This is a genomic window from Tepiditoga spiralis (assembly GCF_014701195.1).
Taxonomy (GTDB): domain Bacteria; phylum Thermotogota; class Thermotogae; order Petrotogales; family Petrotogaceae; genus Tepiditoga; species Tepiditoga spiralis.
This window is the reverse complement of the sequence record NZ_AP018712.1, coordinates 1490585-1951957: the sequence shown is the minus strand read 5'-3', so window position 1 is coordinate 1951957 and position 461373 is coordinate 1490585. Positions and strand designations below refer to the sequence as shown.

446 protein-coding genes, 2 tRNA genes, 3 rRNA genes, 4 pseudogenes and 5 riboswitches (2 of these 460 only partly in view) are annotated in these 461373 nt (G+C 25.4%); of the genes and pseudogenes, 198 read left to right on the top strand and 257 right to left on the bottom strand.

Features of this window, described 5'->3' with window-relative positions; translation table 11 throughout:
* Window positions 1–1181 carry the 3' portion of a GGDEF domain-containing protein gene (locus tag IGS63_RS09145; protein WP_190614344.1) on the top strand. 451 nt of this gene lie to the left of the window's left edge, so only the last 1181 of its 1632 coding nucleotides appear in the window; its start codon lies beyond the left edge, outside the window; it ends in the stop codon at window positions 1179–1181.
* Between the two features lie 28 nt (window positions 1182–1209).
* On the opposite strand, the gene IGS63_RS09140 is transcribed toward IGS63_RS09145, so the two are convergent.
* The 19 genes from IGS63_RS09140 to IGS63_RS09050 are packed head-to-tail and all read right to left on the bottom strand — an operon-like array spanning window position 1210 to window position 16569.
* Window positions 1210–1557 carry a (Fe-S)-binding protein gene (locus tag IGS63_RS09140; protein ID WP_190614342.1) on the bottom strand — a complete coding sequence of 116 codons (348 nt, stop codon included), beginning with the start codon at window positions 1555–1557 and terminating at the stop codon, window positions 1210–1212.
* Window positions 1558–1575: 18 nt separating this feature from the next.
* On the bottom strand, window positions 1576–2154 hold the full coding sequence (gene rsxA, locus IGS63_RS09135; protein ID WP_190614340.1) for an electron transport complex subunit RsxA: 579 nt from the start codon (window positions 2152–2154) through the stop codon (window positions 1576–1578).
* Complete coding sequence (gene rsxE / locus IGS63_RS09130) at window positions 2151–2762, bottom strand: electron transport complex subunit RsxE (RefSeq protein ID WP_190614338.1); 612 nt, start codon at window positions 2760–2762, stop codon at window positions 2151–2153. The genes rsxA and rsxE overlap by 4 nt, the downstream gene beginning before the upstream one ends.
* A gap of 1 nt (window position 2763) precedes the next feature.
* Complete coding sequence (locus IGS63_RS09125) at window positions 2764–3456, bottom strand: RnfABCDGE type electron transport complex subunit G (protein ID WP_190614336.1); 693 nt, start codon at window positions 3454–3456, stop codon at window positions 2764–2766.
* Between the two features lies 1 nt (window position 3457).
* Window positions 3458–4438: an RnfABCDGE type electron transport complex subunit D gene (locus tag IGS63_RS09120; protein ID WP_190614335.1), complete on the bottom strand. Its 981-nt coding sequence runs from the start codon at window positions 4436–4438 to the stop codon at window positions 3458–3460.
* A 1-nt stretch (window position 4439) separates the two neighbouring features.
* Window positions 4440–5765 carry an electron transport complex subunit RsxC gene (gene rsxC, locus IGS63_RS09115; RefSeq protein ID WP_190614333.1) on the bottom strand — a complete coding sequence of 442 codons (1326 nt, stop codon included), beginning with the start codon at window positions 5763–5765 and terminating at the stop codon, window positions 4440–4442.
* A 13-nt stretch (window positions 5766–5778) separates the two neighbouring features.
* On the bottom strand, window positions 5779–6657 hold the full coding sequence (locus IGS63_RS09110; protein WP_190614331.1) for a LipS2 family lipoyl synthase: 879 nt from the start codon (window positions 6655–6657) through the stop codon (window positions 5779–5781).
* 6 nt (window positions 6658–6663) lie between these two features.
* Window positions 6664–6942, bottom strand: coding sequence for a hypothetical protein (locus IGS63_RS09105; protein WP_190614329.1), 279 nt, complete (start codon window positions 6940–6942; stop codon window positions 6664–6666).
* Window positions 6942–7907: a DUF4899 domain-containing protein gene (locus IGS63_RS09100; RefSeq protein WP_190614327.1), complete on the bottom strand. Its 966-nt coding sequence runs from the start codon at window positions 7905–7907 to the stop codon at window positions 6942–6944. Before IGS63_RS09100 ends, IGS63_RS09105 begins: the two co-directional genes overlap by 1 nt.
* Window positions 7908–7920: 13 nt before the next feature.
* Window positions 7921–9183, bottom strand: coding sequence for a glucose-1-phosphate adenylyltransferase (locus tag IGS63_RS09095; protein ID WP_190614325.1), 1263 nt, complete (start codon window positions 9181–9183; stop codon window positions 7921–7923).
* A 15-nt stretch (window positions 9184–9198) separates the two neighbouring features.
* On the bottom strand, window positions 9199–10311 hold the full coding sequence (glgD, locus tag IGS63_RS09090; protein WP_190614323.1) for a glucose-1-phosphate adenylyltransferase subunit GlgD: 1113 nt from the start codon (window positions 10309–10311) through the stop codon (window positions 9199–9201).
* Window positions 10312–10323: 12 nt separating this feature from the next.
* Window positions 10324–11481: a class I SAM-dependent rRNA methyltransferase gene (locus IGS63_RS09085; protein ID WP_190614321.1), complete on the bottom strand. Its 1158-nt coding sequence runs from the start codon at window positions 11479–11481 to the stop codon at window positions 10324–10326.
* A 12-nt stretch (window positions 11482–11493) separates the two neighbouring features.
* Window positions 11494–11934, bottom strand: a complete 441-nt coding sequence (gene ndk, locus IGS63_RS09080; protein WP_190614319.1) for a nucleoside-diphosphate kinase — start codon at window positions 11932–11934, stop codon at window positions 11494–11496.
* A gap of 1 nt (window position 11935) precedes the next feature.
* Entirely contained in the window at window positions 11936–12556 is a 621-nt protein-coding gene (locus IGS63_RS09075; RefSeq protein WP_190614317.1) for an ABC transporter ATP-binding protein, read from the bottom strand.
* On the bottom strand, window positions 12546–13634 hold the full coding sequence (locus IGS63_RS09070) for an ABC transporter permease (protein ID WP_190614315.1): 1089 nt from the start codon (window positions 13632–13634) through the stop codon (window positions 12546–12548). Before IGS63_RS09070 ends, IGS63_RS09075 begins: the two co-directional genes overlap by 11 nt.
* Window positions 13627–14778 (bottom strand): LCP family protein, encoded by a 1152-nt coding sequence (locus IGS63_RS09065; RefSeq protein WP_190614313.1) that lies wholly within the window; start codon window positions 14776–14778, stop codon window positions 13627–13629. The genes IGS63_RS09070 and IGS63_RS09065 overlap by 8 nt, the downstream gene beginning before the upstream one ends.
* Before the next feature lie 5 nt (window positions 14779–14783).
* A complete protein-coding gene (locus IGS63_RS09060; RefSeq protein WP_190614311.1) occupies window positions 14784–15482 on the bottom strand; it encodes a hypothetical protein in 699 nt (232 codons plus the stop codon).
* 3 nt (window positions 15483–15485) lie between these two features.
* Window positions 15486–16061, bottom strand: coding sequence for a bis(5'-nucleosyl)-tetraphosphatase (symmetrical) YqeK (gene yqeK / locus IGS63_RS09055; RefSeq protein ID WP_190614309.1), 576 nt, complete (start codon window positions 16059–16061; stop codon window positions 15486–15488).
* Window positions 16048–16569, bottom strand: a complete 522-nt coding sequence (locus IGS63_RS09050) for a cob(I)yrinic acid a,c-diamide adenosyltransferase (RefSeq protein ID WP_190614307.1) — start codon at window positions 16567–16569, stop codon at window positions 16048–16050. The genes yqeK and IGS63_RS09050 overlap by 14 nt, the downstream gene beginning before the upstream one ends.
* 111 nt (window positions 16570–16680) lie before the next feature.
* Between IGS63_RS09050 and IGS63_RS09045 the strand changes: the two genes are divergently transcribed.
* Both IGS63_RS09045 and IGS63_RS09040 read left to right on the top strand, forming a co-directional pair.
* A complete protein-coding gene (locus tag IGS63_RS09045) occupies window positions 16681–17304 on the top strand; it encodes a hypothetical protein (protein ID WP_190614306.1) in 624 nt (207 codons plus the stop codon).
* A 24-nt stretch (window positions 17305–17328) separates the two neighbouring features.
* On the top strand, window positions 17329–17676 hold the full coding sequence (locus IGS63_RS09040; protein ID WP_190614304.1) for a hypothetical protein: 348 nt from the start codon (window positions 17329–17331) through the stop codon (window positions 17674–17676).
* Between the two features lie 155 nt (window positions 17677–17831).
* Here the strand turns inward: IGS63_RS09040 and IGS63_RS09035 are convergent, their stop codons facing one another.
* The 7 genes from IGS63_RS09035 to IGS63_RS09005 are packed head-to-tail and all read right to left on the bottom strand — an operon-like array spanning window position 17832 to window position 25710.
* A complete protein-coding gene (locus IGS63_RS09035) occupies window positions 17832–19028 on the bottom strand; it encodes a BaiN/RdsA family NAD(P)/FAD-dependent oxidoreductase (protein WP_232521368.1) in 1197 nt (398 codons plus the stop codon).
* A 37-nt stretch (window positions 19029–19065) separates the two neighbouring features.
* Window positions 19066–19650 (bottom strand): ribosome biogenesis GTP-binding protein YihA/YsxC, encoded by a 585-nt coding sequence (yihA, locus tag IGS63_RS09030; protein ID WP_190614300.1) that lies wholly within the window; start codon window positions 19648–19650, stop codon window positions 19066–19068.
* Complete coding sequence (lon, locus tag IGS63_RS09025) at window positions 19631–22015, bottom strand: endopeptidase La (protein WP_190614298.1); 2385 nt, start codon at window positions 22013–22015, stop codon at window positions 19631–19633. The genes yihA and lon overlap by 20 nt, the downstream gene beginning before the upstream one ends.
* Before the next feature lie 11 nt (window positions 22016–22026).
* Window positions 22027–22503, bottom strand: coding sequence for a metallophosphoesterase (locus tag IGS63_RS09020; RefSeq protein ID WP_190614296.1), 477 nt, complete (start codon window positions 22501–22503; stop codon window positions 22027–22029).
* Between the two features lie 18 nt (window positions 22504–22521).
* Entirely contained in the window at window positions 22522–23166 is a 645-nt protein-coding gene (locus IGS63_RS09015; protein ID WP_190614294.1) for a thiamine diphosphokinase, read from the bottom strand.
* Entirely contained in the window at window positions 23163–24251 is a 1089-nt protein-coding gene (locus IGS63_RS09010; protein ID WP_190614292.1) for an RNA polymerase factor sigma-54, read from the bottom strand. The genes IGS63_RS09015 and IGS63_RS09010 overlap by 4 nt, the downstream gene beginning before the upstream one ends.
* A gap of 10 nt (window positions 24252–24261) precedes the next feature.
* Complete coding sequence (locus IGS63_RS09005) at window positions 24262–25710, bottom strand: NAD(P)H-hydrate dehydratase (protein WP_190614291.1); 1449 nt, start codon at window positions 25708–25710, stop codon at window positions 24262–24264.
* Window positions 25711–25910: 200 nt separating this feature from the next.
* Here IGS63_RS09005 and IGS63_RS09000 point away from each other — a divergent pair, with 200 nt between their 5' ends.
* From IGS63_RS09000 to IGS63_RS08980, 5 genes are all read left to right on the top strand, one after another.
* A complete protein-coding gene (locus IGS63_RS09000; RefSeq protein WP_190614289.1) occupies window positions 25911–26348 on the top strand; it encodes a flavodoxin family protein in 438 nt (145 codons plus the stop codon).
* A 146-nt stretch (window positions 26349–26494) separates the two neighbouring features.
* Window positions 26495–27280 (top strand): hypothetical protein, encoded by a 786-nt coding sequence (locus tag IGS63_RS08995; protein ID WP_190614287.1) that lies wholly within the window; start codon window positions 26495–26497, stop codon window positions 27278–27280.
* Between the two features lie 88 nt (window positions 27281–27368).
* Window positions 27369–27806 carry a hypothetical protein gene (locus IGS63_RS08990; RefSeq protein ID WP_190614285.1) on the top strand — a complete coding sequence of 146 codons (438 nt, stop codon included), beginning with the start codon at window positions 27369–27371 and terminating at the stop codon, window positions 27804–27806.
* 17 nt (window positions 27807–27823) lie between these two features.
* Window positions 27824–29116 (top strand): adenylosuccinate lyase, encoded by a 1293-nt coding sequence (gene purB, locus IGS63_RS08985; protein ID WP_190614283.1) that lies wholly within the window; start codon window positions 27824–27826, stop codon window positions 29114–29116.
* A 15-nt stretch (window positions 29117–29131) separates the two neighbouring features.
* Entirely contained in the window at window positions 29132–30385 is a 1254-nt protein-coding gene (locus IGS63_RS08980; RefSeq protein ID WP_190614282.1) for an adenylosuccinate synthase, read from the top strand.
* Between the two features lie 375 nt (window positions 30386–30760).
* Here IGS63_RS08980 and IGS63_RS08975 read toward each other — a convergent pair whose 3' ends face one another.
* A complete protein-coding gene (locus tag IGS63_RS08975; protein WP_190614281.1) occupies window positions 30761–31519 on the bottom strand; it encodes a ZIP family metal transporter in 759 nt (252 codons plus the stop codon).
* Window positions 31520–31650: 131 nt separating this feature from the next.
* Between IGS63_RS08975 and IGS63_RS08970 the strand changes: the two genes are divergently transcribed.
* From IGS63_RS08970 to IGS63_RS11855, 19 genes and pseudogenes are all read left to right on the top strand, one after another.
* The gene (locus tag IGS63_RS08970) at window positions 31651–32358 is read left to right on the top strand and encodes a hypothetical protein (protein ID WP_190614280.1); all 708 of its coding nucleotides are present in this window, start codon (window positions 31651–31653) and stop codon (window positions 32356–32358) included.
* 62 nt (window positions 32359–32420) lie between these two features.
* On the top strand, window positions 32421–33536 hold the full coding sequence (locus IGS63_RS08965; protein WP_190614278.1) for a GTP pyrophosphokinase: 1116 nt from the start codon (window positions 32421–32423) through the stop codon (window positions 33534–33536).
* A gap of 262 nt (window positions 33537–33798) precedes the next feature.
* A 16S ribosomal RNA gene (locus IGS63_RS08960) occupies window positions 33799–35324 on the top strand.
* Window positions 35325–35371: 47 nt separating this feature from the next.
* A tRNA-Ala gene (locus tag IGS63_RS08955) sits at window positions 35372–35447 on the top strand.
* A gap of 46 nt (window positions 35448–35493) precedes the next feature.
* Window positions 35494–38411 (top strand): 23S ribosomal RNA (locus tag IGS63_RS08950).
* 30 nt (window positions 38412–38441) lie between these two features.
* Window positions 38442–38556, top strand: a 5S ribosomal RNA gene (gene rrf, locus IGS63_RS08945).
* Together the 16S, 23S and 5S rRNA genes with 1 tRNA gene alongside form the textbook arrangement of a ribosomal RNA operon.
* Window positions 38557–38833: 277 nt before the next feature.
* A riboswitch (cobalamin riboswitch) is annotated at window positions 38834–39019 on the top strand.
* A 93-nt stretch (window positions 39020–39112) separates the two neighbouring features.
* Window positions 39113–39724 carry a precorrin-8X methylmutase gene (locus IGS63_RS08940; protein WP_190614277.1) on the top strand — a complete coding sequence of 204 codons (612 nt, stop codon included), beginning with the start codon at window positions 39113–39115 and terminating at the stop codon, window positions 39722–39724.
* A complete protein-coding gene (cbiD, locus tag IGS63_RS08935; protein WP_190614275.1) occupies window positions 39708–40784 on the top strand; it encodes a cobalt-precorrin-5B (C(1))-methyltransferase CbiD in 1077 nt (358 codons plus the stop codon). Before IGS63_RS08940 ends, cbiD begins: the two co-directional genes overlap by 17 nt.
* Window positions 40781–41980 (top strand): SAM-dependent methyltransferase, encoded by a 1200-nt coding sequence (locus tag IGS63_RS08930; RefSeq protein ID WP_190614273.1) that lies wholly within the window; start codon window positions 40781–40783, stop codon window positions 41978–41980. Before cbiD ends, IGS63_RS08930 begins: the two co-directional genes overlap by 4 nt.
* A complete protein-coding gene (locus IGS63_RS08925; protein ID WP_190614271.1) occupies window positions 41977–42696 on the top strand; it encodes a cobalt-precorrin-4/precorrin-4 C(11)-methyltransferase in 720 nt (239 codons plus the stop codon). The genes IGS63_RS08930 and IGS63_RS08925 overlap by 4 nt, the downstream gene beginning before the upstream one ends.
* Window positions 42693–43670, top strand: coding sequence for a cobalamin biosynthesis protein (locus tag IGS63_RS08920; protein WP_190614270.1), 978 nt, complete (start codon window positions 42693–42695; stop codon window positions 43668–43670). The genes IGS63_RS08925 and IGS63_RS08920 overlap by 4 nt, the downstream gene beginning before the upstream one ends.
* A complete protein-coding gene (locus IGS63_RS08915) occupies window positions 43667–44380 on the top strand; it encodes a precorrin-3B C(17)-methyltransferase (protein WP_190614268.1) in 714 nt (237 codons plus the stop codon). The genes IGS63_RS08920 and IGS63_RS08915 overlap by 4 nt, the downstream gene beginning before the upstream one ends.
* On the top strand, window positions 44377–45087 hold the full coding sequence (locus IGS63_RS08910) for a precorrin-6A/cobalt-precorrin-6A reductase (protein ID WP_190614266.1): 711 nt from the start codon (window positions 44377–44379) through the stop codon (window positions 45085–45087). Before IGS63_RS08915 ends, IGS63_RS08910 begins: the two co-directional genes overlap by 4 nt.
* The gene (locus IGS63_RS08905; RefSeq protein WP_190614264.1) at window positions 45084–46097 is read left to right on the top strand and encodes a FecCD family ABC transporter permease; all 1014 of its coding nucleotides are present in this window, start codon (window positions 45084–45086) and stop codon (window positions 46095–46097) included. The genes IGS63_RS08910 and IGS63_RS08905 overlap by 4 nt, the downstream gene beginning before the upstream one ends.
* Window positions 46094–46855 carry an ABC transporter ATP-binding protein gene (locus IGS63_RS08900; RefSeq protein WP_190614262.1) on the top strand — a complete coding sequence of 254 codons (762 nt, stop codon included), beginning with the start codon at window positions 46094–46096 and terminating at the stop codon, window positions 46853–46855. The genes IGS63_RS08905 and IGS63_RS08900 overlap by 4 nt, the downstream gene beginning before the upstream one ends.
* A 12-nt stretch (window positions 46856–46867) precedes the next feature.
* Window positions 46868–47785: an ABC transporter substrate-binding protein gene (locus IGS63_RS08895; protein ID WP_190614260.1), complete on the top strand. Its 918-nt coding sequence runs from the start codon at window positions 46868–46870 to the stop codon at window positions 47783–47785.
* Window positions 47778–49061, top strand: a complete 1284-nt coding sequence (locus tag IGS63_RS08890; RefSeq protein WP_338056670.1) for a cobyrinic acid a,c-diamide synthase CobB — start codon at window positions 47778–47780, stop codon at window positions 49059–49061. Before IGS63_RS08895 ends, IGS63_RS08890 begins: the two co-directional genes overlap by 8 nt.
* Window positions 49058–49885, top strand: a complete 828-nt coding sequence (locus tag IGS63_RS08885; protein ID WP_190614256.1) for a sirohydrochlorin cobaltochelatase — start codon at window positions 49058–49060, stop codon at window positions 49883–49885. The genes IGS63_RS08890 and IGS63_RS08885 overlap by 4 nt, the downstream gene beginning before the upstream one ends.
* Window positions 49886–50023: 138 nt before the next feature.
* A pseudogene (locus IGS63_RS11855) lies at window positions 50024–50158 on the top strand (IS256 family transposase); the annotation flags it as partial.
* A gap of 134 nt (window positions 50159–50292) precedes the next feature.
* On the opposite strand, the gene IGS63_RS08880 reads toward IGS63_RS11855, so the two are convergent.
* Both IGS63_RS08880 and IGS63_RS08875 read right to left on the bottom strand, forming a co-directional pair.
* The gene (locus IGS63_RS08880) at window positions 50293–52002 is read right to left on the bottom strand and encodes an AAA family ATPase (RefSeq protein WP_190614254.1); all 1710 of its coding nucleotides are present in this window, start codon (window positions 52000–52002) and stop codon (window positions 50293–50295) included.
* Between the two features lie 126 nt (window positions 52003–52128).
* Entirely contained in the window at window positions 52129–53376 is a 1248-nt protein-coding gene (locus IGS63_RS08875; RefSeq protein WP_190614252.1) for an MFS transporter, read from the bottom strand.
* Window positions 53377–53555: 179 nt separating this feature from the next.
* On the opposite strand from IGS63_RS08875, the gene tsaE reads away from it, so the two are divergent.
* From tsaE to IGS63_RS08835, 8 genes are all read left to right on the top strand, one after another.
* Window positions 53556–54098: a tRNA (adenosine(37)-N6)-threonylcarbamoyltransferase complex ATPase subunit type 1 TsaE gene (gene tsaE / locus IGS63_RS08870; protein ID WP_190614250.1), complete on the top strand. Its 543-nt coding sequence runs from the start codon at window positions 53556–53558 to the stop codon at window positions 54096–54098.
* 12 nt (window positions 54099–54110) lie between these two features.
* Window positions 54111–55187 (top strand): DUF933 domain-containing protein, encoded by a 1077-nt coding sequence (locus IGS63_RS08865; RefSeq protein WP_190614248.1) that lies wholly within the window; start codon window positions 54111–54113, stop codon window positions 55185–55187.
* Between the two features lie 2 nt (window positions 55188–55189).
* Window positions 55190–56191, top strand: a complete 1002-nt coding sequence (locus IGS63_RS08860) for a PIN domain-containing protein (RefSeq protein ID WP_190614246.1) — start codon at window positions 55190–55192, stop codon at window positions 56189–56191.
* Entirely contained in the window at window positions 56184–57203 is a 1020-nt protein-coding gene (gene queA, locus IGS63_RS08855; RefSeq protein WP_190614244.1) for a tRNA preQ1(34) S-adenosylmethionine ribosyltransferase-isomerase QueA, read from the top strand. The genes IGS63_RS08860 and queA overlap by 8 nt, the downstream gene beginning before the upstream one ends.
* A gap of 28 nt (window positions 57204–57231) precedes the next feature.
* Window positions 57232–57900: a TIGR00153 family protein gene (locus IGS63_RS08850; protein ID WP_190614243.1), complete on the top strand. Its 669-nt coding sequence runs from the start codon at window positions 57232–57234 to the stop codon at window positions 57898–57900.
* 11 nt (window positions 57901–57911) lie between these two features.
* Entirely contained in the window at window positions 57912–59126 is a 1215-nt protein-coding gene (locus IGS63_RS08845) for an inorganic phosphate transporter (RefSeq protein ID WP_190614240.1), read from the top strand.
* 41 nt (window positions 59127–59167) lie between these two features.
* Window positions 59168–63142 carry a diguanylate cyclase gene (locus IGS63_RS08840; RefSeq protein ID WP_190614238.1) on the top strand — a complete coding sequence of 1325 codons (3975 nt, stop codon included), beginning with the start codon at window positions 59168–59170 and terminating at the stop codon, window positions 63140–63142.
* 74 nt (window positions 63143–63216) lie between these two features.
* On the top strand, window positions 63217–63567 hold the full coding sequence (locus IGS63_RS08835) for a flagellar protein FlaG (RefSeq protein ID WP_190614236.1): 351 nt from the start codon (window positions 63217–63219) through the stop codon (window positions 63565–63567).
* A 9-nt stretch (window positions 63568–63576) separates the two neighbouring features.
* On the opposite strand, the gene IGS63_RS08830 is transcribed toward IGS63_RS08835, so the two are convergent.
* The 3 genes from IGS63_RS08830 to clpX are packed head-to-tail and all read right to left on the bottom strand — an operon-like array spanning window position 63577 to window position 66714.
* Window positions 63577–64479 (bottom strand): tRNA dihydrouridine synthase, encoded by a 903-nt coding sequence (locus IGS63_RS08830; RefSeq protein ID WP_190614234.1) that lies wholly within the window; start codon window positions 64477–64479, stop codon window positions 63577–63579.
* Window positions 64480–65472: a tRNA (adenosine(37)-N6)-threonylcarbamoyltransferase complex transferase subunit TsaD gene (gene tsaD, locus IGS63_RS08825; RefSeq protein ID WP_190614232.1), complete on the bottom strand. Its 993-nt coding sequence runs from the start codon at window positions 65470–65472 to the stop codon at window positions 64480–64482. It lies immediately after the preceding gene.
* Window positions 65473–65481: 9 nt separating this feature from the next.
* The gene (gene clpX, locus IGS63_RS08820) at window positions 65482–66714 is read right to left on the bottom strand and encodes an ATP-dependent Clp protease ATP-binding subunit ClpX (protein WP_190614230.1); all 1233 of its coding nucleotides are present in this window, start codon (window positions 66712–66714) and stop codon (window positions 65482–65484) included.
* Window positions 66715–66881: 167 nt separating this feature from the next.
* Here clpX and IGS63_RS08815 point away from each other — a divergent pair, with 167 nt between their 5' ends.
* The 4 genes from IGS63_RS08815 to IGS63_RS08800 all read left to right on the top strand — a co-directional run bounded on the left by IGS63_RS08815 (window position 66882) and on the right by IGS63_RS08800 (window position 71535).
* Window positions 66882–68039: an ion channel gene (locus tag IGS63_RS08815; protein ID WP_190614228.1), complete on the top strand. Its 1158-nt coding sequence runs from the start codon at window positions 66882–66884 to the stop codon at window positions 68037–68039.
* A 10-nt stretch (window positions 68040–68049) separates the two neighbouring features.
* Window positions 68050–68565 (top strand): cyclic nucleotide-binding domain-containing protein, encoded by a 516-nt coding sequence (locus IGS63_RS08810; RefSeq protein ID WP_190614226.1) that lies wholly within the window; start codon window positions 68050–68052, stop codon window positions 68563–68565.
* Between the two features lie 87 nt (window positions 68566–68652).
* The gene (locus IGS63_RS08805) at window positions 68653–69714 is read left to right on the top strand and encodes an NAD(P)H-dependent flavin oxidoreductase (RefSeq protein ID WP_420856924.1); all 1062 of its coding nucleotides are present in this window, start codon (window positions 68653–68655) and stop codon (window positions 69712–69714) included.
* Window positions 69715–69798: 84 nt separating this feature from the next.
* Window positions 69799–71535 carry a serine hydrolase domain-containing protein gene (locus IGS63_RS08800; protein ID WP_190614223.1) on the top strand — a complete coding sequence of 579 codons (1737 nt, stop codon included), beginning with the start codon at window positions 69799–69801 and terminating at the stop codon, window positions 71533–71535.
* 29 nt (window positions 71536–71564) lie between these two features.
* Here IGS63_RS08800 and IGS63_RS08795 read toward each other — a convergent pair whose 3' ends face one another.
* Genes IGS63_RS08795 through IGS63_RS08765 form a run of 7 tightly spaced genes read right to left on the bottom strand, consistent with a single transcriptional unit; the run spans window position 71565 to window position 77141 of the window.
* Complete coding sequence (locus IGS63_RS08795; RefSeq protein ID WP_232521194.1) at window positions 71565–72518, bottom strand: sensor histidine kinase; 954 nt, start codon at window positions 72516–72518, stop codon at window positions 71565–71567.
* Between the two features lies 1 nt (window position 72519).
* The gene (locus IGS63_RS08790; protein WP_190614219.1) at window positions 72520–73185 is read right to left on the bottom strand and encodes a response regulator transcription factor; all 666 of its coding nucleotides are present in this window, start codon (window positions 73183–73185) and stop codon (window positions 72520–72522) included.
* Between the two features lie 12 nt (window positions 73186–73197).
* Complete coding sequence (gene phoU, locus IGS63_RS08785) at window positions 73198–73860, bottom strand: phosphate signaling complex protein PhoU (RefSeq protein WP_190614217.1); 663 nt, start codon at window positions 73858–73860, stop codon at window positions 73198–73200.
* A gap of 10 nt (window positions 73861–73870) precedes the next feature.
* The gene (gene pstB, locus IGS63_RS08780) at window positions 73871–74626 is read right to left on the bottom strand and encodes a phosphate ABC transporter ATP-binding protein PstB (RefSeq protein WP_190614215.1); all 756 of its coding nucleotides are present in this window, start codon (window positions 74624–74626) and stop codon (window positions 73871–73873) included.
* Window positions 74604–75440, bottom strand: a complete 837-nt coding sequence (pstA, locus tag IGS63_RS08775; RefSeq protein ID WP_190614214.1) for a phosphate ABC transporter permease PstA — start codon at window positions 75438–75440, stop codon at window positions 74604–74606. The genes pstB and pstA overlap by 23 nt, the downstream gene beginning before the upstream one ends.
* Window positions 75437–76300: a phosphate ABC transporter permease subunit PstC gene (pstC, locus tag IGS63_RS08770; RefSeq protein ID WP_190614212.1), complete on the bottom strand. Its 864-nt coding sequence runs from the start codon at window positions 76298–76300 to the stop codon at window positions 75437–75439. Before pstC ends, pstA begins: the two co-directional genes overlap by 4 nt.
* A gap of 16 nt (window positions 76301–76316) precedes the next feature.
* On the bottom strand, window positions 76317–77141 hold the full coding sequence (locus IGS63_RS08765; protein WP_190614210.1) for a phosphate ABC transporter substrate-binding protein PstS family protein: 825 nt from the start codon (window positions 77139–77141) through the stop codon (window positions 76317–76319).
* 264 nt (window positions 77142–77405) lie between these two features.
* Between IGS63_RS08765 and IGS63_RS08760 the strand changes: the two genes are divergently transcribed.
* Both IGS63_RS08760 and IGS63_RS08755 read left to right on the top strand, forming a co-directional pair.
* Window positions 77406–77768, top strand: a complete 363-nt coding sequence (locus IGS63_RS08760) for a hypothetical protein (RefSeq protein WP_190614208.1) — start codon at window positions 77406–77408, stop codon at window positions 77766–77768.
* Window positions 77765–78037: an acylphosphatase gene (locus IGS63_RS08755; protein WP_190614207.1), complete on the top strand. Its 273-nt coding sequence runs from the start codon at window positions 77765–77767 to the stop codon at window positions 78035–78037. Before IGS63_RS08760 ends, IGS63_RS08755 begins: the two co-directional genes overlap by 4 nt.
* 25 nt (window positions 78038–78062) lie before the next feature.
* On the opposite strand, the gene IGS63_RS08750 is transcribed toward IGS63_RS08755, so the two are convergent.
* A complete protein-coding gene (locus IGS63_RS08750; protein WP_190614205.1) occupies window positions 78063–78743 on the bottom strand; it encodes a hypothetical protein in 681 nt (226 codons plus the stop codon).
* A gap of 154 nt (window positions 78744–78897) precedes the next feature.
* Between IGS63_RS08750 and IGS63_RS08745 the strand changes: the two genes are divergently transcribed.
* Genes IGS63_RS08745 through IGS63_RS08735 form a run of 3 tightly spaced genes read left to right on the top strand, consistent with a single transcriptional unit; the run spans window position 78898 to window position 82331 of the window.
* Entirely contained in the window at window positions 78898–81051 is a 2154-nt protein-coding gene (locus IGS63_RS08745; RefSeq protein ID WP_190614204.1) for an HD domain-containing phosphohydrolase, read from the top strand.
* An 11-nt stretch (window positions 81052–81062) separates the two neighbouring features.
* Window positions 81063–81482: a type II 3-dehydroquinate dehydratase gene (gene aroQ / locus IGS63_RS08740; RefSeq protein WP_190614202.1), complete on the top strand. Its 420-nt coding sequence runs from the start codon at window positions 81063–81065 to the stop codon at window positions 81480–81482.
* Window positions 81483–81494: 12 nt separating this feature from the next.
* On the top strand, window positions 81495–82331 hold the full coding sequence (locus tag IGS63_RS08735; RefSeq protein WP_232521193.1) for a DMT family transporter: 837 nt from the start codon (window positions 81495–81497) through the stop codon (window positions 82329–82331).
* Between the two features lie 22 nt (window positions 82332–82353).
* Here the strand turns inward: IGS63_RS08735 and IGS63_RS08730 are convergent, their stop codons facing one another.
* The 8 genes from IGS63_RS08730 to IGS63_RS08695 all read right to left on the bottom strand — a co-directional run bounded on the left by IGS63_RS08730 (window position 82354) and on the right by IGS63_RS08695 (window position 88006).
* Window positions 82354–82728, bottom strand: coding sequence for a Rid family detoxifying hydrolase (locus IGS63_RS08730; RefSeq protein ID WP_190614200.1), 375 nt, complete (start codon window positions 82726–82728; stop codon window positions 82354–82356).
* A 78-nt stretch (window positions 82729–82806) separates the two neighbouring features.
* Window positions 82807–83301: a shikimate kinase gene (locus tag IGS63_RS08725; RefSeq protein ID WP_190614198.1), complete on the bottom strand. Its 495-nt coding sequence runs from the start codon at window positions 83299–83301 to the stop codon at window positions 82807–82809.
* A 21-nt stretch (window positions 83302–83322) separates the two neighbouring features.
* The gene (locus IGS63_RS08720) at window positions 83323–84660 is read right to left on the bottom strand and encodes an HD-GYP domain-containing protein (RefSeq protein ID WP_190614197.1); all 1338 of its coding nucleotides are present in this window, start codon (window positions 84658–84660) and stop codon (window positions 83323–83325) included.
* A gap of 99 nt (window positions 84661–84759) precedes the next feature.
* On the bottom strand, window positions 84760–85518 hold the full coding sequence (locus tag IGS63_RS08715) for a shikimate dehydrogenase family protein (RefSeq protein ID WP_190614195.1): 759 nt from the start codon (window positions 85516–85518) through the stop codon (window positions 84760–84762).
* Window positions 85519–85566: 48 nt separating this feature from the next.
* Window positions 85567–85643 (bottom strand) — tRNA-Pro (locus IGS63_RS08710).
* Window positions 85644–85698: 55 nt separating this feature from the next.
* Complete coding sequence (locus tag IGS63_RS08705; protein ID WP_190614193.1) at window positions 85699–86472, bottom strand: YdcF family protein; 774 nt, start codon at window positions 86470–86472, stop codon at window positions 85699–85701.
* Complete coding sequence (locus tag IGS63_RS08700) at window positions 86454–86933, bottom strand: prepilin peptidase (protein ID WP_190614192.1); 480 nt, start codon at window positions 86931–86933, stop codon at window positions 86454–86456. The genes IGS63_RS08705 and IGS63_RS08700 overlap by 19 nt, the downstream gene beginning before the upstream one ends.
* Entirely contained in the window at window positions 86930–88006 is a 1077-nt protein-coding gene (locus IGS63_RS08695; protein WP_190614190.1) for a tetratricopeptide repeat protein, read from the bottom strand. The genes IGS63_RS08700 and IGS63_RS08695 overlap by 4 nt, the downstream gene beginning before the upstream one ends.
* 161 nt (window positions 88007–88167) lie before the next feature.
* Between IGS63_RS08695 and IGS63_RS08690 the strand changes: the two genes are divergently transcribed.
* Both IGS63_RS08690 and IGS63_RS08685 read left to right on the top strand, forming a co-directional pair.
* A complete protein-coding gene (locus IGS63_RS08690) occupies window positions 88168–88935 on the top strand; it encodes a metallophosphoesterase (protein ID WP_190614188.1) in 768 nt (255 codons plus the stop codon).
* Entirely contained in the window at window positions 88935–89198 is a 264-nt protein-coding gene (locus tag IGS63_RS08685; RefSeq protein ID WP_190614186.1) for an EscU/YscU/HrcU family type III secretion system export apparatus switch protein, read from the top strand. Before IGS63_RS08690 ends, IGS63_RS08685 begins: the two co-directional genes overlap by 1 nt.
* Before the next feature lie 21 nt (window positions 89199–89219).
* On the opposite strand, the gene panD is transcribed toward IGS63_RS08685, so the two are convergent.
* The 3 genes from panD to htpG all read right to left on the bottom strand — a co-directional run bounded on the left by panD (window position 89220) and on the right by htpG (window position 92261).
* Window positions 89220–89597, bottom strand: coding sequence for an aspartate 1-decarboxylase (gene panD / locus IGS63_RS08680; protein WP_190614184.1), 378 nt, complete (start codon window positions 89595–89597; stop codon window positions 89220–89222).
* A 14-nt stretch (window positions 89598–89611) separates the two neighbouring features.
* Window positions 89612–90247 (bottom strand): lactate utilization protein, encoded by a 636-nt coding sequence (locus IGS63_RS08675; protein ID WP_190614183.1) that lies wholly within the window; start codon window positions 90245–90247, stop codon window positions 89612–89614.
* 178 nt (window positions 90248–90425) lie between these two features.
* Window positions 90426–92261, bottom strand: coding sequence for a molecular chaperone HtpG (htpG, locus tag IGS63_RS08670; RefSeq protein ID WP_190614181.1), 1836 nt, complete (start codon window positions 92259–92261; stop codon window positions 90426–90428).
* Window positions 92262–92529: 268 nt separating this feature from the next.
* Here htpG and IGS63_RS08665 point away from each other — a divergent pair, with 268 nt between their 5' ends.
* From IGS63_RS08665 to IGS63_RS08635, 7 genes are all read left to right on the top strand, one after another.
* Entirely contained in the window at window positions 92530–93678 is a 1149-nt protein-coding gene (locus tag IGS63_RS08665; protein ID WP_190614180.1) for a sensor histidine kinase, read from the top strand.
* Window positions 93675–94331 (top strand): response regulator transcription factor, encoded by a 657-nt coding sequence (locus tag IGS63_RS08660; RefSeq protein WP_190614178.1) that lies wholly within the window; start codon window positions 93675–93677, stop codon window positions 94329–94331. The genes IGS63_RS08665 and IGS63_RS08660 overlap by 4 nt, the downstream gene beginning before the upstream one ends.
* A 5-nt stretch (window positions 94332–94336) precedes the next feature.
* The gene (locus IGS63_RS08655; RefSeq protein WP_190614176.1) at window positions 94337–95266 is read left to right on the top strand and encodes a DUF4097 family beta strand repeat-containing protein; all 930 of its coding nucleotides are present in this window, start codon (window positions 94337–94339) and stop codon (window positions 95264–95266) included.
* Window positions 95267–95385: 119 nt separating this feature from the next.
* Complete coding sequence (locus tag IGS63_RS08650; RefSeq protein WP_190614174.1) at window positions 95386–97125, top strand: ABC transporter substrate-binding protein; 1740 nt, start codon at window positions 95386–95388, stop codon at window positions 97123–97125.
* A gap of 269 nt (window positions 97126–97394) precedes the next feature.
* Entirely contained in the window at window positions 97395–97814 is a 420-nt protein-coding gene (locus IGS63_RS08645) for an NADH-quinone oxidoreductase subunit NuoE family protein (RefSeq protein WP_190614172.1), read from the top strand.
* Window positions 97815–97824: 10 nt separating this feature from the next.
* Window positions 97825–99039: a complex I 51 kDa subunit family protein gene (locus tag IGS63_RS08640; protein WP_190614170.1), complete on the top strand. Its 1215-nt coding sequence runs from the start codon at window positions 97825–97827 to the stop codon at window positions 99037–99039.
* Window positions 99036–100745 carry an NADH-dependent [FeFe] hydrogenase, group A6 gene (locus IGS63_RS08635; protein WP_190614169.1) on the top strand — a complete coding sequence of 570 codons (1710 nt, stop codon included), beginning with the start codon at window positions 99036–99038 and terminating at the stop codon, window positions 100743–100745. The genes IGS63_RS08640 and IGS63_RS08635 overlap by 4 nt, the downstream gene beginning before the upstream one ends.
* 180 nt (window positions 100746–100925) lie before the next feature.
* Here IGS63_RS08635 and IGS63_RS08630 read toward each other — a convergent pair whose 3' ends face one another.
* Window positions 100926–102716 (bottom strand): AAA family ATPase, encoded by a 1791-nt coding sequence (locus tag IGS63_RS08630; protein WP_232521190.1) that lies wholly within the window; start codon window positions 102714–102716, stop codon window positions 100926–100928.
* Between the two features lie 525 nt (window positions 102717–103241).
* Between IGS63_RS08630 and IGS63_RS11790 the strand changes: the two genes are divergently transcribed.
* Window positions 103242–103367, top strand: coding sequence for a hypothetical protein (locus IGS63_RS11790; RefSeq protein WP_269777924.1), 126 nt, complete (start codon window positions 103242–103244; stop codon window positions 103365–103367).
* Window positions 103368–103617: 250 nt separating this feature from the next.
* Window positions 103618–104529: a right-handed parallel beta-helix repeat-containing protein gene (locus tag IGS63_RS08625; protein WP_190614167.1), complete on the top strand. Its 912-nt coding sequence runs from the start codon at window positions 103618–103620 to the stop codon at window positions 104527–104529.
* 137 nt (window positions 104530–104666) lie between these two features.
* Here the strand turns inward: IGS63_RS08625 and IGS63_RS08620 are convergent, their stop codons facing one another.
* Entirely contained in the window at window positions 104667–105887 is a 1221-nt protein-coding gene (locus tag IGS63_RS08620; RefSeq protein WP_190614166.1) for an adenosylhomocysteinase, read from the bottom strand.
* Window positions 105888–106014: 127 nt separating this feature from the next.
* Here IGS63_RS08620 and IGS63_RS08615 point away from each other — a divergent pair, with 127 nt between their 5' ends.
* Both IGS63_RS08615 and IGS63_RS08610 read left to right on the top strand, forming a co-directional pair.
* Complete coding sequence (locus IGS63_RS08615; RefSeq protein ID WP_190614164.1) at window positions 106015–107253, top strand: putative DNA modification/repair radical SAM protein; 1239 nt, start codon at window positions 106015–106017, stop codon at window positions 107251–107253.
* A complete protein-coding gene (locus IGS63_RS08610; RefSeq protein WP_190614162.1) occupies window positions 107254–107976 on the top strand; it encodes a TIGR03915 family putative DNA repair protein in 723 nt (240 codons plus the stop codon).
* A gap of 6 nt (window positions 107977–107982) precedes the next feature.
* Here the strand turns inward: IGS63_RS08610 and IGS63_RS08605 are convergent, their stop codons facing one another.
* From IGS63_RS08605 to glmS, 5 genes are all read right to left on the bottom strand, one after another.
* On the bottom strand, window positions 107983–109572 hold the full coding sequence (locus IGS63_RS08605; RefSeq protein ID WP_190614160.1) for a hypothetical protein: 1590 nt from the start codon (window positions 109570–109572) through the stop codon (window positions 107983–107985).
* 14 nt (window positions 109573–109586) lie between these two features.
* On the bottom strand, window positions 109587–110333 hold the full coding sequence (locus tag IGS63_RS08600) for an ABC transporter ATP-binding protein (RefSeq protein ID WP_190614159.1): 747 nt from the start codon (window positions 110331–110333) through the stop codon (window positions 109587–109589).
* A gap of 249 nt (window positions 110334–110582) precedes the next feature.
* Window positions 110583–111950, bottom strand: a complete 1368-nt coding sequence (locus tag IGS63_RS08595; protein ID WP_190614157.1) for a peptidase associated/transthyretin-like domain-containing protein — start codon at window positions 111948–111950, stop codon at window positions 110583–110585.
* 16 nt (window positions 111951–111966) lie between these two features.
* Complete coding sequence (locus IGS63_RS08590) at window positions 111967–112437, bottom strand: hypothetical protein (RefSeq protein WP_190614155.1); 471 nt, start codon at window positions 112435–112437, stop codon at window positions 111967–111969.
* A gap of 913 nt (window positions 112438–113350) precedes the next feature.
* Window positions 113351–115177: a glutamine--fructose-6-phosphate transaminase (isomerizing) gene (gene glmS, locus IGS63_RS08585; protein WP_190614153.1), complete on the bottom strand. Its 1827-nt coding sequence runs from the start codon at window positions 115175–115177 to the stop codon at window positions 113351–113353.
* A gap of 419 nt (window positions 115178–115596) precedes the next feature.
* Between glmS and IGS63_RS08580 the strand changes: the two genes are divergently transcribed.
* The 8 genes from IGS63_RS08580 to IGS63_RS08545 all read left to right on the top strand — a co-directional run bounded on the left by IGS63_RS08580 (window position 115597) and on the right by IGS63_RS08545 (window position 126248).
* Entirely contained in the window at window positions 115597–116034 is a 438-nt protein-coding gene (locus IGS63_RS08580; RefSeq protein ID WP_190614151.1) for a MarR family winged helix-turn-helix transcriptional regulator, read from the top strand.
* 15 nt (window positions 116035–116049) lie between these two features.
* Window positions 116050–116457, top strand: a complete 408-nt coding sequence (locus IGS63_RS08575) for a 4Fe-4S dicluster domain-containing protein (protein ID WP_190614150.1) — start codon at window positions 116050–116052, stop codon at window positions 116455–116457.
* 5 nt (window positions 116458–116462) lie between these two features.
* Window positions 116463–118685, top strand: coding sequence for an ABC transporter ATP-binding protein (locus tag IGS63_RS08570; RefSeq protein WP_190614149.1), 2223 nt, complete (start codon window positions 116463–116465; stop codon window positions 118683–118685).
* The gene (locus IGS63_RS08565; RefSeq protein ID WP_190614147.1) at window positions 118682–120532 is read left to right on the top strand and encodes an ABC transporter ATP-binding protein; all 1851 of its coding nucleotides are present in this window, start codon (window positions 118682–118684) and stop codon (window positions 120530–120532) included. Before IGS63_RS08570 ends, IGS63_RS08565 begins: the two co-directional genes overlap by 4 nt.
* A 115-nt stretch (window positions 120533–120647) precedes the next feature.
* Entirely contained in the window at window positions 120648–121424 is a 777-nt protein-coding gene (locus tag IGS63_RS11645; RefSeq protein ID WP_194687797.1) for an EFR1 family ferrodoxin, read from the top strand.
* Complete coding sequence (locus IGS63_RS08555) at window positions 121421–123946, top strand: efflux RND transporter permease subunit (RefSeq protein ID WP_190614143.1); 2526 nt, start codon at window positions 121421–121423, stop codon at window positions 123944–123946. Before IGS63_RS11645 ends, IGS63_RS08555 begins: the two co-directional genes overlap by 4 nt.
* Window position 123947: 1 nt before the next feature.
* Window positions 123948–124523 (top strand): TetR/AcrR family transcriptional regulator, encoded by a 576-nt coding sequence (locus IGS63_RS08550; protein ID WP_190614141.1) that lies wholly within the window; start codon window positions 123948–123950, stop codon window positions 124521–124523.
* A 117-nt stretch (window positions 124524–124640) separates the two neighbouring features.
* Window positions 124641–126248: a C45 family autoproteolytic acyltransferase/hydrolase gene (locus IGS63_RS08545; RefSeq protein ID WP_190614139.1), complete on the top strand. Its 1608-nt coding sequence runs from the start codon at window positions 124641–124643 to the stop codon at window positions 126246–126248.
* A gap of 40 nt (window positions 126249–126288) precedes the next feature.
* Here IGS63_RS08545 and IGS63_RS08540 read toward each other — a convergent pair whose 3' ends face one another.
* Window positions 126289–127071 (bottom strand): mechanosensitive ion channel family protein, encoded by a 783-nt coding sequence (locus IGS63_RS08540; protein WP_190614138.1) that lies wholly within the window; start codon window positions 127069–127071, stop codon window positions 126289–126291.
* A 167-nt stretch (window positions 127072–127238) separates the two neighbouring features.
* Between IGS63_RS08540 and IGS63_RS08535 the strand changes: the two genes are divergently transcribed.
* Complete coding sequence (locus IGS63_RS08535) at window positions 127239–128561, top strand: alpha-amylase family glycosyl hydrolase (RefSeq protein ID WP_190614136.1); 1323 nt, start codon at window positions 127239–127241, stop codon at window positions 128559–128561.
* A gap of 192 nt (window positions 128562–128753) precedes the next feature.
* On the opposite strand, the gene IGS63_RS08530 is transcribed toward IGS63_RS08535, so the two are convergent.
* Window positions 128754–129068, bottom strand: a complete 315-nt coding sequence (locus IGS63_RS08530) for a hypothetical protein (protein WP_190614134.1) — start codon at window positions 129066–129068, stop codon at window positions 128754–128756.
* Window positions 129069–129664: 596 nt separating this feature from the next.
* Here IGS63_RS08530 and IGS63_RS08525 point away from each other — a divergent pair.
* On the top strand, window positions 129665–130447 hold the full coding sequence (locus IGS63_RS08525; RefSeq protein ID WP_190614133.1) for an alpha/beta fold hydrolase: 783 nt from the start codon (window positions 129665–129667) through the stop codon (window positions 130445–130447).
* A 94-nt stretch (window positions 130448–130541) separates the two neighbouring features.
* Here the strand turns inward: IGS63_RS08525 and IGS63_RS08520 are convergent, their stop codons facing one another.
* The 10 genes from IGS63_RS08520 to IGS63_RS08475 are packed head-to-tail and all read right to left on the bottom strand — an operon-like array spanning window position 130542 to window position 141219.
* The gene (locus tag IGS63_RS08520; RefSeq protein ID WP_190614131.1) at window positions 130542–131660 is read right to left on the bottom strand and encodes a TetR/AcrR family transcriptional regulator; all 1119 of its coding nucleotides are present in this window, start codon (window positions 131658–131660) and stop codon (window positions 130542–130544) included.
* Window positions 131661–131663: 3 nt separating this feature from the next.
* Complete coding sequence (locus IGS63_RS08515; protein WP_190614130.1) at window positions 131664–133373, bottom strand: alpha/beta fold hydrolase; 1710 nt, start codon at window positions 133371–133373, stop codon at window positions 131664–131666.
* Between the two features lies 1 nt (window position 133374).
* Window positions 133375–134256 carry a branched-chain amino acid ABC transporter permease gene (locus IGS63_RS08510; protein ID WP_190614128.1) on the bottom strand — a complete coding sequence of 294 codons (882 nt, stop codon included), beginning with the start codon at window positions 134254–134256 and terminating at the stop codon, window positions 133375–133377.
* Between the two features lie 9 nt (window positions 134257–134265).
* Window positions 134266–134970, bottom strand: coding sequence for an ABC transporter ATP-binding protein (locus IGS63_RS08505; RefSeq protein ID WP_190614126.1), 705 nt, complete (start codon window positions 134968–134970; stop codon window positions 134266–134268).
* Window positions 134942–135703, bottom strand: coding sequence for an ABC transporter ATP-binding protein (locus IGS63_RS08500; protein ID WP_190614124.1), 762 nt, complete (start codon window positions 135701–135703; stop codon window positions 134942–134944). The genes IGS63_RS08505 and IGS63_RS08500 overlap by 29 nt, the downstream gene beginning before the upstream one ends.
* A 50-nt stretch (window positions 135704–135753) precedes the next feature.
* Window positions 135754–136908 (bottom strand): ABC transporter substrate-binding protein, encoded by a 1155-nt coding sequence (locus tag IGS63_RS08495; protein WP_190614122.1) that lies wholly within the window; start codon window positions 136906–136908, stop codon window positions 135754–135756.
* A gap of 12 nt (window positions 136909–136920) precedes the next feature.
* On the bottom strand, window positions 136921–138123 hold the full coding sequence (locus IGS63_RS08490; RefSeq protein ID WP_190614120.1) for an acetyl-CoA C-acetyltransferase: 1203 nt from the start codon (window positions 138121–138123) through the stop codon (window positions 136921–136923).
* A 12-nt stretch (window positions 138124–138135) separates the two neighbouring features.
* Window positions 138136–139449, bottom strand: a complete 1314-nt coding sequence (locus tag IGS63_RS08485) for an acetyl-CoA hydrolase/transferase family protein (protein ID WP_190614119.1) — start codon at window positions 139447–139449, stop codon at window positions 138136–138138.
* A 19-nt stretch (window positions 139450–139468) separates the two neighbouring features.
* Window positions 139469–140200 carry a beta-ketoacyl-ACP reductase gene (locus IGS63_RS08480; protein ID WP_198423044.1) on the bottom strand — a complete coding sequence of 244 codons (732 nt, stop codon included), beginning with the start codon at window positions 140198–140200 and terminating at the stop codon, window positions 139469–139471.
* Complete coding sequence (locus IGS63_RS08475) at window positions 140200–141219, bottom strand: 3-oxoacyl-ACP synthase (protein ID WP_190614115.1); 1020 nt, start codon at window positions 141217–141219, stop codon at window positions 140200–140202. Before IGS63_RS08475 ends, IGS63_RS08480 begins: the two co-directional genes overlap by 1 nt.
* A gap of 239 nt (window positions 141220–141458) precedes the next feature.
* On the opposite strand from IGS63_RS08475, the gene IGS63_RS08470 reads away from it, so the two are divergent.
* From IGS63_RS08470 to IGS63_RS08460, 3 genes are read left to right on the top strand one after another with little or no spacing between them, the layout of a single operon-like run.
* On the top strand, window positions 141459–142418 hold the full coding sequence (locus IGS63_RS08470; RefSeq protein ID WP_190614113.1) for a 2-hydroxyacid dehydrogenase: 960 nt from the start codon (window positions 141459–141461) through the stop codon (window positions 142416–142418).
* A gap of 23 nt (window positions 142419–142441) precedes the next feature.
* On the top strand, window positions 142442–143869 hold the full coding sequence (locus IGS63_RS08465) for a TldD/PmbA family protein (protein WP_190614111.1): 1428 nt from the start codon (window positions 142442–142444) through the stop codon (window positions 143867–143869).
* Window positions 143869–145161 carry a metallopeptidase TldD-related protein gene (locus IGS63_RS08460; RefSeq protein WP_190614109.1) on the top strand — a complete coding sequence of 431 codons (1293 nt, stop codon included), beginning with the start codon at window positions 143869–143871 and terminating at the stop codon, window positions 145159–145161. The genes IGS63_RS08465 and IGS63_RS08460 overlap by 1 nt, the downstream gene beginning before the upstream one ends.
* Before the next feature lie 33 nt (window positions 145162–145194).
* On the opposite strand, the gene IGS63_RS11785 is transcribed toward IGS63_RS08460, so the two are convergent.
* Window positions 145195–145320 carry a hypothetical protein gene (locus IGS63_RS11785; RefSeq protein ID WP_269777923.1) on the bottom strand — a complete coding sequence of 42 codons (126 nt, stop codon included), beginning with the start codon at window positions 145318–145320 and terminating at the stop codon, window positions 145195–145197.
* Between the two features lie 237 nt (window positions 145321–145557).
* On the opposite strand from IGS63_RS11785, the pseudogene IGS63_RS08455 reads away from it, so the two are divergent.
* A pseudogene (locus tag IGS63_RS08455) lies at window positions 145558–146807 on the top strand (IS256 family transposase).
* A gap of 253 nt (window positions 146808–147060) precedes the next feature.
* Here IGS63_RS08455 and IGS63_RS08450 read toward each other — a convergent pair.
* Window positions 147061–147333: a hypothetical protein gene (locus tag IGS63_RS08450; protein WP_190614108.1), complete on the bottom strand. Its 273-nt coding sequence runs from the start codon at window positions 147331–147333 to the stop codon at window positions 147061–147063.
* 200 nt (window positions 147334–147533) lie between these two features.
* On the opposite strand from IGS63_RS08450, the gene IGS63_RS08445 reads away from it, so the two are divergent.
* Window positions 147534–148355, top strand: a complete 822-nt coding sequence (locus IGS63_RS08445) for a diguanylate cyclase domain-containing protein (RefSeq protein ID WP_190614106.1) — start codon at window positions 147534–147536, stop codon at window positions 148353–148355.
* Between the two features lie 125 nt (window positions 148356–148480).
* On the opposite strand, the gene IGS63_RS08440 is transcribed toward IGS63_RS08445, so the two are convergent.
* The 3 genes from IGS63_RS08440 to crcB are packed head-to-tail and all read right to left on the bottom strand — an operon-like array spanning window position 148481 to window position 149507.
* Entirely contained in the window at window positions 148481–148792 is a 312-nt protein-coding gene (locus IGS63_RS08440) for a hypothetical protein (RefSeq protein ID WP_190614104.1), read from the bottom strand.
* A 26-nt stretch (window positions 148793–148818) separates the two neighbouring features.
* Window positions 148819–149133: a DUF190 domain-containing protein gene (locus tag IGS63_RS08435; RefSeq protein WP_190614102.1), complete on the bottom strand. Its 315-nt coding sequence runs from the start codon at window positions 149131–149133 to the stop codon at window positions 148819–148821.
* 2 nt (window positions 149134–149135) lie between these two features.
* On the bottom strand, window positions 149136–149507 hold the full coding sequence (gene crcB / locus IGS63_RS08430; RefSeq protein WP_190614101.1) for a fluoride efflux transporter CrcB: 372 nt from the start codon (window positions 149505–149507) through the stop codon (window positions 149136–149138).
* A 49-nt stretch (window positions 149508–149556) separates the two neighbouring features.
* Window positions 149557–149673, top strand: a riboswitch (FMN riboswitch).
* Between the two features lie 86 nt (window positions 149674–149759).
* Between crcB and ribD the strand changes: the two genes are divergently transcribed.
* Genes ribD through ribH form a run of 4 tightly spaced genes read left to right on the top strand, consistent with a single transcriptional unit; the run spans window position 149760 to window position 152989 of the window.
* Window positions 149760–150800 carry a bifunctional diaminohydroxyphosphoribosylaminopyrimidine deaminase/5-amino-6-(5-phosphoribosylamino)uracil reductase RibD gene (gene ribD / locus IGS63_RS08425; protein ID WP_190614099.1) on the top strand — a complete coding sequence of 347 codons (1041 nt, stop codon included), beginning with the start codon at window positions 149760–149762 and terminating at the stop codon, window positions 150798–150800.
* The gene (locus tag IGS63_RS08420; protein ID WP_190614097.1) at window positions 150781–151344 is read left to right on the top strand and encodes a riboflavin synthase; all 564 of its coding nucleotides are present in this window, start codon (window positions 150781–150783) and stop codon (window positions 151342–151344) included. The genes ribD and IGS63_RS08420 overlap by 20 nt, the downstream gene beginning before the upstream one ends.
* Entirely contained in the window at window positions 151328–152512 is a 1185-nt protein-coding gene (locus tag IGS63_RS08415; protein ID WP_232521188.1) for a bifunctional 3,4-dihydroxy-2-butanone-4-phosphate synthase/GTP cyclohydrolase II, read from the top strand. Before IGS63_RS08420 ends, IGS63_RS08415 begins: the two co-directional genes overlap by 17 nt.
* 3 nt (window positions 152513–152515) lie before the next feature.
* Window positions 152516–152989: a 6,7-dimethyl-8-ribityllumazine synthase gene (ribH, locus tag IGS63_RS08410; RefSeq protein ID WP_420856913.1), complete on the top strand. Its 474-nt coding sequence runs from the start codon at window positions 152516–152518 to the stop codon at window positions 152987–152989.
* On the opposite strand, the gene IGS63_RS08405 is transcribed toward ribH, so the two are convergent.
* The gene (locus tag IGS63_RS08405) at window positions 152976–153668 is read right to left on the bottom strand and encodes a YjjG family noncanonical pyrimidine nucleotidase (RefSeq protein ID WP_190614094.1); all 693 of its coding nucleotides are present in this window, start codon (window positions 153666–153668) and stop codon (window positions 152976–152978) included. The two genes, ribH and IGS63_RS08405, sit on opposite strands and share 14 nt — an antisense overlap.
* Before the next feature lie 93 nt (window positions 153669–153761).
* Between IGS63_RS08405 and IGS63_RS08400 the strand changes: the two genes are divergently transcribed.
* The 8 genes from IGS63_RS08400 (at window position 153762) to IGS63_RS08365 (ending at window position 164022) form a co-directional block, all read left to right on the top strand.
* Entirely contained in the window at window positions 153762–156119 is a 2358-nt protein-coding gene (locus IGS63_RS08400; RefSeq protein ID WP_190614092.1) for an ATP-binding protein, read from the top strand.
* A 275-nt stretch (window positions 156120–156394) separates the two neighbouring features.
* Complete coding sequence (locus IGS63_RS08395; protein WP_190614090.1) at window positions 156395–158356, top strand: proton-conducting transporter transmembrane domain-containing protein; 1962 nt, start codon at window positions 156395–156397, stop codon at window positions 158354–158356.
* Window positions 158353–159267: a respiratory chain complex I subunit 1 family protein gene (locus tag IGS63_RS08390; protein ID WP_190614089.1), complete on the top strand. Its 915-nt coding sequence runs from the start codon at window positions 158353–158355 to the stop codon at window positions 159265–159267. The genes IGS63_RS08395 and IGS63_RS08390 overlap by 4 nt, the downstream gene beginning before the upstream one ends.
* On the top strand, window positions 159264–159896 hold the full coding sequence (locus IGS63_RS08385) for a hydrogenase (protein ID WP_190614087.1): 633 nt from the start codon (window positions 159264–159266) through the stop codon (window positions 159894–159896). Before IGS63_RS08390 ends, IGS63_RS08385 begins: the two co-directional genes overlap by 4 nt.
* A 3-nt stretch (window positions 159897–159899) precedes the next feature.
* A complete protein-coding gene (locus tag IGS63_RS08380) occupies window positions 159900–161315 on the top strand; it encodes a proton-conducting transporter transmembrane domain-containing protein (RefSeq protein WP_190614085.1) in 1416 nt (471 codons plus the stop codon).
* Complete coding sequence (locus IGS63_RS08375) at window positions 161312–162820, top strand: hydrogenase large subunit (RefSeq protein ID WP_190614083.1); 1509 nt, start codon at window positions 161312–161314, stop codon at window positions 162818–162820. The genes IGS63_RS08380 and IGS63_RS08375 overlap by 4 nt, the downstream gene beginning before the upstream one ends.
* A gap of 16 nt (window positions 162821–162836) precedes the next feature.
* On the top strand, window positions 162837–163589 hold the full coding sequence (locus IGS63_RS08370; protein WP_198423043.1) for an NADH-quinone oxidoreductase subunit B family protein: 753 nt from the start codon (window positions 162837–162839) through the stop codon (window positions 163587–163589).
* Window positions 163590–163608: 19 nt separating this feature from the next.
* On the top strand, window positions 163609–164022 hold the full coding sequence (locus IGS63_RS08365; protein ID WP_190614079.1) for a hypothetical protein: 414 nt from the start codon (window positions 163609–163611) through the stop codon (window positions 164020–164022).
* A 70-nt stretch (window positions 164023–164092) separates the two neighbouring features.
* Here the strand turns inward: IGS63_RS08365 and IGS63_RS08360 are convergent, their stop codons facing one another.
* The 7 genes from IGS63_RS08360 to IGS63_RS08330 all read right to left on the bottom strand — a co-directional run bounded on the left by IGS63_RS08360 (window position 164093) and on the right by IGS63_RS08330 (window position 174411).
* The gene (locus IGS63_RS08360) at window positions 164093–167962 is read right to left on the bottom strand and encodes an endo-beta-N-acetylglucosaminidase (RefSeq protein WP_190614077.1); all 3870 of its coding nucleotides are present in this window, start codon (window positions 167960–167962) and stop codon (window positions 164093–164095) included.
* Between the two features lie 18 nt (window positions 167963–167980).
* Window positions 167981–168979, bottom strand: a complete 999-nt coding sequence (locus tag IGS63_RS08355) for an ABC transporter ATP-binding protein (RefSeq protein ID WP_190614076.1) — start codon at window positions 168977–168979, stop codon at window positions 167981–167983.
* A complete protein-coding gene (locus IGS63_RS08350; RefSeq protein WP_232521186.1) occupies window positions 168972–169982 on the bottom strand; it encodes an ABC transporter ATP-binding protein in 1011 nt (336 codons plus the stop codon). Before IGS63_RS08350 ends, IGS63_RS08355 begins: the two co-directional genes overlap by 8 nt.
* Before the next feature lies 1 nt (window position 169983).
* Window positions 169984–170325 (bottom strand): hypothetical protein, encoded by a 342-nt coding sequence (locus IGS63_RS08345; RefSeq protein ID WP_190614073.1) that lies wholly within the window; start codon window positions 170323–170325, stop codon window positions 169984–169986.
* Window positions 170326–170342: 17 nt separating this feature from the next.
* Window positions 170343–171455 (bottom strand): ABC transporter permease, encoded by a 1113-nt coding sequence (locus IGS63_RS08340; RefSeq protein ID WP_420856912.1) that lies wholly within the window; start codon window positions 171453–171455, stop codon window positions 170343–170345.
* Window positions 171439–172443, bottom strand: a complete 1005-nt coding sequence (locus IGS63_RS08335) for an ABC transporter permease (RefSeq protein ID WP_190614069.1) — start codon at window positions 172441–172443, stop codon at window positions 171439–171441. Before IGS63_RS08335 ends, IGS63_RS08340 begins: the two co-directional genes overlap by 17 nt.
* Before the next feature lie 72 nt (window positions 172444–172515).
* A complete protein-coding gene (locus IGS63_RS08330; protein ID WP_190614067.1) occupies window positions 172516–174411 on the bottom strand; it encodes an ABC transporter substrate-binding protein in 1896 nt (631 codons plus the stop codon).
* A 269-nt stretch (window positions 174412–174680) separates the two neighbouring features.
* Between IGS63_RS08330 and IGS63_RS08325 the strand changes: the two genes are divergently transcribed.
* From IGS63_RS08325 to IGS63_RS08290, 8 genes are all read left to right on the top strand, one after another.
* Window positions 174681–175781: a GntR family transcriptional regulator gene (locus IGS63_RS08325; protein ID WP_190614065.1), complete on the top strand. Its 1101-nt coding sequence runs from the start codon at window positions 174681–174683 to the stop codon at window positions 175779–175781.
* A 24-nt stretch (window positions 175782–175805) separates the two neighbouring features.
* Window positions 175806–178934: an alpha-mannosidase gene (locus IGS63_RS08320; protein WP_190614063.1), complete on the top strand. Its 3129-nt coding sequence runs from the start codon at window positions 175806–175808 to the stop codon at window positions 178932–178934.
* Window positions 178934–179914 carry a glycoside hydrolase family 130 protein gene (locus tag IGS63_RS08315; protein WP_190614061.1) on the top strand — a complete coding sequence of 327 codons (981 nt, stop codon included), beginning with the start codon at window positions 178934–178936 and terminating at the stop codon, window positions 179912–179914. Before IGS63_RS08320 ends, IGS63_RS08315 begins: the two co-directional genes overlap by 1 nt.
* Window positions 179915–180030: 116 nt before the next feature.
* Window positions 180031–180372, top strand: coding sequence for a chorismate mutase (gene aroH, locus IGS63_RS08310; RefSeq protein ID WP_190614059.1), 342 nt, complete (start codon window positions 180031–180033; stop codon window positions 180370–180372).
* A gap of 1 nt (window position 180373) precedes the next feature.
* Window positions 180374–181387, top strand: coding sequence for a 3-deoxy-7-phosphoheptulonate synthase (gene aroF, locus IGS63_RS08305; RefSeq protein WP_190614058.1), 1014 nt, complete (start codon window positions 180374–180376; stop codon window positions 181385–181387).
* Window positions 181388–181409: 22 nt separating this feature from the next.
* On the top strand, window positions 181410–182117 hold the full coding sequence (locus IGS63_RS08300; RefSeq protein WP_190614056.1) for an aminoglycoside phosphotransferase family protein: 708 nt from the start codon (window positions 181410–181412) through the stop codon (window positions 182115–182117).
* Between the two features lie 69 nt (window positions 182118–182186).
* Window positions 182187–182792, top strand: coding sequence for a histidine phosphatase family protein (locus tag IGS63_RS08295; RefSeq protein WP_190614054.1), 606 nt, complete (start codon window positions 182187–182189; stop codon window positions 182790–182792).
* A 14-nt stretch (window positions 182793–182806) separates the two neighbouring features.
* Window positions 182807–184336, top strand: coding sequence for an AAA family ATPase (locus IGS63_RS08290; RefSeq protein ID WP_190614052.1), 1530 nt, complete (start codon window positions 182807–182809; stop codon window positions 184334–184336).
* Between the two features lie 121 nt (window positions 184337–184457).
* Here the strand turns inward: IGS63_RS08290 and IGS63_RS11850 are convergent, their stop codons facing one another.
* Genes IGS63_RS11850 through IGS63_RS08270 form a run of 4 tightly spaced genes read right to left on the bottom strand, consistent with a single transcriptional unit; the run spans window position 184458 to window position 186363 of the window.
* The gene (locus IGS63_RS11850; protein WP_420856923.1) at window positions 184458–184658 is read right to left on the bottom strand and encodes a hypothetical protein; all 201 of its coding nucleotides are present in this window, start codon (window positions 184656–184658) and stop codon (window positions 184458–184460) included.
* Window positions 184659–184690: 32 nt separating this feature from the next.
* Complete coding sequence (locus IGS63_RS08280) at window positions 184691–185551, bottom strand: CPBP family intramembrane glutamic endopeptidase (protein ID WP_190614050.1); 861 nt, start codon at window positions 185549–185551, stop codon at window positions 184691–184693.
* Between the two features lie 43 nt (window positions 185552–185594).
* Window positions 185595–186089 carry a hypothetical protein gene (locus tag IGS63_RS08275; protein WP_190614048.1) on the bottom strand — a complete coding sequence of 165 codons (495 nt, stop codon included), beginning with the start codon at window positions 186087–186089 and terminating at the stop codon, window positions 185595–185597.
* Window positions 186079–186363 (bottom strand): hypothetical protein, encoded by a 285-nt coding sequence (locus IGS63_RS08270; protein ID WP_190614046.1) that lies wholly within the window; start codon window positions 186361–186363, stop codon window positions 186079–186081. The genes IGS63_RS08275 and IGS63_RS08270 overlap by 11 nt, the downstream gene beginning before the upstream one ends.
* A gap of 172 nt (window positions 186364–186535) precedes the next feature.
* Here IGS63_RS08270 and glgX point away from each other — a divergent pair, with 172 nt between their 5' ends.
* The 6 genes from glgX (at window position 186536) to IGS63_RS08240 (ending at window position 194481) form a co-directional block, all read left to right on the top strand.
* Window positions 186536–188659 carry a glycogen debranching protein GlgX gene (glgX, locus tag IGS63_RS08265; protein WP_190614044.1) on the top strand — a complete coding sequence of 708 codons (2124 nt, stop codon included), beginning with the start codon at window positions 186536–186538 and terminating at the stop codon, window positions 188657–188659.
* Window positions 188660–188676: 17 nt separating this feature from the next.
* A complete protein-coding gene (locus IGS63_RS08260; RefSeq protein WP_190614042.1) occupies window positions 188677–189462 on the top strand; it encodes a substrate-binding periplasmic protein in 786 nt (261 codons plus the stop codon).
* Between the two features lie 157 nt (window positions 189463–189619).
* Complete coding sequence (locus IGS63_RS08255) at window positions 189620–191287, top strand: formate--tetrahydrofolate ligase (protein WP_190614041.1); 1668 nt, start codon at window positions 189620–189622, stop codon at window positions 191285–191287.
* Window positions 191288–191297: 10 nt separating this feature from the next.
* A complete protein-coding gene (locus IGS63_RS08250; protein WP_190614039.1) occupies window positions 191298–192107 on the top strand; it encodes a bifunctional 5,10-methylenetetrahydrofolate dehydrogenase/5,10-methenyltetrahydrofolate cyclohydrolase in 810 nt (269 codons plus the stop codon).
* Window positions 192104–193132, top strand: a complete 1029-nt coding sequence (locus IGS63_RS08245; protein WP_190614038.1) for a M42 family metallopeptidase — start codon at window positions 192104–192106, stop codon at window positions 193130–193132. The genes IGS63_RS08250 and IGS63_RS08245 overlap by 4 nt, the downstream gene beginning before the upstream one ends.
* A gap of 47 nt (window positions 193133–193179) precedes the next feature.
* Window positions 193180–194481, top strand: a complete 1302-nt coding sequence (locus IGS63_RS08240) for a M18 family aminopeptidase (protein ID WP_190614036.1) — start codon at window positions 193180–193182, stop codon at window positions 194479–194481.
* A gap of 51 nt (window positions 194482–194532) precedes the next feature.
* Here the strand turns inward: IGS63_RS08240 and gltA are convergent, their stop codons facing one another.
* The 3 genes from gltA to IGS63_RS08225 form a co-directional block, all read right to left on the bottom strand.
* Window positions 194533–195915, bottom strand: coding sequence for an NADPH-dependent glutamate synthase (gene gltA, locus IGS63_RS08235; RefSeq protein ID WP_190614034.1), 1383 nt, complete (start codon window positions 195913–195915; stop codon window positions 194533–194535).
* Entirely contained in the window at window positions 195908–196759 is an 852-nt protein-coding gene (locus tag IGS63_RS08230) for a sulfide/dihydroorotate dehydrogenase-like FAD/NAD-binding protein (RefSeq protein ID WP_190614032.1), read from the bottom strand. The genes gltA and IGS63_RS08230 overlap by 8 nt, the downstream gene beginning before the upstream one ends.
* 466 nt (window positions 196760–197225) lie before the next feature.
* Window positions 197226–199025: an AAA family ATPase gene (locus tag IGS63_RS08225; RefSeq protein WP_232521184.1), complete on the bottom strand. Its 1800-nt coding sequence runs from the start codon at window positions 199023–199025 to the stop codon at window positions 197226–197228.
* A 457-nt stretch (window positions 199026–199482) separates the two neighbouring features.
* Here IGS63_RS08225 and IGS63_RS08220 point away from each other — a divergent pair, with 457 nt between their 5' ends.
* Both IGS63_RS08220 and IGS63_RS08215 read left to right on the top strand, forming a co-directional pair.
* Window positions 199483–199770: an IS110 family transposase gene (locus IGS63_RS08220; RefSeq protein ID WP_190614028.1), complete on the top strand. Its 288-nt coding sequence runs from the start codon at window positions 199483–199485 to the stop codon at window positions 199768–199770.
* Window positions 199771–199925: 155 nt separating this feature from the next.
* A pseudogene (locus tag IGS63_RS08215) lies at window positions 199926–201069 on the top strand (IS256 family transposase).
* 227 nt (window positions 201070–201296) lie between these two features.
* Here the strand turns inward: IGS63_RS08215 and IGS63_RS08210 are convergent.
* From IGS63_RS08210 to IGS63_RS08200, 3 genes are read right to left on the bottom strand one after another with little or no spacing between them, the layout of a single operon-like run.
* Complete coding sequence (locus tag IGS63_RS08210; protein ID WP_232521180.1) at window positions 201297–203102, bottom strand: AAA family ATPase; 1806 nt, start codon at window positions 203100–203102, stop codon at window positions 201297–201299.
* A gap of 38 nt (window positions 203103–203140) precedes the next feature.
* The gene (nadE, locus tag IGS63_RS08205) at window positions 203141–203974 is read right to left on the bottom strand and encodes an NAD(+) synthase (RefSeq protein WP_190614027.1); all 834 of its coding nucleotides are present in this window, start codon (window positions 203972–203974) and stop codon (window positions 203141–203143) included.
* Window positions 203958–204524: a hypothetical protein gene (locus IGS63_RS08200; RefSeq protein ID WP_190614025.1), complete on the bottom strand. Its 567-nt coding sequence runs from the start codon at window positions 204522–204524 to the stop codon at window positions 203958–203960. The genes nadE and IGS63_RS08200 overlap by 17 nt, the downstream gene beginning before the upstream one ends.
* Before the next feature lie 108 nt (window positions 204525–204632).
* Here IGS63_RS08200 and IGS63_RS08195 point away from each other — a divergent pair, with 108 nt between their 5' ends.
* The 4 genes from IGS63_RS08195 to IGS63_RS08185 are packed head-to-tail and all read left to right on the top strand — an operon-like array spanning window position 204633 to window position 206674.
* Window positions 204633–205001 carry a GntR family transcriptional regulator gene (locus tag IGS63_RS08195; protein ID WP_190614024.1) on the top strand — a complete coding sequence of 123 codons (369 nt, stop codon included), beginning with the start codon at window positions 204633–204635 and terminating at the stop codon, window positions 204999–205001.
* Entirely contained in the window at window positions 204998–205120 is a 123-nt protein-coding gene (locus IGS63_RS11780; protein WP_269777920.1) for a hypothetical protein, read from the top strand. Before IGS63_RS08195 ends, IGS63_RS11780 begins: the two co-directional genes overlap by 4 nt.
* Window positions 205117–205947, top strand: a complete 831-nt coding sequence (locus tag IGS63_RS08190) for an ATP-binding cassette domain-containing protein (RefSeq protein WP_190614023.1) — start codon at window positions 205117–205119, stop codon at window positions 205945–205947. The genes IGS63_RS11780 and IGS63_RS08190 overlap by 4 nt, the downstream gene beginning before the upstream one ends.
* On the top strand, window positions 205940–206674 hold the full coding sequence (locus IGS63_RS08185; RefSeq protein ID WP_190614021.1) for an ABC transporter permease subunit: 735 nt from the start codon (window positions 205940–205942) through the stop codon (window positions 206672–206674). The genes IGS63_RS08190 and IGS63_RS08185 overlap by 8 nt, the downstream gene beginning before the upstream one ends.
* A 24-nt stretch (window positions 206675–206698) precedes the next feature.
* On the opposite strand, the gene IGS63_RS08180 is transcribed toward IGS63_RS08185, so the two are convergent.
* The gene (locus tag IGS63_RS08180; RefSeq protein WP_190614020.1) at window positions 206699–207466 is read right to left on the bottom strand and encodes a metallophosphoesterase family protein; all 768 of its coding nucleotides are present in this window, start codon (window positions 207464–207466) and stop codon (window positions 206699–206701) included.
* Between the two features lie 192 nt (window positions 207467–207658).
* Here IGS63_RS08180 and IGS63_RS08175 point away from each other — a divergent pair, with 192 nt between their 5' ends.
* The 4 genes from IGS63_RS08175 to IGS63_RS08160 are packed head-to-tail and all read left to right on the top strand — an operon-like array spanning window position 207659 to window position 210209.
* Entirely contained in the window at window positions 207659–208201 is a 543-nt protein-coding gene (locus IGS63_RS08175) for a hypothetical protein (RefSeq protein WP_190614018.1), read from the top strand.
* Window positions 208198–208989, top strand: coding sequence for a sulfite exporter TauE/SafE family protein (locus IGS63_RS08170; protein WP_190614017.1), 792 nt, complete (start codon window positions 208198–208200; stop codon window positions 208987–208989). The genes IGS63_RS08175 and IGS63_RS08170 overlap by 4 nt, the downstream gene beginning before the upstream one ends.
* A gap of 4 nt (window positions 208990–208993) precedes the next feature.
* Window positions 208994–209305, top strand: coding sequence for an ArsR/SmtB family transcription factor (locus tag IGS63_RS08165; RefSeq protein ID WP_190614016.1), 312 nt, complete (start codon window positions 208994–208996; stop codon window positions 209303–209305).
* A gap of 1 nt (window position 209306) precedes the next feature.
* Entirely contained in the window at window positions 209307–210209 is a 903-nt protein-coding gene (locus IGS63_RS08160; protein WP_190614014.1) for a cation diffusion facilitator family transporter, read from the top strand.
* 22 nt (window positions 210210–210231) lie between these two features.
* Here IGS63_RS08160 and IGS63_RS08155 read toward each other — a convergent pair whose 3' ends face one another.
* From IGS63_RS08155 to IGS63_RS08090, 14 genes are all read right to left on the bottom strand, one after another.
* Window positions 210232–210651: a 4Fe-4S dicluster domain-containing protein gene (locus tag IGS63_RS08155; protein WP_190614011.1), complete on the bottom strand. Its 420-nt coding sequence runs from the start codon at window positions 210649–210651 to the stop codon at window positions 210232–210234.
* A gap of 111 nt (window positions 210652–210762) precedes the next feature.
* Complete coding sequence (gcvH, locus tag IGS63_RS08150) at window positions 210763–211104, bottom strand: glycine cleavage system protein GcvH (protein WP_190614009.1); 342 nt, start codon at window positions 211102–211104, stop codon at window positions 210763–210765.
* A gap of 18 nt (window positions 211105–211122) precedes the next feature.
* Window positions 211123–212490, bottom strand: coding sequence for a dihydrolipoyl dehydrogenase (gene lpdA / locus IGS63_RS08145; RefSeq protein WP_190614008.1), 1368 nt, complete (start codon window positions 212488–212490; stop codon window positions 211123–211125).
* A gap of 4 nt (window positions 212491–212494) precedes the next feature.
* On the bottom strand, window positions 212495–213085 hold the full coding sequence (locus tag IGS63_RS08140; RefSeq protein WP_190614006.1) for a sulfurtransferase TusA family protein: 591 nt from the start codon (window positions 213083–213085) through the stop codon (window positions 212495–212497).
* A gap of 51 nt (window positions 213086–213136) precedes the next feature.
* A complete protein-coding gene (locus IGS63_RS08135) occupies window positions 213137–213406 on the bottom strand; it encodes a DsrH/TusB family sulfur metabolism protein (protein WP_190614004.1) in 270 nt (89 codons plus the stop codon).
* Between the two features lie 9 nt (window positions 213407–213415).
* The gene (locus IGS63_RS08130) at window positions 213416–213778 is read right to left on the bottom strand and encodes an intracellular sulfur oxidation protein (RefSeq protein ID WP_190614002.1); all 363 of its coding nucleotides are present in this window, start codon (window positions 213776–213778) and stop codon (window positions 213416–213418) included.
* Window positions 213779–213786: 8 nt separating this feature from the next.
* Window positions 213787–214143: a DsrE/DsrF/TusD sulfur relay family protein gene (locus IGS63_RS08125; RefSeq protein WP_190614000.1), complete on the bottom strand. Its 357-nt coding sequence runs from the start codon at window positions 214141–214143 to the stop codon at window positions 213787–213789.
* A 16-nt stretch (window positions 214144–214159) separates the two neighbouring features.
* Window positions 214160–215152 carry a thiosulfate transporter TsuA gene (gene tsuA / locus IGS63_RS08120; RefSeq protein WP_190613999.1) on the bottom strand — a complete coding sequence of 331 codons (993 nt, stop codon included), beginning with the start codon at window positions 215150–215152 and terminating at the stop codon, window positions 214160–214162.
* A 20-nt stretch (window positions 215153–215172) separates the two neighbouring features.
* Complete coding sequence (locus IGS63_RS08115; protein WP_190613997.1) at window positions 215173–215412, bottom strand: sulfurtransferase TusA family protein; 240 nt, start codon at window positions 215410–215412, stop codon at window positions 215173–215175.
* Window positions 215413–215667: 255 nt separating this feature from the next.
* On the bottom strand, window positions 215668–216075 hold the full coding sequence (locus IGS63_RS08110) for an OsmC family protein (protein WP_190613995.1): 408 nt from the start codon (window positions 216073–216075) through the stop codon (window positions 215668–215670).
* 1 nt (window position 216076) lies between these two features.
* Entirely contained in the window at window positions 216077–217105 is a 1029-nt protein-coding gene (locus IGS63_RS08105) for an arsenic resistance protein (protein WP_190613994.1), read from the bottom strand.
* Between the two features lie 194 nt (window positions 217106–217299).
* Window positions 217300–218085 carry a hypothetical protein gene (locus tag IGS63_RS08100; RefSeq protein WP_190613992.1) on the bottom strand — a complete coding sequence of 262 codons (786 nt, stop codon included), beginning with the start codon at window positions 218083–218085 and terminating at the stop codon, window positions 217300–217302.
* Window positions 218086–218087: 2 nt separating this feature from the next.
* Window positions 218088–218348 carry an ArsR/SmtB family transcription factor gene (locus tag IGS63_RS08095; RefSeq protein ID WP_190613991.1) on the bottom strand — a complete coding sequence of 87 codons (261 nt, stop codon included), beginning with the start codon at window positions 218346–218348 and terminating at the stop codon, window positions 218088–218090.
* 12 nt (window positions 218349–218360) lie between these two features.
* Window positions 218361–219641, bottom strand: a complete 1281-nt coding sequence (locus IGS63_RS08090; protein WP_190613989.1) for an ArsB/NhaD family transporter — start codon at window positions 219639–219641, stop codon at window positions 218361–218363.
* Window positions 219642–219867: 226 nt separating this feature from the next.
* Between IGS63_RS08090 and IGS63_RS08085 the strand changes: the two genes are divergently transcribed.
* On the top strand, window positions 219868–221586 hold the full coding sequence (locus IGS63_RS08085) for a phospho-sugar mutase (RefSeq protein WP_190613987.1): 1719 nt from the start codon (window positions 219868–219870) through the stop codon (window positions 221584–221586).
* Between the two features lie 28 nt (window positions 221587–221614).
* Here IGS63_RS08085 and IGS63_RS08080 read toward each other — a convergent pair whose 3' ends face one another.
* Window positions 221615–222484, bottom strand: coding sequence for a TIGR02285 family protein (locus IGS63_RS08080; RefSeq protein ID WP_190613986.1), 870 nt, complete (start codon window positions 222482–222484; stop codon window positions 221615–221617).
* A gap of 66 nt (window positions 222485–222550) precedes the next feature.
* Window positions 222551–223294, bottom strand: a complete 744-nt coding sequence (locus IGS63_RS08075) for a metallophosphoesterase family protein (protein WP_190613984.1) — start codon at window positions 223292–223294, stop codon at window positions 222551–222553.
* Window positions 223295–223418: 124 nt separating this feature from the next.
* On the opposite strand from IGS63_RS08075, the gene aar reads away from it, so the two are divergent.
* The 6 genes from aar to IGS63_RS08045 all read left to right on the top strand — a co-directional run bounded on the left by aar (window position 223419) and on the right by IGS63_RS08045 (window position 231031).
* Window positions 223419–224579: a bifunctional L-alanine/L-glutamate racemase gene (aar, locus tag IGS63_RS08070; RefSeq protein ID WP_190616149.1), complete on the top strand. Its 1161-nt coding sequence runs from the start codon at window positions 223419–223421 to the stop codon at window positions 224577–224579.
* A gap of 101 nt (window positions 224580–224680) precedes the next feature.
* On the top strand, window positions 224681–226399 hold the full coding sequence (locus tag IGS63_RS08065) for a M3 family oligoendopeptidase (protein ID WP_190613983.1): 1719 nt from the start codon (window positions 224681–224683) through the stop codon (window positions 226397–226399).
* A gap of 132 nt (window positions 226400–226531) precedes the next feature.
* A complete protein-coding gene (locus IGS63_RS08060) occupies window positions 226532–226894 on the top strand; it encodes a PadR family transcriptional regulator (RefSeq protein ID WP_190613981.1) in 363 nt (120 codons plus the stop codon).
* Between the two features lie 83 nt (window positions 226895–226977).
* Window positions 226978–228177: a cyclic nucleotide-binding domain-containing protein gene (locus IGS63_RS08055; protein WP_190613979.1), complete on the top strand. Its 1200-nt coding sequence runs from the start codon at window positions 226978–226980 to the stop codon at window positions 228175–228177.
* Between the two features lie 9 nt (window positions 228178–228186).
* Window positions 228187–229083: an alpha/beta hydrolase gene (locus tag IGS63_RS08050; protein WP_190613978.1), complete on the top strand. Its 897-nt coding sequence runs from the start codon at window positions 228187–228189 to the stop codon at window positions 229081–229083.
* 247 nt (window positions 229084–229330) lie between these two features.
* Window positions 229331–231031 (top strand): oleate hydratase, encoded by a 1701-nt coding sequence (locus tag IGS63_RS08045; RefSeq protein WP_190613976.1) that lies wholly within the window; start codon window positions 229331–229333, stop codon window positions 231029–231031.
* Window positions 231032–231062: 31 nt separating this feature from the next.
* On the opposite strand, the gene IGS63_RS08040 is transcribed toward IGS63_RS08045, so the two are convergent.
* A complete protein-coding gene (locus IGS63_RS08040; protein WP_190613974.1) occupies window positions 231063–231932 on the bottom strand; it encodes a LysR family transcriptional regulator in 870 nt (289 codons plus the stop codon).
* Between the two features lie 75 nt (window positions 231933–232007).
* On the opposite strand from IGS63_RS08040, the gene IGS63_RS08035 reads away from it, so the two are divergent.
* From IGS63_RS08035 to IGS63_RS08020, 4 genes are all read left to right on the top strand, one after another.
* Window positions 232008–232922, top strand: coding sequence for a carbohydrate kinase family protein (locus IGS63_RS08035; RefSeq protein ID WP_190613972.1), 915 nt, complete (start codon window positions 232008–232010; stop codon window positions 232920–232922).
* A complete protein-coding gene (locus tag IGS63_RS08030) occupies window positions 232919–233842 on the top strand; it encodes a pseudouridine-5'-phosphate glycosidase (RefSeq protein ID WP_190613971.1) in 924 nt (307 codons plus the stop codon). Before IGS63_RS08035 ends, IGS63_RS08030 begins: the two co-directional genes overlap by 4 nt.
* 97 nt (window positions 233843–233939) lie before the next feature.
* Window positions 233940–235106, top strand: coding sequence for a P-loop NTPase fold protein (locus tag IGS63_RS08025; protein WP_190613969.1), 1167 nt, complete (start codon window positions 233940–233942; stop codon window positions 235104–235106).
* A 494-nt stretch (window positions 235107–235600) separates the two neighbouring features.
* Window positions 235601–236191, top strand: coding sequence for a tyrosine-type recombinase/integrase (locus IGS63_RS08020; protein WP_190613967.1), 591 nt, complete (start codon window positions 235601–235603; stop codon window positions 236189–236191).
* A 19-nt stretch (window positions 236192–236210) separates the two neighbouring features.
* On the opposite strand, the gene IGS63_RS08015 is transcribed toward IGS63_RS08020, so the two are convergent.
* Window positions 236211–236435, bottom strand: coding sequence for a helix-turn-helix domain-containing protein (locus tag IGS63_RS08015; protein WP_190613966.1), 225 nt, complete (start codon window positions 236433–236435; stop codon window positions 236211–236213).
* A gap of 89 nt (window positions 236436–236524) precedes the next feature.
* Here IGS63_RS08015 and IGS63_RS08010 point away from each other — a divergent pair, with 89 nt between their 5' ends.
* Window positions 236525–237238 (top strand): DNA alkylation repair protein, encoded by a 714-nt coding sequence (locus IGS63_RS08010; protein ID WP_190613964.1) that lies wholly within the window; start codon window positions 236525–236527, stop codon window positions 237236–237238.
* A gap of 69 nt (window positions 237239–237307) precedes the next feature.
* Here the strand turns inward: IGS63_RS08010 and IGS63_RS08005 are convergent, their stop codons facing one another.
* Window positions 237308–240082 carry a hypothetical protein gene (locus IGS63_RS08005; protein ID WP_190613963.1) on the bottom strand — a complete coding sequence of 925 codons (2775 nt, stop codon included), beginning with the start codon at window positions 240080–240082 and terminating at the stop codon, window positions 237308–237310.
* 166 nt (window positions 240083–240248) lie between these two features.
* Between IGS63_RS08005 and IGS63_RS08000 the strand changes: the two genes are divergently transcribed.
* Genes IGS63_RS08000 through IGS63_RS07990 form a run of 3 tightly spaced genes read left to right on the top strand, consistent with a single transcriptional unit; the run spans window position 240249 to window position 242480 of the window.
* Window positions 240249–240941, top strand: coding sequence for a M48 family metallopeptidase (locus tag IGS63_RS08000; protein ID WP_190613962.1), 693 nt, complete (start codon window positions 240249–240251; stop codon window positions 240939–240941).
* A gap of 12 nt (window positions 240942–240953) precedes the next feature.
* Window positions 240954–241664: a metallophosphoesterase family protein gene (locus IGS63_RS07995; RefSeq protein ID WP_190613960.1), complete on the top strand. Its 711-nt coding sequence runs from the start codon at window positions 240954–240956 to the stop codon at window positions 241662–241664.
* A gap of 48 nt (window positions 241665–241712) precedes the next feature.
* Window positions 241713–242480: a DUF2238 domain-containing protein gene (locus tag IGS63_RS07990; protein WP_190613958.1), complete on the top strand. Its 768-nt coding sequence runs from the start codon at window positions 241713–241715 to the stop codon at window positions 242478–242480.
* Window positions 242481–242492: 12 nt separating this feature from the next.
* Here the strand turns inward: IGS63_RS07990 and IGS63_RS07985 are convergent, their stop codons facing one another.
* The 5 genes from IGS63_RS07985 to IGS63_RS07965 form a co-directional block, all read right to left on the bottom strand.
* Complete coding sequence (locus tag IGS63_RS07985; RefSeq protein ID WP_190613956.1) at window positions 242493–242798, bottom strand: DUF2325 domain-containing protein; 306 nt, start codon at window positions 242796–242798, stop codon at window positions 242493–242495.
* Between the two features lie 22 nt (window positions 242799–242820).
* Window positions 242821–244797, bottom strand: a complete 1977-nt coding sequence (feoB, locus tag IGS63_RS07980) for a ferrous iron transport protein B (protein WP_190616148.1) — start codon at window positions 244795–244797, stop codon at window positions 242821–242823.
* Window positions 244797–245030, bottom strand: a complete 234-nt coding sequence (locus IGS63_RS07975) for a FeoA family protein (RefSeq protein WP_190613954.1) — start codon at window positions 245028–245030, stop codon at window positions 244797–244799. Before IGS63_RS07975 ends, feoB begins: the two co-directional genes overlap by 1 nt.
* A gap of 53 nt (window positions 245031–245083) precedes the next feature.
* Window positions 245084–245302, bottom strand: coding sequence for a FeoA family protein (locus IGS63_RS07970; protein WP_190613952.1), 219 nt, complete (start codon window positions 245300–245302; stop codon window positions 245084–245086).
* An 82-nt stretch (window positions 245303–245384) separates the two neighbouring features.
* Window positions 245385–246047 carry a metal-dependent transcriptional regulator gene (locus IGS63_RS07965; protein ID WP_190613950.1) on the bottom strand — a complete coding sequence of 221 codons (663 nt, stop codon included), beginning with the start codon at window positions 246045–246047 and terminating at the stop codon, window positions 245385–245387.
* Between the two features lie 165 nt (window positions 246048–246212).
* Here IGS63_RS07965 and IGS63_RS07960 point away from each other — a divergent pair, with 165 nt between their 5' ends.
* A complete protein-coding gene (locus IGS63_RS07960; RefSeq protein ID WP_190613949.1) occupies window positions 246213–247166 on the top strand; it encodes an alpha/beta fold hydrolase in 954 nt (317 codons plus the stop codon).
* A gap of 18 nt (window positions 247167–247184) precedes the next feature.
* On the opposite strand, the gene IGS63_RS07955 is transcribed toward IGS63_RS07960, so the two are convergent.
* Window positions 247185–247946, bottom strand: coding sequence for a flavodoxin family protein (locus IGS63_RS07955; protein ID WP_190613947.1), 762 nt, complete (start codon window positions 247944–247946; stop codon window positions 247185–247187).
* Between the two features lie 138 nt (window positions 247947–248084).
* On the opposite strand from IGS63_RS07955, the gene IGS63_RS07950 reads away from it, so the two are divergent.
* The gene (locus tag IGS63_RS07950) at window positions 248085–249041 is read left to right on the top strand and encodes an Rpn family recombination-promoting nuclease/putative transposase (RefSeq protein WP_190613945.1); all 957 of its coding nucleotides are present in this window, start codon (window positions 248085–248087) and stop codon (window positions 249039–249041) included.
* Window positions 249042–249083: 42 nt separating this feature from the next.
* On the opposite strand, the gene IGS63_RS07945 is transcribed toward IGS63_RS07950, so the two are convergent.
* The 7 genes from IGS63_RS07945 to IGS63_RS07915 all read right to left on the bottom strand — a co-directional run bounded on the left by IGS63_RS07945 (window position 249084) and on the right by IGS63_RS07915 (window position 256804).
* Window positions 249084–249992, bottom strand: a complete 909-nt coding sequence (locus IGS63_RS07945; RefSeq protein WP_190613943.1) for a ThiF family adenylyltransferase — start codon at window positions 249990–249992, stop codon at window positions 249084–249086.
* The gene (locus tag IGS63_RS07940; RefSeq protein ID WP_190613941.1) at window positions 249985–251172 is read right to left on the bottom strand and encodes a thiamine-phosphate synthase family protein; all 1188 of its coding nucleotides are present in this window, start codon (window positions 251170–251172) and stop codon (window positions 249985–249987) included. Before IGS63_RS07940 ends, IGS63_RS07945 begins: the two co-directional genes overlap by 8 nt.
* Window positions 251173–251181: 9 nt before the next feature.
* Window positions 251182–252489 carry a phosphomethylpyrimidine synthase ThiC gene (gene thiC, locus IGS63_RS07935; RefSeq protein ID WP_190613939.1) on the bottom strand — a complete coding sequence of 436 codons (1308 nt, stop codon included), beginning with the start codon at window positions 252487–252489 and terminating at the stop codon, window positions 251182–251184.
* A 15-nt stretch (window positions 252490–252504) separates the two neighbouring features.
* Window positions 252505–253572, bottom strand: coding sequence for a radical SAM protein (locus IGS63_RS07930; protein ID WP_190613937.1), 1068 nt, complete (start codon window positions 253570–253572; stop codon window positions 252505–252507).
* Between the two features lies 1 nt (window position 253573).
* Window positions 253574–254341: a thiazole synthase gene (locus IGS63_RS07925; protein ID WP_190613936.1), complete on the bottom strand. Its 768-nt coding sequence runs from the start codon at window positions 254339–254341 to the stop codon at window positions 253574–253576.
* Entirely contained in the window at window positions 254341–254535 is a 195-nt protein-coding gene (gene thiS, locus IGS63_RS07920) for a sulfur carrier protein ThiS (protein WP_190613934.1), read from the bottom strand. Before thiS ends, IGS63_RS07925 begins: the two co-directional genes overlap by 1 nt.
* A gap of 66 nt (window positions 254536–254601) precedes the next feature.
* Window positions 254602–254712, bottom strand: a riboswitch (TPP riboswitch).
* 49 nt (window positions 254713–254761) lie between these two features.
* The gene (locus tag IGS63_RS07915) at window positions 254762–256804 is read right to left on the bottom strand and encodes an HD domain-containing phosphohydrolase (RefSeq protein ID WP_190613933.1); all 2043 of its coding nucleotides are present in this window, start codon (window positions 256802–256804) and stop codon (window positions 254762–254764) included.
* Between the two features lie 92 nt (window positions 256805–256896).
* On the opposite strand from IGS63_RS07915, the gene IGS63_RS07910 reads away from it, so the two are divergent.
* From IGS63_RS07910 to IGS63_RS07900, 3 genes are read left to right on the top strand one after another with little or no spacing between them, the layout of a single operon-like run.
* Window positions 256897–257490, top strand: a complete 594-nt coding sequence (locus tag IGS63_RS07910) for a TetR/AcrR family transcriptional regulator (RefSeq protein WP_190613931.1) — start codon at window positions 256897–256899, stop codon at window positions 257488–257490.
* Window positions 257487–258596 (top strand): THUMP domain-containing class I SAM-dependent RNA methyltransferase, encoded by a 1110-nt coding sequence (locus IGS63_RS07905; protein WP_190613930.1) that lies wholly within the window; start codon window positions 257487–257489, stop codon window positions 258594–258596. The genes IGS63_RS07910 and IGS63_RS07905 overlap by 4 nt, the downstream gene beginning before the upstream one ends.
* Before the next feature lie 5 nt (window positions 258597–258601).
* Complete coding sequence (locus IGS63_RS07900) at window positions 258602–259792, top strand: D-alanyl-D-alanine carboxypeptidase/D-alanyl-D-alanine-endopeptidase (RefSeq protein ID WP_190613928.1); 1191 nt, start codon at window positions 258602–258604, stop codon at window positions 259790–259792.
* Window positions 259793–259811: 19 nt separating this feature from the next.
* Here IGS63_RS07900 and IGS63_RS07895 read toward each other — a convergent pair whose 3' ends face one another.
* The 9 genes from IGS63_RS07895 to IGS63_RS07855 form a co-directional block, all read right to left on the bottom strand.
* Window positions 259812–261011, bottom strand: a complete 1200-nt coding sequence (locus IGS63_RS07895) for a 6-phosphofructokinase (RefSeq protein WP_190613926.1) — start codon at window positions 261009–261011, stop codon at window positions 259812–259814.
* A 172-nt stretch (window positions 261012–261183) separates the two neighbouring features.
* A complete protein-coding gene (gene cas6 / locus IGS63_RS07890; RefSeq protein WP_190613925.1) occupies window positions 261184–261939 on the bottom strand; it encodes a CRISPR-associated endoribonuclease Cas6 in 756 nt (251 codons plus the stop codon).
* A 200-nt stretch (window positions 261940–262139) separates the two neighbouring features.
* Window positions 262140–263240, bottom strand: coding sequence for an ABC transporter ATP-binding protein (locus IGS63_RS07885; protein WP_190613923.1), 1101 nt, complete (start codon window positions 263238–263240; stop codon window positions 262140–262142).
* Window positions 263241–263253: 13 nt separating this feature from the next.
* Window positions 263254–263511 carry a type II toxin-antitoxin system Phd/YefM family antitoxin gene (locus tag IGS63_RS07880; protein ID WP_190613922.1) on the bottom strand — a complete coding sequence of 86 codons (258 nt, stop codon included), beginning with the start codon at window positions 263509–263511 and terminating at the stop codon, window positions 263254–263256.
* 60 nt (window positions 263512–263571) lie between these two features.
* On the bottom strand, window positions 263572–265491 hold the full coding sequence (locus tag IGS63_RS07875) for an amylo-alpha-1,6-glucosidase (protein WP_190613921.1): 1920 nt from the start codon (window positions 265489–265491) through the stop codon (window positions 263572–263574).
* 4 nt (window positions 265492–265495) lie between these two features.
* The gene (locus IGS63_RS07870; RefSeq protein ID WP_190613919.1) at window positions 265496–265837 is read right to left on the bottom strand and encodes a hypothetical protein; all 342 of its coding nucleotides are present in this window, start codon (window positions 265835–265837) and stop codon (window positions 265496–265498) included.
* Window positions 265821–267173, bottom strand: a complete 1353-nt coding sequence (locus IGS63_RS07865; RefSeq protein ID WP_190613917.1) for a B12-binding domain-containing radical SAM protein — start codon at window positions 267171–267173, stop codon at window positions 265821–265823. Before IGS63_RS07865 ends, IGS63_RS07870 begins: the two co-directional genes overlap by 17 nt.
* Entirely contained in the window at window positions 267170–267943 is a 774-nt protein-coding gene (locus IGS63_RS07860) for a type III pantothenate kinase (RefSeq protein WP_190613915.1), read from the bottom strand. Before IGS63_RS07860 ends, IGS63_RS07865 begins: the two co-directional genes overlap by 4 nt.
* A gap of 11 nt (window positions 267944–267954) precedes the next feature.
* Window positions 267955–268962, bottom strand: a complete 1008-nt coding sequence (locus IGS63_RS07855; protein WP_232521178.1) for an L-threonylcarbamoyladenylate synthase — start codon at window positions 268960–268962, stop codon at window positions 267955–267957.
* Between the two features lie 140 nt (window positions 268963–269102).
* On the opposite strand from IGS63_RS07855, the gene IGS63_RS07850 reads away from it, so the two are divergent.
* The 3 genes from IGS63_RS07850 to IGS63_RS07840 all read left to right on the top strand — a co-directional run bounded on the left by IGS63_RS07850 (window position 269103) and on the right by IGS63_RS07840 (window position 272372).
* Window positions 269103–270014, top strand: a complete 912-nt coding sequence (locus tag IGS63_RS07850; RefSeq protein WP_198423041.1) for an MJ1477/TM1410 family putative glycoside hydrolase — start codon at window positions 269103–269105, stop codon at window positions 270012–270014.
* A gap of 17 nt (window positions 270015–270031) precedes the next feature.
* Window positions 270032–270880: a pantoate--beta-alanine ligase gene (panC, locus tag IGS63_RS07845; protein ID WP_190613913.1), complete on the top strand. Its 849-nt coding sequence runs from the start codon at window positions 270032–270034 to the stop codon at window positions 270878–270880.
* 136 nt (window positions 270881–271016) lie between these two features.
* Entirely contained in the window at window positions 271017–272372 is a 1356-nt protein-coding gene (locus IGS63_RS07840; RefSeq protein ID WP_190613912.1) for a glutamine synthetase family protein, read from the top strand.
* An 18-nt stretch (window positions 272373–272390) separates the two neighbouring features.
* Here IGS63_RS07840 and IGS63_RS07835 read toward each other — a convergent pair whose 3' ends face one another.
* The 14 genes from IGS63_RS07835 to dxr are packed head-to-tail and all read right to left on the bottom strand — an operon-like array spanning window position 272391 to window position 286564.
* Window positions 272391–273593: an MFS transporter gene (locus IGS63_RS07835; RefSeq protein WP_190613910.1), complete on the bottom strand. Its 1203-nt coding sequence runs from the start codon at window positions 273591–273593 to the stop codon at window positions 272391–272393.
* Between the two features lie 9 nt (window positions 273594–273602).
* Window positions 273603–274040, bottom strand: coding sequence for a chromate resistance protein ChrB domain-containing protein (locus tag IGS63_RS07830; protein ID WP_190613909.1), 438 nt, complete (start codon window positions 274038–274040; stop codon window positions 273603–273605).
* A 40-nt stretch (window positions 274041–274080) separates the two neighbouring features.
* Window positions 274081–274530, bottom strand: coding sequence for a flagellar export protein FliJ (gene fliJ, locus IGS63_RS07825; protein ID WP_190613908.1), 450 nt, complete (start codon window positions 274528–274530; stop codon window positions 274081–274083).
* 13 nt (window positions 274531–274543) lie between these two features.
* Window positions 274544–276184, bottom strand: coding sequence for a sigma 54-interacting transcriptional regulator (locus IGS63_RS07820; RefSeq protein ID WP_190613906.1), 1641 nt, complete (start codon window positions 276182–276184; stop codon window positions 274544–274546).
* 8 nt (window positions 276185–276192) lie between these two features.
* The gene (locus tag IGS63_RS07815) at window positions 276193–277125 is read right to left on the bottom strand and encodes a radical SAM protein (RefSeq protein WP_190613904.1); all 933 of its coding nucleotides are present in this window, start codon (window positions 277123–277125) and stop codon (window positions 276193–276195) included.
* Complete coding sequence (locus tag IGS63_RS07810; RefSeq protein WP_190613902.1) at window positions 277115–277930, bottom strand: LipS1 family lipoyl synthase; 816 nt, start codon at window positions 277928–277930, stop codon at window positions 277115–277117. The genes IGS63_RS07815 and IGS63_RS07810 overlap by 11 nt, the downstream gene beginning before the upstream one ends.
* On the bottom strand, window positions 277917–278660 hold the full coding sequence (rnc, locus tag IGS63_RS07805) for a ribonuclease III (protein ID WP_232521175.1): 744 nt from the start codon (window positions 278658–278660) through the stop codon (window positions 277917–277919). Before rnc ends, IGS63_RS07810 begins: the two co-directional genes overlap by 14 nt.
* A complete protein-coding gene (locus tag IGS63_RS07800) occupies window positions 278657–280546 on the bottom strand; it encodes a transketolase (RefSeq protein ID WP_190613901.1) in 1890 nt (629 codons plus the stop codon). Before IGS63_RS07800 ends, rnc begins: the two co-directional genes overlap by 4 nt.
* Before the next feature lie 12 nt (window positions 280547–280558).
* Entirely contained in the window at window positions 280559–281398 is an 840-nt protein-coding gene (locus IGS63_RS07795; RefSeq protein WP_190613899.1) for a PSP1 domain-containing protein, read from the bottom strand.
* A gap of 9 nt (window positions 281399–281407) precedes the next feature.
* Window positions 281408–282394, bottom strand: a complete 987-nt coding sequence (locus IGS63_RS07790) for a hypothetical protein (RefSeq protein ID WP_190613898.1) — start codon at window positions 282392–282394, stop codon at window positions 281408–281410.
* A gap of 8 nt (window positions 282395–282402) precedes the next feature.
* The gene (locus tag IGS63_RS07785) at window positions 282403–282879 is read right to left on the bottom strand and encodes a YaaR family protein (RefSeq protein ID WP_190613896.1); all 477 of its coding nucleotides are present in this window, start codon (window positions 282877–282879) and stop codon (window positions 282403–282405) included.
* Window positions 282872–283918: a flavodoxin-dependent (E)-4-hydroxy-3-methylbut-2-enyl-diphosphate synthase gene (gene ispG / locus IGS63_RS07780; RefSeq protein WP_190613894.1), complete on the bottom strand. Its 1047-nt coding sequence runs from the start codon at window positions 283916–283918 to the stop codon at window positions 282872–282874. Before ispG ends, IGS63_RS07785 begins: the two co-directional genes overlap by 8 nt.
* Window positions 283919–283931: 13 nt before the next feature.
* Window positions 283932–285443 carry a site-2 protease family protein gene (locus IGS63_RS07775; RefSeq protein WP_190613892.1) on the bottom strand — a complete coding sequence of 504 codons (1512 nt, stop codon included), beginning with the start codon at window positions 285441–285443 and terminating at the stop codon, window positions 283932–283934.
* Window positions 285443–286564, bottom strand: a complete 1122-nt coding sequence (gene dxr, locus IGS63_RS07770) for a 1-deoxy-D-xylulose-5-phosphate reductoisomerase (RefSeq protein WP_190613890.1) — start codon at window positions 286562–286564, stop codon at window positions 285443–285445. The genes IGS63_RS07775 and dxr overlap by 1 nt, the downstream gene beginning before the upstream one ends.
* Window positions 286565–286708: 144 nt before the next feature.
* Between dxr and IGS63_RS07765 the strand changes: the two genes are divergently transcribed.
* The 5 genes from IGS63_RS07765 to IGS63_RS07745 are packed head-to-tail and all read left to right on the top strand — an operon-like array spanning window position 286709 to window position 293909.
* Window positions 286709–288637, top strand: coding sequence for a CHASE2 domain-containing protein (locus IGS63_RS07765; RefSeq protein WP_190613888.1), 1929 nt, complete (start codon window positions 286709–286711; stop codon window positions 288635–288637).
* The gene (locus tag IGS63_RS07760; protein ID WP_190613887.1) at window positions 288638–289924 is read left to right on the top strand and encodes an HD domain-containing phosphohydrolase; all 1287 of its coding nucleotides are present in this window, start codon (window positions 288638–288640) and stop codon (window positions 289922–289924) included. It begins immediately after the preceding gene.
* The gene (locus tag IGS63_RS07755) at window positions 289921–290571 is read left to right on the top strand and encodes a DUF3307 domain-containing protein (RefSeq protein WP_190613885.1); all 651 of its coding nucleotides are present in this window, start codon (window positions 289921–289923) and stop codon (window positions 290569–290571) included. The genes IGS63_RS07760 and IGS63_RS07755 overlap by 4 nt, the downstream gene beginning before the upstream one ends.
* Window positions 290568–292610 (top strand): FecR domain-containing protein, encoded by a 2043-nt coding sequence (locus tag IGS63_RS07750; protein WP_190613883.1) that lies wholly within the window; start codon window positions 290568–290570, stop codon window positions 292608–292610. Before IGS63_RS07755 ends, IGS63_RS07750 begins: the two co-directional genes overlap by 4 nt.
* A gap of 12 nt (window positions 292611–292622) precedes the next feature.
* Window positions 292623–293909 carry a GAF and HD-GYP domain-containing protein gene (locus IGS63_RS07745; RefSeq protein WP_190613882.1) on the top strand — a complete coding sequence of 429 codons (1287 nt, stop codon included), beginning with the start codon at window positions 292623–292625 and terminating at the stop codon, window positions 293907–293909.
* Window positions 293910–293920: 11 nt separating this feature from the next.
* Here IGS63_RS07745 and glpK read toward each other — a convergent pair whose 3' ends face one another.
* Entirely contained in the window at window positions 293921–295408 is a 1488-nt protein-coding gene (gene glpK / locus IGS63_RS07740; RefSeq protein ID WP_190613879.1) for a glycerol kinase GlpK, read from the bottom strand.
* A gap of 222 nt (window positions 295409–295630) precedes the next feature.
* On the opposite strand from glpK, the gene IGS63_RS07735 reads away from it, so the two are divergent.
* Window positions 295631–296716, top strand: coding sequence for an HD domain-containing protein (locus IGS63_RS07735; protein WP_190613878.1), 1086 nt, complete (start codon window positions 295631–295633; stop codon window positions 296714–296716).
* 43 nt (window positions 296717–296759) lie between these two features.
* Here IGS63_RS07735 and IGS63_RS07730 read toward each other — a convergent pair whose 3' ends face one another.
* The 11 genes from IGS63_RS07730 to pfkA all read right to left on the bottom strand — a co-directional run bounded on the left by IGS63_RS07730 (window position 296760) and on the right by pfkA (window position 308320).
* Entirely contained in the window at window positions 296760–296954 is a 195-nt protein-coding gene (locus tag IGS63_RS07730) for a hypothetical protein (protein ID WP_190613876.1), read from the bottom strand.
* 14 nt (window positions 296955–296968) lie between these two features.
* The gene (gene dtd, locus IGS63_RS07725; RefSeq protein ID WP_190613874.1) at window positions 296969–297421 is read right to left on the bottom strand and encodes a D-aminoacyl-tRNA deacylase; all 453 of its coding nucleotides are present in this window, start codon (window positions 297419–297421) and stop codon (window positions 296969–296971) included.
* Between the two features lies 1 nt (window position 297422).
* Window positions 297423–299558 (bottom strand): RelA/SpoT family protein, encoded by a 2136-nt coding sequence (locus tag IGS63_RS07720; protein WP_476756225.1) that lies wholly within the window; start codon window positions 299556–299558, stop codon window positions 297423–297425.
* Between the two features lie 182 nt (window positions 299559–299740).
* On the bottom strand, window positions 299741–300997 hold the full coding sequence (locus IGS63_RS07715; RefSeq protein ID WP_190613872.1) for an alkaline phosphatase family protein: 1257 nt from the start codon (window positions 300995–300997) through the stop codon (window positions 299741–299743).
* Window positions 300998–301071: 74 nt separating this feature from the next.
* Window positions 301072–302616, bottom strand: coding sequence for a TrkH family potassium uptake protein (locus IGS63_RS07710; protein WP_232521170.1), 1545 nt, complete (start codon window positions 302614–302616; stop codon window positions 301072–301074).
* A gap of 11 nt (window positions 302617–302627) precedes the next feature.
* Window positions 302628–303305, bottom strand: a complete 678-nt coding sequence (locus IGS63_RS07705; RefSeq protein WP_190613870.1) for a TrkA C-terminal domain-containing protein — start codon at window positions 303303–303305, stop codon at window positions 302628–302630.
* Window positions 303302–303736, bottom strand: coding sequence for an NAD(P)-binding protein (locus IGS63_RS07700; RefSeq protein ID WP_190613868.1), 435 nt, complete (start codon window positions 303734–303736; stop codon window positions 303302–303304). The genes IGS63_RS07705 and IGS63_RS07700 overlap by 4 nt, the downstream gene beginning before the upstream one ends.
* 8 nt (window positions 303737–303744) lie before the next feature.
* Window positions 303745–304365 (bottom strand): response regulator, encoded by a 621-nt coding sequence (locus IGS63_RS07695; RefSeq protein WP_190613867.1) that lies wholly within the window; start codon window positions 304363–304365, stop codon window positions 303745–303747.
* Between the two features lie 8 nt (window positions 304366–304373).
* Window positions 304374–305777 (bottom strand): ATP-dependent protease ATPase subunit HslU, encoded by a 1404-nt coding sequence (gene hslU / locus IGS63_RS07690; RefSeq protein WP_190613863.1) that lies wholly within the window; start codon window positions 305775–305777, stop codon window positions 304374–304376.
* An 87-nt stretch (window positions 305778–305864) separates the two neighbouring features.
* Window positions 305865–307292 carry a pyruvate kinase gene (pyk, locus tag IGS63_RS07685; RefSeq protein WP_232521169.1) on the bottom strand — a complete coding sequence of 476 codons (1428 nt, stop codon included), beginning with the start codon at window positions 307290–307292 and terminating at the stop codon, window positions 305865–305867.
* A gap of 68 nt (window positions 307293–307360) precedes the next feature.
* On the bottom strand, window positions 307361–308320 hold the full coding sequence (gene pfkA / locus IGS63_RS07680) for a 6-phosphofructokinase (RefSeq protein WP_190616142.1): 960 nt from the start codon (window positions 308318–308320) through the stop codon (window positions 307361–307363).
* A gap of 336 nt (window positions 308321–308656) precedes the next feature.
* Here pfkA and IGS63_RS07675 point away from each other — a divergent pair, with 336 nt between their 5' ends.
* Entirely contained in the window at window positions 308657–309070 is a 414-nt protein-coding gene (locus IGS63_RS07675) for a Fur family transcriptional regulator (RefSeq protein WP_190613860.1), read from the top strand.
* A gap of 35 nt (window positions 309071–309105) precedes the next feature.
* Here IGS63_RS07675 and gcvPB read toward each other — a convergent pair whose 3' ends face one another.
* The 5 genes from gcvPB to IGS63_RS07650 form a co-directional block, all read right to left on the bottom strand.
* Complete coding sequence (gene gcvPB, locus IGS63_RS07670; RefSeq protein ID WP_190613858.1) at window positions 309106–310533, bottom strand: aminomethyl-transferring glycine dehydrogenase subunit GcvPB; 1428 nt, start codon at window positions 310531–310533, stop codon at window positions 309106–309108.
* Entirely contained in the window at window positions 310530–311873 is a 1344-nt protein-coding gene (gcvPA, locus tag IGS63_RS07665; RefSeq protein WP_190613856.1) for an aminomethyl-transferring glycine dehydrogenase subunit GcvPA, read from the bottom strand. The genes gcvPB and gcvPA overlap by 4 nt, the downstream gene beginning before the upstream one ends.
* 16 nt (window positions 311874–311889) lie before the next feature.
* Complete coding sequence (gene gcvT, locus IGS63_RS07660) at window positions 311890–312999, bottom strand: glycine cleavage system aminomethyltransferase GcvT (RefSeq protein ID WP_190613854.1); 1110 nt, start codon at window positions 312997–312999, stop codon at window positions 311890–311892.
* Entirely contained in the window at window positions 312992–313222 is a 231-nt protein-coding gene (locus IGS63_RS07655; protein ID WP_190613853.1) for a putative signal transducing protein, read from the bottom strand. Before IGS63_RS07655 ends, gcvT begins: the two co-directional genes overlap by 8 nt.
* A 131-nt stretch (window positions 313223–313353) precedes the next feature.
* A complete protein-coding gene (locus IGS63_RS07650; RefSeq protein WP_190613851.1) occupies window positions 313354–314010 on the bottom strand; it encodes a PilZ domain-containing protein in 657 nt (218 codons plus the stop codon).
* 146 nt (window positions 314011–314156) lie between these two features.
* Here IGS63_RS07650 and ychF point away from each other — a divergent pair, with 146 nt between their 5' ends.
* Entirely contained in the window at window positions 314157–315254 is a 1098-nt protein-coding gene (gene ychF / locus IGS63_RS07645) for a redox-regulated ATPase YchF (protein ID WP_190613849.1), read from the top strand.
* An 11-nt stretch (window positions 315255–315265) separates the two neighbouring features.
* A complete protein-coding gene (locus IGS63_RS07640) occupies window positions 315266–316549 on the top strand; it encodes a nucleotidyltransferase (protein ID WP_190613847.1) in 1284 nt (427 codons plus the stop codon).
* A 58-nt stretch (window positions 316550–316607) separates the two neighbouring features.
* On the opposite strand, the gene guaB is transcribed toward IGS63_RS07640, so the two are convergent.
* The 14 genes from guaB to IGS63_RS07570 form a co-directional block, all read right to left on the bottom strand.
* Window positions 316608–318065 carry an IMP dehydrogenase gene (gene guaB / locus IGS63_RS07635; RefSeq protein ID WP_190613845.1) on the bottom strand — a complete coding sequence of 486 codons (1458 nt, stop codon included), beginning with the start codon at window positions 318063–318065 and terminating at the stop codon, window positions 316608–316610.
* Window positions 318066–318185: 120 nt separating this feature from the next.
* Entirely contained in the window at window positions 318186–319142 is a 957-nt protein-coding gene (gene trxB, locus IGS63_RS07630) for a thioredoxin-disulfide reductase (protein ID WP_190613843.1), read from the bottom strand.
* A 54-nt stretch (window positions 319143–319196) separates the two neighbouring features.
* Window positions 319197–319868: a protein disulfide oxidoreductase gene (pdo, locus tag IGS63_RS07625; protein ID WP_190613841.1), complete on the bottom strand. Its 672-nt coding sequence runs from the start codon at window positions 319866–319868 to the stop codon at window positions 319197–319199.
* A 77-nt stretch (window positions 319869–319945) separates the two neighbouring features.
* Complete coding sequence (locus tag IGS63_RS07620) at window positions 319946–320494, bottom strand: hypothetical protein (RefSeq protein ID WP_190613839.1); 549 nt, start codon at window positions 320492–320494, stop codon at window positions 319946–319948.
* Window positions 320463–321383, bottom strand: a complete 921-nt coding sequence (locus tag IGS63_RS07615; RefSeq protein WP_190613837.1) for an SPFH domain-containing protein — start codon at window positions 321381–321383, stop codon at window positions 320463–320465. The genes IGS63_RS07620 and IGS63_RS07615 overlap by 32 nt, the downstream gene beginning before the upstream one ends.
* Window positions 321384–321818, bottom strand: a complete 435-nt coding sequence (locus IGS63_RS07610) for an NfeD family protein (RefSeq protein ID WP_190613835.1) — start codon at window positions 321816–321818, stop codon at window positions 321384–321386. It abuts the gene before it with no gap.
* Between the two features lie 12 nt (window positions 321819–321830).
* Window positions 321831–322652 (bottom strand): MBL fold metallo-hydrolase, encoded by an 822-nt coding sequence (locus IGS63_RS07605; protein ID WP_190613833.1) that lies wholly within the window; start codon window positions 322650–322652, stop codon window positions 321831–321833.
* 11 nt (window positions 322653–322663) lie between these two features.
* Window positions 322664–323119: a 50S ribosomal protein L9 gene (gene rplI / locus IGS63_RS07600; protein ID WP_190613831.1), complete on the bottom strand. Its 456-nt coding sequence runs from the start codon at window positions 323117–323119 to the stop codon at window positions 322664–322666.
* A 21-nt stretch (window positions 323120–323140) separates the two neighbouring features.
* The gene (gene rnr / locus IGS63_RS07595) at window positions 323141–325333 is read right to left on the bottom strand and encodes a ribonuclease R (protein ID WP_198423039.1); all 2193 of its coding nucleotides are present in this window, start codon (window positions 325331–325333) and stop codon (window positions 323141–323143) included.
* On the bottom strand, window positions 325323–326699 hold the full coding sequence (gene dnaB, locus IGS63_RS07590) for a replicative DNA helicase (RefSeq protein ID WP_190613829.1): 1377 nt from the start codon (window positions 326697–326699) through the stop codon (window positions 325323–325325). Before dnaB ends, rnr begins: the two co-directional genes overlap by 11 nt.
* 253 nt (window positions 326700–326952) lie before the next feature.
* Window positions 326953–328020, bottom strand: a complete 1068-nt coding sequence (locus IGS63_RS07585; protein ID WP_190613828.1) for an alanine/ornithine racemase family PLP-dependent enzyme — start codon at window positions 328018–328020, stop codon at window positions 326953–326955.
* An 11-nt stretch (window positions 328021–328031) separates the two neighbouring features.
* Window positions 328032–328760: a glycerophosphodiester phosphodiesterase family protein gene (locus tag IGS63_RS07580; RefSeq protein WP_190613827.1), complete on the bottom strand. Its 729-nt coding sequence runs from the start codon at window positions 328758–328760 to the stop codon at window positions 328032–328034.
* Between the two features lie 2 nt (window positions 328761–328762).
* A complete protein-coding gene (locus tag IGS63_RS07575; RefSeq protein WP_190613825.1) occupies window positions 328763–329590 on the bottom strand; it encodes a PHP domain-containing protein in 828 nt (275 codons plus the stop codon).
* A gap of 12 nt (window positions 329591–329602) precedes the next feature.
* Window positions 329603–329803, bottom strand: a complete 201-nt coding sequence (locus IGS63_RS07570) for a hypothetical protein (RefSeq protein WP_190613824.1) — start codon at window positions 329801–329803, stop codon at window positions 329603–329605.
* A 117-nt stretch (window positions 329804–329920) separates the two neighbouring features.
* Here IGS63_RS07570 and IGS63_RS07565 point away from each other — a divergent pair, with 117 nt between their 5' ends.
* Together IGS63_RS07565 and IGS63_RS07560 are read left to right on the top strand one after the other, a co-directional pair.
* Window positions 329921–330484, top strand: a complete 564-nt coding sequence (locus IGS63_RS07565; protein ID WP_190613822.1) for a 5-formyltetrahydrofolate cyclo-ligase — start codon at window positions 329921–329923, stop codon at window positions 330482–330484.
* A complete protein-coding gene (locus tag IGS63_RS07560; protein ID WP_190613820.1) occupies window positions 330481–331275 on the top strand; it encodes a nitrilase-related carbon-nitrogen hydrolase in 795 nt (264 codons plus the stop codon). The genes IGS63_RS07565 and IGS63_RS07560 overlap by 4 nt, the downstream gene beginning before the upstream one ends.
* A 24-nt stretch (window positions 331276–331299) precedes the next feature.
* Here IGS63_RS07560 and IGS63_RS07555 read toward each other — a convergent pair whose 3' ends face one another.
* Window positions 331300–331806: a biotin transporter BioY gene (locus IGS63_RS07555; protein ID WP_190613818.1), complete on the bottom strand. Its 507-nt coding sequence runs from the start codon at window positions 331804–331806 to the stop codon at window positions 331300–331302.
* 104 nt (window positions 331807–331910) lie between these two features.
* Here IGS63_RS07555 and IGS63_RS07550 point away from each other — a divergent pair, with 104 nt between their 5' ends.
* Window positions 331911–332615 carry an AbiJ-NTD4 domain-containing protein gene (locus tag IGS63_RS07550; protein WP_190613817.1) on the top strand — a complete coding sequence of 235 codons (705 nt, stop codon included), beginning with the start codon at window positions 331911–331913 and terminating at the stop codon, window positions 332613–332615.
* A gap of 28 nt (window positions 332616–332643) precedes the next feature.
* On the opposite strand, the gene IGS63_RS07545 is transcribed toward IGS63_RS07550, so the two are convergent.
* From IGS63_RS07545 to IGS63_RS07535, 3 genes are read right to left on the bottom strand one after another with little or no spacing between them, the layout of a single operon-like run.
* Window positions 332644–333165 (bottom strand): chromate transporter, encoded by a 522-nt coding sequence (locus IGS63_RS07545; RefSeq protein WP_190613815.1) that lies wholly within the window; start codon window positions 333163–333165, stop codon window positions 332644–332646.
* Window positions 333158–333688, bottom strand: coding sequence for a chromate transporter (locus IGS63_RS07540; RefSeq protein ID WP_190613813.1), 531 nt, complete (start codon window positions 333686–333688; stop codon window positions 333158–333160). The genes IGS63_RS07545 and IGS63_RS07540 overlap by 8 nt, the downstream gene beginning before the upstream one ends.
* A gap of 2 nt (window positions 333689–333690) precedes the next feature.
* Entirely contained in the window at window positions 333691–334545 is an 855-nt protein-coding gene (locus tag IGS63_RS07535) for a YitT family protein (RefSeq protein WP_190613811.1), read from the bottom strand.
* Window positions 334546–334641: 96 nt separating this feature from the next.
* On the opposite strand from IGS63_RS07535, the gene IGS63_RS07530 reads away from it, so the two are divergent.
* From IGS63_RS07530 to IGS63_RS07520, 3 genes are all read left to right on the top strand, one after another.
* Window positions 334642–335973 (top strand): MATE family efflux transporter, encoded by a 1332-nt coding sequence (locus IGS63_RS07530; RefSeq protein ID WP_190613809.1) that lies wholly within the window; start codon window positions 334642–334644, stop codon window positions 335971–335973.
* Window positions 335970–336380, top strand: a complete 411-nt coding sequence (locus tag IGS63_RS07525) for a C-GCAxxG-C-C family protein (protein WP_190613808.1) — start codon at window positions 335970–335972, stop codon at window positions 336378–336380. The genes IGS63_RS07530 and IGS63_RS07525 overlap by 4 nt, the downstream gene beginning before the upstream one ends.
* Window positions 336381–336513: 133 nt before the next feature.
* Window positions 336514–337764: an amidohydrolase family protein gene (locus IGS63_RS07520; RefSeq protein ID WP_190613806.1), complete on the top strand. Its 1251-nt coding sequence runs from the start codon at window positions 336514–336516 to the stop codon at window positions 337762–337764.
* Between the two features lie 721 nt (window positions 337765–338485).
* Here IGS63_RS07520 and hcp read toward each other — a convergent pair.
* Together hcp and IGS63_RS07510 are read right to left on the bottom strand one after the other, a co-directional pair.
* Window positions 338486–340138, bottom strand: coding sequence for a hydroxylamine reductase (gene hcp / locus IGS63_RS07515; protein WP_190616140.1), 1653 nt, complete (start codon window positions 340136–340138; stop codon window positions 338486–338488).
* 78 nt (window positions 340139–340216) lie between these two features.
* Entirely contained in the window at window positions 340217–341407 is a 1191-nt protein-coding gene (locus IGS63_RS07510) for a DUF438 domain-containing protein (protein ID WP_190613804.1), read from the bottom strand.
* Window positions 341408–341498: 91 nt separating this feature from the next.
* Here IGS63_RS07510 and IGS63_RS07505 point away from each other — a divergent pair, with 91 nt between their 5' ends.
* A complete protein-coding gene (locus tag IGS63_RS07505; RefSeq protein ID WP_190613802.1) occupies window positions 341499–342179 on the top strand; it encodes a Crp/Fnr family transcriptional regulator in 681 nt (226 codons plus the stop codon).
* A gap of 140 nt (window positions 342180–342319) precedes the next feature.
* Here the strand turns inward: IGS63_RS07505 and IGS63_RS07500 are convergent, their stop codons facing one another.
* Both IGS63_RS07500 and guaA read right to left on the bottom strand, forming a co-directional pair.
* On the bottom strand, window positions 342320–342871 hold the full coding sequence (locus IGS63_RS07500) for a hypothetical protein (RefSeq protein ID WP_190613800.1): 552 nt from the start codon (window positions 342869–342871) through the stop codon (window positions 342320–342322).
* 101 nt (window positions 342872–342972) lie between these two features.
* Complete coding sequence (guaA, locus tag IGS63_RS07495) at window positions 342973–344490, bottom strand: glutamine-hydrolyzing GMP synthase (RefSeq protein WP_190613798.1); 1518 nt, start codon at window positions 344488–344490, stop codon at window positions 342973–342975.
* A gap of 233 nt (window positions 344491–344723) precedes the next feature.
* On the opposite strand from guaA, the gene IGS63_RS07490 reads away from it, so the two are divergent.
* The gene (locus IGS63_RS07490; RefSeq protein ID WP_190613797.1) at window positions 344724–346862 is read left to right on the top strand and encodes a Tex family protein; all 2139 of its coding nucleotides are present in this window, start codon (window positions 344724–344726) and stop codon (window positions 346860–346862) included.
* 24 nt (window positions 346863–346886) lie between these two features.
* On the opposite strand, the gene IGS63_RS07485 is transcribed toward IGS63_RS07490, so the two are convergent.
* A complete protein-coding gene (locus IGS63_RS07485; protein WP_190613795.1) occupies window positions 346887–347867 on the bottom strand; it encodes an NAD-dependent epimerase/dehydratase family protein in 981 nt (326 codons plus the stop codon).
* A 73-nt stretch (window positions 347868–347940) separates the two neighbouring features.
* Here IGS63_RS07485 and pgeF point away from each other — a divergent pair, with 73 nt between their 5' ends.
* A complete protein-coding gene (gene pgeF / locus IGS63_RS07480) occupies window positions 347941–348729 on the top strand; it encodes a peptidoglycan editing factor PgeF (protein WP_190613793.1) in 789 nt (262 codons plus the stop codon).
* Window positions 348730–348755: 26 nt separating this feature from the next.
* On the opposite strand, the gene IGS63_RS07475 is transcribed toward pgeF, so the two are convergent.
* From IGS63_RS07475 to IGS63_RS07320, 32 genes are all read right to left on the bottom strand, one after another.
* The gene (locus IGS63_RS07475) at window positions 348756–349559 is read right to left on the bottom strand and encodes an MBL fold metallo-hydrolase (RefSeq protein WP_190613791.1); all 804 of its coding nucleotides are present in this window, start codon (window positions 349557–349559) and stop codon (window positions 348756–348758) included.
* A 14-nt stretch (window positions 349560–349573) separates the two neighbouring features.
* Window positions 349574–350440, bottom strand: a complete 867-nt coding sequence (locus IGS63_RS07470) for a pyridoxamine kinase (RefSeq protein WP_190613789.1) — start codon at window positions 350438–350440, stop codon at window positions 349574–349576.
* 10 nt (window positions 350441–350450) lie between these two features.
* Window positions 350451–351140, bottom strand: coding sequence for an SDR family oxidoreductase (locus tag IGS63_RS07465; protein ID WP_190613788.1), 690 nt, complete (start codon window positions 351138–351140; stop codon window positions 350451–350453).
* Window positions 351137–352138, bottom strand: coding sequence for an SPL family radical SAM protein (locus IGS63_RS07460; RefSeq protein ID WP_190613786.1), 1002 nt, complete (start codon window positions 352136–352138; stop codon window positions 351137–351139). The genes IGS63_RS07465 and IGS63_RS07460 overlap by 4 nt, the downstream gene beginning before the upstream one ends.
* Window positions 352107–352901, bottom strand: a complete 795-nt coding sequence (locus tag IGS63_RS07455; RefSeq protein ID WP_190613784.1) for a 5'-methylthioadenosine/S-adenosylhomocysteine nucleosidase family protein — start codon at window positions 352899–352901, stop codon at window positions 352107–352109. Before IGS63_RS07455 ends, IGS63_RS07460 begins: the two co-directional genes overlap by 32 nt.
* 10 nt (window positions 352902–352911) lie before the next feature.
* Window positions 352912–354252 (bottom strand): DNA polymerase III subunit gamma/tau, encoded by a 1341-nt coding sequence (gene dnaX, locus IGS63_RS07450; RefSeq protein WP_190613782.1) that lies wholly within the window; start codon window positions 354250–354252, stop codon window positions 352912–352914.
* Window positions 354249–354875, bottom strand: a complete 627-nt coding sequence (locus IGS63_RS07445; protein ID WP_190613781.1) for an IMPACT family protein — start codon at window positions 354873–354875, stop codon at window positions 354249–354251. The genes dnaX and IGS63_RS07445 overlap by 4 nt, the downstream gene beginning before the upstream one ends.
* A gap of 3 nt (window positions 354876–354878) precedes the next feature.
* The gene (locus tag IGS63_RS07440) at window positions 354879–356195 is read right to left on the bottom strand and encodes a sigma-54-dependent transcriptional regulator (RefSeq protein WP_190613779.1); all 1317 of its coding nucleotides are present in this window, start codon (window positions 356193–356195) and stop codon (window positions 354879–354881) included.
* 5 nt (window positions 356196–356200) lie between these two features.
* A complete protein-coding gene (locus tag IGS63_RS07435; RefSeq protein ID WP_190613777.1) occupies window positions 356201–357475 on the bottom strand; it encodes a PAS domain-containing sensor histidine kinase in 1275 nt (424 codons plus the stop codon).
* Window positions 357472–358650, bottom strand: coding sequence for an ABC transporter permease (locus IGS63_RS07430; protein ID WP_190613775.1), 1179 nt, complete (start codon window positions 358648–358650; stop codon window positions 357472–357474). Before IGS63_RS07430 ends, IGS63_RS07435 begins: the two co-directional genes overlap by 4 nt.
* Complete coding sequence (locus IGS63_RS07425; protein ID WP_190613774.1) at window positions 358647–359372, bottom strand: hypothetical protein; 726 nt, start codon at window positions 359370–359372, stop codon at window positions 358647–358649. Before IGS63_RS07425 ends, IGS63_RS07430 begins: the two co-directional genes overlap by 4 nt.
* Before the next feature lie 17 nt (window positions 359373–359389).
* A complete protein-coding gene (gene mnmE, locus IGS63_RS07420) occupies window positions 359390–360733 on the bottom strand; it encodes a tRNA uridine-5-carboxymethylaminomethyl(34) synthesis GTPase MnmE (RefSeq protein ID WP_190613772.1) in 1344 nt (447 codons plus the stop codon).
* Window positions 360734–360736: 3 nt separating this feature from the next.
* Window positions 360737–363625 carry a DEAD/DEAH box helicase gene (locus IGS63_RS07415; protein WP_190613770.1) on the bottom strand — a complete coding sequence of 963 codons (2889 nt, stop codon included), beginning with the start codon at window positions 363623–363625 and terminating at the stop codon, window positions 360737–360739.
* Between the two features lie 2 nt (window positions 363626–363627).
* Entirely contained in the window at window positions 363628–364311 is a 684-nt protein-coding gene (locus IGS63_RS07410; RefSeq protein ID WP_190613767.1) for a hypothetical protein, read from the bottom strand.
* A complete protein-coding gene (locus tag IGS63_RS07405) occupies window positions 364290–364787 on the bottom strand; it encodes a hypothetical protein (protein WP_190613765.1) in 498 nt (165 codons plus the stop codon). The genes IGS63_RS07410 and IGS63_RS07405 overlap by 22 nt, the downstream gene beginning before the upstream one ends.
* 20 nt (window positions 364788–364807) lie before the next feature.
* Window positions 364808–365116, bottom strand: coding sequence for a hypothetical protein (locus IGS63_RS07400; protein ID WP_190613763.1), 309 nt, complete (start codon window positions 365114–365116; stop codon window positions 364808–364810).
* A gap of 1 nt (window position 365117) precedes the next feature.
* Window positions 365118–365813 carry a FliA/WhiG family RNA polymerase sigma factor gene (locus IGS63_RS07395; RefSeq protein WP_190613761.1) on the bottom strand — a complete coding sequence of 232 codons (696 nt, stop codon included), beginning with the start codon at window positions 365811–365813 and terminating at the stop codon, window positions 365118–365120.
* A gap of 13 nt (window positions 365814–365826) precedes the next feature.
* Window positions 365827–366312, bottom strand: a complete 486-nt coding sequence (gene cheD / locus IGS63_RS07390) for a chemoreceptor glutamine deamidase/glutamate methylesterase CheD (protein WP_198423037.1) — start codon at window positions 366310–366312, stop codon at window positions 365827–365829.
* A complete protein-coding gene (gene cheC / locus IGS63_RS07385; protein ID WP_190613758.1) occupies window positions 366305–366937 on the bottom strand; it encodes a CheY-P phosphatase CheC in 633 nt (210 codons plus the stop codon). The genes cheD and cheC overlap by 8 nt, the downstream gene beginning before the upstream one ends.
* Window positions 366938–366951: 14 nt before the next feature.
* Entirely contained in the window at window positions 366952–367644 is a 693-nt protein-coding gene (locus IGS63_RS07380) for a flagellar brake protein (protein WP_190613756.1), read from the bottom strand.
* A 14-nt stretch (window positions 367645–367658) separates the two neighbouring features.
* Window positions 367659–368237, bottom strand: coding sequence for a hypothetical protein (locus IGS63_RS07375; RefSeq protein WP_190613754.1), 579 nt, complete (start codon window positions 368235–368237; stop codon window positions 367659–367661).
* Window position 368238: 1 nt separating this feature from the next.
* Window positions 368239–369102, bottom strand: coding sequence for an AAA family ATPase (locus IGS63_RS07370; protein ID WP_190613753.1), 864 nt, complete (start codon window positions 369100–369102; stop codon window positions 368239–368241).
* Window positions 369099–370439, bottom strand: a complete 1341-nt coding sequence (gene flhF, locus IGS63_RS07365) for a flagellar biosynthesis GTPase FlhF (protein WP_190613751.1) — start codon at window positions 370437–370439, stop codon at window positions 369099–369101. Before flhF ends, IGS63_RS07370 begins: the two co-directional genes overlap by 4 nt.
* Before the next feature lie 15 nt (window positions 370440–370454).
* Entirely contained in the window at window positions 370455–372548 is a 2094-nt protein-coding gene (flhA, locus tag IGS63_RS07360) for a flagellar biosynthesis protein FlhA (RefSeq protein WP_190613750.1), read from the bottom strand.
* An 8-nt stretch (window positions 372549–372556) separates the two neighbouring features.
* Window positions 372557–373696, bottom strand: coding sequence for a flagellar biosynthesis protein FlhB (gene flhB, locus IGS63_RS07355; RefSeq protein WP_190613748.1), 1140 nt, complete (start codon window positions 373694–373696; stop codon window positions 372557–372559).
* Window positions 373618–374385, bottom strand: a complete 768-nt coding sequence (fliR, locus tag IGS63_RS07350) for a flagellar biosynthetic protein FliR (protein WP_190613746.1) — start codon at window positions 374383–374385, stop codon at window positions 373618–373620. The genes flhB and fliR overlap by 79 nt, the downstream gene beginning before the upstream one ends.
* Window positions 374386–374652, bottom strand: a complete 267-nt coding sequence (gene fliQ / locus IGS63_RS07345; protein WP_190613745.1) for a flagellar biosynthesis protein FliQ — start codon at window positions 374650–374652, stop codon at window positions 374386–374388. It abuts the gene before it with no gap.
* Window positions 374653–374655: 3 nt separating this feature from the next.
* On the bottom strand, window positions 374656–375411 hold the full coding sequence (gene fliP / locus IGS63_RS07340) for a flagellar type III secretion system pore protein FliP (RefSeq protein ID WP_232521167.1): 756 nt from the start codon (window positions 375409–375411) through the stop codon (window positions 374656–374658).
* Window positions 375404–375790, bottom strand: coding sequence for a hypothetical protein (locus tag IGS63_RS07335; protein WP_190613744.1), 387 nt, complete (start codon window positions 375788–375790; stop codon window positions 375404–375406). Before IGS63_RS07335 ends, fliP begins: the two co-directional genes overlap by 8 nt.
* 3 nt (window positions 375791–375793) lie before the next feature.
* A complete protein-coding gene (locus IGS63_RS07330; protein WP_190613743.1) occupies window positions 375794–376159 on the bottom strand; it encodes a response regulator in 366 nt (121 codons plus the stop codon).
* 31 nt (window positions 376160–376190) lie between these two features.
* Window positions 376191–378242 (bottom strand): chemotaxis protein CheA, encoded by a 2052-nt coding sequence (locus IGS63_RS07325; protein ID WP_190613741.1) that lies wholly within the window; start codon window positions 378240–378242, stop codon window positions 376191–376193.
* Between the two features lie 63 nt (window positions 378243–378305).
* Entirely contained in the window at window positions 378306–378917 is a 612-nt protein-coding gene (locus IGS63_RS07320; protein WP_190613739.1) for an endonuclease III domain-containing protein, read from the bottom strand.
* Between the two features lie 147 nt (window positions 378918–379064).
* On the opposite strand from IGS63_RS07320, the gene IGS63_RS07315 reads away from it, so the two are divergent.
* Both IGS63_RS07315 and IGS63_RS07310 read left to right on the top strand, forming a co-directional pair.
* Window positions 379065–380336, top strand: coding sequence for an MFS transporter (locus IGS63_RS07315; RefSeq protein ID WP_190613738.1), 1272 nt, complete (start codon window positions 379065–379067; stop codon window positions 380334–380336).
* Window positions 380337–380837, top strand: a complete 501-nt coding sequence (locus IGS63_RS07310) for a transcription repressor NadR (RefSeq protein WP_190613736.1) — start codon at window positions 380337–380339, stop codon at window positions 380835–380837.
* A gap of 21 nt (window positions 380838–380858) precedes the next feature.
* Here the strand turns inward: IGS63_RS07310 and IGS63_RS07305 are convergent, their stop codons facing one another.
* The 22 genes from IGS63_RS07305 to IGS63_RS07200 all read right to left on the bottom strand — a co-directional run bounded on the left by IGS63_RS07305 (window position 380859) and on the right by IGS63_RS07200 (window position 401059).
* The gene (locus IGS63_RS07305) at window positions 380859–381284 is read right to left on the bottom strand and encodes a hypothetical protein (protein WP_190613734.1); all 426 of its coding nucleotides are present in this window, start codon (window positions 381282–381284) and stop codon (window positions 380859–380861) included.
* Between the two features lie 11 nt (window positions 381285–381295).
* The gene (locus tag IGS63_RS07300) at window positions 381296–382270 is read right to left on the bottom strand and encodes an NAD(P)H-dependent glycerol-3-phosphate dehydrogenase (RefSeq protein ID WP_190613732.1); all 975 of its coding nucleotides are present in this window, start codon (window positions 382268–382270) and stop codon (window positions 381296–381298) included.
* A 1-nt stretch (window position 382271) separates the two neighbouring features.
* Window positions 382272–383207 carry a tRNA (guanosine(46)-N7)-methyltransferase TrmB gene (gene trmB / locus IGS63_RS07295; protein ID WP_190613730.1) on the bottom strand — a complete coding sequence of 312 codons (936 nt, stop codon included), beginning with the start codon at window positions 383205–383207 and terminating at the stop codon, window positions 382272–382274.
* Window positions 383208–383267: 60 nt separating this feature from the next.
* Complete coding sequence (gene rpsT, locus IGS63_RS07290; RefSeq protein WP_190613729.1) at window positions 383268–383555, bottom strand: 30S ribosomal protein S20; 288 nt, start codon at window positions 383553–383555, stop codon at window positions 383268–383270.
* Between the two features lie 20 nt (window positions 383556–383575).
* Window positions 383576–384784: a methionine adenosyltransferase gene (metK, locus tag IGS63_RS07285; protein ID WP_190613728.1), complete on the bottom strand. Its 1209-nt coding sequence runs from the start codon at window positions 384782–384784 to the stop codon at window positions 383576–383578.
* A gap of 121 nt (window positions 384785–384905) precedes the next feature.
* A complete protein-coding gene (locus IGS63_RS07280) occupies window positions 384906–385889 on the bottom strand; it encodes a M23 family metallopeptidase (protein ID WP_190613726.1) in 984 nt (327 codons plus the stop codon).
* Window positions 385890–385942: 53 nt separating this feature from the next.
* Entirely contained in the window at window positions 385943–386176 is a 234-nt protein-coding gene (hfq, locus tag IGS63_RS07275) for an RNA chaperone Hfq (RefSeq protein ID WP_190613724.1), read from the bottom strand.
* Window positions 386160–387089 carry a tRNA (adenosine(37)-N6)-dimethylallyltransferase MiaA gene (gene miaA, locus IGS63_RS07270; RefSeq protein WP_190613721.1) on the bottom strand — a complete coding sequence of 310 codons (930 nt, stop codon included), beginning with the start codon at window positions 387087–387089 and terminating at the stop codon, window positions 386160–386162. The genes hfq and miaA overlap by 17 nt, the downstream gene beginning before the upstream one ends.
* The gene (locus IGS63_RS07265; RefSeq protein WP_198423036.1) at window positions 387086–387865 is read right to left on the bottom strand and encodes a class I SAM-dependent methyltransferase; all 780 of its coding nucleotides are present in this window, start codon (window positions 387863–387865) and stop codon (window positions 387086–387088) included. Before IGS63_RS07265 ends, miaA begins: the two co-directional genes overlap by 4 nt.
* Window positions 387777–388007, bottom strand: coding sequence for a hypothetical protein (locus tag IGS63_RS07260; RefSeq protein ID WP_190613719.1), 231 nt, complete (start codon window positions 388005–388007; stop codon window positions 387777–387779). The genes IGS63_RS07265 and IGS63_RS07260 overlap by 89 nt, the downstream gene beginning before the upstream one ends.
* 141 nt (window positions 388008–388148) lie before the next feature.
* On the bottom strand, window positions 388149–390380 hold the full coding sequence (locus tag IGS63_RS07255; protein WP_198423035.1) for a carbohydrate ABC transporter permease: 2232 nt from the start codon (window positions 390378–390380) through the stop codon (window positions 388149–388151).
* 14 nt (window positions 390381–390394) lie between these two features.
* On the bottom strand, window positions 390395–391759 hold the full coding sequence (locus IGS63_RS07250; protein ID WP_190613718.1) for a carbohydrate ABC transporter permease: 1365 nt from the start codon (window positions 391757–391759) through the stop codon (window positions 390395–390397).
* Between the two features lie 28 nt (window positions 391760–391787).
* Complete coding sequence (locus IGS63_RS07245) at window positions 391788–393119, bottom strand: FliI/YscN family ATPase (RefSeq protein ID WP_190613717.1); 1332 nt, start codon at window positions 393117–393119, stop codon at window positions 391788–391790.
* Complete coding sequence (locus IGS63_RS07240) at window positions 393106–393801, bottom strand: hypothetical protein (RefSeq protein ID WP_190613715.1); 696 nt, start codon at window positions 393799–393801, stop codon at window positions 393106–393108. The genes IGS63_RS07245 and IGS63_RS07240 overlap by 14 nt, the downstream gene beginning before the upstream one ends.
* Complete coding sequence (gene fliG, locus IGS63_RS07235; protein WP_190613713.1) at window positions 393794–394804, bottom strand: flagellar motor switch protein FliG; 1011 nt, start codon at window positions 394802–394804, stop codon at window positions 393794–393796. The genes IGS63_RS07240 and fliG overlap by 8 nt, the downstream gene beginning before the upstream one ends.
* A gap of 26 nt (window positions 394805–394830) precedes the next feature.
* Entirely contained in the window at window positions 394831–396387 is a 1557-nt protein-coding gene (gene fliF / locus IGS63_RS07230; RefSeq protein ID WP_190613711.1) for a flagellar basal-body MS-ring/collar protein FliF, read from the bottom strand.
* Window positions 396387–397370, bottom strand: coding sequence for a lytic transglycosylase domain-containing protein (locus IGS63_RS07225; RefSeq protein WP_190613709.1), 984 nt, complete (start codon window positions 397368–397370; stop codon window positions 396387–396389). The genes fliF and IGS63_RS07225 overlap by 1 nt, the downstream gene beginning before the upstream one ends.
* A gap of 12 nt (window positions 397371–397382) precedes the next feature.
* Window positions 397383–398210: a purine-nucleoside phosphorylase gene (locus tag IGS63_RS07220; protein ID WP_190616136.1), complete on the bottom strand. Its 828-nt coding sequence runs from the start codon at window positions 398208–398210 to the stop codon at window positions 397383–397385.
* Between the two features lie 22 nt (window positions 398211–398232).
* Entirely contained in the window at window positions 398233–398754 is a 522-nt protein-coding gene (hpt, locus tag IGS63_RS07215) for a hypoxanthine phosphoribosyltransferase (RefSeq protein WP_190613708.1), read from the bottom strand.
* A gap of 21 nt (window positions 398755–398775) precedes the next feature.
* A complete protein-coding gene (locus IGS63_RS07210) occupies window positions 398776–399507 on the bottom strand; it encodes a biotin--[acetyl-CoA-carboxylase] ligase (protein WP_190613707.1) in 732 nt (243 codons plus the stop codon).
* The gene (panB, locus tag IGS63_RS07205; RefSeq protein WP_190616135.1) at window positions 399504–400301 is read right to left on the bottom strand and encodes a 3-methyl-2-oxobutanoate hydroxymethyltransferase; all 798 of its coding nucleotides are present in this window, start codon (window positions 400299–400301) and stop codon (window positions 399504–399506) included. The genes IGS63_RS07210 and panB overlap by 4 nt, the downstream gene beginning before the upstream one ends.
* Before the next feature lie 23 nt (window positions 400302–400324).
* Window positions 400325–401059: a Rossmann-like and DUF2520 domain-containing protein gene (locus tag IGS63_RS07200; protein ID WP_190613705.1), complete on the bottom strand. Its 735-nt coding sequence runs from the start codon at window positions 401057–401059 to the stop codon at window positions 400325–400327.
* Between the two features lie 58 nt (window positions 401060–401117).
* On the opposite strand from IGS63_RS07200, the gene IGS63_RS07195 reads away from it, so the two are divergent.
* The 12 genes from IGS63_RS07195 to pcp all read left to right on the top strand — a co-directional run bounded on the left by IGS63_RS07195 (window position 401118) and on the right by pcp (window position 409547).
* Window positions 401118–402209, top strand: coding sequence for an FtsW/RodA/SpoVE family cell cycle protein (locus tag IGS63_RS07195; protein ID WP_190613703.1), 1092 nt, complete (start codon window positions 401118–401120; stop codon window positions 402207–402209).
* Between the two features lie 12 nt (window positions 402210–402221).
* Window positions 402222–402689 carry a 23S rRNA (pseudouridine(1915)-N(3))-methyltransferase RlmH gene (locus IGS63_RS07190; protein WP_190613702.1) on the top strand — a complete coding sequence of 156 codons (468 nt, stop codon included), beginning with the start codon at window positions 402222–402224 and terminating at the stop codon, window positions 402687–402689.
* Window positions 402690–402702: 13 nt separating this feature from the next.
* Window positions 402703–403443, top strand: a complete 741-nt coding sequence (locus tag IGS63_RS07185; RefSeq protein WP_190613700.1) for an ATP-binding cassette domain-containing protein — start codon at window positions 402703–402705, stop codon at window positions 403441–403443.
* Window positions 403440–404396: a SufB/SufD family protein gene (locus IGS63_RS07180; protein ID WP_190613698.1), complete on the top strand. Its 957-nt coding sequence runs from the start codon at window positions 403440–403442 to the stop codon at window positions 404394–404396. Before IGS63_RS07185 ends, IGS63_RS07180 begins: the two co-directional genes overlap by 4 nt.
* A gap of 72 nt (window positions 404397–404468) precedes the next feature.
* Window positions 404469–404954, top strand: coding sequence for an adenosine-specific kinase (locus IGS63_RS07175; protein ID WP_190613696.1), 486 nt, complete (start codon window positions 404469–404471; stop codon window positions 404952–404954).
* A gap of 4 nt (window positions 404955–404958) precedes the next feature.
* Window positions 404959–405690, top strand: a complete 732-nt coding sequence (locus IGS63_RS07170; protein ID WP_190613694.1) for a Nif3-like dinuclear metal center hexameric protein — start codon at window positions 404959–404961, stop codon at window positions 405688–405690.
* A 12-nt stretch (window positions 405691–405702) separates the two neighbouring features.
* Window positions 405703–406137 carry a DnaJ domain-containing protein gene (locus tag IGS63_RS11695; RefSeq protein ID WP_198423033.1) on the top strand — a complete coding sequence of 145 codons (435 nt, stop codon included), beginning with the start codon at window positions 405703–405705 and terminating at the stop codon, window positions 406135–406137.
* 188 nt (window positions 406138–406325) lie between these two features.
* Window positions 406326–407534, top strand: coding sequence for a peptidase U32 family protein (locus IGS63_RS07160; RefSeq protein WP_190613693.1), 1209 nt, complete (start codon window positions 406326–406328; stop codon window positions 407532–407534).
* 20 nt (window positions 407535–407554) lie between these two features.
* Window positions 407555–408313, top strand: a complete 759-nt coding sequence (locus IGS63_RS07155) for an ECF transporter S component (RefSeq protein ID WP_190613691.1) — start codon at window positions 407555–407557, stop codon at window positions 408311–408313.
* 66 nt (window positions 408314–408379) lie between these two features.
* On the top strand, window positions 408380–408709 hold the full coding sequence (locus IGS63_RS07150) for a DUF1622 domain-containing protein (RefSeq protein WP_190613689.1): 330 nt from the start codon (window positions 408380–408382) through the stop codon (window positions 408707–408709).
* Window positions 408710–408724: 15 nt separating this feature from the next.
* Entirely contained in the window at window positions 408725–408901 is a 177-nt protein-coding gene (locus tag IGS63_RS07145) for a hypothetical protein (protein ID WP_190613688.1), read from the top strand.
* Window positions 408902–408905: 4 nt separating this feature from the next.
* On the top strand, window positions 408906–409547 hold the full coding sequence (pcp, locus tag IGS63_RS07140; RefSeq protein WP_190613686.1) for a pyroglutamyl-peptidase I: 642 nt from the start codon (window positions 408906–408908) through the stop codon (window positions 409545–409547).
* Between the two features lie 25 nt (window positions 409548–409572).
* Here the strand turns inward: pcp and IGS63_RS07135 are convergent, their stop codons facing one another.
* Both IGS63_RS07135 and IGS63_RS07130 read right to left on the bottom strand, forming a co-directional pair.
* A complete protein-coding gene (locus IGS63_RS07135; RefSeq protein WP_190613685.1) occupies window positions 409573–410724 on the bottom strand; it encodes an amidohydrolase in 1152 nt (383 codons plus the stop codon).
* 80 nt (window positions 410725–410804) lie between these two features.
* On the bottom strand, window positions 410805–411431 hold the full coding sequence (locus tag IGS63_RS07130; RefSeq protein WP_190613683.1) for a deoxynucleoside kinase: 627 nt from the start codon (window positions 411429–411431) through the stop codon (window positions 410805–410807).
* Window positions 411432–411500: 69 nt separating this feature from the next.
* On the opposite strand from IGS63_RS07130, the gene IGS63_RS07125 reads away from it, so the two are divergent.
* Together IGS63_RS07125 and IGS63_RS07120 are read left to right on the top strand one after the other, a co-directional pair.
* A complete protein-coding gene (locus tag IGS63_RS07125) occupies window positions 411501–412706 on the top strand; it encodes a metallophosphoesterase family protein (protein ID WP_190613681.1) in 1206 nt (401 codons plus the stop codon).
* Window position 412707: 1 nt separating this feature from the next.
* Window positions 412708–416196, top strand: a complete 3489-nt coding sequence (locus IGS63_RS07120; RefSeq protein ID WP_190613679.1) for an SbcC/MukB-like Walker B domain-containing protein — start codon at window positions 412708–412710, stop codon at window positions 416194–416196.
* 87 nt (window positions 416197–416283) lie between these two features.
* On the opposite strand, the gene IGS63_RS07115 is transcribed toward IGS63_RS07120, so the two are convergent.
* From IGS63_RS07115 to IGS63_RS07105, 3 genes are read right to left on the bottom strand one after another with little or no spacing between them, the layout of a single operon-like run.
* On the bottom strand, window positions 416284–417123 hold the full coding sequence (locus tag IGS63_RS07115; protein ID WP_190613678.1) for a carbohydrate ABC transporter permease: 840 nt from the start codon (window positions 417121–417123) through the stop codon (window positions 416284–416286).
* Window positions 417124–417132: 9 nt separating this feature from the next.
* The gene (locus tag IGS63_RS07110) at window positions 417133–417999 is read right to left on the bottom strand and encodes a carbohydrate ABC transporter permease (RefSeq protein WP_190616133.1); all 867 of its coding nucleotides are present in this window, start codon (window positions 417997–417999) and stop codon (window positions 417133–417135) included.
* Between the two features lie 59 nt (window positions 418000–418058).
* A complete protein-coding gene (locus IGS63_RS07105; RefSeq protein ID WP_190613676.1) occupies window positions 418059–419351 on the bottom strand; it encodes an ABC transporter substrate-binding protein in 1293 nt (430 codons plus the stop codon).
* 183 nt (window positions 419352–419534) lie between these two features.
* On the opposite strand from IGS63_RS07105, the gene IGS63_RS07100 reads away from it, so the two are divergent.
* From IGS63_RS07100 to IGS63_RS07075, 6 genes are all read left to right on the top strand, one after another.
* Window positions 419535–420380 carry an oxidoreductase gene (locus IGS63_RS07100; RefSeq protein ID WP_420856911.1) on the top strand — a complete coding sequence of 282 codons (846 nt, stop codon included), beginning with the start codon at window positions 419535–419537 and terminating at the stop codon, window positions 420378–420380.
* Between the two features lie 133 nt (window positions 420381–420513).
* A complete protein-coding gene (locus tag IGS63_RS11775) occupies window positions 420514–421023 on the top strand; it encodes a rubrerythrin family protein (protein WP_190613673.1) in 510 nt (169 codons plus the stop codon).
* A 13-nt stretch (window positions 421024–421036) separates the two neighbouring features.
* Window positions 421037–421396, top strand: coding sequence for a class II SORL domain-containing protein (locus IGS63_RS07090; protein ID WP_190613671.1), 360 nt, complete (start codon window positions 421037–421039; stop codon window positions 421394–421396).
* Between the two features lie 3 nt (window positions 421397–421399).
* A complete protein-coding gene (gene rd / locus IGS63_RS07085) occupies window positions 421400–421561 on the top strand; it encodes a rubredoxin (protein WP_190613669.1) in 162 nt (53 codons plus the stop codon).
* Window positions 421562–421661: 100 nt separating this feature from the next.
* Window positions 421662–422909 carry an FprA family A-type flavoprotein gene (locus IGS63_RS07080; RefSeq protein ID WP_190613667.1) on the top strand — a complete coding sequence of 416 codons (1248 nt, stop codon included), beginning with the start codon at window positions 421662–421664 and terminating at the stop codon, window positions 422907–422909.
* Between the two features lie 70 nt (window positions 422910–422979).
* Complete coding sequence (locus tag IGS63_RS07075) at window positions 422980–425427, top strand: TolB family protein (RefSeq protein WP_190613665.1); 2448 nt, start codon at window positions 422980–422982, stop codon at window positions 425425–425427.
* A gap of 591 nt (window positions 425428–426018) precedes the next feature.
* Here IGS63_RS07075 and IGS63_RS07070 read toward each other — a convergent pair.
* Entirely contained in the window at window positions 426019–427728 is a 1710-nt protein-coding gene (locus tag IGS63_RS07070) for an AAA family ATPase (RefSeq protein ID WP_190613664.1), read from the bottom strand.
* Window positions 427729–428221: 493 nt separating this feature from the next.
* Complete coding sequence (locus IGS63_RS07065; protein ID WP_190613662.1) at window positions 428222–429931, bottom strand: AAA family ATPase; 1710 nt, start codon at window positions 429929–429931, stop codon at window positions 428222–428224.
* 231 nt (window positions 429932–430162) lie between these two features.
* Here IGS63_RS07065 and purH point away from each other — a divergent pair, with 231 nt between their 5' ends.
* The 6 genes from purH (at window position 430163) to IGS63_RS07035 (ending at window position 435787) form a co-directional block, all read left to right on the top strand.
* The gene (gene purH, locus IGS63_RS07060) at window positions 430163–431659 is read left to right on the top strand and encodes a bifunctional phosphoribosylaminoimidazolecarboxamide formyltransferase/IMP cyclohydrolase (RefSeq protein ID WP_190613660.1); all 1497 of its coding nucleotides are present in this window, start codon (window positions 430163–430165) and stop codon (window positions 431657–431659) included.
* Between the two features lie 10 nt (window positions 431660–431669).
* Window positions 431670–432914 carry a phosphoribosylamine--glycine ligase gene (gene purD / locus IGS63_RS07055; RefSeq protein WP_190613658.1) on the top strand — a complete coding sequence of 415 codons (1245 nt, stop codon included), beginning with the start codon at window positions 431670–431672 and terminating at the stop codon, window positions 432912–432914.
* Window positions 432911–433327 carry a secondary thiamine-phosphate synthase enzyme YjbQ gene (locus tag IGS63_RS07050; RefSeq protein WP_190613656.1) on the top strand — a complete coding sequence of 139 codons (417 nt, stop codon included), beginning with the start codon at window positions 432911–432913 and terminating at the stop codon, window positions 433325–433327. Before purD ends, IGS63_RS07050 begins: the two co-directional genes overlap by 4 nt.
* A gap of 1 nt (window position 433328) precedes the next feature.
* Complete coding sequence (locus IGS63_RS07045; RefSeq protein WP_190613655.1) at window positions 433329–433529, top strand: uracil-DNA glycosylase; 201 nt, start codon at window positions 433329–433331, stop codon at window positions 433527–433529.
* 591 nt (window positions 433530–434120) lie between these two features.
* Window positions 434121–434807 carry a hypothetical protein gene (locus IGS63_RS07040; RefSeq protein WP_190613653.1) on the top strand — a complete coding sequence of 229 codons (687 nt, stop codon included), beginning with the start codon at window positions 434121–434123 and terminating at the stop codon, window positions 434805–434807.
* A 362-nt stretch (window positions 434808–435169) separates the two neighbouring features.
* On the top strand, window positions 435170–435787 hold the full coding sequence (locus IGS63_RS07035) for a hypothetical protein (RefSeq protein WP_190613652.1): 618 nt from the start codon (window positions 435170–435172) through the stop codon (window positions 435785–435787).
* 234 nt (window positions 435788–436021) lie between these two features.
* On the opposite strand, the gene IGS63_RS07030 is transcribed toward IGS63_RS07035, so the two are convergent.
* From IGS63_RS07030 to IGS63_RS07015, 4 genes and pseudogenes are all read right to left on the bottom strand, one after another.
* Window positions 436022–437239 (bottom strand): IS256 family transposase, encoded by a 1218-nt coding sequence (locus tag IGS63_RS07030; protein WP_190613650.1) that lies wholly within the window; start codon window positions 437237–437239, stop codon window positions 436022–436024.
* A 648-nt stretch (window positions 437240–437887) separates the two neighbouring features.
* Window positions 437888–439137: pseudogene (locus IGS63_RS07025) on the bottom strand (IS256 family transposase).
* Between the two features lie 130 nt (window positions 439138–439267).
* Window positions 439268–439654, bottom strand: a complete 387-nt coding sequence (locus tag IGS63_RS07020; RefSeq protein WP_190613648.1) for a methylglyoxal synthase — start codon at window positions 439652–439654, stop codon at window positions 439268–439270.
* A gap of 3 nt (window positions 439655–439657) precedes the next feature.
* A complete protein-coding gene (locus IGS63_RS07015; RefSeq protein ID WP_190613646.1) occupies window positions 439658–440011 on the bottom strand; it encodes a response regulator in 354 nt (117 codons plus the stop codon).
* A gap of 143 nt (window positions 440012–440154) precedes the next feature.
* Between IGS63_RS07015 and IGS63_RS07010 the strand changes: the two genes are divergently transcribed.
* From IGS63_RS07010 to IGS63_RS07000, 3 genes are read left to right on the top strand one after another with little or no spacing between them, the layout of a single operon-like run.
* Entirely contained in the window at window positions 440155–440466 is a 312-nt protein-coding gene (locus tag IGS63_RS07010; protein WP_190613644.1) for a hypothetical protein, read from the top strand.
* A gap of 3 nt (window positions 440467–440469) precedes the next feature.
* Window positions 440470–441738, top strand: coding sequence for a sensor histidine kinase (locus IGS63_RS07005; protein WP_190613643.1), 1269 nt, complete (start codon window positions 440470–440472; stop codon window positions 441736–441738).
* Between the two features lie 4 nt (window positions 441739–441742).
* Window positions 441743–442147: a response regulator gene (locus IGS63_RS07000; RefSeq protein WP_190613641.1), complete on the top strand. Its 405-nt coding sequence runs from the start codon at window positions 441743–441745 to the stop codon at window positions 442145–442147.
* Window position 442148: 1 nt separating this feature from the next.
* On the opposite strand, the gene IGS63_RS06995 is transcribed toward IGS63_RS07000, so the two are convergent.
* The 3 genes from IGS63_RS06995 to IGS63_RS06985 are packed head-to-tail and all read right to left on the bottom strand — an operon-like array spanning window position 442149 to window position 443609.
* Window positions 442149–442544 carry a DUF123 domain-containing protein gene (locus IGS63_RS06995; protein ID WP_190613639.1) on the bottom strand — a complete coding sequence of 132 codons (396 nt, stop codon included), beginning with the start codon at window positions 442542–442544 and terminating at the stop codon, window positions 442149–442151.
* Window positions 442541–442885, bottom strand: coding sequence for a DUF3147 family protein (locus tag IGS63_RS06990; protein WP_190613637.1), 345 nt, complete (start codon window positions 442883–442885; stop codon window positions 442541–442543). Before IGS63_RS06990 ends, IGS63_RS06995 begins: the two co-directional genes overlap by 4 nt.
* A gap of 16 nt (window positions 442886–442901) precedes the next feature.
* Window positions 442902–443609, bottom strand: a complete 708-nt coding sequence (locus IGS63_RS06985) for a GntR family transcriptional regulator (protein ID WP_190613635.1) — start codon at window positions 443607–443609, stop codon at window positions 442902–442904.
* Window positions 443610–443837: 228 nt separating this feature from the next.
* On the opposite strand from IGS63_RS06985, the gene IGS63_RS06980 reads away from it, so the two are divergent.
* From IGS63_RS06980 to IGS63_RS06895, 18 genes are all read left to right on the top strand, one after another.
* Window positions 443838–445544: an NAD(P)/FAD-dependent oxidoreductase gene (locus tag IGS63_RS06980; RefSeq protein ID WP_190613634.1), complete on the top strand. Its 1707-nt coding sequence runs from the start codon at window positions 443838–443840 to the stop codon at window positions 445542–445544.
* Window positions 445528–446766 carry an NAD(P)/FAD-dependent oxidoreductase gene (locus IGS63_RS06975; RefSeq protein ID WP_198423031.1) on the top strand — a complete coding sequence of 413 codons (1239 nt, stop codon included), beginning with the start codon at window positions 445528–445530 and terminating at the stop codon, window positions 446764–446766. Before IGS63_RS06980 ends, IGS63_RS06975 begins: the two co-directional genes overlap by 17 nt.
* Window positions 446766–447116 carry a DUF1667 domain-containing protein gene (locus tag IGS63_RS06970; protein ID WP_198423030.1) on the top strand — a complete coding sequence of 117 codons (351 nt, stop codon included), beginning with the start codon at window positions 446766–446768 and terminating at the stop codon, window positions 447114–447116. The genes IGS63_RS06975 and IGS63_RS06970 overlap by 1 nt, the downstream gene beginning before the upstream one ends.
* 2 nt (window positions 447117–447118) lie before the next feature.
* Entirely contained in the window at window positions 447119–448663 is a 1545-nt protein-coding gene (locus tag IGS63_RS06965; protein WP_190613630.1) for an FGGY-family carbohydrate kinase, read from the top strand.
* A 10-nt stretch (window positions 448664–448673) separates the two neighbouring features.
* The gene (locus IGS63_RS06960) at window positions 448674–450395 is read left to right on the top strand and encodes an FAD-binding oxidoreductase (RefSeq protein WP_190613628.1); all 1722 of its coding nucleotides are present in this window, start codon (window positions 448674–448676) and stop codon (window positions 450393–450395) included.
* 157 nt (window positions 450396–450552) lie between these two features.
* Window positions 450553–451746: a hypothetical protein gene (locus tag IGS63_RS06955; RefSeq protein ID WP_190613627.1), complete on the top strand. Its 1194-nt coding sequence runs from the start codon at window positions 450553–450555 to the stop codon at window positions 451744–451746.
* 74 nt (window positions 451747–451820) lie between these two features.
* A riboswitch (purine riboswitch) is annotated at window positions 451821–451922 on the top strand.
* 58 nt (window positions 451923–451980) lie between these two features.
* Window positions 451981–452388 carry an AIR carboxylase family protein gene (locus IGS63_RS06950; RefSeq protein WP_190613625.1) on the top strand — a complete coding sequence of 136 codons (408 nt, stop codon included), beginning with the start codon at window positions 451981–451983 and terminating at the stop codon, window positions 452386–452388.
* Window position 452389: 1 nt separating this feature from the next.
* Window positions 452390–453094: a phosphoribosylaminoimidazolesuccinocarboxamide synthase gene (gene purC / locus IGS63_RS06945; RefSeq protein ID WP_190613624.1), complete on the top strand. Its 705-nt coding sequence runs from the start codon at window positions 452390–452392 to the stop codon at window positions 453092–453094.
* Window positions 453091–453354, top strand: a complete 264-nt coding sequence (gene purS, locus IGS63_RS06940; protein WP_190613622.1) for a phosphoribosylformylglycinamidine synthase subunit PurS — start codon at window positions 453091–453093, stop codon at window positions 453352–453354. The genes purC and purS overlap by 4 nt, the downstream gene beginning before the upstream one ends.
* Window positions 453354–454022, top strand: coding sequence for a phosphoribosylformylglycinamidine synthase subunit PurQ (purQ, locus tag IGS63_RS06935; protein ID WP_190616131.1), 669 nt, complete (start codon window positions 453354–453356; stop codon window positions 454020–454022). Before purS ends, purQ begins: the two co-directional genes overlap by 1 nt.
* Window positions 454006–456177: a phosphoribosylformylglycinamidine synthase subunit PurL gene (gene purL, locus IGS63_RS06930; protein WP_190613620.1), complete on the top strand. Its 2172-nt coding sequence runs from the start codon at window positions 454006–454008 to the stop codon at window positions 456175–456177. The genes purQ and purL overlap by 17 nt, the downstream gene beginning before the upstream one ends.
* A 3-nt stretch (window positions 456178–456180) precedes the next feature.
* The gene (gene purF / locus IGS63_RS06925) at window positions 456181–457536 is read left to right on the top strand and encodes an amidophosphoribosyltransferase (protein ID WP_190613618.1); all 1356 of its coding nucleotides are present in this window, start codon (window positions 456181–456183) and stop codon (window positions 457534–457536) included.
* Complete coding sequence (gene purM, locus IGS63_RS06920) at window positions 457536–458495, top strand: phosphoribosylformylglycinamidine cyclo-ligase (RefSeq protein WP_190613617.1); 960 nt, start codon at window positions 457536–457538, stop codon at window positions 458493–458495. The genes purF and purM overlap by 1 nt, the downstream gene beginning before the upstream one ends.
* Window positions 458492–459031 (top strand): phosphoribosylglycinamide formyltransferase, encoded by a 540-nt coding sequence (gene purN, locus IGS63_RS06915; protein WP_190613616.1) that lies wholly within the window; start codon window positions 458492–458494, stop codon window positions 459029–459031. Before purM ends, purN begins: the two co-directional genes overlap by 4 nt.
* A 40-nt stretch (window positions 459032–459071) precedes the next feature.
* A riboswitch (cobalamin riboswitch) is annotated at window positions 459072–459250 on the top strand.
* Between the two features lie 193 nt (window positions 459251–459443).
* On the top strand, window positions 459444–460016 hold the full coding sequence (locus IGS63_RS06910; RefSeq protein WP_190613615.1) for a HutD family protein: 573 nt from the start codon (window positions 459444–459446) through the stop codon (window positions 460014–460016).
* Window positions 460013–460465 (top strand): YaiI/YqxD family protein, encoded by a 453-nt coding sequence (locus IGS63_RS06905; protein ID WP_190613614.1) that lies wholly within the window; start codon window positions 460013–460015, stop codon window positions 460463–460465. The genes IGS63_RS06910 and IGS63_RS06905 overlap by 4 nt, the downstream gene beginning before the upstream one ends.
* A complete protein-coding gene (locus IGS63_RS06900) occupies window positions 460452–461351 on the top strand; it encodes an aldo/keto reductase (protein ID WP_190613613.1) in 900 nt (299 codons plus the stop codon). Before IGS63_RS06905 ends, IGS63_RS06900 begins: the two co-directional genes overlap by 14 nt.
* Window positions 461352–461371: 20 nt before the next feature.
* A protein-coding gene (locus tag IGS63_RS06895; RefSeq protein ID WP_190613612.1) for a metallophosphoesterase family protein crosses the window boundary here: on the top strand, window positions 461372–461373 show a 2-nt sliver of it. It continues 1003 nt past the right edge of the window; only 2 of the gene's 1005 nt are visible here; only part of the start codon is in view: it crosses the right edge, with 2 bases visible at window positions 461372–461373; its stop codon lies off the right edge, out of view.

Here is a 461373-nt window from a genome sequence, read left to right as displayed (position 1 = left end):
TTTATTTTTTAAGTTTATTACCTGCAATGTATATTCAGATTTCAAATAATGATTTAATTTTAAAATCTTTTATAATATTTCAAAATATAATTTATTTATCCTTTTATTACTTTATAATAAGATTGAAAAATAAAAAAATAATTGAAAATTATAGAAATAAAAAAATAAAAAAGTTTAATAAAGTTTTGCTAGAATACTCTAAACTTTTAAATACATCTACAAAAAGTATTGAGCATATTATTTGTGAAACATTAAAAATAGTAAATGATGTTTTTGGTTATAAATATATTTTATTTTCTAAATTAAATTATGAAACGGGTTTAATTGAAAGAATTTCAAATTATGGAATTTCTAATGAAATGTATGAAAATATAAAAAATAAAGAAGTTACTTTGCAAGAATTAAAAAAAATTTTAAAAAAAGAGAATAAATATGAAAATTCATATTTTATTCCAAAATTAAATAATGATTCAGAGTTTAAAGGATTTGATCTTGAAAAAGAATCAATTGAAGATATAGATAGTGAATTAGAAATAAAATGGAATAATAAAGATTTATTATTAATTACAGTAAATGATGATATTGGAAGATTGTGGGGATATATGTCTTGTGATGCTCCAATAGATGGTATGAGACCAACTAAAGAAGACTTAGAAATGTTATCGGTTTTAGGAGGTATTCTATCTATAATAATATCTAATAGAAAAAAATATAATTATGTTAAAAAATTGAGTGAAAGAGATGCTCTAACAGGAGCATATAACTTTTTAAAGATAGTTGATGATATGAATAAAAGTAATAAAAAAGACATTTTTTCTATTGCTTTTTTTGATATGGATAATTTTAAAAAAATAAATGATAGTTATGGACATTTGTATGGAGATCAAATTTTAAAAAGTATAGTAAAAATCATAAAAAATCATATTAGAAGTACGGATAGTGTATACAGATATGGTGGTGATGAATTTGTTGTTATATTTAATAATTTAACAAAGTATAAAGCAACAAATATAGTCAAAAGAATACAAGAAAATTTGTCAAAATTGCACGAAGGAGCAACATTTAGTGTTGGAATAGCAGATTCATCCGAAGCAAAAATGAAAGATCTAATAGAATTAGCAGATAAAAGAGCATATTTTGCAAAGAAAAAAGGAAAAAATAGAATAATTTATAAAAGATAAGCTGCCATTGAGACAGCTTATCTTTTATTTATAATGCCTTTTTTATTGCATCAATATCATTATTATTTTCTTCAAATAATTTTTCTAACTCTTCATCAGACATAGCATTTATTTTTTTTAGTTTTTCTGGAACACCAGTTCTTTTTCCAGGCAAACATCCATCAGCTGTTGCTGTTCCTTTTACAAAACCGCTTGCAAATCCAGAACATCCAGGAAATCCACATGCTCCACAGTTTGCACCAGGTAAAACAGCTTCTGCCAATATCTTTCTAACATCTTCTTTAACTTCAAACTTTTTAGCAGCAAATGCTAAAAATGCTCCTGAAGCAAATCCAAGTATTCCCAATAGTAATACTGCATTTATTATTGTTGACATTATTAATAGACCTCCTTATTAGAGTCTTACTAATCCAGAAAATCCCATAAATGATAATGAGAGTAATCCGGCAGTAATTAATGCAATTGCAGTTCCTTGAAATGGTTTTGGAATACTGCTTAAATCAAGTCTTTCACGTATAGCAGCAAAAATCATTAATGCCATACCAAATCCAAGTGCAGATGCAAATGAATTGACTGTAGTTTCAATTATATTGTAATTTGTTTGAATGTTTATTAGAGCAACACCCAAAACAGCACAGTTTGTTGTTATCAATGGAAGGTATATTCCAAGTGCTTCGTATAAAGAAGGACTTGTTTTTTTAATAAAGAATTCAACAAACTGAACGAGTACAGCAATAACAAGTATAAATACGATAACTCTTAAAAATTCTAATCCAGTGGCTACGAGCAATAAGTTTAAAATCCAGCTTATTATTCCAGCCATAGTCATAACGAATACAACAGCCATAGACATTCCAGCAGCTGAATCTAATTTTTTAGATACACCAATGAAAGGACATATTCCTAAAAATCTTGATAAAACAAAGTTATTAACGAGTGTAGCAGATAAGAATATTAAAAATAATTTTGTCATTTCTTAGCACCCGCCTTTTTGCTTTTTTTAATTCCTATATAGTTAAAGGTTGCAAGTATTAATCCAAGTGCAATAAATGCTCCAGGTGGAAGAATGAAAACATACATTTTCAAACCGCTTCCCCAAATATTGATATTGAAAATAGTACCATTACCTAAAAGTTCTCTAACAGATCCAAGTATAACTAAGGCTGCGGTAAATCCAAGTCCCATTCCTATTGCATCGTAGATAGAATCAAGAACACCATTTTTAGAAGCAAAAGCTTCGGCTCTTCCAAGAATTATACAGTTAACAACAATTAAAGGTATAAATAATCCCAATGTTTTCCACAAATCATATGTATAACCATGCATTAATAAGTCTATCATTGAAACAAAAGAAGCAATTACAACTATATATACAGGTATTCTAATCTTATCCGGAACTAATTTTTTTATTAAAGATATTACAATATTAGACATAACAAGAACAGCAGCTGCAGCCAATCCCATTCCAAGTCCATTTTTTGCATTTGTTGTTGTTGCAAGAGTTGGACACATTCCTAAAACTTGTACGAAGATAGGATTATTTTTTGCAAGCCCACTGGTTAAGTTTTTTATGTCTGCCATTTTACATCACCCCTTTTTCTGTAAGGTATTTTACGGCAGCGTTTATAGAACTAACAACTCCTCTTGGAGTTATTGTTGCACCAGTCATTATATCACTTGTTATTACAATACCTTGAGCTGAAAATTTTTCTTTTTCGTTTGCATTTATTTTTACTCCAGAATCTTTATCAACTTTTAAACCAGATTTTAAACCAGAATAAGGTATTGAATAAAATCTTTCTTTAACAGAGTCTTCAGCAATATTTGCACCAAGTCCAGGTGTTTCTTGAGAGTAATTTATAACTTCAATTTTATTTAAAGATGTTTTTCCATTTTCTTTTACAAAAGAAACAACAGAAGTTACATCTCCGCCAAATCCTACACCTGATATAGTTAATACATAGATTTCTTTATTTCCTGATATGAATTTAAATGCAGGTGAATATATTTTATTGCTTTTTTCATCTTTGTACAATAAATCTGAATTTTTTTGCCAAATAAATTTATTTAATTCTTCTTCATTTTGTGGTATTTTTTCTACTAATAATTTTTGTGTATTAGCATCAGTAAGTACTGTTTTTATAGCTTTTAATTTTGCATTGAATTCTGCATTATTTATTGCAGGTGTTACTGCATTATAGACAAAAGCAACTAAAAATCCTGCTATTACCATATATATCATTAAAACAAGTCCTGTTTTTATATAATCTTTCATATTACTTAGCCCCCTTTTTAGAGGTTCCAAAAACTCTTGGTTTCATCCATAAATCAATTAAAGGTACTAGTGCATTCATTATTACAATTGAAAAAGATACACCTTCAGGATAAGCTCCAAAGTATCTTATTGTTAATGCTATAACTCCAATTCCTATACCAAAAACTATTTGTCCTTTTATAGTCATTGGTGAAGTTACCATATCAGTAGCCATGAATAAAGCACCAATTATCATTCCACCAGCTAGTAAATGAAATAAAGGAGTTCCAAATCTTGTTGGGTTTACAAAATAAAAAATGCTACTTATTATTAAAACTGTTGAAAAAATTGAAATAGGTATCATTAATTTAATTCTTTTTTTGTAAACTAAATAAGCAAATCCTATTAATAATGCAAGTGCACTAACTTCACCTATTGAACCTGGTATCTTACCTAAAAACATGTCCATATAAGAAAAATTTGAAAGTGATTTATTTGCACCATATTCTTTTAACAATGCAAGTGGAGTTGCCGTTGTTATTGTATCAACAGAAGCACTCATATTTGCAAAAGGTTTATACCATGTAGTCATTACAGTTGGAAAAGATATTAACATAAAAACTCTTCCTATTTCAGCTGGATTGAAAATATTTTGTCCCAATCCACCAAAAGCGTGTTTTGCAACAATTATTGCAAAAGCAATACCAATTAACATATGCCACCAATGAACAGCCATTGACATATTCATCCCAAATAATAATCCAGTTACAGAAGCAGAAAAATCTGGTTTATAATTTTTTTGTTTTTTAAGTACTCTTACTATAAAAAAATCTAAAACTTCTGCAGAAATCATAGAAAACATCATTATATACAATGCTCTTAATCCAAAAACCCAAGTAGACACTGCAATAGCTGGAGTTAATGATATTAAAACATCAATCATAACTTGTCTTGTAGTGTCTTTTGTTCTTAAATGTGGAGCAGAAAGATTTTTAAATTTCATCTCAACCCCTCCTCTGTTTCATAGCTCTTACAACTTTTTTAGCTGTTTTAAAAGATTTAGTTAAGTCAATACCTGATGGACAAGTATATGAACAAGCTCCACATTCTATACAATCCATTAAATTATTATTTGTTAAATCATCATATTTTCTTGTATCGGCAAGTTTCTTCATTAGATAAGGTTGTAATCCAATTGGACAAACGCTAACACAAGAAGAACATCTTATACAAGGCATTGTTTCCTTATTTGGTGCAACATCTTTTGTCATAACAGTTATAGCATTATTACCTTTAAATGTAGGTAATTCTGTATCTGGAAGTGAAATTCCCATCATTGGTCCACCATAAAGAACTCTATCTATTTTATCTTCTTCAATTATTCCAACATAATCTAAAAGTTCAGAAACCTTAGTTCCTACTCTAAACCAAAAATTACCTGGTTTTTTAACTCCTTCACCAGTTAATGAAATTCCACTTTCTACTAAAGCTTTTCCATTGTAAATGGCATCGTATATTGCATATGCTGTTGAAACATTAAATACTACAGCACCAATATCTATAGGAAGACCACCTGAAGGAACTTCTTTACCAGTAACAGCATTTATTAATTGTTTTTCAGCACCTTGAGGATATTTTGTTTTTAAAGGAACAATTTCAATAGATGAATTTTTAACAGCTTCTTTCATATGAGAAATAGCCTTTGATTTATTATCCTCAATTCCTACATAAGCTTTTTCAACGCCTATAGTATGCATTATAATTTCAATACCCTTTAATACTTCTGATGTTTTTTCTAACATCATTCTATAATCTATGGTTATGTATGGTTCGCATTCAGCAGCATTAATAATAAGACTTTCTGCTTTTTTACCCTTTGGTATTGAAAGTTTAACATGTGAAGGAAACATTGCTCCACCAAGACCAACTATACCTGCTTCTTTAACTCTTGCTACAATTTCTTCAGGTTTTAGTTTTGTATGATCATCAGTTTTTTCAAGAAGTTCCCATTGATCTTCTCCTTCTCTTTCAATAACAATAACATCACTTTTTAAACCAGATGCAGCATTTACAAGTTTTGTAAATTCAACAACTGTACCAGTTACAGGAGAATGTAAATTTGCTGAAATAAAACCTCCAGCTTCAGCAATTTTTTGCCCTGTTTTAACCTTATCTCCAACTTCAACGATAGGTTTAGCTGGTGCGCCTATACTATGAGCAGTATAAACATATACTTTTTCTGGAAGCGGTAAAATTTTTATTGCTTCATTTTCAGAAAATTTCTTTTTGTGAGGAGGATGAACCCCACCTTTGAATGTAAGCAGTCCCATTTTTTAGACCTCCTTAAATTTTTCTAACTTCTGGAATATTATAAACTTTTTTTGGGGTGTCATTGTAGTATGGCCTTGTACACCAAGGACAACCAGATGTTTTTTTAGCTTCTTCTTTATCAATATATAAGTTTGGCATTGATTTTAAAGAATCATCTGGATTAAAATCGAATTTTGTAATATCAACTTCATAATTGTTAATGATTTCTCTAACATACTGTATAGACCTATATCTTTCTAAAGAAGGTCTAGAAAGATTTTCTAAAGGGGTACCTTGTATAGGTGTAAATGCAAATAAACTTGTAGTAACATTTAGTCTTTTCATTTCCAGCATAAATTTTACTATATCTTTGTCTGTTTCTCCTAACCCTACTATTACATGTGTGGTAATTTTATGTAAAAAAATGTTAGCACAATCTCGCAAAATACTCATTTGCCTTTGATAGTTTCCATTACGTATCTTATTGAATAAATTTTCGTTAACTGCATCTATAGAAATTCCAACTTTATCTACATTATATTTATTGAAAAGCTCCTTTACTTCTTCAATGTTTTTAGGCCTTATTGAAATTGAAATTGGAATTTTTATATCTTTAAAAAATTCAAGTGCTTCTTTTAGCTCAATTTCATAACCTTTTGAAGAAACAACTTGTAAACATATTCTTTTAAAGGAATTATTTTTTAATTTTTCTTTTATTTGAGATAATTCAAATGTAGGCCAAGTAACTCTTGACAAATGATCTTTTGGAGTAGTAGCTTCACGAGCTTGAGAACAAAATGCGCAATTATAAATACATTTTTCACCAATCATTATATAAGCAGTAGGCATTTCAAAGTTTATTTTCCCATTTTTTAATCCTAATTTTACGGCTGTTGCATAAGATAATTTCATACTTTTTTAATCCTCCTTAACATACAATAATTCATAGCCATATTTTTCAAATATATACAGTGTAGCAGATTTTGTCGTTATAGTTCTTTTTATTTTTTCTTGCTTTAAAAAAGAATCCAAAGATAAACCTTGGATTCTTTCTAATTCATTTATATGATTGAGTGATTTTTGATATATAGATTTTTTATATGATAAAAACTTTAAAATTTCATTTGTAAAAAATAAACTTGATAATGAAAGAATAAAAATTATGATTGCAACTATTGAATTAAAAATTACTTTCATTAAAAAGCTCCTAACCATAAGCCTAGAAGAATTATAAAAAGTATACCTATTATTGAAAAACTAAAAATTAAAATTATATCAGCAGAAGACATTTTTGTATTATTAAAAGGTTTTCTTCCAAGTATTTCTTCAGCTATATCACCAATTATTTTTTCATGATCTTCTTCGAGCATTTCTTCTCTTTTTTTACGTGAATATTCTAATTTATAATTATCTATAGATACTTTTAAATTTTTTTGTATTACAGTTTTACCGATTAATCCATCACCTAAATCAACCTTTAAAAACATATAGTCGCTTCCTGGAATTAATTCTTTTGATATTAAAGAACCTTCAATGGAAGTTTTGACTTTTTTAGTATCTTTATTTGAAATTTCTAAAACATAAATTGGATCTCCTACATCTAATTTTATAATGGGATATCCATCAAGAGGATCTATTACTGGAAACACTTCAACAGCATCAACAACATCAGCTCTTTTTAAGTATTCATAAGAACCTTCATCACCATTTCTTATTGCAGAAGATATCCAAGTTAAATCTTCATAATTAAATTTTTCTGCAATTAATTTGATATTTGTATCAGAACCCCAATCTTGTAAAATATCAGAAATTATTGCTTTTAAAACAAATGGATCTCCATCTTGAGTTGCAAGAAAGAGTTTTGTACTTATTATATCTAACCCATATTTTTTTAATGTGGTAAAAAAATATGCTTTAAACTGCCTGTTTAAGGTAGCAGCCTTTTTATCTTTTGATAAGTTGTATGATAATAAATCAATATCAGATTTAAAATTTATATATTCTTTTTTTATATCTGGTAATTTATATTGCGAAAGTTTATTTTTTGTTAATACAGCTACATTAAAAGTAGGTTCTTGCTTTTTCTTTCCAAACAAATAACCTACAAAAGTTTCTGAAGTTAATGTTGATGTAGCCATAAATTTTATAGCATAAAAATCCATTTGTTTTTTCCTCCTAAACTTCTTTCAAAAGACCTTCACCTGAATCTAAAGTAAGTGTCTTAAATTCATCTTTTTTGAAGAAATTATCAATTACACAGTTTTTTCCAATTACAAAGTTATTTGGTATTTCAGTTTCAAATCCAATAACAGAAATATTTGAATTATAGACTTTTGGATTTATCTTAGATTCTTTATATTCTCCAATTCCAATTTTAACATTTTCTCCTATAATACTTTTTTCTCCTATTATAACATTTTCTAATGTTGAATTTTTACAAATTTTAACATTATTCATAATAACTGAATTTTTTATTTTAACATTTTCTTCTATTAAAACTCCTTGAAAGATAACTGAATTTTCAACTTCTCCATATACTTCAGAACCTTCGCAAACTATAGATTTGTTTATTTTAGCTTTATTAGAAATATATGCTGGAGGTAATTCTAAAGATTGAGTGTATATTTTCCAATATTTATCATGTAAATCTAATGCTGGAAGTGGACCAAGTATTTCTTGATTACATTCTAAATAAGAAGTTAAAGTTCCAACATCTCTCCAATATCCTTCATAATTGTAAGCATACATATTTTTGTTTTCATTTAATATTTTAGGTATTATATTCTTTCCAAAATCATTTTCAGAGTTAGGATCTTGAGCATCTTCAATTAATTTTTCTCTTAAAAAATTCCAATTAAAAACATATATACCGAGAGAAGCTAATGTTCCTTTAGGATTTTTTGGTTTTTCTTGAAATTCTGTTATTTTATAAAATGGATCAGTTACCATTATACCAAATCTACTAGCTTCACTTTTTGGCACTTCCATACAAGCAATTGTACAATCTGATGCTCTTTCTATATGATAATCTATTATATCATTATAATCCATTTTATATACGTGATCTCCAGAAAGAATTAAAATAAAATCTGGATTGTATTTATCAATAAATTCAATGTTTTGATAAACAGCATCGGCAGTACCTTTAAACCATGATTTATCACTCCTGCTTAAAAATGGAGAAAGTATGTAAAGACCACCATCCTTTATATCTAAATCCCAAGGCTTACCAATTCCTAAATGTTCAACAAGTTGATGAGGCATGTATTGAGTTACCACTCCTACCATATTTATATTTGAATTTACACAATTACTTAGAGCAAAATCTATTATTCTATATTTTCCTCCAAAAGGTACAGCAGGCTTTGCGAGATTATTTGTTATTACTCCTAAACGAGTCCCTTGTCCACCAGCAAGAATTAAGGCAAGTACTTTCATAAGTCATCCCCCTTTCTATAATACAGAACCTTTTTCAACTACAATTATTTCATTATTATGGGATTCTAACACTCTTCCTTCCCTTATAGTTGTGTTTTTATCCATTATTACTTTTTTTATTATACAACCTTCCTCAATTATACTATCTTGTAAGATAATTGAATTTTCAATAATAGTACCAGCTTTAATTGTAACTCCTCTTGAAATTATTGAATTTTTTATTATACCATTTATTATGCTACCATCAGCAATAAACGAATTAGAAACATTTGCATTTATATTTATTTTTGGAGGAGCATAATCTTTTATTTTAGTATAAATTTTTCTTTGATTAAAAAATAATTCTTTTTTTATTTTAGGATTTAATATATCCATATTTATATTATAATACTCTGTCAAAGATTTTTTTATATTTTTCCAATATCCTTGAAAATCGTATGATAATACTCTAAGTTTTTTTAAATTTTGTAATATTATGGATAATAAATCATATTCTCCATTAGGGACAGAAGAATATAAAAGATCCATAAGAAGTGCTTTATTCATGAAATAAACTCCAAGAAAAATCTTATCAGAAACTTTATTTTCTGATTTTTCTTTAAAATCTATAACTTTATTATCTTTAATTATTGGTTGACCATAATCTTTAAAATCATATTCTCCATCGTTATTTTTAGTCAATAGAGTTATATCGGCACCATTTCTTATATGATGCTTATAGAGTTTTCTATAATCAATATTGTATATGTGATCTCCTGAACCAATTAAAACAAAGTCTTCATCAGCTCTTCTTAATAACGTCATATTTTGATGAATTGCATCAGCAGTACCTCTATAATGCATTATATGTTCTTCTACACTTAAAAAAGGTTGTAGTATAAATAATCCGCCTCTTTTTTTATCTAAATTCCATTCTTTTCCACTTCCAAGATGATCCATTAAACTTCTTGGATTGTATTGAGTTAATACTCCAACTTTATTTATTCCAGAATTTACCATATTACTTAAAGTAAAATCAATTGCTCTATACTTACCAAAGATAGGAACAGCAGCACTAGTTCTTTTTTTTGTTAATTTTTCGAGATTATTATGTTTTGAACCACTCAATATTAAACCGAGTACTTTCATAAATATTCCCCCTTAATATATTTTAAACCATAAACATTTTAGATAATTACTTTCAGGTATCTGTATTATCCAAGGATGATCAAGAGATTGAAAGGTTAAACCTACAACCTGTATATCTTTTCCAAGAGCAAAATAAGCTCTTCTTGTTGATTCAATTAATAAACTTATATCAGCTTGAAATGCACAACTACAAATTCCCAATATTCCCCCAGTTTTTAAATGGTCAATAGATAGTTCTGTTATACTTTTGAATATTTCAACACCTTTTCTTCTTTCTTGTTTTTTCTTAATTAATGAAGGAGGATCTAAAACAATTACATCAAACTTTTCACCAGTATAATTTTTTATATAATTTTCATATCTTGTTTCAATAAAATCTATATTTTTTATGTTATTTAATTCAGCATTTTTTCTTGCCATTTCAATTGATTCTTTATCTTTATCTAAAGCTATTACTTTTTTTGCTCCAGTTAATGCTGCATTAAAAGCAAAACCACCTGTAAATGTATAACCGTCTAAAACTAAACTATCTTTTTTTATTAAAGAACGGAAAAATAGCCTTGAATCTCTTTGATCAAAGAAAAAACCAGTTTTTTGGCCCTTTTTTATATCAACATAATACTTTATTTCGTGTTCTTTTATTATTAATTTTTCTGGAGGTTCTATACCATATAAAACTCCAATATTTCTTTTAATAGGTTCTTTAGTAGAAGTTTCAAAATCACTTCTTTCATATATTCCAGATGGTTTTAAAAGTTCAATAATAGACTCTAATATTTCTTTTTTATAATTTTCCATTCCAACATTTCTAAATTGTATTACGATGAAGTCATTATATTTATCTGCAATTAAACCAGGAAGCCCATCAGCTTCACCATGTATTAATCTATAAGAGTCATTAAAGTCAACTCTCTTTTTAATAGCTTTTTCTATTTTCTTTTTAAATAATTCATAATTTATTTCTTCATCTTTTAATGTAATAACTCTAACGGCAATATTTGTATTTGAATAAAAACCTTTACCAATAAATTCATAATCATTTGAAAATATATTGCAAATTTCTCCTACTTTTTTTTCTCCATCAATAGATTTTATTTCATCTGAAAATATCCATGGATATCCATTTTTTATTTTTTTTTCTTTCCCTGGATTAAGTTTTATTATAAGCATATTTCCTCCAATTTAAAGATCATTTTCATAATCTAATTCATAGTTTAGCAATTCATTTTCATCAAAAAATATTTTTAACTCTCGTTCAGCATTTTTTTCAGAATCGGATGCATGAATAACATTTTTTCTTACAGAAAGTCCATAAGTTCCTCTAATACTTCCAGGCATAGCCTTTAAGGGGTCAGTTTTTCCAACTATATGTCTTGTTATTTCAATAGCTCTTGGACCTTCTATTACTAAAGCAACAACAGGTCCAGAAAGGGAAAACTCTATTAATTTTTCATAAAAATCTTTTCCAACATGTTCTTTATAAAGTTCTTTTGATTGAGATGAAGTCATTTTTAATAATTTCATTCCTATTATTTTTAAACCTTTTTTTTCTAATTTTGAAATTACTTCTCCAACAATACCTCTTCTAACAGCATTAGGTTTAATCATAGCAAATTCTCTCATATTAAGCCTCCTTTATTGACCCATCAAAGATATAGTATATTTTATCAGAATAAGATTTTACTATATCATCATGAGATACTATAAAAATAGTTTTTTTGCCCTTTAACGAAGAAAATATATTCATTATATTTTCTTTATTTTTAGAATCTAAAGCTCCTGTTGGTTCATCACAAAGAATTAATTTTGTATTTCCAACAATGCTCCTTAAAATAGAAGCTCTTTGTAATTGACCAGTCGAAAGTTCATTTGGATATTTATTTAAAAGTTCAGAAATTTGTACATTTTTTGAAAGTTCTAAAATTTCATTTATGTCTTCATAACCACGTATATTCTGAGCTATTTTGCAATTTTCAAATATAGTTAATTCATTTATTAAATTAAAATTTTGAAAAACAAAACCCATATTTTTTTGAATGTTTTCAAAGTTATATATAACTTTACCAGAACTTTGAGTTAATAAATTGCCAATTATATAGAGTAATGTGGATTTTCCGCTTCCAGAAGGACCAAAAAGACTTATTATTTTATTTTTTTCAATTTTTAAATTTATATTATTTAAAACATTATTTTTCCCATCATAAGAATGATATAGATTTTTAATTTCAAAAAGATTATTCTCCATTTTTTAAAGCCTCCAAAGTATCAAATTTTAGTATTTTTCTTGTTGTGAAAAAACTAAAAATATATACAGTAATGAAGGTAACTAAAAGTGAAATAAAGACAATATTTATATTTATGCTAATGGGAAGATAATCAACATAAAAAATTCCTTTTGGTAGAGGTATTTTTAAAAAGCTTATTATTAGTGAAGTTATTAAACCTAAAAATAAACCTGATAAGTATCCATAAGTAGAAATAATTAGTCCCTCTCTAATAAAAATTTTGGAAATTTGATTAGATGTCATTCCAAGTGACTTAAAAATACCAATTTCTCTTTTCCTTGTTATTATTGAAAAAGTTATTGAATTAGATATACTAAACCCAGACATTAAAAAAACAAATAAAGTAATTAAAAAAGCAAATAAACTATCAACTTCAACAGTTTTAGTTAAGGATGAATTTGACTCTTTCCAAGTTAATGAAGAATAATTTTTTAAATATTTTTCTTTTAAATTAAATGCTTTTTTTGGATCTTTTAAAATTATACCTGTAAATTTTTTTTTAGAAGTATCTTTTAAAAAAGCAATTTTAGAATCAAATTGATAAACACCAGATTTAAAAATACCAGAAACTGTATAATTTTTTGAAATTGGTAAAAAACCATGTAATTCAAATAAATTTAAGGTATTTCCAACTTTTAAATATAATTTTTTTGCAAGTTCATTACCAATAACTACACCATTTTTAGAATTTCCAGATATTATAAGTGAATCATAAAATTCTGTATTGTCTAATTCTAATAATTGTATAAAATCATACTTGCCATTTTTAGAAATCATAGAATTATTCAAATTAAATTCAAAATGGTACAATTCATTTGGTAATTTTTCTTTATACTTTCCATTAATAGTTAAATGAGGATAAAAATTTGTAATAGATTTTATTAAAACTGTATCAAATCCATTTATAACAGAAGTTATTACAATTAATCCCCAAACTCCAATTAAAATTGAAAAGAAAGAAAAATTAAAATTCTTTTTTGCTTTTTTTAAAAAACCTTTAACTACAGTATTAATTGCTTTGTTAATATAATTATTCACCCAATATCACCACTGCATCGTAATTTATTGTATCAATATGATTTTTTACTAAAAAATTTATAGTTTCAAAGTACTTTTTTTTATCATTTAATATAATAAAATCCTTATTAAAAGAATTTTTTAGATCATTTAATATTTCATCTTTTACTTTGATATTTTTTATAAAAACATAATTTTTTGTATTATTAAAAAAATCAACTTTATTATCAATTGTTTTTATTTTATAACCAGATTTATTGAATTTTGAAAAAACAAATGAATAAAAACTATAATTATAATTTGTATAGCTTTTAGTAAATATAATCCATTTTTGTAGTTTGTTTTCTTGTTTTTTAAAGTTTTTTAAGTAGTATTGAGTTTTTAACAATTGAGAATTATCTACTACAGCATAGTTATCTTTTAATTTATAAGGAAATTCGATAAATTCAATATTGGCTGATTTTGATGAAGAATAAAGTTTTAAAATATCAGGAAAAGAAAAAGTATTTATTGTATTTTTTAATACAGTATTTAAAGTTTTTAATAAGGTTTGGAAACCTTGTTTTTTAATAGAATTCATCAATGCATATAAAGCTTTTTTTTGTCTTTGAATTCTTCCAATATCTCCAAAATCATCATGTCTAAATCTTACATAATATAATAATTTTGTTCCATCTAAATCATTTTTCCCTTTTTTTAATTCAATATGTAAGTTTTGATGGAAATCATCATAAATCATATCTTTTTCAACATAAATTGAAACTGGAGATAAAATATCTCCAATATCCTTAAATATAGAATAATTAAAAATTATATAATTATCTATTTTTAAATTTGTTAAATTTGATACAGTTTTTAACAGTTCTTCTTTCCCATATAACTCATAAATAGAGTTTATTCTTCTATCTTTTCCTTTTATGTTTAATAATAAATCTCTTGGAATAGGCATTAACAAAATTTTATCTTTTTTTACTGAAGCTAATATAATAGTATCTGTTCTTGAGATATTTTCTGTATTATTAGAATCCATTCCCATTATTAAAAAATAGAATGGGAATGATAATTTAGACTTTATATTTATTACGTTAATTAAAGAAAAGAATATAGAAAATAAAAGAAAAAATAATAAAATACATATCAAAATAGGTCTTATTTTTTTCTGCAAATATATCACTCCAAAATTTCTTTTAATCTTTTAAAGTTTTCTTCATTTAAATAATTTCTATAATAAATTTTATCATCTATAGTAATCTTTATTGGTTTGTCAAATAGTGGTTTTAAAGTTAATTTATCAAAATTATTTATAGAATACTTTGAAAAAGACTTTAGTAAAACATATACTGCAGGAGAAGTTAAGTTAGTTGATCTATCATATTTTTTTATTAAATTATAATAAGAATCAACAGTTAAAAAATCAAAAATACTTGAATTTCTATACATTAATCCTTCAAAAAAACCATTTATTCCAGATTTATTTGATCCAATCTTATTAATAAAAGATTTTATTAAATCATCATTTAAGTTAATATAATAATTTAAATCAGATTGAAGATTAAAACCTCTTAAAAAATTGTTAGTAGTATCTTGAAGGTTATTCTTACTTAAAGTTAAAAATGAGTCAGGGAATGTTATATTATCAATTGTTTTTACCATAAAAATTTTTTTAGAATCATTCAAAACTCTAATGAAATATAAGTTATCTTTGTATGAAAAAGTATAAGTTAATTTAGAATATTTTGTTTCTGAAGCATTTTCAGCCATATAATACTTTACTCCAAAAAAGCCTATTACTAAAATGAGTATAATGATTAAAAACAAAGGCCATTTTTTAGAAGATTTCCTTCTATTTGATAAATATATTTTTGACATTAGTTACACCTCCATAATGTATTTATTCCATGTATTAACAGTTTCTTCTAAAATAATTAATCTTTTTGAAATAGCATAAGTTATTTTGTTTTTTATTACAAACTTATAAGCTTCTTCAATAGAATTCAAAGATAAATTTCTTAATTTATTTACTTCTGGATAGCTTCTTGTTTCTTCTGCAGAATCAGAAATAACTAAAACCTTACCCAAATCGTTTAATTGAGGACTTCCAGAAGTATGATAATATATAGCATTAAAAATATCATTTGAAATATTATATCTTTTTTTCATATATAAAGCAGAATTTTTTCCATGTAAAAGTATAGGATGTTTTTTTTCTTCATTAGAAATTTTTATATTATATTTTTTTGCAATTTTCAACTGTAAATCAAAAGAAAAATCTCTAAAAAGATCATGTGCAAGTGATGCAATTGAAATTTTTAAAGGATTTAAATTAAATATCTTTGCTAATTTAAGTGCATATGAATTAACTGCATAAATATGATTTAATCTTTGTTCTTTTACTAATAAAGGCAAAATTTTATTTAAATTTTCTATTATATTTTCATAAGTATTCAATTTTATCCTCTAAATATTCTTCAAATCTTGCCATCATAAATAATAAATCAGATAATCTATTAATATATTTTTGTAAGTTATTATTTATTTTTTCAACATTTGATAATTTAATAATTAATCTTTCAGATCTTCGAGCTATTGTACGGCAAACATCTAATTTTGATGAAGATAGTGTTTTACCAGGAATTATAAATCCTTTTAAACTGATTGTATCTTCAAATTTTTTTACTAAACTAGTCAAATATTCAACATCATTTTCTTCAATAGGTTTAGTGAAAATTTTACTCTTTGATGCGATTTCGCCACCTACTCTAAATAATGTTTTTTGTATATTTGATAAGATTCTTTTATTTTCAAATGATTTTAAATAATGAAATGCTTCTCCTAAAAAAGAATTTAATTCATCAATTGTTCCATAAGTATCGACTCTTAAATCATCTTTTGAAATTCTTTCTCCACTCCATAAATTTGTATAGCCATTATCACCAGTTTTAGTAGATATAGACAACTTGTTTCACCTCCAAGAATATTATACCATAAATTTGATATGGAATTAGAAATAATATTTATTTTTATTTAAAAGTATGATAAAATAATATTATGAAAAGGAGTGATAAAAATGAAAAAAATATTAATTTTCTTTTTGTTTATTTTAATTATAGGAGTGAACTTTTCTTCTGATGGTGGAGAAGTAAAAAAAGAAAATGGGGTTTGGAATTTTGTAACTGTAGATAAAAAATCTAAAAATTTATATAGAGAAATTCCTTTTGGTTCAAACAAAGAATATGTAAAAAAACATTTAAACGAAGACTTTAATTATGAAGATGAATCAACATTAGGGTATGAAAGTAAAATTTTAAATATTCCATCTGAAGCTTATTTTAAATTTAATAAAGATAAATTTTGGAGAGTTGAATTTAATAGTAAAGCAATTCATTATACTGCAAAGTATTGGTTTAAAGATTATAAAACAGTAAAAAATGTTATTACTCAAAAATATGGTGCTCCTTCAAAAGATATGGAAATGTATGAAAATGTTTTTTATAGAAATAATCCTGATTATTCATTAGAAAATGGTTTTTTAACTCTTTATACAATTTGGAACTTAGAAAATATAAGAATAGTTATTACTATGGGAACATATAATGAAAAAATACATATGAATATATATTATGATTCAAAAGAGTTTTTAGATAAAAATTTGAAAAATATGTATGTATATGATTTTATAGACATTAATTAATTTTTATAAATCTGAGGTGATTTTATGAAAAAAACTATTATTTTAACTACTATTATTTTAATATCATTTTTATTATTTTTAGATTTTTATACAAAATTAATAGAACAAAAATATGAATCTAAAGAAATAGCTTTACAAATGTCTAAAGATTATCTTGAAAATAATATAAATTCTTTAATAACAAAGTTAGAGTTGTATAAATTTTATAAAAATAAAGATGCAAATAAAGTAGCCATTATGAATGGAATAAATAAAAAAAATATAAAATACACTATTATATTTAAAGTTAATCTTTTTGATAAAAATGATAAAACTGAGAAAATATATATTTTTTTAGATAAATATTATAATCTTTTAAAGATAAAATATTAAATCATTAAGTATTTATATGGCTATTATATTTTAACCTTTACATAAAAAAATAAAAGTATATTTTTTGAGAATATACTTTTATTTTTTTATTATAATAAATATTTTACTATAACATGCTTAAACTTTTTCGTAATAGATATAACTGTTGCATAAAACTATTTTCTGCTAAAATTTTCAGATATTATTTTCCCACAACTCATTGCAAATTGTATGTTGTATCCACCGGTATCTCCGTCTATATCTAAAACTTCTCCTGCAAAGAAGAGACCTTTTACAAGTTTTGATTCTAAAGTTTTATGATTTACTTCTTTTGTACAAATTCCACCTGAAGTTACCATTGCTTGGTTGAAGTCAAACAATTTTTCCACAATCATTTCATTATTCATCAAAAAATTAGATATTTTATTTTTTGAATCTTTACTGATATTTTGAGCTAAGGAATTTTTTATTTTTAAAAGTTCAAACATTTTTTTTATGAATCTTTCAGGTAAATTAAACTCTTTTAAAATAGAAAAAATCTTTTTAGAAGAATTTTGTATAATTTTTTTATTTAATTCTTCTAAAAATTCTTCAGAGTTTTTAAAGTTTAAAAAAGATATTGTTATAGTATCACCGTCATTTACATATCTTGAGAAATCTAAAATCAAAGGTCCAGATATTCCAACATGAGTTAAAAGTAAATCTCCATATTTTTTTATTTTCTTTTTATTTTTTTTAATACTTATAGCTCCATTGAAAGAAAGTCCAGGTAAGTCTGAAAAATAATAATCTTTAATTTTAAATGGAGCTAAAGCTGGTTTTGGGGTTATTATTTTATGTCCAAAAGAAGCAGCTATCTTATAACCATCACCAGTAGTTCCTAACATGGGATAAGATTTTCCACCAGTTGCTATTATGATGTTTTTAGCTTTATATGTTTTGTTTTTTGATTTTAAAATGAAAGTATCTTCTTTTTTTGTTATTTTTTCTATAAATTCATTATATTTAATTTTAATGTTGTTACCAAGTTCATTTAATAAAATATTTAATATATCTTGTGACTTTAAAGATTTTGGAAAGTATTTTCCATTTTTATTTAAAATAAATTTTAAACCTTTATTATTAAAATAAGATATTAGTTCTTCATTTGTAAATCTATAAAGTACCTTTTTTGCATAATTTTTATTATTATAGTGCGTTATAAAGTCTTCCATACTTCCATCATGAGTAATATTACATTGCCCAGATCCAGAAATTAATAGTTTTTTTGCTGGAGTTGAATTTTTTTCTAAGATTAAAATTTTTTTATTTTTTATATTAGCAGCAGTAAAAAGTCCAGCTGGTCCTGTACCTAAAATTATAATATCATACATTTTATTCACCTTTATAAAACTCCGGCAAAAGCCGGAGTTAATTTCCAATTATCATAGATATGTATTTATTTAATTCATTTATACCTTCACCTTTTTCAGATGAAGTTTGAAAGTATGTATAGTTTCCATAATAAGATAACTCTGATTTTATTGTATTAAACATTTTCATTCTTTCATTTTTCTTTAATTTATCCATTTTTGTCAATACTATAGTAAAAGGAACTCTCAAATCTTTTAACCATGATACCATCATATGATCCATTTTTTGAGGTGGATGTCTATGGTCAATTAAAACAAATACCATTTGTAATTCTTCACGACCAGTAAAGTATCCTTCCATCAAATTTTCCCATTTTTCTTTTTCTGTTTTTGAAACAGAAGCAAAACCATAACCTGGTAAATCAACGTAATAATACTTTTTATTTATTAAATAATAATTTATTGATCTTGTTTTTCCTGGTTTTGAACTAACTCTTGCTTCTTTTTTAGTCATTAATCTATTTAAAAGACTTGATTTTCCAACATTAGATCTTCCAGCAAATGCAATTTCACCATTCATGGGTTCTGGTAAATGATCTATATTATGAACCATTTTTACTAGTTCAGCACTCTTTACTAACACATTCTAAACCTCCAATTAAAGCTATATTAAGCACATCATCTATTGTTTTTGCAAAATTAATTTTCATTTTTTTCATAACTTCTTCTGGGATTTTTTCTACATCTTTTTTATTTGCCTCAGGTAAAATTACTTCATATATTCCAGCTCTATAAGCAGATATTACTTTTTCTTTTACTCCTCCAATAGGTAAAACTTTTCCTCTTAGAGTTATTTCACCAGTCATTGCAATATCATTTCTAACCTTTTTTTTAGATATTGATGAAATTAAGGCTGTTGTTATAGTTACACCAGCAGAAGGTCCATCTTTTGGGACAGCTCCTTCTGGAAAATGAATGTGAAAATCTTTTTTATCAAATTTTTCTAATAATTTTTCATCTATTTCTTCTATTATTTTTCTTGAAAGATTCAAAGCAATTTGAGTTGATTCTTTCATAACATCTCCAAGTTGTCCAGTTGAAATTAATTTTCCTTTTCCAGGTATAGTTATAACTTCAACTTCAAGTGTTGTTCCACCATAAGCAGTCCATGCAAGACCTGTAACAACTCCTACTTCTGGTTTTTCATTTTTTTCAGAACTAAAGAATGGTTTTGGACCTAAAAATTCTGAAAGGTTTTTATTAGTTATTTTAACTTTTTCATTTGTAGAAGTATATTTTAAAGCTGATTTTCTCAAAAGTTTTGAAATTTGTTGTTTTAATATTCTTACTCCAGCTTCACGAGTATAATCGGATATTATGTTTTTTAAAGCATTTGAAGTAATAGAAATTTTTTCATCATCTAAACCATGTTCTTTCAATAACTGAGGAAGAATATGTTTTTTTGCAATTTTTAATTTTTCAATATTAGTATATCCAGAAATATATATGATTTCCATTCTATCTCTTAAAGCTGGTGGAACTGTGTGAATTACATTTGCTGTTGTTACAAATATTGTATCAGATAAATCAATAGGTAATTCAAAGTAATGATCTACAAATGCTGTGTTTTGTTCTGGATCTAAAACTTCTAACAATGCTGCTGCTGGATCACCTTGAAATGAAGTATTCATTTTATCTATTTCATCTAATACGATTACAGGATTTATAACTTTAACTTTTCTCAATGTTTGTACTATTCTACCAGGCATTGCTCCAACATATGTTCTTCTGTGTCCTCTTATTTCTGATTCATCACGAATACCACCTAAAGAAATTCTTCCAAACTTTCGTCCAAGAGCTTGAGCAATAGATTTACCAAGAGTTGTTTTACCAACACCAGGTGCACCAACAAAACACAAGATTGGTGTTTTAGTATTTTTTGATAACTTTCTTACGGCTAAATATTCAAGTATTCTTTCTTTTGGTTCTTCTAAACCTGAATGATTTGATTCTAATACTTTTTTTGCTTGATTTATTTTTAATGTATCTTCTGTTTTTTCATACCAAGGAAATTCAAGAATCCAATCTAAGTATGTTCTTATGACATTAGCTTCAGGCGAATATGTAGACATCTTACTTAGTCTTTCTAATTCTTTTAAAGCTTTTTCTTTGGCTTCATCTGGTAATTTTTTTTCATTTATTTTATTTTTTAATTCAACTATTTCTTCATCTGCTTCTCCATTTAATTGCTTTTGTATAACGCTTAACTTTTCTTTTAAATAATATTCTTTTTGAGTTTTTTCAATATTTTCTCTAACTTCTTTTTCGAGTTTTTCTTCTATTTCTAAAAGCTCGATTTCTCTTGTTAAAATTTCAAGTTCTTGTTCAAGTCTTTTTTTTGTATTTAATGTTTCCAATATTTCTTGTTTTTCATTTAATTCTATTGGCAAAACGGATGCTACGAGATCACTTAAAATTTCAGGATCATTTGTTTCTTCTATTGTAAATAATGCTTCTTGCGGAAACTTTTTAGTCAATTCAAGATATTTTTGAAATAAATGTTTAACTTTTCTTGCTAAAGCAGTAACTAATTTATTTTCTTTTATTTTTGAATCCATGAGTTCAAGATCAAACATAAAGTATTTTTCTTTTGAAATGGTCTTTTTTATCTTTGCCCTTTTTATACCCTCTACAATTATTTTATAATCTCCACTTGGAGTTTTTGAAAGTTGAACAATTCTTGCAACAACACCAACTCTAAAAAGATCTTTTACATTTGGTTCTTCAACTTCAATATCTTTTTGAGAGATTAAAAATATATAATTATTGTGTTTTGAAAGTGCTAATTCCAAAGCTTTTAAAGATTTTTCTCTTCCAATATACATTGGAGATACAGAGTTTGGATATGTTATCATTCTTGTTCTCGTTGCAATTGCAGGTAATTTATTTGGTATAGTATCTTTATTAACTTTTTCTATAAAATCTTCAATTGTTTTTTTTTCTGACATATTTACCTCCACTATAAAACTTTAAATTCTATTTTATTATTTTCAGGGTTTATTATAACGTAAGTTGCTTGATTAGTCAACCATCCGCTTCCTTCACCCGGATTTATTATTTGAGTATTGTTCATTTGTTCATGGAATTTTTCATGAGTGTGACCAAAAAATATATAATCATATAACTTTGAATTTTTTGCAGCTTTCAATGAGTAAGGCTCATGCATCATATATATTTTTTTATTATTAATTTCTAAAAAACGAGGTCCAGGTACAATACTAACATTTGATTTTTGCGATAATATTACTCTTTCACCATCATTGTTACCAAAAACACCATAGAAATCAACATTTTCATACATAAAAAATTTTAAAGTAAAAGGAGATATAAAATCACCGCAATGAAATATTGTTTTTATTGAATTTTTTTTAATTATATTTGGTAATTTTTTTAATTTATCTAAATTATCATGAGTATCAGAAATTAAAAGCCACATAATTTTAATGCCTCCTAATTATACTTTACGTCCAATCCAACGAATATAAGCAACTATACCACTTTTTAATGAAATACTAACCTTATCTTTTATTGCTTCATTGCTCACTCCAAGCGGTTTTAAAGTATTTAAATCATAGTTTTCTAAATTGTATTTGAAACCTTTTAAAGTGAGTCCAAGTACATTGCCAAGTTGAAGAATAGACCAACTTTCTCCAGAAATAGAAGGTAATTCTGTTTTACTACTAACTGTACCAACTATTAAATCTTCTTCTTCTATTATTGCATTTAATACATGATACTCTCCTAAAAGATATATACTTCCAATTACTTGATCTATTCTTGAACCTGTTGCACATGAAATAACTACTTTTTTTGCATTTAATTTTTTTGCAAGTATTAATCCAAGTTCCGTATCAAGTTCATCTTTTTCAGAAGGGAAGCTTAATACTTCAACGTTATTATTTTTTGCCCATTTTATATCTTCAGAACTGGAAGAATCCATATCACCAATTAAATAATCAGGAGGAATATTTAACTTTTTAAAAACTTTTATTCCCGAATCACAAGCAATAGTCTTTTTTGATTTTAATATCATAGACTTATAAAACTCTAAACTACTTCTATTTTCACCACCTGATATTATATATACTATTTTAGTCACTTCTCCTTTTTTATTTCATTTTTATATTTATTTACAGTTCTTCTTGAAATTTTTATATTTAATTCTTTTTTTATCATTTCAGAAAGTTTTTGATCTGAAGTTTTCATATGTTCTTTTATAAAATTAACTACTTTTTCTTTTTCATTTTTTTGTGTATCTTTGGTATTAAAAAAAATATTTAAAGGTACATTTAATCCATCTGGAAGTTGAACCCCTTTGGTATTTACAAATCTACTTATTGTAGAAGCACTCATTTCAAACTTTTTTGCTGTGTCGCGTATACCTAATGGAATAATTTTTTCTTTCTTTTTAATAAAATTATAATTAGTTTTTATTAAAAGATTGGCAATAGAATTACATAACTCTCTTCTTTTTTTTAATAAAGAATTTAATTCATTATATCTTTCTATTTCATTGTTTATATACTTAATAACCTTAGAATCATTAGTTTTCTTCAATGATTCTAAGTAATCCTTATTTAAACTGGGAAGATTAGGTTCTTCTATTTCATATTTAAGTTCATTATTTACAATAAAAAAATAAATATCTACCTTTTTAGTCAAATACCTTGCAGAAGAAGAATAACTTCCAAGTGGAGTTCCATTTTCATTATTTTTTTCTCTTAAAATCAAAGCTTTTTCAAGTGTTTCTTCACAGAAACCAGTTGGTCCCAATCTTTTTAATGTATTTAAAAGGTTTTCGTATTCTTTTTTAGATAAGTTAAACTCTTTTATAAAATCATTTTTATCAACTTTTAAAACACCATTAGAATCTATATAAGAAGTTAAAGCTTCTGCCGAATCTTCATATTTTTTTTCAACTATAGATAAAAATATTAACTTTATTTCTGAAAGAACATCTTCAGGTTCTTTAATATTTTCATATATATATTCGATTTTTGATTGAGGTATGTAAACTTCATCATAACTTTTAAAGTTTATAAAAGCATTTTCATTTATAAAGTCATCTACAGTTTTTTCAAGTTCCATAAAGTCTTTTTGAAGTAAATTTATGAGTCTAATCTGTTTTTGAGTTAAATTTAATTTTTGTTTTATTTTTTGAGTTGTTAAAAATCTCAATTTCATATAAAAAACCTCACAGTTTAAATCCAATATATAAATTTTCTGAAATTAATTTTGGAGTAATGAAATACTCTGTATACTCATTACTCAATTCTTTTGCTGTTTTATACATTATGTAAGAACCAGTAATGCAAGCATTTATTGTATCAAGTCCTTGTGCTATTAAACCGCCAACAATACCAGATAATAAATCTCCACTTCCGCCTTTTGATAATGATGAACTTCCTAAAAGGTTAAAAAATGTCTTTTCACCATCAGTTATTGTAGTAATTGATGACTTTAACATTATTATACATTTTTTTTGTTTTGAAAATCTTTCAAGTTCGAAAATATTGTTTTTAAGATTTTTAAATATTTTTTTCATTTCCCCAACATGCGGTGTTATTAATATATTTTCTGAAAGACTTTCAAATTCTTTGATTGCTTGAATACTTTCAGCATCTAATACTATATTTTTTGTTCTTCCTTGTTTTTTTATTAGTTCTACAACAAACTCAATTGAATCCTCTGTCATACCAGGGCCTAAAATTATTACATTTGCTCTTTCAATTTCATCATTTAACTTTTTTAAATCATTTTTTTCAAAATTATTTTTATTTAAACTACTATAGATTATAGAAGGTTCAAAAGATAAAATTTTTGAAGAATCACCAGGCGTTATTAGCGTGACTAAACCGGCGCCTATTCTTTGAGCTCCAAGAGCAGTTAAAATAGGTGCTCCAGGATACTTTGAACTCCCTGCTAATATGAGAACATTTCCATAATCATACTTATGTGAATCTTTTTTTCTATTAGGTACTTTTATAATGTCTGGAGTTATTATCTTTCTATTTGAAATAAACTTTTTAAAAGATAATTCGGCTATTTTTAACTTTCCAGAAAATTCTCTTCCAGGATAAAGAATTTGCCCTATTTTTAAATTTCCAAAAGTAATTGTTATATCGGCATGAACAGCGTCTCCCATAACTTCTCCTGTATCAGAAGATATTCCAGATGGAATATCTTCTGATATAACTTTTGCATTACTTGAATTAATTTTTTCAATTACAGTTTTTATTGAACTTCTAACCTCACCATTTAATCCTATACCAATAAGACCGTCAATAATCAAATCATATTCATCAGAAAAATCTTTATTATATTTTATTTTTAAACCATAATTTTCAGCAATTAAAAGTTGTTTTTTAAAACCATTTGATTGATTTTTTCCATAAATATAAATTTCTACATTATAACCCTTGTTATGTAAAATACGTCCAGCAGCAATACAATCCCCACCATTATTACCCGTTCCTGCAACACAAAGTATTTTTTTTGGTGAAAAACTTGAAGCAACATCCGCAATAGCAAAAGCAGCTTGTTCCATTAAAGTTTCTTCCATTATACCTGATTCTATAGTTAATTTATCCATTACTTTTGCTTCATTTGAATCTAAAACATTAGTTTCAAAAATATTTTCCATTTTTATCACCTCAAATTTTTAACTTTTCTAATATTAATTATAACACCAAAGATAATCAAAATTTTTAATATTTTGTATTTAATAATTTGATTTAGTTTTGTATGGTATAATTTAATGGTGAAATTTTCAATAATAATCAAACTACTCTTAATTTGAAGTTTTTTATTGTTTTAATAAGCTTTATAAAACGGGGTGATAATATGAACATTGGTATTGTATTTTATTCTAAAACTGGAAACACTCGTTCAATTATTGAAAGATTGGAAAAAGAACTTAAAAAAAATGATCATATGGTAAAAGTATTTTCAATAAAAGAGGATCAAAGTTTTGAAAAAATAGATATTGAAAAATATGATGCATTTATTTTTGGAACACCAGTACATGCTTTTTCTGTATCTGAACCAATGAAAAATTATTTAAATCAAATTTCAACTTTAAAGGATAAAAAGATTTTTTTCATAGCAACTCAAGCTTTACCATACGAATGGATGGGTGGAAAAAGAACAATAAAGCAAATGAAAAAAATATGCGAATCAAAAGATGGAATTATCTGTGAGAGTGGTATTATAAATTGGCCTAATTCAAATAGAGATAAAAAAATTATTAAAGTGATAAATAAATTAAATAAATCACTTTAATTGAAAACTATTGTATGAAAGCTTTGATTTAAAATTAATAAACAAAACAAAAAAATTCACAAAAAACTATTGAAAAAATAAAAAAAAGAATATGGAGTAAAACATAAATTAAATGATAAACCATATAAATGAAGAGGAGGCCTTTTATGACAAATAATAAAAAAATAATGGATAAATTTTTTAGTTATTTAATATTAATTATGATTGTTTTATCATTTCAAAGAAAGTTTTATTATTTTGAGGATCTATTTTATATTAATGGAATAAATCTTTTTTTTCTTGCTTTTATAGTTTTTATTTATTCGAGCACTATTATTTCTATGATAAAAGAGTATAAAAATAAAAATTTTATAAGAAGTATATTGTTAGTACCTTTTGAAAAGTTTACTTCTTTATATTTTTCAATAATTATAACGGATATCTTTTTTGGAAAAATGTTTGTAATTCGAAATTTAAGATGGGCTTTTGAAGCATCTATTGAGTTTTTTACATTTAAAAATATTTCAATACCCTTTTTTTATACACAAATTTTTCAATTAACAGTTACAGCAATAATTTTTGATATACTCTATAAAATAATACACAAATTACTTTTAAATTTATTTATTCAAGAAAAAGTTGATAATTATTCAATACAAAATGAAAAAGAAACTCTTTTAAAAGATGTTACTAAAGAAGTTTACGATGAAAAATTATATAAAATAAATTTATTAAAAGAAAAAGTAGTTTTTGGAGAACTTTATAAAAAAATAAATAATTCTGTTAATGAAATAATTAATAATAATGATATGACCTTAACTCAAAAATTCAATAAATTAGATTACATCGAAAACTTTATTAAAGATTATTTGAAAGATGTAAATAAATATGAGTTTAATATAAGCAAAAAAGAACAGATAAGAAAAAAATTTCTTAAAAAGTATAAATTTTAAGTATTTTAAAAGAGATAAAAAATCTTAACAGAATATAAATATATAAATTTTAAATTATATTATAATATCTATGTTGGAGGTGAATAATATGATGTATCAAATCGTTTTTTTAATTATAAATAGTATTGGTGGTTTTTTTGTTGTAAATAAATTATTTTGGATAATAGGAATTGGAGTTAACATATTAACTGGTCTTTTAGTATATAAAAATAAAATAGAAGAAAAAACAATAGGAATGTTTTTGTTTACTTCTATATTAATTTCTTTCTTTGGATTTTTTAGAGGATTTGATATGAATTATTTTTATGCTTTAATGAATGTATCTTCATTGCTCATAACATTTTTTAAATTATTAAATAAAAAAGTATTTTCTTTACTCTCATGGACTTTAAACGGTATAGCTTTAGGATATTTTCTTGCACAAGCAAGAGATCAAAAAACAGGTATAATAATTGGTTTAATAATAATAGCATTAGGTGTAAAAGATACATATTCAAAGAAAGCAAAAGATATTCTTAATCCATAAAGTGGAGGTGTTTTTTTGTGATTGAAAGGTATTCGTTATCTCCAATAAAAGATATTTGGGGATTGAAAGAACAGTATCAAAGATGGCTTGAAGTTGAAGTTGCAGTTGTAAGAGCCTTTGAAGAAAAAAATGAAGCTCCAAAAGGTACAGTAGACAAAATATTAGAAAAAGCTAATATAAATGTTGAAAAAATCCTTGATATTGAAAAAGTAGTAGATCATGATGTAATAGCATTTATAAAGGGAGTAACTGAAAATATGGGTGATGAAGCTCGATATTTTCATAAAGGTTTGACTTCGTCGGATGTTGTAGATACTGCATGGGCTCTTGCTATGAAAAGAGCAGGGGAACTCATCTTAGAAAAACTTGAAAAATATGCAGACTCTTTAAAAAAACTTGCTATAAAACATAAGTACACCGTTACAGTTGGAAGATCACATGGAATACACGCAGAACCTACATCTTTTGGATTAAAGATTCTTTCCTTTCTTGCAGAAACAGAAAGAAATATAGAAAGATTAAAAACTTCAATAAAATCTATCTCTACTGGTAAAATAAGTGGTGCGGTTGGAAACTATGCCAACATATCTCCTGAAATTGAAACACTTGCCTTAAGTTACCTTGGATTAACTCCAGCTAAAGTCTCTACTCAAGTTGTACCTCGTGATTTACACTCTGAATTTTTTAATACACTTGCTTTAATGGGTGCAGGAATAGAAAGAATGGCAACAGAAATTAGACATTTACAAAAAACTGAAGTTTTAGAAGCTCAAGAACCTTTTAAAAAAGGTCAAAGAGGTTCTTCTGCAATGCCACATAAGAAAAACCCTATTATTTGTGAAAGGTTGACTGGAATGGCAAGAATGTTGCGTAGTTATACTGTTTCTGGATTTGAAAATATTACTCTTTGGCATGAAAGAGATATTTCTCATTCATCTGTTGAAAGAGTCTTCGTTCCAGATGCTTGTATGACAGCTTATTATATGCTTGAAAAATCTATTTATTTAATAGATAACTTAATAGTTTACGAGAATAGAATGAAAGAAACCTTTGAAAAATCTTATAATTTAGTTTATTCTCAAAGAGTTATGCTTGGTTTGGTAGAAAAAGGAGTTAGTAGAGAAGTAGCTTATAAAACAGTTCAAGAAAATGCATTAAAGGCATGGGATGAAAGACGTGATTTTAAAACTTATATTATGAATGATGATAGAATAACAGATAAGATAAATAAAGAAGAAATAGAAAAGTTTTTTTCAAATGATTATTATTTAAAAAATATAGATAAAATATACGAAAGATTTGGACTTTAAATTTGGAGGTGACCCATGAAAAGATTAGCAATAGTAGGTTCACAATGGGGAGACGAAGGAAAAGGAAAGGTAGTAAACTATTTTTCAGAAAAGTTTGAATGGGTAGTTAGATTTTCAGGAGGAGCAAATGCAGGACACACGATTTATTATAAGGGGAAAAAATATGTAAATCATCTTTTACCTTCAATAAATCCCGGAAACTATTCAAAAGGATTTTTAGGTGCTGGAATGGTAATAGATTTAGAACAATTAATAAAAGAATTAAAAGTTATGGAAGAAGATTTTCCTGGAATTTCAAATAGATTTTATATAGACTTAGAAGCATTTATTGTTTTACCTTGGCATAAAGAAGAAGATGAGTTATTAGAGTCAATGAGAAGAGAACCAATAGGTACAACAAAAAGAGGAATAGGTCCAGCTTATACAGATAAAGTATCAAGAGAAGGAATAAAATTATACCATATATTTGATGATAAACTTTTAAAACAAAGATTAGAAGATATATTTTATTTAAAAAATAATATTTATTCAGGTAGATTAAAGAGCAATGCAAAAGATGTATATAATTATCTTTTAAAACAAAGAGAAGAATTAAAAAATTTAAAAGTGAACTATGAAAGTGCAATCGATATGAGTAAAGTTTTTAGAAATTCTACAGTTTTATTTGAAGGAGCTCAAGGTGTTTTACTTGATCTTGATTTTGGAACATATCCATTTGTTACTTCAGCAGCATGTATGGCTCATGGCGTTTCTTCAGTTGGGTTTTCAACCTTTGAATTGGATGAAGTTTACGGAGTATTGAAAGCATATACTACAAGAGTTGGATCTGGACCATTTCCAACAGAAATAAAAGGTGAGCTTGGAGAAAAAATAGCAAAACTTGGAAATGAATTTGGAGCAACAACAGGAAGAGCAAGGAGTGTTGGATGGTTAGACTTGCCTGCATTGAGATATGCTAAGATTAGATCAGGATTAACTGGATTTGTAATTACTAAAGCAGATATTTTAAATGGATTTGATGAAATAAAAGTTTGTACTGGATATGAAATAAATGGTGAAATAAAAGAAATTCCATCATCTTCATATGACTTTTCAAAAGCAAAACCAGTTTATGAAACTTTGCCAGGTTGGAAAGACACAAATGATGTTAATTTCTTAAAATACATGGCATTTATAGAAGAAAAAACAGGCGTGAAAATCCATTATATATCTTATGGTCCAAAAACTGAAGAAATGTGCTCAAAAAATGATTTAATAATGAATATGTAAACTAATAATATATTAATAAAAAACTCAAAGTATATTTTTAAAATATGCTTTGAGTTTTTTTATAATGTAATAAATAGTATTTTCTAATTTTGTTTAGTGATAAAAGATTTAAAATTATCAAAAGTCAGAGATTCAAAAGGATCAATAACCCCCCCCCGAAAAGACCTCGTCCCTTCAAAGGGACATTTGAAAACAAAAAAAGTTCTCGTCCTATCCTGCAAACCAACTAACCAACAAACCAAAAATTAATTTCCGCGTAAAAAAACACCTCCAAAGTAGACAGTATAATTAATAAAACACTGAACTACAAGGAGATGTTTTATTACTAATGAAAATGGAGATAATTAAATTTTTAATTTGTATTTTAATTATTTTTTATCCTAATGCATTATCTAAAACCATCATTAATAAAAATCCAAAAATCAATGAAAAGGTTGCAATTCTTTCATATCCATGAGAATGTGTTTCAGGAATTATTTCATCACTTATAACATAAAGCATTGCACCTGCAGCAAATGATAAGAAAAGTGGTAATGCTGGAGCCATGATTACAACGAGAGCTGCGCCAAGAATACCACCAATAGGTTCAACAACTCCAGTTAAAAAAGACCACCAAAATGCTTGCTTTTTGGAGTAACCAGCCTTTAAAAAAGAAACAGCAGTAGCAGTACCTTCAGGTATGTTTTGAATACCAATAGCTAAAGCAACGACTATACCATTTTTTATCATTCCACCACCAAAACTAACTCCAACAGCCATTCCTTCAGGAAAATTATGAAGGGTAATGGCAATTACAAAGAGCCATACTTTTTTTACAACATCAATATTTGGTCCTTCATGACCTTTTAAAAAATGTTCATGAGGAGAGAAAGTATCAAATAGCTCTAATACTACTGCACCTGCAATTATTCCAATAACTGTAATAGTTATTCCACCAGTATTTATTGATGGAACTATTAGTGAAAACATTGTAGCAGCAAGCATTATTCCAGCAGCAAATCCTAAAAAAGCATCTAAGGATTTTTCGGAAAGTTGTTTTTTAAAAAAGAAAACAGGTATAGCGCCAATTGAAGTTGCAAGTCCTGCTATTAAACTTGCTATACTTCCATACCAAAATATTTGACTTCCTGTCATAAAATCACCTCTTTTTTTGTTTTAATTTATATTAATTATAAACTTCATTTTTAAAATTGAAGTTACAAAAATAATTTTTTAATATTTGTAGTATAATGATATTAGTATAAATAAAAAAGGAGTATTAAGACATGGAAGAAAAAATTTTGGATAAAGTATATAAAATAATGAATGAAGTGTATCCAGAACATTATAATGATAACTTTATTTCAAATAAACAAATTTACATAGAAAAATTTGATAAAGTTTTTGAAGAAATAGAAATTATTTATAATGAAAAAGATAAATATAATCTTCATTGGGCATATAAAAATGCACAAGAAAAATTTAATGAAGCTTTTTTTGACATTATGGATGAACATATAAAACCTGAAATTTCAAAATATAAAGATAAAATTCAAGATGAACAAATTTTGCGTATAAAAAAGATAAGCCTTAAAATGAAGAAAAAATTAAAAAGAAGGTTTGAAATATTTTCAATAGCTTCTTCTTTTGTTTTTTTTATAGATGTTTTATTTTCTATTATTTTAATATTAATTATATCCAAACTCACTAATCAAGGAAAAAGTATAATAAATTCTGCTACATTGAGTTCGTTATTTATTGCCTTTATGGCTTTTTCAAAGATTACAATAAATAAATTTTTAATATCACCAAAAGTTAAAAAATTTGGTTGGAATATGTATAAAAAAAGCATTAATAAATATAAAAAAATTTTAGCAGTTCTTATTTCTATTTTAATTAGTATAGAAGATTCTATTTCAAAAGATATGGGTAAAGATGAAATAAAGTTAATATTAAAAAAAGTAATTTCTTTAAAAAATAAAAAATTAAAATAATTTTAAGAAATTTATATTATAATAAACTTAGTATTATAATAATTTGAGGTGATCTAAATATAATGGAAGAGAAAACAATTGAACTTTTATTAAATAAGTATGATGAAATGAAACCTATTTATGAAGCTTTTACTAAACACATGGATTCTCTTATAAGAAGTATATTAAAACAAAATGGATTTACAGATGAACCTGGTGGAGGAATAAATTTTATAAAGAGTAGAGTAAAAAGTAAAAAGAGTTTTGAAAAAAAACTTAGAAAAAAATCTTATAAGTATAATTTGTTGGAAGATGTAACAGATATGACTGGAATAAGAATAGTTGCTTATCTTGAAAGTGATGTAAATAAAATATCTAAGGTTTTACATGAAGAATTTAATATAGACGAAGAAAACTCAGTAGATAAAAGAAAAATTTTAGAAGCGGATAAATTTGGTTATAAGTCAGTTCATTATGTTGTGAGTTTGGACGAAAAAAGATTAAGCCTTCCTGAAAATAGTTTATATAGAAATTTAAAAGCAGAAATTCAAATTAGGTCTACACTGCAACATGCATGGGCAGAAATAGAACATGATATTTCATATAAATCGAGAAGATATGTTCCATATGAAATAAAAAGAGAGTTTGCAAGACTTGCGGGCCTTTTGGAGATAGCGGATAGAGAATTTGAAAATATAAAAGTAAACTTTGATAAGTATATAGAAAATTTACCAAATAGACTTAAAAATGATCCTGAAAATGTTATGATTGATGAACTATCATTAGAAACATATATAAAAACAGATAAAGATTTTAATGATTTTGAAACAAAGTTGCTGGATAAAATAGGAAGTGCTTCTACGGGATTTATAAATTTACCATTATTAAGAGATATTTTAAAAAATATAGATATAAGAACTATAAAAGATTTAAAAGATGAATTTGAAAAAATAAAAGATGAAATACTAAACTTCATTTATGTTTGGAAGAATCAAATTACAACTGATATGAGTAATCCTTATTTATCACAATTTTTGAATCAAAATACTTTTTATAAAGGAGAATCATTATATTATATGGTTATAGTTTATGCATTTAAATATAAAAAATTTAATTTAAAAAATTTTTTAAATCCTCAAAGTATAATGGGATATTTTGAAGATGAACTTGAAAAAAATAATTTACCAAATAAAATATAAATTGACTTATAAAATATCATTATTTAAAAAGAAAAAACAAAAACACACGAACAAGTGGAAAAGGGTAAGATAAAAAAAACAAAAAAGTAAAAGAAAAGCAATTGACAAAAGAAGGAGAAAGTGATAAAATGATTGAGTCGCTGAGGGAAAAGCAAGCGAAGGAGAAAGAAGCTCATTGAAAAATGGATAGAGGTAGTAAAATAAAACTTTTCGAAAGAAAAGGACGCTAGTAAGAAAGAACTAGAGTGAGAATCAAACCATTCGAATGGAGGGTTTGATCCTGGCTCAGGGTGAACGCTGGCGGCACGCCTAACACATGCAAGTCGAACGAAGAAATCCACTTCGGTGGAGAGTATTAGTGGCGAACGGGTGAGTAACGCGTAGGAATCAACCCTTTGGACTGGGATAGCTATGGGAAACTGTAGGTAAAACCGGATAAGCTCGAGAGAGGAAAGGAAGAGAAGCGCCAAAGGACGAGCCTGCGTCCCATCAGGTAGTTGGTGAAGTAAAAGATCACCAAGCCGACGACGGGTAGCCGGTGTGAGAGCACGAACGGCCACAAGGGAACTGAGAGACGGACCCTACTCCTACGGGAGGCAGCAGTGGGGAATTTTGGACAATGGACGGAAGTCTGATCCAGCGATGCCGCGTGAAGGAAGAAGTCCTTCGGGATGTAAACTTCTGAATTTACAGAATATAAAGTACTGGAGACAGTACAAGGAAGGTATGTAAAGAAAAGCCCCGGCTAACTACGTGCCAGCAGCCGCGGTAAGACGTAGGGGGCGAGCGTTGCCCGGAATCACTGGGCGTAAAGGGAACGTAGGCGGTTATGTAAGTCAGGTGTGAAATGTCACTGCTCAACGGTGGAACAGCGCTTGAAACTGTATAACTTGAGGATACTAGAGGAAGACGGAATTACCAGAGTAGGGGTGAAATCCGTAGATATTGGTAAGAAGGCCAGTGGAGAAGTCGGTTTTCTGGAGTAATCCTGACGCTGAGGTTCGAAAGCTAGGGGAGCGAACCGGATTAGATACCCGGGTAGTCCTAGCCGTAAACGATGTTCACTAGGTGTGGGATGTCAAAGTTCCGTGCTGAAGCAAACGCGATAAGTGAACCGCCTGGGGAGTACGTCCGCAAGGATGAAACTCAAAGGAATTGACGGGGACCCGCACAAGCGGTGGAGCATGTGGTTTAATTCGAAGCTAACCGAAGAACCTTACCAGGAATTGACATGGAGATAAGGTAGTAGAGATACTACTAACTTTCGCAAGAAAGGAGTCTCACACAGGTGGTGCACGGCCGTCGTCAGCTCGTGCCGTGAGGTGTTGGGTTAAGTCCCGCAACGAGCGCAACCCCTGCCATTAGTTGCCAGCATGTGAAGATGGGCTACTCTAATGGGACAGCCGTCGACGAGACGGAGGAAGGAGGGGATGACGTCAGGTAAGCGTGCCCCTTATGTTCTGGGCGACACACGTGCTACAATGGTACGGACAGAGGGAAGCGAAGCTGAGAAGTGGAGCAAATCTCACAAACTGTACCTCAATTCGGATTGCAGGCTGAAACCCGCCTGCATGAAACCGGAATCGCTAGTAATCGCAGGTCAGCCAAACTGCGGTGAATACGTTCTCGGGTCTTGTACACACCGCCCGTCACGCCACCCGAGTTGGAAACGCCCGAAGATGGATGCTGTAACCGCAAGGAACGGATGCATCGAGGGTGGAGCTAGTGAGGGGGGCGAAGTCGTAACAAGGTAGGTGTACCGGAAGGTGCGCCTGGATCACCTCCTTTCTAAGGAGAACAACTACCTCTATCCATTATTGAGTGAGCAAAAGAACGGGGTGGTAGCTCAGTTGGGAGAGCATCTGCTTTGCAAGCAGAAGGCCAGGGGTTCGAGCCCCCTTCACTCCACCAAAGAAATCATTCAGAAAAGTTCATTGACAAGTGCATAAGAAAGAAAGTCCAAAGTAAAAAGGGCATACAGGGGATGCCTAGGCGACCAGAGGCGAAGAAGGACGTGGCAAGCTGCGAAAAGCTACGGGGAGAAGCAAGCAATCGAAGAACCGTAGATATCCGAATGGGGAAACCCGGAAGAGCCCGAAAGGGAGGCGAACCCAGCGAAGTGAAACATCATAGTAGCTGGAGGAAAAGAAATCAAAGAGATTCCCTGAGTAGTGGCGAGCGAAAAGGGAAGAGCCCAAACCAAATTGATGTAAAAGGGTACAGCCGTTGTCAATTTGGGGTAGAGGGACAGCTTAACTCGAACTGTAAATAGAGGGAATAGGTAAAGAGGAAGTCGAAGTATATGGGAAGATAAACCAAAGAAGGTGAAAGTCCTGTAGACGAAAACTCGTAAACTAATCGAAGCTGATCCCAAGTAGCGTGGGACACGAGGAATCCTGCGTGAATCAGGGGAGACCACTCTCCAAGGCTAAATACTCCTGGTCGACCGATAGCGAATAGTACCGTGAGGGAAAGGTGAAAAGGACCCCGTGAGGGGAGTGAAAGAGAACCTGAAACTGTATGCCTACAGGAAACGGGAGCGGAAGTGACCGTGTGCCTTTTGATTAATGTGCCCGCGAGTTATCGTATATGGCGAGGTTAAGTCGAAAGAGACGAAGCCGAAGGGAAACCGAGTTTTAAAAGAGCGAAAGTCAAATGCGATAGACCCGAAGCCCAGTGATCTATCCATGTGCAGGTTGAAAGTTAGGTAAAACTAAGTGGAGGACCGAACCGGTAGGTAGTGAAAAATCTTCGGATGACATGTGGATAGCAGTGAAAAGCTAATCGAACTGGGTGATAGCTGGTTCTCTCCGAAACGTGTGTAGGCACGGCCTCGACAAAGAAAGTATTGGGGGTAGAGCACTGATTGACGTATGGGGGCGACCTCAGAAATCAGTCAAACTCCGAATACCAATACTGAATAGTCGGGAGACAGACTACGGGGGATAAGCTCCGTGGTCGAAAGGGAAACAGCCCAGACCGCCAGCTAAGGTTCCGAAGAAATGGCTAAGTGTGAAAGGTAGTGAAGTTCTGAAGACAGCCAGGAGGTTGGCTTAGAAGCAGCCACCCTTTAAAGAGTGCGTAACAGCTCACTGGTTGAAGAACAATGCGCCGAAAATGTAACGGAGCTAAAGCCATACACCGAAGCTGCGGAATTGGAGTAATCCAATTGGTAGGAGAGCATTGTGTAGTAGGGAGAAGGTAAACTGGAAGGTTTGCTGGACGAGACACAAGAGCGGATGCGGGCATGAGTAGCGAAATGAATGTGAGAATCATTCACCCCGAAAGTCTAAGGGTACCTGGGGAAGGGTCGTCCACCCAGGGTAAGTCGGAGCCTAAGGTGAACCCGAAAGGGGTAATCGATGGGAAACAGGTAAAGAGTCCTGTACCAGTATGAACGAGATATAAGGGGGGACGCAGGAGGTGAATCGCCGAGACCAAGTTGCAAGGTCTTCTAAGCAGTAAAGCCGAAGAAACGAGTAGGGAAAACCGCTTGTGGAGGAAAAGCTGTGAAGGGAAGGACGTAAGTCTAACGGGGAGGAGTCACACTGCCAAGAAAAGCCTCGTATATCGCTTGAGAGAAATACTGACCGTTCCGTAAACCGACACAGGTAGACGGGTTGAGAAAACTAAGGGGAGCGGAATAACCTCTGTTAAGGAACTAGGCAAAATAGCCCCGTAACTTCGGGAGAAGGGGTGCTCTTGATGGTGTTGCAAAATGCGATTGAGAGTCGAAGTGGAAAGTCCCAGGCGACTGTTTACCAAAAACACAGGTCTATGCGAACACAAAAAGTGGAAGTATATGGACTGACGCCTGCCCAGTGCCGGAAGGTTAAGTGGAGTGGTGAGAGCTACGAAACGAAGCCCCGGTAAACGGCGGCCGTAACTATAACGGTCCTAAGGTAGCGAAATTCCTTGTCGGGTAAGTTCCGACCTGCATGAATGGCGTAACGATCTGGGAGCTGTCTCAACAGAGGATCCGGCGAAATTACAGAGTGGGTGAAGATGCCCACAACCCGCAGTTAGACGGAAAGACCCCATGGAGTTTTACTGTAGCCTGACGTTGTAAATGGTTATAATGTGTACAGGATAGGTGGGAGGCGAAGAAGGGAGATCGCAAGGTTTTCTAGAGCCGACGTTGGGATACCACCCTCATTATAATGATTTACTAACGGTGGAATGTGAAGAGCATGAGCCGGACAGCGTTAGGTGGGCAGTTTGACTGGGGCGGTTGCCTCCTAAAGAGTAACGGAGGCGTACGAAGGTCGGCTCAGGTGGGTTGGAAATCCACCGGTGAGTGCAAGGGCAAAAGCCGGCTTGACTGCGAGACTGACAGGTCGAGCAGAATGGAAACATGGTCCTAGTGACCCGGCCGAGGCGAGTGGAAGCGCGGTCGATCAACGGATAAAAGTTACCCTGGGGATAACAGGCTAATGACGCTCGAGAGTTCATATCGACGGCGTTGTTTGGCACCTCGATGTCGGCTCATCGCATCCTGGGGCTGAAGTCGGTCCCAAGGGTTGGGCTGTTCGCCCATTAAAGCGGTACGTGAGCTGGGTTCAGAACGTCGTAAGACAGTTCGGTCCCTATCTGCTGCGGGCGTAGGAAGCTTGAGGAGGGTTGCTCTTAGTACGAGAGGACCGGAGTGAGTGTACCGCTGGTGAATCAGCTGTCAGGCAAATGGCAGGAGCTGAGTAGCTAAGTACATGACCGATAACCGCTGAAAGCATCTAAGCGGGAAACGGGCTCCAAGATAAGGCTTCCCGCTCATTTATGAGGTAAGGGTAGTTCGAGACTAGAACATAGATAGGCCACAGATGTAAGTGCAGTGATGTATTGAGTCGAGTGGTACTAATAACCCGAGGCTTTGGACAAACTTTCTTATGCACTAGTGAGTGAATAATTTGGGACGAGGATAAGGTAAGGGGAACCACCCAGAACCATTCCGAACCTGGCCGTTAAGCCTTTATCTGCCGATGGTAGTACACTTCGTGTGTGCAAGAGTAGGTTTTTGTCCCGCCACTTTTCTTTGAGTCAACCTTTTCGGTTGACTCTTTTCTTTTTTTTAAATTATAAAGTAATCATTATTTTAATTTCATATTCTATTATATATATAATATGATATTTTATTAATTTTTGATAAATTTATTAAAAATAATTAAAACTTTATTATTAAATAATTTGTTTGATTTTTAGTAAGCTCAAACAAATTCAAGAAATATAGCTTTTATTGTTTTTAATTATTATTAATTAGAATTGACAGCTAATCTTTTTTTTGTTAGAATGAATTAGAAAATTTAATATCGAACTTTTTAGGTGTCTAAATAAAATTAGACTTAAAAGAGAATTTGGTGAAAATCCAAAACGGTCCGGCCACTGTAAGCAGGGACGAAAATCATAAAATGCCACTGGTTTTATCTGGGAAGGTATGATGAGTAGGAAGATCTGTAAGTCAGGAGAACTGCCTAAATAGTAGTTGTTTTTACTTTCTCCGGGAATAGAAAGTAGGAGTTTTTTATATAAAAAATAAAAAGCATCGTTTTCTGGAGAAGACGATGCTTTTTTTTGGAGGTAATATGTTAAATCCAAAGGAAATTGAAAACAAAAGTTTTAAAATAATTGAAAATTTAATGAGGGAAAGAGGAAGTTTAAAGAATTTTTCTGGACCTAAATTGTCTGTTGTAAAACGTGTTATTCATACAACTGGTGATCCTAAAATAGGAGAAAGTTTATATTTTTCTAATAATTTTTATGAAGGTTTTAAAAAAGCTTTTAAAAAAAGAGTGATTGTTACTGATGTTAAGATGGTTGCTGCGGGAATTTCAAAAAGAATTTTTAAAGATTTAAAGGTAGAAACTTATATATCAGATAAAGATGTTTCTGAAAAGGCAAAGAGTATGAAAGTTTCAAGGTCTTATATTTCAATGGAGAAGGCTTTAAATAATAATTATAAATTATTTGCAATTGGGAATGCTCCTACTGCTTTAAGAAAATTAATTGAATACAAGGATATTGATTTTATAGTAGGAGTTCCTGTTGGATTTGTTGGAGCTGCTGAATGGAAAAATGAGTTAATAAAATCTAAAATTCCCTGTATAACTTTACCTGGAAGACAAGGTGGAAGTAATATAGCTGCAGCAATTATAAATGCATTAATGAAGGAGTTAAAGAGTGAATTGGTATATTAATGTAAATGGAAAAAAGCTAAGAAGAGGTTTTACTACTGGTACTGCAGCGACTGCTGCTTTAAAGGCTTCTGTTTTATGGCAAATAACTGGAAATATACCAAAATTTGTGGATTTACTTTTACCCAATGGTTTTAATATTAAAATAAGAATAGAAAATGGAAAAATAATTAATAATAAATACTTTTGTATGGTAAAAAAAGATTCTGGTGATGATATTGATATTACAAATAATTCAATTATATTTTCTGCATCAGTATTCAAAAAAAAAGGATATAAATTTTTTTCTGCAGGAGGAGTTGGAATAATTACAAAAGATGGTTTGAAAATAAAAAAAGGAGAACCTGCAATAAATCCCGTTCCAAGAAAAATGATGATAGATGTTTTAAAAAGTTTCAATATAAATGGTTCAGACATATATGTTGGAGTAGAAAATGGAAAAGAATTAGCAAAGCAGACTTTTAATAAAAGATTGGGAATAGTGAATGGAATTTCAATAATTGGTACTAGTGGAATGATAGAACCAATGAGTGAAGAAGCTTGGAAAAATTCTTTATTACCTCAAATGGATGTTATAAGAAAAGAATATGAAGAAATAGTATTTGTTTTAGGTGGAAGAGGAGAAAGTAATTATAAAAAAAACTTTGGTGATAAGAAAAATATAGTATTATGTGGCAATTATTTTGGTTTTTCAATAAAAGAAGCAAAAAAAAGAAAGTTCAATAAAATACATATTTCTGGAAGTTTTCAAAAAATAATAAAGTTAGCTGCTGGAAATTTTAACACAGATAGTAGAGTTAGTGGGAGTATGAATGAAATTCTTGCTTTATATACAATTATTTATATGAAAAAATATGATGAAAATATTATAAGTTCAATATTAAAGTTAAACCCTGTTTCTCAAATAATAGATTTTTATGAAAAAAATAAAATTGATTATAATGGTATATTCAAGTTAATAGTTAATGCAATAATAAAAAAGTTAAAAGAATTTCAAGATGCAGAGTATAGAGTAACTCTTTTTTATAAAACAAATGTACTACAAGATGGAGGTTATAAATGATTTATATAATAGGAACTCAAATTAATGAATATGAAAAAATGAGTGTAGAAGCTATAAATATAATAAAAAATTCTGATTTTTTTGTTGGTTTTAAACATTCTTTATCTACTGCAAGAAAAATTAATGAATTTGCAAAGTATAGAGAATTAGAAATAAGAGATTCTTTACTAAATGAAAGAATTACTGAAATGATTGAAGAGTTAAGAAAATATAAAAATTCAGTTTTATGTGTTGCAGGTAATCCTTTAATATTTAGTTATGCAAAAAAAATAATGGAAAAATTAAATAAAGATGAATATGTTATACTTCCAACTCCTTCATCAGTTATATATTTATGTGCAAAACATAAGATATGGGTAAATGATATGGTTTTGGTTAGTGGACATAATGCTGAAGATATTTTGACGCCGCAAACAGAAACAATAAAGTATTTAAATGCTGGAAAGCCTGTTGGATACTTTGTAAAAAATCTCGATGATTATTATAATTTAATGAAAAGATTAAAAAACATTAATTGTAGAGTATATGGTGGATATGAACTTGGAACTAAAAAAGAGTATTTATTTTCTTTTATTCCAAATGAATTTATTCAATTAAAAAAGGGAAGATTAATTTTATTTATAAAACCTTTAGAAAAAAATTTTTTTAATATGTTTCCAAAAAATGAGGAATTGAATGTAAAAAATATTCCAGTTTCAAGAGATTGGTCAAGGGCTTTAATAATAAATAGTATGAATTTAAAGTATGATCAAATAGTTTGGGATTTAGGAAGTGGAAGTGGTGCAACTTCAATTTGGATTTCAAGTTTGTTGGGAAATAAAGGAAGGGTTTATTCAATAGAAAAAAATATTGAAAGGTATGAAAAATTAAATGAAAATGTAAGTATTTATCCAAATATAATTACAATTAACAATTCTTATGAAAATGTTGTTGATAAAATACCAAGTCCTGATTTAATTCATTTTGGTGGTGGAATAAATTTTGAAAGCATAAAAAAAGTTATTAATTCAATAAAAAGAGGAACAAATTTTGTTGGCGCAATAACTACAATTGAAAGTTTGAATGTTTTTTCAAAAATAGATAATATAGAATACGAAATAGAAATGTATACTAAATCAAAATCTAAAAAAATTGGAGAAAAAACAACATTTATAGGAGAGCATGTATTGTATATTATAAAAGGAGTAAAAGTATGATTTATATAGTTGGAAGTGGTCCTGGTGATCCAGAATTAATAACTGTAAAAGGGATGAATTTATTAAAAAAAGCAGATGTAGTTTTGTACACAGGATCAACTGTCAGTAAAGAAGTTTTAATTTGGTGTAAAAACAATTCTTTAAAAGTAGATAGTGCATCATTAACTTTAGAAGAAATTATTGATATTTTAGTAAATAATCATAATAAAAATAAAATTATTGTTAGGTTACATTCTGGTGATCCAACAGTTTATGGAGCAATAGAAGAAGAAATAAAACTTTTATTAGAAAGAGATATAAAAGTTAAAGTTATACCAGGTGTAGGTGCTCATGTTGCTTTTGCTGCTGAACTTGGAATTGAAATGACTTTACCAGAAGTAGTACAATCAATTTTAATTACAAGACTTTCAGGAAGAACAAAAGTTCCAGAGGATTTAGATGTTTTATTGTCTCAACAACCAACTACTGCAATTTATCTCTCAAGTACAATGCAAGAAGAAGTTTTAAAATTATTAAAAAAGTATTATCCTAAAGATTCAATTTTATATGTTGGTCATAAAATAACAAGAAAAGAACAAAAAATAGAGTTTAAAAAATTATCAGAATGGGAAAAAATAGATTTTCCAAATTCATTATCTTTATTTTTAATAAGAAAAAATGGGGAAAAAAGATCTAAACTTTATGATCCAAATTTCACACATAGGGATAGAAGATGAAATATGCATTAATAACTGTTAGAAAAATTAAGAATATAAAAAATTTTTTTCCATATGCGGTATTGATTGAAGGTGAAAATTTAAAAGAAAAAATTTTAAAAGGTTTTAAATATTACAATGCAATTATTTTTATTGGAAGTATAGGGATAATTACGAGGTATTTAAAACTTATGTCAAAATCAAAACTTTTTGATCCAGCTATTGTTGTATTAGATGAAAAATTAAGGTATTGTATTCCTTTATTATCTTCACATTTTGGTGGTGCTTTAGATTTAAGTTTAAGAATAGAAAAAGAAATAAAAAGTATTTCAGTAATAACAACTGCAACAGATACACAAAATTTAATTGGAATAGATTTATTTGCAAGAAGAAATAATTTAATAGTTGATAAAAAAGAAAATATAAAGCTAATTAATTCAAAGTTATTAAATGAAAAAAAAATAAGTGTTAATCTTCCAAATTATTTTGAATTACCAAAGTATTATATAACTTCAGAAAAAGCTGATGTTTGTTATGAAAGTGGAGGTAAAATTTTAAATTTAATACCAAAAGATTTAGTTCTTGGTATTGGATTTCATAAAAATGAAAATGCAGATTATATCTATAAAAAATATTTAGAATTAATAGATGTAAAATTTAGAAATAGAATTCAAATTCTTGTTAGTCATGAAAAAAAATGGAATACTAAAGTGTTTCATGAATTTTCAAGGAAAATAAATGTAACGCATACTAAAGGATATAATAATTTTGAACTTCAGAAAGCAATAGATAAATTAAATATTGATAAGGAAAATATTGTTAAAAAGCACATGGGAATATCTGAAATATGCAGACCTGCTTGTTTTTTAGCTTCAAATAATATGGAAGAATTAATAACTATTAAAGATAAAAATATAAAATTTTCAATTTTTAGAATACAAAAATATTGGAAAAATCCTTATCTCGAAGAAGATATACCGGAGGTAATTAAATGAAGCTTTTTGTTGTTGGTATAGGGCCAGGAAAAATAGAATATATGAGTAATTATGCTATAGATGTTTTAAAAAAAGTTGATTATATTGTTGGATATACAAAATATATTGATAGAATAAAAAAATATTTTAATGAAAAAAATTTTATTCATACTGGTATGAGAAAAGAAGTAGAGAGAGTAAAGCATGCTGTTGGAAAAGTAAATGAAGGTTATAATGTAGCTATTGTTTCGAGTGGGGACTCGGGTGTTTATGGGATGGCTTCTTTGGCAATTAGTTTATGTGAGAATGTTGAAATTGTTCCAGGAATTACTGCTGCAAATTCTGCAGCAGCACTTCTTGGAGCCCCTTTAACTTTAGATTTTGCAGTGATTAGTATGAGTGATATTTTAGTTGAATGGGAAAAAATAGTAATGAGAGCAACATATTTTGCTAAAAGTGGAGTTACTACAGTTATTTATAATCCAATTAGTAAGATAAGAAAGCATCAATTAAAAAAAGTTTTTGAAATATTTAAAAAAGAAAGAAATGAGTTTTATATTGGTATTGTAAAAAATGCTTTTTTACCAAATCAACGATCATATTATATAAAATCAACTTCAAATATAGATTGGATAAATGATATAGATATGATGAGTATAGTATTTTTTTGTGATGAAAATACAATTGAAAAAAACAATAAAATATATGTTCCAAGAGGTTATAAACAGTGAGTTTTTTAGTTTTAGGTGGAACATCAACTTCAAGAGAGTTTTGTTTAAAGACAACTTTAAAAAATTATACTTTAACTTTAACTTCAAACCCTATTGTTAAGTATCCTTGTGAATTTAAAGTTTCTAAAATAAAAAACATGTTTTTTGATAAAAAAATAATTGTTGAATTTAAAAATAATGAAAAAATAAATGATATAGATATGATAATAGATTTTACACATCCACACGCTATGAATATTTCTAATCTTTTAAAAAATATACCTGAAAATTTGTTAATTAGATATCAAAGGAAGCCGATTACAAATGGAATGACATATTTTGATATGGTACATAAAATAAAAGAAAATAAGTTTAAAAAAATTTTGAGTTTATTGGGAGCAAATGGAAGTTTAAAAGTAATTGATGAATTAAATAAGATAAAGTATTTTCCTGAAATCATTATAAGATCTATAAAAAAGGTTGAAGGTTTTGAACATATTAAATTTGATCCAAACAAAATAGATAATGAATTAAATGAAATAATTAAATTTTATAAACCAGATTTAATAATATTTAAAGATTCTGGAAAAGAAGGAAAAACAGATAAGAAAATAAAATTTTGTTTAAAAAATAAAATACCATTTTTTGTTATAAAAATGCCTTTAAAAGAATATGGAAGAATTTATTATTCGTTAGAGAATATTTTAAAAGTAGTTGATAATTTATGAAAAATAAAAAATATTATTATTTCTTAAGTATTGGAATAATAATTCTAATATTAACTGTTATTTTTTATACAGGTATGGGATATATAAAAATATCCTTTTCAAAAGTTTTAAAGATAATATTAGAAACTTTATTAAGAACTTCAAAAAAAGATATGTTTTGGTACGTAATAATTCAAGTAAGGTTACCAAGAATTTTATCTTCAATAATTGCAGGTACTGCTTTAAGTTTATCTGGTGTTATTTTTCAAAGTTCATTATTAAATCCATTGGCTGATCCATATACTTTAGGAATATCTTCTGGTGCATCTTTTGGAGCTGCAATTTCTATACTTTGTGGATTTAATTTTTTTGGAATAGCAACAATACCATTTTTTGCATTTATATTTTCATTAATGACTTTATTTTTAGTAATAAGATTAGGTACATATCAAAGAAGATTGAGTTCAGTTTCATTAATTTTAAGTGGTATTATAGTTTCTGCATTTTTTTCAGCGGGGTTAAGTCTTATTAAATATTTATCAAATGAAGAAGTATCTTCAATAATATTTTGGTTAATGGGAAGTTTTTCATCAAGAACATGGGCAGAAGTATTAATATTATTTTTATTTACTTTCATTGGATTTATAATAACAATTTTATATTCAAATGAATTAAATATAATTTCTTTAGGAGAAAAAAATGCCAATTCCCTTGGAGTAAACACAAATAAAATTAGAATTTTATTATTAATTAATGCTTCTTTAATGTCATCAATAGTTGTTTCGATAAATGGAATTATAGGATTTGTAGGCTTAATTGTTCCTCATTTAATAAGAATTATAATTGGTACAGATAATAGAAAATTAATAGTTTTATCTTCAATTTGGGGAGCAATAATACTTTCAACAGCTGATAATATAACAAGAGCAATACTTCCAATTGAATTACCAATAGGTGTACTTACTTCATTAATAGGTGCTCCATTTTTTCTAATAATTTTTAGAAAAAAAATGAGGAGGAATGTTTTTTGATAAATGTAAAAAATTTAAATCTAAAAATAGAAAATAAAAAAATATTAAAAAATATAAATTTAAACATTAATAAAAAAGGATTTTATGGAATTTTAGGTCCAAATGGAAGTGGAAAGACAACTCTTTTAGATGTTTTAACAGGAATAAGAAATGATTTTAATGGAACAGTGAAGTTATTTAATAAAAGTATTTCTAATTTAACTAAAAAAGAAATTGCAAAAAAGGTATCTCTGGTTCCTCAGAGTTTTGAAATATTGTTTCCATTTTCAATTTTTGAAATAATTGAGATGGGGAGATACCCTCACAAAAATAGATTTGAAGGTTTAAAAAAGTATGATTTAAAAGTAATAGAAAAGGTTCTAAAAGATATGGATTTATTTGAAATAAAAGAACAAAATGTTATGACATTGAGTGGTGGTGAAAAGCAAAGAATTATTTTTGCAAGAGCTTTAGTTCAAGAAACAGAGTTATTATTTTTAGATGAATCAACATCAAACTTAGATCTTTACTATACACACACATTATTAAAATTAGTAAAGGAAAAAGTGAACAATAATAATTTAACAGTAATATCCGTTTTCCATGATTTTAATTTAGCAAGTATGTATTGTGATGAAATATTTTTAATGAAAGATGGTGAAATAAAGAAACATGGAATTACAAAAGATGTATTAACACCAGAAAATATCTTTGATATTTTTAAAATAAAAACTTCTATTTTAAATCATAAAAATAAAAAAATTTTAATACCAATTTAAGGAGGAATTCAAGTGAAAAAAGTATTAACATTATTTATGAGTATTTTGGTTATTAGTGTTTTTGGTTTAGAGATAATTGATGATGCCGGGTATAAAATAGTTTTTGATAAACCATTTAAAAGAATAATATCTTTATATGGTGCTCATACAGAAGTATTGTATGGTTTAGGATTAGATAAAGAAATTATAGGTGTTTCTAAACATGAATCATATCCACCAGAAGCATTAAAAAAACCTACTTTTAGTTATAGAGATGATGCTGAAAAATTTATTTCTGCAAATCCAGATTTGGTAATTTTAAGACCAGCATTTTATAAGAGATATGGAAGTTTAATAAAGAAACTAAAGGATTATGGAATTACAGTTGTTGCACTTCAACCACTTCAATATAAGGATTTATTTAATTATTGGAAAAAAATTGGAGTTTTAACTGGTAAAGAAAAAAATTCAAAAAGAATGATAGACAATTTTAAAATTGAATTAAAAAAAATACAGGATATAGTTAAAAATATTCCTAAGGCAGAAAGAAAAAATATATTTTTTGAATCTGGACATAAAAAATTTTTAACTTGTGCACCAAATTCTATGGCTGATACAGTTTTAAAAACAATAGGTGTAGGAAACATAGCAAAAGATGCTATTTTAACGGGTTCTACTGTTGCACAATATAAAAAAGAAATGATTTTAGATAAAGCGAAAAAAATAGATTTTTATATAGCTCAAAAAGGTGCTATGAATAAAATAACTCTTGATAAAATTTATAAAGAAAGTGGATTTGAAGCAATTAAAGCAATTAAAGAAAAACATGTTTATATAATAGATGAAAAGATAGTATCAAGGCCAACACCAAGATTAATATTGGGTATGAAGAAGTTAGGTGAAATTATTTATCCTAAATATTTTAAAAACTTAGAGGTGAAAAATTATTAAAGGATTAATAATTGCAGGAATGCTTACCAATTCAGGAAAAACAACCTTTACTTTAGGACTTCTTCAATATTTAAAAAGTGAAAATAAAAAGGTTTGTAGTTTTAAGATTGGTCCAGACTTTATTGATCCAATATATCATGAAAAAATTTTAGATAAAAAAAGCAAATCTTTAGATAGTTATTTTTTAAATTCAAAAAAATTAAAAGAACATTTTTATAAAGAATCAAAAAACTCTGATTATATTGTTATTGAAGGAGTTATGGGATTATTAGATGGATTGAATGATGGAAGAGGTTCAACTGATAGTATAGGAAGTATTTTGGATATTCCTATTTTATTATTAGTTGAAAGTATGCCATCTATTAAGACTATGGCTGCTATGATAGACGGTGTAATAAAACATTCAAAATCAAAAATAGTTGGAATAATAATAACTAAAAGTAAATCTGAAATTGTTTTTAATATGCAGAAAGAAGAAATTGAAAAGATAACAAATATTAAATATATTAAAAGATTTGAATATGATAATAGTTTAAAAATTCCTTCAAAACATCTTGGTTTGGATACTGATTTTTTTAATATAAAAGAAATTGCATTAAAATCGTATGAAAAAATAAAAAGTATTAATATAGAAAGTATTTTTAAAGAACTTAATCAAGTATATGATTCAGTAAATGTGATTAAAGGCAATAAAAGTATAGCAATTTCAAGAGATGAAGCATTTTTATTTTACTATCCAGAAAATATAGAATGGTTAAAAAATAATGGATTTAAAATAAAATATTTTTCTCCATTGAATGATAAAAAGCTTCCAGAAGCAGATGTTTATTATTTTACAGGAGGTTATCCAGAAGTATATGCAAAAAAACTTGAAAAAAATAAAAGTATGTTGATTGATGTTTATGAAAAATGTGCTTCTGGGAAAAAAATAATTGCCGAATGTGGTGGATTTATGTATCTTTCAAAAGAAATAGAAGGTCATAAAATGGTAGGATTTATAAATGGAAAAACTTTTATGAGCAATAAAATACAGGGAAGATTTGGTTATGAAAAGATAAAAATATTAAATGAATGTTTTTTTAAAAAAAATACAGTTATAAAAGGGCATGAATTTCATTATAGTTATATGGAATTAAATGAAAATGAAAATGCATTAGAAGTAATAAAAAAATCAAATAATAAAATATATAAAGTTGGAATAATAAAAGAAAATGTTTTAGCTTCATATACTCATTTTTATTTTTCATCAATATTAGAAGGAGGTATTAACATATGAAAAAAAAGTTTTTAATATTATTGATTGTGGGTGTATTTATTTTGGGAATAGCTAAAAAAGGTATTTTAGTAGTTAGTTTTGGTACTTCAAATAAAGATACAAGAAAGGTTACTATCGAAGCTATTGAAAGTAGAATTCAAAAAGAATTTCCAGAATATGAAGTTAGACAAGCTTTTACTTCAAAAATGATTATTAGAATAATAAAAAAACGTGAAGGAAAAGTAATTGATACAACTGAAGAAGCGTTAGCAAAAATGCAAAAAGAAGGATTTAATGAAGTTTTAGTTCAACCACTACATTTTTTAAATGGGCTTGAATACAATGAAATGTTAGATATGGTGAATGAATATAAAGATAAATTCAAAAAAATAGAAGTTGGAACACCATTACTTACGAGTACAGATGATTATTTTAAAGTAGCTGAAGCATTAAAGTCTCAATTGCCTATTTTAACAAGAAATGATGCAGTTGTTTTAATGGGACATGGTACAAGTCATTATACTAATGCTACATATCCAGCATTTGAAAGAACCTTGGAAGATACAGATGTAAGAGGTGTTTATGTTGGAACTGTAGAAGGATATCCAACATTAAAAGATGTAATAAAAAAATTAAAAAGAGATAGAATAAAAAAAGTCATTTTAATGCCATTTATGGTTGTAGCAGGAGTTCATGCACATGATGATATGGCTGGAGAAACAAAAGATTCTTGGAAAAATATTTTAGAAAAAGAGGGATTCAAAGTTGAAATATATATGCATGGACTTGGAGAAAATAAAGGAATACAAGATATATACATTCAACATTTAAAAAATATAATGTAATAATAGAAAGTATAAAAAACTTGATTCCTATATTTAAAGGAATCAAGTTTTTAATGGTAGCCTGTAAAATTTGAGAAGAAACGAGAACATAAAAATTATATATAAAAATATAATACCATAAAAATTTTTATGGTCTCATTGAAAATTCTTTATTTAGCAACAATAAATGCAACAAAAAGATGGACAGCTCGTTATAGAAATTGGAGCAATGTCCTAAACGAATTATCCATCTTTTTTAATGAAAGAATTACAAAATATATCTATAATTCCTAACATAAATATACCTTGTAACATAACAAAAAATACCTATAACACACAAAAATGAATATTAAATTTTATAATGCTATACTTTGTAATAAAAAGTTGCAAAAGGCTATTTATTACAAAAAATTACATGCTACCTACCTTTAATCAACTTCATCAAGATACTTTAACTCTCTGCCAACAAAAACCATCACTACTTTTTTTAATGGTCCATTGAACTCTTTGTTTATAGTTTTTTCATATCTCTTTATTTGATTTACTGCTTCTTTTATCTTTTCTTGATATACTTTTTCTGTATAGTCTTTCTTTTTTATGTATTTTAATTCTATTATTGCATTGTAGGGTACTTCTTCATATCTTTTAAACATTGCTAAGTCTATGTATCCACCTTCTACTGGATACTCGCTTTTAACGTATGCCCATGGTGTTAAGATTAAATAACTAAACAGTAGCATCTTTATGTGCTTTTCACTAAAGCTTTGAAAGTCTCTGTCTGATAGTTTTTTCAATACATTTTCTATTTCATTTGCAAATGGGTTTATGTTTCCATCTATTACTATCCTTTTTACTGCAAGTTCTAACTTTTCAGTATTTATATAGCTCTTTGCTCTATCTTCTATTGATTCTACAAAGTACTCTGAATATAACTTTTTCATTGAATAGTTTGGTATTTTTAAGTATGTATAGAAGTTTTCTTTTTCAAAGGTTAAAAATCCTAAATAAAAGAGTAAGGTTTTTATATCTTTTATATCGAGTTTTCTTTCCATGTTAAAAGCTTGAGTTAATACTTCAATTTCTGTTTTTGAGTTTAATAGTATTTCATTCAAAAGTTCATTTACAACTTCATGACTATCTTTTTCTGTATTTATTCCAACAATTTCACCAAGTTTAAATAAATTTTGAATCTTTTTATAGTCACTTGCTATGTTCATATCTATTACATCTTTTGGTTTTCTTTTTTCTCTGTTGTATTCAGAGATGAAGTATAAGACCATATCGCTGTTGTAAACCTTTTCACTTGCACGTTCATTGAACATGTATCCATTGTAGCTGAACTTCATGTCTTGTAAAATATCATCATTTATTTGATACTCTTTTAGAATATCTTTGACTTCACTTTCAGTGAATCCCATCATTTCATTTAATTCTAAGGTTGTTGACATGTTTTTTGAGATGTTGAATCCACTCGTTAAACTATCTAAGGTTATTGGCGCTACTCCTGTTATGAATAGTCTGTCTATAACAGATCGTGTTCCTTCTTTTATTACTTCATAAAACTTTCTAACAAAACCTGTTTTACTGACGATATTTTTGAATTCATCGAGTTTAAAACTTAAAAGTTCATTTGCAAAGTGGTCGTATTCGTCTATTAATAAGTAGATTTTTGTTTTTAAGTTTAATTCTTTGTACTGATTTATAAAATTATTTAATAAATCAGCAGGTTCTTTTAAATCTATATTTAATTTTATTTTTAAATTATAATGTTTAATAAAAAAATTCAAACTATTAAAAACCTTATTTTTAAATCCATACTTCAATTCTTCTTTACTATCTGTATTTAAACCAGAAAAATTAAACTCTAAAATATGATAACTACTCTTTTTAGGTGTTGGATGTTTTTGAATATACAGGTCTTTAAAGATAGTATCAAACTTATCTGAATACTTAATATCGTAGTAGTTACTCATAGTGTCAAGCCACAAACTCTTACCAAACTTTCTTGGTCTTAAAAATGATATATATTTTTCCGGCATATTTTCAAGTACTTCTATATACTTAGTTTTATCTACATAATAATAATTTTCTAATATTAAATCTTCAAAATTTTGAAGACCGTATGGAACCTTTTTCATTTTGATCACCTCGATTAATATTATAGCATACATTATATAAGGTATAAATTTTATTAATTATTTAAAAATTAAGTTTTTTAATTATAAGTTATAATGTATATTTTTTGTTAACATAAAAATTTTAGATTATTCAAAGTTCATTGTACTTAATTTTTTTAAAAATAAAATTGAAATTAATAATATTATAAAACTAATGGATATAAAAATCCAATGAACTGGTACACCATCAACTAAGTATCCAATAATAATCATTCCAAAAGGTGTAGCTATTTGAAATAAAACACCGATTACAGAAAATATTTTTGATCTTTGTTCATTTGGAATTATTTTTTGAAAATAAACTCCAATTGGAGTATTAACAAAAGCATTTGAAATTCCCATTAAACAAAGTATGCTTCCTGAAATGAAAAACATTTGCCATATTGAGAATGTGTTTATAGATTTTGGTATTAAGAAAAATGAAAAAATTAAATTAAAGGATACCATTCCTAAAAAACCATATTTTAATAAATTATTACTTGATTTAGAATTTTTTGAAAAGAAAATTCCCAAAATTAAATTTCCTAAAAGTATACCAATAGTCCATGTCGTTTCAAGTAATCCATATTGTTGAGCAGAAAATCCAACTACTTTTCTAAAAGTATATGGAATTAATACAACGAATAGTGGATTAAGTAAAAAATTTAAGATGATTGCAAAAAACATTAAATTTTTTAAAGAATTATTTTTAAATATATAAATTACTGATGCTTTTAAATCCTTAAAAATAACATTAAAATTGATCTTAGAACTTAAATTAGTTGTTTTTTTATAAGTTATAAACATTTCACTAAAAGCTGAAAAAATAAAGGATAAACCATTTATTATAAATATCCATTTCATTCCAAATAATCCATAAATAACTCCACCAAGTACAGGACCTAAAATTTTTGAAGTACTTATAAAACTTTGAGATAATGAACTTGCTCGCATTAAATCTTCTTTACCTACTAAATCTGGTATCATTGCTACTGTAGAAGACTCAAATAAACTATCAAAAATAGAAATAAAAACTTGAGAAATAAACAAAATAGAAATACTCATCTTTCCATAAAAGGTTAATATAGCAAGAAATAAAATTATAAATCCTCTAACATAATCCATTAAAATCATTATATACTTTCTATTTAGTCTATCTCCTAAAACTCCAGCAAATGGAGAAGTAATTAATGCTGGAACCATACTTATAGTAGCAAATAATCCCATTTTTGCTCCAGAGCCAGTTAAGTCAAGAATAAAAAGAGGTAAGGCAATCATTTGAATTCCACTTCCCAAAACAGAAACTAATTGACCTAAAATAAATAAAGAAAAATTTTTCTTTTGTAATTTATTCATATTATTCCCCCAATATGTGTTTTTTTAAGGTTATTATACAATATTTTTCAAAAAAAGTCAAATTTATTTAAAAAAATAAATAATTCAATAAAAATATCAAAAATAATAATTAATTATTTTTATTTATATGAAAATGATTTTTTGGATAACCTTTAATTTATAAGAATGTGACTTTAGTATTGTTATATAAAGTTAAAAAAACTTGTACAAAGTTTCAAATTTTTAATGATACAATAAAATTGTTTATAGTAATGAATTTTGTAATGGAGGCGTTAAAAATTTTTATAAGAAAAATTGATGAAAAAAAAATGAATAATATAGCTTATAATATAGCAAAAAATTTATTTGAAGGAGCAAAAGTATTATTATATGGGGATTTGGGGTCTGGTAAAACTACCTTTGTTAAATCTATGACAAAATTTTTTTCTAAAGATATAAGAGTAACAAGTCCAACTTTTGCTGTTGTAAAAGTGTATGATACTATACCTAAAATTCATCATGCAGATTTATATAGAATAGCTGATCCATATGAAATAGAATATATTGATCTTTTTCATGATGAAAATGCAATTTATTTTATAGAATGGGCAGAGTATCTTGAATATTTAACTCCCAAAGAAAGATTAGAAATAAGAATTAAGTATAATAAAGATATTCGTTATAGAGATGTAGAGATAAATGGTTTTGGACAAAAATATGAAAATATATTAAATAAAATTTAATGGAGGTAAAATATGAAAATAGGAATTTTTGGTTTGCCAATGACTGGAAAAACGACAATTTTTTCATTATTAACTAATACACCTTATGATGGATCTTTTAAAATGGAAGCAGAAGAAAAAAATGCTTTAATAAAAGATCCAAGAATAACAAAGTTATCTAAAATGTTTAATCCAAAAAAAACAACTTATACGACTTTAAATTTTGTTGATATTCCTAGTTTTGATGCAAGTGCAGATAAAAAAGAAAAAATTAAAATTTTACAAATGATACAAGGAGTTGATGCTCTTTTATTTATAATAAGATCTTTTAAAAATGAAAATGTACCATTTCCAGATAAATCCGAAACTGTTCAACAACAACTTGAAACACTACGTTCAGAACTTTTATTGAGAGATTTAGAAGTTGTAGAAAACAAACTCGAAAGAATTGAATTACAAAAAAAGAAGAAAAAGCCAACAGCAGATGATATAAAAGAGGAAAAAATATTAAATATAGTAAAAGAAGAATTAGAAAATGAAAATTTTTCTTCTAAAATAGATCTTTCAGATGATGATAAAAAAATAATAAGCTCATTATCTCTTTTTACTTTAAAACCAATTATAGTAGTTGCAAATGTAGATGAAGAACAGTTTTCTAGAGGGTATGAAGGAAAAAATGATATAGTTAATGAATGTAAAAATCAAGACTTTGCATATATTGAAATAAGTGGAAAGATAGAATCTGATTTAATAGAATTGGATGAAGATGAAAAAGAAATTTTTATGGAAGAAATTGGAATAGATAGTCCTGGTATAGATAGACTTTCAAAGATAGTTTATGATCATATAGGATTAATAAGCTTTTTTACAGTTGGAACTGATGAAGTTAGAGCTTGGACTATAAATAAAGGATATACAATGAAAAAAGCTGCTGGTAGAATTCATTCGGCACTTGAAAAAAATTTTATTAAAGCGGAATGTATGAAATACGAGGATTTAATCAGATTAGGTACTGAAGAAGAAGTAAAAAAAGCTGGTCTTTGGAAACTTGCAGGAAAAGATGAAATTGTAGAAGATGGTGATATATTAGCTATAAGGGCAAATGCATAACAATGTCTATACAAACAATATTAAATATTTTAAATTCTTCTGATTTTAAAAATCATAGTATAAATTCAAATAAAAGAATTAATATTGCTAGTCATTATTTAAGGAATCCAAAAGATTTAACAGAGAGAAAGATGTTTTATATATATAGAATTTTAGGAAAAAATGCTGAAAGAAAAATTTCAAGACATCTTTTACACGATTTTCAATTTTTAATAATGCATGTTTTAAAAAAAACGTCTGAAGGAAGATTTAATGATATTCAAAAATTTTTCAAATTAAATGATGAAGATATTCAAATGATAAAATTCTTGATGTTTCCAGATAAGTTTCCTCCTGGTGGATATATAGAAGGATTAAAAAAGTATGGAGTTGAATTTTATAATTCAAAAATAATTTTAAAAAAATTAAAAATAAAAAATTTTAAAGAAATTTATTCATTGATGACATATGTGCCACTCGATGAAACTAGTCCATTAATACAAAAAATTTTAGATGAAATTCTTTCAATAAATGTTTTGAAAACAAAAAAATCATATTTTTTAAAAGTTAAGGATATGTTTGAATCATTAGATGAATATTCAAAAAAATTGATTGAAATACAACTTTTAAATATTTCTTATTATCATTATAGATTAATTACTTCAAAAAAAGTAAATGGAGTTTTAATAGATGGAAGTAATGTTGTTAGATATAAAAATAAAAATTCAATTGATATGATAACAGAATTATTAGATAGTTTATATATGCAAGATACTGTTTTTTTCCCCGCGATTATAGTTTTTGATAAAAATATTGAGTATATATTAAATCAAGAAGGAAAAGATATTTTAAAATCTTTATCTGATAGTAAAAGAATACTTTATGAATCACCTGCAGATAATTTAATTTTATATCTTGCTAGTAAGTCAAATTATTTTATTATTTCTAATGATAAATTTAGGGATAATAAAATGAAAGTTAATAAAGAAAAACTTATAGAAATACGGAGGTTTTTTAATGAATAATCTTTATGATTTGGAAAGCTATAATTATGAATTACCAGAAGAATTAATTGCTCAAACTCCAGTTGAACCAAGAGATTCTTCAAGATTGATGGTTATAAATAAAGAAAATAAAACTATTAAGCATGAAGTGTTTAAAAATATTGTTGAATATTTGAATGAAGGAGATTTAATTGTAGTAAATAATACAAAAGTGATTCCTGCCAGACTCTATGGATACAAAGAAACAGGAGCTAAAATAGAAATTCTTTTACTTGAAAAATTAAGTAATGAAAATAATTGGAAAGCACTTGTTAGACCTGGTAATAAAATAAAAAAAGGTAATGTATTGATTTTTTCAGATAAATTAAAAGCTAAAGTAATAGAACATTTAAAAGATGGTTCACGAATTTTAGAATTTATTGGTGAAGATATTTGGCGTGAAATAAATAATATTGGAGAAATGCCACTCCCACCATATATTCATAAGAAACTAGAAAATAAAAATAGATATCAAACTAAATATGCAAAAATAGAAGGTGCTGTTGCTGCACCAACAGCAGGACTTCATTTCACACCAAATCTTTTGAATAACTTAAAAGAAAAAGGAATAGATATAGAAGAAGTGACTCTTCATGTAGGACTTGGAACTTTTAGACCAGTAAATACAAAAGATATAAGAGATCATGATATTCATGAAGAGTATTATAGTATTTCAAAAGAATTGATATCTAAAATTGAAGAAACTAAAAAAAATGGTAAAAGAGTTATAGCTGTTGGAACAACAGTTGTTAGAACACTTGAAAGTTATGCAAAAACTAATAAATTATCAGGTAATACAAATATATATATATATCCACCTTATGACTTTAAAATTGTAGATGCTTTAATAACTAATTTTCACTTACCTAAATCATCACTTTTAATGCTTGTAAGTGCTTTTGCAGAATATAATTTTACTTTAAAATTTTATAATGAAGCAGTAAAAGAGAAGTACAGATTTTTTTCATTTGGAGATTCAATGTTTATCTATTAATTTATATAATATATAGTGAGGTGAAAGTATGGATATTTGGAGAAAGATGTTTCAAAAGTTCAATCCAATTAATGAATTGATTGAACATGCAAAATTAGTTGAAAAAGCATCAGATTATCTTCCTGAACTCTTTAAAAAATATTTTAATAATGAAGATATTTCAAGTTTAGTAAAGATAATAGATAATTTAGAAGATGATGCTGATGATATTAAAAAAAATATTAGACAAAATTTAAAAAAAGGTTATATGTATAGATTTGAAAGAGTTGAAATTTTAGAATTTGTGAGTTTGCAAGATAAAATAATAGATGATATTGAAGATATAGCCAAAATGATGGAATTAAATTATGTAGAAATTGATGATAAAATAAAAAAAGATATATTTGAAATAGTGGATGAAGTAGAAAATATGCTTGATTTGTTTAAAAGATCAGTAAAGTATTTACTGAATATTTTAGAATCAGATTTTTCAAAACGAACAGTATCAGTTGAAAAAACAGATATTCAAGAATTAAAATGGTATGAAAAAGATATTGATAATAAAATATATCCATTTGGAAAATGGCTTTATGCACAAAAAAATACTATGAATGCTGTTGATATCTTTTTCTTAAGAAATTTAATTTTAAAACTTTCTCAAATTGCAGATGTTTCACAAAATGTAAGTGATAGAATACAAATTCTTATAAATGAATAAAGGGGTGAAGTATGACTATAGTACTTATAATTGGTTTGGGTATAGGTTTTCTAATGTCAATGGCTATTGGAGCAAATGATGTTGCAAATTCTATGGCTACAGCTGTTGGGGCAAAAGCGATTACTCCAAAGCAAGCGGTTATTATTGCTGGAGTTTTAGAATTTGTTGGAGCTACATTTTTTGGAAGACAAGTTACTGAAACGATACGTAAAGGTATAGTTAATTTAGAAATGTTATCGGACCCAAAAACGGTTATAATTGGTTCTATGGCGGCATTAATTGGAGCTACTTTGTGGTTAATTATTGCTACATATTTTTCTTGGCCAGTATCCACAACACATTCTATTGTTGGTGGAATGGTTGGATACGGAATAGCTGCTGGTGGCTTTGCAGTTGTTAATTGGAATCGTGTTTTAATGATATCTTTAAGTTGGGTAATTTCACCTTTAATTGGTTTGTTAATTGCTTTCATAATGTTTAAATTGATATCAGCGACAACTCTTCATGGAGAAAATTTAGATAAAAAAGTAAGGATTTGGATACCAATTTATTTAGGTCTTGCTTTCTTTACTATTGGGCTTTCTTTTATTGTCAAAGCATTGCATGCTAGTATTACGTTGAAGGCAATTTTATATGCAATAATTATTGGAATTGTTTTTGCTCTTTTATCATTTATTTATGTTGTTGTTTCATCAAAAAAGAAGTATAAAGATTCTAATCAATATGTTGAATCTATATTTAGAAAAGCACAAGTAGTTACTTCATGTTATGTTGCTCTTGCTCATGGAGCAAATGATGTTGCAAATGCAATAGGTCCAGTTGCAGCAATTTATGCTGCTGTTGTTACTGGTACTGTTGGAGCAAAAGCAGAAATACCAAGATATATTCTTGCTATGGGTGGACTTGGAATTGCAATAGGGGTCGCAATTTGGGGTTCAAGAGTTATGAAAACAGTTGGTAAGGATATAACAGAATTAAATAATTCAAGAGGTTTTGCAATTGATTTTGCAACAGCAACAACAGTTCTTGGAGCATCGAATTTAGGTATGCCTATATCAAGTACTCATACAGTTGTTGGGTCTGTTATGGGTGTTGGATTTGCAAGAGGTATAGGTTCAGTTAATTTAGGAATAATAAAAGAAATTATTTTATCATGGTTTTTAACAGTTCCTGCTGCTGCGGGAGTAGGATATTTAATGTTTAAAGTTTTACAATTTTTCTTTTAAATGATATAATTGATTATAAATAAAATTTCTGGGGGGATTTTATGAAATATAAAATAATAAGGGTTTTAAATGAATTTGAGTATGCGACTGATTATTTAGTTACTTATAATGAAAAATTATATAGATTGAGAAAGTTAATGTCAATATCAAATATTGATCTTGGCATTCTTTCTCGTTATGAAAATGATTTAAAAAGATTTTCATCAAATGGATTATTAATTCCAGAATATATAAATTTAAATTCAAAAAATCCAGAACTTTTTTATTCTTATCATTATGAAAAACCAGTAAAATGGAATATTTCAAAAAAAGAAATGATAATGATAACTTCTTATTTTCTTGGTATGATGGATGCTTTAGTTCATAACCTTAATTTTATTCCTGTATATATAGATCTTAGAAATATAATGATAGATGAAAAAGGAAATGGATATTTTATTGCACCAATTTTTAAGAACATGGATAGTGTCAATGTTTTTTATAACGAAAAGAGAACAGAAGAAGGTTTAATAAGAGTAATAAATGAATTATTAAAAAAAATAAAATTAAGTTATATAAATTCATCAAATAGATTAGCTGAATTTTATAGAGAAATAGAGTTTAAAGATATAAAATGTGTATCTGAATATTATACAATTTTTTTAAAATATTTTTCTAATGTTAATTCAGTAAAACCACGTGAACCACAATTCATAAATAGAAAAAAAGAATTAGATTTTTTTAGAAAGATTGCTATAGAAAATAATTATAAAGAAATATTATTGTATGGTGAGCAAAGAATTGGAAAAACAAGTTTTATAAAAACACTCTTTAATCAATTGGAATATACTGAAAATTTTTTTACTTCTTTTGTAAGAACTAAAGAAGAACTAATAGAGTTTTTAAAAATTTTTTTAAGAAAAAACAATGTAAAATTTAAAAAAAGTAGAACAAATAGATATAATTATTTGAATATAGTTGATATAATAGAATTGATGAATAATTTGAAAGATATAAAAATAGCCATTGCAGTTGATGAATTTCAAGATATAGATGATGAATTTTTAGAAGTGTTGAAAATAATAAAAAAATTGGATATTAATTTTAATTTATTTTTTGTGTATATTACGCATGATGAATTAAAAATTAATGATTTTAACATTGAAAATAAAGTGAAATTACCTACGCTTAAATTAAATGAAGCTAGTGAAATGATAATTTCTATGCTATCTAAAGATATTTATGATAAAAATAAGGATTTTATAAACTTTATTTTTAATATTTCTGGAGGATTACCTGGTAATATTGAAGAAATAATTTATGAATTAAATAGAAAAGAAGTTGTTTATTTTAGACACGCTAATTGGAATATAGATATGTCTAAGATAAATGTAAATAATTATTATTCTTTTATAGAAGAAAAATTATATAATATAGAAGATAAATTAAAAGAAATAATTTCATATTTATCTATTTTAGGAAATAACTTTAAAAAAAGTGATATAGAAATACTTGAAAGATATTTAAATATTAAAGTTGATATAGAAAGTATATTAGAAAGTGGAATAATATTATTTGAAAATGATTACTATAGATTTTTTAATATTATATATAGAAATAAGTTCTATGACATGATTGATGAAGAATTAAAATCAAAAATTCATATATATATATCTGAAAAAACAAAAAATTTTGAAACTAAAATTTTCCATTTGAAAGAATCAAAAAATACAAAAAAAATAACTTATGAATATATTAAACAAATGAGAAAAAATTTTAGAGAATGGAAGAATATAAAGATTATAAATAAACTTTATAAAGATCTTGAAAGTTTAAATATAAAAAATTATACAGCATTAACAATTTATACACAGTTTTTAATAATTTCTGAAAATTTAAAAGAATTAGAAAAATATTTGGATTTATTAAAAGAAAAAAGATGGATGAGAATATATTATTATATGGCTTTAATGCAGTACAATCCTAAAAAAGTATTTAAAGAAGTTAATTATATAATAAAAAATGAAAAATTAACAGAATATGAAGAAATGAATTTTTATTATATACTTTTAAATTATGTTTTAGAGTATGGCGAAAATAATGAAGAAATGGATGAAATATTCAAAAGTATAGAAAAAAAATACATAAAACATAAAAATAATATAAATTTTGTTAAATTATATTTAAAGTCTTTAATTGAATATTCTTTTAAATATAGAAATAAACAAGAAAAAATGGAAAAAATAACTGAAAAAGGTTTAATAATAGCAAAAGAACATAAATTAAATAGATTTATAATAACCTTTTATATGAACTTATCTACTATCGAAGTGGATAATGTAGCTTTATCCGAAATGTATTTAAAAGAAGCATTAAAGGTAATAAATGAAAGTAATGATTTTTCTAGATTAGCAGCACCTTATTTTAATATTGCTTACAATAATCTTTATAAAGCAAATATAGATGAATTTTTTGAAAATATAAATGAAGCAATTAAATATGCAAAGATTTCTAATAACATAAGATACGAAATACTTGGAGATTTTTTTAAAAGCTTGTATTATTTTTATATAGAAGATTATGATAATGTTACTTTTGATAAATTAAAAAAAGATGAAGAAAATATGTCTGAAAGAGAAAAAAGAATATATATAATTTATTATTTAAGTTATAAAGCATACTTAGCAGTTGTAAAAAAAGACTTAAAAACAGCAAAGCAACTTTTAGAAAAGAGTAAAGAATATAATGAATTAATAAATACGACTTATTTATTAATACTATTTATTGAAAGAAGTCCTAAAAAAATTGAAAATATTTTTAATAAATTATTTGTAAGCAACATAAATTTAGAAGAAAGTTTATACTTATTATATTATAAGTTTACTAAAAACAAAAAACTTTCTACATTATTTGAAGAAAAAGCCTTTAGATTAATGAAAAAATATAAAGAACAGGGTTTAAATTTATCTTTGGGAATGGTATATGAAGGACTTTTTAAATTTTATATAGAAAAAAATGAATTAATGAAAGCTTTTAAGTATTATAGGTTAGCTGTTCAGTTGTATAAAAATGCTGGAATAAAAAGTAAAATACATAAATTAGAAAAATATTTTTATTCTAAAACAAAATTATATAAATTAAGAAATACTAAGGAAGAAAGAATAAATGAAAAATCAAGATTTTATGGAGAATTATTTGGGATTTCTACTAAGATAATTTCTTTAGATAATATTCAAGAAATATTGGATAGTATAAAAAATTTTTTTAAAAAAAAGTTTCCAATATCAGATGTTTTTGTTGGTGTAAAATCTGAAATATTTGAAGTAGAAAGTAATTATGGAAAAATTGATATAAAAGAACAAGATTTTTTCCGTTTGGAACCATTCGAAATGAATTATTTTTCTAAATTTAAAGATTTTACTATAATTTATTATTTGAAAAATGAAAATTTATCTGTTGATATGAATTTTTTAGAAGAAATATTTGATAGTTTATTAATATTAGATAATTTTTTATCTGGTGCTTTATATAGAATAATACATCTTGAAAATAGTATACAAGATTATTTAACGGGATCTTATACAAGACGATATTTATACTTAAGACTCGAAGAAGAATTTGAGAAGTTACAAAGAGAAGAATCAATGAACTTGAGTATATCATTGTATGATATTGATAATTTTAAAAATATAAATGATAAATATGGTCATAAAATGGGAGATAGTGTTTTAAAATTCATTGTTAAAACAGTTAAGGAAAATATGAGAAACTTTGATATTCTTGGAAGATATGGAGGAGAAGAATTTGTAATAATTTTTCCTAATACAAATGTTGAATATGCATATGAAATAATTGAAAGAATAAAAAATAAGATAGAAGAAGAAACGGAAAAAGAATTAGGAATTAAAGTAACAGCATCATTTGGAATAACTTCGTACAATAAAGATATTAAAAATTATAAAGAATTAATTGAAATAGCTGATAAAGCTTCATATGAATCAAAAAGAAAAGGTAAAAACACTATTACTATATTATAAAACTTAAAATAAAATAAAGAATTAGTTAATTTTAGACGATAATTTATTGATTAAAAATCCAAGGAGGGATAATTATGGAAATCAGGGATGTTGGAAAAATAAATAATAATATTAATAGCCTTAATAACAGTGCTAATGAAACAAAAATTAATAATCCAAAAAAAGAAAATTCTAACAATACTAAAAACATTAACATTTCTCAAGATAATGTTGTGGATATTTTAAAAAATAAGTTAGAAAAGGTAAAAAAAATATTCAATAGTGATGCAAAGTTTGAAATAAATAAAGATGCAGATATGATAGTAGTTAAAATAGTTGATAAAGATTCAAAAGAAGTTATAAGACAAATTCCACCAGAAGTTTCTGTAAAATTAGCGAAGGCTTTAAATGATGTAGAAGGAATATTATTTGACGAAAAGGCTTAAAAAGGCAAACTAAAAGTTTGCCTTTAATAGTATTTCTTTAATTTTATTAAAATCATTTATTAGGACAATTTTTTCTTTTAATTGGCGAGAATTTGGGAGACCCTTTAAGTATGCAATTAAAATTTTTTTAAATTTTTTAATTGCAAAAATTTCATTTTTATAATATTTTATAGACAATTCTAAATGCTTTATGATAGTTTCTATTCTCTCTTCAATAGAAGGAATTTTGTTTTCAAAAAACCAAGGATTGCCTATAGTTCCTCTTGCAGCTAATACAAAATCTGCATTATATACTTTCATATAGTTTGTTACATCTTCAAATGAAAAAACATCGCCACTTGCACCTACTGGAATATTTACTCTTTCTTTTACTTCACGAATTAATTCTCTATTTGAAGTTCCAGAATATAATTGAGACTGTAATCTTCCATGAATTATTAAGTAATCTGCTCCAGCATCTTCAATAATTTTTGCTGTTTCAAATACATTTATTTTATCGTATCCTATTCTTATTTTTACACCAACGGGTTTTTTTACTACTTTTTTTAGTCCATAAACTATTTCAAATAAATTTTTATGATTAGTTAAAAGTGCAGATCCAGCTCCTTTTTTTACTACTTTTTTTACAGGACATCCAGCATTTATATCAATCCAATCTCCTCTATCTTCAATTATTTTTGCAGCTTCTGTTATAGATATTACAGAACTTCCAAAAAGTTGTATACCAATATTTTTTTCTTTTTTCATAGGTAAATATTCAAATGATTTTTTTATATTTTTATAAATAGCATCTGCTGAAATCATTTCAGTATAAGTAAAATTAGCTCCATGTTTTCTACAAATTTCTCTAAATGGAAAATCACTGTAATCAGCCATAGGAGCTAATATAATTTTTTTATCTAAAAACAACATTTATAACTCCTTTAAAGATAAATTTGGTGCAGCATCAACATTTAAATCAGAAAAAATATTTCTGATATATTTCTCATATCCAGCTCTTGCTATCATTGCAGCATTATCTGTACAAATTTCAATTGATGGATAATAAATATTTAATTTACTAGAAAATTCCGATAATTTTTTTCTTAATGAAGAATTTGCAGCAACACCTCCTGCAATTACAATATCATTAATTTTATTTTTTATAGCATATTTTGTAACTTTATGTACTAAAGTATCAACTAATGCATTTTGAAATGAAGCTGCTATATCTTCTTTTTTTGCATTTGGATTATCTTTCATAAAATAAAGAACTGATGTTTTTAACCCTGAAAAAGAAAAGTCATAGCCATTATTGTATAATGGTTTTGGAAATTTATAAATATCTTTTCCTTTTTTTGCATATGAATCAATTATAGGTCCACCAGGATATCCAAAGTCAAGCATTCTTGAAACTTTATCAAAAGCTTCACCAGCTGCATCGTCGCGTGTTTGTCCAATTATTTCAAAGTCCATATAGTCATTTGCTTTTAATATCATTGTATGACCACCAGATACAAGCAATACAATAAAAGGTGGCTTTAAATTTGGATATTCAATAAAATTTGCATATATATGTCCCATTAAATGATTAACTTTTATAAGTGGCTTATTTAATGAAATAGATAAAGCTTTTGCAAAGTTTAAACCTATTAATAAAGCTCCAACTAGTCCAGGCCCATAAGTTACAGCAATTGCATTTATGTCTTCAGTAGTTATTTCTGCTTCTTTAAAAGCTTGTTTTGTAATTTTATACATAAAATCTATATGTTTTCTTGCGGCAACTTCGGGAACAACACCACCAAAAACTTTATGGATATCTATTTGAGATACAACTATATTTGATAATATTTTATCTTTTCCTTTTAGTAAACAAACAGATGTTTCATCACAAGAAGTTTCTATTCCTAATATTATAGGTTCCATATCATTCACCTACGCTGACTTTATTTCAATATATTTTGCTGGTTCATTTTTTAAAATTACATTCTCGTCTATTATAATTTCAGAAATTTTTCCTGTTAAATCAGGAGCTTCAAACATTATATCTAACATTGCAGTTTCAAAAATACTTTTTAAAGCTCTTGCACCAGTTCCTTCTTTTAAGGCTTTTTTTGCAATTTCTAATTTAGCTTTTTCAGTAATTTTTAATTTTATTTCATCTAATTCTAAAATTTTTTCATATTGTTTAAGTATTGCATTTTTTGGTTTAGTCATTATTTTAACTAAATCTTCTTCATTCAAATCATATAATGTTGTTATTACAGGTAGCCTTCCTATAAATTCTGGAATTAATCCATAATGAACTAAATCATCAGAAGAAATGTGTTTTAAAACTTCTCCAGGTCTTTCTTTAGATTTTTCTTTTATTTGAGCTTCAAATCCCATAGAAGATTTTTGAGTCCTTTGTTTTATTATATCTACAAGTCCATCAAATGCTCCTCCTGCAATAAATAGTATATTAGAGGTATCAATTTTTAAAAATTGTTGATTTGGATGTTTTCTTCCACCTTGTGGTGGAACATTAGCAAGAGTACCTTCTATTATTTTTAGCAATGCCTGTTGTACTCCTTCACCAGAAACATCTCTTGTTATAGAAACATTTTGAGATTTTTTTGCAATTTTATCAATTTCATCGATGTATATAATTCCTTTTTCAGCTTTTGATACATCGTAATTGCATTCTTGTAATAATCTTACTAAAACATTTTCAACATCTTCTCCAACGTATCCAGCTTCTGTTAGTGAAGTAGCATCTGCAATAGCAAATGGAACATCTAAAATTCTTGCTAAAGTTTTTGCAATTAATGTTTTTCCTGTTCCAGTAGGACCAATCATTAATACATTAGATTTTTCTAATTCAATATCTTCTATTTTTTTACTTGAAAAAATTCTTTTATAATGATTATATACTGCAACAGAAATTATTTTTTTGACACTTTCTTGACCCATTACATATTTATCTAATTCACTTTTTATTTCACTAGGTTTTGGTAATTTTTTTGTAGTATTACCTTTTTCAAACATTTTTTTAGTTTTTGATTCTTCAATTAAATCATCAAATAATGTAACACATTCATCACATATATATATACCATTTGGACCAGCTATTAATGCTTCTGTTTCGGTTGATGGTTTTCCACAAAAAGAACAAAATTTTTCTTTCATAATGTAATCCTCCTATTTTTTAAATCTAGACTATTTTAACATTTTATCTAAAAGCCTATATTTCAATAAATTTACAATTGAAAATAATAAAAGTATTTAATATGTATATAAATAATATGTTATAATAGTATTATATAATAAGAACAAAAATTTTTGAAGGTGATTTTATGAAAAAAATTAAAGAATATTATAGAAAAATTAAATTTTATTTAAAAACATTTTTAAGTGAACCAGTAAATAAAATTCTTTTAATTATTTTTGGTGGATTAGCATTAACTGTTTATATAATTTATTTAATAGAAGTAAATAAAAATCCAGAAATAAAAAGTTTTTTTGATTCTATATGGTGGTTTTTTATAACAGTTACTACCGTTGGGTATGGAGATATTGTTCCAAAAACAGTAATGGGAAAAGTAATAAGCATAATAATTATTTTAATAGGTGTTGTATTAGTATCAATATTGAGTGGTACAGTTGCTTCAATATTGGTTGAATTAAGACTTAAAGAAAGAAAGGGGTTAGGAAAGGTGAATTTTAGTGGACACGTAACAATATTAGGGTGGAATCAACATTTAGAAAGAGTTATTAAATCTTTAGGAGAATTTGCAGGGAAAAACTTTAATATTGTTATAGTAAATGATATGACTGAAACAGAATTTGAAGAATTAAAATATAAATTTATAGATATTAAATTAAAGTTTATAAAAGGAGATTTTACTAAAGAAAATGTTTTAAAAAGGGCAAATATTAAAAATTGCAAATATGTAATACTTTTAGCAGATACATACAATGATAAATCTATGGATAAATGTGATGAAAAAACTTTACTATCTATTATAAATATAAGAGCATTAAATAGAAATACTAAAATATATGCAGAAGTAGTTAAAGAAAAAAAAGCAAAAGTTGTTTTAAATGCTGGAGCTGATGATGTAGTAATAAATGGAGAATTAAATCATGTATTTTTAGGAAGTTTAATTTATTCTCCATCATATCCTAAGTTATTTAAAGAATTATTAAACTCAAAAATTAAACTTGAAAGTATTCCTAAAAATTTTATTGGAGAAAATTTTAATTCTTTATTTCAATTTTATAAGGAAAAACAAGGGAAATTAATTATAGGAATATTGAGAATAAAAAAAGGTTTAACAATAGATGATTTATTATCAAATGATAGTGCAATAGATAAATTTATAAAAAATAAATTTGAAGAAGCAGATGAAAATTTTTTTGAAGATACTAAAGAAGAATATGAAGTTATAATAAATTTAAAAGATGATTATGTAATTACTAAAAAGGATACCTCATGTTTTGTAATAGATTAGAGGTGAAAATATGAAGGATAAAGATATTGATTTTTTAAAAAACATTTCTATATTTAATGATTTAAGAGAAGATGAAATAAAAAAAATAATTTCTATTTTAAAAATTATAAAATATAAAACTGGAGAAATAATAATTAATGAAGGAGAAATAGGAGATACAATGTTTGTTTTTAAAGAAGGAAAAGTACAAATAAGTCATCAAATAACTTTAAAGTTAGGAAGTTCTTGGGGAGAAGCTGAAAAATCTATGGCAATATTGGATGGAAGTACAATAGGATTTTTTGGTGAAATGTCATTATTAACAGGTGCTCCAAGATCGGCAACAATAAAAGCAATAACTGATTGTACCTTATACAAAATAGAAAAGAATGATTTTGAAAGATTTGCAAAAAGGAATCCTATAATAGCATATTCAATTATGGAAAAAATTGCAAAGGTCCTTTCAAATAGAATTGTTGGAATGAATGATAATATATTGAAGCTTACAACAGCATTGAGTATTGCACTATCAAAAAGAAAAAAATAATGTTTTGAAATAATTAAATATTTTGATATAATAAGATTGGAGAGAGTAGGGAATTCCTTTATTTGGCTTAAAAATAAAAGGAGTGTGATTGTTATAAAGCTAAATATAGGAGGTCTTGTACCAAAAATACCGTTAATACAAGGTGGAATGGCAGTAGGTGTTTCTTTAGATAATTTAGCTGCAGCAGTAGCAAATGAAGGCGGTATTGGAATTATTGGTACTGCAGGTATTGGTATGCTTATTGATGGATACCAAAAAAAATTTAAAGAAGCAAATATTGAAAGTTTAAAAAAAGTAATAAGAAGTGCTAAAGAAAAAACTAATGGAATTATTGGTGTTAATATAATGGTAGCGCTAACTGATTATGCTGATATGGTTAAAACTGCAATAAAAGAAAAAGTAGATGTTATAATTTCGGGTGCAGGATTACCATTACAATTACCCTCTTTTTTAGAAGAAGGAACAAAGACAAAGTTAATTCCAGTAGTTTCATCAGTAAAAGCAGCCCGGGTAATTTTTAAAAGATGGCTAAAAAAGTATAATTATATACCAGATGCTTTTATAGTAGAAGGTCCAAAAGCTGGTGGGCATTTGGGATATAATAAAGAAGACTTAGAAAATCCAGAATATGCACTTGAAAAAAGCATAGAAGATGTTGTGTTATTTTCAAAAGAAATAGAAGAGAAATATGGAAAAATAGTTCCAGTTATTGCGGCAGGTGGAATTGATACTTCTGATCAAGTAAAAAAATTTTTTAAATTAGGTGCAAGTGGAATTCAAGTGGGAACACCATTTATTACGACTAAAGAATGTGATGCAGATATAAAATTTAAAGAAACAATTATTAATTCAAAAAAGGAAGATATTACAATAATAAAAAGTCCTGTTGGACTTCCTGGAAGGGCAGTAAAAAATAAGTTTTTAGAAGATGTGGAAAATGGAATGAAAAAACCATTTAAATGCGCATATCATTGTATAAAGACATGTAATTTTAAGGAAGCGCCTTATTGTATAGCAGAAGCATTGATGAATGCTGCAAGAGGTGATTTAGAAAATGGATTTGCGTTTTCTGGTGCAAATGGTTATAAGATAAATAAAATAACTACTGTAAAAGAAGTAATCAATAATTTATTTAAAGAAGGAATTTAATTCCTTCTTTTTTATTTTTTAAAATTATGTTATAATTAAGCATGATTAAAATTAAATATTATTCTTTTGTTAATGGAGGACATTATGAAAAAAATATTGCTCTTATTCTTAATAATACTCGTGTTTCCTGTTTTAATTTTTTCTTTTAAAGATTCATTTGAATATAGATTGGGTGCTTTTTTGAAAAATAAAATTAATGAATATAATGTTCCTGGTTTAGTTTGTTCTTATGTGAGAAATGGAAAAGTAAAAGATACATATAGTTATGGCTTTTCAAATTTAGAAAGTAATATAAAAATAAATTCAGAAGAAACATTATTTAAATTAAATGATTTAACAGAAATTTTTAATAGTTATTTATTTCTTAAATTAAAAGAAGATGGAAAAGTTGATTTAAATATTCCTATAAAAGATTATTCTGATATTAATAATGAAGTAAGTTTATTTAATCTTTTAACTCATACAACTGGATATGATTTTTCTAAAATTGGAATAGATAAAAAAATAAATTTAAAAAATTTTTTAATTGAATATAAACCTAAAAAATTATATTCTTCTAGCAAATTTGTATTGCCTACTTTTTATGATAAGGCACTTAGTGAATATTTAATAAGTTATTTGATGAAAGAAAATTATATTCAAATTTTAAATAAAGAAATATTTAGTAAGTTGAATATGGAAAATACTTTTTATGATTATCCACTTCCTTTATATGTAAGAGCAAATAAAGCTATTGGATATGATAGAAATAATAAAAGTTTAATCAACGAAAAAAATTCATTTATGTATTTTAATAAAGGTTATACAACTATTAATGATTTTAATAAGTTTCTAATTGAGATATTGAATCCTAAAAAGTTAAAGTTTGATATTATTAAAAATTTTTTTAGTGAAAAAATAAATGAATATTCTTTTGTTAGAACGTTTGCATTAAATGAAAGAAAGATAAATGAGATAAAATTTTATTATTTAAATAGTAGTTCAAAAGGCTTTTCATCATCGTTAATTGTTATTCCTTCAAAAAATATTGGATTTAGTCTTTTTTATAATAAAAATATGCCTGAACTATATGATGATTTTTTAGATTTTATAGTAGAAAATTTTGTTTATTTAAAACCAGTTGAAATAAAGAAAATGCCTTTTGAAAATGATATAATTGGAACATATTTAAATTTAAATATTCCAAATAAAACTTCAGAAAAATTTTATTATTTGAATAATGGTAACAACAAAGTAGTTTTAAAAAAATTAAGAGATAACAAGTTACGTATTTTAAATCAAAATAAAGTATATGATTATTTAAGCTTAGATAATAATAATACTTTTTTTAATTTAGATAAAAAAAGTATTATAAAAATATCAAACGAAAAAAATAGTAAGATATTATATTTAAAAGATAAAATATATAAAAAATTAAAATGGTATGAAAATCCAGATTATTATAATTTTGGAACATTAATAGGTGAAATAATATTAATATTAATATTAATATTTTTAATATTTAAATATATTAAAAATTTAAAGCATATAAATGAATTAAATTTTGAAATTATATTTGATAGTATTATTTTTATTGAATGTATATTTATACTATTTTTTACCGTAGAATTTTTTAAGACTAATTATTTTGTAAGTGGATTAAATGGATTTGCATCTCTTATACCATTTTTAGTTTTAATTATATCTTTTTTTCAATTTGTATTTACTATTATATCTTTGAAAAAAAATTATTTAACTTTTATGGGTATTATATTGTATATTTTATCGACAGTTGATTCATTGATTTTTATATCTTTTTTTAAATACTATAATTTTTTATAAAATAAAACAGGATAAAATATAATAAAATATTAGATTTTATCCTGTTTTTTTAGATAAATTTCAAAAATACTTCCAACATTCCATTTTGAATCAAATTTTATTTTGTAATTAGAAAGTTCACATAAATATTTTACTATAGATAAACCTAAACCTGATCCTTTGGCAATTTTTGAAGCTTCACTTCCTCTATAAAATCTTTCAAAAATTCTATTTTTTTCATTGTCTTTAATTCCAATTCCTGTGTCAGAGACTATTATTTTATTTGATTTAATTTCTACTTTTATGCTAGAGTTTTTAAAAGAATATTTTATTGCATTTGAAACTAAGTTTCTTATTAATGTATAGATTATAAATTTATCTCCATTTAAAATTTCTGTATTACATACATAAATTAATTTTATATTTTTTTCTTTTATTTTTTTCTCTAAATCATTTATAACATCTTCATATACTTCATTAGGTGAAAATATTTGTGTTTTTAAAGTATAATTACCAAATTCAGCCATAGATAATAATGTCAATTGTTCAATGATTCTTTCTATTTTTGATAAAGCTTTATTAATTGTTTTTATATTGCTTTCGAATTTTTTATTATCTAAAAAATCAAGTAATATTTGAGTGTTTCCCTTAGCAACTGTTAAAGGTGTTCTTATTTCATGAGATATTGAAGAAATAAAATCAGCTTTTACTTTTTTTATAATTTCAGACTCAGTCTTATCTTTTATTATAATAGTATCATTTGGAATATAAAATATTTTACAAAATTTATTTTTTCCATTAAAAAAGTGAATAGTTGTTTCACATTCAAATTTTTGATTATTTAATATACTTTTCATAAGTTCATCAATAGAATTAAAAGTAAAAATGCTCAATAAATTTTTATTTTTATAGAATCCTAAATCTTGTGCATTTTTATTTGCAAATAGTACTTTTATATTTTTTATTTTTATAAATCCTTCTGATATATAGTTTAAATATTCCATTTTATTCTCCATTTTTATTGAATTTATATCCAATATTTCGCACTGTTTTTATCCAAGATTTTCCTATTTTTGATCTTATCATACTTATATGAACGTCGATAACTCTATCCGTTATATATTCATCACCATACCATACTTTTTCTATTATATTATTTCTTGAGAAAATTTTTTCTGGATTACTAGATAAAAGATATAGAATTTCAAATTCTTTTGAAGTCAGTTCTATTAATAAATTATTTTTTTTTACTGAAAAACTGTCTGGTAAGAGTTCTAAATTTTTATATTTTAATATTACATCATGTTTTTTCAATCTTTTTAAAAGAGATCTTGTTCTAGCAATTACTTCACGAGGATTAAATGGCTTTGTTATATAATCATCAGCTCCTAATTCAATTCCAAAAATTTTATCTCTATCAGTATTTTTAGCAGATATAATAATGATTCCAGTATCTGGATTTTTAGATCTAATATTTGGAAGATCATCAATTGATTCTCCGTCTGGAAGCATTATATCTAATAGAATAATATCTATATTATTTTTATTTATAATGTTTTTTGCATCTAATATAGTTTCAGACTCATATATATCATAATTTTCAATTTTTAAATATGTTTTTAAAATATCTCTTATATCCTTATCATCTTCTACTATTAAAATTGATGCCATTAAATTCCTCCTTTATAGAAATGTTGTAAGTTCTTTACTTGTTTCTATATAAACAATTTCTTCACACAAATTTGTGCAATGATCAGCGATTCTTTCAATATCTCTAGTTATTAATATAAATGGAACAATTAATTCTTCATTTAATTCTTTTGACTTTATTTTTTTAAAAACATCATTATAAATTAGTTTTTCCAAATCATCTATTTTATTATCTGTTTTCCATGTTTTTATTGCAAGTTCAATATTTTTTTCTCCAAAAGCTTTAAATGTATCTTTTATCATTTGTAAAGAAATTCCTATTATTTTTCTAATTTCTTCAGTTAGTTCACATTTTATGTTTTCATTTGAAAATTTTATAGTTTTTTGAGCAATATTACAGGATAAATCACCTATTCTTTCTAAATTACTTGAAAATTTTGCCATAGTCATTGCGTATCTTAAATTTTTTGCAAGAGGATTGTATCTTGCAATTATTTGATATACTGATTCTTCAATATTTCTGTTTAAATCATCTATGTTATCATCTAATAAAAGTACTCTTTTAGCTAATTTTATATTATAAGTTTCTAAGGATTCAATAGACATTTCATATGATTCAAGTACTAAAGATAACATTTTTGATATATCTGCTTTTAGCATTAATAATTCATTTTCAAAATGATGTAACTCTGTCATTTTATCACCTCTATCCTATTCTACCGTTTAAATAATCTTCTGTCAATTTTATTTTAGGAGCTTTTATTATATTTGAAGTTAAACCAGATTCAATTAACTCTCCTTGATACATAAAATACATATAATTAGAAATTCTTATTGCTTGAGCTAAATTATGAGTTACTATTATTATAGTATATCTTTCGGAAAGCTCTTCTATTAATCTTTCTATTTTTTGAGTGGCAATTGGATCTAAAGCCGAAGTAGGTTCATCTAAGAGTATTACTTCTGGATCAATGGCAATTGCTCTTGCTATACAAAGCCTTTGTTGTTGTCCACCAGATAAAGAATAAGCAGATTTATTCAATTCATCTTTAACTTCATTCCAAAGTGCAGCTCCTTTTAAAGATTTTTCAACAATTTTATCAATTTTTCTTTTATCTTTTATTCCATGAATTTTTAATCCAAAAGAAACATTTTCATATATTGACATTGGAAAAGGAACTGGTTTTTGAAAGACCATTCCAACTTTTTTTCTAAATATCGTTAAATCTAAATTTTTATCATATATGCTTTTATTTTCATAAATTAATTCTCCGGTTGTTTTATAAGAAGAAACTTCATCATTCATTCTATTAATGCTTCTTAAAAGAGTAGATTTTCCACATCCAGATGGACCAATTATTGCACTTATTTTATTTCTTTTAAAGTTTATATTTATATCTTTTAAAACTTGTTTATTTCCATAAAAACTATTAAAATTTTTAAAAGTTATTATGTTTTCCATTCATTTTCCTCCTTAAGTTAAATGCAATTCCATATATTAAAAGAATAAAAAGCATTAAAAATGAAGCAGTTGATTTTGCCATCCATTGAGCATTTTCACCATATGCCATTGAAATATTATATATATGAGTTGTTAAAGTCATTACTGGTTCTTTTAAAGAATGAGGTAATCGAGTTGAATAAAACACAGCTCCTGTTAATAAAATTGGTGCTGTTTCACCTATTATTTTTCCAGAACCAATTAATACAGAAGTTGTTATTCTTGTTTTAGCAGCAGGAACAATTACCTTAAAAATAGTTTCTGTTTTCTTTGCGCCAAGCGCCATTGAAGACTCTCTTAAAAAATTAGGAACGGAAGATATAGCTTCCTTTACTGTTGAAGCTATTATAGGAAGTGTCATAACGGCAAGTGTTAAACTTCCTGAAATTATAGAAGTTTTTAAATTCAATCCAATTGAAAAAAATGATAATCCAAAAAGTCCAAAGACAATAGATGGAACACCAGATAATGAAGTAATTGAAATATCTAAAAAACTTCCGAGTATATTGTTTCCGTATTCAGATAAAAAAATCCCTGTTAATATACCTATTGGAATGGATATTATCAAAGTTAGTATTAAAAGCAAAAAACTTCCTAAAATAGCAGGGAAAATTCCTCCAGCTGTCATCATATCTTTTGGAAATTGAAAGAAAAAATCGAGTGAAAAATTTTTAATTCCACTGAAAATAATTACTGTAAATAAAGAGAGTATTACAGAAAACACAAAGTAACTTATTACTCTAAATATTATTGAAATTATAAGGTCTTTTTTCATACTTTAAAACTCCTTGATATTTTCTTTGAAATAGTTGTCAAAATAATAGAAATTATTAGTAAAATTAATCCAGCAACAAATAAGGAAGAATAATGAATGCTTCCAAGTTCAACTTCTCCCATTTCACTTGCAATTGCTGCAGTTAAAGTTCTGACTGGATCTAAAATATTAGTTGGAATCATATTAGCTCCACCAGCAGCCATTAAAACTATCATTGTTTCTCCAATTATTCTATTTATAGTTAATATAGAGGAATTTAATATTCCACTCATTGAAGCTCTTGAAATGATTTTAAATCCAGTTGTAAATTTTGTTGCTCCTAATGCCAATGAACTTTCTTTTAAGGATTTATCAACAGAATCCATGGCTTCTTCCATTAAAGAAGATGTATATGGAAGTGAAATAATTACAAGACCAACACTACCAAGCAATAAATTTTCTTGAGACCATGCACCTATATTTAGCATCCATGGAGAAATATAAATCAACAAAAACATACCTATTATTACTGATGGAACTCCTGATAATAGTTCAACAGAGTATTTTAATATTTTCTTTTCATTATTTTTGGAATAATTGTTCATAAAAAAAGCTATAATGTATCCCAAAGGTAGAACTATTACAGAAGATAAAAATGTTATAATTAAAGAATCAAACAACATAGTTAAGAGTCCATAAGATGCTGGATCGCTTGTTGGATACCAGTCAAAGTTTAGGAAAAGGTCCGCTCCAAAATTTTTCAGAGCGGGTAAAGATTCTTTAACTATGAAAATAAATATTGAAATTAACATTATAATACCAGTGAGTGCAAAAGTATATATAAAAAACGTATTTATTCTATGCTTTAATTCTCTATACAATAGTTACAACCCCTTTTTAAAAACCGTATGCAGCTACATAACCAGCTTTTTCAACTAATTCTTGACCTTTTTTTGAAAGTCCAAAGGTTATATATTCTTTTATAATACCTGTTTCTGGATAACCTTTTGATGCATCTATGAATACATATAATGGTCTTGAAATTGGATATTTTGAAGTTAATATATTTATCTTTGAAGGAATTATATTTTCTACAGTTACAACTTTTACTTTATCTGTTACGTATCCTACTCCAACATAAGCAATTGCATAAGGGTTAGTTGCAACAGAATCAATTTCAAATTGAGTTGATTCAACCATTTTGACCCAAGGTGCAAGTCTTTCGCTATCTAAAACTTTTTTTTCAAAAGTTTCATAAGTTCCTGAAGCTGTATTTCTTGAATAAATTACTATTCTTTTTTTAGGTAAGTTTGGATTAACTTGATTCCACATGATTATTTTTCCTGTATAAATTTTTTTTAAGGTGCCCTTACTTAAATTATTTATATTTAATTTAGGATTTGTAATGATAGCTATACCATCATAACCAACTACTATTGGAATAAAATATTTATCTTCATCTTGCATTTTCTTTATTTCTTTATTTTTTAACCATCTAGAAGAATCGGCAATATCTGTTGTTCCATTAAAAAGAGCTGCAATTCCTGTTGATGATCCTGCACCTTCGAGAGTTGCTGTGAAATTTGAGTTTTCTTTTTTTAATTCTTCAATCCAAAGTTGAGCAATTGGAAAAACTGTGTTAGAACCTTTAATAATTAATGTTTTTGAAAAAAGGGTAGAAATAGTTAATGCTAATAAAATGATTAAAAAAGTTTTTTTCATTTTTTTCCCTCCATTTTTTGATTGTATTTCAAATACACTTATAGTATAATTTTAATTTTTTATTTATTTCTTAATATTTTTTAAGAAATATTAAGAAATTTAATTTTATATTATTTTTTTACAAATTAGTAATTTTTTATTATTTTATATCGGTAAATTTTGTTTTTGTGTGAATGAATATGTATTTTTATATTCAAATATTAAAATTAAGTTGATTTTTTTTAATAAATCATGTATAATAAAAAATAAGGAGGTGAAAAAAGTATGGATAACTTTACAAAAGAATTACAAGAAATAATAGAATTAAAACAAATAGTGGATGCTTATAAAAGTTATATAAGTGGAAAAGGTAAAGTTCCCATACAAGAATTGTATTTAGATGAAAAATTAAAAAAGACTTTAATGAGTGTATTAGAAGAAGAAAAAGGATTTTTAATAAAAAATAATGATATATCTTTGGATGAAAAAAATTTTGATATAGATGCTGGAGATCTGTTTCAAATAATTGAAAAATTTAAAGAAATGGGATTTGAAACAGAATATATATTTTCAAAAAATTTAAATGAAATGTTTATAAAAGTAAAGAAAGTAAAAGAACCTGGTTCTTCATTAGGAGGATTTGAATGATTTTAAAATTAAAAGTTTATGGTAGAGTTCAAGGGGTGGGGTACAGATATTTTATAAAAAATATAGCTTTAAAATTAAATATAAGTGGATATGTAAAAAATCTTCCGGATGGAAGTGTTGAAATTTTAGCTAAATCAGATGAAAAAAATTTAAGTTCATTTAAAGCTTTTGTTATTAAAGGAAACGGATTTAGCAGAGTTGAAGATATAGAAGAAAAAATTTTGGATAAATTAGAAAATAATATTAATGAATTTGTTGTGAAATATTAAAAAATACGGATAACATCCGTATTTTTTAATATTTTTTTGTATTTATTATAATTTTATTTTTAGTAATTTTAAGAAGATTATTAGAATTCTTGGGAATAAAAATATTTAAATATCCTTTTGAAGAAATTTTTAATTGACTATTAGTATTTATTTTAGAATATTTAATGGTACCAGAAAAGTCAAATGAATTAATGTTTATAGATTTAATATTTAAAGACACATTACTTTTTATTGATGTAGCATTTATTTGAAGTTCATTACAAAAGTAATTTCCTAAAATTTTAACGTCAGCACCATTAATATACAACGATTTTCCATAAAATTTTGTATTTAATTCTATTCCAGATCCAATTAACTTAAAACTATTTGATTTTAAGGTCCCATTTATATTTATTTTGCCAGAATTTATTTGTATTTTTTTAAAAGATCTTTTGCTTCCTATAATTATTTTATAGGTTTGCTTTGTATTAAGTGGAGTACTTATACTTAATGTGTTATTTATTTTTTTTATAATTAAATTTTTGGGTAAATAAAGTTTATCCGTACTACTATCAAATGATATTTCTACATTATTTGAAAAGATTTGTAAATTTTCATGATAATTGTATAAAGTTGTTGGATAAGTAGTTTTCCCAGTTATATCAGGAAAAAACAAAAAAGAAGTCATTAAACCCACTATTAAAAACATCCACCATTTTAATTCCAAGTTAAACACCTCGTATTTTTTTAATTATATTATATTATATCAAACTTTAATTAAATTTTGAAGTGAAAAAAAGATTAAATTTTTAATATTTTTTTGATATAATATAATAAAAGTTATATTATATAATTATATAAATTAAAAGTTGGTGAAAATAATGAAGAAAATTTCTATTGGAATATTTATTTTATTTATTTTTATAAGGGTTTTTTCTTATAATTTAAATGTAGGGACATATGAAAATTATCCAATTTCATTTACTAAAGATAATAATGTAAAAGGAATTTTTTCAGATATATTGAATTTTATATCAGAAAAAGAACATTGGAATATAAATTATACAATTAAACCTCAAAAAAATATTATGAAAGAATTAGAAGATGGAAATTTAGATATAGCTTTTGCATTTGGTTATTCTTTAGAAAGAAGCAAAATTTTTAATTATAATACTATTCCAATAATATCTGATTGGGGGGAAGTTTATACTAATTATAAAGAAGATATAACTTCATTTAAAGAGTTTTCAAATAAAAGTGTTGGTGTAATGAAGAGTGATATATTTTATGAAGGAAAAAATGGAATAAAAAATTTATTAAATGGTTTTGGAATTAAATGTAATTATATTGAGTATGATACTTATGATGAAATAATGATAGCTTTATCTAAAAATATAATTGATATAGGAATAGTTCCAAGGATTTATGGATTAATGAATGAAAAAAAATATAATATAAAAGATACAACACTTATGTTTTATCCTATAGAACTATTTTTTATATTTTCTAAGAATGTAGATAATTCTATAATTAATACAATAGATATGTATTTAAAAAAAATGAAATATGATTCAAATTCAATATATTATAGTATTTTAGATAAATATTTACAAAAAAATGCAAAAAACAAAGTACCAATGTGGATTTATATAATTATCATTAGCTCAGTTATGATTATCTTTATATTATTTTTTATAGTATATTTATTAAAAAAAATTGTTTCCAAAAAAACTAAAAAGATAAAAGATCAAAAAGAAGAAATAGAGGCTTCATATGAAGAAATGCAAGCTCAAAATGAACAATTAAAAAGTAATAATTTAGAACTTGAAAATATGTACAATGAAATGGAAAAAAGCAAAAAAAAGTTAGAAGAAAAGTATAATGAAATAACTTCTCTAAATAATATTTTAGATATAAGTTTAAAAAGTGAAGAATTTGAACATAAAAGATTTAAAAAGTTATTAGAAATTAATTCTAAAATATCAGATTTTTTAAAAAGAGAAAATGATTTTTTATTATCAGAAATGTTAAAAATATCTATTAATGTTATAAATTCTGATTATGGAAGTGTTTATAAATTTGTAGGAAATAAATGGATATTTGTAGATGCAATAGGTCATGATATAGGGATTTTGAAAACACTTGATTTAGATAAAAAATATGTATTTGATGTTTACAATGTTGAAGTTGTTGAAAATATAGAAAGATATAATACTGAGATACCAAAAAGTACTTTAGAAAAATTAAAAAAAGGAATAAAAAAAAGTAGATATACACTTTTAATTCCATTAATAGTAAATGGAGAAAAGATTGCTGGTATATCTTTTGATAATAAAGAAAAAAAATTTACAAATGAAGATATAGAAATAGCCAAAGCATTTAAAACTCTTTCAGAAACAATATTAAAACAAAAAAAATATGAAAATAATTTTAAAAAATCTTATGTAAATTTTGCAAATAAACTTGCCATGGTTGCAGAAGCTCATGATGAAATAACTGGAAACCATATAGAACGAGTTGGAATTTTATCAGAATTTATAGCAAAAAAAATGAATCTTAATGAAGAAATGGTAATAAAAATAAGAAATTTTTCTCCATTGCACGATGTTGGAAAAATTTTTATTCCATTAAATATTTTAAATAAAAAAGGAAAATTAAGTGATGAAGAATGGAATAAAATGAAAAAACATACTCTTTATGCAAGAAAATTATTAGAAGACAATGAATATTTTAAAGTTGCATTGAATATAGCGTTGTATCATCATGAAAAATACGATGGAACGGGTTATCCATTTAATCTTATTGGGGATAATATTCCCATAGAAGCTCAAATAGTTTCTATTGTTGATGTTTATGATGCTCTTAGATCAAATCGTCCTTATAAAGAAGCTTTTTCTCACGAAAAAACCTTTCAAATATTAGTAAATGGAGATGGAAGAACTCAACCAAGTCATTTTAATCCAGAAATATTAAAAATTTTTATTAATTATGAAAAAGAAATAGAAAGTATATATAATCAAATATTTAAAAATTAAGGAGAATAAAAATGATATTAATTATTAATGGTCCAAATTTAAATATGTTAGGAAGAAGACCAATAAGTGTATACGGTGATGGAAGTTACGATGACTTAAAAGAATTGCTGAATGAGTGGTCTGAAATTAATAAAATAGATATTGAAATATTTCAATCTAATATAGAGGGAAAAATTATAGATAGAATACATCAATTAAATTATGATGGATTAATAATAAATCCAGGAGCATATACACATTATAGTTATGCAATAAGAGATGCTCTTGAAATATTAAGTATTCCAAAAATAGAAGTTCATATATCAAATATTTATGTAAGAGAAGAGTTTAGAAAAAATTCCGTAATTTCTGAAGTATGTAATGGAAAAATAACTGGATTGGGATTTAAGGGGTATTTATTAGCACTAGAATATTTAAAAGAAAAAATTTAAGGAGGAATTTAAGTGGTAAGAGCTTTTTTTGCATTGTTGATGGTTACGTTTCTTTGGGGTTCTACATTTCCTTTTATAAAAATGGCAGTTAATGGTGAATCTGTTTATTTATACTTATCACTTAGGTTTTGGCTTGCAGGAATATTATCTATGTTTTTATGGAAGAAACATTCTTTAAAGTATGGTTTAATAATAGGAATTTTTATTTCTCTTGGACAAATAACTCAAACAATTGGATTAACACTTACTACAGCTTCAAAAAGTGGATTTATAACTTCTTTATATATAGTGTTAGTTCCAGTATTTGCTTATTTAATTGAAAAAGAGAAACCAACTTTAATGCAAATAATAGCTTTTCCAATATCTATATTAGGTTCATATTTTTTATCAGGCGGAGTTAAAGGTTTTAATGTTGGAGATATTTTAACAGTCTTATGTGCAGTATTTTATGCTTTGTCTGTTGTATATATTACTAAATATTCAAAAATAGTACCAGAATCATCATTATTATCTTATCAATTTATTGCTGTTGCAATAATGAATACAGCCTTAGCATTTACTTCTCCAGGTGGAAAAGTATCAATTCCATTAATTTTAGTTGTTATATATACGGCAGTTTTTTCAACTATAATTGCTACTTTATTTCAATCTAAATATCAAAAAATTTTGGGTAATAATATGTCTGCATTTGTTTTTATAGGAGAACCAATATTTGCAGCTTTTTTTGCATTTTTAATATTAAAAGAAACATTAAGTGTCAAACAATTTCTTGGCGCATCTATAATGATTATTTCATTAATAATTGGAACTATTCCTTCTAAAAATAAAGAAAAAATAACTCCAATATAAAAAATAAAGAGGCTTAGCCTCTTTATTTTTTATATGCAATTAATTCAATTTCAATATCTGAATCTTTTGGTAATTTAGCAACTTGTATTGCAGAACGTGCTGGTGGATTATTTTTAAAGTATTTGCCATAAATTTCATTCATATCTCCAAAATCATCCATATTTTTTAAGAAAACAGTTGTTTTTAATACGCAATCTAAAGAGCTCCCAGCTGTTTCTAAAATTGTTTTTATATTTTTAATTATGAGTTCTGTTTCTTTTTTTATATCTCCTTTAATTAGTTCACCATTTTCTACAGGTAATTGACCAGATAAAAAAATCAAGTTTTCAAAAATATTTGAAATTGAATAAGGACCAATTGGTTGTGGAACTCCTTCTGGGTTATGAATTTTTTTCATATTAGTACCTCCCTTAATTTGATATATTAAATTATAACTCTTAATTAAATAAAAAAAAAACAATCAATTAAATAGAATTCAATTGATTATTTCTTTTAAAAGTTTCTCTAACGAACTATTTATAGTTAAACCCGATAAGTTTACTTTTTTAAATGAATTGTATAAACTTTTTCTTTCTTCCCAAATGTTTATTATGTTTTTATTTTTTAATAAAGGTCTTTTAGTATCTTTTTCTAATCTTTTTTTTAATTCTGAAATTGAAACATAAAGAAAAATAGTATATTCATTTTTTAAAATATTAAAATTTTCATCATCTAAAATGATTCCGCCACCTGTAGAAATTATTCCAGAAGTATAAAAATAATTTATTTCTTTTAATGTTTTTTTTTCAAGAGTTCTAAAATAAGTTTCACCATTTTCTTTAAAAATGTTTTCAATAGATTTTTTTTCTTTTTTTTCAATTTCACTATCTATATCAATGAAAGGAAGATTTAAAATATTACTTAATTTTTTTCCTAAAGTCGTTTTTCCACATCCCATCATTCCAATAAGAAAAATTTTTTTTGATATCATTTTTAATACTCCTATTTAATACTATTTTAATTCATTGTAGAGTTCTTCTATTTTTCTTTCATATTTTGTAAAAATTTTCAATAAGACAGGATTAAAATGTTTTGGATTAGTTCTCCCATCTCCTTTTAAAATTATATTTAAAACTTTATTATGATCAAATGCTTCTTTATAAGAACGTTTTGAACGCAAGGCATCATATACATCAACAATACCAACAATTTGTGCTTCAATTGGTATTAAATTTTTAGAAAGTCCAAATGGATATCCAGTTCCATCATATTTTTCATGATGATAAAGTGCTATGTTTAAAGCTGTTTTAAAATATTTGCCATTTAAAAGTTTTTTTGAATTTATAGTATGTTTTTTTAATTCTTCCCATTCTTGAGGGGTTAAAGATGTTTTTTTATTCAATATTTCCTTTGGTGTAAATATTTTTCCTATATCATGTAATTGTGCAAATTTTTTGATATCATTTACTTTTTTGCTATTTAGTCCAATTTTTTCTGCTATGAATCCAGATAAAATACTAACTCTTTTTACATGGTTACCAGTATCTTCATCATATCCTTCCGAAATTATTGCAAGTTTATTTGCAAACTCATAATAAGCTTCTTTTATATTATCGTGAGATAGTTTTTGATTAAAAAATGATTTAGTTATATTTGAAAAAGATTCCATTAACTCTATTGAAGTATCATCAAAATTTAATTTATTTTCTTTTGAAATATCTAATGATATATTCAAGGCTAAGGTTTCATTTAATTTTATATAAGATGCAAGAGTTTCTTTTGTTGGTTGTGTAGCTAAAAATAATTTTTCTTTTATTTCTTTTTTTAAATTTTTATTTCTCTTATTAATGTTAATAATTTGAATACCTTCTTTTGGATTAATTTCATAAACATTAAATTTTAAAGTTTTTAATAAGTTTATATTGTGTCCTATTGTAGAAATAAAGTTCCATTCTCCATTTTTTATTAATGAAATTGATCCATAATTAGATTGTGGAATAAAATTATGAGCTGTTTCTAAAAGTTCATTACAAAAATCATCTAATTCCATATTATTATTTCCCAAATCTCGAGTTAATTCAGTTAATTGTTTTAATTTTTTTGAAAGGTTATTAATTTTTAAAAATGAAGCATTTAATTTTTTGTTTAAATTTTTTAATTCTAAATTTTTATTTTTATTATTTATTTTTTTTGTTAAGATATAAATATAAAAAAAAGATAAAAAAGTTGTAATAGTCATAATTAGGGAAGTAATAAATAAAATATAACTATTTTGCTTATTTAAAAATTCAAAAAATATAAAAAATAATATAATTAAAATATAAAATATGATATTAATTTTTTTTATCATTAAATATCCTCCAGTTACTGTTTAAAAAATTAAGATTGATCATCTCATTATATATTATTTTTAGTTAATTAAAGATTTTCTTTAGATTAAAATAAGTTATTATAATGTATCAAAAAAGTCAAAGAATGATTTTTCATATATATTCCAAAGTTTTAAATTTTCAATAGCTTGATAAAACCACATTTTTTTACCATTAATAACTGTAGTGTTTTGATTTTTAAAAAATTTTTGTAGAGGTGTTTCATAATAAATTGTATCGTAAAAAATTTTTATTGAATTATTTTTTAAATTAAATGTTTCTCCTTGCATTCCAATTGAAGTTGCATTTATTAAAAAATCAGTTTTTTTAATTATTTTATTTAAAGAAGTTAAGGGCATTACATCTATATCTATATAATTAAAAATTTTTTTTAAATTAAATGCTTTTTCAATAGTTCTATTTATTAAAGTGATTTTTTTAACACCGATTTTATATAGTCCAAATATTATTGCTCTAGATACACCTCCAGCTCCTATCAATGTTATATTTTTAGGCATATTTAAATTATTTAAAGAATTTATAAATCCTAAATAATCTGTATTATATCCTATATTTTTATATATACAATTAACGGCTCCTATTTTTTTTGCGCTATCATTAATTTTAATAAATTTTATAATTTTTTCTTTGTATGGAATAGTTATGTTTATTCCATCATAAGTTAATAATATTTTATTTATATTTTTTTCAAATAAATTTTTAGGAATAGATATATCTTCATATATATATGGTAATTTATGTTTATTAAAATAATTACTAAAAATTATTTTTGACATGGAATCTTTTGGTGGATATTGAATCAAACAAAATTTTTTCATAAAGTCACCTCATAAAAAAAGAGAGAACTAAAAAATTCTCTCTGATATTGGTCGGAGCGACTGGACTCGAACCAGCGCCCTCTTGCGCCCCATGCAAGCACGCTACCAACCTGCGCCACGCTCCGAAATTAAAACTAAACTTCATTATAACATATAATTATTTAAAAGTCAATAATGTGATTAACTAAAGATTTTTTCAAATAAAATACCTAATAATTCATGAAATGCATAAGAAGTAGCTTTTAAAGAATCTATTTTGGGTAAAAAATCATACCAATTTATTGATGTTCTTGAAACTAAATAATTTACAGGAACTGGAATTAATTTAGTATTTTTATTTATATATTTTTTAAATATTTCATATGATCTTTTCATGTGAATAGCTGAAGTTACAAGATAAATTTTTTCTTTATTTAATTTTTTTGCAATTTCTGATGTAAATTTAGCATTTTCATAGGTATTTCTTGCACTAGTTTCAAGATAAACATCAGATGGTTTTACACCCATTTTTAGTAATACTTCTTTCATTTTAAAAGCCTCAGGAATATTATCTGTTTTATCAAGAGTACCTCCTGTAACTATTATTGGAAAGTTTAGATTTTTATACATTAAATAACCATTATATACTCTTTGCATAGAAGAATCAGAAAGCTCCCCAAGATTATTATTAGGTGTATTAGAAATAACTCCACCACCTAAAATTACTATTAAACCTTTTTCATTTTCAAAACTTTTTCCTTCAAATATAAATGGAGAATATTGATTTTCTAGTATGGGTATAAATATCTTTGAAAACCAGCCAGATGAAATTATATATATTATTAGTGTAATAAATAATAAAAATTTTCTGATTTTTTTTTCTTTTTTTAAATAATATATAAACATTAATATACATAATAAGACAAAAATACCAGGAATTTCAAAAAAAGAACCAATTACTTTATAAAAAAACACTTTATCACCTCGTAAAGATAAAATATAATACTTCCTATAAAAATATAAAAACCAAAAGGAACTTTTTTTTCTTTTTCTTTGATATTAATAATAAAGACAGATATTATGCTAAGAATTAAAATTATAAATGAATTATTTCCATAAAATAATGAGATAGCAGTTAATAATTTTACATCACCAAATCCCATTTTTTTATTTTTCCAAAAATAAAAGGTTATAAAAAACATAATTATTGATGAAATAAAAGATAAAAAATTAAAATTAAAAATTGATACTCCTATAATTATTAAGATAGTTGTATCAGGTATAATAAATTTAAAAAAATCATAAATACCAGCAAATAAGAGTGAATTTAATACAATTATATCATACCATTTGTTATTTAAGGTTAAAATGATGTTTATAAAAATAGTGGTGCCAATAAGGCACCACATAAATTTATTTAATAAAAGTTTTTTCATTTTGTTTCCATTTCCTCCAATAAATTTTTATCGATATATTTTTCCATTATTTCTTTTAATCCATACAAATACCATTTATATTTATTTTTCATTTCATCATAAATTTTCTTTGCTTCTTCAACTTTACCACTTTTTATGTATGGAACTACTAATAATAACTTAAAATGATCATGATCTTTTTTATTTTCAATATATTTTTCTAAAAATTCTTGTACTTTTTTAAACTGATTTTTTTCAAACATTATTTTTGTCCAAACTTCTATATCGCTTGAATAAACAGGTACTGATTTCATAATTTCATCTTTTAATTCACTTGCTTCAAGTGTTCTTGAAAGTTTTTCATAAAGTCCAGAAAGTTCATACTTTCCAAGAATACTTTTTGGAAATCTATTTAAAAATTTTTCTAAAACATGTGCAGCTTTAGTCAATTTCTTTGCTTCTATATAAGCATCGGTTAACATAAAATAAGTTACATAATTATCTGGAGATAAATTAATTTCTTTTTTCCAAATTTTGGCAGCATTATCATATTCGCCAAGATTAAAATAAGTTTCACCAAGTTCTGATAATGCAGCTACATTCCAAGGTTCTAATTTTATAGATGTTTCTAAATATTCTGTACCTTTATTAAAATCACCCTCTTCTATTAATATAGAACCATATAATTCATATGCTGGAGCAAAATTTTTATCTATTTTAAGCATGAATTCTATAATTTTTTTTACTAAATCAAAATCTTTTCTATCGGCTCTATCGAGTACTATATCAAATAAGCCATTTAGTGAAACATGATTTAAATCAGTAGCTTTTATATTAAATTCATCAAAATAAGTAATGAAATTATTGAAGATAAAAGGTGTGGTTATAAAACTTGAAGTTAATCCTGGAAGATTATCCATTAAAAATTTTACTTTTTTGCATTCTTCTATAAATTCTTTTTTATTATTTAAATCTGCCATCATTAAGTCAAAATCACCTTCATAAAGATATTCTGAAAGCATTAGTGGAAAGGGTGTTTGTGTTGAAATTGCGATTGATTCACCATTAATATTAACATTTACAATGTTCTCCATTTTAATCATCCCCCTTTTGTTTTTAAAGAATTAACCTTTCTTCATAATAATTTTACCATAATTAACGTAAATTAAAAAATAAAACTATTGTATAATTTAAAAGAAGAATATACAATATTTATGATAAGACAAATATTTTAGCTAAAATTGGAGGTTTTTACATGAAAAAAATTTTATTATTTCTTTTTTTAATTGTATTTTATGTTTTTTTTATTGAGCCATCATTGATTGTTGTAAAAAAGAATATAAATTTTATAAAAAAAGATATTAAAGAAAATATAAAAATTGTTGATATAAGCGATTTACATATTACTAATTATTATTTTTTTCATGATATTGTTTTAAATAAGATAAAAAAAATAAAACCTGACATAATTTTATACACTGGTGATACTTTGAAAAAAAGCTCTGATGAAAATTCAATACATAAATTTTTTTTAAAACTAAATAAAATAGCACCAGTTTATGCAATTTATGGAAATTGGGATTATTATGATATCAAAAAATTGAATTCTGCTTATAATGGAACAAATATATCTATTGTGGATGGAATAACAAAAGAAATATACATAAAGAAAAATAAATTTTTAATAACAGGATTACCAATGTATTATCCATTGAAAAATTTTGAATATGATAAAAATGCTTTTAATATATATTTGACCCATATTCCTTCAAATGTTTTTAAAAATAAGAAAGTATTGAAATATGCAGATATAATTTTTTCTGGTCATACACATGGTGGACAAGTTACAATTCCTTTTGTTACCAATTTTATTTTAAGAGAATATATGGGGAATTATTATATAAAAAGTATGTATAAAATTGAAAATACTAAACTCTATGTGAACACAGGTTTAGGTTCATGGTATCATGCAAGATTTTTGACTTTTCCTGAAATAACAGTATTAAATATAAGAGGTGAATAATGAAAAAAAAAGCTGTGGCTTTAAGATATAAAAAAGGTAAAGATACCGCTCCAGAAGTTATTGCTAAAGGCGTTGGAGAAATAGCAGATAAAATAATAAGCGTTGCGAAAGAGGAGAAGATTCCAATAATAGAAGATGAATATGCGGCAGAAGAATTTTATGGGGTTGATATAAATGTTGAAATTCCACCTGAAATGTATAAAATAGCTGCAGAAATTCTTGCTTATGTTTATTCAATAGATAAAAAAAACAAAAAAGGATAATATCCTTTTTTGTTTTAAATTTTAGCAAAAAGTATTAGGTGTTTCTGAATTTTTTGTTGTTTTTGGATTGTTGTTGTTATCTACAACTACTATTTTTGGATTTGGTACTTCGTTTTTTTCATATAGAGCATATGACATTATTATTACTTGATCTCCAAGTTCACACATTCTTGCTGCGGCACCATTTAAACCTATTTCTCTTTTTCCATATTCACCTTTTATGATATAAGTTTCAAAGCGTTTCCCATTATTTATATCTACAATTTGAACCTTTTCAAATTCTTCCATTCCAGCAAGTTCCATTAACTCTGGATCTATTGTTATACTTCCCTCGTAATTTATATTTTTTTCATTTACTATAGCTCTATGAATTTTTCCTTTTAACATTATTTTAAACATAATACACCTCCAAACTAAAAGCCTAATTTTTCTGCAACTAATATTATTTTAAACCTTCCTGGTTGTCTTACCCCTGTTTCTAAAATTGTTTTATGAATACAAATTCTATCATGTGACTCACAGTCTATACATTCCCCGATTCTTGAACAAGGAGTTTTTGCATTAACTCTTTTTGCGTTCATTGGAGATATAAATTTTAATCTTAATTCTGCTTCATTTAAGTCTTCTACTACTTTATTCATTCCAGCAACTATTATTACATTTTTAGGTCCCCATATCATTGGAGCAACTCTAGTTCCATTCCCATCTAATTGTACTATTTTTCCATCCATAGTTATAGCATTAGCACTACATAAAAAAAAGTCGGTTTTAAAATTTTCATAATAAATTTCTGTTTTTTCTTCTTCTGTTTTAACAGAATATCTATCTAAAAAATTGAATTTTTCATTTCTTAAAAATTCAAGAACATTACATTCTGATAAAGTAACGCTTCCGCCTACTCCTACTTTAGAATTTTCAGGCATTAATTTTTTTAAAAGAGGAACGACTTCATTTTTGTTTTCAACAAGATATGCATCATGTTTTAAGTTTTTTAATTTAGTGACAAGTCTTTCACCAATATTTAAATACTTCCACTTATAAAAATCCATATAATTATACGCCCCCTCAAGGTTGATATACTATATTTTATCATATAAAAGTTTATTTAATTCTAAACTTTTAATAAATTTTTGAGTTTTCAAACGATTTAAGATATAATTATTAATAAAATAATAAGATACCTACAAAATTTGTAGGTATCTTAATTATAATTTAATTTATATTATATTATTTTGTTATTAATTTAGAAATTAAATTTACTAATTCAGTTGGATTTTCTGGTTTTAAACCTTCTAAAATTAATGCTTGATTGTATAATAATTCTGAGTAATCTCTTAATTTTTCTTTTTCACCATTTCTATGTAATTCCTCCATAGTTTTAAATAAATCGTGGTTTGGATTAATTTCAAGAACTTTATCGGCTTTAAATGGAAGTTGATCTAACTCTTTTAATATTTTTTCCATATTTGTTGATATTCCCATATTTCCTGTAACTATACAAACTGGTGATGTTTTCAATCTTGAACTTAATTTAACTTCTGAAACTTTTTCTTTTAATATTTCTTTTATTTCTTCAAGTAAAGAACCATTTTCTTTTTCTAATTTTTTAACTTCTTCTTCATTTTTTAAATTTAAATCATTACTACTAATTGATTTAAATTCTTTTCCTTTAAACTCTCTCATCATTTGAACTAAAAATTCATCTATACTATCATTAAAGTATAAAACTTCATAGCCATTATCTAAAACAGCTTCTAATTGAGGTAATTTTTCAATACTTTCAACATTTTCTCCAGATGCAAAATAAATATATTTTTGATCTTCTTTCATTCTTTCAATATAACTATTTAAAGTTGTATAATCTTTTTCAAAAGATGATTTAAAAATTAATAGATTTTCTAATTTTTCTTTATTAGTTAAATTTTCATATATACCTGATTTTATAGACCTACCAAATTGTTCCCAAAATTCAATGTATCTTTTTTGATCTTTTTTTAGTATATTTTCTAAAGTGTTTAATACCTTTTTTTCAATATTTTTTTTAACGATTTGCAATTGTCTACTTTGTTGTAATAATTCTCTTGAGATATTTAAAGAAAAATCAGGAGAATCTACAAGTCCTTTTATAAATCCTAAATATTCTGGTAATAAGTCTTCATATTTTTCCATAATAAAAACATTTTTAGAATAGAGTTGTATTCCTCTTTTATAATTCTTAGAATAATAATCTATTGGTAATTTTGATGGAATAAACAACAATGCGGTATATTCTATACTACCTTCTGCTTTAGTATGAATAATTTCAAATGGATCAATCCAATCATGAAAAGTTTCTTTATAAAATTCATCATATTCTTCTTTTTTTATATCTTTTTTGTTCTTCATCCACAATGATTCCATAGAATTTAATATTTCTAATTCTTTTTTTCCTTCTTTTTCTATTTCCATTTTTATTGGATATTTAATATAATTAGAATATTTTTTTATTAATTCTTTTATTTTATCTTCATCTAATTTTATTTCATCTTCTATATCTTTTCTAAGTTCTAAAGTTATTTTTGTTCCTCTATTATTTTTTTCTGTTTTATCGATAGTAAATTCACCATTTCCTTCTGATTTCCAAATTACACCTTCTCTTTCATTGTATTTTTTGGTTTCTAAAGTAACTTTTTCTGCAACCATGAAAGCAGAATAAAATCCAACACCAAATTGACCTATTAAATCATTTGTATTATTTTCTTCTTTTTTTAATTCTTCAATAAATTTTTTAGTTCCGGATCTTGCAATTGTACCAATATTTTCAATAACTTCGTCATAAGACATTCCAATACCATTATCTTCTATAATTAATTTATTGTCTTTTAATTCTAATTTAATTTCAAATTTATTATCTCCATTTAAAATTTCTGGATTTTTTAAAGATTCAAATCTTATTTTATCAATAGCATCTGATGAATTTGAAATTAATTCTCTTAAAAAAATTTCCTTATTTGTATAAATAGAATGAATCATTAAATCTAAAAGCTTTTTTGTTTCAGTTTGAAAGTTCATTTTTGTAGACATTATAACACCTCCATATATTTTTTTATAAATAGTCTATTTATATTTTAGCACTCTTAACAATGGATTGCAAATTATTTTTTGTAAAAATTTTTTTAAATTTTAATTTTTTTATGAATAAAAAAATTAAAAAAGTCTAAAGTCTTATTTTTTAATTTTAAAATTAAATAAATAACCTTATGTTAATTCATACTTTACATAATTTTATTTGTATATTTTTTTCTAACTGTTATAATAAAATAAGTAATTTATATTTTTTAAGAGGTGAACTGTGAAGAAAAAAATATTTTTTTCTATAAAATTTTTAATATTAATTTTAGTTATTTTAACTTTATATACTAACTTTATATATTTTATTGGTAAGTTTTTTTTATATACTACATTTTTAATTATAGTATTTATAAATGATATACTCAGAACTTCTTATTTTTTAAAGAAAAAAATCATATATTTTTCTTCTATTAGTTTTTCTCTTTTAAGTATAACTTACATCTCAACATTTGTTAATGGAGATGCTATATTCCTATTTTATTTATATTTATACGAATTTATAATAATAAATAAGAATAAGAAATATTTATTATTACATATATTTTTATATGTATTTATGAGTACAAAAGAATTAATGAATTATACAGATTTTAACTTTATAACACTTTGGAAAAATTATGGATTTTCAATACTAACAAACTATATTATATATTTTCTAATAATTTTTGCTTTAATAACATTAAAAAATCAATATCATGAAAGAAAAAAAGCAGAAAAATTAAATGTAGAATTAAAAAAATCTCTTAAAACAATAGCAGATTTATCAATAGAAAAAGAAAGAAATAGAATTGCTCAAGAAATGCATGATTCAATTGGGCACAAACTATCGGCACTTATTATGAGATTGGATTACATAGAAAAAATAATAGACATTGATGCAAAAAAAGCAAAAGAACACATATTAAAATCTCAAGAAATTTCAAGAAGTACTATGAAATCATTAAGAGAAGCAGTGTATGCATTAAAAGAAAATGAACAATTTTATTCGCTTTCTGATTCTATTAATAAATTAATAAAAAATATAAAAATTGAGAATATTGAAATTGACTTTAAATATAGCAAAGAAATAAATAATATTGATTTAGACATTCAAAATATAATATACAAAACAGTTATGGAAAGCTTAACAAATAGTATTAAACATGGGAAGCCTTCAAAAATAAATTTAAATATTTTAAAAAATAATAATGAAATTACTTTAAATATAAAAGATAATGGTATAGGATGTTTAAATATACAAAAAAGTACTGGATTAAATGGAATAGAAGAGCGAATAAAAAAAGTGAATGGCCAAGTAATATTTAATTCTTTAAATAAAGAAGGTTTTGAAACTAAAATTGTAATACCTTTGATGGAGGGATTAAAATGATTAAAGTAATGATTGTGGATGACCAAACTTTAGTTAGAGAAGGAATATCTATGTTATTGAGTTTGTGTCATGATATAGAGTTAGTTGCAGAAGCTTCAAATGGAGAGGAGGCCTTGAATTTAATAGAAGAAAAAAAGCCTGATGTTATTTTAATGGATATAAAAATGCCTATAATGAATGGGGTGAAAGCAACTAAAATAATAAAAGTAAAATATCCAAATATAAAAATATTAATATTAACTACATTTAAAGATGATGAATTTATTTTTGAAGCATTGAAAAATGGAGCAGATGGATATATATTAAAAGATGTAAAGTCCGATAAAATAATAGAATCAATAAAAACGGTTTATTCTGGAAATCTTTTACTACATTCTGAAATTGCAAATAAAGTTATTAAAGAACTTGGAAATAAAAGTAAAAATACAAAAGAAAACAAATTAGAAATAAATGGTCCTTATGAATCATTAACTTCAAGAGAGGTAGAAATTGCACAATTAATATCAATTGGAAAATCTAATAAAGAAATTAGTCAATTGCTTTTTATTACTGAAGGAACTGTTAAGAATCATATAACAAGGATACTTTCAAAGCTACAAATTAGAGATAGAACACAATTGGCACTTTATGTGCAAAAAGTTATGAATGGATGATTATTTTGAAAGAACTTATAAATAAATTATTTATAAAAAAATTGATAATGATTACGGTTTTGTTGTTTTCGTCTATTATACTTTCAAATACAAAAAGTTTTGAATTTTCTTTAAGTGAAATAAAAAAAATAAATATTGAGTCAAATATTTCTAACATAAATATTTACTATTCTGAAAAAAATTCATTGATATGTTTTTATGAAAATGAGTTAAACATTTTTCCCGATATACTTTTTAAAAAAGATTTTGATTTGATAAATTTAACTGAAACTTTAAATAAAAATAATCCATTTTTTCTTTTAAAAAAGTTTGTATTCAATTCTAATCAAAATAATAATTCATTAAAAAGCGGAACTTTTACTGTTATGACAAATAAGAAAGATGATGCTATTTTTGTTTCATATAAGGGAAATATTAAGTTAAAAAAAATATTTACAAATTATAGATTAATTGCTAAAAATACTATTGGAAATATTTTCCCTTTTTCGATTTCTTCAAAAAATATTTATTTAGAAAATGTAAATGGAAAAATACTTTCGAATAATTTTATTTCTAATGGTGAATTAGAAATAAAAAATGATCGAGGAGATATAGATTTAAAAAATTTTTCGAATACTGTTTTTTCAAAAATTATAAATAAAGAAGGGAATATTAAATTAACAGCTTCAGTAAATAAAATGTATATAAAAAATGTATTTGGTAATATTTCATTATACTTGAAAAAATTTAATAAATGTGAAATTAATCAAAGTTTTGGAACTACTTTAATTGTTTTAAATAAAAATCAAAAATATGATTATGAGATTCAAGCACCGAATATCATTTTTTTTAATAAAAATTATACTAAAAAATTAAATATAAAAAATGGTAATAATAAATTGAAAATATTTTCTAAAAATACAGTTATAATACAGGATATTTCTAATTTAGATTAAAAATTTTTATAGAACATGATATAAGTCATATAGTTTTATTACTTTCATAATAAAAATCTCTTTATTAAAAGGATTATAATAAATTAACAGTAATTTAATCTTTTTAGGGAGGGATTATATTGAAAAAGTTACTATTTGTATTTATTGCTTTGATTTCTTCAATACTATTTTTTGCAGAAGACGTAGAGTGGTTAGTTGTAGATGTTGATGGTGGAGTTCCAGGAAATACTTTGTTTTTAGGAACAACATCTGGTCCAAAGACATTAAATCCTGCAACTTCTCAAGAAACATCATCAAATGATATTATTTCATTGTTTTTAGATAGTATGTTACAACAAGATCAATATGGATTTGTAACACAGCCAGCCTTAGCTAAATCTTGGAAATATGAAAAAACATCAGAAGGTGGAGTTTCATATTATTTTACTTTAAGAAAAGGTTTAAAATGGTCTGATGGAGAACCACTAACAATTGATGATGTTATTTTTACTTTTGAAAAAATTTATTTTAAAAATGACATGACACCTAATGGAAATGATTCTTACTTAGATTCAGAAAAAAATCTTCCAATTATCGAAAAGGTAGATAATTATACAGTAAAATTTACTTACAAAACTTTAGTAAGAAATGGTAATGGGATTTTTGGAGGTACAAGTATATTACCAAAACATATATTTAAAGACCATGTTTCTAGCTCAGATGCTCTAGCTCAAACTTGGACAGTTGATCAATTAAAATCTGTTGTTGCATCCGGACCATTTATTTTAAAGGACTATAAGGAAGGCGTAAGGATTGTTTTAGAAAAAAATCCAAATTATTATGCTAAATCAAAAGATGGAATTAGATTACCTTATTTAGATAAAATAATTTATACTATATTACCAAATAATCAAACTGAATTATTAAGATTTAAAGCAGGAGATTTAGATTTAATGGGAATTACTGCAAATGACTATCCAACACTTAAAGCAGGTGAAGAGGAAGGAAACTATAAAACAATAGTTGGAGAGTTGAATCCTGGACCATCATTTATTGCTTTTAATTTTAATGCTCCAGAAAAATATAAAAGAGCTTGGTTTAGAGATTCGGAATTTAGAAAAGCAGTTTCTTTTGCTTTAGATAGAAATTCTGTTGTTGACAATATGTTAAATGGTATGGGCGCAGCAGTATTTTCAAGAGAAGTACCTGATTCAAAGTATTATGATGAAGAAACAATCAATAGAATGCATTATAAATATAGCTTAAGTAAAGCCAAAAGTATTTTAAGAAAAGCTGGATATGTTTTAAAAAATGGAAAGTTATTTGATAAATTTGGAAATCAAGTTACATTTTCTATAGAAACAAATGTTAGTACAGAAGTTTGGGTAGATATTGCTAATATTTTAAAAGATTCATTACAAAAACTTGGTATAGACGTTATATTTACTCCTATTCAATTCAATACATTAGTTCAAAAAATTATAACAACTGGTCAATGGGATGCTGTTATACTAAGATTATCAGGAGATACTCCTGATCCAGCTGCAGAAAATGTTTGGACATTAAAAGGTGGACTTCATTTTTGGAATTTCTCACCAGAAACTAAAGAGTTTGTTGATAAAGAAGATTATTTTGTACCAGATTATGAAAAGAGAATAGATGAAATTATGGTGCAACAGAAAACACTATTAGATGATGAAAAATTAACAAAACTATTTAAAGAATTCAATAATATTTTAGCTGAAGAACAAGTGTTAATTTATACTTTTGCACAAAATTACTTAGTAGCTGTAAACAACAAGGTACATTTATATACAAAAAAACCAAACCCTTATATAAAAAGTACATATAGAATTTATGCAATTTGGAAGGAAAATTAATAAAAAATATATAAATAGATACCTGATTCCTAATGTTTAAAGGGATCAGGTATTTTTATTATAAATATTAAACAATTATGTGAATTAAAACACTTTTAATATTTGTGAAATGTTTTTTTAACTTAAAAACTTTATAATTTAAATATAGATTAAATTTATGTTACTGAAATAATATCTTTCCTAAAATTCTTTTTCGATTATTTATCTTCTAAAATTTAAACATAGATATTATTCCCTAAAAATTTTTTTAATATAAAGGGGGAATTTGTATGGAAAAATTTTTTCAAAAAGAACTTTTAGAAGAACTTCGAGATATTCAAGATGCTTATGGTTATATTCCTGAAAAAGAAATCCTCAGAATTTCAAAAGAACGTTCCATTCCAAAAGCAAATTTATTTGGAACAATAAGCTTTTATAGTATGTTATATACTAAACCAACTGGTAAGTATATAATAAGATTATGCGATAGTGTTTCTTGCAGATTAAATGGTTCAAATGCTGTATTAAACTCTATAAAAGATTATTTAAAAATAGGTTCTGGTGAAACTTCAAATGATTTAAAATTTACACTTGAAGTAGTTGAATGTCTTGGACATTGTGGGGAAGGACCAGTTATGATAATAAACAGTACTGTTTATAACTATTTAACTCCAGAAAAGGCTGTTAATATTTTACAGTCTTTAGATTGAGGTGAGATTTATGGAAAAGATATTTTTAAAAAAAGATCAAAATAAAAATTTATATAATTATGAGTTTTTAGGATTAAAAAAGTCATTAAAATTAAGTCCAGAAAAAATTATTGAAAAAATAAAAAAAAGTGGATTAAGAGGTCGTGGTGGTGCTGGGTTTCCAACGGGAATAAAATGGGAGTATGGATATTCTATAAAGTCTGACGTGAAATTTATTATTTGTAATGGAGACGAAGGAGAACCTGGAACATTTAAAGATAGATTTTTAATGGAAAATATGCCTTTTAAAGTTATAGAAGGAATAATAATTTCTGGTTATGCAACAAATTCAAATTATGGATATATTTATATAAGAGGAGAATATGAAAAAGCTATAAAAAAAATTAAAGAAACTATAGAATTAATGTATGAAAAAAATTTATTAGGAAAAAATATTTTAAATTCTAATTTTAATTTTGATTTAAAGTTAGTTCGTGGAGCAGGAGCTTATGTTTGTGGAGATGAAACGTCTTTAATAAATTCTATAGAAGGAGAAAGAGGTCGTTCAAGAATAAAACCTCCTCTTCCAATAGAGAGTGGGTTGTATAAAAAACCTACAATAGTAAATAATGTTGAAAGTTTATCTGCTGCAGCAGAAATAATGAAATATGAAAATAATCCTTATACTACTCTTGGAACTTCTGAAAGTAGAGGTACAAAATTAATTTCATTGAGTGGAGATATAAATAATCCTGGAGTTTATGAAATTGAATTTGGAAAAATGACAATAAAAGAAATAATAAATGAATTTGGTGGTGGCATGAAAATAGGTAATATTGGTTTTGTAATTCCAGGTGGAATTGCAACTCAAGCACTTTCTGAAAGTGAATTGAATATTCTCTATACTTATGAAGACATTTCAAATTCTGGAAGTTCTTTGGGTTCAGGTGGAATGATTGTAGTATCAAACCAAAGAAATTATCTTGAAATAATTAAAAATGTTTCTGATTTTTTTAAAAATGAAACATGTGGAACTTGTTTTCCTTGTAGAGAGGGAAATAGAAATATAAATAAAATATTAGAAAATTTTAATAATAATAAAAAAATAAATTCTAAAGATATAAAAATAATTAATGAAATTAAGGAAGCAATAGGATTAGCCGCTCGCTGTGGATTTGGACAATCTTCTGTAAATTTAATTGCGTCTATACTTGAAAAGTTTTATATAGAGAAGGTGAAAATATGAAAGTTACCATAAATAATCAAATCTTTGAATTTGATGAAGAATTATCTATACTTGAAGCAACCAAGAAAGCACATATAAAAGTTCCAACACTATGTTATAATGAAAAACTTGCTCCTTATGGAAGCTGTAGATTATGTTCCGTTGAAGTTGAAGGTAAAAAAACTTTAATGCCTTCTTGTGTTACTAAAATAAAAGATGGTATGAATATAAAAACGCATAGTGAAAAAGTTAGAAGAGTTAGAAAGATAATAATGGAATTAATTATTTCATCGCATAGTATTAGTTGTGATTTAAACTGTTTAAATTGTCCAAGAGCTGATAATTGTGAAATAAGAGAAGTTGCACAAGAAATTGGTGTGATTAATATAAGAATACCTCCTATTCCAAAAGAAGAATTAATAGATAATAGTAGTTTTTCAATAGTTAGAGAACCATCAAAATGTATAGTTTGTAATAGATGTGTAAGAAAATGTTCTGAGGTACAAAATGTAAATATTTTAACTATAGCTAATAAAGGTCCAAATACACATGTGACCACTTATATGGATAGAGGAATGGGAAATGTTGATTGCACAAATTGTGGACAATGTATTTTAGAATGCCCAAGTGGTGCTCTTCATGAAGTATATCATATTGATAGTGTTTGGAAAGCTATAGAAGATCCAGAAAAACATGTTGTTGTTCAAACAGCTCCAGCAGTGCGTGTTGCTATATCAGAAGAATTTAATGAAAAGCCTGGTAGTACAACAACTGGTCAACTTGTATCTGGATTAAAATTACTCGGTTTTGATAAAGTTTTTGATACAAATTTTGCTGCTGATTTAACTATAATGGAAGAAGGAACTGAATTTATAAAAAGATTTAAAAGTAATAAAAATCTTCCAATATTTACGTCTTGTAGTCCAGGATGGATAAAGTTTTTAGAACATAATTACCCAGAATTTATTCCGAATTTATCTACCTGTAAATCTCCACAACAAATGTTTGGTTCAATAGTAAAATCATTTTATGCTGAAAAAATGAGAATAGATAAAGAAAATATAATAGTAGTATCAATAATGCCTTGTACAGCAAAAAAATATGAACGAACAAGACCAGAATTAAAAGGGGATGTTGATTATGTTCTTACAACACGTGAATTGGGAAAAATGTTCAAAGAAGCTGGAATAGATTTATTAAATCTTCCAGAGAGTAAATATGATGATCCACTTGGCAAATCTTCTGGTGCAGCAGTACTTTTTGGAGCAACTGGAGGAGTAATGGAAGCTGCTTTGAGAACTGCTTATGAAGTTCTTACAGGTCAAGAACTCGAATCATTAGATTTTAATGTAGTTCGCGGAATAAAAGGAATAAAAGAAGCTACTATTACAATAGGGACTCATAAATTAAATATAGCCATTGCAAATGGATTGGGAAATGCAAGAAAATTATTAGAAATGATAAAATCTGGTGAAAAAACATATCAATTTGTTGAATTCATGGCATGTCCAGGAGGTTGTATTGGTGGTGGAGGACAGCCAATACCTACAAATGATGAAACTATTTTAGAAAGAATGACAGCTATTTATGATATTGATAGAGAATTAAAAATAAGAAAATCTCATGAAAATCCAGCTGTTCAAGAACTTTATAAAGAATTTTTAGGAGAACCAAATAGCGAATTAGCACATAAATTATTACATACAACTTATATTGCAAGAAATTAAAGAAATTTTAAATATATTTATTTTATAATAAAAAAATATTTTTTATAATGTATAAATTTTTTTTAAAAAATTAAAAATAAGTTTTAATATTAGTTTTTATGACTTATATTTATAATAAAAATGCACGTTTTAATCGTGCATTTTTATTAAATTTTTTATATTTATTTTCTATTTAGATTGTTATTTATTAAGCATATTTTTAAGTTTTTCTATTGAAATACCTGTTAATTCAGAAATCATATTTATATCTAATCCTTTTTTTATCATTTCTTTAGCTATTTTTTCTTCTGGAGTTAATTCAATACCTTTATCCAAATTACTAATAATTTCAACTTCTTTTTTATCAAAAGCTATTGAAACTTTTATTATGTTATTTATTCCATAACTTTTTATTTCTTCTTCATACTTCTTTTCATTTATTTGATTTAGTCCATTTTTTGCACTGTCTTTTAAACTTTTATCTTCATCTCTATTGTACTTTTTAAACTCAATAATTATTCCCTTATCTGTTTTATCTTTTGGAATTAAAATAACATCTGCTCTTCCAAGGCCTGTTTCTCTATTACTCTTTATTATGTACTTTTCTTTTAAACCAACACTCATTCCAAGTATTAGTCCATGATAAAATCTTTCTGGTTCCTTTCCACTAACATCAAAGTAACTCAATGTGTTCATCGTTAAATCTTTAAATTGATCTGTAAAGGTTTTTATTCTTCCTACTTTTAGATTTAATAACATATTATCAAACTTTATTCTTTCTTCTTCAAGCATAGATACTACAGTTTTATTATAAAATATTTTTACTTCTTTATTTGGTATCTTTAAAGTATATCTTTCATAATCATGATTTATATTTTTTGTCCATTTTAAATATCCGCTGAATAAAAATAATGTCCATACAGACTCTTCTAAGTTGTTATTTAAGTCTCCATAAACCATAGTTTCATTTATTGTACTTTCAATTTCTTCACCATTTATTAGTTTTTCAATTTTATCTTTTAATTCAGCACTTCCTTGTTTTATTAATTGTTTAACCAAGAAATTTCCACTCGTATTCATCCAATATGGTCTTATTTTACCTTTATTCTTTGCAAGAGTTACTATAGAAAAAGGATTGTAAATTTCAACACCACCAAAGTTATAACCATTGTACCAATTTATAACTTCATCTTCTTCATATTCAAGTTCATAATACTTAAGTGTTTCTTCAACTTCTTCTTTAGTTAATCCATACTTATCATTGAATAGTTCATTTAATACAGTAGAAACTTCTAAGTTATTCACACCAGTAAAGATGCTTTCTTTAGAAACTCTTGTTATACCAGTAAGAACTGCTTTTTCAAGGTATACATTGTCTTTTAAAGCCATGCCAAATAAGTTACCAATTAAAGATATTATTTCATCATAGTATCCATGTAAGTAAGCTTGTTGAATTGGAGTATCGTATTCATCTATTAATATTATTACCTTTTTACTATAGTATCTTTCCATATACTTTGACAAGTTTCTTATAGAGTTTTCATATTCAGAATCATTAGCTTTTTTTAAGGTTATTGATTTATATACTAATTTTTCTTCTTCATCCAAAACATTTAAAACATACTTATGATCAATGTACAAAGTTGAAAGTTCAGAAATTAATAAATCATGCATTTTCTTTAAGTTATTAGATTTTAAATCCTTAAAGGTGATGTATATAACAGGATGTTTATTCAAATGTTTTTCTATTATATTTTTTTCTTTATAAATCTTTAAGTTTTTAAAGAGGTATTCGTTATTTTGAGTAATATCAAAAAAGTACTTCATCATAGATTGACTGAGAGTTTTACCAAACCTTCTTGGTCTTGTTATTAATAAAACATTTCCACTTTCAATAACTTCTTTAATTAACAAGCTTTTATCTACAAAGTACATATCTTCTTCTATTATAGTTTTAAAATCGCTTTGTCCTATTGGAAGCCTTTTTTTCATTTTTATCACCTCGTTTTATTATACCATAAATTAATAAATCATATGTTTATACAAAAAAAATTAGCAAAACAAACTTACAAAATTGTAAGTTTAAAGGTAAAAAAATAGTGTATAATGAGAAAGATTAATAATAACATAAAAAAATAAAAGCAATGATATAAATTAAATTTATTATATTGCATTTTAGTAAAAATATTGATTATTTTATAAAAATAGTTGACAACGTTTTTTTTTGATATAATGTTATTGATGTTCAAGTATACCATACACAGTGTTGGTATCCACAAAGTTTAGAACATCAAAAAATAACGTGTATATAACCAAATTAATGAACTCAAGAATAACGAAAATAATAAACAACAATGGGAAAGTTTTAAAAAATTTATTGAAACAAAAATAATTTATTATGAATTGTAGAACAAATATTTTATTCTAAGTATGGAGAAACAATTTATTATATTATAACTATATTATTTTTAATACTAATAGCTTTGCTATTAAAAATACAAGTGAGGAGGAGAAAAAGTGAGAAAAACGAAAAAGAGAACATCATGGTTAATATTTTTTACTTTTTTATTAACTATGATATCAATGAATGTATTTGCAAATTTTAACGGAGTTATTGATCAAAGTGTGATGATAGTATTCTAAACCAGTTACAAGAGCTGTTTGTGTAAAAAAAGTTTATAAACCACCTTATTTTGATCAAAATTGTTTTAAAGTAGCAAAATTACCATGCTACGCACTTGAAGAAACTCCGCCAGCATATGCTGCTTGCATTGCTGTAGCTGCTGCAGGATGTCAATTTTATGGAGAATGGCAATGTGTGAAGTTTAAAACTATAACAATTTATCCATGTAAAAATAATTAGAAGTTCACTTTATATTTTAGGAGGTTAAAAATGAAAAATAAATACTTTATATTTTTATTAATAATAATAAGTGTTTTAGGCTTTTCTACAGATATTAAAGTTGGATGTGTAAATTCTAAATATAAAACTATTCAAGAAGCATTAAACAATGCAAAAATTGGAGATACTATAATTTTAGAAAAAGGTACTTATCGAGAAAATGTAATAATAACAAAAGATGTAAATATTAAAGGAGAAGATGATGTTTTAATTCAACCTAAAAATAATGATAAATCAGTTTTTAAAATTTATGATTCTTCAAATGTTAATATATCTAATATAAAAATTACTTCTCCAGGAACTGGAATAAATATAATAAATGCTGGTGTACATTTAAATAATGTTGAAATTTATTCTTCTAAAGATGCAATTTTTGGATACCTATTTAATAATGATTTTTCTATGGAAAATTCTAAGTTATCAGGTAAAACAAAAAAATCAGAAAATGGTAAAGAAATTTATATTTCAAATTCAGGAATACACTTATTTAGAAATAATATGACTACTATTAAAAATAATAAAATTTCAGATTATGCTAATGCTATAATAATATCTACTTCAATGCATACAGAATCTAAAATAATAAATAATAGTATAAAATATTGTGTTAATGGAGTAGTTTTTCTTGGAGATATAAATTCAAATATATTTGATAATGAAATTATTAATATATATAATTATGCAGTATCTTTAAATGGAAAAATATATGCTGATATAGAAGATAATAAAATAGATTCTGAAAATTATAATTTATTTTTAAATGATGGAAAAACTTGTTTGTGTTCAAAAATGATTTTTTCTGGAAAAATTGTTGGAAAAAACAATGTAATAATAAAAAATGAGGATTTATTAGGAAAATACACTTTACCAAATAATTTTTATATTATAAAAAATGCTTTTTAATAAATACATTTTTATCTTTCAAAATACAAATAAAGTAAATTAAAAATTAATTAAAAAGTGCTTGATTCAAAAGTTCAGTTGAAATCAAGCACTTTTTAGTTTAATATTTTTTATAAAATATGTGTAATACTATAAATTTACTTCCAACTATTTAAATAATTTTTTTGATCTTCACTCAATGTATCAATTTCAATGCCAATAGTTTTTAATTTTATAGAAGCTACTTTTTTATCTATATCATAAGGTATTGGTTTTATAGAAATATCCATATTTTTATAATTTTCCATTATATACTTAGCTCCTTCAAGTTGAAGAGCAAAAGATAAGTCCATTATTTCAATTGGGTGTCCGTCTGCATTTGTTAAATTTACTAAACGACCTTTTCCAAGTAGAAATACACTTTTCCCATTAGGGAGTACATATTCTTCCACACCAGGTCTTACTTCTTTTTTTTCTACTTTTATTTTTTCTAAATCAGCAACTTTAACTTCAACATCAAAATGACCTGAATTAGCAAGTATAACTCCATCTTTCATGTTTAAAAATTGTTTTTCTGTTATTATATCAATATCTCCTGTTGCTGTTACAAATATATCTCCTATTTTACAAGCTTCATTCATTTTCATAACTCTAAATCCATCCATTATAGCTTCATTTGCCTTTATTGGATCAATTTCTGTAATGATAACATTAGCGCCAAGACCTTTAGCTCTCATTGCAATGCCTCTTCCGCACCAACCATATCCACCAACAACTACATTTTTTCCAGTAACCGTTATATTAGTAGATCTTATTATACCATCCCAAGTTGATTGCCCAGTTCCATATCTATTGTCAAACAAGTATTTCATGTATGAATCATTTATAGCTATTAAAGGAACAGATAATTTACCATCATTATAAAGTGCTTTATATCTTTTTACTCCTGTTGTGGTTTCTTCACAAATTCCCCAAAGGTTTTCAATTTTTTCCGGAAATTTTTCAATCAATCTTATTCCAAGGTCAGCACCATCATCTATTATTATGTTTGGATTAAATTCTAATACCTTATCCATATTTTTCCAGTAAATATCTTCATCTAATGTTTTTTCAGCATATACATGTATTCCATATTCTTTTAATGCTTCTGCAACTTCAGGTTGAGTTGTTAATGGATTACTACCAGTAATTGCCACATCTGCACCAAGTTGTTTTAATATTGTTGCAAGATAAGCTGTTTTTGCTTCCAAATGAATACTCATTGCAACTTTAACTCCATTAAAAGGTTTTTCATTTATATACATATCTCTTAAATAATTTACAACTTTCATATATTTTTCAACCCATTTGATTTTTTTTCTTCCAAGTTCTAAGTTCATACTTTCACCCCCATTTATTTTAATTTTATCATTTTCATAGTCAAATATAGTTACAAAAAAGTTAAGTTGACTTTCTTTTAGAAAAAGTATATAATGTAATTATACATATGTATAAGAGGTGAATTTTATGGACTTAAATGAAAAATTAAAAATTTTGTCTTCATCGGCTAAATACGATGTATCTTGTTCTTCAAGTGGAAGTGAGAGATTAAATATTGATGGAATTGGTAATACTGAAAAATCTGGAATTTGCCATAGCTGGGCTGCTGATGGAAGATGTATATCTTTATTAAAAGTTTTATATACAAATTATTGTAAATTTGACTGTGCTTATTGTATAAATAGAAAGAGTAACAACATAAAAAGAACTACTTTTTCTCCTGAAGAATTAGTAAATTTAACTTTATCCTTTTATAAGAGAAATTATATAGAAGGATTATTTTTAAGTTCTGGAATAATAAAATCAGCAAACTATACAATGGAAAAAATGTTTATTGTAGTAAAAAAATTAAGAGAAAAAAATTTTAATGGTTATATACATTTAAAAGCCATACCAGGTGCTGATAAAGAATTAATAAGAAAAGCTGGTTTTTATGCAGATAGAATGAGTGTAAATATTGAATTGCCAACACAAAAAAGTTTGGCGGTTTTAGCTCCTGATAAAAGCAAAGAAAATATATTAAAACCTATGAAATATATTGGTTCAAATGCTTTAGTGAGCATTAGTGAAAGAAAAAAATTTAAAACTGCTCCTTCATTTGTGCCAGCAGGACAAAGCACACAAATGATAATAGGAGCATCTCCAGATAGTGATAAAACTATAATAAATTTATCTGAAAAATTATATAAAAACTTTAATTTAAAAAGAGTTTATTATTCTGCATTTATTAAAGTAAATACAGATTCAAAACTACCACAAAAAAATGCTTCACTATTAAGAGAGCATAGATTATATCAAGCTGATTGGCTTTTGCGATATTATAAATTCAGTGCTAATGAAATTTTAGATGAAAATGAGCCATTTTTAAATGAAAAATTAGATCCAAAATCAATGTGGGCTATAAGAAACTTTAATTTATTTCCAATTGAAGTAAACAAAGCACCTTATGAAATGTTAATTAGAGTTCCTGGTATTGGCATAAATTCTGCATTAAAAATAATTAAAACCAGAAAATATGAAAATATTAACTTTGAAATTTTAAAAAAGATAAGGGTAGTTTTAAAAAGAGCAAAGTATTTTATAACCTGTAATGGTAAATTTCAAGGTTATATTTTTAAAGATCCAAAGAACTTAAAAAATGTTTTAAGTTCAAAAAATAAAAGTATACCATTATTTTTAAAAAATATTCCAGAAAGGACTTATTAAATGATTTATCAATATGATGGAAGTTTTGAAGGATTGATGAGTTTATTTTACTATTTAATAAGAAAAAAAATAATTCCACAAAATATAAATAATGAAGATAATTCATTATTAAATTCTGCATTTATTTCAACTGATTTTGAAAATTCTAAAAAATTAATTCTTTATTTAAAAAAAAATTATCCAACTGTTTTAGAAAAAATATTCTATGCATTTTTATCTGAAATAAAAGGCTTTGAAAAAAGTTCATTTGAATTTTTAATTTTAACTTTGAGCAAAAAAATGGATCCTTCTAATTTATTTAGTTATACATACGTAAAAGATATAAATGTATATTATAAAAAAGTAACAAACGATGCTCATAGATATTTAGGATTGATTAGATTTAAAGAATTAAAAGATGGAACATTTTTTTCATCAATAAAACCAATTTATAATGTTATTCCATTACTAACTCCGCATTTTATCAATAGATTTAAAAATGAAAAGTTTATTCTTCATGATATAAAAAGAAGATACATTGTAATGTATGATAAAAAGGTTGAATTTATGCAAGTAAAAAATTTAAATTTAAGTGATGAATACCATCAAAACGAAATTAAATTTCAAAACTTGTGGAAGACTTATCATAAATATACTGCAATTGAAGAAAGATACAATTTAAAGTTGCAAAATAAATTTATTCCAAATAGATTTTGGAAATATTTAATTGAAAATAGGGGCTAAAAGCCCCTATTCCCAACTTTCTATTAATTTTTTTATTTTATTCATTTCTTTTCTTGTTTTAGAAAGAATAAATAGTATTAAAATTATAGGTATTCCTAAAAATATTAAATGTGAAAAAATTATAGGTATATTTTTAAAAATCCAAAATGGTCCATGCTTTATTAACATTTGTTCAAAAGTTAATAAAACAAATATTATTAATGAATATCCCATAGAAACACCTTCAAGCATAAAAATTTCTTTAGTGGATAAGATATTTTTTTGTTTAGTATCTCTTTTTGGATTTTTTAAAAATAGTCTTGCACCAAATATTGAAGAATAAAACATTATTATAAGCATAGGAACAATAAAAAATATTCCAGAAATATCTAATTTATCTTTTATACCTAAAAATATTAATACAGCAAAGTATTCTAACATAAAAATTGTTACTGGGATTATAATTTTTCTATTAACAATAGTACTAATTTTTACTGGAAATAATCTTGGCAAAGGCCAAATTTTTGTATCTTCTGCAAGCATTATAATTGTTAAATAAGCAGAATAAAAAGCAGCTATTATTATAAACATTATAGATATAAAGGTTATACTATTATTTCCCGTAAAGAAGAATATTGCAGATAATGCAATAGGATAAAAAATCATAAATATTGATTGTGAATCTCTAGATAATAATTTCAAGTCTTTTTTCAAAAGAGGCATTCCACTTATTTTTATATTTTTAATCTTTTTTGAACTTTTTTTAGATTTCATTCCAAAGTCCATTTTATTAGAAAAGTAATAAAAAACAAAAGTAAAAATTATACTAAAAATAATCATAATTGCTATACTGGAATAATTTCCATTTATTCCATTTATCATTTGAGTATGTGGAAAAGCAGGGAAAAGTATAAAATTAAGAGCACCTTTTATTCCGTCAACAAAAACTTTTGGATCGGTAGTTTTTATTTTAGAAATTAAATTTGTAGAAATGATATATATTAATAAACTTCCAAAACTCATTAACATAGCAGTTCTTTTTGCTGCTGTTTTACCAATAAAAAGCGATAACAACATAGAAATAATTAATGCTAATATTCCCAATAAGTAAACAAATAAAGTTATAGATAATATTGAAGCTATTATGCTTCCTTTTAAAATTATTGCGTGAACTATTGAAAGAGGAATTAACATTCCAAGAGGCATACCTGATAATATTAAGCTATCTATTGCTGCTGATAAAAAAATTGTTGATCTCTTTATTGGCATTGTCAAAAATAACTCAGTCATATCTCCATCATATAAATTTACTACTAAATATGAAGAAAAAGTCATCAAAAACATTATTCCTAATCCAATATATGTAGATGAAAAAATTATATCTACAAAATTATATGTAGATTGTATACCAAATTTAGTCAATGGTATAGCACTATTTTTAAAAGCATAATAGTAAATTGGAGCTAATATTAATCCTAATGTTGCAGATATAGACAAAGTTAATATTATAGAAATAATGGGATTTGTTGGTTTTCTTTCTTTACCATTTTTTTTCTTTTTTGAATATCTTGATTTATTTTGAAATGAATATTTTATTAATAAAGATAAATCACTCATATTAAAACCACTCCTTAAAGTTCTTTTATGACATCTTCTATACTGTCATCACCAGTTAGTTCTAAGAAAATATCTTCAAGAGAACCTTTATTTTCTGTAGAATTTCTCAATTCTTCAATTGTACCTTCTGCAAGCATTCTACCCTCTTTTATTATTCCTATTCTATCACACATCTTTTCGGCAATTTCAAGTATATGAGTTGTTAAAAAGATTGTCATTCCTTCATCTCTATATTTATGTAAAAGTTCTTTTAATATTTTTGCTGATCTTGCATCCAATCCAACTGTTGGTTCATCTAAAAATATTACTTCAGGTTTTCTCATTAAAACAGAAGCAACCATTAATTTTTGTTTCATACCATGAGAAAAGTCACCTATATAATTATTTAAATAATCAATTTCAAAAGCATCACAAATTTCATCAAATCTTTTTTTAGTTTCATCTTTATTTAATTTGTATATTCCCATTATAAATTCTATGTATTCAAAACCTTTTAGATTTTCATACATTTTTGGTTCATCTGGTACAACACCAATTCTTCTTTTAATTTCTAATTCATTATTAAATAAATTTAGATTTAAAATTTCAACATCTCCAGAGGTTGGTTTGAGTGTTCCAGTGAGCATTCTAATAGTTGTTGTTTTTCCTGCTCCATTAGGTCCTAAAAAGCCATAAATTTCTCCTTTTTTAATATTTAAAGTGACTTCGTTTACTGCTTTGTAATTTCCGAATTCTTTCACAAGTTTAATTGCTTTTAACATAAAATACCTCCTTATGTATAATTTTTTTATTTTAAAAATTATACTATTTTTTATAAAAAAAGTCAAGTAATACTTTTATTTTTTTAATTTTTTTATTGTTTAAATTTAAAATAATAAAAAAATTAATAAAAAATAAACAATGTTATTTTTTTACATTGTATTAAAATTTTAAGATAATTATTTATAGTTTTATATAATAAAATACTTCCATTAAGGAAGTATTTTATTAAGTACTATTAATATTATAAATTAATTTGATAGTGTATAAGCAGGTGGGTTTATATTAACTGGACTAAGAGGTAAATTAAATACATATTCAATGGATCTTCTAAGAAGTAAAATATACCAATCATTATCATAATCTGAATGATTTATGTAAAATTCTAAAGGTGTTGTTGATGAAACAACTCTTCCGTTTCCATATCTATATTCTATATATGTTGGATATTGTTCACTTGTAGTATGTTCTTTAATAAATACAACTAAGTTTTCAATATTTGCATTTTTTAAATTATCAAACCCTCCATGACTTGCATAATTTCCTTCTAAAGAACGATCAAATGGGAATCCTTCTAATAATGGATGAGTTTTATTAACTAAATCATTATAACTATCATAAGTATCTCTCCAAGTTATTCCACCAGGTAAAGTTCCAGTAAAATCTCCTGAATTCCAACCGTTATCACAAGCTATCCAAAATAAAGTTCCACCATTTCTAACAAATGTATCAAATTTATTTGAATTTTCTTTATATATATTATAAAAATCTGTTGTTTGATCTCCTTCTATTATTATTGACCATGAAGTATTAAAACTACTTAAATTGTTCATATCCGTTGAATTTTTTATTTCATATTGATGTAAACCAGTGCCTTCTGTAAAATCCATATCTTTTAAAATATTTGGTATAGCATCCGAAGCACCCCATGCAGCAATATCTCTAAAGATGACAACATGTTCTGATGCTTTTCTTAATATTAGATTTGGAGCAACAGTATTTTTTAAGTTTTCAATTAATATTGGAGCTGCGTCAGCTGAATATTTTGAATTTTTTGAAGGATCGTGTGCATAAATAACATAATTTCCAACAGGTACAAATTCAAATGAATAATTTCCATTTTTATCTGAAAAAGTATACATATCAGGTAATGGTTCACCTTTAGGTGTTCTTATTTCCAATAAAATACCAGTATTGTCTGATTTATCTATGTATTTTACGTTACCATTTAGAGTTCCGTAATCACTCAAAGGATATAATACTAAGGTACTATCTAAAGTTATTTCTTTATTATCTTCTACGTTGATAAATTTTTTTGTTGGAAAATATCCATTTTTTTCTGCTTTAATAATATAATTTCCAGCAGGGATGTTTTCTAATGAAAAATTACCATTTTTATCGGATAATGTAGCACTTATAGTAGAGATAGCATCTATAGGGCTAAAACCGTTTTCTAATCCTTCAATAGAAATTTTTATATTCTCATGATTATTTGAATCATTTAAAACAGAAATACCTGATATATCACTATTTCCTAATAATGGATCTATTTTTTGGCAAGAAAATAATGTTAAGATTAATAAGATTGATAATACTGCTATATAAATATATTTTTTCATAAAATTTTCCTCCTTTTTAGAATCTTAATCCAAGTTCTCCGTATACTCCGTAAATACCAAATGTTTGCTGAAATGAAAGATCAATTATTGTGTTAATTCCTCCAGTTAAAACTATGGGTCCTAAATACAATGAAAGCCCAGCTTTTGTTAAATACATAGTATAAGAGTACAATGAAAATTCACTTTTATAATATTGAAATATAGGGCTTATTCCTGTAAAAAATTTAAAATTATTAAGAGGTAATTGAGCTAAAAGAAAAGTTGTTGGTTGAAGATAAGTTAATTCACCTGTTTCAATAGTATCTGGTGGTAAAAAAACACCAAATTCTAAGCCGATAATATCTTTATCTCCTAATATAACATTAGTTCCATAAAAAGTTCTCTCGTATCCTGATAGTTCCAATAAATAACTTCCTGACAATTGGAAACTAAATGTAAAAATAGTAAAACTTAAAACAAACAATAAAATAAGTAGTTTTTCTTTCATACTTTTCCCTCCTTTTTATTATATTACGTTTTTTTATAATTAAAATTAAATTTTAATATTTTATTTATAATGTTTTAACGAAAACCATAACAATAAATTATATCATATTTTTATAGTTTATAAAAATATTGATTAAATACTAATATAGAGTAAAATAATCAAATAAATGCTTGATTTTTTTTATAATTTGAAAATCAAGCATTTATTTGTATATAATTTTTTATTAAATTTATATGAAAGTGAAGTATTAATCTTTAAATTATTTGTTTTTTTAGATAAGAATATCTGAGTATCAGGTATTACTAAAGCTAATCTTGTATTTGGTAATGTATAGTAATTATTATAGAGATCTAAATTTAAAATTTAGATCTCTATAAGGATCAACCCCTATTATTTTTGCCAATACATTTTCCTTTAAATGATGTGCAAATGAAATTCCAAACATTTCTGTATTTTCATTTACTAAAACGTATATTTTTTTGTTTATTTTTTTCTTCCGTTTATAAAGTATGGATATTTTTCTTAAATTATCTTATTATTTTTTTTAACAAAAATTTTTTTATTAAATTATTTGACTTATCTCCAATAAAATTAAGTGTATGCACAACATTCTTAAAAGATCCTCTTGATGTATCTCTTAAATCTAACAATAAGTACTTTGTATCATTTTTTAAATTATAAATGATATCTCTAAAATCGTAATAATAATAGTTTTTATAAAAAATCTTTTCTGTATATTCTATTTAAATTTCCAAAATTCTTTTTTATACAAATAAAAAAATGTGCCCTTTCGGGCACTTAATTTTGGGATCTTTTATCTCAGGGGGGATTTCTTATATTTTCATTTTTATTCTATCTTTACCGTGTTAATAATAAGTTTCTTAAGTTAATTAATTGTTTAATTGTAGTAACTTTATTCTACGGTTACGGATTTTGCTAAGTTCCTTGGTTTATCAACATCATTGCCTCTTGCAATTGACACATAATAAGCAAATATTTGCATTGGTATTATGCTTAAAACAGGGGTTAAGATGTCTAATGTTTCTGGTATATATATAACATCATCTGCAACCTTTACAACATCTTTATTACTTTCAAGAGTAACAACTATTACTTTTGCACCTCTTGCTTTAACTTCTTTTATATTAGAAATCATTTTTTCTGTAAGTCTTTTTTGTGTTGAAATTGCTATGACTAATGTTCCCTTTTCAACGAGGGCTATTGTTCCATGTTTTAACTCTCCTGCTGGTATTGCAAATGAATTTATATAAGATATTTCTTTTAATTTTAATGAAGCTTCCATTGAAATATCAACATCAATACCTCTTCCCATAAAAAATATACTGTTATTATTAAAATTGTTATCTGCTAATTCTTGGATTTGTTTTGTATTTTTAAGTATTTTTTCTATTTTTTCTGGTAAAACTTTTAGTTCTTTTATTATTTCAAAATATCTTTTTTCTGTAAGCTTTTCATTTGTTATTCCCATGTGAAGTGCAATTAAATATAAAGCTATGAGTTGAGTTGTAAATGCTTTTGTTGAAGCAACTGCAATTTCAGGTCCAGCCCAAGTATAAAAAACATCATCAGATTCCCTTGCAACAGAACTTCCTACAACATTTACAACAGATAATACCCTTGCACCCTTTCTTTTAGCTTCTCTTAAAGCGGCTAAGGTATCAAGTGTTTCGCCTGATTGACTAACTGCAATGAATAGAGTATTTTTGTCTACAAATGGATCGGAATATCTAAATTCTGAAGCAACATCAACATAAACTGGTATTTTTGCAAAATTTTCTATTGCACGTTTTGCTACAAGTCCTGCATGATAGGCTGTTCCACAAGCTACTATATAAATTTTATTTATTCTTTCTAAGTCTTTTTTTGTGATTTTTATACCATCTATATATACTTTATCTTCTTTTAAACGTCTAAATAGTGTTTCATGTACTCCTTTTGGTTGTTCATTAATTTCTTTCATCATAAAATGTTCAAAGCCATCTTTTTTTGCTGACTCAACATCCCAATTAACTTTATATACTTCTCTTTTTACTTCTTGCCTCAATTCATTGTATATTTTTATATCATTTTTTGTTAAAACAACAACTTCTCCATTTTCTATTAAATATACATTTCTTGTGTACTTTAAAAGTGCTGGTATATCAGAAGCTATAAAATTTTCTTCTTTTCCTATTCCAACTATTAATGGACTATCTTTTCTAACGGCTATTATTTTGTCTGGTTCTTGTTTACAAAGAACTCCTATAGCATAAGCACCTTCCATTTTATCTATTGCCTTATAAACCGCATCTAATAAATCTCCATTATAGAAATGATTTATGAGATGTGCTATTACTTCTGTATCTGTTTCAGATTTGAATTTAATATCGTGTTCTTTTATCAACCATTCTTTTAATTGAATATAATTTTCAATAATACCATTATGAATAACTGCAATATTGTTATTTTCACTTGTATGAGGATGTGAATTAACATCAGATGGTTCGCCATGCGTTGCCCATCTTGTGTGACCTATTCCAACATTTCCATACAAATTTTCTTTTTCAACATTTTCTTTTAAAACGGATAATCTTCCTTTGAATTTTCTAACTTTTAATTCTTCTTCAGAAAGAAGTGCCATTCCAGCAGAATCATAACCTCTATATTCCAACTTATCCAATCCGTCTATTAACACTTCTCTTGCATTTTTGTTTCCTATATATCCAACTATTCCACACATTTTTATTCCTCCAAAAAAATAAAATGCAAATTGATTGCATTTTTTTATTTTTATTTTTTGATATTTGGATTTTTTTGTCCTCAAAGTTTCCTTTGAGTTTTGTAAATCCTTTAAGGACTATACCAATGCCCCGAAACCATCCGCCGAATATTCGATAAGTTTCGATCCTCGTCACCCATTAAGGGTCTGGCGCTTTTTTTAACTGAATTCACCTCCTTTTTATTTTATTTTTAATTTATCACCTCCATATAAAAAATCATACAAACTATTTTATCATAAAAAACATTAATATGCAAAAATATATTTTTAAAATGTTACTATTAATAGAGATTATAATGCTTGACTTATATTTTTTTTTGATATATAATTATTTCGTATGCGAAATATTCTTATAGAAAATATAATCAAGGAGAATGTATATGAATGAAGTAGAAAAAGGTATTAAAGCTGTAAAGTATTTAAAAAATATAATGAATCACATGAGAAATAAAATTAAACAAAATTTTGAGGAATTTAACTTAACTGGACCACAAGGTATGCTAATTGGAACTTTAGCAAAACATAAAAAAATGAAAATTAGTGATTTAAGTAAAGAATTAGGTTTATCAAATAGTACTATTTCTGGAATAGTTGACAGATTAGAAAAACAAAAAATGGTTGAAAGAATCCGTAGTGAAAAAGATAGAAGAGTTGTTTATGTAACAATAACTAAAGATTTTCAAAAAGAATTTCAAAAAAGTTTTGAAAATATAGAAAAGAATTTTGAAATAATGATGAATAATGCATCATCCGAAGATATAAATTCAATTCTTGATGGTTTAGAAAAATTAGAAAAATTATTAAAAACTGAAGAGTAGTTGGAGGTATACATAATGAAAGATTGGAAAATTTATTATGAAGAAATGAAATCTAAAACAAATTATACAATTGATTATCCAATTTGTGGTGGAGCTGGTGAGTGTATAACAGCTTGTCCAAGAGGAAAAGAAATATGGAAATTTAAAACCATGAAAGTATCTTTAATGGGTATTGATAAAAGAATTAGAAAGCGTCCCGTAATGATTCATCCAGAACTATGCTTGAATTGTAACTCCTGTATAATGGCTTGTCCAACGGGTGCATTAAGAAATAAAGAAAAAACTATAAAAAGTAGATTTTTTTCAGTTTTCTATAATACATTAAGGCTACCTTTTAAAAAAAAGTATAATTTAAAATTTTTATCAACAGAAGAACATAAAAAAGCTTTTTTAGAAAACAATAAAAAATTAGGAAAGGAGTAAATTAAATGACAAAACTTTTTAGGTATTTAAAACCTTTTGCTTTTATCATATTACTTGCTATTTTGTTTGTTTCTGTTAGATCATTGAGTGATTTGGCATTACCAGATTATATGTCAAAGATAGTAAATGTTGGAATACAGCAAAATGGAATAGAAAATTCTGTTCCAATAGCAATTAGAAAAAGTACAGTAGATAAATTAAGTTTATTTTTGTCTACAAATGAAAAAAAAGAACTTTCTAAGAATTACATTTATATTGATAAAACCAAAAAAGAGTATGCAATATATTTAAAAAAATATCCAATTTTAAAAAAAGAGCCTATTTATGTATTGAAAAATAATGATTCAAAAACATTAGAACCATTAAAAAAAATATTTGGAAAAGGTTTTTTAGCTATTGAAGGAATAGAAAAGCTAAAAGAAAATGAAAAAGATGGTTTTATAGATTTAAATGGTACAAAAATACCTGCTAAGTTAAATATATATTCATTTTTATCATTTTTGCCTGAAACTCAAAGAATTGAAATGGCAAATTCAATGAATGAAAAATTTACCTCTCTTGGAGATAATATGGTAAATCAAGCAGCGGTTTCTTATTTAAAAAAAGAATATGATGCAGTTGGAATAAATACTTCTAAACTTCAAAGTAAATATATAATAAATACTGGTTTATTTATGCTTTTGCTATCGTTATTGAGTGGAATAAGTACAATTTTAGTTGGATTCTTAGCGGCAAAAACGGCAGCTGGAGTGGCAAAAAATTTAAGAAGAGATGTTTTTTCAAAGGTTCAAAAATTTTCAAATGCTGAATTTGACAAATTTTCTACTTCTTCTTTGATTACAAGAACTACAAATGATATTACACAGATACAACAAGTTGTTTTTATGATAATAAGAATACTATTTTATGCACCTATAATAGGTATAGGTGGAGTTTTTAAAGCTCTTCAAAAGAGTGCTTCAATGTCTTGGATAATAGCTCTTGCCGTTTTAGTATTACTTGGTTTGATTTTAATCGTATTTTCTGTAGCTTTTCCAAAGTTTAAAATAGTTCAAAAATTAATAGATAAATTGAACTTAGTTGCAAGAGAAAATTTATCTGGTCTTATGGTTATAAGAGCATTCAATACACAAAAATTTGAAGAAAAAAGATTTGATAAGGCTAATTTAGATTTAACAAATGTTTCTCTTTTTGTAAATCGTATAATGGTAGTTATGATGCCTGCAATGATGTTAATTATGAATGGAGTTTCAATTTTAATAGTTTGGGTTGGAGCACATCAAATAGCTAATTCAAGCATGCAGGTTGGAGATATGATGGCTTTTATGCAATATGCTATGCAAATTATTTTTTCATTTTTAATGTTAGCAATTATGTTTATAATGGTGCCAAGAGCTTCTGTATCTGGTCAACGTATTGCTAAAGTATTAGAAACAGATGCTTCTATAAAAGATCCTGAAAATCCAAAAAATTTAGATGAAGCTAAAGGTGAAATAGAATTTAAAAATGTTTCATTCAAATACAATGGTGCAGAAGAAAACATGTTAAAAAATATAACTTTTAAAGCTAAACCAAAACAAACAACTGCAATAGTTGGATCAACTGGTTCTGGAAAAACAACATTGATAAATTTAATCCTCAGATTTTATGATGCAACCGAAGGAGAAATATTAATTGATGGAATTAATATTAAAGATTTAAAACAGAGTGAATTGAGAAAACAAATAGGTTATGTTCCTCAAAAAGGAATTTTATTTAGTGGAACTATAAAGTCTAACTTAAAGTATGCAAATGAAAATTCTACTGACGAAGATATTGTTAAAACAGCAAAAATAGCACAAGCTATGGAATTTATTGAAAAAAGTCCTAAAAAATTTGATACAGAAATATCACAAGGCGGATCTAATGTTTCTGGAGGTCAAAAACAAAGATTATCTATTGCTCGTACAATTTTAAAGAAACCAAAAATATATATCTTTGATGATAGTTTTTCTGCATTAGATTTTAAAACTGCAGCTCAATTAAAAAGAGATTTGAAAGAAGAAACAAAGAATAGTACAGTTATAATAGTAGCTCAACGTATTTCAACTGTAAAGAATTCAGATCAAATTATCGTATTAGATGAAGGGAAAATAGTTGGAATTGGAACTCACGATTATTTAATGAAAAATTGTGTACCTTATCAAGAAATTGCATTATCCCAGTTATCAAGGGAGGAATTAGCATGAGTGAAAAAACACAAAGAAGAAGAGGTGGCTTTGGACACGGACCTGGTGGAATTATGAGAGGTGGAGAAAAAGCCAAAAACTTTAAAAAAACTATGAAACAATTAATTGCATACTTAAGTCCTTTTAAATTTTCATTCATAATTGTTTTTATTTTTGCAGTGCTTAGTACAATTTTTACAATAGTAGGCCCTAAAATTTTAGGAAAAGCTACTACAAAGTTATTTGAAGGAATAATGGGAAAAATAACTGGTACTGGGAATGGAATAGATTTTGCATATATTGGCAATATAATACTCTTGCTTGCAGGACTATATTTAATAAGTGCATTGTTTAGTTATATTCAAGGATGGATAATGTCAAGTGTATCTATGAAGGTTACTTATAAATTACGTAAAGAAATTTCTGAAAAAATAAATAGATTACCTTTAAAATATTTTGATAAAACAACACAAGGTGAAGTTCTTTCAAGAATAACAAATGATGTTGATACAGTAAGTCAAACATTAAATCAAAGTTTAACACAGTTAATTACTTCATTTACAGCTGTTGTTGGTGTATTAATAATGATGTTGAGTATAAGTTGGCAAATGACTTTAATAGCACTTGCAATAATTCCTGTATCTTTTATGTTGATTATAGGTATAATAAAACAATCTCAAAAATATTTTAAACAACAACAAGATTATTTGGGTCATGTTAATGGTCATATTGAAGAAATGTATGGCGGACACATAATAATGAAAACTTTTAATGGAGAAGAAAAAAGTATTAAAAAGTTTGATAAATATAATAATGTGTTGTATGGTGCAGCATGGAAATCTCAATTTTTATCAGGATTGATGATGCCAATAATGTCTTTTGTTGGAAATTTAGGATATGTAGCAATAAGTGTTCTTGGAGGATATTTAGCTTCAAAAAAAGCTTTGGAAGTTGGAGATATACAGGCTTTCATTCAATATGTAAGGTCTTTTACTCAGCCAATAACACAACTTGCAAATATTTCAAATATTTTACAGCAAACTGCGGCTTCATCAGAACGTGTTTTTGAATTTTTAGATGAAGAAGAAGAAATTGAAGAAATAAAAAATCCAGCAAAAATACCAGAAGTTCATACAGGTGTTGAATTTAAAAATGTACATTTTGGATATACTGATAAAATAGTAATTAAGAATTTTTCTACATCTGTAAAAGCAGGTCAAAGAATTGCAATAGTAGGTCCAACTGGTGCTGGTAAGACAACAATAGTAAAATTATTAATGCGCTTTTATGATGTAAATGATGGCGAGATATTAGTTGATGGAAATAACATAAAAAATTATAAGAGAAATGATTTACGTTCACTTTTTGGTATGGTATTGCAAGATACATGGCTATACAATGGAAGTATAATGGATAATATACGATATGGAAGACTTGATGCAACAAATGAAGAAGTAATAAAAGCAGCTAAAATGGCTCATGTAGATAGCTTTGTTCACAATTTACCAAAAGGTTACGATATGATTTTAAATGAAGAAACAAGCAATATTTCTCAAGGAGAAAAGCAATTAATTACAATAGCAAGAGCTATTCTTGCAGATCCTAAAATATTAATACTTGATGAGGCTACAAGCTCTGTTGATACTCGTACTGAAGTCAAAATACAAAAGGCAATGAATAATTTAATGAAAGATAGAACGAGTTTTATAATTGCTCATCGTTTATCTACAATAAGAGATGCTGATTTAATATTGGTAATGAATGAAGGAGATATAGTAGAACAAGGAAAACATAAAGAACTTCTTACAAGAAAAGGTTTTTATGCAAATCTTTATAACAGTCAATTTGAAAATGCTGAAATATCTTAAAAATGTGTGAGTAAACTCACACATTTTTTTATTCAAATTATTAGTAATTGACAAATGAAAAAAATTATGTTATTATGTTTTTATATACCGAACGGTCGGTTTTTAAAAAGGAGGGATTAATATTAAAATAATAGACTTTTATTATTTTTCTGGGACAGGAAATACTTATTTAATTGTTGAAAAAGCAAAAAAAGTATTTGAAAAAAATAACTTTAAAGTTAATTTATATAGATTAGAAAAATCAAATCCAAAAAATATTGATGTTTCTCATATAATTGGATTAGCCTTTCCAGTTGCAGTTCAAAGTACCTATCCATTTGTTTGGGATTTTGTTAAAAATTTTCCAAATGTTGAAAACACTGATATATTTATGTTAGATACTCTTGAAATGTTTTCGGGTGCAGTTGTTGGTCCTATGAAAAGAATTTTATTAAAAAAGGGATTCAACCCAATAGGGGCATATGAATTTAAAATGCCAAGTAATTTTCTTTCAAAAAAAGAAATTAATAATAAAAAAATAAAAGGTTCATTATCTCAAGTAGAAACATATATAAGTTCTATAATAAATAATAAATCAAAGTGGGGTAGAAATCCAATTTTATCAGATCTTCTTTATTATTTAGTTTCTAATAAAGTGGTTTGGAAAGTTATTTCAAAATATATATCCCCAAAAGTAGATGAAAATAAATGTGTTTCTTGTGGACTGTGTGAAAAAATTTGTCCTGTAAATAATATAACTGTTGACAAATATCCTGTTTTTAATGATTCGTGTCAAGCGTGTATGAGATGTATAACTTATTGCCCATCTGATGCAATTTCCACTAAAAAAAATGATAAAAATTTTTATAAAGCTTTGCCTATACAGAAAATAATATCTGGAGGTGTAAAATGAACAAATTTGCAAATTTTATTATTAAAAATCACAAACGTATTATTTTAGTTTCAATTGTTTTAACTGTTGTTATGTCTTTTTTTATAACTAAACTAATTATAAAACCTGGTATGATAGATCTTCTTCCAGCAAATAATAGTTATGTTAAAGTTTACAATAAAGCATCAAAAACATTTAATGGAATAGATAGTATAATAGTTGGAATAAATGGAAATGAAAAAGATATTATTAATTACATAAACAATGTTTCAGAAAAAATTAAAACTTTAGAAGACACAGATAATGTAATATCAAAAATGCCTTTAGAATTTATATCAAAAAATTTAATATTATTTTCAAATGATTTAGAACAAGAATATTTAAAACAAATTTTAACTTCTGATTCTCTTGTATCATTTTTTCATGCATTAAATAAGTCTTTTGAAGAACCAAAAAAAGGATATAAAATTGATAATCAATCTAAAAAACAATTTAAGTCAATAATAAAAAATCTTACTGTTCTCTTAAATTCAATAAATGAAAATAAAAATATAGAAAAAAATACTAAAAATTTTTTATTGGGATCTGAATATATGATTTCAAATGATGGGAAAATGGGTATTTTTATAATAAATCCATCCATAGATTCAAATGATATTTTTAAAATTGTTAATTTTGTAAATACTGTAGAAAAAATAATAAAAGAAAATGCTTTAAAATACAATGTAAAAGCAGATATAACTGGTACATATGTTATTTCAAGAGATGAAATGGAAACTTCTGATAGAGATATGGCTGTTTCTACTATTGTATCTTTAATTTTAATTTTAATAATTTTTATTTTAGGATTTAAGATTTTTAGATATACTATTTTATCTGTGGTACCATTATTAATAGGAATTTTATGGTCTCTTGGACTTACTTACTTTCTTATTGGTTCATTAAATATTATGACGATGATGATGGCTTCAATTTTAATGGGACTTGGAATTGATTATTCAATACATATTATTTCTATTTTTCTTGAATATAGAAATGAAGGATATAATATAGAAGATTCTATAAGACAAATTTATTTAAAAAGTGTTCGAGGAATAATATCTGGTTCTGTAACAACAGCGATTGGATTTGGATTATTTGCTTTTAGTAGTTTCCCAGCTTTTAAGGAATTTGGAATTGTTTTATCTCTTGGAATAATATCTATATTAATAGCTTCAATTTTAATTTTACCTTCATTGTTAATGATATATGGAAATAAATTTAAACAATCTAAAAGCTATAATATAAATATAAATATTAAAAAAATTAGACTCCCAGCATTAATTATAACTATTGTATTATTAGTTTTATCTTTTTATAAAATCGGAAATGTTAGTTTTGAAACTAACATGATGAAAATAGAAGCAAAAGGTTTAAAAAGTTTAGAATTAAACCAAAAATTAATTGAAAAGTTTGAATTATCTTCTGATAATACAATATTTATTAATGATTCTTTAGAAGATGCTCGAAGATTAAAAAAACAGCTGACTAAACTTGAAACAGTGTCTATGATAGATAGTATTGTGGATTATATACCAGAAAAAACCTTACAAAATTCAAGATTAAATTATTCAAAAGCTATAAAAAATTATAATTCTCAAATTGAGAAAATTGATATTAGTAAGTTAAGAAAAGAACTCTCATTATTAAATGTTAATTTATTAAAATCTTCATTGGCTTTAAGAGCATTAAAAGAAAATAAATTAGCTGATTCATTATTGAATTTAATGAAAAGTAATATAGTAAATAAAATAAGTAAACAAAGCTCATTAACCCTTTTAAATGCAGAGAAAAAAATAAATTCTGTTTTATTCAATATAAAAAATAATTTAAATACAAAAAATTTTATAACCATAAATTCAATTCCAGAAAATATAAAAGAAAATTATTATAATAATGGATTATATCTAACAACAGTTTATCCATCTGGAGATATATGGAAATATGATTTTCAAAAAAAATATTTTAATGACTTAAATAAAATTAAAGATAAAGAAGTTAGCGGAACTGGATTAATATTTTTAAAAGTTATAGAATTATCTGGAAAAGAAGGAGGTAAAATACTTATAGCAACAATAATTGCCATTTACTTTGTATTATTATTAGACTTAAGAAATTTTAAATATTCAATAATTGCAACACTTCCTATGATATTATCTGTTATAATATTACTTGGAATTATGGGATGGTTTAATATAAAATTTAATGTAGTAAATATAATTGCTTTTCCATTAATTATTGGTATAGGCGTTGATGATGGAATACATTTAATTCATAGATATAAAATAGAAAAAAGTTTGTCTAAAGCTTTAAAAAGTACTGGAAAAGCTATAACTTTAACTACATTAACAACAGTTGCTGCTTTTGGTTCTTTTATGCTTGCAAAGTATCGAGGGTTTGTTGGCTTAGGATTAATATTTACAATTGGAATCACTTTGAGTTATTTAATAACTATTTTTACAGTTACATCTATTATAAGTTATATTGATAAAGTAGGTGAATAGTTTGGAAAAAATAAAAACTTATGATAAAATAATTTTTTCAGCTTTTGAAGAATTTTCAAATTCTGGATATAATGGAACTAGTATAAATCAAATAATAAAAAAAGCTAATGTTTCTAAAGGTGCTTTATATCATTATTTTAAAAGTAAAGAAGATTTGTTTTTAAAAACAATAGAGTTCTTTTCTAAACAAATAATGAATGGTTTTAGTGAATATATTCCATTGACTTTAGAAGATATTAAAAACTTTGGGTTTGAATCTTTAAAAATGTATAAAGAAAATATTCAAATACAAAAATTCACTTTGGAAGTAATGATAGAATCTTCAAGAAATAATTCTGTAAAAATGAAATTAAATGATTTAATGAATATGTTTATGAATTTATTTGAAAATTTATTTAAAGAATATAAAAAAATGGGATTATTAAAAAAAGATACTGATACAAAATTGATTTCACAAAAAACATTTATATTACTCGATTCCCTTGGTTTATACATTTCTTTTGACTTTAAAATTGAATATGAAAAAATATGGAATGATTTTATTGATAATGAATTATCAAGATATTGGACAAAATAATATATATAATACTAAAATAAAGATGAACCTTGTATCTTTATTTTAGTATTTTTTGGGTTTATTTTAACTAATTAAAAAAATATTTTATAAAAAAATTTTTAAAGTGGAGGTTTTTGTATGAAAAAGATAGCGTTAAGTATTAGTTTTGTGATTTTATTAATTTTAGTATATATTGGATATTTATTTTTACCAATAAATTATACTGTTGATAAAATTCAAAATAAAAATTTTAAAATAGAAAAATATGGGAACATAAAAGTAGTTTATTTATCTGGTAATTATGAAGAAATTGGATATCAGCATGGATTAGCTTTAAAAGATGATATACATTCTATGGAATTAAAATTAAAAAATATAATGAAAGATACTAATTTTTTTGAAAATATTGCAATTAGATATACATTAAAAAGTTATTTTAAAAATATTCCAGTAAAATATAAAAAAGAAATGGCTGAAATATCAAAAGCTTCTAAAGTATCATTAGATACCATAATTTTATTGAATGTTTATGATGAAATTTATAATTTATATGGATGTACTAATGCAGCTATATGGGGAAAGAATACAGAGAATGGAGAAATCATTCATGGAAGAAATTTAGATTATATGTATGTTGAATCAATCTGGGATTCAAATGTTTTGTTTGTTTATGATATAAAAGATGAAAATGGATTTTTATCATTGAATTTTCCTGGTATAATAGGAGTTTTGACTGGAACGAATGATAAAGGAATTAGTTTGGGATCTATGACATCGGAATCTGTTAATGAATCAAGTTCAGGTATTCCAACTGGTATTTTATATAGAATGATACTTGAAAAATCAAATAATGTTGATGATGTAGAAAAGATATTAAGATCAACAAAAAGAACAATTGGTAATAATTTAATGATAGGAAGTAAAAAAGATAAAAAAGCAGTTGTTTTTGAATTTGATTCAAAATATCTTGAAAAAATAGAAAATGATAATATAATTACATCCACAAATCATTTTACAAAGCTAAAAAACAAAAAATTAGATTATTTAAAAGATACAAAAACAAGAAAAGAAGAAGCTTATTCAAAATTAAATCATGAAAAATTAAGTGCTAAAGATATGATAGATGTATTAAGATTTAGAGAAGGAGATAATCCAATATGTAAATGGGGAACTGTTCAAAGCGTTGTTTTTCTTCCAACTTCAAGTCAAATTTATGTAGCAGCTAATGATTCTCCATATGCACCAACTGGAAGATATTTTAAATTTAAATATGAAAACAATCAATTAAGTTATTTAAAAACTGTTGATTATATAGATGACTATTTAGATTATATATCATATATTTCAAAGGAAAATTTGAAATCAGGAAAATGGAAAAAAGAAAAAATACTATCGATTTTAAATTCATTTTTAAAGTATAAAGATATAAAGAATGTTTGGAAAAAACAAGATATTATTTTTTATTTAGATGATGTTGGATTAAAAAATGAAGCACAAAAATATATTAAAGATGTAATAGATTATATGAATGATAATAAAATTAAATATGAAAATAGTAAAAATAAAAAAGATTATTCGGAAGTAAAAGAAAATTATATATATTCACTTATGGTTTTAACACAAGTTTATAATGAAAGAAAAGAATATGAAAAAGTTCGTAAATATGCAAATATTGGATTAAATATAGAAAACAGTTATGAAGATGAATTTTTTAAAAGTATTCTTACTTCTACAAATAAAAAATAATGTTTATAAATAAACAAAATAAAGATGGGATTTCCCATCTTTATTTTAATATTTTTAAGTCTATTTTTTGATAAGGAATTTCAATACCATTTTTATCAAATTCTTCTTTTAATTTTTTTGCTAAATTCATTTTTAGTGTAAAAAAATCTTCTTTTTTAACCCAAAATTTTATATTAAAATCAATTGATGAAGAATTAAATGAGTCAAATAAAATCATAGTACTATGGTTTTCATCATCTACAATGTCAAAATTTTTTAAAGTTTCATTTATGATAGATAAAGCTTTTTGAATATTACTTTCATAAGAAATGCCAATAATTAATTCATTTCTTCTAATATTTTCTGGCCAATAATGAATGATTTTTGAAGACCAAACAATATTATTTGGAATATAAGCTAATTTTCCATCCCAAGTTTTTATTAAAACATGATTTAGTGTTATTTCTTCAATAGTTCCACTAACATCATTTATTTCAACTGCTTCATTTTCAAGAAAAATTTTGTTCATCATTATTAAAATTCCACAAATAAAATTAGAAACAGGTTCTTTTACAGCAAGACCTACTATAATACCACTTATCCCCATTCCAGTTAAAAATGGCATAAAATCCTTAAAGAGTATAGAAATTATTATAAAAACAGAAAAGGTGTATGAAGCTAAATTTATTAATGATTTAGTAGAATTTTTATACTTTAATTTAATATTTTTAGTTATTGCATTGTATAAAACATTTGAAACTACTTTTGTTAAAAATAACAAAAGTAAACTTGCTCCAATTCTTATAGAATAATCAATAATTATATCTAATTTTAACCAATTCATATTCAGGCATCACCTTCTTTATAAAATATAATTAATAAAATTATACACTATTGAAGAATATAATGCAAAAATATTTTTTCAATACAAGAAATACAATATCTCTTAATCTTATTGAAAACGTTTTCTATTATAATGTATTTAATAACTTTACTTTTGAGGAGGAATTTATGTTTATTGGATATCATATATTAATTAAATTTTTTAAAGATGGAAATATTGAAAACAATTGGAAAAAAGAAGAATATTTGAAGTTTGAAAAAAATTCAATTGAAGGAGATTTACAAGGGATTATTGAAAAATTAGATTATTTACAAGATCTTGGAATAGATTTAATTTATTTAGGTCCAATATATGAATCTAAAACAACTCATGGTTATGATACTATAAATTATTATAAAATTGCATCTCACCTTTCTTCTAAAGAAGAAAATAAAAGAAATGAAGTATTAAAAAAATTATTAATTGAATCTCACAAGAGAGGTATAAAGGTAATTTTAGACTTGGTTTTAAACCATGCATCTAAAAATTATGATATGAAATCAATTAAAAATTTTAATGTGAAAACTGAACCACCACAGTCTATTCAAGAAAAAAGATGGCAAACCTTATTTCAATTTTGGAATATATCAGATATTGAAACAAGAAAATTTTTAATTGATGTTGGAAAGTATTGGTTAGAAAATTTTGATGTTGATGGTTTTAGATTAGATCATGCTTTGGGAATTGAACGTTCTTTTTGGAAAGAATTTTCTAAAGAAATGAAAAAGATAAAGAGTGATGTTATCTTACTTGGAGAAGTTTGGGATGATGTTGCAGATGAAGAAGAAAACTATGAATTAATAAAAAAATTTAAAAGTTTTGAAAATGAAAAAATATTTACAAGTTTATTTGATTTTTTTATATATGATGTTTTGAAAGATGTATTTATAGAAAAAAATAAATCTTTAAAAGACTTTTATAAAATGATTTCAAAATCAAATGAATTAAATGATACACACTTTAATTTAACTTATTTTGTTGAAAATCATGATGTACCAAGGTTCATAGATTTGTGTAAAAATAAAGAAATATTTTTTAATGTTATGAAAGTTCTTATGGTAATAACTGGGAATGTTATGTTAGAGTATGGAAATGAAATAGCATTAGCTGGAGATAAAAACTTTGAATGGTTTCATGAAAGTGGAAGAGTTCCAATGAAATTTAAAAAAAATTGGAATTTAAAAGAAATAGAAACCTTTAATTTAATAAAAAAATTAATAAAGATTAGAAAAGAAAACAAAGAATTATCTGATGGAAGTTATGAATTGATATATAGTAGTGATGATAGCATTTTATTTAAGAAAAAACTGAATAAAAAAGAAACTTTTGTTTTAATAACATTTAAGACTTTTAAAGCAGATTATGAGTTTGAAGATTTGATAAGTAATGAAAAAGAAATCAATATTTTTGAACCTGGAGTTTATTATTTAAAGAGAGTACATTTCTTTTAAATTTATTATATTAATATCAAAAAAAGTGCATTTTCTAATGAATTTGCACTTTTTTATGTATAGTTTATTATTTATACAACATTTTCTTTCATATTAATTTTAGTTTGTAAACACTATAGTTTTTGCAGTATTTTAATTTAATTAATTGTCTACTTGTCAAAAGTCTGTTCATAAATTGCTTTTATTAAATCTTTATTCATTTAAATATTTAAAAATTTTTTTGCCATATATTGCTCCAATAAATGAAAAATACATTGGTGGATAATACCAAAAAAATACAATAGAAATAATAGCTCTTAATACCTCTGCAATATTTATAAAAAATTTATCATTAATGTTATATTTCATTTTAATAAGGTTCATTGAAATATCTATAGAAATAAGCATTACAAAAAAACCAATTACATCACTTGTTAAAACAGGTACCTCAAGAATTTTTATAAGAAATAACAACAATAAACCCATACATGTAGTTAATAAATGTTTTAATGTTAATTTTTTTATCATTTATTATCCATCCATCCAGAAATGCTTTCTCCAATTGTACCAATTAATAAAGTATTATCAATATTTTTGATATTATCAATTAAAAATATTCAAATCACCTTCTTTTAATCTTTTAAACTATTTTTATTTATGTCAAAAATATTATATAAAAAAATATATATATTGTCAACTATTTTTGTTTTTTTAATGTTATTATTATTCATTTTTATAATTTTTGTTTGATCTTCATATACAAATTCTTTACAATTATTTGAAATAAAAATATTTTTTTTGCTTTTAACATTGTATTTATAATCTTAATATTTCTATTTTTAATCTATTTTTCAATTTGAAAATAATCAACATTTATTTGAATTAAATTATGAGTACTTTAATTGGTTCTATTTTATCTCATACACTATCTTTTACAACCATTTAAAAGAAATAGAAATTTTTGTTTTAATACCCTTTGAAACTTTTAAAATGGAATATAAGTTTAAAGATTTGATAAGTAATGAAAAAGAAATCAATATTTTTGAACCTGGAGTTTATTATTTAAAGAGAGTATAATTACTCTCTTTAAATAAATGTGATATAATAAATGAGAGGTGATTCTTATGTTATCTAAAAACAAAAAAATAAATTATGAAATTCACGGAAGTGGTAAGCCTTTAGTGTTATTAAATGGAATAATGATGAATACTTTAAGTTGGGTTGAACATGTAAAGATTCTTGAAAAATATTTTACTGTAATAACTTATGATATGAGAGATCAAGGAATGTCATTGCATGAAGAAAAAAAATATGATATTTCAATTCATGTCAATGATTTAAATGAATTAATTGGAGAATTAAATTTAAAAAAAATTAATTTACTTGGGCTTTCTTATGGTGGAATGGTTTCACAATTATTTACACTTAAATTTCCTGAAAAAGTTGATAAATTAATTTTATCAAATACGGTTGATTATGTTGATAACTATTTAAAAGTTTTAGGACAGCTGTGGATTCAAGCTGCAAAACTATATGATGGAGAAAAATTTTTTGATATAGCATTACCTATTATATATTCAAGAAATTTTTATAACAATAATTATGATTGGTTAATGTCAAGAAGAAAAATATTTAAAGATTATTTAAATAAAGATTGGTATGATGGATTTATAAGACTTGCAGAATCTAATAAAGAATTTGATGTTAGAAATAAAATTGAAACTATAAAATCTGATACTTTAATTCTTGCTGGCGATGAAGATATAATAACTCCTTTAAATATAATGAAAAATATGAATAAAAAAATTAAAAATTCAACTTTAAAAGTTTTTAATGAAACTGGTCATGGTATGTTTTTAGAAAAAATGAATGAATATTTAAATATTTGTATTAAATTTATAAAATAAAAGAATAATCAATTTTGATATAATAAAATGAAATTATAATGAAAAAAAGATGATTTATGTTAATAAATCATCTTTTTTTCATTATTTACTTTTTTTAGATATGTTTAATACCATTTGAAAGATATTTTGAAAATTGTTTTAAAAATATTTTTATACTTGGAATATTTTTACTAAATATGCTTTCTATACCAATATAGTGATTATATCCAACAAAAATATTAGCTAATAAAATATTATCTTTATAGTTAAAACTTTCAAATAATTTTTTATACATTTTTTCATAAAAGTTATAATATTCAACAACTTCCTTGTTTACAACAAATTCTGCTTCTCTCAATATTAAATAATAATTATGATATTTTTTAAAAAATAAAATAAAATTGTATATATTTCTTATTATTTTTTCAAGAGGATTTAAAGAATCAATTTGATTAGTATTTAAAAAATCTCTTGCTTTTTTTCCAATTATTTTTACTATTTCTTCTAAAAATTCATCTTTGCTATCAAATAATAAATAAAATGTTCCAACTGAAAAACCTGCTTCTTTTGTTATATCATATATTCCAACATTGAAATATCCGTTTTCTCCAAATAATTTTATTCCAGAATCTAATAATTTACTTTTAGTTTTATTATCTTTTTTGTATTTTATAAATTTTGGTTTTGAAAATAGTTTTTCAAGGTCGTTTAATTTATAATCAAAAAATCCATTTAACAAATATTTTTTTAAATTATCTATAGGTGTTTTAAGAGCATTATAAGCGTATCTGATATTAACAAATCTCATTGGAGATAACAAATATAGATATTCAACCTCTGATATTTTTTTATTGAAAATATCAGATAGGGTTTTCATATAAATATTTCTTAATTTTTCTTCGTATTCAGGGAATCTAAATTGCCCTTCTCTAAAAATAGTAACAAGAGATTTTTTTTCAATTGCAATTTTAAATAATTTTTCTGAAAAATCTTGTAATTTTTCAGATGAAGTATTTCCTTGTAGTGTAGATGTTATTTCTTCTATATACTCGAGTAATAAATTTAAAAGATATTCAAATATAACTTTTTTATTTTTAAAATATCTATATATTACTCCATTTGAAACACCTGCATTTCTACAAATTTCGGCAACTGAAACTGTTTCAAACCATTTTTTTGAAAATAATTCAATGGCAGAATCTATTATTTTATCTTTTGTATTTTTTTTATTCATAATTTACTCCTTGTAAAAATCTTTTAATATAGTTATAAATAAATTTGGATCTTCTAGTATTAATGAATGACCAACATGATCTATAATTTTTAATTTTCCATTAAAAAAATCAGTTGTTTTTTTAGCCATTGTTGTACTAACTATTGTATCTTTTTTACCATACAAATATAACATTTTTCCATTAAATTTATTTTTCAATTTTAAATAATTATATTTTTCTAGGGCTCGAGCATTTTCTATAAAACATTCAGATTTCATTAAAAGGCCATCTTTTACTAATTCATTTAAAAGTTTTTTATTTTGCATTTCGGGCATGATTGATTTTAAAGCTTTTTTAAAGAGTGAAAAATTATTTTTATAGAGATTTAGTATTGGATAATTTTCTTCAGGTGTTTTTAATCCATCTATTGAAGATGAATTTATTAAAATTAAATTTTGAGATAAATTTGGATTTTTTAAAATTAAATTCATTGCAATTGCTCCACCTAATGAATGACCAACTATTATTGGATTCTTAATTTTTAATGTTATAATAAATTCTTTTACATAATTAGAATATGTATCAATACTAAATTCATTTATTCTATCAGATAATCCAAAGTTTGGTAAATCTAAAGAATAAATTTTAAAATTTTCAATAGTATTTACTTGATTAAACCAATTCAAAGAAGCAAAATTTCCATGTATCATTACTATTGGTATGCCTTCTCCGTTTTCATAATAATGTATTTTTTTATTATTTATTTCTACAAATTTATTTACTTTTTTATATTTTTTATGATATTTTTTTATAAAATAAATAAAAGGTAATTCAAAAAAATTATAATATCCTTTTAATATACCATAAAAAATTCCATTAGGAATAAAAAGAACAAAAATTATTAATAATATTCCAAATATAAAAGACATGGGTATCATAGTTCTTGAGAATAAGAAAGGAAGTCCAATAATTATAATAGAACCAATTAAACTACCATATGACGATGCCATACCTCCAATTACTATTATGGCAAGTAAGTTTAAAGATGTGTTTAATCCAAAATCAGTTGGAGATATATAACCAATAGTATGTGCATATAGGCTCCCAGCAATTCCACCATAAATAGAACTTACTACAAATGCATGTACTTTTATTTTTGAAATAGAAATTCCATAAGCTTTAGCTGCAACTTCACTATCTCTTACCATTTTATATTTTATCCCTATAGTAGAATTTACTATTAAATCACTCACATAAATACATAATGTATAAAATATTAAATTTAAAATAAACATACCAAAATCATTGTTAAATATTTTAGGAATATTTCTTATCCCTATATGTCCTCCTAGAAAAGAGAAAGAAGAAATTAATTCTTGAATAGAAATTCCAAAAGCCATAGTAGCTATTGCTAGATAAAAACCTTTTAATCTAAGTGCAGGCATTCCAATTATTATTCCTAAAATTGAAGAAAGTATTATTACTATCAATAAGTTCAATATAAATGGTGTATTAAAATTAATAGATAAAAAAGTGCTTGTATATGCTCCAATAGCCATAAATGCACCATGTCCTATGGATATTTGTCCAGTATAACCAGAAAGAATATTTAAACCTTGAGATACTATTGAAAATATTAATATGCTTGAGAAAATTAACAATATAAATGGTTTTGAGCTAAAGATTAATCCTAAACTTAAACCTATTAAAAGAGTATATATAATTTTTTTCATATTAAACTCTCCCTTCGGATCTTTTACCGAACAATCCTGTTGGTTTAAAAACTAATACTAATATAATTAATAATAATATAATTGATAATTGATAATCAGGTGAAATATACATTCCAACTATTTTTTCTAATATTCCAAGTATTAACCCTCCAATTATTGCACCAAAAAAACTTGAAAAACCTCCTATAACACCAGCAGTAAAACCATATAATTGCATATTAACCATCATATTAGGATTAACGTAAGTTTTTGGTGAAATCAATATAGCAACTATTACTGAAATAGATATTCCAATTCCCCAAACTATAGAATCAACCAAATTTACATTTATTCCAACAACATCAGAACCTATTTCATCTTGAGAACGAGCTCTTATGGCTGTTCCAATTTTTGTAAACTTTAAAAATATTGTAAGGCTTAAGGAAATAAAAATAGCTATTATACTTATAAATATATCATTTCCGGGCATCACTAAAATATTTTCTTTTAAATTTAAAATAACTGGTGGAAGAGAAATAATTTCTGGTAATACTTTAAATTCTGTTCCCCATATCATTATTGCCAATCCTTCAAATACCATTAATAATCCCAAAGTTATTATTAACATAGCTCCATGAGATAAATGTTTTATTGGCCTCATTAAAAATTTTTCTATTAATAGTCCAAGTGAGAATCCAAAAATTATTGCTAAAATTATAGATACAAAAAAATTATTTGTTATTAAATATAATGAAAATGCAACATAAGCCCCAATCATTCCTGCATGTCCATGAGAAAAATTCATTACTCCAACAGTTTTAAATATTAAAGATATACCAATGGCCATTAGTCCATATAAAGCACCTTGTGGTATACCTAAAATTACACTTTGTAATATTAACATAAGTTCACCTCACATTCCAATATATGCTTTTTTGATCTTTTTATTATTTAAAAGTTCCTTAGCATTTTCAGATTGAATAATTTTTCCATTTTCTAAAATATAAGCTCTATCACTTATTTCTAAAGATTTTATAGCATTTTGTTCAACTAATAAAATAGATATACCTTCTTTTTTTAATTTTAACAATATATTAAAAATTTCATCTGTTATTATTGGAGCTAAGCCAAGAGAAGGTTCATCTAACATAAATAACTCTGGATCTCCCATTAAAGAACGTCCAATTGCAAGCATTTGTTGCTCTCCTCCTGATAAAGATCCTGCATTTTGTTTTTTTCTATCATAGAGTTTTGGAAATAAGTCATAAACTTTTTTTAAATTTTTTTTGATGTTTCCACGAATAAAAGCCCCCATTTTTAAGTTTTCTTCAACAGAGAGTTCATAAAATACTCTTCTGTTTTCTGGACATAAAATCAATCCTGATTTAACTCTTTTATAAGTAGGTATATTTGATATATTGATACCTTTAAACTTTATTCTTCCTTTATTTTTTACAACATTCATTATTCCAAAAAGAGTTGAAGTCTTTCCTGCACCATTTGACCCCAAAATAGATACAATTTCCCCTTTGTTTACTTCAAATGAAATATTTTTAACAGCTTTAACTTGTCCATAGTTGACCATTAAGTTATTTATTTCTAATATTTTTTTTAACATTTTTTCCTCCTCCCAAGTAAACATTTATTACTTCTTCATTTAAAGAAATTTCATTTGGTGCTCCTTCAGCAATTTTTTTACCAAAGTTTATAACCGTTATTTCATCAGAAACTTTCATTACAAGAGACATATCATGTTCGACAAGTAAAATAGTTTTTCCTTTACTTTTTAATAAGTTTAAAATGGAAAGAATTTCTGAAGTTTCTTGATTATTTAAGCCTGCAGCAGGTTCATCAAAAAGTATTAAACTAGGTTTAGAAACTATTGCACGAGCTATTTCTACTCTTTTTAAAATCCCATAAGATAATTGATAAGGATAAGAAAATAATCTGTTTTTTATTTGTAGCAATTCAGAAATTTCTAAAATGACATCATATGCTTTTAATTTTAATTTTTTATCATTAAAAGAATTTTTATTAAAGGTATGAACGTATCCAGATAAAATATTTTCATAAACATTCATATAATTAAACAGCTGTAAATTTTGAAATGTTCTTGTTATCCCCTTATAGATTATTTCATTGGATTTTAAATTTAATAACGATTCATTATTAAATAAAATATTTCCTTTGTTTGGTTTAATAATTCTTGTTATAACATTAAATAAAGTTGTTTTACCAGCACCGTTTGGTCCAATTAAAGAGTGTATTGTATTTTTTTGTATAGTGAATGATAAATTTTCTAAAGCTTTTAATCCACCAAATTTAACAGTTATATCTTTTATATTAAGCATAAAAATTCACCTCTTTAAAAAATGCGGGGTTTTATAACCCCGCTCAATATTTATTTTGAATAATTAATCCAATCACTTGCTTTTACCCAAATACCATTTTTTACTTTTAAAACATACATTGATTCTTTACCCATTCTTGAATTTTCATTATTTAATTTATCATATGTAATTTCATGAGCAGCTACGCCATTCCATTTGTGAATACTTTCCATTCCCATTATAAAATTTTCTGTTGTTAAATTTATTCCAGCTCTTTTTAATCCTTCAACAAATGTTTCTGCTGCGATCATACCAGCAATTGCATAAGCATTTGGTAATTCTTTATAATATTTTTGATAAATTTTAAAAACCTGAAGATCTGTATTAGAAAAATCAACATCAACCCATGCCATGGCTTCTACATTTTCTGCTGCACTTCCAGCATATTTTATAAAAGTAATATCAGCATTAGCATAAGTTAAAATATAATTTTGATTTTTTAAACCATATTGTTTTGCCTGTTTAACAAAATTAATTGTTTGAGGATTAAATAACATTACAGCAATTGAATCAGGTCTTGCAGCTATTAATTTAGTCATTTCTGTTGAAAAATCGTTTGCGGTAGGGTTTATTGCTATATTTACAACTGGCTCCATTCCATTTTTTTCTAAAGCTTTTTTTGCAGAGTTAAGAAATTCTTTACCATCATCAGCATTTCTATATACTATGGCAATTTTTTTAGCATGTTTATCTTTTATGAGATGATTAATAACAATATTTCCTTCAAGTGTGTAATTAGGTTGAACAGGAAAAATATATTTTTTAGGTGGTATGGCCAATAATGATGAACCACTACCTTGATAAACAAAAGGAATCTTTGAATCATTTAAATATTTCATTACTGCTAAACATCCTGGCGTTCCTAATCCACCAACAATTGCAAACACTTTATCATTTTCAACAAGTCTTTTAACTTCTACAGTTGTTTTTGCAGGATTAAATTGATCATCTGCTACAATAAAATTAATTTTTCTTCCATAAATTCCACCATTATCATTTATATAGTTAAAGTATGCTTTCATACCATTTGTCATTGGTTGTCCAATAAAAGCAACTGGTCCAGATAAAGCTTGAAAAGATCCAACTTTTATCTCATTGTCAGTAATAGTTCCAAAAATATTCAAATTTAAAGTGAAAATGATAAAAATAAATAATAACTTCTTCATTTTGTTTCCCCCTTATTTAATATTTTTAATAACAATAGCAGTACCCATACCGCCACCAATGCACAATGATGCCAATCCTACATTTGAATTTCTCTTTTTCATTTCATGTATTAAAGTTACTGTTATTCTGTTTCCTGATGCTCCTATTGGATGCCCTATTGCTATTGCTCCTCCATTTACATTTGTTCTTTCAGTAAACCATTCTTTTGTTAAGTTATACTTTTCTGTAAGTGCCTTTATATTTGCCAATGATTGTGCTGCAAAGGCTTCATTTAATTCTAATAATTCCATATCTTTTAATTCATATTCTGTATATTTTTCAAAGAGATTACTTATTGCTGCAACTGGTCCCATTCCCATGTATGCTGGATCTACTCCTCCTTGATCATATGCAGCTATTTCTGCTATTGGTTTTAAGTTATATTTTTTTACTGCTTCTTCTGATGCTAATAGCATTGCACTTGCTCCATCATTTATTCCTGATGAGTTACCTGCTGTTACTGTTCCATCTTTTTTGAATGCTGGTCTTAATTTTGCAAGTTTTTCTGCTGTTGTTCCAAATCTTGGATATTCATCTGTATCTACTGTTACTGTTCCTTTTCTTGTTTTTATTTCTACTGGTATTATTTCATCTTTAAACTTTCCTGCTTTTATTGCTTCTTCTGCTCTGTTTTGACTCATTGCTGATAGTTCATCCATTTCTTCTCTTGTTATTCCATATTTTTCTACTAAGTTTTCTGCTGTTACTCCCATATGATAGTCGTTGAATACATCCCAAAGTCCTTCTCGTATCATATGATCCGTTACTTTCATATCTCCAAACTTACTTCCAAATCTTGATTTTGAAGGTAAGTTGTATGGTGCATTTGACATACTTTCCATTCCTGCCGCTACTACTAAGTCTGCTCCTAATTTTATTTCATTTGCTGCAAGCATTATTGCCTTCATTCCACTTCCACATATCATATTTATTGTATATGCTGGAACTTCTACTGGTATGCCTGCTTTTATCGATGCTTGCCTTGCTGGTCCCATCCCTTGTCCCGCTTGTAATACATTTCCTACTACTACTTGATTTATATTTTTGGGATCAACATCTTTTATTACTTCTTTTATTGCAATTGCACCTAACTCCGATGCTGTTAAGTCTTTTAATGCTCCTCCAAAACTTCCTACTGCTGTTCTTTTTGCTTCTACTATATATACTTTTCTCATTGTTTTTTCCTCCTATAAATATCCATATTCTTTTGCTTTTTTTCTTAAATCATTTTTAAATTTAGGATGTGAAATAGATATTAAATTTTCAACCCTTTGTTTTATGCTTTTTCCACGTAAATGTACTACCCCATATTCTGTTGCAACATAATCTAAGTCTTGTCTTGGAACAGTAACGGGAGAACCTAAAGGTAAAACTGGAACTATTGTAGAGATAGTTTCATTTTTTGCAGTAGATTTTAAAGCTATAATCCCTTTTCCGTTTTTACTCTTTATAGCCCCTCTATGTGTATCTAATTGTCCACCAGTTCCAGAAAATTGTTTAGTGCCAAATCCTTCTGAACAAACCTGTCCTGTTAAGTCAATTGAAATTGCTGTATTGATACTAATCATATTATCGTTTTTTGCAATTATATAAGGATCATTAACATAATTTCCGCGCATTAATTGAATTCCGGGATTATTATCTAACCATTCATACATTTTTTTACTTCCTAAAGCAAAAGTGCAGACAAATTTACCTTTCCATAAATTTTTTTTCATGTTAGTAATTACACCATTTTCAAATAATTCTATCATTGATTCCGTAAACATTTCTGTATGAATACCAAGATCTTTTTTATCTTTTAAAAGTTTAGCTATGGCATTTGGAATTCCACCTATTCCAATTTGTATTGTTGAACCATTATTTATCAAAGAAGCTATATTTTTAGCTATTTTTGATTCTAAATTTTTTGGTTCTACGATATTTAATGTTGGTAATTCCCATGTATTTTCAAAAATAAAATCAATTTGATTTATATGAATTTGTGTTTCACCATGTATCCAAGGCATTTTTTCATTTACTTCTAATATTACTTTTTCTGCATTTTCTAAAATATCCATTTCATAAACATTAGAAATTCCAAGATTAAAGTATCCATTTTTTTCATGCATAGGAGTAACCGTTCCCCAAAAAATTATAGGTAATTGTTCTTCTTTTATACTTGAAAGTTTGTCATGTGAGGCCATATGAAGATTATTTGGAATGAAATCTACGGTATTTATATTTTGTTTTTTAACTTTTCTTGTCGGATCACTCATAAACCAAGTATGATTTTCAAATTTCCCTTCATTATTTTTTTCAAAAGTAAAAGCGTATTCTTTCATATTTAAACAAGTTATTATTTTTACATATTCAAAATGGTCTTTAAATTTATTTAAATTTTCTAGTAGCCCTTGAGATTCTGTTGCAGCTAATCCTGTAACAATAATACATTTTTTGGGTAATTTTTTCATTATTTCATTTATGTTTTTAAGTTTTTTATTATATAACTCTTTCCACATAAAAATCACACCTTTTTTATTATAATATAGTTCCACCATTTACATCTAATACATGACCAGTTATATAAGATGATTTTTCAGAACTTAAAAAAGTAACTGCATTTGCTATTTCAAAAGCTTCTCCCATTCTTTTTAAAATTATTTTACTTTTTATACTTTCAATAACTTTTTTAGGAATTTTTTCTGTCATGGGTGTTTTTATAAAACCTGGAGCTACGGCATTAACTCTTATATTTTGACCTTTACGTGCAAACTCTTTTGCCCAGGTTTTTGTCATTGCAATTACTCCCCCTTTAGTTGCAGCATAATTAGTTTGTCCTATATTTCCAACTTCGCCAACTATAGAAGCCATATTAACAATACTGCCAAAAGAATTATCTAACATTATTTTTACAATTTCTTGAGTCATATTAAATACACCTTTTAAATTTACATCAACTACCATATTCCAATCTTCTTCTGACATTTTTTGAATTAAGCCATCTTTTGTAATGCCTGCATTATTTACAAGAACATCTATTTTTCCATATTTATTTTTTACTTCATCTACAAATATTTTTATTGCATCTCTGTCAAGTACATTCAAAACATATCCTATTACATTTTTATTTTGGATTTCTAAATCTTTTAATAATTTTTCATTTGTATCTAAGGCATAGACAATTTTTGCTCCTTCATTTATAAAGTTTTCTACAATTGCTTTACCAATTCCTTGAGCACCACCTGTAACTACACAAACTTTGTTTTTCATTAAATAACATCTCCTTTTCCCCATTTTATTACAGTTGAAGCCCAAACAAAACCTATACCAGCTCCAACAAGAACTACTATATCTCCATCTTTTATTTTCCTTTCTTTTAAACCTAATTCTAAAGATAAAACTTGATCATTTTGCCCCATATGGCCATAATTATTCAAATAAGTAGTTTGGTTTTCATTCAAATTTAATTCATTTAAAATGGCATCGTGCGCAGATTTTTTTAAATGTAATATCGCTAAATAATCAATATCTTTATAAGTTAAATTACCTGATTTTTTTAATGCTTCTTTTATTACTAAAAAGAAATTTGACATAGTTTTTTCTTTTAATTTTGTTTTAAATTTTTCAATATCTTTTACTACAAAATAATTCTTTGCAACATCTTCTTTTTGTAAAGGCCAATTTTTGCTTCCTCCAACAGGTATAATACAATCTTCAGAAAAAGAACCATCACCTTTAAAAGAGCTTTCAAGAATTAAATTTTTATTTGAATTTTTTTTCATAATTAAGGCTGAACCACCTGAAGCCAAATCAATCATAAAAGTAGTTGACTTTTCTTTTAAATTGATAAAATCATTATTTCTGTATCCACTTACTAATAAAACAGTTTTTATATTTTTGTGAGTTAACATTAAAGATTTTGCAACATCTATACCAGCCATCATAGAGCCACACATCGCTTCCATGTCAAATGACCAAGCATTTGTTGCTCCAATTTCATCTGCTACCTTTAATCCAGCCAGCCAATTTTGATAATCTTTATGTTGAGAACCATTCCAAATTATTAAATCTATTTCTTTAGGGTTAATACCAGCATTTTTAATAGCTTTTTTTGCAGCTTCAATTGCCATATGTGTTGTAGTATCTCTTGGCCCTGCAATAGGTTTTTTAATTATTCCAAATTTTTCCAATATAACTTCTTCTGGTATATCAGTTTCTAAAGAAAGTTCTTTCGATGTTATAAAGGTTGAAGGAATGTATGTTCCAATTCCAATTATTCCTATATTCATAAATTCACCTCTTTTAATATGAATCATCTCTCATTTTAATATGAATCATCTCTCATTTTAACTCTTTTTTAATAAAAATAAAAATCTTAAGAGAAATAATTACAAATAATATTAAACAATTATTTATAATTAAAAGAAATAATCTTTAATTATAAGAAATATATAAAATTAAATACGTTATGCTAATATTTTTAAAAAGTATGGTATCATAATTATGATTTAGTTTTTGGAGGTGGATTATGAAAATTTCTATAACTTATAAAATTCCAGAAAAAGGAATTAATTTATTAAAAGAAAAATATGATGTATGGACAAATGAAGAAGATAGAGCTTTAACTAAAGAAGAATTAAAAAAACTTGCAAGTGAAAGTGATGGAATGTTAACAATGCTTTCAGATAAAATAGATAAAGAAGTTATTGATGCTGGAAAAAATAAATTAAAAATAATTGCAAATTATGCTGTTGGATATAATAACATAGACTTTAATTATGCAAAGAAATCAGGGATTGAAGTTACAAATACACCAGATGTATTGACTGAAACTACTGCAGATTTAGCTTGGGCTTTAATGATGGCAGTTTCAAGAAGAATAGTTGAAAGTGATAATTTTGTTAGAGAAGGAAGATTCAATGGTTGGAAACCAGAACTTTTTCTTGGAAATGATATTTATGGTAAAACACTTGGAGTAATAGGTTTTGGAAGAATTGGTCAAGCTTTTGCAAGAAGAGCAAAAGGATTTAATATGAAAGTTTTTTATTATAAAAGAAATAGATTGCCATCAGAAAAGGAAAAAGAACTTGGTGTTGAATATTTAGATTTGAATGAACTTTTGAAAAATTCAGATTTTGTATCTTTACATACACCTTTAACTGAAAATACATATCATTTATTGAATAAAGAAAGATTAAATTTAATGAAAAAAACAGCTTACTTAATAAACACAGCAAGAGGACCTGTTGTAGATGAAAAGTATTTAGTGAAAATATTAAAAGAAAATAAAATAGCTGGTGCAGGCTTAGATGTTTATGAAAATGAACCAAAATTAACAGAAGGGCTTAAAGAATTAAAAAATGTAGTTTTGGCTCCACACATAGGAAGTGGAACAATTGAAACAAGAAATAACATGGCAGAAATGGCTGCAAAAGGTATAATAAAAGCATTAAATGGTGAAAAACCATTTAATTCAGTTTTTAAATAACTTTATTTTAGAGGAGGTAAAAAATGAAGGTAAAAAAATCAGATTTTTTAGACTCAAAGATAGATTTATTAAAAAAAATCATTGATAATCTTTCAAATGATTTTGAGTATGTTTCTATTCTTGGAACAGATTCTATTGGAAAGTCTTATAAAGTTAGTAGTAAGGAAATTGGAGTAAGTGATGGAATGTGGAATGAAAGGGGTTTTGTTGCAAGAGTGTACAATGGTAAAAATTATACAGAATACTCTTTTAATGAACTTTCTGAAAATAATTTCAATGATATAATTGAATCCATAAAAAAAGAAGCTTTAAATATAAATAAATTAAATATTGATGAAATATCTATTTCAACTTATCCAATAATAGATGAAGAAAAAATAAAAGATGAATTTTATGGAGATGTAAAGATCCTTCCAGAAGAAATGAAGACAAATGAAATAATAGAAAAACTTTCAAAAATAAAAGCTGAAGCATTTAAACTTTCTGATAAATTAATAGATTTAAAGTTAAACTTTGATTGGGAAAAAGTTTCTAAAATATTTATTTCTAAAAACAAGGAATTAAAACAATCTTATATATGGAGTCAAGCTTATGTGGTTCCAATATTAAAAAAGGAAGATGAAATAAAGTATTCTTTTAAAGCGTTTTCAGGATTAAAAGGTTTAGAGATAATTGATGAAATGGAAGATAATTATGAAAAAGCAATAAGACATACTGAAAATTTATTGAATGCAAAAAAAATAAAGCCTGGTGTATACGATGTTATTTGCAGTCCTGAAATTTCAGGGTTAATTGCACATGAAGCTTTTGGTCATGGTGTTGAAATGGACATGTTTGTAAAAAATAGAGCAAAGGCACAAGAGTATTTAAATAAAGAAGTTGCTTCAAAATTAGTTAATATGCATGATGGTGCAAAGTCTGCAAATCATGTTTCGTCTTATTTATTTGACGATGAAGGAACAATTGGAACTGATACAAAAATAATTGAAAATGGTATTTTAAAAAGAGGAATATCTGATTTATTATCAGCTTTAAAACTTGGAACAAAACCAACTGGAAATGGAAAAAGAGAAAGTTATAAAAGAAAAGCATATGCAAGAATGACAAATACTTTTTTTGCACCTGGAGATAGTTCTTTTGAAGAAATGCTTTCGTCAATAAAAGAAGGGATATATCTTGTAGATGAAATGAGTGGTATGGAAGATCCTAAAAATTGGGGAATTCAATGTATGATATTATCTGCAATTGAAATAAAAGATGGAAAGTTAACAGATAATATTTATTCTCCAATAATACTAACTGGTTATGTACCTGAATTACTAAAAAATATTTCCATGGTTTCTAAAGATTTAAAATTATCTGGTAGTGGAGCTTGTGGAAAAGGTTATAAAGAATGGGTAAAAGTTTCAGCAGGTGGTCCTTATATAAAAACAAAAGCGAGGTTGGGATAATGATTGATAAAATAAAGAATATTCTCAATTCATATAATGAAATAAAAGATTGGAAAATTATAGAAAAAAATAGTAGTTCAAAAGAGTTATTTTTTATAAGAAAAGAGTTGGATATGAATAGAGCAACAAAAACACATGAAATAATTTTAACTATTTACAGAGATTTTGAAGAAAATGAAAAAAAATATAAAGGACATTCAACAACAAATATTCATCCAACTATGACAGAAGAAGAAATAAAAACTAATATAGAAGATGCTTATTTTTCAGCAAAATTTGTAAAGAATGAGTACTATCCTCTTGCAATGCCAAAAGAAAATAAAAATACCTTAAGTAATAAATTTAATGAAAAAAGTATGGAAGAGTGGATACCTATATTAACAAAAGAAATTTTTAAAAATGATAAGTATAAAGATGGTTGGATAAATTCAGCTGAATTATTTTTAACAAAAAATAAGATAAGATTGTTGAATTCAAATGGTATAGATGTTGAATATGAAAAATATGATGGAATGCTTGAATTTATAGTTAATTGGAAAGGAAATGAAGAAATAGAGTTATTTGAAATAATAAATTTTTCTGATTATGTAGAAGATTTTATAAGCAGTAAAATAAAGGAAAAATTTGAAATAGCAAAATATAGAGCAATTGCACAATCGACGCCTTCAGTAAAAGATATTCCAGTTTTATTAACTGGAAGTTCAGTTAGAAATTTGTTTGATTATTATGTTGAACAATCAAATGCTGCAATGGTGTATCAACAGTATTCTAATTTTAAAGTTGGAGAAAGTATACAAGGAGATAAAATTAATGGAGATAAAATAAATATAACTTTGGATCCTTTAATGAAAAACTCAACAAGAGCTAATTTATATGATGAAGACGGAATACCATTAGAAAAAGTTGAATTAATAAAAAACGGAAAATTAAAAAGATATTCAGGTAATTTAAGGTATTCTCATTATTTAAATATAGAACCAACAGGAAACATAAACAATGTAGTAGTTGAATGTGGAAATAAAACTTTAGATGAATTGAAAAAAGAGCCTCATTTAGAATTAATAGAATTTTCAGGATTTGATGTAGATACATTAACTGGTGATTTTGGTTCTGAAATAAGGTTTGGATGGTACTATGATGGTAAAAATAAGCTTCCAATAACTGGTGGATCAATTTCAGGAAATTTAAAAGAAGTACAAAATGAAATGTATTTATCAAAAGAATATCAACAAATAAATAATTTTATAGGTCCAAAATCAATAAAAATATTTAATGTATCAATAAGTGGTTAAAAAGGTGAAGCCTTAGGCTTCACCTTTAATAATTCAATTTGAGTATTTAGTTATAATTATTATTTCTAATGCTGAAATAAATATTGCTAAAAATAAAAAAGCTATTTTTAACGAATAAATATCAGCTATTTTTCCAAATAATGGGAAAATTACTATCATGTATAAGCTAAACACCATGCTTGCAAAAGATAGTATTGTAGCTCTTTTATTAGATGGGATTAATTTGTTTATAGATGAGCTATATACTACATAAAGAATGCCTTCAAGACCACTAATTATTGTAAAATATATGAATGAATATTTTGAAAGGAGACCATAAAAAATTTTGTGTAAATAAAAAAATGAAAAACCTTCTTCTTGGGATGGTAAAATAAAACCAGGAAGGAGGTTTTTAAAATGGCAAGAAGAAAAAAAGAAGAAAAAGAAGAAAGCAACATTGAAAAATTAGCAAGATTAATAGCAAGGGATCCAGAGGTAAACACAATAAAAGATGTATATGAAAAGATAAAAGAATTAGTGGGACCGTTAATACAAGGGATGTTAGAAGCAGAATTAGAAGATGAATTAGGTTATGGGAAATATGATAAAGAAAACAAGAAAACAGATAATTCTAGAAATGGGTACAGTTCAAAAAGAGTAAGAACAAGTGTTGGAGAAATGGAATTAAAAATACCTAGAGATAGAAAAGGTGAATATGAGCCATAGTACCAAAGTATAAAAAAGATATCTCAGATATTGAAGGTAGAATAATAGGTATGTACGGTTTAGGATTAAGCACAAAAGATATAGTAAAGAACGTAGAGGACATATATGGTGTAGAATTATCAGCGGAAATGATAAGTAAAATAACTAATAAAATATTACCTGAAATCAGAGAATGGCAAAGCAGACCTTTAGAAGAAATATATACTTTTATGTTTATGGATGGAATAGTGTTTAAAGTAAAAGATGATGGTGAAATAATAAAAAAGACTGCATATGTTGTACTTGGTGTAAATATAGATGGATTTAAAGAAGTACTTGGTATATATATAGGTGAAATAGAATCATCAAAATTTTGGTTAAGAGTATTAAATGATTTAAAAAATAGAGGAATAAAAGATATATTAATAGCTTCTGTAGATGGATTAACAGGTTTCCCACAAGCAATAAAAACTGCTTTCCCAGATACTATAGTACAAAGATGTATAATACATCAAATAAGAAATACATTAAAATATGTTAGTTACAAAGATAGAAAAGAACTTGTTAATGATTTAAAAAAAGTATATAAAGCACCAAATAAAGATATTGCTTATTCAAACTTACAAGATTTGAAAGAAAACAAATGGACAAAATACAAATTAGCATTAGAAAGTTGGGAAAAACATTGGGAAACAATATCCCCTTATTTTGATTATGGCGATGATGTAAGAAAAATAATGTACACAACAAATGTAATAGAATCATTAAATAGACAATATAGAAAAGCAACAAAAAATAAAACATCATTTCCAAATGACGATGCATTATTGAAAATGCTTTATTTAGCAACAATAAATGCAACAAAAAGATGGACAGCTCGTTATAGAAATTGGAGCAATGTCCTAAACGAATTATCCATCTTTTTTAATGAAAGAATTACAAAATATATCTATAATTCCTAACATAAATATACTTTGTAACATAACAAAAAATACCTATAACACACAAAAATGAATATTAAATATTATAATGCTATACCTTGCAATAAAAAGTTGCAAAAGGCTATTTATTACAAAAAATTATACTAAAAACTTCTAAAATTTACTCTTAAAGCATATTTCTTTATAGTCGATAATTCTTATGGAAATACTTTAAAAATAATAACTAATTTTATTTATTTTTACCTTCCAAGAAGAGCCGTTTACACAAAATTTTTTATGCTACCTTTGAAAGAGCAATTCCCCATACAGTTAATGACATTATTAATGGTATATATTTTAATAATAATTTTTCACTAATTATTTTTTCTATTTTATGCGTATATGCTGCACAAAGTGCACTAAAAATAGAAGCTATTGACATAAATAAACCTATATGAAATTGATTAAATCCAATTGAAGCAAGATATATCATCCAAATTGCACTTGTTACATTAAAGTTCATAAAAAATGAAAATACATAATTTTTTTTAATATTCTGGGAATACACGTTTTAAACCTCCTTGATTTTTTTATCCACTCGTGTAAATTCCCTGTACATTTCCTAAAAATTTTATATGATAAATATTAATCATTTTCATCACCTCTTTCATAATATAGTTAATTATATCATAAATTAATTGTTATAATTGTAGAAAAAATATCATGCTTTTTATTTTTAAAAATTATATAATTGTATTGAGCTCGGAGGTGATTGCAATCAATATATTAGACAGAATACAGAAATCATTAAATTATATTGAAGAAAATTTATATGAAGATATAAAAATTGATAAAGTAGCAGAAGAAGCTTTTATGTCAGTTTCTTTATTTTATAAATTATTTTCAAAAATAATTGGAACCACTTTAAAAGATTATATTAGAAAGAGACGTCTTTCATTATCTAAAAAAGATTTAATAGAAACAAAACAAAGTATTTTAGAAATTGCTTTAAAGTATCAATATGAAACTTATGAGTCTTATTCGAGGAGTTTTAAAAAATTATTTGGAATTTCACCAAAAAAATATCGAGAAAGTACTAAAAATGTTGATGAATATAATGTTTTTCAAAAAATAAACTTAATTTATGGAGGTGTAAATATGAATGAAGAAAAGATAAAAGAAAAAATAAATTTATTTTCAAATGGATTTATATTTGATTTTGATATAGATAATTTTTCTTTAATAAATAAAAATTATGGTAGAAAAATGGGAGATATAGTTCTTATAGAGGTACCAGTAAGAATTAATAAAGTTTTAGAAAATAATAATATTAAAGAAGAAGTTATAAGAATAGATGCTGATGAATTTGCGTTAATATTAAAGGGAAAAGATGAAGAGCTTATAAAAATAATATCCAATGAAATAATCAATTCGATGAAAGAACCTATTAATTTTGAAGGAACAACATTAAATGTAACTGTAAGTGTAGGAATTACAAAGTTTTCAAATGATACTTTTGTTATTGAAAAAGTAAGAAAAGCTATGATTGAAGCAAAAAATAATGGAAGAAATCAATTTAATATTATTTAATAATATTATGCTTATTAATAAAAAATTTAATAATTTTTTAAAAGTAAAAATTGTATTGAGCTTAATTCCTAAAGTTAAATTTTAAAAAAATAGAGAGTTAAACTCTCTATTTTTTTTATTAGAAATTAATAATCTTTAATATAATATATTTTTTTTATTTTTAATACTCTTTTAGTTAAATTTTTATATACAAGAACATAGTTTTGTTGTATTGTAGTTGAATAATTTTGAAAAATATAATCTTCAATTTTACATTTAGTTATCATAGAAACCATTTTTAATTGTTTTTGAGATAAATTTAAATTTTTTAAAGCAATTTTTAAAGTGGTTTGATAAGTTTTTTCATTTAATATATAAAATTCATATTTATTTATACACTTTTCTATAAATTTTATTATTTTGTTGCATAGTAGATTAATTTTTTTATTATTGTGCATAATTTAAACCACCTTTTAATTAAAAATTATTTTTTATATTCTTCATAATTTTCAATTGGTTGAGTAAACATTATACCATCAAATTTTAAATTAGCTATTATTTTTTGAAAATTAATGATTTTTTCTTTTTTATCTATTATTTCAATAATAATAGGTAAATCTTCACTTAAAGTAAAAAAATCTGATTTGTGAATATGATGTTTTTCTCCAAATCCAGCAATTCCTTTATAAACAGTTATTCCCTTTAATCCTTCATTATAAGCTAACTCCATTATTTTTTCATACATTCTTTTATGACCATGATTATCTTTTTCACCCAGATAAATTTTTAATAATTTCATAATTAAGACCTCCCTAAAATGTATCCAAAGTATGAAGAAAATATTCCAGCAATTATACTAACGCTAACATAAATAGCAGAAAATAATAGATTATTATTTTCTATCATTGAAATTGATTCATACATGAATGTTGAAAAAGTTGTAAAAGCTCCAAGCATACCCGTTCCAAAAAATAAAATAAATTCTTTTGAAAATTCTATTTTATGAATAGACAATGACATTAAATAAGCTAATATAAAAGCACCAATGATATTTACTAAAAGAGTTCCATAGGGAATAGATGAAAATGGAAATTTTTGATTAATAAACTTAGAAATAGAATATCTGAGTATTGCTCCAATAAATCCACCTGTTCCTATATACAATAAATTCAAGAATAAAACCTCCATTTTGAAATTTAAAATTTTTGTGATATACTTTTTTTGAGTTCTTCAGGGCAGGGTGAAATTCCCTACCGGCGGTGATAGTCCGCGAGCCTTTTAGGTTGAATCGGTGAAATTCCGATACCGACGGTTAAAGTCCGGATGAGAGAAGACTATATTTAATTATATCATGATAAAAAATATAATAAAAAAGCCTGAAGAAAATTCTTCAGGCTTTTTTATTATATTTTTAAGAGGTGAAATATGAATTATATGGATTTAGCTATAAATGAGTCTTTAAAGGGTATTGGAAAAGTTAATCCAAATCCATTGGTAGGAGCAGTAATAGTTAAAAATAATAAAATTTTATCAACTGGATATCATGAATTTTTTGGAGGTAGACATGCAGAAGTAGTTGCAATAGACAATGCAAAGGAAAAAGGTTATTCAATAAAAAATTCAGAAATGTATGTAACACTTGAACCGTGTTCTCATTATGGAAAAACACCACCTTGTGCAGATAGAATAATAAAAGAGGGTATAAAAAAAGTTTATGTAGGATTAAAAGATCCAAATCCATTAGTTGGTGGAAAAGGTATTAAAAAATTAAAAGATGCTGGAATTTATGTTGAAGTTGGTTTAATGAAAGAAAAAATAAAGGGAATTAATAGAGTGTTTTTGACTTATATAGTACAAAAAAGGCCTTATGTTCATTTGAAATTAGCTCTCACTTTAGATGGATTTATAGCAAATAAAGATGGAAATTCAAAATGGATTTCAAATGAAAGCTCAAGAAAAATAGTTCATGAAATGAGAAATTTTTATTCTTCAATACTTGTTGGAGCTGGAACTATATTAAAAGATAATCCAAGTTTGAATGTTAGATTAACTAAAAAAATTAGAAATCCTTTAAAAATAATTTTAGATAAACATGGACTTACAGCAAACAAAAATTTGAATATTTACAATGAAGGTGAAAATATAATATTTACGTCTTCAAATGAAAAATGGAACTTTAAAAATACAGAAATTATTTATACTGATAAGTTGAATATAAAAGATATATTAAAGGAACTTTATAATAGACATATTGATTCTGTTTTGGTTGAAGGCGGTTCAAAAGTTGCTTCAGAATTTATAGAATATGCAGATAGAATTTCTTTATTTTATAGTTCAAAAATTTTTGGAAGAGGAATATCACCATTTGAAAATTTAAAAAATGAAAAAAACTTAAAAACGTTGAGTATAAAAAATATTGATAATAACATTTTATGGGAGTTGGAAAATGTTTACTGGAATAGTTGAATATGTAGAAGAAATGTTTATTAAAGGAAGAAATGTGTATATAAAAAATCCTTATAGTGATATTGTATTAGGAGAAAGCATAGCATTAAACGGAGTTTGCTTAACTGTAGAAAAGATAGAGAACAATTATTTAATTTTTGGTATTGGAGAAGAAACATTAAATAGAACAAACTTAAAAGTATCAAAAAAAGTAAACATTGAGCGTGCTTTAAAAGTAGGAAGTAGACTTGGCGGACATTTTGTTTTGGGACACGTTGATGGTACTGTAAAATTTATAGATAAACAATTACAGAGAGGATCATATTTGTTTCAATTTTCAAATGTAAAAGAAAATTGGGCAATTGTAGAAAAAGGGTCAATAACTTTAAATGGCATTAGTTTAACTGTTGCAAAAAAATCTTTAGATACATTTTTTGTTCAAATAATACCACATACAATAGAAAATACAAATTTAAAGTACTTATTAAAAAATGAAAAAGTAAATTATGAAATAGATGTGTTTGCAAGATATATAAAGGGAGGAAAGAATGAGTATGGATATTAATAGTATAAAGAAGAATTTTGAAAATAATAAACCAATAATTATTTTGGATAAGAGTAGAGAAGTAGAAGGAGATTTAATTTTTCCATCTGAAATAATAAATTCAGAAGTAATTAATTTTATGATATCAAAAGGTAAAGGCCTTTTGTGTACAGTTGCAGATGAAAAGCTCTTAATTGAAAGAGGTTTTTTTAAACTTCCTTCAAACAATTTAGATAAACACAATACAAATTATTTTATTCCAATAGACTATAAGTTGAGTAATACAGGTATTTCTTCTTTTGAAAGAGCAAAAACAATAGAAATGCTGGCACAAAATAATAATATTAATTTATTTTCTTATCCAGGACATGTTCAACTTTTAGGTGGAATTGGCATAAATAATAGAAAAGGACATACAGAGGCATCATTAGAATTAGTTGAATTTATAGGATACAAAAGATTTTCAACAATAATAGAAATTTTAGATGAAAATGGAGATTCACATAACTTTGAATATATAAATCAACTTTCAAAAGAATATGATATACCAATAATAGATATAGAAGATATTTATATTGAAAGTATGAAAAGAAAACAATTTGTATTTAAAGTTTCAGAAGCAAAATTACCAACTGAACTTGGAGTATTTAAGATAGTAGGATTTAAAAATTTGTTAGATAATAAAGAACATTTTTTGATATATTCTGGAGATATCTTTGATGGAGATCCTGTAAAAGTTAGAGTACATTCGGAATGTGTTACAGGAGATGTTTTAAAATCAAAAAAATGTGATTGTGGTTCACAACTTTATAATGCAATGAATGAAATAAAACAAAGAGGTATTTTGATTTATTTGCGTCAAGAAGGAAGAAATATAGGAATAACAAACAAAATAAAAGCCTATGCACTTCAAGATGATGGAGTGGATACTTATGATGCAAATGAAATAATAGGGCTTCCACCAGATGGAAGAGATTATGCAATTGCTGCTCAAATGTTAAAAGCAATGAATATAAATGATATTATTCTTTTATCTAATAATGAAGATAAAAAAAATCAATTAATGAAGTATGGAATAAATGTTAAAAAAATGGAAAAACTTTTTGGAAAGCTAACAGTTGAAAACAAATTTTATTTAAAAACGAAAATGGAAAGATTCAATCATAAATTAAATGAATTTTTAAAGTGAGGGATGAAATTGAATATATTTGAAGGTAATTATAAGTTATCTAATGAAAAAGTTGGAATTGTAATTTCGAGATTTAATTCAAACATTACCACAGAACTTTTAGAAGGCGCAAAAGATTGTTTAATCAGACATGGATTAAATGAAAAAAATATAGACGTTTATTATGTTCCTGGAAGTTTTGAAGTTCCTTTTTTAGTAAAACAACTTGTAAAAACAAAAAAATATAATGGATTAATTGCACTTTCAGCAGTTATAAGAGGAGAAACATATCACTTTGAAGTTGTTTCAAATGAAATATCAAAGGGAATATCGCAAATAAACTTAACTTCGGATATTCCCATAACTTTTGGTGTAATTACAGCTGATACGGTTGAACAAGCATTGAATAGAGCTGGTATAAAGTCAGGAAACAAAGGATTTGATGCAGCAATGGCACTTGTTGAAATGATGAATTTAAATAAAATTATAAAAGATTGAGTAATTCTAATAAAGAATGAATTTGAAACACATCTTCGGATGTGTTTTTCTTTTTATAATTAAACCAAATTGATTCAAAGCCTGCTTTTTTAGAGGAAATAACATCAGTTTGTAGGTCATCTCCTATATATAAAATTTCATTGTGATTAAATCCAGAAAGCTTTGCAGCATAATCAAAAATTTTTTTATCAGGTTTTGGAATTCCAATAGAATCAGAAGTAATTATAATTTTAAAAAAATTATCAAGATTTGCACTTTTTAGTTTTTTAAATTGTATTTCTTTAAAACCATTTGTTATTATTCCAATTTCGTACTTTGATTTTAAATACTTTAAAACTTCATGTGTTCCATCAAAGGTTTTGTCTTGTTCAGCAAGTAAATTAATATAATTTTCATTTAATTTTTTTATTAAATTATTTTCATAGGGATAATTTAATTCATCTAAAGTATTTTCAAATCTTTTCAATTTTAATTTTGAAACTTCTATTTCTCTTTTTCTATACATTTCCCACAGTATATCATTATTTTTTTCATAAACATCAATGAAATAATTTTTGTCAATATTTGATTTCAAAAGATATTTATCATATAAAATACCAAGACAAACTCTTGAATTTTTTTCAAAATCCCAAAGTGTATGATCAAGATCAAAGTAAATCATTTTTATATTTTTAAACATAGTTTCACCTCATTAAATTAGTATTAAAATATATTTTACCATAAGAATGTTACATAAAATAAGTGATATAATATAAATATGGGAGGTGATGGTATGACTAAGAGTTTTAAAAATAAAATAATATTTATATCAATAACTTTACTTTTTTTAGCATTAATAATAGAGCTTTTTATATCATTTTATGGAATAAAAAAATTAGCTGATAATTCAGAAAAAGAATTAAAGATTGGTATGCAAAATATTTATAAAGAATATTATACTAATTACTTAAATAGCGCTTCAAACTTAATTGAAAGCAAAATAAAAAATATCTTTGAAAATCAAGCAATTGCAGGAAGTATTTTACAAGAATACTTTGACAATAATGAAGATTTTAAAGAAATAACAAAAACTATGATTAAGAATGATTACTCTAAAGATAAGTTAAAGTTCAATGGAAGATGGTATCAAAATGATTCAACTCAAAATACAGTTGTCCTTGTTCAAAGATACTGTTTAAATAAAGATAACAGTATAAGAGATGATGTTTTACAACAGATACATGATACTTCTATTTTAAATTTAGTATTACCAGCTATTTATAATAATAGTTCAAATCTTCTTTGGATATATTTTTCAGGAAGAAAAAATGGATCTTTTATGAGAATATATCCATGGAATGATGTTGGAAATGCAATGGATAAAGTTTATCCTGCTCATACAGACGTGCCAAATTGGGAAGCATTTAATCCAGGACTTGTTGAACAGTTTGAAGAAAAAAGAAAAAATAATTCAAATCTACCTTTAAAAGATTTTTCAATTATTAAAGGACCAACACAAGATGGAGGAACAGGAAAAATAATAATGACCTTAAACTATCCAATTTGGGATAAAGCAAGAAAAAAATTTGAAGGATCTTTAAGTGTTGATGTTACCATACAACAAATAATTGATTATATTAAAGAGTTTAAAGTAGTAAAAAATGGGTTTGGTTTTATTTCACAGTCTAATGGAAATGTTTTTGCCATAAATGATATGGGAATAAAAACATTGGGTTTAAAAGGTGAAAAAGAATCTACAATATATGGAAAAAAAGGTGTAGGATATAATCCAATGAAAAGATATTTTAAAGACAGTAAATATGAGAGTATAAAGAATTTAAGCCTTACAAGTTCTTCAGCAAAAACTGTATTTAAAAATATAGTAATAAATAATAAAAAGTATATTCTTGTTATGAAAAATTTGAATTCATTCAATACATGGAATAAAAACAAAGGTTTTTACAAAGAAAGTTGGACTCTTGGATTTTTCTTACCTGAAGAGTCATTATACCAAACTTTAGTTAATTCACAAAACACAATAAATTCTTCTACTCAAAATATTTTAAAATATCAAACAACGATTATTGTAATTTTAGTTTTTATTATTGGAATAATTCTATATTATGTTTTATCAAAATCAACTAAAAATTTAGAATATTTAGTGGATGCAACTCAAAGTATAAGTAAAGGTAATTATGACTTTAAATTAGATATAAAGTCAAAAGATGAATTTGGAAAGCTTGGAAGTTCTTTTAATAAAATGAAAGATGAGATAAAAGAAAGTTTTAAAAAAATTGAAACACAAAATGCTGAATTAAAAAAATTAAACGATGAATTAGAATTTAAAGTTTTAGAAAGAACAAAATCATTAAATAATCTTCTTGAAAAATATCAAAAAACCCAAAAGCAACTTGTTGAAACAGAAAAAATGGCATCACTTGGAAAAATAGTTGCTGGTGTAGCTCACGAAATAAATACACCTCTTGGAATAAGTGTAACTACAGTATCTCATCTCAAAGATAAAACAAAATCTTTAGAAAAAGATTTTTTAAATAATGAATTAAAAAAATCGACATTTGAAAATTATATAAAAGATACTTTAGAAATATCAGATATTACAATGTTTAACTTAAGACGTGCATCCGAATTAATACAAAAATTTAAAAAAGTATCTGTTGAAACTTCTAATGATATAAAAACAAACTTTAATTTAAAAGATTATATAAATAATACTATTTTAATTTTGAATAAAAAGTTAAAACAAAAAAATATAGAAGTCTTAATTAAGGGTAAAAATATAGAATTAAAAGGATATCCAGGAGATTGGTATCAAATAATAAATAATTTAATAATGAACAGTATAATTCATGGTTTTGAGAACAAAAAAAATGGAAAAATAAGTATAAGCTTTGAAGAAATAGAAAATAATATAGAATTAATTTATATTGATAATGGAAGTGGAATTGAAAAAGAAATAATTGATAAAATATTTGAACCATTTTTTACTACTAAAATGGGAAAGGGTGGTTCTGGATTAGGATTAAATCTTATATATAACTTAGTGACTCAAAAAATGAAAGGAAGTATAAAGTGTGAAAGTGAAATTGGTAAAGGAGTTAAATTCATTATAAATATTCCTAAAAATATATAATTTGTAACTTAATAAAAAAATGGTAGGATCTAATGGGATTCTACCATTTTTTTATTAAATCCTAAAATTAAAAGAAAATTAATATAAAAGTGTTGACTTTTTTTTATTTAAGACTTAAAATACAGACGTTAGTTAATATTATTTAAAGGAGAAAAACGAAATGAAAAAACTTTCTTTATCTAAAAAAATTATATGGAAAATAAAAAAAAGAATGAGAAAAAAATTTTAAAAGTAAATTTTATTTTTTTTTAATAAATGATAAGGGAGGAAAATAAATGGACATTTTTTTTATGTCAATTTTTTTAATATTAATAGGTGGTACTTTACCATTATTTTTAACTAAAAAATTTAATGTAATGAAATTTTTTTCAATAGGTTTGATATCTTTTGGCACTATAATAAGTTTAATTGAATCAATTTTTTTGCTTGTAAAATTCAATGGAAATATAAATTTTTCATATTTAAAATTACCTTATTTTCCTATTGAATTTCAAATAAATGAATTATCTTTATTTTTTATTTCTATAATAAGTTTAATAGGTTTTTTATCAATAATATATAGTTTTTCATATTTAAATAATGAAAAAAAATCTAAAAATATTGCAATTAACTATTTTTTTTATTCATTGTTAGTTATTTCAATGATGACAGTCGTTTTGTCAAATAATTTGATTACTTTTGCGTTCAATTGGGAAATAATGTCTTTGTCTTCTTTTTTTCTTGTTATTTTTGAATATAATAAAGAAAAAGTAAGAAGAGCTGGTCATATGTATTTTATATTTACGCACATTGGAGGAATGTTCATATTTGCTTCATTTGGTTTAATTTATGCTTATACAAATTCATTTTCATTCGATGGAATTTCAAGTTTACCTGAAAATATAAAATTAATAGCATTTATACTTTCTTTAATCGGATTTGGTTCTAAAGCAGGACTTATACCTATACATATTTGGTTACCTCATGCACATCCTATAGCTCCAAGTCATGTATCTGCAATTATGTCTGGAGTAATGATTAAAATAGGTATATATGGAATACTAAAAATGTATTTGTTATTAAATACAAGCATAACTTTGATACCTTATATTGTAATATCAATTGGAGTAATTTCTGGTATTTTGGGGGTTGTTTATGCATTAGGACAACATAATTTAAAAAAATTGTTAGCATATCATAGTGTAGAAAATATTGGAATTATTACAATGGGTATTGGTGTTGGAATGTTGGGTGTTACAATAAAAAATCCTATTATTACATTACTTGGTTTTAGTGGGGGTTTATTACATATATTAAATCATTCAATATTTAAATCTTTATTATTTTTAGGTGCTGGATCTATTTTACATCAAACAGGAATTGAATCAATTGAAGAAATGGGTGGTTTTTTAAAAAAAATGAAAGTAACTTCAATTACATTTTTAATTGGCTCACTGGCAATAGCAGGATTACCACCATTTAATGGATTTGTAAGTGAATTTTTAATATATTTTGGAGTATTTAATGGAATGAATTTATCAAACTTTCCATATGTTTTTTCATTGATTGTGATATTATCTCTTGTAATGATAGGAGGACTTGCAATAATGTGTTTTACAAAAGTAATTGGAGTGGTATTTTTAGGAACTCCAAAAACGAATAAAGCAAAAAATGCAAAAGAAAGTAATTATTTTATTTTAATTCCAATGATAATACTTACAATTTTTTGTATTTTTATAGGAATTTTTCCTTCAGTTTTTATAAATAATGTTTTTAATATAGTTAATAGTTTTAAATTAACTCAAAAAGTTAATATTGATTTAAAAATAGCTTCTAATATAACTTTTTCAAGTACACTTTTTATCATTTCTTTATTGATTATTTATTTAATAAGAAAGTATTTTTATAAAAATAAAAAAATTAAAAATAGCACTACTTGGGATTGTGGATATGGTTATCCTACATCTAAAATGCAATATACTGGAAGTTCTTATGCTCATGAAATACTAAATTTTTATAAACCTTTTATAAAAGTAGAAGAAAGTATAGATGAAATAAAAGGAATCTTTCCTAAAGGAACTATGTATGAATCAAAGACAATAGATGTTTCAGAATATTTAATAAAAAAGTATATTGTCAATCCAATTTTATTTATATCTAATAAATTAAGATGGATACAACATGGTGATGTTCATGGATACATAGCATATATTTTTATAGCATTAACATTGTTTTTGATAATGGGGGTTATTAAATGAAGTCAATAATTTTATTTATTTTAACAATATTTTTATCTCCTTTATTTTCAGGAATAATTTTAAAAACTAAAGCATTTTTTTCAGGAAAAAAAGGACCTTCAATTTTTATAAATTACTATACATTAAAAAAACTTCTTTTTAATAAAGGTTCTGTATATAGTAGTACAACAACTTTTATATTTAAAATTGGACCAATTATATCCTTTACTGTTGCATTAATAGCTTTGATGTTCTTTCCAATTGCAGGATTTAATTCAATACTTTCATTTAATGGAGATATTGTCTTTATAATTTATTTGATGGGATTGAGTAGATTTTTTACTATAATATCTGCAATGGATACTGGTTCTTCATTTGAAGGAATGGGAGGAAGCAGAGAAGGATATTATTCTGCTTTAGCTGAATTAACTTTATTTATGTCTATAATTTCTTTAGTTAATATGAATGGATACAGTTCATTTATGAATATACTCAATTTTAATAAAAACATTTGGAGTGATTATGGACTTTCTTTGATTTTAATAATAATTTCTTTATTTATGATTTTATTAACAGAAAATTCAAGAGTTCCAGTTGATGATCCAAAAACTCATTTAGAGCTCACAATGATTCATGAAGTTATGGTTCTTGATCATAGTGGACCAGATCTTGGTTTTATACATTTTGGTGCTAATTTAAAATTGATGTTTTATGCTGCATTCATTGCAAAATTATTAATGTTCTTTTCATTTAATAACTTTTATTTAGATACAATAATTTTTTATGGAATAATATTTTTAATTTATGTATTCATTGGCGTAATTGAATCTTTAATACCAAGATTTAAATTTGAAAAGGTTCCAAAATTTATTTTAACATCTTTTTCTTTATCAATTTTAGCCAATATATTAGTTAAGGGGTTTTTAAAATGAGTATATTAAATCTTTTATTAATGATAATATTATTTTCTTTGATTTTTAGTTTGAATTCAAGTAGATTGAGAATTTTAATTTATACAATATTTTTACAAGGAAGTTTAGTATCTTTAGTACCAATATTTATAGAAGAAAAAATTACTATTACAACTATAGTTTTTGCTTTTATCCCCTTTTTAGTAAAAGGAATTATAATTCCAACAATGTTAATAAAAGTGTTGGATAAAGTTATAATGAAAAAAGAATTAGAACCTATTGTTGGTTATCATGCTTCTATTTTTATATCAGTATTGATCATTGTTTTTTCATTTGTTATTCAAAATAAAATATCATTTCCAATTTCAAATAATCTTTTGGGAGTTACTGCAATAGCTACTATTTTATCAGGTATGTTCTTGCTTATTGCAAGAAGAAAGACTATTACACAGGTTATAGGATACTTAATGCTTGAAAATGGAATATATTTAATTGGAAGTATGTTAATTAATAAAAGTAGTTATATAGTTGAATTTGGTATTTTATTGGATATTTTAGTTGGAGTTATGATTATGGTAGTTATTTTACAACAGATAAATATAAAATTTGAAACTATAAATACCATAAAATTAAAAAATTTAAAGGAGTAAATGATGATAGAATTAATAGTGATTGTACCTTTTATAATTGGAATATTGATCTTTTTTGTAAAAGAATCAAAAATTTTATTACCTATTACTGGAATAATACATTTTACATTGACAATGTTAAGTTGGGGTGGTTTCCTAAAACCAATGTTTAATAAATATGTTTTTTTATCTTCTGATGGAATGATAGTACTATTAATTACTTCGTTTTTATTTTTGATAATATCTTTTTACACTGTTTTTTATTTAAAAGAAGTAAAATATGAAAACGAAAAAATATTTAATGCATTTATGATACTCTTCTTAGCTTCGATGAGTTCAGTTGCAATATCAGATAATTTAATATTATTTTGGATATCTGTGGAAGCAACAACAATAACAAGTGCACCGCTTATATTTATTCATAAGTCAAAAACTTCAATAGAAGCAGCATGGAAGTATGTAATAATATGTTCTGTTGGTATAGCATTAGCTTTACTTGGAACATTTTTAATTGCAATTGCAAGAGATGAAGCAAATTTAAAAATTGCATTGAGCTTTACTGAATTATATAAAAATCCATCTCTTTTAAAAATGGAATGGTTAAAAGCGGGATTTGTTTTTATTTTAATAGGATATGGAACAAAGATGGGATTAGCACCAATGCACACCTGGCTTCCAGATGCACACAGTGAAGCAGCAAGTCCAGCTTCTGCACTTCTTTCAGGTGCATTATTAAATACAGCATTTTTAGGCATTTTTAAAATAACAAAAGTTTTAAAAGTAACTGAGGCAGGAACTTTTGCTGAAATGTCTTTAATTATTCTTGGATTATTATCTATGTTAATAGCTGCAGTATTTATATTAAAACAAGTTGATTATAAAAGAATGTTAGCATATTCAAGTGTTGAAAATATGGGGATTATAGCCTTTGGAGCAGGAATAGGTGGAATAGCTGCTTATGGAGCTATTTTTCATTTAATACATCATGCATTAATAAAATCTTCTTTGTTTTTATCTGCTGGAAATGTTTTAATTAGCTATGAAACAAAACTCATAGAAAAAATTGGAAATATGGTAAAATTTTTACCTAAAACATTCATTGCTATGTTTTTAGGAACGGTTGCCATTCTGGGATTTCCACCTTTTGGATTGTTTTTTAGTGAGTTTTTGATAATTGTGGGCTCAATAAAAAAAGGAAAATATGTGGCTGTTTCATTGTTTGTTTTTAGTCTTATATTAATTGTTGCAGGTTTTATAAAGTATATGTTAAAGATGTATTATGATAAAACTGAATATGAACCTAAAATAAAAGAAAATAATTGGAGAGTTTATCCTCAATATATTTTGCTTAGTACATCATTTATTATTACTTTTTTTCAATTTAATCAATTGTTAGAACTGATTAATAAGGCAGTTGAAGTTTTTGGCGGTGCATTATGAATAAAAATTTTATAAATATAGAAAATACTAAAAAAATAAATTTATCTGAAGTGCCATTAAGTACTTTTGATGATTTTTATAATGAAATAGAGATATTAATGGCAAAAAATGCAAAAGTAATTCAATATTTTGCTTTTGAAATGAATAACAAAGTAATGTTAATCATTATTTTAAGAACAGAAATGCTTTGGATAGGACTTTGTGAAGCACCAAATGAATATGAATCACTAACAAAAAAATATGAACAATTTAATGAATATGAAAGAGAAATAGCAGAACAATTTTCAATAAAACCAATAGGTCACCCATGGTTTAAATCTTTAAGATACCATAAAAATTATGTTGGGAAAAAGGATTTATTTAATAATGATTATGAAAAAGTAATACCTGGAAATTATCCTTTTTATAAAATGGAAGGTGAAGAAGTTCATCAAGTTGCTGTTGGTCCAATCCATGCTGGTGTAATAGAACCGGGACACTTTAGATTTAATTGTGTTGGAGAAAAAGTATATAATTTAGAGATTCAACATGGATACCAACATAGAGGCATAGAAAAACAATTAGAGAATGTTAAATTAAAAAAAATACCAACTATTATAGAAAGTATAAGTGGAGATTCAACGATTGTTCACAGTATTTCATATTCAGAAGCTATTGAAGAAATGATGAATATAAAAATTAATGAAAATGAAAAATTATTAAGACTAATCTCTTTAGAATTAGAAAGAATTGCAAATCATATAGGTGATTTGGGAGCTTTAAGTGGAGATATAGCCTTTTTAACTGTTTCTTCTTATTATGGAAGAATTAGAGGAGAATTTTTGAATATACTATTAGAAATATCTGGAAATAGGTTTGGAAGAGGATTAATTAGGCCAGGAACTGAAAATATGATAAGTGAACAACAAAAAAATAATTTTATAAAAAAAATAAAACAATTAGAAAAGGAAATAATTAATGTTGGAGATATGTTTTTTTCTCAAGCTGGGGTATTGAGTAGATTAGAAGATACTGGAATTGTAGAAAAAAATATTGCAGAAAAAATAAATATGGTTGGTATAGTTGGAAGAGCATCTGGTATAAATTATGATGTAAGAAGATTTTTTCCAAATGAAAGTTGGAAGAAAATAAAGCTTGAAGAAATTATTGAAACTTCTGGTGATGCTATGGCTAGAGCGATGATAAGATATAAAGAAACAAAAGAATCATTAAAAATAGTACAAAATTTATTGAAAAAAATTAAAAGTATAGATTCAAAAGTTGTAATACAAAATTTTAAATTACCAAAAGAAACTTTGATTTTAACCTTGCAGGAAGGTTGGAGAGGAGAATTATCTCATTGTATAATAACAAATAAAGATGGGAAAATTATTAGGTATAAAATAAAAGATCCATCATTTAATAATTGGAAAGGTCTTGAAATTGCAGTAAGAAATGAAGGAATTTATGATTTTCCATTATGTAATAAAAGCTTTAATTTATCTTATTCTGGCTTTGACCTATAAAAGAGAGGTAATGAAAATGTTTTTTGATATAATAAAAAATAGAATTGAACAAAAAAATAGAACATCAAAATATCCTAAAAAAGAAATAGAACTTCCTAAAAATTATAGAGGACTTCCAAAAATAAATACAAATTGTTCAATAGAAATTGTAGAAAAATGTGCTGATGTTTGTCCGCAAGATGCGATAAATATAGAAAATAAAACAATTGATCTTAGAAAATGTACTTTTTGTGGATTGTGTGAAAAAGTATCAAATGGAAAGTTTGTTACTTTTACAAGAAATTTTGAAATGGCATCAACAAAATCAGAAAAATTAATTTTAAATGGAGAGGTTGAAAATTTAAAAGTTTCTACAAATAAATCATTTAAAAAGATGTTTGGACGTTCGTTACAATTGAGAGTTGTTTCAGCTGGTGGTTGTAATGCTTGCGAAGCTGATATTAATGTTTTAAATACACCATTTTATGATTTGTCAAGATTTGGTATACAATTTGTTGCTTCTCCAAGACATGCAGATGGTTTGCTAATAACTGGTCCAGTAACAAAAAATATGGAATATGCATTAAAAAAAGCATATAAAGATATTCCTGATCCTAAAATAATAATAGCATCTGGAAGTTGTGCTCTTTCAGGAGGACCATTCAGAAATAATATTGAACAAATTAATGGAGTAGAAAATATTTTAAAAGTAGATTTATTTGTTCCTGGATGTCCACCACATCCATTGACTCTTTTAAGTGCTATATTAGATTTTTTTGGTATAAAATAAAAAAATAGGGGGTAAAAAAATGAAAAATAAAGTAAAAAAGATTTCTAAAATAAATTCAATAATTTTTTTTGTTATATGGATAATAATAATGTTGCTTGGAGCAGATAAACCCCCACCAAAAGGATTTCTTATTGTAGTTTTTATACTATACATACAATCTGCAATTTTAGAAATATATAGTAATTTTTTAATACCTAAACTCATAAACAAGGAAAAAAATCTGTTTTTAAAAAATACAATGTATTGGAGTTTGTTTGGTTCAATAACATGGTTTATACTTAGCATTTTTCCTAACCTATTATTTAGAGAAAAAATTAATATTTATTTTAATTTAATTTTATTTTTAGTAATTTTAATTATAAGTATAATCAATAGTTTTATATATTATTTTTTTAATAAAATAATTATAAAAAATAATAAAAATTTTATTTAAGAATAATATTAAATTATAAGATAACTAACATAAAAAAGTGAAGTTAGCTAAGCTAACTTCACTTTTTAAATTAGTTTATTTCAAGTTCATAAATTCTAACGGCAGTATCTTCTCCTTGTGTTGCTTTTGTTACTGTTAGTTTTACGTATTTCGCTTCAACTGGTTTTATTGCATCTTTTGTAATTGCTTTTGTATTATTTTTTACATCTACAACTTTTTTCCATGTTTTACCGTCGATACTAACTTCTATATAATAATCTTTTGTATTGTATTTTGCATCTTCTCCACCAGCTTGTGCATGTTTTATTGTAAATTCTTTTATTGTTCTGGGTTTTTTAAACTCTATTAATATCCAGTGAGGTTCTTTTCCTACTGCGCACCATTTTGTTCTTATTTCATTGTCCATTATTAAATCAGGTGTTTCACCAGGATTACTTCCACTTGCTTTAAATAATATTTTTGGTTCTTCTACATATTTTTTTACTACTTTTCCTTGTACTTCAAGTTCATAAATTCTAGTAGCAGTATCTCCTCCTTGTGTTGCTTTTGTTACTGTTAATTTTACATATCTTGCTTCAACTGGTTTTATTATATTTTCTGTTATACCCTTTTTATTCCCTTTTATATCTACAACTTTTTTCCATGTTTTTTTATCATTACTAACTTCTATATAAAAATCTTTTGTATTATATTCTGCACTTTCTCCACCAGCTTGTGCGTGTTTTATTATGAATTTATTTATTGCTATTATATCTTTAAGATCTATCAATATCCAGTGAGGTTCTTTTCCTACTGCGCACCATTTTGTTTTATTATCTCTATCAACTGCTAAATTTGGAGTTTCAGTTGATACACAACCACTTGCTATTGCTTCTTTACCAGCTGCCTTATTTAATTTGTGTGTTTTGTATCCTAAAACTTGAAATTCATAAATCCTAGCAGCAGTGTCTCCTCCTTGTGTTGCTTTTGTTACTGTTAATTTTGCATATCTTGCTTTAATAGGTTTTATTAAGTATTCAGTTACGCCTTTTTTATTTCCTTTTATGTCAATAATTTTTTTCCATGTTTTTTTATCATTACTAACTTCTATATAAAAATCTTTTGTGTTCCATTCGGGGTTTTCTCCGCCTTCTTCAGCATGTTTTATTATGAATTTATCTATTATTTCTATTTGTCCAAGATCTACCATAATCCAGTGAGGTTCTTTTCCGATAGCACACCATTTACTGTTATTTTTTACTTTATCATCAAAACAAAGCGCTGGATATTCTGCTGGTACGTTTCCACTTGCTATTGCTTTTTTATTTAATGCATAATTTTCAAATGCATTTTTTTCTGCCAAAACTTGAAATTCATAAATTCTAGCAGCGGTGTCTCCTCCTTGTGTTGCTTTTGTTACTGTTAATTTTATATATTTTGTTCTTGTTGGCTCTATTAAATGTTCAGTAATTGCATCTTTATTTCCTTTTATATCTACAACTTTTTTCCATGTTTTACCATCCTTACTTATTGATATATAAAAATCTTTTGTATTATAATCAGGTGATTCACCACCAAATTCAGCATGTTTAACTATGAACTTTCCTATTTTTTGTTCTTTTTCAAGAGTAACATATAATTCATGAGGTTCTTTTCCAATTGCACACCATTTTGTTTTTTTCTTTCCATCAAGAGCCATTTTAGGCGTTTCTGTTGGTACATTTCCATTTGCTGTTGCCTCTGCAGTTAATGATACAACTTCCATTTCTTTTTTTGCATTTTTAGATACTGTAATATATTTTTCTTTTACAAGAGTGTCTTTTCCAACAGCATTTTTTGCAATTATAGTTACTCTGTATTCTCCTTCTTTAGCATAAGTTACTTTTGGATTTTCTTCTTTAGTAATAAGTGGTTTTCCTCCTGAAAAGAACCATTTTACTTCATCATATACTTTTGATTTGTTTTGAAATTGAATAGTATCTCCTGGAGCTATAAAAGTTTTATCAACATAAAAATCTGCTTTTGGTTTTGGATATGCTACCCAGTCAAATGATACGATTGATTCTTTTCCTCTTTCATAAAGTTTATTTACTGGGATTACTATTAAATTAGTTTTGTTTTCAGATGCTGATAATCTATTTAAGTTTGAAACAAAGAATACATTATTATATGTACTGCCAAGATATTCTCTTTCTCCATTTATTTTTTCTCTATATATTTGATACAACAAATTTTTTTGATTATTTTTCCATTTTAATCTGATATTTGCATAAATTCCATTAATAAAATCAATTTTTGTGATTTTGAGATTATTTGGAGTTTCTATTAAATTTTTTTCATTGTTTGTTATTGCTATTCTACCTAAATTAAATTCATAATTTTTTATTTCATTATTTGTTTTAAATTTTAACAATATTTCTGTAATTATTTTTGATTCATAATTTGATAATGAAATAACCTTCTTATTCCAAGAACTTTTATTTTCGTTTAATACAAAATAAATAGGTTCTGTTTTATCTTTTAACTTTATTCCTATTTCTGCAACACCAAGTGTATTTGCTTTATTAATGATTGTAAGTTGTGTATTTTTATTTACTTTTAAGTTTGTTTTATATAATTTTATTGTTGTTTCATCTTTTAAATTTCCACTTATTTTTAATGAACTACCTCCATAATAAGCATCAGTCCAATCAAAATCAATTTTTAAAGGGTTTCCATTAATTATCCATCTCCAAGTTGGTAAAATATCTTGTAAGCTTCTATTATTCCAATCTTTTGTACTCAGTAATTTTCCATCAACTGAAAATGAATGTCCATTTCCTGTATTAAAGTTTGTAACAAAAGGTAATTTAACTATTGGTGTTTTTGCAGGAAAATAATTTGCTAATCCTTTCCAATTAGACTTACTTTCTGTATTGCTTGGATCGTTATTTTCACCTATCCAATATCGACTTGCTTTTTTATAAAATTCTTCTTGATTTTTTGAACTTGAATAGGTCCAATTTGGACAATAAATTCCAAGGGATACTTTTGGCGTTTCTTCTTTTGGAAATATTCCATCCCAATGAACCGTTGTATTGTATCCATTTGCTTGTGTATCAATTCCTGCAAAAATAGTGTAGGGATCTACTCCTATTTTTTTTGCATAACTTCTTGTTGAATCCATATCTTTCCACCAGAAGTTTAAAAATATACTATCTGATACTTTTAAAAATCCATCATTTTTTTCATTTAAGGCGTTTTGCCAATCAATTTTTCCATTTTCAGTCATAGCATCATACCACATTATTTCCATATTAGGTTTTTTATGATTTTCAAAATACTGTATAAATTCTTTCATAGTATTTGCGTCTTCTTGCGAAACTCCATCTGTTTCTTGATTTATAAACCAGCCATCAAATCCGTAATAATCGGCTACTTGAATTAATTTATCTGCCATTAGAAATTTTTCAAATAAAAGAACTCCATCTTTTTTTATAAAATCTTTGTACCACTTTAATTGTCCACCATATTTTTTTGGAGGAAAAAATATGGTTCCTAAAACTTTTACACCATTTTTATGTGCAGCATTAATTACATCAGCACTTGGTGCAACAATTATTCCTTCCGATGCGGATCCTCCCCACATAACTAATTTGTCAACATATTGCCAATAATTGAATGTATAAATATTAAATTTATTTGAACCCTCAGATGGATTCTTTGAAGTTGTTGGGTGCATTATACTCAACACTGTTAATTTTGCTTCACCTTTAGCATTTTTATTTACAATTTCTCCAACTTGTCTTTCACTTAATGGAATTATACCTCTGTTAAAATCAGAATCTGCATCATTTTCTGGAGACCAGTTTAATAATGTTTCTGGAAACCAATAAGATGAATATGGTTGTTGCGAAAAAATACTAATACTAACTAATAACAAAAATACAACAATCACTGTTTTTCTAATATAATTTTTCAAAGATGTTCCCCCCTTTTTTTATAGTTCATTTGCAAAATGACATGCTACTTTTTTGTTTTCATTACTTTTTAATGGTTTAAGATCTGGTTTTTGATGTATACATATATCTTTTTTATATTTACATCTTGGATGAAAAGGACATCCAGATGGAAGGTTCGCAGGATCTGCCACTTCTCCTTCAAGTAATTCTTTATGATTTCTTTTGTGTGGATTTGCTATTGGTACAGCTGAAAGTAACGCTCTTGTATAAGGATGAGTTGGTTTGTTAAATATTTCTTTCACATCTCCTATTTCAACTATATTTCCAACATACATAACAGCCATTCTATCACTTATATGTTCTACAACACTTAAATCATGCGAAATAAATATCATTGAGAGTTCATATTTTTCTTTTAATTTTGTTAAAAGGTTTAAGAGTTGTGATTGTACTGAAACATCAAGTGCTGATGTTGGCTCATCTGCTAGTAAAAGTTTAGGTTTTAATGATAAAGCTCTTGCAACACCTATTCTTTGTCTTTGTCCTCCACTGAATGCATGTGGATATCTTTGTAAATATTTTGGATTCAATCCAACATCTTTTAAAAGATTTATTGCAATTTCATCTAATTTTTTATTGTCTTTTATATTTTTATTTATTTTTAGAGGTTCTACAATGATATTTCTAACGGTCATTCTTGGGCTCAATGAAGAAAATGGATCTTGAAAAATCATCTGTATATTTTTTCGTATTGATTTTAATTCTTTTTTGTTTAATTCCAATATATCAATTTTATTATTTCCATTATTAAATAAAATTTTTCCTTCGCTCGCATGTACTCCTCTCATAATAGTTTTTATTAAGGTACTTTTTCCACATCCACTTTCTCCTACTATTCCAAGAGTTTCATTTTTTAATAGTTCAAAGTTCACACCATTTACAGCTTTTACATGGTTGATTACTCTATTGAATATTCCACCTCGAATTGGAAAGTATGTTTTTAAATTTTTTACTTCAAGAATATTTTCTTTATTCATTTTCTTCACATGCCTTTTCATATAAAAAACATCTTACAAACTGTCCCTTTTTTATTTCAATAATAGGAGGTTTATACTTGTTGCATTTTCCCTTTATGGAAAATTCACATCTTGGTTCAAATTCACATCCATTAGGAATTGAAAATGCATCTGGTACCATTCCTTTTATCGTATCTAAGTATTTTTTAGATGTTTTATTTGGTATGGACTTTAATAATGCTTTTGTATATGGATGTTTTGGATTATCAAAAATATCAAATACTGTTCCACTTTCTACTATTTTTCCAAGATACATTACTATAACTTCATCTGCCATTTCTGCAATAACTGCAAGATCATGTGTGATAATTAAAATAGACATTTCGTATTTTTTTTGTAAGTCTTTTAATAGTTTTATAATTTGAGCTTGAAGAGTCACATCTATTGCTGTTGTTGGTTCATCTGCAATTAATAATTTTGGATTACATGATAGTGCCATTGCTATCATTACTCTTTGTCTCATTCCTCCACTCAATTGAAAAGTATAATCATTTATTTTTTTTTCAGGACTGGGTATTCCAACATTTTTTAATAATGTAATGGCTTTTTTTCTTGCTTCTTTTTTTGTTAACATACTATTATGTATTCTAATTGCTTCTATTATTTGACTACCAACAGTATGAATTGGACTCAAAGCAGTCATTGGTTCCTGAAAAATATAACCTATTTCTTTTCCTCTTATTTCTCTTATAATTTTTCCCTTTGGATCTAATTTTGCTAAATCAATAATTTCTTTTTCGTTTTTATAAAAAAGAACTTCACCATCAATTATTTTTCCAGGCCAAGGCATAATTTGTATTATTGATTGTGCAGTAACAGTTTTTCCGCTTCCACTTTCTCCTACTATTCCAACTGTTTTTTGCTTTTCAATAAAAAAATTTATGCCATCTACAGCCTTTACTGTTCCTTGATCTGTTTCAAAGTATGTTTTTAAATTTTTAACTTCAAGAAGTTTGTTATTCAAATTAATCATCCTTTATATTAATTTGTTTAAAATATTCTTTTTTCATCCAATTTTTTTGTATCTTATTTAATTTTAAAAGCATTTTTTTTCTACTTTCTTCACTATCAACTAATTTTGAACTTTGTAAATACTTTATCAAATTAGTAAGTTTTTTTAAACATTTTTTTTGTACATTTTTAGTGTTTTTTAACCATATATTTGGTGGATTTTTAGTTTCTAATATGTATTCTAAATGTTTGTGTTTTTCTACTATAAATTTATTTATTGAAAGCTCAAAGAAAACTTTACTTATAAATACGAATATCATTATTAAAATTAAAAACATTAAATAAAAAAATACCATAATTAATCCTTTCCTTTCTATTTACTGTATGGATCTGCTGCATCTCTCAATCCATCACCTAAAAAATTAAACATAAGTACTGTTATTATTACAAACAATCCAGGTAATAATAGCCATGGATGATAAGCTAATGCAGACAAATTTTGTGCATCTTGAAGTAATACTCCCCAGCTAACTGCTGGTGGTTGTAAACCTAAACCTAAAAAGCTCAAACCAGTTTCTCCAAGTATCATTCCAGGTATACTTAAAGTTATAGAGACTATTATATAACTCATAAAAGAAGGTATCATATGTTTTGTAATTATCCAAAAGTCTGATGCTCCAGCATATTTAGCTGCCATTATAAATTCTTCATTTCTTAAAGATAAAAACTTTCCGCGTACAACTCTTGCAAGTCCTCCCCATCCAACTAAAGAAAGTATTATAACAATTGAAAAATATACTTTTAAAATTGGCCAATTTCTTGGCATTGCTGCTGCAAGTGCCATCCATAATGGGATTTGAGGTATTGAAATTAATACATCTATCATTCTTTGAATTATAGTATCTGCAATTCCACCATAATAACCTGAAATACTTCCAAGAGTAACACCTATTACAAAAGTTAAAAATACTCCAATTAAACCTATTGTCAGAGAAATACATGCTCCAAATACTACTCTTGAAAATAAATCTCTACCAAGTCTATCCGTTCCAAATAAAAAAATATGACCTTTTTTTGTTCCAAATAAGTGAATGTCTGTTTTAAATAAATTCCATAACTTATATTTTTCACCTTTTACAAAAAAATATATTTTATATTTTTTTGTTTTATTAACTTCATATGTTCTTTTAAATGTTTTCATATCTAATTTTTTGTTATACCCATAAACAAAAGGTCTCAAATGAAATCCTTTTTCATCAAAAAAATGAATTTTTTGTGGTGGGGCGTATTGATACATAGAAAATCTTTTTGATTTACTATATGGTGAAATGAATGGTGCAAATATAATCATTAAATAAAGAAAAATCAACACAAAACTTGAAATAATTGCTAATTTATGTTTTTTAAAGTTCCACCAAGTCAGTTGGAGTTGAGAGGCTGTAAATTTATCTATTTTTTTTGACTTTTTCTTAAACATTTTTTTCATTCCTTTCATACCTAATTCTAGGATCTGTAAGTGCTAACAGAATATCTGAAATTAGAGTACCTATTACAGTCAAAAAGCTCAAAAGTAAAACAAAACTTGCTGCAAGATACATGTCTTGAAATTGTAAAGATTCAAGCAATACAGTTCCTGTTGTTGGTAAATTAAGAACATTTGCAACTATTGCATCTCCAGAAATTATTCCAGGTAAAACCCATCCAATAGTACTAATTAAAGGATTTAAAGCTATTCTAACTGGATATTTAAATAATATTTTTCTTTCACTTAATCCTTTTGCTCTTGCTGTAACTACATATTGTTTTTTTAATTCATCCAACAAACAACCTCTCAAAGTTCTTATTATACCTGCTGTTCCAGATGTTCCAATTACGACTACTGGTACCCAAATATGTTTCATCATATCTAAAAACTTTCCAAAATTCCATGCAGAATCAGCATATTCTTGTGAAAATAAACCAGTTATTGTAACTCCAAAATATTTGTATGAAATAAACATTAAAATTAATGCTAATAAAAAATTAGGTACTGCAAGTCCTATAAATCCTATAAATGTTGCTCCATAATCAAAAATAGAATACTGTCTTGTTGCAGATAAAACCCCTATTGGTATAGCAACTACCCATACAAAAATCAAAGTAGTTATAGAGATTATGACTGTCAACATCAATCTTTCACCAATAACTTCAAAAACAGGTTTATTCCATTTAAACGATCTACCAAAATCTCCACGAGAAATGATTTTCCATATCCATATAAAGTATCTTTGAACAACTGGTTTATCAAGACCATAACTCACTCTTAAGTTATTTAATTCTGTTTCTGATACAGTACCACCTTCTTTTGTTAATTGAGCAATTTTTGAAGTTAAAAAATCTCCTGGTGGTAATTCAATAACTATAAAGCTTATTATAGATATTGCTATTAATATTGGTATAATTTGGAGAATCCTTTTTATAATATAAGTTATCATCAGTTCCTCCTTAGCTTCGTAAAAAAATTTTTTTAAAACTAACCGTAGATTTAACTACGGTTAGTTTAAATTTTATTTTACATTGTCAAAAAAGTATTGTTCTTCCATAGAAGGTCCCCATTGTGGATCTAAGCCATTTACTACATTTTTTAAATGTTTATTTATAATTACAGGTATTGGTATGTTGTTTACTGTACCTATTACCCATAAATTTTCTGATTGTGATTTTAGTATTTTTTTCCCAAATTCAATTCTTTCTTTATTTGAAATTGTACTTGTAAATTTATTATAATATTCAAATAATTTTTTAACTTCTAAAGGTGGTTCTTCTCCTTCTTTTCCATTTGTTGTGAACCATGTTCTCCATGCAGGTCCCCAGTTAATCATTTCATATGGAACAAAAAAGAAAAATGGATTTCCAGGTCTTGAAGCATCTTCATGCCATACAGACATGGTTGTTTTGTTTGCACCTTGTCTTTGATACCATAAACCACCATCTATAACTTTCATTTCAGTTTTTATTCCTATATCTTTCCAATAACTTGCAACTAATTCTGTTGTTGGTACCAAGCTTGGATTAACTTGAAAAAATTCTATATTTATTGTAAAAGGTTTACCATCTGGACCTATTCTCCAACCATCTTTATCTTTTTTACTGAGACCAATTTTATCTAAAATTTCTTCTGCTTTTTTAGGATCATACTTTATATAAGCATTTCTAAATGACTTTTCTACAAATGGAGAACCAGGTGCATCACAAGCTTGTGATGGTGTACCAAACCCATAATAAACAAGCTCATTTATTTCATCTCTATTTATTGCAAGAGATAGAGCATGTCTAAATTCTGGGTTTCTCATTATTTTTCTCCATGTTTTATCTTCATAAGTTAAGTTTGGAAAGTAACATGCTTTTGTATTTATACTTTTTATTGGAACAAGAACTGTATTATACTTTCCTTTTTCTTCATTAGCTTTGTACAAAGCTAAATCGCCAAGCGATGTGTTTATTGTAAAATCAAGTTCTCCAGACATTATTTTCATATTCATCAATTCTTGATTGCTAATAGATTCATATCTAACTTTATCTATATATGGTAATTGATTCCCTTTTTCATCAACTTTAAAATAATAAGGGTTTCTTTCGAAAATAGTAACATTATCTGATGGTTTTTCTACAACTACATAAGGATCGAGTACTGGATAACCTATATCCTTTCTATGATTCCATGGACTTGATTGCCATTTTCTTTGAAATAATTTTCCCCAGCTTTTTTCATCAAGTTTTTCTTTTTCGAGTAAAGGTTTTAATTTATCCATTGAAGTATATTTTGCATGAAATTTTTTTAAGTAATGTGAAGGATTAATAAAAAAATGATAACTTCCTCTTGCAATTGATTGTAATTGTAATAAAAATAATCCATATGGTTCTTTAAAATCTAATTCAAATGTATATTTATCTATTATATTTAATTTAACTTTTTCTCCGCCTTTGACTAACCAATCAGGAAAAATCCTTGTTATATTTTTATTAGAATAAATATCTTCTAAAGTAAATCTAACATCTTCAGTAGTTACAGGATATCCATCTGACCATTTTAATCCTTTTCTTATAGTAAATAAAAATTTTTTACCATTATCCATAACTTTCCAACTTTCAATTACATTTCCTTCAACTAATTTTTCGTCAAAAACAGGTATGGGACCTGTGGATTCTATTGTGTTTTCCACAAGTAATGCTCTCATTTCATTTCCTTTTGATATGTGTAAAGTTCCGCCATATTTACCAATTTCTTCTCTTACTTTTACAACTTTTGGATGAATAGGCAGTCTGTTATCCACAGAAGGTAAATCTCCATTTTTTACTCTTTCCATTAACATTGGTGATTCACTATAACTTCCAAAAATTGAATTCACCATAAAAAGCATAAATAAAAAACTCAAAAAAATTTTCAATCTTTTTTTGCTCATTTATAATCCCCCTTTTTTACTAAAAATGGTTTTTATTGGTACGTATCTTTTAGATACCAATAGTAACATTTTGATTATATCAAATTAAAATTTATTTGTCAACCACATTTTTATATCTATTTTAAACAAATATTTTAATACTTTGATTTAATTTTAATTTATAAGTTGTTTTTTATACAAAATACCAATTTATTAAAAAGTAAAAATTGGTATTGACATTTTTTAAATAATTTGATATTATTAAATATATAGAATAAAGGGGGAATTTTATGGAACAATCTAATAAACCATTGTATATAAAAATTAAAGAATATATACTAAAAAATATAAACAATGGAACCTTTAAACCTGGAGAAGTTATTCCAACTGAAAGAAGTCTTTCTGAAAATTTAAAAGTTAGTAGACAAACAATTCGTAAAGCAATTCAGGAATTAGTTTATGCGGGGTATCTTTATAGAGTTCAAGGAGCAGGAACATTTGTATTTGATAAAAGTATAAATTCTGATAAAAAAAATAATCATATAGGGGTATTATTGAATAATTGTTCTGACGAATTTGAATCAAAAATATTAAATGGGATAGAAAAGGCATTAGAAGAAAAAGGATTTTCTATAACTTTTATGAATAGTAATGAAAATTATAAAAAAGAAGCCGAAAATATCCATAAATTAAAACACGAAGGTGTTGCAGGAATGATAATAATGCCTGCTGAAGATCAAAAAGATAGCAATGCCATATCAGATTTAAAAGAAGAACAATTTCCTTTTGTTTTAGTAGACAGACGTTTACAAGGTTGTGAAACCGACGTTGTTATGTCTGATAACATCGATGGAACATTTAAAGCAACTAATCATTTAATAGATAGAGGGCATCATAAAATAGCTTTTATAAAAAACAGATATTCCATTACATCCACTATAGAAGATAGAATAACTGGTTATAAAAAAGCAATGAAAAATTTTGGATTTGAAGATGAAGAAATACTTTTATACTCATATAATGAATATAAAAAAACTGAAGATCAGATTTATGAAGAATTATATAAATATATAACAGAAAATAAAATAACTGGCATTGTGGCATTAAATGATTATGTAGCCTTACATATTGTGAAGATGAGTAGAATAAAAAATATAAAAATACCTGAAGATTTATCTGTTGTTGGATTTGATGATAAAGAAATAGTAAAACATTTGGAAGTACCATTAACAACTGTAGCTCAATATCCAAAAAATATTGGTTATCAAGCTGGTAACTTACTCATAAAAAAAATTGAAATAAAAAATAATGATGAATTAGATTCTAAAATAATTCATCAAATATATTATCCAACTAAATTGATAATAAGAAACTCAACTAAAAACTTATAAAATAATCTTTAGGAGGCTTAAAATATGTACTTTACTGTTGAAAAAATAAAAAAATATGTTGAAGAGATTAAAAAACATATTTATGAAAAAATTATAGATTTAGAAATAATGGAATATATTAATATTGGAGTTAATAATTTAGGATTAGATTATGTAAAAAATAAAACTTGGAAAGAATTTAATATAGGAAATAGATGGGGAAACAAAGATGAAATATATTGGTTTAGAAAAACAATTAAATTTCCAAATGACTGGTCTAAAGATAATGTTGCATTATACTTTAATTTAGGTAAAGGAGATCTTGGAGGCCTTTCAGGAACAGAATCATTAATTTATATAAATGAAAAGCCAGTGCAAGGATTAGATATTAATCATTCCGAAGTATTTTTGAAACCAGAATGGATTATAAATGAAAAGATAATTATTCATATAAAAGCATTTAGTGGAATTAATAATAAAAATAATTTGTTTTCAGAAGCAAAATTAGTAAAAATAAACAGAGTTACAGAAGACTTTTATTTTAGATCATTAACTGTATTACAAACAGTATTAGAATTAGATAAAAACTCTTTTGATAGAAAAAATTTAATTGAATTTTTAGATAAATCATTTAAAGTAATTGATTTTAGAAAAACTGGGACAAAAGAATTTTATGATTCAATTACAAAAGCTAATGAATTATTAGAAGAATTTTTGAAGAACTATAAATCAAATGAAAAAAACAAACCAAAAGTGGTTGCTATAGGACATTCTCATATTGATGTTGCATGGCTTTGGAGATTAAAACATACGAGAGAAAAAGCTTCAAGAACATTTTCAACAGTAAATCATTTAATGAATCAATATGAAGAGTATCAATTTGTACAATCTCAACCTCAGCTATATGATTATATAAAAAAAGATTATCCTGAAATATATGAAAATATAAAAAAAAGAATAAAAGAAGGTAAATGGGAAGTTACAGGAGGAATGTGGGTAGAAGCAGATTGCAATGTTCCATCAGGAGAATCTTTAGTAAGGCAATTTTTATTTGGACAAAAATTTATGAAAGAAGAATTTGATATAAGAAGTAAAATTTTATGGCTTCCAGATGTATTTGGATACTCATGGGCTTTACCTCAAATAATAAAAAAGAGTGGCTGTGAATATTTTATGACTACAAAAATAAGTTGGAGTCAGTTCAACAAACCTGAATATGACACATTTAATTGGAGAGGAATAGATGGAACAGAAATTTTAACACATTTTATAACAACGCCTGATGAACATGGAGCTCATTTTTATACATATAATGGTTTATTAACTCCAAAAAGTGTAAAGGGATTATGGGATAATTACAGTCAAAAGGATATAAATGATGAACTATTAATTGCTTTTGGATGGGGAGATGGTGGTGGTGGACCTACCAAAGAAATGATTGAAACAGGAAAAAAAATAAAAGAAATGCCAAGTATACCAGATATAGAATTTGGAAAAGCAGAGCCTTTTTTTAAAAGATTAGATGAAAGGGTTAAAGAAAAGTATAAATTACCAACAGTTGATGGTGAACTATATTTAGAATTTCATAGAGGTACATATACTTCACAAGGAAAAACAAAAAGAAATAATAGAAAAAGTGAGATTTTACTTCACAATGTTGAAGTATTTAATACTTTATCGAGTATTGAATTAAATAATATATATCCACAAGAAAAAATAAATGAAGGATGGAAAATACTTTTAAGAAATCAATTTCATGATATTTTACCTGGTTCTTCAATACATGAAGTTTATGAAGATAGTCAAATGGAGTTTGAAAAATTATTTAATCTTGAAGAAACATTACTTAATAAAGTTCTTCAAGAAATTTCAGATAATATAAATATTAAAGGTAATAAATTAATAGTATTCAATTCATTATCTTGGATAAGAAGTGGTGAAATTTTTATAAAATTTAATGATGAGTTTAAAAATAAAGTTTTTGTGGATGAAAATAACGAAATTGCTTATTCAAAAATTATAGGGAATATTATAAAAATAAATGTAGAAAATATTCCTGCAATGGGTTATAAAACATATAAAATAGTTGATGGAAAAAATGAATCTATAAAAAATTATTTAAAGTATGAAAATGATACTATTGAAAATAAATTCTATATAATTAAATTAAATAAGAATGGTCAAATAATTTCATTATTTGATAAAGAAGCATATAGAGAAGTTTTACCAAAAGGGAAAAAAGCTAATGTTTTACAGACTTTTGAAGATAGGCCTATGATGTTTGATGCATGGGATATAGATATATATTATAGAGAAAAAGTATATGAAATAAACAATTTAGTGAATAAGAAAGTAATTGAAAATGGTCCAGATAGAATAGTAATTAATTTTGAATATGAATTTTTAAATTCTAAATTATCTCAAAATATGATAGTTTATTCTGATAAAAGAAGAATAGATTTTGAAACAAAGGTAAATTGGAATGAACATCAAGTTTTATTAAAAGCGTTATTTCCAGTAGATGTTAGAACTACAAAAGCTACTTATGAAATACAATTTGGAAATGTTGAAAGAAACACTCATTGGAATACAAGTTGGGATTATGCAAAGTTTGAAACAGTAGCTCAAAAATGGGTAGATTTATCAGAAAGAAATTATGGTGTAAGCTTATTGAATGATTGTAAATATGGTCATGATATAAAAGATAACAATATGAGAATTACATTAATAAAATCTGGAATAGAACCAGATAAAATGGCTGATAATGGTAATCATGAGTTTGTTTATAGTATTATGCCACATGTTGGAGATTGGTTTGATGCAAATACAACAAAAGAAGCATTTGAATTGAATTATCCTTTGATTGCAAAAACAACTAATAAATCAGGCAATTTAACTTCTATAAAGAGTTTTATAGAAGTTGAAGAAACTTCAGTTATTTTAGATACAGTAAAAAAATCAGAAGATGAAAATGCTTTTATTTTAAGATTTTATGAATATTCAAATGCTAATGATACAGTAAAAGTTAAACTCAATTCAAACATTAAAATTCTTGAAGAGTGTAATTTATTAGAAGAAAAAGAAAAAAATGTAGAGTTTAATAAAAATATTTTTGAATTTACAATAAAACCTTTTGAAATTAAGACTTTTAAGGTTTATTTGGAGAAAGTATAATGTCTAATTTAAATATTCCATGGGAAGATAAACCATTAAATTGTGATGACACAATTTGGAGATATTCAAAAAACCCAATAATAGAAAGAAATGCTATAAAAAATTCAAATAGTATTTTTAATAGTGCTGTAATTTCTTATGAAAATGAATTTGTTGGAATATTTAGATGTGATAATAAATGTAGAGAAATGAATATTCATTTTGGTAGTTCAAAAGATGGAATTAATTGGAAGATAAAAGATAAACCAATAGAATTTAAATCAGCAAATTCATCAGATGAAGAAGTTGGAATATCATCATATAAATATGATCCAAGATTGTGTAAAATAGAAAATAGATATTATATAACTTGGTGTAATGGGTATCATGGACCAACAATTGGAGTTGGATATACAGATGATTTTAAAACATTTTATCAAACTGAAAATGCTTTTTTACCTTTTAATAGAAATGGAGTATTATTTCCTAAAAAAATAAATGGAAAATTTGCTATGCTAAGCAGGCCAAGTGATAATGGTCATACTCAATTTGGAGATATATTTTATAGTGAAAGTCCTGATTTAATTCATTGGGGAAAACACAGACATGTTATGGGAACGACAAATATAAATACAAGCCCTTGGCAAAGTACAAAAATTGGAGCGGGTCCTGTTCCGATAGAAACAAAAGAGGGATGGCTTTTAATATATCATGGAGTCTTAACTTCATGTAATGGATATGTTTATCATATGGGAGCAGCAATATTAGACAAAGAAACTCCTTGGAAAGTACTATATCGTTCAAGACCATATTTGCTATCTCCACAAAAGCAATATGAATGTGTAGGAGATGTACCAAATGTTGTATTTCCATGTGCAACTTTACATGATAAAAAAACAGGAAAAATAGCAATATACTATGGTGCAGCTGATACAGTAACATGCCTTGCTTTTTCAACAATACAAGATATAATTGATTTTACAAAAAATAATTCATTATAAAAAAAATTAAATGCTTGATTTCTTTAAAATATAGAAATTAGGCATTTAATTTTTTTGATCTTTTTGTTTATTGTAATTTAAAAGAATAAAGGTATAATATAAGGGGAGGTATTTTTATGATTGCAATAAGAGGAGCAACATCAATAGAAAAAAATGAATCAAAACATATAAAAGAAAAAACAATAGAATTGTATGATAAAATAATGAAGGAAAATGATATAAAGAAAATACTTAGTATAATTGTTTCTGTTACTTCAGATATAACAGAAATAAATCCTGTAACTATAATTAGAGAAAATTTTAAATTAAAAAAAGTAGCATTGCTTTGTGTTCAAGAGGCTCAATTTAAAAATAGTAAAAATGGAATAATTAGATTTTTAATTCATTGTGAAAGTAATACAAATAACTTTGTTTTTTTACATGATGCAAGAGAATTAAGACCTGATTTGGAGGAATAAAATGATAATTTTTTTAAAAAATAATTGTGAAAATAATGAACTTGAAAAATTAAAAAATACAATTAAAAGTATGAATTTGAAATTCAAATTATATAATCATGGAGAAAGAAATATAATAGAACTAATAGGAGAAGATAGATATTTTTCTAAAGAAAGATTTGAAACTTTTACATGCGTTGAAAAAGTAGTAAAAATATTAAAACCTTATTATTTAGTTTCAAAAGAATATAAAAATGAGACTATAATAAAGTTCAATGATTTTGAAATTAAAAATAATAACTTTACAATTATTGCTGGTCCTTGTTCTATTGAAGATAGAGATATGACTTTTGAAATAGCTCATTTTTTAAAAGAAAATGGAATAAAAATAATGAGAGGTGGAGCATTTAAACCTCGTACTTCACCATATTCTTTTCAAGGAAATGGAATGAAAGCTCTTGAATATTTAAAGGAAGCTTCAGAAAAATATAATCTTTTAACTGTTTCAGAAGCAGTCGGTATTGATGTGTTAAAAGAAATTAAAAATTATGTAGATATAGTTCAAGTTGGCTCAAGAAATTCTCAAAATTTCGAACTTTTAAAGAATCTTGGTAGTATTAATAAACCAGTTTTATTAAAAAGAGGATTTATGAATACAATAGAAGAATTTTTACAATCCGCTGAATATATAGCTCTTAGAGGTAATAAAAATATAATTCTTTGTGAAAGAGGAATAAGAACATTTGAAAATCAAACAAGAAACACTTTAGATATTTCTGCATTTCCATTAATAAAATTAAATTCAAATCTTCCAATAATATCTGATCCGAGCCATGCAGCAGGTAGAAGAGATATAATACCAACTTTGGCAAAAGCTTCTATGGCTTCAGGAGCAAATGGTATAATAGTTGAAATTCATCCAAATCCAGAAAAGGCCCTTTCAGATGGAAAACAAAGTTTAAATTTTAAAGAGTTTCAAAGTATGGTAAAAGAATTAATAAATTTATCTTCAGCTTTAAATATAAAAATAAATTAAAAAAAATATATAAGGATATAATATGACAGAATATTTAAAACAAAATATGAAAAATTTATATGGTAATAAGGGTTTAAGTTTTTTAAAAAATTTAAATCAAATAATATCAAAGATTGAAAAAATAAAAAAATATAAGTATATTAAAGATTTTAAAACATTATCTTTTAATTATGTTGGATTATTTGAAAAAGATAATGAAAAATATGCAATAAAAATTTTTGTTCCAAATGATGAAATTTATGGAGAAGTTTTTGCATTAAAAAATAAGAATTTAGTTGAAATTATTGAATATGATAAAAATTTATACTGTTTAATTGAAAAGTATGCTGGTAATAAAATGCTTTTAGACTTAAATGATAATAAAAAAGAAACTGAAATAGCTGCAAAATTATTAAAAAAACTTTATATAAAAAAAGAATATTATAACGATAAAAAATTAAAAAATATTAAAGATATGAGTAAAAATATAATAAATTTCTACGATATTTTGAGTAAAGATATTGATAAAAATATTATAGATGAATCTATACAATTATTTAATTCATTAAAATATGAGGATTTATATTTAATACATGGAGACTTTCATCATTTTAATATATTAATAAATAGTAGTCCAATAATAATAGATCCAAAAGGATATTTGGGTAATATATATTATGAAATTTCAAATTATATGAGAAATAATTTAAAGGAAAATAAAGAATATGAAATAATGGAAAGTCTGATTTAAAAACTATTGAAGTTATTAAAATTCTTTACAATCTGAAACATTAAAAAATTAATTAAAAGGAGTAAATATATGAATATATATATTGTTAGACATGGTGAAAGCGAACATAATAAAGCAGGTATTTGGCAAGGCTTACTAGATGGAGAATTAAGTGAAGTAGGTATAGAACAGGCAAGAAAACTTTCAAATAAATTACAAAATGAAAAAATTGATGCAATTTATTCTTCAAAACTTAAAAGAGCAATGAAAACTGCCGATATAATTGCAGAAAAACATAATTTAAAAGTAGAAAGATACAAAGAATTCAATGAATGTAAAATAGAACTTTGGAATGGATATAGCATAAATGATGTATTTACAAAATTTAGTAGCGAATTTGAGGAATGGGCAAATAATCCATGGACAATAATTGAAGGTGTTGAATCTATGGGAAATTTGCAAAAAAGAGTTGTTGAAAAATTTTTAAAAATTGTGAAAAAACATTCAGAAGAGGACACAATATTAATTGTATCCCATGGACTTGCATTGAGAACCATAATTCATTGGATATTTGAAATGCCACTAAACAAATATAGAAAAATTCATTTATACAATACATCATTAACAAAGATAAAATATGAAAAAGATACCTTTAGCATAGAATTTTTAAATGACACTTCGCATTTAACTAAATAGATGAGGTGAAGAAAATGAAACGATTCAATACAACAGGAGTGTGTGTTCCTAAAAAGCATTACATGGTTAATACAGAGAATAAATTAAAACAAATAATGAAATTAATAGAAAATGGTGAATACTTTACAATAAATAAACCAAGACAGTTTGGTAAAACTACTACTATGTTTTTACTTGAAAAAAAGTTAGAAAATAAGTATACAGTAATTTCCATAAGTTTTGAAGGTATTGGTTCCATAATAATGGAAGATGAAAAAGAGTTTGTTCAAAGTTTTTTAGAAGATATAACAGATTCATTAAATATAAAAATAGATAAAAAAATAATAAAAACTATGAAAGAACTATCAAAAATAATAACAAAAATAGCTAAAGCAAGTGAAAAAAAGATAGTACTAATGATAGATGAAGTAGATAAAAGCTCTAATAATCAACTATTTTTAAACTTTTTAGGCATGCTCAGAACAAAGTATTTAGAAGCAAACAAAGGAAAAGACTATACATTTTACAGTATAATCTTAGCTGGAGTACACGATGTTAAAAGCTTAAAAACTCATATAAGGCCTAATGAAGAAATAAAGTATAACAGTCCGTGGAATATAGCTGTAGACTTTGACATAGACTTATCTTTTAATTCAGATGAAATTTCTACTATGATAGTTGATTATTATAATGATAGAGGTTATGAACTCAATAATGTTAAATACATTTCTGAAAAATTATACTATTATACATCAGGTTATCCTTTTTTAGTTAGTAAACTTTGTCAAATTATTGATGAAGAAATGATGGTAGAAAAAGAATGGACTGATGAAGTTCTTCAAGATGCCGTAAAGATTATTCTAAAAAAACAAAACACTAACTTTGAATCATTAATTAAAAATTTAGAGAATAATGAAGATATATATAACTTAGTATATAAAATAATAATAGATGGAAAAGAAGTCAAATATAATATGTATAATCCAATAATAAATCTATGTTTAATGTATGGTATATTAAAAAACGAAAATGGTACTTTAAAGGTTCAAAACAAAATTTATGAACAATTAATATATGATTATATGGCATCAAAAATAGAAACATCACAAAATGTGGATACTGAAAGATACAACTTTAGAGATAACTTCATAATTGGAGACAAATTAAATATGGAACTCGTTTTAAAAAAGTTTCAGCTTTTTATGAAAGAACAATACTCAGAAAAAGATATGAATTTTGTAGAAAGGAATGGAACATTAATATTTTTAGCATTCATAAAACCAATAATAAATGGAAAAGGATTTGACTTTAAAGAAGTTCAAGTTTCTGAAGAAAAAAGGCTTGATGTTGTTATTACATATGGTAAGTACAAATATATTATTGAAATGAAAAAGTGGTATGGTGAAGAATATCATAAACGTGGTATTAAGCAACTTGAACATTATCTTGAAATAAACAATCAAAATAAAGGTTATTTAGTAATTTTTGACACTAGAAAAAAATCTAATAAAAAACAGGATAATATAAAAATTAAAAATAAAGAAATTTTTGTCGTTTGGGTTTAAAATATTAAAAGTTATAATATTGAGCCTATAAGAAATTATGTGTAAAAACAAAATATTTTTCATTAGTACTAAAATTATAACTCAAAAAACTAAAATAAAAAAATAACAGTTAAAAAAACTTTTATTTTAAAGAATATAAACTTTTAAGCATTTTAAATCTAAGAAATCTATTCTCAAAAATTATGTATAATTCAGATATAATTATAATTTCTATATCTGAATATTTTTTTGTAGCATTATGCATAGCTAAGCAAAGTATTTTCATTAATGAGTTTTTATTTGAAAATATAGCTCTTATTTTTTTCGTTTTTCTAAACTGTATATTTAAAGATTTTATAGTATTTGTTGTATATATTATTTTTCTAATATCTTCTGAGTTAATTTATATTTCTTTTTTATTGAGTACAATGAAAAAATTATAACAGCAATATAACCTAATACGGAAATTATTGAAGCTTCTATACCAAAACTTCCACCAGTAAAAAACTGAAAAGTAGAGGATAATTTGTATGAAAAGATTGCATTTTTATTATGTGTAGTACTAATACTTAAAATATTTCCTATTATAATAATATTCCAAAGCCCATGTACAATAGCACTAGCCCAAATTGAATTGCTTTCATATACGATTAAAGAAAACATAATACCCACAGTTGTTCCAGCAATGCAAAGTAATATTATATCAATAATGTTCAAGTTATGTCCAATAATATGTAAAACACTAAAAATGATTGAAGGAACAATTATGGAAATTGTTTTTCCCCATTGCTTTTCAAAAACTTTCATTATCAAACCCCTAAATATCATTTCTTCAACTACTCCTGTACTAAATCCTAAAATAAAAATAGCTGTTAATATAATATTTATAAAACCTCTTGTATTCATAGTATTTTTTATTAATTCACCAGAAGAACTTAAAAATACAAAAGAAACTATAATTGGTAATAAAATTCCAACTATTAACCACTTAATATAAATTTTAGGTTTATTGATGTAACAAGAATTCGGTGAAATATATAATATCTTATTACAATATAATTTTATTGAAGAGTATGAAATTATAATGTATACTATTCCAAATAATATGGAGGTTATTTCTTTTGGTAAAGGTAATAAATATACTAGACTACTTATTAGTTGTGAAAGTGGTATTAATAAAATTCCAAACGAAGTTGGTAATATTACTTGTTTAGTTATTAAAAAATTTTTTTTCATTTTTTAGGCTCCTTTGTATGTAATATCAAAAAACATAAATTTTTTAATTATTTTTTTTATCAAAGAGTTCTATTTTTTGATTTTCTTTTTGAGATTTATAACGTTTTATTTTAGACATAACGATTTTATCTTCAGTGATTAATTTTTCTTTCATCATTAAATATCTTACCTTTTCTGGTTTTGTAAAGAACCACAAACCTTTAGCTGAAGAAAACTCTGGAACATTAACTAAAAATTTAGTTCCTATAACTGCTTTAGATACAATTTTTTCAATTGCACCTATTTTTTTGAAATAAGTAATTGCATTATGTACTCTTCCTATACTTATATTTAAATTTTTAGCGATTTCTCTAACACTCGTATACATAAAGGTTTTATTATATCCTGCTCCATAACTTATATTATACAAATAAAGATATACCTTTGAAAATGAAGAAGGCGTTAATTGTAATATATACATTAATACTTTTTCGGGTATTTGAATAAAAGGTCTTACTGGTCTATATTCAAACTCCTGTATACTGGTATCATTCTTCATTTTGTATTTTTCCTCCAATTATTTCTAAAGAATTTAATTGATATTTACCATTGAACACAGCATTTAATTTTATTTTAGAATAACATTTAGGGCATATATATTCTTTATTTATGAAAAAATTTCCAGTAGAATAATCTGTAATCAAATCATAGCCTTTTCTCAAGTGACTGTTAAATTCAGTCCCACACTTATCACATTTTATGGATATATAGAGTGTATTGCCTTCACTTTTAAAGATAGATTTTTTATTTTTTTTCTTAAAGAAATTAAACAATGAACTCACTTCCTTTCAATAAATTGTACCACAAAAATATAAATAAATAATATTTTATACAATACTTGAACGAATAGTGTTTTTCATATACATAAAAAAATAACAAACAAGAAATGATGCAAAGTTATAAAATGAATTTAAAATGTTATAATAAATATTAGGGGGTGGTGATATGGTAAAGGATTTTAAAGTTCATAGAGGATATCCTGTTTTTGGTGCAACAGTTGATTCAAAAGGAGTTAATTTTTGTATTTTTTCAAGAAATGGAAAAAAAGTCACTCTCGAAATATATGAAAACTTTTATGATGATGTACCTATTTTTAAATATACACTTAATGAAAGAAAGTTTAAAACTGGTGATACTTGGCATATTTATGTTGAGAATGCAAAAGCTAATATGTATTATGGATGGCGAATTGATGGAGAATATGACCCAGAAAAGGGAAATAGATTTAACTATAAAAAATTATTGTTAGATCCCTATGCAAAAGCTATTTCGGGAACATATGATTTTGATGATCCTTCAATGTATGGATATAAAAAAGATAGTAAGTTTAAAGATCTTGAAATATCAGATATTAATTCCTCAAAAAGTTCTTGTAAAAGTATAATCATAGATGATAGTTCTTATGATTGGGAAGATGATGAACATCCAAGAACTCCTTTTAATGATACAATAATTTATGAAATGCATGTAAGGTTGTTTACAATGAATCCAAATTCAGAAGTTGAATATAGAGGTACATTTGATGGAATAATAGAAAAAATAGATCATTTAAAAAAACTTGGAATAACAGCAATTGAATTACTTCCTATCTTTGAATTTAATCCATCAGCAAATACAAGAATTAATCCTCTAACAGGAGAAAGACTTGAAGATGTTTGGGGATATAATCCCATTAACTTCTTTTCTGTTACAGGGAATTATACACATGGATTAAGATTAGGAGAACAAGTTTTTCAATTTAAAGACTTTGTAAAAACTATGCATAAAAATGGAATTGAAGTTATTTTGGATGTAGTATACAATCATACAGGTGAAGGAAATGAAATGGGACCAACATTATCTTTTAGAGGAATTGATAACTCAATATACTATATATTAGAAAAAAATAAAAGATACTATGCAAATTATTCGGGAACAGGAAATACTTTAAACTGTAGTCACTTAGTTGTTAAAGAAATGATATTAGAAAGTTTAAGATACTGGGTTACAGAAATGCACGTTGATGGATTTAGATTTGATTTAGCAGCCGTTCTTGGTAGAGACTCAAAAGGAAATTGGATAGGAGATGTTTCTTTATTAAAAGATATTGCAGATGATCCAATATTATCTGGAAGCAAATTAATTGCGGAAGGTTGGGATGCAGCTGGTGGATATTTTGTTGGAGAATTTCCTACTGGTTGGGCTGAATGGAATGGAAAGTTTAGAGATACAGTAAGAAGATTTATTAAAGGAGATAATGGTACAGTAAGTGATTTAGCAACGAGAATTGCTGGAAGCCCTGATTTATTTTGGAAAGAAGGAAGAACAACATACAGTAGTGTTAATTTTATTACAGCGCACGATGGCTTTACAATGTGGGATTTGGTTTCATATAATTATAAAAAAAATATAGAAAATGGTGAAAATAATAGAGATGGAATGAATGAAAATGACAGTTACAATCATGGTTATGAAGGAGAAACAGATGATCCAGCAATAATAAAATTAAGAAAAAGACAAATTAAAAATTTTATAGTTACGTTAATGGTATCTCAAGGAGTTCCTATGATTCTTATGGGAGATGAAGTTTGTAAAACTCAACATGGTAATAATAATGCTTATTGTCAAGATAATCATAAAAACTGGATAGATTGGAGAAGAAAAGATAAATTCAATGATATTTACAATTTTTTTGTTAAAATGATAGATTTTAGAAAAAAACATCATTCTTTAAGAAGGGTTCACTTTTTTACTGGAAGAGATTTTACTGGAAATGGTATCGCTGATGTAACATGGCATGGAGTAAAACCATACAATCCAGACTTTAATGAAAATTCACACTCCTTAGCTTTTTTGATTAGTGGAGAAGATTTTGCAGAAAAATACAAGAAAAAAGATAATGATATATACGTGGTTTTAAATTCTTATCATGAACCTTTAACTTTTGAAATTCCTGAAATAAAAGGTAAAAAATGGTATAGAGTTGTTGATACATATAATGAAAATGATTTTTTAGATGATCCTATAGTATTAAATAGTACAAAGTATATAGTAAAAGAAAAAAGTTCTATAATATTAATTAGTAAATAATTAAAAAGGAGACTGAAATGAAAAAAATTTTAATTTTAATTTTATTTATTGTTTTATTTAATTTTAGTTTTTCTATTGATTTTAAAAATATTGTAATTAATATTACCGATGATGGTGCAGAATGGCCGCCATATATTTACTATGAAAGAATTAATGGAGAAAAAACAAATAAGATAACAGGATTTACAGTTGAAGTTATTAAAAAAATTTTTGAAGCTGAAAATATAAAATACACTATTACACTTTTACCTTGGAAAAGAGCATTAAAAGAAGTAGAAATTGGAAAAAAATATCAAATGATATTAAATGCAAGTTATAATGAAGATAGAGCAAAAAAATTTTATTTTTCAAAACCTTTTTATTATACTCATCCTTATTATTTCTATAATAAAAAGTTACATCCAAATGGATTGGATATAAAAAAATTGAATGATTTTAAAAATTATAGGATAAATGGAGTACTTGGATACAATTATGAACTCTATGGATTAAATAAAAAAAATGTTGATACCACTGCAAAAAATTTTTTAGGAGCAATAAAACAAATTCAAGCTAATTATTACGATCTTTTTCCAGAAGCATTTGAAGTATTATATGGTTATTTTATTTTAAATGATCTTGACTTTGAAAAAGAACAGATTGGATATAAACCAATTCAATGGTTAAAGCCAACAACATTTTATGCAATATTTACAAAAAATAGTTTTGGACTTGAATTAAAAAAAATCTTTGATAAAGGTTTAGAAAAATTAAAAGAATCTGGAGAATATGATAAAATATTAGATAAATATATAAAATATTAAATACAATTTTTTTGTTTTGAAAATTAGAGTGAATGAAGGTTTTAAGTTGAATAAAAGCAAAAAATTAATAAAAAATGTTATATTTATACTTTATTGTAAAAAATTATTTATGATAAAATATAAAGTGAAAAACTAAAAATAAAAAGGGGGCAAAATAATGCTTACAGATATTGAAATAGCAAGAAAAGCAAAACTAGAAAAAATAGATAATATAGCTGAAAAATTGAATATTCCTGAAGAATATTATAATAACTATGGAAAACATATAGCTAAAATATCAAATCACTATATGAAAGAATTAAAAGATAAAAAAGATGGAAAATTAATTTTAGTTACTGCAATAACTCCAACTCCAGCTGGAGAAGGTAAAACAACGACAAGTATAGGTTTATCAATGGCATTAAATAAACTCGAAAAAAAATCAATAGTAGCTTTAAGAGAACCATCATTAGGACCAGTAATGGGCATAAAAGGTGGAGCTGCAGGTGGAGGATATTCACAAGTTTTACCAATGGAAGATATTAATTTACACTTTACTGGAGACATACATGCAATTACAACAGCACATAATTTAGTTTCAGCAGTACTCGATGCTCATATAAAATATGGAAATAAATTAAATATAGATACAACAAGAATATTATGGAAAAGAGCAATGGATATGAATGATAGAGCTCTTAGAAATATAGTAATAGGGCTTGGAGGAAAAGCCAATGGTGTAACAAGAGAAGACGGCTTTATTATAACAGCTGCTTCTGAAGTAATGGCCGTATTATGTTTAGCTGAAAGTATTACGGATTTAAAGAAAAAATTGGCAAGTATAGTAATTGCAAGAAACTTAAAGGGAGAACCTGTAACAATTGGAGATTTAAAAATAGAAGGATCATTGGCATTAGTTTTAAAAGATGCAATAAATCCTAACTTAGTACAAACAATTGAAAATACTCCAGCATTGATACATGGTGGACCTTTTGCTAATATAGCACATGGAACAAATTCAATGATGGCTACAAAAATGGCATTGAAAATGACAGATTATGTTGTTACAGAAGCTGGTTTTGGAGCAGACCTTGGAGCAGAAAAATTTTTAGATTTTGTTTCACCAACATTTAAGTTGCATCCAGATACAGTTGTTTTAGTAGCTACTATAAGAGCATTAAAGTATCATGGAGGTCAAAAATTAGATACTATATCAGAAGAAAATCTTGAAACATTAAATAAAGGTTTAGAAAATCTAAAGGTTCATATAGAAAATTTAAAAAAATTTGGAGTTCCAGTTGTAGTAGCAATAAACAAATTTGCAACTGATACAGAAAAAGAAATACAAATTGTAAAAGATTATGCAGAAAATCTTGGTTCAAAAGCAAGTATAAATACATCATTTGCAGATGGTTCAAGTGGAGCTATTGAACTTGCAAAAGAAGTAATAGAATCAGTAGAAAAGGAAAATAACTACAAACCTTTATATACACTTGAAAATACACTTGAAGAAAAATTAGAAATACTATCAAAAGAAATATATAGAGCAGGAACATTAGAATTAACTCCAACGGCAAAAAGTAAAATAAAATTTTTAAGAAAGTATGGATATGATAACTTACCTTTAATAGTTGCAAAAACACAATCATCAATATCTGATGACAAGAAAAAATTAGGAGCACCAAATGGATATAAGTTTACTGTAAGAGATTTTGAACTTTCTGCAGGAGCAGGATTTATAGTAGCACTTGCAGGTGAAATAATGAGAATGCCTGGACTTGGTAAGATACCAAATGCTGTTAATCTTGATATAGATAAAGATGGAATAATAAAAGGATTATCTTAAGGAGGAGTTTATGAAAATAGATGTTTTGCCAGTTATTGAAAAAATAAAAAAAGAAATTAAAGAACATAGAGAAAAGTTAAATAGAAAACCAAAGCTAATAAGTATAACAGATGATTATACTGGAGCAACAAAAGCTTATTTAAAATCACAAAAAAGAATAGCAAAAGAATACGATGTTGACTTTGAAATAATAGAAACAGAAAATTTAATAGAAACAATTAAAAAATATAATGAAGATAAAAATGTGGATGGAATATTTGTTGCAAGACCAACAAAAACAATAAAGTTTATTGAAGTAGCAAAAATTTTAAATCCAGCAAAAGACGTTGAAGGAGTTACGCCTTACAATATGGGAATGAACTTCTATGGAGTAGAAGAATTTGTTCCATGTACAGCAGAATCTGCAGTAAAAATATTAGAACAAACAGAGGAATTAAAGTCAAAAAAAGTTGCAGTAATAGGAAGAAGCATAACAGTTGGAAAACCCCTTGCAATAATGCTTGAAAATTATGGTAGAGACTGTACAGTTAATATATTAAATTCTAAAACAAAAAATATGCAAGAAATAACAAAGAATTCAGATATAGTTATAGTAGCAATTGGAAAAGCAAATTATGTAAATATGGACTTTTTAAAAGAAGGAACAACAGTAATAGATGTTGGGATAAATGTAGTAGATGGCAAACTCACTGGTGATGTTTCAAAAGAAGTAGAAAAATATTGTTCTGTAACACCAGTTCCAGGAGGAGTTGGAAGTGTTACATCTGCTATACTAATGAGAAATGTTTTTAGAGCAGCAATTAAGGGAGGAAAAATATGAAAAAATATATAAACTATGCAGTCAATAAAATAGAAGAACTTTGTAAAACTCCAAGTCCAACAGGATATACAATAAAAGCACAAGAATACTTAAAAAATGAATTTAAAAAGATAGGATATGAAGCAACTACTTCAAATAAAGGTTCTGTAATAGTTGATTTGGGAGGTAAAGGAGATAAATTAGTATTAGCTGCTCATATAGACACTCTTGGAGCAATGGTTAGATCAATAAAAGGAAATGGAAGATTGAGACTCACAAAACTTGGAGGATTTCCAGAAAATAATATTGAATCAGAAAATTGTATTATACATACAAGAAATGGAAAAGAATATACAGGAACAATTCAACTTGTAAATCCAGCCGTTCATGTAAACAGAGAAGTTGGAACTATGAAAAGAAATGATACAACTGTTGAAGTTGTAATAGATGAAATAGTTAAAAATAAAGAAGATGTAGAAAAACTTGGAATAAAAGTTGGAGATTTTATATCATTTGACCCAAGAACAATAGTAACAGAATCTGGATTTATAAAATCAAGACATCTTGATGATAAAGCAAGTGCAGGAATCTTAATTGCATTAGCAAAGTATATAAAAGAAAATGCTGTTCAATTAAATAAAAAAGTTTGTTTGATATTTACTAATTATGAAGAAGTTGGACATGGTGGTTCTGCTGGAATACCCGAAGATACAAAAGAAATGATATCTGTAGATATGGGAGCAGTTGGAGATGATCTAACTACTGATGAATTTAAAGTTTCTATATGTGCAAAAGATTCAGGTGGTCCATATAACTATGAATTAACAACTAATTTGATAAATATAGCTGAAAAGTTAAAATTAAACTATGCAGTTGATATTTATCCATATTATGGTTCTGATGTTGAAGCAACCTTAAGAGCAGGATATGACATTAAACATGGTTTAATAGGACCTGGCGTTTTTGCATCACATGGATATGAAAGAACACACAAAGAAGGAATAGAAAATACATTTAAATTAATTTTAAATTATATACAACAATAAATTCAACCTCTAAGAGGTTGAATTTAAATTGATATTGGAGGGAAAAAATGAATACTGAAATAAAATTTGCAAAAGAATTAATTGATTTTATTTATGAAAGTCCAACAGCTTTTCATGCAGTTAAAAATGTAAAAAATATTTTATTAAATTCAAACTTTAAAGAATTAAAAGAAAATGAAAAATGGAATTTAAAAAAAGAAGGAAAATATTTTGTTACTAAAAATGATTCAGCATTAATTGCTTTTATTGTGGGAACTGATGAAATTGGAAATTCTGGATTTAAACTAATTGGAGCTCATACTGATTCTCCTTCTTTTAGAATTAAACCTTCTCCAGAAATTATTGTAGAAAAAACTTACATGAAATTAAATACAGAAGTATATGGAGGACCAATATTAAACACATGGATGGATAGGCCACTTGCATTAGCTGGAAGAGTAACTTTAAAAAGTGAAAACATATTAAATCCAAACACTAAATTAATAAATATAAACAAACCAATAATGATAATACCAAACTTAGCAATTCATATGAATAGAAAGGTTAATGAAGGTGTAGAACTAAATAAACAAAAAGATTTATTACCTTTATTATCTATGGTAAATGAAAAACTTGAAAAAGAAAATTATCTATTAAATATAATTGCAAAAGAATTAGAAATCAATCCTGAAGAAATAATAGATTTTGATTTATTCTTATACGAATATGAAAAAGGTTGTATTATGGGAGTAAATAATGAATTTATTTCATCACCAAGGTTGGATGATTTAGCAATGGTTCATGCTGGTATAGAAGCTATAAAAGTAGCAAAACCAACAAAAGCAACAAATGTTATGGTATGCTTTGATAATGAAGAAGTTGGAAGTACAACAAAACAAGGTGCAAATTCTGATATGCTTGCAAATATTTTAGAAAGAATAACAATAGCACTTGGAGGAAACAGAGAAGACTTTTTTAGAGCTTTATCAAACTCTTATATAATATCAGCAGATAATGCACATGCAATACATCCAAATATGCCAGAAAAACATGATCCAACAAATAAACCAGTAATAAATAAAGGACCTGTAATAAAGATAAATGCCAATCAAAGCTATACAACAGATAGTAATTCATCAGCAGTTTATGAAATGTTATGTAAAAATGCAGGAGTACCGTATCAAAAGTTCGTTAATCGTTCAGATGTAAGAGGAGGTTCAACAATAGGACCTATTTCATCAACACATTTAAATATTCGTTCAATAGATATAGGAAATCCTCAACTTGCAATGCATTCAATAAGAGAATTAAGCGGTGTTTTAGACCATACATATGTAAAAAAATCATTTGATGAATTTTATAAAATATAAATTTCTGTATATAATATTATTATACTAATAAAAACAACTCTTAGATTAATTCTAAGAGTTGTTTTTTCTTATCATTTTATCAATAGCTTTTGCAGCTTTTTTACCAGAACCCATTGCTAAAATTACGGTTGCTGCTCCTGTTACTATATCTCCACCTGCAAAAACTTTATCTTTTGTCGTTTTTCCATCTTCATCTGCAACAATACATTGTTTTTTATTAATTTCAATATCTTTTGTTGTAGAAGTTATTAAAGGATTTGGTGTTGTTCCTATTGCCATAATAACTGTTTCTGCATCTATTATATATTCTGATCCTTTTATTTCAATAGGTCTACGTCTTCCTGATTCATCGGGTTCTCCTAACTCCATTTTTATACATTTTACACCTTTTACCCAGTCATTTTCATCTGCTAATATTTCAACAGGATTTGTTAATAAATGAAATTGTATACCTTCTTCTTTTGCATGATGTACTTCTGCTTCTCTTGCAGGCAACTCTTTTTCACTACGTCTATAAACTATGTGTACCTCACTTCCAAGTCTTAAAGCTGTCCTTGCGGCATCCATAGCAACATTCCCGCCACCTACAACAACGACTCTTTTTCCAACCTTAATTGGTGTTTCATAATCTTCTAAATAAGCTTTCATTAAGTTTGTTCTTGTTAAAAATTCATTTGCTGAAAATACACCTTTTGTATTTTCACCAGGAATATTCATAAATCTTGGTAGTCCTGCTCCTGAACCTATAAATACTGCTTCAAATTTTTCTTCTTCTATTAACTCATCTATAGTAATAGTTCTTCCTATTATTACATCAGTTTCTATCTTTACACCAAGTTTTTTTAATTTATTTATTTCTGTTTTTACTATTTTATCTTTTGGAAGTCTAAATTCAGGTATTCCATAAGTTAAAACTCCACCAGCTTCTTGAAGTGCTTCAAATATTGTAACGTCGTATCCCATTTTTGATAAATCACCAGCACAAGCTAAACCTGCTGGTCCACTTCCAACAATAGCTACTTTGTGACCATTTTTTTCTATAGTGTTTTTTATTTCTATATTATTTTTAATTGCCCAATCAGCAACAAATCTTTCAAGATTTCCTATTGCCACTGGTTCACCTTTTATTCCTAAAATACAAGTACTTTCACACTGTATTTCTTGTGGACAAACTCTTCCACAAACAGCTGGTAATGAAGTGTATTTAGTTAAAATTTCATAAGCTTTTTTAAAGTTTCTTTTTTTTACTTCTTGAATAAATCCAGGTATATCTATTGCAACTGGACATTTTGGTACACATCTTGGATTTTTACAGTTTAAACATCTTTTTGCTTCTTCTACTGCTTCATCTTCAGTATAGCCTAATGATACTTCAAAAAAATTATTTTTTCTTACATTAGGATCCTGTTCAGTCATCTTTATTCTTTTATCCATTTATAGCACCATCCAATCTACATGAATGTTTTTTTTCTATATCAGAGAATGTTGTTTGTCTATTCATTGCTTCATCAAAGTTGATTAAATGAGCATCAAATTCTGGACCATCAACACATGTAAACTTTACTTTTCCACCAATACTAACTCTACAACCACCGCACATACCAGTTCCATCTAACATTATGGTGTTCAAACTGGCTATTGTTTTTATATTGTATTTTTTAGTTAATTTAGATACAAACTTCATCATTATCATTGGACCAATGGTTATTACTTCATCTATTTCTTCATTATCTAACATATCTTGAAGTTTATTAGTTACCAATCCCTTAAATCCATAACTACCATCATCAGTACATATGTGTAAGTTGCAATTTAATTTTTCAAATTCTTCTTTTAATATTATAAAATCTTTATTTTTAAATCCTAAAATTACATCTGTTTTTATATTTCTTTCTGAAAACCATTTTACTTGAGGATATATTGGGGCTGATCCAACACCTCCACCAACAAATACAATTCTTTTGTTTTTTAATATTTCTATATCTTCATGAACAAACTCTGATTCATTTCCAAGCGGTCCTGCAAAATCTTTAATGTATTCATTTTCTTTTAATGAAACAAGCTTTTTTGTTGAATAACCTATTGCTTGAACAACAATATTTACTGTTCCTTTTTCTTTATCATAATCTGCAATGGTTAGTGGAATTCTTTCACCTTTTTTATCAATAATTAGTATAATAAATTGTCCTGGTTTTGCGGAATGAGCTACTCTTGGTGCTTCTATTATCATTTCATGTATGTTTTCTGCTAATTTTTTATTTGATATTATTTTATACATATACATTCCTCCAATAAATTAGTTATCATATGAAATATACTCAATTTATTAAAAAAAGTCAAGAACAAAATTGTTTTTAAGTTTAATTTTTTATTAAATTCTATTAATTTTGTCGTATATAACTTCTTAATATTTTATGAAACGTATTTTTTTCAATCTTTTATTTTTTTTGACCATTTTTCAATTGTAATTTGACTTGTTCTTCTTTTCAATTGTAATTTGACTTGTTCTTCACTTGCAAAATACATACATATAGAAATTGATGGGAGATATGTAATACGAAAAGTTGGAGCGTATTTTATTAATCATAAACCACAGATATTTAATCTGTAGGTTGGGATAGATTTATAAGGAGCATTCCTGTAAGTAAAAAAAATAAGAGTTGAAAAAAAAGGAACCTCCTTCCTGGTTTTATTTTACCATCCCAAAAAGAAGTTTTTTCATTTTTTTATTTACACAATATTTTTTATGGTCTATTTTTAGAAGTTAATTTTTTTATTTTTTCAACAGATAACTTCGTTGTTTTAGAAATAATTTCTATATCAACTCCATTTTTTAATAGTTCTTTTGCCATTCTTTCTTCTGGAGTTAATTCAACATCTTTATCTAAATTACTAACAATTTCAACCTCTTTTTTATCAAAAGCTATTGAAACTTTTATTATATCATTTATTCCATAATTTTTTATCTCTTCTTCATACTTCTTTTCATTTATTTGTTTTAGTCCATTTTTTGCACTGTCTTTTAAACTTTTATCTTCATCTCTATTGTACTTTTTAAACTCAATAATTATTCCTTTATCTGTTTTATCTTTTGGAATTAAAATAACATCAGCTCTTCCAAGTCCTGTTTCTCTATTACTCTTTATTATGTACTTTTCTTTTAAACCAACACTCATTCCAAGTATCAGTCCATGATAAAATCTTTCTGGTTCCTTTCCACTAACATCAAAGTAACTCAATGTATTCATCGTTAAATCTTTAAATTGATCTGTAAAGGTTTTTATTCTTCCTACTTTTAAATTCAAAAGCATATTTTCAATACTTATATTTGATTCTCTCAACATATTTCTAACTGTTTGTACAAAAAAATCTTTTACTTCTTCATTTGGTATCTTTACCTTGTATGTTGTTATATTGTTTTGTCTTTTTTTACTCGTCCATTTTAAGTATCCACTAAATAAAAATAATGTCCAGATTGCACTTTCACTATTTAAGTTTAAATCACCATAAACCATTGTTTCTATTATTTCGCACTCTACTTCTTCTCCGTTTATTAACTTTTCTACATTATCTTTTATATTAACAGTTCCTTCTTTTATTAACTTTCTTATTAAATAATTCCCACTCGTATTCATCCAATATGGACCTATCTTTTTTTCATCTACTAAGTTTATAATAGAAAAAGGATTGTAAATTTCAACACCACCAAAGTTATATCCATTGTACCAATCTATAACTTCTTTTTCTTCATATTCAAGTTCATAATACTTCAATGTTTCTTCAACTTCTTCTTTAGTTAAACCATACTTATCATTGAATAGTTCATTCAATACAGTAGAAATCTTTAAGTTATTTACACCAGTAAAGATACTTTCTTTAGAAACTCTTGTTATACCAGTAAGAACTGCTTTTTCAAGGTATACATTATCTTTTAATGCCATGCCAAATAAGTTACCTATTAAAGATATTATTTCATCATAGTAACCATGTAAGTAGGCTTGTTGAATTGGAGTATCGTATTCATCTATTAATATTATTACCTTTTTACCATAATATCTTTCCATATATTCAGATAAACTTCTTATACAGTTTTCATATTTAGCATCATCTGCTGTTTCTAACATTATTTCTTTAAATACAATTTTTTCCTTTTCACTCAATATTTCAAAAACATATTCATGTTTTGTATATAATCTTGAAAGTTCCATTGTTAATAAAGCATGCATCTTTTTTAAGTTATTAGACTTTAAATCTTTAAAGGTGATGTATATAACAGGATGTTTATTTAAATGTTTTTCTATTATGTTCTTTTCTTTATATATTTTTAAGTTTTTAAAGAGGTGTTCGTTGTTTTGAGTAATATCAAAAAAGTACTTCATCATGGATTGACTGAGAGTTTTCCCAAACCTTCTTGGCCTTGTTATTAATAAAACATCTCCACTTTCAATAACTTCTTTGATTAACAAACTTTTATCTACAAAATACATATTGTCTTCTATTAATGATTTAAAATCACTTCTTCCTATTGGAAGCCTTTTTTTCATTTTCATCACCTCAAATTAATTATATCATAATTAAATAATTATATTTTAAAATTAATGTTTTTTATTATTTGTTTCAAGAATGTATTTTGCTATTTTCGTATTTCTTAATCCATTTATGTAAGTTTAATACTTCTTTAGATTTTATTATTTCTTTCATTTGGTTCTTCCCTTTCTTTTTTCTTTTATTATATCTTTTTGATAATTTGCTTTCAAGTAACTTTGGAAAGAACCACTTTTATTATACATTAAACAATATTATATTAATAATGAATTGAATTTATTAAGTTAAATAAATAAAATATAATATTAAAATATTTGTGTGCACAAATAAAAATACAAATTAGAGGAGCATTCCTGTAAGTAAAAAAAATAGGAGTTGAAAAAAAAGGAACCTCCCCGTAAAATATAAAATGTAGAGCAAAACTACAAATATTTTACAAAAAGGGAGGAACCTCAAATGAATTATACACAAAATGAAAAAATAAAGCAAGTGGATGAAAAAACATTAGTAGTAGGAGTAGACATAGCAAAAAAAACACACTATGCAAGGACATTTGACAATCGAGGGATAGAATACGGAAAAGTAATAAAGTTCAAATCAAATAGAGACGGATTTGAAGATTTCAAAAAACAAATAAAAGAAATAGCGAAAAAAGAAGGTAAAGAAAAAATAATAATAGGAATAGAACCAACAGGGCATTATTGGTGTATTTTGCAAGTAAAGAATAAGCCAAATTACAATTGAAAAATGGGCCAAAAAAATAAAACGCTGAATAAAACCACGTTTCAGGAAACATTAAGAGTTCGTTAATATTAATAATCGAGAGTGTAAAATATTAAGTGTATAAGGAAAAAAGATACAGATCTGGTGGCAAAATAAAACCAGAGGAGGTACGAAAAATGGGAAATGTACTACAGGAAATAATAAAGGAAATGGTAAGAAAAGGAGAAATCCGAACAATAAAGGATATAAAGGAGTTAACAAAATCACTGACAGGAAATCTGATCCAGGAAGTACTGGAAGCGGAACTCGAAGACGAGCTGGGCTATGGCAAGTATGATAGAGTTAAAGGTACCTCGAGACAGGAAGGGAGAATATGAACCCAAAATAGTTCCAAAGTATTAGAATGATATTTCAGAGATAGAGGAAAAAATAATAAGTTTGTACGCAAGAGGAATGACCACCAGGGATATATCTGATCAGATAATGGATTTGTACGGATTTGAAGTATCAGCTGAACTGGTGAGCAAGATAACAAATAAGCTTATGCCAGTAATAAAAGACTGGCAGGAAAGGCCATTACACGAAATATACACCTTCGTTTTCTTGGATGCAATATACTTCAACGTTAGAGAAGACGGAAGGATAGTAAAAAAGGCTGCTTATGTAATAATAGGTGTTGACATAGACGGAATTAAAGATGTGCTAGGGATATATGTTGGTGAAGTAGAAAGTGCCAAGTTTTGGATGGGAGTACTTAACAACCTCAAAAACAGAGGAGTTAAGGACATACTTGTAGCTTCAATAGATGGTCTTTCTGGATTCGAGCAGGCTATAAATGCAACCTTCCCGCAAACTATGATACAAAGGTGCATAATCCACCAGATTAGAAACACCCTGAAATATGTTCCTCACAAGGATAGGAAAGAGTTTGCAAAGGACTTAAAGACAATCTATACAGCACTGGATGAAAAGACAGGCTATGATAATCTAACCAATGTAATAAACAAATGGGGAGACAAGTATTACGCTTCATTGAGGAGCTGGGAGAAAAATTGGCACCTATTATCCACCTTCTTTCAGTTCTCAGACGGGGTAAGGAAGATTATGTACACCACGAACATCATAGAGTCACTTAACAGGCAATTCAGGAAGGCTACCAAGACCAAATCAATATTCCCTAATGACGATGCTGTCCTTAAAAGTTTATACCTTACTACCAAAAACGTGACAAAAAAATGGACAGCACGGTTTCACAACTGGAACGCTGTTATTTCCGAACTGGCCATCCTTTTCGAGGATCGTCTTAAAGACTACCTCTGAAAGTAGCTTGTAATCCTTAAAAAATCTATACTTTGTACCGCGCAGATGGGTTGTCGCCCTTTCAGTCATTGCAGTTTTTTACTGTAAAAGGTTGGTTTTACCAATTTTGCCTTATTTTATTCATACTATTCAGGAACATTTTTTTCATTTTCTAATAACTACATTTTTTTAAGATTTTTGTCGTTGTTTTCCAATATTTATATGCTACCAAATATATCTAATACACACTAATCTTTACAGATTCGTCTATTTTTAGAAGTTAATTTTTTTATTTTTTCAATAGATAACTTTGTTGTTTTAGAAATAATTTCTATATCAACTCCATTTTTTAATAGTTCTTTTGCTACTTTTTCCATATCTGTTAATTCAACCTTCTTATCCAAATTACTAACAATTTCAACCTCTTTTTTATCAAAAGCTATTGAAACTTTTATTATATCATTTATTCCATAATTTTTTATATCTTCTTCATACCTTTTTTCATTTATTTGTTTTAATCCATTTTTAGCACTATTTAATAGTGTTTTTTCGTTTTTATAAAACTTTTTAAACTCAATAATTATTCCTTTGTCTGTTTTATCTTTTGGAATTAAAATAACATCAGCTCTTCCAAGTCCTGTTTCTCTATTACTCTTTATTATGTACTTTTCTTTTAAACCAACACTCATTCCAAGTATTAATCCATGATAAAATCTTTCTGGTTCTTCTCCACTAACGTCAAAATAACTCAATGTATTCATAGTTAGTTTTTGAAAGTCTTCTTTAAACTCTTCTATATGTCCATTTATTAAGTTTATTAATATATTATTGAGTTTTATTCTTTCTTCTTCAAGCATTGATACTACAGTTTTATTGTAAAATATTTTTACTTCTTTATTTGGTATCTTTAATGTATATCTTTCATAATCATGATTTATATTTTTTGTCCATTTTAAGTATCCGCTGAATAAAAACAATGTCCATACAGACTCTTCTAAGTTATTATTTAAGTCACCATAAACCATAGTTTCATTTATTGTACTTTCAATTTCTTCACCATTTATTAGTTTTTCTATTTTATCTTTTAATTCAGCACTTCCTTGTTTTATTAATTGTTTAACTAAGTAGTTTCCACTCGTATTCATCCAATATGGTCTTATCTTTTTTTCATCTACTAAGTTTATAATAGAAAAAGGATTGTAAATTTCAACACCACCAAAGTTATATCCATTGTACCAATTTATAACTTCATTTTCTTCATATTCAAGTTCATAATACTTCAATGTTTCTTCAACTTCTTCTTTAGTTAAACCATACTTATCATTGAATAGTTCATTCAATACAGTAGAAACCTTTAAGTTATTCACACCAGTAAAGATACTTTCTTTAGAAACTCTTGTTATACCAGTAAGAACTGCCTTTTCAAGGTATACGTTATCTTTTAATGCCATGCCAAATAAGTTACCAATTAAAGATATTATTTCATCATAGTATCCGTGTAAGTAAGCTTGTTGAATGGGAGTATCGTATTCATCTATTAATATTATTACTTTTTTACCATAGTATCTTTCCATATACTTTGATAAGTTTCTTATAGAGTTTTCATACTTTGCATCATCCGCCGTTTCTGAAGTTATTGATTTATATACTGATTTTTCTTCTTCATTTAAAACTTCTAAAACATACTTATGATCTATGTATAAAGATGAAAGTTCCATGGATAATAAGTCATGCATCTTTTTTAAGTTGTTAGACTTTAAATCTTTAAAGGTAATGTATATAACAGGATGTTTATTCAAATGTTTTTCTATTATATTCTTTTCTTTGTATATCTTTAAATCTTTAAAAAGGTGTTCGTTATTTTGAGTAATATCAAAAAAGTACTTCATCATAGATTGACTGAGAGTTTTACCAAACCTTCTTGGTCTTGTTATTAATAAAACATTTCCGCTTTCAATAACCTCTTTGATTAACATACTTTTATCTACAAAATACATATCTTCTTCTATTATAGTTTTAAAATCACTTTGTCCTATTGGAAGCCTTTTTTTCATTTTTATCACCTCAAATTAATTATATCATAATTAAATAATTATATTTTAAAATTAATGTTTTTTATTTTCCTGTAATCTGCCCATTTTAATATTTCTTTTACTCTTTCAACTTCTTTTTTATTTTCTGTTTCAAGAGTTTCATTATTTTCTATTTTTTTTAAAATTCTATCTATATTTTTATAAGTTAATCCCATAGCAAATTCATCTGTAATTCCAGGAATAAGATCTGGTGAGGGTGATTTATTTATAATGTGTTTAGGTATATTTAATTTTTTTGAAAGTTCATAAACTTCTGTTTTGTAAAGATGCATTATTGGTTCAATATCTACAGAATCATCACCATACTTTACATAAAATCCAGTTTTTAATTCTGTTTTATTTGTTGTTCCAATAACAGCATAATTTCTTTGTTCAGCTTCTAAATATAACATACACATTCTTACTCTATGCTTAGCTCTATAATATGCAAGACCTTTTAAAAATTCTGAATCTCCTTCATTTTTCAAATCTTGAATATAAGTATCTTTTTCATTTGTCCACTTATTCATTACATATTTTTCTTTAATATTTCTTGGTATTAAAGTTGATGATGGTTCTAAAGAATACACACCCATTTTCTTTAAAATGGGTGATATCTTTTTTATCTTATAATCTAAATCATAAAAATTACAAACATCTATAGAATCTTTTAAAGTGTTTTTTGATGAATCCTTTTCTGGTAATAGTAGTGCAAATATATTTTCTTTTCCAATTGCTTTTTTACATAATCCAGCAACAACTGCTGAATCTATTCCTCCACTTATTCCTATAACAGCTCCCTTATATCCATATTTATTTACTGTGTTTTTTATGAATTCAATTATTTTTTCCATTTGAATTCTCCTTATCTTCAGTATTTTTTTCATTTTCCCATTCGTCTAATTTTTTCATAACCAAATCATGAGTTTTTTGAGATACTTCTGGTAGTGATCCTAATTCTTTTTTTGCTTCATTAAAACCTTGTTCAATAGCATCTTTAAGAAGTTTTATTTTACTTTTATCTCCTCCAGAGATAGATTTGGCAAATTCTATTATCCTATTTGCAACACCTTCTGCAGACCAATCTTCTTTTGATAATTCATCTTTTATTTCTGATAAATCTGGTTCTTTTACTTTTATTCCATTTTGTTTTTTTACTAAATAGTCTACATATTCTTTGACTTTTAAAAAGATATTTCCATATTTATTTTTTAAAACCTTCCAAGCTTCCTTTGATTTAACTTCCTTGGGTTTTAAGTTTGAATAGTCATTAAACTTTTCAATTTCAATTTCTTCTTTTTTTATAGAAACTGAAGTTACAGAGATCTTTGTTTTTTTACTTTTTTTTGAATTTTTGAAATTGAGGTGATTTAATGGATATTCATTTACTGAATTAATACGCATATAAATCCCTCCTAAAGTATTATTTGTGAATCAATATATTATCGACTTTATTTATTAAGATATTACAAATATTATAGTATAATAGTATAGCAGAAAGGAGAATTAAAAATGTGGTTTAAAATAAATTATAGTTTGCCAAAACCTGTTTACGAACAAATAAAAGATAGAATAAAAGATTTAATACTTTCTGGAAAGATAATTGAAGGTGAATACTTACCTTCAATAAGAGTTTTAGCTGAAAGTATAAAAGTCAATTTAAATACTGTTGCAAGAGCCTATAGAGAACTTGAATTTGAAAAAATAATAACTGCTAAAAAAGGCAAGGGATATGTTGTTAACAAAATAAACGAAGAATTAATAGAAGTAGAAATTTTTAATGAACTAAAAATAATTTTAAATAGAATAAAAAGAAGTGGAATTGATAAAGAGAAAATTATAAATTTTATTGAAGAATATTTGGAAGGTGATTCAAAATGAGTTTAATAGAAGTAAAGAGTTTAAAAAAGATGTATAAATATAGAATAAAAAGAAGTGGAATTGATAAAGAGAAAATTATAAATTTTATTGAAGAATATTTGGAAGGTGATTCAAAATGAGTTTAATAGAAGTAAAGAGTTTAAAAAAGATGTATAAATTTGGAAAAAGAACTTTAAAAAAAATAAGTTTTAATATTGAAGAAGGTGAAATTTTATCAATTATTGGACCTAATGGTGCTGGAAAAACAACAATTTTAAAATCATTGTTAAAATTAATAAAGAGCGGTGGAGAAATAAAATATAAAAACAATAAAATAACTGAAAATGATATAATAAATGATTTTTCTTATTTACCTGAAGATAAAGTTTTATATGAAAACTACACTCCTAATGAATTTATAAAACTTATAAATAACATTGATAAAAAATTTAATTTAAAAAAAGCTTTAGAATACTTAGATAATTTTAAAATAGATAAAAACATTAAATTAAAAAAAATGTCTGCTGGTAAAAAAGTTTTATTTTATTTTATTATAACTATATCAAGAAATAGCAATGTATACTTATTTGATGAACCTACTATTTTTTTAGATTCTATAACGAAAAAAAAGATTCTTGAGGAAATTTTAAAACTTTCTTATGACAATAAAACAATAATTTTTACAACACAAATATTGTCAGAAGTAGAATTCATATCTTCAAAAGTTTTAATTTTAAATAATGGTAAGATAGTAGAATTTGACTATATTGACAAAATAAAATCAAGATATATAGGACTTTTAACTTCTAATGATTTAAAAGATTTTATTAGTAAAAAAAATATTGTAAATAATGAATATTTGTATATAGTAGATAAAAAAAAATATGATACCTCCTTATTTAAAACAGAAGATTTGACTTTTGAAACTATTTATGAAGAGTTGATTGGAGGACATGAAAATGTTTAAAAAAGAATTAAAAGATAATAGATTAAAATTAATAATTACTTTTTTTGTATTTTTAACTATGTTTTTGTTTTTGTATTTTATGCAACAAAAAACTTATGAAATATTTAATTCCAATACTTCATTAAGAGAAATGTTCAATTCAAATCAAGATTATGAAAGCTATAAAGAAAATCTAAAAGATTATTCAATTTATATAAAAACACAATGGTATATAAAAAATATTGGACAGTTTATTCCATTTTTAGGAATTTTACTAAGTTTTTCAATATTTACTAAGGAATTTACCAAAAAAACAATATCAATATTTTTACTTAGAATAGGTAGGAAAAATTTTTTTAATTATAAATTTTTTTCTAATCTAATTTTTTCTATAATATTAATACTATTTATAGATCTTTTTCCTTTTTTTGGTATACTGCAAAATAAAATTCTTCATTCATCTATATTTTTTGAATATTTTTTGGGACATGTTACAGCTTTTTTGATTTTTTATAGTTTTACAATATTCATTTCTTTATTAACAAATGAACAATCAAAAACATTGATAATTTCATTTTTTGTTCTTGTATTTTTTACATCAGTATCAATTTTTGGAATTAAAGAATTAAGTATATATTATTTTATTTCAAATCCTTTTTTTAGTATATGGTATACAATTTTATTATTATTTTTAAGTATTATATTTTATTTGATTAGTTTAAGATTATTTTTAAAAAAAGAATTATAATTAAGTTGTAAAAAGCATTGCTTTTTACAACTTAAATTTTATACTTCTCTTTTTAGAATTTCCCATATTATATGTTGAACCAAGAGCTATAACTAAAGCTAATTCAATTGGAAGACCAGTATTTATTATTTTTTCACAAGTTTTTTTAGTATCATATTTTATTCTTCTGAATTCATGTGAATAAACACCGTTGTTAATATCAATGATTAAATATACAGCCTCTGGAATTCCTTCTTTTGTTCTTCCAACGCTACCAGCATTGTATACTGTTTTTCCATTTATATTTTTTTCCATTGAAATGTGAGTATGTCCATTTATTATTATATCTTCATTTACAGAATTAACCAACTCATTGAGTCTATTAACCTCTATATTTGGTTTTACGTATTCTAAAAGTTCATTTAAAGGACTGCCATGAACTAACAATATTTTAAGACCTTCAAATTCAATATGAAGTTTTTTGGGAAGATTTTTTAAAAAATTTTTATTTTCAGAACTTGTATTTTTAATTGTCCAACTTATTGACTCATCTCCAACTTCTGTTTCTCTTCCTGGATTATATGTACATCCACAACTTTCTTTTTCATTTCCAACCGCATCATCATAATTACCCATTACACTCTGTATTTTTAACTCTCTTATTTTTTCAACTACTTCATTTGGATTTGGACCATACCCAACTAAATCACCAAGACTATATATTTTATCTATATTTTGTTTCTCTATGTCATTTAAAATAGAGTTTAAAGCCTCTATATTTCCATGTATATCAGAAATAAATGCAATTTTCATATTTTCACATCCCTAAAATATTTTTTATGCTAAATGTAGTATCTAATATCTATATTAGCATATATTCATACAGAATTTGATGCTTAATTATTTTTTAATAAAATTGTAATTGACAAATAAGAAAATAAAATTTATAATATATGTGCATACGTTCATATGTTAAAATGATAAAAATAGAAAAGGAGTGATAATATGAAATTAGTTTATTGTCCCACAATGACACCATTTGCAAGTGAAATTTTAAAAAATGTAAGTGATGAAGTAGAATTTATAAAGGTTCCAAGTGCGGCTCAAGCATTATCTATGCTTAAATATAATGAAGCTGATTCAGTTTTGATAGGTAGAAGTGCAAAGCAAAGAGAATTATCTGAAGATACAAAAGAATTAAGATTAAAAAACGGATATACTTTAGCCTTTAAAGATAAAGAAATGATTTATGAAGAAGAATTAAAAGATTTATCAGTATTAACTTATCTAAATGAAAATGACTTAAATGATTTTAAAGATACTTTTAAAGAAATAAAATACCTTTCGAGTTTAAAAGAATGTTTAAAATTCAAATTAGATATTCCTATTTTAGTAGATTGGCAAGATTTTAGAGAAGACTTTCAACTATTAATACCAGTTAATGATGATGGAAAGGTTATGAAATTTAGAGCTCCTGTTTTATATTATAAAAAAAGGACTGAAGATATTTTAAAAATAAAAAATATGTTTAATGGTGAAAATGAATGATAAATACAATAATTGGAATATTAATTTTCATTATAGCCCTTACTATGACAATGGTAGGAAAAGGAGGAGGCAATTTTTATGTGTTAATACTAACATTATTTGGAATTCCAATAAGTCAAGCAGCAACAGCTGGTCAATTTATACTTTTTAGTGCAGCATTTGCAGCAATGATTATTTTTCATAAAAAAAAGGTTGTAATTTGGAGTTTAGCTTTTTTAATAGGAGGGCTTTCTGCTACATCTGCTTTTTTAGGTGGGTATTTTTCTCATTTTTTTACTCCAGTAACATTAAAACTCACTTTTTCAGTTTTACTAATTATTTCTGGAATAATAATGTTAATTCCTGTTGCAGAAAAAAATATCACATCAAAAAATAAAAAAATTGGTTATTGGACTATAAAATCAAAAGATAATAATTATTTAATAAACTTATGGCTAATTATTCCTATAACTATTTTAATAGGATTTACATCTGGTATGGTTGGCGTTTCTGGAGGTTCATTTTTAGTTCCATTAATGGTTTTAGGTTGTTCTGTACCAATGTATGTAGCGGTTGGAACAGCATCTCCATTGATAATGGTTACAGCATTTACAGGCTTTTTAGGGCATTTATTTCAAGGAGACTTTAATGCAGTTCTTTCAATTTCATTGGCAATAATAGCAATCTTTGGTGGAGTAATTGGAGGTAAGTTAGCTTTAAAATCAAGACCAAAAAATCTAAAAAAAATATTTGCTTATACTAATTGGTTAGCTGCAGTATTGATGCTAGGAAATATATTTTTAAGGTAAAGGAGTGATTATTATTAAAGAAAATATTAAAGAACATGATTATTATGTAGATATTGCTGAATTTTTTTCCGCTTTTGCAGATCCAACAAGATTAAAAATATTACACGTACTTTTAGATGGAGAAAAATGTGTCCAAAAAATTTCAACACTTTTAGAGTTAAATCAATCTACCTGTTCACATCAATTAAAACTATTAAAACAATATAAATTAGTAAAGGCTAGAAGAGAAGGAAAATTTATTAGATACTCTCTTGATGATGAACATATTGAAAAAATAATTAAAATCGGAGATGAACATGTAAAAGGAGATGATTAAATTGGCGCATCATCATTCTCATGGTGAAATAAACTCAAAAAATCTTATTATAACAATGTTTTTAAATTTTTCAATAACAGTTGCTGAAATTATTGGAGGTATTTTTTCAGGTAGTTTGTCTTTGTTGTCTGATGCACTCCATAATTTAAGTGATGGCTTTTCAGTTATTATAACTTACATAGCTTTAAAATTATCTAAAAAGAAACATACAGAAAAAATGACCTTTGGTTATAAAAGAGCAGAAATACTTGCGGCATTGTTCAATGCTTCAGTTTTAGTCATTGTATCAATATTTTTATTTAAAGAAGCATATTTAAAGTTTATTAATCCAGAACCAATAAATGGTGGAGTTATGATATGGGTAGCACTCATTGGATTAATTGCAAATACTCTTTCAGTAATTCTTTTAAGCAAAAATGCAAAAGATAGTGTTAATATAAAATCAACGTATCTTCATTTATTGTCTGATGCATTATCTTCTGTAGGTGTTGTTATAGGTGGAATTATGATTTATTATTTTAAAATATATTGGATAGACCCACTTTTAACAGCTTTAATAGGTGCTTATGTTATAAAAGAAAGTTTTGAAATATTAAATGAAACTTTAAAGATATTAATGCAAGCAACACCAGAAGAAATAAATGTAAAAGAATTAGAAGATAAAATAAATAAAATAAAAGAAGTTGAAAATATACACCATTTGCACATATGGAGATTGAGTGAACATGATATTCATGCTGAATTTCATATAAAGCTAAAAGATGATGTTAAATTAAGTGAAGCAGATATAATAAGAGAAAAAATATCAAAGTTAGCTCATGATAGTTTTGATATCGAGCATACAACCATTCAGATGGAGTACAAACAAAGAGAATCTGTTGGTTTAATAAAAAATAACGAATAAGAAGACAGCTAATGCTGTCTTCTTATTCGTTTGGTGTAATTTTTATTTCTTTTTCACTTAGATTATCTTTTTTCAAAAGAGGTTGGATTTTTTCAAAAGCTTTTTTTACTACATTGTTTTTAGAAACCATTTTTTTTATTTCCTTTGAATCAGGAAAAGATATTGCTGATGTTGGACAAAGATTTGCACAAGTTTGGCAACCCACCATACAGTTATAAGGTTGAGCAACAATAGGTTTTTCTAATGAAGCATCAAAATCAAATACTCTCCTTCCACAACTTACAAAACAAATACCACAACCTGCACATTTATCTAAGTCAATCTTAGGAAACCATTCAACTTCTTTTCTATTTAAACCCCACCATGAAACTTTTGTTAAATCTTTTACTTCTCTTCCCAATGCATCTTTACCTATAGCTGGAACATCATTTGGAACTGCCATATTTATCACCTCTTAATATATTAGAATATTAAAAAACACTTATATTATGGTTATTAGAAAAACAATTAAGTATATTAATATATTTAAATACTTAATTGTTTAAATATTTTTTTAATCACTATCTTTTAAATTATCTATTTCTTCTTTAGCGCTAAATTCTATTTTACAAATCCAACCTTCGTCTTCAGGATCATCATTCATTAATTCTGGCTTTTCTTCTAAAGCTTTATTAACTTCAATTACTTTTCCAGTTAATGGAGTATAAACATCACCGGCTGATTTTACAGATTCAAGAGTACACAAAACATCTCCACTCTTAACTTCTTTTCCAACTTCAGGTAATTCTATAAATGTTATATCTCCTAATTCATCAGCTGCATTAATTGATATTCCTATTGTTGCTATTTTTTCATCTATAATAGCATATTCATGTGTTTCTGAATATTTTTTCATAATAAATCCTCCCTTTTTTTAAAGATGTATTGCCATTCCTTCTAATCCTTCCAATGCTCCCAAAAAAGATTCTGTTAGAGTTGGGTGAGGATGAATTGAATCAACTAAATTTTCTATATTCATATTATTTCTTACTGAAATAACTCCTTCCATAATCATATCTGTTGCATTTGGTGAAACAACAGACATTCCCAAAATTTTCTTAGTTTCTTTATCTGCAATAATTTTTACAAAACCATATCTTTCTTCAAGAGTACGTGCTCTTGGGTTTGCAGAAAGTGGGAATTTTGATACTATTACTTTTTCTTTATCTAAATCTTTTTCTCTTAAACCTGTTGAAGCTACTTCTGGATTAGAGAAAATTATTGATGGAACTGCTGAATAATCCATTAATTTTTTTTCACCAGCTATGTTGTGTGCTGCAACAATTCCTTCAAACATTGCAACATGAGCAAGCATTATTTTCCCTTTTATATCCCCTACTGCATATACATTTTCAATATTTGTTTTCATTTCATCATTTGATATTACGCCTCTTTCAATATTTACTCCAAGATTTTTAATATCATCTGTTATATTTGGTTTTCTCCCAACAGCCATAAGTACTTTTTCAGTTTCAATACTTATTTCTTCATTGGTTTCAGAATTTAATATTTTAGTAATATATGAAGTTTCATTTTTTTCTACTCCAAGCACTTTATGTTTTTCATATATTGAAACTCCATTTTTCTTTATTACTTTTTTGACTTCATTTGCAACGTCTAAGTCTTCTGTTGGTAAAATGTGATCAGCTAATTCTATAACATAAACTTTTTTTCCTAAAGTAGAAAAAAATGTTGAAAATTCAATTCCTATTACTCCTCCACCTATTATTAAAATTGATTCTGGAAGTTTTTCAAGTGAAAAAACATCATCGCTTGTCCACAACCCTTCAACCTTATCAAATGGTGGAAACATAACTGGAACAGAACCATGTGCCAATATTAAATTTTTAGTTTCTAAATTTTCATTTGTTTCTTTTATTTTAACTGTATTTTTATTTAAAATTTCTGCTGTTCCATTGTATACAGTTATTTTATTTTTCTTCATTAAAAATTCTACACCTTTTTTAGATGATGTAACTATTTTTTCCATATGTTTCATTATATTTTTAAAATTATAATTTACATTTTCTACTTCTATTCCAAACTTTTTTGATTTTTCAATTATTTCTGAATATAAATGTGCTGAAGTTAACATGGCTTTTGTTGGAATACACCCAACATTTGTACATGTTCCACCAAAAGCTTTTTTTTCAATAATAGCAACTTTTTTACCAAGCTGAGAAAGTCTTATAGCAGAAACATATCCTCCTGGACCACCACCAATTACTATTGCATCAAACATATCTTTAGTTCCTCCTAATGTATATTTTTGTACTCAGTGAATCATCTACTATAGCTAAAATTTCATTACCATCACTCTCTATTATCTTTGGAATTCTTTCTTTTGATAATGGATAATCAACTATAACAAGTAATACTTGTCCTTTTTTTAATTTTTTTATTTCTTTTCTTGCTGTTACATCTGGAACAGGACATACTTCTCCACATAAATCTATAAATTTATCAACATTTATTTCTTCAATATTCTTTATTTCATTAGAAAATATTTTTAAATTATTGTAAGAATATGATTTTATATTTTTTAAATTTGACAATATTTGTATTCCAGATTCTATAAGATCGTATACAAGTTTACATGAAAGATCATAACGTTCAACTCCATCTTTTTCATAAGAAATTATTAATGATCTATTTTTTAAATATCTTAAATGTCTATATATTGTTGATTTATCCATTGATAACTTTTCAATCATTTCATTTAAAGTTGAACAGCTATCTTTTAATAATACTAATATTTCAAGTCTTGCTTGATTTGTAAGGATTTTAAATAAATCAGTTAAATCCAATGTTTGTACATTTAATTTTTTATACTTCATACTAAATCTCCAAATTAATATTAAGGTAAAGGAAAAGCGTTAGCTTTTCCTTTATCCTATAAATTTTTCTTCTTTTTCAACTATATCAATAAAATTAGAGTAATCAATTAAAGGTACTTTTGCTTCTGATTCATCATAACCTCTACAAATAAAATCATCTTTTATTGCAACTTTTTTACCTTTTATAGAGTTTATTTCAGCTGTTCTTGTCCAAAATATTCCATTTTGTATAAAAACAATTGTATCTTCATCTTTAGTATTAGAAAGTTTAATTCTTTCTGCTGGATTATCTAATCCATACTTAACTAAAACAAGAGCCATATTAACACCTCACATAAATATTACTGAATCAAAAGAATGAAAAAACTCATTTAACTCATTTTCTTTTAATAATTTTGCATTAAAGTTTTCATCGATATTTTCCTTTTTTACTCCATACTTTTCTAAATGTTCTTCAACGCCAAAAACTTCTGTTTCATATCTTTTTACAAATCTATGAACTATTTTTATTGGTAATAATCCCATTTTTTCAGGTGCTGTATTTTTAGATAATGAAGTACTTGCAGCTTCTAAAACCAATAAAGAAGGTTCAATATCTTCTCCATACATACCAAATGCAGTTCTAAATCCTTCATTTGTCCATAATGATCCTACAGGAGATTGATAAACGACAAATAATACTTTTTTATCCATATTTCACCTCACGCCATAAAGCTTATAAATCTATCAGAGTTATACACTAATTCAGCTAATTCAGGTAATCCACTAGCTCTTGAACCTTCGATAATCATGTCTGTTGTTATTCCTCTATAATCCATACAAATTCCACATATATCTACTTTTAATCCTTTTTCTTTTATCATTGTTTCAAGTATTTTTGGTAAGTTTCTATCACTTCTTACTGGTTTTATTTGTTTATTACTTGCTAATGCTGCGTCACAAAATAAAAATATTGTAACTTCGTGTCCTTTATCAAGAGCTGCATCAGCAATTTTTATTATCGAATCAAGATCTTGATATGTATAAGGTTGAACCATTGCTTGTATTGCTATTTTCATAAAATGCCTCCTTAACTTAATCTCTTTCTCTATACAATAGCCATGCCATTGTCCAGTTACCTAATATAAAGAATATTGAAGCAACAATTGATGATATTGCTAATTGTGGAACACCTGTTAAGAAATGTCCAACATTACATCCACCAGCAGTTACAGCTCCAAGTCCCATTAAAAATCCACCTATCATTACTTGTAAATATGTAATTGGATTTTTAGGCATTCTTAGCTTAAATTCACCAGCTAATTTAGCGGTTATTCCTGCTCCAACAATAATACCAAGAATTTCTAAACCTTCCCAATTTAATGGTTTTTTATTTAAAAATCCATCAAATAAATTTATCCATCCACCAGTAATTCCCATTCCATAATGTCTTCCTGAAGCTGTACTTGTTATAAAGGCAAACCCAGCAAGTAAAGCTATAAGAATAGATGCTGTTTTAAATCCTAATTTTGTAGGTCTTTCTGTTGTTTTTGTTCCAAAAACATACCATAACATCAATCCAACAAATATGGCAACAACGATCCATTGATTTAAATGTAAAACAGAAGAAAGTGTTGGTCCTGATTTTTCTACAAAGTATTGTGAATCATTTGTAGTTTTTATACTTTGACCAAATAATTTTAACCACCAATTAAAAGCACCATGTTTTGTAGCATAACCTGTTAAACCATAGAAAACAGCCGCAAACCAAGCTGTTGTCATACCTTCTCCAACTCTATAAGTTACACCTGAAGCACATCCACCAGCTAAAACCATTCCTAACCCAAATATAAAACCACCAACAATATTAGCTCCCCAGTTTAATGGTTTTGGATTCATAGTCATCCAACCAAATTGAGCAAATAAAACAAAAACTATTGATTCTAATGCAAGTGTTAATGCAGCAAGTTTCATTAAATAATTATCTTTAAACATTAAAACATCTCTAAAAGCTGAATTAAAACAAACTCTTCCTTTTTGTAAAATTACCCCAAAAATAAGACCGATTATTAATCCGGACCATTCCATAAATTTACTCCCCCTTTAGATTACTTTATTTTAATATAAATTTTCCATTCTGAACTTCCAGATTCTTCAATTTCAAGTACTTCGTTACCCATTTTTTTAACAGCTTCTGGAATTCTTTCTTTAGACATAGGGTAGTCAATCAATACTTCTAAAATTTCTCCAGGTTTCATCTTTTTCATAGCTCTTTTGGTTTCAACATCTGGAACAGGACATACTTCTCCCATAACATCTAATGTTTTTGTAACTTCGTACTTTGCCATAAAAAACACCTCCATGATTTTTTTTTTGTGAAAATATATGATTTTTTTCACAAATAGTTATAAAGTCTTTTTGTATTAAATATATTAGTAATTTCTTAATTAATTAATTATTTTATTAATTCGTTTACATTATAAATAATAATTATTTCAAAATTATTTTTTAAACGTTAATTATTGGTAAAAACGTTTTTGAGGATTTTTATAAAAAAACAATAACTTTATTGAAGTAATAAAGTTATTGTTTTATCATAATTTTTATATTTTTTCAATTTCTCCAACTATTTCTACTGAATCTTCTAAAGTTCTATATGTTGTACTTTTTTTTGATATAAATTCTTTTAATTCATCTAAATTAATTGTTTCATTTGTTTCTATTTTCATAAAGTATTCTATTTTTACAAGTTTTGGTATAGAAGGATCTCTATAACCATTTAGTGTCATTTTTATATCTTTAAAATTTAATTCTTTAGCTTTAAAAAATCTTTGTGTATTTATTATTAAACAAGAACCTAATGCTCCAATAACTGTTTCAACTGGAGTATGAGCATGAGTATGTTTACCTTCAGTATTTACAGAAATTTTTGTTTCTAAACCACGTGCTTTGTGTAATGAAACAGATTCTTCTGGATGCAATGTTGTTTCTAATACAAATTTTTGTATCATTCTATTCCTCCTCGTATTTTCTTGTATAATTTATTTTAGTATTTTTTTCAAAATACTTTTTTATTTTATTTTCTAATTTTACATAAAATATCATAAATATTATTTGAAAAATAGGCAATATTGCAGCAGGTATAGCAACTAATGGACTAAATGCAAGTGTTGCAATTGCCACTGCTGTACCATTGTTTTTACCAGTACTTAAAAATACAATTCCCATGTGTTCTTCATATGTAAGTCCAGCTCTTTTATTAAACCAAGTTTCAAATACTAATGCAATTATTAAATATATTATAGTTAAAAATCCAAGTATAATTAATAAATTCCATTTACTAACAAGCATATGACCTTTTAAAAAGAAAATAAAAAATATTACTCCCAACATTGATACTAAAGTTATTAATCCTATTAAAGGTTTTGCTCTTTTTAAGCCTTTTTCTCCAACTTTTGAAATTATAATTACTCTTGTTATATATCCTAAAATTATTGGTAATATTATTACATAAAACATTGATTTTAATATTGAATTCATTGGTATTGTAATTTTACTTCCATGAGCTATTATTGATAAATAAATTGGAGCAAGTATAGGGATTAAAATAAAATTTATTGTTTGAGCTATTGTTGCCACTTCAACACTACCTTTTACTATTCCAGTATATCCTATACTTGAAGAACTTACTGGTATTAGCATTACTAGCATAAATCCAAGTGCTAATTCATCATTGTGAAGAAATAACCGCATTAATATATAGGCTATTACTGGAGTAATTAAATAGTTGTATAATAAGCTTAATAAAATCGCTTTAGGATCTTTAAATAGTTTAGTTATTTTTTTCCAATCCATATTTATCATCATAGGATAAATCATAAAAAAAACAAAAAATACAATTACATTTGAAAAAATAGATTTATTCGTTGCAGCAAACTTTGAAAAATTTGCTCCTAAAATCCATCCAATAGATAAAAAAGTTAATGTAAAAAAAATTAAATATTTTTTTATATTAAAGGTTAACTTTTTTATAACTTCCATTTTAAATCACCCCTTTATTTATATATGAACATTCGTACATATTATAATATTATTATATTACAAATCAAATAATCAATTATTTATTTTTAATTAAATTAAAATATAAATTAATGGGTGAATACCAAAGATTTATAATAATAAATATAATTAAAAAAAAATGTTCTTTCGAATGAAAGAACATTTTTTTATTTTTATTACATAGAAAAAATCTTAAATGATACTAAAACTAATGCTATTCCAATAAAAATTTGAAATCCTTTTCTCCACTTATCTTTAAAGAAAACATTAGTTAAGTCATATACAAAGTGTATTGATGCCCACAAACTTATAGCATAAATATAACTATCAAAGGCTTCCATTGAAGGAGTAAATATATAATGCCACATTATAGCAAATAACGAAGAAAAAAATGCTGTCATAGTATTACCTAAATACACTTGTTTTGCATTCATTTTTCCACTTTTAATTGCAAGAGGTAATTTTAATGATTTTAATGACGTTCCAATAAAACCTATTGAAAAACCACTTATTATTGGTCCAAAAAAACCACAAAATTTTACAAACCCAGGTTTAGGATCTTTATGATCCATTTCATGATCTTTGAAATGAATAAATATCATTCTTAAACCATATAATAAAGCTAAGATTCCTAATGTTATAGTTAAAAATTTATTAGAACTCAAGCTATTTAAGTATGATCCAAGTAAGGAACTAAAAAATGTCATTATTGGTATAAATGTAAAAAATTTTATTAATGCTGCTTTTGGCATCTTTTTGATTTTTTCTTGATTTTCAAGTATTATATATAAACTACCAAGCATAATTACCCACAAAAACAAATCAATTGCACTTCTTATACCTTTACCTGCAACGGTCATTAACATTAGAATTGCAAAAAAACGGTCAAATCTTATTTTTAATCCACCTGTTACAAAACCAACTACAAAAATTACAATAAGAAAACTTGTTATACTTCCCATAATCACACTCCCTTTTTAAAAATATTTAATATTTTTTCAATTTTATCATTTACAATATAGTAGCATATTCGTCTACCATCTCTTTTTGATTTTACTATTCCAAGATTTTCTAATTTTGATAATTGATTAGAAACGGTTGATTGTGATCTATTTGTGTGTGGAACTATTTTACAAACGCAGTGTTCTCCTTTTAATAATATTTTTATTATTTTTAATCTTGTTTCATCGGCTAATGCTTTAAATATTTTTAATTCTTCATTCATAATCACACTTCCTTAAGCCATTACATAATAATGAAAAAACAAATATGCAACCGCTATAATCAATGAAACAATAACGTGAATATATCCATATTTCATATATTTTGAAAAAGAAATATCCACATTTGCATCTTTTTTTAGTAATCCAACTACCACAAAGTTTTGAACAGCACCAAGAGGAGTTAAGTTTGTTCCAAGATTTGCCCCCATAGCAAATGCAAACCATAATTCAAAAGGAGCGCCTTTATTTACTAAAACGGAAACAACTGGAGCCAACACTAATGTTCCAGGAACAGAATTCAAAAATGGCATTACCATTGCAGATACAAACATAAAAACTAACATTAACAACATTGGTGTATTCATAAGTGGCATAAATAAATTTGCAAGAATATCTATTGCACCTATTTCACTTAAAGCATAAGATACAGCAAATAAGGCTGAATAGAAAAATAAAGTATCCCAATCTATTTCATGAGCCATTTCTTCAAAATCTTTGTTAGTTAGAAGCATTAAAACTAAAGCTGATGAAGTAGCTACTACTGCTATTGGTATATGTGTACTTTCATGAGTTAAAAATCCCATTAATGCTATAAAGAAAATTACTACACCTTTTATTGCCATTGATTTATTGGTAATTGCTTTATTTTCATCCATTTCTTTTAATTTTTCTAATTTTTTATTATAAGATTTTGTATCAATTTTATTTTGTATTTTAAAAATAAAAAACGAGGCTACAAATGCTAACAAAGTTATAGGTCCCATTGTAACAAGAAATTTTGTAAAATCAATACCACTTGTTGTTCCTATTATTATATTTACTGGACTTCCAATTAATGTTCCCATCCCACCAATGTTATCCATAACTATAGTTAACATCATTAATGGTGTTGGATCAACTTCTAAAGTATCTGCTACAAGAAAAATAATAGGAGCAATAAATAATATAGTTACCACATTATCTAAAAATGCTGAAAATATTATTACAATTCCCATTAACAAAAATAAAACAATCCAAAATTTATACTTACTTGCTTTTATTGTTTTTACTGCAAAATAAGTAAAAAAACCACTTTCTTTTAAAATTTCAACAATTATAGTCATTCCAAGTAAAATTCCAAGCGTTTCAAAACTAACTATATGACTTAAATTCTCAAGTGTAAATCCTTCAACCGGTTTAAATATAAAAAGCAATGAAGCAAGAAAAAAAGTAATTATAGATTTTTTAATCTTTCTTGTAAAAATAATGAAAAAATAAGTTACAAAAGTTATTGCTAAAACAAGAAGTGTACTCATAACTACCGCCTCCGATATATCATTATATTTATATATTTACATATATAAATATATTAGCAGATACATTATACTACTAAATACATTTTATTTTTGTATCAAAATGTTAAAAAATAAATATAATATTGTGAATTTTCACAATGCAAAAAATATTAAAAATCAGATTATTTTTTTGATTATATAAATTATGGTATAATTTACTGTGAATATTTTTAAGGGAGGGAATTTTATGAATTATATGGAAAGGTATAAAAGTTGGTTAAAAGACAAAAATATTGATGAAAAGACAAAAGAAGAATTAAAAAAAATTTCAGATGAAAAGGAAATTCAAGATAGATTTTATAAAGATCTTGAATTTGGAACTGCTGGATTAAGAGGAAAATTAGGTGCAGGTACAAATAGAATGAATATATATACAGTTTCAAAAGCCACACAAGGATTTGCCAATTTTATTAATAAACAATCAAAAGAATATGCTGAAAGAGGAGTAGCTATTGCACATGATAGTAGACATATGTCCAAGGAATTTGCACTTGATACAGCATTAATTTTTGCTGCTAATGGCATAAAAGCATTTCTTTTTGAAGATTTAAGACCTACACCAGAACTTTCATTTTCAATATTACATTTAAAAACTGCTGGAGGAATTGTGATCACTGCAAGTCATAATCCTAAAGAATACAATGGTTATAAAGCATATTGGGAAGATGGCGCTCAAATAACTTCAAAAATAGCAGATCCTTTAACTGAAGAAATAAATAATGTAAATGATTTTTCTACAATAAAAAGAATTTCAAAAGAAGAAGCTATTGAAAAAGGATTATTAAAAATAATAGGTAAAGAAATTGATGATATATATATAGAAAAAGTAAAAAAACTTTCTATAACAGATGATGTTGATAAAGATTTATGTGTTGTATATACACCTTTAAATGGAACTGGAAACAAACCAGTTAGAAGAGTATTAAAAGAAAGAGGATTTTTAAATGTTCATGTTGTTCCAGAACAAGAAAATCCAGATCCAGATTTTACTACTGTAGGATATCCTAATCCTGAAGATACTAAAGCATTTAAATATTCTATTAATCTTGGGAAAAGTGTAGATGCAGATTTATTGGTTGCAACTGATCCTGATTGTGATAGACTTGCTATAATGGTTAAACATAATAATGAATATGTTTCATTTAGTGGAAATCAAACTGGTGCCATATTAATTAAATATATCATTGATGGTTTAAAAGGCAAGAATGCACTTCCAAAAAATGGAGCAATAATAAAATCAATTGTTACTGGAGATCTTGGAAAAAGAATAGGACAAGAAAATGGTATTACAACCTTTGAAACTTTAACAGGTTTTAAAAATATTTGTGGAAAAGAAAATGAAATAACTAAAAACGGTGAATATGAATTAATTTTTGGATATGAAGAGAGTATTGGTTTTAAAGCTGGAGATTTTGTAAAAGATAAAGATGCTGTTATTTCATCTATGTTATTAGTTGAAGCAGCTGCCTATTATAAAAAAAGAGGAAAAACTTTAAAAGATGTATTAGATGGTTTATTTGAAGAGTTTGGGTATTATCTTGAAAATAACTTTTCAATAATTCTTGAAGGTATTGAAGGTCAAGAAAGAATAAAAAGAATAATGAAAGAATATAGAAATCTATATCCAAAAGAATTTAGTGGAATTAAGATGATAAAATATATAGATTATCTTGAAATGAAAGAACATGATCTTGTTAATAATTCTGAAAAAGAAACTGATGTTCCAAAATCAAATGTTTTAAGATACTTTTTTGAAGATGGATCTTGGTACGCTTTAAGACCATCAGGAACAGAACCAAAGTTGAAGGTTTATATTTACTCTATAGGAAAGACTATGGAAGATGCAAAAGAAAAATTAAATGCAATTAAAGAAAAAATGATGGAAATAATAGATTCTGTTGAATAAAAAATAAGGATAGTTCAATGAACTATCCTTATTTTTTATTTAAGTATTGTTTTAAAAATATCTTATAAATTTTTTCAAATTCATTTATTGAAGATTTATCAAGCCATTTTTTATAGTAATTAGCAGCATCTTCTACAAAATTAGTTTTTAATATTATCTTATTTACTTCATCTATTATTTTTTTACCAAACTCATTTTTAGGAGCCGTAATGTATAATATTGAAAAAATTTTTTTATTCACTTCAGATATTGGTATATAAATAAATTCATCTTTCATATTTAATTTTTTTGATAAATAATTTATGCTTTCAGCATACCCTATAAAATAATCTATTCGGTTTAAATTAAGTAATTTTAATAAATTTTCAATATAATTTTCTCTTGTTAATAAAAATATATTGGGTTTATTTATATATTTTTGTATAATATCATCAATTTCTTTACTATAGGATATTTTTTTATTGATTCCCAACGTTAAACTTCTTTCTTTTAATAAACTTTCTAATTTTATTTTATTGTTTTTGTCAAAATATTTTTTAAATTTATTTTTATCAGATTTTCTTATAATTATTCCATTTGGAAGAGTTACTCTATAAGGTAGCGAATAATATAAAAATTTTTCTCGTTCTGGAGTTTTAAAAAGAAATAATGCACATACATTTTTTTTATTTTTCATATCAGTTAAAGCACGTGAAAGAGATGTTTGATAATATGTAATATCATAATGATTTAATTTCTTAATTAAATTATTTAAAGTGTTAAATTCAAATCCCTTAAAATCATTATTTTTATTTATTATAAAAGCAGGTGGATAATTTGTTATAAACCATTTTATTTGTTTATTTGAAAAAATAATAATTGAAAAAAATATAAAAATAAAAAAAATTATTTTTTTCATTGTTTTTCCCCCTAACACATATTTTTATTCAATTAAATTATACTATATTTAAAAAAAAAATAAAAATCACTGAATACTAATATTATAATAATTATTATTTTCAATCAATAAAGCAGAAAGCGAATAACCATAAACACACCCTGTATCTATGTCAATTGAAATCAGATCTTGATCTTTTGAATATTTATAATATGATTCATAAATATTTTTGGGTTTTATTCCATAATTAGTTAAATAAAATACTGGAGTATGTCCATGAATTATTACTTTATTTTTATAAGGTTTTTCTTGTTTAAGAAAATCTTCTCTAACCCACAAATACGAATAATGTTTTTTTATAGCATTTTCCTTTTTACAATTTAAATCTTGTTCTTCAATATTTAATTTAAAATCTCTTATTCCACCATGTACAAATATATAATTGCTATATTCATAATAAATATTATTTTCTAAACTTTTTAAAAAAAATATATATTTTTTATCAATATGTTTAATATAATCATTATTATAAGAATTACATAAAGAATTCAATGTTTCCTTTGCCCCATTTTTAAACCAAACTCCTTCATTGTATAAGTTTTTTTTATACAAAAAATCTATTGCCATATTTTCATGATTTCCTTGAAGAAAAATACTTTTATTTGTTTTTGAATAATCCAATATAAGATCCAAAGTTTCTTTTACTTTTGTTCCTCTGTCAATATAATCACCAAGAAAAATAGTCTTTTCAATTTTAAATTTGGAAAGTTGATTTAATATTTTTTTTAATTGTTCATAACATCCATGTATATCACTTATTGAAGCTATCATTTTTTTACCTCACTTTTAATTATAAAAGATTTTTTTAGATTATTATATATAATTAATTTTTATGAACTTTGCATTTTAATTTAAAAAATTTTAAAATAAATTAAATATAATTTGGAGGTGAAAAATAATTAAAGATATTACAGAAATACTTCATCATTTAGAAGAAAATGAATTAAGTTTTGGATCTGTAACCCCCCCAATTTTTCAGACATCTATATTTAATTACAAAAATTTTAAAGATTTTAAGAATGCTCTTTTAGATGAACCAAATAGTTATATATATACACGAGGAAACAATCCAACAGTAAATATTTTAGAAAAAAAACTTGCCGAACTCGAACATGGAGAAAAAGCAAAGCTAGTTAGTTCAGGCATAGCCGCTATTTCAAATAGCATCTTAGCTTTTGTTAAGTCTGGTGATCATATAATTTGTGTAAAAGATACTTATAGTTGGACAAAAAAATTAATGGAAAATTATCTTTCGAGATTTAATATATCCCATACATATGTTGAAGGTAATGATATTATTGAAATAAAAAATGCTATAAAACCTAACACTAAAATTATATATCTAGAAAGTCCAACCACCTTTACTTTTAAGTTGCAAAATTTAAAAGAAATATCTACTTTATCAAAAAAACATGGTATAAAAACTATTATTGATAATACATGGGCAACACCAATTTTTCAAAATCCAATAGATTATGGTATAGATATAGTAATCCATTCAGCCTCAAAATATCTTGGAGGTCATTCTGATTTAGTAGCTGGAATAATTATTGGTAAAAAAGAAGATATAAGAAAAATTTTCGAAACAGAATTTCAAAATATTGGAACAGTTCCAGATCCATTTGTTGCTTGGCTAATCTTAAGAGGATTAAGAACGTTACACATAAGAATGGAAAGACATTATAAAAGTTCCATGGAAATAGTTAATTTTTTAAAAAAACATAAAAAAGTAGAGAGTGTTTTATATCCTTTTGATAAAGATTATAAACAAATACAATTAGCAAAAAAACAAATGCGAGGTGGTTCTGGATTATTATCTTTTAAACTTAAAACAAGAGATTTAAATAAAATAATTAAGTTTACAAATAGTATAAATTTTTTCAAAAGAGCTGTTAGCTGGGGAGGATATGAAAGTTTAATAATACCTTATGCAGTAACTCTTAAAGAAAATGAATTATCAAACAATGAAAATATTTCATTGATAAGAATACATGTTGGTTTAGAAAACACAGAACTTTTAATGAATGATTTAAATAATGCTTTAAAAAATATTTAAGTTAACATATCAAACTATTTAAAACCATGACAAAAGTCATGGATAAAAAAATGTTAAAAGAGTTATAATTATTTTATAAATATGAGATAAGGGGTGAAATTATGTATACAGATGAAAAAATTGTTAAACCAAAAAGAAAGTTTTTTCCAGAAGATATCAACTTAAACTCTTTCGAAACTGTAAAAGGTATTTTTGAAAAATTATTAGACGAAGAAATTAATTCAACAGAAGAATTATTAGAGTTTATAAAAAAAGTTAGTGAGTTCAATAATATTTTATCAGAAGAAATGGCTTGGAAATATATTAATATGACAAGATTTGCAGATAAAGAAGAATATTCAAAAGATTTTAATACTTTTTATGCAAATGTAGTATCTCCAAGTAATAAATACGATTTTGAAATTAATAAAAAAATATACAACAATAAATACTTTAAAAATCTCCCAGAGGATTTTGAATTAATGAAAAAAATAATAGCAAATGAAATTGAAATGTTTAGGGAAGAAAACATACCACTTCAAATAAAAGAAAATGAATTAACAACTAAATATGCAGAAATAATGTCAAAATTAACAGTTGAATTTGATGGAAAAGAAATGACTTTAATTCAACTTGGAAAGTATTTAAAAGATCCTGATAGAAATATTAGAGAAAAAGCTTGGAGAGTTGGAGCAGAAAAAATAAATGAAAAAGCAAAAGAATTAAATAATTTATTTGACGAATTAAAAAAAATAAGAATAAAAATAGCAAAAAATGCAGGCTTTGATAATTATAGAGATTATATGCATAAAGCTAAAGGAAGATTCGATTATACTCCAGAAGATCTAATTGAATTTCATAATTCAGTAGAAAAAGTAGTTCTTCCTGTTTTAAAAGATTTAAACAATAAAAAAGCAAAAAAATTGAATGTAGAAAAATTAAGACCTTGGGATACAACAGTAGATCCAGATGGAAAAATTTTAAAACCATTTGAAACAACAGAAGAATTTATAAATAGTGCTATAAAAATTCTTCATAATGTAAAACCAGAATTTGGTGAAAATTTAAATAAAATGAAAAATTCAGGTTTCTTAGATCTTGAAAATAGAAAAGGAAAAGCTCCTGGAGGATATAATTATCCTTTAAGTGAAACAGGTGCTCCATTTATATTCATGAATGCTATTGGTATGCAGGGAGATGTAAGAACTCTACTTCATGAATCAGGACATGCAATGCATTCGTTTTCAATGAATTGGATTCCATATTCTTATTATCATCAAACACCAAGCGAAGTTGCTGAACTTGCATCTATGTCAATGGAACTATTAACTTTAGATTATTTAAATGAATATTATACAGATAAAGAAGATATAAAAAAAGCTGTATTAGAACAATTTGAAAGATCATTAGATGTTCTTCCATGGGTAATGACAGTAGATGCCTTTCAACATTGGATATATTTAAATCCAGATCACACGGCAGATGAAAGAACAAATTATTTTAAAGATCTAATGGATAGATTTAATACTGATATTGATTGGACAAATTTAGATGAAGAAAAAGGAAATAGATGGTTAAGACAATTACATATATTTGAAGTTCCATTTTATTATATAGAATATGCTATGTCTCAATTAGGAGCTTTAGCTATTTATAAAAACTTTAAAGAAAATGGCAAAAAAGCTGTTGAACAATATGAAGCTTTCTTAAAACTTGGATATACTAAGCCTGTTAGTGAACTTTATAGAGCAGCTGGAATAAAGTTTGATTTTTCAGAAAAGTATATAGGAGAATTAATGGAATTTATGAAAAAAGAAATTGAAAAAGCTGAATCATTATAAATGAATTATTATAAAAATAAATCATAATACATAATAAAGAATAAATGGAAATAATTCCATTTATTCTTTTTATTTGACAAATAAAGTTTTATATTATATAATATTTTTATATAATAGTTTTTGGAGGTTATCATGAGACAACAAAGAAATTGTAGAGGCTTAGGTGGAAAAGGATGGTGGCTTTCATCAATAATATTACTTTTAATAGCAGAAAAGCCTTCATATGGTTATGAATTAGTTGAAAGATTAAAAGAATTTGGTATTACTTTAATAGGCAATGGAAACATGGGAAGAATTTATACATTTTTGAGTGATTTTGAAACTAATGATCTTATAACTTTTAATTGGGATACAACTTATAGTCCACCAAGAAAAATTTATACTATAACTGATAAAGGATTAGAATTTTTATCTGAAATAAAAAAAGAAATGGATGGATTAAAAAATACAATAGAAATATATGAAAAAAAATATAATACAATAGCACAGAATTAATTCTGTGCTATTTATATTTTAATTTTGATAAAAAATATTCTTAGGGTATAATTTAAATGATAAAAAAATAAGGAGGGATTTTAATGCAATCAGAAATAAAAGTTCTAAAGAAAGATGTAACCCTCTATGAAAAAGGTCAAAAAGTTGATAAACTTTATTTTATTAAAGATGGAATAATTGAAATTGAAATTAATGATGAAATAAAAAAACAAGATTCAGGTTCTGTTGGTGAATGGGCTTTATTAAAAATACCCGCTGTAGAAACTGTAAGAGCTTTAAAAGGAGCTAAAATTGTTTCTGTTTCTCCTGAAAATTTATTAAAAATGAAAGAATATGGAAAATTACTTTTAAAAATTTTTAAATCAATTACATTTAGATTGAATTTTGTTGATGAAATAATTTCTCCAAATATTTCTCCAGGAAATGCTATGGAAACTTTTTCTAATATATATAAAGGATATACATTTAGAGAAAATGACTTTATACTTCATTATAGAATAATGAAAAAATATTATAGAGAAAATAAATTAGAAGATGCTGCAAAAGAACTTGAAAAAATTGATGTAAGAAAATTAGATTTAGATATGCATGATGAGTTAGAAATTTGGAAAAGTATATTAAAATATAAATTAAATCCACAATTTGGGAAAGAATATTTGCACAGAGTTTATTCTAAAGATTCAAAAAAAAGATTATCATATAATTATTTTGAGACTTTAGTTAACAAAGAAAATAATGCATTTTATGATTTATATGGAAAATATGGATTGCACGTCCCTAAAAAAACTGTATTAATTGTAGAAGGAGACAGAGCTAAAGATATTGGATATTTATTGTTAAAAGGTGGTGTAAAGGTTGCGCGTTTTTCTGAAGGAGAAGAAAATATTCTAGCTGTAATATTAAATGGCGAGTTTTTTGGAGAAGCAACATTATTTAATGAAAGAAAAAGACAAGCTACCGTTTTTTCTGATAAACCATTTGATGTTATAGAATTTTCTAAAGAAACTTTAAGTGAAACTTTTGAAAAAAGTCCAGAATTTGGTTTAAAATTAATACAAAACCAATTAAAAAGAATTGTAAATACTTTAAAAATGGATAGTATATTAAAACTAGACCCTTATAATAGAATTAATGAACTCTTTAATAATTTTTATACCAGATTTATAAATGCAAATATGACAATTAATGAATTATCTAGATTTGCAAATGTAAAAATTAGCGATGTTATAGATGTAACTTTAAAAAGAAATATGAAAATAGATCCGGAAGGTCATATAAAGTAGGTGAATTTTATGTATTTTGTAAAAAATTACTCATATTCTCCATCAATAATTGAAGAAAATGATAGAAAAACTATTTTAAAATCAAATTATCCATGTGAATTTAAAGAATCATCCAAAATTGTTTTGTATAAATATAATGCAAATTCAAATAAAACATTATTGTTTATACATGGGTTGGGAACAAATAATTTAAAATATTTAAAATGGTTTCCTGAACAATTTGCAAAAAATGGTTATAATGCAGCAATGATGATACTTCCTTATCACTTTGAAAGAACACCAGAAGGCTATAAAAGTGGTGAATTATTTTTATCTACAACCAAAAATGAAGTTTTAAGATCTAGATTTGAACACTCAATTGTAGACGCTTTAACCTCAATAAACTATTTAAAAAATACTTTTTCAAACAACATATATTTAATGGGTTTTAGTTTTGGTGGGTTTGTTTCATTAATGTCTGCTGCAATAAATAATGAAATTAAAGGTTTATCACTTGCTGTAACTGGTGGAAACTTTTATTATATAACTTGGAAAAGCTTTGTCACTAAAACTTTAAGAGTTCAATATGAAGAAAATAAAGAATGTAATCCAAAAAGATGTTATGAAATTCATCAAAAATATGATGAATATATAAATTCTTTAAGTAATTCAAATATTGAAATAGACAAAGCACCAATGCCTTGTTTTGAATATGATCCTTCTACTTTTGCAAAGTTTATAAAATCTCCAACAATTAATTTTAGAGCATTATTTGATATTTTTATACCAAAAAAATCAACAATGGATTTATATAATAGATTACAATGTAAAAAAGAACTTTACAGTATCCCATCTGGTCACTTAACTTCGTATTTATTTAAAAAAAGAATATTTAATAAAACAATAACCTTTTTCAACAATATATAAATTTTTGAAAAAGGTTATTTATTATATATATAACTTTACCTGACATAAAATGCAATTTTTAATATCAAGAAAAACTATCCTTCCTTACTATTTTTAAGACCTTATTTTATATACAATTCTTTTAAAATAAATTATTTATCTTATTCATAAATAAAAACTTATAAATAAATAATTAAATATATATTTTACTTTATTAATAAAACAGTGTATTATTATTTATGAACTTAAAAATAGTGAGGTGATAGTTATGGGTAGTTATCAAAAAATAAATCCTAAAAAACCTAAAAATATTGAAGAAAGAAAAGCTTATTTAATTGGTGGTGGAATTGCATCATTAGCTGCTGCTGCATATTTAATTAAAGATGGTCATATGCCTGGAAAAAATATTAACATATTAGAACAAGGTAATATCTTTGGTGGTGCAATGGATGGAGCTGGAGATGCAGAAAATGGTTATGTAGCACGTGGTGGAAGAGAAATGGAAGAACATTACGAATGTACATGGGAATTATTTGGAATGGTACCTTCATTAGAAGATCCTTCAAAAACTGTATTGGATGAATTTAAAGAATTAAATGATATAGATCCTAACTTTTCTAATTGTAGAGTAATAGCAAATCGTGGAGAAAAACTTGATTTTTCAACTCTTGGATTAAGCGAAAATCATGTAAAACAACTTACAAAATTATTTCTTGCAACTGAAGAAGCATTAGGAGCAACAACAGTTGAACAATTTTTTGATAAATCATTTTTAGAAACTGATATGTGGTTATATTGGAGAAGTATGTTTGCATTTGAAGAATGGCATAGTGTTGTTGAAATGAAAAGATATATGCATAGATTTATACATTTAATGCCTGGAATGAGTAAAATGGATGGTTTAGTTTTTACTAAATACAATCAATACGATTCAATGATTCTACCACTTCAAAAATGGTTAGAATCTCAAGATGTAGTATTTAATAAGAAAACACAAGTTACTGATTTAGATATAGAAGAAATAAATGGAAAAAAAGTTGTATTAGGAATTCATTTAACTCGTGATGGAAAAGAAAAATTTATTAAAACAACTGCAGATGATTTGGTATTTTTTACAAATGGTTCTATGACTGAAAATTCAACATTAGGTAGTATGGATAAAGCTCCAGTATTAAATAGAGAATTAGGTCCTGTTTGGAAATTATGGAAAAAAATTGCAGAAAAAGATCCATTATTTGGAAAACCTGAAGTTTTTTGTAGTGATGTAGATAAAACAAAATGGGAATCATTTACAATTACTGCAAAAGGTCCAAAAATGAAAGAATTAATTGAAAAATATGCCGAAAGAAAAATAATGCCACATAGAACTGTAACGGGTGGAATTATTACAATAAAAGATTCAAATTGGTTAATGAGTGTTACTGTTAATAGACAACCTCAATTTAAAAATCAACCAGAAGATGTAATTGTATTATGGGCTTATGCTTTATTCCCAGATAATAAAGGAGACTTTATTAACAAAAAAATGAGTGAATGTACAGGTAAAGAATTACTACAAGAATTATTATACCATTTTGGTATTGATGAAAAGGATATGCAAGAATACATAGATTCTTCAATAGTAATTCCTGCAATGATGCCTTATATAACAAGTCAATTTATGCCAAGAGTAAAAGGAGATAGACCAGACGTTGTTCCAGAATCAAGTAAAAATTTAGCATTTTTAGGTCAATATGCAGAAATACCAAATGATTGTGTATTTACAGTTGAATATTCAGTTCGTTCAGCAATAATGGCTGTATATAAATTACTTGAACTTGAAAAAAATCCACCTGAAATATACCCTAGTCAATATGATATAAGAGTTATGGCTAATGCAACAAAAGCTATGTATAGTGGAAGACCTTTACCAGGAGAATTTATAATAAAAAAATTATTAAAAGATACATCAATGGATGGTTTAATATAATATCAAAGAGGAAAGTCATTGACTTTCCTCTTTATTTATAGTAATTAAGAACAAAATCTCTAAATTTTTTAGAATTTTCATTCATATATTTATTTTTTAACCAAGAAAAACCAATGGACCATTTTTCATTTTGATCTAATATTTTAAGTGTTTTTGCAGGGAAATTTGGATATAAGTTTAATAAAGTTCTTGGAATAATACTAATACCAAGACCTGATTTTAGCATCCTTTCAATTAATGTAAATTCTCCTTCAATTATAATATTTGGCTTAAATCCAGATCTTTCAAACATACTGTCCGTTAATTTTCTAAAATCATAATGCTCTGTTAAATTTATAAAATGTTCATTTTTTAATTCTTCCAATCTTACAGCTTTTTTATGAGCTAAAGGATGATTTTTTGGAACAACAACTAAAATATCATCTTCAATTAATACTTTACTTTCAATATTTTTATTATTTAATAATGGATGAGTTATAGCAAAATCTATAACTCCCTTTTCTAAAAGTTCTGTTATTTTTTCATAAGCTACAAGTGATTGTTTTATCGTTATTTCAGAATTACTTTCTAAAAAATCAATAATAATATTTGTTAGAAAAGTTGTTCCTGTAGTTGCAAGAATAATTTTTTTATTTTCCATATTTTTCAATTCATTAATTTCTTCTAATGCATAAGATAGCTCATTAAATATAACATCGACATGATTTAAAAAAATTCTTCCATAGTCATTTAAAATTATTTTTCTATTTACTCTGTCAAATAATTTTATTCCTAATTCATCTTCAAGTTTTGCAATAGTCATGCTCAACGATGGTTGTGAAATATGTAAATTTTCAGCTAATTCTGTCATATGTTGTGAGTAAGCTAATTCTCTAAAGTATTTTAACTGTAATAGATCCATTGAATCACCTCTAATTAATTGTATCATAATATTGTAAAAAAATTATGATAAAATTTTGATATATAGAAAAGGCTGGTGAGACTTATAATTAGCGTTATTGGCGGAATAAATGTTGATATAAAAGGGTTTTCAAAAAATATTATAATGAAAAATTCTAATCCTGGAAATATAAAATTTAGTTGTGGCGGTGTTGCAAGAAATATAGCTGAAAACTTGGGTAGATTAAATATTCCTGTGAAATTGTTTGGTATTGTAGGAAATGATTTTTTTGGTAATTATGTAATAAAAGAAACTAAAAAGTATGGAGTAAATACAAATTTTATAGAAACAATAAAAAACAAACAAACTGGTATATATTTATCAATAGTAGACAATAAAGATATGCTTGTTTCAATATCTGATATGAATTCAATTGATCATTTAAATAAAGAATATATAGATAAAAATGAAAAGAATATTTTTAATTCTAAATATATAATTTTAGATACAAATTTAAATGAAGAAATTTTAAAATATATTGTATATAAAAATATACATTATAAAAGAACATTAATATTAAATACAGTTTCTATACAAAAAGCTAAAAAAATATATAATATAAAAAATAATATACAATATATAATTACTAATTTATATGAATTCAATTCATTTTTTAACAAAGATATAAAAAATATTGAAGAACTAAAAGAAATAAAGAATTATGATAGTTTATGTGATATAATAATTACTCTAGGAGAAAATGGTATATTTGACCTTAAGAATAAAAAACATTATAAATCATTAAAAGCAAATATTAAAGATGCAAATGGCGCAGGAGATGCGTTTTTATCCGGCTTTGTTTATGGATTATATAATAATAAGAGCATTGACGAATCTATTCTTTTTGGCCAATGTACTTCTGTAATAACTTTAGAATCAGAAAATAGTGTTTCGGAAATACTTTCAAAGGATGTACTCGATAATAAATTTTATAGGGAGGTAGTAAAATGAATTTAACAGAATATTTAGATTTTTCAGATGAAGTAATGCAAGGTATAAAAGAAAATAAAGCTATTGTTGCTCTTGAATCGACAATAATTTCTCATGGTATGCCTTATCCACAAAATGTTGAAACTGCTAAAAATGTTGAAAGTATAATAAGAGATTTAGGTGCTGTACCTGCAACAATAGCAATAATAAATGGAAGAATAAAAATAGGATTGAATGAAGAAGATCTTGAATTTATGGGAAAAGAAAAAAATATTTTAAAGGCAAGTAGAAGAGATTTACCAGTAATAATTTCTAAAAAATTAAATGCAGCAACAACCGTTGCTTCTACAATGATATGTGCAAACCTTGCTGGAATAAAAGTTTTTGTTACTGGTGGCACTGGTGGAGTTCATAGAGGTGGAGAAAATTCATTTGATATATCCGCTGACTTACAAGAACTTGCTAAAACCAATGTTGCGGTTGTTTCAGCTGGTGCTAAATCAATACTCGACTTGAATTTAACTATGGAATATCTTGAAACTTTCGGAGTTCCCGTAATAGGTTTTGGAACAGATGAACTTCCTGCATTTTATTCAAGAAAAAGTGGTATAAAAGCAAATTATAAATTAGATACACCAAAAGAAGTTGCAGAAATGCTTAAAGTAAAATGGGATTTAGGCTTAGAAGGTGGAGCAATAATTGCAAATCCTATACCAGAAGAATATTCAATGGATTCAAAAATAATAAACAAAGCTATCGAAGACGCTTTAGATGAAGCAGATGAAAAAGGTATAACTGGTAAAGAAGTTACTCCATTTTTATTATCTAAAATTAAAGATCTAACAGAAGGTAAAAGTTTAAAATCAAATATACAACTCGTATACAATAATGCTAAAGTTGGTGCAAAAATAGCTATTGAATTACATAAAATATCAGATTAAAACGTCCAAAAGGACGTTTTTTTATTTATATATGTTATAATAATACTATAGTCACAGTAATTATACAGCAAACACATAGGTCACAATGGAGGTTTTTATGGAAAATGAAAAAATAAGATATATAATTTCAAATTTATATGATGAACCTTTAAAAGATAAAAAATATATGATTAATAGAAAAAATGATTTAAATTATATCAATAAAATAATTTATTACCAACCTCTTGGCGTATACGGTATTTGTGGCGAAACTGGTGTTGGTAAGACAACAACTCTGAATTTTATTGATGAAAGCAATTTAAAAAAATTTAATATTTTAATTTCAGAAAAAGAAAGTAAAGAAAGCATTATTATAGATTTTTTGTATAAATTATCACTATTAACTTTAAAAGAGAGTAAATCTAAAAAATCTAAAAATATTGCAAATGAAGCAAAAGAATTTATACTGAATGAAAAAACTAAAAATATGGAATACAGTACTGGTACAAATGCAATAATTAAAGTTAATTACTCTAAAAATTTAACTGAGTATAAAAGATATAATATATACACAATTCAGGAATATTTAGAAAAACTTGTAAACGTTTTAATAAATGAATTCAAAAGAGTATTGATAATTATAGATGAATTAGATAAAGAAAAAAAAGAAGAAATATTAATAATATTAGATTCTTTAAAACATATTTTAAACAAAAGAGAGTTAATAGTATTTATATCGCTTCCATTTTCAATATATAGAGAATATACAAACGATAGAATGAAATGGAATAAAACAGGAAACTTAGAAAATATTTTTAAAGATATGATATTTTTAAAACCTTTAAAAAATATTGATATTTCACAAATGATTTTAAAAAGATTAGAAAAATATCCAGAGTTTATATCTCCTGACTCATTAAAAGAAATAGCAGATTATAGTGAAGGAAATCCAAGAGACGCACTTTGGATTACTCAACAAATTATATTGAATAATACAGAAAAAAATATTATAGATCTCAAAACCACAAAAGAAGAAATCAAAAAAATTGTAAGACAGTATTTTAAAATAAATAAAACACTTACAGAAAATCAAAAAATTTTAATAAAAGAAATTTCAAATAAAAGCGATACAAAAAATAATATTGTAAAAAAATTGGAAAAACAAGGTTTAAAAAAACAAACAGTCTATACATATATAAATAGACTAAAAGATGAAAATATAATTAAAGAAAAAGATGGAATTTTTTATATCCCAAAGAAAATATTGTATGCACTCGATATTTAATCAATAATCGTTTCATTTATTTTAATTTTTGTTTCTGCAATGTAAAAAAAGCTTTTTAAGCAATTATTTTTAGTTTTTATATAAAATTATACGCAGTGAAAAAAATAAACGTCTTAAAAACGATTTTTAAAGCTTGTTATTTTTAGAAGACACAAGTGCATTGTGTCTTCTAAAAGAAAATAATTAAATATGCTTAAATAAAGAGTTATAGAGAATAAAAATATTTTCTATTTTTTTATAAAAAAGTTTTAGAAGACAAAAAATGTGATATAATGATATTATGTATTATAAAAAATAGAGGGATAAAAAATCAAAAAACATTTATAATTCTTTTTATTTTTTATGGAAATATTTTATATACATTATAAATATAACTATACATTGTATATATAAAATAAGTTTTATAATAATTATTAGTTAATATAATCAAATATATAATTTATATAATAATATATATTGTATAATAGTTTTTAAATTATAAAAGAGGTGAGCTCATGAATTATGTAGATCCAATTAAAGATGTTAAAATTATAAATAAAATAAAAAGACTAATGCTAAAACATGAAAAAATAAAAGAATATGCATTATTTGTAGTTGGAATAAATAGTGGATTGAGAATATCTGATATTTTATTATTAAAATGGGATGATGTATTGGATGATTCAGATAACATAACAGACAAACTACGTATAAAAGAAAAGAAAACTGGAAAAACAAAAGTATTTCCTTTAAACACTGCTGCTAAAGAAGCACTTAATAAGTTAAAAAAACAATTAAAAAATATTGAATATGATGAACACATCTTTAAATCAAATTCAAATAGAACAAAATCTAAAGCATCTCCTTGGAGAAGACAATATGTATGGGATTTTTTACAGACATATGCACAACTTGCAGGTTTTACAGGAAATATTGGAACGCATACCTTAAGAAAAACCTTTGGTTATCATGCTTATACAAATGGTGTATCTTTAGAATTAATTCAAAAAATATTTAATCATTCCTCACCTGGAATAACATTGAGATATATTGGAATAACTCAACAAGAAATCGATGATGTTTATTTAAATATAATTAATTTATAAAAAGTAGGTTATTAATAACCTACTTTAAAATATAGTGAGTATTTCTACCTTTACCTTTTCTTTCAATTAAATTTTTATTCATTAATTCTTTTAAAATTTCTTTTGCTCTTGTGTCTTTAATATTAAATAATTTTTTAAGTTCTTTTGTAGTAATTTTTTTATTCTTTTCTATATAAATTAAAATTTTCCCCTCATAATCCGTCGCTAATTTGGTAATTTTCATTTGATCTAAAAATTTCAGCATCAACAAAATCACCTTTTTCTTTTATAATAGGAAATTTTAATCCATTTTTATGATAAAATATATTGAAGTATTAAATATGAGGTGAATTTATGAATTGTACAGTTGAATTAGTAACTGAATTAAAAAATAATACAAATATTGAAAAAGCAAAACATTCAAAGCAATTCTTTAAATCTTTTCCAGGAGGATACGGAGAAGGAGATATGTTTTTAGGTATTACGGTTCCAATACAAAGAAAAATAGCTAAAAAATATTATAAATTTTGTACTCTAAAGGATATTGAAGTATTGCTAAATAATGAATTCCATGAAATTAGACTTACTGCATTATTTATATTGACATATAAACTTGAAAAATCTGATAATAATGAAGAGATCAAAAAAATTGTAGATTTGTACATCAATAAAATAAGTAAAGTAAATAATTGGGATTTAGTTGATTCTTCTGCTCCAAAAATTCTTGGACCATATTTTTTAAACAAAGATAAAAGTTTATTGTATAATTATGCTAATTCAAATAATCTTTGGAAACAACGAATTAGTATAATAACTACTCAATACTTTATTAAAAATAATCAATTTCAAGATACATTGAACATATCAAAAATTTTATTAAATCATAGTCATGATTTAATACATAAAGCAGTTGGATGGATGTTGAGAGAAATTGGAAATCGAAATTTTGAAGTAGAATTTAATTTTTTAAAAGATCATTATAAAAATATGCCAAGAACAATGCTTAGATATGCAATTGAAAAATTTGACAAAGAACTTAGAGTAAAATTTTTAAAAGGAAAAATTTAAATTCTAACTATGCATAATAAAAATAATTTATCCACCAATTAAAAATACGGAAGAATTATTCTTCCGTATTTATTGTAATAAATTCAAAACTGATCCTGGCGTTGATGCTTGTTGTAATAAATAATTTGAAGAAACCATAATTTGTTGATGTTTTAACATATTTTCATATTCATTTTTAAAATCTATATTTTGAATTTCTTTGTATTTATAGTTTATATTATTTATAGAGGATTTTATTTTTGAATATAAATTATTAGTATCTGGTTCAGGGTTTTTTATTTCTTCTGGAATATCAGAATTTGTTGGTAATAATTGATTAATATCATCTATGCCAGTATATCTTTGACCATTTGTATTTATTTCTACTTTTTCAATACTTCCTTTAATTGTTGAAGAAGCCCATCCATAAGTAGTTACGGTTGATATTGCTTTACCATTCAAAGTAATTGTAAAATCATTTGCTTCATTAGTGAGTGGAACATTAAAATTAAATGTTTTCCTTCCATTTGAATAATCAAAAATTCCAAATGCAAAATCAAATGGATCTCCATTTATAACATTTTTTGTTTCTGTTTGTTCAATTCCATTTTTATCGGTATAAGTTACTCCCAAGGTTAAATTATTTGAAGCTGAAACACCTTGATTTAATCCAGCGTATATTAAATCAACAGCAAATTTAGTTTCCTTAGATGATTCAGCATATCCTTTTGAAAAATCTACAAATTTACCATTATTAGATGTAGTAGTAGTAGTAGTAGTAGATGAATCAGTATATTTTTTTGAAAAATCCATATTTACATTATTTATAGATATATCTTCTTCTTTTTCAGGTACACTATCTGAACCCATTATATAATCATGTGCAATTTGAAATCCCCAGGTTAATAAGTCTTTTTGTAAATCTCCACTAAATCCTTGTAAATTACTATTTAAGTCTGAAATATTTTTTGGATCAAAATTTGTAAAATCTTCTAAACTTAATCCATACCTGCTTGCAAAATCATTTGCATTTTCTAATAAGTATACTTCTTCATTAGTTAAATTGTACTCATTTGCAATTGATTCAACAGTAACTGAATTATTCCCATCTTTTAATTCATTCAATGAATTTTGTAAATCAGATAAAGTTTTATTTTTTTCTACCACATTATTTTTTATAGTATTTTCTATTTCCTTTCCATATTCATCCCATATATATCCAATTGCTTTTTTAACTCCTGCTTTGACAATTTCTTTAGCAATTTGTTTTGCTGCAGTTTTAGTTCCTCCAGTAACAACTGCTTCTGCAACAGATTCAAGATCTCCTCCAGTAATTAATTCGTTGTAATTTACTGTTATAGAAATTTGTGCTGTATCTGCATTTGTATCTTCAAATGGATTTTTTAATATTTTTATAGTTTGAGAAAAAACACCTGTCTTTTCATTTGGTTGTCCTAAATTTAAAGGAGTAGCAAATGAACTTGCACTGACATCACCTGTATCATTCATATAAGTAGATATTCCAGCAATTGCATAGTTGGTAGTATTTGGAATTGCTGTATTGTTATTATTATCATTTACAAAATTATTTACGTCATTCATATAATTTGAAAGCGTGTTAGTATCTTCTTTTGATAATGCTGCTGAATAAGCTAAAAATGGCGTAACACTAACTATGTTAGTTTTATTTTCATAGTTTTGTACTTTGGTTAAAGTAGTTAAAAAATTACTTTTTAAACTCGTATTATCTTTTATATTTTGATATGCAACCAAAAACTCAGCTTTTTCAGGATTATCGAGTTTAGTAATTGTATTTACAACATTTTCTAAATTTGAATCATTTTTCCATTCAACTACCTTTTGTAAAAATTTATTTATTACTTTTTCATCTAAATAATCATTTTTTAAAGTATTTGTTGTATTTATTATATTTTTTCTTTGAGTATTGGTATCTAATTCTGTAAGAGTTGTTCCAAGTTGCGGTAAAATGTCTGTTATACTGTATTTGTTTTGATTTACAAAATTTAAAAAATTATTCAATGCAGAGTTATCAATATTACCATTAAATAGTTTTTTAGTTGTATAAAACACACTTGCTAAAGCTTGTTGACCTTCATATAATGAACTGTATGTATTAGATATGTCTAAAAATTTTTTTGTTGTATCTTTATTTTTATAAATTTCAGTATCATTAAATAATGATAAAAAATCTTCCACTTTATTTTGTTTGTTTAATGAAATATTTTTTGTTGTATCAAAAAATTTATTCAACTCATCACTATTATAATTATTTTCCTGTAAATTTTCTGTTGCTTTGAGATATTCTCCAATTTGATCTGAATTACCAGCAATTAACGATAATGCTCCCTCCAAAAATTTTCTCGTTGTTGTTGAATTTCCTTTTAAATCTTTTAGTATATTATTAATATCATTCATATTTTCAGAACTTATATTTTGAGTTAATTTATTTTTTATATCTTCTGTTGAGAGATTAGAATATTTTGAATTATTTATTAATTGTTTTGTTTCAAATAATTTTTTTTCTAAGTTTTTAGTGTCAGTATTAAATAAACTCAAATTAGTAGAAAATTGAAAAGCATTATTTAGGTCAGATTGTTTTAAATTTAACGAATAAGTATTTTTATTTAGAATATCTTTTTTAGAAAGGGCATTTTGATTTATTTGAATAAAATCACTTAATTGATCTAAATTACTTTTATTATTCAAATAATTTTTTGAAAGATTAATTTGAAGATTTTTATCATTGTTTATTTTTAATCCAGTAGACAATTTTTTTATATTTGAAAGTTTTTTTTGAAAATCACTATTATTTATAGTACTGGAAATGTTATTTCTTATTCGCATAAAAATCACTTCCTTATACTATTAGATATTAATATTATATCAAAAATATGTTTCTTTTTATTTTAATTGAAGAGTATATTTGGTTATGATATAAAAAACATTATATATATTTTTTAAAATTATTATGTTATAATGATTTTGAATATATTGAAAAGAGGATCATAGAATGTATGAATTTTATTATAAAGATCAAATCATAAAATATAAATTAATAAAGAAAAATAAAAAAAATCTGTCTATAATTATAAAAGAAAATGAAGTAATAGTTTATTCACCAATTTATTTAAATATAGATTTAGTACAAAAAATATTATACAAAAAGGCTGACTGGATAATAAAAAAATTAGAATTAAATAATTATAAGAGAGAAAAAAATTATGAAAATGGAGAATTTTTTTTATATTTAGGACAGGAGTATACATTAAATATAATTTATGGTGATAAAACAAATATTAAGTTATTTAATAATTACTTAAACTTATATATAAATAAAAAAATTAAAAATATAAATAAAAAAAATATAATCGAATTATGGTATAAAAATAATTCATTAAATCTATTTAATAAAAAAGTAGCTTATTATAATAATTTTTTTAAGCAAAACATAAATGAAATCAGAATAAATGATTTAAAAAGTGCTTGGGGAATATGTTATCCTAAAAAAAGAAAAATAACCTTTAATTGGAAATTAATAATGGCGCCAATTGAAATAATTGATTATGTAATTGTTCACGAAATGTGTCATTTAATTCATCCAAATCATTCTAATAACTTTTGGAATGAAGTTAGTAATTATATAAAAGATTATAAAATAAAAAGAAAGTGGTTAAAAGAAAATGGAAATAGATTATTTTTATAGCAGGTGATAATAGTGAAAAGTGTTAAAATAGCTATATTTACAGATATTCATGGTAATCTACCAGCATTAGATTCCATTTTAAATAAAATAAAAAATGAAAATTATGACTTTATTTATAATCTCGGAGATACTATTGCTATAGGTCCATTTTCAAAAGAATGTATTGATAAAATTTCTAAAATAAAAAATTTAAAAATGGTAAAGGGTAATCATGAAGATTATTTTTTAAGTAACATGAATCCAGTTCCACAAAACATGTCTAAAGGAGAAATAATTCATCAAAAATGGGTAATTGAACAATTAAATAACGAAAACAAAGAATTTTTAAAAAGTTTACCTTATACTATAAATGAAAATTTTTATGGAGTAAATCTTTTCTTTACTCATTATGCTCGTAAAAATAATAAATTTAAAAAATTAAATAATGATTATAATTTACTAAATGAATTATTTGAAAATAATAATTCAGATATTATTTTTTATGGACATAATCATTGTTTTTCTGATATTAAAATAAATAAAACAAGATATATAAATCCAGGCTCGCTTGGATGTACTAAAAGTAGTTTTACAACATTTACATCAATTGAAATCTATAAAAACAAAGAAATTAAAGTTACACATCATAAAATTTTTTATAACAAAAATTATGTATTAAAAGAATTAACAAATAGAGAAGTTCCAGAAAGAAATTTTATAAAAAAAGTTTTTTTTAATTCATAACTTATCAAAATGGAATTTTTTTCTACTGAAACATTTAGGAGGTATTATATGAAAAAATTAAATAATTATATAAAAAAAGAAGCTACAGAAATATTTAAACATTTATCAAAAGACATATTATTAAAAGAAACATTATTTTCAACTAATAAAAAATATTATAAATTAATGCACAGAGCAAATTTATTATTTTCCATAATTAATTTTATTCCTTTAATTAGTGCAATTATAAATATTAATATTCCTTATATTTTCGGATATTCAATATATATATTTGGATTATATTTAGTTTGGATATTTGAATGGGCAACTGGCTTTTTAATTTTTGAAGAAATAAAAACATTTACTATAATTCAAATAGCATTACATAGTTTTTTTGGTTTGTATTTAGATTTTTATGGTAAATATGATCATTTTGATGATTTTTTACATTTAAGTGGTGGAATGTGGCTTGCATTTATAATATTTCCAATAATACTATCTTTAGAATTATCTTTTTCAAGACAAAAAATCCCAACTTTAATATTAAAAGTTAACTTCTATACTTTTTCTGTAGCGTTAAGTATGGGAACTATATGGGAAATTTTTGAATTTACTTCTGATTTAATTTTTAAAAATTTTCCAGGTTATAGATTAGCACAAGAAAATAGTTTATTTGACACTATGACAGATTTAATTTATGATTCTTTTGGAGCAGTTTTTGGAATAATATTATTTTGGCATTTATTAAAACGTTTAAATAAAAATAGAAATATGTATGATTTATTAGAAAAAATAGGATTATCTTTAAGAAATTTTATAGATAATAAACACAAGTAGAAAGATATTCTTCTACTTGTGTTTATTGTTTAATTTTAACTTTATTTCTTTTATTTTTTCATCTAATTTATTTAAACTACTGGAGTGTGTTCGTTTAATACATATATTATTTTTTTTACAAATTTTGGATGAAACAGTAGATAATTTATGACTTACTGTATTAGTAAAAAGAATTAAAGCATCTACATTTTTAATTTTTTTTTGAAAATCTGGAACCATCGTATTAAAAATTTTATACTTTTTTATTCCATGTTTTTTCAAAAGAGTTTTGTATTTATTTTCTATTCCTTTTATACCTCCAATTATTGCAACACACATAATTATCCCCCTAAAAATAAACTTAAATAAAAAAAAGTCCTATCCTATATGCAATTAAAGCTGTAATATAAGCTATACCAGTAGAAAATAAAATTTGAAACAGTGTCCATTTTTTCCCTATTTCTCTTTTCATTGCACCGATTGCTGCAATACAAGGAAAATACAATAAAACAAAAACCATCAATGAAAAAGCACTTGCAGCATTAAAATATTGAGGTAGTACATTTGAAAGCAATTCTTCTCCTCCAAATAAAGTTCCTAAAGTACCTACAACTACTTCTTTAGCCAAGAATCCAAAGAGTATTGCAACAGCAACTTGCCAAAATCCAAAACCTAAAGGTTTAAATATAGGTGCAATTATTTTACCAATTATTCCAATAAAACTATTTTCACCAGCATACTCTACTCCAGAGGGTAATGAAGCCATTATCCAAATAATTATTACTGCTGCAAAAATAAATGTTCCTGCCTTTTTTATAAATAACCAAGTTCTTTTTAAAGCTTCACCTAATGTTTCAGTAAATGTTGGTAGTCTATAAGGAGGTAATTCCATTATAAAACTTGTATTTTCTTCATTAAATAATTTTTTACTGAATATTTTAGATGAAATAATTGCTATAACTATACCAATCATATACATAGAAAAAATAACTGTTCCTGCATGTTTTGGAAAAAATATACTGGCAAAAATAAGATAAACTGGATATCGAGCACTACAAGACATAAATGGAACAACAAGTGTCGTTATTATTCGATCTTTTTTAGACTCTAAAGTTCGTGTTGCCATAATTGCTGGAATAGAGCATCCAAAACCTAAAACCATTGGAATAAAAGCTTTTCCATTTAATCCAATTGATGACATTATCCTGTCCATAACAAAAGCTGCTCTTGACATATATCCAATATCTCCCAAAAATGATATAAAAAGAAATAAGAAAAATATATTTGGAACAAAAACTAAAACACTTCCAACTCCACCAATTAATCCATCAGTAACAAAAGAAGTAAATAAACTATTAATACCTGCAGTTTGCATAGCAGCACTTATATTTTCTGCAAAAGTACCAAACCATCCATCTATCATATCTAAAAATATATTTCCTAATGAATAAGTTAGTTGAAACATTAACCACATAATAAATGCAAAAATTGGTAATCCAAAAAGTTTACTAGTTATTATTTTATCTATTTTATCAGATAATCTTATAGTTTCTTTTGGCCTTTTTACATATTTTTTAACTATTTTTGCTATATATTTATATCTTTCTTCAGATACTACTATTCCTGGATCATTTTTAAAAGCTCTTTGTAATTCACTTATAATTAAATCTATTTTTGTTAGAGTTCCCGAATTTATATTTTCTCTTATTTCAATATCTCCTTCTATTAATTTTAATGTTTTCCATCTTAAATCACCTTTTTTGACTCCAGCATTTAAAAGTTCATTTTCTATTTTTTGAACAAAGATTTCAAATTTTTGACTATATTCAATTTTATTAGGTTTTTTAATGTTTTTTTCCATTCTTTTTATTTCTGATTTGAGTTCATTTAACCCTTCTTTTTTAGTAGCTATTGTTTTTATAATAGGAACACCAAATTCTTTTTTTAAACCATTATAATCTATTTTTATTCCAAGTTTTTCAGCTTCATCTGACATATTAAAAACAAGAATTACATTTTTTCTCATTTCAAGTATTTCTGTAACTAAATATAAATTTCTTTCAATATTAGTTTGGTCAATTATTACTATTGTCGTATCAGGCATTTCTTCTACAATAAAATTTCTTGCAATTCTTTCATCAATTGAATTTGCCGTTAAGCAATAGGTACCAGGTAAGTCAACAACTTTAATTTTTTCTTGATTATATGTATAATGACCTTCTTTTTTTTCTACGGTAACTCCAGGCCAATTGCCTACATGTTGTCTAGTTCCAGTAAGCGCATTAAATATTGATGTTTTTCCACTATTTGGATTTCCACAAAGTGCAATTTTACTCATCAAAAACCATCTCCAATATCTATTTCTATTATATTTGCTTCACTCTTTCTTAAACTTAAATTATATCCTCTAACTTTTAATTCAACAGGATCACCAAGTGGTGCAGTTTTCTTTACTTCAATCTTTATTCCAGAAGTTATTCCCATACTGGTCAATCTTTGATTTAAATGCATTGTACCATTTAATTTTACTACTGTTCCTACAGTTCCTGGTTTGCATTTACTTAATATCATTTTTACCTCCTAATATTAGTAGTTTAAGCTACTTAATTTAAAAAATTTTTTTATTAAGCTTCAACAACTTCTATTTTACTGGCTATTCCATGTCCTATTGCATATTTGGCATTTTTTACAATTATTGGAATGGGTCCTCCAAAATTCTCAAAAAGAACTTCAATCTTTATTCCTTCAATTATAGCCATTTTTGATAATTTTCTTTTTCCAAATTTTCCAACATTTATTTTTTTTACATAAAAAATTCCTTTTCGAGCAAAAGAAAGCGGCATATTTATCCCTCCTATAGGTAAACTTATTTTAGTAGTTTCGACTACATTATAACATAATAAAAAAATATTGTCAATAAATTTTTTATTTACTGACAATAATATTTTTTGCTTCACTCTTTCTTAAACTTAAATTATACCCTCTAACTTTTAATTTAATTGGATCGCCAAGTGGTGCTATTTCTTTTACTTCAATTTCTACACCAGAAGTTATTCCCATTACCATCAATTTCTTTTTTGTAGCTTCATCGCCTATAACTTCTACAACTTTTACTTTATTTCCAATTTTAATTTGTTCTAAAGTTAAATTGACTTCTGATATATTTCTTAACCATTTTATTGTAAAATCTATATACTGTTTTTTTATTTGTTTATTTTCGTCAAAAAAATGTTCAAGTGATTCCATTGTTTTTATTAATTTTTTTGACTTAAAATGTTCCATTTTACAAGAAATATCTTGAGCTTCTACAGGGTCTAAATTTAAAACATTTATTAAAAAGCTCCTAATTGCAACTCTATTTTTATAAATATTTTGAGCTTTACAAATTCCCTTTTGGGTTAATTTTATATATCCACGTTTTTCATAATTTACATATTCTGCCAGTTTTAATTTTTTTATTGCCTCTATCACTGAACTATGTTTAACTTTTAATATTTTTGTTAAATCTTTTATTCTAGTTATATTTTCATTTAATTCTTTTTCATATATTGCAATTAAATAATTTTCTGAACTTTCACTTAAAACCATAAAACTCCCCCTTATGTAGGTTAAACTACTAATATTGTATATTTTTTTTTATTGTTTGTCAATATTCATACTTTCTATTTTTTTATATTGTAATATAAAATTAATTTTTCGATGATATAATTAACTTAAAAGAAATATTAATTTTTAATGAGGAGAGTGAATTTTATGTTAACTACCGAATTTACTTTTAAGGGAAAAGATGGGAAAAGTATTAATGCTGTAAAGTGGGAACCAAAACTGAATAATAACCCAAAGATTATTATTCAAATTTCTCATGGAATGGCTGAACACAAGGATAGATATTCTGACTTTGCAAAAATATTGATTAATCAAGGTATGGTCGTTTATGCAAATGATCATAGAGGTCATGGCAAAACAGCAAAAAATGAAGATGAACTTGGTTATTTCGATGATAATAATGGTTGGGATAAAGTCGTTGAAGATATGCATGAATTGACTTTAAAGATTAAAAATGATTATCCAGAAACTCCTATTGTTTTATTAGGTCATAGTATGGGATCATTTTTAACTAGAACTTATATTCAAAAATTTGGAAATGAAATAAATGGAGTAATTTTATCTGGAACAACTTATAGTTCTAATTTAAAAACAACCTTTGGTCTTATCGTTACAAAAAGAGAAATCAAAAAAATTGGAAAAAAAGGAAAAAGTTATAAACTTGATAAACTTTCTTTTGGAAGCTTTAATAAGCAATTCCAACCAAACAAAACTGAATTTGATTGGTTGAGTAGAGATGAAGAAAATGTAAAAAAATATATTGATGATCCACATTGTGGATTTGTTTGTACAGCAGGTTTTTTTAAAGATTTATTGTATGGAATATCTATAATAAATAATATAGAATATGTAAAAAACACGCCAAAAGAATTACCTATTTTTATTATTTCCGGTGAAAAAGATCCAGTTGGAGAAAACACAAAAGGTGTTTTAAAGGTATTAAACTTGTTCAAAAAAGCTGGATTAAAAAATGTAAAACATAAATTTTATAAAGATGCAAGACATGAAATTTTAAATGAAATTAATAAAAATGAAGTTTATTCCGATATAATAAACTGGCTTAATTCTGAAATTTTAAAAAAAAATAAAGTTTTATCGTAAATAAAAAACAAACAATTGCTAATTAGCAATTGTTTGTTTTTTATTTTTTACCTTTTCTTTGTTTTCCAATATTTTTTTTGTTAAAAATTTTCCAAATTGTTTAGATATAAGTTTAGTTAATAGACCCATTTTAGCATCATAAAAATAGTCTTTATCATTCAAATTATTTTTTGCCCAATAATTTTTATCTATTTCTAAAAGATTATTTGCAACAACTTTTTGTATTTGAAATCTAATAGCTCTATTTAAGGTAACTTTATTCCTTGAATTATTTTTTAATGTTGAAATAAATTCTTTTATTTCTTTGTTTTTTATTAAGTTTTTATCTGAAATTTTTCTACCTATTTTCCCACATGGTTTCATTCCCCAAGATACTGCTACTTTTTCTATATAATTCATGGTTGATTTCAAGCCACTTCCTGCAGTTGTTGAAATTATTAAAACGGGTTTACCTATCATAGTTGGTCTATGATACCACTTACATAATCTATCAAATAATGTTTTTAATGTTCCAGATACATTTTCAATATAAACAGGACTGCTAATAATCACTCCATCAGCATTTTTTAATTTATTGATTATATTTTCTACATCATCTTTATGTGGACATATATCTTTTTTTATACACAGTTCACACCCCGAACATGGATGAATATTATAATCTCCAAGATTTATGATTTCTACTTCAATATTTATTTTAAAAAGTTCCACAAAAACATTTTTTAATAATCTATATGTATTACCTTTTCTTCTACTTGAGTTAATTGCAATTATTTTCATATAAACACCTCTATAGGTTTATGCTTTATTTTATTCAATTTATATTTTAGCATTTATTATATGTTCTTGTCAATTTCAAAAGTTAATAAAAAAAGGTATAAATATGATATAATAAGAGTATAAAAGGGAGGTGGACAAATGAATATAAATCCATTAGTAGACTTTGCATTTAAAGTAATATTTGGAAGTGAAAAAAACAAAGACATATTAATAGATTTTTTAAATGCTTTATTAAAAGAAGAAAATAAAAAAATAGAGAGTTTAGATATATTAAATCCATACACAGAAAAAACTGCAATAAATGATAAGTTATCCATATTGGATATAAAAGCAAAATTAGATAATGGAACATATGTAAATATTGAAGTACAATTAATAAATGAAAAAAATATGATAAAGAGAACTTTATATTATTGGGGAAAAATGTATACAGAACAATTAAAAAAAGGCAAGAGCTATATAAGTTTAGAAAGAACAATAACAATAAACATTTTAAACTTTAATTTATTAAAAACAAAAAAATACCATAGCATATATAGATTAAAAGACATAAAAGAAAATACAGAATTAACCGATGTAATGGAAGTACATTTTGTTGAACTACCAAAAATAGAAACAGAAGAAGCAAACTTAAATGATAAATTAATTGAATGGTTATTGTTCTTAAAAGAACCAGAAAATACAAACATGGAGGTGATAACCATGAAGAATAAAGAAATTAAAAAAGCAATGACTGTATTAGAATTTATAAATTCAGATAGAATAGCAAAAGAATTATATGAAGCAAGAGAAAAAGAATTAATGGATAAGATAGATCAACAATTATATGCAGAAGAAGTTGGAATGAAAAAAGGTTTTCAAAAAGGTTTAAAGAAAGGGATTGAGAAAGGGATCGAGAAAGGGATCGAGAAAGGGATCGAGAAAGGGATAAAACAAGAAAAATTAATAATTTCAAAAAAACTTTTAAAAAAGAAATTTGGGAATAAAATAGATAATTTAATATCAAAATTAGATACATTATCCATTGAAAAATTAGATGAAATAATATCTAATATTTTTGATTTAACAATCGAAGATTTAGAAAAAAAGTTTTAAAAAAAGAACAGGAAAAAATTAATATTTTCCTGTTCTTTTTTATTAATTTATATTTTTTACAGATAAAACTTTTCCAATACTGAAATCTACAAAAATCATAGAAAAATTATTATTTAAGGAATAGGCTTGTAAAAATCCTCCTAATATTGCTGTTGTTGGTAATATGCCTGTATTACAAGTGTTCAATGCATTTTTATCATCTGTATTCATAATTTTATTTAGATCAATATTTTTATATATTGTACATATGCTACCAGCAACTCCACTATCAATGAATGTTTTATTGTTCTTTTTACAAAAATCAGACAATATGTATCTTGTTTTCAAATTATCTACACACGAATATATGATTTCGTATTTATTTAATATATCTAAATTTTTTTCTGTTAATTCTATTTCTTTTGATTCAATACAATAATTTAATTTATCTTTTATTGCTTTTGATTTATACTTTTTTATATCTTTTTTATCAAATAAAAATTGTCTGGATAAATTAGATTTTTCAACAATATCTTTATCTATTATACAAAAAGGTATTTTATTTTTATTTAATACATAAGAAACTGGATTTCCAAGTCCACCTGCTCCAATTACTACTGCATTTTTTGCTTCTAAATTAAATTTAAAATGTGGTATTGATATTTGTTTAGTATTAAAAAGTAAATTGGATACTATTAAAGTTGAAATCAATGCTGAACAGATTTCTTTTGGAATATCTACAGTTTTTTCTATTTCTTTGTATTTGTTAAAAGACACTGTTATATTATTTTCTATTAATTTAATTGTAAATCCATGTGTGTTTTCTTCTAAATCTATAATGTTAAATCCACAATTTTTTAATATTTTTTGAGATAAATCATCTTTTATACTTATTTTAGTATTAAATATTTCTTTCATCTTATTTAAACCAATATACTTTAATTGGCGATCAAAATATTCAATATCAATCATTGAATACCACGTCTTTAACTTTATTTATTATTTCTTTAGGATCTCTACCAAACACACGTATCATAGCTTCTTTTCCTGGAAACCCTTCATCCCAAACAAAGTCAACAGGTTTATTTGTTTCATTATAAATATCAGATAATCCATATGGAATTGATAATCCTTCTATTTTTCTTAATTCTTCAGGTTCTTTATAGCGATCTAAATGATAAACGGAATATCCTTTTTCTTTTGCTTTTTTTATAAATTCAGGATTATAAATAACATTCATGGCAGATCTTATCCAAGGAAAATATTTCATAGTTGCAATTACAGCTCTAGCCATATGACTTGTTCCAAAAAATGCTGGTTCATGTATAAAATTAATTTCATTTCCCAATTTATGTATTCTTCCAGGAAATTTCCCTACATGTTCTTGTTCTGTTGCATTTGGTAATGCATATACTATATTTTGTCCAACTTCTGGAATTGTATACTTTCCTAAAAGAATTATTTTATCTTTTATTTCCCATAAAGTATCTATTATATACTTTCTATGCCATTGCATTGTATGTTCTTCAGTTTCAACATAAGTATTAGAATTCTTTATAAACATATCTATATACTTTAAAGACATTTTTATTGCTTCTTCAATAGTGTATCCTAAATGTATATGAGAAGCTATTAAGGTTGAAAATACACACCCTGTTCCGTGAAGAGCCTTATTATATTTTTTAGAATAAAATTTCTTATTGTTATAAGTAACCATAATATTTTCTTCATTTAAATGTCCACCCGTTATTATGATATCTTCTTTTATTCCTGTTTCTTTAGCTTCGTCTGAATTCATAATTAAAAGATCTACATATTTTGAACCATTAATAACCTCTTCAGCAGAAATTATTTTATAATTAGTACTCGTTTTTAAAATAGGATTCCAAATTATTTTTGCATCTTTATACGTATTTCTCAATATTTTTAATTGATTTGAATTTGCCATTCCTACTTTTATAGTATTGAATTTTTTAAATAAATTAAATTCTTCAAGTGTTTCATTAAAATTAAGTTTTTTAAATTCATTTTCTGTTTGTAATGTATTTGCTGAAATAATTGATTTGGCTTTTATTCCAAACATTTTTGTTATTGCAACATCTTGTAAGAGTCCTGCACCTGATGATGGATCAAATCCTGAAAATATTAACATATTCTCCTCCTATTCTATTAATAATTTTTCAACATTTCCTTCATTTAAATAATCTTCTGTTATTTTCATTGCACAAAGTGGACCACACATAGAGCACATTTTTTTATCCTCAGCTTTTCTTTCATTATAAAATTCTTTTGCTTTATCTGGATCTAATGCATATTCAAATTGCCTTTCCCAATCAAATTTAGATCTTGCTATACTCATTTGATTATCAAATTCCATAACCTTTTTATTTTTTACTATATCTGCTGAATGAGCTGCAATTTTAGTTGCTATCAATCCTTCTTTAATATCTTCTATTGTTGGTAATCTTAGATGTTCTGCTGGCGTTACAGCACATAAAAAATCTGCACCTTTTGAAGCTGCTAAAGCTCCTCCAATAGCAGAAGTTATATGATCATAACCAGGTGCTATATCAGTAACTATAGGACCTAAAACATAAAATGGAGCATTTTTACACAATTTTTTTTGTATAATCATATTTGTTTCTATTTCATCGAGTGGAACATGTCCTGGCCCTTCTACCATAACTTGTACTCCATAATTTCTACATTTATCAACAAGTTCTCCAAGCCTTAAAAGTTCATCAATTTGCAAATCATCAGTCGCATCATGTAAAGATCCTGGTCTCAATCCATCACCCAAACTAATTGTTACATCATATTCTTTACATATTTTTAAAACTTCGTCAAAATGTTCATAAAAAGGATTTTCTTTAGAATTTTTTAACATCCATCCAGCTATTATTGATCCTCCTCTTGAAACTATTTTTGCTATTCTATTCGTTCTTTTTAGTTTTTCAATTGTTGTTTTTGTAATTCCAGCATGTATAGTCATAAAGTCAACACCTTCTTCGGCGTGATCCTTTACCATTTGCATAAAATCATTTACTTCAAAGTCAATAACTTTTTTGTTATTTTGAAATGCCTTTGAAGCTGCATCATATACTGGAACAGTACCAACCATTATATTAGAATTTTGAATAATTCTTCTTCTTATTTCCTTTAAATTACCCCAAGTAGATAAATCCATTATTGAATCTGCTCCATATTTTTCTGATATTTTTAATTTTTTTAGTTCTTCTTCTATATTCATATATCCCTGTGATGTTCCTATATTAATATTTACTTTAGTAAAAAAACCTTTTCCAACAACTCTATGCATTTTAATATCGTGTTTTTTATTTTTGGGTAATACAGCCGTTCCATTTGCTATTCTTTTTCTTATTAATTCTGGATCGCATTTTTCGTATATTGCTGCTTTTATCATTTCAGAGGTTATTTCACCTTTTATTGCCTGTTCATATTGTGTCATTTTTTCATCTCCTTTTTAAAACCAATTTACAGTCGTTGGTTTAAAATTTCTACTTTCAATATAAGTTCTAAATTCTTTTACACTTCTACTATCTTCTATTGAAAACTGTTCCGAATCATTATTTATAGTATATCCTCCAACTGAAGTTGAAGATCCTGCTGACATTTTAGTTGCTACTCCAATTAATGCATTTCTCATTTCAAAACTTTCTCTCGTTGAAATATTTATATGAACTCTTGGAAAAATTAATTTTGCTGAAAGAATAAATTTTATAAAATCAATATCATTTATATTATAAAAATCATTCTGAACGTTTAAAGCATTTTTTATTCTTGGAAAGGATATTGAATATTCTACATTTGGATATTTTTTTAATAAATAATCCATATGATATATCATCATAGGAACTTCAATATAAGGATCATTTAGTCCAAGTAAAGCACCTATACTTATTTCTCTAACTCCAGCTTTTATTGCATATTCAATTGTATCCAATCTTTTTTTATAATTACTTTTTAATCCAAATATATGAACTTTTCCATATACTCCTTTTGAATAAGTTTCTTGATACATTGTTACTCCAATTAATCCAATTTCAACTAATTTTTTATACTGTTGTTCATTTAGTGAATAAGTTTCAATTGAAACTTCTTTGAAAAGTTTTTTTAAATTTTTTACAGTATTATAAATGTAATCAAAGGAACTATTAATATGATCTTCACCTGTTAATACTAATACATGTTCTATTCCCATTTTGTACAAAAAATTTGCTTCTTTTAGAATTTGATTAATATTTAATTTTTTTCTTTTTATATTGTTAGTACTTTTAAATCCACAATAAGTACATATGTTCCTGCAATAGTTTGATATATATAAAGGTGCGTATAAATAAACTACATTACCAAAAAATTTTTTATTATTTTTCAAAACCCTCTTTGCCATTATTTCTAATGAATTTGAATGAATTAGTGAAAAGATATCTCCCGCCAAAAAGCTATCTTTTTTTAATATTTTTTTATCAAATTCTTTATTTTGACTTTTTAGAACATAATTATATACTTCATCTACTATATCTGAAAACATATCAATTTCTTCCTATAAAATCAAATAATGGTGAAGAGGCTTGAGCTATTTCTTTTTCTTCAGCTAATCCAGCAAGATATCCCAATCTTCCAGCTTCTACTGAAAGTGAGAATGCTTTTGCCATCTTAACTGGATCATCTGCAATTGATACTGCCGTATTTGCAAGTACTGCATCACATCCAAATTCCATAGCTTGTGCAGCATGTGATGGTTTACCTATTCCAGCATCTATTACTATTTTTGCATCAATTTCATTTAATAAAATTCTAACTAATTCTTTTGTTTTAAATCCTTTATTTGTTCCAATTGGTGAACCAAGTGGCATTATTACTTTTGCCCCATTTTCAACCATTTTTTTTGCATCATACAAATCTGGATACATATATGGAAAAACTTTAAAACCATTTTCACTAAGAAGTTTACACGCTTTAATAGTTTCTTGATTATCTGGCATTAAATATTTTGCATCATTTATTATTTCTATTTTTACCCAATCACTTTTTAATAATTCCTTTCCAACTTTAGCAATTAACAAAGCTTCTTCAGCTGTTCTTGCTCCAGATGTATTTACTATTACTTTAGAATTTCCTACATAGTCAATTAAACTTTCATTTAATCCATCTCTTGATGCTCTTCTCATTGCAACTGTAATTACATCAATATTTCCAAAATCTAAAGCTTTTTTCATTTGTTCATAACTTGCAAACTTTCCACTTCCCATAAAAAATCTATTTGATATTTCTTCACCATATATTTTTAATGGCTCCATCATCCACCTCCTACGACAGTAATAACTTCTATTTTGTCATTTTCATTTAAATTATTTTTATAGTCTTCTTTTTTTAATATTTCATTATTTAAAATTAAAACCACTTTTTTTTCATCTATATTGTATTTTTCTAAAAGATCATAAAAATTAGATTTTTCAATATCTTCTTCTCTTCCATTAAAAATTATTCTCATATACTTAACTCCTTTCTAAAAAAAACATCTCCTGCAAAAAGCAGGAGATGTTTTAATTATTTATTATCTCACGTACTTCCCGCTCCTTACGCTGGTATTAACCAGTTCAAGTTAAAAGGGTTAGAAACTTTCCGTTTCAATCTCAGCTGTGGAATAACAGCACCCCTGTGGGACATAATATTTAATTTTCAAAAAGATTATAACTCTTATTTTTTATTTTGTCAACTTAAAAAATAAAAAATTTCCTTTTAGATTTTTCTCCAGCATTACTATCATAAATCTCTTCAAATTCGGAATTATACATTCTAAAAACCTCTAAAACCTTTGGATTAAAGTGTTCTGGTTTTATTCTTCCATCACCTTCAAGAATAATTTCTGTTGCTTTTTTATGACTAAAACCTTTTTTATATGGTCTTTCAGATCTAAGTGCATCGTATATATCTGCAAGTGCAACTATTTGTGCTTCTATTGGAATATCAGATCCTCGTATACCATATGGATAACCTCCACCATTAAATTTTTCATGATGACAAAGTGCTATATTTAAAGCAGTTTTAAAGTATTTATTATCTTCTAAAATTTTTCTTGCTTCTGTTGTATGTTTCTTTATTATATCAAATTCATCTCTTGTAAGTCTTCCTTTTTTATTTAAAATTCCAATTGGAATAAATATTTTACCAACATCATGCAGTGGGGCAAAATTTTTAATTTCTTCTACAAACTCATAATTTAATCCCATTTTTTCAGCAATAAACTCTGATAAAATACCAACTCTATATATATGATTTCCAGTAACATCATCATGTGCTTCAGATACAATTGCTAATTTATTTGCAAATTTTATATAAGCATTTCTAAATTCTTTATTTTGTCTTTTTATTTTTAAAATAGATTCTCCAATTTCTTTAAAAGCTCTTGATATGGTTATGTCATAACCAAAAAAATCTTTTTTTGAATTTTCTTTTATATCATAAGTTATAGCAGCTACTTTTTCTTGATTAACAAAAAAAGGTATGTATAATGTAGTTTTTATTTTTTTAGTGGCTTCTTTCAAATCTTTTAAAACATTTAAGGGCATGTTGCTCTCATTTTCTTTCATAATATTATTTATTTTTTTTATTTCATTTGATCTAACAGAATAAGATCTATCTAAATCTAAATTTTTTAATATATTTATATCATGTCCTATAGAATCAACAAACTTCCATTTATTTTTTTCAAATTTTTGAATACTACCATAATCTGCACCTAATAAATTTAATGAAGTTCTAAATAGATCTGTTAAAAATAAATCTTCATCAATATTCATATACTCAGAAATATTAGAATTTATATCTATAATACTTTTTAAACTTTCTTTAGCCTTTTTATCTGTAGAAAAAGTTGTAGATAATTTTTGTTTCTCAATTTCTAAATTTTCCAATGATTTTTTTATATCGTACAATTCTTTTTCTAGAGTTTCTTTCAACTTTAAAATTTTTTTGTTCTTTTTTATGTGTTTTTTTCTTGAAAAGAATAACACTATAATGGCAAAAATAAAAAAAGAATAAATATATATATCTTTTTCTATAAGTATAAAGTTATTTTTTTTATTAAAATATTTTTTTAATGTTTTATAATAAATAGAATTTGGATTTTCTTTTATTTTTATAATATAATCATTAATATTTTCTTGAATTGTTTTATCTTTTGCTATTATTCCAAATTTAAATTCAGAAAAATTCAATCTACTTTCAATAAAATTATATTTATTAGCCAATATCAAACCAGCATTTTTAGAAACTACAGCAATATCAATTTTTTTGTTTTTTAATTCTTTAAAAATTTCATCATAACTTTCATATTCAGAAAAAATACACCTAACATTATTTTTATTTAAAATATCCTTTATTTGTTTATAAAAAATGCTATTCTTTTTTACTCCAATCCATTTATTTTTTAAATCAAAAATAGAAATTATAGATTCTGAATTAGTAAAAATTTTCATTGAATCTTTTATAATAAAATTTGAATCAACTAAAGTTGGATATATTATATCCAATCTATTATTAAAAAACATATTATTTATTTTTTCTTTTGTATCATTATAAATAGTTAAATTCCATCCTTTTTCATTTGCAATATCTTTTAAAATTTCTGTAAAAACGCCCGTATTTTCATTAGTATAAAAAGAATTTGGAAAATCACTATAAGTTCCTACTTTTAAATCAAGAGAAAAAGTAGCTAACCCAATAAAAATAACACAAAAATATAAAAGTAATTTTTTCATTGTTTTCCCCCTAAATTAATTTCCCTAGCTAATTATATCAAATTTTTTCTTAAATGCAAATATAAATGGTATAATATAATTGGAGGTTAAAAATGAAAAAAATTTATCAAAAAAAATCTACAAAAAAAAAATTAGAGAAATTAATTGAATACTCTAAAATTGAGCTGGTTGAACAAGGTTTTTCTAAATTTAATTTAAACAAAGTAATTAATTCCTCTGGAATTAGTAAAGCTACTTTTTATAAAAATTATAAGTCAAAACAAAATTTTATATTGATTGTTATAAAAAACATTATAGATGAATTTGTAACTCCATTAAAAGAATTTTTAAACGCTATAAATGATATAGAAGAAATAATTAATTTGATAGAAAATTATAACCTTGATCCACAAAAATTGCTTAAAGAATATCCAATAAAAGATTTATTTTATAATCATGAAACGGCAAAATTTATTAATGAATATTATTATAAAACCTTTGAGAATATAATATTAGAAAAAATAATAATTTCACAAAAAAACGGAACAATTAGAAATGATGTGGATCCTAAATTTATTTTTGAATTTTTAACTTCTATAATAAAAGGTATAGGTCATATGATTGAAGATGATGATTTTAAAAAAATTGTTGATAATTATAAAAAACTTATATTATCCGCACTAAAAACAAATGAGGTGGAAAAATGAAAGCTTTAGCATTATGTACAATAGGGTTAGAAAAAGTAGTAGCAAATGAAATTAAAAGAATGGGATACAAAGTTATTGATTCAAAGAGTGGTATGATATTTTTTGAAACAGATTTAGAAGGTATTTATAAAGTTAATATAAGTTCAAGAGTTGTTGAAAGACTTATGATCGTGTTAAAAGAATTTAGAGCTTATGATTTTGATGATTTATATAATGAAATATTTTCTATAGATTGGAAAAAATATTTATATAAAGATACCAACATTACTATAGATAAAATGAGTAGTAAATATTCAAGGTTATATGGACTTTCAGCAATGCAATCAGTTGCTCAAAAAGCTATATATGAAAGTTTAAAAAAATCATATAATTTAGATGATTGGACAGAAAAAAAATACAATATAAATGTAAGAGTATATACATATAAAGATAAAGTTACTGTAGCACTCGATACTTCAGGAGAACCTCTTCATAAAAGAGGATATAGAAAATTAATAAGTGATGCTCCAATAAAAGAAACCCTTGCTGCAGGATTAATTATTCTATCTGGTTGGAAAAGAAAATACCCTCTTTATGACCCATTTTGTGGTTCTGGAACAATTCCTATTGAAGCTTTAATGTATGCGATGGATTATGCTCCTGGTTTAAAAAGAAAGTTTGGAATAAACAATTTAAAAATACACAATAAAGAATTATTTGAAAAAACAAGAGAATTTTATAAAAATAAAATAAGAACAGATATAGATGTTAATATAATAGGTAGTGATATTGATCCTGAAATTATACGAGTTGCAAAAACAAACCTAAATGAATTAAATCTTGAAAAACATATTACTTTTACAACAAAAGATTTTACTAAAATAGAAAATGAATTAGAAAATGGATTTATAATAACTAATCCTCCTTATGGGGAAAGATTAAATACTAATGATGAAATAGATATTCTTTATAAAAAAATGAAAAAATTAAAAGTTATATTTCCAAATTGGAAGTACAATTTTATAACAACATATAGTAATTTTGATAAATATTTTGAAATGAAATCTAATAAAAGAAAGAAAATACAAAATGGAAAATTAGAAACTTATTTTTATATGTATGGATGATAAATATGAAGAAAATTATACTAATCATTATAATTATTTTAACAATTAATTTATTCTTTTCAAAACAAATTAAAACTCAAAATCTGACTAATATAAATTCTGATAAAATAGTGAATTTACTAAAAACTTTTAATGGATTTGTTGGTTTTGAAATGAGAAGCTTAGATGGGGAAAAAATAATAAATTATAATTCCAATAAATTATTTATTCCAGCTTCTATAACCAAATTATTTACTTGTTTTAGTGCTCTTGAATCTTATAATAAATATTATACATTCAAAACTAAAGTATACTTTGATGAAAAACCAACATCATACTACAGAGGTAATATTTACATAAAGGGATTTGGAAATCCAGTTTTAACTCCTTTAAAATACAAATATTTATTAAATGCTGCCATATCAAATAATAGTATAAAAAAAATTTATGGAAATATAATATTTGATTACTCTTATTATAAAGAAAACGGATTTGGGAAAGGATGGATGTGGGATGACCCTCAACCACAAATTGCAGCATTAAACATATGGCAAGAAAATCATGAAGCATTTAAATATAAAACAGACTTCCAATTAAAAGATTATATTACATATTTAACTACTTCTTATTTACAAGAAATAGGAATTAATTTTTATGGTGAAGTAAAATATGATATAGTACCAAATCAACTAAAGCCTGTATATATTCACTATTCTCCAACATTAAATAAAATATTAAAACAAATGCTTGAAAAAAGTGATAATCAAATTGCCGAACAACTTTTTAGAAATTTAGGAACTATAAATGGAACTGGAAAAATTGATGATTCTATTGAATATGAAAAAAATTTAATTGAAAAAACATTTAAAACATCAAATTTTATATTGAAAGATGGATGTGGTTTATCTATGTATAACTTACTTAGTCCATCATTAATAAATGATTTGATACAGTATATTTTAAACAAGTATAATAGTTTATTTTATGATATATTAGCAACTCCATATGAAGATAGCACTTTGAAAAACAGATTTAACTTTACAGTGTGGGGGAAAACAGGAACTCTTTATTCTGATTCAGCTATTTCAGGAATACTTCAAGCATCTTCTGGAAATAGATATATATTTACTTTAATAGAAAATAACTTTCCATTTCATTATTCAAAAGCAAAAGAATTTGAGAATAAAATTTTAACAACTATATATAAAATATATTAAAAGCCGCTTTAAGCGGCTTTTAAATATTGAATTTTGAATAAATTGGTATACCATTTTCATAAATAGGATAATATTCTCCTTCAATTAAAGGTTTAGCATATCTAATAAACTTATCTGTTATATATAATCCATCTTCTGAAATAAAATCTTTAGGCATATACTTTGTTCCATTAGCAATTTTCGAAAGCTTTACTTTTCCATATTCAACATAATACGGTATATTTGAAACTCTATTTATTGTAACCATATAACCACTTTCACCATCAAGTGCATATTTTACTGCCATCATACCACAATTAATTGCTTCTTTAACATCAGATAGACTCGATATATGTCTACCACTTCTTTGAAGATAATCTGGAATTGCTGTATGTACTTTTAATTTCATATTATTGTGTATAATATCTGAAATTAAAACCCCAGCATTTCCAAGTTGTTTATTTCCAAAAGCATCTGTAAACCCCTTATCAGACAAAAATTTTCCGTTTTTATCTTGAATTCCTTCAGAGACTGTTATGGAACAATATCCATGCTTATTTATAATATTTTCAATTTTATTTAAAATTTTATTTTCGTCAAATGGAACTTCGGGTAATAATATTATATGAGGTCCAAAATTATTATTTAAATTAGCAAGTGCTGTTGATGCTGCTAACCACCCCGCATGTCTACCCATTGTTTCCATGACAAATACTTTTGTTGAATCTGCACACATACTTTTAACATCTAAACTTCCTTCAAGCATAGAAATAGCTAAATATTTTGCAGCAGATCCAAAACCTGGTGTATGATCCGTTTCTATTAAATCATTATCTATAGTTTTAGGAATTCCAATTACTTTTAAATCATACCCTGTTTTTATGGCATAATCATTTATTTTATTTGCAGTATCCATAGAATCATTTCCACCATTATAAAAAAAATATCCAATATTATTTTCTTCAAATATTTTAAAAACTTTTTTTATAGTTTCTTCGTCAGTTAATTTTTTTCTACAAGAACCAAATGCAGCCGAAGGAGTATACTTTAAATTATTTATTTCTTTATCTGCAGAGTCAATAACAATAAATTCTTTATTTAAAACACCGTTTATTCCATTAATTCCAACAAAGACTTTATTTATTAAATTTGAGTCTAAAGATTTTTTAATTACTCCATAAGCAGAAGCATTTATAACACTTGTTACTCCTCCTGATTGTGCATATATAGCATTTTTCATTTTTAGCCCCCTTTTATATTTTGTTTCATAGAATTATGATATCATAGAAATTTTTTAAAGTATATTATAATTATAGGTAAAATTGATATTTATTCATCAATTATATTTGATTATTTATTTTTACTATAATAATTCACAATAATAATAAAATAAAGCATGACATTGTCATGCTTTATTTTATTATTATAAATTCATCTTCATCTTCGATAGTTACATCTTCAAATTCATCTATTGGAACAATCATTCCAAAACCTTGAGAATTTTTAGCTCCTATTCCAGAGTTTAATGCAAAATCCACTAATGTTTTTGAGCCACTTATTTTATAATACCCAGTCCATCCTTTTACTATAACACCTTTATAAAAAAGTATTTTTTCATTTTTTTCAGTTATTCCATAAGGTTCTATATTAAATTCCATATTTTTTGTATCTATTCCTACTAATTCAGCTTTTCTTTTTAAATTTTCTTCTATTAAAACCTTGAAATCTGTAGAATAAGGTGTAAAATAATGAGTGTATCTATTACCACTAGGTAAATTAACAGAAATATAAGTTGTTATTGGAGATAATGTTTTTATTAAAAGATTGTTAGAAATATTTTTTTCAATAATTTTAAAATTCACAAGTTCAAAATAATTTTTTTCTACTCTAAATATATTCTTTTTACTTAAAATATTTATGATAGAATTATTTATTTTTTCAATAGGAGAAGTAAAATAAACCACAAAGTTGCCATTAAATTTTAATCTTTTATTTTCTACTTTAAAATTATCTTCTGGATAAATCCTAGAAAAAGTAAATAATCTTGGGGTTTTTTCTTCCATAAAATCCATTAATGAGTAAAACATACCTTGTAATGGTCTATTATAATGAACAGGTAAATCAACAGTAGCATTATCTTTTGGCTTAAAAGTTATTTTAATTATCATAAAAAAACCTCCTTAATTTTAAAATAATAAATATATTTATATAAAATTATAACAGAAAAAATATTAAATTAATATTGCTTTTATATGTTAAAATAAGCAATAATGATTTTTATCATAATTATTAAATAAAATATAATAATATTTATTTAAATTAAAGTAAAAAAAAGGAGTGATTTTAAAATCACTCCTTTTTTTATTATTTAAAATATTGCTTGTTGTGTTTCTTTATCAAAAGCATGCATCTTATCCAAGTCAAAAACAAAAGTTAATTTTTCTCCAGATTTTACAACTGTTTTTGGATCTACTTTAGCAGTAATTGATTGACCAGATATAACTATATGTAATAAAGTTTCAGCACCAAGAGGTTCTGCAACTTCTATAGTTGCTTCAACTTCATTTGTATGATTTCCATTGTAATATTTTTGATCATAAATATCTTCAGGTCTTATACCAAAAATAACTTCTTTTCCAATGTATTCTTTTAAATTTTCTTTATATTCATCTGGAACTTCAAAAACAATTTTGTCTTCTGTTAAAATTATTTTTCCATCTTTTTCAGTTACTTTCATATTCAAAAAGTTCATTGCAGGTGTTCCTATAAATCCAGCAACAAAAACATTGTTTGGATGATGATATACATCAAATGGATTTCCTATTTGTTGTATATGTCCATCTTTCATTATAACAATTTTATCTGCCATTGTCATAGCTTCAACTTGATCATGTGTAACATAAACAATTGTAGCATTTAATCTTAAATGTAATTTTTTTAATTCACTTCTCATTTGAACTCTTAACTTTGCATCTAAGTTTGATAAAGGTTCATCAAATAAGAAAACTTTAGGATCTCTAACAATTGCTCTACCAACAGCAACTCTTTGTCTTTGACCACCAGAAAGTTGTTTAGGTTTTCTATCTAAAAGATGTTCTATATCTAATATTTTAGCTGCATTTTTAACTCTTTTGTCAATTTCTTCCTTTGGTGTTTTTCTTAATTTTAGTCCAAAAGCCATATTATCATAAATTGTCATATGTGGATAAAGTGCATAATTTTGAAAAACCATTGCTATATCTCTATCTTTTGGTTCTATGTCATTTACAACTTTTTCAGCTATTTTAACAGTTCCACCTGAAATATCTTCTAGTCCTGCAATCATTCTTAATGTTGTTGTTTTTCCACATCCAGATGGTCCTAATAAAACGACAAATTCCTTGTCTTTTATCTCAAAATTTGCATCTTTAACTGCATGAAATCCATTTGGATAAATTTTATTTACATCTTTTAAAAGAACGTCTGCCATAGTTACACCCCCGTTATAAATTATCAAATGTTTCAAAAAATTCCTTTATTTCCTTATATTTTTCAACATCTTCAATTTCAAGCATGGTTAAATCTTTTACTTCATCTAAAAATTCAATCATTTTTACAAATTTTTTATAGTCCATCATAATTACTTCCGGTTTCCCATTTTTAGTTATTATAATATTATCTTTTTTTGATTCTTCAATTACTCTTGAAAATTTTGCTTTTGCTTCTGCAACGCTAAAAAATTTCAGTCTATTCAAATTCATTTTTATCTCCTTATGACTATAATTATAGTCATTTTTTTGTTATTTGTCAAGTTAAATTTTTTATTCAGTAAAATCTATTTTTTTCATAATTCTCAAAATTTCTGATACAGACCAAGCTTGTGAAAAACATCCACGTTTTTCATGTGGCCAATTTCCTTCTAAAATTTCTGGAATTGTACCTCCCCATTCATCGTTAATTCTTATTGAAACTGGATAAAGTAATTCTTTTACTATTGTTTTAGATTCTAAATCGTAATTATTTATTTTTAAAAATGCTTCATAAAAATGTCCTAATAGCCATGGCCAAACATTTCCTTGATGATAAGATCCATCCCTTGTCCATCTATCTCCAGTATAAATACCTATATATCTTGGATCATTTGGACTCAATGTTCTTAAACCATATGGTGTATATAATTCTTCAAAAACCTTATTTACTATTGATTTTTCTTTCTTTTTTTCTAAAATTGAAAATGGTAAACTAACAGCAAAAATTTGATTTGGTCTTATTGAACTATCTTTTTCAAATTCATTCACACAATCATATAAACATTTTTTTTCAACATTCCAAAATGTATCGTTAAATGTTTTTTTTACTTTTTCTGATAATAAGTCATATTCAAAATCTACTTTAATTAAACTTGAAAAAAATTCCATAATTTTTAATGTATTATACCAAAGTGCATTTATTTCAACTGTTTTTCCATATCTTGGTGTAACTGTCCAATTTTCTACTCTAACATCCATCCAAGTTAATTGTGTTTCCTTATTTCCTGCATAAATTAATCCATCTTCAGTCATATGTATATTATAATCTGTTCCATTAACATGATACTTTATTATCTCAATTAATTTATCATAATGTTTTTTTATAAATTCTAAATCATTTGTAGCTTCATAATATTTATACAAAGCATAAAACATCCATAAAGTTCCATCAACTGTATTATAACCACCTGGTTTCCCACTATAATCATCAAATACATTTGGAATTAATCCATTTTTTAAATTCATTAAAAATGTTTCAAAAACTTCTTTAGCTTCATTAAACTTTTTATTTTCTATTAAAAGACCTTCTATAGCTATCATTGTATCTCTTCCCCAATCAGTAAACCATGGATAGCCTGCAAGTATCGTTAATTTTTCTGTACTTTTTCTTTTAGATAAAAATGTATCACTTGCAATTTGAAGTTTATTTATAGTTTTAACTTTATTTATTTTAAATGAATTTAACCTTTCCTTTTCTTTTTTTATTTCTGATTCAATATTTATATTTTCTATACTTTCATTTCCACTAAATACTATATAAACCTTATCTCCTTTTTTCATATGAGCATTTATTTTAACATTTGAATATATTTCTTCATAAGCAAAAAGTCCTCTTTTGTTTTCAACATCATAAAAAACATTGTGTAATGTATGTTCAAAATTTTTTAAAGTCCCATTTGTTTTTAAAAATATCGTATTTAAAAAATTTGTTTTCAACTCTAAATAATTACTTTTCATAACTGTTTTATTTAAAGTAAGTTGTCCCGGAAGAGTATTAGAATGAATATCTCTATCATTAAAATAAGGTATAATTTCTATATCTAAATCTTCACCAAAAACATTTTCATAAACAATTAAAACTATATTTCTATTTTTCAACATTAAAAGCTCTTTTTTTAATAAATTTTTTCCAACCTTAAACTTCCATGAAGGATATCCATAAAAATTATAAGATACAATATTTTCATACCCTTTCTCAATAAATCCATTAGCTGTTTTTAATGTACTCAATAAATAAGTTTTTTCATCACAGTATACTTTTTCTGATATTCTTGAAACTAATATTCTTCTATCTACTGGAGGATTTAATGAAATTGAAAGAATTGAATGATGTCTTCTTGAATTTAATTGTATTGCACTTGAAGATGAAGTCCCACCCAAGCCATTTGAAACCAAATATTCAATTTCTGATAAGTTTTTTAATTCGGCCATTTCATCACCCGCTCTTATCTATTTTTTTTCTTCTTAAACCTTCTTGAATATTATAATAACCATTTTTTATTGCTCTTTTTCCAGTTTGTAAGTTTACTTGTTGTTTTTTTATATTATTCATTTTTTCTTTTATTCCATCTTTTCTTATTTCATCTTTTTTTATAATCTTTTGAATTATTTCTTTTACTCTTTTTTCTTCATTATAAATTTGAAGTTTTTTCAATAATTTAAATCTAAAATCTAAAGCATTATTATACGAAACAAAATCTCCTTTTTTATAAAACAAATCTAACTTTATTTCTATTTTTTCTAATTCATTAATAATATTATCAAGTTCTTTGTCCATTAAATAACACCTTCTTTTTGTTTTTTAAATAAAGTTTTAAATCAAAAACTTCATTTATATTCATTCCCTTTTCCCACCAATAAGGTATTAGTGTATTATTAAAAAGTAATGGATCAACTTCATCTGGTATTATCCCATTTTCAATAAGAGAATCATAATCGGGTGTTTGAGGTATAGGTGTAAATTCATTAACAGTTGGAATTATTCTAAGATTTATACAAAAATCAACCGCATCTTTAACAGATTTAACACTTTGTCCAGGTAAATTTGAAATTATATAAGCACCTATTTCTTCATTTGATATTCCTGCATCAGTTAAATACTTTACAGCATTTATAAGATCTTGATTAGTTACTTTACCACCAGATTTTTTTTGTAAATCCGGATCTGATGTTTCATAACCCAATTTTATTGTTCTAAAATCAGCGGCTGCCATTAATTCAGCTATTTCTTTATTAACTCTATGTGCATGTATTCCATTTGGAAGATGATATCTAACATTATACTTAGCGAGCATTTTTAATAATTTTTTTAAATCTTTATGTAATAAAAAGGCATCATCAAAAAATACAATATCTTTAACATTTTTTTCATTAATAATCTTATTTATCATCTTTTCTATACTATCTACACTTTTATATTGATACTTCCACATTCTTGGAGTAACACAATATGAACAATTATAAGGACACCCAATAGATGAAGTTATCACTACATAAGGAAGTTTTGAAGTATACAATTCATAAGCAGGCATCAATTCTTCAAACCAATTAAACTCAGGAACATTCTCTTTATAAGTACTTAAAGCTTTTCTTATTGGAGATAATCCTGTTCCATTACACACTTTAACATTATATTTAGAAAATATCTTTTTTGCGTGTATAGGATATATATTAGAATACATTCCTCCTAAAAATATTGGAGTATTAGGAAAAATTCCTCTAATTTTTTCAATGGTTTTTAATCCTCCATAATACCAATATGTTAAAGTAACAGATACAAATATTCCATCTATTCCTCGTTCTTTTTGTTTTAATAATTTTTTTATGAATAAATCTTCTGGAAGTCCATAACGTTTAAATTTCCTTGGAATATTTTTTAATATTTCAGGCTTTTCAATTTCAACATTATAAAACTTTCCTGTTCCATATTTCTTGTCTTTAGGTTCTTTAATTTTTATGAGTTCTTCATCATGTCTATCGAGCATATCAATTAATTCAACATTGTGTCCTAATTTTTTTAAAACAGAACCCACATACAATAACCCTATAGGTTTCAACCAAAAATCATAAGCTGCAGAATCGTAAATCCAAGGATTTACAAGTAAAAAATTCATTTTTCACCTCTTTTTATTTCTTTTAAATAATATAAAATTCCTTTTAAAGTAAGGTTCGAATCATAATTTTCAAAAGATTTAGAAAATTTTTTTAATGATTTTCCCATTCCACCGGTTGTTACTATCTTATAATCCGTATTAGTTTCTCTTTTTATTTCTTCAATAATTCTTTCTATTCCAAATAGAGTTGTCTTTAATACTCCTATTTGTATATTATCAATAGTATTTTTACCTATTGAATATTTTGGAACTTTTAATTCTACTTGAGGTAACTTTGCTGTATTGGAAAATAAAGCAAGCATAGAAGTTTTAAAACCAGGAATTATTGATCCACCAATAAAATTTCCTTCTTTTAAAACATCTATTGTTATAGCAGTTCCAAAATCTATTGCAATAACATTGTTACCATATTCTTTTTTTGATGCGATTATATTTGAAATTCTATCAGCCCCAACCTCATTTGGATAATCAACTAAATATTGTATTTTTAATACTTTAGTTTGAGCATTCACAAAGCATAACTCTGTATTAAAGTATTTTCTAACAAAATTTTGAAATATAAAATTTTTTGAAGGTACAACTGAAGAAATACCTACATCTTTTATTTCTTCCATATTTATTTTATTAAACTTAAAAATATTGTATAATTTTGAAAATAGTTCATCTTCACTTTCAATGTTTTTAGTACCAATTCTCCATATTTTAAAATCATTATTATTACAATAACCAACAACTGTGTGTGTATTTCCAACATCAAATAAAAGCTCCATATTTCACCTCTTTATATTATTTTAGAAGCAGCTTTTCTTAATCTATTCATGATAGCAATACCTATCCCTTCATCTTTTAAACTTTCAATTATAATAGCATCATGTGTTTTATCATACTTTCTTAAAAGTGCAAATAATTTCACTGCAAATTCAAAATAATTTTTGTCTATTATTTCATAATCAAACCCATCATTTTTTATAAATTTTAAATTTTCTTTCAAAATAAAAAAAACAGGTTTCTTAAAATTTTTTATATCATTTTTAAAATCTTTAGAAAAATCTTTTACCAAAATAACTGGTTTCTCAGGAGAATAATGCCTATATTTCATACCTGGAGCTATTGCTATATCAGCTTCTTTTTTACCATAAATAAAATCTGGAACTTCAATCTTTCCAAAAATATCTTTTAATTTTTCAGGAGATATAGGGCCTGGTCTCAATAAAACTACATTTTTTTTAGTTAAATCTATAACTGTAGATTCCAATCCAAAATCAGGATCATCTGAAGTAATAATATAATCAACTCGATTATTCATCTCTTCAATAACATCTTTAGATCTTGTTAAACTCGGCTTTCCTGAAATGTTTGCACTTGGAGCTGCAATTGGAACTCCTGCATTTTTTATTAATTCTCTTGCTATTGGATGAGCCGGTATTCTTATAGCAACAGTTTCTCTATTAGCAGTGACTATATCTGGAACTATTTCTTTTTTTATTAAAACAAAAGTTATTGGTCCTGGAGTTATTTTTTTTATTTTATTTAATAATTCTTCATTTATATAAGCATATTTTTTTATATCTTCAACATTTGAAAGATGTAATATCAAAGGGTTATCAGATGGTCTTCCCTTAGCTTTATAAATTTTTTTTATTGCTGTTTCATCTAAACCATTTGCACCAAGCCCATAAACAGTTTCTGTTGGAAAAATTACAGTTTTACCATTTTTCAAAGCTAATCCTGCTTCTTTTAATTTATCATTATTTAAATTTAAAGAATCAATATTAAATATTTTTGTCATAATAATTTACCCTCCATATTCTTTACAATCAATTCTATCAAAAAAAGTATATAATTTATGTAAAAGTATCTTTAAGATGAAATTTTAATATCAAAAAAATTGTTATTTTTAGAGTATAATATATTGAAATAAAAAATGAGGTGATAAAAATATCAAAAACACTTTTTGTATTTTTTATAACACTATCTATTTTCACATTTTCATTTAATTCAAAAAAATTATATGTTCCATTTATATATCAATTAACTGATATTAATTTAAACAAAATTACTAATTATTATACTCCAAAATTTCTAGTAATAGATTATTCTAAAGATGGAAGTGATGAAAAAAAATTTACTTATACTGAAATTAAAACTTTAAAAACTCTAAATATAAAACCATTAGCTTATTTAAGTATAGGTGAAGCAGAAGATTATAGATATTATTGGAAAAATTCCTGGTATGATGATCTTCCTGATTGGATAGATAATGAAAATCCTCGTTGGACTGGAAATTATAAAGTTAAATATTGGGATAAAAGTTGGAAGAAGATTATATTTAATTATTTAGATAAAATTATTTCTCAAGGATTTTCTGGTGTGTATTTAGATATAATAGACGGATATTACTATTTTTCAGAAAAAGGATATAATACAGAAAAAATTGCTCATGAAATGATTAAATTTGTAATTGAAATTGCAGAATATGCACGAAAAAAAAATAAAAACTTTTTAATCGTTCCTCAAAACGGAGAATCAATTTTAAAATATGATTATAATAATAAATATTTAAACACTATTTCTGGACTTGGGGTTGAAGATTTATTTTATTATAAAACAAATAAAAATTCAAAAAAATATGTAGAATCTCGCTTAAATTATATATTAAAAATAAAAAATTCTGGAAAATTTATTCTTGTAACTGATTATGTATATAATCCTATATCTCCAAATAAAAATATTATATTAAATTTTATAAATCTATGTAAAAAATATAATTTTTTGGGATATCCTGCAAATATTAATCAAGAATTAAACAATATTTCTAATGCGTTGAAATATTATAAATAATAAAGAGGTGGTATTTTATGAAAGTTATAAAAAATATTTCAGAAATGAAGAAAATATCTAAAAAATTAGTATTAGATAAAAAAAGTATTGGTTTTGTTCCAACTATGGGATACTTACATGAAGGTCATTTATCTCTTGTAGAAAAAGCAAGAAGTGAAAATGATATAGTAATAGTTAGTATCTTTGTAAATCCTACTCAATTTTCACCTAATGAAGACTTAGATAAATATCCAAGAGATTTAGAAAGAGATGAAAATTTATTAAAACCATACAACGTAGACTATATTTTCAATCCAGAACCAAATGAAATGTATCCAGAAAATTATTCAACATATGTTGAAGAAACTATTTTAAGTAAAGGGCTTTGTGGTGCTTCCAGACCTACACACTTTAGAGGCGTAACTACAATAGTAAATAGACTCTTTAATATAGTTAAACCAACAAAAGCTTATTTTGGTCAAAAAGATGCTCAACAATTTAGAGTTTTAAGAAAAATGGTAAGAGATTTAAATATGGACGTTGAACTCGTAGAAATGCCTATAATAAGAGAAAAAGATGGGCTTGCAAAAAGTTCAAGAAATATTTATTTAAACGAAGAAGAAAGAAAACAAGCTTTATCTTTAAGCAATTCCTTATCTCTTGCAGAAAAATCAATAAAAAATGGAATAACAAATGTTAAAGAATTAATTTCTATGATGGAAAAAAATTTTAAAAATTATCCCCTTGCTAAAATTGATTATATTGAAATTAGAGAAGAAGATGAGTTAAAACCTTTAATTGATGTAAAAAACAAAAAAATTATAATTGCTTTAGCCGTATATTTTGGAAAAACAAGATTAATAGATAATAAAATTATTAATTGTTAGACAATATGAAATTTTTTTCAATATCCCTTATTAAATTGCTCTCAAATCTTTGAAATATCTTTAAATAGATTAGACATTAAAAATAATTAGTGATAGAATCTCTGTAGAAAAAATTCACTATTTTGGGGGTAATAAAATGAACTTACAGAAATATAATGGAGATATTTCAAAAATTGATTTTTTAGATTTAATGATGTTGGATATCTCTGGAAATATTCATCATGTCTCAATACCAAAAGGTTATATTTCTAAGAAAATTTTTAATGAAGGAATTGGATTTGATGCTTCAAATTTTGGATTCGCACACGTAAACAAATCTGATATGGTAGCAATTCCTGATATGGATACTGCTTTCTTAGAAATAAAAGATGAATTCAATATATTACATGTGTTATGTAATGTTGAAGATCCATTTACTGGCAATATTTTTGAACAATATCCAAGAAATATTGTAAAATTAACTCAAAAATACTTAAAAGATAATAATATTGCAGATGATGCAAAAATGCTCGTTGAATTAGAAATGTATGTTTTCGATAATGTAGAATACTCAACGAGTGAAGATCATTCTTATTATTCATTAGAAAGTGAAGAAGGATTAGGAGATAATTATAATCTTTCTCCAAGAATGGGATTAAAAAAAGGATATCATGGACTCTATCCAAAAGAAAAATATTTTTCTTTTAGAAATAATGTTGTTTCTACATTAGAAAAAGCAAATATACCAGTGAAGTATCATCATCATGAAGTAGGCCTTGCTCAACTTGAAATAGAATTAAACTTTATGAGCCTTTTAAAAGTAGCAGATAATGTTAGTCTTGCAAAATGGATAATAAAAAATATAGCAAATGAAATGGGATTATACGTAACTTTTATGCCAAAACCAATGTATAAAATGCCTGGAAACGGTATGCACGTACATCAATTCTTAGAAAAAAATGGAGAATCTATATTTACAGGCGATGCTCTTCATGGATTAAGTGAAACTGCTCTTTATTATACTTGTGGACTTTTAGATCATAGTTTAACAGGTTCATTACTTGCTTTTACAAATCCAAGTACAAATTCATTTAGAAGATTGGTACCTGGTTACGAAGCTCCAATAAGTGCAACTTTTGCAAAGGGTAGTAGAAGTGCAGCAATAAGAATACCTGGATATTTAAAAGGTAAAGACATAAGAATTGAATATAGAACTGGCGATGCAACTGCCAATATTTATTATATGGCATCTGCTATGGTTCTTGCTGGAGTAGATGGTATTAATAAGAAGGAATCTCCAGTAGATAAAGGATATCATTCTGCTGAAGAAAAATCAGATATGATCTTTCCATTGAATCTTGAAAAAGTTCTCGAAGGCTTAGAAAAAGATAAAGAATATCTTTTAAAAGTATTTCCAGAAGGATTAATAAAAGACTGGATAAAATTAAAGAAAGAAGAAGCAGCATATGTATACAATGCACCAACACCACAAGAATTTGAATTATATTTCTAATAAATAGCAGCCTAGCTGCTATTTATTATTTATTAAATTTTTATAATCTTTTCCAAATATAGCAAAATATATTGTTCCTAATAAACCAAATAAAAAAGCTACTAAAAAATTAACTACTGGAGAAATATTCCATAAAAAAGCACTCATAAATACAGCTATTGAAACAATAACATCTCTTATAAGATAATAAATTCCAAAAGTTCCAGCTTTCTCATCTTCAGGTGAAAAATCCATTATCATAGATTTTCTTGTAGGCTCTCCAAATTCTTTTAATCCCCTTATAATAAAAGCAAAAATAAGTATTTTAAAGCTTTTTGAAAAAATTAATACTAATGGAAATAATGTAAAAAATATAAATGTAGTTAATACAAATGGCTTTTTACTATTTTTATCTGCAAAATATGCAACTGGAATATATATTATTACAGAAGTTATCATTTCAATTGTAGTTAAAATACCAAAGTCTATAGTAGTTAATCCATTATTTTCAACTACCCATACAACAACAAATGCATAAGGAATTTGTTCTGCAAATCTTATTAAAATATCTGATATCAATAAGATTTTTAAATTACCTTTAATGTTTTTTAGCATATCTAAAAATTTAATTGATTCTTTATTTTTTTGCTTATCTTCAACAAAAAAATAAACTATTATTATTGATATAAAGGCAAAAATTAAAGCTATAATAAAAGCTATTCTCATACCTTTTATTGTTCCATAAATACTCATAAGGCTTCCACCAACTATAGGTCCTAAAGCCATTGGAATACGTCTTACAAGCGAATGGATAGACACTCCCATAGCACGTTTATTTTTAGGAACAACATTTGAAACAAGGCTCATTACAGCTGGTAAAGATATTGCTGTCCAAGATATAAATAAAAAAGCAGCCAAAATAACTATTTGCCATGTTGGAAATATAATAACTAAAGCATAACCTATCATAGCTATCAATGTAAAAACTATTAAAGAATTTTTATATCCTATTTTATTACTTAAATACCCACCTGGAAAAGAATAAAGGGCACTCAAAAGATTGTCCATACCATTTAAAAATGCTATTGAAACTGTAGATCCTCCAAGTGCCAATAAATAAATTGGTAGAAATCTTTCAGACATTTTTTCTCCCATTCCAACTAACATAACCATTATGAGCATAGAAAAAATGCTATTATTAATTGCAAAAAAATTTTTTAAATTTATTTTTTTATTATTCATAAAAATATATTATTTACTTTTTTTAGCCATTTCTAATTTTAATACAGCATATAATGCATCATATACTTTAAATTGTTTTTCAAGGTTTTCATAATCATCTGGAAACATCAAAGAAAATCCTCTTGCTATTGCTTCAAGTCCAGGTGCATATGGATTGCTTTCAATTTTTCCAGTATCAGCAGCATTTACTACTTCACCTAAGGCTCTAAGTGCAGGATCATTTAAATTATATTTATCTAATATTGAAATAAATGTACAATGACCGTCTTTATGACCTAATTCTACATCTTTAACATCAAATGGTATAGCATTTTCTTTCTTTGCTATATCCATAACTAAATCTCTTGCAACATAAAATATTTCTGCATTAACATCAACAAATCTTTTAATTAACCAAGGACAAGCAACTCTATCTACATGGACATGTGCTCTTGTAACCCACCTCATTTTTATTCCCCCTTTTTATTAAAAATTACATAGTTTCATATCATTTTTCTTTATTCTTTTGAACGTACATTTTTTGAGCTATTTCATCGAGTTCTTTTATTTCTGATAACTTCATTTCATAATTATAATTTTCTAATTTTCTTTGTTTTAATTTATCTAATATATCTTTTTCTTTTTTTGCTTCAAGATAATCTTCTCGAGCACTTTCTTCTTCTCTTAACTTTATTTGATAAAGTTTTATTAATTTAACTCTTTCTTTTTTTAAGTATTCTCTATATTCTATTAATTGTTTAAATCTCATTGGAGATACTGAATAGGTTAGTTCATTATTAAATGAACTAACAAAACCATCTATTTTTTTATCTATTTGTTCTATTTGTTCTTCAACTTCAATTCTTTCTTTAACCTTTTTTTTAAATTCATCTTTTGCCATTTCTTCAAATTTTTTTCTCAAATCCATTAATCTTTGAAGGTTAAAGATAAATTTCATTAAATCATCTCCATTATTTTATACCATATCTATCTAATTTATAATACAAATTTCTAACTGTAATACCTAATTTTTTTGCTGTTTCTGTTTTATTACCATGACAAACTTCAAGTGTTTCAATTATTATTTTTTTTTCATACTCTTCCAAAGCATCCTTTAATTTTTCATATGTTTTATCATTATTTTCTGTAATATCTGGAATATGAGAAGAGGTTACTATTTTATCTTCTGGATCCATATTCAATAATGATCTATCTATTATATTTTCTAACTCTCTTATATTTCCTCCCCAATTATAGTTCATAAGTTTTTTTATAGCATCTTCCGTAAAATCATAGATAATTCTTCCATATTTTTGATTTAAATAATGTAATTTTTGTTTTGCCATAAGAGGTATATCTTCTTTTCTTTCTCTTAAAGGAGGAATTTTTATTGTAACTACAGATATTTTATAATATAATTCTCTTGAAAATTTACCAAGAGTTACTAGTGTTCTTAAATTTTCAGTTGTTGAAAATATAAATTTAACATCAGGTTTTATATCAAAATATCTTGAATCAAATTCATTTTCTTTTAATAATTTTAATAATTTTTCTTGAGTTTCAAAAGATGCTAAATGAACATTTTCTAAGTATAAAGTTCCTTTATCTGCATTATATATATAACTATTTTCTCCAAATAACAAATCAATTTGTTTTTCTTTTGTTAAGAGAGAAAAATTTATTCTTAAAAAAGGATTATCTTTTCTTCTACTTGAATTATGAATTGCTTGAGCCATAACTTCTTTTCCAACACCATATTCTCCAACTAATAAAACATTTACTTTAGACTGAGCAGCTTTTTGAGCTTGTTTTATTGAATTTTGCATTATTAAAGATTTTGCTACAATATCTTCAAAAGAATACTTGGCTTTTTCTTTTTTTAACATCCTTTTTGTTGCTTCAAGCTCATTTCCAAGCCTTTTTAATTCAGATATATCATGTATTACAGCTACGCTTCCTCTAAATTCATTTTTAACGAAAATAGGAGTAACACTTGCAATAACATCTTTTTTCCCTTCAACAACTTTTAATTTAACATTAAATAAAGGTTTTTTTTCTTTAGCACATCTTATATGTAAGCTTTCTCCTTCTGCAATATCAATAGTGGCTGGTTTTCCTATAACTTCTCTTGGAGTTAAACCAGTTATCTTTGTATAAGCTCTGTTAACCATTATTACTCTTCCTTCTTGATCTGCAACAGAAATTGCATCTGAAGTATAATCAATTATGGAAGTTAACAATGCTTCTATTTCTTTTAAATTTGTAACTTCTTCTGCTAATTTTTGTATAGAAGTTACATCTCTAAATACAGCTACTGCAGCAATAACTTCATTTTCATCATTTTTTATAGGCGTCCTTGAAGTTATAATAACTTTATTACCCAAGTTTTGTAATCTATCTATTTCTCTTTCACCAGTTCTTAAAATATCATGAAGCCTAGTATTTGGAACTACATCAATTACATTTTTCCCCAATATTTTTTCTTTGTTATCTAATTCAAGAATATCTTTTGCTGATTTATTTATAAATATTATTTTTTCATATTCATCAATTGCAATGACACCTTCTTGAAGTTGATCAATAATATTTTTTATTAATTCTTCTGTTGTCATTTCCCACCTCAATCCCCTAATAATTTATGATGTTGTATCCATCCATTTTTTAATTCTAAATTTTTCATTAATTCAACAACTTCATCATACTCTTCTCTTTTTAAAAATCTTGATAACTCTTTTGTTTCTCTTGCTTTATAAACTGGTACATACTGATCCATTAAGCTTATATGTAAATCTTCTGATAAATCATACTTTATAAACTTCAAAGCTTCTTTTGCTTGCCTTATATTATTTGGTAATACTAATATTCTAAGTATTATTCCTCTTTTTAAGATATTGTTTTCAATAATAAAATCGTTACTTATTTGATTGTACATTTCAATTAAAGATTTTTTTGAATTAGTCCAATAATTATCTACTTTTGAATATTTTTTACCTATAATATTTGATGTATATCTTATATCCGCTAAATATATATCTACAACATCTTTTAAATATTTTAAAGTATCTTGCTTTTCATATGATGATGTATTCCAAACTATAGGTAATTTAAACCCTTCTTCTATAGCCATTATCAACGCATCAAATATAAATGGTAAATATGGCGTTGCTGTTATTAAATCAAGATTAGAGGCTTTTTTTTCGTTTTGTAATTCCAAAAATATTTCTTTTAATTTCTTAACAGATATATACTTTCCATTTCCTTCTTGACTAAATTTAAAATTTTGACAATAAATACATTTCATATTACATCCACTAAAAAAAACACCACCTGCTCCAGTACTTCCTGTTAATGGTGGTTCTTCACCTGGATATAAAACATATTCTGATATTTTAATCTTATCATTAGCTAAACAAAAACCAATATTATTTTTTCTATTTACTTTACAATTAATTGGACATAAATCGCATTCAGTTAATTTTTTATATAATTCATCTCTTCTTTTATGTAATTCACCATTTTTATATAATTTTATATACGATGGTTCAAAAGGCACAACATTCATCTCCATATTCTATATCATAGTTTCTTTTAATACATTCTTTTATTACAGAGTTTACAGGTTGTACTAATTTATCGACATAATCAATAGCTTTTAATTGTAAGTTTAATCTATAAGATCCTTTAGGCTGCATACAGCCCAAAGTTATGGTATGATTACTAAATTCTTTTTTTGTTGTTTTTATTATTTCTATTACTTTGTCAAGTTCTGGTGGATTATTATTTTCAAAAAAACTTCCTTTTGTTGGTATAAAAACAATAAAAATTATTTCATCTATATAATCTTTATAATTTTTTAATTTTTTTAAAGCATCATTTTCATGTGTAAGTTTTCCACCATTTAAACCTATAGTTATATGTGGTTTAACTTTCAAATTATTTTTTAATAATAATTCAAAGGTTTCCCACATTTCTTTAAACTTATTTATTTTATACACATCAATCATTGTTTGTTTGTTTCCTACTAAGTCATAAGAAATTGTATCAGCAATATTTTTGATTTTTTCTATTTCTTCTTCTTTTATAAATCCCGTATGAAAATTATACTTTATACCATACTTTTCTTTTATTTTTAAAAGTTGTTTTGAAAAATTATAGGCTGGTACTTTTATTTCTTCATTCATCCCACCACTCATTAGAAAAGAAGTATAACCATTTTTTATTAGATCTTCAATATCATTAATTTTTTTCATATCTTTTAAATAATGTTTATTACAATGATTACAATTTAAATAACAATATTCTCCAGTTACAGAAATTGATTTTGTTTTCTTTAAATTTATTAATTTAATTTTCTTCATTTTTTGTAAGCCTTTCACAAGCTTTTTTTGCTGCAAGTTGTTCTGCTATTTTTTTTGAATGGCCTTCACCAATTCCATAAACTTTTTCTTTTACTATGACTGCTATTTTATAGTATTTATAATGCGAAGGTCCTTCAGAATTCATAATTTTATATTCAGGTAATACTTTAAAAACTTCTTGTGTTATTTCTTGTAATCTTGTTTTATAATCTAAAAATAATTCGCCTTTTATTGCTTTTTTTATATACTTATTTAATATATTTAAAACATAATCTTTTGTAAAATCAAATCCAAGAGATAGATATATTGAAGCTATATGTGATTCCATTGCATCAGATAATATAGAATGTTTTTCTCTACCACCATGTTTATCTTCTCCTAACCCTAAAAATATATATTTATTTAAATTTATTTCTAATGCAGCTTCAGCTAAGATTAATTCACTTCCAACAGTAGCTCTTATCTTCGACATATCTCCCTCTGAAAGGCTATAATTATTATAAAGGAACTCGGAGATTATGAGTTCCAACACTGAATCTCCGAGAAATTCTAATCTTTCATTAGAATTAATTTTTCTTCCTTTATTTTCTTTTTCAAACACGTATGAAGTATGACATAGTGAAACAAATAATAGAGTTTTGTTTATTGAATCAGGCAAATTCATTTCTTTTATCATTTTATTTATTTTTTTTTCTTCCATTTTCGTCATTTTTATACTGTTATCCTTCACTTCATTAACTCCTTAATTTTTTTAATTAAAGACTCTACATCCATTCCAAAATATTTTAATAAATATTTAATAGATCCTGATGGTGCATATTCATTAACACCCATATTTATAATTTTTTTAACTTTTAATCCATTTTCTACTATTAATTTAGAAAGTTCATTAGCAATTCCACTATTTACATTATGATCTTCATAAGTTATTACAATATTATCTTCTATAAATTCTTTTATTTCTTCTACATTTATAGATAATGGTGTTGATAAGTTAACAACAGAAATATTTATACCTTCTTTTTTTAATTCATCTGCAGCATTTACAGCCATATTAGCAAAACTTCCATATGTAAATATAGTCAAACCTTTTCCTTTCCTAAATATATCTGCTTTACCATATTCAAATTCATAATTTTCATTAAAGAATATTTCACCATTTTCATTTAAAATAACTGGTATTTTAGATCTTCCCATTGCAGTAATAACATTTCCTTCATGAGAAGCGGCATATCTTATTGCCCTATCAGTTTGATTAGGATCAGCAGGAACTATTAATTGAGTGTTGTACATATTTCTAACTAAACCTATATAATTTATTGCATGATGAGTTTTTCCATCTTCACCCACATCAATACCACAATGAGTTATCGCTGTATTAAAATTTGTATGATTTATATCATTTAATCTTTGTTGATTGAAAACTTCATCTAGTCCAAAAACTCCAAAATCAGTAAAGAAAGTTAATACTCCACAAGTTGACATAGCTCCACCTATAGTAGCTGCATTATGTTCTTGAATTCCAATTTGTACATAACCTTCTGGATTTACTTTTTCAAATTTTGCAAGTTTAACAGATGGCTTCAAATCACAATCAATTGTGACAACAGGGAACTTATCTTTATTTAAAACTGCTAAATCAGCAACAGCATTTCCCCAAGCAGATCTATTATCAGTAGTAGTTTCTCTTGTATACATAATTGGTTTTCCAGTATTTACATCAAGTTTTACATTATTATAATTATGAGAATCTCTTTCAAGAGTAAGTTTATTTCTCATTTCAATGTATTTTTTTACATCGTTTTCTACATTTAATTCTTTTAATGCTTTTTCTAATTCAGTTTCATTTAATGGTGAACCATGATACTCGTGTCTGTTTTCCATAAATGAAACATCTTTACCTATTATTGTTTTTGCAATAATAGCTGTTGGTCCCAATTTATAATTTTCAGCACTTTCAAGTGCTGCATTTATTTGTTCAAAGTTATGACCATCTATTTCAATTATATTCCAGCCAGCAGATTTATATTCACTTGCTATATCAACATATAAAACATCTCTTGCTCTACCAGAAATTTGAATATCATTGTAATCAACTATAACCGTTAAATTATTTAAATTTTCTTTTTTTGCAGTTCTTCTTGCTTCTGCTATTTGACCTTTTGGACTTTCACCATCACTAGAAAGCACATAAACTCTTGAATTATTATTTAATTTTTTTGCTGCAAGTGCCATACCAACTCCAGCAGATAATCCTTGACCAAGATTACCAGTAGACCATTCTATACCAGGTATACCTCTTGTAACATGTCCTTCAAAAATACTTCCTGGATGTCTAAAACCAGCTAAAGCTTCTTCTATATTAAAAAATCCTAATCTTCCAAGTGCTGCATAAACACCAGGAGAAGTGTGGCCATGACTTATTATTGTTTTATCTCTATTAACATCAAATGGTTTTTCGGGATTCATATTTGCTCTATTAAATACGGATAAATAAATATCTATTGAAGACATTGATCCACCAGGATGACCTGATTTTGATACATATGTCATCTTCAAAATATCTCCTCTACAAATTTTTGATAATTTTTTTAACTCTGAAATACTTTTTTTCATATTACACCTCCATTAGTCTTTATCATTTTTATTGATTGATTTAAAATATTCAAAAGGTATTTTTAATAAAATTGGTTGATTATCTTTTATTAATTGTAAAGTAACTTCTTTCAAAAAAACATTAACAGTAACTACTCTTGCAGGTTTCCCTTCATATTCTATGGTTGTATTTTCATATGGAACATCTTTTAATATTTCTTCATAAAAGTCATTTTCATACTTCAAACAACATAATAATTTACCACATCTTCCAGATATTTTAGCTGTATTTATCATCATTTGTTGTGTTTTTGCAAGTTCCATTTTTATTGAATCAAACTCTCTTTTATATCTTGCACAACAAGCAATTTGTCCACACAAACCCAAAGAACCTTTAATTTTTACTTCATCTCTAATTCCTATTTGTCTTAATTCGATTCTTAACCTATACTCTTTGGCTAATTCCTTTACTAAATCTCTAAAATCAACTCTTGCATCAGCACCAAAATATATTACAAGCTTTGTTCTATTTAAGTTATACCTTGAATATAAAACTCTCATTTTTAATTTTAATTCTTTTGCTTTAATTTTTGTAAATTCAGTTACTTCTTTTGCATCATTTTCGTTATTTTTTAATACTTCCATATCTTCATCATTAACTTTTCTTATTATTGAATTAGGTTCATATCCAATATTTTCAAATGACATACTTTTAGGACCCAAAACTATTTTTCCAAAATCTTCTCCCATATCACTATTTATTATTACCATATCCCCAACATTTAAAGTTTCATCACCCATATATGAAAAATAATATATTTTTTCTAAATGTGAAAGCTCAACTCCATAAACCTCTGCAGTAAGATCTATCATATTTTCCTCCTATTTTTTATATATTTGTCTTAAACGTATAAAATGCGTGTAAATTTCCATATTAAAATTGTAATTAGACACTCTACTATTTATTATACCATTAAAATAAGTTAACGTATCTAAAGCACAAGAAACATCAAATTTATAGTTTTCAATACCTAAAAATTCTATTAAATTTAAATTCCACATATACTTCCATTTTGAAGTCATTTTTGAAACAAGTGTATCTCTTATTAAAATACTGGATAATTTTGATATATTCTTTAAAAAGGACAATTTTTCTACATCATTTTTTATTGAATTTATTTCATCTAATTTATCAATAAAATCTATTTCTTTTAAATTGAATAAATATTTTAAAATTTTAAAATATGCAAATGTTTTTATCATATTATTTTTTTCATTATTTTCAAAAGTAAGAGTTTTTAAATAAAATTCAAAATCTTTTTCATCTATAATATAATTTTCTATTATATCATTTACTTCTTCTTTTGTGTTAGATAAAATATAATTAGCTATTCCATAATCATATTTAATAAAAAGTTTAACATATCTAATATTATCTTTAAATTTATTTTTCAGTTGTTCATATAAATCACTTGAAATGCTTACATTAACCTTAAGCATTCTACTTTTAATTGTATTTATAACATTATTCCAATTATTTGTCGTTCCTATAACAATTGCATAATTAGGAGGTTCTTCAATTATTTTTAGCATAGCATTTGCAGATTCTAGCTTCATGCTATGTATATTATTTATAATAACTATTTTTTTATCTGAATAATTTGGTTTATAAGACAAAAATTCTTGTAATTCTCTTATTTGAGAAATTTTTATATTCCCATTTTTGGGTTTAATATCTAATAAATCAAGTTTATTAAAGTTTTTAACATTATTCAAAGATTCCATAACAAAAATTCTGTTAAGTTCATTAAAATCAGAAACAATACATAATGAGGTTCCTTTATAATTATTTAAATTTAATATTTTCATATAAAAACCTACCTATAGAGATCTAATAATAATCCATTTATTTCTTCTACCTTTGATGCATAAAAAAGAGTATCTTTTTCTTTATTCATAATTGCATCAGTTATACTTTGAATTTTTTGATCAACAACTTCTGCAATAATGTGTAATCTTGGGATATCATCATCAAGATTTAATCCTTCTCTTACCTTATATATACTTTTTTCTATTTTCTTTAAATACTCTTTTATTGATCTCTTATACTCTTTTAAATTTCTTTGTGTGGGAGATCGAACAAATCTATTTCCTAAATCTAAAATACTATCTACTAATTTTTTTAATTCTTTTTCTGATATTTCATATTCAGTATTTGTTAATATATCAAAAAAACCTGAATTTTCAGCAGTTTTATGAATGCTTTTGGTACCTTTTTTTTTGATTTTTTTTGATTTTTTACTATTATTTGGTTTGTTATTATCTCCCATAGGATTAATAAACAATTTAATCACCAAAACTTTCTTTTATTATTTTTAATATTTCTTCCTTAATATTTTCTTTATTTACCATATTTAATAACTTTCCTTTTTTATATAAAGCTAATTTATTTTTAGATCCTGCAATTGCTAAATCAGCATGAGAAGCTTCTCCAGGTCCATTAACAACGCATCCCATAACTGCTATTGTATAATCTTTTTTTACTTCAAAATCTTCAACAATAGACTTAATATAAAGTGCAGTTTCTTCAACATTGTACTCTGTCCTTGCACAAGTTGGGCAAGCTATAACTCTTATACCTTTTTTTAATCCCAATAAAGTTAATAACTTCTTTGCTGCAATTACTTCTTTTATTGGATCACCAGCCATAGAAATTCTTATAGTATCTCCAATATTATTTAAAAGCATAGATCCAATACCAGCAGAAGATAAAATTAAAGAATCTTCATAAACACCTGCCTCTGTTATACCAACATGTAATGGATAATCTACTTTTTCTTTTACATATTTATTTGCCAAATAAGTTTCCCTTGCATCAGAAGATTTCAAAGAAATAACTATATCATTGAACTCTTCATTTTCTAATAATTTAACTTCTTCAAGTGCACTCTCGGCAATTGCCTTCCATCTATCTAATTTAATGAAATTTTTATCTATTGACCCAGAATTTGCACCAACTCTTATAGGGATTTTATATTCTTTTGCAACCTTTACAACTTCTTTTACTTTTTCTTTAGATCCTATATTACCTGGATTCAATCTTATTTTTGAAATTCCTGCTTTTATTGATTCAATTGCAACTCTATAATCAAAATGAATATCAGCTATTAAGGGTATATTAGTATTTTTTAAAATTTCTTTTAAGGGATTAATATCTTCTAATGTTCTAACTGATACTCTTACTAATTCTGCTCCAGCATTACTTAAATTAATTATTTGTTTTACTGTTTTTTCTACATCAGCCGTATTAGTATTTGTCATACTTTGAATACTTATTGGATGATTTCCTCCAATATAAACATTACCAACTTTAACTTCTTTTCTTGAATACATATTTATTCTCTCCTTAAAAAAATCTAAAGATATCTTGGAATATTATATAAATTCCAAAAGCAAATAAAATAAAAAATCCTACCGTATGAATTATTGCTTCAATCTTTGGATTTATTTTTTTTCTTGTAATCATTTCAATCAATGAAAAAACTATTCTTCCACCATCTAAAGCAGGTAAAGGCAATAAATTTATAATTCCTAAATTTAATGTAATTAAGGCAATTAAGCTTAAGAGTTGTTGTATTCCTTCTTTTCTGGCTTCATCAACCATAACTCCAACTCCAACTATACTAGTTAATTGCTTTACATTTTCTTTTCCACTAAAAAGTCTAACAACAAAATCAATCATAGTATTCAATAATGTATTTGTCCATTGTATAGAGGCAGAAATAGATTCACTAGGTTTCAATTTATATATATTTTTTTGAATAACTATTGCTCCTTGTTTAGTTAAACTTTCCAATTTGTTTTTATCAATACTAAAAGTAAATTCTTTATTATTTCTAATAACTTTAATATTTATAAAATCTTTATGCATTAAAACTTTTGTTATTTTGTTTTTTTCAAAAGAAATTTCAATATCATTTTTTTCTAAATTTAATTCTGCCATAGAATCATATAACCTTGATAATAAAGTGCTATTCATATCATAAGGTAAATTTATTGGTTTATCATCTATGCTTATAATCTTATCCCCTTTTAAAAATGGAGTTGTATCTTTTGAAATAATATTACTAGCATAAGCATACGCAATACCTATCATATATCTTCTCGGAGAAATTGTACTATTTTCCAAGAAACCTTTTAATATACCATCTTCTGTTTTTAATTCAATAGGATCTCCAATTTCCATTCTTTTTAGAACCTTTGAATATTCTAAACTACCATTTAATCCCTTTAATTCATTACCAATATTCCCTTTAAATTTATTTAATATAATAGAATTTTGTTCTTGTGAAAGTTTTGGGGTTACATTTACTTTTTTAAGTAATCCATTTTTTTTCAAAAGTTCAACAGAAACACTTTTTCCTGATTTTAAAGAAAGATTTAAAACCATAGGATCAAAAGCATATTTACCATTTACTTTTAATATTTTATCTCCACTTTCTATTCCAGCAGAATAAGCCGGCATATCTTTTGAAACAGCTTGAATTTTAGTAATATTAAAACCATAAAAACTACCTATATATGCATACAAAAAATACCCCAACAATATTGAAAAGGCTGGACCAGCAAGAGCAATTAAAAATTTTTGCCATGGTTTTTTATTTATTAAAAGTTCTGGATCGTCTGAAACTTTATCCTCACTTAATTCATCTTCACCCGCAAGCCTAACATATCCTCCTAGTGGAAATACATTAAATCTAAATGTAGTTTTCTTACCTTTTATTTTAAAAAACGCTGGTCCAAAACCAACGGCAAATTCTTCAACCTTAACTCCAAATAATCTTGAAAACAAAAAGTGACCAAATTCATGTACAACAACTATAAAAGTTAATATGAGAAAAAATATAATTAATGACACTAATAATTACCTCCTAATTCTTTGGCTATATTTCTTGATAATTCATCGATCTTAAAAACATCTTCAAAAGAGGATATTTTTATATTTTCTTTTTCAATTTTACTTAAGGTTTCACTTATTCCTTTATTAATTTCTAAAAAAGATATTTTTTCATTCAAAAATAACTCTACAAAAACTTCATCTGCTGCATTATAAGCAATATGAAGTTTTTGATTTCCTAATATTTCATAAGCTGTTTTAATTAAAGTATATCTCTGAAAATCTATCTTTTCAAACTCTATTTTTTCATCGAATAAATTTGGAATATCAAATTTATAAATTCTTTCTGGATAAGTTAAAGAATAAGCAATTGGTATTTTCATTGTTGGAGTACCAAAATGCATTTTTATTACACCATCTTTGAATTTAACCATAGAATGTATATGACTGTTTCTGTTTATAAAAGCTTCTATATTTTTTGTTTTAAATAAATAATAAGCTTCTATTATTTCTAAACCTTTATTTAGCATTGTAGCGGAATCAACGGTTATTCTTTTACCCATATTCCAATTTGGATGTTTTAAAACTTCACTAGGTTTTACTGCTTTTAATTTTTCAACAGGATAATCTCTAAGTGCACCTCCAGAAGCCGTCAATATTATTTTTTCTACTTCTTTTTCGCCTAATAACAATTGATAAATGGCGCTATGCTCACTATCTACTGGAATTATTTCTGTATTAAATTTTTTTGCTAAATCTAAAACAAGATTTCCTCCACAAACTATACTTTCTTTATTTGCAAGACCTATTCTTTTAGAAGATTTTATTGCTTGAATTGTATGCTTTATTCCAGAAGCTCCTGAAGTAGCAACAATTGTTATATCTGGAGAAGATAATTCTATTGCTCTTTCTACAGATCTTTTTCCTACTAATACCTTACAACCATTATATTCTTTTGGAAATTCACCATCTTTTACTACAGCCACATATTTCAAATGAAATTCATCAATAATTTTTTTTAACTTTTCCCAATTTGAATATATAGAACCACCAACTATTTCAAAATTTTTCAATGTTCTCACAACGTCTAACGTTTGTATACCAATAGAACCTGTTATTCCTGTAATAAATATTTTTTTCATTTTTCACCTCATAAAATTCATTTCTATATATATATTATACAATATAAAAACCTATTTGTTGTTTTTTTTTAATAACAGTTAGCATTAATTGATATTAATTAATGCTATGTTCTCATTTTTTATAAAATGTGTTATAATTTTATTATGAAAACCAAATATATTATTTTCTTTTTATTAATCTTTTTGTTTGTAATTTTTAACATTACAAGATTTGAGTGGTTAGAAATATTTGAATTAAAATCACTTGATATAAGATACAAAATCAGAGGGGAAAAAACTATTCCTTCAAATATTGTAATTGCTGCTATTGATGAAAAATCAATAAATCATATGGAATTTGGAAAGTATAAAGATGGTTGGCCTTGGCAAAGACGTTTTTTTGGAAAAGCGGTTCAAAATATTTTTTTAGATGGGGCAAAAGTAATAGGTTTTGATATTTCGTTCACAAGTAATGATGAAAGCAATAAAAAAAATGATTTATATTTTGCTTCAATTTTAAGAAAATATCCAAATGTTGTTATAGGAAGTTACAATTTAAGTAAAAATTCATATGAAAAAGCTTTTGATGACTTTAAAAAATATTTAAATACAAATCTTTATTATTTAAATTATTCTTTAGGTATTAAAAATCCTACATACAGAAATAACTTACTTCCAAAAACAAATTATAAGTTTGTTCCATCAATACCAGAATATTCACAAATAGTTCCTACGTGTGTTTTTACTGTTGGAAATCCTGACAGTGATGGTATATTTAGAAACATACCTTTATTTTTCAAAGAACAATGGGCTGAAGAAAATAATTATGGTGATGTTTTTTTACCAAATATGGATTTAATGATATTTAATAAATACATTAAAAACAAAAAAATAAATATAAATTTAAAAACATTAACAATAGAAATGGGAAAAGAAACTATTCCTGTTGATGAAAATGGAATATTTCAAATTTACTTTTATGGTATAGGAAATAAAATTTTTAAAAAAATTTCATTTATAGACATACTAAACAATAATTTTCCAAAAGAAACCTTTAAAAATAAAATCGTGCTTTTTGGTTATACTACATCATCTGTTGGACTATATGATTTAAGGCCAACACCATTTAATAATAATGAAGCTGGAGTATTTATTCATGCAAATACAATACAAAACTTAATAAACCATGATTATTTAAAAAGATTAAACCCACTGTGGAGAATTTTTATATTAATATTTACACTAATTTTATCATTAATAATGCTTTCATTTAAAAAATCAATAAATAAAATTTTTGCTTTTTTAGTTCCAATTGTATTCATAATAATATCTTATTATTCCTTTATAAATAAAATTTGGATAGATACATTTTATATATTTTTTGCAAATATAGTTTTAATAACAATAGAATCTATTTTATCTTTTATATCAGAATATAAAGAAAGAAGAAAACTAAAAGGCTTTTTATCAAAATATGTTCCAGATACAGTTGTAAATAATTTAATAAAAAATAAATCTTTGAATCTTGGTGGAGAAGTTACTGATGTAGTAGTATTATTTTCAGACATTCAAGGGTTTACTGAAAAATCAGAAAAATTAAATGCAGATGAAGTTTTGGCATTTTTAAATAAATATTTAACCGCATTATCAGAAGTAATAAGAAATGATTATAATGGAACAATAGATAAATTTATAGGAGATGCTATTATGAGTATCTTTGGTGCTCCTGTAAAATATGGTGATGAAATAGAAAGAGCATTAAATTGTGCAATAGATATGAAAAAAAGATTAAAGAAATTAAATGAAGAATTAGACCTACCATTTGAACTAAAAAATGGAATTGGAATTCACTATGGAAATGCAATTATAGGTAATCTTGGTGCACCATTTAGAATGGATTATACAGCAATAGGAGACACAGTAAATACTGCATCAAGAGTTGAAAGTTTAACAAGAAAAACAAAAGATGAAATTTTAGTTACAGAAAGCATTTTTAAAAATGCAAAAGGTTTTGAATTTGAGTACAGAGGAGAGTTTAGTGTAAAAGGAAAATCAAAACCATTAAAAATATATGCTTTAAAGGGGCGATTATAAATGATATCAGAAATAATTGACTTTATTAAAACAATGAATGAAAATAATTTTTGTATTGAATATAAAATAAATAAATTTAATAACTCCAATAAAATAAATTGTAAAAAAGAGGAAATGATTGGATATTTTGAATATGAAAATAATAACTTTATATCTTTTTATAAGATACCAAAAGATTATTCACAACATATATTAGTTTTAGATGAATTAATAAAAAAGCATTTAAATGAAGCTTTAATTTCAAATGAAGATTTAAACAAGTTATCAGAAATAACAAATTCTATTTCCCCAAAGGTAAATATTGAAGAAACTGTACAATTAATTATGAAAAAACTTTGTAAAATTTTAGACTTTAATGGTGCATTTTTTTTGTTGAAATCAAAAGAAAATTATTTATCTTTAAAGCATTTTATAGGAATAAAACCAACAAATAAAAATGTAAAAATTTCTATAGATAATAGTGTTTCTGGATTAGCCTTAAAAAAGAAAACAATAATTTCATTAAATAATCCAAAAAAACACCCTCTTTTTGCACATGGTGTTTTAAAAAATAAAATAAATAATATAATTTACTTTCCAATCTTTGAAGAAAATGGAGATATGTATGGTGTAATTTCAATAATTAATAAAAAAAGCGAAAATATTTCTATAAAAGATATGTTTTTATCAATAATGTTGAATGAAATCATAGCTTCAATAATGGAAGTAAGTTTAAGAGAAAACAAATTAAAATTCATGCTTCTTGGAACTCTAAAAGCTTTATTAAAAGCACAAAATTCTCGTATAAAAAAATCTCCAGAAGAACATCTTAGAATAAAAGAATATGTTCTTAAAATGGCAGATAAACTCAATTTAAATTCATCTGACAAATGGATTTTAGAACTTTCTTCATATATATACGATATAGGAATGATCGGATTACCAAATGCACTTTTTACAAATTCAAACAAATTATCCACTGAAGAGTATGAAACCGTAAAAAAACATGTTGAATTTGGATATCAACTTGCTGAAAAAATGCAATCTTTACCAAATAAATTAAAAAAAATAATACTTTATCATCATGAAAGATGGAATGGTTCAGGTTATCCAAATGGATTAAAAGAAGATAAAATACCACTTTTAGCTCAAATAATTGGAATTTGTGATACTTATGTAGCAATGACAGAAAACAGAGCTTATAGAAAAAAATATTCTAAACAAGATGCCTTAAAAAAATTAAAAGAAAATTCTGGTATACTTTTTAACCCAATTTTAGTTGATACACTAAGTGAGGTGATTTCATGAATTATTTTTTTTACTTTTTATTGTCACATTTTATTGGAGATTATTTTTTGCAAACAAATTTTATAGCTCGATATAAAAATTCAAAAATATCAGTATTATTACTTCATGTATCTTTAATTTATCTTTCAATGTTAATAATTATTTTTCCAAAAAATATAACAAACCACATATTAATTTTATCTCTAACAGGTATACATCTTTTGATTGATACTTTTAAATTTAAGTATAAAAACAAAAAATTTTTTAAAGGATCACATTATTATCTTTTCGATCAAATACTTCATTTAACATCATTAATGATAATTTCATATTTTTTTAAACCCCAAAGCTTCTTTTTTCCTCAAAAATATGCTTTAATAATTTCTTTAGGATTATTCAATGCTTATTTTATAGGCATATTATCAAGTTTTATATTCAATGATATTACTAAATATACTAAAGATAAACTTGGATACATATTAAGATTTTCAATTCCTTTTATGTTAAATCCATTTTTAATACTTTCAAGTGTTCCTGTATATTCTTATATTTACTATAAACATTATAAAAAAAGTACTAACAAAAGTTTAGAAGAAGTACTTTTTTCTCTTTATTGGAGTTACTTAATAACACTTTTAATAATAATAACTTCGGAGGTGAAACTATGAAAAAGTTTCTAGGTTTTATATTTTTACTGTCATTGTCCATTTTTAGTTTTTCTTACATGAATATCTCACTAGATTCAACAACAATTCAAATTGGAAGTAGTGCAAGTATAACAATTAATACTGATGCACAAACCATATTTGCTGATGTTGATTTTGGCGGTTTTAATAATCCAGATATTATATTTGATGGTGAACCTGTAAAAGATGGAAAAGCTAATTTAATTTATCTTGCTCCATTTACTCCAACTGAGGCAACAATAACTTTTACAACAGATACTGGAGAATCCACATCACAAAAAATAAATATTACTAATAATGTTTTGAAAGGGAACAAAATATCTTTAAAAGTTGTAAAACTATCTGGCCCAAATCTTTATAAGGAAAAAGGAAATGATGTATGGAATCCATTAAATCCAAATATTGAATTAACAGAAGGTGATGAAGTTTTAGTAGCTGAAAAAGGTTATTTAAAACTTTCGGGTCCAAATGAGATAAATATAGATATTTCCGAAAACACACAAATGCTATTTAGTGTTTTAAGAGAAGTAGATAAAAAAATTGATTTTAGATATAAGTTGAAGAAAGGTGTAACATACAACTCAATAAACAAAAAATTACTACCTGGTTCAAAGTTTATAATAACAGATAATCAAGATGTAGCCGCAGGTGTTAGAGGTACAAGATTTTCATTTGAAAGTGGTGAAAAATGTGTAGTAAGAGTTTATGATGGTGTTGTTCAAGTAGCAGCTCAAAATAAATCATGGAATATAAATCCAAATAACATGTTTATTGCTGATCCAATTACAGGAAAAAATTCATTTGATAAAGTAGATATTCCTGAAGAAAAATTTATTAAACAAATTGAAAAAAAACCTGAACAAACTACACCACCTAAAGAAAATAAAGAACAACCTAAAGAAAACAAAGAAACAACACCTCAAACTGAAACAAAAGTAAATAATGTTCAATTTGGTACAATACAAAAAGATGGAATTAATTATTTTGTATATTCATTCTCACCTGAATTTACTTTTGGCGGTTTAAGTCTGGGTATCGGTTTTTCTGCATATCAAAAAGAACTTGGGGGAACTCTTTATTTTGGTGCACCTTCAGAAATTTTAAGTGACAATATTTTAAGTGCAATAACCTTAACTAGGCTTGGAATGGATTTTGGAACGATTTATTTTAACTATGGAAAATCTTCATTATACACTATGGCTATGGGAATGTTAGTAAATAGATACTATATTCCTTATTCAAATATTTTTGATGTTGGTTTTAGAATGGGAGGAATAGAAACATTTATACATATTCCTTATGAAATTAAAAAATTATATCCATTTGATGTTTCTCAATCATCGTCTATGTATATAGCAAATCTTAAATCAGATATTTCTGGAAATAAATTAGATTTAAATTATATTTATGAACAAAATGATACAAGTGCTCATTTTAATCATGCTGTTGCATTAGCTTTTTACAGAAATATATTTAACTTTAAAACTGGTATTGAAGTCGATGGATTAATGACTGATAAAGGATTAGGATATGGTGGATTAGCAGGGATATTCTTTGATTTGCCTCCATTTTTACAACTTACAGCTGGTTTAAGTTATTCAGGAGATAACTTTACACCTCAATTTATTGATTCTAATTATGAATATTTAAAAAATAATAACAAGTTAACAGTTCCAAATAATCCATATGGTCTTGGTATAATAGGAAATGCCAATATGATTTTCGGAGATTTAATGAAATCTGAAATTTCATACAAAAAATTTTTCAATGAATCATATGATGTTTTGAGTGGTTCATTAGCAATAAATATACAAAATGCAATGGAATCATTACCTAACTTAACTATTTCTGGAGAATATATGAATAAAAATGTAACTTCATTATTGGATAGCGATACTTATTTAAAAATTGCAGCATTTTATCCTATTATGGGTACAAATGGAGTTAACTTGATATATAGCTACGATGCAGAACAAGGAAAAATAGTATATTCTGTATTATTTGAAAATAGTCCATTTTAAGGTGGTGAAATAATGACCATTTTTGAAAAAATAAGAATTATATATCCTAAAATAATTGGTATAAAAATAAACAATAAAATAATAGGTATTCAATCCAAAAATTTTGAAAAATTAACTATCAATAATAAAAATTTAATTTTATTTATTGAAAATAATACTTCTTTGAGTGACTTTGAAAAAAAGTCACTCAAAGTAATGTTAAAAAATAGTGATTTAAACGATATCCGTAATATAAAAATTGATATTTCAAAATTTTTTAATATAATAAAAATTTTAAATAAACAGTATAAACTTGAAAACTTATTAAAAAAAATTGAAGAAAGTTTATGTAACTTACTTGGAAGTGAAGGTTCTTCTATACTTTTATACAACAAAGAAAAAAAAGTATTGAACTTTTTTATAACTTCTGGTGGTGCAAGTGGAAAAATAGAAACAATAGATGTTCCAATTGATAATTCTGTTGCAGGATACATTTTTAAAAATGAAAAAACTTTTGTAGCAAATAATACTGAAGAATTACCCTTCCATTTTAAAAAAACAGATAAAAAAAGTGGTTTTACTACTAAAAATATAATTGGAACACCAATAATATTTCACGATGAAATTATAGGTGTTTTAGAATCAGTAAATAAAGAAAATGGATTTACAGAAGAAGATAAAAATATAATTGAAGTATTTTCAAAAATAATATCAAATAAACTTCTAAATTCAAGATTATATAAAGAAATTTCAGATACAACAAAATCAATAATATTGTCTTTTGCAACTGCTATTGACCTTAGGGATAATTATACTCATCTTCATTCACAAAATGTAACTGGGTATGGTGTTGCAATAGCAAAAGAAATGGGACATTCTGATGATTTTATTGAATCGATAGAAATTGCTGGTCTTGTACATGATATAGGCAAAATTGGTATACCTGATGAAATTTTAAATAAAAAAGGAAAATTAACTTCTCAAGAATTTGAAATAATAAAATCACATACTATTATGGGTGCAGATATATTGTCAGAAGTTGAATTTATAAATGATAAAATTCTTTGTGGACCGCTTGAACATCATGAAAAATTAGATGGTTCCGGATATCCTTATGGAAAAAAAGAAGAAGAATTATCTGAAATAGGGAAGATATTAGCTATAGCTGATATTTATGATGCTTTAACAACTAAACGTTCTTACAAAGAACCTTGGCCTGTTGAAAAAGCAATTAATTTATTAAGAGAAAATCAAGAAACAAAATACTACAAAAAAGCTATTGATGCTTTAGAAAGATATTTACAAAAAAAGAGTGCTTAAGCACTCTTTTTTTAATCTATCCAATTCATACTTTTATCAACAGCCTTTTTCCAATTGAGATAAAAATTTTTTCTATCCTCATCAATCATATTTGGATTCCACTCTTTATCCTTATTCCAATTTTTTTTAAGTTCTTCTTTTCCATTCCAAAAATTAACAGCTAATCCTGCAGCATAAGCTGCACCAAGAGCTGTTGTTTCTGAAACTTTTGGCTTTATTACTGGAACATTTAAAATATCAGATTGAAATTGCATTAATAAATCATTTACAACCATTCCACCATCAACTTTTAATGTTTTTATTTTAATTTTAGATTCATTTTCCATAGCATTTAAAACATCTTTGGTTTGATAAGCCGTCGCTTCAAGAGAAGCACGGGCTATATGATTTTTATTTACATATCTCGTCATTCCAACAATAGTACCTCTTGCATCATCTCTCCAATATGGAGCAAACAATCCAGAAAAAGCAGGAACAAAATAAATGCCACCATTATTTTCAACTTTATTCGCTAATTTTTCAATATCTGAAGATTTTTTTATTATACCAAGATTATCTCTAAGCCATTGAACTAAAGCTCCTGCAATTGCAACAGATCCTTCAAGACAATAAACAGCTTTTTCATTTTTTAATTTATAGCCAACAGTCGTAAGTAATCCATTATTACTAAAAACAGGTTTTTCACCAGTATTTAAAAGCATAAAACAGCCAGTACCATAAGTATTTTTCACATCACCCTTTTCAAAACATAACTGACCAAATAAAGCAGCTTGTTGATCCCCCAAATCTCCTGAAACAGGAACACCTTCTAATAATCCACTTGAAGTTCCATATATTTCAGATGAAGCTTTAATTTCAGGCAATATATTTTTTGGTATATCAAATATTTTTAGTAACTCTTCATCCCATTTGAGAGTATTGATATTCATTAAAAGTGTTCTTGAAGCATTAGTAACATCTGTAACGTGAATGCCACCATCAACTCCACCCGTTAAATTCCAAATTATCCAAGTATCTATGTTCCCAAATAAAACTTCTCCTTTTTTTATATCTTCTTTTATTCCTTTTACATTATTTAATATCCAATTTATTTTACTTGCAGAAAAATAAGTGTTTATAGGAAGTCCTGTTAATTTTTTTATTTTTTCTACGCTGTTTAAAGTTTTACAAAATTCTCTTGTTCTAACATCTTGCCAAACAATAGCATTATAATAAGGTTTTCCTGTTTTTTTATTCCATAAAATAGTAGTTTCTCTCTGGTTAGTTATTCCAACTGCTGCTAAATCATGCATAGTAATGCCAGCATTTGAAAGACCACCAACAATAACTTTTTGTGTTTTTTCCCAAATTTCCAAAGGATTATGTTCTACCCACCCAGATTCAGGATAAATTTGTTCATGTTCAAGTTGATCAACTCCAACAATTTCTCCCATCTTATTAAAAACAATAAATCTTGTACTCGTAGTTCCCTGATCAATAGCTCCAACATACTCTTTCAATTTTATTCCCCCTAAAAAATATTAACATTATAATAATACATTAAAAATTATTTTTTTTCAAGACCTTTAGCTTTTTAGCCAAAGAATAATTTTATTAAATGTCTTTTTTATATATGAAAAAAAACATTTCGTTCAAGTATTATATAAAAAATATTTAATTATGTATTAGTAAAAAAATGTGATATAATTATTAAAGTAAAAATTTGAGGAGGTTGATAAAAAATGGGAATAGGTAAATTTTTGCTAGAATTAACTAATTTATTTACCATTTATAGATGGAACAATAGGCCTGGTATAATTAGATTCACAGAAGCAGATAATGCATTTCATACAACAACATTAAGTTTATTTGCTATGAATGATTTAAATGCTGAAGATACTATAAACATGGTTCACAATAAAATTATAAAAGAAATTCCAAAAATAATTTTATCTGATGTTTCACTCGAAACAAAAAATAAAATAAAATCTATAAATCCAACTATATGGAATGATGTAATTAATGAATCTTATAAAGATTTAAATTTAATTTTAGATAATGAAAATTTGTCTAAAAAATTATTTATTGAAAAAAATATTAATGAAGAAATTAATAAAACAACTGATTTAGTTAAATTATTAGTATCAAAAAAAGAAGTGGAATTAAACGAAAGAGTATTTCCCGAATATTATTCATTACCAAAAAAAGAAATTGATGAGGAAATAAAAAAAATAAATACGAACTTTTCAAAAAAAGTTTTTTCCATTTCAGACTATTTATTAAATTCAACTATAAGATTAAATACTATGATTAGATGGAATAAAAACCATAGGAATGTTAGAAGTAGTGTATCTTCTCATTCATTTTATGTGTTAATAACAGCATATATACTTGCATTAAATAATGATGTGAATGGAGAATTATTAAAAGAAATAATGATTGCTTCTATACTTCATGATATACCAGAAGCTTTTACAGGAGATGTAATAACACCAACTAAAAGAAAAGTTAAAGGATTAGAATCTTTAATTGGTAAGGTTGAAGATACATTCGTAGATGAATGGTCAACATTAAATCCTAATATAAACGAAATAATGAAAAAGTATAAAAATTATATGTTAGAACCATTCAATAAAGAGTATGGACGTTATGTACGTTCTGCCGATTTATTAGCTGCTATGAATGAATGTGCAGCTGAAATAATAACAGGTAATCAAGATGATATTTTTAGAAAAGCTTTTTTTACATCTAAAAAAGAATTGAAAATTATATCTCCATATGATCTTTCGGATATTTTAGATGAAATAGAATACAATACCTTTAAATAAAAAAGATAGCCTTGGCTATCTTTTTTATCATTATATAATTTTTTTATTCTCTAATATATTTTTTACTTCCATCAGGCATTTTAAACTTTACAACTATACCTTTTGGTGGTTTTTCATACCCAGTATAAATTTTATGTATATTTTTTTCATTTATCCCATAGTTTAATCCTTCTTCTGAAATGTGTACTTCAAATGGTTCTTCCTTATAAACAAATACTGTTACTTCGGTTTCTTTCATAAGCAACACCTCCGTTAGAATAATTTTGTAGAATCAAGCATAAAAGTGACAGGTCCATCATTTACCAAACTAACTTTCATATCAGCTTGAAAAATCCCCGTCTCTACTTTTATATCATAATTATTTATTATATAATTTACAAATTTATCGTACATTTTCTTTGCTAATTCTGGTTTTGCAGATAAAGTAAATGAAGGTCTCTTTCCTTTTCTACAATCTCCATATAGTGTAAATTGAGAAATTATCAATAATTCTCCATTTATATCCAATAACGATTTATTCATTTTTTCTTGTTCATCTTCAAAAATTCTCAATCCCAATATTTTATCTGCCAACCATTTTATATCTTTTTCAGTATCTTCTGGAGAAATCCCTAATAATACTAAAATACCATTTTTTATACTTCCAACAGTCTTTTCATCAACAGCAACCGAAGCATTTAAAACTCTTTGAATAACTGCCCTCAAATTAAGCCCTCCTAACAGTATATACTCCATTTATTTCCATAATTTTATTTGTTATTCTTATAAGATGTTCTATATTTATTACCTTAATTCTTAGTTTAGTACTTATAACTTCTCCATGTTTAATTATTTCAAATTTTTCAATATATCCTTTTTCTTCTTTAATAACACTTCTAACTTTATTCATTGTATTTTTCTCAAAAATATCTATATTTAAAACAGCATTAAAAGATGTCGTTTCTTCATTACTCCAATGAACATCAACTTTTTTTTCTTCTTGTATTCCTCTAATATTTTTACAATTTATCCTATGAATTCCAATTCCTCTTTTACTTATTATTCCAATAATTTCATCACCCGGAACAGGTAAACAACATTTAGCAAAATAACTTTCTACACCATCAACACCATCTATTATTACAGAAGGTTTTTTTATTTTTTGTGAATTTCTTGGATTAATAATTTTTTTATCTTCTGATGGTTCAAATATTTTTCTAATATTTTTTATGCTCACATCTTCTAAAGCTATTTTTATATATAAATCTTCTTCATTTTTTATATTATACTTTAAATAAAATGTATCTTCATTTAAATATTCCAACATTTCTTCCATAGATAGATTTATTTTTTTTGCTAATTCTCTAAATTTGTTTTTACCTTTATCTATTAAATTTTTTTCATTTTTTTGTCTATAATACTTTTTAATTTTTGTTCGAGTTCTTGGAGATTTTGCATACTTTAACCAATCAATACTCGGACCTTGAAAATTTCTATTTATAATAATTTCTATAATTTCACCATTTTGAATTTTATAAGTCATTGGAACTATTTTTCCATTTATTTTAGCACCAGCAAAATGATTTCCCACATCTGTATGAATAGCATAAGCAAAATCTATTGGAGTTGCTCCTTTAGGTAAATGTATAATTTCTCCTCTTGGAGTAAAAACAAAAATTTCTGAAGATTCTAAACTATTTTCAATATCATTCATATCAAAAGCAGATTGAGCAATATCTTTATGCAATTCCATAAGATTGTTCAAAAATTTTATTTTTTTAGGACTAACTCCTTGCTTATATGCCCAATGAGCCGCTAATCCAAATTCTGCCTCTTCATGCATTTCAATATCTCTTATTTGAATTTCAAGCGGCTCTCCCCTATTAGTAATTACAGTTGTATGTAATGAACGATATCCATTAAATTTAGGAGTTGCTATATAATCTTTTATTCTTCCTGGTATAGGAGGCCAAATTGAATGAATTATTCCAAGAGTAGCATAACATTGATTAGCATTTTCTGTAATAACCCTTAAAGCTATAAAATCATATATTTCTTCAAAAGGTTTCCCTTTTCTTATCATCTTTTCCCAAATACTATAAAGATGTTTAGATCGCCCTACTACCTTTGCTTTTATTTTATGTTTTTCTAATTCTTTTTTTATATATTTTTTATACTCTTCAATACTTTCTTCTCTATCTGATAATTTATTTTTTATTTTATTTTCTAAATCTGTATATGTATCAGGATATAAATAATAAAAAGAAAGGTTTTCTAATTCTGCTTTTATTTTATGTATACCAAGCCTGTGTGCAATAGGTGCATAAATCCTCAATGTTTCTTGTGACTTTATTAATTGTTTTTTTCTTGGGACAAAGTTTAATGTTCTCATATTGTGAAGCCTATCAGATAATTTTACTATAATTACTCTTAAATCACTAGACATTGCCATAAGCATTTTCCTTATGGTTTCAATCTTTTCAATAGACTTCATATCTTTTTTATTTAATCTTTCATTTAACTTTAAATTACTTATCTTTGTAACTCCATCAACAATTTTTGCTACGTCTTCTCCAAATTTTGACTTTATTTTTTCTATTGGCACATCACAATCTTCAACAACATCATGTAATAATCCAGCTGCTAATGTATCTATATCCATTTTAAAATTAGCCAATATTTTAGATACAGCTTTGGGATGTTCAAAAAAGGGTTCACCAGAATCTCTCATTTGTCCTTCATGTGATTTTTCAGCCAATTCATATGCATCCATTAATTTTTTCATTTCTTTTTCAGTTAAATTTCTATTTAATATATCTTCAATTTCTTTTATATAATTTAAAATATCTGACAAAAAAATCACCTCAATGTATTTCTATATAATAATTATACCATATTTTCTTTATTAATTGTTATTTCAATATATGAAAAAACATTATCGTTCAAGTATTGTATAAAATAACCATTTCTATTATACGAATATAAAAAATAACGGTGTATATATTTATTGTAATATATACACCGTTATTGTATTTTCAATAAATTTTATTTTTTATACAATAATAAAGGTATTTCCATTTCTTCTTTACTAAGTCCTCCATGCATACCTGGAAGTTCTATACTAAACTTTCCTTCTTCATACCACCAAACGCTTTTATTTTCATACGGAAGTATAACTATATTTCCAACTCTTTCTAAAAATCTTTCAGAAACATTTCCAAAAAATTTTTCTTTTATCATATCACTTGTTTTAAAAACTTCAGCAGTATTGCTTAATTTTTCTTTTAATAAATCATATACTTCTTCTAAATTTTCATCTTTTATATATAAAAAAACATCTCTATAAGATCCGCATCTAATTATTGGTTTACCTTTTTTATTTACCTCAGTATAATTATTTAATTCTGGTATTTCGAGATTCAAATAATAAGGGGTTTCTAAATCAATATTTGCCATTCCATGATCTGCCGTAAATAAAAATAATGTTTCATTATTTTCTTTTATTTGTTTAAAATATCCTTCTAATACTTTAAAGAAATTTTTTATAACTTCTTTAACCTCTTCCGATTTTGGACCATATTTATGTGCTGTGTGATCTATATTTGAGTAATAAAAAAAATAATATCCTTTTTCATTACTATTTATACAATTCATTAAATTTTCCAACCCATCTTCTAAACTTTCATATGGTTCTTTTATAGCTCCTTTAAGCATAAAATCACTATATGCACCTGTACTTGTTTCAACACTTTGAAATATTCTTGATGTAACTCCCATTTTTTTTAGTTCAATAAATATATTTTTATTTGGATATAGTTTATCTGAAGGAATTCCCAAATCAATTAATTTTGTATCCCAATCTAATGCCAATGCATTCAAAAGAGGAGTTATTACTTCATCTGCTGTTGGATCATAATAATTCCATTCATAAACTCCACTTTCTCCAACTTGTAATGATGAATAAGCAGTTGTAACATGTGCTGATGTAGTTGAAGGAAATTGAGAGGTTAATTTTGATAACACTCCATTTTCTACCAATTCATTTAAAAAAGGAATTTTTTCTTTATTTTCATTTAAAAAATTCCATCCAAAAGCATCTAAAAATAAAAAAACTATTTTTTTATTTTTTTGGTCTATATTTCCAAAAATATCATTTGGTAAGGTTCTATTATTATTTATTCCAAAATTTTTCATAATAGTTCCTGGAATATTTGAAAAACAATAACTTTCATACATAGGTTTTATAAAATTATTTTTTATAATAGAACTTTCAACCGCTATTATAGAATTTTTATTTATCATTTACACACCTCCATTTTGTTTAGGAGTTAATTATACCACAAAAAATAATAAACCAACAAATGTTGGCTTATTATTTATATAAATTCTTTTAAATCTTTTATTAATTTTATAATTGCATAATAAATTACAAAAAATTCTAGTCTTCCAAGGTACATTCCAATTGTTTCTATCCATATTACTCCAAGTGGTGCAGTTGGTGAAGTTATTCCTACTGATAATCCAACTGCTGATAATGCAGAAGAATATTCAAACATAGAATCTTGTAAATTATATCCATATCCTAAAAGAGTAAATACTCCTATAAAAAATATCAAAAAATACATAAATATTACTGCTATTACATCTTTAAATGTGCTTTCATTAATGAACTTTTTTGATACTCCTTTATACACTTCAACATGAAATTTAGTACCTTGTGGTTTAAAAAAATTTAATATTTGAAGTTTTATTACTTTTATAATTACATACACTCTGTAAAGTTTTAATCCACCTGAGGTTGAATCCATCATTCCACCAAGAATCATAAGTATTATCATAACTAAAATTCCAAATGGATTCCATTTTAAAAAGCTAACTGTTGAAAACCCTGTTCCAGTAAGAGCTGATATTGCTTGAAATGCTGAATGTCTTAATCCATTTCCAACTCCATATAAAGACTTACCCATAAATAAAAATATCAGTATTATCGATATAAAAAGTAAAAAATACATCGTTTTTGGTTCAGGATTTTTTAAATATGGCTCAGATGAAATTCTATCTTTTAATTTTAATTTTGAAATTTTTTTTGATTTATAATCTTTAATGTTTTTATAAAAATTTTTTGTCATCAATAAAAAAGCATAATGAACCCCAAAACCAGTTCCACCAGCTATCATTAAAATCATTATTATTATGTCCATAGATAAATTATTAAATGCTCCAACACTTGCATTTTTAGTAGAAAATCCGCCTGTTGCTAAAGCTGTCAATGTATGATTAAAAGCTTCAAAAAATGGTAATTTTGAAATAAGCATTAATAAAACTATTCCTAAAATTGCCCATGAAACATAAATTAAAGTTATAATTTTTGCAGATCCTCTTAAGTTTGGAACTATATTATCGGTTCTTCCTTCTGCTTGATACAATCCTACCCCTGTACTTCCCGCAACTATTACCATAATAAGGGCAAAACCTGCTCCACCAATATATTGCATTATACTTCTCCAAAGTAAAAAAGTTTTTGGTATAATCTCAACATTTGAAATCATTGTAAGACCTGTTGTCGTCCATCCACTTGTTGATTCAAATATTGCTTGATGTATATTAAGCATTCCATAATAAACAAAAGGTAAAGATGAAAAAAATATTGAAAATGTCCATACAAAAAAAATTATCATAACTGCATCTTGAACATTTATTATTTTTGATTTTTCACCAATACTAAATAACATTAAAATTAATCCAAAACCAGCTGTAGTAATTGTTGTCATAAAAAAAGAATTAAAGGTTTTAAAATCTCCATAAAAAATTGATATACTTCCAACTAAAAAAATTAATAAAGAAAGAGCAAATAGCATTGAAGCTGTATTTTTTAATATCGTTTTATACCTTAATTTTAAATAATATTTATAATCAGACACATGATCACCTCTTACTTTAAAGCGTCTTTAACTTTTTGTACCTGTTCTTTTATAGAAAAAACTATTAATTTATCTTCTTCTTCAATTATTGTATTACCTTGTGGTACCATAATTTCACCATTTTTCTTTATTATAACTCCAACTATACTATTTTCTGGTGGTCTTAATTCTTTAAGTGGTTTATTGCATGATTTATCATTTTTAGAAATAGTCATTTCTAAAATAGATAGTTTATCAACATAAGGATTGAAAAAATCTGTTATATCTTCATATTTTAATGTAGATTCAATCACTTTTTCCATCCATAATGTAGGCAATATATTTATTATATTTATATCATCAAAAACAAACTTATTTTCAACGTGATTTACAAGCGATAATATTTTTAATGTATCATATTTTTGCCTTAATATCCAAGAAATAACAAAATTTTGTGCATCATCTTCTGAAAGAAGAATAACTGCCCCTATGTCTTTAGTCATTTCAAAATTATCTATCCAATTTATATCTGTTGGATCATGTTGTATTAATTCTAGTGATGAATGATACACTTTTAATCCATCTAATATTTCAATACTTTCAGGATTTTTAGAAACATAATAAACACTATTTCCTAATAATAATAATTTTTTTGCCAAAGCATAGGCTAGAGTTTTTCCTTCAAAAATATAAAATATTTTTTTTCTCATAATTCATCAGCCCCTTTAAAATCTGCAAATATTTGATTTGCAGAATTTTCAATTGGGCAAAAAAGTTCTAGCTTAGCTCTTTGAAATAAATCTTTTTTCATTGGATCATTAACTCTTGCAACTATTCTTAAATCTTCCTTATTTATTTCCTTTTTAATCATTTTAATTCCATAGGCCAACATAAAATTAAGGTTATCATCTGGTGTTACTATATAAACTATATCTGCCTTATCTAATTTAGCTTTTTTTAATGCATCCATATCATTAGTATCAACTGTCATAGTAAAACCTGTAAAATTTTTATTTACAAGTCTTGAAAAAGCTTTTTCATTTTTATCTATAACAACGACACTATGATTTTGTGAAAACTTCACTGCCAATTCAGATCCAAGCCTTCCACAACCAATTACTATTATATATTTTGATTTCATTTTTCACCTCAATTTTTCAATGCTTCTGAAGCTTTATAATGTTTTATAGATAATGTTTTAATTCCTTTTTTTTCATATAATTTACCTAATAAATAATGAGTTTCATATCTTGATGGATTTTCTCCCAATAATTTACCTAATCTATTTTCTAATTTATAATATTCAATTTCATTTTCTACATTAAAATTATCAATTTCTTTTTCAATATCTCTAATTTTTGATTCAAATGATGTTCCTCTATAAATAGATTTATGCACAACTTCATAAAATTCATCTGGAGTAATAGGTTTTTCAATCCAATCACTTACACCATACTTTAAAGCTTTTTTTAATTTTTCTATATTTACATCATTACTCATTATATATACACAAACTCTCGGGAACATACTTTTTATGTCCCCGAGTTTTTCTATTATTTCAACGCCTTCAATAGATGATTCAGAAATAATTAAAGATATTTTATTTTTAAAGTTGTTAGTGTTATCAAAAAAATTTGATATTTCCTTATTATTTTTCAATATTTTTATTGAATATTCATCATTTAATATATTCATTAACATTTTTTTATATAAATTTATGATTGATTCATTTTCTTCTATTATTAATATATCTACATGTTCTGAATTCATATTTTCACCTACAATACGTATTCTCTTAAATTTTCATCCTTAACTATATCTCCTAATTTTGCTTTAACATATTCTGAATTAACTACTACTTTCCATGCTGTTGATGATGGAGCTTCATATGAAACTTCTTCTAAAACTTTTTCAACAACTGTATATAATCTTCTAGCTCCTATATTTTCAACTTTTTCATTTAATTCAAAAGAAATTTTGGCAATTTCTTTTATTCCATCTTCTGAAAATTCAAGTTCAACATCATCTGTTAAAAGTAAAGCTTTGTACTGTTTTATTATTGCATTTTCTGGTTCAACCAAAATCTTAATAAAATCATCTTCTGTTAAGTCTTGTAATTCTACTCTTACTGGAAATCTTCCCTGTAATTCTGGTATTAAATCAGATGGTTTTGCCATATGAAATGCACCTGCAGCAATAAATAATATATAATCTGTTTTAACTTGACCATACTTAGTCATTACATTAGTACCTTCAACAATTGGTAATAAATCTCTCTGAACTCCTTCACGTGACACATCAGGTCCTGCGCCACTACCTTTTGCTGTTATTTTATCTATTTCATCTATAAATATTATTCCTCTGCTTTGAGCCCTTTCAATGCCTTCTTGTATCATTTTTTCTTTATCTATCAATTTTTCCGCTTCTATTGGTTGTAATATTTTTCTTGCTTCTGAAACTTTCATCTTTCTTTTTTTCTTTTTCTTTGGCATTAAATTTGAAAACATTTCACCAATTTGCATTCCCATGTCTTCAAATTCTGATCCCATTCCTGCAAACATTGGTGTTGAATCTTCTTCCAATTCAATTTCTATTTCTATATTTTCTAATTCACCCTTTTTTAACTGTTCATAAATTTCTTCTCTTCTTCTTTTTATTTCTGGTTCTTCAATAGTTTCTTTTTTTTGATTTTGATAATTTCCTTGTTGATTAAACATTTGAAACATTTCCATAAAATTAGCATTTGAATTTTGCTTTTTTGATGCAGGAACTAAAGCTTCCACAATTCTTTGTTCAACCATTTTTTTTGCTAATTCTTCAACTTTTTCCATCATTTCAGTTCTAACAAGATTAACTGAAACATCCATTAATTCTTTTATCATACTTTCCACATTTTTACCAACATACCCAACCTCTGTAAATCTTGTAGCTTCAACCTTTATAAATGGAGCTTTTGCAATTTGAGCCAGTCTTCTTGCTATTTCGGTTTTACCTACTCCAGTTGGTCCTATCATTAATATATTTTTAGGTATCACTTCTTTTCTCATATTTTCTTCTAATTTCAATCTTCTAATTCTGTTTCTCAATGCTATTGAAACTTGTTTTTTTGCTATATTTTGTCCTATAATATATTTATTTAATTGTGCTACTATTTCTTTTGGTGTTAATTTATCCAAAACCATTTTTTCACCTCCGATATTTATAACAATTTTACCATAAATAAACTTAAAAAAAAAGTGCGGAATACTTACCGCACTATTTGTAGTATTTTAAACTTCGTGCACTTTTATTAGATTAGTTGTTCCAGCAAATCCATATGGAATTCCTGCAGTAACAATTATCTTATCTCCTTTTTTATTTAAATTCAATGATTTTACAATATTAGAAACATTTTCCAACATTGAATCAGTATCTATAAATTTTGTCATTATAACAGGAGTTACTCCCCAAACAAGAGCCATTCTATTAAATGTTTCTTCTCTTGGTGAGGCTGCAATAATATTTAAATCTTTTCTAAATCTAGAAAGAGCTCTTACTGTATATCCTCTATATGTTGTCGCAACAATTGTATGTATATTTAATTCAATTGCCATTTCAACTGCAGATTTTGTTATTGCATTAGTTACTTCATCTTTTCCCTCAGTAGTAACAAAATTAAACATTCTAGAATATTTCCAAAGATATTTTTCTGTTTCAATTGCAATATTTGACATTACTTTTACTGCCTCTAAAGGATGCTTACCAACAGATGTTTCGGCTGAAAGCATGACCGCATCAGTTCCATCCATTATTGCATTTGCAATATCTGTTGCTTCTGCTCTTGTGGGAACTGGATTTTCTATCATCGTTTCAAGCATCTGTGTTGCAGTAATTACTGGTTTACTTTTTGCATTTGCCATAGAAATAATTCTTTTTTGAACAACGGGAACTTGTTGAACTGGTATTTCAACCCCAAGATCACCTCTTGCAACCATTACACCATCTGCTGCATCAATTATTTCTTCTAAATTATCCAATGCTTGTAGAGTCTCTATTTTCGCTATTACTGGCATATCAGGTGCTCCTAATTTTGCAAGAATTTCTTTTGTTTCTCTTATATCATCTGCTTTTCTTACAAAAGATTGAGCCATATAATCTACATTCCATTTTACTCCATATTCAATATAAGACTTATCTTTTTCTGTTAATCCTGGAAGTTGTATATCTACTCCTGGAACATTTATTCCTCTTCTATGAGTTACAATACCTCCATTTATTATTTTTGTTCTTATTTGTATTCCATTAGATTCTATAACTTCAAGTTTAACTTTCCCATCATTTAAAAGTATTAAATCTCCACTTTTAACATCTTCTGGAAGTCTTTTATAAGTTAAACCAACTATCGTTTCATCACCTACTATATCTTCTGAAGTTAAAATAAATTCATTTCCTTCAATTAATTCAACTTCATCTGTTTTAAAGTTAGTAGTTCTCATTTTTGGACCTTCAAGATCCAAAAGAATTGCAATTGGTATTCCTTTTGCCTTTCTGATTTTTTGAACTCTTTGAACTCTTGTAAAGTGTTCTTCGGGATCTCCATGAGATGTATTGAGTCTGGCAACATTCATACCAATATCCATTAATTCACCAAGAATTTCTTCGCTTTCTGTTACAGGTCCAAGTGTACAAACTATTCTTGTTTTTTTCAAAGTTATCACTCCTTCCAGAGTTTTAATGTTATATCTACATAAATTATACATCAATAATTAGTTAAAACCAAATTAATTTATGACAAAATCTTAGCTAGTTTTAATATTTCCATATCTAATTCTTTTTTTTCAGAAAGAACCGATTCAATAGGTACTCTTATCATATTACTTCTTGAAAGAGCTATCATAACTCCATACTCTCCTTCAACAATTGATTTAATAGCTTCATATCCCATTCTAGAAGCTAATATCCTATCAAAAGCACTTGGAGATCCACCTCTTACTATATGTCCAAGTATAGTTATTCTTGTTTCAAAACCTATTCTGTTTTCTAAATGTCTTGCAACTGTATAAGCACTTGCTGCACCCTCAGCAACAACTATTATGCTATTAACCTTACCTCTTTGCCTTTCTTCCCATATTCTTTCTGCTATTGCTTTAAAATCAACAGGTGTTTCTGGAATTATAACTGCTTCAGCACCAACTGAAAGAGCTGACATTAGTGCTATATATCCAGATCCTCTTCCCATAACTTCAACAATAAATGCTCTTTCATGAGAAGAAGCTGTATCTTTTAATTTTTGCATAGCTTCAATAGTTGTATTTAAACAAGTATCTACTCCAATGCACATGTCCGTTTGTGGAATATCATTATCTATTGAACCAGGTATCCCCACAACAGGTATATCTTGTTCTTCCATTAAAAGTTTTGCTCCAGTTAAACTTCCTTCTCCTCCAATAACAACTAATGCTTCAATTTTTAATTCCCTTAAAATATCAGCCGCTTCTTTTCTAACTTCTGGAAGTTTAAACTCTAGAACTCTCGCTGTTCTTAATATTGTTCCTCCTTTTTCCATTATTCCACCAACATCAGAAAATTTTAAAACTTTGTATTCTTTATCTAAAATTCCTGCATACCCTCTTAAAAAAGCATATACCTCTATACCTTTTGACTCTGCAGTTCTAACAACAGATCTAATAGCCGCATTCATTCCTGGAGCATCGCCACCACTAGTTATTAACCCTATTCTTTTTATTTCTTTCATAACTGCCTCCTAAAGTTTGTATATCCCCGAATATTTTTATTTATATCCATTTATTAAAATAAATTCTAATTATATTATATCACTTATTGTAATATATTTTTTTATAATTAAATTAAGTTTTTTTACATTTGAAATTAATTTGTATTAAAGTTAATATTTTAAATTAATACAAATTAAAGATTTTTATTTATATTTTGTAACGTTTTAAATTCAAATTATTTTTCATGATATAATTGGAATAACAACTTATGTTAATAAATCATATTTCTAATCATCTAAATACTATAAAATAATTCAAATAAATAATTAATGAAAGGAGGAGTGCTTATGTTTAAAACAAGAGAGCAAATAGTCGAAACTTTAAAAAGAAACAAAATACACCCTACGCCAAATAGAGTTTTAATTGCAGAAATTATTTTAAATGCAACTAACCATCCATCTACTGATGAAATACACCTTACTTTAACGAAAAGAGGAAAAAATATCTCTTTTACATCCGTTTATAATATAATTAAAGTTTTACAAAAAGCTAATTTAATAAAGGAATTAAAATATTCCGAAAGAAGTCGATTTGATCCAAACTTAAAACCACATTCTCATTTTATTTGTGAGATATGCGGAAAAGTTTATGATGTAGATGGCGAACAAAATATTTCTGTTCCAAATGAAATAATGGGTATGAAGGTAAATGAAGTAGAAGTCATCTATAGAGGAATTTGTAATAATTGTAAATCTAATTAAATACTTAAAATATTAAAAGCAGGCTTAGCCTGCTTTTAATATTTTACTTTAATATCTTTATTTGCTTTTAATTCATCTAATCTCCTTACAGGAGTTGTAAAAGGTGCATTGTGTAATTTTTCTGGAGTATTTTTTGCTTCATCTACTATTTTTAACATTACTTCAATTACTTCGTCTAAAGTTTCTTTACTTTCTGTTTCTGTTGGCTCAAACATCATTGCTTCCTTTACAATTAAAGGAAAATAAATTGTTGATGGATGAATTCCATAATCAAGCATTCTTTTGGCAAAATCTGTAGTTTTTAATCCATATTCCTTTAAAAAGGTTCCTTCAACAACAAATTCATGTTTACATATTTCATCATAAGCCATTTTCATTGAATTCATAAGTTTTACACGCATATAATTAGCATTTAAAACTGCATATTCACTTGATTTTTTTAGACCATCACTACCCATTGTTGAAATGTATGTATATGCTCTTACTAAAACAAGAAAGTTTCCATATAAACTTCTAACTCTTCCAATACTTTTTGGAATATCATAGTTTAATTCATATAATCCATTCTCATTTTTTTCAACTATTGGCTTTGGTAAGTAATCTTTTAAATATTCTTTTACACCAACTGGACCACTTCCCGGTCCACCCATGCCGTGTGGAGTTGAAAAAGTTTTATGTAAATTCATATGAACAACATCAAATCCCATATCTCCAGGTCTTACCATTCCCATTATTGCATTTAAATTTGCTCCATCATAGTACAATAAAGCTCCATGTTCATGAGCAAGTTTTGCTATTTCAAGAATATCAGATTCAAATAATCCTACTGTATTAGGATTTGTAAGCATTATTGCTGCAACATCATCGTCCATTAATTTTTTATATTCTTCAATATCAACTCTACCTTTATCTGTTGACTTAACTTCAACAGCTTTAAAACCAGCCATAGTTGCTGATGCTGGATTGGTTCCATGTGCTGAATCTGGAACAATTACCTTTGTTTTGTGTGTTAAACCTTTATCTTCTATATATTTCCTAATTATGAGCATACCCGTTAACTCACCATGTGCTCCAGCAGCAGGTTGCAATGTAACTGCATCCATTCCAGTTATTTCACCAAGACTTTTTTGAAGATTGTACATCAATTCTAAAGCGCCTTGAGCATCTTTTTCTTCAACATAAGGATGTAAATTAACAAAGCCACTCAAAGATGCCATTTCTTCATTTATAAAAGGGTTATATTTCATTGTACAAGATCCTAATGGATAAAATCCTCTATCAATAGAATGGTTTATTTTTTCAAGACTTTCAAAGTGTCTAACAACATCCATTTCAAAAACTTCTGGAAGTTCTGCCTTTTCTTGTCTAAGAAGATTTTTTGGAAGTTCTTGCTTTGGTACGTCTAATCTTGGTAATCTAAAACCTTTTCTTCCTTTAGTACTTTTTTCAAATATCAACTTCATATTAATCCCTCCACAAATGATACGAGGTAATCGATATCTTCTTTTGTAGTTAATTCTGTTGCACAAAATAATGCGTAATTTTCTTTTTCTTTATAAAATTTAGTTAAGTGTAATGGTCCTATCATTTTTTCTTCAAATAATTTTTTATTTAACTCATCAACTGGTATTTTTGATTTAACAACAAATTCATTAAAAAATTCTCCACTAAATGCCATTTCAAATTTTTCTGTTTCAATCAATTTTTTAGCTAAATAATGAGCTTTATGATAGTTTTGTTCTGAAACTTCTGAAAAACCTTCTTTTCCCATAATTGTCATATAAATAGAAGCCAACAATGTATTATGTGCATGATTAGAACAAATATTGGAGGTAGCTTTTGCTCTTCTTATATGTTGTTCTCTTGTTTGCAAAATCATTGCAAATGCTCTTTTACCATCTTCATCGACTGTTTCACCAATAATTCTTCCTGGCATCTTTCTAACATCTTTTTTATTAACAGCAAAAAATCCAAATGAAGGTCCTCCAAATGCCATTGGATTACCAAGAGGTTGCCCATCTCCAACAACTATATCTGCACCTAATTTACCTGGTGCTTCTAAAATACCTAATGCCATCGGATTAGCAACTACTATAAGCATAACTTTTTGAGGTAATATTTCCTTTATTTTCTTTATATTTTCTATTACTCCATAAAAATTTGGATATCCTATTATAACTGAATTTATATCATCGTTTAATTTACTTTTTAAATCATTTATATCAATTTTTCCACTATCTGTATGTTTTATAGTTTCTATTGAAAACCCTTGAGGTTCAACATAAGTTTTAGCAACTTCCATATATTCAGGATGAATAGTTTCTGCAATTAATGTTTTATTCTTTTTATTAACCCTTGCAGACATTAAAATTGCTTCTGCCATTGCTGAAGCACCGTCATACATTGAAGCATTAGAAACTTCCATTCCAGTAAGTTCTGCTATCATTGTTTGAAATTCAAACATCATCTGTAATGTCCCTTGAGAAACTTCTGCTTGATATGGTGTATAAGCTGTTAAAAAACTTCTTTTACCTGCTATTTGAGGTACTAATGATGGAATATAATGATTATAAACACCTGCACCTCTAAACATACCATATTCAGAAATATCTGCATTCAATGAAGCCATTTCTTTTATTTCTCTTTTTACTTCTATTTCTGATTTTGATTTTGGTATATTTAGTTCTTCTTTATATAATTGTGGAACATCTTTATATAATTCTTCTAAAGAATCAACACCAATTGTTTTTAACATTTCTTTTATTTCTTCTTCTGTATGAGGAAGATATGAAAAATTAGACATTATTTTTTCACCCCTATCATTTTTTCTTAGATTTTACACTACCTCTATAAAATGGTGTTTTTATTACTTGTGCTTTTACTCTTTTATTTCTAACTTCTATTTCTATTTCTGTTCCAACCTTTGTAAAACCTTTTTTCAAATATCCTAAAGCTAAATTTCTATCTGTTGAAATAGATTTTGAACCACTTGTTATATATCCAATTTCTTCATCTCCAGAATAAATTTTATAATTATGTCTTGCTGGAACTTTAGACAAAATCTCTATTCCTTTTAATCTTCTTGGTAATCCTTCTTCTTTCATTTTTAAAATAGGTTCTTTTCCAATAAATTCTTTATTTAAGTCAACAGCCCATTTTAATCCTGCTTCAAGTGGTGTCGTTTCATCATTAATATCATTGCCATAAAGCATATAAACAGCTTCAAATCTTAATGTATCTCTACATCCAAGACCAGCTGGACCTCCATTAACTTCTTTTGCAAGTTTCATTAATTCTTGCCATACTTTTGAAGTGTATTCTGCAGGTAAGTATATTTCAAATCCATCTTCTCCAGTATACCCCGTTCTTGAAACTATTGACTTTATTCCTGCAACATCAGCTTCAACAAATGTATAAAATCCCATTTCAGTTAATGGAGCATTTGTTATATTCATTAAAAGCTCTTCGGCTTTTGGTCCTTGAAAAGCAATTTGCCCATATTCTTTTGAAAGATTTTTTACTTCAACATCAAAATCTTTTGATTGCTTTAAGATCCAATTAAAATCTTTTTCTGTATTTGATGCATTAACAACTAAAAATATATATTCTTCTGAAAATTTATATGCAAGTAAATCATCTACAATTCCACCATTTTCATTACACATAGGAGAATAAACAATATCGCCTGTATTTATTACTTCAACATTATTTGTTATTAAGTAATCAACAAATTTTCTTGCTTCTTTACCTTTTACTTCTATTTCACCCATATGAGAAACATCAAATATTCCAACACTTTCTCTTACCATCTTATGTTCTTGAATCAACGAAGTATACCATACTGGCATATCCCAACCACCAAATTCTATCATTTTAGCTCCAGCCTTAATATGTTCTTCATGTAAAGGCGTCATTTTTAATTCAGACATTTTGATCCTCCTTTTTATTTGAAATTTCTAAATCATTTAATATTTTTTTTGCTTGTTCAAAAAATTTTTCATTAATATATAAATCTTTTCTAATACCATATCCCATATATTCAGAGCCAATCATACTTGTTGACTTTATAATTGGATTTATTCCCTCATTTTCAAGAATTTGTTTAATCATTTCTGCCTTAAAAAATTCTACATTTTCTATTAATTTTTTCATTTAAAAATCACCCCAGCATATTATAACACTACACATGAAAATTTTTTCAATTTTAAAAATACTTTTTTTTTCTTTAAAAAAAGTATTTAAAGTCAACTAAATGGAAAATACTTTATTTTTCATATTTTTTACTATTTTTTAAATTTCAAAAGTGTTTTATAAAGTGATACATTCATAAGCCAATTTAATTTTTTCATAAACATTATTCCATATAGATATTCTTTCCCTTCATCATAACCTTTTCTTACTACCTTACTTTCATAATTTTTTATATTATATCCACTTCCTAAATTAAAATTTATCAATATTTTTTCATTTATTTTTAAATTTTTTTTAGATCTAATATATAAACCACCAACGCTAAAATCAATTGAAAGAAAGTAATTTCTATCTGGATTATGAAATTTTTCAAACTCTTCTTTTAAATAAAAAAAAACATTTTGACAAACATCAACTCTTATATCTGCTCTTCTTTTTACTCTATAAACTTTTGGAGGTATTTTAAAAAATATTAATGTTTTATCTTCAACTTTTTTTATTTCGTGTATCTGTGTTTTAAACAAAAAAACAGATAATTTTGAATAAAATCTCATCTTACTATACTCACTAACTTTATATGTACTCAAATCTTCGTCAGAAAATATAATTTCATAGTCTGTATTACTATTAAAATTTTCAGATTTACCTTTATAAACTCCACTATACATAACTCCATTTATTTCAAATTCAACTTTCATGTTTTTATACAATATATCTTTTGATACTATTTTTTTTAAAAAATCATACATAAAAATCACCTCCATTACACATTTAACATTATACAATATTTTAACCTTTTTGTAAAATTAATGAATTATAGCACAATTTTTTTTGTTAATTGTATTAAACTGAATAATGTATAATATATATAATAAAAATTGAAAGGGGTTTTAAAATGCTTCAAGTAGGATTAGTAGGATTACCTAATGTAGGTAAATCAACTTTGTTCAATGCACTTTCCAAAAAAATGGTTCCTTCTGATAATTATCCATTCTGTACAATAGAGCCTAATATTGCCATAGTTGAGTATGAAGATGAAAGAGTTGATTATATATCAAAAATTTATAATTCACAAAAAACTGTAAAACCATCTATAGAATTTGTTGATATTGCTGGTCTTGTAAAAGGTGCAAGTAAGGGTGAAGGACTTGGTAATAAATTTTTAGATAATATAAGTAAAGTTGATGCAATAGCGCATATAGTTAGAGCTTTTGATGATGATAATATTTCTCATGTATCTGGAACAATAGATCCAATATTTGATGCAGAAGTTGTAGACCTTGAATTAATTCAAAAAGATATTGATACAATAGATAAAAGATATGAAAAAACATTTAAATTAGCAAGAACTGGAAATAAAGATGCAAAATATGAATGTAGTTTACTGGAAGATTTAAAAAAACACTTAGAAACTTCAAACCCTTCTAGAACATTCAAAGAAACCAGAACGGATAAAGACATTGAAATTATAAAATCACTATTTTTAATAACTGAAAAACCTGTAATTTATGTAGCAAATGTAGACGAAGAAGGCTTAACAAAAGATAATGAATATGTAATAAAATTAAAAGAATATGCAAAAAATAAAAATGCAAATTTTTATAAAATTTCTGCAAAATTAGAAATGGATTTAATAGAATTAGATGATGAAGAAAAAGAAATTTTTATGGAAGAATTTAATATAAAAGGTAATTTAATAGATAATTTTGTAAAATTGTGTAAAGATACATTAAATTTAATAACTTTTATAACTGGAACAGAAAACGAATCAAAATCTTGGAATGTTTTAAAAGGTATCACAGCTTATGATGCAGCTGGAAAAATCCATACAGATATACAATCTGGTTTTATAAAAGCAGAAGTAATAAATTTTGAAGAGTTAAAAAGCATAGGTAGTTTTAAAGATGCAAAAGAAAAAGGAAAAGTATCCATAGAAGGAAAAGATTATGTATTAAAAGAAGGAGACTGTGTATACTTTCATTTTCATGTGTGAGGTAGATAATTATGAATGTTTTAGGTTTAATTGTAGAATACAATCCATTTCATAACGGACATTTGTATCACCTTAATTCAGCAAAAAAAATTGTATCTCCAGATTATACTGTTGCCGTAATGAGTGGCAACTTTGTTCAAAGAGGAGAACCAGCCATAATAAATAAATTTTCAAGAACAGAAACAGCCTTAAATATGGGAATTGATATTGTTTTTGAATTACCTTTTGTATATGCAACACAAAGTGCTGGAACATTTGCAAATGGTTCTATTGGAGTTCTTGAAAGAACAAACGTAGTTACTGATATAGTTTTTGGAAGCGAATCTTCAAATATTGAGTATTTAAAAAAAATATCCAATGTATTAATTACTCAAAAAAAAGAATATACTAATTTACTAAAATATTATTTAAAAAAAGGATTAAGCTTTCCAAATGCTAGAAAAGAAGCATTAAAAAAGTTTTTTGATAATGATACTGATATTGAAAAAATAGTTGAAAAATCCAATGATATATTGGGAATTGAATATTTAAATAATTTAAATTATTATAATTCAAAAATTATACCTCATACTATTCAAAGACACGGTTCTGACTATAATGATTCTGAATTCAAAGGAAAATTATCCAGTGCTACTGCAATAAGAAAGTTAATATTTGAAAATAAAATCTCTAAAATAGAAAACTCAGTTCCTAAAAAAACTTTAGAAATATTAAAAAGAGAAATAAGTAAAGGGAATGGACCAATAAATCTTGAAAAAATGAGGGAAATAATTCTTTACAAATTAAGGTTATCAGAAAGAGAAGATATTACAGATATTTTAGATATAAAAGAAGGATTAGATAAACGTTTTATTGAATACTCTAAAAGGAGTAAGGATATAAATGATTTATTGAAAAAAGTAAAATCTAAAAGATTTACATATACCAGAGTAAAAAGAAGTATGCTAAATATTTTATTTGATTTAAAGGATTATGAATACAAAAAATATGCTGAATATGGTCCACAATACTTAAGAGTATTAGGTTTTAATAAAAAAGGACAAAAATTATTAAATATTATAAAGAAAAAATCTAAATATCCAATAATAACGACTCCTTCTCAATATTATCAAATATATAAAAAACTTATAAAAGATTTAAAAAATGAAGATAAAAAATACGATAGCATTCCAGAAATATTTTTAGAACAAATAAAGTATGATTTTAAAGCTTCAAATATCTATTCTCTTTTATACCAAAATAAAATATCTTCTTCTTATGAAGAAGATATGATAAAAAAAGTTATTATGCTTTAAATATAATTAATAAAATATGATACTTCATAAAATCGAAGTATCATATTTTATATTTACTTTATTTCTGAAAGTAAGAGTAATTTGGAGACTCCTTTGTAATTGATATATCATGTGGATGACTTTCTTGCATACTTGCTGGAGTTATTTTTATAAATTCTGAATTTTCTCTTAATTTTTCTATGGTTTCAGCTCCATTATAACCCATTCCAGCTTTTAATCCACCAAGTAATTGATAAATTATATCCTTTACTCCACCTTTATAAGGAACCATTCCTTCAACACCTTCTGGAACTAATTTTTCAGATTCTTCAATTTCTGATTGAAAATATCTATCTTTACTTCCTTTTTCCATTGCACCTATTGAGCCCATTCCTCTATATGTTTTAAACTTTCTACCTCCATATATTATGGTTTCACCTGGTGCTTCATCAGTTCCTGCAAATATACTTCCAATCATTACAGATTTTGCACCTGCAACTAATGCTTTTACAATATCTCCAGAATATCTTATACCTCCATCAGCAATAACTGGTATATTATGTTCTTTAGCAATTTCAAAAACATCCATTATTGCTGTCAGCTGTGGTACACCAATTCCAGCAATTATTCTTGTAGTACATATTGAACCTGGTCCAATTCCAACTTTTATTGCATCAGCTCCAGCTTCTATTAAATCCTTTGCTGCTTTTTTCGTTGCTATATTTCCTGCCATTATAGGTATATTTGGATATTCATTTTTTATTTTCTTTAATGTTTCAATAATATTTTTAGAATGTCCATGTGCTGAGTCTAAAACTAAAAAATCTACATCTTCTTGAATTAATGCCCTCGATCTTTCAAGACCATCCGAAATTCCTATTGCTCCACCAACAACTAATCTTCCTTTTGAATCTCTAGTTGCATTTGGATGTTCTATAACCGCCATTACATCTTTTATTGTTATTAATCCTTCTATTTTCCCATTTTCATCAACAATTGGAAGTTTTTCGATTTTATTTTCATGAAGTATCTCTTTTGCTTTTTTTAATCCTATGTGAGTTCCTGCAACTATTAATTTTTTATACGGTGTCATTAATTCTTTAACTAATTTTTTTGAGTTTCTTTCAAATCTTATATCTCTATTAGTTAATATTCCAAGTAATTTTCCTTTTTTATCTACAACTGGAAACCCACCAATTTTATATTCTTTCATTAATTTTTCTGCTTCATATACCTTTGTATTTGGTGAAATTGTAATAGGATCAAAAATAACTCCATTTTCTGCTCTTTTTACCTTTGCAACTTGATGAGCTTGCCTTTCTATTGACATATTTTTATGTATTATTCCAACGCCACCTTCTCTTGCCATTGCTTTTGCCATTTCTGACTCTGTTACTGTATCCATAGCCGCTGAAATAAAAGGTACCTTAATTTTTATATTCTTTATCAAATTTGTAGTAGTGTTCACCTTTGTTGGAACAATTTCACTATATTGTGGCACTAATAAAACATCATCAAAGGTTAAAGCTTCTCTCATTAATTTCACCTCCATTATTTTTACTTCTATTTTATTACTTATTATAAGTTTTATATTTACAATAATAAAAAGAGTTTATTACAATAAAAAAAAGAGTCCATTATATTGGACTCTAATTTATTAATTAAAATACTCTCTGACAGCATGTGAAGCAGCAATTGCTCCTTCAGCTACTGAAGTAACTACTTGCCTTAATTCTTTTTCTATAACATCTCCTACAGCATATATTCCTTTTACATTTGTTTGCATGTGTTTATCAACTTTTATATATTTTGATTCATTCAACTCAACAATTCCATTTAAAAAATCTACAGCTGGTTCTAAACCAATAAAAATAAAAATTCCATCAAATAACTCTTCAGTTAATTCATTTGTCTTCTTATTTTTTAATACAAGACTTCTTACTTTTATATCCCCTTTTATTTCTTCTATAACACTGTCCCATCTAAAACTTATATTAGAAGTATTAAACGCTCTTTCTTGATATATTTTATCTGCTCTTAGTTTATCTCTTCTATGAATAATTACAACTTCTTTTGCTATTTTTGAAAGATACAATGCTTCTTCAACAGCAGTATTACCACCACCAATAACTGCTACTTTTTGATCTTTAAAAAAATGACCATCACACGTTGCACAATATGAAATTCCTTTATTAGTAAATTCCTTTTCTCCCTTTACTCCAGCCGGCCTTGGATTTGCACCAGTTGCAATTATTATAACTTTTGTCTTTATAACATTTCCATCATCAGTATAAACTAATTTTTCATTTCCTTTATCTTCTATTTTTATAACTGTAGAATAATTAAATTCAACACCAAATTCTTTTGCATGTTCACCAAATTTTTCAGCTAACTCACTTCCTTCAATTGATGAAAAACCTGGATAGTTTTCTATTTTTTCAGTTAAATTCATTTGCCCACCATCTAAAGCTTTTTCAATAATTAGAGGTTTTACACCACCTTGAACTGCATATATTGCAGCAGCAACACCACCAGGACCTCCGCCTATTATTATCATATCATAATATTCTTTTAATTCTGATTTTTTCCCAGCACTTCCCATATCAAAAAACATATTATTCCTCCTATAAAAAAAGGTAACCTTCCGGTTACCTTTTTATCTTATTTATTATTCTACTGCTTTTAATATTTCTTCTACAAAGTTAGGTTCCGGATATGCACCAACAAATTCATTTTTTACAACCCATTCACCATTTTCAAATACTTCTATTACTGTATGAGGTACAGAGCTAACTCCGTGTTTCATTGAAAGTGGACCAAATTCATTTGCTTCAACCATTTCTCCTAAAATATTTTCATTTATCATAGCAGTTTGTTGAGCTGCAAGAACTGCTTTAGGACAATATGGACATGTAGGAGTTATAAATGCTCTTATTCTTAATTTTTTATCTATTGAAGATAATTTACTTACTGCATCTTCAGAAAATTCTGTTTTTCCACCTTTTGACATTGCTATTAATTCTTGTAAAAGTGTAGAAAATTCATGTCCAGAAGGAATTCCATAAAACTTAACTCCTAAATCTTCTCCTTTTGAATTTAACATAACCATTGCAGGAGTTAATTCTTTATCAATGTCAAATTCTTCAGCGAGTGGATCATTTATATCATATGATTCAATAACTATTTTATCGTTCACTTCTGAAACTTCTTTTAATAATTGTTCAGTAACTTGTGAATATTCATTATCTCCCTTAAATAATAAACACTTTACTGAACCTTCCATTTCATTTAATACTTCTTTTACTTGCTTTGCTGTATTTTCATCAAGTAATCTTTCCATAATGTAACCTCCTGAATTTATATATTTTCTATTTTTTTAATACCCATCAACGGTATTCTAACACCGATATATTTAATCTACTTTACGTTTTTGTATATTTTTTCCTCATTAAAACTATCTATATAGGAGGCTAAAATTAACAGTAAAAAGATTATTATTAGTTTTATTCCATTTAATTCTTCATATATATTTTTTGATAAAGTTTGAAACAGTATATACATTGCATTTGCATAAAAAAAAGATTCAATTCCACTTTTAATAAGTTTTTTTGAAAGAAATGATTTAAAATATGTTTTTCTTGTATATCCAAAAGACATGACCATTGATCTAAAGTTTTCATGAAATTTTTTTCTAGTTACATTAAACTGTCTTATATAATATACTAATAGTATTAAAAAACTTAAAAAGTGAACTGTATTCATTTTTTTATGTCCATAAATATAAAAAAGAATTAAAAAACTTCCGGCAATTAAATAATTGCCGAAATATTTTAAGAACATTGGTAACTCTTTATTATTTAAAGTATAAATTTTTATTATATAAAATGCTAAAATAATTGCCAATCCATTTATTAATACAGAAATTAACATTTTTTTATTTTTCCTTTTTCTCTTTTTTAAATACATCGGTTTTAGCTGCTTCAATCATTGTTGATATTGATCCAAGAACACCCGATACTTCGTAAGGTAAAAATACTTTTGTTGCCTGTCCATTAGAAATATCTCTTAAAGCATCTAAATATTTTACCGCTATTAAATCTTTTGTTGGATTTCCTTCATGAATAGCATTAAAAACATTTTGTATTGCTTCAGCTTGTCCTTCTGCTTCTGTTTTTAATTTATATTTTTGTCCTTCTGCAACTCTTTTTATTGCTTCAGCTTGTCCTTCTGCTTTCAATATTGCAGATTGTTTATCTCCTTCTGCTTTTAATATTTGAGATTGTCTGTATCCTTCAGATTCTAAAATAACTGCTCTTTTAAGTCTTTCAGCCTTCATTTGTCTACTCATAGCTTCCATTATATCTTTTGGTGGATCAATTTTCTTTATTTCAACTCTAGTTACTTTTATACCCCATTTATCTGTTGCTTCATCCAATATTTCTCTAAGTTTTGTATTTATTCTTTCTCTTGAAGTCAATGTTTGATCTAATTCCAATTCACCTATCAAATTTCTTAAGTTCGTTTGAGCTAATTTTACAGAAGCTATTGTAAATTCACCAACATTATATATTACTTTAAATGCTTCCATTACTTGATAATATATAACTGCATCAACTGTAACTATAACATTATCTTTTGTAATAACTTCTTGTGGTGGAACATCTATTAACATTTCTCTCATATCTACTTTTGTTATTCTTTCAAGAAATGGAACTATTATGTTTAAACCTGGTCCAATTTCTCTATGAAATTTCCCTAATCTTTCAACCAAAGCTTTTTCATAAGGTCTTACAATTTTCAAACTACTTGCAACTATTAATATTAAAAATACTGCAACAATAATCAACAAAAACATTTACATCTCCTCCTTTTTCACCTTTAATATATTACTTTCCCTTTTTATTACTTCAACTTTATCACCAATTTTCATTTTATTTATTTCATCACAATGTGCTTTCCATTCTTCTCCTTCAACTTTTACTAAAATATATTCTTCATCTTTATTTACTAATATTACACTTCCTTTTTTACCATTTAATTCTTCCTGATATAAATTTCTTTTGTCTCCACTTTTATAAAGTTTTTTTACTATCTTTCTCGTGGAAATCCATAGCAAAAATGAGGTAATTAAAAATAGTATTATGTTTATTGTAATAGATTCTACAAAAATAGAAGTTATTGCAGATATACTTGAACCAATAGCAAACCATAAAAAGAAAAACGAAGGAGTTAAAAGTTCAGCTACTGCAAAAATAATAGCAAGTATTATCCACATTCCCCATTGTTCCATTTTTTCACCCCCTTAGAACTCATATGTTTTCTCTGTATTTATTACTTTTACATCTATATCTGGATAGTCTAAAATTAATTGTTTTTCTACTTTTTTTATCATTCTATTATAACGCCCTGAAACATGGTAAACGATTAACTTTTTAGGCTTTGCTTCTTCTATTAATTTTTTTAATTCTGTCAAAGTTGTATGATTTCTAATTTTTCTATCTGCATCTATCATAAATGTACATTCATGCAATAAAATATCTGCATTTTTAGCATATTCTGGAGAAATTGGTTGTGTATCTCCACTTATTGTAAGTATATTTCCATAATACTCCTCAAAAATTTTTTTTTCTTTTTTTATTCTTATAATATCTTCTTGAGAAAAATTTCTATATTCGTTTTTTAATTTTTTTCTCTTTTCAAGTATTCTATATCCATAAGAAATTTCTCCTGGTGAATGTCTTGTTTTAAAAGGTTTCATTATTCTATTTTCAGAAATTTTTACTTCATCAGTTATTTCTAATTCTTGAATATTAAGGGTATATCTTAGTCTTGAATTCATTTTCAATATAAAACTCAAATATTCTTTTATTTGTCTTGATCCTTTTGGATAATAAATATTTAAATCTTTTTCTCTACTTCCCATTGCATTATTTCTTGTATTAACAAATCCCCAAAGTCCTGCTATATGGTCTATATGAGAATGAGTTAAGAATATATTTTCTATTCCATATATTTTATTACCAAGAATGGTACTAATTCCCTCTCCACAATCAAATAAAACTCTATTTGGTTTATAAAAAACCCATGTGGAATATAAGGCTTTTGATTTTATTATAAATTCCAAAGAAAATCCTCCTACTTTTTATCTATCGGAACAATATCAACAACAACAAATCCCCTTACACCTTGAGATAATTTTATTTTAAATTTAAATTTTCCGATTTCTTTTATATTTATTTTTTCATCAAACCATTTTTTATCAAATTTTACTTTTGATATTTCTTCTATTCTTTTAGCTACATCTGCAGCTGTAACTGCACCAAACAATTTTCCATTTTCTCCACTATTTACCTTTATTACATAAGTATTTTTTTCTATTGTTTCTACTAATTTTTCATTTTTTATTTTTATATTTTTTTTCTTTTTTTCTTCATTTTTTTTTAATGTATTAAAATGTTTTAACTCTCCTTCTCCAGCTATAACTGCATATCCTTTTGGTATAAGAAAGTTTCGCCCATATCCATCAGACACATTTATTATTTCGCCTTTTTTACCAATTTTAGCTACATCTTTTTTTAGTAAAACCTTCATTAATTACACCTCCAAGTATATTTATCTTCTTTTTTTGCTTTTTTTATTTTTTCTATTCTTTTTTGGTTTATTTAATTTTTTTTCTAAAATTGGAATAAAGTCTATTTCAGCTTTTAATTTATTAACCTTAACAGCTTTAACCTTAAGTTTGTCTCCAACCTTTAAAATTCTTTTCGTTTTTTCTCCTATAAGCATATTATCTTTTTCACGATAGTTGTAATAATCATCTTTTAATTCAGAAACATGCACCAAACCATTTATCATCTTTTCTGGTATTTCAACAAAGAATCCAAATTTTGTAATACCTGTTATAAAAACTTCAAATTCTTCTGACAAATGTGATTGCATATATTCTGCTTTTTTCATATCATATAAATCCCATTCAGCTTCATTTGCATTTCTCTCATTTTTAGATGATTGCTCTGCAATTTCAGGAAGAATTTTTCTATACTTTTCAATATCTTCTTTTGTAAGTTTATAATTATTTTTAATATATTTTTTTAGCATCCTATGTACTATTAAATCTGGGTATCTTCTTATTGGTGAAGTAAAATGAGTATAAGCAGAAGATCCCAACCCAAAATGCCCTATGTTTTCATCAGAGTAAATTGCTCTTTTCATAGTTCTTACTAACAGTTTTTGTATACTCTTAGATAAAGGATGATTTTTTGTATTATTTAATATTTCTTGAAGTACATTAGAGGTTATTTTATTAGGTAAATCTACTTTTACACCTATTATATCTAAATAATTTTTAAGCTGTATTAATAGTTGAGGATCTGGATTTGCATGAACTCTATATATAAAAGGTAATTCTTTATCAAAAAAATAACTTGCTATTACTTCATTTGCTTTTATCATGAATTCTTCTATTATAACTTCAGATATCCCTCTTTCAACAGGAATTATATCTTTTACAAAACCTTTTTCATCAAATTCAAAATAAATTTCCCCACTTTCAATATCTAAAATAGATCCTCTTTTTTTCCTATTTTCTCTTAATATTTCCATCAATTCTTTCATTAATTCAAATTGAGGTCTTAACCAGCCTATTTCTTTTTCTAATTTTTCATCTGCTTCATTATTTAATATTAAATTAACTTTTTTATATGTCAATCTTTTTTTACTTTTTATTACTCCATTATATATATTTGAACTTACAATATCACCATTTTTATTTATTTCCATTATCAAAGACATTGTTAATCTTTCTTCATTTTCAACTAATGAACAAATCCAATCAGATAATTCATGAGGTAACATTGGAATTACTGTATCTATCAAATAAACGCTTGTTCCTCTTCTATAAGCTTCTAAATCAAGTGGTTTGTTTTCTTTTACATAATTTGAAACATCTGCTATATGTACGCCGAGTTCATAATTTCCATTATCTAATTTCTTAATACCAACAGCATCATCAAAGTCTTTTGCTGTATCTCCATCTATTGTAAATATAAGATCATTTCTAAAGTCTTTTCTTCCTTTTAAATCTTTTTTAATTATTTTATTTGGTATTGAACGTGCTTCATTCATTACGTTTTCTTTAAATTTTTTTGGTTCTGGTAAATCATGTTTTGCCAATACTATAGGTAAATCTATTTTAGGTTCATTTTCATTCCCCAATATTTCTATAACTTTAGCTTCTGGATTTTTAACCTTAGTTTTATATTTTATAACTTCAATTTTTACTATTTGTCCATTCTTTACATTTTTTTCGTATTTTTTTGGAATATAAAAGTCTGAATTTATTTTACTTTCAATAGGTATTACAAAACATGTTGATTTTTTCTTTTGAACTTGTCCAACTAATGTTTTTGTTCCCCTTTTTAAAATCTTTACTACCTTTCCTGAATCTAAATCTCTCCATTTACCTATTTTTTCAATTAATACTCTATCACCATGCATTGCATTCCCTGCATTCTCAATTGTAATTGCTACTTCTTCACCACTTTTTCCAGTTACAAAAGCCATTGTTCCTCTTCTTGTAAATTCAATTGTTCCAACTACTTTATGTTCTGTTTTTATATGATATCTGTTTTTTTGGTCCTTATAAACTACATCTTTTTTATAAAGGTCTTTTAAAGTTTTTCTAACTTCTTTTTTTTCTTCATTTGTTATTTTTCCAAATCTTTTAATAATTTCTTTTTGAATTAATTCTTCTTCTTTTATAATTTCTAATAATTTTTTTTCTATATTCACTTTATCACTCCTCATGCTTCCAATCAATATCCATGAAAGTAGCAATAACTGGATTAAACTTCAAAATAACTGTTCCAATAGGACCATTCCTTTGTTTTCCTATTATTAACTCTGAATCATGTATTTGATTTAATATTAGTTTTCCTTGATCTCCTTCTTTTTTTCTTTTATAGTATGCTTCTCTATATAAGAACATTACAATATCAGCATCTTGTTCAATTGCTCCAGATTCTCTTAAATCTGATAATCTAGGTCTCTTATCTTCTCTTTGTTCAACAGCTCTTGAGAGTTGAGATAACGCTATTACTGTAATATTCAATTCTCTAGCAATTAATTTTAAAGATCTTGAAATTTCAGAAATTTCTTGTTGCCTACTTTCTGAGCTTCTCTTTCCTCCACTCATCAATTGTAAATAATCTATTATTAAAACATCTATTCCATATTCTCTTTTCATTCTTCTTGCTTTTGCTCTTAATGTACGGGAATCCAAACCAGGTTCATCATCAAATATTAATTTTGATTTCATTAATTTACCAGCTGAATGAGTTATCTTTTTCCATTCTTCGTCAGAAATTTGACCAGTTCTAACCTTTTGTAAATCTACTCCTGCATCTGAACAAAGTATTCTATTTGTTAATTGTTCTTTAGACATTTCAAGACTAAATATAGCTACAGCTTTATCGCTTTTTAAAGCCACATTAGTTGCTAAATTCATAGCAAAAGAAGATTTACCCATTGATGGTCTTGCTGCTATTATTATTAAATCAGAAGGATGTAATCCAGATGTTAATCTATCTAAAGTATTGAATCCCGTTGAAATTCCTGTTACTAATCCTATACCACCTTTTTCTGCTTTTTCTTTAGTTTCTACTATTTGATCTATAACTCCATGAATTATATTAGGTATTGAATCATATGTTCTAGTTGCTCTTGCTTCTGCTATTGAAAAAATTCTTTTTTCTGCATATTCGAGTATTTCTTGAGCATCACCAATTGTTCTAACAGCTTCAACTATTTCAGATGATGCTTTTACTAAATTTCTTAAAAGTGCTTTTTCTTTTACAATTCTAGAATAATAAATAACATTTGCTGTTGTTGGAACAGCTTGTGCTAACCTTATTATACCTTCTTCTCCACCAACTTTTTCTAATAAATTTAAAACTCTCAATTTTTCTATTACAGTTACAACATCAACTGGATCACCTTTTTCAAAAAGAGTTTCAAATATTTTAAATATCATTTTATTTGGTTCATAATAAAAATCTTCCCACCTTATTTCTTCTAATATATCATTTAAAACTTCACTATCTAAAAAAACACTACCTATTACTGATTCTTCTGCTTCAAGACTATTTGGTGGAATAAGATCCAATGTTTTCATAAAGTCACTCCTTGTGGTATAATATACAAGAATATTTATAATTGAGGTGAAACAATGTTATTTTTAAACATTTTATTTTTTTTCTTTGTATTATTTTTTTTAATTAGCATATCCTATTTTCATAAAAGTACAAAAGAAGCCAGAAAGTTTGATTCAAAAAATAAAACTTTAATACGCGAAAATGATAAAAAAGGAATATTATTTCTCGGTATTAGTTTAATAATATTATTATTGGAATTTATAATAGACAAGTTTATTTAATTACAATTTTTTCAACATATTGGCTTGTTGATGCTTTTAACATGCATCCATAGCTCATTTTAAACTTAATAGTATCACCAATTTTATAATTATTTTTTGAATTTGTTAAATCTACTATTGTGTGATCACTACTAGAATGCAATACTTCAATATCTTCATCTAAAGGATATAATCCACTTGGAGAAATATCTTGTTCTCCAATTGCAAGTATTGCTTTTGTTCTTATACCCTTATCTTCAAAATGAGGAACTCTACCAAAAGCATCAAAACCTATCTTACCAACAGGTATAGAAGGTTTTTCTTTTAATTCAATTATTTCAGCTTCTAAAATAACTGTATCTTGCCTTGCACCTAAAACTTTTTTATTATTAGTAACATCTGTTCCACAAATTATTGATTCCCCCAATCTAAAATTATTAATTTCATTAGGTAATTCATTATTTTCAATTAAAGGAAGTGCCGCTGTATTACCTCCGCTTATAAGCTCAAACTTTATATTGTTTTTTTCTTCTATTTTATTTTTAATAGAAACTAATAAATTCATATTTTCTTTTGTAGGAATAACTCCGCCAAAACAACCAAGATTAGTTCCTATTCCTATTACTTTAATATTTTTTATAGTTAAAGCTTCTTCAATTTCATTAATAGCACTTTCATACCAAACACCTTCTCTTAAATCCCCAACATCTACCATATAAATAACTTTTTGGATTTTATTATATTTAATTGATTGTTCTGATATTTTTTTTAATGTTTCTAATTCACTAATTAAGGTAATATCTACATATTTTATTAATTCTTCAATTTCACTAATCATAGGTATTCTCAAAAGCATAAATTCTGTATTAATACCAAAATTCTTCATTTTTTTTATATTACTTATTCTTGAATCGCCTATAAAATCTATACCAGCCTCTTTCAAAGCTTCAGCCACTTCTGGATTTCCACATAAAACTTTTGTTACTCCAGATATTTTTATATTTTTTTTACTACATATATTCTTAAGAGCAATTGCATTTTCTTTTATTCTATTTTTATATATATACATTTTAGGATACATATAATCACTCCTTAGTAATTGTTTTCTAATTCATTAACTATATCTTCTACATTATCTGTTATAATGGCATCATAATATCCTTTTAACTTTTTTACATCAGAAATCTCATCAAAATTCCATAAAATTGTTTTTATATCATATTCTTTTAACTTTGAAACATATAATTTATAATTATCAAGACCAACTAATTTTATTCCTGCAGCCGGTAAATTAACTGAATATAAATTAATTTTAGCATGCAAATCAAAAACTTCATCTAATTTTTCTTTTTCTTCTATTAAGTAGGATACATAAGCTTTATCATCTAATTCTCTTATCTTTATAATTGCATCTTTTTCAAATGATGAAAAAAGTGTTCTTTCAATTGCATTAAAACTCTTAACAATTTGATATGCAGTATAAGAAGCTTCTACTTCTTTTATTTCAACATTTATTAATGTATCTTCTGGTAATTTAGAATAAACCATCTCTAATGTTGGAATATGTTGATTCATAGGAAGCTTTATTTTCCTTATTTCTTTATATTCAATATCTTTTAATTTTCCTTCTATACCAGTAATTCGTTCTAAATTATCATCATGCATTATAACACAGCTTCCATCTTTAGAGAGTCTTACATCAAGCTCTACACCATCTGCTCCAAATTCAATAGCTTTTTGATATGCTATTAATGTGTTTTCAGGATAAAGTTTTCTAAATCCCCTGTGCCCTAAAACAATAATTGGATAATTGTCACTCATTCCTACTCCCCCCAAAAATATTTTTTTATGTTATTTGTAATTTCTTCTGTAACTTCCATACCTATTTTTATATCTGGTTTATTTAAGCCATGAAAATCACTACCTGCTGTTGGTATTAATTCATATTTTTTTGCTATTTCATAATAATATTTGTTTTCAGACACCGTATTTTTACTATAATATGTTTCCAATCCCCACAAACCATTTTTTTTCATTTCTTTCAAAAATTGTTCAAATCTATCTTTATTTAAATTTAAATATCTAGGATGAGCAATTACTGGATATCCACCAGCATTTCTAATAAGTTCAATTGCTTCTAATGGTTTTATCTTTTTTTTAGGTACATTACCAGGTTTTCCATCACCAAGATACTTTTCAAAAGCTTCTTCAAATGATTTAACATAATTTTTATTAACCATAACTCTTGCAAAATGAGGTCTTCCAATTATTTTACTACCTGCTACTTGTTTTAGTTCATTCATAGATATTTCAATACCTATTTTTTTTAACTTTTCAATCATATATACATTTCTGTTTTCTCTAAAATCTTGAATCTCATTTAATACTTTATTTAATTTTATATTTTTTATATCTATTCTATAGCCAAGTATATCTAACATAGAACTAAATTCGCAACTGATTTCAACACCAGTTACATAGTTTAATTTTTTTTCTTTTGAAAAATTAATTGCAAATTCTTGTGCTCCAATATTATCATGATCAGTTATTGAATATATTTCTAATTTTTTCTCAACAGCCATTTCTATTAATTGTTGAGGTGTATAAGTACCATCAGAAAATGTACTGTGAGAGTGCATATCTATTAGCATGTGTTTCTCCTTTCAAATTAAGATATCTAATTTATCACCTTTATTTATAAATTTTTTTAAGATTAACTTTGATCCTTTTTGTACATAAACACCAAAATCAAAAGTACTTTTTGTATCTTTAAAAGTACTTTTTTTATATTCAATTTTATTTTTAACTTTATAACTTTTTATTTGAAAAGGTATGTTGGCTATTCCAGTAACTTTACTTATCATAAAATCACCCCTTTTAACTAAAATAATTATACCATAATTGTTTTACTTTTAAATATATTTATTTTTCTATTGTAAAAAAAAAGATTAAATGTTAAAATTAAATTATAAATATTGGAGGTGATTATTATAAAAAAAATTCTAAGACAAAATATTTTATCCATAAGAAAATCTATTAGTAAAACAAAATATGATGAGTTATCAAAAACAATAAATAAAAAATTACTTAATTTATTAAGTAATTTTGACTATAAAACAATAGCTCTATACTACCCAATAAAAAAAGAAGTTAATTCTTTAGATTTAATAAAAAATCAACTATTAAATCAAAAGGAAGTTTATCTTCCAAAAATATTAAACAATCAAATGAATTTTTTTAAATTAAGTTCTATGAAAGAATTAAAAAAAGGAGCTTACAATATTCCAGAACCTATATCTTTAGAAACTAAAAATGAAATAGATATTTATATAATACCTGGTATTGCTTTTTCAAAAACAATGTATCGATTAGGATATGGTGGAGGATTTTATGATAGATATTTTTCAATAAATAAAAAAACAAAACTAATTGCTCCTTGTTTTGAACTTCAATTATTAGAAGAATTGCCTTATGAAGAACACGATATAACTATAGATTATATAGTAACAGAAAAAAATATATTAAAAGGAAGTCTTAATTTATGATTAATATTTCAATAGTTCAATTCAAACCAAAACTTTTTAAAATAAAAGAAAATGTTGATACCGCTATAAATTTAATTAAAAATGAAAAAACAGATCTTTTCTTATTTCCTGAATTAGCCTTCAGCGGATATTCATTTTCAAAAAATGAAGAAGTAAAAGAAGTTTCTGAAAACCCTAAAATTAACAAAGGATATGCTTTTAACAAATTTAAAGATTTTTGTATAAAAAATAATGTAAATATTGTTTATGGATTTGTTGAAGAAGACAGAAATAAGTTTTACAACTCTTCAATTTTAATAAAAAAAGATGGGAGTTTTAAAATCTATAGAAAAACTCATCTTTTTTACAATGAAAAAAAATTTTTTTCAAATGGAAATACTGGTTTTTTTATAGAAAATATTAAAGGAGTAAATATTGGACTTGCAATATGTTTTGACTGGTTTTTCCCAGAATCATTTAGAACATTATCATTAATGGGAGCTGATATAATATTACATTCTGCAAATTTAGTAATGCCTTACTGTCAAAACGCAAACATTACTCGATCACTTGAAAATAGAGTATACATTGCAACAGCAAACACATGGGGAGAAGAAATAAATAATAAAATTAAAAATACATTTACTGGTATGAGTCAATTAACAGATCCATTTGGAAACATAATAAAAAGATTTCCACCACAAAAAAATATTGTAGAAACATTTTTTATCGATGAAAAACTTTCAAGAAACAAAAATATAAATGAAAAAAATAATATATTTGAAGACAGAAAAATTCAATTTTATAAATAAAAAACAGCCTAAGCTGTTTTTTATTTATGCATTCTCTATTTGAAGTCTTTTTTCAACTGCTTTTGTTATACTATATGCTATAAAAAGCTTTATAATATCCCACAAAATAAAAGGTGGAACCAAAAGTTTAAAAGCTATAAAAAAACTCATATCTTTATATAATTTGAACCACACTATACCCATAAAATAAATTATTATTATTTCTAGAAAACCAAGAAGAATATCATTTATTTTAGGTATAAAAACCAATAAAGAAGCTAATAAAAACCCAAATAAAAATCCACCTGTTGGACCTATTAACTTAGCAATACCTCCAGAAAATCCTGCAAAAACAGGTAATCCAAGAGTACCAAGTAATAAGTAAGTTAAAATTGATTTCCATGCATTTTTTTTGAGCATATAAACAATTATAAAAACAGCTAAAGGTTGTAAACTAAAAGGCACTCCAAAAGGTAAAGGTATAACTAACCACGATGCAACAACCAATAGTGCTGTAAAAACACCTACTTTTGAAATATTTTTATAATCCACATTAACACCTCCAAAATCATTATAATACAAAAATATTTAGTGTAAGTTACAAAAACATTTAGTGAAATTCAACTTTTTATAAACTATAAACAAGGAGGAAAAAAATGCCTACTTTTTCAGAAAGATATAAATATATAAAAGAAAACCAAATTCCATATGATAAAATAAGTAAAAAACTAAGAAATAGGCTATGGAACAAAATTTATCCTTTATTAGAAAATGAAAAACTAACAAAAAAAATATTGGATGATTTTTTCAAAATTAATTTATATGAATTTAAAGAAAATTCTATTGAATTTATAAATAATGAATTTAAAAAACTTGAATTTCATGAAGTTTATTCATTAATAGAATTTATATTAAAAAACCATAATTATGATTTAATCAAATTCAAAGATAGCATAAACAAAATTTTTATAGAAGAAAAAGCACAATACAGAATAACTGGAAAACAAATTGTAAAGTTAATAAGTTCACATGAAATGAAAGAAATCGACAAAGTATTTGAAACAGAAGATTTATTTTTGCCTGTTAGAAAAAATATTTTCAAAGGATTAGATTCTTATTTAAATCATTCATACGAAAATTCAATTGACTGTTCTTTAAAAGCTATTGAAGAAGTTTGTAAAATAGTTTTTCATAAAGAAGGTACCTTAAATACCTTAATAGATGAAATCCCAATAAATACTAATTATAAGCTTTTCTTTAAAAATCTTTCCATAAACCTTTCTTATGAGGACGCTAGATTGATGTTAGTAACTTGTTCAGCTTTTGTCAATTATATTATTTCAAAGTTTTGGATAAATTAAAAAGCAATGTATACTAATATACATTGCTTTATAAAAAGTTAAAAAGAATAATTCCAACAAATCCAGATAATAAAATCGTATAAGCGGGATTTATTTTTGTTTTATTGAATAAAAAATATGAAGTTAACGCAATTAAAACTACTCTATAATCAAATTCTTTAAATAATGGTTTCAAAAATGAAATTAAGGTCATAGAAATTAAAATAGCAGTTCCCAATTTTAAAGAGTTCATTAATATATTTCTATTCATTTTTAAAATGTTGTTTTGTAAAAGTCTAAAAAAATACAGTATTAAAATTGGAGGAATTAAGAAAAAAATTGTGTTTAACAATGCTCCCCAAAAACCAAAATTAATATATCCAACATATGTTGCTAAATTTATAGCTATTGGTCCAGGCGTCATTTGAGAAATAGAAATTGCATTTGAAAAAATATCCAATGTCATATACCCATTAGAAATTAAATCTTCTCTTATTAAACCTACAGTTGTCCAACCGCCACCAAATGATAAGAAACCTATCTTAAAAAATATAAGTAACATTTTAATCATTTTTAACACGTCCATTTTCATATATATAATTTAACACAACCATTAAAACAAACACAGGCAAAACAAAATTATTATTAAAAAGAATTGATAAAACACCTATTATTAATAATATTATCTTTAAAAAATTCCATTTTTGATTTTTAAATATTTTAATAACTATTCCAAAAATTAATCCCAAAGCTGCTGCATATATTCCTTTTAAATAATATTTAACATAAATATTTTGAGAAAACTTATTAAATAAATAAGATGCAAATATTATAACAAAAAAAGGCGGGATTATAACTGCAACAGAACAAACAATAGCTCCTTTGGTTCCTTTTAATTTTTCGCCAACTAAACGAGATGTGTTAAATGCTATTGGTCCAGGTAATGATTGAGCAATCGTTAATATTTCCATAAATTCTTTTTCACTCATCCATCCTTTTTTTTCCAAAAATTTTATCATAACTGGAACCATAGCATATCCACCACCAAGTGTCATAGCAGATATTTTAAAAAAAGAAAAAAATAATTCAAACATGATTACCTCCTAATTTTTTCAAAGCCTTTACCATAAACTCCCATAACATTTCCTATCGAGATAAAGGCATCTTTGTCTATACTCTTTATTGCATACATTATCATTGGAACTTCCTTTTTTCTTATTACTATCATTAAAACATTCCTTTTATTTTTAGTATACCATCCATATCCTTCTAAAACTGTAACTCCTCGTCTTATTTCTGTTGAAATTTTTTCTGCAATTTCTTTATATTTTTCTGAAAAAATCATTACTTGTGCTGATTGTTTGCTTCCCTCAAGTATCATATCGAGTGAATATGAAGATACAGCCATAACAACTATACCATAAATTATTTTTTCAATTGAATGAAATAAAAAATAAGAGCTAGATATTATTGCTAAGTTCATAAAAAACATAGATCTTCCAGGGCTCACATCTCTATACTTATTTATAATCATAGCTATTATATCTGTTCCACCAGTACTTGCTCCTTGTGTAAAGTAAATTGCAACTCCCGCACCACTTAAAATTCCTCCAATAATAGCAACTAAAAATCTATCATCAACTAATGGCTGCTTAAAAATATTTTCAAAAATAGATATGAAAAATGATGATGTAATTATTCCATATATAGTTTTAATTCCAAATCCACCACCAAGTGTTTTTATTGCAATTAAAATAAGAATTATATTCATTAATAAATAACTTAATCCAACAGGAAAACCTGTGGAAAAATTAATTAAAGAACTGACACCATACAAACCTCCACCTACAATTTTTGCTGGAATTAAAAATGCCGTCCAACCTATAGAGTTTATAAAAACTCCAAGTGTAATAATAAAATAAGATTTAAAAACTTTTAATTTTTCTTTCATTATAAAACCTCCAAAAATTAAGTTACTGAAACTTTTATTTAATAGATAAATTATATAATCAAAAGATGTATATAAACTACAAAAAAGGTGATATAAATGTTAAAAAAAATGTATATTAAGGAAATTTTATTAATTTCATTTCCTTTAATCATACAAAATACTTTTAGAATGTTTTTAGGAACAACAGACAAAATCTTTGTGGGGCAACTTGGTGAGAAATCTTTAGCAGCTGTTGGAGGGGCTAATCAATTATTTTCTTTATTTATAATAGTCTTTTTTTCTTTTTCATCAGGCTTAACTATACTTGCATCTCAGTATAAAGGGTCAAAAAATAATAAAAAATTAGAAGAAATTATATCTACTTCATTTTTTATATCATTAATATTTGGTGTTTTTTTATTAATAACATTGGAAACATATTCAAAAAGTTTTTTATCTTGGATAAAAATAAAAGAGGATACTTTAACATTAGCAAATAATTATTTTAAAATAATTATCCCTTCAGTTTTTGTTTTATTATTTTCTTCAAACTGTGCTTCAATATTCAATGCTTTTAAAAAAAATAAATTTTCTATGATTGCTACAATTGTTTCTATGATAACAAATATATTTTTAGATTATTTATTGATATTCGTATTTAATTTTGGAATAAAAGGTGCTGCTTATGCTACTTTAATTTCAAGAATTTTAGAATTTTTAATTTTATTCATATTCTTAATTTATATAATGAAAGTAGAGAAAATAAAATTAAAAATTTATGTAAATATGAGTTCTTTAAAAAATTTAGTGAATATTAGTCTCCCAATGTCAATAGATGGTGCTGTATGGCAATTTGCAACAACTGTAAATACTGCTATAATATTTAAAATAGGTGTTTCAGAAGCAGCAATATTTGAAGTAATAAAAATATTCCAAACAATAGTCCTAACTCCAATATCAGCAATTGCCGGAGCAAGTATAGGAATAATTGGAAATGAACTTGGTAAAAACAAAAAGGAAAATGCAAAAAGCATTTCAATAAATACAATCTTTATTTCTTTTATTATAGTAACTATTTTAATATCTAATGTAATGATTTTTAAAAATCAAATATTTTCTTTATTCAATTTAAAACAAACAACAATACAAGAAGGAAAAAAAATTTTAAATATAATTATATTTTTAGTTTATGCACAAACTCTAAATATAATTTTCCCTTTTATTCTTAGAAGTGGTGGAGATACTTGGTCAATTTTAGGAATAACTATATTTGGCTTTTGGATAATTCAAATTCCAATTTCATTACTATTTGCTTTTACTCTCCATTTAGGAATAACGGGATTGATGTACGCGATGTTATTAGCAGAAATATTTAAAGGAACTCTATTTTTATTAAGATATCTAAAGTGGAAATGGATGAAAAATATTACTATTGAGGTGAAAAAATGAATGATGCAGTAAATTATTTTAATAATGGATATACTTGTTCTCAAGCTATCGTAAAAACATTTAAAAATGAATTTAATATTGATGAAAAAATACTTGAAGCTATATCATATGGTTTTGGTGGAGGAATGGGAAAAAGTGGAAATATATGTGGTGCAGTAAGTGGTGGTATTATGGTTATTGGAATGAGAAATATGAATGAAAAAAAAGATATAGTTTATAAAAAAGTAAATAAATTTATAAGCGAATTTAAAAAAATTAATGGTGAAACTTCGTGCACTAAACTTTTAGAATTCTCAAACGAATTATCGGAAGAAGAAGAAAAAAATAAATTTAAAAAGAAAATATGTACAAACTGTATTAAAAGTACCGTTGAACTATTAAATTCACAATTAATTTTAACAAAGTAAAAAACATTCTTTCATCAAAAAGAATGTTTTTTTTATTTTCTCCAAGATAATTATTTCATATTAATTTAACTTTATGGTAAAATATATACAGGAATAATATTACTATTATATTACTATAAAGGTGGTAGAAAAAATGGATAAAAAAATTATTAAAGGAAACTTTATTTTTTCAAAAAATTTAAACAATCTATCTTTTTTAGAAAATACTCATTTGCTAATAAATGATGGAAAGATATTAGATATTTTTAAAGAAGTTCCAACTAAATATAAAAATTTAAATATACTTGATTTTAAAAACAAAATAATAATTCCACCATTTGTTGATCTACATTTACATGCTCCTCAATATGCTATGAGAGGACTTGGCATGGATAAAGAATTATTAGATTGGTTAAACACTTATACCTTTAAAGAAGAAAATAAATTTAAAGATATTGGATATGCAAAAAGAATATACAATGAGTTTGCAAAAGATCTAATAAAACACGGAACATTAAGAGCTGTCATTTTTGCAACAATTCATAAAAAAAGCACAGAAATATTATTTGAAGTATTAGAGAAATATGGACTTGAAACATATGTTGGAAAAGTAAACATGGATAGAAATTGTCCTGAATTTTTAAAAGAAAATACAGAAAAATCTCTAAAAGAAACCGAAGAATTAATTTTAAATTATAAAAATAACAAAAAATCAAAACCAATAATAACGCCTAGATTTGCTCCAACAAGTACACAAAAATTATTAAAAGGTCTCGGAGAATTAGCTATAAAGTATAATATTCCTATACAATCTCATCTCTCAGAAAACCAAAAAGAGGTAAAATGGGTTAAAGAATTATATAATCATAATTATTCTGAAGTTTATAATGAAAATAATTTATTTGGTCAAACGCCAACTTTAATGGCACATTGTATATACCTTACAAAAAAAGGAATTGAATTAATGAAAAATAACAGAGTAATTGCAGTCCATTGTCCTCAATCAAATGTAAACTTAGCAAGTGGTATAATGCCAGTTAGAACACTTTTAAACGAAGGATTAAATATAGGACTTGGAAGTGATATAGGAGCTGGTCATTCAATTGCGATAAAAAGAAGTATGGTAATGGCAATAGAACTTTCAAAATTAATTTATAAAGACAATAAAAATTTAAAACCTTTAAGTACAGAAGAAGTTTTTTTTATGGCTACAAAAGGATCAGATTTTTTTGGAAAAATAGGAGAATTTAATGTTGATTTTTCATTTGATGCATTAATTATAGACGATTCAAATCTTGGGACAACTGAATTAACATTAAAAGAACGTCTTCAAAGATTCATATATATTGGTGATGATAGAAATATTATAAAAAGATATTTAAATGGAAAAGAAATAAATTTTTAATTATATAAAAAACTCTGAAAAAAATAATTAATCTTAGATTAATTAATCGTATGTTTTATTTTATATGCATATATATATAATTTTTTATATTTTGTTAATTTTTATAGTAAATAAAAAATGTTTTTTAAATTAAATTTTACTTAAAATTAAATTTAATTTTACTTAAAACTTTTATTTTAACAATTTTTATTGTATAATTAATATGTGGTTTTAAAAACCATAAATATCAGTCTCGCTACATAACCCAACTTTTTCCACTTTAAAAACAAAAGTTTTTAAAGTGGACTTTTTTTTAAAGATTCAAATTTTAAAAATTAATTTTTTATTTACTTTAAATTAATTGACAAAATCAAAATTCAGAGTTATAATTAATATGTTAAACCTTTTTACTGAATAAATAACTATTCCTCTTTGGATATGTAATTTGTTTCAAGTAACAAAAGGTTTTTTTGTTTTTATTAATAGATTTTTTAAGTTGATCCATTTATTCTGTACCTTGTAAGTGAGTATTTTTAAACATGTCTTTTATTTTATGAGTTTAAGTAAAATGTTTTTTGTAATTTGTTTAACTAGTTTACAATGTATATGAAATAATCCAAAGAGGAAAGCGGAGCTTAAATGCTCCGCTTTTTTTATTAAGAAAATAATTCAATATTTAATTTTATTTTTTATAAAAAACACGACTTCTAAAAGAAATCGTGTTTTTATTATTCTTCATCAATTATGATAAAAATAATTCTATATCGTCTTCTACTTTTCCTATTCCTGCAATTCCAAAATTTTTAACTAAAACATTTGCAACGTTTGGTGATAAAAATGCTGGTAATGTTGGACCAAGATGTATATTTTTTACACCTAAGTATAATAATGCTAATAATACAATAACAGCTTTTTGTTCGTACCATGCAATATTGTATGCTATTGGTAATTCATTTATATCATTCAATTCAAAAATTTCTTTTAATTTAAGAGCTATAACTGCTAATGAATAAGAATCATTACATTGACCTGCATCAAGAACTCTTGGTATTCCTCCAATATCTCCAAGATTTAATTTATTGTATCTATATTTTGCACATCCTGCAGTCAATATTACTGTATCTTTTGGTAATTTTTCTGCAAATTCTGTATAGTAGCTTCTTGACTTCATTCTACCATCACAACCAGCCATTACAAAGAATTTTTTTATTGCGCCAGTTTTTACTGCATCTACAACTTTATCTGCAAGTGCTACAACTTGATTGTGTGCAAATCCTCCAACAATTTCACCTTTTTCTATTTCTACTGGTGGTTTACATTTTTTAGCCATTTCAATTATTTCGGAAAAATCTTTCATTTCCCCAGGTTCCCTATCTGGAATATGTTTTGACCCTGGATATCCAGCTGCACCTGTAGTAAACACCCTATCTGCATAAGAAGCATCTTTTTTAGGTGGAACTATACAATTTGTCGTGAATAAAATAGGGCCATTAAAAGTTTCAAACTCTTCCGTTTGTTTCCACCAAGCATTTCCATAATTTCCAACAAAGTGTTTATACTTTTTAAATGCAGGATAATAATGAGCTGGTAACATTTCACCATGTGTATAAACATCAATTCCAGTACCTTCTGTTTGTTTCAATAAGTCTTCTATATCTTTTAAATCATGACCACTTATTAAAATACCTGGGTTTGTTCCAACTCCTATATTTACTTTTGTAACTTCAGGATTTCCATAGGTTTCTGTATTTGCTTTATCAAGTAATGCCATAGCATTAACTCCATATTTACCAGTTTCAAGTGTAAGAGCAACTAATTCATCAACTGTTAATGTATCATCTGTTGTTTTTGCTAAAGCTTCTTGAACAAATTTATATAAATCTTTATCTTCAAATCCTAAATTAACTGCATGTTCTAAGTAAGCAGCAAGTCCTTTTAATCCATAAGTTATTAATTCTCTTAATGATCTTACGTCTTCATTTTCAGTTGCTAAAACACTAACTTCAGGAGAATAACTCTTTCTTTCAAATTCTTCTTCTTTTTCTGCATACCATGTTGCACAATCTGGTAAAGTACCTTCTATCTTACCACCAGCTGTTTCTAATTGCTTTTTTATTTCTTCTCTTAATTTTAATCCTTCTTTTACATAATCCACAAATCTTTGTTTATCAAAGTTTGCATTTGTAATTGTCATAAATAAGCCATTGTAAATAAATTTATTAACTTCTTCATTTTCAATACCTAATTCTCTTGCCTTTGTACTATATATTGAAATTCCTTTCATAACATACATTAATAAATCTTGCATATTTGCAACATCTTCGGTTTTACCACAAACTCCTCTTACTGTACAACCTTTATTTCCTGCTGTTTCTTGACATTGATAACAAAACATGCTCACTATTAAGCACCTCCTATATTTTTTATCCATTAATATTCTACTAAATTTATTTCATTTAATCCGTAACATATGTTACTCATCATATATTCTTTTTTCACCTTTTATTTCTTGAATTGGTTCAATATCTTGTGTTACTTCAACTGTACCCAAATATTCATTATTCTTATTTCTAACAGCAAAATATCTCAAATACACATATTTTTCTCCAACTCTTAGCCAAAAATCAGCCTTATCTTTTTTGCCTGTTTTAAAATCATTTACTATTTTATTTACTATTTCAACACTATTTGCAGGATGACAATTTTGTACTTTTCTTCCTATTATTGCTCTACTTCTAACAAAAATTCTATCTTTGGTTTCACTGAAATACTTTACCCTGTTATTTTTATCTACAAAAGTTATATCCATAGGCAATGTATTAAACATATTAATTAATTCTTCAATTGTAAACTCTCCACTAGGAAGTTTAATTTTATCATCTAAAACTCCACTTTCTTTTTCATCCTTTTTTTCAATTGCTTTTGGGAAATAACAAAAGTATCCAATTTCATCAAATTGATTTCTTATTTCTTTCCATTCTTCATCATTTATTAAATTTAATGCAGTTGGAAATAAAACAGAATGCTCTTTTTGTACATGATGAGTAAATAATTCATTTAAGTTTAAAGAAATTTCATATAAAGATTTCTTCGCATCTTCAAAATCTCTATTATCTTTAAGTTTTAATAATTTATTTCTAAAATTTCTAATTTGATTGTGTTCCTTCCACATTACCCTTGGAGGCTGTTCTATTCCATGTTTTTCAAGATACGCAAATAAAACATTCTCTTCTTTTAAAAAATATTTTTCTGCTGCTTCAATATTTTCTATATTTTTATTTAATTTCATAAAATCATCAAAAGCTTCTTTTATATTATTTTTTTTGTATACATTTTTTGATATTTCTCTAATTTTTTCTACTGTTTTTAAAATATAATCATGTTCTCTCATTAATATAAATATTGGATGATCTTTTTCAACTTCTATTTTTTCAACATTTGTAAAATCTTTAAATAAATCAAGATGTATATCACAAACAGATTGTATTTCATCAACTGTTATTCCATCTTTGTCAATCAACTCTTGTTCAACCTTTGCAATAACTTCTGGACTTAATGATTTTATAGTAGATTTTAATTCTTTTTTTAATTCTTCATTATCTTCATTCCCTAATCTTTTTATTAAATTTTTTAAGTATTCTTCATTATTAAAAAGTTCACTCATCTTTTCACCACCTTTTATTTCTAATTAATTATAACTTTTTTAGTAGATTTTATCTGTAACATATGTTACAATAATAATGGAGGTGATTTTTATGCATCCTTATTTAAATCAAATTTCTAAAATAAATTTATTTAAATCATTGAGTTTAGATACAATCGAACAACATATTTTTAAAGATTCAATTATAAAATCTTTTGAAAAAGGTGAAGTAATAAAAGGGCGTGGAGATTGTTTAAATCATATGATTGTTTTGTTATTTGGAAAGATTCAAACTGAAATAGTAGACTTTAATGGAAAAATTTTTGTAATAGAACAAATAAAAGCCCCATTTGTCCCTGCTATTGGTTTTATTTTTTCAAAAGTTTCTTTACCTATGGATATTATTGCCGTTGAAAAAACTACTATTTTATTTATAAAAAAAGAAGAAATTTTTTCTTTATTAATGAAAAACAAAGAGTTTTTAGAAATTTTTTTAGAAAATATAGGAAATAAAGTAAACTTTTTATCTAATAAATTACAAATTAACACTTTAAAAACTATAAGGGAGAAAATATTTTATTATTTAATTCAACTTTATAATCAACAGATGTCTGATAAAATAGTTCTACAAAATTCTTTAGAAGAATTATCTCAATTATTTGGAATAGCTCGACCATCTCTTTCAAGAGTTTTTTCAGATTTGGAAAAAGAAGGAATAATTTTAAAAAAGAAAAATGAAATAAAAATTTTAAATAAAGATTATATTTCTAATTTATTTGAAAATAAAAAATAAAATAATTTAATTATTAGAAATACTATTATCTTTAATAATAAAATATGTTTAATTAAAATACATTGATTTTAGTGCATAAAAAAATATCCCAGTTATTGGGATATTTTTTTATTTCAAGAAATTTTTTTTAATACTAATTTTTATTTTTTAAATATTGGAAGTCTCAAATCTAATATATATTCATCCTTACAATCAAATTCACCTGATAAGTCTTCTATCTTTTTATGTGATTCATAGTCTAATACATCCATATAGCACTTTCCATCTTCTCCTTCAGAAAATATTGATGGGTGGAACTCAAAGTTTTCTTCGTCTTCTTCAGTAATGTTATCCATATCAACATCATCATCGTGTAAAGATATTTCTGAAAGAACAGAATAAGAGTGTACTTTTGTAATGTTAGAAATTTCAGTTAAAAAATTTAAAAAATTATTTAATTCTTCATCATCATGAGCTTCAAATGGGAAGTATACAGGTACAATGACAGTATTTATATCATAATCTTTTAAATAATCTTCCATTTCTTCAGCATATTCCTCATCATTTTTCTTTATTAAATTTAAAAATGATCTTTTACTTTCTTCTGTAAATTCAATCCACATTAATATAACTGGATGTATATGATCATCATGTATAAAACCCTCTGAAATTGAATTTTTTACAAATGTATCATGAAAATTTTTATAGTCCATAAAACACCTCCAAAATTTTTTACTAAAATTATACCATTAAACTATGTATTAATTGCTACATTTTTAGTGAAAGTTTTTTAATAAAATTTTTGGAGTTCTTTTTATTCCCATTCAATTGTTGATGGTGGTTTACTTGTAATATCATAAACAACTCTTCCCACACCTTTAACTTCATTAGTAATTCTTCTTGATGCCTTATCTAAAACTTCAAAAGGTATTCTAGACCAATCTGCAGTCATACCTTCAACACTATCAACACTTCTCAAAGAAACTACATATTCATAGCTTCTTTCATCACCAACTACTCCAACAGTTTTAATAGGAGTTAATACTGCAAAAGCTTGCCAAACTTTATTATACCATCCAGTATCTCTCAAAGTTTCTATAAAAATATTATCCACTTTCTTTAATATTTCTAATTTCTCTTCTGTTATATCTTCAATTATTCTGATTGCAAGTCCTGGCCCTGGGAATGGATGTCTATATAAAATGTGCTTTGGTATTCCAAGAATTTCTCCAACATTTCTTACTTCATCTTTAAATAAATTTCTAAGAGGTTCTATAATTTCAAAATTAATATCTTCTGGAAGACCGCCAACATTGTGATGACTTTTTATTTTAGCAGTTTTTTTACCTGAAGCTGCACTTTCAATAACATCTGAATAAATAGTACCTTGAATTAAATATTTTGCATCGCTAAATTTTTTAGATTCTTCTTCAAAAACTCTTATAAACTCTTCACCTATTATTTTTCTCTTTTTTTCTGGTTCTGATACATTTTTTAACTTTGTTAAAAATCTCTCTCTTGCATTTACAACCGTTAAATCTAATCCCATTATTTCTTTAAATATACTTCTAACATCATTTTCTTCATTTAATCTTAGTAAAGCATGATCAACAAATACAGCTTTTAAGTTATTTCCAATAGCTTTATGCATAAGTACTGCTGCTACTGATGAATCAACCCCTCCTGAAAGTGCTATTATAGCTTTATCATTTCCTACTTTTTTTCTTATTTCTTCTATTTTTTGAGTTATAAAGTCTTGTAATGACCATGTATTAGAAATTCCACATATATTTACTACAAAATTTTCAATTATATTATTCCCAAATTCAGTATGTCTAACCTCTGGATGAAATTGTATTGCATAGTAATTTTCATACTCAAATGAAGCAATTATATTATTTGAAGTTTTTGCAATAATTTTTGCACCATTCGGAACTTCAACAACTGAATCTCCATGACTCATCCATGTGTTGAATTTTTTTGGTAAATTTTCAAATAGTTTTGAGTTGTTTTTTATTTCTATTTCAGTTCTTCCATATTCAGAAACTTTTTCTTTTTTTACTTTCCCATTAAAATATTTTGTAATTGATTGCATTCCATAACAAACACCTAACACTGGTTTTTTTAAGTCAAATACATAATTAGGTATTTGTGGCGCATCTTTTGCGTAAACACTATCTGGTCCTCCTGAAAGTATTATTCCTTCAATTTCTTTTAAATCAATTTTTTCATCAAACTGCACAACTTCTGAATAAACTCCTATTTCCCTAATTCTTCTTGCAAGTAATTGAGTATATTGAGAGCCAAAGTCTATTACTAATATTTTTTTCATAGAACTTCCTCCTTTTTGTTTTTTTAATTATAAATTATTTTTTAAATTGAAAGAATAAAAAGATATTGCTTTTATGTTAAAAATCAAATTTAAAATTAAAAAGCTATTTATTAAAAATATTTTTTATAAGAAATATTTTATACTAAAGTATTAAAAAAGTTTACAAATATCTTATAATAAAATCAAATTTGAAGTGTATAATAAAATCAGAACATAATGATTGGAGGTAAAATATGGAAATTCTAAAAACAATTACTAAAGAAATGAACTTAAATGAAAAGCAGGTAAAAAATACTATCGAACTTTTAAACGAAGGTAATACAGTTCCATTTATTAGTAGATATAGAAAAGAAGTTACCAATAACCTTGATGAAACACAAATAAGAAAAATAGAAGAATTATTTAAATACTACACTAATTTAGAAAAATATAAAGAAACCGTTTTAAAAAGTATTGAAGAACAAGGAAAGTTAACAGATTCATTGAAAGAAAAAATAATAAACACTTCAAAAATGAGCGAATTGGAAGACATCTACCTACCTTATAAAAAAAGAAAGAAAACAAATGCTGACAAAGCTATTGAAGCTGGTCTTGAACCTCTTGTAAATAAGATATTTCTTGAAAAAATTGATTTATCTATCTTTGAAAAATTTACTGTAGAAAATTATGAAACAGTTGAAAAAGTTAGAGAAGGAGTTAAATTCATAATTGGACAAATCTTTTCTCATGATACTGACATAAGAAAAAAATTAAGAATTTATTATGAAAAATATGGAAAAATACTTTCAAATAAAAAGAAAAAATTCAAAGAAGAAAAAACTAAATATGATATGTATGATAATTTTTCTCAAAATATAAAAGATATACAAAATTATAGAGTTTTAGCAATAAATCGTGGCGAATCTGAAGGTATTTTAAATATTAATTTAGAAGTAGAAAAAAATTATATTGAAAATCTTTTTAAAGAGTACTTAAAAGGTTACGAACCAAATGATAAAATAATAAGAGAAGGATTAGAATATGGCTTTAAAAACATGTTAAATCCTTCCATAGAAAAAGAAGTTAGGAACTCTTTAACTTCTAAAGCTGAAGAAAGTGCTATTGAATTATTCTCAAAAAATTTAGGGGAGCTATTATTGACTCCACCTTTGAAAAACAAAAGAATTTTAGCAATAGATCCGGGATTTAGAACAGGTTGTAAAGTTGTTGCTTTAGATGAATCTGGAAAATTTCTTGAATACAACACTATTTTCCCAGTTCCACCAAAAAATGATTTTATCGGTGCAGAAAAAACAGTTTTAAGTATGATAAAAAAACATGATTTAAATCTAATAGTTATTGGTAATGGAACAGCCTCAAGAGAAACACAGCAATTTATAGTTGACACAATAAAAAAACATAATTTAAAACTTAGATATTTATTTGCAAATGAAGCTGGTGCTTCAGTATATTCAGCCTCTAAAGTTGCTAAAGAAGAATTTCCAGATTTTGATGTTACAGTAAGAGGTGCAATAAGTATTGGAAGAAGAATTCAAGATCCTCTTGCAGAATTGGTTAAAATAGACCCAAAAGCAATAGGCGTTGGTCAATATCAACATGATGTAAACCAAAAATTATTAAAAGAAAAATTAGAAAACACTGTAGAAAGTGTAGTTAATAATGTTGGAGTAAATCTAAATACTGCTTCTCCTTCTTTGTTAAAGTATATATCAGGTATTTCTTCTACGGTTGCAAAAAATATTTTAAAATACAGAGAAGAAAATGGTGCTTATACTCAAAGAAAAGAACTATTAAAAGTAAAAGGATTTGGAAAAAAAGGGTTTGAACAAGCAGCTGGATTTTTAAGAATATTTGATGGAAAGAATCCTCTTGAAATTACAGGAATACATCCAGAAAGTTATGATGTTGCCAAAAATTTAATAAATGAAATTGGATATGAAGTTAAAGATATTTTAGATTCAACTAAAATTTCAAAGATAAGAAATAAACTTGATAATATAGATATAAAAGAATATTCAAAAAAGCTAAATATTGGTGAGTATACTTTAAATGATATAATAAAAGAATTAAAAAAACCAGGAAGAGATTTAAGAGATGATATGCCACAACCAATTCTCCAAGAAGATATATTAAAATTTGAAGATTTAAAAGAAGGAATGACTTTACAAGGTAAAATTACTAATATAACAGATTTTGGTGCATTCGTTGATCTTGGAATAAAAGAAAGTGGATTAATTCATAAATCTAAACTTTCAACAAAATTTGTAAAACACCCATCTGACATAGTTTCAATAAATGAAATAGTCAATGTGGAAATAATTGAAATAGACAAAGAATTAAAAAGAATTAAATTAAAAAAAATAGAAAAATAAATTGGGCTTAAAGCCCAATTTATTTTAAGTATTATAATTTTTTTTAAACCAATCAATTGTATCTTTTAAAGTTTTTTCTAAAGGCTGTGGAAAATAATTTAATTCATTTTTAGCATTTTCAAATGAAAATGTATAATTTCTTGAAATAGTATGCATTGTATATGGTGTAAATCTTGGGATTTTTTTAAATAATTTATAATAAAATGGAGAAAACCAACTAATTATATTAGTTAAACTTTTTGGTAAAAATACAGTTTTATAATCTAAGTTTTCTATTTTTTTTATCTCATTTACTAAATCATAAAAATTAATTTTGTGTCCTGAAAGTATATATACATTTCCATTTTTTCCTTTTTTCATAGCTTCTATTTCTCCATTAACTATATCTCTAACATCTACAAAGTCAAATGATCCATTAACACACATTTTCATTTTTTTATTCATTGTATCAAAAATCATACTTCCCATTTCTGATAATTTAAAATCATAAGGACCTATTACACCAGTTGGACATATTATTACAGCATTTAAACCTTTTTTTATTGCCTTTTGAACTTCAAGTGCTGCCACTGCCTTTGATTTCCCATATATACCAGATGTTTTTTTTGGATCAAAACATAAAGTTTCATCTATATTAGAACCTTTTACTGGTTCTTCAAGTGCATGAACTGAACTTGTATAAATTAATTTTGAAATACCCAATTCAAAACAAGCTTTTATAACATTTTTTGTACCATTTACATTCACATTAAATACTTTTTGTTTCATTCCAGGCATAATTGATATTATAGCAGCTAAATGAAATACTATGTCTGAACCTTTTAAAGCATTGTATATTTGTTCATAATTTGTCACATCTGCTTTTATTACTTCAACATCAACATCTTTTAATGATGGAGTATTATCAAAAGGAGCTGTTATAGCTCTTATCTTTTCTTCAGAATTAACTAATTTTCTTACCAATACATTTCCTATATGACCAGTTGCACCTGTGATAGAAATCACTTTTTTCATCTCCTTATTATTTTGTATTATAATATAATAAAGCTATTAAAAAATAAATAAATTTGGAGGTACTATGTTTGAATTAATTAAAAATAAAGATATTAAGTATTTTAAAATTACAGAATTTGAAACATATGGAATCAAAGCTATTTTTTCAACTAAGATAAGCGGTTTTAGTAATTATTCTAAAAATTCACTAAATTTAGGATTGAATACAAATGATTCATTTAAAAATGTTGAAAAAAATTTTTATAAATTTTTTAACTACAATAACATTGATATAAAAAATGTTGTACCAGCAGATCAAGTACATAAAGATAATATCGCTATTATAAATTCTTATCATAAAACATCTAACTTCTTATTTAATAAAAACAAAAAAAATACTGATGCAATAATAACAAATGAAAAAGATATTGTTTTAATTTCATTTTATGCAGATTGTGTACCATTATACTTTTGTGACAAAAAAAATAAAATAATTGGATTAGCTCATTCTGGTTGGAAAGGAACTATATTAGAAATTGGCAGAAAGGTTATTGAAAAAATGAATTATGCTTATAATTCAAACCCAAAAGACATTTTAGTTGGAATAGGGCCATCAATTGGTCCTAATAATTTTGAAGTTAGTTTGGATGTTGCAATAAAATTTAAAAAATATAAAACTGTAAAAAAAATAAAAAATAAATATTTTGTAGATTTATGGTTAACTAATTATATTATACTACAAAATGCTGGAATTTTAAAAAATAATATTATTATGTCAAATTTAGATACATACGAAAATAAAGAATTATTTTTTTCATATAGAAGAGATAAAGGAAATACAGGAAGAATGATTTCATGTATTTATTTTGATTAAAATTAAATACCTAAAAAAGATGTTTTTCAAACATCTTTTTTAGGTATTATTGTAGTATTACATTTTTTTACTTCATTATTGAACTTTTTTTCAAATAATTTTAAAGCTCTGTTTCCTGTACAATGGCATGGCATTATTGATTTTATGTTGAGTTTATTTAATTCTTCAATTACTTTATTTATTTTTGTACTATCTGCATCTTTTAAATGGAATCCACCTATTATTAATTTTATATCTTTTTTAAATTCTTTTATTGTGTCTGTTGCTATATTTACTATGCCTCTATGAGCACATCCAGTTATTAATATTAATCCTTCATTTGTATCAATAACTATATTTAATTCATCTTCAAAAAAATCTCTTATTTTTTTATTTTTTTCTATTACAAAAAAATCTTTTGACGGTTCTTCAAAATCATTTTTCATTTCTACTGGACCAAATACATATATGTCTTTTATTATTTGCATCTTTTTATTTTTTATTTTTATCAAATTTTTATAATTACTTAATTTAGTAAAGTCTATACCTTTAAATATATCTTTACTATATTTTTTTTGCATTGTTTTTTCATGTATATAAACTTTAAATTTACTTTCTTCTTTTAATAAATAGTTTATTCCACCTGCATGATCATAATGGCCATGGCTCAATACTATTGCATCAACTTCATTTAAATCTAAATTCAATTTTTTAGCATTTTTCATATAAACATCTGTATGACCTGTATCAAATAAAAGTTTTTTATTATCCTTTTCTATTAATATAGAAAAACCATGTTCTGAAAAAAAATCTTCATTTTTTTCATCATTACATAAAATTGTAAAATTCATTTTATCCCTTCTCTTTATATAAGTTTATAATTACTATTTGTATATGGCAAATTAAGATTATTCAATACTTTTTCAAGTAATATACCTTCTCTATGCGGATAATCAAATCCAAAACTTTCTTTTATGGCATTTTTTATAAATATAACAGCTCTATCAATTGCAACTGGTAAACTATCACCATTTAATATTCTTCCAGTAACTATACTTGAAAATATATCTCCTGTTCCTGGATAAAAAGCAGGAATTTGTTCAGAACTAATCATCCAAAATCTCTTATCATTTTTACTATATGCTATTACAGTATTTTTTTCTCTTTCAATCGGAATACTTGTTATAATTGCTATTTCTGGTCCTTCATTTGTTAATCTTATAAGCCAATTTTTTATCTCTTTTATTTCAATTTTTTCTTTATAAGTTTCATTTAAAAGGTAACAGGCTTCTGTAAAGTTAGGAGTTATTATGTTTGCTTTTTTTATCAGTTTTTTCATTTTTTCAACCATTGAATTGGACATTGTTTGATATAATTCTCCATTGTCTGCCATTACTGGATCTATAACAACTAATGTATTTTTAGTTTTAAATTTATCTATAAAGTCACTTATTATTTCTATTTGATTTTCAGATCCAAGAAAACCAGAATATATTCCATCAAACTTTAAATTTAGTGTTTTCCAATGCTTTATATATTCTTTCATTGAATCAGTTAAATCTACAAATGAAAAATCATTACCAAATCCATCAGTATGTGTTGATAAAATTGCAGTTGGAATTGGACATACTTGTATTCCAAGTGTTGATAATGTTGGAATTATCACTGTTAATGAACACCTTCCAAATCCCGAAAGATCATGTATAGCAGCTACCTTTTTTACTCCTGTCATTTTTATCTCCTTATTTTTTTTCTATTTTATTTTTTTGTGGTCTAACCGTTACTTGAGTAATTATGGAGTTTTGATTTAAAATAAAATTTATTATATTTGCTATTTCTTTTGGATCTATATAAAAGTTTTTATCTTCTACATATTTAAAATTTAAATTATTATAAAAATTAGTTTTTGTAATGTCTGGATTAATGCTAATAACTTTAACCCCATACTTTCTAACTTCTTCAAATAAGCTTTCAGAAAAATGCGTTAATCCAGCTTTAGTAGCAGAATAAGCAGCTCCTTTTGGTGCATTATGAAAAGCAGTTACCGATGAAACATTTATTATATATCCATTATTTTTTTTTAAACTTCTCAATAATAATTTTGACAAAATTATAGGTACTTTCAAATTTGTATCTATCATCTTTTCTAATTCTTTTATATTTAATTCTTCATGCATTCCAAATAATCCAAAACCTGCATTATTTATTAAAACCTTTATATTATTGTCTTTTTTTATTATTTTTTTTATTTCATTATTTAATAAATGAACATTTGTAATATCACATGTTATTTTTATAAAATTTTTATCTTCATATTCTATTTTTGAAAAATCTCTTCCAAATCCATATACTTTATAATTATTTTCAATTAATACTTTTGCAGTCTCAAAACCTATTCCACTAGATGCACCTGTCAAAATAACTGATTTCATATTTCAAATACCTTCTCTTTGTCTATATATTTGTTAAGTTCTTTTTTTACATAATTTATCATATAACTTTTTTCTTCTTTACTATATGTATAAACACCATTTATATTCTCATATGGATAGTACACTATAAAGTTATCAGAAGACTTTCTCATTCTTTTTAAATAATCTAAAGGCATTCTAAATACCCCTATGCTTAAATCTTTTATCTTATTTGCTGGTATTTTTTGAAATAAATATTCTATAAACTCAGAATATATTCTTTCAAACTCATCTATTTTTAAAATAGGATCAATAGATAATCTTGGTATCCATCCTTTATTTATTGCTTCATTTATTGATTCTATTCTCAAATCTAATGATGGAGTTTGTTTTTCAAATTTATCAATTATTTCTTGTGGTGATACAGTCCAGCCAAGTATTACATTTTGTTGAGGAACCATATCTTTTATACTTTTAAAATTTGAAGATTTTGTTCTTATTTCTAACTTAATGTCTTTATTTTTTGATGCAAATTCAATCCATTTTTTAGTAAAAGGATATATATTTTCAAAAGCCATAAGATCTGTGTCATATGATATACTAATATATGGGTTTTCTAATTTTTTTATTTTCTTGAAATAATCTTCAATATTAACAAATATAACTATATTAGCAGAAGTATACATTCCCCCTAAATAACAATATTTACAGTTATACACACAATTAAATATTGAAGATGTATAATAAAAGTTTTCATTATTAAAATCATGGCATACTTCTGCACCTTTGTATATTAAATTATTCTTTTTTACCGCCAATATCAATTTTGGAGATTTTTTTTGCATTATAAAGTTTTGTTTGTTTCTATTAAATATTTCTTTATAATTATTTATTAAAATTTTTGAAGCTTTATTAAATTTGTTTAATATATATTCAGTAATTTTATAATTGTAAGCTTCTTTTTCAATATATATATGAGAAAAATATTTATTTAAGTAGTTCTTGTTCAAGCTTTTCAAAAATTTTCTTCCTTTCAACTTTATTTTTAGGTATATCTATTAAATTTGGTAACTTAAAAATTTTTCCATTTTTTAATTTTGAATATTTAAATGTATTAATTATTTTTCTTTTTTGTGTAACTGAAAAATTTAAATCTTCGCATATTTTTTCTATATATATTTTTTCTTCTTTTGTAAAAATTTCTTTAATTTCAATGTTTTTTACTTTATCAATAAAGTTTTTAATTTTTTCTATATTCATTTCAATAAAATCTATAATTTCTTCTTTTGATATATCATCAGTTAGATGATCTGAAACAATCTTTAATAAAAATATTTTATGTTGTTCAAAAAAATTTATAGCTGCTTTATAAAAGCCAGAACTTTCCATATCAACCAAGTTTTCTTTTACTTCATTTTTTTCAGTTACAACTTTAGAAAAAGTTTCAATTGATCCTTCCTTAAATTCAGTACTTAACAACATATCTAAATAATATATTTTTTTACTGTCATGATCTAAAATTTTATTACATAAAAATATATCTCCATCTTTGTACTTTTTTAATTTTGTTCCACAGGTTCCTAAATTTATAATTATATCATTTTCTTTAGGTTTATACTTCATCAGTAATTTTGTTGTTTCAATTGCTGAATTTATTTTACCTATGCCTGTAATTATTAATCTTATATTTTCTCCTATATAGACATTATTTTCTTTTTTTAAATTAAAATTTTTTATTATTGGAAGTGCTTCTGAATACATTGCTATAACAATATATACCATATTTTTCTCCTTAATTAAAGATTGAATTTAAACTTTCTTTTTTTTCATTATTTCCTTTATAAGTTGCTATTACATCAACCGTATCATTTGAAAATAAAGATATAGTTATTTTTATTTCATTTTCATATTTGTGAAACATATCGTATTCTAACTTTTTATTATAATCAAAAATAAATTCAATTTTCCCTTCACTTTCTTTTATTTGAGATGATTTTATTACATAATATATTGCTAAGTTTTCTTTTTGACCTTCTGTATAATACTTAAGAATAGAACTTATAAGTCCTTCTTCATTTTGAGGATTTAAAAAATCTTTTTCTAATTCCTTAAGGGCATTATCTTCTTTTTTTACGTATTTATAAGTTAAAGCCAATACACTAACATCAAACATTAATCTTTTATTTTCATTAAATTTGATTTCTTTTAAAATTTCAGATAGTTTTTCCATTATTTTAATCATTTTTAAGTTTTCTTTTATTGTTTCAAAAATTAATTCTATGCTCTGTTCTAATAAAATTTCTGGTTCTTTTCCCATAGAAAATAAACTTTCAGATATTTCTAATATTTTATCAATATTTCCTGAATATATTGCATTTACAAAATCCAATACAAATGTTTCATCAAACAAACCTAATACGTTTATAGTATCTTCTAAAGTTATTTTATTATCAGAAAATTTCATTACTTGTTCAAGTAATGAAAGAGCATCTCTCATTCCACCTTTTGCTTTCTTTGATATTATATTAATCGCACTTTCTTCTATTTCTATACTTTCACTATTACTAACATATTTAATCATATTTTTAATATCTTCATATCCTATATTCTTAAAATTTATTAATTGAGATCTAGATATTATTGTTTCTGGAACCTTTTCAAGATTTGTAGTAGCCAAAATAAAAATAACGTGTTCTGGTGGTTCTTCTAAAGTTTTTAAAAGTGCATTAAAGGCTTCTCTTGTAAGCATATGAAATTCATCTATTATATAAACTTTATACTTTCCAGAAACAGGTCTGTAATTAGCAGAATCTCTTATTTGCCTTATTTCATCTATTCCTCTGTTCGATGCTGCATCTAATTCAATTACATCCATATAACTTCCTTCGTTTATAGATACACAATGAGAACATTTATTACACGGATTATATTCTTCTAAATTTTCACAATTTAAAACCTTTGCAAGTATTCTTGCAACACTTGTTTTACCTGTACCTCTTGGACCATTAAATATATAAGCATGAGATATTTCATTTTTTAATATTGCATTTTCAAAATACTTTTTTACATGTTTTTGTCCATAAATTTCATCAAAAGTTTTAGGTCTATATTTTCTATACAAACTCAAATTCATACTTTCACCTCAGTTGGAATTTCTTCAATTCCTATCTTTAACATTTCTTTTGATTTATTTTTTAATATATTAAAAATATTTTCATTATCATTTATCAAAATTTCAAAAACTACATAATCAGAAAAAGTTTGTTTTTTAATATTCCATCCATCATATCTTTTTAACATTCTTTCTATTTCTGAATACTTTGAATATTCAGCTTTAATTCTATATAGAGTCGATTTTTTATACTTTGCTATTTTAGAAGATATTATAGTTTTTTCTGCCGTTTCTGAATATGCATCTATTAATCCTCTTACTCCAAGTTTTATTCCACCAAAATATCTTGTTACTATAATTAAAATATTATTCAAATCATATTTTTCAATGCTTCCTAATATTGGTTTTCCTGCAGTTCCAGAAGGTTCACCATTATCTGAATAATTAAAGTTTTTTCCTATTTTATAAGCCCAACAATTATGAGTTGCATTTTTATATTTAAAAGAAATTTCTTTAATTTTTTCTTTTGCATCTATTTCAGATTTAACATAAAAACTATTACCTATAAACTCTGATCTTTTAATTTTATAAATAATTTCTATATTTTTTAATATTGATTTATACTCTATTAATTCATTTTCCATAAATCATTCCTCTTTCCACTTTTTTAATTTTGCAAAAAGTGTAACTTTACTTATACCCAGCATTTTAGCCGCTTGTGTTTTATTATTACCAATTTTTTTTAGTGTTTCTTCTATATAAATTTTTTCAACTTCTTCTAAATTTAACCCTAAAGGTATTTTTAAAAATTCTTTATTTTTATTTATATTTTTTAGTTTTACAGGTAACATATCACATGTTAAAATATTCCCATCAGAAAGTGCTACCATTGCATAAATAATATTCCTTAATTCTCTTATGTTTCCTGGCCATTCATAATTTACTAATGAATCTAAAACTTCTTTAGATATTTCTTTTACATTTGTTTCTAAATCTTCATTTGCATTCATAACAAAATAATTTGCTAATTCTGGTATATCTTCTTTCCTTTCTCTTAAAGGTGGAATAATTAATTCTATTACAGATATTCTAAAAAAAAGATCATCTCTAAATTGACCATTTTTTATCATTTCATCAAATTTTCTATTTGTTGCTGCAATTATTCTTATATCTACTTTTTTTGATTTTGTTGAACCTATTCTTTCTACTTCTTTAGTTTCAAGTACACGTAATAACTTTACTTGCATATTTTTAGGAAGATCCCCTATTTCATCCAAGAATAATGTTCCACCATCTGCCATTTCTATTTTACCTGGTTTAGCTGTATCAGCGCCTGTAAAAGAACCTTTTTCATATCCAAATAATTCACTCTCAAAAAGTTCTTCTGGTATAGCGCCACAATTTACCGCTACAAATTTTTTTCTTTTACTTAAATTGTGTATACTTCTTGCCAAAACTTCTTTTCCAGTTCCACTTTCTCCTAAAAGTAATACAGAAATATTTTTTTCTGCAATTTTTTTTATTTTAAGTTTTAAACTTCTAATTGCATTGCTATTTCCTATAATTTTATTAGAATTCTTTTTTTTATTCTCTACTTTTTCTTTTAAATCCAGCATCTTATATATGTTTTCTATAGATGTTCCTAATTTTATAAAATCTATTGGTTTTTCAAAAAAATCATATACACCCATTTTAGTAGCTCTAACTGCATCATCAATATCTCCATGTGCAGTTATTATTATTATTTCTTTTGTATATTGTTTTATATCTCCAATTAAATCAAATCCATAAATATCTGGTAATTTTAAATCTAGTAATATTATATCTGGAAAAAATTTTTTTGAAATATGCTTAGCTTTCATTCCGTTTTCAGCAATTTCAACTTCAATATCTTTGGATTCAATAAATTTTTTTAACATTGACCCTATTGAAATATCATCTTCAACTATAAGTATTTTTCTCATTTTTTTCACCCATTAATTTCGACTTTTATCAAAGTCATTTTTTCTACAATGCTTTTTATTTCAATATTACCATTATACATTACAATAAACTTTTCAATAAATATACTTCCCATACCACTTCCATTTTTTTTAGTTGTATAATATGGTTTTAAATAATTTTCTATTGTATATTTATCCATTCCTTTTCCATTATCATAAAATAATATTTTAATTTTGTCTTTTTTCTTTTTTATAAGTATTTTTATTTTAGGATTAAAATTTTTTATAATATATTTTTCATGTATTGAATCAATAGAATTTTGAATGAGATTTTTTAAAAATGAAGAAAACAAAGTCTTATTTACTTTTAAAATTTTTTCTTTCGTTACAAATTCAAAACATATATTTGAATAATTTTTTTTATATTCTCTTTCTATAACTTTAATAAAACTTTCTAAATCTATTTCTTCTAATTTCATTTTAATATTCTCTTCTTTAAATAATTCTATTGTACTTTTGGTGAACGTGTTTAAATTATCTATTTCTTTTCCCAAAGTTTCAAAACTTTCTTTGTCTTTAAACATTGAATACATTTGATATGCCATTTTAACTCTTGCAACAGGCGTTTTTAATCCATGAGAAATATCTCCTATTATTTCTCCCATTCTTGAAAAATTTTTAGATAGTTCAAGACTTTTTTTCATTTTTTTTATATCTGTTATGTCATCAAAAATTATAATTATATAATCTTCTTTTTTATTAACACTAACATTAAAATTCTTTCTCATTTTTTTAGAATACACTTCATATCTACCTGTTATTAAAGGAAATTTTATGTTTGATTGTTTTAAAATATCAAAGAATAACATACCTGGTTTAACATTTATAAAATGAAATAATTCATTAAATTTTTTATTTATACTTTCAACTCTCATTTCATTATTTATAAAAAGTATTCCAAAATTTATATTATTAAAAATTGTATTGAATCTACTATAATAATCTTTAAAATCATTTCTTTCTCTATCTATAATAGTTTTATATCCACCTATTAATTCTTCTAACTCCCTAAAAATACCACTATAAATTCTTCCATATTTTTTAGACGTTGCCCTGTTTATTATACTATATAATTTTTTTTCAACACTAAAATAAACTAAAATTTTAAAGAAAATATAAATAATTGGTAGATATATCATTTCCCACCAATCTTTAGAAATTAATATTATTATAAATAAGAATATAGTTGCAGATAAAGCAATTTCAAATGATATAGAAACTGCCAAACTCTTTTTTTTCATTTCTTTTCTACAATTCCTATAACATAATTACTTATAATAAGAGAAATTATTCCAAATAAAATTAATATCAAAAGTTCTAATTTTATGTCTTTCATTCCTAATCCAAGTATAGAAACTTTTCTCCAAGCATCTACTGCATATTTTATTGGAAAAGCATATGAAACATTTTTAACTATACTTGATGATGGTATGGGCAATAAAACATCACCAAAAACAATCATTGCTCCTGTTGTTACCGTTAATAAAAAAGCTGCTGATCTTTCATTTTTTACAAAAGATGAAATCAATATACCAAATGCTGTAAAAGCAAATACTGTTGATAATATTATTAATATAACATAAAATTCATTTCCTTGAGAAGCCACTCCAAATAATCTATACATATACCAAGATATAAAACTCGCAACAATACCCAACACAAGATATGCATTAAATTTTATGCCTATAAATTGATACGTTTTTAATCCATTTGCCCTATATATATCGAATAATCCACTTTCTTTTGTATGAGCAATTGAATTTCCAACACCTATCATAGAAAATAATAATACCATTATAACTGAAATTGTTGGTGCAAAAATTTCTTGAAATCCCAAATCAATTGAATTAGTTTTCTTAGTTGTTCCATCATTCAAATCTGGTACTAAAACTTCAAGTTTAGGTTTTTTTCTATTTTTATCTACTGTTATTCCACCTTTTAATAAAAACTCTGTTGTAGATCCACCTGCAATATCTGGAATACCTGAAAGTTCTTTAAATAAAGCATTAAACACCGTATAAATTGCCATACTATCTTGAAGTTTATCTGGATTTGGTATCAAATATAACTTTGTTTCTTTATAATCTTTTAAATTACCCATAAAACCTTTTGGGATTACTAAAATAGAATCAAATTCTTTTTCTCTTATAACTTCTTTTAATTGTGTTTTATTTTTTATTTCTTTAGCATTTTCCCATTTAAAGAATTGTTTTAAAAATAAAAATCCAAATCTTCCAAGAAATGAATTATCTTCGTTATATACTGCAACCTTGTAATTTTGTACAAGTTTTTCAGGATAAAATTCAGCACCAAGGTATGCAACTATTATTGGAAAAATAATCATTAATAAAAATATTCCACGATTTCTAAATATTTTTTTTATTTCAAACTTACTTATTTTTAATGTTTTTTTCATACATTTCCCCCATTTATATTTTCTTCTATAATTTTTACCAAATTTTCAATGATTTTTACATTTTCATAAAAACTATAGATTTCTTCTCCTGTTTGTATAGTCAATATATATGTATCTAAATATGGTTTATGTAAAGTTGTTATATCTTTAGAAGGTAAAAACATATCCCTTATTTTTGGAGCGTATCCATAATAATCTTGTTTTTTTTGCTTTTTATACATTCCATAATCATTAATTTCGTTATATTTAATAAATTTTTTAAATTCATTATTTTTAGCCATTTTCACATTAAAAGCTATACCTTCTTTTCCAATTCCTATTACTGCAGATTCAAAATGTTCTATATCTTCTTTTGCTTGAACTTGTCCATATCCAAAGTAACACATTTCAAACTCCCATTCTTTTAGATTGACTTTATTCTCTTTAAGAAAATTTTTTAAATTGTCTACAATTTTTAAATCTAAAGATCCTATAAAAAATAATATTGCTGTTATTAAAAGGTATACAAAAATTGCTGTATTAGAAATATTAAATAATGTACAAATTGTTTGAGATAATAATATTGAAATACTATACGATAAAAATTCTTTACTGCTACTTCTTTTAAATAAATTATAACCAATTATAAAAGTTATTAATGATACACCAAAAAACAACCAACCTTTTACAAAAAATTGCGTTAATGGAATAAGTCCAAGTATTATAGGTATAATTATATTCAACTCTAATCCCTCCAATTTTATTTTCCAACACAAAAATTACTAAACATTTTATTCAATAATTCTTCTGTATAATCTTCTCCAGTAAGTTCCATTATCTTTTTTATAGAATTTTTAATATCATACATAATTATATCATTTGGTATTTCTTGTGATATACCTTTTATTGCAGAATTTATATTTTCTAGGGCTTCTTCAAAAGTATATTTTTGCCTTTCAGTTATTAATGTTGGATCTTTTATATCTAAATCTTTATAATACATTTCATATATTTTATCTTCTAGTTCAGAAACATTTTGATTTTTTGCTGATATTTTTAAAACTATTTCCTTATTAAATTTATTTAATAAATCTTCTTTAAAGTTAACATCATCTTTTTTATTTATCAAAATTATTCTTTTTTTATTCTTTTTTTGTATATATTCATAAATTTCTTTATCTTCTTTCGAAATTTTATTTGTTCCATCAACTACAAACAAAATTAAATCTGATTCATCAATAGATTTTTTTGATTTTTCCACACCTATCTTTTCAACAATATCTTTAGTTTCACGTATACCAGCAGTGTCAATAATTTTTAAATATATACCTTTGATATTTAAACTTTCTTCTATAGTATCTCTTGTAGTTCCCGGTATATCCGTAACTATTGCTCTATCTTTCTTTAATAATGCATTTAAAAGTGTACTTTTACCAGAGTTTGGCTTTCCAACTATTGTAACTTTTAATCCTTGAACAGCTATTATACCATTATCTGAATTTTTCAATATTTTTTCAGAATCTTCTTTTATACTTATTAATTTTTTTTCTAAATCATAATTATCTTCTTCAAAATCATCTGGATAATCCATTTCAACTTCTATTCTTGCTGCCACATTTAATAATTTTTCTTTAATATTATTAATTTTTTTTGAAAGATTTTCTGATAATTGTTTAAAAGAAGCTTTTAAAGCATATTCTGTATTTGCATGTATAACATCATTTATTGATTCTGCTTTTATTAAATCCATCTTTCCATTTAAAACAGCTCTTTTACTAAACTCTCCTTCAACAGCTGGTCTTGCTCCATTTTTTAAAATTGTTTTATAAACTTTATAGGTTATTAATTTTCCACCATGCCCAAAAATTTCAAGCATCTCTTCACCAGTATATGAATTTGGAGATTTATGATAAACCCATGTAACCTCATCAACTTTTTCATCATTATCATATATCCAGCCATAATACATTTTTTTCGATTCAAAATTTTTCTTTTTTAAAATTTTATCTATAATTTTTATAATATCTTTTCCTGAAACTCTTATAATACTCAACGCTCCTGTTCCATTTGGAGTTGAAATTGCAGCTATTGTATCATATATCATCTTTCACCTCAATACTTTGTTAAGAAATTTTATTTCATCATCTGTTCCGTAACATATAATTTCATTTGTTTTACTATGAAATTTAGATTTTGAATGTTTTAAAAAATTTTCTATTTTAGGAATCGCACCTTTATTATATTTGAATAAAATATATCCATTACCTATTTCAATTTTTTCTATTTTTAATTTTGTTGCTTTAACTCTAACTATTGCGTAATCAAATAAGGTTTTTATTTCTTTTGGTAATCTTCCAAATCTGTCTTCTATTTCATTTTTTATTGATATAACTTCATTTTCTGATTTACAAATTGAAATTCTTCTATATATTCTCATTCTTTCAATTGAATTGTTTATATAATTTTCAGGTATTATCATATTTCCTTTTATACCTATAATATCTGTAAACTCTAAATTAATCTTTTCATCATCTGTAACTTTTTCTTCCAACATTATTTTTTCTAAAATATTTTTATATAAATGCAAACCTATAGTATTTATATGACCTTTCTGTTCTAATCCTAAAAGATCTCCATATCCTCTTATTTCTAAATCTCTTAACGCAAGCTTTAATCCACTTCCTGGTTCATTGAATCTCTTTATTGATTCTAATCTTTTTTTTGAATCTTCATTTAATAATTGATTTCTATACATAAAATAAGCAAATGCTCTTTTATTAGTTCTTCCTACTCTTCCTTTTATTTGATAAAGCTGTGAAATACCATATCTAAAAGAATCATCAACTATTAAAGTATTGGCATTTGGTACATCAATTCCATTTTCTATTATAGTTGTTGCTAATAGCACATCTATTTTATTACTATAAAAATCATTTATTATATCTATAAACTTAGATTTTTTCATTCTTCCATGTACATATTTTACTTTCAATTCAGGAACAATACTTTTTAATTCACTGTATATATTTTCAATATCTTGAACTCTATTGTGTATAAATATACTTTGCCCACTTCTTGATTTTTCTCTTAAAAGTGCTTTTCTAACTATTTTTTTAGAGTATAAGCCAACATAAGTTTGTATTGGAATTCTTCCAAACGGTGGAGTTGAAATAGTTGAAATTTCTTGAAGTCCGCTCATTGATTTATACATAGTTCTTGGAATTGGAGTTGCACTCATCATTAGAATATTAACTCCTATTTGTATTTTTTTAAATTTTTCTTTTTGTAAAACACCAAATTTTTGTTCTTCATCTATTATGACAAGACCTAAATTTTTCACATCTATTTTTTTTGAAAATAATGAATGTGTTCCTATTATTATATCTACATTTCCATTTTTTATTTTTTTATACAAATTTTCTTTTTCAGAAATAGTTTTATATCTTGTAATTAACTCTATATTAACTCCAAATGGATCCATTCTTTCCTTAAATGTTTGATAATGCTGTTTAGCCAGTATAGTAGTTGGAGCTAACAATAAAGTTTGATAATTTGATACTACTGCTTTAAATGCAGCTCTCATAGCAATTTCAGTTTTACCAAATCCAGCATCTCCAACTAATAATCTATCCATTGGTTTTAAACTTTCTAAATCTTTTTTTACTTCATTTATACTCCTTATTTGATCTGCAGTTTCAATATGTGAAAAAGTATTTACAAATTTTTCTTCAAGTTCTTTATCTCCAATTAAAGATATTCCTTTGCTATTTTCTCTTTTAGCATATATTTCTTTTAACTCATTTAATTTTTCTCTTATATTTTTTTCTACTTTTTTCTTTTTAGATTGCCATCTTTTTCCAGAAAGATTTGAAATCTTTATTTTACTTGTATCCCCAATAAATTTTGAAAGTTTATCTAAACGTTCTACTGGTACAAACACTCTTGAACTATTAGAGTATTCAACTATTATATACTCTCTTATCCCTAAAATTGTTTCCTTAGTTTTTATTCCTTTATACAATCCTATTCCATAATCAGAGTGCACAACATAATCATTTTCTTTCAAATCTTCCCAATCTATTAATGGAATTTCTTCCATATCATACTTTACTTTTTCTTTTTTTAAAATTACATTATTTTTAAAATTCACTTTGTATTCTTTATACTTCAAGTCTTTTAAAAAATCTATAGATATCCCAGAAAATTCTTTGTATATTGCTTTTTTCAAATTTGTATCGCATACTTCTATATTTTCTTTTTCTTTTTCAGAAAAACTTTTTAAAATATCTTTTTTATTAATTAAATAAAAATCTGTGTTATTTTCTAAATATGAAAACAATGTATTTTTATCTTTATGAAAAATTCCCGGAATAGAATAAAGGGCTTCAATTGATACCTCATCATCCGTTTTTAAATTTTTTTGAATTCTATTGATTCTATTTTCTACAAGTTCTATATTTTCTTTAAATCTATACACTTCTGAACCTGGAATTAAATCAAAATAACTAACATTCTTAATAGACTTTTGTGTAAAACTATCAAAAAGATTTATTCTTTCAATATCATTATCAAACAATTCAATTCTTATTGGATTATTTGATATTGGTAAAAAAATATCCCTTATAAATCCTCTTTTAGAATATTCTCCAAACTCTCTAACTTCGTTTTTATATGTATATCCTAATTCATATAATATGTCTTCAAAATTATTCTCTATCCTTTTTATATAATAATGCTTTAATGGTATTGTATACCTTGTTATAGCATGTAATGTTGTTATTATTATATTGTTTTTTTTATTTTTTAATTCATACAAAGTTTTTAATCTCTTTGATTTTATTTCTGAAGAAATATCAAATTCTTCAAATGGAAAAATATCAGAATCAGGATAATACAAAACTTCATCTTCAACTTCAAATTTTGAATATTCTGGTATAATAATCACATTATTTTTATTTTTATCTATTTTATTTATTAAATTTTTAATATTAAACAAAGTTACCTCCTGATGAACTTAAGATACTTTTCATTATTATTTTTATTAATAAAAACAACAGCGTCTAAATAGATTATATTATTTTCTAATAAATAACAATTCAAATTTTTATCATTCCATTCATATTTAATCTTTCCATAAGGAACTTCCCTGTAAAAAGCTAAAAAAGCCATGTCATGTATAGAAACATTTTCCTCTTTTAATAGTTCTTTTAATAATTGTAAGATATATTCTTTTGAAATATTCTTCTTTAATTTTTTTACTGGTTTTTTTATTATTTTTTTTTCTAATTTTTTTTCTTTTATTTTTATATTTATTTTATTTTCTTCTTTTATTTTAGTATGCAATTTTTGTATTTCTAATACTTCAAAATCAAATTTAAATTTTTCTTCTTTTATTACTGTTTTCATTTTTTCAATGTTATTTAATATATTTTCAAAATTATTTAATTCAAGTATTTTTATTTCTAAATTTGAATTTAATTCTTTTATTTCAAAATCAACAAAACTTTTAAACTTGTTTGAAATAATTTTAGGTTCTATTTTTTCACAAAAATCAACTAAAACAAATTGCGGACTACTTTCTTTTATGTCCGCAATTTTCATATTATTAAATTTATCATTCTTTATTTTATAATAAAAGTCTATATCATAATCATTTAATATTATTTTTCTTCCGAAGAGCATATATATTTCAACGCCTCATTTAATCTTTGAAAAGGTTCAAATAAATCAAAAAATTCATTTAATTCTGATATTTTTTTAAAAAGTTCTTCTCCCGGTTCCTTTGAAAAAGTTAATTTTATAGATCTATTTTCACCTGAAGAAATACAACCTTCTTTTTCTTTTAAATACTCCTCTAAAGGTTCATAAGTAAGATTTAAATGTACCATTAATTTATCAGTTTGTATAAAATCAAGAATTTCTGTATCATTTACAAATATCATATCTAAATCTTTTACAATATTTATTAATTGTTTTCCTATTATTTCTGAGGCTAAATAACTTTTTAAATTTTTTCCATATATTATTTTTTGTATCTTATTGGGTTTTATTGGTGTAGTATATTTAAAAGATACAGGTAAACCTTTCTCATTCATTGAAAGTATTCCACCTGCATATTTTTCATCGTCAGATCTATATATTGAAAAATAACCAATCATTTTATACCCCCTTTTAAAAATTAAAGGTGTAAATCTATAATATGACCTCTATATTCATCTATAACCTCTTTTTCATTTTCTTTTAAATTATTTTCTTTTTTATTAAATTCTTTTTTATTTTGTTTAGATTGCTTCTGTTTTTGATCATCTATAATATTATTTTCTGACTTTTCTCCATCTTTTACCATTTTCATATTTCTTTCAAATTGTTGAACTTGCTTAACTAATTCAACCATTTTTGCAGAACTTGTAGAAGAGTTTATAGCCTGTACTTGATTTGCTACGTCAACTTCTTTTGTTAAAAGAACTTGTAAATCATGTAATGGCATCTTATTCACCCTCTTTTAATTGTTTTCTAAGGATTATTAATAACTTTGAATGAATTTGAGAAATTCTAGATTCGCTAACATTCATAATTTCTCCTATTTCTTTAAATGTCAATCCTTTTTCATAATAAAGGGAAAGAAGTAACTTTTCTTTTTCTTTTAAATTTTCAATTTTTTCCTTTAATTTATCTTTTAAAATAGATTTGTAAGCTATTATTTCCGGATCATATTCCTCACTTGTTCCATCAAACATATATTCATCTGAATCTTCTGTAAGATAATAATCGAGTTTTAAAATTTGACTTTTTCTTAAAAATAACTTTATCTTATTTAGTTCCTTTTGATTTATTTTTAATTTTTCTTTTATTTCCTTATCTGTTAAAAATTCCTCAGATGTTGAAATTAATGTTTCATAACCTTTTATTAAATGTCTTATTTCCTTTGGTAACCAATCTATTTTTCTCAAATAATCAAACATAGCTCCTCTAATTCTTCTCATTGCATACGTATAAAATTGTGCTCCACTTTCATTATGAGCATCATATCGTCCATACGCCTGTAAGAGTCCTATAACTCCTTCTTGTATTAAATCGTCTATTTCAACACTTGCAGGAAGACCACTTATTAAATTCAAAGCTATCATTTTTATTTTGGGTAAAAAATTTTTTACAACTTGATCTGTATTCATTTTATATTTCATAACTAATCACCCATTATATTTTATATAGTTCTACTTTTTCGCCTCCACCAACTTTTTTTATTAAAAGTTCTCCATTTGACGGATTATACTCTATACTTCTTGCTCTATTTCCTCCAGTATCTTCAGCTATAATTCTTATTCCTTTTTCTTTTAGCTTTGCTTTAACTGCTAAAGCATTCCTTTTTCCAATATCCATAGTTTTACTTGTATTTCCAAACATAGAAGCACCACCAGCTATTTTAGCTTCTAAAGTAGTTAATGAACTACCATTTTTTTTCATTTCATCTAATACCAAATCTATCCCAGTATCAGCATACTTTCCTGGTTTTGGTGAAGGTTTACCTCCACTATCTGGAAGCATCACATGTACCATTCCACCAACCTTCTTAGTCTTATCTCTTATACAAACACCTACACATGATCCAAGACCAAGTGTAACTATAACTTCTTCTCCTTTAACACTAGCGTATTCTCCAATACCTATTATTTTTTTACTCATCATCTATCCCCAACCCTATTTTGGAAAGAACTTTTTTTAGACTGGCTTGATCTGGTATATAAATTATATATCCTGGTATATTTTTAGATATATCTTCAAGAGTTATATCGGTTTCTATTAATATTATATAATCGTCTCCTTCAGTTGTTAAAAGAGAAACTTCAGAAATTATGGCAGTAATCATATCCACAACAACATTTGGAGGAAGAGAGTGTATGTTTAATCCCGTAAAATTAGATAGTGCAACAACATAAGAACTACACATTATATTTCCCATTTCTCCTATTGCAGATCTTGTTATTTCATCGAGTTGTGTTAGATCTTCTGGTTTTGGAAGCATCATCATTTCCAACATATTTTTTATAGAATCTGTTCCCATTAAAAATAGTATTGCTCCATCAAGATCTCCACCCACGCCTATCATTGAACCAGCAACAATTTCTTCTGGATCTTTAAATACTTTCCATAAATCTGAAAGAGATAAAACCTTTACTTCTGGAACATTTATATCAACTTTTTTATCTATCATCATAGAAATTGATGTTGCTGAATTTCCCGCACCTATATTTCCCATTTCTTTTAAAGCATCCAATCTTACTTTATCTATTCGATCATATATTGACATTATTTTATTCCTCCTTAAATTTTTTTATTTTTTTTAGAAGCCTCTATTTCATATCTAAAAATAAACTTTACAAAATCTTTTTCTAACATAGAATCTACATTTAAAAACTTTACTCCATAAATTGTTTCACCAAAATCAGTAGTTCCAATTTCTCTTATTATTCTTGCTTCAAAATTTTCAATATTTATTTTTTCATTTAATCTTAAATTTATTAATATTTCTTCTCCTGAATTTAATTTTTTCTTTGATACCATTGAAATTCCACCAGCACTAAAATCTTTTGTAACAAATTTATATTTTGGAGGAATTTCAAGTTCATCATACTCTTTTTTTATAAAAAAATTTCCTTCAAGTATTATAGGAATTCTTACAAATTGTCTTCTTTGAACTTTAAAGATTATTGAGGGCACTGTTATAGTCAAAAATTTTATATTTCCCTCTTCACCTTTTCCAATTACCTTACTTTTAAATAAAAAAACAGAAGTTTTAGAAAAAATTCTTACTTTCATATTTACATTCATTGGTATTTTTATATAAGCACCTTTATAAATTGGATAACCTATATCTGCTGTATTATTTAAAGAATTATAATCATGTATTATTGTTTTATATTTTCCTTTAAAAAATTCCTCATTTATATCTAGCTCTGCAGGTAAATTAGGAGCTATATTTGATTTAGCATAAACTTTTTCTATAAAATCGGCCATTATATCCTCCATATTTATAAATAATTAGAAAAGACTTTTTGAAAAATTTCTATTGTACTACTACTTTCTTTTTCATCTAATTTTACTACTATTCTTTCAAGATTAAATATTTCATCTCTTTTTAAAATTATTTCCCCTATCATAATTATACCATTTATATTTAAAAATTTAATATTTATTTTTTCTGATTTATTTATCAAATTTGAAAATAAAGTAATGCTAATAATATTTTTACCATTAAAATCAACCAAAACTCCTTTATATTTTTCATTTATTATTACAGGCAAAAATATTGGTATTCTAAAATTTCTTCTCTTTGTTATATATTGAAAATCATTTTCTATATTAAAAGTTATATAATCATCGGTAACTTTAACACATTTTCCTATCAATTTAAATAACCCATTATAAAAAATTTCTATATTTATTATTTCATCTATTTTTACATCCAAACTTTTTTTTATAACAGTTAATTTATTATTCTTAAATTCAACTATTTTTGTTTTTATCTCTTCGGTTTTACTCTTAATATCTATAAAATTACCTCTATGTAAAGCTAATTTCAACACAATAAAGATAAAATCTTTTTCCATATTAAATTCCGCCTATTCCAAATAAATTTTTAAGTTTCCTTTTAAAATTAATTTTTTTATTTTTAATATTAATATTCAATATATCATCAACTATATTAGATATTATCTCTCCCATTTTAGAATTACTTTTATAAACTATATAAGGTATTTGCCTCTTTATACTTTCTCTAATATTTTTCTCATACATTACATAATAAAAATTGCTTATTTCTTTTCCTAAAAAATTTTTTACTGTCTTTTTTAAAACATCTTCTACAGTTTTTATTTCTGATTCAGTTCTAATTTGATTTATTATTATATCTAATTCTCCTTGAACATCTAAATAAGATAAAGCTTTTATTAAAGTATATGCATTTACTATAGCAGTAGGTTCTGGAACTGTTATTAAATATATTTTATCTGAAAATTTATAAAATTGTTTTAATTTTTCTGAATATCCAGCTCCTATATCTATAATTACATAATCATGGCCATTTGATAAAGTCATTAATTCTTCCATCATCATTTCGTCAAATCCATTTTGAAACATTTTCCAATCTTTAAAATCAAAACCAGTTGTAATTACATTTACTCCATATTTTGAACTTTGAATACACTCATTTAAAGTTATTTTTCCACTAATATAATCGCCAAATGTATTTTTTATTGTTTTACCAAATAATATTGATGCATTTGCAAAGCCAGCATCAGAATCGAATAATAATACTTTTTTACCTCTCTTAGCTAATTCTGTAGAAATATTTACAGAAAACAAAGACTTACCGACTCCACCTTTTCCGCCAGTAATTGCTATTATTTTAGTATCAACATTTTCAAATTGTTTTCTCAGCTCTGTTGCTTGATCTTCATTTAATTTATTACTCATTTAAATACCCCCTCAATTAGCTTATTAACAAGATAATTGATATCAGGAATTAATATATCATCTGGAACTTTTTGCCCATTTGTTATAAAACTTATAGGTAAATTTGAATGATTAATTATAGAAAACATTTGTCCAAAGTATGATGTCTCATCAATTTTAGTTATTATTATTGAATCCGGATTGCTTGGAGAAAAACTTTCATACATATTTATTAAATCACTAGTTCTCATATTAGCAGAAGCCACTAACATTCTATATTCAGGATTTATAGTATCTATAAAAACCTTTAACTCGTTTAACTGTAAAGAATTCTTATGACTTCTACCAGCTGTATCAATTAAAACTGTATCGAACATATTTAAAGACTCTAAAGTTATTTTTAAGTCTTCAGGAGTATAGCATACATATGCTGGAATACCCATTATATCAGCATAAATTTTTAATTGATCAGCTGCTGCAATTCTATATGTATCAATAGTTATTATTGCAACTTTTTTCCCTTCTTTTTTCATAATAGCCGCAAGCTTAGCTAAAGTAGTTGTCTTTCCAACTCCAGTAGGACCTATTAGTATTATTCTTCCTTTTAAAGGTATATTTTTTATTTTTAAATTTTCCAATAATTTTTTTTGAACTTTTTCTTTCAATAACTTATTATTTTTCCAATTTTCATCAAAGTTAATATCTTCAACTTCATTGCATATTTCTTCTGCTAATTTTTCAGAAATATCATTAAATTTCAAAGTTCTAAAAAATTCTTGGTAATAATCATTTTTTCCATTTATCTTTTTACTTAAACTCTGTATCATATTTTTTAATTCACTTATTTCACTTTTAGTTTCTATTTTTTTAGTTTCTAATTTTGATTTTTTTTCTATTATTTTATTATCAGAATTTTTAATAAAATGTTGAAATTCGTCTTTTTTTATTTGTTTATTATCATAATATTCTTTTGCATCTTTATCAATTGTCATAGAAACTTTTCTCTGTTCCTTTATAAGTTCCATTAATTGATTTCCATATGAAGCTGTATTTGTTGGTATTTCTTGTTTTCTTTCTTTTGCAATTCTCTTATCTAATCTTTTATTTCTTTCTACAATACCTTTTAATGAATAAAGTTTTTCTTCATTTTCAAATGAAGGTGTATTATTTTGCTTAGGAAGTTTTTTTTCTTCTTCACTTAATACAGTTACTTCTAAATATTTTTTACCCCCTAAACCTAAAAATCCACCTTTTTTTATTTTTTTTGTATTTAATATATAAGCATCGTCTCCAAATTCAGTTCGGATTTTTTCCATTGCTTCAGATATATTTTCTACAACATATTTTTTTACCTTCAACTTTTTTATACCTCCTTAAATTGTTAAAACACCTTCAACACTCAATGCAATATCTCCTGGAACTTCTTCATAAGCTATTATACTTACATTTTGAACATACCTTAATACTACATTTGAAAGTAAAAATCTTATACTTTTTGAACATATAAGTGTAGGGCTATAACCTTTCATCATTATTTCTTCTAAAGCCTTAGATATTTTTTCAATTAATATATTCATGTATTCAGGTTCAAGACCTAAATATCGCCCTTCTTCACCATCAATTATTGAATCTAGTATTTTTCTCTCTACAGATGCATCTAATGCAATTACGTGTAATTGACCATCTGATGATTTTAACCCTTCGCAAATTTGTCTACCTATTCCTATTCTAACATGTTCTATTAATTTTTCATTATCTTTTCCATATTTATCTGCAGCTTCTACTAAATATTCAAATATAACTGGCATATTTCTAATAGAAATTTTTTCAAATAATAAACCTTCAATTACAGCCTTTAATTCATGAATTTTTAATAAAGTTGGTATTAACGTATCTACTATAGTTGCATTTTTAACTCTTAATCCATCTATTAATATCTCAAGTTCCTTTACTCCAACTATCTCATGTGCATACTTCTTAATCATTTCAGAAAGATGTGTTGCAAAAACACTTGGAGAATCAACAACAGTATATCCTTTTGTAATTGCTTCATCTTTTAATGTTTCATCAATCCAATACGCATTCAAACCAAATGAAGGTTCTTGTGTTTGAACACCAGCAATTGCTTCAGATGCCATTCCAGAATTTATAGCCAATAATCTTTCTGGCATTAATTCAAATCTTCCTATTTCAACACCCTTTAATTTTATAATATACTCATTAGAACTCAATAAAACACTATCTCTTATTCTTACTGGAGAGATAACTATTCCAAGTTCATAAGCAATTTGTTTTCTAACAATAGTAATTCTATCTAATAAATCTCCACCCTGTGATGGATCAGCAAGTGCTATAAGCCCATAACCTATATCTATTTCAATAGTATCATTTTGAATTATTTCCGATACTTCTTCGGGAGTGGTTAAAGGAGGAGAAATTCTTCCTTTAGTTGAAACTTGCTCTTCTACTTTTTCTTCAGATGGTGTATATATTCCACCACCCGTTTGATAAGATAATTCTTTTTTTTCATTTCTCAATTCTAAGTATGATAATAATATTATTCCACCACCAATTATTAAGGCAGGCATTGCTGGTAACGGCGTAAATATTCCAATTGAAAGAACCATTGCTCCCATTAAAATATTAACCTTTTTATCAGCAGTTAATTGTGCAATAACATCTGTTCCAAAGTTTTCTTTTGAAGCAGAACGTGATACTATCATACCAGCAGATGTTGAAATTAAAAGAGCCGGTAATTGTGAAACCAATCCATCTCCAACTGTTAATAGAGTATAAGTACTAAAAGCTTCTGAAGCTGGCAATCCTTGTTGAAACATTCCAATTAATAAACCACCTAATATATTTATTATTGTTATTATCAACCCAGCTATTGCATCACCCCTTACAAACTTTGAAGCTCCATCCATAGCTCCATAAAAATCTGCTTCACGTCTAACATCTTCTCTTTTTATTTTTGCTTCTTCTTCTCCAATTATACCAGAAGACAAATCAGCATCTATACTCATTTGTTTTCCCGGCATAGCATCAAGAGTAAATCTTGCAGCAACTTCAGATATTCTTTCTGATCCCTTTGTAATTACCAAAAATTGTATCAAAACTAAAATTAAAAATATTACTATACCAACAACATAGTTTCCTCCAACAACAAAGTCTCCAAATGCTCTTACAACTTTACCGCTAAAATTCTTACCATTTAATAATATAAGTCTTGTTGAAGAAATATTGAGAGAAAGTCTAAACAAAGTTGTAACAAGTAACAATGAAGGAAAAGAAGAGATATCTAAAGCTCTTTTAATATAAAGAGTTGATAAAAGTATTAATATTGAAATCGATAAATTTAAAAATTGTAAAAAATCTAACAAATAAGTTGGTATAGGAATAACCATTAAAACAACTAATCCTACAATTAGTACTGAAACAAATGTATCAATATTTTTTAAATTCATATTTACACCTACTTCGTTTGATTATACACATATGCCAAAACTTCAGCAACAGCTTTGTATAAATTATCAGGAATTTCTTCATTAATTTCCGTAGTTGCGTAAAGCTCTCTTGCTAAAGGGGGTTTTTGAACTATTGGAATATAATTTTCAGATGCAATATCTCTTATTCTAAACGCAACTTCATCTACTCCTTTTGCTACCACCTTTGGTGCTGACATTTTTTCAGCATCATATTTTATTGCAACAGCATAATGAGTTGGATTAGTAATAATTACATCGGATGAAGGTACTTGCTGCATCATTCTTGACATAACTATTTTCATCATAAATTCTCTTTGTTTTTTCTTTATTTCTGGATTACCTTCAATATCTTTTGATTCATCTTTAATTTCTTTTTTTGACATCTTTAAATTTCTTTTATAATCAAATCTTTGAAACCAAAAATCAAATAAACTCAATATCAATAAGGCTAATCCCATCTTAAATAAAACTTCAATAATCATATTTGAAATAAATCTAACTCCTTCCAAAACAGGAACCGAGGCTAATTTTGATATATAAGGTTGTTTTTCAATATAAATTGAATATCCAAAATAACCTGCAATTATTATTTTAATTAGATTTTTTAAAAATTCCATAAATGACTTTAAAGAAAATAAATTTTTAAAACCTTTTATGGGATCAATTTTTGAAAGATCAAACTTCAAAGATTTAAATGTAAATAAAAATTGAGTTTGTATCATACCCAAAAGCAATGATATTAAAGCAGCAACAACAAAAAACATCATTACTTTTACCCATAAATCCGTATGTTTTAATAATCCATAACTCAATATATTTATATCTACCTTATCAACATTTAAACTCAAATAATCTCTTAAAATATTTGATAAATCTGTAGCTATTGTACCACTAAAAATTAATAATAAAGCAGATAAACTTAAAAATGTAACTGCCATATTAAACTCTTTTGATTGAGGAATATTTCCTTCTTCTCTTGCTTTTTGTAACTTTCTTGGCGTTGGTTGCTCTGTTTTATCTGGATCAGCAAAAAGTTGTAAATTTATTTTTATTTTACAACTATTATAAGTGTTTTTTCTAGCCAGTGATACAGTTCGAAAAATGTTTTTGTAAAATATTCTTGCCATACTTGAATCACCGCCATAAAAATTAAAAATCCAACTATTATTTTTAAAGGCATTCCAACAATGAATGCATTTAATTGAGGTATTAATCTATTTACAATTCCAAGTGATAAAGTTGTAAAAATCATAAAAGCCGTTACAGGAAGAGATAATTGTACACCCATAACAAAAACTTCTGATATTTTAGAAACAAATATTCCTAAATCTTTTCCATTAAATATAAAAACGCTTGGAATTTTTTTAAACATTTCAATAGTTAACATATAAAGCCAAATATGCCCTTTGAAAATAAAAAATACAAAAGTAGATAATAAAAATCCTAATTCAGACATTATTGATACTTGGGTATTATACATAGGATCAAGAACATTTGCCAGTGCAAAACCCATTTGTATTCCAAAAAATTGTCCAGCCAACTCCACAGCATAAAAAATAATGTGCATTATAATTCCTATTATCATCCCAACCAAAAAATTAACAATAAATAAATAAACTATCATTAAAAAATTCCCATCAATTGGAAATGTATCATTTAATCCTATAGCTACTATATAACTTAAAAATATTAAAATAAATATTTTTACTGGTTTTGGAACTAAGTTCATAGAAAAATATGGAATAAATAAAGTAACTCCAAGTAATCTTATAAAAACAAAAAAGAATACCCAAAGTTTTACATTTAAAAATTCCATTTATATCATTCCTAAGTATTTTGTAAAAAGTTCATAAGCAAAATCTCCTAGTTTTTGCATCATCCAACCAAATAAAAATAAAACTGCTAAAAAAGTAATTATTATCTTAGGAGCAAAAACTAAAGTTTGCTCATGAATTTGAGTAACTGCTTGAAAAATACTTATTATGAGTCCAACTGCTAAACTTATTAACAAAATTGGAGTTATTATAGATAAAAATATGCTTATTCCATTAGTAAAAATTTCTACTATAACCTCTTCTGTCATTTATTAACCTCCAGCAAAACTATTTATTAAACTTCCCATTAATAAATCCCAACCATTTATTATAACAAATAACAACAATTTAAATGGTAAAGAAATTAATATTGGAGGTATCATCATCATCCCCATAGAAAGTAAAACACTTGCAACAACCATATCAACAATTATAAAAGGAAGATAAATTAATATTCCCATTTTAAATGCTATTTCAAGTTCACTTAAAGCAAAAGCTGGAACTAATATTTGAAAAGGAGTATCTTTTATATCTTTTATTTTAACCTTAAGAGATGAAGCTAACATATATATATCATCTTGATTTTTATGATAAGTTATTTCTCTTAACATAAATGTTTTAAACTCTGTCCAAGTATTTTCAAAAGCCTTCTCATAACCAATAGTGCCATTATTATATGGTACTATTGCCTTTTCATAAACATTATTAAAAGTTGGATACATTATCATTATAGTTAATAATAATGCTATTGAAACTAAAACCTGATTTGGTGGTGCTTGCCTTGTTCCAATAGCTTGCCTTAAAAATCCCATTACTATAACTATTCTCGTAAAAGAAGTGAGCATCATTAACAAACCAGGTGCAATTGACAAAACCGATATAATTAATATAATCAACAAAGTAGGCGTCAAAGTCCCTGTGTTATTTTGATTAATATTTATCGAAATTCCAGGTATAACGTCTTCAGTATAGCTTACTATAGATAAAAAAATAAAAAATAAAGTTGCCAGAAGTTTTTTCTTATTCACCTTTATCTTTCTCCTTACTTAAAAAATTTGTAAAAGTATTAAAAAATTTCTGGCCATCACCAATTATTTCATTAACTTCTTCAAAACTCATTTTTTTTATTATTTCAGAAGATGAATTTCCAAATAACACCATATAATATTCATTAAATATTTTTAAAATTCCAATATAAAAATTATTGTCTATATAATATTTTTTCAATATTCCTATACTATTATTTTTTTTACCTCCACGCATGTGCTTAATCAAAAAAAAATAAAGTATAATAAATATTATTAAAATAAATGTTAAAAAAATAACTGAAAACACTCCAGAAAATAGCAAACTTCCTCCACCAATATTTGTGGTGGAGGTAGAAGTATTTGTTGCATATTCAAACATTTATTATCCCTGCTCTATTTTTTGAAGAGCTTCAATAACTCTATTAGGTTGAAATGGTTTAACAATAAAATCTTTTGCTCCAGCCTGTATTGCTTCAATAACCATAGCTTGTTGCCCCATAGCGCTACATACTATTATTTTAGCATTAGGATCTACAGATTTTATTTCTTTTATTGCTTGAATACCATCCATTACTGGCATTGTAATATCCATAGTTACAAAATCTGGACTTAATTCTTTATATTTTTCAACAGATTCTTGACCATTTGAAGCTTCTCCAACTACTTCATATCCACCTTTTGTCACAATATCTTTTAAAATCATTCTCATAAAAGCAGCATCATCCGTAATAAGAATTGATTTACCCATTTAAGAAAACACCTCCTAAGGTTTATTTTAATTAAAATAATGATGCAACATCAAGTATTAATGCAATTCTTCCGTCTCCAAGTATAGCGCCTCCGCTAAATTCTTTAACATCTGAAAGCAATGAACCTAATGATTTAATTACTATATCATCTTGACCCAATAACTTATCTACTATAACACCATATTTTTTATTTCCAGTTTCTATTATAACAACATTTTCATCTTCTGTTTTATGTTCAGAAGTTAAATTAAATACTTTTCTCATTCTAACTATTGGTATAACTTCACCTCTAAGTAAAAATACTTCTCTATCTTGAACTATTCTAAGTTCTCCATCTGTGACTTTTTGTGTTGTATCAATATTTGCAATTGGAATTGCATATACATATCCATTTATCATAACTTTTAAAGCTGTAATAATAGCAAGCGTTAACGGAAGTACTATTGTAATTGTAGTACCTTTATCTTTAACAGAATCTATTAAAACAGTACCCTTAGCACCTTCAATTGTGGATTTAACAACATCCATTCCAACTCCTCTTCCAGAAAGTTCTGTTGCTTTATCCATTGTTGAAAAACCAGGTAAAAATATTAAATTATATACTTCATCATCTTTTATATTATGAGCAGAATCTGCATCAACTAATCCTTTTTCAATTGCTTTCTTTAATATTTTTTCTCTATCTAAACCCTTCCCATCATCTTTTATTTCTATAATAACATTATTTCCTTCATGCCTTGCCGAAAGATTTATAGTTCCTACTTTTGATTTTCCTTTTTTTATTCTTTCTTCTGGCATTTCTATTCCATGGTCAAGTGAATTTCTAATTAAATGAACTAATGGATCTCCTATTTCATCAACAACAGTTCTATCTAATTCTGTTTCTTCACCTTCCATAATAAAGTTTATTTCTTTTTTCAAATCTTTAGCTATATCTCTTACAAGTCTTGGAAAACGATTAAAAACAAATGCAATAGGAACCATTCTTATATTCATAACTATACTTTGTAAATTCAGCGTTATTCTAGAAAGTTGTGATAAACTTTCATCTATTTCTTTTATTGTATATTTTTTCATAGTTTCAGCAATTCTACTTTTAGATATAACAAGCTCTGCCATTAAATTCATTAAATCATCTAATTTAGTTATATTAACCCTTATAGATTGCGAAGTCATTATTTTTTTCTTTGGCTTAGTTTCTGATTTTTTAGAAACAGGTACATTTTTTGGTTCTTTATTTTCTTCTTCAACTTCTTCTTTTCCATTAATTGTTTCAATAGTAAAGTTATCAACTAATATTGATTCTATTTCTGAAATACTCTTTATAGCTCCTGCTAACTCTTCTCTTCCTGCTTTTACAACAACACCAAATTCAAGAATTAAATCAAATTTTTCATTTTCAATATCTTCAGTCGAAGGATTTGAAAAAACTATTTCACATCCTAATTCTTCAAATTTATGAAAAATCATATAAGCACGAGCTAATTTTAGTTGTATTCCTTCTTCTAATTTTATTCTAACATAGAAAAAATTTAAATCTTTTTCTATTGCTTTATTATAAACATCTTTTAAGGCATCTTTAGTTATATCATCCAACTCTAAAGAATAAAATTCTCCCTCTTTCTCATTATTACTTTCTTCTTTGTTTTCTTCTTTATTTTCTTCAGCTACAACCTTTTCAGATACACTTGGTGATTTTCCTTCTAATAAATCGTTAAATGATTTAGTTAAATCACTAACAGAATCAGTATGACCATTTCCACCTTCAGAAATATTGTCTAATGACTCTTCTAATGTATCTAAACCTTTAAACAACAAATCAATTAAAACTTCATTTATTTTCATTTGATTATTTCTTACTTTGTCTAATGTGTTTTCCATAGTATGACAAAGTTTTGCTAATTCATTAAAACCTAATGTACCAGCCATACCTTTAAGGGTATGCATAATTCTAAAAATTTCATTTATTCTCTCGGCATCTTCAGGATCATTTTCAATTGCCATAAGCGCATCATTTAAATTTTGAATATTTTCTCTTGCTTCTTCTAAAAATACACTCAAATAAACATCCATATCTCCCATGTTATCCCTCCTCACGGGTTAGATTTGTTCTTAATACGATTATACCATAAAAATTATAATTTTTTAATATTTATTACTTGGACAAATATTTTTTAAAGGACACTCCAAGCATTTTGTATTTATTGGCTTACATGTTTGTTTACCAAAAGACACCATTGATCCGTTAATTGGACCCCATAATTCTTTTTTTAATATTTTCATAAGTTCAAATTCTGATTCCTCTGGTTTTTTTGTATTAATCCATTTCAATCTATTTGCTATTCTATGAACATGTGTGTCAACAGCTAAAGCTGGTATATCAAAAGCTACATATAAAACAACATTTGCAGTTTTTCTTCCAACTCCTGGTAACTCTATTAAAGATTCAATTGTATTTGGTACTTTTCCATTATATTTTTCTACTATTATTTTTGAAAGTTTTATTATTCTTTCACTTTTTTGTTTATACATACCCGCTGGTTTGACAAGTTCATATAAATCTTCTGGAATTAAATTTGAAATTTCAAAAACATTTTTATATTTTTTAAAAATTTTATTAGTTGCTAAATCTTTATTTTCATCTGTCGTTCTCTGAGATAATACAGTTGAAACAAGCACAACATATGGATCTCTATTTTCATGATAATAAGGGTAATTTTTTATTATTATTCTAGCTTCTTCATTAAAATTTCTCATAAATACCTCCAAACATTATATACAATATTATATCACACATTTCTATATTAGCATTTTTCTTGAAAGAATTTACTTTAAATATTTAATTTAAAATTAACATTTTTTTGTTACAATGCTACTGTATATACATAAAAAGGAGGGTTAAAAATGACTTTAGATGCACTTATTGAAAAGATAATATCCAAAAATCAAAGAAAATTCATGTTATTCATAACAGCACTTGGCTGGGCTTTTGTAGCATCTGGAATAATGGTTTTACCTTTTACACAAAAAATGATAATGAATGAATGGCATCTTTCAAGAGTATTTGCAACAACCTTATCTTCATCTACATTTATTGGTATGTTTTTAGGTGCATTAATAGCAGGATTAATATCAGATTTTATAGGAAGAAAAAATGCCTCTTTACTATTTCTCATTATTGCAAGTACTTTTTCTGTTTTAACAGGATTTTCATCAAATCCTACATTATTTATTATTTTTAGAATTATATCTGGTTTTGGCTTTGGCGGATTATTACCAGCATTAAACACTTATCTTACAGAATTTTTAAACACTTCAATAAGAGGTAAATACTTAGTATTGTTGGAATCAAGCTGGGCTTTGGGAAGTATAATGATTGCATTATTTCATATTATTATTGGAAGAAATTTTGGATGGAAATATGATTATATGTTTCTTTCAATAGGATTAATTCCGTTTCTTATAATTTTATATTTACCAGAATCACCTAAATATCTTTTATTAAAAAATAAAAATAAAAAATTTGAAAAATTATTTAAATATACTCTTAATGAAAAAATAATTTTTCCTAAATCTACAAAATCTTCCATTAAAAATTTATTTGAGAAAAAATATCTATCAAAAACATTGAATGTATGGTTACTTTGGTTTGTAATGAGCTTTGGTTACTATGGAGTTTTTATATGGTTTAAAGGAATATTAGCCCAAAAAGGTATAAGTATTATTAAAACAGATTGGTATTTATTTTATATGTACTTAGCTCAATTACCTGGTTATTTATTAGCTGCTTTTTTAATTGAAAAAATAGGAAGAAGAAAAAGTATACTTTTATTTACATTTGGAACTGGAATATCTTCTATTTTATTTGCTTTTGCAAACACAAATGTTACTGTGTTATTATATAGTATGGTAGTGTCAATATTCTGTATGGGAGCTTGGGGATTAACATACGCTTATACTCCAGAACTATATCCAACTTCTTTTAGAGGAACGGCAAATGGTACATCTGGATCAATTACAAGATTATCTGGTTTCTTAGCCCCTTATTATACTGCTTATTTTCTTGAAAAAAATAATATAATGATTGGATTAATTGGAATTTCATTATTATTTTTTATAACTGGAACTTTAAACTATATCTTTTTACCAGAAACATTAAATAAGGAAGTGAATTAATTGGATAAAGAAAAAAGGCAAAAAAAAATAATTGAAATCTTATCTTTAAAAACAAAACCAATTTCTGGAACTGTTCTTGCAAAAAAATTTAATGTAACTCGCCAAGTTATTGTAAAAGATATTGCGATTTTAAAAGCTCAAGGAATTTTAATACGTTCTAATTCACGTGGATACTATATAAATAAATCAAATAAACTAATAAAATCTATTGCAGTTAAACATAGCAATGAATTAATAGAAAAAGAATTATATACAATTGTAAAATGTGGAGGAAAAATTTTAGACGTGACAATAGAACATCCAGTTTATGGAGAAATCACTGGAATAATAGATGTTGAAACTATCGAAGAAATTAACGATTTTATTTCAAAATTGAAAACTTCAAAACCATTATCTTCAATAAATGATGGAGTACATTTACATAAAATAGAAGTAGATAATGAAAAGCAATTTAATTGTATTTTAAACAACTTAAAAGAACTAAATATCTTATTAAATTAAAAAAAGGCCTTAAGGCCTTTTTTATAATATTATCTTTCCATTTCCTTTATTTTTATTCATTCCATCTAATTGGTTTAAGAGTTCTGGTGGGGCTATGCTTATATCAGGTCCATTTTCTTTTTCAAGCATTTCTCTCATTTTTTCTTCGTATTCTTTCATTTTATTTTTCATTTCTATTAAATCATTATCTACCCAATTTAATATTCCTTTTGAAACTTCTGTTATTTTTTCTTCTGGAAGATCTATTTCAGAATTTCCTTCCATTTCTAAAAGTGCTTTAAATTCATCTTTAACAGCTTCGTTAATAATTTCTTCTTTTAATAAATCATTCTTTCTTAAAACTCTCAATGCAATATTAGTTCTAAATTTTACATCTTCTAATGACATTTCTAATGTTTCTAATTTACCCATTATTACATTTATAATTTGTTCTAAATTTACTTGCATAAAATCACTCCTCAATTTTCTGATTTTAATTTTCTATTCATTAAATCTTCTATTGCTTCTTTAGGATTAATTTTTTCGTATAATACCTTATATACCTTCTCTGCAATAGGCATTTCTATTTGTTCCTTTTTAAAGTTATTATATAAGGCTTTAGCCGTATAAACACCTTCTGCAACCATTTTCAAATCATTTAATATATTTTCTAATGAATATCCTTTTCCAATAAATTCACCAACATGCCTGTTTCTTGAATGTTGACTAGTACATGTAACTATTAAATCTCCTATTCCAGCAAGGCCCATTATAGTTTCTTTTTTTCCGCCTAAAGCTTCCACAAATCTTGAAATTTCGACTAATGATCTTGTTATAAGTGCTGCTTTTGTATTATCCCAACCACCTATTCCATCTATTACTCCTGATGCAATTGCATAAACATTTTTTACTGCACCACAAAGTTCAACACCTTTTAAATCTTCATTTGTATAAACTCTAAAAGATACATTACTAAATTCTTTTTGAATAATTTCAACTACTTTTTTTTCTCCAGAAGCCACTATACTAGTTGGTATATCTCTTGCAACTTCTTCTGCATGACTTGGTCCACTTAATGCACAATACTTAACATTTCCAAGTTCATCTTTTATTATTTCATTCATTAATTTTCCTGTTTTTATTTCTAATCCTTTTGCTAAACTAACAAAAATTGCATTTCTATTTTTTATTTTAGCTACAACTTCTCTCATTGCTTGTGAAGGAATAGCTAAAACAATGATATCTACATCTTCTACTGTTTTATCCAAATCAAACATTGGTTTTATTGATTTTGGTAATGAAATTCCAGGTAAATACGTTGGATTTTCTCCATTTAAAATATTATTATATACATTTTTATCTGTAGTCCAAATTTTTACGTTATGTCCATTAATTGAAAGTAATTTTGCCATGGCACTACCCCAACTTCCACTTCCAATAATAGCTATCTTCAAATTATTTCACCTCAATTTCTTCTGCTATTTTATTAATTGCATACTTTACTGCAGGTGTTCTATAAGGTGTTGTTATTTGTTCTAATTTTATTAACCATTCTTCTTCTCTTTTGACTATATTAACAAAAAAATCTTGTGTAAAATCATCATCCGATGTAAATACTTTCAAAACATATCTTTCTTTTATTTTACTTTCAAAAATTTCTCTTATGACAAATGTTTCATTTTCAAATTGAAACTTTTTATTTAATAATTCTGTTATTTTTTCTATATTTATATCTTTTATGTGTCTATGTGGCATATCATTTTCCTCCAAAATAATTCTGTTTTCATTTCCATTTTTTATCTTTTTTATTTTAACTAAATATTTATTTCTATTATCTTCTTCCCATTTTTTTTCGTATCTTGTCTTAATTGGCCTATTAAAATTTTCTACTATTTCTTCGACTTCAAAATGATCATCCAATTTAAAGTTTTCATAAACTTCTTTAGCATACCATTCCACATCAGTTGCAAGTTCCATACTTCCATTAATCATCAATACTGAAGATAAAGTTTTTCTAAATTTTTCAACAAAAATTCTTCTACTTTCATGTTTTTTCTTTGGCCAAGGACATGGAAAATTAACTATTATTTTTGAAATCGTATTATCGGCAAATAATTCTCTTATACAAAATCTTGCATCATGATTTATAATTTTAACATTGTTTAAATTATAATTATAAAACTTTTTTTGAGCTCTATCACAAGCAGTAAGTGATGTTTCAAATCCTATAAAATTAGCTTCTGGATTTTTTTTAGCCATTTCAGCCATATATTCACCACCGCCAAAACCTATTTCAACGTATAATTCACCTTTTTTTTCAAAAATTTTTTCCCAATTTATTGGAACATTTTTTTCTTTTCTTGGATCTATAGAATATTTTAAATATTTCATAAAATTCCTCCTAAAACTTTCTTAAAAAAAATCCCGGCAAAAATGAGCCGGGACATTGATTTAATTATTTTCTGCTGTTTCACCAAGATATTTTTTTACTTTTATATGTATTCTTGATTTTCTTCTAGCAGCTTGATTTTTATGAATAACCCCTTTTGAAGCAGCTTTATCAATTGCTTTAAAAGCATTTGATAAAAGATTTAAAACTTCTTCTCTTTCTACTTTCTTTTCCATAGCAAGAACTACTTTCTTTATAGAATTCTTAAACTTTGTTTTGTAACTTCTGTTAATAATTCTTCTTTTTTCATTTGTTTTTACTCTTTTTTTTGCTGATTTTACGTTTGGCATGTTTCCCTCCTATTTATTTTTTAGATACCAAAGGCTGCTTTAAGCTCATTTACTTTATCGAGTTTTTCCCATGTAAACTCAAAATCGTCACGTCCAAAATGTCCATATGCAGCTGTTTTTTTGTAAACTGGTTGTAAAAGGTCTAAATGTTTTATTATTGCACCAGGTCTGAAGTCAAATATTTCTGTTATAACTTTCTTAAGTTTTTCTTCCTCAACCTTAGCAGTACCTTTTGTATCAATGAGTAATGAAACTGGTTCTGCAACGCCAATTGCATAACCTAACTGAATCATTAATTCATCTGCTAACCCAGCAGCAACAACATTTTTAGCAACGTATCTTGCCATATAATGAGCTGATCTATCCACTTTTGAAGGATCTTTTCCTGAAAAAGCTCCTCCTCCATGTGGAACCCAACCTCCGTATGTATCTACTATTATTTTTCTACCTGTCAAACCTGTATCTGCGTGTGGACCTCCAAGTACAAATCTTCCAGTAGGATTAACTAAAATTTTTGTATCTTTTTTCATGAGTTCTTTTGGCATAACAGGATTTATAACATGTTCTATTAATGCTTTTTCTATTTCTTCTCTTGTAACATTAGGATCGTGTTGTGTTGAAATCAAAACTGTATCTATTGCAACAGGCTTATTATTTTCATCGTACTCAATTGTTACCTGTGTTTTTCCATCAGGTCTTAAAAAATCTAAAATTTTATTTTTTCTAACTTTTGTAAGTCTTTGAGCAAGTTTATGTGCATAAACAATTGGCATAGGCATGTATTCTTCTGTTTCATTTGTAGCATATCCAAACATTATACCTTGATCACCAGCTCCAATATGTTCATATGGATCTTTTCCATCACCATTTTGTTTTATTTCAAGCGATTCATCAACTCCCATGGCAATATCGGATGATTGTTCATCTATTGATACTATTACCCCACATGTATCTGCATCAAAACCATATTTTGCTCTATCATATCCTATTTCTTTTATTGTTTTTCTAACAATTTTAGGAACATCAACATAAGCACTTGTTCTTATTTCACCAGCTATAAAAGCTGTTCCTGTCGTTACAAGGGTTTCAACTGCAACTCTTGCATTTATTCTATTTTCTTCAGATTCTTTTTCTAATATAGCATCTAATATAGCATCCGAAATTTGATCAGCAACTTTATCTGGATGTCCTTCTGTAACACTTTCACTTGTGAATAATCTTTTGTACATCTGAATTCCTCCCTTGCCGTTTATTATATCAAAAAATAAGTACTCTAACTTTTATTTTATACCTTTTTTTATTAAAAATTTGTACTTTTTTGGTTAAATTTTTGTACCGTAAATATCATTATTAATTTTTAATAAAATTAAAGTTATAAACTTTTTTATTCCCCCAAAAATCTTCAAGTACTATTTCCCCTTTATAACTACTCTTATCACTACCTATCAATTGAGACCAATTATTATCTTTTATAGGATATAAAGACTCGATAGAATACATTTTTAACCAATAAATACTTGACGTAGAACCATATCCATAAACTGGTTGTGGTTTATATCCAACACTTTCTGGTAAACTTGAAAAATCTATTTTATACATTAAAGAATTATCTAATGATATTGAAACACTCTTTACCATTATTACTGTATTATTTCCCAATCTTTCCCTTACTCTAACATCAATTTTAGGATAATCTCCAGAAAATTCTATTGTATTTAAATCAGAATTGTTTATATCAATATACTTTCCATTTACCCTAACACTTAATAATTCTAATGTTTTTTTCCTATTTTCTTTATACTCTAAATACTCCAATGGATTTCTAATCATTTCAGTTCCATTTATTTCTTCTCTAACTTCAAAATGTAAATGAGGTGCTTCAGCTTCTCCTGTACTTCCAGAAAGTGCTATTATTTCTCCAGTTTTAATATTAACTGAATTATCTGGAAAAACTATTTCCATTCTTTTTTTATCACCAAATTCTTTTTTTATAATGTCAACATATTTATTTATTTTTTCAGAAAAACTATTTAAATGTGCATAATCTGTTATCAAAGATAAATCATCATGTTTTAAAAATATAGTATTGCCATAAACTGGATCATTTATCCAAATTTTATACAAATTTCCTTGTGCCGAAGCATAAACATCTATATTTTCTCTATTAAATGTAGAAAAATCAACTCCCAAATGAAAATGAGGATTATTTCCTGTATTTCTATATTCACCAAAAGATGAGGTTATATACGATCCTTTAATAGGAACCATAAATATTTCAGAAAATACAAAAACAGAAACAATTACAATAAACATTAATAGAATTATTTTTTTCACTTGTGCACCTCCAATACAGAACCAGGATCTTTTAGATCCTGGAATTGTTTTAATTATTCTTCATTTAATTGGAATAACTTAACATATTTAGTTGGTGTTAACATTTTTATGGCATGTTTATAAACAAGAGATTGCTGTCCATTTTTTTCAATAAGTACAGTAAAATTATCAAATGATTTAATATAGCCACTAATTTGAAATCCACCATCAAAATAAATTTTTACTTCTGTTTTGTTAATTCTTAAAATGTTCAAAAATCTGTCTTGTAAATTAAATTTCTCTGGCATCTTTTTTCCCCCCATAAATATTTAGTATTTTTTCTATAATTTCCTTTTCGGTTAAATTAGAAATATTTAACCAATGTGCGCCTTGCAATTTTCTAAAATAAATAATTTGTCTTCTTGCATAACGTCTAGTATTTCTTTTTATTAAATGTACCATTGTATCATAATTTATTTTTCCTTCAAGGTATTCTATCACTTCTTTGTATCCTATTGTATTTAATGAATTTAAATTTTTTGTTTTTAATGTTAAAAGTATGTTTCTCACTTCATCAATGAATTTATTTTCTAACATTTTTTCTGTTCTTAAATTTATTCTATCATGCAATTCTTTTCTATCTCTATCTAAAACTATTATAACATATTCATAATAATTATCGTTTATTTTTTTATTAAAAAAATAAGACATTTTTTTTCCTGTTTTTATATAAATTTCTAATGCTCTTATTGTTCTTTTTAAATCATTTTCATGAATTTTCATATAAGATTCCGGATCTATATCTTTTAATATACTTCTAAGTATTCCATGATTTGAAAATTCTAATTTTTTTAAATAAGTTCTTAATCCATAATCAGATGAAACATTTAAAAATCCTTTTATAAGAGCATCTATATAAAGACCAGTACCTCCAACTAACATTGGAGTTTTATTTTTTTTCATTATTTTTTTTATAGTTTCTAACGCATCTTTTCTATAATCATAGGCACTATAATTATTTTCAAGTTCAACAAAATCAAAAAGATGATGATCAACAATTTTCATTTCATCAGGTGTTGGTTTTGCAGTTCCTATATTTATTTTTTTATAGATTTGCCTTGAATCCATACATACTATTTCAGCATTCATTTTTTTTGCCAATTTTAAAACTATATTTGTTTTTCCAACAGCAGTTGGTCCAGTAATTATAGGAATTTTCATTTTTTTTCAATCACTCCAAAAATTATCCCACTTCTTTTACTACCCATCTTTTTTTCTACTTTTATTCTATTCCAAATACTATCAATATCTCTTGCTTTTATTATAACCCTTTTTTTAGAAATCCTAACCATTTCATTTATATCTTCTTGAGTTAATAAATCATAAACTGCAAATCTTCTCAATGGATTTAAAGAACTTGACTTATAATTTGGATTTTCAAACATTGGATCACAATAAACAATATCAATACTATTATCTTTAAAAAGTCTAATATAATTTTTATAATTATTATTTATAATTTTTATCTTTTTTGATGCTTTTATCATCCAATTTTCTTTATATTTATAATTTTTTAATCCTTCTTTTACTACAAGATATGTTGGAAATGCACCTTCTACTCCTATAACTTCTTTAGCAAAATTAGCTATTAATAAAGCTTCACTCCCCAATCCCATTGTTAAATCTAAAACTTTATCATCACTAGATGGCGCTATTGATTCAATTAAAAAATCATGACCCGTCTTAGTATATGTTTTCATTTTTATTTTAGAAATTGATGGATGATAAAAAAAGCTTCCACCTTTCCATTTAGCACTTAAACTCATATCCTTTTCAACAACAAAATAAAATCCTTTTTCATCAATATATTTTCCAACATGTCTTCTTGAAATATATCTTCCAGAATATTTAGTTGCTAGGTGTTGTGCTTTTAGTACTTGTTGCTTGGCTGGTTTGTGCGACGTTGTGAATATCCACTTCATAGATTGATTTTCCATTTATTCCAACACCTCTTTCACTTAATTTATCTTTTAAATTTTCTAGTATTTTTAATTTTTCAATATAAATTTTATTCACTGCTTTTAATTTTTTACTTTGTTCTGAATATTTTAATTGTAATTCATTATATGTATTAATCATTCTAAAAATTTGAAATATTAAAAAAATTAAAATAATTGCCAGAAAAACCACGGATAATTTCCGTGGTTTATAACTTTTTTTATTTTTTTTATTATTTTCAATATTACCATTATTTAAACTTATATATGGCACTATATCACCTTAGCCTTTCAATCCAGACCTTGAAATTCCAGCAACAAAATATTTTTGCAGTAAAATAAATATTATTACAATTGGTAACACAGAAAATGTTGATGCTGCCATCATAAGATTATAAATATCTCCTGACTCAGATCTAAAAGTTTGTAATCCAACGGCAAGAGTTCTCATCTCTGGTGTTTTTGTAACTATTAAAACCCATAAAAAAGCATTCCAGCTACCAACAAACTTTAGTAAAGCTCCAGTTACAATTGATGGTTTGCTTAATGGTACCATTACTGTCCATAAAAACCTCCAGCTCGAAGAACCATCAATTTTTGCAGCATCCCATAAATCATTTGGTATAGTCATAAATTGCTGTCTTAATAGGAAAATTGCAAAAACACTTACTATCCAAGGTACTATAAGAGCATAATAAGTATCTATCCATTGAAATCTACTTATTGTAATATAATTTGGGACAAGCATTACTTCACCAGGAACCATCATAGTAGCAAGAAATAATGAAAATATAAAGTTTTTTCCAAAAAAATTAAATTTTGCAAATGCAAATGCAGCCATAGATGCAAATATTATTTCAAGTATAGTAGTCATTGATGCCATTAAAACTGTATTCGCATAATACTTAGAAAATGGTGCAGCATTCCAAGCATCTACATAATTTTGAAATATATTAGCTATTACTTGTGAAAAAGTATATTTAACTTTAACTTCAGGCTTTTCATCAAACAACCACGAAGAATACATATTTTTTGTATAAAATACTATATTAGAATTATTTTTAAATAAAACTTCTTTTATATAATCATTTCCTTCTAATATTTTTGCCTTTGATATATTATTTTCAAAAAAAGTTCCAAATTTTTCAAATAATGAATCATATTCTCTTCTTTTATTTAAAGTCTGTAAAAATTCTTCTTCTTTTCCTTTTATATTTTTATTTAACAAACTTAAATCATTTTTTGAAATATATAAATTTGCATTTGATAAATTTGCATTATTTTTAGAAAGAGTTCTTAAAATCTCTATAATTTTTGATAGCTCATCTGAATTTCTTATATAATTATTTTTTATTTCATTTATTATTGAATTTTCATAATAATTAACCACATTATCTTTTAATTTCAAAATTTTGCTGACAGAAGCTAATTCTATTACTTTATCCTTAAAATATTTTGGAAAATCCGAAATTTTAATATTAGATATTATATTGTTATACATATCCTTTTTTTGAGGTATAACAAATTTTACTACAAAATCATTTACATTTTTATTTTGAATTTTTTTGTATAATGTAAAAAATTCATTATAAAAATTTAAAGTTAAAATATTTTCATTTACTTTATTATATATATTTTTACTCATTAACAAATTAGTTTTAGATAAAATTTTATCATTATATTTTATGAAATTATTTGAAAGATTTTTTAATTCTAACTCAATTGATTTAGATGTTTCAAATTTAATAATTCCTAATCCTTTTGAATACTCTTCAATGTCTTTTGATACTTTTTTTATTTTATCATTTAAACTTATTATATAACTCTTAAATTTATCTTTTGAAGAATTTATTTCATCTTTTTCTTCTTGTGTCATATTTGATTTTAATCTAAATTGAGGTAATCTATTTATGTTTTTTTGTTCCAATATTTCTAAAAATTTAGAGCTTTTATTTAAATCTAATAAAATATTCTTTATAATATTAGTTTTTTTATAATAACCATCTTCTTTTGAAAAAAGAGAAAAATAAATTTTTTCAAAGTTTTCAGAAGTCAAATCTTTATCTATAATCTTTGTTTTTAAATCTTTTCTAACGTCATTTACATTTAAATATTCAAATATTTTATTCATTAAAACTTTAAGTTTTTCATTATCGGTATAAGTAAGATTATTTATTTTAAGAGTTACAACACCTCTTCTCAATGGATCATCATCAATAAAATAATTTACTTTGTAAGGATTATACTCAATTTTTTTTGATAATGTTCTAAATTCCGCCAAACTTAGAGTTCCTTTAGATGAAAATGTTGATGATTCAGGGATTACATTCACAATATTTTCACTTTTAAAATTTTTTGTAATCCAAGATGGTGGCCAAGAGTTAACTTCACCATCTGTTTTTAATGATGTCATTATCATCCATGCAAATGGTAATATCATAACTACGGCTCCACCTGCAACCAATAAATATATAAATGTTGAACTAATTGTTTTCCAAAATTTTTTATAATCCATATTAGTAGTCCTCCTCAATTATCATAATGAACTTTATTTTTGCCGGCCTTTATCTGTATAAATGTAAACATAAGAATTATACCAAACAGTACATATGCAGCAGCACTGGCTTCTCCCATTCTTTGTTCACTATAAAATTTATCATAGATATAGTACACGACAGTAAGTCCACTATTGTTGTAAGGACCAGGCATTCCCGAATATAAAACAAAAATTTCTGAAAAAACCTTAAAAGCACCTATCATAGATACAATCAATATAAAAAATGTGGTTGGGGATAATAACGGCCAAGTAATAAATTTAAATTGATGCCATGTGTTTGCCCCATCAACTTCTGCAGCTTCATAATATGATTTATCAATATTTTGAAGACCTGAGAGAAATATAACCGAATAATATCCAACTAATTTCCATATTGATATTATTGCAACAGTCGGAATTGTATACTTAGCATCTTTTAGCCATAAGGTTTTTTGTAATCCAAAAAATCCTAAAATATAATTTAATAAACCATTATCATTAAATATCCATTGCCAAACAAGAGATACTGCTACAACACTTGTTACAAAAGGAATAAAATAAATAGTTCTAAAAACTGTTTTGCCAAATAGTTTTCTATTCAACAAAAGTGCAATTAATAGAGCTAAAAATATTGTTATAGGAGTAGATAGCAAAACATAATATGAAGTATTCCAAATAGATTTTATAAAATCAGATTCTTCTTTAGCTGCATTTAAAAAATTAATTATCTCAACAACACCTATTTTTACAGAAATTGTATAAACTATTGCAAAAAGTATTAATCTTCCCATAAGTTTATCATTTGTATTATATGCAAATTTTTTTGCTGAAAGATATGTATATAAAAATACCATAATTAAAGAAATAATAACAGCAGCTATAAATAATAAATTACTTAAAAAAACACCTATAATTCCTAATAACGACATAGAAATTATCATTTTTCTATATGTATTTTCTTTTATTTTTTTTATATCAAAAATCCAATGCATCAAAAATATATAAGTCATTAAAACCAATAGTGTATTAAAAAAAGCTGTATTAAAACTTATATCAATACTATGTTTTAAAGTAAAAAGCTTCGTATAATTTTTTAATCCTATAAAAATAGGATTTGCCTGATTTTGAAAATCCCATTTATAAAAACTTAAAATAAAAGAATAAATTACAGGCCAAAATACAAATATAGCTAAAACAACCATAGAAGGCAAAAGATATAAATATGCTTCTGTACTTTCTTTAACTTTTCTATACTTTCCTCTACTCAAAACTTTTTTTGATACCTTTTGCGTTAAAAAAAGTAAAAACGCAATAGATAAAGTGACTATTAATATAGTCCATTCTGCAGGAATCCCCATTTTTCAATACCTCCAACCATAAAATATATTAAATATTACATCTATTAGAAATAGTTATTAATTTATTTACTATATTATCAAATGAGTCATATTCATTTACCCCTTGAGTTAAAAAATTATTAATATTTTCTATTTCCAAAATTGATGCATCTATTTTTTTATTCATACCGCTTTTATATGCCCCAACTTCTATTAAGTCTTTTGCTTCTTTATATGTTGCATATAAATCTTTTATCTTTCTCATAGCCTCTAAATGTTCTTTTGAAGAAACACTACTCATAAGTCTACTAACACTTGAAAGAATATCTATTGCAGGATAATGAGCTGAATCAGCAAGTTTTCTTGATAATACAATATGTCCATCAACAATTCCTCTTACAGCATCTCCAATAGGATCATTCATATCATCCCCTTCAACTAATACAGTGTATATACCCGTCATAGTTCCTACAGATGAATTACCAGCTCTTTCAAGAATTTTAGGAAGATTAGCAAAAACACTTGGTGTATATCCTCTTGTTGCAGGAGGTTCACCTATAGATAATCCAATTTCTCTTTGAGCCATAGCCCACCTTGTTAAAGAGTCTACCATTAATAAAACATTTTTTCCTTTATCTCTAAAATATTCAGCCATTGTAGTAGCAGTATATAATGCTTTAACTCTCATTAAAGCTGGTTGATCTGAAGTAGATACAATTACAACAGATTTTTTCAATCCATCTTCTCCCAGATCTCTTTCAATAAATTCTCTAACTTCTCTTCCACGTTCTCCAATTAATCCTATTATATTTATGTCGGCTTCTGTATTTCTTGCAATCATCCCTAAAAGCGTACTTTTTCCAACACCACTTCCAGCCATTATACTAATTCTTTGTCCCTTTCCCAAAGTCATCATTCCATCGATTGCTCTAACTCCAACAGAAAGAGGCGAATCAATCCTTTTTCTTATTAAAGGATTTGGTGGTGAATCATATATACTTTTTTCCTCTTTTGATTTTATACTATTTCCATCAATAGGTCTTCCAAGTCCATCTAATACTTTTCCTAATATATTTTCTCCAACTTTTACTGAAACTCTTTCATCTTTTTTCTTTACAGAAGCTCCAACATACAATCCATTTATCTCTTCAAAAGGCATTAAAAGCGTTCTGTTATCAGAAAAGCCAACCATTTCTGCTAAAGCTTCATTTTTATCTTTTAACTTAATTGAACATAAATCTCCAACAGCAGCATCTGGACCTATAGCTTCAATTGTAACACCAACAATTCTTACTACTTTTCCTTCAAGGGATAGTATTTCTTTTTTATTTATTTTTTCTTTAAATATTGAAAGTACCTTTTCAAAATCAAGTGCTTTCATTAAAAGAATCCTCCAAAGATTTTACTATTTCATTAATATAATTTTCTGGAAAAATTTCATATGTTCCAACTTCAGTTTCAACATTTATTTGATTTTCATTCAATGTGTTATCTTCTTTTATAATAAAAGAATCACTTTTTATATTCTCAAATAAATATCCGTAATTCTGTACCATTTTAGAATTCATTTTTAATACAATCTGCTTAAAAGAATTTATTTTATCTCTCACTTCCATTAATACTTCGTTTATCCATTGTGGTTTATTAAAAATTTCTTCTTTTATATATTTTTTTAATATAGTTTTTATTGCTTCAACAATAAATTCATTTGCAATTCCAATATATTTTTCAGCATATAAATCTATATTTTTTATAACATTTTCAATAGATTTACTTGCATTAACAATATATTCTTCTTGTTGTTTTTCTAGATTAATTTTAAATTCTTTTATTATTTCTTGTTTATCTTCTTCTACTTTTTTACGTGTTTCTTCTATTATTTGTTCTGCACGTTTTTCTGCTTCTTTTATTATTTGTTCTGCACGTTTTTCTGCTTCTTTTATTATTTGTTCTGCAGTATCTTTTTCTTCAGAATCATTTATTACATGATCTTTTTCAATATTTATATCTTTAGGAGAGTCAAGTACTACATATTGATTATGTATAATTCTTTTATTATACAATTAACTCCTCTCCTCCTCCGCCGCCGATTATTATTTCGCCAGCTTCTTCTAATTTTCTAACAATATTAACTATTCTTTGCTGTGCTTCATCAACATCTTTAACTCTAACTGGTCCCATAAATTCTAATTCTTCTTTTATCATTTGAGCAGCCCTCTTAGACATATTACTAAATATGATTTCTTTTAATTCTTCTGAAGCTCCTTTTAATGCTATAGTTAAATCTTTGGTATCAATTTCTCTATTTATTCTTTGAATTGCTCTATTATCTAATTTTACTAAATCTTCAAAAACAAACATTCTCTTTCTAATTTCTTCAGAAAGCTTTGGATCTCTTTCTGACATTCTATCAAAAATATTTTTTTGAACAACTCTATCAATATTATTCATTATTTCAGCAGAAACTTCAATTCCACCAACTTGTGAAAAAGTTTGAACTGTAAATGTAGAAAGTCTATCTTTCATTTTTGATTCTATTTCTTTTACTATATCAGGAGTAGCAGAATTCATTATTGAAATTCTTTTTAAAACATCTACTTGCAAAGTTTCTGGTAATCCAGCTATTATCTGAGAAGAAGTAGATGGAGGTAAATAGCATAAAACTAAAGAAATAGTTTGTGGATGTTCATTTTGCAAGACATTTACCATTTGCGAAACATCTATTTTCCGTAAAAAATCAAATGGTTTTACTTGTAAATTAGAAACTAATTTCTCTATAATTTCAATTGCTTTTTCAGGCCCAAAAGCTTCTTCAAGGAGTTCTTTTGCATAGTCAACTCCACCTTTATTTATAAATTCTTTTATCTTTGCAAGCTCAAAAAATTCTGATGTAACAGTATTTTTTATTGCCTCATCAACTTGTCCCATATTTGCAACTTCGAGTGTTAATTGTTCTACTTGTGAATCATTTAATTTTTTTAAAACTCTACCGGCTCTTTCATGCCCCATTAAAATTAAAAGAATTGCAGACTTTCTCAGCCCGGTAAGTTCGGGTTCTTTAGACATTATTTACTCCCTCCTTACTGACTGTATCATTGACTATTCATCCAAATTTTTATTATTTCAACAACGTCTTCTATTCTAGTATCAACAATATTTTCAATCTTTCTTTGTGTTTCCACAGCTGGATTATATTCTTCAACTTCTTCTTCCACTTCACCAACAACCTCTTTTACTCTATCTTCTAACTTCCTCTTTCTTTGTTCAACAAGATTATAAACTTTTTTCTTTTTCGAATATTTTACAAACATAAACATCGTTAATGTAGCAAAAATAACGACCAACATAAATATAAATATTAAAACTGTTAATCTTTGTTTGTTCTTTTGCTCTTCCTCAATTTTTGATCTCATATTTTCAATTTGTCTGTTAAATTTTAGAGGAACTATAGATACTAATTTTGTTTCAACACCTGTTGCTGTCGAAATTGCTTCTTGAATTTGCTTTTTTATTGTATCATTTTCTGTAATATTAGCATTTTTAAAATCAATAAAAACTGTAAAACTTTTTTTAGATATTTCTCCATTTTTATCTTCAGTTGTCTTTTTTATTATCTCACCAACATCATAATTTGTTATAGTTTTACTCTTTAAATAATCACTTGAAGTATTTCCATTAGTGGTTTGATTACTAAATGGTGGTATATTAGAAGTTGTTCCAGGTACACCATTTGCTGAATTATCATAATTTTTCGACTGTTCTTGTTCTGTTTGTTGACTTAAAATTATACCATTTGTTTTATTTGTTGGAACTAATTGCTTTTGCTGTTCTTCCAATTTTTGCCAATTTAATTCAACTTCTGATATAACAACTATATTTCCAAATCCAAAAACAGCTTGAAGATTTTTCTGTATTTTTTCAGAATAATAATCTTCAATTTCTTTTTTTAATTGAAATTTTGTACTTGCAAAGCCAACACTTCCATCAGAAATAACCGAACTACTTAAATCTCTTGAAAAATTATCAACAACCTTTATATTATCAGCTGTTAATCCTTGTACAGCTCCTGAAACTAACTGTATTATACCTCTAATTTGTTCTTTTGATAAAGTTGTTCCTGGATTCAACATTACTAAAACCGAAGCTTTTGGTTTAACTTCTTGACCGGGATTATAATATGTTTTTGGTGGTATTACTAAATGAACTCTTGCATTTTGAACGCCATTTAATGTGGAAATACTTCTTGATAATTCTCCTTCAAGAGCTATTTGATAATTGACTTGTTTATCATAACTTGTTGTACCAAATCCTTGATCTTTTAAAAGCTCATAACCTTTTACACTTCCACCAAGAGAACCATTAGTAGCTAATTTCATTCTTAATGCATTTGGATCGGTTTTTGCTACATAAATACTTCCACCACTTGTTACTTTATAAGGAATATTTAATTCCTCTAATTTTTGAATTATTGAACCAGAAGATGTTTCACTTACACCAGATATTAAAAACTTATATTTAGGTGCACTTATTATAAAAAATAATATAATAATTATTATTATACTTACACTAATAGTCAATGAATATATTACTTTATTTTTTTTATTTAAATTTTTCCACCATTCTAAAAAATTATTAATAAAGTCTTGCATTATGAAGCACCTCTCAGTCCAATTTGAAGACCATACACTCCACTTAAATTATAATTAAGACTAAATTTTAAATTATAAACATTAAGTCCAACACCTATTTTAATATTTTTATCTTTTATATTTAAAAAATAAAAATACTGATCTCCATAATAATATGTAAATTCTGGACTATTTAAATACTTAATTATAAAATTTTGCCATGGGAGTCCCAATCTAATTAATCCATAATTATTTCCAAACCCAAACGAAAGTATTGTAGTAGGACAATATACAATTGAAAAATTTATACCATTATTTTTAAAAATAATATTATTATTTGTTTTTTCTATATTTCCTGAATTTCCAAAATAAATTTCTATCTTTTCATAAGCTAATGATAAATCTAAATTGTATTCAATGTTTTTACCATACATTTTACCATTAAAGTCTAATATTAATGGTGAAAAAACAGGTGAATTTTTATACTCTTTTTGAGCTAATTTTACTTTATTATAGTATAATTCTCCATTTTTTGTCATACCATTATTTTTTATAGTTCCAGGTCCTTCATGATAAGCTGCAATTTGTTTTTTTTCATTATCAAACAATTTTCTTAAGTATCCATGATATTCAAGAGCGCCTTTTAAATTATCATATGGTTCAAATAAATTCAAAACATAAATATCATTCCCAGTAGGATACTTTATTTGAAATAATCCCATTGCTTTTGATGGAGAAATAGCATGAGTATAGTTTGAAGACTCAACTTTCATTTGTCCACCAATTAATGTTCTATCTTGAGACCATACTTTTTTTAACAATTCAGAACTATTCATAATTTTATACTTTCCACCATATCTAAAAGAAAAGTTAATTTCATTATTATTAAAATATGAATAGGAAAATGATAAACCTGGTGATTTAAACAATGTTAAATAATCAAATGAAAAATGAACTATGCTAAAAATAATAACAATAATAAATAGTAAAAAATTTTTTTTCATTAAAAACTCCAATTAAATTCTTTCCAAAACATCTATTATTATTTTAGCCATATTCAAACCTGTTTGTTCTGCTATTTTTATAACCTCATCTTCTGTAACTGGTTCAAGTCCTTCAGCTATTGCCATATCTGTTACAGCTGAAATACCTAAAACATTCATACCAGCATGTCTAGCAACTATTACTTCAGGAACAGTAGACATACCAACAAGATCAGCTCCAAAGTTTCTCATCATTCTTAATTCCGATGGTGTCTCAAAAGTAGGTCCTGTAATACCAAGATACACACCTGTAAACACAGGTATTTCTAATTTTTTTGCTGATCTTAAAGTTTCCTCTATTAATGATTTTGTATAAACCTCAGACATATCTGGAAATCTTGGTCCCCATTCATCATTATTTTGACCTATTAAAGGATTATCGCCAAAGAAATTTATATGATCTGTTATTATACAAGGAACACCTCTACTAAAATTAGGATTCATTCCACCAGCAGCATTAGTAACAATTAATGTTTTTACATCTAACTCTTGCATAACCCTAATTGGGAAAGTAACTTCTTTCATTGTATAACCTTCATAATAATGGAATCTACCATTCATTAACATAACAAACTTTCCAGAAATTTCCCCAAAAATTAATTCTCCTTTGTGCCCTGGAGCAGTTGAAATTGGAAATTCTGGTATTTCAGAATAAGGTATGTGAATTGGATTTTTTAAACTTTCTGAAATAAGGTGCAATCCAGTCCCTAAAACTATTGCAACTTCAGGTTTTTTACCTATTTTTTCATTTATAAAATCAACTGATTTTTTTACTCTTTCTTTGTATTCAACTATACTCATTCTCATAAAAAATCCTCCTTTATTATTCTACGTATCCAATAAATGGTATATTTCTATAACTTTGATCATAATCAAGGCCATAACCTATAATAAAGTAATCTCCTATAGTAAAACCAGGAAATTTCACATCAATACCATGTTCATGAACATCTTTTACTACTATTGAAGCAACTTCAATTGAAGCTGGTTTTTGCCTTTCAATATATTTAATAACATATTTTAATGTATTTCCTGTGTCAACAATATCTTCAACTATTAAAACATGTTTTCCTTCTAAAGATTCTTCTAACCAACTTTTAACCTTTATTTTACCTGTTGTGTTTGTTCCTGAATAACTAGAAACTTGTATAAAATTATAAAAAACATTCATATCTATTCTCTTTACTAAATCACTAAAAAAATTTATTGATCCCTTTAAAACACAAATGGCAACTATTTCATCTGTCATTGGTTTATAATGTTGTGTAATATTTTTTCCAAGCTCTCTTATTTTATTATCTAATTCTTCTTCCGAAATTAAAACTTTAATATTTTCAATATCCATTACAATACCTCCAAAAAATTATTATCTAACACTTATTTCACCTGCATACATTATTTTATCTTCAAAATTTTCATCTGTTATTTCAATATAATCTGGATTTATTCTTTTTATTTTACCATAAATAATATTACCATCAACTTTTTTTATTTTAACTTCATCATTGATCTTTATATTAAGCGCCGAAATCCATTTTTTAGTTATAACCGATACTGATTTATCCTTTAAATATTTTAAATAATAAGTATAATAAGCTTTATGATTAATTTCGCTCAATAACTTTTTTAAATTAAACTCTCTACTAGTAATTTCTGATAAAGATATCCCTATATTTTTTAAATCTCCATCAATTTTATTATTAACATTTAATCCAACTCCAACAATAATAGCTTCTATATTCTTACCTTTATAAATTGCTTCACTTAATATTCCACAAACTTTTTTATTATCTATTAAAATATCATTTGGCCATTTTATTTTACAATTTACATTGTACTTAGTTATAATATCATATATAGTAAGAGAATACAATCTAACATAATGCCAAGGATTCATAGGCCTTTTTTTGGGTTTGAAAATTGTGGAAAACCATAATCCTCCTTTGCTTGAAGTCCAAGAATTACCTCGTCTTCCATAACTCGAAGTCTGTTCTTCGGCCCAAACAACTGATTCCGACGGAAATTTTTGATAATTTTCTTTTAAATAAGTGTTTGTAGAATTAATTTTTTGAAAAAATACAGTTCTATCTCCAATCATACTAATTTCCTTTTAAATGTATTTTCTTCTGAAGGAAACTTTTCAGATTTTACATCTTTTATATAATTTTTTATTGCCTCTTTAATTATACCATAACCGTCTAAATATTTTTTTGAAAATTTTGGAGAAAAATCTGGATTCATTCCAAGCAAATCATGCCATACTAAAACTTGACCATCACAATATTTTCCAGAACCTATTCCAATCGTTGGAATACTTATACTTTCTGTTATTTTTTTTGCTACATCTTCTGTAACCATTTCAAGCACTATTGAAAATGCTCCAGCATCTTCTAATTTTTTAGCATCTTCTATTAAACGTTCTGCTTCTATATCATTTTTCCCTCTTGATCTTATTCCTATTTGATTATATGATTGTGGAGTAAAACCAATATGTCCCATAACAGGTATCCCAGAATTTACAATTTTAAAAACTTTATCGCAAACAAAACTTCCACCTTCTAATTTTATTGCATTAACTCCAGAATACTTTAACATTTTACCAGCATTTTCAATCGCTTGTTCTGTTGAAACTTGATAACTCAAAAATGGTAAGTCACCAACAACAAAAGCATCTGTCGCTCCTCTCTTAACACTTTGAGCGTGTTTTATCATATCTTCAAGTTCTATTTTTAAAGTGTCTTTATATCCATAGATTGTGTTTGCAATAGAATCTCCAACTAAAATCATATCTATTTTTGCATCATAAGCTATTCTAGCAGAAGGAGCATCGTATGCAGTAATCATTGTTATTTTTTCTTTATTTTTCTTTTTAAGAATTTTTGAAATACTCAACATATTCTTTCCTCCAAAGAACTTTAATTTTCAGATATTTTTTTCAGTAAATCCACAAAAAAATCATAAACACATACTTTATCTCCAAAATATTTATTAAACGCATCTCTTTCTTCAGCAATAGTATTAGTATCTTTTCTTGCAACTGGTCCTGTCAATGATTCTTTTAATCCCTTTTCTTTTATGTTATTCAGTGAATTAATAGCCAAATCTATTAAATGTTCTCTTTCTTTTATATTTAAACTATCATAAATTTTATTACTCATAAAGTTTAAAGCATAAGAAAAGTTAGAAGCAATAACAGCTGCCAGATGATATGCATTTTTTTCACCTTTTGGAATTATTAAACTTCTTCCATTAAACATATTAACTAATTTTTTAGCATAATTAATACTTTTTTCATCTATTCCATCTATTCCCCAAGTAATATTTGAAATATCTTTAACTTTATTAAATGATTGATTTGGATGTAAAGAAAATTTATACTTTGAAGAAAGATCTTTAAAGCAAGAACTATCAACAAATCCCGAAAAATGAATTAATGCTTCTACATTTTTAAAAGAAGACTTCTTTAAATTATAACATATATTTGGAATAATGTCATCAGGTACACCTATTAAAATAATTCCTTCAAATAAAAAATTTTTATAATCTATTTTATTTTTCTCTATAATTAAACCTTTTTCATAACCATTTTTATAAAAATAATTTAAAACACTTCTTCCAACTTTACCAGGGCCTATTAAATTAACTTTCATTATAAAACCTCCTGTGATATAATTGTTCTTGTAAATTAATATTAAGGAGTGCATTTAATTGTCTTTATTAAAATCTAATGATTCTCGTGAAAGAATAAAACAAATAGAATTTATTGTATTTATTGTATATTTATTACTTATGATAATTGGTTTTTTTTCAGTTAAAAGTGCTACACTAAATACCCCCAGAGAGTCTATAGTACTTAAACAATTAATATTTTCATCAATTGGATTAATATTATATTTTTTCATGGTATTTCTTCCTGAAAGGACCTTAAAAACTTTAATACCATGGGTATTTTACTTTTTTATTTTTTTGCTTGGCTTCGTTTTAATAAAAGGGAATGTAATATATGGAGCAAAAAGATGGATCTCTGTTGGACCTTTTAGTTTACAACCATCTGAATTTTATAAAGTAATAGAAATACTATTTTTAAGTTATGCACTTTCATCCAAAACAAATAAGTCATACTATATTGTATCACTTTTAATATTATTTTCTTCTATATTAATTTTCAAAGAACCAGATTTAGGAACAACATTAATAGTTCTTTCACTTTGGTTTATAATAACATTCATTTCAGGAAAACACGAAAGATTATGGAAAATAACCTTTTTTTCTGGATTAACTATATCACCTTTTTCATTATTATTTATGAAAAGCTATCAATTAGCAAGAATAACAGGTTTTTTAAATCCTAATAAAAATGCATCTGGAATTTCTTATAATACAGTTCAATCAATGAGGGCTATAGGATCTGGTGGTTTATTTGGGAATGGATACATGAATGGTTATATGAATTTAGGAAATTATGTTCCTGAAGATCATTCTGATTTCATTATATCAGTTATAGGAGAAGAACTAGGCTTTATTGGTATCTTTATCGTTATATTATTATATTCATTGTTGATTTGGAGAATGTACATTGGATATAAAAAAAGCAACGATGATTTTTGGAAATATTTTTATATATTATCAGCATTTTTAATTTTTTTCCATGTATTTGAAAATATAGGAATGAATATGGGAATAATGCCAGTTACAGGAATTCCATTACCTTTTTTAACAGCTGGAGGAAGTCCGATGCTTTCATTTTCAATTTTGCTTGGCATTGCAACAAAAGGATTAATGATTAATAAAAATACTTAACGGAGGCATAACATGATAAAAGTTATCGTAATAGGACCGTTAAAAAGTAAGTTTATAATAAATGGTGTAAATCAATATTTAAAATGGGTACAACCATATCATAAAACTGAATTAATTCAAATAAACTTATCTGGAAATTTAAATAACATGACTGCTAAAGAATACAAAGATAAAGATTATAAAAAATTTTCAAAATATATTTCTCAAGACACAATTAATATAGTTTTAGATGAAAGAGGAAAATTAATATCCTCAATAGAATTTTCCAAAAAAATTGAAAGTTTTTATTTATCTGGAAAAAAACACATAAACTTCTTTATAGGTGGTCCTTTAGGTCATGATAAAAGAATGTACAATCACGCCAATTTATTACTTGGACTATCTAAAATGACTTTTACTCATGAAATGGCAGTCTTGTTAACTTTAGAACAAATTTACAGAGCAAATAAAATTATAAAAAACGAAAAATACCATTACTAATGGAGGATTAAAAATGCTTGAATTAAAAGAAATTTCATTTTATGCAAATGAACGAAAAATCTTAGAAAATGTAACTTATAACTTTGAAGAAGGTAAATCTTATGCTGTTTTAGGTAATAACGGTGTTGGAAAATCTTCTCTTTCAAAAATAATAATGGGATTAGAAGGATACAAAAACAAACATGGAGGCTTATTGTACTTTAATAACATTGATATAACTGAAATGTCTGTTTCAGAAAGGGCAAAACTTGGAATAACTATGGCCTGGCAAGAACCAGTAAGATTTGAAGGAATAGGAGTTAAAGATTACTTAACTCTTGGTGGAAAGTATAAAAAAACAGAAAAAGAATTAACAGATATATTAAAAGAAGTTGGATTAAATCCATTTTATTTACACAGAAATGTTGATAAAACATTAAGTGGAGGAGAAAGAAAAAGAATTGAAATGGCATCTATTTTGATATTAAAACCAAAATTAGTAATACTTGATGAACCAGATTCTGGTATTGATATGATGTCAAATGCAATAATTGAAAACGTAATAAACAAAACAAAAGCAAATGGAGGAACAACAATTTCGATAACTCACAGAGAAGAAATAGCCTTAATTGCAGATAAAGCTTTATTATTGTGTGGAGGTAAAATTCATAAAGAAGGAGACCCTGAAGTTGTAAGTTTTGTTTATAAAAGTATGTGTGATACATGTTCTCATATAAATGCACCAATAGAAGACATAGAGGTGAACTTAAAATGATAGAAAAAAATCAATCAAAAGAATTTGAATATATATCAAAAGCATATGAAAAATCTGGTGGAGATGTAAGTAAACTACTATCAAAAGACATAGTTTCAATAATAATTAGTGGAAATAAAATTCTTGGAAGAAATACAGTTGAAGGAATTGATTTAAAATCAGAAATAAAAGATAACTTTGTAAAAGTAATTTTTACTGCAAAAGATGGAGTAAAATTAAAAAAACAAATTCATTTGTGTGTTGGATATCTTGAAAAATTTGGTGAACAACACCTTGAATATGAATTTAATATAGGAAATGATTGTTCATTAAACTTCTTATCTCATTGTACTTTCCCTGCAGCAAAAGATATTTTACATGAAATGACTGCAAATTTAAAAATAGGAGAAAACTCAAAAGTTAGTTTTGAAGACATACATTTTCATAATGAAGAAGGACTTGTAACCTTAGATACAAAGTATTATGCAAATGTTGGAAAAAATTCGGTATACGATAGTAGATTTAAATTAGTAAAAACAAGAATAGGAAATATGAAAGTCTTAATGGATGTAAATCTAGAAGAAAATGCTAAAACATATCTTGAAACAAAAGTAAAAGCCAAAAAAGATGATAGATTAGAAGTAAATGAAATAATTAGATTAACTGGAACAAAATCATCAGGAATAGCAAAATCTTATGTAATAGCTCAAGATGAAAGTTATGCAAAAATTGTAAATGAGGCATATGGTGATGGAGACTACTCTGTTGGGCATATTGAATGTACTGAAATAGTCGATGGAAACAAAGTAGATGTTCAAACAATACCACTTTTAAGGGTTAGAAACGAACTATCTGAATTGACTCATGAAGCATCTGTAGGAAGAATAAATCCAGGACAACTCGAGACATTAATGTCAAAAGGATTATCAGAAGATGAAGCAACAGAATTAATAATAAAAGGAGTTCTCGTATAACGGGAACTTTTTTCATTATATGTTTTATAGTATAATATAATTTGAATACTAAAAAATTAAGGAGTTGATACTATGGAACTAAAAGTAATTGATTTTAATTTACCAAAAGATGCCAATGTAATTCTTGGACAATCTCATTTTATAAAAACAGTAGAAGACTTATACGAAACAATAGTAACAACAAATTCAAACATAAAATTTGGTGTAGCCTTTAATGAAGCATCTGGGCCTTGTTTAGTTAGATATGATGGGAACGATGAAGAATTAATTCAAAGTGCAATAGAAAACATAAAAAATATTGGAGCAGGACATACATTTACAATAGTCATGAAAAATGGATTTCCAATTAATATACTAAATCAAATAAAAAATGTACAAGAAGTTACTCACATATATGCCGCAACAGCAAATCCATTACAGGTAATAATTGCAGAAACAAATCTTGGAAGGGGAATAATGGGTGTAATAGATGGATATTCACCCAAAGGAGTAGAAGATGAAAAAGCAAAAAAAGAAAAATATGATTTTTTAAGAAATATAACTGGATACAAGAGATGAAGCTATGAATATATTTGAAGCTGAAAACTATTTAAATAAAATTTTAAAAGTAGAAACTTTTAATGATTTTTGCCACAATGGAATACAAATTGAAGGAACTCATGAAGTAAAAAAAATAGCCATAGGTGTTTCTTTTAATGAAGAATTTTTAAATGAAGCAATAAAACAAAATTGTCAAATGATGCTTGTACATCATGGAATTTTTGGAAAAAATTTTTTTAAATTAACAGGATTTCAAAAAAAAAGAATTGAAAAGGTTATAAAAAATGATATGACTTTAATGGGTTATCATTTACCTTTAGATTCTCATGAAGAATATGGAAATAACATTTCTATTCTAAAAAAGTTAAATTTATTAAATCCAGTTCCTTTTAATTTTGGATTTATTGGAAATTATGAAGAAAAAATATCTTTTGAAGAGTTTAAAAATAATTTAAAAAAAGTTTTTGAAAATCAAGAATTAAAAATTTATAAAAATAATGATTTTGTAAAAAAAGTATGTATTATTTCTGGAGACTCTGCAAATACTATTGAATTATTAGAAAATAAAGTTGATACCTTTATATCTGGAGAAACAAAAGAATATTCAAAAGCTTATGCTCAAGAATTAAAAATAAATTTTATAAATGCAGGCCATTATTCAACAGAAACCTTTGGTGTTAAAAATCTTGCAAAATTATTAGAAGAAAAATTTAATGTAAAAACTGTATTCATAGATATTTACAATGAAATTTAAAGAAGGTGTATTATGGAACTAATATTATCTCTTTTTTTTATTTTAATTTTAACTATTTTCTTTTTTAAACTTATTTTTAAAATAATTATAGGATTTTTTTTATTATTTCTAAAGTTTCCACTGTTTTTTATTGCATTTTTTATAATATTGTTCTTTTTAACAAAGTCAAAATTTAAAAACTTTAAATACAGAACATATCAAAATACTAATTATCAAAAATACTACCAAAACAAAAATAATTTTCAAAATAATTCATCTCAAAAATATGATTATTATTGTAATATAATGGGAGTATCAAGAAATTTTACTAAAGAAGAATTAAAACAAAAATTTAGAGAAAAAACAAAATTGTATCATCCAGATAAAAATAGTGAAAACAAAGAATATTATGAAGAAAAATACAAAGAAATAATTGAAGCCTATGAAGAACTATCAAAAGCACGTTAATACGTGCTTTTGATTTATTTTATTGATATCATATTTATATAGTGCCTTTTTAAATTGTTTTTTTGATACTATAAAATAATAATGTTTTTCTTTAAAAATTTTTCAAAACATAATTGTTTAATTTTGTATATACAGAATTAAAAAATTATGTGATATAATCTTTTGAAAATGATGAAAGGAGTTTATACATGAAAAAAGCAGAATTATTAGCACCAGCAGGAAATTTTGAAAAACTTCAAACAGTATTGAATTTTGGTGCAGATGCAGCTTATATGGGAGGCAAATTGTTTAATTTAAGAGCGCTAGCTGGAAATTTTGATGAAGATGAACTTGAAAAAGCTGTTAAATATGCTCATTCTTTAAATAAAAAAGTCTATGTTACTTTAAATGTAATAGCTCATAATGCAGAACTTGAATTAATGCCAGAATATGTAAAATATTTAGAAAAAATTGGTGTTGATGGTGTAATTGTTGCAGATTTAGGTGTTTTTGAACTTGTTAAAGAACATTCAAATTTAACAATAAATGTTAGTACACAAGCAAGTAATACTAATTGGCGTAGTGTTAGAATGTGGAAAAAACTAGGTGCAAAAAGAGTTATTCTTGCAAGAGAAGTTTCATTAAAAGAACTTCATGAAATCAGAAATAAAGTTCCAGATGTTGAATTAGAAGTTTTTATACATGGTGCAATGTGTATGTCAATCTCTGGAAGATGTTTACTCAGTAATTATTTAACTGGAAGAGATGCAAATAGAGGAGCTTGTGCTCAACCATGTAGATGGAAATATCACTTAGTAGAAGAAACAAGACCTGGACAATATTTCCCAATTCAAGAAGATGAACATGGAACTTATATAATGAATTCTAAAGATTTATGTACAATAGAATTTTTAGATAAAATATTAGACGTTGGTTTAGATAGTTTAAAGATAGAAGGTAGAATGAAAGGTATCTATTATGCAGCAACAACAGTAAAAATGTATAGAGAAGCTATTGATAATTACTATGGTGGAAACTTTAAATACAATAAAAATTGGCTTGAAGAATTAGGTACTATAAGCCACAGAAATTATACAAGTGGATTTTATTTTAAAAAGCCTGGAAAAGAAGATCACAATTATGATACTTCTGGATATAAACACACACACATACTAGTTGGAAAAGTATTAAAAAAATTAGATAATGGTAATTATTTAATTGAAGCAAGAAATAAATTAGAAGTTGGAGATACAGTTGATTTAATAAAAAAACAAGGTGAAAATATAAAAATAAAAATTCCAGAAATGATCAACTACAAAACAGGCGAAATAATAAATAAAGCAAACCCAAATATGTTAATAGAAATGAAATTCGATGAAGAATTAAGTTGTTTTGATTTAATGAGAAAAAAACAATAATTATATATAAGGGGTGAATTATGACAAAAACAAAACGTATTATTTATTCCGGTTTAATGATTGCTTTAGTCTTTGTTGCAACATTCAGTATTAAAATACCTATTCCAGGTCTTGGATATGTGCACCCAGGAGATAGCATGATTTTTGTTGCAGCTATCTTATTTGGTTGGAAAGTTGGAGCTCTTGCTGGCGGTTTGGGATCAGCTATGTCAGACTTAGTTGGTGGATATGGTATATATGTTATTCCAACTTTAATAATTAAAGCAATAATGGGAGCAATAGTTGGATATTTTGCCCATGATTTAAAAAATAATAAAAAAACTGGAATTATAATAAATTCAATTAGTATGATAATATGGATCATCTTTGGTGGAACATTGAATACCGTTCTTTCAAATTTAAAAAATAATGCAACTGATTCACTAATGAAAACTTTAGAAGTTACAAATGTACAAGAATTACAAAATAAAATATCAAATGTTCAAACTCCATTATTTTGGGCTATTATTTTAATTCCAATTGTAGCAATTTTAATATCTTTTATATTTAGAAATAAAGATTCAAAGTTATTTAGTTTTAGTAATATTATAGGTATGACAATTGCAGGATTATGGATGGTATTTGGATATTATTTTGCTGAAGTAATAATTTATCATAGTTGGATAACTCCAATTTTTGGCATTCCTTGGAATATATTACAATTTATTACTGGAATAATTTTAGCATTTATAATTGTTTTGGGTATAAAAAATATAAATAAAAATAAAGAAAATTTATAAAGACGTTGATTGCAACGTCTTTTATTTTTTATGGTATAATTTATTTAATAGAAGACGAGGTGCATCATGTTTGAATTTGTAGATTTTTTAAATAATTATGTTTCTTACATTGCTCAATTATTCGCAATAGTAGTTATAACTGTTGCTATGTTCAAATCAATATACTTATTTTTTAAAGATTCAGTTTTAAAAAACGAATCTATGGCTTCCATGTCCGAAAGCAGAATGGAAATGGGACATGCATTTTCACTTGCATTATCATTTTTAATAGGAGCAAGTATTTTAAAAACAACCTTTGCTCCTACATGGGACGATATAGGAAAATTAGCAGCTATTATTGCTCTTAGAACTATATTAAACTATACTCTTACTAAAAATTTAAACAAAAACTATTAAAAAGGAAGTGTTCTTATGAATATGAGGGATAAAAGTTATTTTACTATTTCTATTTATATTGCAATAGCAATAATAATTTCTGCATTTTTGCTTTATATAGCCTTTAAAATTTTTATTTATGTTTTACCACTTGCATTAATAATATTTTTAGTATTTAAAGCACGTGACTACTTTCAAAATAAACGAAGGTAATTTTATGAAAGTATTGATAACAGGATTTGACCCATTTGGAAATGAATCAATTAATCCTGCATTTGAAGCAATAAAATTATTACCAAATAAAGTACTTAACTCAAATATAATTAAATTAGAACTACCTACTATTTTTAATAAATCTATTGAAATTTTAGAAAAAAAAATAATAGAAATAGATCCAGATATAATTATATGTGTTGGACAAGCTGGAGGTAGATTTAAAATTACAGTAGAGCGTGTTGCAATAAATATTGATGATGCAAGAATAAAGGATAATGCAGGTAATCAACCTATAGATGAACCAATTTTTAAAAACGGAGAAAATGCTTATTTTTCAAATTTACCTATAAAATCTATAGTTGAAAATATTAAAAAAAATAAAATACCAGCTTCAATTTCAAATTCTGCTGGATCATTTGTTTGTAATCATATCATGTACGGACTGTTATACTTAATAAATACAAAATTTAAAAATAAAAAAGGTGGATTTATTCACGTTCCTTACATACCAGAACAAGTTTTAAACAAATCAAATATGCCAAGTATGTCTTTAGAAAATATATCTAAATCATTATTAATTGCAATAAAAACATCAATAACTGTTAAAAAAGATATAAAAACAATTGAAGGTAGCATTATATAGCAAAAAAGAGCCTAAAGGCTCTTTTTTATATTTCAAAAACTTTTTTACCTTCAATAAATACTTTTTCGGCTTTTGCTCTTAAATCAAATGGATGATGCGACCATATTACAATATCTGCATCTTTACCTTCTTCAATAGTTCCAATTTTATCCTCAAGTTTTAAAATTTTTGCTCCATTTATTGTTAACATTTTTAGTATATCTTCTTCATTTGCTCCATATCTTAAAGCTGTTCCCGCATGTATATTTGCATGTTCTAAATGTATAACTGGATGATCACACATTATACCTGCTAAAATATTATTTTCATTAATTATCTTTACTGATTCATATGTCATATCTTTTAATTCAAGCTTTGTCCTAAATCCAAATAAAGGGCCAAGAATAACAGGTATTTTTTTCTTTGCTATATAATCTGCAATTTTATATGATTCAGTTGCATGTTCTATAACAAGATCAAAATCAAATTCTTCTGAAAGTCTTATTGCAGTTAATATATCATCTTTTCTATGAGCATGTATTCTTGCTGGAATTTCTCTTTTTAATACTTTTTCTCCTATTTCCATTTTTATATCTATATCTTTAAAAATTTTTCCTTCTTTAATAACTTCTTCTTTTTTATTAATATAATTTCGTACTTTAATGAAGTATTCTCTTATAACAGCCGCATTTCCTAATCTTGTAGAAGGCATTTTATTTTTAGAATTATATACTCTTTTTGGATTTTCACCAAGAGCCATTTTTAATCCTGCTGGTTCTTTAACAATCATTTCATCTATTATATTTGATCTAAACTTTATAATTGCTCCTTGACCACCTATTAAATTTCCACTTCCTGGAACAATCATAACCGTAGTAACTCCACCAGCTAAAGCTCTTTTAATAGAAGGATCATTAGTTACAAATGCATCTATTGCTCTAACTTGAGGTGTAACAGGATCTGTCATTTCATTTCCATCTTGATGTATTCCATCAACACCTTCTTCAAATAATCCTATGTGTGAATGAGGATCTACAAAACCTGGCAATAAAAATTTACCAGTAGCATCTATTGTTTCAACATCATATTTTAAATCTTTACCAACTTTTTCTATTTTACCGTTCTCAATATAAACATCTCCAACAAATGGTTCTGAACTAATAGAATAAATATTCACATTTTTTATTAACAAATTCATTTTTTCACCCCCAAAAAATTATTCATTTTAATTATACATTATTTTAGTACGCAATGCAAACTTTTTTAAAAAATACTTTATCAGTTTTTTTCTACAAATTTTTTTATTTTTAAAATCAATTCATTTAATTCTTTTTCTTCAAAAACATTGAAAGTATTTCCATCAATTTTTATATAATTTTTTTGTTTTTTAAAATATTTTTTATAACTATTATTAACTACTTCTAAATAGTCTTTTTCTATAATTTTTTCTATACTTCTACTTCTTTTTTTTATCCTTTGTATTGCTACTTCTGTATTTATATCTATATATATTAAAACATCTGGACTCCTTATCTCTTCATTTAAAATATCATATATTTTTAAGAACTTATCTTTTTCATTTTCATCTTTTATAGTTATTTCAGCAAATATTTTATTTTTCAACATATCATAATCTGAAATTATAAATTTATTTTGCAATTCATTTTTATACTGTTTAAATCGTGAAACTAAAAAAAACATTTCAGTTTGAAAACCAACATCTTTTTTTTGATATAATAAAGGAAGATAAGGATTATTTTCAAATTCTTCTAAAATCAATTCATCAGCGTTTAATTTTTCAAATAAAGCATTAGCAAGTGTTGTTTTTCCACAACCAATATTTCCTTCAATATGAATTCTAATTTTTTTTTGTTTAAAAAAATTAAGTATATTATTATCTATCATCATAATTACCCCCAATTTGTTTTTATTTTAGTATACCATAAAAATACTTTTAAATATATGAGGTGCATAATGAAAATATTACATACTGCAGATTGGCATCTTGGAAAGATGCTTGAAGGATACAGTAGAATAAATGAACAAAGAGAATTTATCAATGAATTTATAGAAATAGTTAAAAGAAAAAATCCAGATTTAATAATTATAGCAGGAGATATTTTTGATACTTATAATCCTCCATCAGAAGCTGAATACTTATTTAATTATGCAATAAAAAATATCTCAGAAGAAGGAAAAAGAGCTGTAATTATAATAGCAGGAAACCACGATAGTCCAGAGAGACTTGAAAGTATTAAACCTTTAGCAAATGAATTTGGTGTCTTGATATTTGGAACACCAAAAAGTAAAACTGAATACACTTATTATAAAGGATTTTCAGTTATTAATTCAGAAGAAAGCTATATTGAAATACTAAAAGATAATGAAAAAGCAGCAATAATTGCTTTACCTTATCCAAGTGAAAAAAGACTAAATGAAATCTTTGAAAAAAAAATAAATGATAAAGATTTTCAAAAAACGTACTCTGAAAGAATAGGAGAATTATTTAATAATTTATCCAAAAAATATTTTAAAAAAGATACAATAAATATACTTGTTTCTCATTTTTTTGTCAATGGTGGTTCTTCAACGGAATCAGAAAGAAACATTGAACTTGGTGGAATTTATACAATAAATCCAGAGCATCTTCCTAAAAATGCAGATTATATTGCACTTGGACATCTTCATAATCAACAAAAAGTTTCAAAACATAAAAATGCATTTTTTTCTGGTTCTCCAATTCAATACAGTAAAAGTGAATCAAATCATATAAAAGGAGTTCTTTTTGTTGAAATACAAAAAAATAAAAAAGTAAATATAGAAAAAATAATGCTAAAAAATTATAAACCTATTGAAATCTGGAAAACTAATTCAATTGATGAAGCAATTAATTTGTGTAAAAAAAATTCAGAAAAAAATGTATGGGCTTATCTTGAAATAAAAACAAAAAACCCTCTTACTGGTGAAGAAATAAAGGAACTTAAAAAATATAAAAAGGATCTATTAGAAATAAAACCAATATTTACAGATATACTTAAAGAAAAAACTGAACAAGAATTTGAAAAAACTTATACAGATTTAGAACTATTTAAAATGTATTATAAAAGTATAAACAATATTGAACCAAAAAATGAATTAGTTCAAACATTTTTAGAATTAATAAATAAGGTTGGTGAATAAAATGAAACCGCTATTACTTGAAATAGAAGGTTTAAATAGCTTCCAAGAAAAACAAGTAATAAACTTTGAAGAACTAACAAAGTATGGTTTTTTTGGAATATTTGGCAAAACAGGAAGTGGCAAATCAACCATCTTAGACGCAATAGTACTATCACTTTACGGTATTATACCAAGAAACACAAAAGAATTTATAAACTCTTCATCACAAAAAACAGCTGTAAATTATACTTTTGCAATAGGAGAAAATAAATATAGAATTGAAAGAGAGTTTAAAAGAAATAAAAATGGAATATTAAGTCACAAATGTTCTGTAAAAAATTTAAATAAACAAATAACTATTGCAGAAAATACATCTGAAGCAAAAAAAGTTATAAAAGACATAATAGGATTAAATGATAAAGATTTTTTGAGATGTGTTGTTCTTCCTCAAGGGAAATTTAACGAATTATTAACTCAAACCAAAGGTACAGAAAGAGCTGAAATGCTTCAAAGAATATTTATGCTTGAAAAATATGGAGATAAACTTTATAACGAATTAAAAAATAAAAAAAATGATTTATTAAGTAATATAAATGAATTAAACGGAGAATTAAATGCTTATGAAAATATTAACGAAGAAAAATTAAAATTTTTAGAAAATGAACTTTTAAAAATAAATAAAGAAAAAGAAAGTATTCAAAAAGAACTTACTTCTATAGCTTTTGAAAAATATCAAAAATTATGGAATAATCAAAATAAATTATTTGAAGAAGAAAAAAAATTAATTGAATTATTAAAGAATAAGGATAAAATAGAATTATATAAAAAACAAATAATTTTAGCCAAAAAAGCTATAAATATAAAACCAAACATATTAGAATATGAAAAATTAAACGAAATTTTTATGAAAAAAAATGAATATTTAAATGATTTAAAAAATAAAATTATTGAAAAAGAAAATGAATTTAATAAAATTAATAAAAATTATAAACTTGCTTTAAGAGAAAAAGAATCAAATTATGAATATTTAATTAAATATATTGAAAAACTAAAAGATGGATTAATATTTGAAGAAAATAATAAAACTAATAAAACTAAAAAAAACAAGTTAGAAAAAGAACTTAATAAAATTATTGAAAATAAACAAATATTATTAGATAAAAGCAAAAATATAAATAATGATATTAATTCTAATTCTAAACTTTTAAAAACTTTGATACAAAAGAAAGAAAACATAAAAGAAATAATAAAACCTGAAGTTAAAGAAATACTTTTAAAATTATTAGAAATAAATAAAGAAAAAAATAAAATAAAGATTGAATTAAATAATACACAAACAAAAAAAGAAGAACTTGAAAATGATCTCTATAAAAACAATAATTTAATAAAAGAACTTAATAAAGAAAATGAATCCATGAATGTTGAAATAAAAAAACTTGAAAATGAAAAAGCTTCATTATCTAATGAAATAAATTATGAAAAATTACAAGAATTCTATGAAAAATTAAAGAAATCTGAAAACCAATTAAATGATATAGAAGAAAAAAAATTAAAACTTAAAAACTTAAAAAGCGCATTAGAAAAACTTGAAAATGAAAAAAGCAATTATTATTTATTACAAAAAGATATTGTAAATTCCCTTGAAGAAAATGAAAAGATCTTAAATAAAATTAATGAAATAAATATAAAAAATTTATATGCAAAAATAGCAAAAACACTAAAAGAAAATGAACCTTGTCCTGTTTGTGGTTCAAAACATCATGATAACCCTGCAAAATTTGAAGAAATTATTGATATTGATATTAAAAATGAAGAGAATATAAAAAATATAATTAAAGAATTAAATTTTAAAAAAGAAGATATTGTAAAGAAAGAAGCAGTTTTAAATACAAAAATAAACTTAATAAAAAATGATATTAAGCCATTAAATGATTTATTAAATGAATTTAACCTTAAAAAATTAAATGAAAATTACAGAAAATCAAATGATTTATATGAAAATCAAAAAAAGATAAATCAAAAAAATAACTTAAAAATTGAAAATTTAAAAATAAAAATTAAAAGAAAAAATGAAGACTTTATAAACTTAAAAGAAAAAATTTCTTCTACTAATCAAAAATTAAGAAATTTAAAAGACTTAATATCCGAAAAAAATGAACATATAAAAGAATTAAATATTGAATTAAAAAAGAAAAGTAATGAATACAATTCAAGAAATAAACTTATAAAAATAGAAAACCCTCATAAAAAATTTGAAGAAATTAAAAATTCAGAAAAAATTTATAAAAAATTAGAAGATGAAATTAATAAATTAAATGAAATATTTACTCTAAAAAAAGAAGAAAATGAAAATATAACTAAAGAAATATATAATCTAGATATTAGAAAAACTGAATTAACTTCAAAAATTACATCTTTAAAAGAAGATATTGAAATTACAACAAATAAACTTAATTCAATAACTAAAAACCCTTCATTAAAAAATGAATTAAAAAATACAAAAAATAAATTGAAAGAATTTATTGAAAAAGAAAAAAATTTAAAAGAAGAATTAGAAAAAAGCTTTAATTTTTTAAATGATTTAAAAAATAAATATTCATCTGAAAAATCAACTTTAAATAACCTGTCTTCTCAAATAAAAAATAAAGATGAATTTTTAAAAAATTTATTAAAAGAAACTCCATTTAAAGATAAAGACGATATTAAAAAATATTATTTAGACACAGAAGAAATAAATAAACTTGAAATAATTGTAGAAAATTATAAAAAAGATTTGACTATAATAAATGGCACTTTAGAAAATTTAAAAAATGAATTAAATGGAAAATCTATTACAGAAAAAGAATATCAAGAAATAAAAACAAAAAAAGATACTTTAAATATCCATTTAGAAAAAATAAAAAAAGAAGAATTTTTATTAAAAAATAAAATTAATGAAAATATTGAAAAAATAAAAATCAAAAATTCTTTATTAAAAAAATTAAAAATATATATTCAAAAAAAAGATATTTATGAAGAATTAAGTAAATTATTTGAAGGAAAAAAATTTGTAAAATTTATTTCATCAATGCAAATGAATCATATTACAAGAGATGCTTCACAGCGTCTTAAAAAAATTACAAATGAAAGATATGCACTTGAAATCGATAATGAAAGCAATTTTATTATAAGAGATGATGGAAATGGTGGCACAAGAAGAGATCCAAAAAGCTTATCTGGTGGAGAAACATTTCTTGCTTCTTTATCTTTAGCTCTTGCATTATCCTCACAAATACAATTAAAAGGAAAAATACCTCTCGAGTTTTTTTTCTTAGATGAAGGATTTGGAACTCTTGACAATGAACTCTTAGATACTGTTATGAATTCTTTAGAAAAACTTCGTAATGAAAAATTATCAGTTGGAATAATATCTCATATTGATGAATTAAAAGATAGAGTTCCAACAAAATTATTAATAACTTCTGCAAACCCTGGAAATAATGGATCAAAAGTAAAAATAGAACACTCTTAATATAACATTCTTAATAAAAAAATATCTCCAATATAAAAAAGATTAATTATCTTTTAATGTGGAGATATTTTTATTTAAATTACTATACTATCCCTTTAATCCCGAACTAACGAGGCTCTTAACAAAAACATTTTGAATTGCAAAAAATATCAGTAATGTTGGAACTAATGCAATTATTGTACCAGCCATTATTACTCCCCAATTATTTGATCCTTGACCATCAATCAACATTTTTACACCAATTTGTACAGTTTTCATTTTATCTTCCATAGTTACTATAAGAGGCCACAAATATAAATTCCACGCATAAACAAAATTAATTAGAGCAGCTCCACCTATCATAGGTTTAGATAATGGTATCAATATTTTCCAAAAATATTCCATAGAAGTTGCTCCATCTATTTTAGCAGCATCTTCAAGTTCTTTTGGTATTGTCATAAAATGTTGTCTCATTAAAAATGCATTAGTTGCTGAAGCTGTAAATGGTATTATTAAAGCCCAAAAAGTATTTACCCAACCAAAATTTTTAACTATTAAAAACAATGGAAGTACCATAACTGTTTCAGCAGGTAAAAATAAAGTTATAAATAATAATCCAAACGATATTTTTTTACCTTTAAAATTAAAACTTGCAAAAGCATATCCCGCTAATGTTCCTGTTATTAATTTACCTAAAGTTATAAAAAAAGCTATTATTGTTGAATTTAATAACATTCTTTTAAAATCCACAAGTTGCATTGCTTCAATATAATTTTGAATATGCAAAGTAGAAGGAATTAATTTTGGTGGAAATGAAAAAACTTCTTCTGGTTTCATAAAGCTCATTGAAATTGCTAATATTACTGGTAACATTACAATTAAAGAAATTATAACTAATAATACTTCAGACGTAATAAAAGACATTTTTTTCTTTGTACTAAGTTTCATATAATCACCTCATTGATAGTGTACATTTTTTTCTACATTTTTAAAATAAATATAAGTTACTATTCCCATTATTAAAAACATTATTATACTTTGTGCTGCTGCTAATCCTGTTTTTTGATATGCAAAAGCATCTAAATAAAGTTTATAAATTAATGTTGTTGTAGATCCAACTGGACCACCTTTTGTCATAATATCTATAATTCCAAAAGATGAAAACATTGATGAAGTTAATGTCATTATAACAAGATAAAAAGTAATTGGTGATAAAAGAGGAAATTTTATTTTCCACATTCTCGTCCAAAGGTTTGCTCCATCTATTAAAGAACTTTCAATCAATGAGTCGGGTATAGATTGAAGTCCTGCTAAGTAAAAAATAAGACTAAATGGCAACATTTTCCAAATGCTTGCCATAACAATTGAAATAAATGCAAATGGTGTTTGTGTAAGCCATTCAACATGAAGTCCAAAAAGTTTCATAAAAACATAATTAATATGTCCAACAACAGGATTCAAAAGAAAAGACCATAAAACTCCTGCAATGGCTGGAGATATAGCATATGGAGAAAATATAAATAAACGAAAAAAACGTGTTCCAGGTATTTTTTGATTTAATAATTGTGCTAATAAAAAAGCGAAAAAAATTGTTGCAGTAACAGTTATAAGTGCATACAAAATATTTATACCAAAAGCTCTATAATAATTTGGATCCGTAAATAATTTAGTAAAATTTTTAATTCCAACATATATTTCTCTGTTTCCAAAAGGTGATTGACGGAAAAAACTCAATCTAAATGAATAAACAGTTGGAATATAAATAAAGATTGTTATTATAATAAATGTTGGTATTAACAGAATATACGGTGTAAATTTTCTTATCTTCATTTAATTTTCCTCCTAAAACTAAAAGTTGGACGAAATCGTCCAACTTTTATATTTTAATTATATAAATCATTATATTCTTTTATGGACTCAGTAACAGATTTTTCTGCTTCTTCAAGTGCTTTCTTATAATCTTCTTGATTGTTAATAACTTTTTCAAAAGCTGTTTCAATTTGGTCTCTTGCTTGAGGGAATACACCTATTACAGCTCCCATGGTACTATAATCTTGTTTTGACATAAGAAGTTGCATTATAGTTCCTAAATAAACTGGATTTTTTGAATAAAAATTACTGTCTAACAATTGTTCGATAGCATCTTTTCTAACTGGAAAATATCCTGTACCCAAATGCCATTTTATTTGTTGTGCTGGTTCAGCCATAAATTTTACAAATTCCCAAGTAGCATTATTTTCAGCATTAGAATGTCCTTTAATCATCCATAAACTTCCTCCACCAATAATAACTCCACCTTTTGCAGAACCTTTTGGTACAGGTAAAAATGCTGCGCCTACATCATAGCCATTTTCTTTTCCCATTTCATAAAAAGCTTTTGCATCTGATGTTGAGAATAAAACCATAGCTGCTTTTCCTGATAAAAATATTTGTCTTGCACCTGACCAATCTTCTCTTTTTGTATTTATTATCAGATTTTCTTTTGTCATTGTATCAAGTAATTGAAATATTTTTCTTCCAGCTTCACTATTAAATACTGCATTTTCAGCTTTTCCTGTTCTTCCATTATTATTATCTGTAAATAATGCATCTTGTGCAGCAAGTAATTGTTCAAAGAACCATGAATGTGTTGGCCAAGTTAATCCTGCTACTCCAATTTTTGCTAATTTTCTACTATAATCTATTAATTCTTCATAAGTTTTTGGTGGTTTATTTGGATCTAAACCAGCTTTTTTAAATAATGTTTTATTATAAAATAAAACTGCATTTGAAGAATTAAATGGCATTGAATATAATTTTCCATTTACTCTGTAATAATTTAAAACTTGATCTAAAAATAATGCACTATCAAAATTTGGATCTTTATCAATCATATCTTGCATTGGTAAGGCAACATCACCATCAATCATTGCTCTTGTTCCTATATCATAAACTTGTACTAAATTAGGAGATTTTCCTGATTTTATAGATGTAGTTAATTTATTTAATGTATCTCTATAACTACCGGTATATTGTGCTTTAATTACTATATCAGGGTGTAGCTTCATAAAGTCTTCAGCCATACTTTGAATCAAAGCTATCCTATCTCCACTCATAGCATGCCAAAATTCAACAGTAGTTTTTGAGAACATAAAAACACTAAAAACAACAACTAAAACAACTAGCCATTTTTTCATTTTCCTTCCCCCTTTATAAATTAACGGTACGTAAATATATTATAACATATTTTATTAGTTATTGCAAAGTTTTATTAAAAAAAATTAAGTTTAATTAATTTATGTTAATTTATATTAATATATATTATTTTTTATTAATTTATGTTAAATTCATATTTGATTATGATAAAATTATAATAAGGGGTGGTTAATTTGAAAAAAGTAGTAATAATAACTGGAGGTTCTTCTGGAATAGGAAAGTCAACTGTATTAAAATTATTAGAAAATAATTTTACTGTATATACTGGTGCAAGAAATATAGATAAAATGAAAGATATTGAAAAAAAAGGTGCAAAAATATCTTTTCTAGATGTTACACAAGAAGAAACAATGAAAAAGTTTGTTGAAAAAGTAATTTCAAAAGAAAAAAGAATAGATATCTTAATTAATAATGCTGGTTATGGATCTTATGGAGCTGTTGAAGATGTTCCCATAGAAGAAGCAAAAAGACAGTTCGAAGTTAATCTTTTTGGATTAGCAAGAATGACACAATTAGTTTTACCAATAATGCGACAACAAAGATCTGGTAAAATAATAAATATAAGCTCTGTCGGTGGAAAAATTTGGATGCCTATGGGAACATGGTATCATGCAAGTAAACATGCAGTTGAAGGATTTACCGACTGTTTAAGAAATGAAATAAAACAATTTGGAATTAATGCTATATTAATTGAACCCGGAGCAATTAATACTTCTTGGGGAAAAATTACCGTTGATAATCTTAGAAAAAGATCCGAAAATGGAGCTTACAAAAAAATAGCAAATATTATTGCAGACAGTTTTTATAATATATATGAAGTAAAAAAAAGTGGGCTTTCTTCAGACAAAGTTGCTGAAGTAATAATTAAATCTATAAAATCAAATAAACCTAAGGCCCGTTATGCCGTTCCCTTTCAAGCAAAAATGTTATTATTTTTAAGAAGATTATTAAATGATAATACCTTTGATTCATTGTTATTAAAATTTTTCAAAATACCAAAAAAATTCTAAATAAAATTTGAAATAATATATATAGTATAATTGTTTTCATAACCTCTTTTAACATAAAAGATATGTTTTAGATATAATTTTGTAAAAAAACAATGTTATAATTTACACAGAAATAATTTTAGGGGGCGAAAAAATGGTAAAAAGACCTATGGTAAGACAATTCTTAGAAGATGCATTCGCAGGTGAATCAAAAGCTCATATGAAATACCTAATTTTTGCTGAAAATGCAGAAAAAAGTGGAAATATAAACTTAGCTAAAATGTGGAGAGCAATAGCTCATGCAGAATTTACTCATGCAAGAAATCACTTTAAAGCTTTAGGTTATTTAGGAACAAATGGAGAAAACTTAAAAGCAAGTTTAGATGGTGAAAATTTTGAAATAGAAGAAATGTATCCAGCATATAATGTTGTTTCAGAACTTCAAAATGAAAAAGAAGCATTAAGAAGTATTCATTTTGCAATAGAAGCAGAAAAAATTCACTCTTCAATGTATAAAGATGCAATTGAAAAAATAGAAAAAAATGATGATTTAGACGAAAAAGAAATATATATATGTAATGTTTGTGGATATACTACCGAAGATTCTTTACCTGAAAAATGTCCTGTTTGTGGTGCTGGTAAAGATAATTTTGTAAAATTTTAATGGAGGTGTAAAAATGAAATTTGGAGAAGTTATTAAATCAGCTGATTTTAAAACAGAAAAACACGCTCCTGTTATTGAAGCTCCTGAAAAAATTAAATCAGAAGAACTTTTTGAAGTTGAAGTTTCAGTTGGAAAAGAAATTCCTCACCCTAATACTATAGAGCATCATATAAAATGGATAGATTTATATATTCAATATGATGAAGATCCAAATACACTACACATAGGAAGATATAATTTTGGACCATCTATAAATGAACCAATAATTAAAACAAAAATAAAATTAGCAAAAAGTGGAAAATTAATAGCAGTTTCTTATTGTAATAAACATGGCGTTTGGGAAAATTCAAAAGAAATCAAAGTGGAGGTGTAATTTATGAAAAAATATAGATGTACAGTATGTGGTTATATTTATGATCCTGAAATTGGAGATCCTGATAATGAAATAAAGGCTGGTACTTCGTTTAATGACTTACCAGATGATTGGGTATGCCCACTTTGTGGTGTTGGAAAAGATGATTTTGAAGTAGTTGAATAATATAAAGGGGGAAACCCCTTTTTTATTTATATTTTTTGTGTTAAAATTACACTGTAACTTATTAAATCAATGTAATAAAATTCACTTAGGAGGAAAAATTATGGATGGAACTAGAAGTATAAAACTTGAAAATGGTGTATATTGGAATGGTATTTTAAATCCATTATTGAGAGTCTTTGATGTAATAATGAAAACAGAATATGGAACTTCTTACAATTCTTATTTAGTAAAAGGTAAAGAAAAATATGCTGTGATTGATGGATCTCATGATAAATTTATTGACTTGTATATGGAAAAGTTATCAAACCTTATTAATGGAGATTTTTCTAAAATAGAATATATAATAGTAAATCATACAGAACCGGATCATTCTGGAGCAATTTTTAAGTTATTAGAATTAAATCCTAACATCACAATTGTTTCAACTGCTCCTGCAAAAAAATTTTTAGAAGAAATTGTAAATGGACCTTTTAATCATTTATTAGCTACTGAAGATTTAGAAATTGATTTAGGTGGGAAAACACTAAACTTTATAATGAGCCCATATTGGCATTGGCCAGACACAATGTTCACATATTTAAAAGAAGACAAAATGTTATTTACATGTGATGGATTTGGTGCTCATTTTGCAGATGAAAGAATGTTTATAGATAAATTAGATGAAAAAACTTATGCTAAATATTTAGAAGCTATGTTTTATTATTATGTCCATATAATGGGACCTTTTAAAGAAAACACAAGAAAAACACTTGAAAAAATAAAAAATTTAGATATAAAAACACTTGCTCCAAGCCATGGTCCTATACACAGAGGAGAATTTATAAATAAACACATAGATTTATATAAAGAATGGGCAAAAAAAGATGAACACGGAATACCAAGAGTTCTTATTTTATATGTTTCAGCTTATGGAAATACAGAAAAATTAGCAAAAGCTATGGCAGAAGGTATAAAAGAAGCTGGTGGAGAAGTTGAACTTTTTGATATGGTAGAAGTTCCAGAAAATGAGAAATTAGATGTTCTTGTTTCAAAACAAGAATGGGCCGATGGTATACTTTATGGTTCACCAACAATAAATAATGATGCACTAATGTATATATGGGAAGCAATAGGTTTATTAGCAGTTGTAAATGAAAGGAAAAATAAAGTTTACTCTGCTTTTGGTTCTTATGGTTGGAGTGGAGAAGCAGTTAAATTTTTAACTGAAAGATTAAAAATGATGAGATTAAAAACTTTTGAAGATATCCCTCCAATAAAAGTTAAGTTTTATCCAACAGAAGAAGACTTAAAAAATTCAAAAGAGTATGGAAAATCATTCTTAGAATTTATTAGAAAAAATAAAAAATAACTATAAAAAAAGATAAAATAGTACAATGTACTATTTTATCTTTATTATATAAATAAACGAGGAGGATTACATGAAAAAAGTTATAACTCTATTTTTAATTTTGTTGATGTCAATATTTATGTTTTCTGGAATATACTATACTCCACCAGCCAATATGAAACATATAAAAACAAAAAACTTTGATTTTATTTTTGAAGATGGTTTGGATTATTTAGTTCAAGAATTAAATGAAGAAGCTGAAAATTTATATTCTGAATACAGTAATTTTTATGAAACAAATGCTGGTAGCATAACAGTGTACCTTTTAGATGATGTGGATTTTGTAAACTCATTTGCTGATATTGTGCACAATGTTATTAGACTATATATAGTTCCTCCAAATTCAAATATAGGTCTTGGAAAAAATATCTCAAATTGGATTAAGTTTGTTTTTTCACATGAATTAAATCATATTTTTTATGGTAACGCTGTTTTTAATCCATTATTAAAAACAATCCCTTTTTCAAGTGTTAAAAAAACACTAAACTTTCTTATCTATGAGCCAAGTTATTTACATGAAGGTTTATCTGTTTTCATGGAAAGTAAACACTTTGGTGGAAGGTACGAAGATACACTGTTTAATACGTATGTTAGATCAGAAGTTATCTCAAACAAATTTCCTAGATATTATTTAAATACAAAAAGAGATAGTAACAATTTCACTATAGCTGGTTTTAACTATACATATGGTGCATTAATTACAAAAAAAATAAAAGAATATTATAGTGAAGATACACTAAAAAAGATAATAATATATATGAATAGTAATTATTTTACTACCATAAGCACTTCATTTAAAGCAGTTACAAAAGATAATTGGTATGATTTTTTATTAAAAATAAAAAATGAATATATTAAAGATAAAGAAGATAAACTATCTAAAGGATATACAATGCTATGGAATAAAACAAATAACTCTTATCATAAAACTTCAAATTTGAGAACAGATGGAAAATATTTTTATTACATAAAAAATTCTCCAAATGAAATTAATGGTCTCTATAAAGAAAATGAATTAATTAAAAACAATGTATCAAAATTTGATATTTCAAACGATGGAAAAATAATATATTTAGATACATCAAATGAATATGGAAAATATCTAAATAAATTATATTTAAAGTGTACTTGTCCTATAAAAGATACACTAATAGATACAAGAGTTATAGAATTTGGCTTTGTTGACAACTCAAAAATTGTATATTCAAAAACTGAAAAAGGATTGATAGGTCTTTTTGAATACGATTTAAAAAATAATAGTATTAAAAAAATAATAGAATATGGAAAGTATTCAATAAATTCAATTACAGGAAATAATGGTAAAATTTATTTTTCTATGTCAAGAAACAATCAAACAGATATTTATGTATATGATGGAAAACTAATTCAAATCACAAATGATAAATATAATGAAATAAATTTATTTTTATACAACGATGAATTATTTTATTCTGCTGATTATGATGGGATATACAATATAAGATCTTTGAACTTAAAAACTAATAAAATAAAAACTTATACAAAGTATTATACTGGTGGCTTTAATCCTGTAATTATAAACAATAAATTGTATCATTTATTTTATGATTATAATGGATATCACTTAACCTTTAAAAATTTAGAAGAAACAAAAGAAGAAAAAACTATTGAAATTTTAAATAAAGCTATAGAAACAAAACAAAAGTTTGATTTTACTAAAATAAAAGATAAAAAAGATTATATTGACATGCCAACAGATCTTTTTGGTTTTCCATATGTTTTAAATACACCAAATTCAACTGATTCATATTATTATGGTTTATTTCTTATGTTTAATAATAAATCAAGAAATATAACTGGAACATTTGATATAAATAGTCTTCAAACAACAACTTTGTCTTTTAACTTTGATTACTATATAAACCATAATATATCCATAAAACTTACAGACTTTCTCAATAAACCTACATTCTATTTCGATTATGGAATTTCAAACACTTTTGATATAAACTTAAAAAATAAAATGTATATACAACCTGTTTTAAATGTAGAATTTAAAAATATAGATTTAAATTCTGTTTATTTTAATACAGCTTTTATTAACAACCCATATACTATAAATGATTTTCAAATGTATGATTTTGGAATGAATTTAAGCTTGAACTCTAATTTATTAAATAATACTTTAGAATATAAAATGATTTTAAATAAACCATTTTTTATTTTTAACTCTAAAATTACCCCAAGGATTGTTTATGAAGGCTTGTATACAGCAAGTTTGTCTGTTGGAACAACATTTGAAATACCATTGATTGATTTAAATTTATATTTTAATGATGGAAAAACTGGAATAAATAACTTAAATCTTACAGTTGATAATTCATATGATTTTACTAATAAAAAATATTCTATTTCATTATTAATAACAATTGGAGAAAGAATGTTTTATCAAGATATTCCAATTTCTATTCCAATATATAAATATAATAAAAGCTTTTAAATATAAAAAATGGTGATTTTTATAATCACCATTTTTTATATTTAATTAAATTTCATCAAGATACTTTAACTCTCTACCAACAAAGACCATCATTACTTTTTATGTTACCTACTCAAAATGTAGATGTTTTCAACATTTTATTTTTTTGGACCATTTTTCAATTATAATTTAGCTTATTCTTCACTTGCAAAATACAGGCATTTGTTTTTTTTATTATTTTTATAAAAAACATTGTGAAAATATCTTCGAATAACTTTAAATTAATATTTTTTAACTATTTTACTTATTCACTTACACCATCAATATTGTGAATTTTTCTTCAAATGATTTTAAACTAATATTTTTTAACTATTTTACTTACAACCTTAATATTACAAAAATGTTTTTAATGTATACTTTATATATCTTTTTATTTTTATTTTGTAAAACTTCACAAGCATTATAACACTTTTAATGTTAAATATATATTTCTTTTTTTTTTTGCAAAAATGTTATTTTTAGTTAAATTTTTTAGAGTTTCGTTTGTAATAGTATAAATATAAATAAAAATGGTGATTTTTTATAATCACCATTTTTATATTTTTATACATTTTATTCAACTTCATCAAGATACTTTAACTCTCTACCAACAAAGACCATCACTACTTTTTTTAATGGTCCATTAAACTCTTTGTTTATGGTTTTTTCATATCTCTTTATTTGATTTACTGCTTCTTTTATCTTTTCTTGATATACTTTTTCTGTATAGTCTTTCTTTTTTATGTATTTTAACTCTATTATTGCATTGTATGGCACTTCTTCGTATCTTTTAAACATTGCTAAGTCTATGTATCCTCCTTCTACTGGATACTCACTTTTAACGTATGCCCAGGGGGTTAAGATTAAATAACTAAACAGTAGCATCTTTATGTGCTTTTCACTAAAGCTTTGAAAGTCTCTGTCTGATAGTTTTTTTAATACATCTTCTATTTCATTTGCCAACGAGTTTATATTTCCATCTACTAATAACTTTCTTATTGCTATCTTTATCTTTCCTGTATCTATATAGTTTTTTGCTCTTGTTTTTATCATTTCTAAGAAGTATTCTGAGTATATCTTTTTTATTGAATAGTTTGGTATCTTTAAGTTCATTACAAATCCTTTTGATTCTATTGTTAAAAAACCTAAATAAAAGAGTAAGGTTTTAACATCGTCTATTTCCATTTTTCTTTCAAGGTTAAATGCTCTTGTTAACTCTTCTATTTCTGTTTTATCTGTCATCAATATTTCATTTAAAAGGTTTCCTATTGCTTCTTTTTCATTATCTATATTATTTATTCCAACAACTTCACCAAGTTTAAATAAATTTTGTATTTTTTTATAGTCACTTGCTATGTTCATATCTATTACATCTTCTGGTTTTCTTTTTTCTCTATTGTATTCAGAAATGAAGTATAAGACCATATCGCTGTTGTAAACCTTTTGACTTGCACGTTTATTGAACATGTATCCATTGTAGCTAAACTTCATGTCTTGCAAAATATCATCATTTATTTGATACTCTTTGAGAATATCTTTGACTTCGCTTTCAGTGAATCCCATCATTTCATTTAATTCTAAGGTTGTTGACATGTTTTTTGAGATGTTGAATCCACTCGTTAAACTATCTAAGGTTATTGGCGCTACTCCTGTTATGAATAGTCTGTCTATAACAGATCGTGTTCCTTCTTTTATGACTTCATAAAACTTTCTAACAAATCCTGTTTTACTAACGATATTTTTAAATTCATCGAGTTTAAAACTCAAAAGTTCATTTGCAAAGTGATCGTATTCGTCTATTAATAAGTAGATTTTTATTTTTAAGTTTTGTTCTTTGTACTGATTTATAAAATTACTCAATAAATCAGCAGGTTCTTTTAAATCTGTATTTAATTTTATTTTTAAATTATAATGTTTAATAAAAAAATTTAAACTATTAAAAACCTTATTTTTAAATCCATACTTTAATACTTCTTTACTATCTGTATTTAAACCAGAAAAATTAAACTCTAAAATATGATAACTATTTTTTTTAGGTGTTGAATGTTTTTGTATATACAAGTCTTTAAAGATAGTATCAAACTCATTTGAATACTTAACATCATAGTATTTACTCATAGTGTCGAGCCACAAACTTTTTCCAAACTTTCTTGGCCTTAAAAATGATATATACTTTTCAGGCATATTTTCAAGTACTTCTATATACTTAGTTTTATCTACATAATAATAATTTTCTAATATTAAATCTTCAAAATTTTGAAGTCCATATGGCACTTTTTTCATTTTGATCACCTCGTTTCAATTATAGCACAATATATCATTTTAGGTAATAGTTTAATATCTAGCAAAAAATGTATTAGATATCATTCGAAAAATGTACCACTAAGGTTAAAAAATTAAGAAAACCATTGAAAAACAATCCTATCTTGAGTTTTTTTATTCTAAAGTACCCATTTATATTAAACATAAAATCTTTGTGTGCAAGTCTATCTGCCATCGAGTTAGTGCAGAATCTTAAAAAACTTCTTCCCAGCTATCAAAAAATAAATTGGTAAATAATAGTTTCGAACATTTTTTGTCAAAAGAAATATATCCTAATTTATCTATTATAATTAAGTCATATTTTTAAATTCTGATCTACTTCCTTTTATTCAATTCTATTGTCTTTTTTATTTTTTTCACTCTTTTGACTTAAAAAAATTTTCTAAATTTCTTTGGTCATTGACTTTTTTGATACCATATTTTTATAAATGGTTATAGATTTAAATTTTATTTTTTAATCAACTTCATCAAGATACTTTAACTCTCTGCCAACAAAGACCATCACTACTTTTTTTAATGGTCCATTGAACTCTTTGTTTATAGTTTTTTCATATCTCTTTATTTGATTTACTGCTTCTTTTATCTTTTCTTGATATACTTTTTCTGTATAATCTTTTTTCTTTATGTATTTTAACTCTATTATTGCATTGTATGGTACTTCTTCGTATCTTTTAAACATTGCTAAGTCTATGTATCCTCCTTCTACTGGATACTCACTTTTAACGTATGCCCATGGTGTTAAGATTAAATAACTAAACAGTAGCATCTTTATGTGCTTTTCACTAAAGCTTTGAAAGTCTCTGTCTGATAGTTTTTTTAATACATCTTCTATTTCACTTGCTAACGAGTTTATATTTCCATCTACTAACAACTTTCTTATTGCTATCTTTATCTTTCCTGTATCTATATAGTTTTTTGCTCTTGTTTTTATCATTTCTAAGAAGTATTCTGAGTATATCTTTTTTATTGAATAGTTTGGTATTTTTAAGTTCATTACAAACCCTTTTGATTCTATTGTTAAAAAGCCTAAATAAAAGAGTAAGGTTTTAACATCGTCTATTTCCATCTTTCTTTCAAGGTTAAATGCTCTTGTTAACTCTTCTATTTCTGTTTTGTCTGTCATTAATATTTCATTTAAAAGGTTTCCTATTGCTTCTTTTTCATTGTCTATATTATTTATTCCAACAACTTCACCAAGTTTGAATAAATTTTGTATTTTTTTATAATCACTTGCTATGTTCATATCTATTACATCTTTTGGTTTTCTCTTTTCTCTGTTGTATTCAGAAATGAAGTATAAGACCATATCGCTGTTGTAAATTTTTTTACTTGCACGTTCATTGAACATGTATCCATTGTAGCTGAACTTCATGTCTTGTAAAATATCATCATTTATTTGATACTCTTTGAGAATATCTTTGACTTCACTTTCAGTGAATCCCATCATTTCATTTAACTCTAATGTTGTTGACATGTTTTTTGAGATGTTGAATCCACTCGTTAAACTATCTAAGGTTATTGGTGCTACTCCTGTTATGAATAGTCTGTCTATAACAGATCGTGTTCCTTCTTTTATTACTTCATAAAACTTTCTAACAAATCCTGTTTTACTAACGATATTTTTAAATTCATCGAGTTTAAAACTCAAAAGTTCATTTGCAAAATGGTCGTATTCGTCTATTAATAAGTATATTTTTGTTTTTAAGTTTTGTTTATTATACTTGTTTATAAACTCTCTAAAAAGTTCTGAAGGTTCATTTTTACTTTTGTCTAATGTAATATTTAAGTTGTACTTATATATAAAAGTATCTAATTTTTCATAAATTTCATCTTTAAATCCATACTTCAACTCTTCTTTACTGTCTGTATTCAATCCAGAAAAATTAAACTCTAAAATATGATAACTACTCTTTTTAGGTGTTGGATGTTTTTGAATGTACAAATCTTTAAAGATAGTATCAAACTTATCTGAATATTTAACATCATAGTATTTACTTATAGTATCTAGCCACAAACTCTTACCAAACTTTCTTGGTCTTAAAAATGATATATATTTTTCAGGCATATTTTCTAATACTTCTATATATTTAGTTTTATCTACATAATAATAATTTTCCAATATTAAATCTTCAAAATTTTGAAGTCCATATGGCACTTTTTTCATTTTGATCACCTCGTTTCAATTATAACACAATACATCATTTTAGATCGTAGCATAAAAATTTAATAAATTTATTTTATAAAAAAATCTCTATTTATAATAAAAACTAAATTAAAATCACTTTATCTTTAATTCCTTTTTTTAATCTAAAAGTTACATAAATTCAAATTATAAAAACTATTTTTGAATGAAAATTTAAGTAGAATCTTAAACTCATAATAAAAGGGGGAGAAAATGAAAAGAGCATTGATAAGTACCTATTACAAAGATGGAATTATTGAATTTTCAAAATTTTTAGAATCAAAAGGTGTAGAAATACTATCAACTGGTGGAACATATAAATTATTAAAAGAAAATGAGATAAAGGTTTTAAAAGTCAGTGATATTACAAAATTTCCTGAAATAATGGATGGAAGAGTAAAAACGCTTCATCCAAAAATTCATGGAGGAATTCTTGCAAGACGTGGAAAAGATGAAAAAATAATGGCAGAATTAAATATTCCTCAAATAGATATGGTTATTGTTAATTTATATCCTTTTTTTGAAAAGGTGAATGAAGGTTTAAAATTAGAAGAATTAATTGAATTTATAGATATTGGGGGACCAACTATGATAAGGTCCGCTGCAAAAAATTTTAAAGATGTAGTAGTGATTACAGATAACAATGATTTTGAATTAATAGAAAAAGAATTAAATGATGGTGAAATATCTCAAGATACAAGATTAAAATTAGCTGCAAAAGCTTTTAACTTAACTGCTGCATATGATAGTGCAATTTCAGAATATTTAAATAATTTAACAGGAAACAACTTCCCTAAGTATCACACTATATCTTATGAAAAGAAAATAAATTTGAGATATGGAGAAAATCCACATCAATCAGCTGCCTTTTATACAAAAACTATAAAAAATGGAATATTTAATAATTTTGAACAATTAAATGGAAAACCTTTGTCTTATAATAATTTAAGAGATGCTGATATTGCTTGGAAAGTTGTTAGTTCTTTTGAAGAAATTGTTTGTTGTGGATTAAAACACAACACTCCTTGTGGAGTTGCAAAGGGAAATAATGTTTATGATGCATATGTAAAGGCATATGAATGTGATCCAATATCGATTTTCGGCGGAATTGCTGCATCAAACACAAAAATAGATGCTAAAACAGCAAAAAAAATGTCAGAAATCTTTTTAGAAATAATTATGGCACCAGAATATGATGAAGATGCATTAGAAATTTTAAAGAAAAAGAAAAACTTAAGAGTATTAAAGATGTTTTCAAAAGCTAATGAAAAATTTGAAGGAGTTACTGTAGATGGTGGAATTTTAGTTCAAGAAACTGATAAAGAGTTATTCAATGAATTAAAAACCGTTACTGAAACAAAAATAAATTCTGATATGATGGATGATTTAATCTTTGCATATAAAGTAGTAAAATTTACTAAATCAAATGCAATTGTAGTAGTAAAAGATGGACAAGCAATTGGAATTGGCGGTGGACAAGTAAATAGAATATGGGCAGCACAACAAGCTCTTGAAAGAGCAGGAGATGGAGTTATTTTGGCTTCTGATGCATTTTTCCCATTTGATGATGTTGTAAAAGAAGCTGCAAAATACAATATAAAAGCAATAATTCAACCTGGAGGATCTATTAGAGATAAAGATTCTATAAAAGCATGTAATGAAAATAAAATAGCAATGGTATTTACTGGAATGCGCCATTTTAAACATTAGAGGTGAATATATGAATATAATGATTTTAGGTAGTGGAGGAAGGGAACATGCATTAGCTTGGAATTTTTCACAATCTGAAAAAGTTAATAAAATTTTTTGTGTACCAGGAAATGCTGGGACTGCATTTGAAAACAAATGTGAAAATTTAACTCTTAAAGATACTGAATTAATAGATTTTGCTAAAAAAAATGTAGACATAACCTTTGTAGGACCAGAACAGCCTCTTGTAGATGGAATTGTTGATGAATTTAAAAAAAATAAATTAAAGATATTTGGCCCATCAAAAAATGGAGCTAAACTTGAAGCCAGTAAAGGATTTTCTAAAGAGTTTATGAAAAAGTATGGAGTACAAACTGCAAAGTATGAAATCTTTGAAAGTTATGAAAATGCATTAGAGTACTTAAAAAATTCAAAGTTTCCAATAGTTATAAAAGCAGATGGACTTGCTGCTGGAAAGGGTGTTTTTATTGCTGAAACTTTTAAATTAGGAAAAGATTTTTTATGTGAAATAATGAAAAAAAATAAATTTGGTGAAGCTGGAAAAAAAGTAGTAATAGAAGAGTTTTTACAAGGATTTGAAGCTTCTATTTTTGCCTTAACAGATGGAGAAAATATAAAAATTATAACTTCTGCAAAAGATCATAAAAAAATATTAGATGGTGAAAAAGGTTTAAATACTGGTGGAATGGGTGCAATATGTCCACATCCACAATTAACAACAGAAATTTTACAAAAGTTTGAAACCAAAATAATGATTCCAACATTAAATGGAATAAAACATGAAGATATGGAATACAATGGAGTGTTATTTTTTGGAATTATAGTTCAAAGTGAAGAACCTTATCTTCTTGAATACAATGTTAGATTTGGAGACCCTGAAACTCAAGCAATTATGCCACTTTTAGAAACTAACATGTTGGAAATATCTGAAAAAACTATAGAAAACAAAATTGATAAACTAAAAATAAAACTAAAAAATAATAGTAGTTGTTGTATTGTTGCTGTTTCAAATGGATATCCAGAAACATATGAAAAAGGCTATAAAATAAACCTAAAAAATAATATCGAATCAAAAATATTTTATGCTGGAACTTCTTTTAAAGATAATGAATTAATTACATCTGGGGGTAGAGTTTTATCAGTTGTTTCAACTGAAGAAACACTTGAAAAAGCAATAAAAAAAGCTTATAATGATATAAAAGAAATATCTTTTGAAGGAATATATTACAGAAAAGATATAGGAGGTATATCATGAAAAGCTACAGAAAAGAACTTTGGTTTAATACTAAAAACAGAAGAGAATTTATAAACATTACTCCTCAAATTGAAGAGTGTTTAAGAGAAAGTGGTATAAAAGAGGGATTATTATTGTGTAATGCAATGCACATAACTGCAAGCGTCTTCATAAATGATGATGAAAGTGGCTTACATCAAGATTTTGAAAATTGGCTTGAAAAATTAGCTCCAGAAAAACCTTACTCTCAATATAATCACAATGGATTTGAAGATAATGCAGATGCACATTTAAAAAGACAAATAATGGGAAGAGAAGTTGTTGTTGCAATAACAGATGGTAAGTTAGATTTTGGTCCTTGGGAACAAATATTTTACGGCGAATTTGATGGAAAAAGAAAAAAAAGAGTTTTAGTTAAAATAATAGGTGAGTAATATGAAAACTTGTAAATGGTATATAGTTTGTCCAATGAACAGATACAACAAACTTAGTTTAGTAAACGATGAAGTTATTAATCAATACTGTAAAGGAAACTGGAAAGAATGTATTAGATATCAAAAAGAAGAAGCAGGAATATATCATGAAGATTATATGATGCCAGATGGTACTATAAATTATGATTTAAAAAACAAATAAGAGAGCTTTAGCTCTCTTATTTGTTTAATCTTAATATTCGATTAATAAACTAAAAAAATAAAAGCAATGATATAAATTAAACGCGTTATATTACATTTGAGTAAAAAATAGGATTTTTTTATTGTGAAATAGTAAATTTTTTGATATAATTTCATTTGTATTAAAAAACATTATTTATTAAATTATTTATTAGAAAAAATATTATTGGTTAAAAATACTATATATATGGAGGAGAAAAATGAAAATAAGAAAACCAACAATTGATTCTGCAATGCCTCAACTCAACTCAACTCACCTCAACTCACTCTACCTGAACACACAGGAGAAACCCCATCAAAACATTTAATAGATGATGGTATAACTCCAATAAAGGTAAATTTTCCTACTTTCCCAAATAAACCTAAAAATACTATAGTTGCAAAAATAGAAACTGTAAGTTTAGCTAAAATAAGTGATAAGGATATTAAATCTGCATTAGTAAAGTTAGGAAAAGAAAACTACTGGGAACAATACGAAGAATTAAAAACTAAAAACGGTGCAAATCATGCTAAAGTATTAGAAATAGCAAAAGTAGTTTATGGAAATAGTCAATTGAGTGATGAAGAAAAAAGAATATTAGCAGATACATTAGATAATAGATTTTATAATAAAACAGATGAGTATAAAAAATTTTTAATTTTAAATAAGAACAGACATTTAATAGGGAGCTCATCGTTATCAGAAACAAATGGATATGAAAAGTATGGAAGTGCAAAGATAGAATTTCTGGTTACATATTATAAAAGACAAATATCAGTAGGAAGATACGAAGAAGAAAAAATAAATAAAGGATTAACTGTATTAGGAGCAAAAAAATTATTAAATTTTGTAAAAGCATACATAGATTCTAGTAAAGCATTTAATAATATAGGAGGAGATTTGAGTGGAGGAGCAATTTATTTTGAAAGTAAAAGTAAATTTAAGAGTTTAGAATATGATGAAGTTGATTATACCAAAAATCAACAAATTGAAAAGATGATCTATGGGAAAGAAATGAATAAATTAGATATAAAAATAACTTCAACAGGAAATAAAACTATATTAAAAAATAATACTTTTACTAATGAAATGGCAAATAATAATAAAAATATATACTTTAAAATATTTAATAATACAGAAGGAATGGAATCATTGACAAAAAATAAAGCAATAGAGATATTTGGAAATTATGAAAAAAGGCTAATGATAAAAAATCTTAAAACTCAATATACAACTAATATAAAACTTCAAATGAATTAAAAAATGAATTTAATAAAAATAATTCATTATTAAAAGATCCATCATTAATAAACAGTATATCGATAGAAACAGATCTTTATGCAGATGAAATAACAAAAAAATATGTAGATTTAGTATCAAAGTTAAAAGAAAGTAATTTCAATAAATTTGTAAGAGTTACAAACATAGCAAAAGCAATACATGGAAAAGGAATAGACAATAAAAAAGAAATCGAAACATTAACAAAAGGATACAATAATAATTACTATAATGATGAATTTAATAGAATAATAAAAAAAGATAGTAATTATATAGAATTAACAGAAGAATATAAGGAACATTCAAAAAAAATAAAAAGTTTGAATGTGGAAAACAAAGAAGAGATGCTCAAATATATGGCAATCTTTAACAAAGTAGAAAAAATAATAGATGAACCAACAAAAATAGGTGATACGCTATTCATATTAAAAAAAGGAAGTATAAAAGAAACAGATATGAAAAAACTTGAAAAGAAGTGGCTTGGAAAAGACAATTTAGATTTTGATATAGCTTTAAAAGATATAACGATTAATGGTACACAATACAGTAAAGTTTCAAAAACTAATCAATCATATAAGACTGGTGAATTACTTGAATTATTATCAAAATATGGAAAAGGAACTAATGAATACAATAAAATTAAGAATGATCTAATTAAATATTATACTGGTTATAAAGAGTTTGATGCTGAATATAAGAATAATAAAAATAAGTATAATTCATATGGAGAATACGTATTAGAAAAATTAGAAGATGTAGTAAATTTTGCAAAAAGAAATGATATACCAGTATGGCAATTGGATAAAGTGGCTACAATAACAGGCGGTGAAGCTGCATATGGCAGTAAAAACAATAACAATAATGAAGATGTGAAAATGGTTGCTAAAACTCTAATAGAAAGATATTTTGATGAAAGAACTGAAAAAATGGGTATGGGATTCAAATATTTTGGGAGTCTGTAAAGATTAGTGTGTATTAGATATATCTGGTAGCATATAAATATTGGAAAACAACGACAAAAATCTTAAAAAAATGTAGTTATTTGAAAATGAAAAAAATGTTCCTGAATAGTATGAATTAAATAAGGCAAAATTGGTAAAACCAACCTTTTACAGTAAAAAACTGCAATGACTGAAAGGGCGACAACCCATCTGCGCGGTACAAAGTATAGATTTTTTAAGGATTACAAGCTACTTTCAGAGGTAGTCTTTAAGACGATCCTCGAAAAGGATGGCCAGTTCGGAAATAACAGCGTTCCAGTTGTGAAACCGTGCTGTCCATTTTTTTGTCACGTTTTTGGTAGTAAGGTATAAACTTTTAAGGACAGCATCGTCATTAGGGAATATTGATTTGGTCTTGGTAGCCTTCCTGAATTGCCTGTTAAGTGACTCTATGATGTTCGTGGTGTACATAATCTTCCTTACCCCGTCTGAGAACTGAAAGAAGGTGGATAATAGGTGCCAATTTTTCTCCCAGCTCCTCAATGAAGCGTAATACTTGTCTCCCCATTTGTTTATTACATTGGTTAGATTATCATAGCCTGTCTTTTCATCCAGTGCTGTATAGATTGTCTTTAAGTCCTTTGCGAACTCTTTCCTGTCCTTGTGAGGAACATATTTCAGGGTGTTTCTAATCTGGTGGATTATGCACCTTTGTATCATAGTTTGCGGGAAGGTTGCATTTATAGCCTGCTCGAATCCAGAAAGACCATCTATTGAAGCTACAAGTATGTCCTTAACTCCTCTGTTTTTGAGGTTGTTAAGTACTCCCATCCAAAACTTGGCACTTTCTACTTCACCAACATATATCCCGAGCACATCTTTAATTCCATCTATGTCAACACCTATTATTACATAAGCAGCCTTCTTTACTATCCTTCCGTCCTCTCTAACGTTGAAGTATATTGCATCCAAGAAAACGAAGGTGTATATTTCGTGTAATGGCCTTTCTTGCCAGTCTTTTATTACTGGCATAAGCTTATTTGTTATCTTGCTCACCAGTTCAGCTGATACTTCAAATCCGTACAAATCCATTATCTGATCAGATATATCCCTGGTGGTCATTCCTCTTGCGTACAAACTTATTATTTTTTCCTCTATCTCTGAAATATCATTCGAATACTTTGGAACTATTTTGGGTTCATATTCTCCCTTCCTGTCTCGAGGTACCTTTAATTCTATCATACCGCTACTACTCTTTAAATTCTTCTTCCTGTAGCCATTTCTTGAATTTTCTGTATTTTTCTTTTCTCTGTCATACTTTCCATAGCCCAGCTCGTCTTCGAGTTCCGCTTCCAGTACTTCCTGGATCAGATTTCCTGTCAGTGATTTTGTTAATTCCTTTATATCCTTTATTGTTCGGATTTCTCCTTTTCTTACCATTTCCTTTATTATTTCCTGTAGTACATTTCCCATTTTTCGTACCTCCTCTGGTTTTATTTTACCACCAGATCAGTATCTTTTTTTCCTTATACACTTAATATTTTACACTCTCTATTTTGGAAATGATAAAGAAGGTTTTATTAAATATTTAGAAGATCATCCAAAAGAATACGTAGGATATAAAAGTAATGATTATTCTTTAAAATCAGAACCACTATATCATAATAGATCTAACTTTAATAAGTATAAAAGCTTACTAAGAATTTCTGCAAACGTATACGAAAAGTGTTTAAAGGATATTAAAGAAGAAAAATATGATATGTATTTTGCAAGTGAAGAATAAGCCAAATTACAATTGAAAAATGGGCCAAAAAAATAAAACGCTGAATAAAACCACGTTTCAGGAAACATTAAGAGTGGTAGCATAAAAAATTTTGTGTAAACGGCTCTTCTTGGAAGGTAAAAATAAATAAAATTAGTTATTATTTTTAAAGTATTTCCATAAGAATTATCGACTATAAAGAAATATGCTTTAAGAGTAAATTTTAGAAGTTTTTAGTATAATTTTTTGTAATAAATAGCCTTTTGCAAATTTTTATTGCAAGGTATAGCATTATAATATTTAATATTCATTTTTGTGTGTTATAGGTATTTTTTGTTAAGTTACAAAGTATATTTATGTTAGGAATTATAGATATATTTTGTAATTCTTTCATTAAAAAAGATGGATAATTCGTTTAGGACATTGCTCCAATTTCTATAACGAGCTGTCCATCTTTTTGTTGCATTTATTGTTGCTAAATAAAGCATTTTCAATAATGCATCGTCATTTGGAAATGATGTTTTATTTTTTGTAGCTTTTCTATATTGCCTATTTAATGATTCTATTACATTTGTTGTGTACATTATTTTTCTTACATCATCGCCATAATCGAAATAAGGAGATATTGTTTCCCAATGTTTTTCCCAACTTTCTAATGCTAATTTGTATTTAGTCCATTTGTTTTCTTTCAAATCTTGTAAGTTTGAATAGGCAATATCTTTATTTGGTGCTTTATATACTTTTTTTAAATCATTAACAAGTTCTTTTCTATCTTTGTAACTAACATATTTTAATGTATTTCTTATTTGATGTATTATACATCTTTGTACTATAGTATCTGGGAAAGCAGTTTTTATTGCTTGTGGGAAACCTGTTAATCCATCTACAGAAGCTATTAATATATCTTTTATTCCTCTATTTTTTAAATCATTTAATACTCTTAACCAAAATTTTGATGATTCTATTTCACCTATATATATACCAAGTACATCTTTAAATCCATCTATATTTACACCAAGTACAACATATGCAGTCTTTTTTATTATTTCTCCATCATCTTTTACTTTAAACACTATTCCATCCATAAACATAAAAGTATATATTTCTTCTAAAGGTCTGCTTTGCCATTCTCTAATTTCAGGTAATATTTTATTAGTTATTTTACTTATCATTTCCGCTGATAATTCTACACCATATATGTCCTCTACGTTCTTAACTATATCTTTTGTACTTAATCCTAAACCGTACATACCTATTATTCTACCTTCAATATCTGAGATATCTTTTTTATACTTTGGTACTATGGCTCATATTCACCTTTTCTATCTCTAGGTATTTTTAATTCCATTTCTCCAACACTTGTTCTTACTCTTTTTGAACTGTACCCATTTCTAGAATTATCTGTTTTCTTGTTTTCTTTATCATATTTCCCATAACCTAATTCATCTTCTAATTCTGCTTCTAACATCCCTTGTATTAACGGTCCCACTAATTCTTTTATCTTTTCATATACATCTTTTATTGTGTTTACCTCTGGATCCCTTGCTATTAATCTTGCTAATTTTTCAATGTTGCTTTCTTCTTTTTCTTCTTTTTTTCTTCTTGCCATTTTAAAAACCTCCTTCCTGGTTTTATTTTACCATCCCAAGAAGAAGGTTTTTCATTTTTTTATTTACACAAATTTTTTTATGGTCTCCTACCAAATTTTACAGGCTACCTACTATAAAATAAAAGAGAGCTTAGCTCTCTTTTATTAATTTCTTTTCTATTTCTAAAACTAAACCTTCAGCTGTTGCAAGGTTCGTTGCAAGAGGTATATTATGAACATCACATACTCTTAAAAGCGCTGATACATCAGGTTCATGAGGTTGAGCTGTTAGTGGATCTCTTAAAAAGATTACAAAATCAATATCATCAGAAGTTATTAAAGCACCTATTTGTAAATCTCCACCATATGGTCCCGACTTAAACTTTGTTATTTTTAATCCAACCTTTTCTTCTATTAAAGTTCCTGTTGAATTAGTTGCATACAAATTACATTTAGAAAAAACTTTTTTCCACTCTCTTGTAAACATTACTAAATCTAATTTTTTCTTATCATGAGCTATTAATGCTACATTTATCATTTTTTAACCTCCTATTATTTCTCTTATTTCATTTGGTTCTATTGGTTTAATAATATAATCATCACAACCTATTTTCTTTGCTTCTTTTATTGTTTTTATATCATCTAAAGCCGAGATCATTATTATTTTTGTTTTAAAATCTGTTTCATAAGATCTAATTTTTTTTAATAGTGTAAGTCCATTCATTTCAGGCATCATTACATCTAAAAATATTAGATCAAATTTATTTTTGTTATAATTTTTAATAAAAATATCATATCCTTCTTTACCTGATTTAGCAAAGTAAACATTTTTTTCTATAATTTCTTTCATGATTTCTCTTGATACAAAATCATCTTCTACAACTAAAATTCTCATACATTCATCTCCTGATGATTATTATGATATAATAAGTATGTTAATTCTTTTTTTAGAAACATAAAGTCTTTTTTTAGAATTAATTAGTTCGCATTAGCAATTATATCATAATTGAAAATTTAATTCAAGAAAGGAGATGAAAAATGTACGAAATTACTTTTGGATCAGAATTAAAAATAAAAATTTTAAGAATTCTTTCCAAAAAAGGTAAAGTCAGATTTTCTGAAATAAAAAATTCTTTAAAAAGCGGTGCAGGAAGTACAAAAGCTTCTCTTGATTCTTTAATTAAAAACAATGTAGTTACAGCTATTGAAGAAGGGCCAAGAAAAAAATACTTTATTATTTCTGATTATTATAAAAATATTTTAAAAGAGCTTTTTGATTTTGAAGAAAAAATAGAAAACCAAAAATTAAAAAAAGATATGTTAAAAAACTTTTTTAATATTGAGGAGTAAAACATGAAAAAAATAATTGATTCTTTATCTATTGCCATAGCAATATTTAATGAAAATGGAAATCTTTTATATACAAATAAAAAATTTAAAACTTTAAAATTTATTGATAAAAATAAATTTGAAGTATTTATAAAAAATAAAATACAAAGTAATGTTATAAATAAAGAATTTAATTTTAACAATTACACTTTAAAAATAACCTCTTATGAAAATAATTATATAGTAGAATTTTTAAAGTTTACTAAAACATTTAAAACTCCACAAATAAGATTTGAAGTTCTAGAAACAATAAGAATATCTGCTATGGAAAAATTAGAACCTTTAAAATTTTTAGAAAAACTAATAAAAATATTTATTAATAGTAATTTATTTAATTTTTTAGAAGTTATTTTAGATGAAAAAAATAAAGTTAAAGTTGGAAAATCAACAAATAATGTTAAAATAAAAAATATAAATACTGAAGAATTTTCTATAAAATTAAAATATAATTCAGATATTCCTTCTATTCATGGAGAAGAAATAATAGTTAATTCATTTTTAAATATGTTTACTCTTTACAATATTTTTTTCAATGAATGCAAAAGGATGAAAGTTTATGATGAAAAATTATTAGATTCTGAAAAATTTTCACTAGCTGGTCAAATGATGATGGGAATGCTTCATGAAATAAACAATCCATTAACAATTGGTATAATGAATACAGAAATGATTCTAAAAAACGAAAAATATTATAGCATTGATAGAATTAAAAAAATATCAAATCAATTTTATAGAATTAAAGATATAATAGATATTTTTAGAGGTGCTTTTAAAAAGGAAAATATTCTTTCAGTTTTTAAATTAAATGATGCAATTTTAAAAGCAAATAACTTTTTATTTAATAATAATCAAAAAAAATTTATATTGGATATTGAAAAATCAAAAAATGTAAATATAAAAGGTGATGCTAACAAAATAATTATTTCTTTGATAAATTTATTTTCTAATGCTTTGGATGCTATAAAAAATAATAAAGATGGAGTAATTCAAATTTCAACTTTTAAATACAGAAAAAATGTAGTTTTAAAAATCTCTGATAATGGTATAGGTATGTCTAAAGATGTATTAAATAATATATTTAACCCATTTTTTACAACAAAACAAAAATATGGTCTTGGACACGGACTTTTTTTTGTTAGTTCTGTATGTATAACTCATAACATAAAAATTTCTGTAATTTCAAAAGAAAATTATGGAACTACCTTTACTTTAATATTTCCTATCGAGGAGTGATAATATGAAGTTTAATTTATTAATAATTGATGATGAAGAAGATATTAGAACTGTTTTGAAAGAATACATAAATGAAGAATTTGAAAATATTAATGTTGAACTATCAAAGAATGCTGATGAAGCATTTTATTTATTTGAAAACACTAATTTCCATATAGTTTTTTTAGATATTGTAATGCCTGGAATGGATTCTTTTGAATTTTTAAAAAAAATAAAATCTCAAAATAGTTTCACTCAAATAATAATAATAACAGGAAATTCAGATTTAAATAAAATTATTAATGCTTTTGAAAATGGAGCAGACGATTATTTAACTAAACCTTTTGATATAAATACAATAAATGAAATTATAATAAATACACAAAAAAAATTAAAACGATGGTCAGATCTTTTTAAAGATGCTTTGTAATTTAAACTAAAATTTCATTTAAAAATTCAAAAAATTTTTTTGTATTTTCTATAATAAACAAATTGGAGTCTGTTTTTAAATCAGTTGCTCCAAAATTTTTTATGCTATTAAAATTATTATTAAACTTTTTTGAAAATTTTTCTTCTTTATAAATACCATCAGGAATAATAATTGAAAAAAGAACTTTACCATTTTCAAGCAAAGAATCAATATGCCAATGTTTTTTATAATCTCCTTCTTTAAAAGATATATGTCTTCCAACCCTTTGATGAAGGTTTTTCATAGCTGATCCAACATAAAGATACTTCCCTTTTTTTATTTTTATTTCTTTTCTTTTTATTTTTACTTCTATATCTCTTTCTATTTCTACTAACAATAAATAAGTCCCACTATTCATATTTTAACTCCAATCTTTGAAATTATATAAGAAAAAATTATATAAAATATAATTGTTATTATAGAAGAAAATATCATTGATAAATAAAATGGAAAATATTTCAAGAAAAAAGGTAACATAATAAAAAATATTAATGATGGAATTACAAACCAAAAAATATTTAAAGATAAGTTAGTTACTTTAACTATATCTTTTGTATCATTGTAAAGCCAAAATATTGAAATTATAGAAATAAGTGGAAGAGAAGCTATCAATCCACCTATCCACGAAAATTTTTTACTGAATTCAGAAACAAATACTATTATTAATGCTGATATTAATAACTTAAATAAATATTTCATTAATACCTCCTATTCTTTATTTTAAAATAACCTCATTTTTCATAGAATAATTATCTCCACGGAGTAAAAATGAAAGTGCAAAAAATGGCATATTATTTTTTGTATATATAATTCTTGATAAATGTATTACTGGCATTATATCAACTTTCATCATTTTTGCCACTTTAGAATCTAACATTTTAGGTTTTATTTCCTGTACCATTTTTATAAATTCAATATTTTTTTCTCTTGACAAAAACTCATACATAGAGTCAAGAAGTTCATTTTTCTTTATTTCCCCTACTATTTTTTTTAATAAATATGTTGTTTCAAATGCTATCGGTAATTTACTAGCATATCTTATTCTTTCAATTAAATAAATATCTTCATTTTGATTACATTTGAGCATTTCAGAAATCTCAGGTGTTGCATTAATCTCTTTAAATTTTATTAATTTTGTTGATGGAACATATCCTCGAGCTATCAATTCAGAACTAAACGATATTATCTTTTCTATAGAATCTACTTTTCTTCTTCTACATAAAAAAGTTCCTTTTCCAGGTCTCCTTATTAAATATCCATCATCAACTAAAACTTTTATAGCCTTTCTTATCGTGTCTCTACTAACTTGGTATTGTTTCATTAATTCAAAGTCTCCTGGAATTTTTTCGCCTATTTTTATATTTCCATCAAGTATAAAATTTTTTAAATTTTCTGATATTTCAATATATAAAGGTAATTGCATGCAAAAACTCCTTTTAAACTATTAAAAACTTTTATTTTTACTGTTAAATAATTATACCATAATATTTTTTTGTATATTAAATCTATTAAAGTAATTAATTTTTTTATCTAATAATCTTTATATCTAAATATTTGAATACAAATATTTAAAATTGCATTTTTATTTTATTAAATTTTTTTATACAATATAAATGTACGTACATTTCATACATTTTAGGGGATGACTTTTATGTTGAAGAAAATACAAAAAAAATTAACCAAAAAAATTTCAAAAGATATCATATGTTCAGAAGAAAATGGAGCAATAAAACTTGAAGGTGAAGTAAATACTTGGAATAAAGTTTATTTAAGTGGTAAAATTGCTGCCAACTCTTCTTATAGAGGAGTAATAAATAAATTAAAAGTAAAAAATTTAAATCTTCCATCAATTTCAAAACCACTATTAAAAGATACAAAACTTCAAAACAAAAAGGTTGATGTTTTAATAATTGGTGGTGGAATAATTGGTTGTTCTATTGCAAGAGAACTTTCAAAGTGGAAAATAAAAACGCTTCTTGTGGATAAAGAATATGATTTAGCCGTTCACACATCTTCAAGAAATGATGGAATGATTCATCCTGGAATAGCTCCAAGACCTGGAAGTAAAAAAGCAATTTATAATTCTCGTGGAAATAAAATGTATACAAAACTTGCAAAAGAATTGGATATTGAATTCAACCGAACTGGTTCTTTGATTCTATATGACAAGTGGTATTTAAAATTTGCTCTTCCTCTATTAAAAATAAGAGCACACGAAAATAAAGTAAGGATGAAATTTTTAAATAAAAAAGAGTTAAAAAAACGCGAAAAATATATATCAGCTGAAATAGAAGGAGGTGTTATCTTTCCAGATGCAGGAATTGTATCTCCATACAAAACAACAATAGCATTTGGTGAAAGTGCAGCAATAAATGATGTTGAATTTTCTTTAGATACGATAGTCACAAACATAATTACAGAAAATAATGAAATAAAGTATGTTGAAACTAACAGAGGAAAACTTTATCCCAAAATAGTAATAAATGCTGCTGGAGTTTTTTCAGATGAAATTGCTGAAATGGCTGGAGACAGATTTTTTACAATACATCCAAGAAAAGGTGAAATTGCACTTCTTGATAAAAAGAAAGGACATATGCTTTACTCCATATTGAGCAAACCTTCTTTAAACTTTAAAAGCACAACAAAAGGTGGAGGACTTGTAAAAACAGTAGAAGGCAATATACTTGCTGGTCCAACTGCAATTGAACAACCATTTAAAGAAGATTATACTACCACTCCAGAAGGTTTAAATGCAATAATAAACAAACATTTAAAAAATATAAAAGGGATAAGAAAAACAGATATTATAACTTATTTTTCGGGCATAAGAGCTTCGACTTATAAAGAAGATTTCATAATAGAAAAGTCACAAAAAATAAACAATTTGGTTCATGCTGCGGGAATACAGTCACCTGGCTTTGCATCCGCTCCAGCAATAGCAGAAGATATTTCAAAAATAACAATAGATATATTAAAAGAAAAAACAAGAGTCGTAAAAAAAGAGAATTGGATTCCTAAAAGAAAGAAAATATTAACCTTAAAAGATATGACCTTTGAAGAAAGAAACAAATTAATTCATAAAAATCCTAATTATGGTGAAATCATTTGTAGATGTGAAGAAATAAGTAAAGGAGAAATCATAGATGCAATACATTCACCAATTCCAGCAACAACTGTTGATGGAATAAAAAAAAGGGTACGAGCAGGGATGGGAAGATGTCAAGGAGGTTTTTGTGCTCCACTTGTAATTAAAATTTTAAATGAAGAACTATCAAAAGATATACTTGAAATAACAAAAAAAGGTAAAGATTCTTATATGGTTGTAGAAGAAACAAAGCGAGATGATAAAAATGTATGATGTTGTTGTAATAGGAGGAGGGCCAGCTGGCCTTGCTGCCGCAGTATCAGCAGAAAAAAATGGTGCAAAAACTTTAATAATAGAAAGAGAAAATAAAATTGGAGGAATATTAAAGCAATGTATTCATGATGGCTTTGGACTTTTAAAATTTCATGAAAAATTATCAGGGCCAGAATATGCTTATAGATACATAGAAATGGCTAAAAATATAGAAACTTTAACTTCAACCTTTGTAACTTCAGTAAAAAAGATAAATGATACATTTCATTTTAATTTAGTAACCAAAGATGGTCTTTTAAAAGTGACTTCAAAATCCTTAATTTTATCAACGGGATGTAGAGAAAGGACTGCAAAACAAATTTTTATTCATGGTACAAGACCTGCAGGAGTTTATACAGCAGGAACTGCACAGTACTTTGTAAATATAATGGGATATCTTCCTGGTAAAAAAACTGTAATCTTAGGAAGCGGAGATATTGGCTTGATAATGGCAAGAAGATTAACTTTGGAAGGTGCTGAAGTTCTTGGCGTTTATGAAGCTAAATCAACTCCATCTGGATTACAAAGAAACATAGCTCAATGTTTGGATGACTTTAATATTCCACTTCATCTTTCAAAAACTGTAACCAAAGTACTTGGAACTGAAAGAGTAGAAGGAGTAATTGTTTCTTCATTAGATGAAACTATGAAAATCCTACCAAATACTGAAGAATTCATTGAATGTGATAGTTTGATATTATCTGTGGGATTGATACCTGAAAATGAAGTTGCCGAATCATTGAATATAACTCTTGATCCATCAACCAAAGGTCCATATGTAGATGATTTTTTGATGTCAGTAGACTCAAAAGGTGTTTTTTCTTGTGGTAATGCACTTCATGTAAATGATTTAGTTGATTATGTTTCAGAAAGTGGTGAAATTGCTGGAAAAAATGCAGCAAATTATTCAAAAAATTTTGAAAAAAATTCAATTAAAGAAAAAGTATCTATAAAAAAAGGCAATAATATATTATACGTTGTTCCACAATATGTAAGTAAAGAATCAAAAGAATTTATACTATACTTTAGAGTAAATAAAGTCATGAAAAACAAAACAGTAATCATAAAAGACACGGAAAATATTATTTTTAAGAAGAAATATCTATTTTTGAAACCACCAGAAATGGAAAAAATAGTATTGAAAATAAATAATCCTTCTCAATTAAAATTGGAAGTGATATGATGAACTTAACTTGTATAGTGTGCCCAAATGGCTGCATGTTAGAAGTATCTAAAAAAAATTCTGAAATAATTGTGAGTGGAAATTTATGCAAAAGAGGTTATGATTTTGCTGTTAATGAACTCAACAATCCTGTAAGAACAATATGCACAACGGTAAGAACTACTTATAAAAATATGTCACGTTTACCTGTAAGAACAAGTGGTGAAGTTCCAAAACCCTTGATTTTTGATATAATGTCAGTAATAAACAAAGTTGTTATAAATGAACCTGTTTCAATTGGAGATATTATAATAGAAAATGTTTTGAATACGGGAGTAGATATTATAGCAACATCAAAATTGGGGGAATAATAATGATTTTAACTATTGATTGTGGAACTCAAAGCATAAGAGCTGCATTAATAAACGAAAACGGAAATATTGTAGCAATCGAAAAAAAAGAGTTTACACCTTATTACTCTGAAAATCCTGGATGGGCAGAACAAAGTGCAGATGTTTATTGGAAAAATTTGTGCAATGCAACTAAAGATTTAAAAGAAAAAAATATTAATCTCTTTGAAAAAGTAAAAGGTGTTGTTGTTACAACATTGAGAGATACAGCAGTTTGTTTAGATAAAGAAGGAAACCCTTTAAGACCCATTATTTTATGGCTCGATCAAAGAAAATCACAAAGTATTTATAAACCTTCAAAAAAACATAAATTAATGTTCAGTGTAGTTGGTATGACTCGAACAATAAACATAATAAGACATAATTCTAAAGCAAATTGGATAAAAGAAAATGAACCTGAAATTTGGAAAAAAACATATAAGTATGCACAAGTTTCTGGATTTTTTCATCATAAATTAACTGGAAACTTTATTGAATCTATTGCAAGTCAAATAGGTCATCTTCCTTTTGATTATAAAAATAAAAAATGGACAAAATCAAATTCAAGTTGGAAATGGGAAGTTTTTGGAGTTGAAAAAGAAAAACTAATGAAATTAATAAATCCAACAGAAATAATTGGATATATAACAAAAAAAGCCGAAATTGAAACTGGAATAAAAAAAGGAATACCAGTAATTGCTGGAGGTTCTGATAAAGGATGTGAAACACTTGCAAATGGCTGCACAAATCCTAAAAGAGTTAGTTTAAGTTTTGGAACAACTGCAACAGCACAAATATCAACAAAAAATTATTTTGAGCCTTTAAGATTTATGCCATCTTATCCAGCTGTTATCCCAAATTACTATAATCCAGAAATAGAAATTTTTAGAGGATATTGGATGATAAGTTGGTTTAAAAAAGAATTTGCAGAAAAAGAGTTAAAATTAGCAAAAGAACTCAACATCTCACCAGAAAAACTTTTAAATGAACATTTAAATAAAGTACCTCCTGGATCTCATGGATTGATACTTCAACCATACTGGGGACCACACGTAAAAACTCCTGATGCCAAAGGAGCAGTTATAGGTTTTGGAGATATACACACACGTTCACATTTATATAAAGCAATAATAGAAGGAATCAACTATGCACTAATGGATGGAGTTGAAAAATTAGAAAAAAAATCAAAAGTAAAAATAAAAGAAGTAATTGTTGGTGGTGGTGGATCTCAAAGTGATGCCATATGTCAAATTACAGCAGATATGTTTGGAAAACCTGTAAAAAAAATACACACGCATGAAGCATCATCACTTGGTGCTGCAATAATTGGTTTTGTTAGTACTGGAACGTATAAAAATTTTGAAGAAGCAATAAATCACATGATAAAATACAAAAAAACTTTTATTCCAAATAAAAAAAATCATGAAATATATAAAAATTTATTTGAAAAAGTATATAAAAAAATATATCCCAGCATTAAAAATCTCTATTCAGAAATACAAACAATAACCGGATATCCGGAACTTTAGGAGGAATTTTATGAGCTACAAAGGTTTTGAACCAAATTGGTATGAAAAAAAGCCACCAGAAAAATCATATCGTTCACTTTTTAGATGGGGAAAATGGAATGAATATAAACATCCAAATGAAAATTTATATAAATTAATGAAAAAAACATTCAAAGTTACTGATGAAGACTTTAAAAAATATAAAAATATAGGACTCGAAGAAGTTCCAGACAATCATCCAATAAATTTAAACTCTGAACAAATAAAAACTATTGAAAGCATCGTTGGAAAAGAAAACATAAAAAAAGATACTTACACAAGAGCTGGAGTATCTTATGGAAAAACAATGTTAGATGCTTTGAGAATGAGAGAAAAAATAATAGAAAATATTCCAGATATAGTTGTGTATCCAAGAAACAAAGAAGATATAAAAGAACTGGTTAATTACTGTAATAAAGAATTAATACCTGTATATGTTTTTGGTGGAGGTTCATCAGTTTGTAGAGGACTTGAAGCTGTTAAAGGCGGAATAACTCTTGATATGAGAAAACATATGAATAAAGTCATCAAATTTAATGAAAAAAATCAAACAATAACCGTTCAACCTGGAATGCAAGGACCTGAACTTGAAAAAATATTGAATGATGCAGTTAATTTATTCAATGCCAAAATACCATATACTTGTGGACACTTTCCACAATCTTTTGAATATTCTTCAGTTGGCGGTTGGGTTGTTACAAGAGGAGCTGGACAAAACTCAACTTACTTTGGAAAAATAGAAGATATAGTGTTATCTCAAGAATATGTAACTCCTGCTGGTATAATAAAAACAGGAGAATTTCCAGCTCAGTCAACTGGTCCAGATGTAGATCAAATAATGATGGGAAGTGAAGGAACATTTGGTGTTTTAACTGAAGTCACATTAAAAGTATTCAAATATATGCCTGAAAATCATCAAAAGTTCAGTTTTATTTTTAAAAATTGGGAAGATGCAAAAGAAGCAGCTCGTGAAATAATGCAAGGACAGTTTGGATTTCCATCAGTATTCAGACTATCCGATCCAGAAGAATCAGATGTTGCTCTGAAACTATATGGCGTAGAAGGAACTTTTTTAGATAAAATGATTTCAGCTCGAGGTTATAAACAAGGCGAAAGATGTTTGATGCTTGGATTTACAGAAGGAGAAAAAAATTTCTCAAAATTAGTAAAGAAAAATATAAAAAAGATATGTAAAAAACATGGTGCAATGTACACAACTGGTTATATAACAAAAAGCTGGGAAAAAGGAAGATTTAAAGACCCTTATTTAAGAGAAGATTTAGGAGATTTTGGCATCATGATAGATACTCTTGAATGTACTGTAAATTGGGAAAATTTAGAAGAAGTACATACAGGAGTTAGAGAATATTGCCATAGTCGTCCAGACACTATTTGTATGACACACATGTCTCATTTTTATCCTCAAGGTGTAAACTTGTACTTCATATTTATAGCAAAAATGGATACAATAGAAGAATATGTTGACTACCAACATGGTATACTCGACAACATTCAAAAGTATGGAGCTACAATGAGCCATCATCATGGAATTGGAAAAATGATTGCTCCATGGCTCGAAGGACAAATTGGAAAAAATCAAATGGAAATTTTTAAAACCTTAAAAAAACATTTTGATTCAAACAATATAATGAATCCAGGTGGAACACTTGGTCTTGATTTAAAAGAAGAAGAAAAAAAGTTTATTAAACAATAAACAAAACAGCGAGATTAAATCTCGTTGTTTTGTTTTAAAATGTTAATACTATTATAATTATTATTTTATTTCTTACAAAATTGTAAGTTTATATATTAAAATTTACTGTATAATATAGTTATGAACATATATTATACTTTAATTTGGAGGAGAAAAAATGAAAAAGCTTATCTTATTAATTGTTATCTTATTCTCAATTTTTAGTTTTGGTGAAATAACTAAAGAATACTTAAATAATTTTGAATATTCACAATTAATAAAATCAAATGATGATTTATTAAAAATAATAGGCTATTATAAACTATACTTTAAATTTGGATTTACAGGAAATAAAATTAAAGCTGAAAAGTTATTTTATTCTTTTCAAAAAAATTATAATAATGAAAAAGATATAGCAATAATTGATTTAATTAAATCATTAGACACATTCAGTCAAATTGAAATGTTAAAACCAATTAAAACTTTAACAAATTTAGATAATAAGTACAACAATGATTTAATAAAAATTCTCAGACTTGAATATATTTATAAAGACTGGAAGAGAAGCGGTGATCCAAAAATAGCCAAAGAAATAATGAACACTTTGAATTATTTAAAAGAAAAATATGGAGAAACAGTTTTTTATTCTTATTATTATTCCTTATTCAACATTGAATCCAGATTATATGGTATAAGATCACTTGCTTATAAAGAATTAAAAAATGGTATATTAAACTTTAAAAAATCAATGATTTTGAAAGAACTTTTTTTAACTGGTGCAAGAAAAGAAAGTGAAATTTCCTTTATTCCTTCGGAAGTACAAAAAAATGATGAATCTCTTTATTTAAATATAGCAAAGGAATATATAGACTCTAATCGAAATAATGCCTATGTATTGTTATCAATAGAAGAATTTTATTTAAAAAATAATTTATATCAGCAAGCAAAAAAATTATTAAAAAATCTAAAACAATCTAATAAAGTAAATAAAGTACTACCAAGATTTTACGAATTATTGGGCGATTATTCTTTAAATATAGATGATAAAGTATCTTTTTACGAAAAATCTTTAAAACTTTTAAATAAAAATTATGATCTTTGGGGTAAATTTGGTTTAGCAGTATACAAGCAAGATCCTGTAAAAAACAAAACACTAGCAAGAATAGCTTTAAACAATGCCACAGATGCTCCAAACCAACCTCAAGAAGTTTATGACCTATTAAAAAAATTAAGAAATGATATGAAATTACATTTATTTTTAACTGTAATTTTACCTATAATACTTGTATTTATAGTTGGAATTACTATGTTGTTACTATATGAAAAGCGAAATAAAAAGAAACAAAGAGAGATGATGTTGAAAGGTGATTAACTCATTCTTAAAGGTTAAGTTTTTATTTCTTAACTTTTAAACTAATTTATTTTGTTAGAATGTTTTTGAAAAGTAAAAAATATTAAGCCTCTTCCTGTATATGTTCGATAATATGGTTCGAATGTTTCTACCGGGTTACCTTAAATTACCCGACTACAGGAAGAGGGGTGAATAAATTTATACTCGCCTCTCTTCCTGATAAGAGAGGCGAGTATAAATTTAGGAGGATATTTTATGCAAAAAGTACTTATTGTTGCTGGAAGTGAATCAGATAGAGGGTTTGTAAATCAAGCACTTGAATTATTTGATGGCTGGAATATTGAATATGAATTCAAAATTTTTAGTGCACATCGGAACCTTAAAGAATTACAAAGTTTTTTAGAAACTCTTTCAAAAGATTTTAAGGTAATAATAGGTGTTGCTGGACTTTCTGCTGCTCTTCCCGGAGTTATAGCCTCCATTTCTTCCCTTCCTGTAATAGGTGTTCCTCATGATGTCGGCCCATTAAATGGTGTTGATGCTATCCTTTCCATGGCAATGATGCCAAAAGGTGTTCCTGTAGCTACAATGGGTATAGGAAATCATGGTATGAAAAATGCTGCTTATCTTGCAAAAAGAATATTAGATTTAGGGAGGAATTGAAATGAATGTAAATGAATTAAAATTTATCTATGAAGGGAAAGCAAAAAAATTATTTGAGTATGAAAACAATGTATTGATCTATTACAAAGATGATGTAACTGCTTTTAATGGAGAAAAAAAAGACAATTTAATAGGTAAAGGAAAAATAAATAAAAAAATATCTGTTTTTATGTTTGAATTAATGGAAAAAAATAATGTAAAAACTCACTTCATAAAAGATATTGATGAAACAACTTTTTTAGCTAAAAAAGTTGAAATCATGCCACTTGAAGTAATAGTAAGAAATTATACAGCAGGAAGTTTTTGTAAAAGATATGGTATAGAAAAAGGAAAAAAATTAAAAATGCCTTTAGTTGAATTTTCATTAAAAAATGATGATTTAGGAGATCCAATGATTTCAGATGATGCAATTATTGCTTTAGATATATGTTCAAAAAAAGATTTAGAACATATAAAAAATGAAGCTTTAAAAATAAATAATATTTTAAATAATTACTTTAAACAATTTGATATATTACTCGTAGACTTCAAAGTTGAATTTGGAAAAAACAATAATGAAATACTACTTGCTGATGAAATTTCTCCAGACACTTGTAGATTCTGGGATAAAAATACAATGGAATCATTAGATAAAGACGTTTATAGAGAAGGGAAAGGAGATCTTGTAGATACTTATACAGCTCTTATTAGGAGGATAAATTTATGAAATCATTTAAATTTGAAGTTTTAATAAGTCTTAAAAAAGGTATTTTAGATCCACAAGGAAGTGCAACTGAAAAAGTTTTAAAAAGATTAAATTATCCTGTTAACAGTGTTAGATTTGGTAAAAATATAGAATTAACTGTAAATGAAGAAACAGAAGAAAAAGCTCTAAAAATTGTAAATGAAATTGCTGATAAATTATTATCAAATCCAGTTTTAGAGAAGTATGAAATAAAATTACTTTCCACGGAGGTATTAGCATGATAAAAGCTGGTATAATTGTTTTTCCAGGATCTAATTGTGATAGAGATGCAGAATTCGCATTAAACTCCTGTGGATTTGAAACTGAATATATATGGCATGATTATGATAATATTTTAAAATATGATTTTATTTTCATACCTGGTGGCTTTTCTTATGGAGACTATTTAAGGGCTGGAGCTCTTGCAAAGTTTTCACCAGTAATGAAACATGTTGAAAAGTTTGCAATTGAAAAAAAAGGATTAATCATGGGAGTTTGTAATGGATTTCAAATTTTAACAGAAACTGGCATGCTACCAGGAGCTCTCAGTAAAAACACATCTTTAAAGTTCATTTGTAAAGATGTAGATGTAAATGTAGAAAGTTTTGAAACTCCATTTACAAAATATATCGAAAAAAAGAAATTACGTTTACCAATAGCTCATTCAGAAGGAAATTTTAAAATAGAAAAAAAGGATATAGAGTTAATTAAAGATAAAGTGGCTTTCAAGTATGTTGAAAATCCAAATGGTTCCTATGAAGATATTGCAGGAATATTTAATAAAAATTTAAATATTCTCGGAATGATGCCACATCCAGAAAGAAACTCTGTAAAAACTCTTGGAAATGGAGATGGAGCTTACATATTTTTATCCATTAGGAGGTATTTAGAAGATGCAAAAAACAATTAATCCAGAAGTTCTTTCTACACAACTTGGCTTAAATTCATATGAATATAAATTAATAAAAGAAAGACTTGGAAGAGAACCAAATGAACTCGAAGTTTATTTGTTTTCTGCACAATGGTCTGAACATTGTGGATATAAACATTCAAAAACTTTAATAAAAACTTTACCAATAACTATTGAAGATGAAAATGCTGGATATGTTAAAATAGATGATACTGCAATAGTGTTTAAAGTTGAAAGCCATAATCATCCAAGTGCAGTAGAACCTTATCAAGGTGCTGCTACTGGAATTGGTGGAATAGTAAGAGACGTATTAGCAATGGGAGCAAGACCAATTGCATTACTCGATTCATTAAGATTTGGACCATTAACTGATCCAAAATCAAAACATTTATTTGAAGGTGTAGTTTCAGGAATAAGTGGTTATGGAAACTCAATTGGAGTTCCAACAGTAGCTGGAGAAACATCTTTTGATGAAACATATTCTACAAACCCTTTAATAAACGTAATGTGTGTTGGAACAGCAAAGGAAGATGAATTAACCTCTTCAAAATCTGCTCAACATAATAAATTATTTGCATACGTTGGTTCTAAAACAGGTAGAGATGGAATACATGGTGCTTCATTTGCCTCAAAAGAACTTTCTGGAGAAGATGAAAGATCTTCTGTTCAAGTTGGAGATCCATTTTCTGAAAAAAATTTAATAGAAGCAACGCTTGAAATAGCAGCTTTACAAGGAGTACTTGCTTGTCAAGATATGGGAGCAGCTGGTTTTTTAAGTTCTTCATCTGAAATGGCAGATAAAGGTAACTTAGGTTGTATTTTAAACCTTGAAAATGTACCTGTTAGAGAAGAAAATATGCAGCCTTGGGAAATAATGTTATCTGAATCTCAAGAAAGAATGTTGTTCTTAATAGAACCTGGATGGGAAGCAGAAGTAGAAAGAATTGCTAAAAAATACTTTTTAGATTTTGCTATTGTTGGAAAAACAACTTATGAAAAAAAGATGAAATTATATATGAATGAAAAAGAACTTTGTAATGTTCCAATAAAACTATTGGTAAATGCACCACAATTGTATGTAAAAAGTGAAGTTCCTGGATATTTTTATGTTCATAGAGCCAGAAAATATCCTGAAATAACAACAAATTCAAGAAGAATATTATTAGATTTATTAAAACATCCAAATATAACAAATAAAAAATGGGTTTTTGAACAATATGATTACAAAGTTGGAACAAATACGGTAATTACCCCTGGTAAAGCTGATGCTTCTGTTTTATGGATAAAAGGGAATCATAAGGGAATTGCTGTTACAATAGATGGAAATGGACTTTATACATTTTTAGATCCATATGAAGGAAGTAGAAATATAGTATATGAAGCAGCAAGAAATCTAATTGCTGTTGGTGCAAAACCATTAGGAATTACAGATAATATGAACTTTGGAAATCCTGAAAATTCAACTGTGCGTTGGCAATTTGAACAATCTATAAAAGGAATTGGATCTGCATGTAGAGAATTAGAAACTCCTGTAACTGGAGGTAATGTTAGTTTTTATAATGAATCAGAAACAGAAGCAATATATCCAACACCTGTAATAGGAATGGTTGGAGAAGTATCTGATTTAAAGAAAACAATGACTATGGACTTTAAATTTCCTTCAGATAAAGTATATTTAGTTGGTAAAACAATTATGAATAAAGAATTCATTGGCGGAAGTTTATATTTAAAAATGAATGGGTTCATTGGAGGTACTATAGATAGAGTAAGAACTTTATTTGAACTTGGACTTCATAAAGTTATTTTGAATTTAATAGATAAAAACTTAGTTAATATGGTTCACGATGTTTCAGATGGTGGATTAGCAGTGGCAATTGCTGAATCTTGTATTACTGGTAACTTAGGTTTTAATGGTAAAATTGGAGAATCAATAGAAGAATATTTTGGTGAAAATCAATCAAGATTCATCGTTTCTGTTCCAGCAGAAAAAACAAATCTTTTTGAAGAATTAGTTACTGAAATGAAAATGGAATTTACTGAATTGGGTACAGTAATGCCTTTTGAATACGGATACAATGCTGGTTTTGGCAGTATACATTTGAATGAATTAAAAGATAGTTACTACAATACCCTTCAAAAAATAATGGAGGATTAAGTTATGTTAATGGAAGAATGTGGAGTTTTTGGTGTTTTTTTAAAAAATGAAGCTAATGTATCTCCTTATATTGTTGAAGGATTAATTGCTCTTCAACATAGAGGGCAAGAAGCAGCTGGAATAGCCTGTTCAAATTTTAAAAAAATAGAATTATATAAAAAATCTGGAACTGTTTCACAAGTTTTCAATGATAAAGTATTGAACGAAATAACTGGAACACTTGGAATAGGTCATGTTAGATACTCAACAAAAGGTGGTTCTTCTGCTGACAATGCTCAGCCTTTTCTAATAAAATATAAAAATGAGTACTTTTCAATAGCTCATAATGGTCAAATTGAAAATGCTGAAAAAGTGAAAAGAGAGTTGGAAAAAAATGGAACAATATTTATGACAGGTTCAGATACTGAATTAATTTTGCATATTTTGGTTGGTAAGTTAAAAACTCCACCACACAAATGGACTCTTGAAGAAATATCCTCAATAATATTTGAAAATATTAAACCATCATATTCATTATTAATTTTATTTGAAGATAGAATAATAGCTATACGTGATAAAAAAGGCTATAGACCTCTTTCTATTTATGAAGATGAATATGGTCATTATATTTCATCAGAAGATTGTGGTTTCAAGTTTTTAAACCCCAATTATAAAAAAATTCGTGAAATAAAACCAGGAGAAGCAGTTGAAATTTCAAAATATGAAGTAAAAAGCATACAACATGAAACAAATGAATATAAACATTGCTTTTTTGAACATGTTTATTTTGCAAGACCCGATTCAAATGTATTTGGAAGAAATGTTCATTTAATGCGTGAAAGACTCGGTCAACAATGTGCAATTGAAAATCCAGTTGATGCAGATATAGTTGTTCCAGTTATGGAGAGCGGTTTTTCTGGAGCATTGGGTTATTCAAAGATATCTGGAATACCAATAGAATTAGGATTAATGAAAAACAGATATATTGGAAGAACCTTTATAAACCCTGGACAAACCAATAGAGAAATAGGAGTAAGAAGAAAATTATCTCCAATAATTCAAGTTATAAAAAATAAAAGAATTGTATTAATAGATGATTCAATAGTAAGAGGAACTACCATGAAAAGAATTGTAGATATGTTAAAAGAAGCTGGTGCTAATGAAGTACATGTTAGAATTGCAAGTCCTGCTGTAAAAGATACATGTAGTTGGGGAGTAGATATACCCAATAAAAAAGATTTGATAGCACAAAAAAATATAGAAGATATAAAAAGTGAAATTCATGCCGATTCTCTTGGATATGTTTCATTGAATGGTGTAAAAGAAATTCTTGGATCAGAATATAAAAATTATTGTTTCTTTTGCTTTGGAGGTAAATAATGGATTATAAAAAAAGTGGAGTTAATATAGATAATGCTGATAAAATGTTAGAAAATATAAGCGAAGAACTTGGAGAAAACAAAGGCTTATATGGAGGAACATTCCCTATATATAAATACTTAAAAGATTATAATGAACCAGTTTTAGTATCTTCTACAGATGGTGTTGGTACAAAAATGATGTTATTAGAAGAAGAAAAACAATGGAATACAGCAGCTATAGATTTAATAGCCATGAATTTAAATGATTTAGTATGTATGGGAGCAAAACCATTATTTTTTATGGACTATTATGCAACAGGCAAATTAAACCCAATTGACGCATCAAACTTTGTTAAAGAACTTTCAAAAGAACTAAAAAAATTAGACTGTCAATTAATAGGTGGTGAAACAGCAGAATTACCTGGAATATTTTCAAAAGGAAAGGTTGACGTTGATGGATTTGTTGTTGGAATAGTAGAAAAAAACGAAATACTATCAAAAGAAAAAGTTAAAGAAAATGATATTTTAATTGCAATAAAATCAAATGGAGTACATTCAAATGGATTTTCACTTGTAAGAAAACTATTAGAAGAAAAAAAATTAAAATATTCTAAAAAAATAATAGCTCCAACTAAATTAATAGTAAAACAAACTTTAAAAATTAAAAATTATATACATGCTGCAGCACACATAACTGGTGGAGGAATAGAAGGAAATTTAATTAGAATAATACCTGAAGGATTAACTGCCAAAATAAATATGAATTGGAACTTACCAGAAATATTTGATGAAATAAGAGAAGCTGGAGTAAATATAGATGATATGTTAAAAACATTCAATATGGGAATTACTATTATTTATGCCGTTTCAAAAGAAAATGAAAAAATAGTTTTAGATGAATTAAAAAATATGGGCGAGGATCCCATAATATTAGGTAAAGTTGAAAAAGGAAGTATTGGAGTAGAAATAATAAGATGAAAAAAATAATTGTATTAGCCTCAGGAAATGGATCTAATTTTGAAGCCTTAAAAAACGAAAATATAAATATTACTCATTTAATATGCAATAAAAAAAATGCTTATGTAATTGAAAGAGCAAAAAAATTAAAAGTACCTTATACAATAATATCTGAAAAAAATAAAATAATATACAACAAAAAATTATTTGAAAAATTAAAAAACTTAAAATTTGATTTGATAGTATTAGCAGGATACATGAAAATATTACCTCCAGAAATAGTAAATTATTATAAGAATAAAATAGTAAATATACACCCATCATTATTACCAGCTTTTCCAGGGACACATTCTATTGAAAAAGCTTACAATTATGGAGTAAAATATACAGGGGTAACTATACATTATGTTGATGAAGGTATGGATACAGGAAAGATTATAGAACAAGAAATAATAAAAATAGATTATACAAAAAACATTGATGCCCTTGAAACTCAAATACACATAATAGAACACAAAATATACCCAAAAATAATTAAAAAACTATTGAATATTTGAATTGACAATAACGATTTTTTTTGTTAGAATAAGTTAAAAGTTAATATAAAATTTTTTAGGTGTCGTAAGACTTAAAAGAAAATTTGGTGTAAATCCAAAACGGTCCGGCCACTGTAAATAGCGACGAAAATCATTAAAAACCACTGGAATTTTTCTGGGAAGGTATGATTAGTAGGAAGAACTATAAGTCAGGAGAACTGCCTAAAAAATAAGTTTTTACTTTCTCCGGGAATAGAAAGTGAACAAATTTTTTAAATTAATTAAAAAATCCTGTTTTCGGAGTATCTGAATTCAGGAGTTTTTTTTACCTCTGTGTGATGTTGTGTGTTAAACGGGAGCAATGCTCCCGTTTATTTATTTTTTAATTATGGATTTATTGATGTATAATAGTAATAAGATTAAGGAGGTAATAATGATAAAACTTACTGAAAAAAATAAATTAAAAATATCCAAATGGTCTGGTGGAAAAACAACAGAATTAAAAATCTATCCAGAAAATTCAATTTATGAGAAAAGAAATTTTTTATGGAGAGTTAGTACAGCTACAGTTGAAACAGAAAAATCTAATTTTACAAAGTTATTAAAAATAAAAAGAATATTGATGATTTTAGAAGGAAAAATAAAATTAATTCATGAAAATCATTATGAAAAAATTTTATCTCAATATGAAAAAGATTCTTTTATGGGAGATTGGGAAACAAAAAGTTTTGGAAAAGTAACTGATTTTAATTTAATGCTTTCTAAAAATTTTGATGGAGATATAAAAAAAATTATTTTTAAAAACAAAAGTATTTCTAAAAAATTAGAAAAAAAAAATACATATATTTTTTATTCAAAAAATGGAAGGTTTGATTTTTATATAGAAAACAAAAAATATACACTAAATTCAGAAAATACTTTAGAAATAACTGACTTTGATGGAAAAATAATAATAGAAAAATATGAACAATCAACTTTAATATATGCAAAGGTTTTTAAAGTATGAGAATTTTAGTCGATGGTGATGCATGTCCAGTAAAAAATATAATAATAGAAATTGCTAAAAAATATAATATTGAAGTTATAATTTTTGCAAGTACTGATCATAATATAAATATTGATTATGCTAAAATAATAAAGGTAGCTCCAGGTAGAGATTCTGTTGACTTAGTTTTAATTAATTCATCAAAAGAAAAAGATATAGTTATTACAAATGATTATGGATTAGCTTCATTAGCATTATCAAAAAAAACTATTCCTATTAGTTTTAGTGGAATTATATTTAACGAATTTAATATTGATTCATTTTTAATGAGTAGATATCTTGGGGCAAAAAGTAGAAGAAGTGGAAAAAATATAAAAGGTCCTTCAAAAAGAACAAAAGAAGATGATATTAAATTTAAAAATTCTTTTCTAACAATTATAAAAAGGGGGATAAAAAATGAATACAAATGAAATTAATCTTTCAAACAGTGGATTAATACTATCTAAAATAGTACATGGAATGATGCGTTTGAACACATGGAACTATACAAAAAAAGAACTTTTAAAATTAATTGAAAAAGATATCGATATTGGAGTAACAACCTTTGATCATGCTGATATATATGGAAATTATACTTGTGAAAAAATCTTTGGAGAAGTTTTAAAAGATAAAAAAGATTTGAGAAGAAGAATACAGATAATTACAAAATGTGGCATTGTCCTTTCAAAAAAAAATCACATAAAGTACTATGATACAAGTAAAGAACACATAATAAAATCTGTAGAAACATCATTAAAAAACTTAAACACAGACTATATAGATTTATTATTAATACATCGTCCTGATCCTTTAATGAATCCTAATAAAGTTGCAGAAGCATTTAATGAATTAAAACGTGATGGAAAAGTACTACACTTTGGTGTTTCAAATTTCACATCACAACAATTTAAAATGATCGAATCAAGATTAAACTTTCCATTAATTACAAATCAAATTGAAGTATCACCATACAATCTTTCAAACTTTAAAAATGATGAAATTAATTTTTTAATGAAAAAAAGGGTAAATCCAATGGCATGGTCTCCTAATGCTGGAGGATTATTATTTAAACCCAATGATGAAAAAAGTAAAAAATTGAATAATGTATTAAATGAAGTAGCAAAAGAATTAAACTTAAATTCTATTGACAAAGTTATATATGCTTGGATTTTAAATCATCCAGCAGGTATTTTACCAATAATAGGAAGTGGAAAAGTAGAAAGATTAAAAATTGCAATTGATTCATTAAATATAAAATTAACAAAAGAACAATGGTTTAAAATTTATACAACTTCATTAGGTCATAATGTATATTAAAATGAAAGGTGATAAATAAAAT

Bases quoted from the DNA above. Each gene is read 5' to 3' on its own strand.
- fliG (WP_190613713.1), bottom strand. From the start codon at position 394,804: ATGTCTAAAGAACCCGAACTTACCGGGCTGAGAAAGTCTGCAATTCTT.
- IGS63_RS07455 (WP_190613784.1), bottom strand. From the start codon at position 352,901: ATGGTATATATTGTTATAGCAATGTATTCAGAAGCACTTCCAATAATA.
- IGS63_RS07990 (WP_190613958.1), top strand. From the start codon at position 241,713: ATGAAAAAATTAAATAATTATATAAAAAAAGAAGCTACAGAAATATTT.
- IGS63_RS07200 (WP_190613705.1), bottom strand. From the start codon at position 401,059: ATGAAAGTTAATTTAATAGGCCCTGGTAAAGTTGGAAGAAGTGTTTTA.
- IGS63_RS06950 (WP_190613625.1), top strand. From the start codon at position 451,981: ATGCAAAAAGTACTTATTGTTGCTGGAAGTGAATCAGATAGAGGGTTT.
- IGS63_RS06975 (WP_198423031.1), top strand. From the start codon at position 445,528: ATGATAAAAATGTATGATGTTGTTGTAATAGGAGGAGGGCCAGCTGGC.
- IGS63_RS07145 (WP_190613688.1), top strand. From the start codon at position 408,725: ATGAATATGAGGGATAAAAGTTATTTTACTATTTCTATTTATATTGCA.
- IGS63_RS08030 (WP_190613971.1), top strand. From the start codon at position 232,919: ATGAATTTAACAGAATATTTAGATTTTTCAGATGAAGTAATGCAAGGT.
- IGS63_RS08325 (WP_190614065.1), top strand. From the start codon at position 174,681: ATGGAACAATCTAATAAACCATTGTATATAAAAATTAAAGAATATATA.
- IGS63_RS07965 (WP_190613950.1), bottom strand. From the start codon at position 246,047: ATGGTTTTAAGTGAAAGTTCAGAAAATTATTTAATTGCAATATATGAA.
- IGS63_RS08790 (WP_190614219.1), bottom strand. From the start codon at position 73,185: ATGGCATCAATTTTAATAGTAGAAGATGATAAGGATATAAGAGATATT.
- IGS63_RS08690 (WP_190614188.1), top strand. From the start codon at position 88,168: ATGAAAAAAATTTTATTATTTCTTTTTTTAATTGTATTTTATGTTTTT.
- IGS63_RS08250 (WP_190614039.1), top strand. From the start codon at position 191,298: ATGAAAATAGATGTTTTGCCAGTTATTGAAAAAATAAAAAAAGAAATT.
- IGS63_RS06910 (WP_190613615.1), top strand. From the start codon at position 459,444: ATGATAAAACTTACTGAAAAAAATAAATTAAAAATATCCAAATGGTCT.
- IGS63_RS08330 (WP_190614067.1), bottom strand. From the start codon at position 174,411: ATGAGCAAAAAAAGATTGAAAATTTTTTTGAGTTTTTTATTTATGCTT.
- IGS63_RS07510 (WP_190613804.1), bottom strand. From the start codon at position 341,407: ATGAGTGAACTTTTTAATAATGAAGAATACTTAAAAAATTTAATAAAA.
- IGS63_RS08535 (WP_190614136.1), top strand. From the start codon at position 127,239: ATGTTTATTGGATATCATATATTAATTAAATTTTTTAAAGATGGAAAT.
- IGS63_RS08545 (WP_190614139.1), top strand. From the start codon at position 124,641: ATGAAAAAGATAGCGTTAAGTATTAGTTTTGTGATTTTATTAATTTTA.
- IGS63_RS07745 (WP_190613882.1), top strand. From the start codon at position 292,623: ATGACCATTTTTGAAAAAATAAGAATTATATATCCTAAAATAATTGGT.
- IGS63_RS09005 (WP_190614291.1), bottom strand. From the start codon at position 25,710: ATGGAAAATATTTTTGAAACTAATGTTTTAGATTCAAATGAAGCAAAA.
- IGS63_RS08800 (WP_190614223.1), top strand. From the start codon at position 69,799: ATGAAAAAAATATTGCTCTTATTCTTAATAATACTCGTGTTTCCTGTT.
- IGS63_RS07005 (WP_190613643.1), top strand. From the start codon at position 440,470: ATGAAAAAAATAATTGATTCTTTATCTATTGCCATAGCAATATTTAAT.
- purH (WP_190613660.1), top strand. From the start codon at position 430,163: ATGAAAAGAGCATTGATAAGTACCTATTACAAAGATGGAATTATTGAA.
- IGS63_RS08795 (WP_232521194.1), bottom strand. From the start codon at position 72,518: ATGGAATATTTAAACTATATATCAGAAGGATTTATAAAAATAAAAAAT.
- IGS63_RS07985 (WP_190613956.1), bottom strand. From the start codon at position 242,798: ATGTGTGTTGCAATAATTGGAGGTATAAAAGGAATAGAAAATAAATAC.
- IGS63_RS07940 (WP_190613941.1), bottom strand. From the start codon at position 251,172: ATGTTAATATTTTCAGGATTTGATCCATCATCAGGTGCAGGACTCTTA.
- IGS63_RS08190 (WP_190614023.1), top strand. From the start codon at position 205,117: ATGAGTTTAATAGAAGTAAAGAGTTTAAAAAAGATGTATAAATTTGGA.
- aroH (WP_190614059.1), top strand. From the start codon at position 180,031: ATGATTGCAATAAGAGGAGCAACATCAATAGAAAAAAATGAATCAAAA.
- IGS63_RS07580 (WP_190613827.1), bottom strand. From the start codon at position 328,760: ATGAGTGACAATTATCCAATTATTGTTTTAGGGCACAGGGGATTTAGA.
- IGS63_RS08465 (WP_190614111.1), top strand. From the start codon at position 142,442: ATGAAGGTAAAAAAATCAGATTTTTTAGACTCAAAGATAGATTTATTA.
- fliJ (WP_190613908.1), bottom strand. From the start codon at position 274,530: ATGAAATTTATCTTTAACCTTCAAAGATTAATGGATTTGAGAAAAAAA.
- IGS63_RS08275 (WP_190614048.1), bottom strand. From the start codon at position 186,089: ATGAAGAATGATACCAGTATACAGGAGTTTGAATATAGACCAGTAAGA.
- IGS63_RS06980 (WP_190613634.1), top strand. From the start codon at position 443,838: ATGTTGAAGAAAATACAAAAAAAATTAACCAAAAAAATTTCAAAAGAT.
- IGS63_RS08090 (WP_190613989.1), bottom strand. From the start codon at position 219,641: ATGAGTACACTTCTTGTTTTAGCAATAACTTTTGTAACTTATTTTTTC.
- IGS63_RS08475 (WP_190614115.1), bottom strand. From the start codon at position 141,219: ATGAATATAGGAATAATTGGAATTGGAACATACATTCCTTCAACCTTT.
- IGS63_RS08700 (WP_190614192.1), bottom strand. From the start codon at position 86,933: ATGAAAAAACTTTTATTAAATAAATTTATGTGGTGCCTTATTGGCACC.
- IGS63_RS07695 (WP_190613867.1), bottom strand. From the start codon at position 304,365: ATGAATTCAGAACATGTAGATATATTAATAATAGAAGAAAATGAATCA.
- IGS63_RS07155 (WP_190613691.1), top strand. From the start codon at position 407,555: ATGACAAAAACAAAACGTATTATTTATTCCGGTTTAATGATTGCTTTA.
- IGS63_RS08385 (WP_190614087.1), top strand. From the start codon at position 159,264: ATGAGTATATTAAATCTTTTATTAATGATAATATTATTTTCTTTGATT.
- IGS63_RS08050 (WP_190613978.1), top strand. From the start codon at position 228,187: ATGTATTTTGTAAAAAATTACTCATATTCTCCATCAATAATTGAAGAA.
- IGS63_RS08925 (WP_190614271.1), top strand. From the start codon at position 41,977: ATGATTTATATAGTTGGAAGTGGTCCTGGTGATCCAGAATTAATAACT.
- IGS63_RS09045 (WP_190614306.1), top strand. From the start codon at position 16,681: ATGAAAAAAATATTAATTTTCTTTTTGTTTATTTTAATTATAGGAGTG.
- IGS63_RS07840 (WP_190613912.1), top strand. From the start codon at position 271,017: ATGAACTTACAGAAATATAATGGAGATATTTCAAAAATTGATTTTTTA.
- IGS63_RS09035 (WP_232521368.1), bottom strand. From the start codon at position 19,028: ATGTATGATATTATAATTTTAGGTACAGGACCAGCTGGACTTTTTACT.
- IGS63_RS08255 (WP_190614041.1), top strand. From the start codon at position 189,620: ATGCTTACAGATATTGAAATAGCAAGAAAAGCAAAACTAGAAAAAATA.
- IGS63_RS08660 (WP_190614178.1), top strand. From the start codon at position 93,675: ATGATTAAAGTAATGATTGTGGATGACCAAACTTTAGTTAGAGAAGGA.
- dxr (WP_190613890.1), bottom strand. From the start codon at position 286,564: ATGAAAAAAATATTTATTACAGGAATAACAGGTTCTATTGGTATACAA.
- IGS63_RS08620 (WP_190614166.1), bottom strand. From the start codon at position 105,887: ATGAACTTAGAACTTGGAAGAAAAAAAATCAAATGGGTTGAAAAATAT.
- IGS63_RS08715 (WP_190614195.1), bottom strand. From the start codon at position 85,518: ATGAAAAAATTTTGTTTGATTCAATATCCACCAAAAGATTCCATGTCA.
- IGS63_RS08605 (WP_190614160.1), bottom strand. From the start codon at position 109,572: ATGAGTGATTTATCTTTATTAATAAAATATTCATTTCAAAATAAATCA.
- cheD (WP_198423037.1), bottom strand. From the start codon at position 366,312: ATGAGTAAAAAAATAATAGGTATTGGAGAATACGCTAGTGTTAAAGGA.
- ndk (WP_190614319.1), bottom strand. From the start codon at position 11,934: ATGAGAGAATTTGCTATGATTAAACCTAATGCTGTTAGAAGAGGTATT.
- IGS63_RS07860 (WP_190613915.1), bottom strand. From the start codon at position 267,943: ATGGAGCTTTTATTTGATGTTGGAAATACACACACAGTTGTTGGTTAT.
- IGS63_RS07820 (WP_190613906.1), bottom strand. From the start codon at position 276,184: ATGACAACAGAAGAATTAATAAAAAATATTATTGATCAACTTCAAGAA.
- IGS63_RS08995 (WP_190614287.1), top strand. From the start codon at position 26,495: ATGACAAATAATAAAAAAATAATGGATAAATTTTTTAGTTATTTAATA.
- IGS63_RS07865 (WP_190613917.1), bottom strand. From the start codon at position 267,173: ATGAATTTTTTACTTGTAAATCCTTGGATTTACGATTCTGCAGCTTAT.
- IGS63_RS08115 (WP_190613997.1), bottom strand. From the start codon at position 215,412: ATGGCAAAGTACGAAGTTACAAAAACATTAGATGTTATGGGAGAAGTA.
- IGS63_RS07430 (WP_190613775.1), bottom strand. From the start codon at position 358,650: ATGAAAAAAACATTAAAAATAAGTAAGTTTGAAATAAAAAAAATATTT.
- IGS63_RS07800 (WP_190613901.1), bottom strand. From the start codon at position 280,546: ATGAAAAAAAGTATTTCAGAGTTAAAAAAATTATCAAAAATTTGTAGA.
- IGS63_RS08365 (WP_190614079.1), top strand. From the start codon at position 163,609: ATGAAAAATAAAGTAAAAAAGATTTCTAAAATAAATTCAATAATTTTT.
- IGS63_RS07000 (WP_190613641.1), top strand. From the start codon at position 441,743: ATGAAGTTTAATTTATTAATAATTGATGATGAAGAAGATATTAGAACT.
- IGS63_RS08830 (WP_190614234.1), bottom strand. From the start codon at position 64,479: ATGTTGTTTTTAGATAAAAAAATTATATTAGCTCCTATGGCTGATTAC.
- rnr (WP_198423039.1), bottom strand. From the start codon at position 325,333: ATGAGGAGTGATAAAGTGAATATAGAAAAAAAATTATTAGAAATTATA.
- aroQ (WP_190614202.1), top strand. From the start codon at position 81,063: ATGATATTAATTATTAATGGTCCAAATTTAAATATGTTAGGAAGAAGA.
- IGS63_RS07570 (WP_190613824.1), bottom strand. From the start codon at position 329,803: ATGATAAGTAAAGTTACTGGAATAGCCAACATACCTTTTCAAATAAAA.
- tsaD (WP_190614232.1), bottom strand. From the start codon at position 65,472: ATGGAACCTATAATATTAGGAATAGAAACTTCTTGTGATGAAACATCT.
- IGS63_RS06985 (WP_190613635.1), bottom strand. From the start codon at position 443,609: ATGCAATTACCTTTATATATTGAAATATCAGAAAATTTAAAAAATTTT.
- IGS63_RS08920 (WP_190614270.1), top strand. From the start codon at position 42,693: ATGAAATATGCATTAATAACTGTTAGAAAAATTAAGAATATAAAAAAT.
- IGS63_RS07120 (WP_190613679.1), top strand. From the start codon at position 412,708: ATGAAACCGCTATTACTTGAAATAGAAGGTTTAAATAGCTTCCAAGAA.
- rpsT (WP_190613729.1), bottom strand. From the start codon at position 383,555: ATGCCAAACGTAAAATCAGCAAAAAAAAGAGTAAAAACAAATGAAAAA.
- IGS63_RS07225 (WP_190613709.1), bottom strand. From the start codon at position 397,370: ATGAAAAAAAATTTTTTACTATTTATTATTGTTATTATTTTTAGCATA.
- phoU (WP_190614217.1), bottom strand. From the start codon at position 73,860: ATGACAGAGTTACATCATTTTGAAAATGAATTATTAATGCTAAAAGCA.
- IGS63_RS08125 (WP_190614000.1), bottom strand. From the start codon at position 214,143: ATGAAAATAGCAATACAAGCAATGGTTCAACCTTATACATATCAAGAT.
- IGS63_RS07560 (WP_190613820.1), top strand. From the start codon at position 330,481: ATGATTAATATTTCAATAGTTCAATTCAAACCAAAACTTTTTAAAATA.
- IGS63_RS08280 (WP_190614050.1), bottom strand. From the start codon at position 185,551: ATGAAAAAAAATTTTTTAATAACTAAACAAGTAATATTACCAACTTCG.
- IGS63_RS08530 (WP_190614134.1), bottom strand. From the start codon at position 129,068: ATGATAAAAAAATTAACATTAAAACATTTATTAACTACATGTATGGGT.
- purC (WP_190613624.1), top strand. From the start codon at position 452,390: ATGAATGTAAATGAATTAAAATTTATCTATGAAGGGAAAGCAAAAAAA.
- queA (WP_190614244.1), top strand. From the start codon at position 56,184: ATGAATAATCTTTATGATTTGGAAAGCTATAATTATGAATTACCAGAA.
- IGS63_RS08295 (WP_190614054.1), top strand. From the start codon at position 182,187: ATGAATATATATATTGTTAGACATGGTGAAAGCGAACATAATAAAGCA.
- IGS63_RS07855 (WP_232521178.1), bottom strand. From the start codon at position 268,962: ATGACAAAAATATTTAATATTGATTCTTTAAATTTAAATAATGATAAA.
- IGS63_RS08460 (WP_190614109.1), top strand. From the start codon at position 143,869: ATGATTGATAAAATAAAGAATATTCTCAATTCATATAATGAAATAAAA.
- IGS63_RS07870 (WP_190613919.1), bottom strand. From the start codon at position 265,837: ATGGACAAAGAACTTGATAATATTATTAATGAATTAGAAAAAATAGAA.
- IGS63_RS08300 (WP_190614056.1), top strand. From the start codon at position 181,410: ATGACAGAATATTTAAAACAAAATATGAAAAATTTATATGGTAATAAG.
- IGS63_RS07895 (WP_190613926.1), bottom strand. From the start codon at position 261,011: ATGAAAAATGCTATATATGCACAATCAGGAGGAGTAACAAGTGTTATA.
- lon (WP_190614298.1), bottom strand. From the start codon at position 22,015: ATGTCAGAAAAAAAAACAATTGAAGATTTTATAGAAAAAGTTAATAAA.
- IGS63_RS07015 (WP_190613646.1), bottom strand. From the start codon at position 440,011: ATGAGAATTTTAGTTGTAGAAGATGATTTTGTATCAAGAGAAATCATG.
- IGS63_RS06905 (WP_190613614.1), top strand. From the start codon at position 460,013: ATGAGAATTTTAGTCGATGGTGATGCATGTCCAGTAAAAAATATAATA.
- IGS63_RS09040 (WP_190614304.1), top strand. From the start codon at position 17,329: ATGAAAAAAACTATTATTTTAACTACTATTATTTTAATATCATTTTTA.
- IGS63_RS08110 (WP_190613995.1), bottom strand. From the start codon at position 216,075: ATGATACAAAAATTTGTATTAGAAACAACATTGCATCCAGAAGAATCT.
- IGS63_RS08100 (WP_190613992.1), bottom strand. From the start codon at position 218,085: ATGGGAAGTATAACAAGTTTTCTTATTGTAATTTTTGTAGTTGGTTTT.
- metK (WP_190613728.1), bottom strand. From the start codon at position 384,784: ATGTACAAAAGATTATTCACAAGTGAAAGTGTTACAGAAGGACATCCA.
- IGS63_RS08570 (WP_190614149.1), top strand. From the start codon at position 116,463: ATGACAAAACTTTTTAGGTATTTAAAACCTTTTGCTTTTATCATATTA.
- IGS63_RS07370 (WP_190613753.1), bottom strand. From the start codon at position 369,102: ATGAGTAATAAATTAAATGAAGATCAAGCAACAGAGCTGAGAAAACAA.
- IGS63_RS07705 (WP_190613870.1), bottom strand. From the start codon at position 303,305: ATGAGAAAAAAAATATTTTATATTTTTGAAGGAAAAACTCTAGCCTAT.
- IGS63_RS08170 (WP_190614017.1), top strand. From the start codon at position 208,198: ATGATAAATACAATAATTGGAATATTAATTTTCATTATAGCCCTTACT.
- IGS63_RS08065 (WP_190613983.1), top strand. From the start codon at position 224,681: ATGTATACAGATGAAAAAATTGTTAAACCAAAAAGAAAGTTTTTTCCA.
- IGS63_RS08195 (WP_190614024.1), top strand. From the start codon at position 204,633: ATGTGGTTTAAAATAAATTATAGTTTGCCAAAACCTGTTTACGAACAA.
- rd (WP_190613669.1), top strand. From the start codon at position 421,400: ATGAAAAAATATAGATGTACAGTATGTGGTTATATTTATGATCCTGAA.
- IGS63_RS07075 (WP_190613665.1), top strand. From the start codon at position 422,980: ATGAAAAAAGTTATAACTCTATTTTTAATTTTGTTGATGTCAATATTT.
- IGS63_RS08930 (WP_190614273.1), top strand. From the start codon at position 40,781: ATGATTTATATAATAGGAACTCAAATTAATGAATATGAAAAAATGAGT.
- IGS63_RS07655 (WP_190613853.1), bottom strand. From the start codon at position 313,222: ATGAAAAAATTAATAGAAAATGTAGAATTTTTTAAGGCAGAAATGATT.
- IGS63_RS08395 (WP_190614090.1), top strand. From the start codon at position 156,395: ATGGACATTTTTTTTATGTCAATTTTTTTAATATTAATAGGTGGTACT.
- IGS63_RS07915 (WP_190613933.1), bottom strand. From the start codon at position 256,804: ATGAAAAAATTACTTTTATATTTTTGTGTTATTTTTATTGGGTTAGCT.
- IGS63_RS08045 (WP_190613976.1), top strand. From the start codon at position 229,331: ATGGGTAGTTATCAAAAAATAAATCCTAAAAAACCTAAAAATATTGAA.
- IGS63_RS09020 (WP_190614296.1), bottom strand. From the start codon at position 22,503: ATGTGGCTTTTAATTTCTGATACTCATGATAATTTAGATAAATTAAAA.
- IGS63_RS07335 (WP_190613744.1), bottom strand. From the start codon at position 375,790: ATGTTTGAATATGCAACAAATACTTCTACCTCCACCACAAATATTGGT.
- IGS63_RS08695 (WP_190614190.1), bottom strand. From the start codon at position 88,006: ATGGAGAACATTGTAAATGTTAATATTAATGGTGAATCAATCGCAATT.
- IGS63_RS08405 (WP_190614094.1), bottom strand. From the start codon at position 153,668: ATGTTTAAAAATATAAAAATGATTTACTTTGATCTTGATCATACACTT.
- mnmE (WP_190613772.1), bottom strand. From the start codon at position 360,733: ATGATATATGATACAATAGCTGCAATTTCAACTCCAAATGGAACAGGA.
- IGS63_RS07190 (WP_190613702.1), top strand. From the start codon at position 402,222: ATGATAAAAGTTATCGTAATAGGACCGTTAAAAAGTAAGTTTATAATA.
- rplI (WP_190613831.1), bottom strand. From the start codon at position 323,119: ATGAAGGTTTTACTAAAAAAAGATGTAGCTAAAATTGGTAAAAAAGGC.
- IGS63_RS08485 (WP_190614119.1), bottom strand. From the start codon at position 139,449: ATGTGGAAAGAGTTATATAATAAAAAACTTAAAAACATAAATGAAATA.
- IGS63_RS07730 (WP_190613876.1), bottom strand. From the start codon at position 296,954: ATGAAAGAAACCGAAGTAACAGTATTTGTTTATAAGGAAGAACCATTT.
- IGS63_RS07585 (WP_190613828.1), bottom strand. From the start codon at position 328,020: ATGTATCCTAAAATGTATATATATAAAAATAGAATAAAAGAAAATGCA.
- rsxC (WP_190614333.1), bottom strand. From the start codon at position 5,765: ATGGGACTGCTTACATTCAAAGGTGGGGTTCATCCTCCTCACAAAAAG.
- IGS63_RS08610 (WP_190614162.1), top strand. From the start codon at position 107,254: ATGATTTATCAATATGATGGAAGTTTTGAAGGATTGATGAGTTTATTT.
- trmB (WP_190613730.1), bottom strand. From the start codon at position 383,207: ATGAAATATTTAAAATATTCTATAGATCCAAGAAAAGAAAAAAATGTT.
- IGS63_RS07545 (WP_190613815.1), bottom strand. From the start codon at position 333,165: ATGATTAAAATGTTACTTATATTTTTTAAGATAGGTTTCTTATCATTT.
- IGS63_RS07810 (WP_190613902.1), bottom strand. From the start codon at position 277,930: ATGAAGAAAATTAAATTAATAAATTTAAAGAAAACAAAATCAATTTCT.
- IGS63_RS08220 (WP_190614028.1), top strand. From the start codon at position 199,483: ATGAATTATACACAAAATGAAAAAATAAAGCAAGTGGATGAAAAAACA.
- IGS63_RS07640 (WP_190613847.1), top strand. From the start codon at position 315,266: ATGAATGTTTTAGGTTTAATTGTAGAATACAATCCATTTCATAACGGA.
- IGS63_RS07750 (WP_190613883.1), top strand. From the start codon at position 290,568: ATGAAAAAGTTTCTAGGTTTTATATTTTTACTGTCATTGTCCATTTTT.
- IGS63_RS08540 (WP_190614138.1), bottom strand. From the start codon at position 127,071: ATGAATTGGTTAAAATTAGATATAATTATTGATTATTCTATAAGAATT.
- IGS63_RS07170 (WP_190613694.1), top strand. From the start codon at position 404,959: ATGAATATATTTGAAGCTGAAAACTATTTAAATAAAATTTTAAAAGTA.
- IGS63_RS08865 (WP_190614248.1), top strand. From the start codon at position 54,111: ATGAAAATAGGAATTTTTGGTTTGCCAATGACTGGAAAAACGACAATT.
- cheC (WP_190613758.1), bottom strand. From the start codon at position 366,937: ATGTCAATATATGATCGAATAGATAAAGTAAGATTGGATGCTTTAAAA.
- IGS63_RS09060 (WP_190614311.1), bottom strand. From the start codon at position 15,482: ATGTCAAAAATATATTTATCAAATAGAAGGAAATCTTCTAAAAAATGG.
- IGS63_RS08380 (WP_190614085.1), top strand. From the start codon at position 159,900: ATGATAGAATTAATAGTGATTGTACCTTTTATAATTGGAATATTGATC.
- IGS63_RS08080 (WP_190613986.1), bottom strand. From the start codon at position 222,484: ATGAAAAAAATAATTTTTTTTATTTTTATATTTTTTTCAATTATTATT.
- IGS63_RS11775 (WP_190613673.1), top strand. From the start codon at position 420,514: ATGGTAAAAAGACCTATGGTAAGACAATTCTTAGAAGATGCATTCGCA.
- IGS63_RS08940 (WP_190614277.1), top strand. From the start codon at position 39,113: ATGTTAAATCCAAAGGAAATTGAAAACAAAAGTTTTAAAATAATTGAA.
- IGS63_RS08990 (WP_190614285.1), top strand. From the start codon at position 27,369: ATGATGTATCAAATCGTTTTTTTAATTATAAATAGTATTGGTGGTTTT.
- IGS63_RS07675 (WP_190613860.1), top strand. From the start codon at position 308,657: ATGTTTAAAACAAGAGAGCAAATAGTCGAAACTTTAAAAAGAAACAAA.
- rsxA (WP_190614340.1), bottom strand. From the start codon at position 2,154: ATGACAAAATTATTTTTAATATTCTTATCTGCTACACTCGTTAATAAC.
- IGS63_RS07910 (WP_190613931.1), top strand. From the start codon at position 256,897: ATGAAAAAAATTTATCAAAAAAAATCTACAAAAAAAAAATTAGAGAAA.
- IGS63_RS07265 (WP_198423036.1), bottom strand. From the start codon at position 387,865: ATGGAAAATCAATCTATGAAGTGGATATTCACAACGTCGCACAAACCA.
- purN (WP_190613616.1), top strand. From the start codon at position 458,492: ATGAAAAAAATAATTGTATTAGCCTCAGGAAATGGATCTAATTTTGAA.
- IGS63_RS07960 (WP_190613949.1), top strand. From the start codon at position 246,213: ATGTTAACTACCGAATTTACTTTTAAGGGAAAAGATGGGAAAAGTATT.
- IGS63_RS07135 (WP_190613685.1), bottom strand. From the start codon at position 410,724: ATGAATTTGTTAATAAAAAATGTGAATATTTATTCTATTAGTTCAGAA.
- IGS63_RS06990 (WP_190613637.1), bottom strand. From the start codon at position 442,885: ATGAAATATTTATTTAAGTTATTAATATCAGCATTAATAATAGTATTT.
- IGS63_RS09105 (WP_190614329.1), bottom strand. From the start codon at position 6,942: ATGAAAGTAATTTTTAATTCAATAGTTGCAATCATAATTTTTATTCTT.
- IGS63_RS08590 (WP_190614155.1), bottom strand. From the start codon at position 112,437: ATGAAAGAAAAACTACTTATTTTATTGTTTGTTTTAAGTTTTACTATT.
- IGS63_RS07700 (WP_190613868.1), bottom strand. From the start codon at position 303,736: ATGAAATCAAAATATATAATAGTAATTGGTTGTGGAAGGCTTGGATCT.
- IGS63_RS08290 (WP_190614052.1), top strand. From the start codon at position 182,807: ATGAAACGATTCAATACAACAGGAGTGTGTGTTCCTAAAAAGCATTAC.
- IGS63_RS08970 (WP_190614280.1), top strand. From the start codon at position 31,651: ATGGAAGAAAAAATTTTGGATAAAGTATATAAAATAATGAATGAAGTG.
- IGS63_RS08630 (WP_232521190.1), bottom strand. From the start codon at position 102,716: ATGAAAAAAAGGCTTCCAATAGGACAAAGCGATTTTAAAACTATAATA.
- aroF (WP_190614058.1), top strand. From the start codon at position 180,374: ATGATAATTTTTTTAAAAAATAATTGTGAAAATAATGAACTTGAAAAA.
- IGS63_RS08340 (WP_420856912.1), bottom strand. From the start codon at position 171,455: ATGAAAAAAATGTTTAAGAAAAAGTCAAAAAAAATAGATAAATTTACA.
- IGS63_RS07410 (WP_190613767.1), bottom strand. From the start codon at position 364,311: ATGCTCTTCGGAAGAAAAATAATATTAAATGATTATGATATAGACTTT.
- IGS63_RS08635 (WP_190614169.1), top strand. From the start codon at position 99,036: ATGAAAGTTACCATAAATAATCAAATCTTTGAATTTGATGAAGAATTA.
- IGS63_RS08885 (WP_190614256.1), top strand. From the start codon at position 49,058: ATGAAAAAAAAGTTTTTAATATTATTGATTGTGGGTGTATTTATTTTG.
- IGS63_RS08105 (WP_190613994.1), bottom strand. From the start codon at position 217,105: ATGGAAGTTATAAAAAAGTTAACCTTTAATATAAAAAAATATTTAATT.
- IGS63_RS08320 (WP_190614063.1), top strand. From the start codon at position 175,806: ATGTACTTTACTGTTGAAAAAATAAAAAAATATGTTGAAGAGATTAAA.
- IGS63_RS08175 (WP_190614018.1), top strand. From the start codon at position 207,659: ATGAAATTAGTTTATTGTCCCACAATGACACCATTTGCAAGTGAAATT.
- IGS63_RS07530 (WP_190613809.1), top strand. From the start codon at position 334,642: ATGTTAAAAAAAATGTATATTAAGGAAATTTTATTAATTTCATTTCCT.
- IGS63_RS08645 (WP_190614172.1), top strand. From the start codon at position 97,395: ATGGAAAAATTTTTTCAAAAAGAACTTTTAGAAGAACTTCGAGATATT.
- IGS63_RS07400 (WP_190613763.1), bottom strand. From the start codon at position 365,116: ATGCCATTACATGATTTACAAGTTCTTTTAACAAAAGAAGTTGACGTA.
- IGS63_RS07330 (WP_190613743.1), bottom strand. From the start codon at position 376,159: ATGGGTAAATCAATTCTTATTACGGATGATGCTGCTTTTATGAGAATG.
- IGS63_RS09120 (WP_190614335.1), bottom strand. From the start codon at position 4,438: ATGAAATTTAAAAATCTTTCTGCTCCACATTTAAGAACAAAAGACACT.
- IGS63_RS08480 (WP_198423044.1), bottom strand. From the start codon at position 140,200: ATGAAAAACAAAGTTTGTGTAGTTACAGGTGGTGCTCAAGGAATTGGT.
- IGS63_RS08975 (WP_190614281.1), bottom strand. From the start codon at position 31,519: ATGACAGGAAGTCAAATATTTTGGTATGGAAGTATAGCAAGTTTAATA.
- trxB (WP_190613843.1), bottom strand. From the start codon at position 319,142: ATGTTTTTTGATATGGGAAGTGCTGGGAAAAAATCAGAATTAAAAGAA.
- IGS63_RS09100 (WP_190614327.1), bottom strand. From the start codon at position 7,907: ATGGATTTTTATGCTATAAAATTTATGGCTACATCAACATTAACTTCA.
- pstA (WP_190614214.1), bottom strand. From the start codon at position 75,440: ATGAAAAAAGACCTTATAATTTCAATAATATTTAGAGTAATAAGTTAC.
- IGS63_RS07755 (WP_190613885.1), top strand. From the start codon at position 289,921: ATGAATTATTTTTTTTACTTTTTATTGTCACATTTTATTGGAGATTAT.
- hcp (WP_190616140.1), bottom strand. From the start codon at position 340,138: ATGTTTTGTTATCAATGTCAAGAAACAGCAGGAAATAAAGGTTGTACA.
- IGS63_RS07080 (WP_190613667.1), top strand. From the start codon at position 421,662: ATGGATGGAACTAGAAGTATAAAACTTGAAAATGGTGTATATTGGAAT.
- fliQ (WP_190613745.1), bottom strand. From the start codon at position 374,652: ATGACAGAAGAGGTTATAGTAGAAATTTTTACTAATGGAATAAGCATA.
- IGS63_RS06900 (WP_190613613.1), top strand. From the start codon at position 460,452: ATGAATACAAATGAAATTAATCTTTCAAACAGTGGATTAATACTATCT.
- IGS63_RS07955 (WP_190613947.1), bottom strand. From the start codon at position 247,946: ATGAAAATAATTGCAATTAACTCAAGTAGAAGAAAAGGTAATACATAT.
- IGS63_RS07180 (WP_190613698.1), top strand. From the start codon at position 403,440: ATGATAGAAAAAAATCAATCAAAAGAATTTGAATATATATCAAAAGCA.
- IGS63_RS07065 (WP_190613662.1), bottom strand. From the start codon at position 429,931: ATGAAAAAAGTGCCATATGGACTTCAAAATTTTGAAGATTTAATATTG.
- IGS63_RS08685 (WP_190614186.1), top strand. From the start codon at position 88,935: ATGAAAAAAAAAGCTGTGGCTTTAAGATATAAAAAAGGTAAAGATACC.
- IGS63_RS08420 (WP_190614097.1), top strand. From the start codon at position 150,781: ATGTTTACTGGAATAGTTGAATATGTAGAAGAAATGTTTATTAAAGGA.
- panD (WP_190614184.1), bottom strand. From the start codon at position 89,597: ATGTTTAAAATAATGTTAAAAGGAAAAATTCATAGAGCTATAGTAAAT.
- IGS63_RS08490 (WP_190614120.1), bottom strand. From the start codon at position 138,123: ATGAGAAAAGTATATATAGTAGAAGCAAAAAGAACAGCAGTAGGAAGT.
- IGS63_RS08315 (WP_190614061.1), top strand. From the start codon at position 178,934: ATGTCTAATTTAAATATTCCATGGGAAGATAAACCATTAAATTGTGAT.
- IGS63_RS08075 (WP_190613984.1), bottom strand. From the start codon at position 223,294: ATGATAGCTTCAATAAGTGATATACATGGATGTTATGAACAATTAAAA.
- IGS63_RS08055 (WP_190613979.1), top strand. From the start codon at position 226,978: ATGCAATCAGAAATAAAAGTTCTAAAGAAAGATGTAACCCTCTATGAA.
- IGS63_RS07380 (WP_190613756.1), bottom strand. From the start codon at position 367,644: ATGGCCGATTTTATAGAAAAAGTTTATGCTAAATCAAATATAGCTCCT.
- IGS63_RS07105 (WP_190613676.1), bottom strand. From the start codon at position 419,351: ATGAAAAAATGGCTAGTTGTTTTAGTTGTTGTTTTTAGTGTTTTTATG.
- IGS63_RS11695 (WP_198423033.1), top strand. From the start codon at position 405,703: ATGGAACTAATATTATCTCTTTTTTTTATTTTAATTTTAACTATTTTC.
- pstB (WP_190614215.1), bottom strand. From the start codon at position 74,626: ATGGAAAACATAATAACTTTTAAAAATTTTAATAGTTTTTATGGAAAT.
- IGS63_RS09140 (WP_190614342.1), bottom strand. From the start codon at position 1,557: ATGTCAACAATAATAAATGCAGTATTACTATTGGGAATACTTGGATTT.
- IGS63_RS09010 (WP_190614292.1), bottom strand. From the start codon at position 24,251: ATGAAATTGAGATTTTTAACAACTCAAAAAATAAAACAAAAATTAAAT.
- IGS63_RS08720 (WP_190614197.1), bottom strand. From the start codon at position 84,660: ATGATAAAAAAAATTAATATCATATTTTATATTTTAATTATATTATTT.
- ychF (WP_190613849.1), top strand. From the start codon at position 314,157: ATGCTTCAAGTAGGATTAGTAGGATTACCTAATGTAGGTAAATCAACT.
- dnaB (WP_190613829.1), bottom strand. From the start codon at position 326,699: ATGAAAACATTGGATCTTATTCCACCAAATAGTCTTGAAGCAGAAGAA.
- IGS63_RS07885 (WP_190613923.1), bottom strand. From the start codon at position 263,240: ATGGCAGACGTTCTTTTAAAAGATGTAAATAAAATTTATCCAAATGGA.
- gcvPB (WP_190613858.1), bottom strand. From the start codon at position 310,533: ATGAAGTTGATATTTGAAAAAAGTACTAAAGGAAGAAAAGGTTTTAGA.
- glmS (WP_190614153.1), bottom strand. From the start codon at position 115,177: ATGTGTGGAATAGTTGGATATATAGGAAACAAAAATGCAAGAGAAGTG.
- IGS63_RS08005 (WP_190613963.1), bottom strand. From the start codon at position 240,082: ATGCGAATAAGAAATAACATTTCCAGTACTATAAATAATAGTGATTTT.
- IGS63_RS07950 (WP_190613945.1), top strand. From the start codon at position 248,085: ATGAATATAAATCCATTAGTAGACTTTGCATTTAAAGTAATATTTGGA.
- IGS63_RS08135 (WP_190614004.1), bottom strand. From the start codon at position 213,406: ATGGCTCTTGTTTTAGTTAAGTATGGATTAGATAATCCAGCAGAAAGA.
- IGS63_RS07160 (WP_190613693.1), top strand. From the start codon at position 406,326: ATGAAAAAAGCAGAATTATTAGCACCAGCAGGAAATTTTGAAAAACTT.
- IGS63_RS08835 (WP_190614236.1), top strand. From the start codon at position 63,217: ATGGAAATCAGGGATGTTGGAAAAATAAATAATAATATTAATAGCCTT.
- IGS63_RS07550 (WP_190613817.1), top strand. From the start codon at position 331,911: ATGCCTACTTTTTCAGAAAGATATAAATATATAAAAGAAAACCAAATT.
- IGS63_RS07250 (WP_190613718.1), bottom strand. From the start codon at position 391,759: ATGGGGATTCCTGCAGAATGGACTATATTAATAGTCACTTTATCTATT.
- IGS63_RS06960 (WP_190613628.1), top strand. From the start codon at position 448,674: ATGAGCTACAAAGGTTTTGAACCAAATTGGTATGAAAAAAAGCCACCA.
- IGS63_RS07320 (WP_190613739.1), bottom strand. From the start codon at position 378,917: ATGAGAAATTTTAATGAAGAAGCTAGAATAATAATAAAAAATTACCCT.
- IGS63_RS08580 (WP_190614151.1), top strand. From the start codon at position 115,597: ATGAATGAAGTAGAAAAAGGTATTAAAGCTGTAAAGTATTTAAAAAAT.
- IGS63_RS07475 (WP_190613791.1), bottom strand. From the start codon at position 349,559: ATGAATTTTACAATTTTATGTAATGATGAAAAAAATGAAGATTTTTTT.
- gcvPA (WP_190613856.1), bottom strand. From the start codon at position 311,873: ATGTCTAATTTTTCATATCTTCCTCATACAGAAGAAGAAATAAAAGAA.
- IGS63_RS07610 (WP_190613835.1), bottom strand. From the start codon at position 321,818: ATGGAACAATGGGGAATGTGGATAATACTTGCTATTATTTTTGCAGTA.
- IGS63_RS08155 (WP_190614011.1), bottom strand. From the start codon at position 210,651: ATGGCAGTTCCAAATGATGTTCCAGCTATAGGTAAAGATGCATTGGGA.
- IGS63_RS07405 (WP_190613765.1), bottom strand. From the start codon at position 364,787: ATGATTGGTTATTTTTCAATATATAGATCTGACGATGAAAAATATGCA.
- IGS63_RS07150 (WP_190613689.1), top strand. From the start codon at position 408,380: ATGTTTGAATTTGTAGATTTTTTAAATAATTATGTTTCTTACATTGCT.
- IGS63_RS08140 (WP_190614006.1), bottom strand. From the start codon at position 213,085: ATGAAGTATAAAAAATTAAATGTACAAACATTGGATTTAACTGATTTA.
- IGS63_RS07050 (WP_190613656.1), top strand. From the start codon at position 432,911: ATGAAAAGCTACAGAAAAGAACTTTGGTTTAATACTAAAAACAGAAGA.
- nadE (WP_190614027.1), bottom strand. From the start codon at position 203,974: ATGGAAAAAATAATTGAATTCATAAAAAACACAGTAAATAAATATGGA.
- IGS63_RS07620 (WP_190613839.1), bottom strand. From the start codon at position 320,494: ATGTATTTAAAAAAGAGAAAAAGGAAAAATAAAAAAATGTTAATTTCT.
- miaA (WP_190613721.1), bottom strand. From the start codon at position 387,089: ATGAAAATTCCTATAATTACTGGACCAACTGCTGTTGGAAAAACAAAT.
- IGS63_RS07315 (WP_190613738.1), top strand. From the start codon at position 379,065: ATGACTTTAGATGCACTTATTGAAAAGATAATATCCAAAAATCAAAGA.
- dnaX (WP_190613782.1), bottom strand. From the start codon at position 354,252: ATGAATTTGAGTTTGTATAGAAAATATAGACCTAAAACTTTTGATGAA.
- IGS63_RS07175 (WP_190613696.1), top strand. From the start codon at position 404,469: ATGGAACTAAAAGTAATTGATTTTAATTTACCAAAAGATGCCAATGTA.
- IGS63_RS08615 (WP_190614164.1), top strand. From the start codon at position 106,015: ATGGACTTAAATGAAAAATTAAAAATTTTGTCTTCATCGGCTAAATAC.
- IGS63_RS07440 (WP_190613779.1), bottom strand. From the start codon at position 356,195: ATGAGAAAAATACTTATAGTTGAAGATGATATTTCAATAGGGTCAATG.
- IGS63_RS07435 (WP_190613777.1), bottom strand. From the start codon at position 357,475: ATGAAAAAAAAGAGTTTGGCAGTTTCTATATCATTTGAAATTGCTTTA.
- IGS63_RS08440 (WP_190614104.1), bottom strand. From the start codon at position 148,792: ATGCACAATAATAAAAAAATTAATCTACTATGCAACAAAATAATAAAA.
- IGS63_RS08375 (WP_190614083.1), top strand. From the start codon at position 161,312: ATGAATAAAAATTTTATAAATATAGAAAATACTAAAAAAATAAATTTA.
- IGS63_RS07930 (WP_190613937.1), bottom strand. From the start codon at position 253,572: ATGTTTTCAGATATAGTAGATGAAGTATATAATTATGTTCTAAAAAGT.
- IGS63_RS08760 (WP_190614208.1), top strand. From the start codon at position 77,406: ATGGATAACTTTACAAAAGAATTACAAGAAATAATAGAATTAAAACAA.
- purD (WP_190613658.1), top strand. From the start codon at position 431,670: ATGAATATAATGATTTTAGGTAGTGGAGGAAGGGAACATGCATTAGCT.
- IGS63_RS08525 (WP_190614133.1), top strand. From the start codon at position 129,665: ATGTTATCTAAAAACAAAAAAATAAATTATGAAATTCACGGAAGTGGT.
- feoB (WP_190616148.1), bottom strand. From the start codon at position 244,797: ATGAGTAAAATTGCACTTTGTGGAAATCCAAATAGTGGAAAAACATCA.
- ribH (WP_420856913.1), top strand. From the start codon at position 152,516: ATGAAATTGAATATATTTGAAGGTAATTATAAGTTATCTAATGAAAAA.
- IGS63_RS08435 (WP_190614102.1), bottom strand. From the start codon at position 149,133: ATGAAATTATTAAAAATTTATCTGGGTGAAAAAGATAATCATGGTCAT.
- IGS63_RS07500 (WP_190613800.1), bottom strand. From the start codon at position 342,871: ATGGACTATAAAAATTTTCATGATACATTTGTAAAAAATTCAATTTCA.
- IGS63_RS08520 (WP_190614131.1), bottom strand. From the start codon at position 131,660: ATGAATAAAAAAAATACAAAAGATAAAATAATAGATTCTGCCATTGAA.
- IGS63_RS06995 (WP_190613639.1), bottom strand. From the start codon at position 442,544: ATGAATAGTGGGACTTATTTATTGTTAGTAGAAATAGAAAGAGATATA.
- IGS63_RS08965 (WP_190614278.1), top strand. From the start codon at position 32,421: ATGGAAGAGAAAACAATTGAACTTTTATTAAATAAGTATGATGAAATG.
- IGS63_RS08845 (WP_190614240.1), top strand. From the start codon at position 57,912: ATGACTATAGTACTTATAATTGGTTTGGGTATAGGTTTTCTAATGTCA.
- purS (WP_190613622.1), top strand. From the start codon at position 453,091: ATGAAATCATTTAAATTTGAAGTTTTAATAAGTCTTAAAAAAGGTATT.
- purL (WP_190613620.1), top strand. From the start codon at position 454,006: ATGCAAAAAACAATTAATCCAGAAGTTCTTTCTACACAACTTGGCTTA.
- IGS63_RS07615 (WP_190613837.1), bottom strand. From the start codon at position 321,383: ATGTTTTTGTTGATTATTGTTGCAGTATTTTTAATATTAATAGTTGCA.
- IGS63_RS08755 (WP_190614207.1), top strand. From the start codon at position 77,765: ATGATTTTAAAATTAAAAGTTTATGGTAGAGTTCAAGGGGTGGGGTAC.
- IGS63_RS08180 (WP_190614020.1), bottom strand. From the start codon at position 207,466: ATGAAAATTGCATTTATTTCTGATATACATGGAAATATAGAGGCTTTA.
- IGS63_RS07525 (WP_190613808.1), top strand. From the start codon at position 335,970: ATGAATGATGCAGTAAATTATTTTAATAATGGATATACTTGTTCTCAA.
- IGS63_RS08390 (WP_190614089.1), top strand. From the start codon at position 158,353: ATGAAGTCAATAATTTTATTTATTTTAACAATATTTTTATCTCCTTTA.
- IGS63_RS08505 (WP_190614126.1), bottom strand. From the start codon at position 134,970: ATGTTAAAAAAAATATTAGAAATAAATAACTTAATGGTCAACTATGGA.
- IGS63_RS11785 (WP_269777923.1), bottom strand. From the start codon at position 145,320: ATGATAGTAATTTTCCCATTATTTGGAAAAATAGCTGATATTTATTCG.
- IGS63_RS08980 (WP_190614282.1), top strand. From the start codon at position 29,132: ATGAAAAGATTAGCAATAGTAGGTTCACAATGGGGAGACGAAGGAAAA.
- IGS63_RS07975 (WP_190613954.1), bottom strand. From the start codon at position 245,030: ATGATATTAAGTAAATGCAAACCAGGAACTGTAGGAACAGTAGTAAAA.
- IGS63_RS08200 (WP_190614025.1), bottom strand. From the start codon at position 204,524: ATGCGTATTAATTCAGTAAATGAATATCCATTAAATCACCTCAATTTC.
- IGS63_RS07945 (WP_190613943.1), bottom strand. From the start codon at position 249,992: ATGATTGATATTGAATATTTTGATCGCCAATTAAAGTATATTGGTTTA.
- IGS63_RS07260 (WP_190613719.1), bottom strand. From the start codon at position 388,007: ATGATTAATACATATAATGAATTACAATTAAAATATTCAGAACAAAGT.
- IGS63_RS07245 (WP_190613717.1), bottom strand. From the start codon at position 393,119: ATGAAAGCACTTGATTTTGAAAAGGTACTTTCAATATTTAAAGAAAAA.
- IGS63_RS08500 (WP_190614124.1), bottom strand. From the start codon at position 135,703: ATGCTTAATATAAAAGATATAACTGTTAAATTTGGTGGATTAAAAGCT.
- IGS63_RS07540 (WP_190613813.1), bottom strand. From the start codon at position 333,688: ATGTTTGAATTATTTTTTTCTTTTTTTAAAATATCTGCTATGACACTT.
- IGS63_RS07070 (WP_190613664.1), bottom strand. From the start codon at position 427,728: ATGAAAAAAGTGCCATATGGACTTCAAAATTTTGAAGATTTAATATTA.
- IGS63_RS08810 (WP_190614226.1), top strand. From the start codon at position 68,050: ATGAAGGATAAAGATATTGATTTTTTAAAAAACATTTCTATATTTAAT.
- IGS63_RS07255 (WP_198423035.1), bottom strand. From the start codon at position 390,380: ATGGATTATAAAAAATTTTGGAAAACAATTAGTTCAACATTTATATAT.
- IGS63_RS07325 (WP_190613741.1), bottom strand. From the start codon at position 378,242: ATGGGAGATATGGATGTTTATTTGAGTGTATTTTTAGAAGAAGCAAGA.
- IGS63_RS07305 (WP_190613734.1), bottom strand. From the start codon at position 381,284: ATGCAAGTAAATTTAGAACAAATTATAAATGTAATAATGGGTAAATTA.
- glgD (WP_190614323.1), bottom strand. From the start codon at position 10,311: ATGAAAGTACTCGGTTTAATATTGAGTGGTTCAAAACATAATAATCTC.
- IGS63_RS07010 (WP_190613644.1), top strand. From the start codon at position 440,155: ATGTACGAAATTACTTTTGGATCAGAATTAAAAATAAAAATTTTAAGA.
- IGS63_RS08495 (WP_190614122.1), bottom strand. From the start codon at position 136,908: ATGAAGAAGTTATTATTTATTTTTATCATTTTCACTTTAAATTTGAAT.
- IGS63_RS08010 (WP_190613964.1), top strand. From the start codon at position 236,525: ATGAATTGTACAGTTGAATTAGTAACTGAATTAAAAAATAATACAAAT.
- IGS63_RS08185 (WP_190614021.1), top strand. From the start codon at position 205,940: ATGTTTAAAAAAGAATTAAAAGATAATAGATTAAAATTAATAATTACT.
- panC (WP_190613913.1), top strand. From the start codon at position 270,032: ATGAAAGTTATAAAAAATATTTCAGAAATGAAGAAAATATCTAAAAAA.
- IGS63_RS08240 (WP_190614036.1), top strand. From the start codon at position 193,180: ATGAATACTGAAATAAAATTTGCAAAAGAATTAATTGATTTTATTTAT.
- IGS63_RS09085 (WP_190614321.1), bottom strand. From the start codon at position 11,481: ATGCTTATAATAAAACTTAATCCAGGGAAAGAAAAAAAAATAAAAAAT.
- hpt (WP_190613708.1), bottom strand. From the start codon at position 398,754: ATGGATATTGAAAATATTAAAGTTTTAATTTCGGAAGAAGAATTAGAT.
- IGS63_RS08765 (WP_190614210.1), bottom strand. From the start codon at position 77,141: ATGAAAAAAACTTTTTTAATCATTTTATTAGCATTAACTATTTCTACC.
- lpdA (WP_190614008.1), bottom strand. From the start codon at position 212,490: ATGTTTGATGCAATAGTAATTGGTGGTGGTCCAGGAGGATATGTTTCT.
- IGS63_RS07715 (WP_190613872.1), bottom strand. From the start codon at position 300,997: ATGATAAATAAAAATTCTATAATAGCGGTTGAAAGTTCTATTATAAAA.
- ispG (WP_190613894.1), bottom strand. From the start codon at position 283,918: ATGTATTCAAGAAAAGAAGTTAAAGTTGGTAATGTTTATATTGGAGGA.
- IGS63_RS07795 (WP_190613899.1), bottom strand. From the start codon at position 281,398: ATGATAGATCTTACTGCAGAGGTTTATGGAGTTGAGCTTTCACATTTA.
- IGS63_RS08675 (WP_190614183.1), bottom strand. From the start codon at position 90,247: ATGGATTTTTATAAGTGGAAGTATTTAAATATTGGTGAAAGACTTGTC.
- IGS63_RS07185 (WP_190613700.1), top strand. From the start codon at position 402,703: ATGCTTGAATTAAAAGAAATTTCATTTTATGCAAATGAACGAAAAATC.
- IGS63_RS11780 (WP_269777920.1), top strand. From the start codon at position 204,998: ATGAGTTTAATAGAAGTAAAGAGTTTAAAAAAGATGTATAAATATAGA.
- IGS63_RS07970 (WP_190613952.1), bottom strand. From the start codon at position 245,302: ATGCCGCTTTCTTTTGCTCGAAAAGGAATTTTTTATGTAAAAAAAATA.
- IGS63_RS07045 (WP_190613655.1), top strand. From the start codon at position 433,329: ATGAAAACTTGTAAATGGTATATAGTTTGTCCAATGAACAGATACAAC.
- IGS63_RS07375 (WP_190613754.1), bottom strand. From the start codon at position 368,237: ATGGAAAAAGATTTTATCTTTATTGTGTTGAAATTAGCTTTACATAGA.
- IGS63_RS07115 (WP_190613678.1), bottom strand. From the start codon at position 417,123: ATGAAACTTAGTACAAAGAAAAAAATGTCTTTTATTACGTCTGAAGTA.
- purM (WP_190613617.1), top strand. From the start codon at position 457,536: ATGGATTATAAAAAAAGTGGAGTTAATATAGATAATGCTGATAAAATG.
- IGS63_RS07575 (WP_190613825.1), bottom strand. From the start codon at position 329,590: ATGCTAATAGATATGCACTCTCACAGTACATTTTCTGATGGTACTTAT.
- IGS63_RS08355 (WP_190614076.1), bottom strand. From the start codon at position 168,979: ATGAATAAAGAAAATATTCTTGAAGTAAAAAATTTAAAAACATACTTT.
- IGS63_RS07830 (WP_190613909.1), bottom strand. From the start codon at position 274,040: ATGAGGTGGGTTACAAGAGCACATGTCCATGTAGATAGAGTTGCTTGT.
- gcvT (WP_190613854.1), bottom strand. From the start codon at position 312,999: ATGTCTGAATTAAAAATGACGCCTTTACATGAAGAACATATTAAGGCT.
- IGS63_RS07445 (WP_190613781.1), bottom strand. From the start codon at position 354,875: ATGGAAAATGAATTAATAGAGTATAAATCAATATTAAAAAATATAGAA.
- fliF (WP_190613711.1), bottom strand. From the start codon at position 396,387: ATGCAAGACTTTATTAATAATTTTTTAGAATGGTGGAAAAATTTAAAT.
- IGS63_RS08335 (WP_190614069.1), bottom strand. From the start codon at position 172,443: ATGATAACTTATATTATAAAAAGGATTCTCCAAATTATACCAATATTA.
- IGS63_RS08745 (WP_190614204.1), top strand. From the start codon at position 78,898: ATGAAGAAAATTTCTATTGGAATATTTATTTTATTTATTTTTATAAGG.
- IGS63_RS09110 (WP_190614331.1), bottom strand. From the start codon at position 6,657: ATGAAATTATCTTATGCAACAGCCGTAAAATTAGGATTAAAAAATGGG.
- IGS63_RS08600 (WP_190614159.1), bottom strand. From the start codon at position 110,333: ATGTTAAAAGCAATTAAACTTGTGAAAGAATTCGGAAATTACAAAGCA.
- IGS63_RS09075 (WP_190614317.1), bottom strand. From the start codon at position 12,556: ATGGAGAATAATCTTTTTGAAATTAAAAATCTATATCATTCTTATGAT.
- thiC (WP_190613939.1), bottom strand. From the start codon at position 252,489: ATGACACAATATGAACAGGCAATAAAAGGTGAAATAACCTCTGAAATG.
- flhB (WP_190613748.1), bottom strand. From the start codon at position 373,696: ATGGCAAGAATATTTTACAAAAACATTTTTCGAACTGTATCACTGGCT.
- IGS63_RS07880 (WP_190613922.1), bottom strand. From the start codon at position 263,511: ATGAATTTGAATAGACTGAAATTTTTTAGCGTTGCAGAAGCAAAAGCA.
- IGS63_RS09125 (WP_190614336.1), bottom strand. From the start codon at position 3,456: ATGAAAGATTATATAAAAACAGGACTTGTTTTAATGATATATATGGTA.
- IGS63_RS07905 (WP_190613930.1), top strand. From the start codon at position 257,487: ATGAAAGCTTTAGCATTATGTACAATAGGGTTAGAAAAAGTAGTAGCA.
- IGS63_RS07790 (WP_190613898.1), bottom strand. From the start codon at position 282,394: ATGAAAATATTAAATTTAAATAATTATAAAGGAACCTCATTATGTATT.
- IGS63_RS08640 (WP_190614170.1), top strand. From the start codon at position 97,825: ATGGAAAAGATATTTTTAAAAAAAGATCAAAATAAAAATTTATATAAT.
- IGS63_RS07925 (WP_190613936.1), bottom strand. From the start codon at position 254,341: ATGGAGCCATTAAAAATATATGGTGAAGAAATATCAAATAGATTTTTT.
- IGS63_RS07650 (WP_190613851.1), bottom strand. From the start codon at position 314,010: ATGTATGATTTTTTAAAAAAAATAGTATCAAAAGATATATTGTATAAA.
- IGS63_RS08230 (WP_190614032.1), bottom strand. From the start codon at position 196,759: ATGTATAAAATAATATCAAATAAAAAATTAGCAGAAAACATACATGAA.
- ribD (WP_190614099.1), top strand. From the start codon at position 149,760: ATGAATTATATGGATTTAGCTATAAATGAGTCTTTAAAGGGTATTGGA.
- IGS63_RS08085 (WP_190613987.1), top strand. From the start codon at position 219,868: ATGAATTATATGGAAAGGTATAAAAGTTGGTTAAAAGACAAAAATATT.
- IGS63_RS08000 (WP_190613962.1), top strand. From the start codon at position 240,249: ATGTATGAATTTTATTATAAAGATCAAATCATAAAATATAAATTAATA.
- IGS63_RS07835 (WP_190613910.1), bottom strand. From the start codon at position 273,593: ATGAATAATAAAAAAATAAATTTAAAAAATTTTTTTGCAATTAATAAT.
- IGS63_RS08510 (WP_190614128.1), bottom strand. From the start codon at position 134,256: ATGTTAATATTACAAAGTGTAATTTTAGGTATACCACAAGGTGCTTTA.
- guaB (WP_190613845.1), bottom strand. From the start codon at position 318,065: ATGAGAGAAGCTTTAACCTTTGATGATGTTTTATTAGTGCCACAATAT.
- IGS63_RS07220 (WP_190616136.1), bottom strand. From the start codon at position 398,210: ATGAGTATAGTTGAATACAAAGAAAGAGTAAAAAAATCAGTTGATTTT.
- rsxE (WP_190614338.1), bottom strand. From the start codon at position 2,762: ATGGCAGACATAAAAAACTTAACCAGTGGGCTTGCAAAAAATAATCCT.
- IGS63_RS07395 (WP_190613761.1), bottom strand. From the start codon at position 365,813: ATGAAATATAAAATGAATACAGATCAAGTTGTAAAAAATTTTTTACCC.
- gcvH (WP_190614009.1), bottom strand. From the start codon at position 211,104: ATGAAAAAATATTCAGAAACACATGAATATGCTATTATAGATGAAAAA.
- IGS63_RS08040 (WP_190613974.1), bottom strand. From the start codon at position 231,932: ATGGATCTATTACAGTTAAAATACTTTAGAGAATTAGCTTACTCACAA.
- IGS63_RS08905 (WP_190614264.1), top strand. From the start codon at position 45,084: ATGAAAAATAAAAAATATTATTATTTCTTAAGTATTGGAATAATAATT.
- pcp (WP_190613686.1), top strand. From the start codon at position 408,906: ATGAAAGTATTGATAACAGGATTTGACCCATTTGGAAATGAATCAATT.
- IGS63_RS07505 (WP_190613802.1), top strand. From the start codon at position 341,499: ATGCATCCTTATTTAAATCAAATTTCTAAAATAAATTTATTTAAATCA.
- IGS63_RS08370 (WP_198423043.1), top strand. From the start codon at position 162,837: ATGTTTTTTGATATAATAAAAAATAGAATTGAACAAAAAAATAGAACA.
- glgX (WP_190614044.1), top strand. From the start codon at position 186,536: ATGGTAAAGGATTTTAAAGTTCATAGAGGATATCCTGTTTTTGGTGCA.
- pdo (WP_190613841.1), bottom strand. From the start codon at position 319,868: ATGGAAAGATTACTTGATGAAAATACAGCAAAGCAAGTAAAAGAAGTA.
- IGS63_RS08915 (WP_190614268.1), top strand. From the start codon at position 43,667: ATGAAGCTTTTTGTTGTTGGTATAGGGCCAGGAAAAATAGAATATATG.
- IGS63_RS08565 (WP_190614147.1), top strand. From the start codon at position 118,682: ATGAGTGAAAAAACACAAAGAAGAAGAGGTGGCTTTGGACACGGACCT.
- IGS63_RS07470 (WP_190613789.1), bottom strand. From the start codon at position 350,440: ATGACAGGAGTAAAAAAGGTAGCTGCTATACATGATCTTTCGGGATTT.
- IGS63_RS07735 (WP_190613878.1), top strand. From the start codon at position 295,631: ATGGGAATAGGTAAATTTTTGCTAGAATTAACTAATTTATTTACCATT.
- htpG (WP_190614181.1), bottom strand. From the start codon at position 92,261: ATGTCTACAAAAATGAACTTTCAAACTGAAACAAAAAAGCTTTTAGAT.
- IGS63_RS08345 (WP_190614073.1), bottom strand. From the start codon at position 170,325: ATGGTATTTTTTTATTTAATGTTTTTAATTTTAATAATGATATTCGTA.
- IGS63_RS08625 (WP_190614167.1), top strand. From the start codon at position 103,618: ATGAAAAATAAATACTTTATATTTTTATTAATAATAATAAGTGTTTTA.
- IGS63_RS08020 (WP_190613967.1), top strand. From the start codon at position 235,601: ATGAATTATGTAGATCCAATTAAAGATGTTAAAATTATAAATAAAATA.
- IGS63_RS07520 (WP_190613806.1), top strand. From the start codon at position 336,514: ATGGATAAAAAAATTATTAAAGGAAACTTTATTTTTTCAAAAAATTTA.
- clpX (WP_190614230.1), bottom strand. From the start codon at position 66,714: ATGAAAGAAAAATTTTGTTCTTTTTGTGGAAAACCATCAACCGAAACA.
- IGS63_RS08015 (WP_190613966.1), bottom strand. From the start codon at position 236,435: ATGCTGAAATTTTTAGATCAAATGAAAATTACCAAATTAGCGACGGAT.
- pgeF (WP_190613793.1), top strand. From the start codon at position 347,941: ATGTTTGAATTAATTAAAAATAAAGATATTAAGTATTTTAAAATTACA.
- IGS63_RS08130 (WP_190614002.1), bottom strand. From the start codon at position 213,778: ATGGATAAAAAAGTATTATTTGTCGTTTATCAATCTCCTGTAGGATCA.
- gltA (WP_190614034.1), bottom strand. From the start codon at position 195,915: ATGGATAAAAGAATAAAGATGACTGAACAGGATCCTAATGTAAGAAAA.
- tsuA (WP_190613999.1), bottom strand. From the start codon at position 215,152: ATGGAATGGTCCGGATTAATAATCGGTCTTATTTTTGGGGTAATTTTA.
- IGS63_RS08245 (WP_190614038.1), top strand. From the start codon at position 192,104: ATGAAAAAATATATAAACTATGCAGTCAATAAAATAGAAGAACTTTGT.
- IGS63_RS08860 (WP_190614246.1), top strand. From the start codon at position 55,190: ATGTCTATACAAACAATATTAAATATTTTAAATTCTTCTGATTTTAAA.
- IGS63_RS07900 (WP_190613928.1), top strand. From the start codon at position 258,602: ATGAAGAAAATTATACTAATCATTATAATTATTTTAACAATTAATTTA.
- IGS63_RS08095 (WP_190613991.1), bottom strand. From the start codon at position 218,348: ATGAATGAAGAATTAAAAATATTTAAAGCATTAGCCGATGAAACAAGA.
- IGS63_RS08400 (WP_190614092.1), top strand. From the start codon at position 153,762: ATGACTAAGAGTTTTAAAAATAAAATAATATTTATATCAATAACTTTA.
- IGS63_RS07090 (WP_190613671.1), top strand. From the start codon at position 421,037: ATGAAATTTGGAGAAGTTATTAAATCAGCTGATTTTAAAACAGAAAAA.
- IGS63_RS08515 (WP_190614130.1), bottom strand. From the start codon at position 133,373: ATGAAAAAAATTATATATACTCTTTTAATAGGTTTAAGTTTAGGATTA.
- cas6 (WP_190613925.1), bottom strand. From the start codon at position 261,939: ATGATAATTAAAATAACTTTTAAGCCAAAAGATAATGCTACTGTTGAT.
- IGS63_RS07030 (WP_190613650.1), bottom strand. From the start codon at position 437,239: ATGGGAAATGTACTACAGGAAATAATAAAGGAAATGGTAAGAAAAGGA.
- IGS63_RS07130 (WP_190613683.1), bottom strand. From the start codon at position 411,431: ATGATAGATAATAATATACTTAATTTTTTTAAACAAAAAAAAATTAGA.
- IGS63_RS08850 (WP_190614243.1), top strand. From the start codon at position 57,232: ATGGATATTTGGAGAAAGATGTTTCAAAAGTTCAATCCAATTAATGAA.
- IGS63_RS08815 (WP_190614228.1), top strand. From the start codon at position 66,882: ATGAAAAAAATTAAAGAATATTATAGAAAAATTAAATTTTATTTAAAA.
- IGS63_RS08470 (WP_190614113.1), top strand. From the start codon at position 141,459: ATGAAAATTTCTATAACTTATAAAATTCCAGAAAAAGGAATTAATTTA.
- IGS63_RS07875 (WP_190613921.1), bottom strand. From the start codon at position 265,491: ATGGCCGAATTAAAAAACTTATCAGAAATTGAATATTTGGTTTCAAAT.
- IGS63_RS07035 (WP_190613652.1), top strand. From the start codon at position 435,170: ATGCTCAAATATATGGCAATCTTTAACAAAGTAGAAAAAATAATAGAT.
- fliR (WP_190613746.1), bottom strand. From the start codon at position 374,385: ATGGAATTTTTAAATGTAAAACTTTGGGTATTCTTTTTTGTTTTTATA.
- IGS63_RS09095 (WP_190614325.1), bottom strand. From the start codon at position 9,183: ATGAAAGTACTTGCCTTAATTCTTGCTGGTGGACAAGGGACTCGTTTA.
- flhA (WP_190613750.1), bottom strand. From the start codon at position 372,548: ATGAATTTAAAAAATATTGATACATTTGTTTCAGTACTAATTGTAGGA.
- IGS63_RS07020 (WP_190613648.1), bottom strand. From the start codon at position 439,654: ATGATAAATGTAGCATTAATAGCTCATGATAAGAAAAAATTAGATTTA.
- IGS63_RS08260 (WP_190614042.1), top strand. From the start codon at position 188,677: ATGAAAAAAATTTTAATTTTAATTTTATTTATTGTTTTATTTAATTTT.
- IGS63_RS08880 (WP_190614254.1), bottom strand. From the start codon at position 52,002: ATGAAAAAGGTTCCATACGGTCTTCAAAATTTTGAAGATTTAATATTA.
- IGS63_RS08210 (WP_232521180.1), bottom strand. From the start codon at position 203,102: ATGAAAAAAAGGCTTCCAATAGGACAAAGTGATTTTAAAACTATAATA.
- IGS63_RS08730 (WP_190614200.1), bottom strand. From the start codon at position 82,728: ATGAAAAAAATTCATAACCCAGAAGGAGTTCCACAACCAATTGGTCCT.
- hfq (WP_190613724.1), bottom strand. From the start codon at position 386,176: ATGCCAGAGAAATTTAATTTACAAGACAGATTTTTGAACATTTTAAGA.
- IGS63_RS07465 (WP_190613788.1), bottom strand. From the start codon at position 351,140: ATGAAATCAGTTATTTTGACAGGTGCATCTAGTGGAATAGGTTTTGAG.
- IGS63_RS06965 (WP_190613630.1), top strand. From the start codon at position 447,119: ATGATTTTAACTATTGATTGTGGAACTCAAAGCATAAGAGCTGCATTA.
- guaA (WP_190613798.1), bottom strand. From the start codon at position 344,490: ATGAAAAAAATATTAGTAATAGACTTTGGCTCTCAATATACTCAATTA.
- IGS63_RS07490 (WP_190613797.1), top strand. From the start codon at position 344,724: ATGGAAATTCTAAAAACAATTACTAAAGAAATGAACTTAAATGAAAAG.
- IGS63_RS08415 (WP_232521188.1), top strand. From the start codon at position 151,328: ATGAGTATGGATATTAATAGTATAAAGAAGAATTTTGAAAATAATAAA.
- IGS63_RS07125 (WP_190613681.1), top strand. From the start codon at position 411,501: ATGAAAATATTACATACTGCAGATTGGCATCTTGGAAAGATGCTTGAA.
- IGS63_RS08025 (WP_190613969.1), top strand. From the start codon at position 233,940: ATGGAAAATGAAAAAATAAGATATATAATTTCAAATTTATATGATGAA.
- IGS63_RS08840 (WP_190614238.1), top strand. From the start codon at position 59,168: ATGAAATATAAAATAATAAGGGTTTTAAATGAATTTGAGTATGCGACT.
- purF (WP_190613618.1), top strand. From the start codon at position 456,181: ATGTTAATGGAAGAATGTGGAGTTTTTGGTGTTTTTTTAAAAAATGAA.
- IGS63_RS08595 (WP_190614157.1), bottom strand. From the start codon at position 111,950: ATGAAAAAATATATTTATATAGCAGTATTATCAATCTTATTAATCTTA.
- IGS63_RS07535 (WP_190613811.1), bottom strand. From the start codon at position 334,545: ATGAAAGAAAAATTAAAAGTTTTTAAATCTTATTTTATTATTACACTT.
- thiS (WP_190613934.1), bottom strand. From the start codon at position 254,535: ATGAGAATAATTTTTAATGGAAGAGAAGAAGATATTGAAAAATCTAAT.
- IGS63_RS06970 (WP_198423030.1), top strand. From the start codon at position 446,766: ATGAACTTAACTTGTATAGTGTGCCCAAATGGCTGCATGTTAGAAGTA.
- IGS63_RS08555 (WP_190614143.1), top strand. From the start codon at position 121,421: ATGAACAAATTTGCAAATTTTATTATTAAAAATCACAAACGTATTATT.
- IGS63_RS09000 (WP_190614289.1), top strand. From the start codon at position 25,911: ATGAACATTGGTATTGTATTTTATTCTAAAACTGGAAACACTCGTTCA.
- IGS63_RS08575 (WP_190614150.1), top strand. From the start codon at position 116,050: ATGAAAGATTGGAAAATTTATTATGAAGAAATGAAATCTAAAACAAAT.
- IGS63_RS08225 (WP_232521184.1), bottom strand. From the start codon at position 199,025: ATGAAAAAAAGGCTTCCAATAGGAAGAAGTGATTTTAAATCATTAATA.
- IGS63_RS07210 (WP_190613707.1), bottom strand. From the start codon at position 399,507: ATGATTGGAGATAGAACTGTATTTTTTCAAAAAATTAATTCTACAAAC.
- IGS63_RS07765 (WP_190613888.1), top strand. From the start codon at position 286,709: ATGAAAACCAAATATATTATTTTCTTTTTATTAATCTTTTTGTTTGTA.
- IGS63_RS08725 (WP_190614198.1), bottom strand. From the start codon at position 83,301: ATGATATCAAAAAAAATTTTTCTTATTGGAATGATGGGATGTGGAAAA.
- IGS63_RS08875 (WP_190614252.1), bottom strand. From the start codon at position 53,376: ATGAATAAATTACAAAAGAAAAATTTTTCTTTATTTATTTTAGGTCAA.
- hslU (WP_190613863.1), bottom strand. From the start codon at position 305,777: ATGGTTTTGGATAAATTAACACCAAAAGAAATAGTAGCACAATTAAAT.
- IGS63_RS07760 (WP_190613887.1), top strand. From the start codon at position 288,638: ATGATATCAGAAATAATTGACTTTATTAAAACAATGAATGAAAATAAT.
- IGS63_RS06955 (WP_190613627.1), top strand. From the start codon at position 450,553: ATGAAAAAGCTTATCTTATTAATTGTTATCTTATTCTCAATTTTTAGT.
- IGS63_RS08060 (WP_190613981.1), top strand. From the start codon at position 226,532: ATGAGACAACAAAGAAATTGTAGAGGCTTAGGTGGAAAAGGATGGTGG.